Annotated in this window: 448 protein-coding genes, 2 pseudogenes and 1 riboswitch (1 of these 451 running past the window's edge); of the genes and pseudogenes, 231 read left to right on the top strand and 219 right to left on the bottom strand. The window is 51.7% G+C overall.

Going from position 1 to position 461,373, the window contains the following annotated elements; all coding sequences use genetic code 11:
* Window positions 1-451 precede the first annotated feature (451 nt).
* From F3J38_RS00380 to F3J38_RS00390, 3 genes are read left to right on the top strand one after another with little or no spacing between them, the layout of a single operon-like run.
* Window positions 452-1,537, top strand: a complete 1,086-nt coding sequence (locus F3J38_RS00380) for an efflux RND transporter periplasmic adaptor subunit (protein WP_167134011.1) — start codon at window positions 452-454, stop codon at window positions 1,535-1,537.
* Window positions 1,537-4,593 (top strand): efflux RND transporter permease subunit, encoded by a 3,057-nt coding sequence (locus tag F3J38_RS00385; protein ID WP_167134014.1) that lies wholly within the window; start codon window positions 1,537-1,539, stop codon window positions 4,591-4,593. Before F3J38_RS00380 ends, F3J38_RS00385 begins: the two co-directional genes overlap by 1 nt.
* A 2-nt stretch (window positions 4,594-4,595) precedes the next feature.
* Window positions 4,596-5,561 (top strand): acyltransferase, encoded by a 966-nt coding sequence (locus tag F3J38_RS00390; RefSeq protein WP_167134017.1) that lies wholly within the window; start codon window positions 4,596-4,598, stop codon window positions 5,559-5,561.
* Here the strand turns inward: F3J38_RS00390 and F3J38_RS00395 are convergent.
* Window positions 5,551-7,041, bottom strand: coding sequence for an alpha/beta hydrolase (locus F3J38_RS00395; RefSeq protein ID WP_167134020.1), 1,491 nt, complete (start codon window positions 7,039-7,041; stop codon window positions 5,551-5,553). The two genes, F3J38_RS00390 and F3J38_RS00395, sit on opposite strands and share 11 nt — an antisense overlap.
* Window positions 7,031-7,588, bottom strand: a complete 558-nt coding sequence (pagP, locus tag F3J38_RS00400) for a lipid IV(A) palmitoyltransferase PagP (RefSeq protein ID WP_167134023.1) — start codon at window positions 7,586-7,588, stop codon at window positions 7,031-7,033. The genes F3J38_RS00395 and pagP overlap by 11 nt, the downstream gene beginning before the upstream one ends.
* 296 nt (window positions 7,589-7,884) lie before the next feature.
* Here pagP and F3J38_RS00405 point away from each other — a divergent pair, with 296 nt between their 5' ends.
* From F3J38_RS00405 to fhuB (F3J38_RS00425), 5 genes are all read left to right on the top strand, one after another.
* Complete coding sequence (locus F3J38_RS00405; RefSeq protein WP_167134025.1) at window positions 7,885-8,388, top strand: RNA polymerase sigma factor; 504 nt, start codon at window positions 7,885-7,887, stop codon at window positions 8,386-8,388.
* Window positions 8,385-9,422, top strand: a complete 1,038-nt coding sequence (locus tag F3J38_RS00410) for a FecR family protein (protein WP_167134028.1) — start codon at window positions 8,385-8,387, stop codon at window positions 9,420-9,422. Before F3J38_RS00405 ends, F3J38_RS00410 begins: the two co-directional genes overlap by 4 nt.
* Before the next feature lie 79 nt (window positions 9,423-9,501).
* The gene (locus F3J38_RS00415; RefSeq protein ID WP_167134031.1) at window positions 9,502-11,850 is read left to right on the top strand and encodes a TonB-dependent siderophore receptor; all 2,349 of its coding nucleotides are present in this window, start codon (window positions 9,502-9,504) and stop codon (window positions 11,848-11,850) included.
* 41 nt (window positions 11,851-11,891) lie between these two features.
* On the top strand, window positions 11,892-12,734 hold the full coding sequence (locus F3J38_RS00420) for an ABC transporter substrate-binding protein (RefSeq protein WP_240155860.1): 843 nt from the start codon (window positions 11,892-11,894) through the stop codon (window positions 12,732-12,734).
* A complete protein-coding gene (gene fhuB, locus F3J38_RS00425; RefSeq protein WP_167134037.1) occupies window positions 12,731-14,650 on the top strand; it encodes a Fe(3+)-hydroxamate ABC transporter permease FhuB in 1,920 nt (639 codons plus the stop codon). The genes F3J38_RS00420 and fhuB (F3J38_RS00425) overlap by 4 nt, the downstream gene beginning before the upstream one ends.
* Here fhuB (F3J38_RS00425) and F3J38_RS00430 read toward each other — a convergent pair.
* Window positions 14,643-15,650, bottom strand: coding sequence for a helix-turn-helix domain-containing protein (locus F3J38_RS00430; RefSeq protein ID WP_167135517.1), 1,008 nt, complete (start codon window positions 15,648-15,650; stop codon window positions 14,643-14,645). The genes fhuB (F3J38_RS00425) and F3J38_RS00430 overlap by 8 nt on opposite strands.
* 117 nt (window positions 15,651-15,767) lie before the next feature.
* On the opposite strand from F3J38_RS00430, the gene F3J38_RS00435 reads away from it, so the two are divergent.
* Both F3J38_RS00435 and F3J38_RS00440 read left to right on the top strand, forming a co-directional pair.
* Window positions 15,768-17,246 (top strand): MFS transporter, encoded by a 1,479-nt coding sequence (locus F3J38_RS00435; protein WP_167134040.1) that lies wholly within the window; start codon window positions 15,768-15,770, stop codon window positions 17,244-17,246.
* Between the two features lie 141 nt (window positions 17,247-17,387).
* Window positions 17,388-18,935, top strand: a complete 1,548-nt coding sequence (locus F3J38_RS00440) for a sensor domain-containing diguanylate cyclase (protein ID WP_369410972.1) — start codon at window positions 17,388-17,390, stop codon at window positions 18,933-18,935.
* An 89-nt stretch (window positions 18,936-19,024) separates the two neighbouring features.
* Here F3J38_RS00440 and F3J38_RS00445 read toward each other — a convergent pair whose 3' ends face one another.
* A complete protein-coding gene (locus F3J38_RS00445; protein ID WP_167134042.1) occupies window positions 19,025-20,425 on the bottom strand; it encodes a YfcC family protein in 1,401 nt (466 codons plus the stop codon).
* On the bottom strand, window positions 20,412-21,551 hold the full coding sequence (locus tag F3J38_RS00450; protein ID WP_167134044.1) for a M20 family metallopeptidase: 1,140 nt from the start codon (window positions 21,549-21,551) through the stop codon (window positions 20,412-20,414). Before F3J38_RS00450 ends, F3J38_RS00445 begins: the two co-directional genes overlap by 14 nt.
* Before the next feature lie 111 nt (window positions 21,552-21,662).
* Here F3J38_RS00450 and F3J38_RS00455 point away from each other — a divergent pair, with 111 nt between their 5' ends.
* Entirely contained in the window at window positions 21,663-22,601 is a 939-nt protein-coding gene (locus F3J38_RS00455) for a LysR family transcriptional regulator (RefSeq protein WP_167134047.1), read from the top strand.
* Here the strand turns inward: F3J38_RS00455 and F3J38_RS00460 are convergent.
* The 17 genes from F3J38_RS00460 to F3J38_RS00540 all read right to left on the bottom strand — a co-directional run bounded on the left by F3J38_RS00460 (window position 22,578) and on the right by F3J38_RS00540 (window position 40,108).
* Window positions 22,578-23,465 carry a beta-1,6-N-acetylglucosaminyltransferase gene (locus tag F3J38_RS00460; RefSeq protein WP_167134050.1) on the bottom strand — a complete coding sequence of 296 codons (888 nt, stop codon included), beginning with the start codon at window positions 23,463-23,465 and terminating at the stop codon, window positions 22,578-22,580. The two genes, F3J38_RS00455 and F3J38_RS00460, sit on opposite strands and share 24 nt — an antisense overlap.
* A gap of 46 nt (window positions 23,466-23,511) precedes the next feature.
* Window positions 23,512-24,027, bottom strand: a complete 516-nt coding sequence (locus F3J38_RS00465; protein WP_167134053.1) for a hypothetical protein — start codon at window positions 24,025-24,027, stop codon at window positions 23,512-23,514.
* 70 nt (window positions 24,028-24,097) lie between these two features.
* On the bottom strand, window positions 24,098-25,141 hold the full coding sequence (locus F3J38_RS00470) for an acyltransferase family protein (RefSeq protein WP_167134056.1): 1,044 nt from the start codon (window positions 25,139-25,141) through the stop codon (window positions 24,098-24,100).
* A 127-nt stretch (window positions 25,142-25,268) separates the two neighbouring features.
* Complete coding sequence (gene wcaJ / locus F3J38_RS00475) at window positions 25,269-26,666, bottom strand: undecaprenyl-phosphate glucose phosphotransferase (RefSeq protein ID WP_167134058.1); 1,398 nt, start codon at window positions 26,664-26,666, stop codon at window positions 25,269-25,271.
* 108 nt (window positions 26,667-26,774) lie between these two features.
* Window positions 26,775-28,211: a lipopolysaccharide biosynthesis protein gene (locus tag F3J38_RS00480; protein ID WP_167134060.1), complete on the bottom strand. Its 1,437-nt coding sequence runs from the start codon at window positions 28,209-28,211 to the stop codon at window positions 26,775-26,777.
* A 122-nt stretch (window positions 28,212-28,333) separates the two neighbouring features.
* A complete protein-coding gene (locus tag F3J38_RS00485) occupies window positions 28,334-29,188 on the bottom strand; it encodes a hypothetical protein (protein WP_167134063.1) in 855 nt (284 codons plus the stop codon).
* A gap of 69 nt (window positions 29,189-29,257) precedes the next feature.
* Entirely contained in the window at window positions 29,258-30,247 is a 990-nt protein-coding gene (locus tag F3J38_RS00490; protein WP_167134066.1) for a cellulase family glycosylhydrolase, read from the bottom strand.
* A 35-nt stretch (window positions 30,248-30,282) separates the two neighbouring features.
* Window positions 30,283-31,155 carry a glycosyltransferase gene (locus F3J38_RS00495; RefSeq protein WP_167134069.1) on the bottom strand — a complete coding sequence of 291 codons (873 nt, stop codon included), beginning with the start codon at window positions 31,153-31,155 and terminating at the stop codon, window positions 30,283-30,285.
* 1 nt (window position 31,156) lies between these two features.
* A complete protein-coding gene (locus F3J38_RS00500) occupies window positions 31,157-32,263 on the bottom strand; it encodes a glycosyltransferase (protein WP_167134072.1) in 1,107 nt (368 codons plus the stop codon).
* Window positions 32,264-32,287: 24 nt separating this feature from the next.
* On the bottom strand, window positions 32,288-33,334 hold the full coding sequence (locus F3J38_RS00505; RefSeq protein WP_167134075.1) for an EpsG family protein: 1,047 nt from the start codon (window positions 33,332-33,334) through the stop codon (window positions 32,288-32,290).
* 63 nt (window positions 33,335-33,397) lie between these two features.
* Window positions 33,398-35,572, bottom strand: coding sequence for a polysaccharide biosynthesis tyrosine autokinase (locus F3J38_RS00510; protein ID WP_167134077.1), 2,175 nt, complete (start codon window positions 35,570-35,572; stop codon window positions 33,398-33,400).
* A complete protein-coding gene (locus F3J38_RS00515; protein WP_167134080.1) occupies window positions 35,550-36,023 on the bottom strand; it encodes an arsenate reductase/protein-tyrosine-phosphatase family protein in 474 nt (157 codons plus the stop codon). The genes F3J38_RS00510 and F3J38_RS00515 overlap by 23 nt, the downstream gene beginning before the upstream one ends.
* Before the next feature lie 5 nt (window positions 36,024-36,028).
* Entirely contained in the window at window positions 36,029-37,165 is a 1,137-nt protein-coding gene (locus F3J38_RS00520) for a polysaccharide export protein (RefSeq protein ID WP_167134082.1), read from the bottom strand.
* A gap of 84 nt (window positions 37,166-37,249) precedes the next feature.
* A complete protein-coding gene (locus F3J38_RS00525; protein ID WP_167134085.1) occupies window positions 37,250-37,744 on the bottom strand; it encodes a helix-turn-helix domain-containing protein in 495 nt (164 codons plus the stop codon).
* Window positions 37,745-37,779: 35 nt separating this feature from the next.
* Window positions 37,780-38,166, bottom strand: coding sequence for an exopolysaccharide production protein YjbE (gene yjbE, locus F3J38_RS00530; protein ID WP_167134088.1), 387 nt, complete (start codon window positions 38,164-38,166; stop codon window positions 37,780-37,782).
* Between the two features lie 86 nt (window positions 38,167-38,252).
* Window positions 38,253-38,951, bottom strand: a complete 699-nt coding sequence (locus tag F3J38_RS00535; protein ID WP_167134091.1) for an EAL domain-containing protein — start codon at window positions 38,949-38,951, stop codon at window positions 38,253-38,255.
* A gap of 941 nt (window positions 38,952-39,892) precedes the next feature.
* A complete protein-coding gene (locus F3J38_RS00540) occupies window positions 39,893-40,108 on the bottom strand; it encodes a hypothetical protein (RefSeq protein ID WP_167135521.1) in 216 nt (71 codons plus the stop codon).
* 331 nt (window positions 40,109-40,439) lie between these two features.
* On the opposite strand from F3J38_RS00540, the gene F3J38_RS00545 reads away from it, so the two are divergent.
* Entirely contained in the window at window positions 40,440-41,195 is a 756-nt protein-coding gene (locus F3J38_RS00545) for an AraC family transcriptional regulator (protein WP_167134094.1), read from the top strand.
* On the opposite strand, the gene F3J38_RS00550 is transcribed toward F3J38_RS00545, so the two are convergent.
* The 3 genes from F3J38_RS00550 to F3J38_RS00560 are packed head-to-tail and all read right to left on the bottom strand — an operon-like array spanning window position 41,192 to window position 45,324.
* Window positions 41,192-42,757, bottom strand: coding sequence for a DHA2 family efflux MFS transporter permease subunit (locus F3J38_RS00550; protein WP_167134097.1), 1,566 nt, complete (start codon window positions 42,755-42,757; stop codon window positions 41,192-41,194). The two genes, F3J38_RS00545 and F3J38_RS00550, sit on opposite strands and share 4 nt — an antisense overlap.
* Complete coding sequence (locus F3J38_RS00555) at window positions 42,750-43,868, bottom strand: HlyD family secretion protein (RefSeq protein WP_167134099.1); 1,119 nt, start codon at window positions 43,866-43,868, stop codon at window positions 42,750-42,752. Before F3J38_RS00555 ends, F3J38_RS00550 begins: the two co-directional genes overlap by 8 nt.
* 4 nt (window positions 43,869-43,872) lie before the next feature.
* The gene (locus F3J38_RS00560) at window positions 43,873-45,324 is read right to left on the bottom strand and encodes an efflux transporter outer membrane subunit (RefSeq protein WP_167134102.1); all 1,452 of its coding nucleotides are present in this window, start codon (window positions 45,322-45,324) and stop codon (window positions 43,873-43,875) included.
* A 332-nt stretch (window positions 45,325-45,656) separates the two neighbouring features.
* Between F3J38_RS00560 and F3J38_RS00565 the strand changes: the two genes are divergently transcribed.
* A complete protein-coding gene (locus tag F3J38_RS00565; RefSeq protein WP_167134104.1) occupies window positions 45,657-46,460 on the top strand; it encodes a class I SAM-dependent methyltransferase in 804 nt (267 codons plus the stop codon).
* A gap of 40 nt (window positions 46,461-46,500) precedes the next feature.
* On the opposite strand, the gene F3J38_RS00570 is transcribed toward F3J38_RS00565, so the two are convergent.
* Window positions 46,501-47,241, bottom strand: a complete 741-nt coding sequence (locus F3J38_RS00570; RefSeq protein WP_167134107.1) for an SDR family NAD(P)-dependent oxidoreductase — start codon at window positions 47,239-47,241, stop codon at window positions 46,501-46,503.
* Window positions 47,242-47,310: 69 nt separating this feature from the next.
* Here F3J38_RS00570 and F3J38_RS00575 point away from each other — a divergent pair, with 69 nt between their 5' ends.
* The 3 genes from F3J38_RS00575 to F3J38_RS00585 all read left to right on the top strand — a co-directional run bounded on the left by F3J38_RS00575 (window position 47,311) and on the right by F3J38_RS00585 (window position 51,263).
* On the top strand, window positions 47,311-48,231 hold the full coding sequence (locus tag F3J38_RS00575; protein ID WP_167134110.1) for a LysR family transcriptional regulator: 921 nt from the start codon (window positions 47,311-47,313) through the stop codon (window positions 48,229-48,231).
* 355 nt (window positions 48,232-48,586) lie between these two features.
* Complete coding sequence (locus tag F3J38_RS00580; protein WP_167134113.1) at window positions 48,587-50,275, top strand: AAA family ATPase; 1,689 nt, start codon at window positions 48,587-48,589, stop codon at window positions 50,273-50,275.
* Window positions 50,268-51,263 carry a hypothetical protein gene (locus F3J38_RS00585; RefSeq protein WP_167134116.1) on the top strand — a complete coding sequence of 332 codons (996 nt, stop codon included), beginning with the start codon at window positions 50,268-50,270 and terminating at the stop codon, window positions 51,261-51,263. Before F3J38_RS00580 ends, F3J38_RS00585 begins: the two co-directional genes overlap by 8 nt.
* Before the next feature lie 513 nt (window positions 51,264-51,776).
* Here the strand turns inward: F3J38_RS00585 and F3J38_RS00590 are convergent.
* From F3J38_RS00590 to F3J38_RS00655, 14 genes are all read right to left on the bottom strand, one after another.
* The gene (locus F3J38_RS00590) at window positions 51,777-52,718 is read right to left on the bottom strand and encodes an oligopeptide/dipeptide ABC transporter ATP-binding protein (protein ID WP_167134123.1); all 942 of its coding nucleotides are present in this window, start codon (window positions 52,716-52,718) and stop codon (window positions 51,777-51,779) included.
* Window positions 52,711-53,697: an ABC transporter ATP-binding protein gene (locus F3J38_RS00595; protein ID WP_167134126.1), complete on the bottom strand. Its 987-nt coding sequence runs from the start codon at window positions 53,695-53,697 to the stop codon at window positions 52,711-52,713. Before F3J38_RS00595 ends, F3J38_RS00590 begins: the two co-directional genes overlap by 8 nt.
* Window positions 53,697-54,590 (bottom strand): D,D-dipeptide ABC transporter permease, encoded by an 894-nt coding sequence (ddpC, locus tag F3J38_RS00600; RefSeq protein ID WP_167134129.1) that lies wholly within the window; start codon window positions 54,588-54,590, stop codon window positions 53,697-53,699. The genes F3J38_RS00595 and ddpC overlap by 1 nt, the downstream gene beginning before the upstream one ends.
* Entirely contained in the window at window positions 54,587-55,609 is a 1,023-nt protein-coding gene (locus F3J38_RS00605; protein WP_167134132.1) for an ABC transporter permease, read from the bottom strand. Before F3J38_RS00605 ends, ddpC begins: the two co-directional genes overlap by 4 nt.
* A 58-nt stretch (window positions 55,610-55,667) precedes the next feature.
* Window positions 55,668-57,230 carry an ABC transporter substrate-binding protein gene (locus F3J38_RS00610; protein ID WP_370661714.1) on the bottom strand — a complete coding sequence of 521 codons (1,563 nt, stop codon included), beginning with the start codon at window positions 57,228-57,230 and terminating at the stop codon, window positions 55,668-55,670.
* Window positions 57,227-57,811 (bottom strand): D-alanyl-D-alanine dipeptidase, encoded by a 585-nt coding sequence (ddpX, locus tag F3J38_RS00615; protein ID WP_167134135.1) that lies wholly within the window; start codon window positions 57,809-57,811, stop codon window positions 57,227-57,229. Before ddpX ends, F3J38_RS00610 begins: the two co-directional genes overlap by 4 nt.
* Window positions 57,812-57,829: 18 nt before the next feature.
* On the bottom strand, window positions 57,830-58,696 hold the full coding sequence (locus tag F3J38_RS00620) for a MurR/RpiR family transcriptional regulator (protein WP_167134138.1): 867 nt from the start codon (window positions 58,694-58,696) through the stop codon (window positions 57,830-57,832).
* Window positions 58,697-59,127: 431 nt separating this feature from the next.
* Window positions 59,128-60,003, bottom strand: coding sequence for a DMT family transporter (locus tag F3J38_RS00625; protein ID WP_167134140.1), 876 nt, complete (start codon window positions 60,001-60,003; stop codon window positions 59,128-59,130).
* On the bottom strand, window positions 60,000-61,370 hold the full coding sequence (locus tag F3J38_RS00630) for an amidase (RefSeq protein ID WP_167134143.1): 1,371 nt from the start codon (window positions 61,368-61,370) through the stop codon (window positions 60,000-60,002). The genes F3J38_RS00625 and F3J38_RS00630 overlap by 4 nt, the downstream gene beginning before the upstream one ends.
* Window positions 61,363-61,569, bottom strand: a complete 207-nt coding sequence (locus tag F3J38_RS00635; RefSeq protein ID WP_167134146.1) for a hypothetical protein — start codon at window positions 61,567-61,569, stop codon at window positions 61,363-61,365. The genes F3J38_RS00630 and F3J38_RS00635 overlap by 8 nt, the downstream gene beginning before the upstream one ends.
* Complete coding sequence (locus tag F3J38_RS00640; protein ID WP_167134149.1) at window positions 61,569-62,576, bottom strand: ABC transporter substrate-binding protein; 1,008 nt, start codon at window positions 62,574-62,576, stop codon at window positions 61,569-61,571. Before F3J38_RS00640 ends, F3J38_RS00635 begins: the two co-directional genes overlap by 1 nt.
* Window positions 62,577-62,578: 2 nt before the next feature.
* A complete protein-coding gene (locus tag F3J38_RS00645; protein WP_167134152.1) occupies window positions 62,579-63,421 on the bottom strand; it encodes an ABC transporter permease in 843 nt (280 codons plus the stop codon).
* A 12-nt stretch (window positions 63,422-63,433) separates the two neighbouring features.
* Entirely contained in the window at window positions 63,434-64,216 is a 783-nt protein-coding gene (locus F3J38_RS00650) for an ABC transporter ATP-binding protein (protein WP_045834332.1), read from the bottom strand.
* The gene (locus tag F3J38_RS00655; protein WP_167134155.1) at window positions 64,209-65,126 is read right to left on the bottom strand and encodes a carbon-nitrogen hydrolase family protein; all 918 of its coding nucleotides are present in this window, start codon (window positions 65,124-65,126) and stop codon (window positions 64,209-64,211) included. The genes F3J38_RS00650 and F3J38_RS00655 overlap by 8 nt, the downstream gene beginning before the upstream one ends.
* A 133-nt stretch (window positions 65,127-65,259) precedes the next feature.
* On the opposite strand from F3J38_RS00655, the gene F3J38_RS00660 reads away from it, so the two are divergent.
* Window positions 65,260-65,919, top strand: coding sequence for a helix-turn-helix domain-containing protein (locus tag F3J38_RS00660; protein ID WP_167134157.1), 660 nt, complete (start codon window positions 65,260-65,262; stop codon window positions 65,917-65,919).
* 139 nt (window positions 65,920-66,058) lie between these two features.
* On the opposite strand, the gene F3J38_RS00665 is transcribed toward F3J38_RS00660, so the two are convergent.
* The 7 genes from F3J38_RS00665 to F3J38_RS00695 all read right to left on the bottom strand — a co-directional run bounded on the left by F3J38_RS00665 (window position 66,059) and on the right by F3J38_RS00695 (window position 73,642).
* Window positions 66,059-67,705: a GMC family oxidoreductase gene (locus tag F3J38_RS00665; RefSeq protein ID WP_167134160.1), complete on the bottom strand. Its 1,647-nt coding sequence runs from the start codon at window positions 67,703-67,705 to the stop codon at window positions 66,059-66,061.
* Window positions 67,702-68,232, bottom strand: a complete 531-nt coding sequence (locus tag F3J38_RS00670) for a sugar dehydrogenase complex small subunit (protein WP_167134163.1) — start codon at window positions 68,230-68,232, stop codon at window positions 67,702-67,704. The genes F3J38_RS00665 and F3J38_RS00670 overlap by 4 nt, the downstream gene beginning before the upstream one ends.
* Entirely contained in the window at window positions 68,222-69,631 is a 1,410-nt protein-coding gene (locus F3J38_RS00675) for a c-type cytochrome (RefSeq protein ID WP_167134166.1), read from the bottom strand. The genes F3J38_RS00670 and F3J38_RS00675 overlap by 11 nt, the downstream gene beginning before the upstream one ends.
* A gap of 116 nt (window positions 69,632-69,747) precedes the next feature.
* Window positions 69,748-70,455: a hypothetical protein gene (locus F3J38_RS00680; protein WP_167134169.1), complete on the bottom strand. Its 708-nt coding sequence runs from the start codon at window positions 70,453-70,455 to the stop codon at window positions 69,748-69,750.
* A gap of 51 nt (window positions 70,456-70,506) precedes the next feature.
* Window positions 70,507-71,655, bottom strand: a complete 1,149-nt coding sequence (locus F3J38_RS00685; RefSeq protein WP_167134172.1) for a lactonase family protein — start codon at window positions 71,653-71,655, stop codon at window positions 70,507-70,509.
* 33 nt (window positions 71,656-71,688) lie between these two features.
* Window positions 71,689-72,327, bottom strand: coding sequence for a 3-oxo-tetronate 4-phosphate decarboxylase (otnC, locus tag F3J38_RS00690; RefSeq protein ID WP_167134175.1), 639 nt, complete (start codon window positions 72,325-72,327; stop codon window positions 71,689-71,691).
* Window positions 72,328-72,337: 10 nt separating this feature from the next.
* A complete protein-coding gene (locus F3J38_RS00695) occupies window positions 72,338-73,642 on the bottom strand; it encodes an MFS transporter (RefSeq protein WP_167134178.1) in 1,305 nt (434 codons plus the stop codon).
* A gap of 264 nt (window positions 73,643-73,906) precedes the next feature.
* Between F3J38_RS00695 and F3J38_RS00700 the strand changes: the two genes are divergently transcribed.
* A complete protein-coding gene (locus F3J38_RS00700) occupies window positions 73,907-74,941 on the top strand; it encodes a LacI family DNA-binding transcriptional regulator (RefSeq protein WP_167134181.1) in 1,035 nt (344 codons plus the stop codon).
* On the opposite strand, the gene F3J38_RS00705 is transcribed toward F3J38_RS00700, so the two are convergent.
* Window positions 74,938-75,627 carry a substrate-binding domain-containing protein gene (locus tag F3J38_RS00705; protein WP_167134184.1) on the bottom strand — a complete coding sequence of 230 codons (690 nt, stop codon included), beginning with the start codon at window positions 75,625-75,627 and terminating at the stop codon, window positions 74,938-74,940. The two genes, F3J38_RS00700 and F3J38_RS00705, sit on opposite strands and share 4 nt — an antisense overlap.
* 2 nt (window positions 75,628-75,629) lie before the next feature.
* Window positions 75,630-76,877 (bottom strand): alpha-hydroxy acid oxidase, encoded by a 1,248-nt coding sequence (locus tag F3J38_RS00710; protein ID WP_167134187.1) that lies wholly within the window; start codon window positions 76,875-76,877, stop codon window positions 75,630-75,632.
* Window positions 76,878-77,081: 204 nt separating this feature from the next.
* On the opposite strand from F3J38_RS00710, the gene F3J38_RS00715 reads away from it, so the two are divergent.
* The 3 genes from F3J38_RS00715 to F3J38_RS00725 are packed head-to-tail and all read left to right on the top strand — an operon-like array spanning window position 77,082 to window position 79,532.
* Window positions 77,082-77,747: an aspartate/glutamate racemase family protein gene (locus F3J38_RS00715; protein WP_167134190.1), complete on the top strand. Its 666-nt coding sequence runs from the start codon at window positions 77,082-77,084 to the stop codon at window positions 77,745-77,747.
* Window positions 77,741-79,030 carry a 3-oxo-tetronate kinase gene (gene otnK / locus F3J38_RS00720; RefSeq protein WP_167134193.1) on the top strand — a complete coding sequence of 430 codons (1,290 nt, stop codon included), beginning with the start codon at window positions 77,741-77,743 and terminating at the stop codon, window positions 79,028-79,030. The genes F3J38_RS00715 and otnK overlap by 7 nt, the downstream gene beginning before the upstream one ends.
* A gap of 43 nt (window positions 79,031-79,073) precedes the next feature.
* Window positions 79,074-79,532 (top strand): OsmC family protein, encoded by a 459-nt coding sequence (locus F3J38_RS00725; protein WP_167134196.1) that lies wholly within the window; start codon window positions 79,074-79,076, stop codon window positions 79,530-79,532.
* Here the strand turns inward: F3J38_RS00725 and F3J38_RS00730 are convergent, their stop codons facing one another.
* The 4 genes from F3J38_RS00730 to F3J38_RS00745 form a co-directional block, all read right to left on the bottom strand.
* Window positions 79,533-80,609: a diguanylate cyclase gene (locus F3J38_RS00730; RefSeq protein WP_167134198.1), complete on the bottom strand. Its 1,077-nt coding sequence runs from the start codon at window positions 80,607-80,609 to the stop codon at window positions 79,533-79,535. It abuts the gene before it with no gap.
* A gap of 389 nt (window positions 80,610-80,998) precedes the next feature.
* Complete coding sequence (locus tag F3J38_RS00735; protein ID WP_167134201.1) at window positions 80,999-82,834, bottom strand: methyl-accepting chemotaxis protein; 1,836 nt, start codon at window positions 82,832-82,834, stop codon at window positions 80,999-81,001.
* Window positions 82,835-82,970: 136 nt separating this feature from the next.
* Window positions 82,971-83,612 (bottom strand): aspartate/glutamate racemase family protein, encoded by a 642-nt coding sequence (locus tag F3J38_RS00740; RefSeq protein ID WP_167134204.1) that lies wholly within the window; start codon window positions 83,610-83,612, stop codon window positions 82,971-82,973.
* A 149-nt stretch (window positions 83,613-83,761) separates the two neighbouring features.
* Window positions 83,762-84,646, bottom strand: a complete 885-nt coding sequence (locus F3J38_RS00745) for a LysR family transcriptional regulator (protein ID WP_167134207.1) — start codon at window positions 84,644-84,646, stop codon at window positions 83,762-83,764.
* A 330-nt stretch (window positions 84,647-84,976) separates the two neighbouring features.
* On the opposite strand from F3J38_RS00745, the gene F3J38_RS00750 reads away from it, so the two are divergent.
* The 4 genes from F3J38_RS00750 (at window position 84,977) to F3J38_RS00765 (ending at window position 89,913) form a co-directional block, all read left to right on the top strand.
* Complete coding sequence (locus F3J38_RS00750; protein ID WP_167134211.1) at window positions 84,977-86,152, top strand: enolase C-terminal domain-like protein; 1,176 nt, start codon at window positions 84,977-84,979, stop codon at window positions 86,150-86,152.
* A gap of 78 nt (window positions 86,153-86,230) precedes the next feature.
* Window positions 86,231-87,133, top strand: a complete 903-nt coding sequence (locus F3J38_RS00755) for a dihydrodipicolinate synthase family protein (protein ID WP_167134213.1) — start codon at window positions 86,231-86,233, stop codon at window positions 87,131-87,133.
* Window positions 87,134-87,146: 13 nt separating this feature from the next.
* Window positions 87,147-88,481, top strand: a complete 1,335-nt coding sequence (locus tag F3J38_RS00760; protein ID WP_167134216.1) for an MFS transporter — start codon at window positions 87,147-87,149, stop codon at window positions 88,479-88,481.
* Between the two features lie 67 nt (window positions 88,482-88,548).
* A complete protein-coding gene (locus tag F3J38_RS00765) occupies window positions 88,549-89,913 on the top strand; it encodes an MFS transporter (protein ID WP_167134219.1) in 1,365 nt (454 codons plus the stop codon).
* 32 nt (window positions 89,914-89,945) lie between these two features.
* On the opposite strand, the gene F3J38_RS00770 is transcribed toward F3J38_RS00765, so the two are convergent.
* Entirely contained in the window at window positions 89,946-90,860 is a 915-nt protein-coding gene (locus F3J38_RS00770) for a LysR family transcriptional regulator (RefSeq protein WP_167134221.1), read from the bottom strand.
* Between the two features lie 110 nt (window positions 90,861-90,970).
* Between F3J38_RS00770 and F3J38_RS00775 the strand changes: the two genes are divergently transcribed.
* Window positions 90,971-91,411 (top strand): ester cyclase, encoded by a 441-nt coding sequence (locus tag F3J38_RS00775; protein ID WP_167134223.1) that lies wholly within the window; start codon window positions 90,971-90,973, stop codon window positions 91,409-91,411.
* A 166-nt stretch (window positions 91,412-91,577) separates the two neighbouring features.
* Window positions 91,578-92,132 carry a hypothetical protein gene (locus F3J38_RS00780; protein WP_167134225.1) on the top strand — a complete coding sequence of 185 codons (555 nt, stop codon included), beginning with the start codon at window positions 91,578-91,580 and terminating at the stop codon, window positions 92,130-92,132.
* Here the strand turns inward: F3J38_RS00780 and F3J38_RS00785 are convergent.
* Entirely contained in the window at window positions 92,129-92,764 is a 636-nt protein-coding gene (locus F3J38_RS00785; RefSeq protein ID WP_167134227.1) for a DUF2268 domain-containing putative Zn-dependent protease, read from the bottom strand. The genes F3J38_RS00780 and F3J38_RS00785 overlap by 4 nt on opposite strands.
* Before the next feature lie 142 nt (window positions 92,765-92,906).
* Between F3J38_RS00785 and F3J38_RS00790 the strand changes: the two genes are divergently transcribed.
* Window positions 92,907-93,824, top strand: a complete 918-nt coding sequence (locus F3J38_RS00790) for a formyltransferase family protein (protein WP_167134229.1) — start codon at window positions 92,907-92,909, stop codon at window positions 93,822-93,824.
* Window positions 93,825-93,864: 40 nt separating this feature from the next.
* On the opposite strand, the gene F3J38_RS00795 is transcribed toward F3J38_RS00790, so the two are convergent.
* Window positions 93,865-94,914, bottom strand: coding sequence for an NAD(P)-dependent alcohol dehydrogenase (locus tag F3J38_RS00795; RefSeq protein ID WP_167134230.1), 1,050 nt, complete (start codon window positions 94,912-94,914; stop codon window positions 93,865-93,867).
* Window positions 94,915-95,024: 110 nt separating this feature from the next.
* On the opposite strand from F3J38_RS00795, the gene F3J38_RS00800 reads away from it, so the two are divergent.
* Complete coding sequence (locus F3J38_RS00800) at window positions 95,025-95,456, top strand: winged helix-turn-helix transcriptional regulator (protein WP_167134232.1); 432 nt, start codon at window positions 95,025-95,027, stop codon at window positions 95,454-95,456.
* Here F3J38_RS00800 and F3J38_RS00805 read toward each other — a convergent pair.
* A complete protein-coding gene (locus tag F3J38_RS00805) occupies window positions 95,398-96,222 on the bottom strand; it encodes a helix-turn-helix transcriptional regulator (RefSeq protein ID WP_167134234.1) in 825 nt (274 codons plus the stop codon). The genes F3J38_RS00800 and F3J38_RS00805 overlap by 59 nt on opposite strands.
* A 102-nt stretch (window positions 96,223-96,324) precedes the next feature.
* Here F3J38_RS00805 and F3J38_RS00810 point away from each other — a divergent pair, with 102 nt between their 5' ends.
* Window positions 96,325-97,215: an SDR family oxidoreductase gene (locus F3J38_RS00810; RefSeq protein ID WP_167134236.1), complete on the top strand. Its 891-nt coding sequence runs from the start codon at window positions 96,325-96,327 to the stop codon at window positions 97,213-97,215.
* On the opposite strand, the gene F3J38_RS00815 is transcribed toward F3J38_RS00810, so the two are convergent.
* Window positions 97,200-98,114 carry a LysR family transcriptional regulator gene (locus F3J38_RS00815; RefSeq protein ID WP_167134238.1) on the bottom strand — a complete coding sequence of 305 codons (915 nt, stop codon included), beginning with the start codon at window positions 98,112-98,114 and terminating at the stop codon, window positions 97,200-97,202. The genes F3J38_RS00810 and F3J38_RS00815 overlap by 16 nt on opposite strands.
* Window positions 98,115-98,216: 102 nt before the next feature.
* Here F3J38_RS00815 and F3J38_RS00820 point away from each other — a divergent pair, with 102 nt between their 5' ends.
* On the top strand, window positions 98,217-99,392 hold the full coding sequence (locus F3J38_RS00820) for an MFS transporter (RefSeq protein ID WP_167134240.1): 1,176 nt from the start codon (window positions 98,217-98,219) through the stop codon (window positions 99,390-99,392).
* 76 nt (window positions 99,393-99,468) lie between these two features.
* Here F3J38_RS00820 and F3J38_RS00825 read toward each other — a convergent pair whose 3' ends face one another.
* Both F3J38_RS00825 and F3J38_RS00830 read right to left on the bottom strand, forming a co-directional pair.
* Window positions 99,469-100,290, bottom strand: a complete 822-nt coding sequence (locus F3J38_RS00825) for a Cof-type HAD-IIB family hydrolase (RefSeq protein ID WP_167134242.1) — start codon at window positions 100,288-100,290, stop codon at window positions 99,469-99,471.
* Window positions 100,291-100,426: 136 nt separating this feature from the next.
* Window positions 100,427-101,065: a TetR/AcrR family transcriptional regulator gene (locus F3J38_RS00830; RefSeq protein ID WP_167134244.1), complete on the bottom strand. Its 639-nt coding sequence runs from the start codon at window positions 101,063-101,065 to the stop codon at window positions 100,427-100,429.
* 81 nt (window positions 101,066-101,146) lie between these two features.
* On the opposite strand from F3J38_RS00830, the gene F3J38_RS00835 reads away from it, so the two are divergent.
* Window positions 101,147-101,818: an O-methyltransferase gene (locus F3J38_RS00835; protein ID WP_167134246.1), complete on the top strand. Its 672-nt coding sequence runs from the start codon at window positions 101,147-101,149 to the stop codon at window positions 101,816-101,818.
* A 32-nt stretch (window positions 101,819-101,850) separates the two neighbouring features.
* Here F3J38_RS00835 and dksA read toward each other — a convergent pair whose 3' ends face one another.
* Window positions 101,851-102,270 carry an RNA polymerase-binding protein DksA gene (gene dksA / locus F3J38_RS00840; RefSeq protein WP_167134248.1) on the bottom strand — a complete coding sequence of 140 codons (420 nt, stop codon included), beginning with the start codon at window positions 102,268-102,270 and terminating at the stop codon, window positions 101,851-101,853.
* Window positions 102,271-102,342: 72 nt separating this feature from the next.
* Between dksA and F3J38_RS00845 the strand changes: the two genes are divergently transcribed.
* Window positions 102,343-102,570, top strand: a complete 228-nt coding sequence (locus F3J38_RS00845; RefSeq protein ID WP_167134250.1) for a hypothetical protein — start codon at window positions 102,343-102,345, stop codon at window positions 102,568-102,570.
* A 1-nt stretch (window position 102,571) separates the two neighbouring features.
* On the opposite strand, the gene F3J38_RS00850 is transcribed toward F3J38_RS00845, so the two are convergent.
* From F3J38_RS00850 to F3J38_RS00865, 4 genes are all read right to left on the bottom strand, one after another.
* Window positions 102,572-103,762, bottom strand: a complete 1,191-nt coding sequence (locus tag F3J38_RS00850) for a CobW family GTP-binding protein (protein ID WP_167134252.1) — start codon at window positions 103,760-103,762, stop codon at window positions 102,572-102,574.
* A gap of 128 nt (window positions 103,763-103,890) precedes the next feature.
* Window positions 103,891-105,102 (bottom strand): zinc metallochaperone GTPase ZigA, encoded by a 1,212-nt coding sequence (zigA, locus tag F3J38_RS00855; protein WP_084934016.1) that lies wholly within the window; start codon window positions 105,100-105,102, stop codon window positions 103,891-103,893.
* 161 nt (window positions 105,103-105,263) lie between these two features.
* Complete coding sequence (locus F3J38_RS00860; protein ID WP_167134253.1) at window positions 105,264-106,370, bottom strand: ABC transporter substrate-binding protein; 1,107 nt, start codon at window positions 106,368-106,370, stop codon at window positions 105,264-105,266.
* Between the two features lie 164 nt (window positions 106,371-106,534).
* Window positions 106,535-107,290 (bottom strand): IclR family transcriptional regulator, encoded by a 756-nt coding sequence (locus F3J38_RS00865; RefSeq protein WP_167134255.1) that lies wholly within the window; start codon window positions 107,288-107,290, stop codon window positions 106,535-106,537.
* A 383-nt stretch (window positions 107,291-107,673) separates the two neighbouring features.
* On the opposite strand from F3J38_RS00865, the gene F3J38_RS00870 reads away from it, so the two are divergent.
* The 6 genes from F3J38_RS00870 to F3J38_RS00895 all read left to right on the top strand — a co-directional run bounded on the left by F3J38_RS00870 (window position 107,674) and on the right by F3J38_RS00895 (window position 112,476).
* On the top strand, window positions 107,674-108,066 hold the full coding sequence (locus F3J38_RS00870; protein WP_167134257.1) for a RidA family protein: 393 nt from the start codon (window positions 107,674-107,676) through the stop codon (window positions 108,064-108,066).
* Between the two features lie 139 nt (window positions 108,067-108,205).
* Entirely contained in the window at window positions 108,206-109,030 is an 825-nt protein-coding gene (locus F3J38_RS00875) for an ABC transporter substrate-binding protein (protein ID WP_034822375.1), read from the top strand.
* Window positions 109,031-109,080: 50 nt separating this feature from the next.
* Window positions 109,081-109,818, top strand: a complete 738-nt coding sequence (locus F3J38_RS00880; protein WP_034822373.1) for an amino acid ABC transporter permease — start codon at window positions 109,081-109,083, stop codon at window positions 109,816-109,818.
* A complete protein-coding gene (locus tag F3J38_RS00885) occupies window positions 109,815-110,459 on the top strand; it encodes an amino acid ABC transporter permease (protein WP_167134259.1) in 645 nt (214 codons plus the stop codon). The genes F3J38_RS00880 and F3J38_RS00885 overlap by 4 nt, the downstream gene beginning before the upstream one ends.
* Window positions 110,456-111,193, top strand: coding sequence for an amino acid ABC transporter ATP-binding protein (locus F3J38_RS00890; RefSeq protein ID WP_167134261.1), 738 nt, complete (start codon window positions 110,456-110,458; stop codon window positions 111,191-111,193). The genes F3J38_RS00885 and F3J38_RS00890 overlap by 4 nt, the downstream gene beginning before the upstream one ends.
* A gap of 11 nt (window positions 111,194-111,204) precedes the next feature.
* Window positions 111,205-112,476 (top strand): alanine racemase, encoded by a 1,272-nt coding sequence (locus tag F3J38_RS00895; RefSeq protein WP_167134263.1) that lies wholly within the window; start codon window positions 111,205-111,207, stop codon window positions 112,474-112,476.
* 120 nt (window positions 112,477-112,596) lie between these two features.
* Here the strand turns inward: F3J38_RS00895 and F3J38_RS00900 are convergent, their stop codons facing one another.
* Complete coding sequence (locus tag F3J38_RS00900) at window positions 112,597-113,292, bottom strand: aspartate/glutamate racemase family protein (protein WP_167134264.1); 696 nt, start codon at window positions 113,290-113,292, stop codon at window positions 112,597-112,599.
* Between the two features lie 24 nt (window positions 113,293-113,316).
* Window positions 113,317-115,362, bottom strand: coding sequence for an FUSC family protein (locus tag F3J38_RS00905; protein WP_167134266.1), 2,046 nt, complete (start codon window positions 115,360-115,362; stop codon window positions 113,317-113,319).
* A 250-nt stretch (window positions 115,363-115,612) separates the two neighbouring features.
* Here F3J38_RS00905 and F3J38_RS00910 point away from each other — a divergent pair, with 250 nt between their 5' ends.
* On the top strand, window positions 115,613-116,560 hold the full coding sequence (locus tag F3J38_RS00910; RefSeq protein ID WP_167134268.1) for a sulfonate ABC transporter substrate-binding protein: 948 nt from the start codon (window positions 115,613-115,615) through the stop codon (window positions 116,558-116,560).
* A gap of 44 nt (window positions 116,561-116,604) precedes the next feature.
* Here F3J38_RS00910 and F3J38_RS00915 read toward each other — a convergent pair whose 3' ends face one another.
* From F3J38_RS00915 to ssuD, 8 genes are all read right to left on the bottom strand, one after another.
* Window positions 116,605-117,819, bottom strand: coding sequence for an acyl-CoA dehydrogenase family protein (locus F3J38_RS00915; protein WP_167134270.1), 1,215 nt, complete (start codon window positions 117,817-117,819; stop codon window positions 116,605-116,607).
* Window positions 117,816-119,255: an MFS transporter gene (locus F3J38_RS00920; protein ID WP_167134272.1), complete on the bottom strand. Its 1,440-nt coding sequence runs from the start codon at window positions 119,253-119,255 to the stop codon at window positions 117,816-117,818. The genes F3J38_RS00915 and F3J38_RS00920 overlap by 4 nt, the downstream gene beginning before the upstream one ends.
* Window positions 119,256-119,431: 176 nt before the next feature.
* Window positions 119,432-120,307 carry a MetQ/NlpA family ABC transporter substrate-binding protein gene (locus F3J38_RS00925; protein ID WP_167134274.1) on the bottom strand — a complete coding sequence of 292 codons (876 nt, stop codon included), beginning with the start codon at window positions 120,305-120,307 and terminating at the stop codon, window positions 119,432-119,434.
* On the bottom strand, window positions 120,304-121,002 hold the full coding sequence (locus F3J38_RS00930) for a methionine ABC transporter permease (protein ID WP_167134276.1): 699 nt from the start codon (window positions 121,000-121,002) through the stop codon (window positions 120,304-120,306). Before F3J38_RS00930 ends, F3J38_RS00925 begins: the two co-directional genes overlap by 4 nt.
* On the bottom strand, window positions 120,999-122,018 hold the full coding sequence (locus F3J38_RS00935; RefSeq protein WP_167134278.1) for a methionine ABC transporter ATP-binding protein: 1,020 nt from the start codon (window positions 122,016-122,018) through the stop codon (window positions 120,999-121,001). Before F3J38_RS00935 ends, F3J38_RS00930 begins: the two co-directional genes overlap by 4 nt.
* Window positions 122,015-123,409, bottom strand: coding sequence for an LLM class flavin-dependent oxidoreductase (locus F3J38_RS00940; protein ID WP_167134279.1), 1,395 nt, complete (start codon window positions 123,407-123,409; stop codon window positions 122,015-122,017). Before F3J38_RS00940 ends, F3J38_RS00935 begins: the two co-directional genes overlap by 4 nt.
* A gap of 73 nt (window positions 123,410-123,482) precedes the next feature.
* Window positions 123,483-124,889 carry an FAD/NAD(P)-binding protein gene (locus F3J38_RS00945; protein WP_167134281.1) on the bottom strand — a complete coding sequence of 469 codons (1,407 nt, stop codon included), beginning with the start codon at window positions 124,887-124,889 and terminating at the stop codon, window positions 123,483-123,485.
* A gap of 14 nt (window positions 124,890-124,903) precedes the next feature.
* Window positions 124,904-126,076: an FMNH2-dependent alkanesulfonate monooxygenase gene (ssuD, locus tag F3J38_RS00950; RefSeq protein WP_167134283.1), complete on the bottom strand. Its 1,173-nt coding sequence runs from the start codon at window positions 126,074-126,076 to the stop codon at window positions 124,904-124,906.
* Window positions 126,077-126,348: 272 nt separating this feature from the next.
* On the opposite strand from ssuD, the gene F3J38_RS00955 reads away from it, so the two are divergent.
* Window positions 126,349-128,295 carry a sigma-54-dependent Fis family transcriptional regulator gene (locus tag F3J38_RS00955; RefSeq protein WP_167135525.1) on the top strand — a complete coding sequence of 649 codons (1,947 nt, stop codon included), beginning with the start codon at window positions 126,349-126,351 and terminating at the stop codon, window positions 128,293-128,295.
* A 448-nt stretch (window positions 128,296-128,743) separates the two neighbouring features.
* Here F3J38_RS00955 and F3J38_RS00960 read toward each other — a convergent pair whose 3' ends face one another.
* The 3 genes from F3J38_RS00960 to F3J38_RS00970 form a co-directional block, all read right to left on the bottom strand.
* Window positions 128,744-129,712 carry a ParB family protein gene (locus F3J38_RS00960; RefSeq protein WP_167134285.1) on the bottom strand — a complete coding sequence of 323 codons (969 nt, stop codon included), beginning with the start codon at window positions 129,710-129,712 and terminating at the stop codon, window positions 128,744-128,746.
* A 7-nt stretch (window positions 129,713-129,719) separates the two neighbouring features.
* Window positions 129,720-130,919 carry an AAA family ATPase gene (locus F3J38_RS00965; protein ID WP_167134288.1) on the bottom strand — a complete coding sequence of 400 codons (1,200 nt, stop codon included), beginning with the start codon at window positions 130,917-130,919 and terminating at the stop codon, window positions 129,720-129,722.
* Window positions 130,920-132,846: 1,927 nt separating this feature from the next.
* A complete protein-coding gene (locus F3J38_RS00970; RefSeq protein WP_084933993.1) occupies window positions 132,847-133,776 on the bottom strand; it encodes a RepB family plasmid replication initiator protein in 930 nt (309 codons plus the stop codon).
* 478 nt (window positions 133,777-134,254) lie between these two features.
* Between F3J38_RS00970 and F3J38_RS00975 the strand changes: the two genes are divergently transcribed.
* The 4 genes from F3J38_RS00975 to F3J38_RS00990 all read left to right on the top strand — a co-directional run bounded on the left by F3J38_RS00975 (window position 134,255) and on the right by F3J38_RS00990 (window position 139,084).
* The gene (locus F3J38_RS00975; protein ID WP_167134290.1) at window positions 134,255-135,631 is read left to right on the top strand and encodes an aldehyde dehydrogenase family protein; all 1,377 of its coding nucleotides are present in this window, start codon (window positions 134,255-134,257) and stop codon (window positions 135,629-135,631) included.
* 171 nt (window positions 135,632-135,802) lie between these two features.
* Window positions 135,803-137,077 carry a nucleoside permease gene (locus F3J38_RS00980; RefSeq protein WP_167134292.1) on the top strand — a complete coding sequence of 425 codons (1,275 nt, stop codon included), beginning with the start codon at window positions 135,803-135,805 and terminating at the stop codon, window positions 137,075-137,077.
* 17 nt (window positions 137,078-137,094) lie between these two features.
* Window positions 137,095-138,117 carry an ADP-ribosylglycohydrolase family protein gene (locus F3J38_RS00985; protein ID WP_205298110.1) on the top strand — a complete coding sequence of 341 codons (1,023 nt, stop codon included), beginning with the start codon at window positions 137,095-137,097 and terminating at the stop codon, window positions 138,115-138,117.
* Window positions 138,104-139,084 carry a PfkB family carbohydrate kinase gene (locus F3J38_RS00990; protein ID WP_167134296.1) on the top strand — a complete coding sequence of 327 codons (981 nt, stop codon included), beginning with the start codon at window positions 138,104-138,106 and terminating at the stop codon, window positions 139,082-139,084. Before F3J38_RS00985 ends, F3J38_RS00990 begins: the two co-directional genes overlap by 14 nt.
* Here the strand turns inward: F3J38_RS00990 and F3J38_RS00995 are convergent.
* The 4 genes from F3J38_RS00995 to F3J38_RS01010 all read right to left on the bottom strand — a co-directional run bounded on the left by F3J38_RS00995 (window position 139,071) and on the right by F3J38_RS01010 (window position 141,387).
* The gene (locus F3J38_RS00995; RefSeq protein ID WP_167134298.1) at window positions 139,071-139,811 is read right to left on the bottom strand and encodes a GntR family transcriptional regulator; all 741 of its coding nucleotides are present in this window, start codon (window positions 139,809-139,811) and stop codon (window positions 139,071-139,073) included. The genes F3J38_RS00990 and F3J38_RS00995 overlap by 14 nt on opposite strands.
* A 117-nt stretch (window positions 139,812-139,928) precedes the next feature.
* The gene (locus F3J38_RS01000; protein ID WP_084933987.1) at window positions 139,929-140,114 is read right to left on the bottom strand and encodes a tautomerase family protein; all 186 of its coding nucleotides are present in this window, start codon (window positions 140,112-140,114) and stop codon (window positions 139,929-139,931) included.
* Window positions 140,115-140,228: 114 nt separating this feature from the next.
* Complete coding sequence (locus tag F3J38_RS01005) at window positions 140,229-140,750, bottom strand: GNAT family N-acetyltransferase (RefSeq protein WP_160834529.1); 522 nt, start codon at window positions 140,748-140,750, stop codon at window positions 140,229-140,231.
* Between the two features lie 88 nt (window positions 140,751-140,838).
* Window positions 140,839-141,387: a helix-turn-helix domain-containing protein gene (locus F3J38_RS01010; RefSeq protein WP_167134300.1), complete on the bottom strand. Its 549-nt coding sequence runs from the start codon at window positions 141,385-141,387 to the stop codon at window positions 140,839-140,841.
* A 102-nt stretch (window positions 141,388-141,489) separates the two neighbouring features.
* On the opposite strand from F3J38_RS01010, the gene F3J38_RS01015 reads away from it, so the two are divergent.
* The 12 genes from F3J38_RS01015 to F3J38_RS01070 all read left to right on the top strand — a co-directional run bounded on the left by F3J38_RS01015 (window position 141,490) and on the right by F3J38_RS01070 (window position 152,429).
* Window positions 141,490-142,164 carry an AzlC family ABC transporter permease gene (locus tag F3J38_RS01015; RefSeq protein ID WP_167134302.1) on the top strand — a complete coding sequence of 225 codons (675 nt, stop codon included), beginning with the start codon at window positions 141,490-141,492 and terminating at the stop codon, window positions 142,162-142,164.
* Window positions 142,154-142,474, top strand: coding sequence for an AzlD domain-containing protein (locus F3J38_RS01020; protein ID WP_167134304.1), 321 nt, complete (start codon window positions 142,154-142,156; stop codon window positions 142,472-142,474). Before F3J38_RS01015 ends, F3J38_RS01020 begins: the two co-directional genes overlap by 11 nt.
* Window positions 142,475-142,548: 74 nt before the next feature.
* Window positions 142,549-143,019, top strand: a complete 471-nt coding sequence (locus F3J38_RS01025) for a GNAT family N-acetyltransferase (RefSeq protein ID WP_167134305.1) — start codon at window positions 142,549-142,551, stop codon at window positions 143,017-143,019.
* Between the two features lie 34 nt (window positions 143,020-143,053).
* Window positions 143,054-144,022: a magnesium/cobalt transporter CorA gene (gene corA / locus F3J38_RS01030; RefSeq protein ID WP_045816797.1), complete on the top strand. Its 969-nt coding sequence runs from the start codon at window positions 143,054-143,056 to the stop codon at window positions 144,020-144,022.
* A 307-nt stretch (window positions 144,023-144,329) separates the two neighbouring features.
* A complete protein-coding gene (locus tag F3J38_RS01035) occupies window positions 144,330-145,754 on the top strand; it encodes an amidase (RefSeq protein ID WP_240155861.1) in 1,425 nt (474 codons plus the stop codon).
* Between the two features lie 66 nt (window positions 145,755-145,820).
* Window positions 145,821-146,618 (top strand): DeoR/GlpR family DNA-binding transcription regulator, encoded by a 798-nt coding sequence (locus F3J38_RS01040; protein ID WP_097117623.1) that lies wholly within the window; start codon window positions 145,821-145,823, stop codon window positions 146,616-146,618.
* Complete coding sequence (locus F3J38_RS01045) at window positions 146,557-147,840, top strand: Zn-dependent hydrolase (RefSeq protein WP_167134307.1); 1,284 nt, start codon at window positions 146,557-146,559, stop codon at window positions 147,838-147,840. Before F3J38_RS01040 ends, F3J38_RS01045 begins: the two co-directional genes overlap by 62 nt.
* Entirely contained in the window at window positions 147,834-148,769 is a 936-nt protein-coding gene (locus F3J38_RS01050; protein WP_167134309.1) for a phosphotransferase, read from the top strand. The genes F3J38_RS01045 and F3J38_RS01050 overlap by 7 nt, the downstream gene beginning before the upstream one ends.
* On the top strand, window positions 148,766-149,704 hold the full coding sequence (locus F3J38_RS01055; RefSeq protein ID WP_167134310.1) for a choline kinase family protein: 939 nt from the start codon (window positions 148,766-148,768) through the stop codon (window positions 149,702-149,704). Before F3J38_RS01050 ends, F3J38_RS01055 begins: the two co-directional genes overlap by 4 nt.
* Before the next feature lie 173 nt (window positions 149,705-149,877).
* Window positions 149,878-150,147, top strand: coding sequence for a hypothetical protein (locus tag F3J38_RS01060; RefSeq protein WP_034822302.1), 270 nt, complete (start codon window positions 149,878-149,880; stop codon window positions 150,145-150,147).
* Window positions 150,144-151,670, top strand: coding sequence for a sodium:solute symporter family protein (locus F3J38_RS01065; RefSeq protein ID WP_167134312.1), 1,527 nt, complete (start codon window positions 150,144-150,146; stop codon window positions 151,668-151,670). The genes F3J38_RS01060 and F3J38_RS01065 overlap by 4 nt, the downstream gene beginning before the upstream one ends.
* 63 nt (window positions 151,671-151,733) lie before the next feature.
* A complete protein-coding gene (locus tag F3J38_RS01070) occupies window positions 151,734-152,429 on the top strand; it encodes a DJ-1/PfpI family protein (protein WP_167134314.1) in 696 nt (231 codons plus the stop codon).
* Here F3J38_RS01070 and F3J38_RS01075 read toward each other — a convergent pair.
* Genes F3J38_RS01075 through F3J38_RS01090 form a run of 4 tightly spaced genes read right to left on the bottom strand, consistent with a single transcriptional unit; the run spans window position 152,419 to window position 158,979 of the window.
* Window positions 152,419-154,002: a cyclic peptide export ABC transporter gene (locus F3J38_RS01075; protein ID WP_369410973.1), complete on the bottom strand. Its 1,584-nt coding sequence runs from the start codon at window positions 154,000-154,002 to the stop codon at window positions 152,419-152,421. The two genes, F3J38_RS01070 and F3J38_RS01075, sit on opposite strands and share 11 nt — an antisense overlap.
* 8 nt (window positions 154,003-154,010) lie before the next feature.
* Window positions 154,011-155,990, bottom strand: coding sequence for a Fe(3+)-hydroxamate ABC transporter permease FhuB (fhuB, locus tag F3J38_RS01080; RefSeq protein ID WP_167134315.1), 1,980 nt, complete (start codon window positions 155,988-155,990; stop codon window positions 154,011-154,013).
* Window positions 155,987-156,853: an ABC transporter substrate-binding protein gene (locus tag F3J38_RS01085; protein ID WP_205298081.1), complete on the bottom strand. Its 867-nt coding sequence runs from the start codon at window positions 156,851-156,853 to the stop codon at window positions 155,987-155,989. Before F3J38_RS01085 ends, fhuB (F3J38_RS01080) begins: the two co-directional genes overlap by 4 nt.
* Window positions 156,853-158,979, bottom strand: a complete 2,127-nt coding sequence (locus F3J38_RS01090) for a TonB-dependent siderophore receptor (protein WP_167134319.1) — start codon at window positions 158,977-158,979, stop codon at window positions 156,853-156,855. Before F3J38_RS01090 ends, F3J38_RS01085 begins: the two co-directional genes overlap by 1 nt.
* Before the next feature lie 160 nt (window positions 158,980-159,139).
* Between F3J38_RS01090 and F3J38_RS01095 the strand changes: the two genes are divergently transcribed.
* Window positions 159,140-159,922 carry an AraC family transcriptional regulator gene (locus F3J38_RS01095; protein WP_369410974.1) on the top strand — a complete coding sequence of 261 codons (783 nt, stop codon included), beginning with the start codon at window positions 159,140-159,142 and terminating at the stop codon, window positions 159,920-159,922.
* A 21-nt stretch (window positions 159,923-159,943) separates the two neighbouring features.
* Here F3J38_RS01095 and F3J38_RS01100 read toward each other — a convergent pair whose 3' ends face one another.
* Complete coding sequence (locus F3J38_RS01100) at window positions 159,944-160,675, bottom strand: SDR family oxidoreductase (protein WP_167134321.1); 732 nt, start codon at window positions 160,673-160,675, stop codon at window positions 159,944-159,946.
* Window positions 160,676-160,835: 160 nt separating this feature from the next.
* Between F3J38_RS01100 and F3J38_RS01105 the strand changes: the two genes are divergently transcribed.
* On the top strand, window positions 160,836-161,768 hold the full coding sequence (locus F3J38_RS01105) for an AraC family transcriptional regulator (protein WP_167134323.1): 933 nt from the start codon (window positions 160,836-160,838) through the stop codon (window positions 161,766-161,768).
* Here the strand turns inward: F3J38_RS01105 and F3J38_RS01110 are convergent.
* Window positions 161,765-162,469 (bottom strand): SDR family oxidoreductase, encoded by a 705-nt coding sequence (locus tag F3J38_RS01110; RefSeq protein WP_167134324.1) that lies wholly within the window; start codon window positions 162,467-162,469, stop codon window positions 161,765-161,767. The genes F3J38_RS01105 and F3J38_RS01110 overlap by 4 nt on opposite strands.
* Before the next feature lie 107 nt (window positions 162,470-162,576).
* Between F3J38_RS01110 and F3J38_RS01115 the strand changes: the two genes are divergently transcribed.
* The 9 genes from F3J38_RS01115 (at window position 162,577) to F3J38_RS01155 (ending at window position 170,738) form a co-directional block, all read left to right on the top strand.
* The gene (locus tag F3J38_RS01115; protein WP_167134326.1) at window positions 162,577-163,464 is read left to right on the top strand and encodes a LysR substrate-binding domain-containing protein; all 888 of its coding nucleotides are present in this window, start codon (window positions 162,577-162,579) and stop codon (window positions 163,462-163,464) included.
* A gap of 266 nt (window positions 163,465-163,730) precedes the next feature.
* Window positions 163,731-164,921: a M20 metallopeptidase family protein gene (locus F3J38_RS01120; protein ID WP_167134328.1), complete on the top strand. Its 1,191-nt coding sequence runs from the start codon at window positions 163,731-163,733 to the stop codon at window positions 164,919-164,921.
* 16 nt (window positions 164,922-164,937) lie between these two features.
* Window positions 164,938-165,786: a transporter substrate-binding domain-containing protein gene (locus F3J38_RS01125; RefSeq protein ID WP_205298082.1), complete on the top strand. Its 849-nt coding sequence runs from the start codon at window positions 164,938-164,940 to the stop codon at window positions 165,784-165,786.
* A 12-nt stretch (window positions 165,787-165,798) separates the two neighbouring features.
* Window positions 165,799-166,518 carry an ABC transporter permease gene (locus tag F3J38_RS01130; protein WP_084933965.1) on the top strand — a complete coding sequence of 240 codons (720 nt, stop codon included), beginning with the start codon at window positions 165,799-165,801 and terminating at the stop codon, window positions 166,516-166,518.
* Between the two features lie 9 nt (window positions 166,519-166,527).
* The gene (locus tag F3J38_RS01135) at window positions 166,528-167,214 is read left to right on the top strand and encodes an ABC transporter permease (protein WP_167134330.1); all 687 of its coding nucleotides are present in this window, start codon (window positions 166,528-166,530) and stop codon (window positions 167,212-167,214) included.
* Window positions 167,211-167,987, top strand: a complete 777-nt coding sequence (locus F3J38_RS01140; RefSeq protein ID WP_167134331.1) for an ABC transporter ATP-binding protein — start codon at window positions 167,211-167,213, stop codon at window positions 167,985-167,987. The genes F3J38_RS01135 and F3J38_RS01140 overlap by 4 nt, the downstream gene beginning before the upstream one ends.
* Window positions 167,988-168,230: 243 nt before the next feature.
* Window positions 168,231-169,562: a sensor histidine kinase gene (locus F3J38_RS01145; protein WP_167134333.1), complete on the top strand. Its 1,332-nt coding sequence runs from the start codon at window positions 168,231-168,233 to the stop codon at window positions 169,560-169,562.
* A 4-nt stretch (window positions 169,563-169,566) separates the two neighbouring features.
* Entirely contained in the window at window positions 169,567-170,178 is a 612-nt protein-coding gene (locus F3J38_RS01150; protein ID WP_167134335.1) for a response regulator transcription factor, read from the top strand.
* Between the two features lie 86 nt (window positions 170,179-170,264).
* Entirely contained in the window at window positions 170,265-170,738 is a 474-nt protein-coding gene (locus F3J38_RS01155) for a GlcG/HbpS family heme-binding protein (RefSeq protein WP_167134337.1), read from the top strand.
* Between the two features lie 72 nt (window positions 170,739-170,810).
* Here F3J38_RS01155 and F3J38_RS01160 read toward each other — a convergent pair whose 3' ends face one another.
* The 3 genes from F3J38_RS01160 to F3J38_RS01170 form a co-directional block, all read right to left on the bottom strand.
* Entirely contained in the window at window positions 170,811-171,590 is a 780-nt protein-coding gene (locus F3J38_RS01160) for a molybdate ABC transporter permease subunit (RefSeq protein WP_167134339.1), read from the bottom strand.
* Window positions 171,590-172,513 carry an extracellular solute-binding protein gene (locus F3J38_RS01165; protein ID WP_167134341.1) on the bottom strand — a complete coding sequence of 308 codons (924 nt, stop codon included), beginning with the start codon at window positions 172,511-172,513 and terminating at the stop codon, window positions 171,590-171,592. The genes F3J38_RS01160 and F3J38_RS01165 overlap by 1 nt, the downstream gene beginning before the upstream one ends.
* 113 nt (window positions 172,514-172,626) lie before the next feature.
* Complete coding sequence (locus F3J38_RS01170) at window positions 172,627-173,187, bottom strand: thioredoxin (RefSeq protein WP_167134342.1); 561 nt, start codon at window positions 173,185-173,187, stop codon at window positions 172,627-172,629.
* Window positions 173,188-173,475: 288 nt separating this feature from the next.
* On the opposite strand from F3J38_RS01170, the gene F3J38_RS01175 reads away from it, so the two are divergent.
* The 3 genes from F3J38_RS01175 (at window position 173,476) to ahr (F3J38_RS01185) (ending at window position 176,120) form a co-directional block, all read left to right on the top strand.
* Window positions 173,476-173,745: a hypothetical protein gene (locus F3J38_RS01175; protein ID WP_167134344.1), complete on the top strand. Its 270-nt coding sequence runs from the start codon at window positions 173,476-173,478 to the stop codon at window positions 173,743-173,745.
* 121 nt (window positions 173,746-173,866) lie between these two features.
* Window positions 173,867-174,883, top strand: coding sequence for an NADPH-dependent aldehyde reductase Ahr (gene ahr / locus F3J38_RS01180; protein WP_167134346.1), 1,017 nt, complete (start codon window positions 173,867-173,869; stop codon window positions 174,881-174,883).
* Between the two features lie 220 nt (window positions 174,884-175,103).
* Window positions 175,104-176,120 carry an NADPH-dependent aldehyde reductase Ahr gene (gene ahr / locus F3J38_RS01185; RefSeq protein WP_167134348.1) on the top strand — a complete coding sequence of 339 codons (1,017 nt, stop codon included), beginning with the start codon at window positions 175,104-175,106 and terminating at the stop codon, window positions 176,118-176,120.
* Window positions 176,121-176,166: 46 nt separating this feature from the next.
* Here ahr (F3J38_RS01185) and F3J38_RS01190 read toward each other — a convergent pair whose 3' ends face one another.
* Both F3J38_RS01190 and F3J38_RS01195 read right to left on the bottom strand, forming a co-directional pair.
* Window positions 176,167-177,930 carry a DUF2534 family protein gene (locus F3J38_RS01190; RefSeq protein ID WP_167134350.1) on the bottom strand — a complete coding sequence of 588 codons (1,764 nt, stop codon included), beginning with the start codon at window positions 177,928-177,930 and terminating at the stop codon, window positions 176,167-176,169.
* A 66-nt stretch (window positions 177,931-177,996) separates the two neighbouring features.
* Window positions 177,997-178,413 carry a DUF2946 domain-containing protein gene (locus tag F3J38_RS01195; protein WP_167134352.1) on the bottom strand — a complete coding sequence of 139 codons (417 nt, stop codon included), beginning with the start codon at window positions 178,411-178,413 and terminating at the stop codon, window positions 177,997-177,999.
* Window positions 178,414-178,599: 186 nt separating this feature from the next.
* On the opposite strand from F3J38_RS01195, the gene F3J38_RS01200 reads away from it, so the two are divergent.
* The gene (locus F3J38_RS01200; RefSeq protein ID WP_167134354.1) at window positions 178,600-179,541 is read left to right on the top strand and encodes a D-2-hydroxyacid dehydrogenase; all 942 of its coding nucleotides are present in this window, start codon (window positions 178,600-178,602) and stop codon (window positions 179,539-179,541) included.
* Between the two features lie 3 nt (window positions 179,542-179,544).
* On the opposite strand, the gene glsB is transcribed toward F3J38_RS01200, so the two are convergent.
* The gene (gene glsB, locus F3J38_RS01205) at window positions 179,545-180,471 is read right to left on the bottom strand and encodes a glutaminase B (protein WP_167135535.1); all 927 of its coding nucleotides are present in this window, start codon (window positions 180,469-180,471) and stop codon (window positions 179,545-179,547) included.
* 264 nt (window positions 180,472-180,735) lie between these two features.
* Between glsB and F3J38_RS01210 the strand changes: the two genes are divergently transcribed.
* Together F3J38_RS01210 and clcA are read left to right on the top strand one after the other, a co-directional pair.
* The gene (locus F3J38_RS01210; protein ID WP_167134356.1) at window positions 180,736-181,083 is read left to right on the top strand and encodes a cupin domain-containing protein; all 348 of its coding nucleotides are present in this window, start codon (window positions 180,736-180,738) and stop codon (window positions 181,081-181,083) included.
* 100 nt (window positions 181,084-181,183) lie between these two features.
* Window positions 181,184-182,587, top strand: coding sequence for a H(+)/Cl(-) exchange transporter ClcA (clcA, locus tag F3J38_RS01215; RefSeq protein ID WP_167134357.1), 1,404 nt, complete (start codon window positions 181,184-181,186; stop codon window positions 182,585-182,587).
* On the opposite strand, the gene F3J38_RS01220 is transcribed toward clcA, so the two are convergent.
* Entirely contained in the window at window positions 182,584-183,780 is a 1,197-nt protein-coding gene (locus F3J38_RS01220; protein WP_167135537.1) for an L-talarate/galactarate dehydratase, read from the bottom strand. The genes clcA and F3J38_RS01220 overlap by 4 nt on opposite strands.
* A gap of 200 nt (window positions 183,781-183,980) precedes the next feature.
* Between F3J38_RS01220 and F3J38_RS01225 the strand changes: the two genes are divergently transcribed.
* Both F3J38_RS01225 and F3J38_RS01230 read left to right on the top strand, forming a co-directional pair.
* On the top strand, window positions 183,981-184,994 hold the full coding sequence (locus F3J38_RS01225; RefSeq protein WP_167134359.1) for a LacI family DNA-binding transcriptional regulator: 1,014 nt from the start codon (window positions 183,981-183,983) through the stop codon (window positions 184,992-184,994).
* 95 nt (window positions 184,995-185,089) lie between these two features.
* On the top strand, window positions 185,090-185,554 hold the full coding sequence (locus tag F3J38_RS01230) for a heme-degrading domain-containing protein (protein WP_167134361.1): 465 nt from the start codon (window positions 185,090-185,092) through the stop codon (window positions 185,552-185,554).
* 49 nt (window positions 185,555-185,603) lie between these two features.
* Here F3J38_RS01230 and F3J38_RS01235 read toward each other — a convergent pair whose 3' ends face one another.
* From F3J38_RS01235 to F3J38_RS01255, 5 genes are all read right to left on the bottom strand, one after another.
* Entirely contained in the window at window positions 185,604-186,917 is a 1,314-nt protein-coding gene (locus F3J38_RS01235; RefSeq protein ID WP_167134363.1) for a cytochrome c, read from the bottom strand.
* A 2-nt stretch (window positions 186,918-186,919) separates the two neighbouring features.
* Window positions 186,920-188,689, bottom strand: a complete 1,770-nt coding sequence (locus F3J38_RS01240) for a GMC family oxidoreductase (RefSeq protein WP_167134365.1) — start codon at window positions 188,687-188,689, stop codon at window positions 186,920-186,922.
* An 18-nt stretch (window positions 188,690-188,707) separates the two neighbouring features.
* On the bottom strand, window positions 188,708-189,436 hold the full coding sequence (locus F3J38_RS01245; protein ID WP_167134367.1) for a gluconate 2-dehydrogenase subunit 3 family protein: 729 nt from the start codon (window positions 189,434-189,436) through the stop codon (window positions 188,708-188,710).
* Between the two features lie 273 nt (window positions 189,437-189,709).
* On the bottom strand, window positions 189,710-190,534 hold the full coding sequence (locus F3J38_RS01250; protein ID WP_167134369.1) for a sugar phosphate isomerase/epimerase family protein: 825 nt from the start codon (window positions 190,532-190,534) through the stop codon (window positions 189,710-189,712).
* Window positions 190,535-190,551: 17 nt separating this feature from the next.
* Window positions 190,552-191,565: a LacI family DNA-binding transcriptional regulator gene (locus F3J38_RS01255; protein ID WP_167134370.1), complete on the bottom strand. Its 1,014-nt coding sequence runs from the start codon at window positions 191,563-191,565 to the stop codon at window positions 190,552-190,554.
* Window positions 191,566-191,843: 278 nt separating this feature from the next.
* Here F3J38_RS01255 and F3J38_RS01260 point away from each other — a divergent pair, with 278 nt between their 5' ends.
* A complete protein-coding gene (locus F3J38_RS01260; RefSeq protein WP_167134372.1) occupies window positions 191,844-192,194 on the top strand; it encodes an ArsR/SmtB family transcription factor in 351 nt (116 codons plus the stop codon).
* Between the two features lie 5 nt (window positions 192,195-192,199).
* On the opposite strand, the gene F3J38_RS01265 is transcribed toward F3J38_RS01260, so the two are convergent.
* A complete protein-coding gene (locus tag F3J38_RS01265) occupies window positions 192,200-193,039 on the bottom strand; it encodes an MBL fold metallo-hydrolase (protein ID WP_370661715.1) in 840 nt (279 codons plus the stop codon).
* A gap of 132 nt (window positions 193,040-193,171) precedes the next feature.
* Here F3J38_RS01265 and F3J38_RS01270 point away from each other — a divergent pair, with 132 nt between their 5' ends.
* Both F3J38_RS01270 and sfnG read left to right on the top strand, forming a co-directional pair.
* Window positions 193,172-194,068 (top strand): LysR family transcriptional regulator, encoded by an 897-nt coding sequence (locus tag F3J38_RS01270; RefSeq protein WP_167134374.1) that lies wholly within the window; start codon window positions 193,172-193,174, stop codon window positions 194,066-194,068.
* 267 nt (window positions 194,069-194,335) lie between these two features.
* Window positions 194,336-195,424 (top strand): dimethylsulfone monooxygenase SfnG, encoded by a 1,089-nt coding sequence (gene sfnG / locus F3J38_RS01275; protein ID WP_167134376.1) that lies wholly within the window; start codon window positions 194,336-194,338, stop codon window positions 195,422-195,424.
* 2 nt (window positions 195,425-195,426) lie between these two features.
* On the opposite strand, the gene F3J38_RS01280 is transcribed toward sfnG, so the two are convergent.
* From F3J38_RS01280 to F3J38_RS01290, 3 genes are all read right to left on the bottom strand, one after another.
* Complete coding sequence (locus tag F3J38_RS01280; protein ID WP_167134378.1) at window positions 195,427-196,617, bottom strand: CynX/NimT family MFS transporter; 1,191 nt, start codon at window positions 196,615-196,617, stop codon at window positions 195,427-195,429.
* 131 nt (window positions 196,618-196,748) lie between these two features.
* Window positions 196,749-197,057, bottom strand: coding sequence for a CcdB family protein (locus F3J38_RS01285; protein ID WP_167134381.1), 309 nt, complete (start codon window positions 197,055-197,057; stop codon window positions 196,749-196,751).
* A 2-nt stretch (window positions 197,058-197,059) separates the two neighbouring features.
* Window positions 197,060-197,299 carry a type II toxin-antitoxin system CcdA family antitoxin gene (locus F3J38_RS01290; RefSeq protein WP_167134383.1) on the bottom strand — a complete coding sequence of 80 codons (240 nt, stop codon included), beginning with the start codon at window positions 197,297-197,299 and terminating at the stop codon, window positions 197,060-197,062.
* A 154-nt stretch (window positions 197,300-197,453) separates the two neighbouring features.
* On the opposite strand from F3J38_RS01290, the gene F3J38_RS01295 reads away from it, so the two are divergent.
* Window positions 197,454-197,984: a sterol desaturase family protein gene (locus tag F3J38_RS01295; RefSeq protein ID WP_167134385.1), complete on the top strand. Its 531-nt coding sequence runs from the start codon at window positions 197,454-197,456 to the stop codon at window positions 197,982-197,984.
* Here the strand turns inward: F3J38_RS01295 and crtB are convergent.
* From crtB to F3J38_RS01320, 5 genes are read right to left on the bottom strand one after another with little or no spacing between them, the layout of a single operon-like run.
* Window positions 197,923-198,852: a 15-cis-phytoene synthase CrtB gene (gene crtB / locus F3J38_RS01300; RefSeq protein WP_167134387.1), complete on the bottom strand. Its 930-nt coding sequence runs from the start codon at window positions 198,850-198,852 to the stop codon at window positions 197,923-197,925. The genes F3J38_RS01295 and crtB overlap by 62 nt on opposite strands.
* Window positions 198,849-200,330: a phytoene desaturase gene (locus F3J38_RS01305; RefSeq protein ID WP_167134388.1), complete on the bottom strand. Its 1,482-nt coding sequence runs from the start codon at window positions 200,328-200,330 to the stop codon at window positions 198,849-198,851. The genes crtB and F3J38_RS01305 overlap by 4 nt, the downstream gene beginning before the upstream one ends.
* Window positions 200,330-201,499, bottom strand: a complete 1,170-nt coding sequence (gene crtY, locus F3J38_RS01310) for a lycopene beta-cyclase CrtY (protein WP_167134390.1) — start codon at window positions 201,497-201,499, stop codon at window positions 200,330-200,332. Before crtY ends, F3J38_RS01305 begins: the two co-directional genes overlap by 1 nt.
* Window positions 201,499-202,770 (bottom strand): glycosyltransferase, encoded by a 1,272-nt coding sequence (locus F3J38_RS01315; protein ID WP_167134392.1) that lies wholly within the window; start codon window positions 202,768-202,770, stop codon window positions 201,499-201,501. The genes crtY and F3J38_RS01315 overlap by 1 nt, the downstream gene beginning before the upstream one ends.
* 14 nt (window positions 202,771-202,784) lie before the next feature.
* Window positions 202,785-203,690: a polyprenyl synthetase family protein gene (locus tag F3J38_RS01320; protein WP_167134394.1), complete on the bottom strand. Its 906-nt coding sequence runs from the start codon at window positions 203,688-203,690 to the stop codon at window positions 202,785-202,787.
* Between the two features lie 254 nt (window positions 203,691-203,944).
* On the opposite strand from F3J38_RS01320, the gene F3J38_RS01325 reads away from it, so the two are divergent.
* From F3J38_RS01325 to F3J38_RS01340, 4 genes are all read left to right on the top strand, one after another.
* Window positions 203,945-204,886, top strand: coding sequence for a 2-hydroxyacid dehydrogenase (locus tag F3J38_RS01325; protein WP_167134397.1), 942 nt, complete (start codon window positions 203,945-203,947; stop codon window positions 204,884-204,886).
* A 118-nt stretch (window positions 204,887-205,004) separates the two neighbouring features.
* The gene (locus F3J38_RS01330; protein WP_167134399.1) at window positions 205,005-206,207 is read left to right on the top strand and encodes an NAD(P)/FAD-dependent oxidoreductase; all 1,203 of its coding nucleotides are present in this window, start codon (window positions 205,005-205,007) and stop codon (window positions 206,205-206,207) included.
* Between the two features lie 99 nt (window positions 206,208-206,306).
* A complete protein-coding gene (locus tag F3J38_RS01335; protein WP_167134401.1) occupies window positions 206,307-207,332 on the top strand; it encodes a Gfo/Idh/MocA family protein in 1,026 nt (341 codons plus the stop codon).
* A 93-nt stretch (window positions 207,333-207,425) separates the two neighbouring features.
* Window positions 207,426-207,917, top strand: a complete 492-nt coding sequence (locus tag F3J38_RS01340) for a GNAT family N-acetyltransferase (RefSeq protein WP_167134403.1) — start codon at window positions 207,426-207,428, stop codon at window positions 207,915-207,917.
* A gap of 1,142 nt (window positions 207,918-209,059) precedes the next feature.
* Here F3J38_RS01340 and F3J38_RS01345 read toward each other — a convergent pair.
* A complete protein-coding gene (locus tag F3J38_RS01345) occupies window positions 209,060-209,938 on the bottom strand; it encodes an ATP-grasp fold amidoligase family protein (protein WP_167134405.1) in 879 nt (292 codons plus the stop codon).
* A 5-nt stretch (window positions 209,939-209,943) separates the two neighbouring features.
* The gene (locus F3J38_RS01350) at window positions 209,944-211,155 is read right to left on the bottom strand and encodes an oligosaccharide flippase family protein (RefSeq protein ID WP_240155863.1); all 1,212 of its coding nucleotides are present in this window, start codon (window positions 211,153-211,155) and stop codon (window positions 209,944-209,946) included.
* Window positions 211,156-211,890: 735 nt separating this feature from the next.
* Between F3J38_RS01350 and F3J38_RS01355 the strand changes: the two genes are divergently transcribed.
* Entirely contained in the window at window positions 211,891-212,313 is a 423-nt protein-coding gene (locus tag F3J38_RS01355; RefSeq protein ID WP_167134409.1) for an Exc2 family lipoprotein, read from the top strand.
* A gap of 178 nt (window positions 212,314-212,491) precedes the next feature.
* Here the strand turns inward: F3J38_RS01355 and F3J38_RS01360 are convergent, their stop codons facing one another.
* The 3 genes from F3J38_RS01360 to F3J38_RS01370 all read right to left on the bottom strand — a co-directional run bounded on the left by F3J38_RS01360 (window position 212,492) and on the right by F3J38_RS01370 (window position 214,344).
* Window positions 212,492-212,884, bottom strand: coding sequence for a putative quinol monooxygenase (locus F3J38_RS01360; RefSeq protein WP_167134411.1), 393 nt, complete (start codon window positions 212,882-212,884; stop codon window positions 212,492-212,494).
* A gap of 41 nt (window positions 212,885-212,925) precedes the next feature.
* Window positions 212,926-213,330 carry a nuclear transport factor 2 family protein gene (locus F3J38_RS01365; protein ID WP_167134413.1) on the bottom strand — a complete coding sequence of 135 codons (405 nt, stop codon included), beginning with the start codon at window positions 213,328-213,330 and terminating at the stop codon, window positions 212,926-212,928.
* Window positions 213,331-213,459: 129 nt separating this feature from the next.
* Window positions 213,460-214,344 carry a LysR family transcriptional regulator gene (locus F3J38_RS01370; protein WP_240155864.1) on the bottom strand — a complete coding sequence of 295 codons (885 nt, stop codon included), beginning with the start codon at window positions 214,342-214,344 and terminating at the stop codon, window positions 213,460-213,462.
* Between the two features lie 162 nt (window positions 214,345-214,506).
* Here F3J38_RS01370 and F3J38_RS01375 point away from each other — a divergent pair, with 162 nt between their 5' ends.
* The 7 genes from F3J38_RS01375 to F3J38_RS01405 all read left to right on the top strand — a co-directional run bounded on the left by F3J38_RS01375 (window position 214,507) and on the right by F3J38_RS01405 (window position 219,952).
* A complete protein-coding gene (locus F3J38_RS01375; RefSeq protein ID WP_167134417.1) occupies window positions 214,507-215,061 on the top strand; it encodes a VOC family protein in 555 nt (184 codons plus the stop codon).
* A 14-nt stretch (window positions 215,062-215,075) separates the two neighbouring features.
* Complete coding sequence (locus F3J38_RS01380; protein WP_205298085.1) at window positions 215,076-215,531, top strand: nuclear transport factor 2-like protein; 456 nt, start codon at window positions 215,076-215,078, stop codon at window positions 215,529-215,531.
* Window positions 215,532-215,707: 176 nt separating this feature from the next.
* The gene (locus tag F3J38_RS01385; RefSeq protein ID WP_167134419.1) at window positions 215,708-216,457 is read left to right on the top strand and encodes an SDR family NAD(P)-dependent oxidoreductase; all 750 of its coding nucleotides are present in this window, start codon (window positions 215,708-215,710) and stop codon (window positions 216,455-216,457) included.
* 190 nt (window positions 216,458-216,647) lie between these two features.
* Window positions 216,648-217,475 carry an alpha/beta fold hydrolase gene (locus tag F3J38_RS01390; RefSeq protein WP_167134420.1) on the top strand — a complete coding sequence of 276 codons (828 nt, stop codon included), beginning with the start codon at window positions 216,648-216,650 and terminating at the stop codon, window positions 217,473-217,475.
* A gap of 113 nt (window positions 217,476-217,588) precedes the next feature.
* A complete protein-coding gene (locus F3J38_RS01395) occupies window positions 217,589-217,990 on the top strand; it encodes a DUF305 domain-containing protein (protein WP_240155865.1) in 402 nt (133 codons plus the stop codon).
* Between the two features lie 51 nt (window positions 217,991-218,041).
* A complete protein-coding gene (locus F3J38_RS01400) occupies window positions 218,042-219,496 on the top strand; it encodes a YncE family protein (RefSeq protein ID WP_167134424.1) in 1,455 nt (484 codons plus the stop codon).
* 246 nt (window positions 219,497-219,742) lie between these two features.
* Window positions 219,743-219,952 (top strand): YdgH/BhsA/McbA-like domain containing protein, encoded by a 210-nt coding sequence (locus F3J38_RS01405; protein WP_167134426.1) that lies wholly within the window; start codon window positions 219,743-219,745, stop codon window positions 219,950-219,952.
* A gap of 161 nt (window positions 219,953-220,113) precedes the next feature.
* Here the strand turns inward: F3J38_RS01405 and F3J38_RS01410 are convergent, their stop codons facing one another.
* The 6 genes from F3J38_RS01410 to F3J38_RS01435 form a co-directional block, all read right to left on the bottom strand.
* Window positions 220,114-221,400, bottom strand: coding sequence for an MFS transporter (locus F3J38_RS01410; RefSeq protein ID WP_167134428.1), 1,287 nt, complete (start codon window positions 221,398-221,400; stop codon window positions 220,114-220,116).
* A complete protein-coding gene (locus F3J38_RS01415; protein ID WP_167134430.1) occupies window positions 221,393-222,550 on the bottom strand; it encodes a mandelate racemase/muconate lactonizing enzyme family protein in 1,158 nt (385 codons plus the stop codon). The genes F3J38_RS01410 and F3J38_RS01415 overlap by 8 nt, the downstream gene beginning before the upstream one ends.
* Window positions 222,551-222,864: 314 nt before the next feature.
* Window positions 222,865-223,293, bottom strand: a complete 429-nt coding sequence (locus tag F3J38_RS01420; protein ID WP_369410977.1) for an NUDIX hydrolase — start codon at window positions 223,291-223,293, stop codon at window positions 222,865-222,867.
* A gap of 167 nt (window positions 223,294-223,460) precedes the next feature.
* Window positions 223,461-223,700, bottom strand: a complete 240-nt coding sequence (locus F3J38_RS01425) for a pentapeptide MXKDX repeat protein (protein WP_167134434.1) — start codon at window positions 223,698-223,700, stop codon at window positions 223,461-223,463.
* Window positions 223,701-223,736: 36 nt separating this feature from the next.
* On the bottom strand, window positions 223,737-224,525 hold the full coding sequence (locus F3J38_RS01430) for a molybdopterin-dependent oxidoreductase (protein ID WP_167134436.1): 789 nt from the start codon (window positions 224,523-224,525) through the stop codon (window positions 223,737-223,739).
* 2 nt (window positions 224,526-224,527) lie between these two features.
* Window positions 224,528-225,127: a cytochrome b/b6 domain-containing protein gene (locus tag F3J38_RS01435; protein WP_167134437.1), complete on the bottom strand. Its 600-nt coding sequence runs from the start codon at window positions 225,125-225,127 to the stop codon at window positions 224,528-224,530.
* A gap of 152 nt (window positions 225,128-225,279) precedes the next feature.
* Between F3J38_RS01435 and F3J38_RS01440 the strand changes: the two genes are divergently transcribed.
* From F3J38_RS01440 to F3J38_RS01450, 3 genes are all read left to right on the top strand, one after another.
* Window positions 225,280-225,996, top strand: coding sequence for a response regulator transcription factor (locus F3J38_RS01440; protein WP_167134439.1), 717 nt, complete (start codon window positions 225,280-225,282; stop codon window positions 225,994-225,996).
* A complete protein-coding gene (locus F3J38_RS01445; protein ID WP_167134441.1) occupies window positions 225,996-227,450 on the top strand; it encodes a sensor histidine kinase in 1,455 nt (484 codons plus the stop codon). Before F3J38_RS01440 ends, F3J38_RS01445 begins: the two co-directional genes overlap by 1 nt.
* Before the next feature lie 162 nt (window positions 227,451-227,612).
* Window positions 227,613-228,110 (top strand): DoxX family protein, encoded by a 498-nt coding sequence (locus F3J38_RS01450; protein ID WP_167134443.1) that lies wholly within the window; start codon window positions 227,613-227,615, stop codon window positions 228,108-228,110.
* 38 nt (window positions 228,111-228,148) lie between these two features.
* Here F3J38_RS01450 and F3J38_RS28335 read toward each other — a convergent pair whose 3' ends face one another.
* The gene (locus F3J38_RS28335) at window positions 228,149-228,295 is read right to left on the bottom strand and encodes a glutathione S-transferase family protein (RefSeq protein ID WP_167134445.1); all 147 of its coding nucleotides are present in this window, start codon (window positions 228,293-228,295) and stop codon (window positions 228,149-228,151) included.
* Window positions 228,282-228,692 (bottom strand): hypothetical protein, encoded by a 411-nt coding sequence (locus tag F3J38_RS28050; RefSeq protein ID WP_240155866.1) that lies wholly within the window; start codon window positions 228,690-228,692, stop codon window positions 228,282-228,284. Before F3J38_RS28050 ends, F3J38_RS28335 begins: the two co-directional genes overlap by 14 nt.
* A gap of 69 nt (window positions 228,693-228,761) precedes the next feature.
* Here F3J38_RS28050 and ptsJ point away from each other — a divergent pair, with 69 nt between their 5' ends.
* The 4 genes from ptsJ (at window position 228,762) to F3J38_RS01480 (ending at window position 233,339) form a co-directional block, all read left to right on the top strand.
* On the top strand, window positions 228,762-230,090 hold the full coding sequence (gene ptsJ, locus F3J38_RS01465) for a MocR-like B6 salvage transcription factor PtsJ (RefSeq protein WP_167134446.1): 1,329 nt from the start codon (window positions 228,762-228,764) through the stop codon (window positions 230,088-230,090).
* Window positions 230,091-230,114: 24 nt separating this feature from the next.
* Window positions 230,115-230,834 carry a type 1 glutamine amidotransferase gene (locus F3J38_RS01470; protein WP_167134448.1) on the top strand — a complete coding sequence of 240 codons (720 nt, stop codon included), beginning with the start codon at window positions 230,115-230,117 and terminating at the stop codon, window positions 230,832-230,834.
* Window positions 230,835-231,026: 192 nt separating this feature from the next.
* Window positions 231,027-231,668, top strand: coding sequence for a TetR/AcrR family transcriptional regulator (locus tag F3J38_RS01475; RefSeq protein WP_167134450.1), 642 nt, complete (start codon window positions 231,027-231,029; stop codon window positions 231,666-231,668).
* Window positions 231,669-231,944: 276 nt separating this feature from the next.
* A complete protein-coding gene (locus F3J38_RS01480) occupies window positions 231,945-233,339 on the top strand; it encodes a M24 family metallopeptidase (RefSeq protein WP_167134452.1) in 1,395 nt (464 codons plus the stop codon).
* 88 nt (window positions 233,340-233,427) lie between these two features.
* On the opposite strand, the gene F3J38_RS01485 is transcribed toward F3J38_RS01480, so the two are convergent.
* Complete coding sequence (locus F3J38_RS01485; RefSeq protein WP_369410978.1) at window positions 233,428-234,309, bottom strand: DMT family transporter; 882 nt, start codon at window positions 234,307-234,309, stop codon at window positions 233,428-233,430.
* 109 nt (window positions 234,310-234,418) lie between these two features.
* Between F3J38_RS01485 and F3J38_RS01490 the strand changes: the two genes are divergently transcribed.
* The gene (locus F3J38_RS01490) at window positions 234,419-235,753 is read left to right on the top strand and encodes an aminotransferase-like domain-containing protein (protein ID WP_167134453.1); all 1,335 of its coding nucleotides are present in this window, start codon (window positions 234,419-234,421) and stop codon (window positions 235,751-235,753) included.
* A gap of 19 nt (window positions 235,754-235,772) precedes the next feature.
* On the opposite strand, the gene F3J38_RS01495 is transcribed toward F3J38_RS01490, so the two are convergent.
* Window positions 235,773-236,579: an alpha/beta fold hydrolase gene (locus F3J38_RS01495; protein WP_167134455.1), complete on the bottom strand. Its 807-nt coding sequence runs from the start codon at window positions 236,577-236,579 to the stop codon at window positions 235,773-235,775.
* Window positions 236,580-236,687: 108 nt separating this feature from the next.
* On the opposite strand from F3J38_RS01495, the gene F3J38_RS01500 reads away from it, so the two are divergent.
* A complete protein-coding gene (locus F3J38_RS01500; protein ID WP_240155867.1) occupies window positions 236,688-237,590 on the top strand; it encodes a LysR family transcriptional regulator in 903 nt (300 codons plus the stop codon).
* A 156-nt stretch (window positions 237,591-237,746) separates the two neighbouring features.
* Window positions 237,747-238,700 (top strand): bifunctional helix-turn-helix transcriptional regulator/GNAT family N-acetyltransferase, encoded by a 954-nt coding sequence (locus F3J38_RS01505; RefSeq protein WP_167134457.1) that lies wholly within the window; start codon window positions 237,747-237,749, stop codon window positions 238,698-238,700.
* 100 nt (window positions 238,701-238,800) lie between these two features.
* On the opposite strand, the gene pckA is transcribed toward F3J38_RS01505, so the two are convergent.
* The gene (gene pckA, locus F3J38_RS01510) at window positions 238,801-240,426 is read right to left on the bottom strand and encodes a phosphoenolpyruvate carboxykinase (ATP) (protein ID WP_167134459.1); all 1,626 of its coding nucleotides are present in this window, start codon (window positions 240,424-240,426) and stop codon (window positions 238,801-238,803) included.
* Between the two features lie 156 nt (window positions 240,427-240,582).
* Between pckA and F3J38_RS01515 the strand changes: the two genes are divergently transcribed.
* Window positions 240,583-241,470 carry a LysR family transcriptional regulator gene (locus F3J38_RS01515; RefSeq protein WP_167134461.1) on the top strand — a complete coding sequence of 296 codons (888 nt, stop codon included), beginning with the start codon at window positions 240,583-240,585 and terminating at the stop codon, window positions 241,468-241,470.
* 47 nt (window positions 241,471-241,517) lie between these two features.
* Here the strand turns inward: F3J38_RS01515 and F3J38_RS01520 are convergent, their stop codons facing one another.
* On the bottom strand, window positions 241,518-242,000 hold the full coding sequence (locus tag F3J38_RS01520; RefSeq protein WP_167134463.1) for a glutathione peroxidase: 483 nt from the start codon (window positions 241,998-242,000) through the stop codon (window positions 241,518-241,520).
* Window positions 242,001-242,145: 145 nt separating this feature from the next.
* Entirely contained in the window at window positions 242,146-243,120 is a 975-nt protein-coding gene (locus F3J38_RS01525; RefSeq protein WP_167134465.1) for a LysR family transcriptional regulator, read from the bottom strand.
* Window positions 243,121-243,251: 131 nt separating this feature from the next.
* Between F3J38_RS01525 and F3J38_RS01530 the strand changes: the two genes are divergently transcribed.
* Both F3J38_RS01530 and zinT read left to right on the top strand, forming a co-directional pair.
* Window positions 243,252-244,763, top strand: a complete 1,512-nt coding sequence (locus tag F3J38_RS01530; protein ID WP_167134467.1) for a CoA-acylating methylmalonate-semialdehyde dehydrogenase — start codon at window positions 243,252-243,254, stop codon at window positions 244,761-244,763.
* Window positions 244,764-244,943: 180 nt separating this feature from the next.
* Window positions 244,944-245,585, top strand: coding sequence for a metal-binding protein ZinT (gene zinT / locus F3J38_RS01535; protein WP_167134469.1), 642 nt, complete (start codon window positions 244,944-244,946; stop codon window positions 245,583-245,585).
* A gap of 57 nt (window positions 245,586-245,642) precedes the next feature.
* On the opposite strand, the gene F3J38_RS01540 is transcribed toward zinT, so the two are convergent.
* Both F3J38_RS01540 and F3J38_RS01545 read right to left on the bottom strand, forming a co-directional pair.
* A complete protein-coding gene (locus F3J38_RS01540; protein ID WP_167134471.1) occupies window positions 245,643-246,413 on the bottom strand; it encodes a hypothetical protein in 771 nt (256 codons plus the stop codon).
* Window positions 246,413-246,610, bottom strand: coding sequence for a hypothetical protein (locus F3J38_RS01545; protein ID WP_167134473.1), 198 nt, complete (start codon window positions 246,608-246,610; stop codon window positions 246,413-246,415). Before F3J38_RS01545 ends, F3J38_RS01540 begins: the two co-directional genes overlap by 1 nt.
* Before the next feature lie 627 nt (window positions 246,611-247,237).
* Here F3J38_RS01545 and F3J38_RS01550 point away from each other — a divergent pair.
* Complete coding sequence (locus F3J38_RS01550) at window positions 247,238-247,438, top strand: hypothetical protein (RefSeq protein ID WP_167134475.1); 201 nt, start codon at window positions 247,238-247,240, stop codon at window positions 247,436-247,438.
* A gap of 172 nt (window positions 247,439-247,610) precedes the next feature.
* Here F3J38_RS01550 and F3J38_RS01555 read toward each other — a convergent pair whose 3' ends face one another.
* Window positions 247,611-248,003, bottom strand: coding sequence for a YgiW/YdeI family stress tolerance OB fold protein (locus F3J38_RS01555; protein WP_167134477.1), 393 nt, complete (start codon window positions 248,001-248,003; stop codon window positions 247,611-247,613).
* Window positions 248,004-248,319: 316 nt separating this feature from the next.
* Here F3J38_RS01555 and F3J38_RS01560 point away from each other — a divergent pair, with 316 nt between their 5' ends.
* Window positions 248,320-248,841, top strand: a complete 522-nt coding sequence (locus tag F3J38_RS01560) for a type 1 glutamine amidotransferase domain-containing protein (RefSeq protein WP_167134478.1) — start codon at window positions 248,320-248,322, stop codon at window positions 248,839-248,841.
* 160 nt (window positions 248,842-249,001) lie between these two features.
* Here the strand turns inward: F3J38_RS01560 and F3J38_RS01565 are convergent, their stop codons facing one another.
* Window positions 249,002-250,009, bottom strand: coding sequence for a zinc-dependent alcohol dehydrogenase family protein (locus tag F3J38_RS01565; RefSeq protein ID WP_167134480.1), 1,008 nt, complete (start codon window positions 250,007-250,009; stop codon window positions 249,002-249,004).
* 94 nt (window positions 250,010-250,103) lie between these two features.
* On the opposite strand from F3J38_RS01565, the gene F3J38_RS01570 reads away from it, so the two are divergent.
* Complete coding sequence (locus tag F3J38_RS01570) at window positions 250,104-251,006, top strand: LysR family transcriptional regulator (protein ID WP_167134482.1); 903 nt, start codon at window positions 250,104-250,106, stop codon at window positions 251,004-251,006.
* On the opposite strand, the gene F3J38_RS01575 is transcribed toward F3J38_RS01570, so the two are convergent.
* Window positions 250,993-251,862, bottom strand: a complete 870-nt coding sequence (locus F3J38_RS01575; RefSeq protein ID WP_167134484.1) for a helix-turn-helix transcriptional regulator — start codon at window positions 251,860-251,862, stop codon at window positions 250,993-250,995. The genes F3J38_RS01570 and F3J38_RS01575 overlap by 14 nt on opposite strands.
* Before the next feature lie 116 nt (window positions 251,863-251,978).
* Here F3J38_RS01575 and F3J38_RS01580 point away from each other — a divergent pair, with 116 nt between their 5' ends.
* Window positions 251,979-253,388, top strand: coding sequence for an MFS transporter (locus F3J38_RS01580; protein ID WP_167134486.1), 1,410 nt, complete (start codon window positions 251,979-251,981; stop codon window positions 253,386-253,388).
* Between the two features lie 35 nt (window positions 253,389-253,423).
* On the opposite strand, the gene F3J38_RS01585 is transcribed toward F3J38_RS01580, so the two are convergent.
* The gene (locus tag F3J38_RS01585) at window positions 253,424-253,624 is read right to left on the bottom strand and encodes a hypothetical protein (protein ID WP_167133823.1); all 201 of its coding nucleotides are present in this window, start codon (window positions 253,622-253,624) and stop codon (window positions 253,424-253,426) included.
* Between F3J38_RS01585 and bamA the strand changes: the two genes are divergently transcribed.
* Window positions 253,593-256,031: an outer membrane protein assembly factor BamA gene (bamA, locus tag F3J38_RS01590; RefSeq protein WP_167134488.1), complete on the top strand. Its 2,439-nt coding sequence runs from the start codon at window positions 253,593-253,595 to the stop codon at window positions 256,029-256,031. The genes F3J38_RS01585 and bamA overlap by 32 nt on opposite strands.
* 344 nt (window positions 256,032-256,375) lie before the next feature.
* Here the strand turns inward: bamA and F3J38_RS01595 are convergent, their stop codons facing one another.
* From F3J38_RS01595 to F3J38_RS01615, 5 genes are read right to left on the bottom strand one after another with little or no spacing between them, the layout of a single operon-like run.
* Complete coding sequence (locus F3J38_RS01595) at window positions 256,376-257,458, bottom strand: ABC transporter ATP-binding protein (protein WP_167134490.1); 1,083 nt, start codon at window positions 257,456-257,458, stop codon at window positions 256,376-256,378.
* A gap of 3 nt (window positions 257,459-257,461) precedes the next feature.
* The gene (locus F3J38_RS01600; protein ID WP_167135544.1) at window positions 257,462-258,403 is read right to left on the bottom strand and encodes a carbohydrate kinase family protein; all 942 of its coding nucleotides are present in this window, start codon (window positions 258,401-258,403) and stop codon (window positions 257,462-257,464) included.
* 8 nt (window positions 258,404-258,411) lie between these two features.
* The gene (locus tag F3J38_RS01605; protein ID WP_167134492.1) at window positions 258,412-259,251 is read right to left on the bottom strand and encodes a carbohydrate ABC transporter permease; all 840 of its coding nucleotides are present in this window, start codon (window positions 259,249-259,251) and stop codon (window positions 258,412-258,414) included.
* Window positions 259,241-260,149: a carbohydrate ABC transporter permease gene (locus F3J38_RS01610; protein WP_167134493.1), complete on the bottom strand. Its 909-nt coding sequence runs from the start codon at window positions 260,147-260,149 to the stop codon at window positions 259,241-259,243. The genes F3J38_RS01605 and F3J38_RS01610 overlap by 11 nt, the downstream gene beginning before the upstream one ends.
* Before the next feature lie 9 nt (window positions 260,150-260,158).
* Complete coding sequence (locus F3J38_RS01615; protein ID WP_167134496.1) at window positions 260,159-261,406, bottom strand: extracellular solute-binding protein; 1,248 nt, start codon at window positions 261,404-261,406, stop codon at window positions 260,159-260,161.
* Between the two features lie 261 nt (window positions 261,407-261,667).
* Between F3J38_RS01615 and F3J38_RS01620 the strand changes: the two genes are divergently transcribed.
* Entirely contained in the window at window positions 261,668-262,837 is a 1,170-nt protein-coding gene (locus tag F3J38_RS01620) for an ROK family transcriptional regulator (RefSeq protein WP_167134498.1), read from the top strand.
* A gap of 12 nt (window positions 262,838-262,849) precedes the next feature.
* Here the strand turns inward: F3J38_RS01620 and F3J38_RS01625 are convergent, their stop codons facing one another.
* Together F3J38_RS01625 and F3J38_RS01630 are read right to left on the bottom strand one after the other, a co-directional pair.
* Window positions 262,850-263,575, bottom strand: a complete 726-nt coding sequence (locus tag F3J38_RS01625) for a GNAT family N-acetyltransferase (RefSeq protein WP_167134499.1) — start codon at window positions 263,573-263,575, stop codon at window positions 262,850-262,852.
* A 9-nt stretch (window positions 263,576-263,584) separates the two neighbouring features.
* Window positions 263,585-264,469, bottom strand: a complete 885-nt coding sequence (locus F3J38_RS01630) for a LysR substrate-binding domain-containing protein (protein WP_167135546.1) — start codon at window positions 264,467-264,469, stop codon at window positions 263,585-263,587.
* Between the two features lie 98 nt (window positions 264,470-264,567).
* On the opposite strand from F3J38_RS01630, the gene F3J38_RS01635 reads away from it, so the two are divergent.
* The 6 genes from F3J38_RS01635 (at window position 264,568) to F3J38_RS28060 (ending at window position 266,956) form a co-directional block, all read left to right on the top strand.
* A complete protein-coding gene (locus tag F3J38_RS01635) occupies window positions 264,568-264,876 on the top strand; it encodes a carboxymuconolactone decarboxylase family protein (RefSeq protein WP_167134502.1) in 309 nt (102 codons plus the stop codon).
* Window positions 264,876-265,274, top strand: coding sequence for a tautomerase family protein (locus tag F3J38_RS01640; RefSeq protein WP_167134504.1), 399 nt, complete (start codon window positions 264,876-264,878; stop codon window positions 265,272-265,274). The genes F3J38_RS01635 and F3J38_RS01640 overlap by 1 nt, the downstream gene beginning before the upstream one ends.
* Window positions 265,275-265,353: 79 nt before the next feature.
* Window positions 265,354-265,812, top strand: a complete 459-nt coding sequence (locus F3J38_RS01645; RefSeq protein ID WP_097118776.1) for an acyltransferase — start codon at window positions 265,354-265,356, stop codon at window positions 265,810-265,812.
* Window positions 265,813-265,920: 108 nt separating this feature from the next.
* Complete coding sequence (locus F3J38_RS01650; protein WP_167134506.1) at window positions 265,921-266,382, top strand: helix-turn-helix domain-containing protein; 462 nt, start codon at window positions 265,921-265,923, stop codon at window positions 266,380-266,382.
* Complete coding sequence (locus tag F3J38_RS28055) at window positions 266,382-266,630, top strand: hypothetical protein (protein WP_240155868.1); 249 nt, start codon at window positions 266,382-266,384, stop codon at window positions 266,628-266,630. Before F3J38_RS01650 ends, F3J38_RS28055 begins: the two co-directional genes overlap by 1 nt.
* 38 nt (window positions 266,631-266,668) lie before the next feature.
* Entirely contained in the window at window positions 266,669-266,956 is a 288-nt protein-coding gene (locus tag F3J38_RS28060) for a VapC50 family PIN domain-containing toxin (RefSeq protein ID WP_240155869.1), read from the top strand.
* Between the two features lie 46 nt (window positions 266,957-267,002).
* Here F3J38_RS28060 and F3J38_RS01660 read toward each other — a convergent pair whose 3' ends face one another.
* The 3 genes from F3J38_RS01660 to F3J38_RS01670 are packed head-to-tail and all read right to left on the bottom strand — an operon-like array spanning window position 267,003 to window position 271,376.
* Window positions 267,003-268,793: an ABC transporter ATP-binding protein gene (locus tag F3J38_RS01660; RefSeq protein ID WP_167134508.1), complete on the bottom strand. Its 1,791-nt coding sequence runs from the start codon at window positions 268,791-268,793 to the stop codon at window positions 267,003-267,005.
* Complete coding sequence (locus F3J38_RS01665; protein ID WP_167134510.1) at window positions 268,790-270,232, bottom strand: M81 family metallopeptidase; 1,443 nt, start codon at window positions 270,230-270,232, stop codon at window positions 268,790-268,792. Before F3J38_RS01665 ends, F3J38_RS01660 begins: the two co-directional genes overlap by 4 nt.
* A gap of 10 nt (window positions 270,233-270,242) precedes the next feature.
* Window positions 270,243-271,376 carry an ROK family transcriptional regulator gene (locus F3J38_RS01670; protein ID WP_167134512.1) on the bottom strand — a complete coding sequence of 378 codons (1,134 nt, stop codon included), beginning with the start codon at window positions 271,374-271,376 and terminating at the stop codon, window positions 270,243-270,245.
* A gap of 201 nt (window positions 271,377-271,577) precedes the next feature.
* Here F3J38_RS01670 and F3J38_RS01675 point away from each other — a divergent pair, with 201 nt between their 5' ends.
* The 5 genes from F3J38_RS01675 to F3J38_RS01695 all read left to right on the top strand — a co-directional run bounded on the left by F3J38_RS01675 (window position 271,578) and on the right by F3J38_RS01695 (window position 277,262).
* Complete coding sequence (locus tag F3J38_RS01675; protein WP_167134514.1) at window positions 271,578-273,113, top strand: ABC transporter substrate-binding protein; 1,536 nt, start codon at window positions 271,578-271,580, stop codon at window positions 273,111-273,113.
* A 3-nt stretch (window positions 273,114-273,116) separates the two neighbouring features.
* On the top strand, window positions 273,117-274,037 hold the full coding sequence (locus F3J38_RS01680; RefSeq protein WP_167134516.1) for an ABC transporter permease: 921 nt from the start codon (window positions 273,117-273,119) through the stop codon (window positions 274,035-274,037).
* Complete coding sequence (locus tag F3J38_RS01685) at window positions 274,037-274,903, top strand: ABC transporter permease (protein WP_084931837.1); 867 nt, start codon at window positions 274,037-274,039, stop codon at window positions 274,901-274,903. The genes F3J38_RS01680 and F3J38_RS01685 overlap by 1 nt, the downstream gene beginning before the upstream one ends.
* On the top strand, window positions 274,900-275,835 hold the full coding sequence (locus F3J38_RS01690; protein WP_167134518.1) for an ROK family protein: 936 nt from the start codon (window positions 274,900-274,902) through the stop codon (window positions 275,833-275,835). Before F3J38_RS01685 ends, F3J38_RS01690 begins: the two co-directional genes overlap by 4 nt.
* A 191-nt stretch (window positions 275,836-276,026) precedes the next feature.
* A complete protein-coding gene (locus tag F3J38_RS01695) occupies window positions 276,027-277,262 on the top strand; it encodes an MFS transporter (protein WP_167134520.1) in 1,236 nt (411 codons plus the stop codon).
* A 190-nt stretch (window positions 277,263-277,452) separates the two neighbouring features.
* On the opposite strand, the gene F3J38_RS01700 is transcribed toward F3J38_RS01695, so the two are convergent.
* Window positions 277,453-278,334 (bottom strand): LysR family transcriptional regulator, encoded by an 882-nt coding sequence (locus F3J38_RS01700; protein ID WP_167134522.1) that lies wholly within the window; start codon window positions 278,332-278,334, stop codon window positions 277,453-277,455.
* Window positions 278,335-278,456: 122 nt separating this feature from the next.
* Between F3J38_RS01700 and F3J38_RS01705 the strand changes: the two genes are divergently transcribed.
* A complete protein-coding gene (locus tag F3J38_RS01705) occupies window positions 278,457-279,182 on the top strand; it encodes a pirin family protein (RefSeq protein ID WP_167134524.1) in 726 nt (241 codons plus the stop codon).
* A gap of 89 nt (window positions 279,183-279,271) precedes the next feature.
* Here F3J38_RS01705 and iolG read toward each other — a convergent pair whose 3' ends face one another.
* A complete protein-coding gene (gene iolG, locus F3J38_RS01710; protein ID WP_167134525.1) occupies window positions 279,272-280,270 on the bottom strand; it encodes an inositol 2-dehydrogenase in 999 nt (332 codons plus the stop codon).
* Window positions 280,271-280,507: 237 nt separating this feature from the next.
* Between iolG and F3J38_RS01715 the strand changes: the two genes are divergently transcribed.
* From F3J38_RS01715 to F3J38_RS01745, 7 genes are all read left to right on the top strand, one after another.
* Window positions 280,508-281,533, top strand: coding sequence for a LacI family DNA-binding transcriptional regulator (locus tag F3J38_RS01715; protein WP_167134527.1), 1,026 nt, complete (start codon window positions 280,508-280,510; stop codon window positions 281,531-281,533).
* Between the two features lie 116 nt (window positions 281,534-281,649).
* A complete protein-coding gene (locus F3J38_RS01720; protein WP_167134529.1) occupies window positions 281,650-281,904 on the top strand; it encodes a type II toxin-antitoxin system Phd/YefM family antitoxin in 255 nt (84 codons plus the stop codon).
* Window positions 281,901-282,344, top strand: coding sequence for a type II toxin-antitoxin system VapC family toxin (locus tag F3J38_RS01725; protein WP_167134531.1), 444 nt, complete (start codon window positions 281,901-281,903; stop codon window positions 282,342-282,344). The genes F3J38_RS01720 and F3J38_RS01725 overlap by 4 nt, the downstream gene beginning before the upstream one ends.
* 289 nt (window positions 282,345-282,633) lie before the next feature.
* Window positions 282,634-283,200 (top strand): sugar dehydrogenase complex small subunit, encoded by a 567-nt coding sequence (locus tag F3J38_RS01730; protein ID WP_167134533.1) that lies wholly within the window; start codon window positions 282,634-282,636, stop codon window positions 283,198-283,200.
* A 28-nt stretch (window positions 283,201-283,228) separates the two neighbouring features.
* Entirely contained in the window at window positions 283,229-284,884 is a 1,656-nt protein-coding gene (locus F3J38_RS01735) for a GMC family oxidoreductase (protein WP_167134535.1), read from the top strand.
* Window positions 284,881-286,266, top strand: a complete 1,386-nt coding sequence (locus tag F3J38_RS01740; protein ID WP_167134537.1) for a c-type cytochrome — start codon at window positions 284,881-284,883, stop codon at window positions 286,264-286,266. Before F3J38_RS01735 ends, F3J38_RS01740 begins: the two co-directional genes overlap by 4 nt.
* Window positions 286,267-286,599: 333 nt before the next feature.
* Window positions 286,600-287,910 (top strand): MFS transporter, encoded by a 1,311-nt coding sequence (locus F3J38_RS01745; RefSeq protein ID WP_167134538.1) that lies wholly within the window; start codon window positions 286,600-286,602, stop codon window positions 287,908-287,910.
* 34 nt (window positions 287,911-287,944) lie between these two features.
* Here F3J38_RS01745 and F3J38_RS01750 read toward each other — a convergent pair whose 3' ends face one another.
* The 8 genes from F3J38_RS01750 to F3J38_RS01785 are packed head-to-tail and all read right to left on the bottom strand — an operon-like array spanning window position 287,945 to window position 295,679.
* Complete coding sequence (locus F3J38_RS01750) at window positions 287,945-289,141, bottom strand: ABC transporter substrate-binding protein (RefSeq protein ID WP_167134540.1); 1,197 nt, start codon at window positions 289,139-289,141, stop codon at window positions 287,945-287,947.
* Window positions 289,142-289,144: 3 nt separating this feature from the next.
* Window positions 289,145-290,167 carry a CobW family GTP-binding protein gene (locus F3J38_RS01755; protein ID WP_167134542.1) on the bottom strand — a complete coding sequence of 341 codons (1,023 nt, stop codon included), beginning with the start codon at window positions 290,165-290,167 and terminating at the stop codon, window positions 289,145-289,147.
* A 2-nt stretch (window positions 290,168-290,169) separates the two neighbouring features.
* Window positions 290,170-290,463 carry a hypothetical protein gene (locus F3J38_RS01760; RefSeq protein WP_084931825.1) on the bottom strand — a complete coding sequence of 98 codons (294 nt, stop codon included), beginning with the start codon at window positions 290,461-290,463 and terminating at the stop codon, window positions 290,170-290,172.
* An 11-nt stretch (window positions 290,464-290,474) separates the two neighbouring features.
* The gene (locus F3J38_RS01765; RefSeq protein ID WP_167134544.1) at window positions 290,475-291,221 is read right to left on the bottom strand and encodes an SDR family NAD(P)-dependent oxidoreductase; all 747 of its coding nucleotides are present in this window, start codon (window positions 291,219-291,221) and stop codon (window positions 290,475-290,477) included.
* Window positions 291,222-291,230: 9 nt separating this feature from the next.
* Window positions 291,231-292,004, bottom strand: a complete 774-nt coding sequence (locus tag F3J38_RS01770) for an SDR family NAD(P)-dependent oxidoreductase (protein WP_167134546.1) — start codon at window positions 292,002-292,004, stop codon at window positions 291,231-291,233.
* A 9-nt stretch (window positions 292,005-292,013) separates the two neighbouring features.
* Complete coding sequence (locus F3J38_RS01775) at window positions 292,014-293,387, bottom strand: MFS transporter (RefSeq protein WP_167134547.1); 1,374 nt, start codon at window positions 293,385-293,387, stop codon at window positions 292,014-292,016.
* A 32-nt stretch (window positions 293,388-293,419) separates the two neighbouring features.
* Window positions 293,420-294,301, bottom strand: a complete 882-nt coding sequence (locus F3J38_RS01780; protein ID WP_167134549.1) for a polysaccharide deacetylase family protein — start codon at window positions 294,299-294,301, stop codon at window positions 293,420-293,422.
* Window positions 294,294-295,679, bottom strand: coding sequence for an amidase family protein (locus F3J38_RS01785; protein ID WP_167134551.1), 1,386 nt, complete (start codon window positions 295,677-295,679; stop codon window positions 294,294-294,296). Before F3J38_RS01785 ends, F3J38_RS01780 begins: the two co-directional genes overlap by 8 nt.
* Window positions 295,680-295,998: 319 nt before the next feature.
* On the opposite strand from F3J38_RS01785, the gene F3J38_RS01790 reads away from it, so the two are divergent.
* The 10 genes from F3J38_RS01790 to mdcH all read left to right on the top strand — a co-directional run bounded on the left by F3J38_RS01790 (window position 295,999) and on the right by mdcH (window position 305,334).
* Window positions 295,999-297,009, top strand: a complete 1,011-nt coding sequence (locus tag F3J38_RS01790) for a GntR family transcriptional regulator (protein ID WP_167134552.1) — start codon at window positions 295,999-296,001, stop codon at window positions 297,007-297,009.
* A gap of 268 nt (window positions 297,010-297,277) precedes the next feature.
* Window positions 297,278-297,832: a hypothetical protein gene (locus F3J38_RS01795; protein ID WP_167134554.1), complete on the top strand. Its 555-nt coding sequence runs from the start codon at window positions 297,278-297,280 to the stop codon at window positions 297,830-297,832.
* Window positions 297,833-298,273: 441 nt separating this feature from the next.
* Window positions 298,274-299,929, top strand: coding sequence for a malonate decarboxylase subunit alpha (mdcA, locus tag F3J38_RS01800; protein WP_167134556.1), 1,656 nt, complete (start codon window positions 298,274-298,276; stop codon window positions 299,927-299,929).
* A complete protein-coding gene (locus tag F3J38_RS01805; protein WP_167134558.1) occupies window positions 299,929-300,786 on the top strand; it encodes a triphosphoribosyl-dephospho-CoA synthase in 858 nt (285 codons plus the stop codon). The genes mdcA and F3J38_RS01805 overlap by 1 nt, the downstream gene beginning before the upstream one ends.
* Before the next feature lie 9 nt (window positions 300,787-300,795).
* On the top strand, window positions 300,796-301,095 hold the full coding sequence (gene mdcC, locus F3J38_RS01810) for a malonate decarboxylase acyl carrier protein (RefSeq protein ID WP_084931805.1): 300 nt from the start codon (window positions 300,796-300,798) through the stop codon (window positions 301,093-301,095).
* A complete protein-coding gene (locus tag F3J38_RS01815; RefSeq protein WP_167134560.1) occupies window positions 301,088-301,924 on the top strand; it encodes a biotin-independent malonate decarboxylase subunit beta in 837 nt (278 codons plus the stop codon). Before mdcC ends, F3J38_RS01815 begins: the two co-directional genes overlap by 8 nt.
* The gene (gene mdcE / locus F3J38_RS01820) at window positions 301,921-302,721 is read left to right on the top strand and encodes a biotin-independent malonate decarboxylase subunit gamma (protein ID WP_167134562.1); all 801 of its coding nucleotides are present in this window, start codon (window positions 301,921-301,923) and stop codon (window positions 302,719-302,721) included. The genes F3J38_RS01815 and mdcE overlap by 4 nt, the downstream gene beginning before the upstream one ends.
* 140 nt (window positions 302,722-302,861) lie before the next feature.
* On the top strand, window positions 302,862-303,821 hold the full coding sequence (locus F3J38_RS01825) for an AEC family transporter (protein WP_167134564.1): 960 nt from the start codon (window positions 302,862-302,864) through the stop codon (window positions 303,819-303,821).
* On the top strand, window positions 303,818-304,432 hold the full coding sequence (locus tag F3J38_RS01830; RefSeq protein ID WP_167134566.1) for a malonate decarboxylase holo-ACP synthase: 615 nt from the start codon (window positions 303,818-303,820) through the stop codon (window positions 304,430-304,432). Before F3J38_RS01825 ends, F3J38_RS01830 begins: the two co-directional genes overlap by 4 nt.
* Window positions 304,429-305,334: a malonate decarboxylase subunit epsilon gene (gene mdcH, locus F3J38_RS01835; protein ID WP_167134568.1), complete on the top strand. Its 906-nt coding sequence runs from the start codon at window positions 304,429-304,431 to the stop codon at window positions 305,332-305,334. Before F3J38_RS01830 ends, mdcH begins: the two co-directional genes overlap by 4 nt.
* On the opposite strand, the gene F3J38_RS01840 is transcribed toward mdcH, so the two are convergent.
* The 6 genes from F3J38_RS01840 to F3J38_RS01865 form a co-directional block, all read right to left on the bottom strand.
* Entirely contained in the window at window positions 305,310-306,263 is a 954-nt protein-coding gene (locus F3J38_RS01840) for a LysR family transcriptional regulator (RefSeq protein WP_167134570.1), read from the bottom strand. The two genes, mdcH and F3J38_RS01840, sit on opposite strands and share 25 nt — an antisense overlap.
* Window positions 306,264-306,527: 264 nt before the next feature.
* Window positions 306,528-307,367 (bottom strand): metal ABC transporter permease, encoded by an 840-nt coding sequence (locus F3J38_RS01845; RefSeq protein ID WP_370661716.1) that lies wholly within the window; start codon window positions 307,365-307,367, stop codon window positions 306,528-306,530.
* Window positions 307,357-308,220: an iron/manganese ABC transporter permease subunit SitC gene (gene sitC, locus F3J38_RS01850; RefSeq protein WP_167134574.1), complete on the bottom strand. Its 864-nt coding sequence runs from the start codon at window positions 308,218-308,220 to the stop codon at window positions 307,357-307,359. The genes F3J38_RS01845 and sitC overlap by 11 nt, the downstream gene beginning before the upstream one ends.
* Complete coding sequence (locus F3J38_RS01855) at window positions 308,204-308,989, bottom strand: manganese/iron ABC transporter ATP-binding protein (protein ID WP_167134576.1); 786 nt, start codon at window positions 308,987-308,989, stop codon at window positions 308,204-308,206. The genes sitC and F3J38_RS01855 overlap by 17 nt, the downstream gene beginning before the upstream one ends.
* A complete protein-coding gene (locus tag F3J38_RS01860; RefSeq protein ID WP_240155895.1) occupies window positions 308,986-309,849 on the bottom strand; it encodes a metal ABC transporter substrate-binding protein in 864 nt (287 codons plus the stop codon). The genes F3J38_RS01855 and F3J38_RS01860 overlap by 4 nt, the downstream gene beginning before the upstream one ends.
* A gap of 276 nt (window positions 309,850-310,125) precedes the next feature.
* Window positions 310,126-310,659 carry a helix-turn-helix domain-containing protein gene (locus F3J38_RS01865; protein ID WP_240155870.1) on the bottom strand — a complete coding sequence of 178 codons (534 nt, stop codon included), beginning with the start codon at window positions 310,657-310,659 and terminating at the stop codon, window positions 310,126-310,128.
* Between the two features lie 154 nt (window positions 310,660-310,813).
* Between F3J38_RS01865 and F3J38_RS01870 the strand changes: the two genes are divergently transcribed.
* Genes F3J38_RS01870 through F3J38_RS01880 form a run of 3 tightly spaced genes read left to right on the top strand, consistent with a single transcriptional unit; the run spans window position 310,814 to window position 312,795 of the window.
* Complete coding sequence (locus tag F3J38_RS01870) at window positions 310,814-311,596, top strand: aldolase (RefSeq protein WP_084931795.1); 783 nt, start codon at window positions 310,814-310,816, stop codon at window positions 311,594-311,596.
* Between the two features lie 23 nt (window positions 311,597-311,619).
* The gene (locus F3J38_RS01875; protein ID WP_167134582.1) at window positions 311,620-312,513 is read left to right on the top strand and encodes a dihydrodipicolinate synthase family protein; all 894 of its coding nucleotides are present in this window, start codon (window positions 311,620-311,622) and stop codon (window positions 312,511-312,513) included.
* Between the two features lie 51 nt (window positions 312,514-312,564).
* Complete coding sequence (locus tag F3J38_RS01880) at window positions 312,565-312,795, top strand: glutaredoxin family protein (RefSeq protein WP_167134584.1); 231 nt, start codon at window positions 312,565-312,567, stop codon at window positions 312,793-312,795.
* Between the two features lie 65 nt (window positions 312,796-312,860).
* On the opposite strand, the gene F3J38_RS01885 is transcribed toward F3J38_RS01880, so the two are convergent.
* Window positions 312,861-313,298: a 6,7-dimethyl-8-ribityllumazine synthase gene (locus tag F3J38_RS01885; protein WP_034830445.1), complete on the bottom strand. Its 438-nt coding sequence runs from the start codon at window positions 313,296-313,298 to the stop codon at window positions 312,861-312,863.
* 163 nt (window positions 313,299-313,461) lie between these two features.
* Window positions 313,462-313,581, top strand: a riboswitch (TPP riboswitch).
* A 117-nt stretch (window positions 313,582-313,698) separates the two neighbouring features.
* Here F3J38_RS01885 and F3J38_RS01890 point away from each other — a divergent pair.
* From F3J38_RS01890 to fepB, 8 genes are all read left to right on the top strand, one after another.
* On the top strand, window positions 313,699-314,643 hold the full coding sequence (locus F3J38_RS01890) for an FAD-dependent oxidoreductase (RefSeq protein ID WP_167134586.1): 945 nt from the start codon (window positions 313,699-313,701) through the stop codon (window positions 314,641-314,643).
* Window positions 314,627-314,824: a sulfur carrier protein ThiS gene (thiS, locus tag F3J38_RS01895; protein WP_167134588.1), complete on the top strand. Its 198-nt coding sequence runs from the start codon at window positions 314,627-314,629 to the stop codon at window positions 314,822-314,824. The genes F3J38_RS01890 and thiS overlap by 17 nt, the downstream gene beginning before the upstream one ends.
* 3 nt (window positions 314,825-314,827) lie before the next feature.
* A complete protein-coding gene (locus F3J38_RS01900; RefSeq protein WP_167134590.1) occupies window positions 314,828-315,586 on the top strand; it encodes a thiazole synthase in 759 nt (252 codons plus the stop codon).
* A 9-nt stretch (window positions 315,587-315,595) separates the two neighbouring features.
* Window positions 315,596-316,561, top strand: a complete 966-nt coding sequence (locus F3J38_RS01905; RefSeq protein ID WP_167134592.1) for a HesA/MoeB/ThiF family protein — start codon at window positions 315,596-315,598, stop codon at window positions 316,559-316,561.
* Complete coding sequence (locus F3J38_RS01910; RefSeq protein ID WP_167134594.1) at window positions 316,558-317,271, top strand: ABC transporter ATP-binding protein; 714 nt, start codon at window positions 316,558-316,560, stop codon at window positions 317,269-317,271. Before F3J38_RS01905 ends, F3J38_RS01910 begins: the two co-directional genes overlap by 4 nt.
* The gene (locus F3J38_RS01915) at window positions 317,255-317,989 is read left to right on the top strand and encodes an ABC transporter permease (RefSeq protein WP_167134595.1); all 735 of its coding nucleotides are present in this window, start codon (window positions 317,255-317,257) and stop codon (window positions 317,987-317,989) included. Before F3J38_RS01910 ends, F3J38_RS01915 begins: the two co-directional genes overlap by 17 nt.
* Window positions 317,990-317,998: 9 nt before the next feature.
* Window positions 317,999-318,934 (top strand): ABC transporter substrate-binding protein, encoded by a 936-nt coding sequence (locus tag F3J38_RS01920; RefSeq protein WP_167134597.1) that lies wholly within the window; start codon window positions 317,999-318,001, stop codon window positions 318,932-318,934.
* Between the two features lie 167 nt (window positions 318,935-319,101).
* Window positions 319,102-320,061: a Fe2+-enterobactin ABC transporter substrate-binding protein gene (fepB, locus tag F3J38_RS01925; RefSeq protein WP_240155871.1), complete on the top strand. Its 960-nt coding sequence runs from the start codon at window positions 319,102-319,104 to the stop codon at window positions 320,059-320,061.
* Between the two features lie 4 nt (window positions 320,062-320,065).
* On the opposite strand, the gene fes is transcribed toward fepB, so the two are convergent.
* A complete protein-coding gene (gene fes / locus F3J38_RS01930; protein WP_167134601.1) occupies window positions 320,066-321,394 on the bottom strand; it encodes an enterochelin esterase in 1,329 nt (442 codons plus the stop codon).
* A 265-nt stretch (window positions 321,395-321,659) separates the two neighbouring features.
* On the opposite strand from fes, the gene F3J38_RS01935 reads away from it, so the two are divergent.
* Together F3J38_RS01935 and F3J38_RS01940 are read left to right on the top strand one after the other, a co-directional pair.
* Window positions 321,660-323,846 (top strand): TonB-dependent siderophore receptor, encoded by a 2,187-nt coding sequence (locus tag F3J38_RS01935; RefSeq protein ID WP_167134603.1) that lies wholly within the window; start codon window positions 321,660-321,662, stop codon window positions 323,844-323,846.
* A 168-nt stretch (window positions 323,847-324,014) separates the two neighbouring features.
* Window positions 324,015-324,473 (top strand): hypothetical protein, encoded by a 459-nt coding sequence (locus F3J38_RS01940; RefSeq protein ID WP_167134605.1) that lies wholly within the window; start codon window positions 324,015-324,017, stop codon window positions 324,471-324,473.
* 20 nt (window positions 324,474-324,493) lie between these two features.
* Here the strand turns inward: F3J38_RS01940 and F3J38_RS01945 are convergent, their stop codons facing one another.
* From F3J38_RS01945 to F3J38_RS01955, 3 genes are all read right to left on the bottom strand, one after another.
* Entirely contained in the window at window positions 324,494-325,573 is a 1,080-nt protein-coding gene (locus F3J38_RS01945) for an AAA family ATPase (RefSeq protein ID WP_167134607.1), read from the bottom strand.
* Window positions 325,574-325,583: 10 nt separating this feature from the next.
* Window positions 325,584-326,213: a LysE family translocator gene (locus tag F3J38_RS01950; protein WP_167134609.1), complete on the bottom strand. Its 630-nt coding sequence runs from the start codon at window positions 326,211-326,213 to the stop codon at window positions 325,584-325,586.
* 66 nt (window positions 326,214-326,279) lie between these two features.
* Entirely contained in the window at window positions 326,280-327,029 is a 750-nt protein-coding gene (locus F3J38_RS01955) for a YoaK family protein (RefSeq protein WP_167134611.1), read from the bottom strand.
* 586 nt (window positions 327,030-327,615) lie between these two features.
* Between F3J38_RS01955 and F3J38_RS01960 the strand changes: the two genes are divergently transcribed.
* The 3 genes from F3J38_RS01960 (at window position 327,616) to F3J38_RS01970 (ending at window position 330,374) form a co-directional block, all read left to right on the top strand.
* Entirely contained in the window at window positions 327,616-328,623 is a 1,008-nt protein-coding gene (locus F3J38_RS01960; RefSeq protein WP_167134613.1) for a hypothetical protein, read from the top strand.
* Window positions 328,611-329,381 carry a hypothetical protein gene (locus F3J38_RS01965; RefSeq protein ID WP_167134615.1) on the top strand — a complete coding sequence of 257 codons (771 nt, stop codon included), beginning with the start codon at window positions 328,611-328,613 and terminating at the stop codon, window positions 329,379-329,381. Before F3J38_RS01960 ends, F3J38_RS01965 begins: the two co-directional genes overlap by 13 nt.
* Window positions 329,382-329,915: 534 nt before the next feature.
* Entirely contained in the window at window positions 329,916-330,374 is a 459-nt protein-coding gene (locus F3J38_RS01970) for an NUDIX hydrolase (RefSeq protein ID WP_167134617.1), read from the top strand.
* 49 nt (window positions 330,375-330,423) lie between these two features.
* On the opposite strand, the gene F3J38_RS01975 is transcribed toward F3J38_RS01970, so the two are convergent.
* Window positions 330,424-330,891, bottom strand: coding sequence for a GNAT family N-acetyltransferase (locus F3J38_RS01975; protein ID WP_167134619.1), 468 nt, complete (start codon window positions 330,889-330,891; stop codon window positions 330,424-330,426).
* Window positions 330,892-331,348: 457 nt separating this feature from the next.
* Between F3J38_RS01975 and F3J38_RS01980 the strand changes: the two genes are divergently transcribed.
* The gene (locus F3J38_RS01980; RefSeq protein ID WP_167134620.1) at window positions 331,349-333,250 is read left to right on the top strand and encodes an acyltransferase family protein; all 1,902 of its coding nucleotides are present in this window, start codon (window positions 331,349-331,351) and stop codon (window positions 333,248-333,250) included.
* A 93-nt stretch (window positions 333,251-333,343) separates the two neighbouring features.
* Here the strand turns inward: F3J38_RS01980 and F3J38_RS01985 are convergent, their stop codons facing one another.
* Complete coding sequence (locus tag F3J38_RS01985; protein ID WP_167134622.1) at window positions 333,344-333,685, bottom strand: cupin domain-containing protein; 342 nt, start codon at window positions 333,683-333,685, stop codon at window positions 333,344-333,346.
* Window positions 333,682-334,284 carry a hypothetical protein gene (locus F3J38_RS01990; RefSeq protein ID WP_167135548.1) on the bottom strand — a complete coding sequence of 201 codons (603 nt, stop codon included), beginning with the start codon at window positions 334,282-334,284 and terminating at the stop codon, window positions 333,682-333,684. Before F3J38_RS01990 ends, F3J38_RS01985 begins: the two co-directional genes overlap by 4 nt.
* Before the next feature lie 268 nt (window positions 334,285-334,552).
* Here F3J38_RS01990 and F3J38_RS01995 point away from each other — a divergent pair, with 268 nt between their 5' ends.
* Together F3J38_RS01995 and F3J38_RS02005 are read left to right on the top strand one after the other, a co-directional pair.
* Window positions 334,553-334,816 carry a hypothetical protein gene (locus tag F3J38_RS01995; RefSeq protein ID WP_167134624.1) on the top strand — a complete coding sequence of 88 codons (264 nt, stop codon included), beginning with the start codon at window positions 334,553-334,555 and terminating at the stop codon, window positions 334,814-334,816.
* Between the two features lie 163 nt (window positions 334,817-334,979).
* Window positions 334,980-336,422, top strand: coding sequence for an IS1182 family transposase (locus F3J38_RS02005; protein WP_167134626.1), 1,443 nt, complete (start codon window positions 334,980-334,982; stop codon window positions 336,420-336,422).
* Window positions 336,423-336,703: 281 nt separating this feature from the next.
* Here the strand turns inward: F3J38_RS02005 and F3J38_RS02010 are convergent, their stop codons facing one another.
* From F3J38_RS02010 to F3J38_RS02025, 4 genes are all read right to left on the bottom strand, one after another.
* A complete protein-coding gene (locus F3J38_RS02010; RefSeq protein WP_167135550.1) occupies window positions 336,704-337,141 on the bottom strand; it encodes a VOC family protein in 438 nt (145 codons plus the stop codon).
* A 329-nt stretch (window positions 337,142-337,470) separates the two neighbouring features.
* The gene (locus tag F3J38_RS02015) at window positions 337,471-338,358 is read right to left on the bottom strand and encodes an arginase family protein (protein ID WP_167134628.1); all 888 of its coding nucleotides are present in this window, start codon (window positions 338,356-338,358) and stop codon (window positions 337,471-337,473) included.
* Between the two features lie 255 nt (window positions 338,359-338,613).
* Complete coding sequence (locus tag F3J38_RS02020; protein ID WP_167134630.1) at window positions 338,614-339,504, bottom strand: LysR family transcriptional regulator; 891 nt, start codon at window positions 339,502-339,504, stop codon at window positions 338,614-338,616.
* A 68-nt stretch (window positions 339,505-339,572) separates the two neighbouring features.
* Entirely contained in the window at window positions 339,573-339,764 is a 192-nt protein-coding gene (locus F3J38_RS02025; RefSeq protein ID WP_167134632.1) for a hypothetical protein, read from the bottom strand.
* Window positions 339,765-339,856: 92 nt separating this feature from the next.
* Here F3J38_RS02025 and F3J38_RS02030 point away from each other — a divergent pair, with 92 nt between their 5' ends.
* Window positions 339,857-341,041, top strand: coding sequence for an MFS transporter (locus F3J38_RS02030; RefSeq protein WP_240155896.1), 1,185 nt, complete (start codon window positions 339,857-339,859; stop codon window positions 341,039-341,041).
* A gap of 166 nt (window positions 341,042-341,207) precedes the next feature.
* Here the strand turns inward: F3J38_RS02030 and F3J38_RS02035 are convergent, their stop codons facing one another.
* The gene (locus F3J38_RS02035; protein ID WP_167135552.1) at window positions 341,208-341,660 is read right to left on the bottom strand and encodes a GNAT family N-acetyltransferase; all 453 of its coding nucleotides are present in this window, start codon (window positions 341,658-341,660) and stop codon (window positions 341,208-341,210) included.
* Window positions 341,661-341,880: 220 nt separating this feature from the next.
* Between F3J38_RS02035 and F3J38_RS02040 the strand changes: the two genes are divergently transcribed.
* Window positions 341,881-342,621, top strand: coding sequence for an SDR family oxidoreductase (locus tag F3J38_RS02040; RefSeq protein WP_167135554.1), 741 nt, complete (start codon window positions 341,881-341,883; stop codon window positions 342,619-342,621).
* Between the two features lie 179 nt (window positions 342,622-342,800).
* Here F3J38_RS02040 and F3J38_RS02045 read toward each other — a convergent pair.
* Both F3J38_RS02045 and F3J38_RS02050 read right to left on the bottom strand, forming a co-directional pair.
* Window positions 342,801-343,417, bottom strand: a pseudogene (locus tag F3J38_RS02045) (LysE family translocator).
* Window positions 343,418-343,806: 389 nt separating this feature from the next.
* Window positions 343,807-344,271 carry a GNAT family N-acetyltransferase gene (locus F3J38_RS02050; protein ID WP_167134636.1) on the bottom strand — a complete coding sequence of 155 codons (465 nt, stop codon included), beginning with the start codon at window positions 344,269-344,271 and terminating at the stop codon, window positions 343,807-343,809.
* Window positions 344,272-344,664: 393 nt separating this feature from the next.
* Between F3J38_RS02050 and cspE the strand changes: the two genes are divergently transcribed.
* On the top strand, window positions 344,665-344,877 hold the full coding sequence (gene cspE, locus F3J38_RS02055; RefSeq protein ID WP_167134638.1) for a transcription antiterminator/RNA stability regulator CspE: 213 nt from the start codon (window positions 344,665-344,667) through the stop codon (window positions 344,875-344,877).
* A 130-nt stretch (window positions 344,878-345,007) separates the two neighbouring features.
* Here cspE and F3J38_RS02060 read toward each other — a convergent pair whose 3' ends face one another.
* From F3J38_RS02060 to F3J38_RS02070, 3 genes are all read right to left on the bottom strand, one after another.
* The gene (locus tag F3J38_RS02060) at window positions 345,008-345,196 is read right to left on the bottom strand and encodes a YjfB family protein (protein WP_167134640.1); all 189 of its coding nucleotides are present in this window, start codon (window positions 345,194-345,196) and stop codon (window positions 345,008-345,010) included.
* Window positions 345,197-345,284: 88 nt separating this feature from the next.
* On the bottom strand, window positions 345,285-346,235 hold the full coding sequence (locus F3J38_RS02065) for an aliphatic sulfonate ABC transporter substrate-binding protein (protein WP_167134642.1): 951 nt from the start codon (window positions 346,233-346,235) through the stop codon (window positions 345,285-345,287).
* Between the two features lie 99 nt (window positions 346,236-346,334).
* Window positions 346,335-347,240, bottom strand: coding sequence for a LysR family transcriptional regulator (locus tag F3J38_RS02070; protein WP_167134643.1), 906 nt, complete (start codon window positions 347,238-347,240; stop codon window positions 346,335-346,337).
* A gap of 131 nt (window positions 347,241-347,371) precedes the next feature.
* Between F3J38_RS02070 and F3J38_RS02075 the strand changes: the two genes are divergently transcribed.
* Window positions 347,372-348,373: a zinc-binding alcohol dehydrogenase family protein gene (locus F3J38_RS02075; protein WP_167134645.1), complete on the top strand. Its 1,002-nt coding sequence runs from the start codon at window positions 347,372-347,374 to the stop codon at window positions 348,371-348,373.
* 105 nt (window positions 348,374-348,478) lie between these two features.
* Window positions 348,479-349,132, top strand: coding sequence for an oxygen-insensitive NAD(P)H nitroreductase (gene nfsB / locus F3J38_RS02080; protein WP_167134647.1), 654 nt, complete (start codon window positions 348,479-348,481; stop codon window positions 349,130-349,132).
* Window positions 349,133-349,308: 176 nt separating this feature from the next.
* Here nfsB and F3J38_RS02085 read toward each other — a convergent pair whose 3' ends face one another.
* From F3J38_RS02085 to F3J38_RS02095, 3 genes are read right to left on the bottom strand one after another with little or no spacing between them, the layout of a single operon-like run.
* Window positions 349,309-350,688 carry a heavy metal sensor histidine kinase gene (locus F3J38_RS02085; RefSeq protein ID WP_167134649.1) on the bottom strand — a complete coding sequence of 460 codons (1,380 nt, stop codon included), beginning with the start codon at window positions 350,686-350,688 and terminating at the stop codon, window positions 349,309-349,311.
* Window positions 350,685-351,359 (bottom strand): heavy metal response regulator transcription factor, encoded by a 675-nt coding sequence (locus F3J38_RS02090; protein WP_167134651.1) that lies wholly within the window; start codon window positions 351,357-351,359, stop codon window positions 350,685-350,687. Before F3J38_RS02090 ends, F3J38_RS02085 begins: the two co-directional genes overlap by 4 nt.
* A 24-nt stretch (window positions 351,360-351,383) precedes the next feature.
* Window positions 351,384-352,145 (bottom strand): alpha/beta hydrolase, encoded by a 762-nt coding sequence (locus tag F3J38_RS02095; protein WP_167134652.1) that lies wholly within the window; start codon window positions 352,143-352,145, stop codon window positions 351,384-351,386.
* Window positions 352,146-352,398: 253 nt separating this feature from the next.
* Here F3J38_RS02095 and F3J38_RS02100 point away from each other — a divergent pair, with 253 nt between their 5' ends.
* A complete protein-coding gene (locus F3J38_RS02100; protein WP_167134654.1) occupies window positions 352,399-353,169 on the top strand; it encodes an ABC transporter substrate-binding protein in 771 nt (256 codons plus the stop codon).
* Between the two features lie 26 nt (window positions 353,170-353,195).
* On the top strand, window positions 353,196-354,284 hold the full coding sequence (locus F3J38_RS02105) for a DUF2817 domain-containing protein (RefSeq protein WP_167134656.1): 1,089 nt from the start codon (window positions 353,196-353,198) through the stop codon (window positions 354,282-354,284).
* On the opposite strand, the gene F3J38_RS02110 is transcribed toward F3J38_RS02105, so the two are convergent.
* Window positions 354,269-355,039 (bottom strand): HalD/BesD family halogenase, encoded by a 771-nt coding sequence (locus F3J38_RS02110; protein WP_167134659.1) that lies wholly within the window; start codon window positions 355,037-355,039, stop codon window positions 354,269-354,271. The genes F3J38_RS02105 and F3J38_RS02110 overlap by 16 nt on opposite strands.
* A gap of 98 nt (window positions 355,040-355,137) precedes the next feature.
* On the opposite strand from F3J38_RS02110, the gene F3J38_RS02115 reads away from it, so the two are divergent.
* The 4 genes from F3J38_RS02115 (at window position 355,138) to F3J38_RS02130 (ending at window position 358,738) form a co-directional block, all read left to right on the top strand.
* Complete coding sequence (locus F3J38_RS02115) at window positions 355,138-356,040, top strand: LysR substrate-binding domain-containing protein (RefSeq protein WP_167134660.1); 903 nt, start codon at window positions 355,138-355,140, stop codon at window positions 356,038-356,040.
* Between the two features lie 78 nt (window positions 356,041-356,118).
* Window positions 356,119-357,417 (top strand): SLC13 family permease, encoded by a 1,299-nt coding sequence (locus tag F3J38_RS02120; RefSeq protein ID WP_167134662.1) that lies wholly within the window; start codon window positions 356,119-356,121, stop codon window positions 357,415-357,417.
* Window positions 357,418-357,438: 21 nt separating this feature from the next.
* Window positions 357,439-358,296, top strand: a complete 858-nt coding sequence (locus F3J38_RS02125) for an AraC family transcriptional regulator (protein WP_167134664.1) — start codon at window positions 357,439-357,441, stop codon at window positions 358,294-358,296.
* 34 nt (window positions 358,297-358,330) lie between these two features.
* Complete coding sequence (locus F3J38_RS02130) at window positions 358,331-358,738, top strand: DUF2000 family protein (protein WP_167134665.1); 408 nt, start codon at window positions 358,331-358,333, stop codon at window positions 358,736-358,738.
* A gap of 183 nt (window positions 358,739-358,921) precedes the next feature.
* Here the strand turns inward: F3J38_RS02130 and F3J38_RS02135 are convergent, their stop codons facing one another.
* Together F3J38_RS02135 and F3J38_RS02140 are read right to left on the bottom strand one after the other, a co-directional pair.
* The gene (locus F3J38_RS02135) at window positions 358,922-360,274 is read right to left on the bottom strand and encodes an amidase (RefSeq protein WP_167134667.1); all 1,353 of its coding nucleotides are present in this window, start codon (window positions 360,272-360,274) and stop codon (window positions 358,922-358,924) included.
* Between the two features lie 4 nt (window positions 360,275-360,278).
* On the bottom strand, window positions 360,279-361,100 hold the full coding sequence (locus F3J38_RS02140; RefSeq protein ID WP_167134669.1) for an MBL fold metallo-hydrolase: 822 nt from the start codon (window positions 361,098-361,100) through the stop codon (window positions 360,279-360,281).
* 82 nt (window positions 361,101-361,182) lie between these two features.
* Between F3J38_RS02140 and F3J38_RS02145 the strand changes: the two genes are divergently transcribed.
* Entirely contained in the window at window positions 361,183-362,109 is a 927-nt protein-coding gene (locus F3J38_RS02145) for a LysR family transcriptional regulator (protein ID WP_167134671.1), read from the top strand.
* Between the two features lie 27 nt (window positions 362,110-362,136).
* Here F3J38_RS02145 and F3J38_RS02150 read toward each other — a convergent pair whose 3' ends face one another.
* Complete coding sequence (locus F3J38_RS02150; protein WP_167134673.1) at window positions 362,137-362,817, bottom strand: SDR family NAD(P)-dependent oxidoreductase; 681 nt, start codon at window positions 362,815-362,817, stop codon at window positions 362,137-362,139.
* A gap of 132 nt (window positions 362,818-362,949) precedes the next feature.
* Here F3J38_RS02150 and F3J38_RS02155 point away from each other — a divergent pair, with 132 nt between their 5' ends.
* Window positions 362,950-363,855 carry a LysR family transcriptional regulator gene (locus F3J38_RS02155; RefSeq protein WP_167134675.1) on the top strand — a complete coding sequence of 302 codons (906 nt, stop codon included), beginning with the start codon at window positions 362,950-362,952 and terminating at the stop codon, window positions 363,853-363,855.
* Here the strand turns inward: F3J38_RS02155 and F3J38_RS02160 are convergent.
* The 4 genes from F3J38_RS02160 to F3J38_RS02175 form a co-directional block, all read right to left on the bottom strand.
* Window positions 363,844-364,884 carry an ABC transporter ATP-binding protein gene (locus tag F3J38_RS02160; RefSeq protein WP_167134676.1) on the bottom strand — a complete coding sequence of 347 codons (1,041 nt, stop codon included), beginning with the start codon at window positions 364,882-364,884 and terminating at the stop codon, window positions 363,844-363,846. The genes F3J38_RS02155 and F3J38_RS02160 overlap by 12 nt on opposite strands.
* Window positions 364,885-364,894: 10 nt before the next feature.
* Window positions 364,895-366,658 carry an ABC transporter permease subunit gene (locus F3J38_RS02165; RefSeq protein WP_167134678.1) on the bottom strand — a complete coding sequence of 588 codons (1,764 nt, stop codon included), beginning with the start codon at window positions 366,656-366,658 and terminating at the stop codon, window positions 364,895-364,897.
* Between the two features lie 43 nt (window positions 366,659-366,701).
* Entirely contained in the window at window positions 366,702-367,802 is a 1,101-nt protein-coding gene (locus tag F3J38_RS02170) for an ABC transporter substrate-binding protein (protein WP_167134680.1), read from the bottom strand.
* Window positions 367,803-367,874: 72 nt separating this feature from the next.
* Window positions 367,875-370,241: a glycoside hydrolase family 3 C-terminal domain-containing protein gene (locus F3J38_RS02175; protein WP_167134682.1), complete on the bottom strand. Its 2,367-nt coding sequence runs from the start codon at window positions 370,239-370,241 to the stop codon at window positions 367,875-367,877.
* A gap of 483 nt (window positions 370,242-370,724) precedes the next feature.
* Here F3J38_RS02175 and F3J38_RS02180 point away from each other — a divergent pair, with 483 nt between their 5' ends.
* The 5 genes from F3J38_RS02180 (at window position 370,725) to argE (ending at window position 375,388) form a co-directional block, all read left to right on the top strand.
* A complete protein-coding gene (locus tag F3J38_RS02180; protein ID WP_167134684.1) occupies window positions 370,725-371,642 on the top strand; it encodes a LysR substrate-binding domain-containing protein in 918 nt (305 codons plus the stop codon).
* Between the two features lie 219 nt (window positions 371,643-371,861).
* Window positions 371,862-373,127, top strand: coding sequence for a flavin-containing monooxygenase (locus F3J38_RS02185; protein WP_167134686.1), 1,266 nt, complete (start codon window positions 371,862-371,864; stop codon window positions 373,125-373,127).
* Window positions 373,128-373,141: 14 nt separating this feature from the next.
* A complete protein-coding gene (locus F3J38_RS02190) occupies window positions 373,142-373,573 on the top strand; it encodes a RidA family protein (RefSeq protein WP_167134688.1) in 432 nt (143 codons plus the stop codon).
* Complete coding sequence (locus F3J38_RS02195; protein WP_167134690.1) at window positions 373,573-374,247, top strand: DUF1028 domain-containing protein; 675 nt, start codon at window positions 373,573-373,575, stop codon at window positions 374,245-374,247. The genes F3J38_RS02190 and F3J38_RS02195 overlap by 1 nt, the downstream gene beginning before the upstream one ends.
* On the top strand, window positions 374,240-375,388 hold the full coding sequence (gene argE / locus F3J38_RS02200; protein ID WP_167134692.1) for an acetylornithine deacetylase: 1,149 nt from the start codon (window positions 374,240-374,242) through the stop codon (window positions 375,386-375,388). The genes F3J38_RS02195 and argE overlap by 8 nt, the downstream gene beginning before the upstream one ends.
* Here the strand turns inward: argE and F3J38_RS02205 are convergent.
* Window positions 375,385-376,419 carry a LacI family DNA-binding transcriptional regulator gene (locus tag F3J38_RS02205; protein ID WP_167134694.1) on the bottom strand — a complete coding sequence of 345 codons (1,035 nt, stop codon included), beginning with the start codon at window positions 376,417-376,419 and terminating at the stop codon, window positions 375,385-375,387. The two genes, argE and F3J38_RS02205, sit on opposite strands and share 4 nt — an antisense overlap.
* 217 nt (window positions 376,420-376,636) lie before the next feature.
* Here F3J38_RS02205 and F3J38_RS02210 point away from each other — a divergent pair, with 217 nt between their 5' ends.
* The 5 genes from F3J38_RS02210 (at window position 376,637) to F3J38_RS02230 (ending at window position 382,781) form a co-directional block, all read left to right on the top strand.
* Window positions 376,637-377,665: an ABC transporter substrate-binding protein gene (locus tag F3J38_RS02210; protein WP_167134696.1), complete on the top strand. Its 1,029-nt coding sequence runs from the start codon at window positions 376,637-376,639 to the stop codon at window positions 377,663-377,665.
* 111 nt (window positions 377,666-377,776) lie between these two features.
* Window positions 377,777-379,999 (top strand): ABC transporter permease, encoded by a 2,223-nt coding sequence (locus tag F3J38_RS02215; RefSeq protein ID WP_167134697.1) that lies wholly within the window; start codon window positions 377,777-377,779, stop codon window positions 379,997-379,999.
* A complete protein-coding gene (locus tag F3J38_RS02220) occupies window positions 379,996-381,057 on the top strand; it encodes an ABC transporter ATP-binding protein (RefSeq protein ID WP_167134699.1) in 1,062 nt (353 codons plus the stop codon). The genes F3J38_RS02215 and F3J38_RS02220 overlap by 4 nt, the downstream gene beginning before the upstream one ends.
* 14 nt (window positions 381,058-381,071) lie before the next feature.
* Window positions 381,072-381,872: an inositol monophosphatase family protein gene (locus F3J38_RS02225; protein ID WP_167134701.1), complete on the top strand. Its 801-nt coding sequence runs from the start codon at window positions 381,072-381,074 to the stop codon at window positions 381,870-381,872.
* Between the two features lie 108 nt (window positions 381,873-381,980).
* Entirely contained in the window at window positions 381,981-382,781 is an 801-nt protein-coding gene (locus F3J38_RS02230) for an AraC family transcriptional regulator (protein ID WP_167134703.1), read from the top strand.
* Here the strand turns inward: F3J38_RS02230 and F3J38_RS02235 are convergent.
* On the bottom strand, window positions 382,752-383,390 hold the full coding sequence (locus F3J38_RS02235) for a LysE family translocator (protein WP_167134705.1): 639 nt from the start codon (window positions 383,388-383,390) through the stop codon (window positions 382,752-382,754). The genes F3J38_RS02230 and F3J38_RS02235 overlap by 30 nt on opposite strands.
* 156 nt (window positions 383,391-383,546) lie before the next feature.
* Here F3J38_RS02235 and F3J38_RS02240 point away from each other — a divergent pair, with 156 nt between their 5' ends.
* From F3J38_RS02240 to F3J38_RS02260, 5 genes are all read left to right on the top strand, one after another.
* Window positions 383,547-384,404, top strand: a complete 858-nt coding sequence (locus F3J38_RS02240) for a MurR/RpiR family transcriptional regulator (RefSeq protein ID WP_167134707.1) — start codon at window positions 383,547-383,549, stop codon at window positions 384,402-384,404.
* Between the two features lie 128 nt (window positions 384,405-384,532).
* Complete coding sequence (locus tag F3J38_RS02245; protein WP_167134709.1) at window positions 384,533-385,861, top strand: aspartate aminotransferase family protein; 1,329 nt, start codon at window positions 384,533-384,535, stop codon at window positions 385,859-385,861.
* Window positions 385,858-386,421: a carboxymuconolactone decarboxylase family protein gene (locus F3J38_RS02250; protein ID WP_167134710.1), complete on the top strand. Its 564-nt coding sequence runs from the start codon at window positions 385,858-385,860 to the stop codon at window positions 386,419-386,421. The genes F3J38_RS02245 and F3J38_RS02250 overlap by 4 nt, the downstream gene beginning before the upstream one ends.
* Window positions 386,418-387,437 carry a C45 family autoproteolytic acyltransferase/hydrolase gene (locus F3J38_RS02255; protein ID WP_167134712.1) on the top strand — a complete coding sequence of 340 codons (1,020 nt, stop codon included), beginning with the start codon at window positions 386,418-386,420 and terminating at the stop codon, window positions 387,435-387,437. The genes F3J38_RS02250 and F3J38_RS02255 overlap by 4 nt, the downstream gene beginning before the upstream one ends.
* A 195-nt stretch (window positions 387,438-387,632) precedes the next feature.
* Window positions 387,633-388,742 carry a lactonase family protein gene (locus tag F3J38_RS02260; protein ID WP_167134713.1) on the top strand — a complete coding sequence of 370 codons (1,110 nt, stop codon included), beginning with the start codon at window positions 387,633-387,635 and terminating at the stop codon, window positions 388,740-388,742.
* A 169-nt stretch (window positions 388,743-388,911) separates the two neighbouring features.
* Here the strand turns inward: F3J38_RS02260 and F3J38_RS02265 are convergent, their stop codons facing one another.
* The 7 genes from F3J38_RS02265 to nthA all read right to left on the bottom strand — a co-directional run bounded on the left by F3J38_RS02265 (window position 388,912) and on the right by nthA (window position 395,132).
* The gene (locus F3J38_RS02265) at window positions 388,912-389,829 is read right to left on the bottom strand and encodes an alpha/beta hydrolase (RefSeq protein WP_167134715.1); all 918 of its coding nucleotides are present in this window, start codon (window positions 389,827-389,829) and stop codon (window positions 388,912-388,914) included.
* A 91-nt stretch (window positions 389,830-389,920) separates the two neighbouring features.
* On the bottom strand, window positions 389,921-392,215 hold the full coding sequence (locus tag F3J38_RS02270) for a TonB-dependent siderophore receptor (protein WP_167134717.1): 2,295 nt from the start codon (window positions 392,213-392,215) through the stop codon (window positions 389,921-389,923).
* Window positions 392,216-392,399: 184 nt separating this feature from the next.
* Window positions 392,400-393,392: a HoxN/HupN/NixA family nickel/cobalt transporter gene (locus F3J38_RS02275; RefSeq protein WP_167134719.1), complete on the bottom strand. Its 993-nt coding sequence runs from the start codon at window positions 393,390-393,392 to the stop codon at window positions 392,400-392,402.
* Between the two features lie 16 nt (window positions 393,393-393,408).
* The gene (locus tag F3J38_RS02280; protein WP_167134722.1) at window positions 393,409-393,861 is read right to left on the bottom strand and encodes a nitrile hydratase accessory protein; all 453 of its coding nucleotides are present in this window, start codon (window positions 393,859-393,861) and stop codon (window positions 393,409-393,411) included.
* A complete protein-coding gene (locus F3J38_RS28340; protein ID WP_167134723.1) occupies window positions 393,854-394,222 on the bottom strand; it encodes an SH3-like domain-containing protein in 369 nt (122 codons plus the stop codon). Before F3J38_RS28340 ends, F3J38_RS02280 begins: the two co-directional genes overlap by 8 nt.
* 9 nt (window positions 394,223-394,231) lie before the next feature.
* Window positions 394,232-394,534: an SH3-like domain-containing protein gene (locus tag F3J38_RS28345; protein WP_084931720.1), complete on the bottom strand. Its 303-nt coding sequence runs from the start codon at window positions 394,532-394,534 to the stop codon at window positions 394,232-394,234.
* Between the two features lie 13 nt (window positions 394,535-394,547).
* Window positions 394,548-395,132 (bottom strand): nitrile hydratase subunit alpha, encoded by a 585-nt coding sequence (nthA, locus tag F3J38_RS02295; protein WP_167134725.1) that lies wholly within the window; start codon window positions 395,130-395,132, stop codon window positions 394,548-394,550.
* A 421-nt stretch (window positions 395,133-395,553) separates the two neighbouring features.
* Between nthA and F3J38_RS02300 the strand changes: the two genes are divergently transcribed.
* From F3J38_RS02300 to F3J38_RS02325, 6 genes are all read left to right on the top strand, one after another.
* Window positions 395,554-396,795 (top strand): urea ABC transporter substrate-binding protein, encoded by a 1,242-nt coding sequence (locus F3J38_RS02300; protein ID WP_167134728.1) that lies wholly within the window; start codon window positions 395,554-395,556, stop codon window positions 396,793-396,795.
* Between the two features lie 12 nt (window positions 396,796-396,807).
* Window positions 396,808-397,677: a branched-chain amino acid ABC transporter permease gene (locus tag F3J38_RS02305; RefSeq protein ID WP_167134730.1), complete on the top strand. Its 870-nt coding sequence runs from the start codon at window positions 396,808-396,810 to the stop codon at window positions 397,675-397,677.
* Window positions 397,677-398,708, top strand: a complete 1,032-nt coding sequence (locus F3J38_RS02310; RefSeq protein WP_167134731.1) for a branched-chain amino acid ABC transporter permease — start codon at window positions 397,677-397,679, stop codon at window positions 398,706-398,708. The genes F3J38_RS02305 and F3J38_RS02310 overlap by 1 nt, the downstream gene beginning before the upstream one ends.
* Window positions 398,705-399,436: an ATP-binding cassette domain-containing protein gene (locus tag F3J38_RS02315; RefSeq protein ID WP_167134733.1), complete on the top strand. Its 732-nt coding sequence runs from the start codon at window positions 398,705-398,707 to the stop codon at window positions 399,434-399,436. The genes F3J38_RS02310 and F3J38_RS02315 overlap by 4 nt, the downstream gene beginning before the upstream one ends.
* A complete protein-coding gene (locus F3J38_RS02320; RefSeq protein ID WP_167134735.1) occupies window positions 399,429-400,133 on the top strand; it encodes an ABC transporter ATP-binding protein in 705 nt (234 codons plus the stop codon). Before F3J38_RS02315 ends, F3J38_RS02320 begins: the two co-directional genes overlap by 8 nt.
* 151 nt (window positions 400,134-400,284) lie before the next feature.
* Complete coding sequence (locus tag F3J38_RS02325) at window positions 400,285-400,878, top strand: ANTAR domain-containing response regulator (RefSeq protein ID WP_167134737.1); 594 nt, start codon at window positions 400,285-400,287, stop codon at window positions 400,876-400,878.
* Between the two features lie 13 nt (window positions 400,879-400,891).
* On the opposite strand, the gene F3J38_RS02330 is transcribed toward F3J38_RS02325, so the two are convergent.
* Both F3J38_RS02330 and F3J38_RS02335 read right to left on the bottom strand, forming a co-directional pair.
* Window positions 400,892-401,827 (bottom strand): helix-turn-helix domain-containing protein, encoded by a 936-nt coding sequence (locus F3J38_RS02330; RefSeq protein WP_167134739.1) that lies wholly within the window; start codon window positions 401,825-401,827, stop codon window positions 400,892-400,894.
* Between the two features lie 118 nt (window positions 401,828-401,945).
* Window positions 401,946-403,358, bottom strand: a complete 1,413-nt coding sequence (locus F3J38_RS02335) for an amidase (RefSeq protein WP_240155872.1) — start codon at window positions 403,356-403,358, stop codon at window positions 401,946-401,948.
* A gap of 190 nt (window positions 403,359-403,548) precedes the next feature.
* Here F3J38_RS02335 and F3J38_RS02340 point away from each other — a divergent pair, with 190 nt between their 5' ends.
* From F3J38_RS02340 to F3J38_RS02370, 7 genes are all read left to right on the top strand, one after another.
* Entirely contained in the window at window positions 403,549-404,970 is a 1,422-nt protein-coding gene (locus F3J38_RS02340; protein ID WP_167134741.1) for a hypothetical protein, read from the top strand.
* Between the two features lie 331 nt (window positions 404,971-405,301).
* A complete protein-coding gene (locus F3J38_RS02345; RefSeq protein WP_167134742.1) occupies window positions 405,302-406,507 on the top strand; it encodes an SfnB family sulfur acquisition oxidoreductase in 1,206 nt (401 codons plus the stop codon).
* 9 nt (window positions 406,508-406,516) lie between these two features.
* Window positions 406,517-407,719, top strand: coding sequence for an SfnB family sulfur acquisition oxidoreductase (locus F3J38_RS02350; protein ID WP_167134743.1), 1,203 nt, complete (start codon window positions 406,517-406,519; stop codon window positions 407,717-407,719).
* Window positions 407,716-409,077 carry an LLM class flavin-dependent oxidoreductase gene (locus tag F3J38_RS02355; RefSeq protein ID WP_167134744.1) on the top strand — a complete coding sequence of 454 codons (1,362 nt, stop codon included), beginning with the start codon at window positions 407,716-407,718 and terminating at the stop codon, window positions 409,075-409,077. The genes F3J38_RS02350 and F3J38_RS02355 overlap by 4 nt, the downstream gene beginning before the upstream one ends.
* Before the next feature lie 20 nt (window positions 409,078-409,097).
* Complete coding sequence (locus tag F3J38_RS02360; RefSeq protein ID WP_167134745.1) at window positions 409,098-409,898, top strand: MetQ/NlpA family ABC transporter substrate-binding protein; 801 nt, start codon at window positions 409,098-409,100, stop codon at window positions 409,896-409,898.
* A gap of 2 nt (window positions 409,899-409,900) precedes the next feature.
* Complete coding sequence (locus F3J38_RS02365; RefSeq protein WP_167134748.1) at window positions 409,901-411,001, top strand: methionine ABC transporter ATP-binding protein; 1,101 nt, start codon at window positions 409,901-409,903, stop codon at window positions 410,999-411,001.
* Complete coding sequence (locus tag F3J38_RS02370; RefSeq protein ID WP_167134750.1) at window positions 410,985-411,635, top strand: methionine ABC transporter permease; 651 nt, start codon at window positions 410,985-410,987, stop codon at window positions 411,633-411,635. Before F3J38_RS02365 ends, F3J38_RS02370 begins: the two co-directional genes overlap by 17 nt.
* 78 nt (window positions 411,636-411,713) lie before the next feature.
* Here F3J38_RS02370 and F3J38_RS02375 read toward each other — a convergent pair whose 3' ends face one another.
* Window positions 411,714-412,616: a LysR family transcriptional regulator gene (locus F3J38_RS02375; RefSeq protein WP_167134751.1), complete on the bottom strand. Its 903-nt coding sequence runs from the start codon at window positions 412,614-412,616 to the stop codon at window positions 411,714-411,716.
* Between the two features lie 100 nt (window positions 412,617-412,716).
* Here F3J38_RS02375 and F3J38_RS02380 point away from each other — a divergent pair, with 100 nt between their 5' ends.
* Window positions 412,717-413,784 (top strand): SDR family oxidoreductase, encoded by a 1,068-nt coding sequence (locus F3J38_RS02380; protein WP_167134753.1) that lies wholly within the window; start codon window positions 412,717-412,719, stop codon window positions 413,782-413,784.
* A 5-nt stretch (window positions 413,785-413,789) separates the two neighbouring features.
* On the opposite strand, the gene F3J38_RS02385 is transcribed toward F3J38_RS02380, so the two are convergent.
* Both F3J38_RS02385 and F3J38_RS02390 read right to left on the bottom strand, forming a co-directional pair.
* The gene (locus F3J38_RS02385) at window positions 413,790-414,761 is read right to left on the bottom strand and encodes an alpha/beta hydrolase (protein WP_240155898.1); all 972 of its coding nucleotides are present in this window, start codon (window positions 414,759-414,761) and stop codon (window positions 413,790-413,792) included.
* Window positions 414,736-415,104, bottom strand: a complete 369-nt coding sequence (locus tag F3J38_RS02390; protein WP_167134755.1) for a hypothetical protein — start codon at window positions 415,102-415,104, stop codon at window positions 414,736-414,738. The genes F3J38_RS02385 and F3J38_RS02390 overlap by 26 nt, the downstream gene beginning before the upstream one ends.
* 138 nt (window positions 415,105-415,242) lie before the next feature.
* Between F3J38_RS02390 and F3J38_RS02395 the strand changes: the two genes are divergently transcribed.
* The 3 genes from F3J38_RS02395 (at window position 415,243) to yiaK (ending at window position 418,329) form a co-directional block, all read left to right on the top strand.
* Window positions 415,243-415,572 (top strand): TonB family protein, encoded by a 330-nt coding sequence (locus F3J38_RS02395; protein ID WP_167134757.1) that lies wholly within the window; start codon window positions 415,243-415,245, stop codon window positions 415,570-415,572.
* A 194-nt stretch (window positions 415,573-415,766) separates the two neighbouring features.
* Window positions 415,767-417,335, top strand: a complete 1,569-nt coding sequence (locus F3J38_RS02400; RefSeq protein ID WP_231647221.1) for an MFS transporter — start codon at window positions 415,767-415,769, stop codon at window positions 417,333-417,335.
* Complete coding sequence (gene yiaK, locus F3J38_RS02405; RefSeq protein WP_167134759.1) at window positions 417,316-418,329, top strand: 3-dehydro-L-gulonate 2-dehydrogenase; 1,014 nt, start codon at window positions 417,316-417,318, stop codon at window positions 418,327-418,329. The genes F3J38_RS02400 and yiaK overlap by 20 nt, the downstream gene beginning before the upstream one ends.
* A 60-nt stretch (window positions 418,330-418,389) precedes the next feature.
* On the opposite strand, the pseudogene F3J38_RS02410 reads toward yiaK, so the two are convergent.
* The 6 genes and pseudogenes from F3J38_RS02410 to F3J38_RS02435 form a co-directional block, all read right to left on the bottom strand.
* Window positions 418,390-418,620 (bottom strand): annotated as a pseudogene (locus F3J38_RS02410) (SDR family oxidoreductase); the annotation flags it as partial.
* A 212-nt stretch (window positions 418,621-418,832) separates the two neighbouring features.
* The gene (locus tag F3J38_RS02415; protein ID WP_240155873.1) at window positions 418,833-419,477 is read right to left on the bottom strand and encodes a hypothetical protein; all 645 of its coding nucleotides are present in this window, start codon (window positions 419,475-419,477) and stop codon (window positions 418,833-418,835) included.
* Window positions 419,478-419,610: 133 nt separating this feature from the next.
* Window positions 419,611-420,240: an NrsF family protein gene (locus F3J38_RS02420; RefSeq protein ID WP_167134761.1), complete on the bottom strand. Its 630-nt coding sequence runs from the start codon at window positions 420,238-420,240 to the stop codon at window positions 419,611-419,613.
* The gene (locus F3J38_RS02425; RefSeq protein ID WP_167134763.1) at window positions 420,233-420,784 is read right to left on the bottom strand and encodes a sigma-70 family RNA polymerase sigma factor; all 552 of its coding nucleotides are present in this window, start codon (window positions 420,782-420,784) and stop codon (window positions 420,233-420,235) included. The genes F3J38_RS02420 and F3J38_RS02425 overlap by 8 nt, the downstream gene beginning before the upstream one ends.
* 17 nt (window positions 420,785-420,801) lie before the next feature.
* Window positions 420,802-422,031, bottom strand: a complete 1,230-nt coding sequence (locus F3J38_RS02430; RefSeq protein ID WP_167134765.1) for a protein-disulfide reductase DsbD family protein — start codon at window positions 422,029-422,031, stop codon at window positions 420,802-420,804.
* A 15-nt stretch (window positions 422,032-422,046) separates the two neighbouring features.
* Window positions 422,047-422,619, bottom strand: a complete 573-nt coding sequence (locus F3J38_RS02435) for a peroxiredoxin (RefSeq protein ID WP_167134767.1) — start codon at window positions 422,617-422,619, stop codon at window positions 422,047-422,049.
* 144 nt (window positions 422,620-422,763) lie between these two features.
* Here F3J38_RS02435 and F3J38_RS02440 point away from each other — a divergent pair, with 144 nt between their 5' ends.
* Window positions 422,764-423,312: a chorismate mutase gene (locus tag F3J38_RS02440; RefSeq protein WP_167135562.1), complete on the top strand. Its 549-nt coding sequence runs from the start codon at window positions 422,764-422,766 to the stop codon at window positions 423,310-423,312.
* A 23-nt stretch (window positions 423,313-423,335) separates the two neighbouring features.
* On the opposite strand, the gene F3J38_RS02445 is transcribed toward F3J38_RS02440, so the two are convergent.
* Both F3J38_RS02445 and F3J38_RS02450 read right to left on the bottom strand, forming a co-directional pair.
* Window positions 423,336-423,800: an SRPBCC family protein gene (locus F3J38_RS02445; RefSeq protein ID WP_167134769.1), complete on the bottom strand. Its 465-nt coding sequence runs from the start codon at window positions 423,798-423,800 to the stop codon at window positions 423,336-423,338.
* 60 nt (window positions 423,801-423,860) lie between these two features.
* The gene (locus F3J38_RS02450; RefSeq protein WP_167134771.1) at window positions 423,861-424,526 is read right to left on the bottom strand and encodes a TetR/AcrR family transcriptional regulator; all 666 of its coding nucleotides are present in this window, start codon (window positions 424,524-424,526) and stop codon (window positions 423,861-423,863) included.
* Window positions 424,527-424,605: 79 nt separating this feature from the next.
* Between F3J38_RS02450 and F3J38_RS02455 the strand changes: the two genes are divergently transcribed.
* Both F3J38_RS02455 and F3J38_RS02460 read left to right on the top strand, forming a co-directional pair.
* A complete protein-coding gene (locus F3J38_RS02455; RefSeq protein ID WP_167134773.1) occupies window positions 424,606-426,123 on the top strand; it encodes an MDR family MFS transporter in 1,518 nt (505 codons plus the stop codon).
* Window positions 426,124-426,387: 264 nt separating this feature from the next.
* Window positions 426,388-426,939 (top strand): C40 family peptidase, encoded by a 552-nt coding sequence (locus F3J38_RS02460; protein WP_167134775.1) that lies wholly within the window; start codon window positions 426,388-426,390, stop codon window positions 426,937-426,939.
* Window positions 426,940-426,979: 40 nt separating this feature from the next.
* Here the strand turns inward: F3J38_RS02460 and fhuE are convergent, their stop codons facing one another.
* Complete coding sequence (gene fhuE, locus F3J38_RS02465) at window positions 426,980-429,157, bottom strand: ferric-rhodotorulic acid/ferric-coprogen receptor FhuE (protein WP_167134777.1); 2,178 nt, start codon at window positions 429,155-429,157, stop codon at window positions 426,980-426,982.
* A 447-nt stretch (window positions 429,158-429,604) separates the two neighbouring features.
* Between fhuE and F3J38_RS02470 the strand changes: the two genes are divergently transcribed.
* Window positions 429,605-430,696 (top strand): YncE family protein, encoded by a 1,092-nt coding sequence (locus tag F3J38_RS02470; RefSeq protein WP_167134778.1) that lies wholly within the window; start codon window positions 429,605-429,607, stop codon window positions 430,694-430,696.
* Between the two features lie 38 nt (window positions 430,697-430,734).
* Here the strand turns inward: F3J38_RS02470 and F3J38_RS02475 are convergent, their stop codons facing one another.
* The 3 genes from F3J38_RS02475 to F3J38_RS02485 all read right to left on the bottom strand — a co-directional run bounded on the left by F3J38_RS02475 (window position 430,735) and on the right by F3J38_RS02485 (window position 434,009).
* The gene (locus F3J38_RS02475) at window positions 430,735-431,559 is read right to left on the bottom strand and encodes a sugar phosphate isomerase/epimerase family protein (protein ID WP_167134780.1); all 825 of its coding nucleotides are present in this window, start codon (window positions 431,557-431,559) and stop codon (window positions 430,735-430,737) included.
* Window positions 431,556-433,022 (bottom strand): sugar porter family MFS transporter, encoded by a 1,467-nt coding sequence (locus F3J38_RS02480; RefSeq protein ID WP_167134782.1) that lies wholly within the window; start codon window positions 433,020-433,022, stop codon window positions 431,556-431,558. The genes F3J38_RS02475 and F3J38_RS02480 overlap by 4 nt, the downstream gene beginning before the upstream one ends.
* A 117-nt stretch (window positions 433,023-433,139) precedes the next feature.
* Window positions 433,140-434,009, bottom strand: a complete 870-nt coding sequence (locus F3J38_RS02485; protein WP_167134784.1) for an AraC family transcriptional regulator — start codon at window positions 434,007-434,009, stop codon at window positions 433,140-433,142.
* A gap of 755 nt (window positions 434,010-434,764) precedes the next feature.
* On the opposite strand from F3J38_RS02485, the gene F3J38_RS02490 reads away from it, so the two are divergent.
* The 13 genes from F3J38_RS02490 to F3J38_RS02550 all read left to right on the top strand — a co-directional run bounded on the left by F3J38_RS02490 (window position 434,765) and on the right by F3J38_RS02550 (window position 447,620).
* Window positions 434,765-436,174, top strand: a complete 1,410-nt coding sequence (locus F3J38_RS02490; RefSeq protein ID WP_167134785.1) for a sugar porter family MFS transporter — start codon at window positions 434,765-434,767, stop codon at window positions 436,172-436,174.
* Window positions 436,175-436,189: 15 nt separating this feature from the next.
* On the top strand, window positions 436,190-437,200 hold the full coding sequence (locus tag F3J38_RS02495) for a Gfo/Idh/MocA family protein (RefSeq protein WP_167134787.1): 1,011 nt from the start codon (window positions 436,190-436,192) through the stop codon (window positions 437,198-437,200).
* A gap of 33 nt (window positions 437,201-437,233) precedes the next feature.
* Window positions 437,234-437,662, top strand: a complete 429-nt coding sequence (locus F3J38_RS02500) for a PTS mannitol transporter subunit IIA (RefSeq protein ID WP_034829911.1) — start codon at window positions 437,234-437,236, stop codon at window positions 437,660-437,662.
* A gap of 27 nt (window positions 437,663-437,689) precedes the next feature.
* Window positions 437,690-438,631: a sugar phosphate isomerase/epimerase family protein gene (locus tag F3J38_RS02505; RefSeq protein ID WP_097119039.1), complete on the top strand. Its 942-nt coding sequence runs from the start codon at window positions 437,690-437,692 to the stop codon at window positions 438,629-438,631.
* Between the two features lie 363 nt (window positions 438,632-438,994).
* Window positions 438,995-439,534, top strand: coding sequence for a sugar dehydrogenase complex small subunit (locus tag F3J38_RS02510; protein WP_167134789.1), 540 nt, complete (start codon window positions 438,995-438,997; stop codon window positions 439,532-439,534).
* A 20-nt stretch (window positions 439,535-439,554) separates the two neighbouring features.
* Window positions 439,555-441,183, top strand: a complete 1,629-nt coding sequence (locus F3J38_RS02515; RefSeq protein ID WP_167134791.1) for a GMC family oxidoreductase — start codon at window positions 439,555-439,557, stop codon at window positions 441,181-441,183.
* Between the two features lie 2 nt (window positions 441,184-441,185).
* Window positions 441,186-442,565 carry a c-type cytochrome gene (locus F3J38_RS02520; protein ID WP_167134793.1) on the top strand — a complete coding sequence of 460 codons (1,380 nt, stop codon included), beginning with the start codon at window positions 441,186-441,188 and terminating at the stop codon, window positions 442,563-442,565.
* 59 nt (window positions 442,566-442,624) lie between these two features.
* Complete coding sequence (locus F3J38_RS02525) at window positions 442,625-443,125, top strand: sugar dehydrogenase complex small subunit (protein ID WP_167134795.1); 501 nt, start codon at window positions 442,625-442,627, stop codon at window positions 443,123-443,125.
* A 20-nt stretch (window positions 443,126-443,145) separates the two neighbouring features.
* Window positions 443,146-444,750: a GMC family oxidoreductase gene (locus tag F3J38_RS02530; RefSeq protein WP_167134796.1), complete on the top strand. Its 1,605-nt coding sequence runs from the start codon at window positions 443,146-443,148 to the stop codon at window positions 444,748-444,750.
* Complete coding sequence (locus F3J38_RS02535) at window positions 444,743-446,068, top strand: cytochrome c (RefSeq protein WP_167134798.1); 1,326 nt, start codon at window positions 444,743-444,745, stop codon at window positions 446,066-446,068. Before F3J38_RS02530 ends, F3J38_RS02535 begins: the two co-directional genes overlap by 8 nt.
* 74 nt (window positions 446,069-446,142) lie before the next feature.
* Complete coding sequence (locus tag F3J38_RS02540) at window positions 446,143-447,036, top strand: dihydrodipicolinate synthase family protein (protein ID WP_167134800.1); 894 nt, start codon at window positions 446,143-446,145, stop codon at window positions 447,034-447,036.
* Between the two features lie 127 nt (window positions 447,037-447,163).
* Entirely contained in the window at window positions 447,164-447,379 is a 216-nt protein-coding gene (locus F3J38_RS02545; protein WP_084931675.1) for a DUF1471 domain-containing protein, read from the top strand.
* A 91-nt stretch (window positions 447,380-447,470) separates the two neighbouring features.
* The gene (locus F3J38_RS02550; protein ID WP_167134802.1) at window positions 447,471-447,620 is read left to right on the top strand and encodes a hypothetical protein; all 150 of its coding nucleotides are present in this window, start codon (window positions 447,471-447,473) and stop codon (window positions 447,618-447,620) included.
* Window positions 447,621-447,637: 17 nt separating this feature from the next.
* On the opposite strand, the gene F3J38_RS02555 is transcribed toward F3J38_RS02550, so the two are convergent.
* Window positions 447,638-448,477 carry an AraC family transcriptional regulator gene (locus F3J38_RS02555; protein WP_167134804.1) on the bottom strand — a complete coding sequence of 280 codons (840 nt, stop codon included), beginning with the start codon at window positions 448,475-448,477 and terminating at the stop codon, window positions 447,638-447,640.
* A gap of 219 nt (window positions 448,478-448,696) precedes the next feature.
* On the opposite strand from F3J38_RS02555, the gene F3J38_RS02560 reads away from it, so the two are divergent.
* From F3J38_RS02560 to F3J38_RS02570, 3 genes are all read left to right on the top strand, one after another.
* Window positions 448,697-450,001, top strand: a complete 1,305-nt coding sequence (locus F3J38_RS02560; RefSeq protein ID WP_167134806.1) for an alpha-glucosidase/alpha-galactosidase — start codon at window positions 448,697-448,699, stop codon at window positions 449,999-450,001.
* A 90-nt stretch (window positions 450,002-450,091) separates the two neighbouring features.
* Window positions 450,092-451,519 carry a melibiose:sodium transporter MelB gene (melB, locus tag F3J38_RS02565; protein ID WP_167134808.1) on the top strand — a complete coding sequence of 476 codons (1,428 nt, stop codon included), beginning with the start codon at window positions 450,092-450,094 and terminating at the stop codon, window positions 451,517-451,519.
* A gap of 132 nt (window positions 451,520-451,651) precedes the next feature.
* On the top strand, window positions 451,652-451,867 hold the full coding sequence (locus F3J38_RS02570; RefSeq protein WP_034829885.1) for a YdgH/BhsA/McbA-like domain containing protein: 216 nt from the start codon (window positions 451,652-451,654) through the stop codon (window positions 451,865-451,867).
* Window positions 451,868-451,925: 58 nt separating this feature from the next.
* Here the strand turns inward: F3J38_RS02570 and idnD are convergent, their stop codons facing one another.
* From idnD to F3J38_RS02585, 3 genes are all read right to left on the bottom strand, one after another.
* On the bottom strand, window positions 451,926-452,966 hold the full coding sequence (idnD, locus tag F3J38_RS02575; protein WP_167134810.1) for an L-idonate 5-dehydrogenase: 1,041 nt from the start codon (window positions 452,964-452,966) through the stop codon (window positions 451,926-451,928).
* An 8-nt stretch (window positions 452,967-452,974) separates the two neighbouring features.
* Complete coding sequence (locus tag F3J38_RS02580; protein ID WP_205298087.1) at window positions 452,975-454,336, bottom strand: MFS transporter; 1,362 nt, start codon at window positions 454,334-454,336, stop codon at window positions 452,975-452,977.
* Window positions 454,337-454,469: 133 nt separating this feature from the next.
* Window positions 454,470-455,237, bottom strand: coding sequence for an SDR family oxidoreductase (locus F3J38_RS02585; protein ID WP_167134812.1), 768 nt, complete (start codon window positions 455,235-455,237; stop codon window positions 454,470-454,472).
* Between the two features lie 279 nt (window positions 455,238-455,516).
* Between F3J38_RS02585 and F3J38_RS02590 the strand changes: the two genes are divergently transcribed.
* The 4 genes from F3J38_RS02590 to F3J38_RS02605 all read left to right on the top strand — a co-directional run bounded on the left by F3J38_RS02590 (window position 455,517) and on the right by F3J38_RS02605 (window position 458,514).
* On the top strand, window positions 455,517-456,218 hold the full coding sequence (locus F3J38_RS02590) for a FadR/GntR family transcriptional regulator (protein ID WP_167135566.1): 702 nt from the start codon (window positions 455,517-455,519) through the stop codon (window positions 456,216-456,218).
* A 76-nt stretch (window positions 456,219-456,294) separates the two neighbouring features.
* Entirely contained in the window at window positions 456,295-457,548 is a 1,254-nt protein-coding gene (locus tag F3J38_RS02595; protein WP_167134814.1) for an enolase C-terminal domain-like protein, read from the top strand.
* 112 nt (window positions 457,549-457,660) lie between these two features.
* Window positions 457,661-458,161 (top strand): GNAT family N-acetyltransferase, encoded by a 501-nt coding sequence (locus F3J38_RS02600; RefSeq protein ID WP_167134816.1) that lies wholly within the window; start codon window positions 457,661-457,663, stop codon window positions 458,159-458,161.
* A gap of 143 nt (window positions 458,162-458,304) precedes the next feature.
* Window positions 458,305-458,514 (top strand): YdgH/BhsA/McbA-like domain containing protein, encoded by a 210-nt coding sequence (locus F3J38_RS02605; protein WP_167134818.1) that lies wholly within the window; start codon window positions 458,305-458,307, stop codon window positions 458,512-458,514.
* Between the two features lie 42 nt (window positions 458,515-458,556).
* Here F3J38_RS02605 and F3J38_RS02610 read toward each other — a convergent pair whose 3' ends face one another.
* Window positions 458,557-459,315 carry an IclR family transcriptional regulator gene (locus tag F3J38_RS02610; protein WP_167134820.1) on the bottom strand — a complete coding sequence of 253 codons (759 nt, stop codon included), beginning with the start codon at window positions 459,313-459,315 and terminating at the stop codon, window positions 458,557-458,559.
* 130 nt (window positions 459,316-459,445) lie between these two features.
* On the opposite strand from F3J38_RS02610, the gene F3J38_RS02615 reads away from it, so the two are divergent.
* The 3 genes from F3J38_RS02615 to F3J38_RS02625 all read left to right on the top strand — a co-directional run.
* Window positions 459,446-460,576, top strand: a complete 1,131-nt coding sequence (locus F3J38_RS02615; RefSeq protein ID WP_167134822.1) for an MFS transporter — start codon at window positions 459,446-459,448, stop codon at window positions 460,574-460,576.
* Between the two features lie 108 nt (window positions 460,577-460,684).
* Window positions 460,685-460,900, top strand: coding sequence for a YdgH/BhsA/McbA-like domain containing protein (locus tag F3J38_RS02620; protein WP_034829885.1), 216 nt, complete (start codon window positions 460,685-460,687; stop codon window positions 460,898-460,900).
* A gap of 166 nt (window positions 460,901-461,066) precedes the next feature.
* A protein-coding gene (locus F3J38_RS02625; protein ID WP_167134824.1) for a cupin domain-containing protein crosses the window boundary here: on the top strand, window positions 461,067-461,373 show its 5' portion. Its footprint extends 5 nt past the window's final position; 307 of the gene's 312 nt are visible here — the first part of the coding sequence; its start codon is at window positions 461,067-461,069; its stop codon lies beyond the right edge, outside the window.

Below are 461,373 nucleotides of genomic sequence, written 5' to 3' on the forward strand. Positions count from 1 at the left end.
AAGATGTTTCTGATGAGACCATGATATAAATCATAGTGAGTGAACAAAAACACCCGCATTATGCAGCCAGTTTCTAATGCCATAAGTGCAGATTAATAGCCCATAAAAATAAACACTTGCAGTTTAAGATATTGATAAACGATTAAATTCCATTGAATTCAACAAACTTTACAAATTCTGATTTGTGGGACTATGCTCATTCATAGAAAAAACAACCCCATGAATCTCTCCCAATTTTATAACCGTGGCGCCGTATGATTGCGGTCAAGGTTAATGGAGGCCGCGATGCCGGACTATAGTCTGCTACGTCTAAGTCTGTATGTTGTGTTAGCGATTATCACCTGTTCTGCGGTAGGGCTATTTACTTACGCGGTGGTTTCTATGCTGGGCGAATAAATTAGCCGCTAATAATAACGCTAAAAATTAAACCGGTATTGCAAAGGGGAACTCTGTGATGCGTTATTTTTCACTGATTGCCATTGTTATATTAATAACAACGGGTTGCGATCAAAAAAAACAGGAAGTTTCACCGCTACCTAGAATGGTCAAAGTGGTGGAGGTCGTCGCTTCAGGCCAATCTCAACAGCGCATCTTTCCCGCCCGTATTGAATCGGGTGACTCAACCGATTTGTCGTTTAAACGTGGTGGGCAGATCGATGCATTGGAAATCCGCCAAGGTAACGCGGTGACACAAGGGCAAGTACTGGCTCGCTTGGTGGCACGGGAAGCCCAGCAACGCGTCAATGAGCGACAAACCGCTGCTACTCTAGCGCAACGTCAATTTGCGCGTTTTCAAACTCTTTCAGGCCGTCAGGCGATATCGCAATCTGAGATGGATGTGCAGCGCGCTAATCGTGATGCCGCCAATGCTGCGCTACAAATTGCCCGAGAAGAATTAAGTCAGATGACGCTCAGTGCGCCCTTTAGCGGAACCGCCGCGACGGTGAACGTGCGTAATCATCAGGTTGTTGCTGCTGGCCAAACCATCGCGACTTTGACCCGCACCGATTTGCTCGATGTAGTGTTCAACGTACCGGAAAACCTCTTCACCGCGCTGGATATCCGTAACCTGACTTACCGTCCGGTCGTGCGCATCAATACGTTGCCAGACCGTCAATTTGAAGCAACCTACAAAGAGCATACCGGCAGCAGTAGCAGCAATACTTTGACCTGGCAGGTGATTTTAACTATGCCGCGTCCTGCGGATTTCCCTGCCGTTGGCGGAGTGAGCGGGACCGTCACCATTAATCTTGCGAACCTGCCTGCCAACGTCAGTCGTGAGTCATTGGTGGTGCCGGTCGAGGCGGTGTTCAACCCGGACAATAGCCAACGTAATGAACCGCATGTCTGGGTTGTACAAGGCAATGGCGATCAATTGCACTTAGAAGATCGCAAAGTCACGGTCGGCGAAGTCACCGATCAAGGTGTGGTGATCACCGAAGGATTACATGCCGGTGAGCGCGTGGTCGCGGCTGGCGTTAATGAATTGCATGCCCAACAAGCGGTGCGCATCTGGACGCGTGAGCGGGGTCTGTAATGGATATCTCCCGACAGTTTATTGATAACCCAATCCGCGTTTGGCTGGCCATTTTGCTGTTAGGCGTCGGGGGTATTTTTGCACTGCTGAATATTGGTCGCCTGGAAGATCCCGCCTTCACCATTAAAACAGCGGTGGTCGTCACCCAATATCCCGGTGCCTCCGCGCAGCAGGTGGAAGAAGAAGTCACGCTGCCATTGGAAAATGCCCTACAGCAGCTGCCTTACCTGGATAACGTCAGTTCAATTTCCTCAAACGGTTTATCGCAAATCACCGTCAACATTGCTTCGCGCTACCACTCCAATGAGTTACCCCAGATCTGGGATGAACTGCGGCGGCGTGTGGGTGATGCGGCACGCTTTTTCCCTCCGGGCGTGGCAGCCCCCTTCGTTAATGACGATTTTGGCGATGTGTTTGGCTTTTTCTTCGCGATTTCCGGTGACAACTTCAGTAATCCCGAGTTGGTGCAATATGCCGAACAGCTGCGGCGCGAACTGGTGTTGGTCCCCGGCGTGGGTAAGGTGACGTTGGGCGGCGTCATTCCACAGCAAATTAACGTTGATGTTTCCCTGACGAAAATGGCAGCGCGCGGTATTACCTTGACGCAACTCTCCAGCGCGTTGAGCCGTCTGAATGTGGTGTCCAGTGCGGGAGATATCAAATCTGGCACCGAATCAATCCGCCTACATCCTACGGGAGAGTTTGAGAACATTGATGAGCTGAGCGACCTGTTGATAAGCCCCATCGGCGCGACAGCCACCACGCGTCTGCGCGATATAGCCACGCTGTCACGCGGACTGAGTGAATCGCCCACCAGCATCTACCACGCGAGCGGAAAACCCGCCGTCACCATGGGCGTCTCCTTCATTCCTGGTGTCAACGTGATTGATGTGGGTCGCGCGCTGGAAGCCAAACTACAGCAGATGTCGGCGGAAAAACCGGCTGGCATCCAGATCAATATGTTTTATGACCAGGCTGCGGAAGTAGCGCATTCGGTGAATGGCTTTATCACCAACTTCCTGATGGCGTTGGCGATTGTTGTTGGCGTGCTACTGATCTTTATGGGCGTGCGCAGCGGCATCATCATCGCACTATCGCTGGCGCTCAATGTCCTGGGCACCCTGCTGATCATGTATCTGTGGGGCATAGAGTTGCAGCGTATCTCGTTAGGTGCGCTAATCATCGCGCTGAGTATGCTGGTCGATAATGCCATCGTGATTGTTGAAGGCGTGCTGATTGCCCGCCAGCAGGGTTCTTCGCTGGTCGCATCGATGAACTTCGTGATTCGCCGCTCCGCCTTTCCGCTGCTCGGCGCGACGATCATCGCGATTCTGGCCTTCGCGCCGATTGGCTTGTCGCAGGATTCCACCGGCGAATACTGTAAATCCCTGTTCCAGGTGTTGCTGATCTCGCTGATGCTCAGTTGGTTCTCGGCGCTCACCATCACGCCGGTGTTGATCAAGTGGTGGTTGTTCAAAGCGGGAACGGATAGCGCCGTGCAATCCGACAAATCACCCTATGACGGCGGTTTTTACCAGCTTTACCAGCGCACCCTGAAAGCGCTGCTCAACCAAAAAGTCATTACGCTTTCCGTGATGGCCGTGCTGTTGGCGCTGTCGGTATGGGGCTTTGGTTCGGTACGGCAAAACTTCTTCCCCTCCTCCAATACGCCGATCTTTTTTGTCGATCTCTGGCTGCCCTACGGCACGGACATCAAATCCACGGAACAGATGGCCAGCGACATTGAAAAATCGATCACTGGGCAGCAAGGGGTGGTCTCCACGGTGACCACCATTGGTCAGGGAAGCATGCGCTTTATCCTCACGTATAACGGGCAGCGTCAATACAGCAACTATGCGCAAATCATGGTGCGTGTGGACGATCAGCGAAAAATTGCCGCCCTCTCGCGCAACATTGATGCCTACATCGCGCGGCAATATCCGCAAGTCAATGCCAGCACCAAGCGCGTGATGTTTGGCCCTTCTGGCGGCAGTGCAATTGAAGTGCGTATTAAAGGGCCCGATCCCGATCGTATGCGCATGATAGCCAGCCAGGTCGGCGATATCCTGTCCCAAGATCCTGCCACCGATAGCGTGCGCAATGACTGGCAAAACCGCAGTAAAGTCATTCGCCCACAGTTTAACCCTGCATTGGGGCGTGAACTCGGGGTAGACAAGCAGGAGGTTGATAATGCCTTGCAGATGAACTTTACCGGCAGCCGCGTGGGACTGTATCGCGAAGGGGCAGATCTGTTGCCCGTGGTGGTGCGTCCACCGGCCAGTGAACGACAGGATGCTAACCATCTCAACAATGTGCTGGTGTGGAGCCAAAGTCAGCAGCATTACATCCCGCTGAGTAATGTGGTGAGTGGTTTTAAACTGGAGTGGGAAGATCCGTTGATTCTGCGCCGCGATCGCAGCCGTGTTCTGACCGTGCAAACCGACCCTAATCCGCTCAGCAGCGATACTTCGGGCGACATTTTGGCGCGTGTGAAACCGCAAATCGATCAGATTCCGCTGCCTCACGGTTACAGCATCGAATGGGGGGGCGACGCGGAAAGCTCCAGTGATGCCCAGGCCGGGGTATTTAGCACCTTGCCACTCGGTTATCTGGTGATGTTTGTGATTACGGTACTGATGTTTAGCTCACTGAAGAATGCTGTCGCTATCTGGCTGACCGTGCCGTTGGCACTGATTGGCGTCACGCCTGGCTTCCTGATCACCGGTATTCCTTTTGGTTTTATGGCGCTGATTGGCTTGCTCAGCCTGAGTGGGATGTTGATTCGTAATGGCATCGTGCTGGTTGAGGAAATTGAACAGCAGAAGCAGGCAAAACCGCAGCATGAAGCGATCCTCTACGCCGCCACTTCGCGCTTACGCCCGATTCTGCTCACCGCCTTCACCACGGTGTTAGGACTGGCGCCGCTATTGCGTGATGTGTTCTTCCAGAGCATGGCTGTGGTCATTATGTTTGGGCTGGGGTTTGCTACGGTGCTCACGCTGTTAGTGTTGCCGGTGATCTACGCCTGCTTCCATCGTCCTAAGAGCGCCGCTTAGCTATGAACGTCACCGGGCTGAATGTCATCAAAACCATGGGATGCATGGCGGCGGTGACGTTCTTTACCCTGTATAACACCTGGGACCGCTACGATTATGATTACCATTGGATTCTGGCTTTTCTGACCTTTATCTCGACCATCGCCACCCCGTTGTTCTTTGTGGTGGCGGGCATCATGGATGCGCGAGCCGAGCAGGACCTGCGCTGGCAGTTGACGAAAATCCGAAATGTGGTGATCGTTTTTCTATTCTGGATGACGGTCTATTACCTATGGGAACCCTACCAGCGCGGCTATTTGATTCAGCCATGGTTTGTGTTTTCCTTTATCGTTATTTACGCCTTCCATCCCTTGGTTGCATGGCTGAGTCAGCACCGACTCACTTTTGGCTTCCTGGTGTTCACGCTACTTCTGTTCTCATACGGATACGATTTGTTGGCGGTGCTCTATCCCGACGTCAGCTTATTTCGGCTTGAACCCCAGTACCGCATCTGGACATGGCTACTGTTTTATTTAACCGGCCAGCTGTTATGCGAGCCGCTGATCGAAAATTGGCTCAACCGCAAGAGCGTGACGCGCGCGGCCGCGATCTCCCTGCCCTTTATCTACCTGTTTACCTGGCTGTATGAGCAACACTTTTTCTTTGCGTTGTTTAAAGCCGATCGGAACGCCTTTCTCCTGACCGGCTCGCAAATTTACCTGCTGGTGGTGGTGCTGGTGGTGGCCGCCAGTCGCGTGCGCTTTCGTCGCAATGTGGCACTCAAGGAGACCGTCTTGGCCACCATTAGCAAGACGATGACAGGTGTCTATATCCTTCACTATTCGGTCTTTGATTTGATTACAGCCCTGATCCCCATCAACTCACTGGCGGCAAAACTCACGCTCTTAGTGGTCACATTTGTCGCATCAGTGCTTATCTCGCGGCTGATCCTCGCCAGCTCACTGCTTAAAAAGGTCATTACTCTTTAAGGCACTGCTGCACATCCGCTTGCTGACTGCAGGCTATGCGCGCGTTGATTTGCGCCATCATGTAGTCAAAGAATGGATTCGAGGTATTGCGCATCAAGGTATCCAATCCCACCGTCAGGCTTGAGGTCTCACCGCGTAATGAAATGGTGCCGAGGCTGATGCCATAGCGGTTCTTCTCCATGGGTTCCCGGCCATACAGGGAGTCGGTCAGCGGGAAAGGCACGGCAATATGCGAAAGCGAATACATATCCTGCGGCCATGCCTGATGCAGCGGCTGGATCACTTCTTGGGTTTGATCCGCGGCGACAGTACGCGCAACGGTGTCATAGGTGGTGGCGGAGGCGTTGGTAATCACCGTGGTGGCGTAGTGGCGCGGGGCTGCGGGCAGCAAGGTATTCACCGCTGAATAGAGCGCGGGGCGGAACAACGCTCGCAGATTTGCGGCTTGATTAATATCGAAAATCACTAACTGGCTGCGGTTTTCCGGCAGATATTGATAAAGCGCGTTCACCACCGCACGCGTGCTAACGGTGGAATCCAGCACCGACTGGAATGTCAGCACGGGAGGTAAATGGATCAATTCACCCCGGCGCGAGAGTTGCACAATTTGATCCTGTAAAGCCTGGGTTAATAGCCATGACTGGCGCGCGGCACGTACTGGGAAGGAGTTGTATTTAAACGGGTTGTACTCCGGCACAATATTTAGCCATGCGGCTTTAGCAAAGACCGGGAAAATCGCCGGCCAACCGGCTAATCCGGCAAAACGTGCATACGCCGTGACGCCAATCATCGGTGACAGCAGCACAAGCTGTTGTGGTTTACGCAGCGCATTATCTTGCTGGCTATCCAGCGCATATTTCATCGCTAACGCGCCGCCATTCGAGTACCCCACCAGATGTAAAGGAACTTGTGTGCCCGCCAGTCGCGTAGCTTCGCGCACGGCTAATCGTGTCACCGCCAGCCAGGTTTTCCAGTCCACTTTGGTCAGCGAGCCTGGCGCAGTGCCGTGGCCCGGCAGCCTTGGCACCACCGCAACAAAGCCTTGTTGTTGATAAGCCTGCGCCAGATAGCGCACGCTATAAGGTGAGTCGGTTAACCCGTGCAGCAGCACCACAGCGCCTTTCACCGTGCCGGTGGGTTTAAGCACAAAAGAGCGGTTCCAGTTAGTCTGGAAATGGGCAGGATACACCTGACTTTGCGCATTAAACCGATTGAGCGAGGTTTTCTCCTCATCGCTGAGCTTATCGCTCACTTCGGTTTTCATCTCGCGGAAGATAACATCTTCCCGTGCAAGATAATCAGCAAAGCTGGCATGGTCGATCTGATCTGCCGTCATTTCATCAGCGGACCAGGTATGCCAGCGGTGCAGCGCGGGGCCTTGTTCGGACTGATAACCACGTATCAATAAAAACATCACGATGAGCGTTAGCAATACCAAAGCGACGCGCTTAACCACCTTAATCAGGGTGTTAGAAACCATAGCGGAACCAGGCAAAGAGCACGTTGCCGTTATTGTAAGAACCCGGAATGTAGGTGAACTGCACGTTTAAACGTTTATATCCGGCGGAGAATAACGGCAGGACAATCGGCAGCGGCACATAATTCGCGAAGTCGTCGCGTGCGGTAATGCCCGCGGTCAGTCCCAGCCCTAAGCGGAAATCACGCGCCTGATCCAGATACCACCCCTTCTCCCAGCCATAACCAATAATCGGCTGCCATTTGTTGTGCGAATCTTTAAATGCCATCGCATAGAGTGCACTCCAGTCGCCCTCTTCGTTATAACGCGATACGCCGAGTCCACCGCCCCATGGCGACTCGTTGTAGTTATCCGTTTTCTCTTTGTCGTAGGCAAAGCGGGCATGCCAACTGATGAAGGGAAGATAGAGGTCGGTATACTGCGGTTGTTCCCAAGTTTGAGAAACGTCCTGCTTAAGCCACTCCCAACCATCACTCAATGTGCCCGTTGCACCAACGGGAAAGGCCAACAGACATAAGGTGACAGACAGAACCTTCAGAATACTTCGCATGGGGCATCCTTCTGCAAAAGCACCGATGATAATGAGCAAGAGAAACAGCCAGCATGATCTGCATGCCCATTCCGGGCAGCCATTCAGTCAATATTATAGTTGTTTAGCGGAGGTTGATGGGATTGCGCACTGTTTCGCAATGAGGCTTGGTTAAATAACGTTTCGAATTCACCCCAGCGACGTTTTTTTTTACGAATACACTCCCCCCATCTTGATAACGATAACGATTTTCATTCAAATACAGGCTGTCACTCTTTCACGCACGTCACAACGTGCGGTTGTGTTGGGAAGCCACCTTGTCAGCGTTCGAGCGTTACTATACGGAATTGTTCCGCTTTCTGAGCGGTAAACTGCGGGACAAACACCTCGCTGAGGAGCTCACCCAGGAGACTTTCAGCCGCGCCTTGGCTTCCCCGGAACAGATTTCCTCGCATCGCGGTTTGCTCTACCATATCGCCAGAAATCTTCTGGTCGACCGCTATCGCCTACAGAAACAGTATGAACCCTCGCAAGAGATTACCACCGATGAGTTGCTGGCTCCGGGCTACGAACAGCCAGATAATCAGCTTGAGAACCAGCAATATATCAATCACATCGTTGCCGCCATTGAATCCCTGCCGCCACGTTGCCGGGAAGCGTTTATCCGTCATCGCATTGACGGTCAATCGCAAAGTGAGGTCGCCGCGAGCATGGGAATATCCACCAATATGGTGGAAAAACACATCATTCGCGCCATGCTGGCCTGCCGTGCCAGCCGGGATAGTTGGCGTGAAGAACAGTTAACAAGGAAGTCACAATGACGCGAAATGACAACCAGAAGATTGCCGAGCAGGCGATCCATTGGCTACTCCGCCAGGAGGAAGGCATGACGCGATCGGAACAAGCGGAGTTTAAACGCTGGTTGCAAGTGCCCGCTCATCAGGTCGAATTTGAAGATCTGGGTGGGCTGTGGCAAGAGACAGCTGTCATCCCTGCCAGTGCAGTCGCACATCTGCGACCTGCTACACCACGCAGCCGATTGTGGTGGCCGGTTGTTGCAGCGTGCACGTTCCTGTTGCTGGCCGCGATACTTTTCTTCCCATTACGTGATGAATTTGCGTCACCGATTTACAGTGCCAGTTGGCATACCGGACGCGGCGAAATCCGCACCGTTCAGCTTCCTGACGGCAGCACGCTCACGCTGGATGCGGGCACACAGTTGAACGTCCGTTATTTTGCCCACCGTAGAGAAGTGGAGATGCCACAAGGACAAGCTTTCTTTCAGGTGGCGCATAATCCGAGCCAGCCATTCTTGGTGTTGAGCGGGCCAACGCGTGTGACGGTGGTGGGTACCGAATTCAGCGTACGCTATCTACCTCATACCCTGAGTGGGGAAGGCAGCGAGGTCGCCGTCAGTTCCGGTGCTGTGCGTGTTGGCCCACGTGGAGGCTGGGAAAATGGCTGGTGGCGAGCCATGCAGCATCTACATTTGCCGCAGGCTCAACGTCATATCAGCGTACTGCACGCTTCCGAACGCTCACTAAGTGATGCACAGGGACGGATTATTTTACACTCTACCTTGCCCTCTGAAAGCATCGCCGCGTGGCGTGAGGATAGAATCGTGCTGGATAACACGCGGTTGGATATGGCACTGGCAGAGTTTGCCCGCTATCGCGATGTCTCCTTAAAACTCCACTCACCGAGCGTCGCGGCCCTGCGGGTAAGTGGGAGTTTTGATACTGAACGTGTTGATAGCTTTGCCAGCGCGTTACCACGCGTGTTGCCAGTGAAAATAAAGATGATTAAAAATCAAAAGGTTATAACTTTAAACACTGCTGAAAATAAAAATAATTAAAATCGACGTCAGGGTTTTAGCCCCCGCGTCGTCTTCAGAAGAGAATGATTATTATTCATCTTAACTCTGGGGATTATGAATGGCTGTTTATTCTGTTTTTCGCGCGCTTAGTACGCCGCGTCTCGCCGTGGTGCTGGTGGCCGCTCTACCGGTATCAGGCGTTTACGCAGCGACGTCAATGGTGCTGGCATTGCCCTCACAGCCACTGGCGGCATCACTTAATCAATTAGCCAGACAGGCCAAGGTTCAGCTGATTGCTGCACCTACATCTTTAGCTAACAAAACAGCCCCTGCCGTGCAAGGGTCAATGACATTGCAAAATGCGCTGGATCAGCTGTTGGCCGGTAGCGGGTTAGCGTGGACACAGAATGGGGATACTGTCTCAGTAATGCCTTCTGATGTGGGTGAAGACACGCTTACTGTCACTCAAAAACTCAATACGTCATCCGCAGTACCTGAACAAACCAATAGCGCCACGAAAACTGACACCCCCCTTCTTGAAGTACCGCAGTCCGTATCCGTCATCACACGTCAACAACTGGACCGCCAGAATGTTCAGAGTGTGACTGAAGCTTTACGCTATGTCCCTGGCGTAAAAACCGAAACCTATGGTGTTGATCCAAAAGGTTATGACTGGATTTACATTCGCGGTTTCAACGCACTGACCACGAATGATTACCGCGATGGGCTGCGCCAGTTAAACAACAGCTATAGCTACTTCCGTACCGAGCCTTACGCGCTCGAGCGTATCGATATCGTGCGCGGTCCATCCTCCACACTCTTTGGTCTTGGCGATGCGGGTGGCATTGTTAACCGTGTCAGCAAAATGCCCGACGCGCGCGGGGTGCATGAGGTGGAATTGCAGCTGGGCAATTTCAACCGCCGTCAGGCGCAGTTTGATATCAGCGATAAGCTGGATGAAGACGGCCAGTGGCTATACCGGGTTGTGGGGCTGGCCCGTGACAGCGATACACAATTCCAGTATCGCAATGGGCCGCATGTTGAAGATAATCGCCTTTATCTCGCGCCAACACTGACCTGGCTGCCATCGGCAGATACTAGCCTGACTCTTCGTGCCGATTACCTGCGTGATACTTCTGGCGGAACCGTCGCCGTGCTAACCAATCCAGGCAACAAAACCACTGACACGCTGCTGGGCGATTACAGTTACAACCATTTTCGTCAGGAGCAGTACAGCGTGGGCTACGAATTTAGCCAACAACTTTCGGAGAGTATTAAGTTCCGTCAGAACCTACGTTATGGCCAAACGGATACCATCCTGAACAACCTGCTGCCAGGCGATCCGGACTTCACGACGGATAGCGTTTCACGCAACGCGATTCGATTTGACGAGCACATGAAAGCTTTCAATATCGATAATCAGATGCAGATGGATTTCAACACTGCACAGGTGGCACATACACTGCTGGCCGGTGTCGATTACAGCTGGTTGGATGCAAACGCGAAACGCTTTAGTGCTGTTGCGCCCGCTCTCAGCATCACCAATCCGATATATGGTTTGGATATTTCCGACCCCACGACCGCAGTCAACAATAATGACCAGACCACCGCGCAGTTGGGTGTGTATCTGCAAGATCAGATCCACCTCAGCGATCAGTGGATCTTAACCTTGGGCGGTCGCCATGACGATATCAGCATGCGCACACAAAACAACCTAAGCGGCAGTACCTCATGGGTCGATAAAGATGCCTGGACCGGCCGTGCTGGTTTAACCTGGCTGGTCGGTAACGGGCTGGCACCCTACATCAGCTATGCCGAATCCTTTGTGCCAAACAGTGGAACGGATAGTCAGAATCGCACCTTTGATCCCAGCAAGGCACATCAGTATGAAGTGGGGGTGAAATATCAGCCTGACAGTAACTTGCTGATGACCTTGGCCGCCTTTGACATCACCAAATCCAATGTCCTGACCAATGAGATCGTTAACGGTTTAGTCACTGGTTACCAGGTCGCTTCGGGCGAAGTGCGTTCACGCGGGATTGAGTGGGAAACACAGGCACAACTGACCACTAACCTCGACGTTCTGGCCTCCTACACCTACACCAATGCCGAAATCACCAAAAGCAACAATGGTGATCAAGGCAAACAACAGGCCAATGTGCCGAAAAACATGGCATCTGCTTGGGTGAATTATGGTTTCCATCAAGGTGTACTGGATGGGTTGTTGCTCAGCACTGGCGTTCGCTATATCGGTAGCATGTTCGGAGATAACGCCAATACCATCCCGGTTAAAAATTTCGCGCTGGTGGATGCCGGGGTGAAATATCAGGTGAATAAGACGGTGCAGGTGGGGTTCAACGTGCAAAACCTGCTGGACCATCATTATGTGGGTACTTGTGATGGTGACACCAGCTGCTACCCAGGGCAGGAGCGCACCTTTATTGGTTCGTTAAAGCTCAACTTCTGATGCCTGACTTCAGCCGTCGTGCCGGCCTGAAAATGCTAGTTATGCTGCCTTTTGCAGCTCGCGCAACGGTGTCATATCCCGATCGCCACCGTATCGTGGCGATCAACTGGGCAGCAGCGGAAACGCTGCTTTGCCTGGGGGTTATCCCATTGGCGATTTCCGATAGCCGCTATTTCCGCCGCCGAATTCCACATCCCGTTTTACCCGAGAACGTGCAAGATGTTGGGCCCTTTTGGGAGCCCAACATGGAAGTCCTTAATGCACTGCGCCCATCGTTGATCATCAGCGACAACTTATCGCCTCCAGTCATGGCCAAGATGAACAAGATAGCACCCGTTGAAATCTTTTCTGTTTACGCAACATCTGGTGACCTTTGGCAAGCGCTCTCCGATTGGACAACACAGACAGGAACGCGCCTTGATGTTGCGTCTAATGCAACGCGCTGGTTGCAGCAAGCTCAAAGGGAGATGAGGCTTTTTCGCCAGCGCTTGGCGCATCATTCAACGTTACGCGTGCTGGTCATGTTGCTGGATCAGGACGGAAAGTACGCCACGATCTATGGCAAAGGGAGTCTGGCTGACAGCGTTATCCATCAGCTTGGGTTACACAATGCCTGGCAAAAATCGGTCAATGCTGCGCACGTTGCTCGCGTGCGTATTGAGGAACTGGCCGATCTCTCCTGCGACTGGCTGTTTTACACCGAATTGCCTACTGCCATGACGCGACTCATGCGAACGCGGCAGCCCAATGGCTTATGGCGACACTTGCCGATCATTGCAGCAGGGAAAGTGACGCGACTCGAACACTTTTTCCCTTTTGGCGGCCAGGCAACCGCTCTCGGATTAGCAGCTGAACTCACCGCTGCGCTGGAAGCGACACCATGAAACCGATTTCCGCGTTCGCCTTAGCGGGCATCTGCATCATCACTGCGGTGGTCGTGACTGCAGGGAACTACTCTACGCTGCTGACACGCTATCCATTACCTTTCGCCACACTGCTGCTGGAGCAAAGCTTTTGGCCACGCGTCGTCATCAGCCTGGTGTGCGGTGCCGGTCTGGCTTTAGCGGGTTTGCTGTTTCAACGCGTGTTACAGAACCCGCTGGCTGAGCCAGGCACACTTGGGATAGCAGCAGGCGCGAATCTATCCATGTCGGCCGCGCTGGTATTCGCGCCAAACCTGCTGGTCATGGGGCTGCCGCTGCTGGCATTAATGGGTTCAGCCACCGCCATTTTTATTCTGGTCGCACTCACCGCGCGACAAGGTTTTGTACCATTAAGCGTCATTCTGGTCGGAATGGTGATAAGCCTGTACGGCAATTCGCTAAACACGTTATTGGTGCTGTTCAACCACGACTATTTAAGTGACCTGTTTAGCTGGCAGGCAGGAACGCTAACGCAAAGCGGTTGGAGAAGTAGTGAACTCCTTTTCATTACGCTGATTCTCGCGCTGCTCGCCGCTCTACTGCTACGCCGACCCTTGACGGTAATGGGATTATCCGATCAGCATGCCAATGCGTTGGGGATGTCAGTGCTGCAGGTGCGCATCATGGCATTGGGGGTAGCAGTGGTGCTGAGCGCGATGATCACCAGCCAGGTCGGAATCATCAGTTTTATTGGCCTGGCAGCGCCAGCCATCACTAAAGCCTGCGGATTACGGCGCTTCTCACAACAACTGATAGCCACCGTTCTGGCAGGCGCGCTCTTGCTGCTGTTGGTTGATCAACTCGCTTTACGTTATTCGCCCACCGCAGGCGATATTCCAGCAGGCGCCGTCACCTCTCTGCTGGGCGCCCCCTTACTACTCATCTTGTTGATACGCCAACGTGCGGTTAGTCCACCGCAAATACCAAGGGGTAGCAGCGCAAAACCCACCTTTACCACCCTCCAATTGAGCATGTTATTGATGCTGCTGTTGCTGGTACTCCCTGCATCACTCTGGTTCAATCGTGAGCCGTCAAACGCCATGGCATTACATTTGTTAGCCTGGCGTTTGCCAAGGGTGATCGGTGCACTCTGTGCGGGCATGATGCTGGCCTGCGCCGGAGTGCTGATCCAACGCTTGACCAATAATGTCATGGCAAGCCCAGAGTTAACGGGCATCAGTAGCGGAGCCGCGCTCGCGATAATACTGACGACAGTGCTCACCCATGAACCGCTAGCCTCTCTGTTGCCAGCCGCGATTGCGGGTAGCGTCATTGCCATGATGCTGCTCTTTCTGTTTGGCGCCCGCAGCCAGTTCAATCCAGAAAAAATGGTCCTGATCGGTTTAAGCTTTACCAGTCTCGCCAGCTCACTCACGATGATCCTGATGTTGAGTGGCGATCCCCGCGCCTTGATGCTACTAAACTGGAGTACCGGCTCTACAGCCAATATTGATGAAGAAATGGCGATTGTCGCGCTCTGCATCGCCGCCATTCTGTGCCCTTTAGCGCTATTGATGCAGCGCTGGTTAGTGTTGTTAGGCTTGGGCCAACTGACAGCTCAGTCAATGGGTATCAACTTACGACGCAGTAACTTGTTGATCCTACTGCTTGCTTCCTTATTGACCGCCGCAGGAACGCTGCTGGTTGGGCCGCTAAGCTTCATAGGTTTGTTGGCACCACAGTGCGCGAGGAGTTTGGGTGCCCATGCCTTTCGCCAGCAACTTTGCGCTGCCGCACTCCTTGGTGGGTTATTAATGGTGCTGGCCGACTGGCTGGGACGTAACATTTCTTGGCCTTGGCCAATTTCTGCAGGATTGTTAACCGCGTTTATTGGCGCTCCGTGGTTCTTATGGCAGCAACGAAAAAGATCTAACTGACCATCAATCTTTGGGCATTGAATGCCTTACGCCATTTTGTCGGTGAGGTGTGCAACCGCTGTCTGAAATGATGACGTAACGTCTCAGGAGAACCAAAGCCCGACTGTTCTGCCACCTGCTCGATGCTCAGCCTTTCGTTCTCCAGCAGAGAACAAGCTTTTTCGAGGCGGATACCGAGCATCCACTCTCCCGGTGAAGTCCCAGTGGCGGCATGAAATCGACGGATGAAGGTGCGGCGGCTCATACCCACTTGCTGTGCTAACGCTTCAATCACCATCGGGGTAGTGAGGCGAGTCCGCAAATCATCCAATAACGGGGCGAGGCTTTTCGTTTGGCGCTGTGGCACAGGTTGTTGGATCCACTGTGCCTGACTGCCTTCGCGCAGCGGCGGCGTCACCATTCGACGAGCGGTACGATTGGCCACCTCAATGCCATAGTCACGACGGATAAGATGCAGGCAGAGATCGACACCCGCCGCGCCACCTGCGGAGGTGATGACACTGCCCTCATCGACATAAATCATGCCATGTTCAACCTGCACTTCAGGAAATCTCTGCGCCAGAATTTGCGTGCTGTTCCAGTGCGCCGTCGCACGTTTCCCATTGAGTAGTCCCGCCTCGCCCAGTACAAAACTCCCCGCGCAAATGGAGACAATGCGAGAACCGTTTTGGTGAGCGCGTTGCAACGCCATAATCAGTTGTTCTGACGCAGGCTCATTCACACTGCGCCAGCCGGGAATCACGATGGTGCCAGCGTCTTCCAGCATTTCCAGACCACCATCGACCACCAGGCGAACGCCCCCCTGAGCGCCAAACACGCCCTCCTCCACAGAGGCCACACTTAAATCATACAGAGGCTCACCGAGCACCTCATCGGCACGTCCAAAGGCTTCCACCGCAATACCGAATTCAAAGGTACAGAGGCACTCATAGGCCAATAGCACCAGCCGCCTGTTTTTTGGCGCGACAGCGTGGGAACGAAGGGAATCAGTGATATGCATGGGAACCTTATCGAGGATGTTGGCACGATCTTGACGATATATGGCATGCACATCGATTTCCACCTTTGCCCCAATCTTTCATGCTGGCTTCCTCTTAACGATGTACAGGGATTGAGTATGAAGAATATGTTAGCACTGCTGGCGGTATGTCTGGCCGCGTTAATGTCGGGGCTAGAAATCTCCAGCGTGCCGGTGATTTTACCCGTGCTGGAAAAGGAGATGCAGGCCAATTTCCGTGAGTTGCAATGGATCATGAATGCTTACACCCTCGCCTGCACTGCGGTATTGATGGCCACCGGGACACTGGCGGATAACTATGGCCGTAAACGGATTTTCATCATCAGCATTATTGGCTTTGGCATGACCTCCGTGATGTGTGGACTGGCCGGCAGTACCTTGTGGCTGATAGTCGGACGTTTCATGCAAGGATTAAGCGGTGGCGCGATGTTGACCTGCTTGATCGTGATACTTTCGTCCCAGTTTCCGCAGGGAAAAGCGCGCAGCCGGGCCTTTGCCGCATGGGGCATCACCTTTGGGTTTGGCCTGGGCTTCGGCCCCATCATCGGCGGGATGCTGGTGGCGTGGTTTAGCTGGCAATGGGTATTTTTGGTGCATGGCGTTATTGCGTTACTCACCCTCTTTCTGGCGCTGAGAAATGTGGTTGAGTCTCACGATCATGAAGCCAGACAGATCGATGTGGGCGGTTTGACCACCCTAACGGTCAGCGTCGTCGGCGTGACCTATCTCATCACGCAAGGTGGCTATATCGGCTGGAGCAGTCTACAAGCCCGCCTTATCATGCTACTGATTTTACTCAGCACAACGCTGTTTATCGGTATAGAGCGACGTCATCCGCATCCGATGTTCGATTTCTCCGTGTTCCGCATTCGTCCTTTTTCTGGTGCACTAATGGGCTCGATTGGCATGAACTTTAGCTTTTGGCCATTGATGATCTATCTACCCGTTTATTATCAAAGCGGTCTCGGCTACAGCAGCATGGCAACCGGTATGGCCCTGCTTGCTTACACCTTACCTACCCTATTAATGCCGCCCGTCGGTGAAAAGCTGGTGCTGCGTTTTGGCGCGGCGCGCGTCATTCCGCTGGGGTTGATGACAATAGGCTTGGGTTTTGTGCTGATGAAATACGCGGTGGATTATCATTTCAGCCTCCTGCCGGGTGCGCTGTTGGCAGGGACGGCGCTCGGACTGACCAATACACCCGTCACCAACACCACCACCAGCGCTGTCACGCCTAACCGCGTGGGAATGGCCTCTGGAATTGATATCAGCGCTCGCCTGATCTCGCTGGCCATCAACATTGCGCTAATGGGAAGTTTGCTGGTGACCGGTGTCGCATCCAGCTTACAACAGCTGATGCCGACGCTTGTTGATAGCTACAGAATGGCAGAACAGATTGCGGGGGGGAGTCAGGTTTCGCTGAACCCTGAAGTAGCCGCGCAGGTATTAACCGAGGGGTTTTCAGGTGTACTGACCTACGGCGCAACCGGTGTTGGCTGTCTGGCGCTGGCAAGCTATCTGTTATTTCATCTGCACCCCAAAAAGAATAACCGCAAGGTAGTGCCATGTTCTGATTAATGCAGCGATGGCTGACTGAGCACCACGGCGGGTTAAGAAACGCAGAATAATTTATCCCTTATTCGCTTATTACTGTGTCTGGTTTCTAGTAATATTGGTCTTAATTCGGCCCACCTTGTCAGCCATCTAATAAGAGTGTCAATGCGTAAACGTGTTATCTCAGAGAGTAAGCCACGTCTGTTAACCACATCGCTGGGCAGAAGCATGAGCGTATTTTTATTGCTGATCAGCTTGCTGGTTATCGGCATTAATACGTGGTCACTTTGGCACTCCTGGCAGTTGGATATCACTGAAAAAGAAGAGGACGCGCGCAACCTCTCCTTGTCGTTGGCGAAACAAGCTGAAGATGCCTTTTTACAGGTGGATATTACCCTGGCAGATGCGGTAAGACAGTTGCGGCAAAACGGAAACGAATTTGCTGCAAGCCCCATGTTCCTTCATCAGATAAAAGATCAACAGAGCAAATTGCCTCAGCTGCATGGGTTGTTTGTTTACGATACGGCAGGCCACTGGGTCGCTTCATCGGGCAATTTTGTACCAACCAACGCCAGTAATGCCGACCGCGATTATTTTATCTGGCATCGCACCCATACCAGCATGGATATTCATATTAGCCATGTGATTCGCAGCCGTTCTACCGGTGACCTGGTAATTCCGGTATCGGTGCGTCTCAACGATAGCGCCGGTAACTTCGCAGGCGTTGCGCTGGCGACGGTGAAAGTGGACTATTTCCGCCAGTATTACAGCTATTACACGTTGGGCGAAAAGGATGTATTAGGCCTGATTCTGGCGGATGCGACCGCACTCTATATCCGCCCTTTCCCGGATAGCTTTATTGGCCGAACCCTCTCTGCCAGCCCGTTATTCAAAAGCGAACTTAAGGCCAGCTCCAGCGGCAGCGCCACGTGGAAGTCGACGCTTGATGGCGTTGAACGCGTCTTCGGCTATGCACGCCTTGAACGCTATCCACTGATCGTCACCGCAGGCTATGACCGTAGCCGCCTGCTGATGGAATGGATGAGCGCAAATCTGACTAACGTCCTGCTCAATATCATGCTGCTTTTTACCATTTCGGGGATGGGCATCTTTGTTTTACGTCAGGTCGGAACCAATGTGCGTAATCAGGTCGAGCTTACGCATGTGCGTGACGAACTCACCACGATAAACCATACCTTGCAGTCACTCGCGCTGGTTGACGGCTTAACTGGGCTCGCAAACCGTCGTCAGTTCGATGGGCTGCTGGAGCAGGCGTTGATACGTTCGGAAAAGACCGGGGACCCTCTCTCGCTGGTGATGATCGATATCGATTTCTTCAAGCGTTATAACGATACCTATGGCCACGTGGCAGGTGACGAGTGCTTGCAGGATGTGAGCCTGGCGTTGAAAGATAGCGTGCATTATCACGGTGATGTTGTGGCGCGTTATGGCGGCGAAGAGTTCGCGATTATCCTGCCCTGTACCTCGCTTTTGGAGGCGCAGAAAGTGGCTGAACGCGCGGTCAAAATCGTCGCAGAAACGGGTATCGCTCATGAAAGTTCGGATATTGCGGCGGGCGTGGTGACCATCAGTGCGGGTTACAGCACGCTGACGTCAACCGGTAAACCTGGTGAGGCAGAACAATTAAAACAAAATGCCGATAGCGCTTTGTACCAGGCAAAACGCAGTGGCCGAAATAAATCAATGCCATAAATCGATTACAGCCGTGTAGTGCTCTCGAGGCTGATATTTCAATGAAATAAGGGATGCTGAATACAGCATCCCTTTCTTCTTCTGAGGTATTAGAACGGACCCCAGTTAATCGCCACGCCGATGAGTAAGGTGACAACGCAAATCGCAAACCAAATTGCGATCACGGGTGCCACAAACCTCACCCATTTACCAAAGGAGATGTTGGCTGTGGCTAACGCCGCCATCAGCACGCCTGAGGTTGGGCTGATCGAGTTCACAATCCCCTCGCCTAACAGCACTGTTTGTACGGTGACCTGACGGGTCAGTCCAAGGTTATCACCCAGTGGGGAGAAGATGGGAATCAGCAGCGCTGACTCACCCGAACCTGATGAAATGCCGAAGTGCATCAGTGCAGCACTGATAAACATGCCCACAGCGGCAAAAGCAGGTGAAAACGGGGCCAGCAGTTCGGAGAGGAATCCGACAATCGGATCAAGAATATTCCCCTGCTGCAGCACCACAGAAATCGCACCTGCCATCCCGACAATAAAGCCGCCTTTCACCAACTGGGAGCAGCCGGTCAGGAAGGTATTGGCAATGGCTGAACCTGACAAACGACCAATCAGACCGACGAGGATCGACAAGATAATGAACATTGCCGACATTTCATTGGTTGCCCAATGCAGTTGTACCGTTCCCACCATGAAAATCAGCAGCGTGACGGCACAGGTTGCCAGAATCAATTTATGGCGGCCGGTAATCGCTGATGCTGATGTGGTTTCAACCGGAACCTCAGCGCGCAGCTGTCCATTTTTGCGCATCTTTTTAACGGAAATAATCAGGTAGATTGCCACCGTCAGCACAAACAACAGGTTGGTAATACCGCGCAGTAACATGCCGGAAAACAGCGGCAACTGGGCGAGGTGCTGCGTCAATCCAGTGGTGGCCGGACCTAAAAATGCGACGTTAAAGCCAGCTGCACAGGTTAGATAGATCAGCGCCATACCGATAACCGGCGGTAAACCTAACGAACGCGCCACCAGCAGACCAATCGGCACAAAGGCCACCACTGAGTTTTGTACCACGCCGGTACTGCCAAGGATGGCGAAGATCACTGCAAAGATCAGGATCAGACGGGTATCGCTGATTTTGGTGCTGCGTGACAGCGAATTCAGCGCAGTGGCAATCGCCCCGGTAGCCTCAATCACCGCCAGCAATCCGCCGGTAAACAGAATCAGGAAAATGATCGGCGCCGCTTTGATCACGCCCTGCACGATAGCCATGAAAATCTCGCCGGGATAAACACCCGAGCGCGCCACTTCATGCAGGCTGCCTTTGATGGCAAAGGTCACGCCATTACGGGTTTCGTGATCAAATTTACCCGCCGGGATAATCCAGGTGGCTACCGCTGCCAGCACCAGGATGATAAACAGCAGCAGATAGGGACTCTGCTCACTCTTTTTGCCTGTGGGCTGCATCGCACTATTTTTCTCAACATTAACCTGCGACATGGTTTTCTCCCAGCATCAAACCCGCCACCAGCGCGGTGCGTGAGGCAATATCGGCAATGATGATGTGTTCATGACGCGCATGAATGCCGGCACCGGTCGCGCCCAATCCATCTAAGGTTGGGATACCCAGCGCCGCGGTGAAGTTACCATCGCTGCCACCGCCTACCGATTGCCCTTCCACGCTGAAACCGATGAGTTGGGCCACCGCTTGCGCACGCTGCATAATAACCCGCGATTCTGCACTCTGGCGCATCGGCGGACGTGATTGTGCGCCGGTAATCTCCAGCTTAATACCCGGCAAGTGAGGCTGAATCTGGGTGATTTCAGCGTGAATGCGCTGGGCTTCCTCTTCGCTGGTGACGCGGGTATCGATGCCCAGAACGGCTTTATCCGCGACCACGTTGATGCGATTACCGCCTTGCGCTATCCCGACGTTAACGGTGGTGCCGCGATCTGGTGCATTCAATCCATGCAGGAACAGCACCTGATGCGCCATCTCCTGCACTGCGCTGATCCCCTCTTCAGGATTGTTACCCGCATGCGCGGTCTGACCGGTGATCGCGATCTGATATTGGCCCGTACCTTTGCGCGCAACCTTCAGTGCACCGGTTCCGGCCACAGCGGGTTCCACCACCAGCACTTGCGATGATCCCAGCGCATGGCGGGAGAGCCACTCGCTGGAGCTTGGGCTGCCCACTTCTTCGTCACTGCCACACAGGAAAACGATGCGTTTCCCTGCCAGCAAATCCTGTTCTTTCAATGCGCGTGCCGCCCAGATCGACTGCACCAGGCCCGCTTTCATGTCCAGAATGCCGGGGCCGTAAAACTTGCCGTTTTCCTCGCGCATCGGCAATTCGCCTTCATCCCAGACGGTGTCAAAATGACCAAGCACCACGGTTTGATCGTCGCCTGAGCCCAGCGTGAATTTGAGGTGGTTCCCATAGTGTTCCTGTACATCGATTTCAGCATCAATACCCAGACGCTCCGCAAACAAGACACGCAGCACGTCGCCACAGCGATCCACTGCCGCCTTGTTCATTGACGGTGACTCTGCTGCCACCAGGGTTTTGATATCTGACAGAATATCGTCTGAATGCTGTTGCAAAAAACTTATTATATTTTTCATTACGTCTGTCCTCACTAAGTGAACCTCCGAGTATGAGGATAAAAAAGCGCATAAAAAATGGATACAAAGCGCTAATATTGTTGACCTAAGATCAACAGATAACGAAAACCTATGTCAATGATGCTCTATCCCGATAAATCCATAAGATACTTATATGAAGTCGGTATCCACGGCGGAATACGTCGCGCTGCTGAGGCGTTAGATGTTGATCCTGCGGCCATCAGCCGCCAGCTTTCCCAACTGGCGCGTGACATGCAGTTGCCTCTATTGGAGCGACGCGGGCGAAATGTGGTTCTGACCGAAGCGGGTAAATTGCTGGCAGAGGATTATGCGCAGACCCATCAACGGAGAAGCCATCTGGAAAGACGCTTGAAGGATCTGCGCCATAAACGCGGCGGTTCGATTTCCCTGCGCGTTGGGCAAGGTATGGTGGATGAGGTGGTGAAGTCTGTGTTGCAGCCGTTCTCGCAGAATTACCCGGAAGTGTTCATCGAAATTCTGTCGGGTGATATGCAAACCACGGTGAGTCTAATCACCCGTGGCGAAGTGGATATGGCGGTGGGTTTTGGCCCTGTTGGGCCACCCGGTGTGAAGTGTTTCAGCTTTGCGCGTGGGCCGATCTGCGCCATCGTGCGCCATGACCATCCAATTGCTTTGTATGAGCAAATTGAGATCGCTGAGTTAGCAAAGTATCCCCTGATTGGCATGGATAAAGAGTTCGGCATTCAGAGTTATATGAACGTGATGTTCAATCAGGAGGGGTTGGTGTTTAGCCCGGCATACAGTTGTAATTTGTTTACCAGCGCGATTGCGCTGAGTCAGGCCGGAATGGGCATAGCCTTTATGACCGCTAAAGTAGTGGAAGACACACTGACTTCACGAGGTTTGGTCGCCGTGCCCATCCACCATCGCATTGCCCGTGAAAGCCAGGGTTACATTCTTCGCAGCACCGACCACCGCCTCACCCCTGCGGCACAGCACCTGTGGCAGCTGCTGTGCCAGTTTTTTGAGCGAACGGTGCCAGCGTCATCTAGCCCCCTCACCGATTAGCCGCGCAAAAAAGTCGTAAGGTATATCTGACGCGATTTTCCTGGTAAACAGGCAGCCAGAACGCTTGATGTTCGGAACATCACTCTCATCAAGTGTTCTGGGGAAGTCCGGGCCGGTTTTCCAGTCGATATAGCGTAAGGCATCATTTAATTTTTCATTATCCTGGTAAAAATCTTCAACGCCTAATTGCTTTAAAAGCGTATGAAAGAACACCTCATCACCACAAAATGATTGCTGGTATAAGTGGCAATACCAGGGATTAGCGTCAACAAATCGCATTAAGGCGTTGACCGTAGCATGGTTTAATGAGAACCAGTTTGTGCCTTTATAAAATCGCGTAATGCTACTGGCGTGGCGCTTAAACTCATCAGTGATATACAGTCCCTTGAAGAGTTTAAAGGCTAACACCTTAAACTTTTCAGGCAGCGATTTGTTTCTAACGTAACACACTGCAGGGTAGCGATACTTAACTCTGACCTCTGGGTCAACATAGTGGTTTCTTGCATCCTGAAAATGCATCAGGTTTTTCTTATTGATACTGTGCAAAAAATCATTTATCGACTGGTTGCTCTGACAGGGAAGATCGTCGCCCGACAATAAGAATAGATAGTCGAAGTTCCATTGTAATGCTTCCGACAACGTATTCAAAGTTGAGGCTATCTGACTGTAGTCTCCCCAGGTTACACGTACGCGATTCTGTACAAAGTGAACATTACGGCCAGCCAATGACTGAAAATCCTCAAGGGAGGACTTGGCATCGACATGAATAAGAATAGTATTTTCTGCAAAAGAGGACAGATAATTAACGGTATAGATAAGCGGGTTTGTTTTTTTATGACAAAGAATACAAAATATTTTTTTCATTTATCGAAGACCTTGCCTTTTCAGGCTAATGAAAGCAGTGCATATATCATGCGGCTAATGCGTCGCACTGTAAAAAACCGTTTAATGTCAGATAAAAGAGATTTCGCCTTTTTTCGAAGAATAAGTAAGTCAGTTGCGATTTATACTCCTTCAATTTTTTCATCGTGAGAATCAGAGCATGACAAATCCTGTCATCATCCCAGCCGCGTAAAATCAGCAAGAACACTCGCATTCTTACGCTGTCTTCTCTTTCCGTGAAGGGTTTTATTTTCTTAAACACCTTCCCACCTTTAAAAAAATCAAAAATATCATTGGTACGCAGGTCGAGGGCGTAAAATGAAATGTCGCACACGGATTGAAGAATAAAAACCTCTAGTTTATTACTGTAAATTACGATGATATTGCGGTATTTCGGCAAGGTCTTCTCTCTACTGAGTGCCAGCAGGAAATGGTGCACATCAAAAACCAACAAATTAGTCCGAACAAATGACATTTCTGACGAAAGATTTACAATCGCACTTTCAATAAATTTATTTTGAATATGAGTGATTACTTTTCTCATACCATCACCTTTCAATTAAAGCAACAATCATGATTTTTTGTTTCATTTTCAGTAATTCAAACGCTGGGGATCAGTTGACCACTTGCGCGCCATTTTTTTTTGCTGCCCGGTTTTTCCCCCACCTCTGCGTTAACCGGCCGAGGGGCTTTTCAATAAAACGGTAGGTAAGTAAACCGGAAATGACCGCTCCCGACAGCAAGACCACAGTAAATAGTGCCGGACTCAACAGCCCTAGCTTCTTTAAAATCAACGCGACAGGGCTCAATATAAAAGGATGGACTAAATAGAGTGAGTATGAGGAATTGCCTATCTGTTCAAAAGCACGTACCAGCCAGCCATGACTTGTCGCAAACCATGGCTCCAAACTGAGCGCGCCAAGAAATATCAGAAACATCGGGAGGCCTGAGGTGACGACTTTGCCAAAAGGAAGATCAGGCGTACCGTAAACATTGTTGTAAGTCACCCAAGTCAGGCCCAGCATTATCATCAAGCATGCCGAAATCTTGCTCAGTTTAATGTTGCTGATAATCACGAACCCAAGCACCCCAAGCATAAACTCAAGCAGCATATTGCTGAATAAAAAAGCCGGGAACGGCGTCGTTGGCTGAAGGATCAACCCCATACCAGACAACAGCAGGATGGTTAATGAGACACCAAGATATCTGATTGACCTGATATCAGTCAGAAAAATGAACACAGAAAATATCAGGTAATAATAAAACTCGTAGCTTAACGTCCACCCATTCTGAATTAAAAACTTAACACCATCAGGAATCAGGAAGAAAGATTGAATAATACCCGTTTTACCGCCGGACGAGTTGACCATTTGAGGGGCAACCAAGAAAATAATCAAGGCGGCAAGACTTAACAACCAATACAAAGGGATAATTCTTATAACACGGTGAAGCAGAAAATTGAGCAGGGTTATCTTTTTATTGTGGGTAGTCACACACATAATAAAACCGGAAATGATGAAAAACAGGTCCACTCCATTCCCTCCCACATGAAACCAGTTCAACGAACCGGTGCCGTACTGTTGCCCTTTATGTGCAATGTGGGTTAGCACCACCATTAACGCTGCAATTCCTCTCAGAAACTGAATCGAATAAAACATGAAAATCCTTATAGATAGCGAATCTGGAGAACTCTCCTGGCGAACAGAATTCTCGCCAGGAAACACGGTTATTATTGTTATTAAAATTCGATTAATTGAGGAAGAAAGAGTGTTGATTAGCGTTTTATCAATAGGCAGACTTATTAATAAAACCCTTGAATACCGTTAAGAAAATTATTTTCAAGTCGCCAGGGATGCTCCAGCTTCGAATATATTCCAGATCCAAATCAATACGCTTTTGCATCTTATCTAAGGTATCGGTTTCACCACGCCAGCCATTAATCTGTGCTAAGCCCGTAATTCCAGGCTTAACCTTGTGACGCAGCATATAGCCATGAATTAACATGCGATATTGTTCATTATGGGCGACGGCATGAGGACGAGGTCCAACAATTGACATCTCGCCACGAAATACATTGAAGAATTGTGGTAACTCATCCAATGAGGTATTACGTAAAAAACGCCCGACTCGCGTTACACGCGCATCACCTCGCGTTGCCTGCATCACTTTGGCATCATTTTCCATCACGCTCATAGAACGAAACTTCCAAACAATAATGGGTTTTCCATCGATGCCATAACGTGTCTGACGAAAAAGCGCCGGCCCTGGTGAAGATAACTTCACGGCCACCGCCACGGCGAGTAAAACCGGGGAGATTAACAATAAAATCAGTGACGAAAGCACGATGTCTTCTAGCCGCTTCAATACCCGGTTAATACCATTAAATGGTGTATCCACTAAGGGCACGACGGGAACACCGTTGATGTCCTCAGGATGAGATTGCAGAATGTTGAGAGCAGAAACATCGGGTACCAACAACACAGAACAAGTGGTATCAGCCAGTTGCTTCACTAACTCACTAATCTTCCCTTCATCTTTCATATGCATCGCGATGTAAATACGGTCAATCTCGCCGTTACGAGCTTCCCTGATTAATTCCGTAAGATTTCCGGCATAGGGCAAACCGTTAAGATCGTTAGAGACCACATCGTCATAAACGCCCTTTACCACAAACCCCAGCCACGGAGAACGGCCAAAACTTTTCAATAAAGCAATGCCTGCAGGCATGCTGCCCGCGACACAAACACGGCGATTGTTATAACCATACTTACGCAGTGTGCCAGAAAGGTAACGGATCACTGAACGGCTGGCGGTAAATCCGACCACCACCAACAGAAACCATTGCACCAAGGCGTCAAATGACAGGGTGAAATGAGCAGTGTAACTCAGCACCAGCCAGGTTGCTGCTGCTGTCACTATCCAGTTTCTAGTGATCGAAAACAGCTCAACATAGATGTGCATCCCACGCCACGAACGATAGAAATTAGTAAATCCGGCAACTGTGACGAAAGCAATGATTGCCGTCATCAGTAGCAGTAGATATTGCTCATCAAAAACAGCGTGATGCAGAGCAGAAACCAGATACAGGCCTATAAAAATAACACCTATATCAGAGAGCCGCTGCACAATGGAGATGACTGAGATATTCGAATGAATGTGAACTCGATGCTGTAATGTATTCATAATCGTCAACCTGCCTGGTTAAACCGTTAAATGAAATGCTGGAATTATTTATTCCCACCAGAATTAATCCGGTGGGTGTGATGTTAATAATTAATGAATTTCTTCTTATTAAGACTGTAGTTTTAAACGATGATAAATAAACAACCTTGCACTTTTCGACATTAAAAACAGCGAAACCAAATATGTGATAACGCAGCAGAAGCAAATCAGTGCCAACACGAGAAAGTTATTAATATCAGAGGAGGGGTATTCCTTATCAATCACAAACATAGCAATTATCATCACACCGACTGCAATAGATATCGGGTAAATCTTGAGGAATACATTGATGAGATTCCCCGAGAGAATCCTCATCAAGAAATACATCAATGGAAAGAACATAAAAATGTTGGCGAACATATACAATTTAGCAAAAGTGGTGATGTCAAATTTCACACCGATAAGAAAGGTTGAAACCATGACAAGGGCATTTAGCATCCCAAGTCTTAACATAATATCAGTACGGTTTTTCACCATAAAAACGGCACCGGTAGTGCTGAGCACTGACTGGATAATAGCAGTTGGTGCCAGCCATTTAAGTATCTCTGCGGTTTTGAGCCACTGCTCACCAAAAAATATTTTCATTATAGGAAAACTGTAGTAACCAATTAACGTCATTAGGGGTGCAGTCAATACCAGAACAAAAAATATGGTATTGAGATAGGTCGCTTCAATACGTTTGTTATCGTCCTGAAAACGGCTCAATACTGGGTACAGCGACCGCGTTGCCACATATGTCATGCTTTGCAAAGGAAACAGCATAATCCGGTACGCCAGATTATATTGCCCTAATATCGTCGCCGACATATATCGTCCAATAATGAAGCTATCGGTGTTTCTGGAGAAATAGTTAATGAAATTATACAAAGAGAGTTGTGTGCTAAATGACAAGATCTCTTTAATGTCACAGACACGGATAAAGTGAGTGAGTGACGGTCTCCATTTAGATAGTTTCCAAAATTGCAATGCTGACATCAAATTTTGAACTAGTGCCAGTGCTACCAGACTGTACACACCAAAACCGCAATTAGCTAATATGATAGCAATAATGACAGAAAAAACAGATGATGTGACTTCAACACGTGAAATTGATTTGAATTGGTTTTCTCGTTCTAATAACGCAAGATGGGTGGCCGCGCAACTGGAAAGCGGAAAGGTTAATCCCAGCAGAATGAGAACCTTCACCAGTTCCGGTTGTTGATAAAGTAATGACAGTGGATGTGCAAGGCAGGCAATGACGCCACATAAGAACAGGCCCAGCAGAACATTCAGCCAAAACACGGAATTGATCAGGTTGTTACTCAGCTCTTTTCTCTGAATCAGTGCTGCTGAGGTCCCGAGATCCCTTAATAGAATACCAAGATTGATGACAACTACCGCCATCGCCATGATACCGTATTGCGCTGGTGGAATGATTTTAGCCAAATAGATCAGATTGACAGCTTGCACCAGCATTTTTAGAAATTGGGATATTGCATTCCATTTGGCGTTTGATAGCACACTCATCGAAGCACCACCCTTTCTATTGGCATTACAATATGTATTTTATTACTGTCAGAAAACAAACAGTTAAATAATGATTCCATACTTATCCTTTGATATTAACTCCATTATAAACCCCTGACAGATCAACAACGCGGGTGCTTTCCTTGCGCGAAAATCTTAAATATCAATTCTAAATTAGAGAATTTGAACCTAATGAGTTGTTGAAATGAGATTCTTAGCAGCCTGAGATAAATAAAAAATTTATTTTTTGAATAGTATTTCCCAGAAAGCACACGGTCATAAAGACGTTCAACTTCCTGTGAACGGCCATCCTGTTCTTCTATCTCTGGCACTGAGGATTCAATGGTATTGATGACTTGAACACAAATTTTATAATCTTCTTTCTTCAACATTTCGAGGCGGTTAAAAAAATTGTAATCGACGCCATACAGGGCAAAGCGATTATCAAAAACTTCCATATTGCACTCAGCAAATTTATCAATCAAACTGCGGTAGATAACCAGCCCCGAGTTTATTGACAGTAAAGTATACTGCGAGTCAATTTTCATCCCATCTGGAATTTTCTGTACGAACTTATTCAAACGTGGGTAGATAACCTGCTTTGAAACACCATCACGTATGTTGGGTATTTGCAAATCGATCACGTCACTGTAACAAGTATTTAAATTATGAATGTAGTTACTCTCTAAAACAAATTCGTCACTAAAAAAAATAAATCTGTCACTCTGAGTATACTCGTTGAGCACTCCATTATAAATCCAACTGAGTGGCCTGACATCTAAGAAATGTCTAACGCTAATTTTCTTAATTTTAATTCCGAGGTTATGGATAAAGTCTTTATCGATATCCTTTGTTCCCACGCCATTATTTATTATCAACAGTTCATCTAAAAGACATTCTGACTTCATTAATGAGTTAAGTGTCGGAGATTCATGAGCAAAGCAATGACTTAAAACAACCGTCATGATGGTGCGCATACTAAAACCCTGTGTAGTAGAAGTTGAAATTTTTTATGTGGCTGGCAGCATACAAAAGCCGAGCAAGATTCAATTCTTCTCATGAAGCCAGGAAAGATATCCCTGCATAATCTCTTTCTCGTCACCTGATTCATCAAGCATGCCAAAGTTTGATTCATAGGCATTATGCGGGATATTCACGTCCTGTAACGAATACCACCAAATGCCTTTAATGAAGTCATGAGATGCAGCGAGTTGATAATATCTTTTCGTATAGGCTTTTTGCTGGAAAGGTAATAATTTACCACGCAGTGAATCTGAATATCCCATTTCTGAGATATACAAATCTACCTTATGCCCTGCATTCATATCCTTGAGATGATCTTCGAAATGCTCAATAGCTTTAAAGTCTGAGTCAGGTGTATGCGTGGAGTATGGATGTATCGAAATTCCATCCACATCCTGTAACACTCCGTCCTTGATCATCACATCTAACCAGTTGATGTGGCGTTGTGACAGCGGGTTCATACTGCCTGCAATAATCACAGCGTTGGGATTGTGCTGTCTGATCACTTTAGCCACCATTTTAATCATGGCAGCATATTGATGAGCTGAAGTGGCATCATAACTTTCGGGATGATTTTTCATATCATCGTGCCACCACTCATTGTAGATCTCGTACACCACCTTCTTGCTGGGAAATTGGTCAACGTTCCATGCGACAAATCCACTGAATGCCTTAAGCTGCTCAGCAGTGACCGGTTTGGTATTTTGGTACAAAGCATTAGTGTTGCCCAACACCAACAGAGGGATAATTCCGGCCTGCAATGAATCATTGACGAAACGCGTGAGTTTCTCGTCAGGTATGCGGTAGACACCCTTAACCTGCTCTACCTGACGCCACCTAAAACCACTGCGGTATGAGTTGAAATGATACTTTTTGAGTAACTCAATGGTGCTATCGCCTTGTCCTATCATTCGTTCAGGTTGAAAGAACACACCGGTATACATGGAGTCTGAGGCTCTGACGCAGCCGCTGGTCAACACACATAGCATGGCCAAAAGAAATAACTTGTTCATTATGGGACTCGGATGATGAGTTGAAAGAGTTGAAGCTATTTATTGGATTGATTTTTTAAAAATAGGAAAGCATCAACCAGATAGAAATAGGGTTTGGTATTCGTCCGCAAACGGGTTAAAAACAATGAATTCCTGACCTTCAGTCCATAACTCACCAATTGCGCTTCAAGAATATCCTGATATTTACCGGAAACCTGATTTCGTTCGCAAAAAAGGGTAAAAGCACGGTGTATTTTCTCCTTATTGCTGAGTGTAATTCTATTAAGGTCGTGTGAGGTGTCCTGCACATAAAGTGACTGCCGCAATAATCGTGCTTGCTTTTGCTCCGAGTTATTAAGCATACGATAGAAAAGATCCATATCCTGCCATGCTGGCATATCTGGGGTAAATTTCCCGGCGTCTTTCATTCGTTGAGTGTATGTGAAGCATTGATTACCGATAATGTTCTTGAATAACAGATCCCGTGAGGTAATTTCATTCGGCATCGCCATATCCAGATATCGCGTTTTTTTATACTGCCCACTTTTGGTTAAGGTCAAGAAGTGTGTATACAAAAAACTGTATTTGTTCAATAAATGGCGATTTTCAACAAAGTAGGCGATTCTCCCTGGCAGAAAGTAATCATCATCATCCAGTCCGGTAATGAACTCGCCCTCGGCGCTCTCGATCGCCAGATTTCTGCTAATACAAGCACCAGAGTTCTGCTCTTTGAGGATAGGCTTAACGCGATTATCTTGCTTCGCCATCTCCGTCAGAAACTCTTGCGTACCATCTGATGATTTATCATCAACAATAATCACTTCGATGTTTTGGTAGCTTTGACTTAGTACCGATGTCAACGCACGTTTCAGCAGTTCAATTCGGTTGTAGGTCGGCACATAGACGGAAACCAATGGCATATTATTCATTTTATTTTCCTAGTAGATTGTGGGAATACACATCCAGTGTCTTATTATTCATTTTATCCCTGGTGTAATTATCAACCAGTTTTTGCATCAGTCTTTTCTTCGCGTTATCTAAATCATATGTGTTAATTCCAGAAAGCAGACTCGCTAACGAAGCACTGTTGCCACAGTTGAAGAAAAGCTTGCTGACTCTGTTCAACTCTTTAAATGCGACAATATCACTGGTGATAATAGGAAGGTTATAACTAATGGCCTCAAGAGGAACCATGGCAAATCCTTCCCAACGGGAAGGAATAATCAGACAATTAGCTTTTCTGTAATATTCGCTAATCTGTTCCTTCTTAATCCAGCCTGTGTAGGTGATAGCTATGTTTTTGAACTCATAATTATCTTTGTCACTTACCTGGTTTACCGTAGAACCCACCATGATAACGTTAAGTTTGAAGTTTAACGTTTTTTCGTCCAGAGTGCGCAGGGCCTCCATTAACGTATCAGTGCCCTTTTGATAATCAAAACGTCCGACATACAGCAAGGTATATTCATCCAACTTATTATGCGTCAACGCATTAGATAAACTGGGGAGATCTACCCCATTACTGATCAAACAAAGTTTGTGGCTGGAAAACCCTTTTTCTAAAGCTTTGATGTATTCAAACTCCCCAACACATATGATGCTTTGCGTGGAAAGTGATAACAGCCGCTCGCACAAGGTGAATATCATGCGTTTGATAAAAAATGTATCGACCAGAAATGAAAAACCATGAGGGCAGTAGATAACCTTAATGTTCCTTTTTCTGAAAAAAACCAATATTACTAATCGTCCAATAAACCCAGCAAAAGTGCTGTGCAAATGAATAATATTAGGATCCAGAGATTTAACTTGCCGATAAAAACTCGTTGCGAATGATAATAATCCCGACACACCCCTTTTCTGGCGATTAAAAGTGGTGATGTTAGGTCGTAAACTGGCTGAAAGCTCTGACATATGTTGCTCGGGCACCAGAATATTCAACTGCGCTATCTGGTGATTCTCTTTTTGAAAAATTGCCAAACTATCTAGTACAGTGGCAACTCCACCTTTGATGGTCTCTGCGGCATGAAGCACTCTCATCGCTTGCCCCTTAAAATATTACTATTAGAAAATATTGAATGCGTCATTTAATAAATAGGGATAAATCCCACCGATATTGCTTGATATTAGCATCACGAAATAAGCCAACCCGCTAAGGCAAAACGCAATGGTAATGGGCTTACTATTTAATTTTTTAAGAATGAGTGGCAGGATAAGCATTAAATAGTAAACAAAGTACTGTGCAATGCGTTGTGGTCCTGCCGGGTCAGTACCCAACATCGTCACCGGTAATAACGCCGCTATCCCACACAAATAGCTACATTCCATTACGCGATACTCAACATTCTCTTTTCGCAGTTTTCTGCCAAAAATATAGATTGCAATCGCTATCAGTACATAGAGCGCAACGGTCATCAGCCCATTTCTGCCGTTGGTCGCTCCCTCGGTGTAGTGCTGATATCGCTCATTCCCTGCTGCCATCATCGTGATAATCAGTGAAGTACTGACCATACCGCAAAAAAAAGTTCCTAAAACTTTAAATTCTAACCTTACCTTTGCATGACAAAGGAAATAAAAAACCAACATCAATGCAGCACTGATATGAAACTGGCAAGCAATCGCAATGCAAATGGAATATTTTAATAACTTCTTTTCAACTAAAAACTTCAAAGCCAGAAAGCAAATCCCCATCGCGATAGTTTGCCGCACTTGATTATACAGCGCAAAATAGAGCCCAAATGTTATGTAGATATAAATTGACAACGTATAGCTGGATGATCGTTTTTTTAACACCCAAAGAACCGGAAATATACACACCAGAGACATGATGAAAAAATAGAACGCATAATCGTTATACACTCCCCTAATCAACATCGCTAAAAGTTGGTATCCCTTTTCGACATCTGGATTTAGCGTGAGCGGATAGTGATTAAACGGAAAACGAAAATCACGCGTGTAGCTTTTAGCATCCGTGCCGATGGTATAATCCCGCATTGAAGCAATCAGTGTTAATACCAATAATGGAAATATAACCGAACGGCTATTTAATGTTTTATCCTGAACGTAAACAAAAAACACGCAAAAAGTGGCGGCAAATAAATAGGGCAGCATAATTTTTCTCTGAGGTGCAGTTCTGTTCACCACTGAAGCTACATTTAATGAATTTCTGCGAAGTTACTTGGTTTCACCGTATGCGTAAGTGCTATTACCATAACCGTATCTGTAATAGTTTCTGAAACTGTTGGTTACCATATTGAGTACACAAGCCTGTACATTAATATTGCACTGAGTAAAGCGTTTAATACTCAGCTCAATCTCCCGCACAGTGTTAGTTTGATAACGAGCGACCAGCAGTAATGTCCCAACATGTTTTCCAATAATGACGGCATCGGACACGGCCAGTACCGGCGGTGTATCGACAATCACCAGATCATAATTTTCCGACGCCCATTTTATGAGTTCAGGCATTACCGGTCCCATTAGTCTTTCTGCTGGATTCGCCGGGGTTTTTCCGCGTGATATGAAATCAAAATTATAATCATCTTTTTGCACTCGGGTAATGGGTGTTGCGAAGGGTACCTCTCCCGAAAGGACTTCTGCCAGCCCCGTGGCGTTGCTGACGTCGAACACTTTGTGTCCAGTACCGCGGCGCATATCGGCATCAATTAGCAGCACTCTTTGCCCTGTCAACGAGATAATGGCAGCGAGGTTAGCGCTGATAAACGTTTTCCCGGCCTCTGGAGTTGCACCTGAGATCATCACCACATTATTACTCGCATCCAACATATTGAAATGCAGGCTGGTGCGTAAACTACGAATTGCTTCAATGGCGAGATCCGCTGGATTTTCTGCCGCTAAGAAACTAACGCTTTTTTCCCGCTGTTGACGAAGCGATTTTATACGTCTCGGGGTGGTTTTCTTGATCCATTCAGATTTAGGGATGCTGGCATAAACATGCAATCCCGCCTGTTCGAGTTGATCGGCTGAATCAATCCCGCGATGGAAAAAAATACGCAACAGAATCACGCTAACTGAAAGAATAAATCCGAGAAGCGCACCAGCCAGGATTAACAGAATCTTTTGTGGCCTAACGGGCTTTGGTGCTGCAACAGCGTCATCTACAATACGCACATTGCCAATGGCACTTGATTTAGCGATGCTCAACTCCTGCTGGCGATTTAGCAATTGCATATAGACTGCACGTCCGGATTCCACATCACGACTGAGGCGTAACACTTCCTGCTGAGTCGATGGCATCGAAGAGACTTGTTTATTCAACTTTTGTTTCTGCTGCTCTAAGGTGCTTCTTTTTTCAAGTAAAGCCTTATAAGTCGGGTGCTCTTTGGTATAGAGTTGCGAAACTTCAGCCTCACGGAAAGTCAGTTCATTCAATTGATTATCAACATTGACCACCTGATCGAGAACTGACTTCGCTTCCAGCGATAAATCCACTGAGTCTTTCTGCTGGCGGTAGGCGTTCAACTTATCTTCAGCACGATCGAGTTCATTGCGAACCTGAGGTAACTGCTGATTTAAAAACTGGAGGCTCTTTGCATCCTGAGCGGCTTCACGATCGATATTTTGCGTCAGATAATGGTAGCTCAGGCTATCAAGAATCTGGCTTATCTTCTGTTTATTATCACCTGTCAGCTTAAGCTCAAGCATCCCGGTATCTTTACCCTGATCAGCTACCGTCAGGATTGACTGCAATCTGTCGACCGCAGACAGTCGGGTGAACTCTCTCACAACAAAGCGTTCGCCCGGTTGAGCATTAATTTGTTCGACCAATAGTGACAGCCCATTTTTATTTAATATCTGGCCTACACGACCGGTTGCCGTTTCATCATCGTAGGAAACGCTGAAATGCTGATTATCAATAACAGTTAACAGCGCGACACCCGGTTTCAGGTCTGTGGTAGTGGGAAGGCTCAATTTTGCTACTGATAGTGTGCCGGCCTCATCTCCTAATAGCCTTGCCAGCCCCTTACCCACTAGCGGAAAGTATTTCTTCTGCACATCAATACGCAGATTTAAATCGTCAACCGTTTGACCAACCACCATCCTCGACTGAATCAGTGAGATTTCCGGCGCCGATATAGGTTGTGAATCGGGTAACATCTGGCTGAGGCTGTCTAGAATCGCATTACCTTGTTTTTGCTCAACCTGAATCAACGCATCAGCCTGGTATATCGGCGTAGCCAACAATGCATAGAGTGCAGTAAGCAGGATGCAGCAACCGGTTATGGTGAGGATAAGTTTCCGGTGGTCCAGTAACTCAGCAATATATCTCCCCAGTTCACCTTCATCCGGGCTTCCGGCACTGTGCTTATTGGTCATCATTGTGGTCATCTTTATTCCCTGAATTTTTAGTGCCGAGTTTATTGACCCATTGATCGCAGGCCAGAGCGATAAGATTGAGTACCGATTCGAATGCGGCATCACTTTTTTTATAAGGGTCAGGAATGTCGCGATTGCCGTTCCAGCGCCCGAGCAGCATGACTTTCCCTCTTAATTGAGGAGCCATTAGGCTGATCTTTTCCAGTTGCCTCTGTTCCATTACCAGCAACAAGGCATATTTATTGGCCTCATTCAGGTCGAAACTGCGTGCAGTGTGCCCGGCGAGGGAAATGCCCATAGTAGCAGCCACGCGTGCCGCGGTGGCATCTGCCGGGTGACCGACCAATGCCTCCAGGCCGACTGAAGCAATCTTTTTTTGCGGAAACGCCTGCAATAAAATACGTTCCGCGATCGGAGACCGGCAGATATTCCCAGTGCAAATCAGCAAAATGGATTCAAACATAGTGATTACCACTGACGTATATAATGTGCAGAATCAACCAAGTCATATACGCCCCCGATGGTTGGAACCAATTGCGATATCACACGGTTCCAGCGGACAATCGGCGCTGTCGTGACATAAACGATGTCATAAGGCTGTAGTTGAAATGCGGTACTCAGTACCATGGCAGCCGCATCTTTGGCATTTAACTGGTAAATATTCGCCAGTTTATGACTGCCCGAATTTTTACTTAGTGGGCGAATAACAAAGATGCCCGATGCATCTGCCATTTGTTGCGAGACCCCTTCTGCACTACCCAGCGCTTCAGCGAGAGTCATGCCACTACGGTCCATTTTGAGCGTTGATTGTTTGTTCACTTCCCCCATGACAAATACTTTGAGGTCATCATTGCGCGGTACAAATAAAATATCGCCAGGCGACAGCATGCGGTTTTGCCGCAAATCACCCTGTTGCATCAACGCCTGCAGCGAGATCAAACTGTCTTTACCATTGTGGGTTAGAACCACATTGCGCCAGTCTGCATCAGGTGCTAAGCCACCCGCAGCATTGATAGCATCCATCACGGTTAATGGGATATTACTAATCGGCTGCTGCCCGGATCGTACGACCTCACCTGTGACATAGGCTTTTTGCGAACGGAACGCGGCCACACTGACATCGACCTGCGGACTTTCAATAAAGGTTTTCAGCCGCGAAGTTATTTCGTCGCGTACCTGTTCAATGGTGCGGCCGGCAACCAGAACTTTACCGATGTAAGGATAGAAAATGGTGCCATCGGTGTTTACCCAGTTGCCGGTATCGCTGGCGCTGCGGTACTGCCCTGCCGGGGTGGTCAATTCAGGATGATCCCAAACTGTCACCATGAGCACATCGCCAACACCAATACGGTATTGATAGCTCTTGATAGCTTCATCCAACTGGGTGTTTTGACTTGAAATGATGCTCTTAGGCTGGAGAGACTCAATCAATTTTGGTGTTAATGGAATAACGCTGACGTACTTATCAATATCAGTATTTGAGTCCATTTGCTCTACTACATCTTTATTACTGGTCGATAAGGTTTGTCCTGGAATGAGCGTACAAGCGGAAAGTAAAAAAACAGCTAATGTCATTACACAGACACGGCAAGGAAATTTCATCATAAGTTAAATTATTAGCCTGGTAAATAAAATGGATAATACAGAGCAGCCAAGAGTCTAAAAAAACGCTAAGTCTGGTGTTGATTATCAAAAGCCAACGTTCGAATGGCCATAGCTTCTGCCATAAAAGAGGTTTTTGAAAGATGACATATCCCGGTGTAGCATGTGCAAATTACTGACTTTTAGTTTTTTTAATGCAGAATTCTTTTGCGCACTGATAGTTTTGGGGCTCAATCCTCTGGTGCGAGAAATCTCTAAAATGTTATCACCTTTTAGCAAGGCCCTCATCACATCGATCTCTCGCGGCGTCAGATACATTTTTTCTCTTTCTGCAATTAACTTATACAAATTGTGATGAAGTGGTGTCAGACCATGGCTGAGTTTATGGCTCAGTATGAATCCCGTAAGGCAGTTGCGGATGAAAAATATCTCATTTGAATAAACGCTGATGTCTTTATAAAGCCTTATGGTTTTCAGGTCTGCGCTCAATGAAATAGTGATTCCTTTTAACCCCCCCTCATGGATTTTAAGTACTTCACTTAAACCTAACTTAAAAAAATTATCCTCGGATATAATCCTCATATTATTTAGCCTCACCCGCTCCTGTTAAATCGTCTTCATTTCCCAGCAATGGTGCTTGTTGTGGTGGTTGTGCTGGTGTTACTTCCCCCTGGATTGAGTGTTGCCAGTGCAATACCTGCCAGGACTGAGATGGCGGAAACACCAATCGCTGCCGAGCCACCTACCGCATAGCCTGTCGCCATATCACCAGCCGGTGCGCCGTTATTCTCAATATATGCCGCTTTATCTTTAGCGCTACTCTCTTCAGCGATTGCATTGCTACTGGCTATTCCCGCGATCAGTAATGTAATAGTTAATAGGGTTTTCATCATTTCTCCTTGCTGCTGAAATAGAAAATAAATTGAGGTAGGGATAGCTTTAGGTACGCTACCGCCCTTGGCTTGCTGGCACCAATGACCTAAGTAATAAGCAATGTCATGCATTCACTTTCATGAAAAAGAAAATGATATGAAGTACAGACCGTTTTAATCGGCAATATGGAATATGACAAATCAATAGTGATATGGAATCATACTTCAAAATTCTTATTTAGCTGCTCTATCTCTTCTAATGGCACGCTTTTAATAAATCTCCTCGACATGACACTGATATCTTTTTCTAAAGTAACATATTGATCTGGATAGCTGACATCGGTAATGAAAATGAAATTGCAATATCTCATAACATTTTTAATGATCACTGGCCAGATAACAGATTGCGAATAAAGGTTGAAAAAATCTCTGTTTATTCTTACTGCATCGTATAACTTTTCTTGTAAAGCTCTTAGGCTTGCCCCTCCCGAGCCCAGATCACCCAACCATAAAAGGTAATCATTCGACAGCGTCTGTAGCAGACGATTGCTTCTCCCATCCGAAAGATTTGGGAAGTCTTCTGAAATTTCTAAACGCAGAAACGACTTCGATTTAGCTAAAGCTGAAATCTCAGTGTCTTGTATTAAAAGATCGGCCATATCGAAATCAATATGGATGCAACATAAAATATTATTCGTTAGGAAGTAATGACTTTTTTTATTGATGAGTTGTAGTTGTTCCTTCAACAATTTTCTTTTTTCCCATTTACTGCTGCTTCCCCATTGCCCAAAGAGTTTCCCTGGTGAGGCACTCTCCGTTCGAATCTTAACCGCTAGCACCGCTCCGACTCTCCCTACTATCGGATCTGCAAACAACCCACTTGCTGCGTTACTGATTAATGATTCGGAACGTTGCATAGACAATATTTTCCACAATGCGCATCAGATTGTTCCTATTTTATGATCACTTTAACCAATCAATAAACACTTTATGATCGGAATAAACTATGTTTTTACCTATCAAAAATGAGAATTTGATCGAGGGATCCTTTTTAAAACGCAATTAATAGGGGATTATCCCGGACTTTTTGGCAAAAGTAGGTGTTTTATAGCGACATATGTGGATTGTTAGCCACATGATCTAGATTGAGGGGATTTTTCCAATTAATTCAATTGGATAGTGTTAACTACTTGTCGATAATAACTTCCTTGGGAACCTTCAGATTTGCATGTTAATAAAATGTAGCAGAAAAACAGATTTGGTGGGGTTTGGTGAAGAATAAACGAATGATTAGCCGTATGAAATAAAAAACTTAGTGCTCAGTTGAAACTATAAACATCCTGATAGTTTTAAATATTTACGACCTTTTACCTTTTTTTCAGTACCAGCAATGACTATAGGCTTAAAAACCTCATAAGGTGTTCGTTTCTTAAGCCGTGATTTCAGTTAATGCATTAGCAATGCTTTAGCTGACTCAAATTATCCTTTCTGAAGCTCTAAAAGTGCATATTTTCACTGACTAATTATCTGATGGACTCACAGCGTCTAATCCGTTTATCAAACGCTAAAATCACGTTTAATTCTTGAATTGAGGCTGAGTTCTGTTGATAAATGACCATGTGTTTTCGGTATGATCTTGCTTGAAGGAGGATAGCTATCTCTATCCAATTTGCGGCAGATCCGGTGTTATGAAGAAATTTCAAATGGGGGAATGGAGAGCAATGCTCCAACAGGCTGAGTACTTTTGGTCCAAAGGGGTTTGCAGCTTCAGCAGAAGTACATATTACGGGGCAATAAAAATCACCTCCGTTTTGAACATGCCAGTCAGCACACCAAACCGGAAGTGACATTTAAGGTATTACTTTTGCTGCTGTTTAGCCTCAGCTTCTTTTTGCTTCTTGGCCATGTGATGACCTACCGCACAGCCAGCGACCGCTCCCATCACGGCATGATGTGCAACATGTCCAGCCGCAGCACCCACCACAGCCCCCTTCAGGCATCCCTCTGCCTGAGCCTGGCTGCTAAATGCCAAAAACAGCCCTAGCGTTACAGCAACAATCGACAGTTTTTTCATTAAACTCACTTTCCGAACACAATAGAAGACGAATAACTTACCGTTTAAATGGAATGAATTCGTGCCTATTTTATGACGGCAGAACAGAGATTGCGGGCTGTTTAACCTCCGTTGCTGATCAACAGATGTAATACTCATTCAATGCTAACGCCAACATCGCTGCTTGCTGCCACGACGAATCAATATCATCGCTGTCTCATCCAGTGAAAGATCCGATCTCAGCAATGCCTGATACTGCCAATGCCCATACGGGTGGATATTGTTCTACTGGTCATCCGGCGATCCTTGCTAGTCTCTGAGTCTTTATAAAATCTATAGGTTTTTGGTATTCATGACGACCTCCTTTTCCGAGCAACCCAGCATGCCCGTTACGGCAGTGGCGGCGGACTACCCCAATGGCCACGTTATCCCCGCGCACCGTCATGATTTGGCGCAACTTCTCTATGCTATCGAAGGCGTATTGGTGATTGAAACCGCTGAAGGACGCTGGGTGGTGCCGCCCAGCCGAGGTGTCTGGCTGATGGCCGGTATTGATCACACCGTTCGCATGCGCGGTGCAGCGCGTATCCGCAGCATATTAGTGCAACCGGATGTCTTGCCCGGTTTGCCTGATAAGGATTGCGTAATCGAGGTTTCACCCCTGTTACGTGAGTTGCTGCTCGCAGCGACCCAGGTAAAAGGCCATTACCAGCCTGATAGCCGGGATGCGCGTTTGATGCGCTTTATTTTGGATGAACTCGCCGCCCTGCCCGTACTGCCTTTTAATTTGCCGTGGCCTGCTGATGCCCGCATTGCGCGGGTATGCCAGATGTTGGTTAATGAACCCGCCGAGACGAAAAAAGCTGAGGATTGGGCTGCACTGCTGGCGATGAGCGTCAAAACTTTTCATCGCCAGTTCCTCAAGGAAACCGGGGTGACCTTTGGCCGCTGGCGGCAACAGTCTCGACTATTGTTGTCGCTTGAATGCCTGGCGCTGGGCCAATCCGTGCTGGAAGTGGCCCTGCAACATGGTTACGACAGCCAGAGTGCGTTTGCCGCCGCCTTCAAAAAGCAGTTCGGCATCTCACCTTCAGGTTTTTATCGTTAATCCCCACTCCGCCTCAAGATGAACCCCGCCGCCACGCAGGCAAACATCGCCAGCCCAGCGATGTAGAACGCATCGCTGTAGGACATCAACAAGGCATCACGCTGAATCACATGATTGATGAGTCCTAACGCCTGCGCACGCAAATCCGTGCTCCCCGCACCATATAACGTAATCGCGGGATGCTGATGATGGTGTGTCAGCGTGTTGATCAAGCTGCCAACGCGCTGTTGCGTCTGAGCATCAAAAGGTGTCACCGATTCACCAATGCGCATCGCATGCAGCTTTTCGCGCTGCACCACAATCTGGCTGGAAACGGCAATCCCAATCGCACCACCGACATTCCTCACCATGGAGAACAAGCCTGATGCCGAGCCGAGCTGGTCTTTCTCCAATCCCTGAATAGCCATCACACCCAATGCCACCACCACTAATGATTGCCCCACGCCGCGCACTACCAGCGAGGGAACAATCACGTTATAGGCGGCATTCGGGTTGAGATGAATATTCATCAGACAGCCCAGCCCGGTGATCAGAAACCCGGCGATAATGGCGGTACGTGCACTGGTCCAGCGCATCAGACGCGGCGTGGCAAACGACATAATGAATTGAATAATGCCGTAAGGAATCATCATCAAGCCTATCTGGCTGGCATTGTAACCATGCACCTCTGCGAAATAGTTCGGCACCAGAAACACCACGCCAAATACCACTGCACCAAAGAAAAATTGCATCAGACTGGCGATGCCAAAGTTGTAGCGGGTGAGCAGACGCAAGTTAATAAAGGGAGACTTCGCGCGCCACTCAACCCACACAAACCCCAACAAACCGAACGTTGCGAGCAACGCGCAGTTAATAATGAACGATGAGGAAAACCAGTCGTTGCGTCCGCCCTCTTCCAGCATAATCTGTAAGGCGGACAAGCCGATCGCCATAGTGATCATCCCCCACCAATCCCCTTCACGGAGTTTGCTCAGCACAGCTGGTTGGGGTTTAATCGACCAGCCGATGGCAGCCAACAGCACTAATCCCGGTGGAACTTGCAGATAGAAAATCCACCGCCATGAGTAGGCATCGGTCAGCCAACCCCCTAAAGAGGGCCCGGCGGCCTGCGCCACATTATTCGCCACCGCAAAAAGCGCCATCCCTAGTGCGTGTTTTTTTGCGGGCAACTCGCTAACAATCAGCTGAAAAGAGAGTGGGATCAGCACACCGCCAAATGCGCCTTGCAGTGCCCTGGAAAAGATCATCATCTGAATGTTGGGCGCTAATGAACAGGCGATGGAAAACAGGACAAAACCAGCGGTGCCCGTCATCAGAACGCGGCGCATGGAAAAGATAGACACCAACCAACCGGTGATCGGAATAATAATGATCTCCGCCACCAGATAGGCGGTGGTGATCCATGAGCCCTCCTCAAACGTTGCGCCCAGCGAACCGCGCACGTCAGGAAGAGAGGCATTGGTGACATGAACATTCATCCCCGCCATAAAGCAGCCGACGACACTCCCTAGCACGGCCACCCAAGTGCGTAATGAAATCGGCTCAGCATGTTGGTTAGTCATGATGGGTATCCACTTTCACCACCACCGACATGCCGGGTTTCAAGCGATCAATGTCCTGCTGCCCTGGATCCAACTGGATTTTCACGGGCATGCGCTGAACGATTTTGGTGAAATTTCCCGTCGCATTGTCCGGCGGCAACAAGGCAAACTGGGCACCGGATGAAGGCGCAAAACTGGCGACTTTCGCCGTAAACTGACGCCCTGCTAATGCATCAATCACCACCTCAACTGGCTGACCCGTTCGCATGTGATCGACTTGGGTTTCTTTGAAATTCGCCACGATGTACACATCATCTGGCACCACCGCCAACAGTGGCTCACCCACATCAACATACTCTCCTGGCCTGATCGTGCGTTGACCAACGGTCCCGTTAATCGGACTGCGAATTTGAGTGCTCTCCAGATTGATGCGCGCGCTGCTCAATCCTGCCTGAGCCTGAGACAAGGCTGCCTCCGCTTTATCTTTCTCGGCCTCAGCGCCCTGAAGATCGCTATTGATAATCTGCACCGAAAGCTCACTGGCCGTGAGACGCGCCTTTGACCGCACCCACTCAGCTGCGGTGGCTTTCATCCGCGATGTGGCGACTTCTACTTGCTGCGCACTGCTGACGTGCTGAATGGCGAGGCGTCGCTGTCGTTGCCACTCCGCTGATGCTTGTACTGCTTCAGCCGCTGCCAGGTTCACGCTGGCTTTCGCATCATCAATACGACTCTTTTGCTGAATCGCACGGGCCTGCAAACCGGTGATGCGTGCCTGTTGTACCCGCTGCTGTGCCGTTGCCGCGTCGATCGCTGCCTGTGCCTGATCAACTTTGGCCTGGTAATCACGAGCATCAACCTTAGCCAGCAATTCGCCTTGGGTGACTCGTTGATTATCCTGAACCGCCACTTTGGTCAGGTAGCCATTGATGCGCGGTGCCAGCGTCACAATATCGGCACGAACGTAGGCATCATCGGTATCTTCTATCCAGCGAGCCGTGCTCCACCAATAGAGGCCCCAGCAGAGTGCGACGATCAGGATAACGAGAGCAGCGATAATGACGGTCGGTCGGGTTTTAGCTCGCTGTGGTTTTATAGGCTGTTTTTCTACTGCAGGGACTTTCTCGGTCATTCTGTTAATTTCCAGTCTTGGATAATAAGGAAAGGTCAGGTAAGGCAATGTCGGGAGCCTGCTGCCAGCCGCCGCCAAGTGATTTGAACAGCGTGACTTGCGCATTAATCAGCTCACCATTTTCATTGGCGAGTTGGCGTTGGGCGGCGAGAGTGGCTTGCTGCGCAGTGAGATAATCCAACGCGCTTGATGCCCCTTCTTTTTGGGCGATTTGCGCCAAATGCAGCGCCTGTTGGCTCTGCGCTGCGGCATCTTGTAGGGATGACTGCGCCTGCTGGGCGGCCTGATAATCGGCGAGATTCTCCTGCACCTCCTTCAGCGCTTGCAGCAGCGTGGCGTCAAAATGCGCCAATGCCGCCTGTTGATTGGCACCCGCCTCGGCGATGTGTGCACGGGTAATACTGATATTCGGGAAAGACCAGGAAATAAGCGGCCCAAGGCTCCAGACGGTGGCGCCACTGTCGCCCCATCCTTTAGGCTGATGAGCTGAGCTGTAAATCGCCCCGCCTAAGGAAATGCGCGGATAAAGTTCCGCGGTGGATACGCCGATCTTCGCCGTAGCGGCGTTGAGTTGTTGCTGAGCGCGCAATACATCAGGACGGCGCTGCAACAATGCTGCGCCCGTTTCATGTGGGATGTGAATCGACGCGATTGCTGGAGCCGTAGCACACTGTTGCGCAGCGGCGGGAGGATCGTCAGGCAAACGCCCCATCAAAACCGCCAGCTCTGCCAGCGCACGCTGTCTGGCGGCGTGCAGTGGCGGCAGCGCTGTGGAAGTTTGGTCCACGCGTGCCTGCGCCTGCACCTGATCGAGGGTACTGCCAACTCCGGCTTGGCTAAGCATTTGGACTACGTGTTGCTTCTCCTCAGCCAGTGTTAACGCACGTTGAGCCAGCACACTTTGCTGCGCAGCGTCACAGGCATTTAACCAGGCTCGCGTGGTCTCGGCGGCCACTTCAACTCGCATGCCTTGCTCTTCAGCCATCACGGCTAACACATTGGCATGCGAGGCTTTACTCAGTGATTTAAGCCGCCCAAACAGATCGACTTCCCACTGCACATCCATGCCGATGCCATAGCGGGTTCCGGTACGAATGGTATCGGACTGATCCAGCGCGGCTTCCAGTTGATCCTGCGCTGTGCTGCCATAGCCGCCCTCCGTATGCAGTGACGTAGAGGGTAGTTTTTCACCCTCGACAGCGTTGGCGACCTGCCGCGCAGCCAGAAGATGAGCGGCCGCTTCGCTCAGATTGCGGTTATGTGCCAGCGCCTGCTCAACGGCGGTGTTTAAGTTCGGATCCTGATAAAGACGCCACCATTGATCCGGCACAGAGGACGTCGCCCGGCTATCTAGCTGAATAGGCAGCGTGGTGTTGGGCGCTTGTGAAGGTGCAGTACTGCAACTGACTGACACGATGGGAATTAATGAACACAGCAATTTTCGAAATCTGGGCATGACACGCACTCGTTAATGAGAATGCGTCCAGATTACGGGGATGATTAACGTCTTTATGTCGAGAACCAGACTTTCATTATCGCGAAATGGTCAAAAGGCACTTTGATCGTCCCAGCTTTTGCGCCTATTCTTTTCTGCCAACCTTTTTATCCCTTCTGAGGTGCGTAACGAAATGAACAACTGATGCCCTTACTGCTTATTTTTTCTGCTAAGCGTAAACGCGCATTGTCGTTCGTTAAGTTGTGCCTGTTGCCCTGTTGATGGGTACGGCGGTTATGCCAACCTCATGTGCGTCGCTATCTGGCAGTGTTGTTATTAACTGAGGATAGAAAATGACGAAATCTCTTTTTTCCGCTGCGGATATTTTTCTGCATAACCAGACAGCCTGGGACCGCATGGCGCGTGAACGCGGTGACTGGTCACAACCTGTATCTGCCGAAATCATCCAGGCTGCCCGAGCAGGAGACTGGCAGGTGCAGCTCACACCTGCTGAGATGCCATCGGGCTGGCTGCCGGACGTCAGAGGCAAGCGCATACTTTGCCTTGCTGCGTCCGGTGGACAACAGGCACCGGTATTGGCTGCAGCGGGCGCGGATGTGGTGGTGCTGGACGCGTCACGTGAACAGCTCAATCTGGATGAGTGGGTGGCCCAGCAAGACAACCTGACACTGCAAACACTGTTGGGGGATATGCGGGATCTCTCGGCATTCGCCGATGACAGTTTCGATGTGATTTTTCATCCGATATCAAACCTCTATGTCCCCGATCTTCACCGCGTTTGGTCTGAATGCTTTCGGGTACTGCACCGCGGTGGCAGGCTGCTGAGCAGTTTTTATAATCCGGTTGTGTTTGTGTTCGAACGTAATGAAACGCTAGCCGCCGAAGGATTATTGAAGCCGCGTTTTGTTTTACCCTATGCGGACATCACCGACCTCAATGCCGATGAGTTAGCCAAAAAGCAGGAGGCAAATCAGGCGCTGGTGTTTGGGCATAGTCTGGCCGATCAAATCAACGGTCAGTTGCAGGCAGGCTTTTTAATGGCGGGTTTTAACGAGGTGTTTCATCCCCGGCCTCGTTTTCTGATTGAACGCTATATGCCAACGTTTATGGCGACCTACGCAATGAAGCCGATGTAAAGCATTGCGTGCCCTGCTGCGATGCAGGGCACGCAATGCTTCAAAACACCATGCCGCCGGCAACATCAATAGTACTGCCGGTAATCCAACCTGCATCTTCACCGATCGCAAAAGCCACCGCAGCCGCGATATCGCGTGGATAACCTGCACGCCCTAGCGGCGTTTTCTCGACAAAGTGATCGAGGAATGGCTGCACCATCTCGGTGTTGCCTTCGGTGAGCGTCAGTCCCGGCGCAATTCCCACCACACGGATTTGTCGTTCACCCAGTGCCAAAGCCAGAGATCGGGTCAGCACATCCACTGCACCTTTCGTGGCGCAATAAACCTGAGCCACCGGACTGGGGCTTTTACTGACGCCGGAACTGATGTTCACAATCACGCCACCTGCCGACATCACTTTTGCCGCCGCCTGCGTGGTGAGCAGTAAACCCCGAACATTTAAATTGAAATGCGCATCAATGGATTCAGCGCTGATGGTTTCCAGGGTATCCATGCGGTAGATACCGGCGTTATTGATTAACACATCCAGGCGACCATATTCCGCGACCGCCGCCTCTATCAGCGGTGCAATCTGCTGCGGCTGAGCGAGATCGGCCTGAAACGCGATGGCCTGCCCCCCTGCCGCAACAATGGTATCGACAACACGCTGGGCAGCAGCGCTATTACTGGCGTAATTCACCACCACTTTGGCGCCCTCTTCGCCAAGACGCAGCGCGATGCCTGCACCGATACCGCTGGATGCGCCGGTGACGATAACCACCTTGCCGTTAATATCTTTCATGGCTTTCTCCTGTTGGCTGAGAAAGCCATGTTAATCTCTGCATTAAATGGATAAAGCGGGGTAATCGACATGACTTATGAAGCAGAGCTTAATAATTTTGCTATCGCACCAGAGCTATTACCGGCCTTAGTCAACTTTACCCGCGTGGCACATCACGGCAATTTCAGCCGCGCGGCAGCGGAGCTGGGGATGTCCCCGTCGGCGTTATCTCAGTCAGTACGTAAACTGGAGGAGCGGCTGGGTATGCGTTTACTGCGCCGCTCAACGCGCCATGTCAGCCTGACCGAGTTAGGCGAGCGACTGCTTGCAGAGATCGTACCCGCACTGAATGTCATCAACACCGCGTTTGTCAGCGCCAGCGAGTCACGCGACACGCCATCCGGCATCTTGCGCTTGAATGTCTCGCGCTCTGCGGCGGAGATTGTGGTGTTGCCGCACCTCGCCGCGTTCAATAAACAGTATCCCGACGTCATCATTGATATGCACTGCAGCAATGATTTAACCGACAGCATTGCCGGAGGGTTTGATGCCGGCATCCGCTTGGGTGAGAGCCTCGATTTGGATCGCATTGCGATGCGCATAGGCGGTCCACAACGCATCGCAACTTTTGCCGCCCCGGCTTACTTACAAGAGCATGCAGCGCCCATCACTCCAGCAGATCTGTTGCAGCATCAGTGCGTCACAGTTCGGTTGGCGAAAGGACTTTATCAGTGGGAGTTCGAGCAGAACGGCACGCGCTTTGATGTAGAGACGCGCAATACGGTCATTACTAATGACGGTGATCTGCTGGTGGATGTGGTGCGGCAGGGGCTGGGAGTGGGTTGTGCGTTTGAGGCATCGGTGCAGGAGGATTTCGCAAAAGGCACGCTGGTGCCGCTGCTGGAAGCCTGGTGGCCAACGTATTCGGCGTTTTATATTTATTATGATAGTCGGTTGCATATTCCTTCGAAGTTGAGGGCGTTTTTGGGATTTATGAAGGGGCGGTTTTAGGGGTGTTTTGAGTAGTTTTGCTGAGAATCTTTAGTGCGGGTTATTTTATAAAAACAATAAAATTCATATAGTTAACATTATTAATAAACACTATCAATCTAAGCACTCAACATCATAATTATGTTAAATTTGTTCATGCACTTTAACATGGAATATAAAATAAACTTCTTACCACTTATAGATTTTCATACCCTTCAATCTAACATGGTCTTTTTGTTCAAAAAAAAACCTAACATTGTAAAATGTTATCGTTTCACATTAAAAAAAAACATGGCAATATAAGATGTTTCCTAATTTAACGAATTCTTTATAGTTTCTCATAGAAATCATCACGATTTAACTCAAGGAGATGAGGATGCTTGTCAGATTATCTGGTTCTGGTTACAAAGCATTTGAAAGTTTTTCAATAGATATCAAACCATTAACGATACTTCTTGGAGCAAATAGCTGCGGTAAGAGTGCAATATTAAATGCATTTTTGATGCTTTCTCAATCTGTTGATGCGGCCTCCCTCTCTGAATCGCCATTGAGGCTCAATGGCAATAGAATTGGGATGGGAGAGCCACTTAACATTATGAAAGATAAAAATGAAAATACATTATTAAATTTTAATTTCGAATGTAATGATGTCAAAGGTGCTAAGTCGTTACTTGACACAGCAAGACGCGAGTGTATGGAGGCGCATTTTGATATCAGTAGATATATATTTCAAGTTTTGAGGCGCAATAAAGATATTGAATCATCTGTTTTTAATTCGTTAATGGAGATGGAATCTCTTTATTATAGAAATGATGTCTATAACTTTAATCAAATGAAAGACATTAATGGAAAAACACAAAGACTTATTAGACGATTTAGAAAATTCAAAGAAACTGTTAAGATTTCAAATCGTTCGCCTATGGCTCAATCTAATCAAAGATATATCGAGACTGTATCACTCCAAAAGATTGAAGATTGTCTTACTCACTTAGTCCCCTTATCTATAAACAGACTGGTCGCACAGAAAATTGATTACTCATTTATGTACAACCAGAGAAAAAATACAATTTGGATTAAGGAGTGTAAGATATCAAACAAAGCAGGCGAGATGGTGCTTTCTATAAAATCCGATGGTAAGAATGAACTTAATTTATACTCTGATGTAATAAACAATGAGATAATTAAACGATCTAAAAGCGATATAAAGAAAGTTATTAATTTAGATTCATTGCTCATAACCAATTCCGATCCGTATAAGTTCTATTATAACAATTTCCCTGGGGCTATTCCGAATCCAGTTGCAACCTACATAAATAGGATTTTATCAGCTGCCTTAAGAGATTTAAATAACTCTCTCTCAGGCAGCCAAGTTAATCATGTTAGTCCACTTCGGGCTTTTCCTCAGCGCTATTATTTGTTAGATAAAGCTATTTATCATAAGCAGCTAAACGTGTTAGATGGAACAGAACTTGCTGAAGTTCTTAGGAATAGACCTGATATTAAAACAGCAATTAATAATCTCTTTATGCAGTTTAACATTGCAATTGAAGTAGAAAAGGTAAACGATATCATCCATAAAATAACTGTAAATCAAGATGCTGTTAATCTTGAGTTAACTGACGTTGGATTTGGTATTTCACAAGTTTTACCAATTTTAGTACAAGCTCTTCTATCACCGTCTAATTCAATAACTATTATAGAACAACCTGAGATTCATCTTCATCCAAAAATGCAAGCGTGGCTAACAGATGCACTGATTTACATAGCACTAGAAAAGAATATAAAATTTATAATTGAAACACATAGTGATGCCTTGGTTAGAAGACTTCGATTGCGAATAGTAGATGAGAGTAACCCTCTCACAGAAAATGATGTCTCAATCTACTACCTCGAAAGAAATAGATTGAAAAATCGCACTGACATGAAGTTAATACCTGTTACACCTGACGGTGATATTTCATGGCCTTCTGAATTCATGGATGTTGAGATAAACGACACTATCGAAATCCAACAAAAAAGAATCGAAAAAAGATTAAAAAGAACAGAGGGTGATTGGAATGCCTAATGCACATTGCCTATGCCCTGATTTTGTATCTAATCATATTGCTGACCCTGTTATTTTTAGTGATGTATTTATGGGGAGACTGTTGAACTCAGATGATCAAATAATTTTAGATGAAGGTGGATTGTTAGACCTTGCATATACTAAAGCTGTTAGTAAAAGTACGGATGCATTTACTTTTTTTAAAGTGTGGCAGGCAGGGTTAAATTCTAAAAATAATGGTAAGGTATTACTTGCCCCTAACTGTCTAAATGATGATGACTATGGGTTGGTTTTTGATGTAACTAGAGTTGCAGCATCAACATTTGACAAAAAAATCCTTGCTGTTAATAATGAAAATTATCGTCCATATCTTGAGCAAATGTCTTCTTTAAGAATTTCTTTATATAATCTTCAGAATATTATGCCGCAGTGTATTAGCAACCCCTTTCCCAAAAAACTCTCATTTGACGTACTTAGTCATGATATTGGATGGATTCTTCACCGTTTAGCTCGTACTAAAAGTAAAGGTAATTCTGAAGATGATTACAATGACCACCTGAGAAATATGTTGTTATGTAAGCATTATGAAGTAAAAGACCAAACTCGAGAAGGAGACTCTGCTAGTAGAATTAGCGCAGGAGAGTTAGATGTTGTTATAGAAAGCAATAATTACCTATTTTCTATCATTGAAGCAATGAAGTTAAATTCTCTAAATGTAGCCTACATTAACGAACATTACAGTAAACTCCTAACAAATTATAATCCGTTGGGCATTACTAATTCGCACCTTATAACTTATTTTTACGGCAGGGATTTTGAAGCATGGTGGGGTCGGTATGTTATACATATCTCTGATATCGACCTATCATCTCTTGGATTGCCGTCTAGCACCACAAAAGTTGGTACTCAAGTAGAGGATATGCCCTATACTTCTTTAAAGAAACTCACTCAGTATTTTGAAGTTGACGGAAACTCATTTTCTACAGTTCATTATGCAGTGAAATTTTGATTAGTAATAAGACAAACCCGGGTAGCCCCGGGTTTTCCAACCCACTTATATTTCAAAAAATCGGTTCTTAAAATTATCGACTTGCAGATCTTAATGCATCCCGATTCTCATGTGATCGCGATTGCTAATTTTATAGTTAAAATAATTAAAAAACTTCACACGCTTAAATTTTATGATCCCCCCCCTTGCACTCATCAATTCAATACCTAACTCCACGACGTCTCATATTTTATAATTTTGTTTTTTAATCCTGCTGTCTACGCATCGGTAACCATCTTTTCATAATTGTCACAATACCAACTGCGTATAATAGGCACTTTATGAAATGGGAGGCTCTCGCACTCATCTACTGACAGCACGCCTCCCAAAAATATAACCTTATATAATAATATTTTTATCAGTCTACTCCCTCGTGACTACCCGACTAATGCTGGATCATTTTTATAATTCTAACTTCATACATTAGGAATTATATAAATTCAGCTAGCCGCTGATAAAGATAAAAGAACAAAATCATTGCCATAATTTTCGCCAACACCTAACCGCCCCACCACTCCCCAACTCCCTCAGCCCTTGCGGCTGTTCACAACCCGCTCCGGCATACGGGCAACGTTCACGAAAATAACACCCTTGCGGCAATTTCCGATTCCCCGGCAACTCAGTATTCCCTGGCGCACCATCCAGCTCAGCCCCAATACGCGGCACAGACTCCATCAGCAACTGCGTATAAGGATGCTTTGGCGAATCCAGAACCTGTTTTGCTTCACCCAACTCTACGATCTGCCCTAGATACATCACCGCAACGCGGTCGCTCATATGGCGCACCACCGACACATTGTGCGATATCAGCACATAGGTGAGATTCCGCTGCCGCTGTAATTCCACCAGCAAATTCAAAATCTGCGCCTGCACCGAAATGTCCAGCGCGGAAGTCGGTTCATCCAGCACCATGATGTCAGGTTGGCCGGACAGAGCACGGGCAATGGCGATGCGTTGACGCTGCCCACCCGAGAAAGCATGTGGCGGGCGGTCGAGATATTCCGGGCGGATACCGACCTGTGCGGCCAGTGAGGCCGCCAATGCACGCCGCTCTTTTTCAGACGTGCGTGACTGAATCCACACCGGCTCGGTGATCGAGCGCCAAACCGGTAAACGAGGATCTAGCGAAGAGAGCGGGTCCTGGAACACCATCTGCATCCCACGTCCGAGCCATGAATTGGTCGAACGCGCTAATTCAAGTTGGCCGGTACTGGGTTTGAGCATGCCCATCAACAGCTTGGCTAAGGTGCTTTTCCCACAACCGGATTCACCCACAATCCCCAGCGTTTCACCGCGCTCCACGCGCAAATCCAGGCCATTTAACGCGTGGACTTGCTCTGTCACCTTACCGCGCCAGTTGGTTTTAGCCGGGAAATTGACGTGTACATCATTCAGTTCAAGCAGTGCTTCAGACATGAGCGCGCTCCTGTTGTGGATACCAACAAGCCACCTGGCGATTAGCTCGACCTTCGGTGTGCAGTTCCGGTTTGATACCGCAAGCTTCCCCGGCCGCAAAACAGCGTTCACGGAAGGCACAACCTGTCGGCAGTTTGGCAAGATTAGGCACCGTGCCGGGAATGGACGTGAGTTCAGAGCGCGGTTCACTGCCGTCCGGCGAGCAGGCCAACAGCCCTGCAGAATAAGGATGATAAGGAGTCATCAGCACGGTATCGGTGGTTCCACTCTCAATCACCGCACCGGCATACATGACATAAAGACGGTCGCACAGTTGCGAAACTACCGCCATATCGTGGCTGATAAACAATACCGCCGTGCCCGTTGCGCGCGCCTTCTGCTTCAGCAAGCGCAGCACCTGACGCTGCACGGTGACATCCAGTGCCGTGGTTGGCTCATCGGCAATGAGCAAGTCCGGCTCGCACGAGAAAGCCAATGCGATCATCACTCGCTGGCGCATCCCGCCCGATAACTCAAAGGGATAGCGTTCCAGCACACTTTGCGGGTCGGCGATCTGCATATCACTCAGCAATTCAATCGCCCGTGCTTTGGCCTGTTTGGTCGATAAAGGTTGATGCTGACGAATCACGTCCACCATTTGCTTACCGATCCGACGAGTGGGATTCAGGGCGGTCATCGGCTCCTGAAAAATCATCGCCACCTTATTGCCGCGCAACTGGCGCATCTCCGCTTCGCTGGCACTCAGCACGTCTTTGCCCAGCACCTCAAGAGATCCGCCATTAATTTTGTAGCTGTCATGTGCAATCAGACGCATCGCCAACATGGCCGTGACGGATTTTCCGGAACCTGACTCCCCCACCACACCCACGATTTCGCCGCGATTGATGTGCATAGATACACCATTCAATACGTTCACTTCTCCCTGAAAAACGGGAAAGCTCAACCGCAGATTCTCAATAGTCAGGATTCTGTCGCTCATCAGTTACGCCCTCCGGCTTTCGGATCGAGTAGATCCTGCACACCATCACCAAACAGATTGAACCCAACAGCCGTAATCAAAATTGCGGCACCGGGGAAGGTGCAATACCACCACTGATCCAGCACATAGTTGCGTCCCACGGCGACCATCGCGCCCCATTCAGCGGTCGGTTGCTGAGCGCCCAAGCCAATAAATCCTAAGGTCGCGGCCATCAGGATGGCACTGCCAATATCCAGCGAGGCTTGCACCACCAAAGGCGGCAACGCGTTGCGCAGAATATGCCAGCTAATCAGATGCCAGCGCGAAGCACCAAAGGTGCGCGAGGCCTCGACAAAGGTATGCTGCTTCACCACCAGCGTTTGTCCGCGTGCCAGACGCACATAAAAAGGAATACGCACGATGGCAATCGCTAACATGGCGTTGAACAGGCTCGGTCCCAGTGCAGCGGCCAGCGCCATGGTCAGCACCAGCGACGGGATCGACAGCATGATGTCCATCAAACGCATGATCACGGCATCGCTGCGCCCGCCTAAAACACCTGACAAGCACCCGAGTAATGAACCGCTCACGCCCGCCAGCAGCACCACGGCCAGCCCTGCCGCGACAGATTGTTGCGAGCCAATGATCACGCGGCTAAACAAATCGCGTCCCACTTCATCGGTGCCAAACCAGTGTGCCGCACTCGGTGCCTGTAAACGTTCGGCCAAATTGATGGCGTTGGGATCTTGCGGTACTAGCCAGGGGGCAAAAATCATCAACAGCAACATCACCACAATAATGGCACCGCCGATCACGGTTAACGGGCTTTTGCTGATCATCCAGCATCGGCGCTTCCAGGCCAGCAGCCAAGGACGGGTGCGGGTCGTTACCGCGTGTTCCTGTGTCAGCATCATTTTTCAGCTCCCCTGCCCATACGCGGATCTATCCAAAGGTAAAGCAAATCGACAAACAGGTTCACCAGCACGTAAGCGAAGGACACTACAATGGCGAACCCCATCACCGCCGGGAAATCCAGTGCCTGAATGGAAGAGACCACATAAGCACCCATGCCCGGCCAGGCAAAGACGGTTTCCGTCAGCACCGCTCCATACAGCAGATCGCCTAACGCCAGCCCTAATACGGTAACGGAGGGGATCAACGCGTTCGGTAAGGCGTAGCGCACCACGATGGTGAACTTACTCAAGCCACTGGCGAGCGCGGTACGAACATAGTCTTCGCTCAATTGTTCCAGCATCGCCGAACGGATCTGACGTGCCACGATGCCCAAATGCACAAAGGCGAGCGTGGCCGCGGGCAGAATCAAATGCGTCAGCGCGTTGAAAAACACATCCAAATCGCCGCTGAGTAAGGAGTCAATCAGGTAGAAGCCGGTCACCCGCGCTGGAGGATCCAGCCAGTCGTCGAGACGACCGCCACCGGGCAGCAAATTAAGTTTGCCGTAGAACAACACAATCACGCCCAAACCTAACCAGAACGCCGGAGTGGAAATGCCGGTCAGCGCCAGCAGCCTTACCAGATGGTCAAGCCAGCGATTTTTATACACAGCAGACAACACGCCGAGCGGCACACCGACCACCAGTGCAATTAATAGCGCGCAAAATGCCAGTTCCAGCGTGGCGGGGAAAAAGTTTTTTAAATCTTCCAGCACCGGTCGCCCCGTGCGAATAGAGACGCCCAGATCGCCATGCAAAAGTTGTTCGACATAGCGAATAAACTGCTGCCACAGCGGCAAATCCAATCCCAGCTGCTGGCGGATATGCTGAACAATCTCATCACTGGCGCGATCGCCCGCCAGTAATCGTGCCGGATCACCAGGAATAAGGTGCGAAATGATAAAGGTGATCACACAAACCCCCGCGACCACCAATATCAGTCCCCAGCTACGCTGTCTGATTAAACTCCAGAAGCTCATATTGCCTGCCTTAGCAGGGCCAGAATTGGCCCTGCTGATTAAGGATGAATATCGATGGCTATTTGCTCATCTCGGAAATATTAAAGATCTGTTCGAGCATCGGGTTAAAGACGTAACCCTTCACCGCTTTATTCATGCCAACCTGGTAGTTCTTCTGGAATAAATAGACGTACGCGGCGTCATCGATGACCACTTTCTGCGCCTGCTGATAGTATTTCGTGCGCTCCGCTTGATCCGGCGTAGAAACAGCCTGCTTCAGCAAGCTATCCACTTGCGGATTGGCATAGAACGAGCGGTTACCCGGCAGTCCTTTTTTGTCGGACTCAAACCAATAGTTCATGAACATGTAGGGGTCGGCAAAGTCCGGGCTCCAGTTGCCGATAGCGATGTCGTAATCCCCTTTACCAATGCGTTCACGCATGGTGGCGTTCGCCAGCTTCTCCAGTTTTACATTGATGCCCAGCGTCTGAAGATTGGCCTGCATGGATAAGGCAATTGGCTCCCAGTTAGGGTCATTGTCCGAGTAGAGGAATGACAGGGTTTTCGGCTTATCCGCGACTTTATCGAAAGCTTCTTTCGCTTTGGACAGATCTAAGCTGTATTGCATCGCACCTGCGTCATAACCCCACATGCCTTCAGGGATTGGCCCACGCATTTGCTTGCCGTTTCCACCCAGAATGCCGGAAACCATGCCTTTGTAATCCGTGGCCCAAGACACCGCACGGCGCAGGTCAGGCTGATTGAGCGGGGGCTTACTGTTGTTCAGATAGAGGTAGGTCACGCGTAACGCGGGATAGTCGTAAACCGCGACGTCTCCCTGCTTCTTCAACGCGGCAAACTGGTCCACTGGCAGCGAGTCCGCAATATCCACATCGCCCTTCTCTAGCTGTAGGCGGCGCGCAGAACTTTCGCTGATGATTTTGACGGAAACGCGCTTAAACGCGGGTTTGCTCCCGGCAAAATGGGGGTTCGGCACCAGCACCAGTTGCTGGCCCTTCTGCCAACGTTGCAGCATGTAAGCCCCTGAGCCCGCAGTGTGCTCGGCCAGATAGGCGCGTGCATCATCGGAAGCATGGGCTTTCAACACGGCGGGATTGATGATTGAGGCACCATCATTCGCCAGCGTATAAAGGAAAGGAGCAAACGGCGCATCGAGCGTGAAGCGCACGGTTTGCGGGTCCACGGCGTCAATTTTCAAACCGGCTGGGAACGCTTCTGACGGCCCCTGCTTAATGCGCATCAAGCGTTCAAACGAGAGTTTTACTGCGTCTGCGGTGACCGGTGAACCGTCATCAAACGAGGCTCCTTTGCGCAGTTTGAAGGTCCACACTTTGCCTCCGTCCTCGCTCTGCCAACTGTCGGCCAGATCACCTTCAACATCGGTGGCGCCTTTGCCGTTTTCGGTTTTGTACTTCACCAGGCGTTGGTAAGCCGGATAGGTCACTGTCCAGTCGTTGTTATCAATGGTCACCGCCGGATCCAGCGTTTGCGGGTCGGCGGCTTTGCCAATCACCAGCATGTCTTTCGGTACGGCTGACCATGCGGGTGCACTCAGGGTTGTCACTGCTGCTGCAATCAAAAGAGAGAAAAAGCCCTTTGAGGCGGTGAACTTCATTTTCATGGTAATACTCCGTCAGTCTTTGCTGGGGAAATACAAGTGAAAACATCGTCAATAAGCGGATAAGCCGCCGCTCCCGGCAATTCAAAATGCCACCACTCCGTCGCGATCCCGCAGAAACCGCCACCGAACATCACGGCATTGAGTAGCAGTCGATTACGCTGAAAAGTGGCTTCAAGTGAGGGATGGTAGGGATGAGACAGTTCGTTCATCTCATCAAAGCCGGTTCCCATATCCAGCACGTTGCCGTCGCTGTCGATCAGTGTGACGTCAATCGCGGTCCCACGGCTGTGATTGGAGCCTTGGGAAAGCGGAACGACGTAATCCTGATTGGGACAGGCAAGCCACAGCAGCGCCTGGGCCTGCTGTGGTCGATAGGCATCCAGCACCAGCAGCGTGAAACCTGCCACCCGCGCAATTTCAATGCTCTTCTCCAGCGCTTTAGCGGCATCTTCGTGAAGCAGACAGCGCGCCACGCTGTAAATGGGCTGACCGGTAATGTTGTCAGCGGTGGCATATTTCATATCGATGCGGAGCTGAGGAAATTTCTCAGCGACGTCGATAAGAGGCGTTTCCTGAATCATGTCTTAATCCCTATTCGATTAGCGTTCAAACTGGCCGAATTCCTGCTGTAATGCGCGGTTCTGCGCAAGACGAGCCGACAGCTGCGGTCCAAGCCGTTCAACCACGGCAGAGAGCAACAAGTTAAACAGGCAACTCACCGGTGCGAGTGAGTCCCAAAAATTCCCGGTATCGGTTTTGACCTGGAGCAAATCCAACGCGTAGTCTCGCGCCCACGGACACCAGATATCGGTCACTAACGCCATGGGAAGCTGACGTTCGCTCGCCACTCGACAAAATTGGCGTGCCGCCGTGGAGTAGGCGCGCGTGTCCGTTAGCACCACATAAGGCTTTTCATATTCAGAGTTGAGCGATTCCAACCAACTGCCCGAACTCCCATCGGCATAGGTCACACGCGGGCGCAAATATTCGAGATGGCTGAAGAAGGTATGTGCAATACCGCGTGTCGATTGAATGCCCAGGATGATCACTGCATCTGCTTCGGCAATCTGCTGGCTGACCTGAGCAAAGGCGTCAGTTTGCGCCAGTTGATAGACATAGCGGATCGCGTCCAGCTCCATCTGCAATGACTGATTTGCCCGGTCTGGTAGCGACTGTTGTTGCGACCACGAATCCAGGCGGTCAATCACGCCCCAGTGCTTGTAAGGCGTATTGGGTAACTCACGCAGAATATTTTTGACGTCCTCAAGATTGCGAAAACCCAGCTTGCGCAAATAGCGCCCAACCGTGATCCCGCTGGTTCCGGTGGCCTGCGCGATGCTGTCTGCGGTTTCAAAAGGGATCTGTTCCCGATTGCTCAACAACCAGGAACTCACCCGCTTTTCGCTGGGCGTCTGATGGCTGTAAGCCGCTTCGATCGTTTTAAAAAAATCGGTTTTCGCGTTCATAGTGGATTCGATGTTATTTGGTTGTCATTGCACTGAGTTTTGACACACAACTAACAAAGCAGGATGTGTGCCATGTTTGAACATTTCTAAAATTCAAAAAATATTCAGTTAGATAGCTAAAATGCAGGGCGAAAAGATGAGATGCCTGAAGACGCTGAAGTGCAATATGTGTGCAACACTAATGACATCCGCATTACATCAGTGCAACGACAAGTTGTACGATTTTTGACACAGATCGGGATTTCTCAGCAGGAGGGAGGCGTGTAAGGAGACCGAGGTGAATGGCATCGACACGTTTTGATGATATGTCGATAAAATCGGATTTTTTAAACATATGGCCGTGACATGTTTATGGCATCGACACGTTTTGGCGATGTGTCGATAAAATCGAATTTTTTAAACATATCAACCAATGCGCTTTAGCGCTTTCGTCACACCATGACTCGCTTCCTGATAGCCGCACCTCTTACCACCGCTAACAGGATACCGCCGACGATGAGCAAGGTACCCAGCACTTTGCTGTGATCTAATGTCTCATGCAGGATTGCCACGCCCATTAGCAATGCCAGTGCAGGGCTGAGCAGTGACCACGGCAAAATTTGGCTGGCGGGATAACGTTTGAGCAGACCGTACCACAATGAATAGGCGAAAATTGACGAGCCCAATGCGCTATAAATTACCCCCAGCCAACCGCGCCAACCCGCTGACATTAGCAATGCCAACTGATGCTGTTCCGTCAGTAGAGAACTCACGCCCACCAGAGGAATGGCAAACAGGGATAACCAACCGGTCATCGCCAACGGTGCGATCGGCGGCAAACGCTTGATCAATACGGTACTACACGCCCACCCGCAGGCGCTGATCAGTAACCACACCATCCCTTGCCAGTGTTTCAGCGCCGGGCTACCCGCCAGGATGATCACACCGGCAAACGCCACTGCGACACCGGCAATTTGCCGATAGCTCAGCCGTTCTTTTAACCACACCGATGCCAGCAGCATCGCTATTGGCGTCCCCATTTGGATGAACACCGCAGTCGTTCCGGCATCAGCGGTCTGCATACCAATCACCATCAAACCAAAATGCACAAAACCAAAGGTGAAGGCTAACAGCACCATACCGGGCAGCTGACGCCACGTAAGGCGATGAAACGGCAGCAAAAGCGCCGCCACCAACACGAATCGCAGTGTCAGCATAAACAGCGGCGGCAATTCCATCAGGCCAAACTTCATGGCGATAACATTAAAAGCCCAGCCGTTGACCACCAGCAGCAGGATTAGGACATCGCGGAACGTGACCGCTTTCACGCGCGCAGCCGGGTTGGGGTTTGTAAGTGATAATCGTGTTCACGCTGGAAACAACGAGCAAACGCCAGCAACTGACGCTCTGCGCCATCACGTCCCAACAGCTGCATCCCTATCGGCATACCATCGCGATCAAAACCTGCTGGATAGCTGATGGCCGGCAGCGCCGACAAACTGGCCAGCGCGTTATAGCGCATGTTGCCAGTCAACACACTCTCCTCGCGATCTCCCATTTGAATCGCTTCCAGCCCTTTGTGTGGCGCAGTGAACGGCAGCGTAGGCACCAGAATTACATCCACTTGGCTGAGATGTTGCAGCAGTTGCATACGAAGACCGGTGCGAAAACGCTGTACCTGCAAATATTCCACCGCCGTGACCGCCAGCCCGGCTTGCAGCAGTTTTCGCACATCAGCCCCATATTCCTGCGGGCGTTCCGCCAGCCAAGCTGCGTGCAGTGAAGCAGGCTCGGCCAGATTAATCAGCACCAACGCATTCACCGCCTGATCAAGCCCGGTGAGGTTCAGCGTGTGACATCGCGCGCCCGCTGCGCTAAACCACTGCACCATGTGATCATAGGCGGCAGCAACATCCGGCTGAACCTGCTGCTGCACATCAGGAAGCAAGCCAATGCGCAATCCGGCCAATTCTGGCAGCGCAGTGAGGGGTTGTGTCTTGCCCTCTAACACGTTGAACAACACTTCACACTCTTCAGCGTAACGCGCCAAGGGGCCAACGGTATCCAGACTGGTCGCCAGCGGGAAAATGCCTTCGGTGGAGAGTCGCCCCACGCCAGGACGTAAACCGGTGATGCCATTCATCGAAGCTGGCAGACGAATCGAGCCACCGGTATCGGTGCCGAGTGTCGCCAGCGCACTGCGAACCGAAGCGGCAACACCCGATCCTCCACTGGACCCGGCAGGAATACGCGAGTCATCCCAAGGATTGCTGCTGGCACCGTAATGCGGGTTGTTCGTCGTTCCACCCCATGCAAATTCATGCATATTGGTACTACCGATAATCAACGCCCCTGCCTGCTTAAGCCGCTGCACTACTAAAGCATCGCGCTGCGCGATATTACCGCTCAGGATTTGGCTGCCCGCGTGCATCTCCTCACCCGCCAGATCGATATTGGCTTTAATGGCAATAGGCATGCCGTGCAGAGGGCCGAGATCGTACCCCTGTTCCAGCAATCGCTGGCTGGCTTTCGCTGTTTGACGTACTTGGGAGACATAGACTTCATTAAACGCGTTGAGGTCGCGCGTGGTTTCTTCTCGGGCCAGGCAGGCTTCCACCAGCTCGGGCACACTGGTCTGGCGTGTGCGCAACTGCTGCGCCAACGTCAGCATTGAGGCATCTATTAATTCACTCATGCGGTAACTCCAGTGGTGGCTGCAAAGCTGAAACCCACGCATTCGCCGGCAGCAGTGACGGTGCGAAATGCTCTACGGCAAAAGCGCTGACGCCCGCCGCACGCGCGTCACAATCTGTGAGAAGGTGTTCAAGTTCAGTGGCGTCGGCCGCACAGTGGCGCTGAATTAGCGCCAGACGAAGGGCAATAGGATCGCTCATTATTTATCACCCATCGCATCTACCACTTCTTTGGCTTTGGTCGCCAGCGTGGTGTTCACGTTGTTCTGATACGAGGTTGCTTCCGACGGATAGGCTTTGATGTTTTTGGCGTAGAGCGCAATGTTCATGTTGTTATCCCACGCTTTTTGCGACACCAACACATTCTCCGGATACCCTTTCGCATCGATCTCACGCTGAACGGCCTTCTTTACCACCGCCTCTGGCAATGCTGGGAAGTATTTTCTTGCGATGGTGACCGACTCCTCAGGATGCTTGTAAATAAAGCGTGAAGCTTGCTCAAATGCAGTGACCACGGCCTGCGCCGCCTGAGGATTTTTATCGATGTATTGCTGTGTGGTGGTCAAGCTGGAGAAGGCAAACGGATACCAGGATTGTGCCGCCGAGAACGAATAGACCACGTGCAGGCCATTTTGCTGTTCCGCCATGGTCACCTGTGGTTCTGCGGCCAATGCATAATCGGCACGACCTGCTGCCACAGCCGGGATCTCATTGCCAATTGCCACGTGGACCAATTTCACATCTTTGAGGTTGTTCTGTTTAATCAGATAACTCATAAATGCCCAAGTAGTGTCCGGTTGTGGACTGGTGACCACACGCTTGCCCGCTAGCAGGGACAGATTGTCCTGCAATGAAGCCGCTTCTTTACCAAAAACAAAGATGGTTGGCGCGTTTTGCACACCCGCCACCACCACACCTTTACCGCCGTTTTCACGAGTTTTTGGGACAAATACTGGGTCCTGGATGGAGAAATCCGCTGAACCGCCAATCACGGCAGCCCATGACTGTGCTCCACCACCGCCGGTACTGATTTTGACGTCAACGCCCTGCTGTTTGAAAAAGCCCTGCTCCTGCGCCACGTACAGCGGGAGATAGAGCAGCGACTGAAATGCTTGGTTGATACGCACTGGCGTGTCAGCCGCCTGTGCACTCACCAGAGAAGCCAAAGAAATTGCGGCAGAGATCGTAGCTACACGGAATTTTTTCATGATTATTTCCTGTCCCAGGAGAGAATGAGGCGTTCAAGAAAAGCCACCAGCGCGTTAAAACACAGCATCATCAGCATGACCAGCACGATGCCAGCCAGCACAATGTTCATACCAAAGTTGGAACTGCCAAGCAGGATCATGTGGCCCACGCCGTTATCTGAAGAGATGTATTCACCGACGATGGCGCCCACCAGCGCGAAGCCAACGTTAAGCCGTAAGCCTGACAGCACCCACAACATCGCGGATGGCACCACCAGCTTGAAGAAAATGGTGCCGCGTCCGGCGTTGAAGGATCGCAATAGGTTGATGAGATCAGGATCGGTGCGCATCGCGCCTTTATAAGAGGTGGTCAGTGACACCACCACGCAGGAAAACGCCACAATCACCACTTTGGAAAGCATCTCCGTGCCGAACCAGATGATGGTCATCGGCGCAATCGCCAGCACCGGGATTGAGCCAATCGCGGCGATAAACGGCGCGGCAAGGTCAGAGATAAAGCGCGAGTACCACAACAGCAACCCCAGAATAGAGCCGCCAATCGCGCCCACGGCAAACCCCACCAGGGTTTCAACCGCGGTGACGCGCACATCGGTCACCATTTCACCAGACTGGAAGCGCTGGACCAGCACCTCCCACACCTGCGAGGGGCTGGAGAACAGGAAGGCGTTGATGTTGCCACTGCGCACACCGAGTTCCCATCCTCCCAACAGCAGCACCACAATCGCCACCTGTAAGAACAGCAGCGTGTAGCGGCGTGCGTTAGTTGAGCGGAAAAAGGTTTCTCGCGAACTGCGATTTGCCGTCGCCGCAACCGTGGGGCGTGTAGACACTGAGTTAATTGTCATGTCGTCCTCTCGTTAGTTAACCGGCTCAGGCTGAATGCCGATGCTGCGCCAGATATGTTCGTAATACTCATTAAAACGCGGTGACAGACGGCGTTCGGGAATCGACAGGCTCTCCGTGCCAAGATCGACCTCAATCTCCTGCACAATTTCACCGGGACGCGCCTTCATCACATAGACGCGATCCGACAGCGTGACCGCCTCTTCGATATCATGCGTAATGAAGATCACCGTCTTGTGCTGCTCTTTCACCACACTCAGCAGCTCACTTTCCAGCGAGATTTTGAGCGGGTAGTCCAGCGCCTTATAAGCCTCATCCATTAGGATGATTTCCGGGTTGGTGACCATGGTGCGCATCAATGCCACACGCTGTTTCATGCCGCCGGAAAGCTGCGACGGATACTTCTGCTCGTAACCGGTCATTTTGTAGAGTTCGAACAGTTCACGCGCTTTGGCTCGCGCCTGTGCTTTGGGCATGCCGCGCACTTCCAGACCGAGGATCACGTTGTCGATCACCGTTCGCCACGGGAACAGCAGATCTTTTTGCAGCACGTAGCCGAGCTCCGGTGACGGCGTGCCGGTGGTTTCGCGATTCTTTAGCAGAATGCTGCCGCTGTCGGGCATCAGCAGCCCGGTGATGATGTTGAACAGCGTCGATTTACCGCAGCCGCTGGGCCCGACAAAAGAGACGAATTCATTGCGATTGGCATGGAAGTTGAGGTTGCGCAGCACCGTCACCTCACCCTCCGGCGTGGGATAGCTTTTGTGGATGCCAGCGGCTTCCAAAACTTTACTCATGGTTTTCCCCCAAAGGTCGCGCGTGGCGATTGTGAACCGTCAACGGCGAAGGCGGGGCCTGCACCGGAACGTAATCTTTCAGGAAGTGATAGCCGAGATAGTCACTGCTGCGGGCGCGCAGAATAGCGGATTGCACCTCGACGCTGGCAATCGCCATGCCTTCCGTAGTGCCACTGTCGGCCACGATATTTCCCAACGGATCGATAATGCGGCTGTGGCCGTGATAGTGCAGATTGCCGTGCTGACCGCAGAGATTGGATTCGATCATCCAGCACTGATTTTCCAGTGCGCGCACTCGGCCAAACAACGTGTAACTATCGACCATCGGATCGGCATCGCCTGCACTGCCGTCACCGGCGTAACCCCAAGCGGTCGGCATGATCATGATGTCGGCCCCTTTCAGCGCCAGTTCACGCGTGCTTTCCGGGAACACCTTGTCGTAGCAGATCAGCATGCCGATGCGGCCAATTGGCGTGCTGAACACCGGAAAATCGCTGCCGGGATAGTAGACGTGTTTCTCATCGCCAGGTTGATGCACTTTGCGATACACGCCGACCAAACCGTCTGGACCCAATAGCACCGCGCTGTTAAACAGCACTTCGGCACGTTCGGGATGGCGCTCGGTCATGCCAAAAACCACATGCAAGCCCAGTTGCGTGGCGAGCGTCTGCATGGCCTGCACGCTTTCGCCTTCAGTCACCACTTCGGCTTGCGCCATTTGCCAGGCCACTGCTTCACCGTTCCAGTTGAGCGTATCCGGCAGATAACCTTGCAAAACCTGCTCAGGGAACACCACCAGATCGGCGCCCTCCTGTGCCGCCTGTTCCATCCAACTCAGCAGGTTGTTGAGATTGCGGGCTTTGTCGTAAAACGCAGGCAGAGTGACGCTGGCGATGGTGGTTTTGTTCATAGCAGCTCCCAGAAGTTTTCTTATAAACTGCTACTCTGCTCACATTTAGACCAATACAATTTTCTTATGTGATAATTTTTATCATATGTGAGAAATTAACTTTCCAGTTCACTAAGCAGAAGAATCATTGCCAATGAAAACCACCCGACAGCATGAAGCCTCCGGGCTGGGCGCCGCCTTGACCGGTGAACAAGATTTTGGACTGCGAATCAAAACGATACGTCAAGCACGTGAGTTAACGCTGGAGCAGGTTGCCGAGTTAAGTGGCGTGTCGATTTCGACACTTTCGAAGATTGAGAAAGGCCAGGTATCCGCTTCATTCGATACTATTGCCAAGATTGCCAGCGCGTTTGATTACTCTCTGGCCGAACTGTTTGCCGATGAGTTGCCGGCGCCCTCGGTGGCGAGCACTGCCATTCAGGGGCGCCGCACCTACACTCTGGCTGGCAAAGGGCTGGCGTTTACCAATCCCTATTTTCGCTATGAAGTGCATGCCGCTGAACTGCTGGTGAAAGGGATGATTCCGGTGGTAATGGGGATTGAGACCCGCGAATTGCCGCCGCCGGAAGCCTGGTCTCAACATGCAGGTGAAGAGTTCATTTATGTTTTGTCAGGCGAAGTGATGTTGCATACGCAGCTCTACGCGCCGCTGCGGCTGGCGCAAGGCGATAGCGCCTACATCGACAGTACGATGCGTCATACCTTTGTGCGGCTAAGTGAAGCTGCCGCCAGCTTGATTTCCATTTGCCAGACCGAAACGCTGGATATTGAAGATTTGACGCGCAGTGGCTAATGGCGACCAGGGGCCGCCATGCTGCAAGTAAATTAACGATGCGAACAACTACCGTTCAGATAGATGATCACGAGAAGCTTAATCGGCAAACAGCAGGCATGTAAGCCCCGCTGTCTGTTTTACAGTTCACATGCAATGATTATTCATGCTGACCCATAGTTTGCAGCATATGCTCCGCCAGTCTCAGGCTCAGCGCTGCACCCGTTAAGGTGGGGTTCATGCAAGAGGCAGAAGGCATTACGCTCGTACCGGCGATCCACATATTCGGATGGTCATGAGTACGACAGTTGCTGTCTACCACCGAGGTTTTTGCATCTTCCCCCATTATCGTGGTGCCCATAATGTGCTGGCGATCCTGGAACTTGGTGTCAATTGACAGGATTTCTGCGTTGAGCAATTCCGCGAACTTATGGAAATCCTTTATGCCCTCTTCTTTACCCGCATGCCAGTAATCGGTCACGCTGTAGTAAATTTCCGGCAGTGGAATGCCAATCGCATCTTTCTTGGTTTTACTCGGCGTAACGCGGTTTTCCGGCAGCGGCAAGGTTTCAAAATCAATCGCAAAATTGAGTGAACGCGCAGACTGACGGCGAATCTCTGCGTCCAGTTTCGATCCCAATACCCCTTTTTCAATCAACGAAGCAGCATAGTCCGCTGTAGGGACAGTGTTGCGGACTTTAATTTTATAACTCGGGAAATCTTTGCGGAACGCGCCATCACGATTGTTGAGATAGACCAAGAGTTCCGTGGGTCCTTGTCCTGGCCAGACATCTTCAGACATCATCACATTCATGCTGATACCGGTATGCCCCATTAAATTGCGCCCCACCTGATCGGAAGAGTTGGCAATGCCATTGGGATATTTTTCCGAGGTGGACATCAGCAACAGTTTTGGTGACTCAATGCCGTAAGCGGCCAGCACAAAATAGTTGGCGGTAAGATGATGCTCAGATCCGTCCGGCTTTTTGTACCACACCCCGGTGATGCTGCCATCATCGCCCGCTTCAATGCGATACACCACCGCATTATCCAGCAGTGTTGCGCCCAGTTTTTCCGCTTCATCAATGTGCATTGAGCCGTCATATTTCGCGGCAATCGGGCAAACCGGGTTGCAGTTGTTATTACCGCCACACTTAGGGCGCTTACCCCAAGGTTTTGTCGCGCGGCCGTTGGGTTCCAGCACCGGATTGTATCCCCCTTTACCCAACATCTCCGTCAGGCGATCGAACATATAGCTGGTGGGCAAGCCGGGCATCGGGAAAGGGGTCGAACGTGGCGGCCAGGCTTTACCACCCTGACCACTCTCATCCTGGCCATCCATGCCTGAAACTCCCAACTCATGTTCCGCTTTGCCGTACCAGGATTCCAGCTCATCGTAACCAAAGGGCCAATCACGCCCGCGTCCGTATAGAGTGTTTAATTTGAAATCATTAGGGATCATACGCCACAGCGCAGAGCCGAAGTGCCAGGTGGTTCCGCCCACCACACGCAGGTATTTAGTGGGGTATTTAACCGGGCCGACCTGTTGTAAATAATCACCGTAGGTAGACGGAATATGCGGCGGGTTAGGATAAGGCGATCCCACCCCCTGCAACTTGATGTTGGTCAGTGACATTTTGAACGGAGAATTACGGAAGCGTTCGACGATCTCCTGGCGTGAAACGCGAGGACCGGCCTCAAGAATGATCACCGACTTACCGGCTTTTGCCATTTGGGTGGCAACCAGACCACCCATAACGCCGGACCCAATAATGATCACATCGGCATCGACCTTTTTAGCACTCATGCGCTCTCTCCTGTTGTTGCCACTTTACCTGGTTGTGTTACGGCCCAATAGAACGGACCTCCGCCGTACGTTGGCACCACGAGAATGTCTCTGGTGGGGAGGTACATCAGCGCATCGGCGTAGGCGATCAGTTCCAGGTCACTGCCTGTCCCGACGACGCCCGTGTACCAGGCAGAAATCACCGTTTTTGCTGTCTGCCAGTCCGCGTTGTCCGCGCTGAATGCGGCAAGGAAATCGTCGACATGGGGAAAGGTGTGCTGCTGCAACAGCGTATGCAGGCTGTTCAGTTTCTGCGGAAACTGCGCATCATGCCGGGCCAAGGCGCTGAAATAGCGCTGCCCCAAAATGGGACCCACAGGACGACTGACCAGGAAAGCTGAGACTTCAAGAAAAGCATTGTTCGCCATTTGCTCGGCAGCCAGTGCACGTGCAGGGAACAGTGAATTGCACATCGCGCCAAGGGATAAGATACCCATGCCCTGTAATAAGCGACGGCGGGAAATTCGGGATGTTGAATTATGCGCCATGCTTTTTACCTCTGCGCGAACGGGAAATCAGAACTACCAACAGAATGATGATAACCACCGCTGCACTCCCCCATACTGCAGGCTGAGCCAAACGGGCAATGAGCGGGCGTTCGCCGCCCTCACGTACGGTTTTCACCTGTTCAGGTGTCACCGTCAGCTGGGCATTACCGAAGTTTTTCAGCACATAATTGCTGACATCCGCGATTTGCTGGTCAGTTAGACGATCGGTAAAGAGCGCATCCGGGCCGAATCCAGGCATATCAATATCCTGCCCGTTGACCCGGCGATGCACGCCATAGAGGATGGTGGCGATGAGGTTGTCTGCCTGGGGTGCGCCCGTTGCCGTGTTGTGGAACAGCGATGGATAAAGTTTATTACCCGAGCCATCAGGCTGATGACAGTTGGCACAGGTGCTGCCGTAGATTTTCCAGCCTTCATCAGGATGGCCCACCGCGCGAAGTGCGGCTTCATCTGTCGCCGGTTTACCCAAGGATTCGCGTGATGCGCCAGAAGACTGGCCCACAGCAGGGATCTGACGCAAATACGCCACCATGGCTGCGATGTCATCGTCATTGAGATACTGCAAACTGTGTTCAACCGCTTCAGCCATAGGACCCGCGGCCTGTGCTTTACCCGCAACATGCCCCGTCTTCAGATATTGCGCGATCTCTTCATCGCTCCAGTTGCCGATGCCCGAATGTTTGTCCGGTGTGATGTTGGGTGCAAACCAGCTACCCAAACTTCCCCCGCTCAACGCCTGATCGTTCACTTGCCCCATCAGTGAATTACGCGGTGTATGGCAGGTATCACAGTGAGCCAATGCATTGACTAAATAATCGCCGCGATTAACCTGCTCAGATTTGTCTTGTGCGGGAATAAACACCTTATTATCTGCAAATAAAGTATTCCATAACGCCATACTTAAACGAATATTAAACGGGAAAGGCAGATCGGTGGCCGGTGGACGATGATCGCTGGCTTTCACTCCGTGCATAAAATAGGCATAAAGCGCATGAATATCAGCATCGGTTATTTTTGCGTAAGAGGTATAAGGCATCGCAGGATAAAGATGCTGTCCTTGTTTGTTTATACCTTCACGCACTGCCTTAGCAAAATCTTCTTCGGTGTAATCACCTATCCCTGCTGTTTTTGAGGGAGTGATATTACTGGCAACGATATTTCCTAACGGCGAAGAAATAACATATCCGCCTGACATTTCATCGCCCTGATTGGGTGGCGTGTGGCATGCACCACAATCCGCCGCAATAGCCAGATATTTCCCTTTCGCGATAAGTGATGCAGCATCAGGCGCATTTTCAGCATGGGCTAAAAATGTCGTCGACAACAGTAAACTCAACGCGAAAGGTAGACAACGTGGTCTCACCTTTCTTGCCTTCATAATAATTGCTTCCGGTTAATAATAATTATGTGGTGTTAAATAAGAAAACATTCCCGCAACAAAGTTGCGGGAATGTAGAATATCAAATGATTTTGATTTACAAAATACAAACAGTGCTACAACAGTTCATAATCATTAAAGATGATATATTCGCCACTGGCCGCCGTAATATCGACTTTCCCCGGCTCGGTTAAAAAAGCATCGCCCGGATGAACCCATAGCTCTTTAACTCGATTCGGGTGTTTATCATCAGCAAGCAATACGCGTCCCTCAGTAAAGAAGACGCGAACACCCGGCCCATGCTGGGTATATTCGCCGCTGCTCTCGCCGGGTTTAAGGGTCACCTTCCACCCTTTGACGGTTTTTTTATCTAATACCTGCTGGAAAGCTTCACTCGCTGGGCGGCTGGCACCGCCAAAATGTTGCGGGCCGGGAATATTGATTTCAAATGCAACTTGATGATTAACATTTGTACCGGTATTGGTGACTTTATCTGTATCAGATTTACCCTGATGTTCACCAAATTTAACATTACCGGTTTTCATCTCGGTATTATTAACCGGTTTATCGGGATATTCGATTTTTACCGGACTGCCTTCGATATGTGTATTGACATAGTCCAGATGTTGTTCATGAAACAACGTTGACTCGCCGGGCTGGATTAACACCCGCATCACCGTCACATATTTATTTTCCAAAATAACATGGTGGAGAGGTTCCAAATCCGTCGCCACAACCTTTTCGGCTGCCTGAACTTGCAGGCTGGCAGCAAAGAGAGAGGAACACATCAACGTACTGGTGATCGTTTTGCGAATAATAGACATTACGACTCCTGTTAAAATAACGAATGGCAGATGACATTAAGCGAGTGAAGTTTACTCAACAATCGTCACCCAATTTGCACCCTTCCCGGTTGGCGCTCGCTCAAGTAAATTAAGCTTCCCGCTTGCTTGGTTAATCGCGTAAAGCGCCACCTGTGTTGATTTCTGTCCTGATTCGATTAAGAAATGGCCTGAATTATCAATCGCAAATCCACGGGGCTGCGCTTCCGTTTTGGTACTATTAATGAAGCTTAAATGCCCATCATCCGGTGAAATATGGAAAGCAGTAATATTGCTGCTGGTGCGCTCGGTGGAATAAAGGAAGCGTCCGTCTGGGGTAATGTGAATATCAGCCTGCCATAAACGCGGTTTTTCTGACTTTGGCAGATCATCATCGCCAGTCAGTGGACGCGCCTCGCCGCGCTGCATGGTGCGGGCAATCGCCGGGTCAAGTGAGGGTGTGGCTTCATGTTCGTTTAGCGTGCCATCTTTATTCAGCGTCAAACGCGAGATGTTGCCTGCCATCTCGGTTAATAAATAGAGATTCTGCTCGCCCTGCCCGTCTGGTTTCGGTGCGAAAGCAAAATGGCGCGGCCCAGTTGCAGCTTCTCGCTGAATGTTCACAAACGCCGGCTTGTTGGCTGTCACTTTGCCGCTTTGACTGTCAAAACGATACTGCAACATCTGATCTGCACCCAGCAACGGCACGTAGAGATAGTGGTTGCCAGGGTCAGTCTGGATCGAGTGAGCACGCTTGCCGGTGTGAACCACCTGCACAGGTGCGCTTTCCACTTTTCCATCATTGGCGATGCGGTTAATACTGAACAAATCACCGCCGTACGAAGATGACAAGAGGAAACGCCCCGTCTTATCCAGTGCAATATAAGCCATCGCTTCCGGCAAAGGAGTATCGGCAAAATGACTCAGCGTGCCATCAGAGGCGATATGCCAACTCGATACGTGATAAGGCTGACTGCGTACCGAGACATACAGCGTTTTTTTGTCCTTCGACACCACCATTGGCATACTCTTCAACCCGGTTTGATATTCGCCAATCGGGCTGAGCGTTTGCTTGGATTTATTCAGCGTATAGGCCGTTACCGTGCCGCTATCACCATTCGATACGTAGACGAAGGCCGTCTCCTGCGCCATGACCGTTGAAGCGCAGAGCATCATGCCTGCTGCAATCAGAGTTTTTTTCATTTATTTATCTCTTTTGTAGGGTACAACTTGTGACTACCAGCGTGTTTTAAAGTGCTCGCACAACTCCAACACTGCGCTATCCGCTAATGCCGCGGGTTTCGTTGAGCAGTTGAGCCAAAGACGTGCCGTTTCTTCTAACTCTTCCAGAGAGAAACTGGCCGACGAAACCGAGGTTCCCCAGATCACCGGTCCTAAGCGCTCAAGCATCACGCCGCGCACATCGTTTGCTAATGCAGCGACCTGCTCCGCCACTTCGGCATGGCCCGGGCGACGGTAAGCGATCAACGGGATACGCCCCACTTTCATCACCTGGTAAGGTGTTAACGGCGGCAGAATGCTGTCGCGCTGCCAGACGCCAGCCAGCGTCAGCTGCACCAGATGGGTGGAATGGGTATGAACCACGCCTTGCGCCTCAGGATTGCGGTCATAAATTTGACGATGCAGAAGCAGCGTTTTTGAGGGCTTATCACCTGAAACCCACTCACCTTCACGATTAACCTTGGCAATACGCGAAGGCTGCAAGTGTCCCAAGCAGGCATCTGTTGGCGTAATCAACCAACCATCTTCCAGACGGGCGCTGATATTACCGGCAGTACCCGTGGTGTAGCCGCGATTGAAAAGGTCCGCACCGACCTGGCAAATCTCTTCACGTAAAGATTGTTCGTTTTGCATCACGCTCTCCTTATTTGGCTGTCGCAACGACGGGGTTTTTACGAGTGGGGGTAATGGGAAGTGGCTCAAGCTTGCCGAGGACAAACAGGAAGGTCAGCGCACCCAGCACGCAGATTCCCCCCGCCACCAGCAACGGGACCACGAAGGAACCGTGACTCAGACTCAGCATCAGACCGGTAAAGGAGGCCGTCACAATACCTGCGAGATTGCCGGCAAAGTTCTGAATCCCGCCCAGTGTCGCCACGTAGTTACTGGCAGGAGCCACATCCGCAGGCAGTGTCCAGATGTTGGCGGCAGTGAAAGCGAGGCCCGCATAGGTAATGGAGAACAGCGTCAATATCACCGCGATGCTGTCGGTAAACGCCGCGAACGCAATCACCGAAGACAGCAGCATGCCCAACACCAAACAGGTTTTGCGTGCGGTGGTCAGGCTGAAGCCTTTGCGGTAAAGGGCGTCGGAGGTCACGCCGCCCAGTAAACTTCCCGGAATCCCCATCAAAGCCGGGATAGCACCCAGTGTTCCCAGCTCTTTCAATGAGAAACCGTGGGCCACGGTGAGATACGTCGGGAACCAGGTGACAAAGAAGTACGTGGCAAAATTCATGCAGAAGAAACCAATCATCATGCCCCACACGTTGCGGTGGCGGAACAATGACCACAAATCGACTTTTGCATTGCCCTCAACCACGGGAGCGGCACGATCTTCGAGCAGGTTTTGTCGCTCGGTCTCATCCAATCCTTTCATGTCTTCCGGCTCGCGGTAAAACACCAGCCAGATAGCGACCCACACCAGACCTAATGCGCCGGTGACAACGAAGGATGTTTCCCAGTCCCAGGTGCTGATAAGCCAGGCCACCAAAGGCAAAGCCAGCGCACTGCCCGCACGTGGGCCTGCATCGAAGATGCCACTCGCCGTCGCACGCTGTTTTTTCGCAAACCAGCTGTAAACCACTTTGACACAGCCGGGGTTGCCCCCCGCTTCGCCGATACCCAGCGCCAGACGTGCAGCGAACAACGAAGTGAATCCTTTACCGAACGAGGTGAATACCGTAAACAGCGACCACCAGCCCACCGCCAGAGCCAAGCCGGCACGGGCTCCTAAACGGTCGATCAAACGCCCTGCCGGGATCTGCATCAAGGCATATGTCCAGAAGAATGCCCCCAACACCAGCCCCATACTGGTGTCATCTAGCCCCAAATCCGCTTTGATGTGCGGTGCCGCAATGGCAAGGTTGATGCGGTCGATGTAGTTGATGGCGATGGCAAAAAAACAGAACACGATCATCAACCAGCGAATTCGTGGATATCTGCGCATGGTGAATTCCTTTATGATTTATTTGTAAGTAACAGAGGTTCTGCGGCGTAACGGGCTGCAGGGCCAGGGTAGTGGTTAAAATGCGGAGCAACTCGTCACAAATCGGTTAATAAATCGTGAGCGGGTGACCCCAACCTGATAACATGTTGTCAAAAGTAAGCGATTACAAAATACAGTCAAGCCAAAAGTAAGCGCTTTCAAAATTGATTGTGAGTTGCCTGTGATTTTTGTGGGCAAGCTCACTCTTTCTGCAGGAGTGACTTGATGAGTGAGAAACAAAATGGATCTGGCCGCGTATCACTGGAAGATGTTGCGCGTCTCTCTGGCGTCTCAACGGCCACGGTGTCACGCGTTTTAAACGGCAGCAGCACCGTCAAAGCCGCCCGTCGTGAGGCGGTAGAAAAGGCGTGTGAAGAGTTAGGCTATGTGATTAACCGCGCAGCCCGGACCCTGGCCTCTCGCCGCAGCATGACGATTGGTGCCGTGGTCCCTACCCTCGCAACAGAAACTTTTTCTCGCCCGCTGGCGGCGTTTCAGCAGTTAATCCATGAGGCGGGCTATACGTTGCTGTTGGCCAATTCCAACTTCGACCCGGATACCGAGCTTAAAGAAGTGAACAAGCTGATTGAGTACGGCATTGATGGCTTGATGCTGGTGGGCCATACCCACCACCCCAAGCTTTGGGAAAGGATTCAGCAGCAAGAGATAGCCTGTGTGCAAACCTTCTCACTGGATCAGGAGAAACCTTGTGTCGGCTATGATAGCGAAGGCGCAGCGGAGGCGATTGCCAATCATCTGTTAGCTCTGGGGCACCAACGTTTTGCGGTGATCGTCGGCACCCCGCCGTCAAACGACCGCGTTTCTGAGCGTCTTAAGGGTACGCGACGAGCGCTGGAGCAGCAGGGCCTGGCGTTGCCGGATAGCCACCTGATCGATAACGCTTTCAGCATGAATGACGCGCGCAAAGCGGTGTTTCGTCTGCTGGATGGTCCGCAACCGCCCACCGCTATCATCTGCGGTAACGACCTGCTGGCGTTTGGCGCTATGCGCGCCGCGAGCGAACGCTATCTGCGCATTCCAAATGATATTTCCATCGTGGGTTTTAATGATTACGAATATGCGGAGCACCTTGAGCATCCGTTGACCACCATGCGCGTAGACCTGGCTTCAATAGGCGAACACGCCGCGCAGTTCCTGTTAAACACGCTCAATAACCTGCCCGCACAGGCACATACGGTAATCCAAACAGAGTTGATTGTTCGGGGCAGCACGGGTTCTGTGCCCCGACAAGAGCGTTAATCTCGGCGCAACATACCGAACTGGTTGAAGACCTGCGTGACTGACGGGGTTTTCAGCCACGCCAGAAATGCAGCCGCCTCTTCAGGGTAGGCTGCCTCTTGCAGCAGCGCAGCGGAAAGCGAAATGGGCTGCTGAGTGCCAGGCGGCAACGGGCCCACAATATCGATGCCTGGTACCATCAGCAATTCACTGATCTGCTGCACGGCGATATCCGCCTTGCCATTGATCAGTTGCTCGGCGGTAAATCCAGCAGGAATCACCGTTCCGCGCGCACGCAAATGCTCATCAATATTCAACTGCTTAATCAGTTGCGAAAACCAGTGACCACTGGCTCCAGCTTCTGACCACGCCACCGAGCGTGCTGCCAGCAGGCTGGCGACGAGATGCTCCCGGCTACTGATATCCGGTTTCGGCGCGCCAGACTTCACCGCAATGCCAATGGGAGAATCCACCACTTCAACCCGGCTATGGGCATTCAGAAAGCGATCCTCTATGAGCCGGTCGACCGTTTCGACCGTGGCAATGATCGCTTCGGCTTTGGCTCCTTGCCGTATTTCTTGTTCAATGAGGGTGCTGGGATGCCAGCGTATTGCCAACCGATGGTCGGGCTGCAGGCTTTGCCACTGTTTTAACAACATTTCAAAAGGCGCGCTTAACGCAAGCGCGCTATAAATGGTTAATTCCATGCTTAATCCTCACGGGCAAACAGGGGGGCGCGGCGCAAGAACGCAGCATTCAGTTGATCAGGCCGGGTGACGCCGAGCAGCGCCATATCGCGATCAATTTCGTCACGCAGGATATGCATAGCATGCTCGATACCCGCTTGCGCACCGATAACCGATCCGTACAGGAAAGGACGACCTAAGAAGACAAAGTCAGCGCCAAGCGCCATTGCTTTCATGACATCGGTGCCACGGCGAATGCCGCTGTCGATGATCACCTTCATATTGCCTTTGGCAGCAGCAATCTCCGGTAAGGTATGCAATGGCGGGATGGTGTAATCCAGTTGGCGGCCACCGTGATTCGAGAGAATCACGGCATCTGCGCCTAAATCACGCGCGATAAAGGCATCTTCAGGCGACATCAATCCTTTGACCACCAAATTACCTTTCCATTTTTTACGAATAGCTTCCACATGCGTCCAACTCAACTTGTCACGTGCGTTAGTGTTTCGCACCTTGTTCGACATCATCGGCGGGCCGCGCTCAGCATCGGTATTTTCAAAGTGCGGTGCGCCATGGCGGAGATAGGTTTGCGCCACGGTTCCCAATAGCCAGCGTGGACTGATAGCGCTCTGCCACATGACTTTCGGGGTAATTTTGATGGGCATACTAAAGCCGCTGCGGGTGTTGTGCTCACGGTTGCCCAGCATCGGGGTATCTCCCGTCACCACCAGTGTTTTGTAACCCGCACGTTCAACGCGATCGAGCAGGCGGTCAATACGGGGCTGGTCTCCCGCTAGATAAGCCTGGAACCAGGCATCAGGGTTTGCGGCAATAATATCTTCCAGGGGAATCAAGGATGACGCGCTGAGTATCATCGGCACATTCTTAGCGCGTGCAGCTTGGGCCAGCATCAGGTCAGCCCGGTAGCTCACAAAGGAGGCTCCCCCGAGTGGGGCGACGCCAAATGGCAGCGACCAGTTATGCCCCAACAGTTCAACATGTTGATCGCGCCCGGAGACATCGCGGAACATACGCGGAACGAAGTGATATTGCTGATAAGCCTCATGGGCAGCCGCAAGTCCCCTACCGGTTTCAACTCCCCCCTTAACATATTGAAAAATCATATTCGGCAAGCGCTTACGCGCGTGGCGTTCAAAATCCTCTAAGGCCAGAAGGTCGCGAAAATGACGCGGCAAAGTGTTAACTGGACGCGTCTGCGCTTCCGGTTTCTGTACGATGTTGATAGCAGTGGTCTCTCCACGAGTCGTCATAGCGCGTTCTCACATTTAAAAAGTAAGCGTTATCAAAATTGTTTATAGCCAATTATTTTCTGTTTTATATCCTGACAGACGCTCAGATTTTTTATGTGATCATCATCACCATATCAAGCAAAATGTAAGCCCTTACATTTTAATTTTTATCTGAGTATGGTGTTCTGTAGTACATCGAGCCTATGGCAGCTAACGGAGATCAACATGAGCCAACGAATCGTTTTACTGCATGCCACGCCAGTCGCCATGCCGCCTATTCAGCAAGCTTTCAAAGACGTATGGCCAGAGTCGGAAATCGTGAATTTGCTGGATGATGGTTTGACGATTGACCGCGCGAAAACGGAGCAATTAACCCCCGAACTCATCGAACGCTTTGTCGCACTCGGGCACTATGCCTACGCCATGCAGGCTCAAGGCATATTAGTCACCTGTTCGGCATTTGGCCCGGCGATAGAACAACTGGCCGCAGCCCTGCCAATCCCCGTACTGAAGCCGAATGAAGCGATGTTTGAAGCCGCGCTTCAGTCAGGTAAACGTATTGGCATGCTGGCAACATTTGCCCCCTCTCTGGTCACCATGTGCGATGAGTTCGATCACTATGCAGCACAGTGTGGTTCTGACGCCAAACTGGAAACCCTGTTGGTACACGATGCGATCGATTTATTGCGTAAGGGCGATATCGCCAGCCATAACCGGCTGGTGGCCGAATATGCCCCTCGGCTAAGCCACTGCGATGCGATTATGCTCGCGCACTTCTCAACCTCACAGGCTGCTGAAGCCGTCCGGGAACGCGTTTCAGTGCCCGTCCTGACCGCACCGCATGCCGCAGTAAAAAAACTGCGCGCCGCGCTGGGAGAAACATCATGCTGATTGGCGTCATTGCTGATGATTTTACCGGTGCCAGTGATATTGCGGTGACACTCTCCAAGGGGTTAACCGGTGAAGGCGGATTGCGCACGACGCAATATCTTGGCGTACCTCAGCACCCTGCCACTCCAGACGTGGAAGCGGGGGTGATTGCGCTCAAATCGAGGTCTATACCCGCAGCCGATGCCGTTGAGCAGTCGCTGGCGGCTTGTGAGTGGTTACTCGATCAGGGCTGCACTCAGATTATATTCAAGTATTGTTCAACCTTTGATTCCACTGCCGAGGGCAATATCGGCCCGGTACTGGATGCACTAACAACGCGCTTGCAGGCAAAACAGGTCATTGTTTGCCCGGCCTTCCCCACCATGGGACGCACGGTTTATCAGGGCAATTTGTTCGTTCACGATCGCCCACTGAATGAATCAGGCATGGAGCATCATCCCATCACACCGATGAAGGATGCGGATATTCGTCGCGTATTAGCACAACAAGCCGTTACACCTGTTGGTCATATTGCCTGGCAGCACGTAACTCAGGGCAGCGAACCACTTCGTCAACAATTCGCGAGTGATGCTGAGGTGAAATTAGTGGTTGTGGATGCGTTAAGCGACCACGACCTCACCATTATTGGTATAGCGGCGGCGGGATTGCCACTGATATCCGGGGGTTCTGGCATTGCGCAAGCGTTACCGCACAACTTCATCAAAGCGGGTCTCGCTCAAGGTGGGAGTCAGGAACAACCTGCGGTGGACGGGTTAAGTGCGATTTTGGTTGGCAGCTGTTCTGGCGCAACACGTAGCCAAATAGAAGCCCATCAGCAGCATTCCGCGGTGTTAGCACTGGACATCCAGCAGGTGATGCAAAACAACATCACAGCCGATGATATTGTGCAGTTTATTCTTGATCATCAGGCAGACTGCCCGCTGGTTTACTCATCCGGCGATCCGCTTAGCGTGAAAAAAGCGCAGGAACAATATGGTCAACAGCGTATATCACAGCGTCTTGATCAACTCTTCGGCGATGCTGCGCGCAAACTGGTTTATGAAGCAGGCATTCGGCGATTAGTGGTTGGCGGTGGAGAAACGTCAGGTGCGGTGGTCAGTGCACTGAACCTTGGCTCACTGCAGGTGGGCAATGAGATCGATCCCGGTGTTCCCGCCTTGTTTAGCCACTCAGATCAGCCACTGGCGCTTGCACTTAAGTCAGGCAATTTTGGCAGAAGAGATTTCTTTCGACATGCTTTGAGCACATTTGGTGGCGATAATCATCTTGATAAAATAGAGTGAGTTATCCCACTTATATTCATGTGAAATGTTGAGGAACAGAGGTATGGCCAAGGAACACCATTATCAGGTTACAGTGCGCTGGACAGGCAATCGCGGTACGGGCACGTCTTCTTATACGGCTTACGATCGTAACGGTGAAATGCTGGCAGATGGCAAACCCACGATGCCATTAAGCGCCGATCCGGCATTTCGTGGCGATGCCACGCGCTGGAATCCCGAGGAACTCCTGTTGGCCTCCGCCTCTGCGTGTCACAAATTGTGGTATCTGCATTTATGCGCCGATGCGGGCATCATCGTAGAAGCTTATGAGGATGCCGCCGAGGGGACGATGCAGGAAGGCGCGCGAGGTCGTTTCACACAAATCACACTGAAACCGCACATTAAATTGCGCGATCCGGCAGATGCGGACCGCGCAGGTGCGTTACACCATCAGGCACATGAAGCCTGTTACGTTGCGAATTCACTCAACTTCCCGGTGGATTGCGAACCCACCTTCGAATAATTACGCCGCGCCGGCCAGCGGGGGCTGCCACAGACGCACACCGTTGCGCCCGGCGCGTTTAACTTCATATAACGCCTCATCCGCATGACGTAACCAGTGGCGTAGTGACTCCGCACTGGCAGCAGACGCAATACCGATACTCACGGAACAATGAAAATCTGCGGATGCAGGTAAACGTACCTGTGCGATTTTTTCCTTGAGTTGCTCGGCCAGCGCTACCACGGTTTCATCGGTGGCGTGATGAACAATCACGCACAGTTCATCACCACCAAAACGAGCCGGAATGTCCTGTAATCCCACCACCTTGCGCAGCAGTGCGGAGATCTCCGCCAGCAAAAAATCGCCCGCTTCATGGCCCCAGGTATCATTGACGGATTTGAAATAATCGAGATCCATCAACAACAGATACCCGGTGCTATCACCTCGACGGGTGCTGAGGAACTCACTCTCCAGACGTCGTTCAAACAAGCGTCTGTTAGGAATTTCCAAGCCGGGATCCATCAGCGCGATGCGTTCCAGCTCGCGGTTTCGTTTACGCAAATGCCAGGTCAGATTGTACGAGGTGACACTCAATACCAGCATATAACAGGTCGCCAGCGGCAGTGTCAGCCACACCGTCTGGGTGCTAAACGACAGATTTACCCCGGCGCCATCCACGAGCCAAACCAAAATGAACGCGCAAAGAAAGGCCTGCATAGCCGCGATAAGCTGAGCCGCACCGCCCGCCGCGTAGCGGTCCGAGGCCAATACCGCCATGATCACAAACGAAGGAAGCGGGCTGAGCGCCATTAAGGCGACCCAAATGCCGCCAAACGCGGCATCCAGCGTCAGGTTATGCCGTTCAGTACCGGTAGAATCTTCAGCACGCAGTGCGCGGCGATAGGCGAGCCACGGCCAGATGAATGCGTTCACGAATAACAGGGCGCTAAACGCCGCGCCACGATGCATCTCCATCAATACGGAGAGGATCGGGAAAAAACATAAAATTGTGCCGAGCTGTCGCATGATAAACATACGACGCACGAAGCGTTCTGAACGACGCTTCAAGTGGCTATCATCAGGCGAGTAATAATTCATTCATAGGAAAAATCTGACAGACAAGAAATGCAGTGTAACGGGAAACAGGGAGGGTGGATCGGATTATTTTAAGAATATTTACCTTGCGCTTATAAATTAGCGAAAAAAAATTCGATGCTATCAATAAACAAACGAAGGCATAGCTAGATGGCACTGATTTTATTGATAATTTACGTTAAGTTTATAACCCCCTCGATAATTCACCAAGGTGATAGTTAATCGTAAGTCATTACATTAATTAGTTTTTATTGAAGACTAATTCAAATTTCATCTCGTCAAAACTTAACTCATCTCACGATGAATCAGGACCACCGAACGTCGACGCCATTACCACAATGCAAAACCTAAAAAAGGACCTCAGATGAGATCCTTTTTAAAGTCGAGTAGATTTAACGCCCTGCTCCATGCAAACGGAACTGCGCCACCAGTCGCTCCAGCATCATCGCTTGCTCTTCCAGCGAATTCGCCGAGTGCGAAGAGGCACTCACCAACGTGGCGTTTTGCTGGGTCGTGGTGTCCAACTCACCAACTGCTCGCGCAATCTGTTCAATACCACGGCTTTGCTCATCCGAGGCCGCTGAGATCTCCTCCATGATCTCATTCACGCGCGCTATGCTGCCCAGAATTTGATCCATGGTTTCACCTGCACGCGCCACTTGTTGATGGCCGTTGCTGATGCGGCTAACGGATTCGCTGATCAGTTGTTCGATATCCTTCGCTGCACCGGCACTGCGTTGCGCCAGATTGCGCACTTCACTCGCCACCACGGCAAAGCCGCGCCCCTGCTCACCGGCACGCGCGGCTTCGACTGCAGCGTTGAGGGCAAGGATATTGGTCTGGAAAGCGATGCTGTTAATCACCGCCGTGATGTCAGCAATTTTCTTCGAACTGTCAGAGATTTCGCCCATGGTGCTGACCACATCACGTACCGCTTTACCGCCCTGATTGGCGTTATGCGAGGCTTCAGCAGCGATCTGGCTGGCTTGACGGGCGTTCTCAGCGTTGTTTTTCACGGTGGCGGTTAGCTGCTCCATGCTTGCCGCGGTTTCCACCACGGCTGCCGCTTGCTGCTCAGTACGGGATGATAAATCGAGGTTACCCTGATTAATCTCGCTGGCTGCTTGTGACACGCTGCTGACACTGCTCAATACATCGCCGATCATACTGCGCAAGCGGTCGTTCATACGGCCCATGGCCGATGTCAGCTTGCCCAATTCGTCGTGGCGATCGGTGGTGAATTGCGAACTGAGATCGCCGCTGGCAATACGTTCTGCCAGTTCAAGGTTATGGAATACCGGGCGCGTGATTTGGCGAATGATGTACCACGCTACCAGCACACCGAACAGAATCGCCAAACCACCAATCAACAGAGATAAGGTCGCTGAACCGTTGGCTAACTCGTCGTTGCGTTCCTTCACAATGCTGATGATCTTTTTAATCACCGCACTGCTCTTGTCTCCAGCCACTTTTACCGTGTCTTCTGAGCTACGCAGTTGACCATAGCTGTCAGCCGCTTGCAGGCTGAGATCTTTAAAGCGCTCAGTGTCCTGCCACAGTGCAGTAAAGCCACCTTGCTGTTCCGGCGGCAACTGAGCCAATAACGCTTTCATGCCCTGATCCGCCTGCTGGAAGTGGGTTTGCAGCGTGTTGCGCAAGGTGTCGGAGACATTAAAGCGCAGCGCCCACGCCTCTTCACGCACATTGCTGATGGCAAACAGCTGCTCGTAAATCTGGTTGGTGAGTTCGGGATTGGTGACCGGGGTGCGGATGAGCTGTGTATAACGCGAGGTCATATCCTGCTGGCTTAGCGAATCAAGCTGGGCACGCAGGCTGTTCAGTTGCTGAGTCGCTTGTGTCATCGCGCCGATACTGTTTTGGAAACTGGCAAGATGGGTATCCAGTTCGTCCACCAATGGGCGCGCGTTGTCAGTCCACGAGAGCTGTTTAGCTTCGCGGTTTAATTGCTGGGCGTGGGTCACGTAATCGGCCATCACTTTGCCCGACTTATCATCGCCGTACAGGTACTTCAGGCGGTTAATTTTGGCCTGGAATACCTCGATGTTGATGTCATAAATCAGGTTGGTCTTCTGGTAAATGTCGTGAATAGCCGTGAAGCGCTGCACGCTGATCCCGGTTGCCAAAGCAACCAACAGCAACACAATGCCAAATCCTGCTGACAATTTTCGGGTGATGCGCACATTACGTAAACGGGATACCAGCCCCATATTCCCTCTCCTGCGAATGGTGTTTTGTAAATTCTGGTAAGGGAGTTATCGGAGCGAGGCGGGATTTGTTTATCGCTGAGATCACAAAAAAGCGATTACAGGATGTTATGCGCCGCCAAGTGACGGCGCGAGCAGGTTATCGTGCGGATTGCGGGGCTAACTGGCTGATAAACAGGCCTGCAGCACTCACCGCATCCACCGCCACTTTCCCCAGCTGCTGGCGAATACTGTCACCCAGCGCGATGGTAGAAAAACCCGTGCAGGAGAAAGCGATCACCTCAATGCCCTCGCGATAGAGAGCATCAGCGCAGGCCAGGGCGCTGGCGCGACCTTCTGCACTTAATAGATCCGTGGTGTTCAGCACCCCTTCCGGACGCGCATAACGCACAGATTCACCCAGCAGCTGACGGAAAGGCGTAGGAGCCGCCGCACCAATCCCCATTACCGCCACAAGGCGTTTAAGCATGCGAGCAATACTTGCCGAAGCCGAACCGGCGCTGATGACGGGAATGGATACGGCATCGCGCAGTGCCGTAAGGCCTGGGTCGGCGGCACAACTGAGGAACAGTGCATTACAACCGTCGGCCTCTAGCTGTTGACCGAGTGCGACAATCTTTGGCACCGCCAGTGCTTCACTGGCGTCATCGAAAATGCCTTTGTGCTGATCGGGGATCGCTCGGCTGATCGAGTTAATAGCATATTCCTGATGAATCAGCCGACCATGTTCTTCGACAAAGTGCTGATCTGGATGGGTTAATACGCGGATTATCCCCAGCATGGTTGTTACTCCTGGTCTGATGTTAAAGGGTTTGCAAAGCGGCCGAAGGCCAACTGCGGTCTGTTTTAATTATGTGCAGTAAAGTGGCAGGTTTACGCCAAAGCGGCAACTATTGTATCGCGTCACTATTTTTCGTTTAACTGACGACTTCAGTCAATCTTGTCGATTAATGTATTTAATATCAGTTTGAAGGCTTCATTATTATTATCTCTACGCCAAATATAATAGAGATCATTACGCAATTCTGGCGCAGCTTCAATAGGTAAATAAGTGATATTTTCTAATTTAAAAATAGACGCACTCTGTGGAATGAGCGCAATACCTAAGCCTGCATTAACCAGTGACTGAATATTCACAGTATTCCCTTCATACATCACATAGTTGGGTTTGACATCCGCTTTCTCGAAAGTCTGCGTCAGCAGGTCATAAAAAGGTTTCCAGGCTATGGAATACATGATCATCGGTTGATTATCAAGATGTTGTAAACAAATTGACGCCTGGGCTGCGAGCGGATGTTGTGAGGGGATAGCGGCGATAAAGGGCTCACTTAAACAGCACAAGCTTTCAATATTAGAGTGATTGGGAATGATACGTGAGATACCCAAATCAAGCTGTTGCATATACACCGACTCAATTAATTCGTACGTGGGTAATTGTTGTTGCGATACCTTAATAAAAGGAAAGTCTTCTTTGAGCCGAGATAATATCTCGGGCACCAGTTGATAGTAAGCATTCGCCACAAATCCCAACGACACGGAACCTTGCTCTCCATTTGCCATTTTTTTGGTGAACTGCTCTACCTGATGGATATGCTCTAGCAGCTTACTGGCTTCACGATAAAAACTTTTTCCTGCGGTTGTTAGCGCAACTGAGCGTGTACTGCGGTCAATGAGTTTGACGTTTAATTGATATTCCAGCAACTGAATCTGACGCGTCAGTGGCGGCTGGCTCATATTCAGCGAATGAGCAGCGCGACGAAAATTGAGTTCGGTCGCCACTGCGACAAAACATTTAAGCTGGTTAATCGACATCATTTCATTTGCCTCGGGGTTCATTGCTTGCCACTGCTCTTTTTATCGAAATCCAAATCGATATTATGTGATTAGCGTCAAACATCAGATTTCAATGCGTGTTTGATATCAGTTATTTTTCATCAAAATGCAATCAACAACACCTTGTTATATTTGAATAAATTACTAAAAAACAGAAACAACAGTGATCTAAATCACACTTAAATCATACAAACAATACTCTTTAGGTATCAATATTAACGCTAAGTAAAATAGACAGTTTCAGGTCGACATTTAACACTGAGCTCACCGCACAACGGATTATTATTTGCCACGCTATTTCAGGAGTTGGATATGCCAACTGTTAATCGAGTTGAAGTCATTGAGTTCAGTTATGACGTGAAGGATATGGGTGCGGCATTTAAAAATGCGCACAATCACGTAGGTTACGTAAAAGGCTCCACGCTTAGCCTGGCAAAATATGCCATTGTCATTGAGTGTGACGACGGATCACGCGGCGAATATGTCGCGCTATGGGGCGGTACCAAACCCGCGCTGGCGCAAACACTGATGCTAGCAGGTGATTTACCGGGCCGCGACTCGGATCAGCGCGAAGCGTTCTACACCGAATGGAATCGCCGGTTATGTCATATGGATCATATGGGCCAGGGCCCGGTGGATATTGCTTTGTGGGACTTAGCAGGTAAGCAAGCCAACAAATCGATTTCACGTATGGTAGGACAGTACCGCAACAAACTGCCCGCTTACGCCAGTACTTATCACGGCGACGATGGCATGCTGGATTGCAATGCCGCCTTCACGGATTTCGCCACCTTGTGCCACGAGATGGGTTACCGCGCGTTTAAACATCACGGCTGGTTTGATGGCGATCCGCAACGAGAAGCCTCTTTAGTATTGGCACTGGGTGACGCGGTGGGCGACCGTATGAAACTGATGTATGACGCCGCCTCCGATTTGAAAACTTTTGCCGACGCGCTGTATGTGGGCCGTGCCTGTGATGACGCTAACTTCTTCTGGTACGAGGATCCCTATCGCGACAACTCAATTTCAGCCTTCTCACATAAAAAATTGCGGGGCCTGCTGAAAACCCCGTTGCTGATTACTGAGCATGTACGTGGGCTGGAAGCCAAGGCTGACTTTATCCTCGCCGGAGGCACCGATTTTGTTCGTGTCGATCCAGAATACGATATGGGTATCACCGGTGCTTTGAAGACGGCGCATATGGCTGAAGCTCTTGGATTAGACGTGGAAATTCATGCGCCTGGCCCTGCGCATCGGCAGTTGATGGCTTCTATTCGCAATACGAATTTCTATGAATTAGCTGAAGTTGGCCCGAAACTCGGCAACATCCTGCCGCCATGCTATGCCTGCGGTTATAAAGATGAGCTTGATTCAATCGATCGCGATGGCAATGTCATCGTGCCTGAAGGGCCTGGTTTAGGGGTGACATACGATTGGGATTGGCTCAACGCACATGCCACGCAACGTCATGTATTTAATAAGAAATAATCACGTTCCCAGCAAGGTGCGGCCAGCCAGCCGCCCTTAGCCAGGCAACAATATGGATCTCATCGACAGGTAAACACCATGAACCAGGCTCTCTTTGCTGGCGTCAATGCCGCCGCGCTGACCGCGTTTAATCCGGATTTATCGATCAATTATGAGAAGAGTGTGGCGCATTGCCGCTGGCTACTGGATAACGGATGCCACGGATTAGCCATTTTGGGCACAACGGCTGAAACCAATTCACTCAGTTTGGACGAACGTGAACAATTGCTGGAGCGCATCGTTGCCAGCGGCATCCCAGCGGAGAAACTCCTTCCCGGCACTGCTGCCTGTGATATTCCCAGCGCCGTGCGCCTGACTCAACATGCAGAAAAAATGGGATGCAAAGGTGTCTTACTACTGCCCCCGTTCTACTACAAATCCCCAACGCTTGATGGATTAGTGCATTACTACAGTGAAATCATTACGCGTATCGGGGGAACAGTGGGTGTTTATCTTTATCACTTCCCGCAACAATCTGCAGTCGCGATTACCCCCGAACTGATCGCTATCCTGCTAGAAAAATATCCGCACCGAATTAAAGGCATCAAAGACAGCAGTGGCGATGCGCAGAATACAAAAACCTATATCGACCGCTTCGCAGCGCAGGGATTTGAGGTTTACACCGGTGCCGATGCCGATTTTCTGGCGATGTTGCAGATAGGAGCAGCAGGCTGCATCACTGCCATGACCAATTTGACGGCCGGGCTGGCGCGTCAGGTATTTGAGCACGCTCAGGAAGATATTGGGAAAAAAGCACAGCTGGAATTAGCCATGCTGCGTAAGGCGTTGGCCGTGACCGATACCATTCCTGCCGTCAAAGCCGTCAAGAGCGCGCTCGCAGACGACGCGCAATGGGAAATCGTTCGCCCCCCACTTTGCAGTCCACCCACAGCGGTAAGACAGCAACTGATCGCCAATTTTCGCCCGTTGATCGCAGGGTAACGAGGAATTCATCATGGACACATCCAAAATTAGATACTCCATGTTGGGCTTTATCGGCATGGCAATGCTGGTGAATTTCATTGACCGCGCGACCCTGTCAGTGGCTGCGCCATTAATGAGTAAAGAGTTAGGCTTCGACGCCGCCGCCATGGGGTGGGCCTTCTCCGCCTTTGGTTGGGCTTATATGCTGTTTCAAATTCCAGGGGGGATTCTCCTGGATAAATTCGGCTCCCGCCTGGTGTATGGCTCGGCCATTCTCATTTGGTCAATCTTCACCTTTATTCAGGGGCTGGTTTACCTGTTCCCTGCGCCGTTTATTATGCTGTTCATGTTCCGTTTTCTGATGGGGGCGGCCGAAGCCCCGGCAACCCCAGCCAGTAGCCGTTTAACCGTGCAGTGGTTCCCTGACAAAGAGCGTGGTTTCGCTACCTCAATCTATCAAACCATGCCATACGTTGCGTTGGCCGTGTTTACCCCGGTGATGACATGGTTTATGCATACCTTCAGTTGGCATTACGCATTTTATACTTCGGGCATTCTCGGCATGGTGTTTGGCATTATCTGGCTGACATCGGTGCGCGATCCGCTGAAGCATAAGAAGGTCAATCAGGCAGAAATTAACTATATCCAGCAAGGCGGGGGCATTCCGGATTTAGGCGCTGACCAATTACAAAAAACCAGACTGAGCTGGCTGCAGGTGCGAAAAATGTGCTGCAACCGCATGATGATTGGCATCTATATTGGACAATTCAGCCTGACGTCTATTACCTGGTTTTTCTTCACCTGGTTTCCGACCTATTTGTATGAAGCCAAAGGCATGTCGATTATTAAAGTTGGTTTGGTAGCAGCCATTCCAGCACTGGCGGGGTTTCTCGGCGGTATTGTTGGTGGCCTCATCTCTGATTATTTCCTGCGCAAAGGATACAGCCTCACCTTTGCACGTAAATTTCCGATCATATTGGGCATGTTGCTCTCCTGCTCCATCATCGCGGCCAATTACACCCGTTCGGATGTGATTGTGGTATTGGTCATGAGCATCGCGTTTTTTGCCAAAGGATTCGGCAACCTCGGCTGGTGTATTCTCAGCGACACCTCTCCCAAAGAAGCATTGGGGTTATCGGGCGGGATTTTTAATACCTTCGGTAATGTCGCGGGCATTCTAACCCCGTTGGTGATTGGTTTTATTTTGGAGGCAACGAAATCCTTTGATATGGCGATTCTTTATGTCGGATCGATGGGCATTATTGGAGCGCTGTCTTACCTTTTCATTGTTGGCCCCCTGCAACGCCAGGCTTTACCTGATAACGACGACGCACCACGCCGCGCGGTTCAGCACCGCTCTGCTTAATCAGCATTTCACTCATGAAGTTAGGTGGTATTCATGAGTTTTTTCACTCTCAATGCAGGAAACCACTATGGCCACAACCGTTGCACATCAGAGTACAAAACCCAGCAGGGTGCGTTTCACCATTTTAATATTCCTGTTTCTGGCGACCGTATTTAACTATGTTGATCGCGCCACCTTATCCGTCGCCGCTCCTTTTATGTCGAAAGAGCTGGGCTTCGATGCCGTCACCATGGGCTGGGCGTTTTCCGCTTTCGGCTGGGCTTACGTTGCCATGCAAATCCCCGGCGGCTGGCTACTGGATAAGTTCGGTGCCAGATTGGTTTACGGAGTAGGCCTCGTGGCCTGGTCAGCACTCACTTTCATGCAGGGATATGTACAACTCTTCGCACAATCCTTTGCCCTACTGTTCATCCTGCGCTTTCTGATGGGGATGGTAGAAGCGCCTGCCTTCCCGGCCAATAGTCGTTTGAGTGTGCAGTGGTTTCCCAATAATGAACGCGGATTCGTTACTTCCGTTTATTCTGCCGCGCAATACATTGCGCTGGGTATTTTCACACCCGTGATGACCTTAATTTTGCAAACCTGGAGTTGGCACGCCATTTTTCATTGGGCAGGCGCGGTAGGTGTGGTGTTGGGTTTATTGTGGCTGTGGTATGTACGCGATCCGCTGCGCCACAAACAGGTTAATCAGGCAGAAATTGATTATATTCGCGCAGGAGGGGGGATTCCCGATCTCAGTCATAAAAAGAACTTAGCATTCCGCTTCAGGCATCTTAAACCCCTGATTGCCAACCGCATGATGGTGGGCGTGTATATTGGGCAGTTCTGTCTGACCTCCATCACGTGGTTTTTCCTGACTTGGTTTCCAACCTATTTGTATCAGGATCGCGGCATGTCGATTCTTAAAGTGGGCTTAGTGGCGTCAATACCGGCCATCGCGGGGTTTATAGGCGGCATGCTGGGTGGGCTTTGTTCCGACTACCTGCTACGTAAAGGATACGACTTGACCCTGGCGCGGAAGTTACCCGTAATGGCCGGCATGATCTTCTCAGCGGTGATTATTTTAGCTAACTATGTCACCTCCGATATCGCCGTTATCATCGTAATGAGCGTGGCTTTTTTCGCTAAGGGATTTGGCAATATTGGCTGGTGTATTCTCAGTGATACTTCACCCAAAGAGGTGCTGGGTGTGGCCGGTGGGTTGTTTAATTTCTTTGGCAACATCGCCAGTATTGCAACGCCGCTGGTGGTCGGTTTAATCCTGGCGAAAACCGGTTCGTTTAATCTGGCGATTCTCTACGTTGGCATGATGGGAATTATCGGTGCCATTTCCTATCTGTTCATTGTGGGGCCGCTGAAACGGTTAGAAATGCCGCAAGAAGCCAGGCAACTCACTCACACTCTTCAGGCTGAACAACAGCAACAGGAATAATGCCGATAGGCTTAGCGGTCAGCACTTTCTGATTATTTAAGGTCTGAAGCCACCTGGCTAATAACCTGCCGTAACCAACTGTGCGCCGCACTGTCCTGCGTTCTGCGATGCCAAAGCAAATCAAAAGGAATAGAAGGCAGCGCCAACGGCGGTTCAAACATGATGATGTCGCCCTGGCTGGCTGAGGTGGTGCCCACGCGGCGCAGGACCGTCGCCACATAATCCGTTCCGGACAAGAGCGCGGGCACGGTAAACATGGTGGGCAACGTCAGACTGATAGTACGAGTCAGACCTTGCTCACGCAGTTGCTGGTCCACCAAGCCGTAATGGTTGCCTTCCGGTGACACCAGGATGTGGCGCATTGATAGAAACGCTCGCAGGTTCATGCCTTTACGCGCAGCTTCGTGGTCACGCCCGACTAAGGTGACAAAGTCATCACGTAGCAATGGCTGGGAAAGAATTCGGTTTTCTGCTCTGGTTGGCGGTACGCCTACGGCAATATCAATCTTTCCCGTATCGAGTAGTGCAACAACCTCATCACGATCAATAAAATAACGCACATGAATCGTGCAATGAGGTGCCACTGCCGCCAGCTTTTTGGTTAGCGCGGGCAGCAGCACATGCATCGGATACTCCGTCAATCCCAGGGTAAAACTGCGCTGTTTGGCGGTGGGATCAAAGACCTCTGCGGGCTGCATTAAATGACGCACCTGCCCTAACGCATCGGCCACCGGTATCGCCATCTCCTGCGCTTTCGCCGTGGGTAACAAGCCTTCTGCGCTGCGGATAAAAAGCGGATCGTCAAAAACACGACGCAAGCGAGAAAGCGCGGCACTCATCGCCGGTTGGCTTACGCCAGCCAGTGCCGCCGCTTTAGTGACGTTACGTTCCAGCATCAAGGCATTGAATGCCACCAGCAAGTTGAGATCGAACCCTTCAAAATTCATAATTTGTATAGTGATCTATACCGATCATTTGTTGGATTGATAGTGTCAGATTCAGGAATACTGCACAAGCCGGTGAGATGCACCGCTAGCTAATCCAATAAGGCTCAAACATGTCTGAGACACAAGCACTGAACCAACGCCTGCAAACTGAACGTACTGCGGTAGAAAACCTCTATCGTGCTTTTAGTGATAAGAACCCTGATCTACTGGATCTGGCGGTAACACAAGACTGGGATGACATCCCACTGGCGCCAGGCCAAGGGCCGGGACCAGAAGGATTTAAACCTGTGCTGGCAAGTTTTATCGCCGCGTTCCCGGATATCAACATCATCGTGCACGACATGTTGCAAGAACCTGGAAAGATTGCCGTGCGCGCCGAAATTACTGGTACGCACCAAGGCGAGTTTATGGGGATGGCGCCAACCGGTCGTCGTATTAGCGTGCGCCTGCATGAGTTTCACTTACTCAACGGTGAGCGTGTGACCACCACCTGGCATATGGAAGATTGGTTTGCCATGTTCCAACAAATTGGTCAGTTCCCGACGCTGTAGTTATCGGGAATCCAAGTTGAAAGGCCTGTATCAATACCTTCGGCGAGCTGTCGATAAATACATCAAATAGACGGCGAAGATGTTGATTAATAGGTGGTGTTTCTCATTGGGGTGATTAGTATTGAGAGTAAGACAAGCTAAACGTTAACGCTCAAGGATGGCACAATTGAAAAGCAACTCTTACTCTAAAGTATTCTTAGTAGTGGCAACAGTGCTTGGTTCTATTCTTCTCTTTATTCTGTGGCAAGTAGAGGTAAACGATACATCATTTATTCGCAATTCCGTCTGGAAGACGATGATTGCAGTTATTTTTTTTATCTCTTTCCCTGCCCTCTTCAGTATAAAAAGATGGGGGAAAGGTACTAAACCACAATCTATTCTCGATAATTTAAAGCTATACGCCGGATTATTGTTATTTTTATCTTTTTTTGGCTATATGCTTTTGATAACTCTGGTTAAGTTTTTTCCGGGGCCTGTAACGATAATTACAGCTCAATATCACCACGTGACAGGAGGGGGTAAAGGCTGCTCCGGTGTGCAAATTTTTGAACCGGAGCTGCTTAGAAGTATTAATGTGTGCCGCCCATCCGGCAATCGTTTCCGAAATAACACGATAAAAATTACCAAGCGCTCAAACATTTTAGGCATCGTAGTGTTGAGTGCCAGTACCTCACTCACTGTCTATCCTGTCAGCGTTTTTCCGCTTGAAACGCAAAATTAAAGATGCATTAAAAAACCGCGAAAATCTTCGGCTTCAGTAAATACCAAAGAAGCGGCATTCAGCTGCGGATGCTCGCGTAAAAAAGCTTTGACCAACGCAAAGCCGAGTGAGTATCCGCACCAGCGCGGCATATCGCCCGAACCAAAGAACCAGGCATTATGGTCGTACCAGGGTTGCGACCACTGTTCTAAAGCCCGGTTGATAAACGGGCTGAGCATCGCGCTCTCCAAGGTTTCCCAGGGCTCGGGCTCACCGCCACACACATCCAATGAGAAGTGCCCAGCTAACCCCTCAGACACCAGCGCTTCGCCTAATGTACGTCCGTATCCGGGGCCGTCCCAACGCGCGGCATGATGCAGTTCATGAGCAAACATGCGGCTAAGGCTCTCTTGCGTAAGATCCCGGCTTTGCGGATCCACAGTGAGATAGACCAGGCCTTGCTCCGGGGTGTACCCCAGACATCCCTTACCTTCCAGAACAAACTGTCCCGCTTTAACCACGACATCTAACGCATTAAAGTCGAGCTGCGTATTGGCCAACTGCCACGTATGTTGCAACGCCGTGCTTATCTCATGCTGTTTTGCGGAAAGTGGCTGACGGGCGTTGATAAAATGAAGTTCGAGGGAATGCATGTGGCCTCCTGCCAGAACAATAGAACGGGGCCATATAGTGCGCAGAAAACAGACCGCATTTCAAATGCGATGGTTTAAGCCCAGCATAATCTTCCCCTGCTATGCTTGGCAGCGACGTTAATCAGTATTCACAGGCGGGACTATGAAAGTCGTGTTATATGCGTACCACGAAATGGGGTGCGCAGCGCTGGAGAGTTTGCAGGAAGTGGGATTTGAAGTGGCTTGCGTCTTCACCCATGCGGGGGCCAGTCAGGAGAATAACTTCTTTGACTCGGTCGAAAAGCTGGCGCAGCAGCAACAGATCCCGGTGTTTTATACAGAGGATATCAATACCCCAGAATGGATTGCTAAGGTCGCCACCCTGCAACCGGATGCGATTTTCACTTTGTCATATCGGCAAGCACTCTGCCCCGCGTTGATCGCCACCGCGAAAAAGGGGGCGTTCAATGTCCACGCTTCGCTGCTGCCTGCCTATCGCGGTCGTGCCCATCTTAATTGGGTCATTATTCGCAATGAACGCGAAACCGGCGTGACGCTGCATCGTATCAATGCCATCCCTGATGGAGGTCCGATACTGGCACAACACCCTGTCACCATTACCGATGAAGATGACGCGCTGTCACTGCACCGCAAACTGGTGCGCACGACACGCGAACAGATGCCGCAGTGGTTGCGTGGCTTGCAGGCCGGAAGTTTGATCGAGCGCGCCCAAGATGAGCGTTTGGCCAGCGAACCCGGACAGCGTAAACCTGAAGATGGGCAGATCCACTGGCAGCAGTCTGCGGATGAGATTCACCGTCTGATTCGTGGCGTGGCCTACCCGTGGCCTGGTGCTTACAGTTTCATGGGCGGGCAGCGCTTTATAGTGTGGAAAAGTCGCGTGGTTGCCCAGACGCATCAGCATGAACCGGGCAAGATTATTTCTACCGATCCGCTTTACGTCGCCTGCGGTCAGAATGTACTGGAAATTGTTGCTGCGGGTTTGTCTCACCATGACAATCTCAGCGCAGCGCAACTGGTACAGCACTTTTCTCTTAGCTCAAAAACGCAGCTTGAGTAAGTTTTAATCTGGCGATTTCAGGCTGAAATCGCCAAGATTTTTACCAGCGGGTCGTCGCCATATCAATGACGAAGCGATACTTCACATCGCCCTTCAGCATACGCGCAAAGGCATTTTCCACCGTCTCTCCAGCAATTAATTCAATGTCCGCTGTGATGTTGTGTTCGCCACAGAAATCCAACATCTCCTGCGTCTCTTGAATACTGCCAATCGACGAACCGCTGATGCTTAAACGGCGGAACACCATCGGCGTCACGTCGGGAGACTGATGGGGTTGTTCAGGAATCCCCACCAGCACCAGGCGGCCATTGGTTTTTAAGGTCGCAAGGTAAGGATTGAGGTCGTGTGGCGCGGAAACGCAGTCGATAATGAAATCGAGAGAGGTTTGCGCCGCTGCCATCTGCGCATCATCACGCGACACCACAACACGGCTTGCGCCAAGACGGCGTGCATCAGCGCCCTTCTCCGGAGAGGTGGTGAACAACGTGACTTCCGCACCCATCGCGCTCGCCAGTTTCACCGCCATATGGCCCAAGCCGCCTAAGCCGACCACGCCCACTTTATCGCCCGCTCGTACGTTGAAGTGACGTAACGGCGACCACACAGTGACACCTGCGCAGAGCAAAGGTGCAACACCTGCCAGTGGCAAGTTCTGCGGTACTGACACCACAAAATGCTGATCGACCAACACATTCTGCGCGTAACCGCCCCAGGTGCTGTCGCCAGTGTGCTTATCAATGCCGTTGTAAGTCGGCGTAAAACCGGCTTCGCAATACTGCTCTTCCTGCTGCTGACAGAAGTGGCACTCGCGGCAGGAATCGACCATCACGCCGACACCCACAACATCACCGACTTTGAAATTTGTGACGGCAGTGCCGGTTTCTACCACGCGCCCCACGATTTCATGACCGGGCACCAGCGGATAGCGACTGACCGCCCACTCGTTACGCGCCATGTGCAGATCGGAATGGCATACGCCACAATACAGAATGTCGATTTTCACGTCCTGCGCTTGCAGTGGACGCAGCGCAATCTGGCTGGATACTAAGGGTTGTGCCGCGTCGTGAGCGACTAATGCGTTGATTTTCATGATGCCTCCGCAAGGTGCTGGCGTTATCAAATTGAAGGCGGCAGACTATAGTCAACGTGGTGCGAAAATGATAGTAGTCACCATTTGGTAACCATAGAGGAGTGACACTGATGCCAGCCTGGGTTGACGGTAAGCTGTTTTTTTATGCCGATTCACCGCCGCGTCGCTTAATGGATCTGTTCTCGCTGAAGTGGAGCAGCATGGTCCTGCATGCGCTTTACCACTGGCCGGGGCAGCGTGCGCGCACGGGTGAACTGCAGCGTAGCTTGCAGGGGATCTCTAAAAAGATGCTGTTTCAAACGTTGAAGGAGCTGGAGCAGCGTGGACTGATCGCTCGCCACGTCTACGATGTGGTTCCACCGAAAGTGGATTATCGCTTAACGCCGCTGGGATTGACCTTCGCTGCTCCGATTGAACAGATGTATCAATGGGGGCTGGAAAACCAGGCAGCGTTAGATGCGATGGAAGGCAACTTGCGTAAGGCTACGGACGTGCCATCAGACGCGCCACCGTCTCGCGATCCCTTGGCAAGCGCGGATTGAATACTACCAGGCTTAAACCCGGTTTCCCCTCGACCGCGAAGGTACTGTATTCAAGTTCCAGCACGCCGTCGTCCGGCAGCCACAATTGTTTGATCCCTTCGCCATGCTGGCTAACCTCTTGCGATTGCCATAGCTGGCGGAAGGTTTCACTCATCTCACTGAGTTCGTCCACCAGCGCACGCACATGTTCGCTGGCACCGGTGCGTGCCACGTCAGCGCGGAAATTCGCCACCATGCCACGCGTGACTTGATACCAATCCGGCAGGCGCTTTTTCATCTCTTCATTACTGAACATCATCAACAGGATATTGCGCTGCTCCGGCGGTAACTGGGCGTAATCCACAAACACTTTGGTCGCCGCATGATTCCAGGCGACCACCTGCCACTCTGCGGTTTTCACCAGTGCCGGGGTTTGCGTCATGCTATCGAGCACTCGCTGCAAAGAGGGCGACACATCCACGCCCGCCTGCCAGGTCACGCCCGGCAAACGGTTTTGCGCCAGTAAAAACAGGTGGTCGCGCTCGGCAGCGGTCAATTCTAACGCTTTGGATAATCGCTCCAACACATCTTCAGAAGGCGCACCGCCTCTCCCCTGCTCCAGCCAGGTGTACCAGGTGGTGCTGACACAGGCACGCACCGCCACCTCTTCACGGCGTAAACCGGGTGTGCGACGGCGCAGCAACGGATAGCCGAGTTTACCTGCATCCAGCCGTTGGCGGCGTTCACGCAGATAGTTCCCGAGCAGATTGTCGTCTTGTAGGGTCATAGCGTTATCCTGTTAGTGCATATACCTGTATAAGCTCACGACTTTTCGCCGCGCCGGAGACTTTTATCATAGTGCTTCAACAGCCTGAGAAGGAGTACGAATATGCGACTTTTTGTGACCGGAGCAAGCGGGTTTATCGGTTCCGCCATTGTGAAAAAACTGCAGGCACGCGGTGTAGATGTTCTCGGACTGGCGCGCAGTGACGCGTCAGCAGAGAAACTGCAACGGCAAGGTGTGCAGGTGATTCGTGGGGATTTGGAAGATATTGCCAGCCTGCGCAGTGCCGTTGAGCAGAGTGATGGTGTGATCCACGCAGGCTACATTCATGATTTCAGCCGGATGGATCATGCGGCGGCTATTGATCAGCAGGCGATTCTGGCGATGGGCGAAGTCCTTGCCGGATCAAACCGACCGTTGGTGGTCACCACCGGCACGGCACTGGTATCTCCTGGACGTCTTGCTGTAGAGCAAACCAAACCAGTTTCCGGCGGCCATCCTCGTTCCGACTCCAACATTGCCGCACTCGCCCTGGCTGATAAAGGCGTACGCGTGTCGCTGGTGCGCTTACCACCGACCGTTCACGGTGCAGGCGATCATGGTTTTGTGCCAATGATCATCAATATGGCGCGAGAGAAAGGGGCTGCGGTGTATATCGGTGACGGCAGCAATCGCTGGCCAGCTGTACATCGTGATGATGCCGCCGAGTTGTTCTGCCTCGCCGCTGAACACGCCGAAGCCGGCACGATTCTGCATGCGATTCAGGAGGAAGGCATTGCGTTTCGTCAGATCGCCGAAACCATCGGCACCGGTTTATCCCTGCCGGTGAAAAGCCTGACGCTGGAAGAAGCCAAAGAGTGGCTTGGCTGGATGGCGTTCTTTGCCTCCGTGGATAACCCTGCATCCAGTGAATGGACGCGCCAGACGTTTAACTGGCAGCCCATCGGACCGGGATTACTGCAGGATATGCGCGAGGCGGGTTATTTTTCCCGATGATTTCGCACTGCCTCTTGTAGGAAATCAATAAACGCACGGCTTCGCGCGGGAAGAAAACTGCGCTCCTGATAGAGCAGAGCGATCTCAAGAGGAGCAGGAACGAGCTCAAGTTCAATCACTTCTAGCCGCCCGTCACGAATATAAGGTTCACAAGCCTGCGCTGAAAGGATGGCAAACCCGACGCCTTTCAGTGCTGCTTGCAGTGCCATCTCACCGCTGTCGACACGAAACGGGCTCGTCACGTTGATATGTCGATACCCCTTTCCCGTCGTGAGAAATTGCCATGCCTGTCCCTGAAGAGCGCTAACGGTAGTGATACAGGGCAGAGCCAGCAATTGCTCTGTGTGCGTAGGTCTTGGGAACCTTTGAAGCAGAGTCGGCGCCGCAACAATCTGGCAGGGCAATAAGACCAGCGGTTGAGCAATCACATCACTGCTGGCACGAGCACCGCGACTGATATCAATCACAACATCGCAGTCTTCCCACAGTGCATCAGCCCCCTGAAGGTTGGTCATACAGTGGAGTTCAATCTTGGGATACCGCAGTGCAAAGTCAGCCAGAAGATTGCCAAACACCACCGGCCCTACGCCACTCGGTAAACACACGCGTAGCAATCCTTCCGGTTCAGTTTTCGCGTGGCTTAGCCTGGCTTCCGTCTCATTCACCGAATCCAACAAGGGGCGCATGCTGTCAAAAAACATCTGCCCTGCGTCGGTCAGCTTCATGTGACGCGTACTTCGCTGTAATAGTCGCATCCCCAACCGTTCTTCCAGTTGGGAAATTTGGCGACTCACATTCGATGCAGGCATATTAAGGGCCCGCGCCCCACCGATAAAACTGCCTTTTTCTGCAACGGTGACGAAGACACGTAAGACATTTAAATCGATTTTACTGCGCATCTATTATCCCATTTTTGATAATTAATCATCTCATTTTATCTCTCTAATCATAATGATGCACGGGCAATAGACTAGGCCTCCTGTCACTTAATGGAGCAAATTATGCCTGTCCTCACCCCGCAATCAGGTTCATTCACTGTGATCCGCATCGCTGTGATTATTGCTTTTGTTCAATTCACGAATGCCCTCGAATACATGATGTTTAATCCGCTGTTTGCCTACATGGCGTCTCAATTTTCAGTGCCTGTCACTTATGCAGGTTATGTCACGGGGACTTACACCCTGGGTTCAGTGCTATCAGGGTTATGTATTTGGAAATGGATTGACCGCGTTAACGCCAAACGATTTTTACTGTGGAATATGGCGCTTTTAGGCGTTCTGACGGTGCTAATCACCTTCACGAGCGATTATACCCAGCTGCTGGTTCTACGATTTATGGCGGGCTTAGTGGGGGGAACAACCATGGGCATAGGGATGAGTTTATTAATCAACCTCGCGCCAGCGGCCTTACGAGCACGGATGATTGCCACCGTCATTGCCGCTTTCTCTGTGGTCAGCATTGCAGGGATGCCGACCATGCTGTTTTTGAGCACCCATTTCGGCTGGTATAGCGCACCGAGACTCATTGGCTTGCTGTGTCTGATAGGTTTGCTTCTTATTGCCGGGTTAATTCCTGATGTTCCGCGCAAAATCTCCCCTAAATCATCGATAGCGCTAACGCCAGAATGGTTGTTTTTCGCCAGCGGGAACGCCATCGCACAATTCACACCTATGCTCATCATTCCTGCTTTGGTGCCTTTATTGACCCAACACATGCAGGCGGTGAGCGCCTCTCTGCCAGTGCTGTTCTTCATCGGTGGCATCGCAGGGTTGATGGCGACAAAACTCACCGGAAAACTATTGGCTCACTGGTCCAGCTACACCTTAGCCCTTGTCTCAACGCTGATATTATTGGTCAGCATGCTGCTTCCCGTCACAGGTTTGCATGCCAGCGCATTATTCATGGGACTGTTTCTGGGCGGGGCTTACGGACGATTGGTGGTGGTATCTTGTGTGACCGCGAGATTTCCAAATGAGGCCAGTCGGGCTGGTTTCCTGTCCCTGCAAACGGCGCTGATGTCATTGAGTACCACCCTCGCCTTTTTTGTTTCGGCCATGACTTTTGAGATAACAGCGCCACTACCGATCATATTCTGGGTGCTGGTTGCCGGCAGCGCATTACTCTTGCCACCGCTGATTAAGCGGATGGAAAAAAGGTTAGCGAGACGTGAGGCCTGAGGTGATAAAGGTCGCGGCAGAATCGATCGCCCAGATGAAAGTTTAGCCCTGGCTCGATAAACTCTGCCGCGAGGAATCAGCCAAACGGCTCTTCGCGTGCCAGCAAGCGTGCAATCACGTTAAGCGCACCCTCGTCGTTGTTGCTATCGGTTTTATAACGCGCAACGGCGGCCACAGGTGCGGCGGCATTGGCCATCGAAAAGCTGTAACACGCTTGGCGCAGCATTTCGAGATCATTGGCGCTATCGCCAATCGCCAACACTTCGCAATCGTCGATACCCCACTTTTCCTGTAGTAGCGCAATGCCGTGTGCTTTGTGGCAACCGGGGATAATCAAATCCACAAAACCAAAACCGCTTGAAACGGGATGCATAATGTTTTCGATCGCGCCCAATTCCGCATGCAGACGCTCCATTAATGCGTCCACCCCTTCGTGCGCCAGATTGAGTGAAAACTTGAAGATGGTGTCATCGATATCATAGAGATTGTCGCGCTTCTCCAGACGATGGTAGTGATTGGCTAACATCGCAATCACTTCTTCAGGCATTGAGGTGTGCACATAGGCACCATTACGACCACAGACGACCGTGCTAATGTCAGGCTCTTTCGCCAGAATATCCAGAATTTGGTGCACACGTTCCTGCGCTAATTCGCCGCAGAAGATCTCTTCATTGCTGTCTGAAACCCAGGCACCATTTTCCGCAACAAACGCGATTTCATGTTTGATTTCAGGAAAATAGCGCTGTAGCTGATAATACTGATTGCCACTGGCGACCACAAAACGAATGCCTTTCTCTTTCAACAACGCGTACTGGCGCGAAAAGCGCTGCGCGTTGTATTGCTTATTATCGTCGAGAAAAGTGCCATCCATATCCACCGCAATCATTTTCACTGCCATTTTGCTCTCCCGTATCTGCTCGCCGTGTTTCCATCCGGCTTGAAAAGGTTTTCCTAAAGCTTACTCGCGGTGTGGATTAATGAGAATGCGAATAATGAGATTGTTTACTGCTTTCAGAGATTTCCAGGCCCATGTTTTACTGCATATCCGCGCCTTTTTCCCTGATCCAGACACAGAACATATCAGCCATATCCCGTGCATAGTCCTCTATTTCAGTATCGGAGCGCGCAGTTTCCGAAAAATGCTTACCCACATTCCCCAGTGTACTGTTGATCAAATCTGCGGCGCGCAAACGCTCTTTTTCATCCCATTGCGGGAGTAATTCAAATAAGAAGTCACTCATCACATTTTCCCCCGCTGCACGCGCGGCCGCCACTTCTGGCGCATCGCGATACAGTGGCGCCGCGTCATTGAGCGCAGTGCGCATCGCCGCTTCTTCACATTCGGAAAGTAAGAATGCCCGCGTGAGTTGATGCAGACGCTGGCGAGCGGAGACGGTGCGATCGCGCAGAATCGAACCTAAGAGGTCGCCGGTTCGCTGCCATTCCTCGCTTTGCAACCGGAAAAGAATAGCCGCTTTATTGGGAAAGTATTGGTACAGCGATCCAATACTGACGCCGGCACGTTCCGCCACGCGTGCCGTGGTAAATCGCGTGGCGCCTTCCTGTTCCAAAACCTGAGTAGCGGCTTGCAATATCGCCGAAACCAGCTCACTTGAACGCGCTTGCTGCGGACTTTTTCTCTGTGAAATCTTAGTGTTACGGCGTTCATCCACTGGCTACTCCTGAACACGAATAGTTAAATGCGAATGATTCATCGTATTCTGATCGCACAGATTAATCCACGGGGAAACATCATGAATACTTTAACGTCTGCGCCTTTAGCGCCACTGCTTAACTATCTCTTTGAACTGGCCGACAACATGGCTCATCCGACAAATGAGGCTTTTCACGCCATGTCTGATGAAGAACAAAATCGCCTGATGCAGAGTAAAACCGATTACCTGGAACTTTATGGCCACTTGAAAAATGTGCCGCTGGCGGTATCACGTGAGACCGGCAAGCTGCTGTATATGCTGGCGCGCAGTAGCAGAGCACAATCTATCGTTGAGTTCGGCACATCATTCGGCATTTCGACGCTACATCTGGCAGCGGCGGTGCGCGATAACGGTGGCGGTCAAATCATTACCAGTGAATTCGAACCGGGCAAGGTTGCCTTAGCACGTAATCATTTTGCTGATGCGGGCGTGAGTGATTTGATTGAAGTACGCGTTGGCGATGCACTGCATACCTTGAGCGCAGAGATGCCAACATCGATCGATATGTTGGTGCTGGATGGTGCGAAAGCGATTTACCCAGAGATTTTGACGTTGGTTGAGCCTTATTTGCGCCCAGGGGCGCTGATCGTCGCCGATGATGCGGATTTCAGCCCGGAATATCTGACGCGCGTGCACAGCGGAAACGGCTATTTATCCCTGCCTTTTAATGATGGCGTGGAAGTGTCCATGTGGTTGGGGCGTTCACAGTAATCAGCACCCAGAGCCTGCGCTCTGGGTGATTTTTATTTCCGATACTGCGCTTCAACCCGTTCCTGCTTAATTTTGGCATCAATAGAGAGTTCGGCGGTGGGGCGGAGCAACAGGCGAGCCAGCCCAATGGGATCGCCCGTTTCACGACAGTAGCCGTATTCACCTTGATGGATGCGCTGCACTGCCGCATCAATTTTTGGTAATAGTCGGCTTTCGCGATCAATCTGGCGAAACAGGAGGCGCAGTTCTTCTTCGCGTATCGCTTTGTCCGCTTCATCCCCCTGCTGTTCACTGCGTTGCAGTTGTGCTTTCAGGTAGTCGATGTGTTCGAGCAGTTCCTGACGCTCATGTCGCAATAAGCGCAAAAAGAAATCACTTTGGTGAGCATTCATATACTCTTCTGGCGGCATACTGAGAAGGTTTTGCTGCTCTCCTGCTGTGGGTTTGGTCATGTTGAAATTCCTTAACAGCGCTGTAATATGTTATATCGTCACAATTCACAATCATTCATTGAGGTTGCTGCGATGAAGACCACTGTTCCTCTCCTGCTTATCGCCATTGCATCGGCAAAAGCGGGTGCTTTTCAGGCAAAGATTGATACGTTAAAACTGGCGCAGAAGCCGGACACCGCAGTGGCCAACGTCGACCTGACGCAGCCTATGGCGACAGCAGAGTTTCACTCTCAGCTGATAAAACCGGTCTCTGGCTGTCAGTGTCCGTTCTGTACCCAACTGCGTGCATTAGGCAGCTAATTCAGGCAGTCACACGCGCCACGCGCTGCGGCCAGGGATCGGCAAATTCACCGCCGCTTTGCCACCATGCAATCTCGTCTTCATTGAGAAAGCAGCGATTCAGGGCGGCGGTGAACGCTTTCACCTCACTCGACTCCCCAATGACCGTTAAACTGCAACGTCGATCGCCAAATCGTCCCGGCATTTTGGCCACTGCCTGCTGGACTGCAGCTCGCTCTTCTGCGGTGAGTGGACTGTCACGGTGCTCAAGAATCCCCGCTTTCCAGTAACTGATAAATTCCAGACTGATGCTGCCCGTGGCCTGATTCCATAACAGCGCCAGATCATCGCGCGTCGGCAACCAGAAAAACCCTTTACTGCGATAGATGCCCGCGCCCATAAAGTGGTGACAGGTGTCCCACAGTCGCTGTGGATGGAAAGGACGATCGTCGTGAATCACTTCGGAAGTCATTTTCCACCCGCCAGGATCAATTGCGTCCACCTCATCGGCTAATTCTTCCATTAACTGAGCGACCCGCCCGAAATCGTAGGACGGCATCGCCATGAGTTCATTCAGTGACAGGTTTCCCCGTGATACCGCCATCACGGCGACATAGGGATTGAGCGGATGAATCGCCTGAGCAATGCGAGAAATGCTGGAAGCGGGCAGCCGATCATTTTTGGTCAGCAGCAAATGACTGCAAAACATCACTTGTTCTGCCAGCAGGTTCTCGATGCGCCGTTCACCACGGCTGAGATTGCCCTGCAGGCGTGGGATCAGCGCCTCGCCCTGCTGGTAATCATCATTCAACATCACGCTGTCGACCAGCGATAAGAACCCGTGAAGTTGTATCTCTGGATGGTCACGGAAGTAACGCACCAGCGGCAGCGGATGGCTACTGCCAGAGGTTTCCAGCAGAATCATGTCTGGTCGATGGGCGCCCAATAGTGGGGTCAGCGCAGCATGAAGCTTTTCGATACCGCTGCGACTACTGATACTGTCAGCGGAGAGCGTGATGAAATTATGTTTGCTGGCGTTAACGATCTCGGTGTTGGCGATGAGCACACCATCGACATCCAGCTCGCTCATATCATTGACGATCACGCAGACCGCCAGTTGCTGTTTATGCGCCTGAATCAACAGGCTCTTAAGCAGTGTGGTTTTGCCTGCGCCGAGGAAACCATTGAGGATGGTGAGAGGAATTTTTTGCATTATTTTCTCTTAGCATCGTAGCCGTATATTGATTGCCATAAATGGCAGCCCTACGATTGTCCTGTGCAGATTTCGTAGGGGTGCCCCTTAAAGCGATCCACTATGCAGATACGATTTATAGCCTGTGATCAGTGGAACCAGGGTTCAAACGGATCCGGGTATTCAGCCCAGTTTTCTGGCCCCTGAGCCATCTCTTCATCGGTAAGCAGTGCGTTTTCCAGCTTGTTGCGCAGACCGGCTTCATCCATTTCAATACCGATAAAGACAATCTCCTGACGCGCATCGCCCGTTCCCTCAACCCAGTTCTGCATGATGTATTCCAGCGTTTCGGGATCTTCCGGCCAGCGTTCTTTTGGCGCACTTGCCCACCACATCCCCGCTAAGCCCTGACGTGTTACCCCGCCCGCTTGTGACCATGAACCGGCGTAATGCGGGCGACTGGCAAGCCAGAAGAACCCTTTCGATCTCACCACGCCTTGCAGATCGCCCTCGATAACGTCGGCAAAGCGCGTGGGATGAAACGGTCGGCGGGCTCGGAACACAAAGTTGCGAATACCGTACTCTTCGGTTTCTGGCGTGTGCGAACCGCGCAGTTCTTGCAGCCAGCCCGGTGCCTGCGATGCCGCGTCAAAATCAAACAAGCCGGTATTCAGGACCTGATCGAGTGCGACTTTGCCAAATTCAGACGTCACAATACGCGCGCGCGGATTCAGTGAATGCAAAATCGCCATCAAACGGGCTTTTTCCGCCTCATCAATCAGATCGGTTTTGTTCAGAATCAGCACGTCGCAGAATTCAATCTGATCCACCAGCAGGTCAACCACGGTGCGCTGATCTTCTTCACCCAGCGACTCACCGCGTGACTGAATGCTTTCATTGGATTCATAGTCGCGAAGGAAATTGAAGCCATCCACCACCGTGACCATGGTATCCAGCGCGGCAACTTCGGACAGGCTTTGCCCGTCTTCGTCAGCAAAGGTGAAGGTTTCCGCTACCGGCAAGGGTTCGGAAATGCCGGTGGATTCAATCACCAGATTGTCGAATCGGCCGTCCTTAGCCAGACGATCGACCTCCAGCAGCAAATCTTCACGCAGCGTGCAGCAGATGCAGCCGTTGCTCATTTCGACCAGCTTCTCATCAGTACGCGATAACTCCGCCCCACCCTCTCGCACGAGCGCAGCGTCAATGTTCACTTCAGACATATCGTTGACGATCACCGCCACGCGACGGCCTTCGCGATTATTCAAAATATGGTTAAGCAGCGTAGTTTTTCCCGCACCGAGAAAGCCAGAAAGCACGGTGACCGGCAGTTTTTTGAAATTGGGGGATAAAGATGACATTGCGACTCCTTCAAAATGACGTAAGCGAGTGCGATAGCGTACTAACCTCACTCTTATTTTAGTTATGTTATAACATAACAATTGCAGTTGTCATGATGTCAGAGAAAAGTTTGTTGTGGCGGCAAAGAAGAAGCGGGCCAGAAAAGGCCCGCCTGAGAGGATCACTTATTGTCGGGATAGCTCAGATCGATCGCTTCATCTGGCAGTTTGGTGAAGGTCTTCACGATAGTGCGGAAGTCCGCAGTAGGCGTGAGATCGGCAAACTGCTGCGGATAGAGGTCTTTCGCCAAAATCTCCATACCAACGATGTTGTATGGATGGTTATAGAAATGATGGTACACGCCATACACCCGGCCGTTTTTCACGGGTTCAATTTGCGCCAGTCCGGTGCGCTTCAACAGCGTCTGGAAGGTTGCTTTAACCTCTGTTGGCTGCACGCCATAGCCAAATGGCAGCACATTGGTGTTCGGACGTTTAGAACCGGTCATGATGTAAACGTCAGGTTTCATCGCGATAATTTTTTCTAACGCAATAAATCCAACGTTGCCCGGCAACAATTCTGAACCGATATTTTTACCACCGACGGCTTCGACCAATCCGCCCCAACCGTTGTGGCTATGGGTAAAGCAGCAGTTATCACTGTTACCGGCAATCGGCTCGATGAAAACAGTCGGTTTGTTTTTCACCTCAGCAACGCCTTTGGTAAGGCGATCAAACTTCTGCTGATAGAAATCGGTATAGGCTTTGGCCTGGGTTTCGCGGTTCAGCACTTTGCCCAGCAGGGTGACGCTGGGTGCGGTGTTCTGCGCCGGATGCAATTCATAATCCACGAAAACCACCGGAATGTGGAGATTGCCCAGCGTCTTCAGTACACCCGATTGTTCCAGCGCCGGTTTTGCACGCAACTGAGCAATCATCAAATCGGGTTTCTGCGCCAATACGCTTTCCAGATTGACCTGTCCTTGATCGCTGAAGCCCATATCAACAATTTTGGTCGCTTCCGGCCATTTGCCCTTCAGCATATCCCAGGTTTGTGTGTCCTGTTTTTTCGGCAAGTTATTCCACGCCACAACACGTTTGAACGGGTCATCACGATCCAGCAACGCCAGCGTTAAAATGTCGCGGCCGTCCTGCAGGATAATGTGTTGCGGTTCTTTGTTGATGGTTTGCGTGTGACCATCCATATCGGTGACGGTCAGCGGATAGGTGGTAGCCGAAGCCGCAGTGGAAGCCAGTAATCCCATTGCCAAAAGCAGGCGCGTTTTCATCCTAAAACTCCGTGGTAAAAAGAATAGTTATTATTATCAATTACCTTAACACAACCTTAAGTGCCGAAAAATAAACGTCAGGACAATGGGTGGTAACGGATTGAGTCAAAGAGGATGGCGATGGGTTTTCGTAGGGTGCGCATTGATGCGCACCTGGAGATGTATTAAGTAAAATCAGACAGCTTCTGCCCGGAGGTAATCAACTCCTGCAACAGCATCTGACGGCGCTCTTGTGGCGTATCACGGCTGACCATAAAGCAGATCGCTGCCACCGCCTGGCCACTGCGGGAACGAATCGGTGCCGCCATACAGCAGGTAAAGCTTTCGGAGAGACCTTCCGTCATGCAATAGCCCAGCTTACCGGCGTGATGAATTTCATCGAGAAATGCCTGCTTATCGAGAATTTGGCCACTGGCGAGACGGTAATCTTCCTCTGGAATCAAATCGAGAATCGCACTGTCAGACCAGTTACTCAGCAGCAAGCGCCCGGTAGCGGTCCAGGTGATGGGCACGCGTACGCCGATATCTGAGGTGATTTTGAAGGGGTGCGCGTTGCTGCTCTCGGACAACACCACGGTGTATTTGTTGCCTTCCAACATGCAAAGTTGAACGGTTTCGCCGTGGCGCGCCACAATCTCCACCATCAACTGATGGGCACGGCGGATGAGGTCATTGTGCGCCATGTAGTCTGCACCGTAATAGTGCATCTCACGCCCGAAGAACACTGCACCTTCGGCATCTAATTCCACCAGCCCCGCTTCACTCAGTAGACTCACTAACTCATAGACACTAGAACGAGGTGCGCCTGTGGCATCGATCAGATCGCGCATCGCCATCGGCTGACGAGCAGTATGCAACTGTCGGAAAATATCAATAACCCGGTCAACACCGCGTGCCCGTGAAGGTTTCTCATCCGGCATTTGCTCACTCCCCTGTTGCATTGGTGCGATTGGAATACGCTAAAAAAGAAAAGCATCATACACCCCAATGCAATAATTACCCATCCCTGTAAAAATAAAAATTAATCACGGAGGTTATATTATGGCGTTCTATTTTGGGGCCTCATTTTGGCGCAGACCTCTTTGACTCACACTTAAAAAATCACGACAAAGGTCACATTATTTTTAAACAAATCCATGCAGTGGGAATTATTTTGCGATCCCGACTACATCACAAAAAATTAAATAGCGGGTCACATATTGCAAAAGCAAATCTACTGTGCAAATCTTGCCCTATCCGGTATTGCAGATTGCAGTCTGATATACCAGACAAACCAACAGACCCAGAAACGAGGCAGAATTGCATGGCGATTAAGCGTTATGGCATTGAAGGCGGAACAGGCACCGGCGGGCAAAAACTGCCTTTTGCCCGTGCGGTAGAAGCTGATGGCTGGTTGTATATCTCGGGCCAGACGCCGATGCGCGACGGTGAGGTAGTGGAAGGCGGTATCATTGAACAGACGCAGTTAGCGTTCGATAACTGTCTGACCATCATGCGCGAGGCAGGTTATCGCGTGGAGGATGTGGTGCACGTCACAGCCGTGCTGACCGACGCGCGTTATTTCAGTTCCTTCAATAAAGTATTCAGTGAGATATTCAGCGGTAACCCACCAGCGCGTATTTGTAGCGTGCAAGATTTAGTGGTCGACTGCAAAGTGGAAGTGGATATGAAATGCTTCCGCGCCGATCGTAAATAATTATTACGGTTAAAACAGGCTGACGATTTTTTATTTTCTTCGTCCACACCAGGACAGCCTGTTATTAATTGATGCTTTTCATTTTGCTGTGAAATATCGGCATTACGCCGACTCATAACCATTTTATAGAGAGCATAAAATGAACACAACATCGCTTAAATTCGGCGCCGCTGCGCTGGCATTGCTGGTTTTAGCTGGCTGCACACCCACCGAAGAAAAAAAAGAGGCTGGCGCCGCACCGCAATCGGCTCTGCAGAACGTACTGCAACGCGGCACGCTGCGTGTCGGTGACTGCCTGAGCTTTGCGCCCTTTGGTTTTTATGACAAAGACGGCAACCCGGACGGGTATGACGTTGATTTAGCGAAAGCACTCGCCAAAGAGATGGGCGTGAAACTGGAGATGGTCAACACCACTAGCGCCAACCGTATTCCAAACCTGCAAACCAATAAAGTGGATGTGGTGTTCTGTAACTTTACTCGCAATCTGGAACGTGCCAAAGAGATTGGCTTCACCAACCCGTATGTGGTGGCGAGTGAAGCGATGTTGGTGCGCAAAAACAGCGGCATTCAATCAGCTCATGATATGGCCGGTAAAACTATCGCCACGGTGAAGGGTTCAACCAACGGGGATGAAGTCCGTAACCTCGGCATTGATGTGAAAATCCAGGAATACGATTCATCGCAAGCCGCGATTCTCGCCGTGAAGCAGGGCCAAGCCGATGCGATGATCGAAGATAACAACTTCCTTGCTTACCAGGCCAAGCTGGACCCTACGCTGACCGTCACCAACGAAGCGCTGGTTCCGCTGGAATATAATGCCTTCGGCGTGAAACAGGGTGATCAGGTGTGGACCAACTATCTGAATGAATTCCTGTTTGAGATTAATGCATCAGGTGAGAACGCCCAGCTGTATCAGAAATGGTTCGGTAGCAAGCCACGTTACCCGCTGAATCCGCAATATTGATTGATGTGCGGCGCGGCAGCTGATGTCGCGCCGTTCAAAGGAGTCAAACCATGAGTTATCAATGGCTAACCCTCTGGCGCTACGCCGACACCTTTCTTGAAGCCGCATGGCTGACACTACAGGTGACACTCCTGGCATTCGTGCTGGCGGTGGCATTGGGCTTGTTGTCGGCATTAGCGAAATCTTCGCCAGTGGCGCCACTGCGCTGGATCAGTCACTGCTATGTTGAATTCATTCGCAACACGCCGGTTCTGCTACAGATTTTCATCATCTTCTTTGGCCTCCCCTCGTTGGGCATCACCATGAGCGCCTTTACCGCCGGTGTGCTGGCGCTGGGCATCAACGTTGGCGCTTACTTGTCTGAAACCTTTCGTGCCGGGATTCAATCGGTGCCAAAAGGCCAGCTCGAGGCAGCATACATTCTCGGTATTCCGCGTCGGCAGATTTTTCTCAGTGTGGTGCTGCCACAGGCAGCGCGTGCAGTGTGGCCAGCGATCATCAACAACCTGATTCAGCTGCTGCTTGGCACCTCGTTACTTTCTGCGATTGCCCTGCCAGAACTGACTGGTACCGCCACGGTCATCAACGCCCGTACTTTGCTTTATATCCAGACCTTTAGCGTGGTCGCGCTCGTCTATCTGGTACTGAGCAATCTGTTCTCCTGGCTGGGCACGGTGGCAGGACGGCGCATGTTCCATCCGCCGCTGGTGACTCCGGTAAAAAAGTCCGCCTGGTGGTGGGCAAAAAAATGGCTGACTAATCCAGTGAAACGGGAGAATGCGTTATGAGCGAGTTAATCATCAGCTCTTTCCCCATCCTGCTAAAAGGATTGGGTATCACGCTGTTGCTGTCCATCGCCGCTATCCTCGGCAGTACCCTGCTGGGTTTACTGGCTGCGGTGCTGAGAACCAGCCGCCTGCCGGTCGCTAAGCAGGTCGCCGTAATCTACACCGAGCTGTTTCGCGGTACACCGGTGCTGATCACGCTGATGTTTATCTACTTCGGCGTGGCCTATTTCGGTTATGAGATCAATCTGTTTGCCGCTGGGATCCTCGGTTTAAGCATCTATCAAGGTGCCTACATCGCCGAAGTATTCCGCGCCGGAATTGAAGCGGTGCCGAAAGGTCAGTGGGAGGTGTCGTGGATTCTCGGACTTTCCAAGCGTCAAACCTTCATGAGCGTAGTGCTGCCCCAAACCCGTGGCATCGTGTTGCCGCCGCTGGCCGGTCAGTATCTTTCGCTGATTAAAGACACCTCGATCGTCAGCATGATCGGCATGTCCGAACTGATGCATCAGGGCCAGGCGATTGTCGATCGCATTGGACAACCGGTGGTGATTTACGGCCTGGTTGCCCTGCTCTACTTCGCCATTTGCTTCCCGCTTTCTCGTTGGGTTCAACATCATCAAACCAGGAGCCAAATATCATGAGCCAATCCGCGATTACGCTGAGCCGCATTACCAAATCCTTTGGCTCCACACAGGTGCTGAAAGAGATCAGCCTGGATGTTTCACCCGGCGAAGTACTGGTATTGATTGGTGCATCCGGTTCGGGAAAAAGTACTGTGCTGCGCATCATGAGCGGATTAGAAACCGCTGACGGTGGCGAGATCTGGGTAAACCAGGTGCCGTTGCATGACCGTAAACGCAGTAGTGAAATTTGCGGTCACGTAGGGATGGTTTTCCAGCAGTTCAACTTGTTCCCCCATAAAACCGCGTTGGGTAACGTCACGCTGGCGCTGATCAAAGCGCAAAAGCTTTCTGAAGCCGAAGCCAATAAACGCGGCATGGCAGCCCTAACGCGGGTTGGGCTGGCTGAACGCGCCCATCATTACCCGGCGCAACTTTCTGGTGGTCAGCAGCAGCGCGTCGCCATCGCGCGTGCATTGGCGGTGGAACCGAAAATCATGTTCTTCGATGAAGCCACCTCCGCGCTCGACCCAGAATTGGTCGGCGAGGTGATGGAAGTGATGCGCAGTCTGGCGCGTGAAGGCATGACCATGGTGGTGGTGACGCATGAAATGGGCTTTGCCCGTAAAACCGCCGATCGCGTGGTGTTTATGGATCAAGGCGTTATCGCTGAACAGGGTTCACCTGAGCAACTCTTTGTGAATCCGCAGAATCCACGCACGCAACAATTCTTGTCGCGCGTGCTTGAGCACTAACAGGAGCCACTATGTCGATTCGCTTTCCGCTGCGCGCGGATGGTTTACTGGATGCACAACAAGCCGCACCACGTTTTAAATCGGTGGCGGGTGCGGGGAATTCGCCCTTAGCACAGGATACTGCGGTGTTTAACAGTGACGAGGTCTTCTCGCCGTTAATGATTATGAAGCAGTCGGCGCTGGAGAATAACCTGCGCCAACTGGCTGCCTTCTGTCGGGAACAGGGCATCATGCTGGCGGCACACGGTAAGACCTCAATGTCGCCCGCCGTTTTACGACGCGCGATCACCGAAGGCGGTGCTTGGGGACTGGGTGCCGCCACGCCAGCGCAAGTGCGTGCACTGCGCCAGTTTGGTATTCGCAACGTGTTCCTTGCCAATGAACTGGTCGATCCCGCAGGCATTCGCTGGATTGCACAGTGGCAACAACAGCATCCCGATCATGGCTTCCTCTGCTACGTCGATTCACTGCAGGGAGTAAAACTGCTGGAGCAACATCTTGGCGATGCACAGATTTCAGTGCTGCTAGAGATGTCGGTCAGTGGCGGACGTACCGGTTGCCGTTCACAGCAGGAAGCCCTGAAGATTGCCGAAGCGATCAAAGCCAGTACTGCACTTCAGTTGGTGGGTGTGGCGGGTTATGAAGGCGCCTTGGGGGCCGGTCGCGATGCTGAGGGTATACGGCGGGTAAAAGAGTATTGCCAGATGATGGTCAACACCGCTGTGCTACTGGCTGAAAAACAGTTGTTCAGCAGTGAACATATCATCCTCAGTGCTGGCGGCGGCGCATGGTTTGACGTGGTCACCGAGAGCTTTACCGCTGCTACGCTGCCACTGCCGATGACGCCGTTAATCCGTTCAGGTGCTTATATGGCCCATGACAGCGGTTTGTATGCGCGTATTGCGCCGTTTGCACAACCTGGCGCCAGCCATCACTTTGATGCGGCACTGGAGATTTGGGGGCGGGTGTTATCGCGTCCGGAACCGGGCTTGGCATTTGTCGATTTTGGTCGGCGTGACGTGCCTTTCGATCAGGACCTGCCAAATCCGCTGTGGATCCGCAACGCAGACGGCAGTGAACCCCGTTCAGCCACGCATTTGCGTATCAGCGACGTGAACGATCAGCACGCCTATCTGCTATTGCCCGATGATGAAAGGCTGCAGCCGGGTGACTGGGTAGGGTGCGGTATTTCTCATCCTTGTACTGCATTTGATAAATGGCGCTATCTGCCGCTGGTGGATGATGATTATTGCGTCACAGATTCACTGGAAACAGCATTCTGACCACAAAAAAGGCTGCCAATCTTGGCAGCCAGTTCTGGCACATCCCTGTACGACCATGTGGGGTCAAACGTTGTGCCTTCAATGAACAAATAATAACACATAAAATAATTAGCAGGCTAGTTATTTTGTAGCCAATGCCAATTTCACCGCGTCTTCAGCGTGGATCAACGTGGTATCAAACAGCGGCACACTGGCATCTTCGGCCTTCACCAGCAGGGTAATTTCGGTGCAACCCAGAATGATCGCTTCTGCGCCCTGCTCCACCAGCTCAGCAATAATCTCACGGTACTGCGCGCGCGATTCCCCACGAATAATCCCCAGGCATAACTCCTGATAAATGATGTCGTGAACTGTCTTACGACCGGGGGCATCGGGCACCAACACCTCAATACCAGACTGTGCCAAACGGCCTTTATAGAATTCCTGCTCCATAGTGAACGCCGTCGCCAGTAACCCGACACGTTTTACTCCCGCGTCACGAATGCGTTGTGCGGTCGCATCAGCGATATGCAGTAGCGGAATCTCAACGGCATCGGTGATTTGATCGGCGACTTTATGCATGGTGTTAGTACAGAGCACAATAAATTCTGCCCCGCCCTTCTCCAGGCTGCGTGCCGCATTTGCCAAGATCTCACCCGCTTGCTGCCATTCCCCGGCAACCTGAAGCTTTTCGATCTCGTGAAAGTCAACGCTGTACATGAGACTACGCGCCGAGTGCAATCCACCGAGTTGCTGCTTCACCTGTTCATTGATGATGCGGTAATAGAGTGCCGTTGATTCCCAGCTCATACCGCCAATCAAACCCATCATTTTCATCTGCAGTTATCCCTTTTAAGCCTGTTATGCACTGTACGTTATTTCCGGCCAGCGCGCTGAAGGAAACAGTGATAAGCGGATATTGAACAAGTGGAACATCGGGGCAAACAAAGCCTGTTCCTGCTGAGCGCCCGCCTCCAGGCCCAACAACAAGCGATTTAACTCTGCTAATAATGCCGGTTGCGGCTGCGTTTGCAGTGACTTCAAACGCTGTTTCAGAAACACGCTTAGCTCGTGAAACATCGCGCTGCTTTCGATGCCATTGGCGGCCAGTAGTGCCTGATGTCGCGTGTAGTAGTCATAGCAGTTAGCACCCAACCAAGCCTCAGCAATTAAATTGCCCCCCGACACCAGATCCGGTGCCGGATCGATACGCTTACGCGGCAAAATGATGTTCACTTTATCCAGCGTTCGCGCGACAAACTGCTGTCGTGCGGTCATAGTGGCCGAGCCCAGGCGCAGTGCACTGATGAATTGCAGCAGATCGCGAATCCCTTTACGCACGGCACGCTTCGCCGTCCACGACGGACGTTTGTTGCGAATCAGCAAGGTCAGCACCAGCGCAATCGCAATGCCCACCAGCGTCGAAATCATCGCGTTCACTATAAGCAGAAGATCTGGCTTAAAGTGATGGCTCATTCCAATCAAGCCTGGGATTTGCGTAGCGACAATTAAACCAATCAGGTTGGTGGAAGGATTGGCAATCACCAGCCCCAAGGCGAACAGACCTGGCGCGAGGCAGATAATCATCGCTTCAAAAGTGACGGCTTGCGGTATCAGCACCGTGACATACACCAGGCTAATCGCCATGGAGACCAGCACACCTTTTAAGAACAGCTTCATGGGTGCAATCGGGCTGTCCAGCCCCGCAAAGAAGGAGCACAGGACTGCGGCCATCATCGGTGCGGTTGAACCATCTTTCCAGCCGCTACCAATCCAGAACAAACACGTTACAAAGGTGGCAGAAAACGCCGTAAAACAGGAGAGCAGCAGCAAGCCCTTATCCACGTGCTTATGCGCCCGCGCGGGTTTGCCTGCTTTGACAGTGGGCGTCCACTCACTGACTCGCTCGCTGACACTTTGATAGGCATCGGCAATACGCACGAAATTGAGTAAGCGCTCCAATAGGCCAATCAGCAAAATACTCTCTTCACTATTGAGTCGCCCTTCCTGCCAGGCCTGTTTTAGCTCGGCTTGCGCGTTCAGGAGAACATCGCGTACCGGCAGCTGTTCATCGCCATTCAGCCATAACAAAAACTGCTGGAAAGCGGTGGCAATATAGTCAGGAAAACGGATCTGCTGCTGCGCCAACAAATTGAGGCGTGACTCAATCGCCGTAAGCGTAGGGATTAAGTAGGAGAGGTGCTGATACTGTACGCTGACCAATCGCACCAACCGTCGTGCGTCATCCCCTTCGTAAACACAGTGCGTAATCAACGTCTCAACGTTAAGGGGATAGTTAGCCATCTGAATCAGAATATCTTCGCGTTCCAGCGATTTCTCCGCAGGCATCGCCGTGACCAGCTCGCTGCACAGCTTGCGCGCGTTTTGGTACCACAGGCTGACACTCTGCTCGAGTAGATTGCGCATCGTCACCGGCATGATCAGACGATGTACCAAGCTGCTACAGATGATCGCCACTGTGATCTCCTCAATACGCGAAATCACGGTGTAGGTGATTTCTGACGGTGAGGTGACATCGGGAAAGCCCATAATGGCGGCGCTGTATCCGGCAAGCATAAACACATAACTTTTCGGCGTGCGGTCATGCAATGACAGGTATAGGCATACCGCCACCCACAGTGAAATGCACAGGCTGAACATCATCGGAGACTGAACCGTGATGGGATAAATCAGTAATGTGAACAAGCCACCGAGTACGGTGCCGAACAAACGAAACACAGACTTGGATACCGTTGAACCCGAATAGAGCTGCGATGCAACGTACACTGTAGTCAGTGACCAAGCCGGTTTATCAAGATTGAGTTCCAGAGCGATATAAAAGGCCAGAAAGGCGGCAAGACAAGTTTTGGCAGAGAACAACACTGCACTTTGTGAAAACCACTTCATAGAGCGAAAGAAACCCTTAGCAGGCAACGTAAGTGCCTATCCTGACAGAAGCATATCAATATGACATTTTGATTTGTTATACAAATTATTACCGTGCTAATCATCTGGGCATCTATGCAAATTTTGATGACACACTGATTACAGTGAATGATCGCGATCACAAAAATTAGGTTATAAGCGATCGAAATTAGTTATTTATTGGTTATATAAGCGCTTTGTTATGGTGAGAAAAACCCCAGAGAGACTCATCATGAAAACTAAATTGCCTGTTTTAAGCGCGCTGGCGTTGAGCTTCAGCCTGCTCTCCTCACACGCTTGGGCTGCCAACCCAGAAACTGTCACCATCGGCTATCAGAAAGCCAATATCTTCGCGCTGCTAAAGTATCGCGGCACGCTGGATGAAACCCTGAAGAAAGAAGGTATCAATGTGCGTTGGGTGGAATTCCCGGCCGGACCGCAGATGCTGGAAGGGTTGAACGTGGGCAGTATCGACTTAGCCGCCACCGGCGATGCACCACCCGCCTTCGCCCAAGCGGCCAAAGCCGATTTGATCTACCTCGGTCACTCACCCGCTAACCCAAAAACCGAAGCGATTGTGGTGCCAAAAGATTCACCGATTAAAAGCGTGTCAGATTTGAAAGGAAAACGCGTTGGACTCAACAAAGGTTCTGACGTGAACTACCTGCTGGTGAAAGCACTTGAAGATGCCGGATTAAATTATAAGGATGTGAAGCCCGTCTATCTGCCACCCGCCGACGCCCGCGCTGCATTCCAGAAAGGAGCGATTGATGCTTGGGTCATTTGGGACCCCTACCTTGCAGAAGTGGAAGCCAACGCCGATGCGCGTGAAATCCGTAATGCTGAAGGTTTAGTGCCGCATTACACCTTCTATCTTGCCAGCCGTCCATTCGCGGAAGGCCACCCTGACACGGCAAAACAGGTGGTCGATGAATTGAGTAAATTGAGTGACTGGGCAAATGCGCATCAGGATGAAGCGGCAGGTATCCTGGCTAAATCAACCGGATTGGATAAAACCATCTGGCAAACCACCTTGAAACGACTGCCTTACGGTGCCACGCGCATGACGCCGCAGGTGTTTGATGAGCAGCAAGCGTTAGCAGACACTTTCACCCGCGTGGGACTGTTGCCGGTGAAAGTGGATGTGCGTAGCGCGACCTGGTCGTTGGATAAGAAATGAAATCCGCTTTATCAAGCGGGCAGCCATCAGGCTGCCCGTTTTTATTATTCCGTCCCTCTTCCAATTTGCCAAATCCCCGTCGGCGGCGTGCCGTTAACCTTCCAACCGCCGATATCACGTGCTTTATAGATCACAGGATTGTGCGAGGATACGGTACGCGCATTACGCCAGTGACGGTCTAGCGTTTTGCTGATACGCGTATCCGACGCGCCAAGTGCGTTAAACAGCTCGGTGGCAGCGCGCGTAACCAGTTCACTGGCGATGACTTGTGCCTGCCCTGCTTCGGCTTCCGCTAATGCGTTGACCTCAACAAGTCTTGCTTCATCGCTGCTCACATGGGCTTCATATGCTGATTGCAGTGAATGTGCGGCGCGAATCACTGTGGCTTCGACCGCAAACGCCAGGCTGGTGATCTCACCGATCACCTGGAGTACCTGTACATCCTCGCGTGAAGTCGAACCATTGCTGTGACTGTAAATACGATTTCGTGTGGCCACGGCTTTCGCACCGTCACGTGCCACCGCCCGTCCAATGCCGGCCAACGTCGCCAACAGCACGTGTTGATAGAACGCCGTTTGGTAGCGGAAGCGCGTCGCGAAATCAAACACGTGCTCTTGCTCGACGTGCGCATTATCGAAACGTGTCGTACCGCTCCCCGTTAAGCGCTGCCCAAAACCATCCCAGTCGTCTTCACGCGTCACACCCGGTTGGTGAGTATTCACCAGAGCGATGACATCCCCTTGGTTATCGTTGCGTCGTGCATACACATCAATCCAGTCCGCGAACAGCGTGCCGGTGCTGTAAAACTTTTCCCCGCTCAGCGTCCAGCCATTTGAGGTTGGCGTGACGCGGGTGATCACATCACCGATTTTCACCGCACCGATTTCTGTCCAGCCACTGCCCACCAGCTCACCATCGCTGAAACGACGAAACCAGAGATCGCGTTCGGCACTGTCCGGTTGGTTCAGGCGGTCTTCAACAAACGCGAAATGGGCACGCAGTGCCTGTGGGAGGTTGGAGTCCGCTTCTGCCAGTTCCGTCAGCAGTTGGAACAGTTGCGGCAGCGATGCGCCCCAGCCCCCCTTCTCTTTTGGAATACGTACGGTGCCAAAACCGGCTTCTTTCAGCCATGTCAGCGCGTCATGCGGTAACGTGCGGTTGCGTTCTCGTTCCACTGCCCCCTCAGCGATACGCGCAAAGAGCGGTCGAAAATGCGCGGCCAGTGCAGCGTAATCGGTTCCTGTCGAAAGTAAGCTCATGGTTGCTCCAGATGAGAAAGGTCGTCGATGTCGTGACGTGTGGGCTCGTGGCGCACCGCCAGCAGGAAGAAAATCGGGATGATCGCGGCAAGCGATACCACCCAAAACATATTGGTACCCAATGCGGCCTGCAGAATGGGCAGAATAAACAGGGCCAGAGCACTGCCAATGCCAGAGAGCGCGCGACTAAAGCCAACGCCCGTGGCGCGGATAGAAGTGGGATAAGAAAGGGCTGGATAGACCATCAGTTGCGCACCCGGTCCAAAACCTTCAGCGAACAGCCACAAACCCAGCATCAGCACGGCAAACACAATGCCGGCGATGGCTTCAGGATGACCAATTAAGGCCAGAGCAATCAGCGCGAAGAACTGCAAAGCAAACCCGGCAATCGCTACATGGCGCGACGGGTATTTCCATGCCAGACGCATACCGAGCAGGCCACCGGTGAAGGCAAACAGCGCATTCAGGCCAAGCGAGGCAGAGATCGTCTCGAAGACGCCCGCGCCAAGAAACTGTGCGAGGATCGAAGGCAAGAAGAACGCGATCGCGGTGTATTCAAACGAGATACAGATGTTCATCACACCTGCCACGATGGTGCGCTCGCGCCAGGGTTTCTGGAAAAGCACGCGGAAACTGACCTTAGGTGCCGCCGCTGCAGGTGGTGCTTCAGGTTCGGCTTCATGCGCATGAATACCGTATGAGTCGCGCAATATCCGCACCGCCGCTTTCAGATCGCCCTGATTGGCGGCCCACAGCGGCGATTCATTCATAAACTTGCTGCGCACCGCGATGATCAGTAAGGCGGGCACGGCACCGAACAGCAGTGACGCGCGCCATAACCAGTCGAGATGCTCTTTTGGCAGCAGAAAATAGAGACCGAAGATCAACAAGAAGCACACCGTTGAAGCCGCATACCACATCGGACACCAGGCCGCGAGACGCGCGGCTTTGTTACCTTTGCCAGCAAACTTCGAGAATTCTGCCAGATAGGACATCGCGACAGGCAAATCAATGCCCACGCCAATGCCCATCAAGAAGCGTGCGCCAATCAGTACCCACACATTGGGTGCCAATCCGGCTGCGATGGCGGACACCACAAAGAACAGCATATCAGCCATAAACACCGAATAACGGCCATACTTGTCCGTCAGCCAGCCGCCAATGAGATTGCCGACGATGGTGCCTACCATGATTGATGAGGTCACTAAACCTGTGATGAACGGGGATATCTGGAATTCACGCACCACATCATCGATACCATAAGACAGCGTGGTGAGATCGTAGGCATCAAGGAAGACGCCGCCGAGCGCGAGGAACACAATCATGCGCGCATAATTGTTTTTGTCACTGCGGGTGTTGATCAGCCTTGCCACATCACTGACCGAACGAACCGGCTCTGAAGCCGGTAAGGTGTTTTCTAAAGGAAGAGAACTCATAACGCCTCACGTTATTTTTAGTTGTGCAGGTGAGGTTGTTATAAGCGCTAAAGCTTCCGGACCAAAACAACAAATAGTGATATTTAATTGTTGTAAATCAATAAGATAAATTAAAAAACAAACACGAAAGCCCGGACGCGCAGCGCGTGTCCGGGTAAGTCTGTTAAACGTCAGGATTAATCAGCGGAGACCGGCACCAGCACCCCTTTCACCAGTGGGTCATCCGTGGTTTTCAGCCACTGCTGGACACGCTGATCGGAAAACGCCTGCTTGAGTTTCACAATGTTTTCCTGCTCCAGATATGGCGTACCAATCACCAACTGCGAAGCAAAAGTACGCGGCGCAGGGGGGAACAGAATGCCTTTGTCACGCGGCACTTTTCCGGCATCAAACTGGGAAACATAACCAATCGCGGCATCGACCGAGTTCAGTGCGCGTGGCATCGTTAGCAAATCCAGCTCTTTAAAAACGAAGCCGTGCGGGTTGCCCACAATGTTCTTCAGCTTCGCGGTACGGGGTTCAACATTGGGATCCAGCGTGATTAAGCCCTGACGCGCCAGCAACCAAAGCGCCTGACCTTGGTTCGCCCCATCGTCGGGGACCACGATAGTGGCCCCTTGCGGCAGGTCGGCGACCGATTTATAGCGATCTGAGTAAATGCCAAACGCCCACTGGAACAGCGGTAATGCGGAAGTGAGTTTGAAGCCGTTGGCATCCACCACCTGTTTTAACCACCACTGGTGTTGATACACGGTCGCCGCATACTGTCCTTGTGCCACCGCGCGGTCAGCTTGCACCGGATCTTGTACCCCGACGGCTTCTAGCTTCAGACCGTAATCCGGCGCGATGTGCTCGCCAACATACTCAATCAACTTCTGTTCACCTGCCATTGCCGGTTCAAAGTGAACCTGCAACGTGGTACCAAACACCACCGCCTGCGGCTGCTGGCTGCGCCAGAACCAGGCGGCAAGCGCGACGACAATGACCACTATAATCAGTAAAAGCCATGGCCAGTGGCGAGATTTACGTAGCTCAAATTCTTGTGTTGTCATAGTGATATCCCCTGAGGATGGCGCAAAGCGGCAACTAAGCGGTCGCCGATAAATTGGATGGTTTGGATTAAAGCAATCAGCACCACAATGGTGGCGATCATGATGTGGTTATCGAAGCGCTGGTAGCCGTACACCACGGCTAAATAGCCGATGCCGCCGGCGCCAATCGTGCCGGCAATGGCCGAATACTCAATCATCGAAATCAGGTTGAGGGTGATCGCCGCAACAATGGCGGGCAAGGCTTCGCTGAGCTGTGCCGAACGGATAATCTGCCAACGCGAGCCGCCACACACCAAACCCACAGCAGTGACTTCGCTCGGCAATTCGCGCAGCGCGTTATCCACCAGTCGTCCGAAGAACGGAATGCCAGCGGCAATCATCGGAACGACCGCCGCAGGAATACCAATCGTGGTGCCAGTGAGCCAGAAGGTGAACGGAATAATCGCGGCCATTAAGACGAGAAAAGGCAGCGAGCGTCCCATGTTAACGATCCAACTCAATACACGATGGATACCGCGATGAGGAAACAGCCCGCGTGCGGAGGTGTTGAACAGCACCACACCCACAACGCCGCCACATGCCACCACGAAGAGCATCACAATTCCCACCATCAATGCCGTTTCACCCAGCGCGGGGAGCATCAAGGTGGGAATCTCTGCCCACGGCGTGTCTTGACTCATCACAGAAACGCTCATACTGCCTCCCGCAAAGGAGACACGCTGCCTGAGACGCTGGCCACCAATCCGAACTGTTCGAGTTGCGCTAGCAAATGTGCCAGTGGAACACGTTCCTGCTGGAAGTGAATGCCCACCTCCAGGCGCCCCGCTTGCAGGCCATTGACCTGTTCAACGTGCGCGCCGAGCAGATCGATGCGCAAAGAGAACTGCTGACTGAGGCGTGAGATCCAATCGCTGACAACCGTGACATCGGTGCGGTAACTGAGTTGCAGTGTAAATTCTGCTGCGCCCGGCTGTGACACCAGCGGAAACAGACGCTGACCCAGCACCGAATCCGGTTGCGCCAGCAACGTCTTCACCACGCCGTATTGCACAATTCGCCCATCGCGAATTTCTGCTACCGCATCTGCGGCCTGACGCACGGCATCCATCTCATGAGTGATCAGCACAATCGCTAGCTTATAGTCGTCACGCAGTTTCTTCAGCAGATCGAGCACCGTGATGGTGGCTTCAGGATCAAGCCCTGAGGTCGCCTCATCCGCTAACAGCACGGAAGGCCGCAGCGCCAAGGCTCGCGCGATGCCAATCCTTTGACGCTGTCCACCCGAGAGTTGTCCAGGGAATGCCTTGGCCTTGTGGCTCAGGCCGACACTCTCCAGCAGTTCACCGACCCTTGCAGCGATATCCCGCTCCACCACACCGAGATAGCGCAGAGGTAAGGCAATATTTTCCCAAGCACTTTTACGTTGCAGCAATGCAGAGGACTGGAATACGGTGCCAATCGATCGGCGGGCACGGCGCAGTGCTTCTCCGTTCAGGCTGGAGAGATCGCTACCATTGACGTGAATACTGCCCGCGCTCGGTTGCTCCAGCAGGCTGATGCACTTTGCCAGTGTCGATTTCCCTGCCCCGCTCGGCCCCACCACGGCAGTGATATTGGCTTGCGGAACCTGCAGGTTGATCGCTTTCAATACCTCGGTCACGCGCCCATCGCTGCTGCGATACTGTTTACTGAGCTGCTCAATCTCAATCATGAGACCTCCTGCTGCACCGTACTTCTCACCCGATAGCCCGCGCCAGGATGAGGGGCAACAAGCTGAGGCCCAGCATCAAACAACTTCTCGCGCAGCGTACCCTTGGCGTAGTCCTTCTTGAAAACACCACGCTTTTGCAGTTCTGGAATCAGCAGCTCAACCACATCTTCAAAGGTTTCATGCGTTAAGGCGTAGGCCAGGTTAAAACCATCAACATCGGTATCTTCCACCCAGCTTTGCAGTTCATCTGCCACGGTTGCCGCGCTGCCGACAATCAACGGACCAAAGCCGCCAATACCCACCCAATCCGCCAACGCTTTCACAGTCCATTGACGATCGGGGTCGGCGGTAGAGAAGGTTTCTACAGCGGATTGAATGGCGTTGGTATGCAGATACTTCAGCACCTGGTCCGGCTGATATTGGCCGAAGTCGATACCCGTCCATCCAGAGACCAGCGCTAATGCGCCTTCGTAGCTGACCCAGTTTTGATACTCCTTCCACTTCGCCTGCGCGGCCGCATCGGTCTCACCGACGATGACGGTTTGCAGGTTGAAGATCAGGATGCTGCGCGGATCACGTCCCGCTTCTTCTGCACGACGGCGAATATCCGCAACGGTTTTTTTCAGCAACACTTTGGACGGTGCAGCCACGAACACGCACTCCGCGTGCTCCGCCGCAAACTGCTTGCCTCGGCTTGAAGCTCCCGCTTGATACAGTACCGGCGTGCGCTGTGGAGAAGGCTCACACAGATGAATCCCAGGGACGTTGAAGAAGGTGCCTTGATGATTGATCGGATGGATTTTGCGAGGATCGCTGAAGATACGACGTTCAGGATCGCGCAGTACCGCATCCTGTTCCCAACTGCCTTCCAGCAGTTTGTAAACCACTTGCAGATACTCATCGGCATAGTCATAACGGCTGTCATGATCGGTTTGCGTCTGATGCCCGATGTTACGCGCGCCACTCTCCAGATATGAGGTGACAATATTCCAGCCAATGCGTCCCTTGGTGAGATGATCGAGCGTTGATAACCGACGCGCAAAGGGATACGGATGTTCAAACGACAACGAAGCGGTCAGACCAAAGCCAAGGTGCTCGGTCACCAACGCCATCGGCGTAATCAGCGCCAAGGGATCGTTAACCGGTACCTGCGTCGCCTGACGAATTGCCGCATCACCGTTACCGTTCAGCACATCATAGATACCCAACACATCGGCGATAAACAGGCCGTCAAACTTACCGCGCTCCAGCAACCTCGCCAGATCAACCCAATATTCCAGATCTTTGTACTGCCAGGAACGGTCACGTGGATGTGCCCACAGCCCTGGTGACTGGTGTCCGACACAGTTCATATCAAAAGCATTCAAGCGAATTTCACGTTGCGATGGCATAGCAATCTCCATAGCGAAGCCGTGATCGTGCTACGACCCAGCGTTCGTCAGTGTGTTTTTAGGATGTTAGAGATTAAGAAATGGAAGGGGGACATCGCTCGGCATGCGCGATATCCAGTTCATTCAATATTTGTTGAGCGACGGCGGCGGCATGATCCGCAACTTGAGGTAAGCCCATCAGTTCACCAAAACGCGCGCGTGCTGCCGGGCCAACCACTAACAGTCTGCTATTGGGTAGGCCCTGCTGCGTGAGCGCGTGCGAGTGTTCATCGACATCAAGACCAAAGCCGAGTTGATCGGCACGAATCAAGCCTTGCTCACTGAGCGATTGCAACAGCGGTTGGCTTTGCGTCAGCGCATCGTGGCCGGGTCCCGTGGTGACGATGAGCTGATCTAAGCGCTGCGTTTGTGTCTTGCCCTGCCGCGTGTGCAGGGTAACTTCCAGTTGATTTCCGCGTGCCGTGATAGATTGCAGCCTTGCCGCCAATACATGCAAACTGCCCTGCAGCTGACGTTCACTGATGACAGCAGCGACTTGGGGGGCAATGCGGTAGCGATGTACATCCCACCACGAGCGCAGATGGCGCACGAACTTCTGCTGTTCGCGCAGCGGCAATGATTGCCAGATAGCCTGTCCCTGCACACGCACTTCATCTAGTACCCGCTGCCACGGCAGTTGTTGTTCCGCTGCGCGTGCGACTTCGACGCGAATATGATGCAGCCATAAACGTGCCTCAGGGACGTTCTGCGGCGCTAACGTCCATTCAGGCCACTCTCCTGTCAGATTGGCGCGAGAGAGCTGTCCACGACGCGAGAAAGCCGTTAACGGGCCACGATGATGGCGCGTGGCTAAAGACGCAACCACGTCGGCCATACTTAAACCCGTTCCCATAATGGCAATCGAAGCGTCCGGGGTGATGGCATCCAACACACCTCGCTGCCATGGATTGGCAATCAATGCCGGATGCTGGGCAAAAGGTTGCAACGCGCGTGGCAAAGACGGGGGTGGGTGGCTGATGGCCAACGCCAGGATATCGCCCTGTAACGTCTCACCATTGCTAAGTAGCAACTGCTGACCTTCCCAAGCCACGGCCGTGGTCTGAAGATGGCGTAGTGTGACATGCGGGTAGCGTATTGCCGCCAGGGCAAACTGTTCTGCCAAATAGCGACCAAACATCCCGCGCTGCGGATAGACTGAACCATCGGCGCAATGGGCTGCGGAATCCAGTGAACACTCCGGCTGCTGACGATACCAGTGGTCAAACGCCCCCTGCTCCTCACCGCTCAATTGCATGCGGGATGCAGGCACGTTAATTCGGTGAGCAGGTTCCTGCGTCGAGTAGGCAACACCGCCGCCCAGCAACTCCCGCGGCTCGACCACTGTAATCAGTAAGGCTTCTGCTGAGGTCCGAGCAAGATGAATCGCCAGCGCTGTGCCACTGAAGCCGCCACCTACAATAATCACCCGTGCTTTCGCCATTGCCTTCTCCTGCATTAGCTGGCGCTCGTCTGCTTCGATGGTCGCTTATCGCCACCAATGGTTTCGCCAAAAGGTCCGGTATTGAAGGTGCGCGCACGCTGCTGTTGGCCGTTTGCCAAGGGCAGCAGGGGTAAAAGCAATTCTGCCACACGATGCGCTTCTTCCAGATGCGGATAGCCCGACAGAATGAAGTTGGTCACACCTAACGCCTGATATTCACGGATGCGTTCTGCCACTTGCTCAGGGCTACCAACTAATGCTGTCCCGGCACCACCGCGCACTAATCCGACGCCCGCCCATAAGTTTGGTGCAATGTAGAGATTATCGCGCGAACCCTTATGCAACGCGCTCATGCGAGCCTGCCCTGCCGAATCCATACGAGCAAAGATCTTCTGCGCTTGAGCAATAGTGTCTTCATCTAAATGCCCAATCAACTTCTCGGCAGCGGCTTTGGCTTCCTCTTCTGTCTCGCGCACAATCACATGCAGTCGAATACCGTACTCCAGTTTGCGTCCACGTGCTGCGGCGCGTTTACGCACCACTGCCAGCTTCTCCGCCACCTGTTCAGGAGGTTCGCCCCACGTGAGATAGGTATCAATTTGCTCTGCTGCGACGTCGATGGCGTCCTCTGAGGAGCCGCCGAAGTAAAGCGGAGGTCCATTCTCTTGCACCGGTGGGAACAATACCTCTGCACCCTCAACGTGAATATGCTGCCCTTTGTAGTCAACTTTCTCGCCGCGCATCAAGCGGCTGTAGACGTCCAGAAACTCTTTGGTCACTTCATAACGTTCACTGTGGTTGAGGAAGATGCCGTCGCCTTTGTTCTCCACAGGGTCGCCGCCGGTGACCACGTTAATCAACAGTCGCCCCTCTGACAGACGGTCCAGTGTGGTAGCCATGCGCGCAGCCAAGGTAGGAGGCTGCAAACCAGGACGAACAGCAACCAGATAGCGAAGCCTCTTTGTAATGGGCGCGAGTGCCGACGCCACAAGCCATGAATCTTCACAACTTTTACCTGTCGGGATGAGAACGCCGTAGAAACCGAGATTGTCTGCAGCTAAAGCAACCTGCTGTAAGTAGGCTAAATCAACCGGACGTCCGCCTTCTGTGGTACCAAGGTAGCGTCCATCGCCGTGCGTAGGGAGAAACCAGAAAACGTTAATCGAATTATTTGCGGAATCGGCCATTATGCTTTTCCTATATAACTTTATTAGAAATTGGTCATTTAAGACTGTCCATTTGGTTATATGGCTATTAGCGAAATGCGTGCCAGGTTTGTTTTTTTAATTTATCACTGAATTCAGCAATTTAACGCCTACCGCAACAATCACACTGTTGCATTTCCAACTTTTCGCCAACAGCTATTGCTGCATATGCAACTGCTTATGCTTTTTTCCTGCTGTTCACAGCGAATCTGTGTCGTTAGCTTGAGAGGATGCTCCTGCCAGGAAATATAATGATGTTGACTCCTTACACCAATTACACCGATTCACCGCGTTTAGTCGATCCAGCATCACTCGCCTTTCAATCATTACTCGATAAATTCGCGCCCACGGATGCCACAGTCCTCATCGTGGGAGAGACGGGTACGGGTAAAGAAGTGGTCGCCCGCTACCTGCACCACCATAGCCAGCGCCGCAATGGCCCCTTTCTAGCTGTAAACTGTGGCGCTTTGACAGAGAGTCTTGCTGAGGCCGAACTGTTTGGGCACGAAAAAGGGGCGTTTACCGGTGCCACTCAGGCCCATCCTGGCTGGTTCGAGTCTGCTCAGGGCGGCACATTGTTGCTTGATGAGATAGGCGAACTCAGTCTTTCATTACAGGTGAAGTTATTGCGTGTGCTGCAGGAGCGCGAGATCACCCGCGTTGGCTCACGTAAAGCGATCAAAGTTGATGTTCGTGTTATTGCAGCGACTCACGTTGATTTGGCGCAGGCAATTCGCGAACGCCGATTCAGAGAAGACCTCTTCTACCGACTCAACATTGCCGTTGTCCCTTTACCTCCTTTGCGGCAACGACGTGATGATATTCCACTCTTGGCCAACCATTTCTTATCGCTGTATGCACGCCGTTTAGGTCGTCCGGCACGCCGTCTCTCATCGGATGCTCTGGAAGCGTTACTAGAGTACAGCTGGCCCGGTAATATTCGTGAGTTAGAGAATACGTTACATAATGCTGTGTTGCTGAGCCGGGATGAGACGCTGACGCCTGCGCATTTGCGACTTACTGGATACAGTGAACAAGGCTTTACCACTGCCACTGCCGCTGCCACCGACTCCACATTAGATAGCTTCTTACGCCAGCAGCTTTCTGATCACCCTCATCAACTGTTTGACCGCGTAGTCACCAGCTTAATCAATAATGCATTGGCGTTTACCGAACAGAATCAAACTCAAGCTGCTGCGCTGCTGGGCATCAGTCGTCATACCTTGCGTACCCATATGGCCAACCAAGGTGTGATAAAAGGTCGTCGTAAAGCCATGGGTCATGCGCCTGTGAGCTTGGCATCTTTTGCAGAGCAGGAGCGTGAACTGCGTATTGGCTATCAAAAATTCGGCAATCTGGGCGTATTAAAAGCACGCCAGAGTCTCGAACAGCGCTTTTCGCAACAGGGTATCAGCGTACTATGGAGTGAGTTCCCAGCTGGGCCTCAATTGCTTTATGCACTGCAAAATAACGAGATCGATTTTGGTACCACAGGAGAAGTCCCACCGATATTCGCCCAGGCTAGCGGGAGTTCAGTAGCCTATATTTCTTGGGAGCCGCCTGCACCAAGCAGTGTGGGCATCGTTGTACCACGCGATAGTGAAATACACACACTCCATGACTTGCGTGGGAAACGCATTTCAGTCAATAAAGGTTCTAATGTTCACTGGCTACTTTTACAGTTACTTGAGGAGGCCGGTATTGCTTTGGATGAGGTTAAAGTCATTTACGCCCCTCCTAAGTATCCTTTAACCGCCAGTGATTATCTGTCAGTTGATGCGTGGATGATGTGGGATCCTTTGCTCAGTGCGGCAGAGGGCCATGAAGAATTGAGGGTATTGGTTAATGGTGAAGGCCGTGTTCGCAATCATCAATTTTACCTGGCGCGTCGTGATTTCGTCTCGCAGAACGATGACATCGCGCAGCAATTGATTGAAAGCTTGCAGCAAACCGGATTGTTTATAGATAACCATCGGCATGAAGCGGCCAGCTTACTGGCTCAGGAGTTGGGTTTAGAGGTGTCATCCGTTGAAAGGGCGCTTGGTCGCCGTAGCCATAAAACCCGCGCTATGGCTTTTGAGGTCATCAAAGAGCAGCAAATCATAGCCGATCGCTTTTATGCTCTTGGGCTCATTAATAAGCCTGTACGCGTTCGTGATGCCGTTTGGCAATTTCCTTCTGCGGTCACATTATCAGCCTGACCTACGATGAAAGTTATCCACCTTTTCTGTGGATAAATCGTTGAATATCATCTGGCTAAACCGAGTTAGCGAGGATCAGTCAGCGCTAAAATACTTGCAAAACCTGGCGATTTCACCCTGAAATTTCTTTTAATTTCTCTTTATTTTCAATGTACTACTTGTGAAATTGCCTTGGCGAGCCGCCTGAATTTCAGTCGATAAGGCGCATTATTCAATCCTTAACTTTCGCTTTGCCGATTTCGTATGCACTTGGTTACTTTCGCTCCAACTTCTAACTCAGCAAGCGATGTATAGCTTCGTTTTCATTATCGAGGTGGTGAAATCCTTGGCGATTTCAGCCTGAAATTTCATCGCTTGGTTGTGATTTTTCATACAGTTAGCGCTGAAATCGCTATGGCGAAAAGCTGAAAAGAGCAAAAAAAACCGCCCGAAGGCGGCATTTCGCTTATTAATTGAGATATTTATTGAGCGTCTCGTTTATTACTCTATCCAGCTCTTCCTGCAGTTCGCGAGACTGGCGGTTAAACTCGTAGCTAAACATACGGCCACGCGTTTTCTTGCGAGCGTAGCGATCTTTATCGGCAAAAGTCCACAAAGGGGTGGCGACGGCTTTATCCTTTTCAGGGGATTGAATCAGCGTCTGGCTGCCATTACGCACTAAGCGCAGAATACCGTTCTTCACTTCATCTTCTGCTAAGCCATCGCGGGCACAAACTGTATCAACATCCATTCCGATAGTATCAATAAGAGCTTCAACCGTTTGGCCTGTCTCCTGCAACTTCTCAAATGCCTGCAACAGCGTTTTGTAATCTGGATAAGTCAATTCAGAATGGTTGGGAAACAGCGTCACCAGTTCCAGCGGTACGCTGGCAGCCTGCAGTGCACGCGTCACCTTGGCCTGAGATAATCCCTCACTTTGCGCGATCTCCTTCTGCGACAGACCACTCTCCTTTAACGACATCAAGCGCATGCCGACTTCACGCAGGTTATGCTCACGTGCGGTCTGGATGTCTTGCGCCAAACGACGGGCTTCTTCAGCCGAGATGGCCACCTCAGTCACCAGCACATCCAAACCGGTTTTACAGTGCAAAGCAGCGGCACGGCGGCGGGAGCCGTCAAGAATCTCAATGCGGTCACCGCGCTGCACACCTATAGCCGGGAAGAACTGCTGCAACTTGATGGTACGAATGATGTCGCGCAGTGATTCCGGCGTCAGACCGGATTGATCGCGGCCGTTGGTTTCCATGACCACATAGGTTTTCTCTTCAATTTCCTTTGCAGTGATGTGTTCTAAGGTGAACAGGGCACGCTTGCCGGTTGAGAGAATAAATGTCTGAGAATGGCCTTCTGAAGCATCCTCAGTTTGCAAAGGTGTCTGGCTGAAGGTTCGGCCAATCGTGATTCTTTTTGCGCTCATAGTAACCTCAGTTCAGGCGAATAAATTCAATACGGTCAAACACGGCTTTAGCGAAATCTTCCGCTGCTGAGCGCGCGTTCTTAAGGGCTTCAGTGCTACCGACATAGGTTGAAGGATTCGCAGAGATTACGGTGTCGAAAGATTCTCCGCAGCGTTCAAACCCATCAAGTCGTGGTAACGCCGCGTCCAGCATATCCCCACCAAAAATCTCTTTAGCCAAGCTATGACAGAGCTTGTGGTCAGCTTTATTGGAGAGTTTGGACATAAAGCCAATGTTGCCCTGTAAGCGGCAGGCGGCGCCTGATTCCTCAATGATGCCAATCAATTCCGGTAGACGCGTCAGATATTTGAGCGTGGAGTGGAAATCGACTTGAGCTGGAGGAACCGGCGTCATCAGTAAATCGGAAGCGGCAATTGCATTTTTTAAGAAAGCATCCAAGTGCGGGCCACTGTCGATAAAGATAAAGTCATAATCTTTCTTCAACTTAGCCACGACATTTTCATAGAGCACTGCATGCACGTTTTGCGTCGGCAGATGCTCAGCACAGAGTTCTTCCCAACGTGAAGCAATAAAGGCGTCATCGATAGAAGCTGGCAGCACATCCACGCCAGGTATGATTGAGGGCACGATAAACTCGTTCAGTAACTCTTCACGCCCGACATTTTGCAGCATCGCCTGCGCAGCAGTCGCTTCAACCAACCCAACCGAACGCTCATGATTAAGGAACATCGTCGCAGAGGATTGTGGATCAAGGTCGATGACCAGAATCCGCAGGTCTTCATAAAGCAAATGTGGATGGGCGCGCAATGCGTGGGCAAGCGATACCGTAGAAACCGTTTTAGACACACCGCCTTTGAGGTTGCCTACAAACAGGGTAAAAGCTTCCGGATGGCGATCACGATACTTAGGCACGCCACGATGATGGTAGATGTCGATAATGTTCTGAATCGACATGGCATACTTCGTCGAGCTGCCTGCAGCACGTTTATCAAATGGATACCCGTTCTCTTCCATCTCATTTACGGCGTAATCAACGCTCGCACGCGTCAATTTTGGCAGTTTGGCTAACGCAGCTTTGGCGTAAACCTGATAAAAAGTGTTTTCCTTCAACTCTTCTTTCTGCGCCTGAATTTGTTCTGTCAGGCTCATCAGCATTCTTTCTGAACGTTGTGCGACCTTCAAAACTTGCTTCTCATCGTTAGCCATACTTGCTCCACACATGTAGGATTTATGACTTTATACCGAAATCCTGCACATGAGGCAAATCTATCTCTTCTGATGAGGAACGTAAGTGTATTGAGAAAACACCTTGAGTAAGAGTGGTTTAATGCAAAGATTCACTGTAATCAGTGAGCGCATTTTAATCGACCACACAGAATTGCGCTAAATGTGATCAGCATCCACAGATGACACGCAGCAAAACATTCACTGTAATCAGCATTGCACCTGAAATGCTGAGCAATAAGCTTCAGAATTGAATGCACATGCAGGAGATAGGCAGCGTTTTCCATGCTATTCACTGTAATCAGTAAAAGATTCACTATAAACAGCAAACATTCACTGCAATCAGTGAAAGATTCACTGTAATCAGCGGTACATCGGTTAACGTTCACTGTAATCAGTAGATGTTGGATTACACATTGCTAAAGCGGAGAGGGATGTGCTTATGCGGATGTGGAAACAGAATGTTCACTGTAATCAGTAAAACACCTTGTTGGTTAAGCTCTAATCATAAACATTCACTGTAATCAGCAATCGAACCTCCTTCTGATTTTCTGACGTTCACTGTAATCAGTAAATGTGATGACGATGCCATCAAGCATTCACTGTAATCAGTAACCCAAATCAGACCGCCATCTTACATTCACTGTAGTCAGTAAATCTTGCAAAGCGAGTGACTGATGATCGGGCAAATGACGCTACGATTATCCCGAAGGCCATTCACTGTAATCAGTAAACGTCATGGGACGACAGAGGTAACGTTCACTGTAATCAGTGGACTCATGCTCAGCTTTACCATGAGTAAGGGCAGGGGAGGAAAGATTCCCGTCAAAAACACGGCTGACTTGCTTAGACTGTAATCAGCAATCAGTCACGAAAGTACCTGTGGATTTAAGGCGCCTATGCGACAAGATGCATCTTGACTTCATCGCAGATCGTTCACTGTAATCAGCAATCAGTCATGAATGTGGCTGTGAATTTAAGACGCCCCAGCGGCGAGATGCCTCCCGATTTCATCGCAGATCATTCACTGTAATCAGCAATCAGTCACGAAAGTGGCTGTGAATTTAAGACGCCCCTGCGACAAGATGCATAACGATTTCATTATGATCGTTCACTGTAATCAGTAACGCTCTACATCGTGAATGCATAGCCTAGCGCAAAACATCATTCTTACCGTTCACTGTAATCAGCAAGATTTCCCGCTCTAAACCCAAAATTAACGTTCACTGTAATCAGTAACGGGATCCACGACAAACGGATTGATCGTCAAAAGCGCAACAACGGAAGAGGGCAGGGCGTATGAAGATTCACTGTAATCAGTGACAGCGTGACGCGAGAAAGAATGAGGCTTATCGGGCAGCAGTGGCGGCTGGTGGTACGTTCACTGTAATCAGAACAAGCGGTATGGATTCACTGTAATCAGCAAAGGTGACCAACCCTGTCACTTTTACTGTTTACCTTTACAGGCATCATGCTGATTACAGTGAATATTTGCAGAGGAGTAATGAAAAACTCATTATAATCATATCGTTAAAACAGTGCATTCACTGTAATCAGAAGCCTGTATCAAGAAATGATTCACTGTAATCAGCCGTAGGGAAGAGAGTGAAGTCATGTTCACTGTATTCAGCAAAAGAGCCTTAAAGCACAGCTGACCAGCGTATTAAACCCACCTAGTAAGTACTCACTATCATGATTTGATGCTAAAATTCGTTGCTAAAGCGCTTTGTGAATAAGGCGTGGGGCTACAGGAAGAACGAGTTACTGATTACAGTGAACAACGCTGATTACAGTGAATGCTGGGGTGAATGGCTGATTACAGTGAACAGAGTGAGAGGGGCAGATGTCACTTTTTACGCTAAAGTGACACTGCCACAGAGAGGATTGCTGATTACAGTGAACGTGAACTTCAGTCTTCGAACTCGATTTCATCCAGCGAATCGATACTCTCCAAATTGCTAATTCCGTCGAGTTTGGGTGTCCTGCTATGGATGATGAAAAACACTGAGCGGCCACGTTTCACTTCTGAATAATCGAGGTAACCAATCTCTTTTAACTGCTCCATTGCGCGTCTAACCACATGGTTCTGAGTGGTCGTCTTCGACCCCAGGTTTAAACGCATACGCAAGCGAGCAAGCGAAATAGGTGCAGGATTCGTGGGTAAGCTTTCAAGGTAGGTATACAGCGCTTGCGCTGACTCCTTACGCTTGAGGCGCGAGATAGCGCGTAATTGCAAAAGCACCTTATGGTCGAAGTTATACAACTCAAATAACTTAGGATCGGCCTGTATGCGCACAAGATCCTTTTCACGATCGTAATACGCCGACTGCACAAGATGGGTATGATAGGCTTTGCCATTACCTTCAAAGGACAACGTGTTGGTCGCAATGCGTCGTAACGAGGCATCTAAACGCTTACGTAAGGCCGCTGACGAGTTTGCCGATGGGATCCCGCACATCTTTACGAAATCGATGAACGGCAGCGTCACGGTGTCGCCCTTTGAGGGATAACGCGAGAAAGACTGGATAATGCCAGCCCAGGTTTTGAAATCATTATCCATATCCAGCCTCGCGCCGGTAATGGTAATTTTTTCATAGCCTTCCGCTTTCACCAGCGAAAGGTTCTTGAGCTCTTTTGTAGCGTCCGTTGAAGCCATCGCACCGGATTTACCTCGCGCTGTAGACTTCAATGTAGGAACGAACAGACCCAGGCGCATCAAGGCGACCGGTTGTACGGTGTTATTTTTATTAGGGTGGAGTTGAATAACTTCACCGCTATTTTTTGTCACCGACAGAAAAGGTTCTAGTAACGCTTTGTTTTCACTCTCTTTATCTGCCATAGCCTGAGATCTTCATTCTGTGGATGAAAAGGATCGATTTCTGATTACAGTGAACATTAACACTGTTTATAGTGAACATTCTACAGTCTATAGTGAATATTATACTGTCTACAGTGAACGTTTTTCTGATTATAGTGAACACGATCACCTTCTCAGGCCTTGTGTGGTGCGGCTTGCAACGATCGGGGATCTCTTAGGATCTCTTTAAGATCTCTCTATGATCTTTAATAGAGATCTATTCACTGTATAACTGAATAACCCTATGAAGAATCAGCAACTGACGCAGGAAACTGTCAGAATATGCTGCTCATGCAAGCCGACCTCATCAACGTCGCAAAAACATTAATTCTTTGCGAAGAAGATCCTTCTTTTTCATCATAAGAGAACAACTTCCTCACTATTATTCATTTTTCATCAATCATTGCCGGGCGTAAGGTGAGACACATATTCACCCCATAACTTATGACGAAGGCATCTTATGACTGACAACGTTATCTCACGTAACCCCACAACTGGCGAAGTCATCGCAACCTATCCATTACAGAGTGCTGCGCAACTTGAAGCAGCATTGCAATCCAGTGCTGAAGCATTTGCAACCTGGAAAGCCACCAGCATGGAGCAGCGTGTTCAGGTACTGCGCCAGTTAGCAGAGCAAATTCGTCAACGTCAGGACCAACTCGCGCAAATGGCAACGCTGGAGATGGGAAAACCTATCGCTCAAGCACGCGCTGAAGTGTTGAAGTGCGCCAATCTCTGTGACTGGTATGCAGAACAGGGTCCTGCCATGTTGGCAGATAAACCAACGCTGGTGGAAAATCAGCAAGCATGGCAGTCATTTCGTCCATTGGGCGCGATCCTTGCGGTCATGCCATGGAATTTCCCCTACTGGCAAGTACTGCGCGGTGCAGTAAGTATGCTGTTAGCAGGTAACACTTATATGTTGAAACACGCGCCAAGTGTTATGGGGTCAGCAAACCTGATGTCAGAACTGTTTGATGCTACCGATTTGCCGAAAGGTGGCTTCACCGTGATCAACGTGGATAACGATGGCGTTTCAACTGCTATCAAAGATTCACGCATTGCAGCAGTCGCTGTTACCGGAAGTGTTCGCGCGGGTGGTGCCATCGCCGCCCAAGCAGGTGCTGTACTTAAGAAAACCGTGCTTGAACTCGGCGGAGCAGATCCCTTTATCGTACTGGCAGATGCTGATCTGGATGCAGCAGTGGCCTCAGCGGTCACAGGACGCTACCAGAACACCGGACAGGTGTGTATGGCAGCCAAACGGTTCATTATCGAAGAAAGTGTCGCAGAGGAGTTTGAGGCGCGTTTTAGCGCAGCTGTTCAAGCACTGAAGATTGGCGATCCGCTGAATGAAGAAACCTATATTGGTCCAATGGCACGTTACGACCTGCGTGATGAGCTAGACAACCAAGTGCAGCAGACCATCAAACAAGGTGCACGTTTGGTTATTGGTGGGCATAAGATCGAGGGTGTGGGTAACTACTACGCGCCGACGATCCTCGCAGATGTCACTCCAGAAATGACCGCATTCCAGCAGGAGATCTTTGGGCCAGTGGCAGCGATCACTGTGGCTCGTGATGCACAGCATGCTTTAGAGCTGGCTAATGACAGCGAGTTTGGCTTAAGTGCTACGGTGTGGAGCGGTAACGAAGCGGTTGCCAATGAACTGGCTGAAAAACTGGAAACTGGCGCTGTGTTTATCAACGGCAATGGTGCGTCAGATCCTCGCGTGGCTATTGGCGGGGTGAAGAAAAGTGGCTATGGCCGCGAGCTTTCAAGCTTTGGTGTGCATGAATTTTGTAATATCCAAACCGTTTGGAAAAACCGCCGCTAATTTACATTGGGCGCGTGCTGCGCGCCCACAAACCTCGCATTATCTCCCTTCCTTCTGTTAATTCCTCGTTAAGATTGTTGTGGAGCAGCTCAAATAATCCACTAATGGTATTACAAAGGTATTGCTAGTGGTGTTAGATTGGCCTCACCTACACCGGGGAGTCCTCTTTCAATGAAAACAACAATCCCAAAATTATCCTTCATGATGTTTCTCGAGTGGTTTATCTGGGGAGCATGGTTTGTACCGCTCTGGGCTTTTCTCAGCAAAAACGGCTTTTCGCCGGTTGAGATAGCCTGGTGCTACGCCTGTACCTCGATTGCCGCTATCTTGTCTCCGATCCTGGTAGGATCGCTGGCAGACCGTTTCTTCCAGGCACAAAAAGTTCTGTCGCTTCTCATGATCGTCGGATCGATTTTAATGTACTTCGCCGCGCAGCAAACGCACTTCAGTAGCTTCTTCCCATTGCTGCTGTTGTATGCGCTGACTTACATGCCAACGATTGCGCTGACTAACAGCATTGCCTTCTCACATGTTCGGGACGTCGAGCGCGACTACCCACGTGTGCGTGTGATGGGCACCTTAGGCTGGATAGCCTCCGGTATTGTCTGCGGATTCCTGCCGCCACTAATGGGGTTTGGTGATATTTCAGCAAGCAATATTCCACTGTTGATCACCGCAGCCAGTTCGCTGGTACTCGGCATCTTTGCCTTGATGTTGCCTGCAACTGAACCCAAAAGTACCGGTAAATTCAGCCTGCGTGTGGCTCTTGGGCTGGATGCATTGCACCTGCTCAAGGATCGCAGCTTCCTGGTATTCTTCGTCTGTTCATTCCTCTTCAGTATGCCGCTGGCGTTTTATTACATCTTCGCCGAAGGCTATTTGACAGAAGTGGGTCTGCCCCATGCCACCGGTTGGATGACGCTGGGCCAGGTTTCAGAGATCTTCTTCCTGTTAGCGTTGCCGTTCTTCATCAAACGCTTTGGTATCGGCAAAGTGCTGCTACTTGGCCTCACTACCGCGGCACTGCGCTACATCTTCTTCGTGTTCGGTGGTGATCAGAACATGTTGACCCTTGGCATGCTGTTTATGGGCATCCTGTTACACGGTGTCAGCTACGACTTCTACTTCATCACGGCCTACATTTACGTGGATAAGAAGGCGCCTGTGGCGATGCGCAATGCCGCGCAGGGTTTGATTACGCTGGCATGCCAAGGCATTGGTAGCCTGCTGGGTTACCGTTTGGGCGGTTATCTGATGCAAGAGATGTTCGCTTATGACCAACCCCGTAACGGGCAGACGTTTAACTGGGCGGGCATGTGGATGTTTGGCAGCGTGATGATCATCATTATCACCATCGCCTTCATTGTGCTGTTCCGCGACGGTAAAAAACGCAGTGATGAATTAACCGCATTCGAGCAATCAGCAACCGCTGACAGCCATAAATAAGAGAAGTAATCATGACGATGACACACCAGGAAAAACGGATTTTGGGGGCGTTTTACGGCCAGGCGCTGGGCGATGCGATGGGGATGCCATCGGAATTGTGGCCGCGCAGCCGCGTGAAGCAACATTTTGGCTGGATCGACCGCTTTTTACCGGGACCAGCAGAAAACAATGCCGCCTGCTATTTCGGGCAGGCAGCATTCACTGATGACACCTCCATGGCGCTGGCCTTGGCCGATGCCATTCTGATGCATGAGGGTGACATTAATGCGGAAACCATTGGTGCCAACATTCTGAGCTGGGCGGAAGACTTTGATGCCTTCAATAAAAACGTGCTCGGCCCAACCTCAAAAATCGCGCTGAATGCCCTTAAGAACGGCACGCCGGTTTCGCAGTTGGAAAATAATGGCATGACCAATGGTGCGGCCATGCGCGTCTCTCCGTTGGGCTGCTTGCTGCCAGCGCGGGACCTCAGCAGCTTTATTGATGCGGTGGCGCTGGCATCCAGCCCCACGCACAAGTCGGATGTTGCCATTGCTGGCGCGACAGTGATCGCTTGGGCGGTATCGCGTGCCATTGATGGCGTAAGTTGGGCAACCATCCGCGATGAGTTACCCACCATTGCACGGGCAGCACAGGAAAAACGCATCACCACCTTTAGTGCTTCTATGGCGGCTCGTCTTGAACTGGCCATCAGTGTGGTGGCGCAGGGCAGAGGGATGGAATCCACCATGCAGCAAATATATGACCTGGTGGGTACAGGCACCAGCACCATTGAATCTGTACCCGCCGCGATTGCTATGGTTGAGCTGGCGAATACCGATCCGAATCGCTGCGCGATCCTTTGTGCAAATCTGGGTGGAGACACCGATACCATCGGCGCAATGGCGGTGGCTATTTGCGGCGCGCTGCACGGCATCGACGGCATTGATAGCCAGCTGAAAGCGGAGCTGGATGCTGCAAATGCGCTAGACTTCACGCGCTATAGCTGTGCTTTCACGCGTTTCCGTCAGCAGCGCGAGGCCGCTTATGCTGACGCCTGATGACCTGAACCGGTTGGTAGGATGTTTTCCGGTGTGTGTGATTGGCGCTGCAGTGGTGGACGTGATTGCTGACGCATACTCACTACCTCATCGTGGCAGTGACATTGAACTCCACCAGCAGGGCGTCAACGTCGGTGGCTGCGCGTTGAATGTGGCCATTGCGCTGCATCGACTGGGCATTCCCTCCCATAACGCGTTGCCGCTCGGGAATGGTACCTGGGCCAGTATTGTGCGTCAGAAACTCACTGAATATGGCATTCATAGTGTGCTGGAGACCAGCAAAGGCGATAACGGCTGGTGTCTGGCGCTGGTGGAACCGGACGGCGAACGTACTTTTCTGTCTGTCAGTGGGGTAGAGAATCTGTGGGATGCTGAGCTGCTGCGCGCTATACCACAACCCCCGCAGCGCTGGATCTACCTGTCTGGCTACCAGCTCACCAGCAAAAGCGGCGATATCCTGATCGACTGGCTTGAACAGCAGACGAAAAGCTATCAGTTGCTGGTGGACTTCGGCCCGCGCTTGGCTGATATCGATGATGCGCAGTTTGCTCGGATTATGGCGTTAAAACCACTGATTACAGTGAACAGACAGGAGGCAGAACTGCTGTGGTACGAGCGTCTTGCCCAGCGTGAAACCTTTGATGCAAAGCGCCTTATGGATAAATGGCGTCAACGCTTTGGTGGCGCAATGGTCGTGCGCTTGGACAGTGAAGGGGCGGGATTTGTTGATGCGCACTCTCAGGGCTGGGTCCCGGCATTGCCGACACAGGTGGTAGACACGATTGGCGCAGGAGACAGCCACGCGGGGGGACTGCTGGCCGGTTTGGCTTCAGGGTGGTCGCTGGCGGACTGCGTTGCTTTAGGAAACGCCGTGGCCTCATACGTTGTCTCGCAGCGCGGTGGCGACTGTGCACCAGACCGCGCCACGCTGCACCGCTATTGGCAGCAAAGGATCACTCAGCAATAAATACGTACATATCGCTGCGACAGTAGCTAATGCTGTATTCAAGCGGATTGCCTTGCGCGTCGAGTGCCAGCTGTTTAATGACCAGAACAGGCACGTTATCGGGTAAGGCAATCTGCTGCTGGAGGGCTTCATCAGGCATGCGAGCACTTACTCTGCTCTGAGATTTTACCGGCAGGATCTGCTGCTTTTGAAAGTAGTCATACAGCGAAATACCAATTTCATCGGCATCGGCAATAAAACATGCAGGCACCCAAGATTCTTCGACGGAAACGGCTTGCTGATCGACATAGCGAATACGCTTCAGCAGGTAGACATCGCTGCCTTTATCCAGTCCCAGTTTCTCGCCAATCTCAGCGCTGCACTGAATCTTGCTCTTATTTATCCATACGGTATCCGGCTTTTTACCACGTAATACCGCTTGCTGAGACAGGCCTTTGGGTTCTTTCAGCGAATATTCAAACTGGCTGCAAATCTGCGTACCGTAGCCGCGTGAACGTACTACCACGCCATCCTTTTCCAACTCGTCCATGGCTTTTCGCACGGTGATGCGCGAAATGCTCAGCGATTGGCTGAATTCGCGCTCGCCAGGCAAAATCTCTTCATGCACCAAAATCCCGTCACGGACTGCCTCTTTAATCGCAGTAGCAAAACGCTTATACAGCGGCGTGCGGCTTGCATCAGCCAGTGTTGTGCTCAGCCGTGAAAACAGAGGATTATGTTCGGTCATAGCGGTTAGCGATGCTCAATAAAGTCGGCGAAGGGGGAATGATAATACTGAATTTTGTTACTATCCAAGTAGTCTATTCTGTGGGGGAAGGCGACCATTAGGCCGCCCAGAAGTCACTTAGCGCTCATCGAACGGCACGCCGCCTTTTGCTTTGTGATGCTTCGGCGTTTCAATGATCGAGACTGTCACTGAGTTTGCATCGATCTCAAAGGATTCCGCCACTGCGACGGTCACTGCTTTCAGCAACTTCTTCTTCTGCTCAACCGTGCGGCCTTCCGCAGCATAAACAATGATTTCTGGCATATCCGTGTCTCCTTGAGGGTTAAGATTCGGGTCTCAGCATAACCCAGCAACGCCCGCGCAGGCAGTGCGAATTTTTCATAAGCCCCGCCGAGTAAGTGATATCTCGCAGACCGCTTAACGTTCTGGCGGCTGGCTATCACCGACACCCAGTGAGCGCTGCATCACGACGGTGTCGAGCCAGCGGCCATGTTTGAATCCCACCGATTTCATCACACCGGTGTGCTCGAAGCCGAGCGCCCGGTGTAATCCCAGCGATCCCTGATTGGCGCTATCTCCCACGATGGCGATGATCTGGCGAAAGCCTGCTGCTTCTGCCAGCGCAATCGCCTTTTGCAATAACGCCCGCCCGACGCCACGTCCGGTTTGTTCATGATCGAGATAAATCGAATCTTCCAGCGTGAAGCGATAGGCATAGCGCGGTCGATAAGGTGCCAGATAACAATAACCCAATACCTGTTCATCCTCTTGCGCCACCAGCCAGAAGCCACCGCGCTGCTGCACATCTTTGACGCGGTTGAGCATTTCGCTTTCGCTGGGCGGTTCGGTCTCGAAGGTGGCGGTGCCGTGGAGGACGTGCCACGCATAGATTTTCTGAATGGCAGCGGCGTGATGGGGTCGGGCGGGAATAATATCCATATGTTCCTAATAATCGGCTAGCGAAAAACACAGGATGCCACCGTGTCACGCGCCAATCATCGGGTTTGAACATAGGAAATTATTATGACTAATTTTGCTCCGACAGCTGCACCGCCATGGTATTCGCTTCCAGCGCTTCAAAGATGTGCGGTTCGTCGGCGGGGTAGCAGATGTAGTCACCTGGATGAAGTTCGACCGGGGCATCGGTAGGCCCAACCAGGGCGCGACCCTGCGCAATAATGATGTGTTCAACCGAACCCGGCGGATGCGGATGAGAGGCGCGCGGTGCGCCCGGCTGGCTGGTGATTAGATATAAATCACGACGACCGCCCGGCGGACAGCTGGCCAGTAACGATGCCTGGTAATCGGCTAATTCAGCCGACACCATCATGCCTTCGCCACGACGGATCACCTGCAGACGCTTCACTTCCGGTTCCATCAGCCGGGCAAACGGAATATTGAGTGCCACGCACAGTGACCATAACGTCTCAATGCTGGGATTGCCGTTGCCTGCTTCCAGTTGTGAAAGCGTGGATTTCGCAATGCCGGCACGGCGGGCGACTTCGGTTAACGAGAGCCCTGCACGCTGGCGTTCGCGCACTAATCCAGCAGAGATAAGATCGATCGGTGGTGTCACAATTACTCCTGTTCTTTATATCGAACGTTTTGTTCATCTTGTAAAACAATTCGGGCGCGTTCATTATAACGGCTTTCCTGTTCGATATGAGATCAAATTGTGATGCGTCTGGGTGCAGTTCCGCTTGATCGCGGCGTATTAAAAGCGATTTTCTTGGTTTGTCTGGCCGACGGTATTGTCGGGCTCTCTTACGGTTCGCTGGCGGCGGCGGATGGTTTTCCGCTGTGGGTGCCCATCGCGCTCTCTACGATAGTGCTGGCAGGCGCATCCGAGTTTCTGTTCATCGGTATTGTGGCCGGTGGTGGCAGCCCATTAACAGCAGCGGCGGCGGGTTTGCTGGTCAACGCGCGCCACTTGCCCTTTGGTATTGCAGTGAAAGATCTGGTCGGGCAGGGCGGACGCAGTTTGCTGGGTTGCCATATCATGAATGACGAAAGCGTGGTGTTTGGCATTTCGCAAAAGACGCTTTCCCAGCGACGCGCCGCATACTGGGTGTGTGGTTTAGGGATTTTTGCTATCTGGCCACTCAGTGTGGTGTGCGGCGCATTTATCGGGCGCTTCATTCCTGATGTTTCGGCGATTGGTCTCGATGCGGTTTTCCCTGCCATCCTAATCGCGCTGATATTTCCCGCTTTGCGTCAACGTCGCACGCGGATTCCGGCCACGCTCGGTACGGCATTGTCAGTACTCGCCACGCCGTTTGTTCCTGCGGGAATGCCGGTATTGTTTTCATTGTTGGGCTTATTAAGCTGGCGGGAGCGCAAAAATGCACAATAACCTTGTGATTGCCGGGATCGTGCTGCTCGCCGTCGGCACTTATGTGATGCGCTTCGCGGGTTACCGACTGGGAAGCCGTATGCCGATGTCGGAATCGGTGCGCAATATGCTCTCGGATGCTGCTACGGTGCTGCTGCTGGCAGTTGCCGTCACCACCGCACTATTTGAAGGCAGCCACTTCGCAGGTGTCGCGCGGATAGCGGGCGTATTGTTTGCCGTTTTTCTCGCTTGGCGCCGTACGCCGTTGATTTTAGTGATTGTTGGCGCGGCAGTGATGACGGCATTGCTGCGTTATTTTGGTGTGCCTTAAGCCAAAAAGAATAAACGTGCGGCAAGGGTTTTGTTAATGTGGGATTTCCGTATTCATCGCACAGAGAAGAATCCATGACACCGCGCTTAGCGCTTCCACATGAAGCCGCCGACTTGTGGCGTATTCGCAATCTCGCTATTCGCGATGGCTGCCAGTCAGTTTATCCGCCTGAAGTGATTGCCGCATGGACGCCTGACGCGTTGCCGTCAGGTTACTTTGAGGCGATTAAGGGCAATCCTTTCTACGTGATCGACGATCCTGAGTTGGGCGCTGCCGCTACGGGCTTTCTCGATATCAAAAGCGGCAGTGTGGAAGCGATATTTACCCTGCCAGCCTGCAACGGCAAAGGCTATGCCAGCGCCATTATGATCGCGATTATAGCGGAAGCCCGCCATCGCGGTTTTCGGCAACTCACCTTAGCCGCAACGCCCAATGCCAGCGGCTTCTATCTGCGCCATGGCTTTAGCACCGTGCGTGAAGCCTTGTATCCTTCCGCTCTAGCCAAAGCCGATCTCCCCTGCGTCGAAATGATACTGACACTATGATTAAGTAAGTGAAAAAAACATGGACAGCACCAAAATGGTGATTAACTGTGTGGCTTATCGCCACGGCAAACGTGAAGAGCATGTCGATGTCGCCGACATCAGCGAAGTACTCAAAGACGAGAGTGCGTTTATCTGGCTGGGTTTGAATCAGCCTGAACCGGCTTTTATGCAGACGTTGCAGGAAGAGTTTGGCCTGCATGAGTTAGCGATTGAGGATGCGCTGGTGGCGCATCAGCGCCCGAAGATTGAGCAGTATGGTGAGTCGGTGTTTATCGTGGTGAAAACGGCGCATCTCGACGATCAGCAGCGCATCAGCTTTGGTGAAACCCACTTCTTCCTCGGTAAAAACTTCCTGATCACCGTCCGCCACGGTTCATCGGAGGGCTATGCGGCGATTCGTGCCAGGGCAGAAAAAAACCACACTATGTTGTGTCAGGGACCGGGTTACGCGTTTTACTGCATTCTCGACTTTATCGTTGACCACTACAGCAAAATCACCGAATCACTCAGTGAACGTATAGGTACGCTGGAAGAGGGCATGTTTACCACCCGCTTTGACAGCAAAACGCTGGAGGATGTCTATCACCTCCGGCGTGAACTTCTGGCGCTGCGCAATGCCGCGATGCCGGTGACTGAAATTTGCGCCCAGTTGGCGCGTTTCCACGAAGACATTATTCCGAAGAACCTGCGTGCCTACCTGCGTGACGTTCAGGATCATGCTCATCACGTGATGATCGATGCCGAGGACATGCGCGAAATGCTCACCAGCGCGATGCAGGTCAATCTGGCGCTGGTGTCGGTTCAGCAGAGCGAAGTGAATAAAAAGCTCGCTGGTTGGGGTGCCGTGCTGATCGTCCCGACCATTGTCTTCAGTATGTACGGCATGAACTTCTCTGATATGCCTGAACTCAAAACCCACTTTGGCTATCCCGCGGTACTGGTAGTGACGCTGGCGATCTGTGGCGTGATGTGGTCACGTCTGAAAAAAGCAGGCTGGCTGTAATCTTTTTATCAGATGACTTTATTATCACTGCGCTGGTGATAGCGGCGCAGTGAACTGAGATCTCCATCCACACATTTCCCTGAACGATTCACTTGCAACTGAGTGATTGAGCGGCTTGTCGCGCAAAACCTTCATCCAATTGCCACGAATTTGTCATTTCGCTGTTTTTTTCATCATCATCTTTTCCTATAACAATGTCAGATTAAATACAACATATCCCACATTAACCACATGACCCGGTCTTGATTCATTCGCCAACTGTTGCCACTATCGCTGCATAGTGATGCCAGAAATGCAGGGTGTAACCATGTCGGTGGACCAGAATTTATTTAACTCGATGCCTGATGTTATTGGCGCGGCGCAGCAGATTCGTCGCGGTGAGATCAGCAGTGAAAAGCTGGTGGGGAATTGCCTTCAGCAAATAAAATCCCACAATCCCACATTGAATGCCTTTGGTGATGTTTACGATGAGCAGGCGTTGGAAGACGCTAAAAACTGCGATCGTGAACGCCAGTCGGGCAAGAGTCGGGGTCCATTGCACGGTGTGCCGTTTGGCGTCAAAGATCTGTTCTCAACGGCTGGGTTGCGCACCACCAAAGGTTCACTCACCTCACTGGATAACGTGCCAGAAAGTGACGCGCCGATTATTGAACGATTGAGGGCGGCGGGAGCGATCATTATTGGAAAAACCGCGACCACCGAGTTTGGCTGGACCGGATCAAGCTATTCACGGGTGTTTGGGCATGGGCGCAATCCGTGGAACCCGGCGTTAACCAGCGGCGGTTCCAGTTCGGGGTCGGCAATCAGTGTTGCGGCTCGCATGGTGCCTGCGGCGTTGGGCTCTGACGGTGGCGGCTCCGTGCGTATTCCTGGTGCCTTTTGCGGCATTTTTGCCCTTAAAGCCTCGCTGGGTCGCATTCCTACCTGGCCGTGGTCAGCGACTGAAATGCTCAGCCATGCCGGGCCGATGACGCGCACGGTTCGTGATAGCGCACTGCTGTTTGATCTGCTTTCGGGACCGGATGCGCGCGACCATCAGGCGCTGCCAGCCAAAAATGAATCCTGGCTGGCACGCTGCGACCAGCCATTGCCTGCGCTGCGTGTGCATTACAGCCCAACACTGTTTAACACCCCGGTCGACGATCAGATTGCGCGTTGCGTCGAACAGGCGGTAGAGCAGATTGCTCATTCGTTGCCAGTGACGCTCACGGCACGCCCGCTGGACTGGTCATCACCGTTTGAGACATTTGACACTTTATGGAGCGGCGGGCGCGGTGTGGCCTATGGCGCCGCACTGCAGCAGCAGCTCGACCAGCTCGATCCGGGCTTTGCCGCGCTGATTGAACGCGCGCAGCGCCTGAATCTGGCCGACTACCTGGCGGCGCAAAAGCAACGAGCGGCGTTTGCCGGACAGGTGCACGCCTTGTTTGACAGCGTGGATTTACTCATCACGCCAACGCTGCCGGTACTGCCTTTCGCGGCCGATCGCCACGTGCCGGAAAACCAGGTGCCGGGCGACAGCGGAGTTGAGTGGGCGCGCTGGACGCCTTTCACCTGGCCGTTCAATTTGAGTGGCAATCCGGCGGCGACGATTCCCTGTGGTTTTACCCAGCAAGGTTTACCGGTGGGCTTGCAGGTGATCGGCCGACGTTATGCGGAAGGCGACGTATTGCAGTTCTGCGCGGCGCTCGAAGCCCTGATGCCGTGGGATCAACATCAACCTTCTCTGTAAGGCGCGGCCTTGAGACCGCCCGAAAGGTATACTGCGGTTTTTGGCCTCTAAAAACAGAAGGTAAGCATGATTAATCAGCCACGACTGGATGAGATAAAACGGATTTTACACCACGACAAACGGGTGCGCGTGACGGAACTGGCGCAGAAATTCGTGGTGTCAGAAGAGACGATTCGCCGCGATCTTAAATATCTGGAAGAGCAAAGCGTATTACGGCGTGTGCACGGCGGTGCCATTTTACCGGTGCCCAGCGAAGAGCAGCCGTTACAGATACGCAGCCGTATCAAGCCGCGTGCTAAAGCGCGTATTGGTCAGCTGGCAAGCGAATTAGTGGAAGAGGGGATGGCGCTGTTTCTGGATACCGGCACCTCAACGCTGGCACTGGCACAGCAGCTGACTCGCTTCTCGCGTTTGAAAGTTATTACGAACTCAATGGATATCGCCGCGCTGCTAACGCAGCAAAGCGACAACGCTGTCACGCTAACACCAGGGCGCGTTCGGCGAAATGATAACGCACTCATTGGCCCCCATACGCTGGAGTTCGCGCGTCAATTCCACTACGACATTGCCTTTATGGGCATTGGTGCAGTGGATCGGGACAACGGTTTTATGGATTACGAAGAGCCTGAGGCGTTATTAAGGCGCGTGCTGAGCACGCACTGTCGCCAGAGTGTGATTCTGGCAGATGAAGGCAAATTTGGACTGCGAACCTTTGTGAACACGCTGCCGTTTAGCGCGGTTGACACCTTAGTGACCAATGCGCGACCCGCGGCAGCTTTTGTAGCGAGTCTGGAGAGTGCCCATGTCAACATCCTCCATCCCGGCAATGCCGAGGATGACACCGCAAGATTATCAGGCGTTTGATGCGCTGTTCGCCCTCAGCAGCAGCATTGGTGCAACGCCAGCAGGCGGTTTACATCGCCTGACGGCATCCGCTGCGGATAAGCAAATGCGCGATGCCTTTTGTACCTGGCTGACGCAACAGGGTTTTCACGTTCACGTGGATGAAATTGGCAACATCTTTGGCTTGATGACGCTTTGCGAAGGCGCGCCATGGGTGCTGTGCGGTTCGCACCTGGACAGCCAACCGCTGGGTGGACGTTTCGACGGTGCCTACGGCGTCACCGGCGCTGCAGTGACCATGGCAACATTGGCTCGCCAGCTGCGCGACCATTCGCAAACCGCGCAACGTAATCTGGCGGTGGTGAACTGGACCAATGAAGAGGGTGCGCGCTTTCAACCCAGCCTGACCGGCAGTTCAGTGTTCACAGGCGCACTCTCGCTGGAGCAGGCTCTGGCGTGTTGTGATGGCGAAGGCATCTCGTTGCAAACAGCTTTGCAAAATATTGGTTATCGCGGAACGGCGTTACCCGATCTGACGGTGGCGGCCTACTGCGAACTGCATGTTGAGCAAGGTCCACATCTTGAATTGCAGCAGAAACAGATAGGCGTAGTGACGGAAACCTGGGCGGCACTGAAATGGCAGGTGACGTTTCGCGGAGAGCAAAACCATACCGGCCCGGCATTGATGGATCGCCGGCGGGATGCGCTGCTGGCAGCCGCGCACACCATTGTGGCGGTGCGTGCAGAGGCTGAACGCTATGGCGAAGCGCTGCATACCTCGGTGGGTCGTCTGGAAACCGTGCCTAATTCGCCGAACGTAGTGACTTCTGAAGCCACGTTATTTATAGAGTTTCGTTCAGCTGATGAAGCGCTTTTGCGCCATTTGCGCGACAGCTTTGGCCAGCAGATGCAATCGATTGCGCAGAACACGGCCACCGATGTCAGTCTCGACCGTGCACAGTATCGTCCACGGCAGCAGTTACATGCGGCACTGAGTAATCTGGCCTTAGCGCAGGCGGAAAAATTGGGGCTGAAAGCGATGCCGATGCGTTCAGTAGCAGGTCACGATGCGATAAGCATGAGCTATCATTGCCCGAGTGCATTGCTGTTTGTGCCCAGCATAGACGGCCTTTCGCACAATGAACGTGAATTCACCGCCACCGCCGACTTGCATCGCGGTCTCGACATGTTGATGGCGATGCTCACTGAGCTCTGCCTGAAAGGGGAGGACGCCCTATGTTGATGCGTTTACAGCAAGCGCTGGCGAGTTGGCAACCCGCGCAATCCTTTGATATTCAGCCAGGCACGGCAGGTGTGGCGTCACCGCATCGTTTAGCGACGGAATGGTCCGGATTTCGCCTGCAGTCAGCGGGGCAAGGCTATTATGCCAAGGTGCTGTTCGATGATCAGAAAGCGTTGATTGATTTCCAGCGCAGCGCCGAAATCAGCCGCCAGGCGGGCGAGTTGGGCATCGCCCCGTCGCTATGCCACGCCGATCCGCACAACGGCGTTCTGATCTTCGCGGCGCTGGATGACAGCTTCCGCTGGGCGCGACTGGATGCGTTACGCGATCCGCATCACTTTGCCAGCCTGACGCGCACGCTGGATAAATTACATCACTCAGGATTGCCGCTGCCGTCACACAGCCGCCAGCAGGATATGTTGCGGCTACGTCTTCAGCTGGAAACACAGGGTGTGCAACAGCCAGAAGAGCTGCGGTGGATGGGGGAATGTGTCGATTTGGCGTGGGAAGCGCTCAACGCCGCGTCTTATACACCCGTTTTGATCCACGGCGATAACATCGCCAGCAACTGGATGGTCAACGCTCAGGGTGAATGGCGCTTGCTGGACTTTGACTACGCCGCGTGCGGCGATGCCTGGCACGATATTGCCACGCTCATCCACGAACAACTGCCCACTGACGATCGCTGGCGTGATGCGATTCGTGCGTGGCGCGGTGACTGCAGCGAGGCTGATGTGGCGCGTTGTCGCTTATATGCGCTGGTGGATGATTATCACTGGACGCTATGGGGCATGCTGAACGGTGTCACCAGCACGCGCGGTCTGGAGTTTGCCAAGCTCGGCCAGTGGATGCTGTTGCGCTGCCGTCAGAGCCTGAGCGATCCCCGTTTTGAACGTTGGTTAAACCTGACTGCGGAGCAGGCAAAATGAGCAAATCTCTGGGTGAAGCGCAAAGCTGGCAGGAACAGCGGGTGGAACAAGCCATTACGGCGATGCCGGAATGGCAGGGCAGGGCGGTGCAGTATCGTCCGGTAAGCGGCGGTATTTCTAACGCCAACTGGCATGTGGCGGTAGAAGGTGCGCCTTGTGCTTATTTCGTCAAAATTCCCGGCGAAGGCACCGAACGCTTTATCAATCGTGACACCGCACATGAAGCGAGCCTGAAAGCCGCGCAAACCGGCTACGGCGTGCCAGTGGTGGCCTATCTGCGCGATCTTGGCGTGGAAGTGTTTGAGTTCATTGATGGCTGGCGCGCTTCGTCAAACCTCGATTTCCAGCAATCCGCGATTCGTCATCGTGCGTTGCAGGGCTTGAAAAGTTTCAACGACCAGCCATTGCTCAAGCAAAACAAAACTGTATTCGACATGCTTAATGAGCATATTGCGCAGGTTAGTGCTCTCAATGTCGCACTCTCTGCTGATGCTGCGTGGTTGCACAAGCAGGCACAGCGCGCGCAGCAGGCGTTAGAAGCGGCGGGATTAGATTTGGTGCCGTGCATGAATGACACGCTGGCGGGTAACTTCATGCTCAATGCGCACAACGATATTCGCCTAGTCGATTTTGAATATGCATCAAATAACGATCGCTGTTATGAATTAGCGTTGTGGTTTGGCGAAATGTTTTTCACACCGAAAATAGAACAGGAATTGTTGGAGGACTATTTCGGTAAAGTGGATGCAGCATTATTCGCTCGCGTGCAAATTCATAAATTTCTGGCGGATATGAAGTGGTCAACCTGGGCCATTATTCAACATCATGTGGCCGATATTGATTTTGATTTTTCAAAATATGGTGCCTGGAAGCATTTACGGGCACGCAGCGTGTTAAATCATCCCGACTGGGAAAACTGGCTACGAGCGGTGTAAGCGTAACGCACCGGGATTCAGTCCTTGTAAGATCGTCTGTAACACTATCCGTCCGTCGTATTTTCGGGCAGCGCTCTTTGCTGTCTGATGTTGAGGTTATACCAAAGGGGAAATGCTGATATTCAGCAGGTAAAGGAGTGCGCACACCGTCAAGTAATATTGAGGAGGTTATTATGAGTTCGATGGTCATGGCGCAGCAATTACGCGCCCGCATAAGTATTAAAAATAAAATCTTTGCCCTATACCTGTTGGCATTATTACTGCTGGCACTTTGTCCACCGCTTTATTTAAGCGTCAGCGGAAGTAGTGCGTTATTACTGGGGATACCTCTGCCGATCGTTTATTGGCTCGCGATTGCGGTATTCCTCGGTGTGGGACTATGGGTTATGTATCTGGCGGAATGCGCGTTTGGCGAAATTCCGGATGATGAGGAAGTCGCATGAAAATCACTGCAGCAGAACCCCATTATTTAATTACCTTTGGCATGATTGGCCTGTTTCTGGCGATCATGATTGCCGTGCTGTATGCCACCAACCGTAAAAGTACTTCATTTTCTGATTACGCCGTCGGTGGTCGGTCTTATGGGCCGTGGTATATCGCCATGAGCTATACCAACTCGTGGTGGCCGGGAGCGACCTTCACCGCTTTCTTCTCACTGTCGGTGAGCGGAGTGATCGGCTTCTATGGCGCGGTCTACTCAACGCTCGGCGTGACGGCTATGTATCTGATGGCGCGCCGCGCGTGGAAATGGGGCCAGCACTTCAATCTGACGACACAACCCGATCTGCTCGGCATGCGTTTCAACAGCCCAGCGGTGAAGCGAGTGGCGTCGATTATCGGCATCATCTGTGTGTTCCCGTGGGTGGTGATGGGTATACAGGCACTGGCGTTGTTGGTGGAATTTGCCAGTTTTGGTCGCTGGGGCGTCACCACCTGCCTGATCGCTGGCGTGTTGTTGATTCTGGTGCGTCAGTACTGGACTGTCAGCATGGGCATGCGCGGTTTGATCATGACGGATATGTATCAGGGTATCATCGCCTACGGTTTGGGCGCGCTGGTGTGCGTGGTGCTGCTGTTTGGTGGCGATCATGGCTTCGGCCAACTGGCGACGTTGCCACCAGCGATGCTGCAGATTCCGGGCGCAGAGGGTTCGCACTATGGTCCCTGGTATATGTTCAGCCTGATTTTCACCGGCGTGATTGGGTCAATGTGCTGGCCGATGAGCTTCCAGCGTATTTATACTGCCAGCGGCATCCGTGCTGTTAAGAAGGGCACGCTGTTAACCATTTTGCTGGTGGGCGGTTTTTACGCCATCTTGATGCTGTTCGCCACGGCGGTCAGTCAGGATCCTAACGTGCAGGCCAATCCACAAAATGGCTTCTTCACGGCGTTGTTTGATCAAGGCGGCCCTTGGTTGCTGGCACTGGCGTTGGTGATCGTTCTTGCCGCCAGTATCGGACACGTTGATGGATGCGTGCAGGTGTGCGGTACGCAGTTCGCCAACGATCTGGCGACCTGGAATAAACCGCGTAGCGATCGTCAACTAACGGTGCTGGCGAAGTCGGGGATGGTGGTATTTATCGTGGCTGCGGCGTTGCTGGCATATTTCACCTTCAACTATTCCCGTTTACAGCTGCTGGCGCAGATCTCCTATCAGGGGATTATTCAGCTGGCTGTGCCGTTGTTCTTTGGCATCTTTAGCCGCTTTGGTAACAAACAAGGTGCGCTAATGGGCATGATGACCGGGATTATCATCGCTATCGTGCTCACCGTGTTCTTCCCGGATGACATCCCGGCGCTTGGCTCGCTGACCAGCGGCATTGTTGGACTGGCGGGTAACGTGGCGGTGTTTGTGGTGTGTGGTTTGCTGATCCCGGTTGACGACAAAGAGAAAGCCCGTGTCGAAGCTTTGTTCGCGCTGGCTGATGGTGTGAAAGCACCAGTGGCAAAACCGCTGATGAATTAACCCGTTGCATTCCTTTTCCTATCAAGGCCATGATAACGCTCTGACCCCTAATCGGAGCCTATCATGGCCGTCTCTTTGCCGTTCAATATTGGTCTGCTGCTGTTCCCTCATCTCACTCAACTCGATCTCACCGGCCCGTGGGAAGTCTTTGCTCGCATGCCCGGCGTGACTAATTATCTGGTGTGGAAAGATCGTCAGCCGGTGATGTCAGATCGCGGGCTGGCGATATTACCCACGACCACCTTTGATGATTGCCCACCGCTGGATTTGATCTGCATCCCCGGTGGTCCGGGGCAAATCGCCTTGATGGATGATGAGGAAACGCTGGATTTTGTGCGCCGTACAGCAAACAACGCGCAGTGGGTAACATCCGTGTGCACCGGTTCGCTGGTGTTGGGTGCTGCGGGCTTATTACAGGGATATCGCGCGACGACACATTGGGGATCGCTGGATCAACTGAGCCTGCTCGGTGCGACGCCGGTAGCGGAACGTGTCGTACGCGATGGCAACCGTATCACCGGTGCAGGGGTGACATCGGGAATCGATTTTGCGCTCACCGTCGCAGAAGAGTTGTTTGGACGTGCGGTGGCGGAAAACATTCAGTTGCAGATGGAGTACGATCCCGAACCGCCATTCCAATCCGGATCGCCACGCAGCGCTTCTCCAGAACGCCTGGCGCAGGCGCAAACCCAGATGCAGGATTTTATCGCCCGGCGCCGTGTGGCAACGGAAACCGCGGCAGCCAAACTCAAGCGCTGACTAACTGACCCAGCTCCAGTTTCAAACAGCGGTCTGCGAGATGGAAATAGCGGTCGTCGTGGGTGATAACTAAGATGGCTTTGCCACGTGCTTTCAGCGCGGGAAGCAGTTGATGGTAAAACACCTCGCGGAAAGCGGGGTCCTGATCGGCGGCCCACTCATCAAACAGGTAAAATGGGCGATCTTCCAGCCACGCCACCAGCAGCGCGAGGCGTTTGCGCTGTCCGGTGGAGAGCGCAAGTGTGGAAAACTTTCCCTCCTCCAAGGTGACTTTGCGCGTTAACTGCAGCGCATCCAGCAACTTTTGTGCCTCATCGTTCCAACACGCACTATCGATACCCTGCAAGTCCTCGAACAAATGGAAATCATTAAATACCGCTGAAAACAACTGGCGATAACGGGCGCGCGAGGCTTCGTTGATCGTCTCGCCGTCCAGTATTAATTGTCCGCTATCGGCTCGGTAAAGACCGGTGAGCAGTCGTGCCAGCGTGGTTTTTCCACTGCCGTTGCCACCGGTGAGATAGACCAACTCGCCGGGTTGAAACTGGAGGGATAGAGGGCCGAGCTGGAACGCATCGTGATGATAGGTGATATCGCGCAGTTCAAGTTGGCGAAAGCTGAGCGGCGGCGCGTCGAAAGCAGTCTGTTCTGCGGGGAGTTGCTGTTGCATGGTTTGGATACGCTTGAGCGCCACCTGTGTCATGGTCAGTCCGGGTAGGGCAGAGAGTACGCTCTCTATCGGCACAATCATGTAGAGAAACACCATGGCGAAACCCGACATCACGGCACCGCGTAAATCCAGTACGCTAGAGAGTAAAAACATCACCACACCGATAAACGCAAAGAAGAATACGCTGGCCCAGATATTGGCTAACGCATACAGCACATAGCCGCGGGTGCGTTCAACTCGCACCTGTTCAATAGTGTGAAACAGCTTGTTATGAAGGAATGCATGCTTGCGTGGCGCATGAAGACGGAGCTCTTTCGCCCCACTAAACAGCGCACTGACTTCACCGGTTAGCGTCTCTTCACGCTGGCGTGAACGACGCATCAATTGCAAGGCGCGGCGATGTACCCAGCTGTAACCGAGCGACCCCACCAGCACGGTAATCAAAGCAATCACCATTACGGTCAGCGAGAGGTAGCCGAGATAGCCCATACAACCGACAATCACTGCCAGCGACATCACAAAGCTGGGTAACGCAATAAAGAACACCACAACCTGGTCGAGATCCTGCGTCAGGATGCTGAGTGCGCGCGGCATGCCGTGCAGTTCCAGATTGGCGTAACCGGCATCCGCGACCTGCTGAACCAGCATACGGCGCAGTTCGGCTTTGCTGCGCTGCCCCATCGACATAAACAGTGACTGACTCAGCGTACGCGTACCCAACATCAGCAAAGCCAGCAGGGCGAATTGCCAGGCCAGCTGCCAGCGCTGGGCGTCGCTAGCACTCAAGCCCTGATTGATTAAAGCCAGCAGCGCCGCATTGCTCAATCCGCCTATAACACTGCAGGCCAGCGCCACAAAAAACAGCGCACCGGTGGTGCGCATTAACATCAAGTAAATCGACACCTCATCTCCTATGAGTTTGTGCTATTAAGGGGGCGCCACAGCAACAGCGCCAACCACGGACCGCCAATCAGTGTGGCCATCAGGCCCGCGGGGATTTGTCGTGGATAGAGCAAATTGCTGCCAGCCCAGTCCGCAAGCATCATCAGAATCGCTGCGATCAGCGTGGCGAGTGCCAGTTGTCCCATGGGTTTGCGAGCGCCAAGTTGGCGAGCCAGCTGCGGTCCTAGTAAGCCGATAAACGACAGCGGACCGACAATTAAGGTGGCTGCGCCCGTCATTGCTGCTGCGAGCAGCATCAGCAATAAACGGGATTGTGTGACGTTGAGGCCTAGCGAAGGTGGAATCTGATTGAGCGGCAGCAGTAACAGCGCGCGGCGCAGCAATGGCGTCAGCGCCAGCAGAATCACGGCAAGCGAAAAAGCAATCAAAGCAATGGGTGTGCTGACGTAGTAAGTCGAGCCCGTCATCAACTGGCGCAACATCGCGGCTGCCATGCCGTTATTGCTGATCACAATTGCGGCGACAGACTGGAACAAGGCGGTAATCGCCAGCCCACTGAGCAACATGCGTTGAGGATTGAGCGCATAGTGACGCGCCTGCCACAGCGTGAGCCCTAAGGTCAGCAGCGCACCCGCTGCGCTACTGGCAATCATCACCGGCATGCCTGCCATCGGCCAGAGCAACAGCTGTACGGTAATACCGAGCGATGCACCCGCACCGATGCCTAGCAGTTCAGGGCTTGCCATTGGATTACGACTGACGCGCTGCAAAATAACGCCAGCCGCCGCCAGCAACACACCTGCAGCGATAGCGGCCAGTAAACGCGGCAAACGAAACGGCAACATGACCTTAATTTCCACCAGCGAATTCCAGTGCCAGCCGGTTACGCCATGAGCAAAAGCCAGGGCAACAGCCAGCATCAATAGAAACAGCGCGATCACTGGCCATCGAACAAAATCACGGGCAGGAAAGGGGGGAGGTTGGGGTTCATTCACATCGGGCTGGAAGATATGGCGCAGGCGTGGCAGAAACCACAGCAGTAGCGGGCCGCCCGCCAGAGCCGTCATCATGCCGGTGGGGAGTAACAAGCCATCAATGCCGTTGAGACGGCTAACCAGTTGATCGGTAAGCCACAGCAGTCCAGCCGCCAGTAGAGGAGACCAGATAAGCTTCTGACGCAAATCTTTTGCACCTGCCAGCGTGGCCAGGTGGGGTGCCGCGAGCGCGATAAAGCCAATGACTCCCACCACACTGATCACCAGGCTGCTGATCAGTAGTGCCGAAAGTATGGCGATACCCCGTATCCATCCGGCGGGTAACCCAATTGAGCGCGTCACCCTTTCATCCAGCGCCAGCAGGCGTAAGGGCCTGATAATCAGCAACACGGGAAGGGCAGCAATCAGTAAACGTGGTAACAGCCACCACAGCGCGTGCGCATTCTCTTGGGTCAGCGATCCGCCACCCCAGATAAACACGGCCGACAGTGAACGGTCATAGATGATCGACAGCAGCAAATTAGCTGCACCGCAATAGAGGTTCACCAACATTCCGGCTAGGGTTAATGCCAGTGGGGTAAATCCCTGGCGTAGACTGAGCAGAAACACCAATGCAAAGGCCAAAATTGCACCACTTAGCGCTATCCACTCCCGACCAACAATAAGCCAGGCTGGCGCCATCAATGTGGTGAGGGAGAGTGCCAACGTGGCGCCGCTAGCAATACCCAATGTCATGGGTTCCGCCAGTGGATTACGTAACGCCTGCTGCATCACCACACCGGTAAAACCGAGGGCTAAACCGCAAAGTATTGCCATCCCCTGACGCGGCAGCCACATCAGCGTAAAGACTTGTTGGGCCAGCGAGGGGAGAGCAGAACCGGTCAAAGCCTGCCAGATGTCGTGCCACGGGAGTTGGTGGGTTAATTGTTCCAGGCACAGCATCAACGCAATACAAAACAATACCAGGGTTAATACGGCAGGATGGCGACTCACGGATTTGCCTCCTGGAGTGCTTTGACCAAGGCTTCAGCAAAACGTACCGCCGTTAAAACACCGCCCTCTGTGGAGAGGCCATCCGGCAATGGCAACAGACGATGTCCATCTGGGCGTGTCAGCGTGTGCCATAACGGAGACTGTAAGACCGGGGTAAGATCAATCTCGGGCCAAGAGGGAAGGAGTGCCAGCCAGCCAGACGGAAGTTGTGTTAACTGCTCCAGTTCCAGCGTTGCGTAGCCTTGCGCGCCGACAGCAAAGGGCGTGGTATGAGGTAATTCAAGGAGCGCCAGTACGTCAAAAAATAAACTGCCTGGGCCAAGCGCTAAGACATGCAATGTATCCAGCGGATGCAGTAAATAAATCGGTTTATCTTTAAAACGTACCGCCTGCTGTCTTGCCACCGCCAAACGTTGTTGCAAACTTGCCATCACCACTTCGGCGCGTGGGCCGTTATCTGCGAGTTTCGCCAACTGACGCAGGTTCTGTTGCGCCTGCTGCCACGGCTGAGAACTGTTGGTGACAAAGTAGGATAGCGGCGCAATGCGAGAGAGCTGTGCTTCAGCCATGCGATGCGCGGGCGTAACCAGCAACTGTGTGGGGCGCAGTTCAAACAACGTCTCGTAATTGGGTTGGAACAGCAATCCCACGTCAGCAACCTCAGACGGCAGAGAGGGCTGACTGAACAGGCGGCGATACCAGTCAGGTGCGGCAACGCCGACGGGTGTAATGCCGAGTAACAGTGTCATTTCCGTTAATCCCCAATCGAGGATCACCCAGCGCGGCGCAGACTTCGCCCATGCTGGAAACGAAAAAAGGGCAGCGCTTGCCAGCGCGCCCTTCATCAATGTTCGACGATTCATTACCACTGATAACTTACCGTGGCGATCAACTGGCGACGTAAGCCAAAGTGACAGCCGAGGTCATTACAGTTGCTGATGTACTGCTTGTCGGTGAGATTCTGCAGGTTAAGGCCGAGCTGCCAATCCTGCCAGCGGTAGCGCAGGGTCGCATCATAAATCATCGCTGCCGGGACCTTCAGGCTGTTATCGCTGGTGGCATAGCTGGTGCCGACATAACGTCCACCGCCGCCGATGGTTAAGCCATCCAGTACGCCAGGTAATGCATATTCGGTCCAGAGTGCGGCAGTCTGACGGGCGATTGAGACCGGTTGTTTACCTTCCGTATCATCATTTGCCGACAGCACCTTCGGATTGGTCAGTGCATAGGACGCGTTGACCAACCAGCGGGAAGTGATATTCGCTTTTGCTTCCAACTCAAAGCCCTGTGAGCGAATCTCGCCGGTTTGCACTGAGTAGTTGGCGTGATTCGGATCGGCAGTCAGGACGTTGGTTTGACGCAGATCGTACAGCGCGGCGCTAAACAGGGCGTTAAAGCCGTTAGGTTGATACTTCACACCCACTTCAGCCTGCTTACCTTTGGTCGGTTTAAACGGGTCGCCGCCAAAAGACGTCCCCGCCTGTGGCTGGAATGACGTGCCATAGCTGATGTAAGGGGCAATGCCGTTATCAAAGTGATACAGCAAGCCAGCGCGGCCGGTGGAGGCGTAGTCATTCAACTCGGTGCGAGAACCGCTCACCCAGTTCTGACTGCGGGTTTGCGCTTTGTCATAGCGACCGCCGAGATTCAGTACCCAGTTGTTCCACTTCATGCTGTCCTGCAGGTAAACACCTAACTGAGTCATGAAGGAACGGCTGTGGTAATCAATCGACGGTGACTCAACTGGCGTGCTGTAGTCCGGATTAAGGTAGCTGATGTCTGAGGCCGTGCCGTAACCGCTGTTCTGGCGCAGGTCGTCATGCACAAAATCCACACCCAGTGTTAATGCGTGATTAACGTCACCGGTATCGAGATTGCCTTGCAGGTTAGTATCGACATCAAAGGCGTTAAACGACTCAATCACGCGCATGCTGTCGCGGCTCACCGTGGCGGAACCATCGGTAATCGTCGCCGTTGGATACACCATCTGATAATCGCTGCTGGTGTGCAGATAGCGCAGATTTTGATGTACGCTCCAGACGTCATCAAATTTGTGCATAAAATCGTAGCCGATGCTGGCTTGCTCACGGCGATAGTAATCGAAGCCCGGCTGTCCGCCGTAGAATTTATCGGAGTAGTTGCCCTGCGCCAGCTTAATCAGGCTACCTTCCAGCGGCAATTGGTTATAGAAGCCGGTGTAAGGATCTTTGCGGAACTGACCGAGCAGGGTCAGACGAGTGTCGTCATTCGGCTGCCAGGTCAGGGCAGGGGCGATATCGTAGTGCTTATATTTTGTGTAATCGACCTGGGTATCGTTGCGTGACCAGGTGCCGGTAATACGTCCAAGCCAGTGTTCGTCTTCATCCAGTGCGCCTGAAAGATCGAGCCCGGTTTCGAACAGATTATGACTGCCGGTGCTGACAAAGATCTGGTGGATCGGTTCTGCCGTCGGGCGTTTACTGACCATGTTAATCACGCCGCCGGGGCTAGCCTGGCCAAAAGTGACTGAACTTGGGCCTTTCACCACTTCAACGCGATCCAGCATGAAAGTATCGAAATTCGGACGCGACCAGTAGGTCACCGTCGGCAGACGCAGACCATCAAGGTATTCATCGGCGGCAAAACCACGGATATAGATATCGTCAAAACGATAGTCGGCTCCGCCGCCCTCCGCCCCAATGCCTGCGTTGTAGCGCAGTGCCTGCGGCACATTTAACGCCGCCTGTGAGGCCATTTGCGCTTGGGTGATGACCGAAATACTTTGTGGCGTTTCGATAATCGGGCGCGTACTTTTCGTGACAGAATCGGCTTTCTTAGCCACCTGATTCCAGCTGTCAGCATCCTCATCGTCGCTACTGGAACTACTGGCTGTCACGGTCAGTGTGGTATTCGAATTATTATTATCAGCGGACCAGGCTGGTGCGCTGCTGAACAGAATCAGTAGCAGCGCGCTCAGTGGCTTGCGCTTAAAGGTGCGATGACCCGGCATTTATTTATCCCCGATATGTTCTAATGGCCTCAATTAGTGATACAAATGATAATCATTACTATTTTAATTGATAGCGTCCTGCTGGCGGGTTTGCGTGGTCTTAATAGCGAATCGCGCAGAGCAGACATGAATCGGCAAATTAACGGGATAGGGTGGAAGGGTGTTGCAGAAACCACGTGAGGCGGAAATGACGCCAGCATTGCCTTTGCTCGCCACGCGCGAGATGCATTATCTTGCTGGCCGCGAAGAGCGCTGGCACGCGCATGAAGTCGCACAGCTGGTGTTTTGCTTGCAGGGCGTGATGCGCGTTCAAACGCAAACGGCTTCCTGGACCTTAACGCCGGGTCGTGCGCTCTGGTTGCCGGGCACTTTACCCCACGCGTTAACAGCGTTGAGCGATATACGGAGTTCGAGTTTATACCTCGACCCTAAACTGGCTCGTACGTTTTGGCCGCAGACGCACAGTATGCTGATCTCCCCCCTGCTGCAGGCGCTGATGCAAACGCTGGTGGAAATTGAAGGACAATCGCAACCTGAAATCGCGCGGGTTGAGTTGATTACCCCCCTGTTGCTGGATGAAATTCGTCGTGCACCGGATGGCCCAGTGTGCAATTTGCCATTGCCGAGCGATCGGCGTCTGTTGAACATTTGCCAGCAGTTACTGGCGACACCGGCGAGCAGCGATACGCTGGAAGAGTGGGGCCATCGCGTGGGGGCCAGCTCGCGGACGCTTGCGCGTTTGTTCCGCGAACAAACCGGCATCACTTTTACCCAGTGGCGACAGCAGTTGCGTCTCTCAGAAGCGCTGGTTCAACTGGCGCAAGGACAAACCGTGTTGCGTACCGCTAATCAACTCGGCTACCAAAGTCCCAGCGCCTTTATCTCTATGTTCCGGCGTTTGATGGGCGAAACTCCGCAGCGTTTTTTACGAATTTCAGCCTGAAATCGCCAAGAATATTTGCCCTTAATGCCCGCTGGCAGTAGGGCGCACGGTGATTTCGTTGACGTCGACTTCGCCAGGCTGCTCAATGGCCCAACTCACGGCTTTCGCAATGGCTTCGGGCTTAAGCGCAATCTGTCGATAGCTTTTCATGGCTTCACGCGCCACGTGGTCACTGATGCTGTCAGCCAGTTCAGACTCCACGACACCAGGGTTGATGACCGTGACACGCAGTTCGCGGGATTCCTGGCGTAAACCATCAGAAATAGCGCGTACCGCAAATTTGGTCGCGCAATAGACGGCAGCGGTGGGTGATACAGTTAATGCACCGACAGAAGCGATGTTAATGATGTGCCCGGCATTTTGGGCCTGCATGGTTGGCAACACAGCAGCAATACCGTAAAGCACGCCACGAACGTTTACGTCCAGCATCAAATCCCACTCATCAACTTTCATCGAACTCATCGGCGAGAGTGGCATCACGCCCGCATTGTTGATCATCACATCAATGCGGCCGTATTTCTCCAACGTAAAGTCAGCCAGTTTTTGTGTGTCATCACGCTGAGTCACGTCAGTGGCAAGGTAGTCTACCGTGGCACCTTCAGCGCGTAACGTATTACATAACGCTGCCAGACGGTCAGTACGTCGAGCGCCGAGCACCAGTTTATGGCCTTGTTGTGCTAAATGACGGGCAATGCCTTCGCCAATACCGCTGCTGGCTCCGGTCAAAATAATCACTTTTTCAATATGATTCATGGTCTGCTCCTCGTGTTGTTGACGAGGTCATTGTTGAAAAAAAACATCCAGGGAGACAGGCCGAATAGTGGCGCATCATTGCCTGATTCTCTCGCTGCCATTGTATTAACACGATCTCCACCGCTATGCTTTGCCTGAAACTCTCTCAGGAATTCATGTCATGTCAAACCCTGTGCAACGGCAAACCTGCCATCTGTTACGCCAGTTGGCGCGCCAGGAAGGCTATACCGAATCGTTACTGGATAACGTGCGCTTTATGCGCGCTGATCAACAATGGGCACGTACGCCAGTGTTGTATGAACCGAGTATCATCATTATTTGTCAGGGATCGAAACGTGCCTTTCTTGCAGACAAGATGTATCGCTACGATGCGCACCATTATCTGGTGTTATCCGTGCCTTTGCCTTTTTCTGCCGAGACTGAAGCGACCTCGGAAGAACCGTTATTGGGTATCGCTATCCGCCTGGATGCGACAATGGTGGCGCGCCTGGTGGCACAACTTGCCGATGTTGAAAGCGCCATCATCGAACCCCCAGCAGGCATTATCTCCACGCCCATCAATGACGCGCTGGCGGAGAGCACGTTACGGCTGCTTGAAGCCCTCAGCGATCCGCTGGAGGCAAAAGTTTTGGGACCGGCACGTGTCGAAGAGATCTGTTTTCGTGTATTGATGGGAGAGCAGGGTGGGGCGGTGCGCGCTGCACTGACCTATCAAGGGCATTTTGGGCGTATTGCACGCGCTCTCCAACGGATTCACGCCGACTGGCGACAACCTTTGGATGTTCCTCACTTGGCGAATGAAGCGGGAATGAGTGTGCCGCGTTTCCATCTGCACTTTAAAAGCGTGACCCAGACTTCGCCGATGCAATATCTCAAATCATTGCGATTGCATCAGGCGCGATTGATGATGATCCGCGATAACCTCACCGCTGCGGGGGCGGCAGCGCGCGTGGGTTACGAAAGCGATTCCCAATTCAATCGTGAGTTTAAGCGTATGTTTGGGCGTAGCCCGGCAGAAGAGGCACGAGTGATGAAGCGAGCCTTTGAATTGCTGCCGCCCGAACAATTGACCGCGCGGCTGCAGGCGCATTAAACGCTGTGTGTCACACCGCCATCCACGCGAATATTTTGAGCGGTGATGTAGGCCGCGCCGGGGGAAGCCAGGAAAGCAATGGTGGCTGCCACTTCCTCAGAGGTACCGTAGCGTTTAAGCGGCACGCTGTCTCGACGCTCATCACTTTTTGGCAGGCTATCGATCCATCCCGGCAACACGTTGTTAATACGGATGTTGTCTGCGGCATAAGTGTCAGCAAAAATTTTGGTGAAAGACGCTAAACCTGCGCGAAAGACGGCTGATGTTGGGAACAGATCGGTTGGCTCAAATGTCCATGCTGAAGAGATATTGATGATGCTGCCGCCGCCCTGTTTTTGCATGACAGGTGTCACCAGACGCGCGGCGCGCACCACGTTCAGGAAGTACGTTTCCATACCGCGTTGCCAGTCCTCATCACTCAGTTCCAGAATCGGTGCGCGAGGGCCGTGTCCAGCGCTATTCACCAGCACATCTATGCGGCCCCAACGTGCCATCGTCGCCTCAACCAGCCGCTGTAAGTCATCCACTGATTGGTTCGATCCCGTCACACCTAAACCACCTAAGCGATTTGCTAGTGCCTCACCTTTACCAGAGGAGGAGAGGATCGCCACTTTGAAGCCGTCGTTAGCCAGTTTCTCGGCTGCCGCTGCACCCATTCCACTGCCACCTGCAACAATCACTGCGACTTTTTCTACTGCCATAATCTTGATCTCTTATGATTAAAAAAATCGATATCTCGCAGTATAGTGGCTAAATTCAGCACCAGAGAGTCAGTCTGATTCGCAATTGACAATAGGAAAACTACAGGATGAGTCAGGGATTCCCCTCACTGCCGCCGCTCAATGGATTAAAGGTCTTTGAAGCAGTCACGCGCCATCTCAATTTTCGCCTGGCTGCCGAAGAGCTGGGAGTGACACAAGGTGCAGTGGCACAACAAATTCGTGGGCTTGAAAGTAGCCTGGGTTTGAAATTATTTGAGCGCTTGCCTCGTACGTTGGCATTGACCGGGGCGGGTGCGGGTTATGCAACGAGTGTCCGTCAGGCTTTTGAGCTCATTGATGAAGCGACGCGCGCGCTACGACCAGAACCGAACCACTTAACCTTGAGTGTGACTCCGACGTTTGCCAGTCGTTGGATGCTACCGCGCTTACCTGCATTCACCCAGACATGGCCGGATATTGACCTTCGCGTGCTGGCGTCTGAAAGGCTGGTGCAATTTCATCATGAGGGCGTCGATTTGGCGGTGCGTTATGGCCGACCGCCGTTTGGCGCAGGGCTTGATGCCACGCTTTTGTTTTCACAGAGCGTGTTGGCAGTGGTTAGCCCGCTGCTTTTGGCGAAGCTAGGAAATCCACAAAAAGCCGAGAATTTTCTGCGGTATGCGCTATTGCATGATGGACACCATCTTTGGCCGGCTTTTCTCTCATTTATGTTCCCCAGTGCCACTTTGCATCATCAACATCATTTGCGCTTTAACCAGACGGCGTTGGCATTGGAAGCAGCGATCAATGGGCAAGGCATAGCCCTTACCAGCCCGCATTTTGTACAGAACGATCTCGCCAGCGGACGTTTAGTGCCTGCATTTGCGCAACAAATGGCTGTGGATGCCGGGTGGTATCTGGTTTCACCTCAGCGGCTCAAAGAACATGCCACGGTTTTGGCCGTGCGTGAGTGGTTAATCGCGCAGATAAAATGAGCATGCTTAGCTGGATTTTTGTTCAATCACAAAATCAGTAAAACTGATGATCCGCGCGGGATCATGAATGTTATGACTGACTGATGATGCAACAGCCAAGTTTTATCCTGTTTACGCAGTGAATTAGGAAATCTCACGCAAATTCAGCAAGTAACCCTAAGCATTGCGCGTTGCAATCTGCTGGGTGCTGTGAATAAATACGAGGTCAATCTTAATAAAAATGCCATAAAGGCCAGGTTTCACCGCCTGAAAAGATCATTGCAAACATGACCGACCTTAAAGATGTTTTAGCCAGGGATATCAGCGCCAGAAGCGAAAGCATGGAAGCGCACCTTATTGCCATCCGCCGAGATATTCATGCGCACCCCGAACTCGGTTTTGATACGGTTCGAACCGCTAAGTTAGTCGAGCAGGAACTGCTGCGTCTTGGCCTCAAACCGAGCACGGGCGTTGGGCGAACCGGGGTGATGGTTGATATCGTCGGCGATCGTCCCGGAAAAACGCTCTTGCTGCGTGCCGATATGGACGCATTGCCGATTCACGAACAAACCGGCTTGCCGTTCAGCAGTACCTTTCCGGGAAAAATGCACGCCTGTGGGCATGACATTCATACTGCCACGCTACTCGGCGTGGCGGCCATTTTGCCGCACTATCGTGCGCAGCTAAAAGGCACCGTGCGGCTGATTTTCCAACCTGCGGAAGAGACGCCAGAGAGTGGCGCAGAAGCGATGATTGCCGATGGTGCCGCTGAAGAGGTTGATCTTGCTATCACACTGCATAACAAACCAGAACTGGCAGCGGGAGAGATTGCCCTTACGCGGGGTGCGAGCACGGCTTCAAGCGATGAGTTTGATGTTGTGGTGTACGGTAAATCGACACACGCGGCGCGCCCTCATATGGGCACCGATCCCATTATCGCGGCGGTCAACCTCATCAGCCAGCTGCAAACCATCATTTCGCGTGAACTCGATCCGGCCAATTCTGCGGTACTGACCATCGGACACATTCACGGCGGTTCTACGCACAATATCATTTCAGATAGCTGTCTGATTCAGGGCACCGTGCGCGCCAAATCCCCTGAAGCACGTGCGCACATCGAAACCGCGTTTAAACGTATTTGTGCGGGCGTAGCGCTATCACTCAACACGCGTATTGAGGTGAATTATCAGCGTGGTGTACCCCCGTTGATGAATGATGACGCGTTGATTGATGCGCTGGAACCGATTTTATCGCACCAGTTTGGAAAACCGATCATTGCTAAACCCAGCGCTAGCTTTGGTGCAGAAGACTTTTCACTGTTTACCGAACGCGCGCCGGGTTGCCAGATTCATATCGGCTCAGGTGCACCAGGACGCGATGACCATCTGCATAACTCGGACTATCAACCCGATGAACGCAGTATTCACGCAGGCACTCAGGCATTAGCCCGATTGGCCATAGATTTACTCTCCCAATAATAAATTCTGAGGTTTCATGATGATGCGTAAAGGGCTTTTTACTGCTTCGGCTGGGATGTTGCTGCTGGCTGCTTCTACACTGGTTCAGGCAAAAGATTTTGGCACCCTGAAGTTTGCGACGGAGGCAGCCTATCCTCCGTTTAACCAATCTACGCCAAGCGGCAAAATTGTCGGTTATGAGCCGGACATGGTGGCAGAGTTGGCGAAACGTGCAGGTTTCAAATATGAAATCGTGGCGCAAAAATGGTCCGGCATGATCCCGGGTTTGGTTGACGGTAAATATGATGCGGTGATTGATGCCGTCACCGTGACGCCGAAGCGTGAAGAAGTGGTGGATTTCACCCATCAATACACGGTGAGCGTTTCCGGCTTTGTCACGCTGAAGGGAAGTGCGGTTGACACCCTGCCGGGCAACGGCGAAGTGGTACAAGCGGGTGATGATGCGGGCATGACGAAAGCTATCGACGCGCTGAAAGCCAAGTTCAAAGGTAAAACGATCGCCGTCCAGGTCGCCACCATTCAGGCTGATTTCCTGAATAAATATCTGGCCGATGTTGCCACCATTCGCACTTATCAGGCGGGACCTGAAACCTTCGCCGATTTGTTGAATGGCCGCGTGGATGCGGTGATGGCATCACGCACTAACCTGAATGCCTATGTGAAAAAACACGCCGACACAGTCAACAGCACAGGTTACGGCTTCTCGGGTGGTGTGTTAGGGCAGGGTTCTGCTATTGCCATTCAGAAGAATAATCCAGAGCTGAAAGCTGCGCTGGATACCGCATTAGTATCGATGATCAAAGATGGCACTCTGAAGCAGCTGTCAGAAAAATGGTTCGGCGAGAACGTCGCGCCTGCGGAATAATGCTAAGCGCTTATGACTATTGATTGGCAACTGTTAGGTTTTGGTGACGAAGGCTGGGGCGGCGTTTTACTTAACGCCGCCACGGTGACCGTCACCGTTTCATTATGTGCATGGCTGCTGGGCGCGATGCTTGGCAGCATTCTCTGTTGGATGCAGATTGGTGGCGCTCGCTGGCAGCAGCGCCTCGCCAATGGCTATATCACACTGTTCCGTGGCGTCCCTGAACTGCTGGTGATCTACCTGTTCTATTTCGGTGGCCGTCAGGTGGTTTCCTTCATCGGTGAAGGGTTGGGGATGCAGGGGCCATTCGATGTGAATGGCTTTGTCGCGGGGGCTATCGCCATCGGTTTGATCTCCGGCGCCTATCAAAGCGGCGTGTTCCGTGGTGCGTTCTACGCTATCCCGAAAGGCACGCTGGAAGCCGCTACGGTGACCGGCATGGGAAGGCTAATGCTGTTCCGTCGCATGATTGTGCCGCAAGCGTTGCGCACCGCCTTGCCGGGAATGGGCAATCAGTGGCAATCGGTGATCAAGGAGTCGGCGTTGGTTTCGGTGACCGGCTTAGTGGAAACCATGAACCAGATTTCCACCGCATCCAACTCCACACAAATGCCGTTCTTCTTCTACAGCGTCGGTGCGGTGATCTACCTGATCATCACCACCTGTTCCGATTTTGTTTTCCGCTATGTGGAAAAAGTGGCCATGCGCGGGCAACAACGCGCGCGGTTGTAAGGAGCCACGATGGATTTCACGTTTTTACAGCATACCCTCAGCGCTTTGCTGCGCGGTCTGCCGCTGACGCTTAACCTGGCCGTGTTATCGCTGCTGGGCGGCGGTGTGTTGGCTTTATTACTCAATCTGTTACGCCAAAATCGTTTTGGCAGCGTTTTTGCGCGTTTCTATGTTTGGCTGTTTCGCGGCACGCCGCTGCTGATCCAGATCTTCATGATTTATTACGGATTGGGCAGTTTGCCCGCGGTGCGCGAAAGTCTATTTTGGCCACTGCTGCGCGACCCTTACTGGTGCGGCTTGATTGCACTGGTGCTCAATGATGCGGCTTACACCTCGGAGATATTGCGCGGTGGGCTTAATGCCGTCAGCGTTCAGTCACTTGAAGCTGCCAAGGTCTGTGGTATGTCGCGCTTCACCACACTGCGCCGCATTACGTTGCCACTCGCGGTGCGCCAGGCGCTGCCTGCTTACAGCAACGAAATTATCTCGATGATCAAGTCAACATCGCTGGTCAGTACCATCAGCCTGATGGAAATGACCGGTATCGCTGATTCTATCGTCTCGGAAACCTTCCGTGCGCTAGAGGTGTTTATCAGCGCGGCCATTATTTACCTGCTGCTGACCGTATTGGTGAGTAAAGCAGTGGCGCTGCTGGAGCGCCGTTTGTCCCCTTATCATGTTGGAGCACGTCAATGAGTAAACCCACTATCGCCCTGAGCCATCTCAGAAAAAGTTATAGCGGGCATGAGGTGCTGCACGATATCAGCCTGACGGCGCAAGATGGCGATGTGATTTCGCTGATCGGCGCTAGTGGTTCGGGGAAAAGTACCTTACTGCGCTGTATCCCGTTTCTTGAGGTGCCGCAGGGTGGCGAAATTGCGGTAGGGGAGGAGGTGGTGACCATCGACAACCCGGATGAGAAACTCAGCCGTGAACAGCAGCGCCGAATTAAATTAATGCGCATGCAACTTGGGTTTGTGTTCCAGAGTTTCAATCTATGGCCGCATAAAACCGTGTTGCAGAACATCATAGAAGCGCCGGTGCACGTACAGAAGCGGAGCAACAAGGAGGCGATTGAAGAAGCCGAGGCGTTGCTACACAAAGTTGGACTGTATGAAAAACGCAATGCCTGGCCCTCGCAACTTTCAGGTGGGCAACAGCAGCGCGTGGCCATCGCACGTGCACTGGCGCAACAACCCAAAGCGATTTTGTTTGATGAGCCGACATCGGCGCTTGATCCCGAACTGGTAGGCGAAGTGCTGCGGGTCATTCGTAGCCTGGCTGAAGAGGGGCGTACGATGATTATCGTGACCCACGAGATGGGCTTTGCGCGCGATGTTTCAAATAAAGCCGTGTTTCTGCATCAAGGGAAGATTGAAGAGTCTGGCACACCTCAGCAGGTGTTCACTGACCCGATCTCTGACCGCTGTAGAGCCTTCGTCAGTAGCCATTTACAGCGCAACAGCTAATCCTTTCAAACCCGCTCAGGCGGGTTTTTTATCACCCGTTCAACAGTAGCACTCGTACCCGCCGACAGCGCAAAAGCCAATCTAAATCAAAGCCGTATCAGGAAGACTTCTGAAATCAGCGCTAAGCTAGCAAAACAGATTGAATACGATGAGTGAGCAGGTTAAAACGTTGCAAAACCATGACTGGACGCATGTGCGTTATCGACACCCCACCTGAATTTACTGCCTGATTAACGGAAAACTATGCCCCAAACTCACCGCCCATGGTTTAAAAGGTATTGGCTAATCTGGTTTCTTCTCACGATGGTGACCTTGGGTGGGGTGTTTACCCACCAAATTTTACAACAGCAGCGTGAACGCGAAACGCAGTTCCATCAACAGTTTAATCGTATTGCGGCCTATCTAACGCAGAACGAAACGCTGTTGCCCTTGTTGACCGGTGACGAAAATCTTGTCGAGTTACGCAAGAAATTTCCCCAAATCGTGCAGCTTGAACATACGCAAAATCGTTCACTGACGGGGCCACGATTTGAAGAGAGTGATCAGGGGCGTTACTGGTTATATAACCCCTATCGCCAATTCCGCATGCTGGTGGATCTTCATTTTGCGGTTAAACCATCTGAGGTTGCGTTAGCCTTGTCCTTTCATCTTCAGGCCCAACCTGCGATTTTGACCCCAACCTACTCCGAAAAGGCGCGCTGGTTGTGGCAGCGTCCATTTATCAACCTTTATCAGCCGTTTTTAATTAAAGGCAGTGCCAACCCAGATTGGCGCGCGCTACATGCAGCGCCGTTCCTGCTGGCTTTCCTGTTATGGCTGGTTATCGGTTTGCTCGGCTGGGGATTCGTGCGGCACTGGCAGCAAAACCGTGAGATGCGTTTACGTGCTGACTATTTTCAGCGCACGCGGCGCGAGGCCTTAGGTGAGTTCACGGCGGGAATCATCCATGAGATTAATCAGCCGCTGACGGCGATTAACACCTGGCTTCACAGTAGCCAACTGCTGATCAGCCAAGGTAAACACCAGAATTTGCCACAGGCACTCAACGCCATCAGCCTGCAAACCGAAAGACTGGCCGGTTTACTGCAGCGTTTTCGCGACATTGTCAGCGAACGTCCGGTGGCATTGACTGCGGTGAGCCCTGAAGCCGTCTGGCGCAGGGTCACTGTCTTGTTGCAACAAGAACTGGATACCGGTGACGTGCAGGTGCGGCAGCAATTTAGGCACGAACATGCACGCGTGATCGGTGATGAACAGTGGCTTGAGCAGGTGTTTCACAATCTGCTGCAAAACGCGATTCACATGCAGCAGGGGCAATCAGACGCATGGGTCAACGTGACCTCTGAGCTGTTTGCACACGAAATCAAAATCATCATCAGTGATAACGGCCCCGGCTTTTCTGCCGAAGGATTAGCGCAGGCCTGCATGCCGTTTTACAGCTCACGACCCGAAAGCATGGGGCTGGGCATGACGCTGGTAGAGAGCTTGATGCTTCGCATGAATGGTCAGCTGCGGCTGGCTAACCGCGCCGAGGGTGGCGCGGAAATTACCCTTATATTGCCCTTGGCGGAGTAACGGAATGAGCGCAAAAGTTTGGTTAGTGGATGATGATTTATCGGTGCGTGAATCACTGGGCTTTCTCTTGAAAACGCTGGAGTATGACGTCGCAGACTTTGCCGATTTGGCGTCGTTTGCAGCGGCAACGCAAGCGGAGGAACCGCTACAGGGTTGCCTGTTACTGGATGTTCGCATGCCGGGTATTAGTGGCCTGAGTTGGTTGGTAGAGCAGGGGGGGCTGCATCCCCTGCTGCCTGTCATTATCATGACCGGGCACGGCACCATTGAAGCTTGCCGCCGCGCGTTCCGTCAGGGAGCGTTTGAGTTCTATACCAAACCGCTGGAGATTGAACCGCTACTCGAAACCGTGCATCAGGCAATGCAAGAGAGCGAGCAGCGGGCACTTCGCTGGCAGTCGCAACAGGCTCTGCAAACGCGTTTCGCGTTGTTATCGGCGCGCGAGAGCGAAGTGATGCAACTGATGATTGCGGGGCAGACCAGTAAAGAGATCGCCCGTGACTTATCATTATCGCCACGAACGGTAGAGGCTCATCGCGCTGCTGTGCTGGCTAAACTGGAAATGGACAACTTGGCACAATTGATTCACGCATGGCAGCAGCTCAACCAGGTATAACTACCTGGTAATACGCGTAATCGTGCGAATGTTTTTCAATCTGATGGCACCGTAAAGTGTTACCCAACATAACTCAGGAGTGACACATGAATATTCGCCTTTCTTTACTCGCTACTGCGGTGGCATGGGTTTCTTTTGGCAGCCAAGCCGCGGTGACCGAATCCAACTTGTCACTGGCTGAGGCACAAAAGCTGGCCAGCGCCGCGATTCAGTCCTGTGCAGCGAAAAACTACAATGTCACGGTCACCGTGGTAGATCGCGCGGGCTTAGTGACCGCAGTGCAGCGTATGGACAATGCGGGTCCACATACCGTTGAAGCGAGTCGTATGAAAGCTTACACCGCACTCAGTACCAAAAATCTGAGCGGTAAAGTGATGGAAACGGCGCAGAACAATACTGGCGCTCAGAACATGCGTGACGTCCCAGGTTTTCTGCTGTTAGCCGGTGGAGTCCCGGTTAAGCGTGGCAATCAGGTGATCGGTGCGATTGGAGTGGGTGGTGCACCTGGCGGTAATCTTGATGAGGCTTGCGCACTGGATGCTTTGAAAGCGATTCAGTAAGTCGTCATTGCGCAATAAATGGCGCCGCCACAGCGTGATGTCTTCACCTGTCGCGGCGCGATATTGGCGCAATCACTCGATTGACGTATTGCCCGAATGTACGCGTCTGGATGCCACAAAACATAACAGCGGCACGGGCAACGTAAAGAGTAGCAACAGCCATAACAGCACGTACACGGCATCCACGCCGTCATTCTGTAGATTGTTATACAGCTGAACCGGCATGCCTTGAGGGAAATAGGCAAATATCATCACAATGCCGAATTCGCCCATCGCACGTACCCACGCCAACGCAGTAGCAGAGGCTAAACCCGGTGCCGCCAGCGGAACAGACAGACGCCAGAATCCTTGCCATGACGATGCACCCAGCGTGCGGCCCGCATCCAAAATATCCTGCGGCACACCGGCAAAGGCTGATCGTGCGGTAGTGATGAAATAGGGCAGGGCGCCGTACCATTGCGCGAGGATGAAAGCAGCAGGGTTATTGACCAGCGTCCAGCCAAATTTTCCTAACAACTCGCCCGGCACACTGTAGGGACCATAAGCACTCACCAGCAATATACCCATCGCCAGTGGGGGGGTAAGGAGCGGAATCATCACCAGCAGCTCAACGATGGCGCGCGCACGACCTTGCGCCTGAGAGAGCCACCACGCAACCGGCAATCCGCTAATAAAAATTAACAGCAGCGCAATCGCGCCGAGACCCAATGAGGTGGCGATGGCATTGCCATCACCCCAGGCCAGATGCATATGCTGCCACTGCGTGATGCCGATCAGAGTGACGAAAGGCACTGCCAGCAACAGAAGTGCTGGCAGTGATAACCACAGCGCTGTGGCGTGACCGGTTTTCATTACTGGTAAACGGCACCGCCTTTCGGCGCAGCATAACCATTCTGTTTAAACAGGGCCTGGCCTGGCTGGCTCAGCATGAAGTCCACAAATGCTTTGCCTGCTGCGGTACCATGAGGCGCATTCTTCAGCACGGCAGCGTAGTACACCAGCGGCTGGGTGTGCAGCTCTTTATCTTTACCAGTACTGTCTTTCACACTGAAGCTCACGGTGTCATACCACTGTTTAGCCATATCTGGGTTGCTCAGGTTGATCTCATCCGGCAGGGACATATAAGGCAGATGTGCGGAGATGACTTCACTTTCGTAACCTGCAGCGGCATCAACCTGACCACTCTCCAGACGTGCCAGCAGGCCACCTTCCAGATGCGTTTGCGCAGGGTTCTGATAACCACCCAGAATTTTGTCGGCGATTCCCGGCTCCTTGTAGTACTTCTCAGCCAGCAGCAGGGTAAAGATAATGTTCTGACCTTTCGGATCGTTGATCGGATCGGTGCGACCAAATTTAATGCCCGGTGTTGCCAGCACTTTCAGCCAGCTGGCATCAGTGCCTTTGGCTTGTGCGAATTGCTGGGCAAATTTCCCTTTTGGACTGTAAGCCACCACCATGCTAGTGCTGGCGACAGGCACTGCATCATCAATCAATCCCGCATCTTTCAGGATTTGCATTGGGCCTGGCGTGATGGAAACGAACACGTCAGCCGTGATTTTTTTGCTGGCGAGCAGACGCGCCATACCGTATGCGCCCTGGCCTTGGCCTTCATACTTGCCGTCATTCTGTTTAGCAAAGGCCGGACCTAATGATTGGTCCATGACTTTGCCCATTGAACCCGCGTAAGTGACGCGAATATCGGTATTGGCTTGCGCCTGAAGGCTGAGGCCTGCAGCGGCAGTTAACAGCAGTGCTGTGAGGTACTTAATTTGCATTCCCTTTCTCGCTATATAATTAGGTAGATAACGATTATCAGAAATTTTGCAATCAGTGCAAGTCGAAATCTATTGCGAAATATAGGGATAGCCCGCCGCAGCGGGCGGAGTCCTTAAGCGAGAATGCGTTGCGCCCAGGATTCAATATCATCCCCGCTGCCGATATCTAACTGCACCAGTCCATTGGTGATAAAGGTGGGTGAGACATGGATACCGTTCTGGCGTGAATACTTACAATGCCATTTAATCTCGTTCTGCAGCTCTGCACGCAGGAAGGGGGCCTGCGCGTCAACGCCACTATAGCGCTGTAAACGCTCAAGGATCTGCTGAGGAGTGGCGTCCATATTTGGCCCATGGCTGTGATCGGTAAACTCAAACTCTTCCCGGTGATCGGCAACAGCCTGCAGTACCTTTTTGGCTGCTGCTTTACCTTCTGGCAGGGTTGAAGCCGCGAGAATGTAGCGCACGATCAGCCCAGAATACATATGCCACGGTTGTGATTGCAGTCGAATCTTCAGCGTCATTTTTTCTTCGCCTACCAATGCCAGCAGCGCATCCAGTTTGTTAAATGCACGCACCGAGAATGGACAGGTGGGTTCCAAAAACACTTCGAAAACCTTAGGGCCGTGTCCCCAAACCAGCGGGTCGGCATGTAAAGCAGTGGATTGACTCATTTTCATTCCCTGTTTTGCGGATAAAGGTGGCTTTAATTTGGCAAAACAGAACAGCAACAGCCAGCACCGACTTATGCTTTTTTGTTACAAGGGCATTCCTGTTGCAAATTTGCCTGAAAGAAAAAATCATTTTATAGATCCGCTAGCTACAAGAAAGTCAGGCCTTGTGCCGCCTGGACAGAAAATAAGCGGCTATAGTTATGCCAGTTCGAATTTTCTTTTTGTGCTGTTTACGCCGCACTTTTTATTCATTTGCCTGGAGCCAATAACATAGCAACGAGGTTGAATGTGTTTGCCGATATTCCCTGGAAAAGCATCCATCAGGTTATCAATCAAACCATTGCGGAGATGGTGGATGAGCAGCAAACATTGGATGTGTTAACCCTACGTAAACGCTTGCAAGAGATGGCAGAAAGCGAAACAGATGAATTGATGGTGTTGTGCTACTGGCAGGCAAGTAAAGTGCTGACGCGATTGCCCCCTACCGTGACAGCGAACCAGTTGATTGAAGCTGCACGGCATGCATTTCGTACGCCACTCAATCACGATCCGCTTTAACGCTTAATGCTTTTCGCCAACAAATAGGCCGCTTGTAGTCTAATTGACTGATTAATCGTCATAACCCTGAATTACGCTCTGCTAAACTGCTTGGTCGAAACCGCTGAAACAGAGGACAGTAATGAAAATCAAAAGTTATGCCGCGATGAACGCTGGCGAAGCGCTGGTGCCTTTTGAATACGAGGCCGGTCCGCTGGCAGCTGAAGAGGTACAGGTTGAAGTCGATTATTGCGGCGTGTGCCATTCTGACCTGTCGATGATCGATAACGAATGGGGAATCTCCTCGTTCCCCGTCATTGCCGGTCACGAAGTCATTGGTCGCATCAGTGCAATGGGCGACGCTGCGCAGAATAAAGGACTGAAAGTTGGCCAGCGTGTGGGTATCGGCTGGACGGCGAAAAGCTGCCAGCACTGCAACGCTTGCATCAACGGTGAGCAAGTCAACTGTGAAAATGGTTCAGTGCCTACCATCATGAACAAAGGCGGATTCGCCAGCCATCTGCGTGCGGACTGGCAGTGGGTGATTCCATTACCCGAATCCATGGATATCACCACCGCCGGTCCATTATTGTGTGGCGGTATCACGGTATTTAAGCCGTTGCTGATGCACAACATCAACGCGACCAGCCGTGTCGGGGTGATCGGTATTGGTGGTCTGGGACATATGGCGATCAAACTGCTGCGTGCTATGGGAGCGGAAGTCACTGCCTTCAGTTCCAACGCCAGCAAAACCGAGTCTATCCTGGCGATGGGTGCGGATCGCGTGGTGAACAGTCGCGATCCGCAGGCGCTGAATGCACTGGCGGGTCAGTTTGATCTGATCATCAGCACCGTTGCGGTGGACCTTGACTGGCAACCCTATTTCCAGGCACTGGCCCCGCACGGTAAGTTCCACACCGTGGGTGCAGTGATGAAGCCGTTTGAGGTCCCGGCGTTTAGCCTGATCATGGGCGACCGTGCGGTAACCGGTTCATCAACCGGTTCGCCAGGCCAGTTGCGCTCGTTGATGAAGTTGGCTTCGCGCGCTGACGTTGCACCGACGGTCGAAGCTTTCCCGATGTCGAAAATCAATGATGCACTGGACCATGTTCGCGCGGGTAAAGCCAATTACCGCGTTGTACTGAAAGCAGATTTCTAAAGCGACCAAGGCATCAGTTGCAGAGGCGCGATTCATCGCGCCTCTATTTAGCCTCCGTGTCGCCGACCGACGCGCGATGAATGACACCCTGACAACACACCCTTTTGTTATTCTCCCTTCTTAACAGCATCTGCCTATCTAATAACCTGATTATTCAGCATTATATTGCCCTTCATTTTGCTAAGCTGTTGTCATCTCGTGCAAAACTCTGAGGACAGCGATGAAGATTTCCAGCTATGCCGCTCTACAAGCGGGTGAGGCCTTGGTGCCTTATGAATATGATGCCGGTCCATTGGCAGCGGAAGATGTGCAGGTTGCAGTTGATTACTGCGGCGTATGCCATTCCGATCTCTCGATGATTGATAACGAATGGGGCGGTTCACGCTATCCGCTGATTGCGGGACATGAAGTGATTGGCCGGGTGGTGGCACTGGGTGATGCAGCACAAAACAAAGGGCTCAGTATCGGGCAACGGGTTGGCATCGGTTGGACGGCGAAGAGTTGCCAGCATTGTGATGCCTGTATCGCAGGTGACCAGGTTAATTGCCAAACCGGCAAAGTCTCGACGATTAACAATCATGGCGGTTTCGCCAGCCATTTACGTGCTAACTGGCAATGGGTGATACCGCTTCCGGAAGCGCTGGATATCGTTTCAGCAGGGCCTTTGCTGTGTGGTGGCATCACCGTGTTTAAGCCACTTTTGATGCATAACATCAATGCCACCAGCCGTGTGGGCGTGATTGGCATCGGTGGATTAGGCCACATGGCTATCAAGTTACTGCGCGCAATGGGCGCAGAGGTCACGGCGTTCAGTTCTAACGCCAGCAAAACCGACTCAATTCTGGCGATGGGTGCGAATCGGGTGGTCAATAGCCGCGATGCGCAGGCATTGGGTGAGCTAACGGGCCAGTTTGATTTGATCATTAGCACCGTGGCAGTGGACCTTGACTGGAAGCCCTACTATCAGGCGCTTGCACGTCAGGGTAAGTTCCACACCGTAGGGGCAGTAATGAAACCCTTTGAAGTTCCGGCGTTCAGTTTGATTGTAGGTGACCGCGCATTGACCGGCTCGTCTACGGGTTCTCCAGCGCAATTGCGTGCGTTATTGAAGCTGGCAGCGCGGGTGGATATCGCCCCGCAGATAGAAGAGTTTCCAATGTCGCAGGTGAATGCCGCGTTAGAACACGTGAGAGCGGGAAAAGCCCATTATCGCGTGGTGCTCAAAGCGGACTTTTAAGTCATGCAGAAGAGATTCGGTGCGCATCCCTGCGCACCAGCTCTATTTATTTACCTTGCGGGTCACTTTCGCCCAGGAAGAAATACCATAACGGAATCGACATCAGTGCGGTAAACACTGAGCTGTACAAAGCAATCATCAGCCCTTGCGTGATGTACATGGTGAGTGACCAGTGGCTGAACGGAATGCCGTATTGATCGATCACACCGCCAATGATGGCGTTACTCATCACGGTGCCAACAATCAGCGCCAAAATGCATACTCCACGCAGGAAGTAGCGCATCTCTTTACGTTTGACCGTAAAACGTGCGCGAATAATACCGAGCGGAGATTGCTGCGATGCCAGAATTTCCGCTTCCGTCATCGGAACACGCTGCTGTTTACGCCAGCGCAGAATGTCCACCAACACAAAGGCCAGTAAACTTACGCCCATCACCGGCAATGCATAGCCGAGCGCCAGTGCGAGAATCAAGCATGTTCCTTTACTGTAATGCGGTATGGCCAGCCAGGCTTCAGTCAAGGTCTGCGCAGGGCTTGCTTCAATTTGTTTGGGACGGCGGCTCCACCACATGCGATAACCCAGCACGATCATACTGCATAGCCCCAACCCAAAGAATGCCAGCAGCAGCTGATTAGGCAGACCAAAGAGTACGCCCATGTGTGCATCTACGCCCCAGCGCGTCAGTTTTGCCACCAGTGGGAACTTGGCGAAATAGACATGATCGACAATCGTGAAGTCTGACGGATTGACTGAGACCGCATCGACGCGGGTCGGCCAGCTGCGATCGATTTCTGTCACGGCCCACGCTTTATCAGCGCTCTTCGGCTGACGCAGTTCCAGCTTGCTGGCACTGAGTCCATCCTGACGGGCGGCGTTGAGAACACGATCCCAATCGCCATCCGGCTGATTGTTGGGCATCGGTTTCACGGGTTGCGCAACCGGTTTTGCCATCGATGACATCGACATTTTGGACATGTCCATATCCGACATTTCCATATCTGGCATACCCGGCATGCTGTGATGATCAGCATGAGGATCGGTAGGTGTGGCCGCAGCATCGCCACTCAGTGAGGTGTTGACCTGCGGTGTCAGCCAGTTCAATTCCGTGCGCCAGCGGTCAATGTTATTACCTGCCCACTGTGACCAGGTTAAACCCGTGACCGAGAAGAACACCAATCCCAACACCAGCGTCAGACCCAGCGTGATATGCCAATGGCGACTGAAAGCCAATCCAGAACGGGCGCGTTTCAGCTTACGCTTAGGACGTGTGCCTAACCAAAGCACCACGCCACCGAGCGCAGCCACCCACAACCAGGATGCTGCCAGCTCGCTGTAGTTGCGGCCAAAATCACCTAACAACAAACTACTGTGCAACAAATCGAGCGTGGTACGCAGCGGCAGCACACCACTGGTGCCGTACACCGTCATATCACCGGTGACTTTCAGGCTATAGGGATCGATAAACACCGCGCGGGATTGCGAAGCACCGAGTGAGACATCACTAAATTGCACGCGAGTGGTATCCGTGGGGCCCGGTGCTGGTCTGACAGCATAAATGTGCTGTTTTTCACCAGCGTAAGCGCGTGCTGCACTGATCTGGGCGGAAAGCGGCTGAGCGTTGCCTTGGGGATGCACCGTTAACGCATCGGAATAAATCAGATTTTCCAGTTGAGGCGTCAGCACATAAAGTGTGCCGCTGAGTGCCGCGACAAAGATAAAAGGCGCAACAAACAGACCAATATAAAAATGTAAGCGACGAAGTAGATTAAGCACCGCACCGCGCGGTGCTGCAGAGTGAGCAGCAGACAAAGCCGTCTTCCTTCCGGTTAGAGAATGCCGTGGCGCAACCCAAGGTTGGGCCGTTTTAGGTTTTAATCAGCGGGGAAGAAAAGCCGGTGGCGCGCGCGGTTGATGAATCGTGCTGTAGCGGCGGAGCAGCGGTGCCACCCGACGCGGCAGCGGCGGGGCGCGTGATATCACCATCGTCAGCCAGAGAAGCGGGATAAACACCCACATCATCAGCGGTACGTGCACCAGCAGATCACAATAGCCGCAGGCGAATTCGCCGTCGTCCATCGAGTGATGGTCCATGCCTGGCATCGCCATATCCATCATCATTTCATGATGATGCATCGACATCCCAGACATCATGCCGTGTGACGGCATATTCATCATGCGGTTTTGCCGTTCCATCAACGTTTTCGACACTATCGGCGCGACAAACAGCAGCAGCACCGCCACAATGGCGACACAGGCAGTCAGGCGCTGACGAAGTTGATTTGAATACGTCATGGTTGGTACGAAATGATTCAGCAAAAGAGGCCGAAGTGTAACGCTATTGCCGCAGAAGGGTTAAAGAAACTCAGGTTAATAAGCAAAAAATTCGCACCTTTTGAAAAAAGTCACTGAATGCCCTGAGTTTGTTAACCTTAATGCAACCTGATAAGAACAAGACGGAAACAATAAAACGGAGACGCGATGAAAATAGTGATGCTGGATGGTGACACGTTGCCACAATCCCCTACACGTCCTGAATGGTGTACCGAATGGGACATTAGGGGATCCACCTCGCACAGTGAGATTGTCTCCGCCCTGCGCGGTGCGCATATTGCGATGACCAATAAAATCCCGCTGCGTGCGGAAACGCTACGCCAGCTGCCGGATCTACGTTACATCTGTGTGGCCGCCACAGGTTATGACTGTATCGATCTTGATGCCTGTCGTGAAAAGGGTATTGTGGTCAGCAATGTGCCGGGCTACTCCACGCGGAGTGTGGCTGAAAGTGTTATCGCCGCGCTGTTTGCATTACGCCGCCATCTGGTGGATTACGCCAACAGCACGTGCAGCGTCTGGCCGACATCATCGCACTTCTGCGTTCATCGCCAGCCCATTCAGGATATTTTCGGTGCCACTTTAGGCATTATTGGTCGGGGTGATATCGGCAGCGCGGTGGGGACAATGGCACAAGCGCTCGGCATGGCGGTGCTGTACGCCGACCGTAAAGGCAGTTCTCAGCCGCGCGCAGGTTATGTACCCTTTGACGAGGTGCTGGCGCGCAGTGATGTTTTAACGTTGCACTGTCCATTAACGCCGCAAACTCAGCAGTTGATCAACCTGCAAGCCTTGGCACAGATGAAGCCGTCAGCGTGGCTGATTAACACTGCACGTGGTGGGCTGATCAATGAAGTGGAATTGGCACAGGCGCTGAAACAGGGCGTTATTGCTGGGGCGGCACTGGATGTTTTAACCCATGAACCGCCTGCCGCAGACCATCCGTTGTTACAGTCTAATGTGCCCAATCTGCTACTGACCCCGCACATTGCCTGGGCAAGCCAGCAGGGCGTCACCAACTTACTCAAGGGCATCGAAGGCAATCTTGCCGCTTTTGCGGCAGGCAAAGCACAAAACGTGCTGAGTTAAAGGTTAAAAAATCGATCTTCCCAACCGCTCTGTGAGTTTTTCCAGCAGAGCGGTGCCTGCCAGTGAGTTACCCGAGTGGTCCAGCGCCGGTGACCACACCGCGATGCTCATTTCCCCAGGGATGACCGCGACAATGCCGCCGCCAACGCCCGATTTTGCCGGCATCCCCACGCGCCAGGCAAATTCTCCCGCGCCGTCATACATGCCACTGGTCATCATTAAGGCATTCACCTGACGCGACTGGCGAGGTGAGATCACCGCCCATTCGTTTTGCTGACCGCGCCCTTGATTAGCGAGATACAGGAAGGTTTGCGCCAGCTCTTCGCAACTCATCGACAGCGAGCAGTAGTGGAAATAGGTTTCCATCACCTTACTGACATCGTTATGAAAGTTGCCAAAAGATTTCATCAGCCAGGCGATCGCCGCGTTCCTTGCGGAATGCTCGTACTCAGAGCGGGCCACGACACGGTCGTAGTTGATGTCTTTTTGCTCAGCCAGACGGCGCACAATCTCCAGCATACGTTGGCGGGGGGCGGTCAAGCGGCTTTCCAGCAAATCACACATCACCAGCGCACCAGCGTTAATAAAGGGATTACGCGGTTTGCCTTGCTCCAGTTCTAACTGCACCAGCGAGTTAAAGGCTTGGCCAGACGGTTCTTTACCGACACGTTGCCAGATTTCGGCATCGTCATACAGCGTCAGCGCGACGGTTAGCGACAGCACTTTGGAGATGGACTGGATGGAAAAGCGGGTTGACGCATCGCCAGCCTGAAAGTGCTGCCCATCGGGCGTGACAATGGCGATGCCGAGCTGATCGGCGTCTACACCGGCCAGCGCGGGAATGTAGTCGGCCACCTTGCCCTGACGCGTTAACGGACGGACTTCAGCGACGATTTCTTCCAGCAATCCATTTGTGAGTTCTGACACCAGATGGCTCCAATTTTCTTGTTTTTCCGTTTCAAATACATTTGCGGCGTGATGCATTGTGCGTTTCTCAAGCCATGAAGCCGCTATCAGCTGCGCTATAAAGAGTATGGCAATCGAAGTGCGGTAGTTGAGACAGCATGATCTTTAAGGCCAGGATCATGGTGATTTGCCCTTAACTCGTCAACGGGCGACGTAAAATTCTGTGAGGCTTCCGGGTGAAGCCTGCGTTACAGTGCATAAATCCAGCAAAAACATCGGACTCATATCATGTTCACCAATCTGTTGCGTGATTTTCCGTCAGCGGCGCAAAGCGGCAGCGCTGAAACCTTCGAAGCACTGCTATCACAACCCAACGTACTGATTGAACGTATCGTTTCAACCGGACAGGCCAGTCCGCCGGATTTCTGGTACTGCCAAACGCAAGGTGAATGGGTGATGATTTTACAGGGTTCGGCTGGATTGCAGTTGGAAGGAGAAAGCGAAGAACGCACACTGTTACCTGGTGATTTTATCGATATTCCGGCGGGCTGCCACCATCGCGTTAACTGGACCGACAGCCAAGGCCCCACTGTGTGGCTGGCGGTGCATTACGGTGATCTGCCCAAGCAACCGTAAAATTCTGTTGCCAATGATTGCGTTACGCGATTGCCAGCTTTGGCTATGCTGACGGTTTTTCGTCGCTGGAAGTGCGGCGCTGATGTTATTGAGGATCTGCATGTCTGTTTCGCAAAGTACCACTCAGCCTGAGAACGCGATGCGCGCCGGGCGTTTTATGCTGCTGCAAAAGCTGTTGCGCCGCGATAAAACCCCCGTGGCGTTGTTGCTACTCGCCGCACTGGTCGGCGTGCTTACCGGTCTGGTCGGCGTTGCGTTTGACCGCGCGGTGAATTTCATCCTGCACTCACGTCTTGAGTGGCTGGAAAACGCCGTCACGCATCCGATTTTAAAAGTCCTGTGTGCTTTTCTGGTTGCTGCCATTCTCGGCGCTATTGGTTACTTTCTGGTGCGGCGATTCGCACCGGAAGCGGGCGGTTCAGGCATCCCTGAAATCGAAGGCGCGCTGGAAGAGCTACGTCCGGTGCGCTGGTGGCGCGTGCTGCCAGTGAAGTTTCTCGGCGGCATGGGGGCGCTGGGCTCAGGCATGGTGCTGGGGCGTGAAGGCCCAACCGTGCAGATCGGCGGCAATATTGGCGGCATGTGTCTGGATCTGTTCCGCGTTAAATCGTCGGAATCCCGTCATACGTTAATCGCTACCGGGGCAGCGGCGGGGTTGTCGGCGGCTTTTAACGCCCCGCTGGCAGGCATTCTGTTTATCATTGAGGAGATGCGTCCGCAGTTTCGCTACAGCCTGATTTCAATCAAAGCAGTGTTTGTCGGCGTGATTGTTTCCAGCATCGTATTTCGTTTATGCAACGGTAATGAAGCCATCATCAACATCGGTCAGTTGCGCGATGCGCCAACCAACACGCTTTGGTTGTATCTGTTGCTCGGTATCCTGTTTGGCGGCTGCGGCGTAGCGTTTAACCGCCTGATCTTCCTGGCGCAGGACCAATTTCAACGACTACATCAAGGCCGTATCGCGGCCTGGGTGATGTGGGGCAGCCTGCTGGCGGGATTGTGTGGTGTGCTTGGGCTGTTTCTGCCTGCTGCCGTGAGTGGAGGTATCACGCTAATCCCTGATTTCTCTGCGGGAAGTTACAGCGCATTGGCGTTATTCGGTCTGTTCGCTCTGCGGGCGTTGGTGACAATTTGCTGCTTCTCTTCAGGCGCGCCGGGCGGGATCTTTGCGCCGATGCTGACGTTGGGAACCTTGTTAGGCACCTGTTTTGGTCAGCTTTGTATTCACTGGTTCCCCGGTTATCAACTGGAGGCCGCGACTTTTGCCGTGGCGGGCATGGGCGCACTGTTTGCCGCTTCGGTGCGCGCGCCCTTAACCGGTATCGTACTGGTGCTGGAGATGACCAACAACTATCAGCTGATTTTGCCGATGATCATCACCTGCTTGGGTGCAACGCTTGCCGCGCAGTTCTTTGGCGGCAAGCCGCTGTACTCTTCGATTCTGGCGCGCACGCTGGCGAAGGCTCAGCTCAGCGGTCACGCCAGCGCAAAGACACACTAAGGGCGTTTACCCACGCTGTGTGTCAGCGTGGTCCAGCGGCGCGCCTGTTCGCTAAGACTGAAGCCGAGGCCGTGACGATCGGAGATCAACATGCGGCCGTCGCGCAGTTCTAACTGCTCATTGAACAATGGGTTGAGCCACTCAAAATGCTCCAGCCAGGGTTCAATGGGATAGGCGGCTGCGAGATGAATGTGAATCTCCATCGCGAAGTGTGGCGCCAGTTTGCGTCCGTGGCGCGCCGCCAAATCCATTATCTGCAGGAATGGCGTAATACCGCCCACGCGTGGCGCATCTGGCTGAACAAAGTCGCTGGCGTTGCCAAGAATAAGCTGCTCATGTTCACGGAAGCTGGTGAGCATCTCGCCCGTGGCAATGGGCGTATCCAGTGCGGCAGTCAGTGCGGCGTGACCCTCTACGTCGTAGGCATCCAGCGGTTCTTCAATCCACACCAGATTGAACTGCTCCATCTTGCGTCCCATGCGAATCGCCGTTTCGCGATCCCACTGCTGGTTGGCATCGACCATCAATGGGAAGTCATCGCCTAGCGTCTGGCGCACAGCGGTAAGACGACGCAGGTCTTCGGCAGTGTTTGGCTGACCGACTTTGAGTTTGATACCGCCAATGCCGTTTTCACGTGAGATAGCCACGTTCTTGATTACCTGATCAAGCGGTGTATGCAGGAATCCGCCCGATGTGTTGTAGCACTGCACAGAATCACGATGCGCGCCTAGCAATTTCGCTAAGGGTAATTTGGCGCGACGCGCTTTCATATCCCACAGCGCAATATCAAAAGGCGAGATGGCCTGCACCGCCATACCGCTGCGGCCTACTGATGCGCCCGCCCACAGCAGTTTGGTGTAAATCTTGTCGATGTCGTTAGGATCTTCGCCGATTAGGGCATCCGCAATTTCACAGGCATGGGCGTAAATGCCCTGGCCGCCAGCGCGTTTTGAGTAGCTGAAACCGATGCCCTGAAAGCCGTCACGCGTTTCGATCTCCGCCACGATAATCGCCACTTCGGTTAAGGGTTTCTGTCGTCCGGTCAGCACCTTGGCATCACTGACCGGCGTGGCCAGCGGCAAGAATGCCAGCGACAAATTCACCCAAACGATGCGGTCACCGCTCTCGGTGGCGTTACCCACTCCCTGTGTTTTGGCATAGCTTACGGCACTGGAATTCACACTCGACATGATGTTCTCCTGTAAATGATTGCGCTAACATTTTTGTTTCGAAGCAGACTATGCGCCATAATTTGCAATCATTAATGCATCGTCGATCACAAAACCGGCAATGTAAAAATTAAAATGATAGCCCTAACATTAATAATGATACGCGCTGAATTTGCCGTCCTGGCCTGATATGCTATCGCTACCTGTGTGTACGCCGAGCTGCTATGAAACAACGCAATCCTGAACGTAAAGCCGCGCCAACGCTGGAAGATGTCGCTCGCGTGGCGGGTATTTCACCGATGACGGTAAGCCGCGCCCTCAATTCACCGCAGCAGGTCCGTCCAGCGACGGTGGCCAAAGTGAAAGCGGCGATCAGCGCAACGGGCTACATTCCCAACGCGCAAGCGGGTAGTCTGGCGAGCAATCGCAGCCGGTTGATCGCCGTAGTTGTGCCGCAAATCAACAACAACATGTTCGTTGATACCATTCAGAGTCTGAATGACAGTCTGAGTGCGCAGGGTTATCACATGTTGCTGTGTGTCACCGGCTATGACGCAGAAACCGAAGCTGAAACGGTGGCCACACTGTTATCCCGGCGTCCTGACGGCATTGTTCTGACCGGTATTCATCACAGCGCACAGCTGAAAAAAGTCTTGTTGCAAGCCAACGTGCCGGTGGTGGAAATCTGGGATATGACCCCCACGCCGATCGACATGCTGGTGGGTTTTTCCCATGAGAAGATTGGTGAACGCGTGGCAGCCTATCTGGCTGAGCGAGGTTATCAAAAACCGGGCTTAATCTGGACAGATGACCGCCGCGCAATTCAGCGCAAGCAGGGCTTAGTGGATGCGTTGGCCGCACAAGGCATCATTCCACGGGCGGATGCGCCCGTGCAGTTGCCAGCATTGATGGCTCGGGGTCGAGAGGCGAGTGTGCGACTTCTGGATCAGCATCCAGAAATTGATGTGTTGGTGTGCAGTTCCGACACCTTGGCGCAAGGCGCATTAATGGCGGCTCAGGCACGCGGTATGAAAATTCCACAAGAGCTTGCGGTGATTGGTTTCGGCGATCTCGATTTCGCCGCGGCAAATTTTCCTGCCATCTCAACCGTGCGCATCGATCGACATCGCATGGGCGAGCTTGCCGCTGAGCAATTACTGAAGCGGTTGAAAAATCTACGCATAGAGAATCCGATCATCGACATGGGTTTTACGATGGTGCCTCGGGATTCAGGCTAAACCCTCCTCTGAACTGCGATCCTCATCACGTGCGAAAAATATCTTCCATGTTATAAAAAGTGGAAAATAAATTTCATTTTGAGAGGATTCTATCAATGTCAGCACTGCCTTCTCTAGAAACCTTGCTGCAGCAAGAAGCAGAGCACCGTTTACCGCAATTTGATTTCGAATTGGCGTGGCAAATCGGCCAGAGTATCCGTGAGCGTGGTCGTGAAATGAATGCACCCATTGCCATCGAAGTCTATGCCTTTGGACAGGTGCTGTTTATGGCGGCATTGCCCGGCTCTGCCCCCGAAAATCTGGAGTGGATGCGTCGCAAACGCAATACCGTGCTGCTGACGGGCCATTCTTCCATGTATGTGGGGTTTTTTAATGAACATAAGGGTGAACGTATGGCACAGCAGCGCAATATTCGTCAGGAGGATTACACCGATCACGGTGGTTCCTTCCCGCTGCTCAGTCCTCAGGGCGCAATCATAGGTGCAGTCAGCATTAGCGGTTTGCCATCCGAAGATGATCATGCGTTAGCGCTGTGGGGGATTAACCAACTACTGCGCTGATTCTTGACGAGTCTGTAGGGGCGACCCATGGGCCGCCCGTTAACAGAGCTTACTTCACCGCAGGAACTTTGATTTTGTCACCCGCATCCGTGGCTTTGCGCAGCGTGGCAACATCGCTGGCTTTCACCTCGGCAGCCTCGTTGCCCCAAGAATTGCGCACGTAGTTGAGCACATCTGCCATCTCTTGATCGTTCAACTTCCATGAGAAGGCAGGCATACCGGCAGACGTTGGGCGTCCTTCGGTGTGTGGCGCTCGCGCCCCATCCAACAGCGCATGGATCATGTTGGTAGGATCATTCTGCATCGCGGTGTTACCAGCAAAAGCCGGCACCATACCCGTGATACCTTCGCCCGACAAGCCATGGCATGCTGAGCAGTCCACCTCATAGCGCAGTGCCGCCTGATCGTGTTTCGCCTTATCCATCACAAATGCAGTTGGCTTAGCCGTTGCAGAAGCTGGCAGGCTGCGCAAATAGGTGGCAATGGCTTTCAGGTCCTGATCATTGAAATATTGTGTTGAGTGCTCAACCGCTTCTGCCATCGGACCGGCCGCAACGCTTTCCCCGTTGGAGCCGGTTTTCAGGTAATCCGCGATCTGCTCATCGCTCCATTTTCCGATGCCAGCATGAGGATTCGGCGAGATATCAGGTGCATACCAAGTCCCTAAGTTGCCGCCTTGCAGATACTGGCTGCTGATCTCTCCCCCTAACGCATTACGTGCGGTGTGGCACACGCTACAGTGCGCGGGGCCGTCAACGATGTACTTACCGCGGTTCCAATCATCATTCTGCGCACTCTGGGGCTTGAACGCTTTGTTATCAAAGAACAACAGGTTCCAACCTGCCATCGCGAGACGAATGTTATACGGGAAGTTCATGCCAGCGTTTTCATCGATGGCATTTTTCACCGGCTTCTGCGCGGAGAAATAGGCCCAGAGATCGTGCATGTCGGCATCGCTCATCTGCGTATAGGCAGTGTAAGGCATCGCAGGATAAAGGAAGCCGTGTTCTCCGCGTCCCTGACGGACCGCATTAAAGAAATCGTGCTCCGTCATGTTGCCGATGCCGGTTTCACGATCGGGTGAAATGTTGGAAGTTTGCAGTGCACCAAAGGGGGTGTCGATCTTGTAGCCGCCTGAGAAATCCGCGTTGTGGCACGCCGCGCAGTCCGCCAGGCGCATCACATATTCGCCACGTTTAATGGCATCCGCATCACTGCTGTGGAAATCGGCTAATTTGACCTTATCATCTGCCACATTTGAACGTGAGCTGTCCATCACCACCCACATTCTGCCGGTCACGCCAATGGCGGCGACCACGGCTAACGCGGCGAGGGTATAGGTAATTTTCTTTGCCTTCGCCATGCTTATGCTCCCACCAGCGGTGCCGGATTATTGATGTACTTCTGGTGGATAGCTTGCGCCGCACGCACCGCCAACGCACCCACGGTGACGGTTGGGTTGTAGCCGCCATTGTTGGGGAAGGCCGAAGCACCGACCACAAACAAATTATGCGCATCCCAACTTTGCAAGTACGGATTGAGCGCGGAAGTACTCGGATCGGCACCCATGACTGCGCCGCCAATAGTATGCGAGCTGTGCTGCATGTAAGGATTCCAGCTTTTTTCTGATTGGTTATCGATCACCAGATGCTGCCCGCCCACTTCCTTCATGATATTGATGGCGCGATCGGTCACGTAATTTGCCATTCGTTTGTCATTTTGGTTCCAATCAAAAGTGACGCGAAGCAATGGCTGACCGTGGCGATCTTTGTAGTTAGGATCCAGATCGAGGAAAGCATCACGCATTGGCATCGACGTGCCCTGGCAGAAGATGGTGCCCGCTGTTTGGTAATCACGTGCATAACCGGCCTTCCATTCGCTTCCCCAGCGTTTGGTGCCGGGACGCAGGCCGTTCATGTTTTGAATCGGACGGCCATTGGTGGAGAAGCCCATAATCCCCGCGCCACCAATAAAATCGAGATTGCTATGATCGAAGTTGTCACCGTTAAAATCATCGATCTGCACGGCTAAAGCACCGCCGCCGATAAACGGGTTCATGTATTCGTTATCGAAGAAACCGGTCACGCTTGAACAAGTCTGATAGTTGTAGTTGCGACCAATGGTGCCACGGCCGGTGAGCGGATCGTATTTCTCACCCACACCTGAAAGCAGCATCAGGCGCACGTTATCCATCTGGTAGGCGGTGAAGCAGACGACATCGGCAGGCTGGAAACCTTCCACACCATCCTGAGTCACAAATTTCACGCCTTTAACGGTTTTGCCATCTTCATGCTTCACGGCGTGCAGGACTTCTGTCTCCGTCAGCAATGTGAAGTTTGGACGGCGCATCAACACCGGTAAAATACAGGCCTGTGGCGACGATTTGGAGAAGTTACCGCAGCCGTGGAAATCGCAGAAACCGCAATAAGTGCATGGCCCCATGCTAACGCCTAGTGGGTTAACATAAGCTTGAGACAGGTTGCCAGCGGGCACCGTGAAGGGGTGGTACCCCATGCTTTCGACGGTCTTGCGATATTTGCTCATCCAGTGCGTATCTTTCAGAGGCGGGGTAGGGTAGTCACGTTGACGTGCGCCTTCAAAGACATTGCCGCCCGCACGTTTTTCACCCTGAAGGTTGCCTGCGTAACCCGAAGTCCCCGCAATACGTTCGAAGCGATCGTAGAAGGGTTCCATTTCGTCGTAGGTCACGCCCCAGTCTTGCAGTTGCAAACCGGCCATGCGCTTGGCGCCATAACGCTCACGTGTCTTCGTAGCGACTTCAAAATCCCACGGCGTGAAACGCCATGACATTCCTGCCCAGTGTGTGCCTGCTCCGCCCACGTTCCAGCCAAACTGATACGCGGACCAGTTGCGCACCGGTGCGGCAAGTTGGTCGCTGCGGTTGCGGAACGTGGTGGTTTCGACACTCATCGGCTGCAAAATTTTGCGGCGCGTGTGGAAACGCAGTTCATCGGCATCAATCGCCACTGGGAAATCGGTGGAGGTGTCTCGCCACGCACCACGCTCAATACCCACCACATTCAGCCCGGCGCGGGTCAACTCTTCCGCCATTACCGAACCCGCCCAACCCATACCAACGATAACCACGTCAGCCTTATTTCTTACTAATGACATTGACTCAGCTCCGGCTAATTAATCGTTGGGAATCAGACTGACAGGAATAAGCGCCAGATTTTCATTGCGACGTTCGATATAAGGTCGGTAATCATAACGGGCACCAGGGAAACCAATCATCTTCCACCCCGCCATGTTTTTATTACCGCCGTAAATTGGATCGGCCAAATAACCTTCTCGGGCGTTCTGCAGCATTAATTCAAAAAAGGCCTGGCTGTTTACATCTGCGCCTAAATCAATTTTTCCGTCTTCCATTTTTGTCAGGAAGTCATCAACCTGTTCGGCATTCAACGCATGGAAGGAAGATTGATGATTTTTCAGTGCCCAGCTTTCCAGTGCCTTCAGACCGGTTAAATAGCGTTCCTTGGGTGCCGAGAGAAATTGTGGGCTGCCCATAATTTTCTCCTCGTTTTCAGGATGCAACGGTGCCTGCAAATAAAGGGCGGCACCTGAACCGTAGTCACCGGCTAATTGGTTATCGAGGAACTCAATACAGCCCGCTTCACTGGCTGATGGCCCTAGCTTATCGGCAGGGATTAAGCGATCAAAAATCGCCTGCAGATTTTGACGGTCGAGCGGGTTGGTGAGTACCTGGTAACCGTCTTGCCACGCGGGCTGCGGCAAATGGTCAGTACTGAGTTGGGTTTCAAGCGGCACATTGTGCAGCTCTTTGGCGCGCAGCTGTGGTGCCACCGCGAGTGACGCGACGATACCACTGAGCGAAAAGAGCGCTTCTCTTCGGTTCATATCTATTTCCCTTAATCATTCCATCATCGGATGGACACGGCAGATTAATATTGACAGAGCACGACGTTCCGGACGTTCAAACCCTGGACGCTCCGTGCCAAATAGCACGCAGGTATCCACGACGAATCCGTGTTCGTTATTATTTATTTTCAGAAGGTATTTAAATACGGTGCACGTGTGCTGTTAATCAATACGCGATTCCGCAGGCTGGAGTTTTCCCGCCATTGCCAAATGTCATCACGGCACACCCGTTTTTCAGGTGTCCTTTATTATTTAATTAATATATTTTTTCATATCTTCAATGCTGTGACTTGCGATATCCCAGAGATCATCTTCCCAGTTACGCGGGCTTAACAATTCCGGTGACCAGACACCGTTGTATCCGGTAGCTTTCACCGCCGCTACCCAGGCTGGAATATCGACGTCGCCTTCACCGGGCGCGTAATTACGCTGTACCCATTCATCCCAGGCTTCGCCTGGATGGGCGGCACGTCCATCACAGAAATGCACGCCGTAGATCAGATCTTTATCCATGCGCGCGACCTCTTCGGGCGTGGTGCCACCGCCGGCATGCAGATGCCAGAAGTCGATCACCACACCGAGATTGTCTTTGCCGCTTTGTTTGATCAGGTCTATTGCGTGTTGCAGTGAATTGAAGGCGGTGAAGGCCACCACTTCAATCTGGAATTTGATGCCGTGTGGCTTGCCGATATCGGCAATGGCGCAGAGGTTTTCCAGCAGGATGGCGTCCCGTGCGGCTTCCGGCAAATGATCCAACTCGGTCAGCGCCATAATTTGCACCACCGGGCAGCGCAGTTCGACTGCAGCCTGTACGATCTTCTCCGCTTCGCGCAGCATGGATGCGCGCTCTTCTGGCTGGAAGCGACCAATGCGTTTCAGGGCATTAATGCAGGTGATGTCAATCTGGTATTTCGCCAGTAGATCGCGATATTTTTCGTAACTGCCGCCGTTATCCAGATAGCGATAAAGATGTTCAGGTAAGATCTCGAGCCCGCTGTAGCCCGTCTGGTGGGCGATGCGCAACTGAGTGACGGCATTGCTGTACCAGACAGAAACGCCATGCAACGACAACTTCATCTCTCCTCCTTGTTACCTCACGACTTCAGGTGAGAGCGTCGTATACGCAATTCTCCCTGAGACCAAACACCACCCGGAGTGGCACGTTCGTCAATCAGCCGGTTGAGGGCTTCAGTGACAATTAAATCTATACGCTGGCTAAAGGTGGTTAGCTGCCAGCTCGGTAAACTGGCTTCATCGATATCATCGAACCCCACCACGGCCATAAATGTGTTGCCTGCGTGGTCGCGAAGCGCGGCAAGTGCGCCAAGTGCCAATATGTCGTTCTCGCAAAACAGCGCCTCAATGCGCTGTTGGGGCAGTTGCGCGTTAAGGTATTCACTCAACACCTCATAACTGCGCTCGCGAGAATAAACACCGGTAGTGAGCAACAGTTCCAGTGTCAGTCCCGCTGTCTTGAGGGCCAGCTGCAAGCCCTCCAGACGCTGCGTGTGGTGGCTGCTGGTTTCCGGACCCATCATGTAACCCACGCGGGTGTAACCTTGCGCCAGCAGTAGTTCACCCAGCTGCTTACCGGCGCGCAGTCCGTCGATGTTCACCACATCAATGTCCGGCTCGTCATTGTTACGACACACTTGCACCAGCGGAATTTGGTGCATTTCTCGCGCCACGCCGATCAGATCATCGGTCAAGACAGTGCCGAGAAACAGCAAGCCATCCACCTGCAACTGGTCTGCCAGCGTCATCACGGCGCTGTAATTTTCGCCGCTGCCGATGTTCAGTAACAACGCCATGTAGCCGCGCTGTTGTAGCTGGCGGGTGACCGTATCAAGCATCAGCATTGAATGCGGATTTTTTAGCTCATCGATTACCACGCCAATGATCTGCGTCTTCTTCTGCGACAGGCTGCGTGCCAGCAGGTTAGGGCGGTAACCTAATTCACTCGCAATTTTTAGCACTTGTTCGCGTGCTTTTTCAGAGATCGATGCGCCGGGCGTAAAGGCACGAGAGACGGTCCATTTTGAGACGCCAGCAAGACGCGCCACATCGCTCGCGGTGGCTTTGTGAGATTTTGCGGTTGGTTTATTCATAGCACCTGCGTAGGGGAGAACACGAAGATCCCTGCATTGAACGTGAAAGCCAACTGAAAATAAACACCTAAGCACAAACGAATGATGCAAATGACATCGAATAACCCTGTTTTTATGATGTTACGATTATGTTTGATCTTTGCACCCGATTGCAACGCTTTTTGCAACCGGGTGCAAAATTGAGGTGTCTCATTTCGTTTAGCACGCCGTGTGGCTGCACTGTACATCTTGGGTTGGCTGTCTGATACTTCGTGTTTATACGAACAGAAGGGGCAGTTATGCTGGAAAATCACCCGCAGCGCGCGGAAATTCGTTTGGAAAATGTGTTAGCGGCGCTCGGAAATCCTATGCGTATGAGTGTGGTCAGCATTCTGGCAGATGGCAGTGAACACACCTGCGGATCGCTGCTGAAAGGGGTGTCCAAATCCACCCTTACGCACCATTGGCGTGTACTGCGCGACAGTGGCGTCATTTGGCAGAAACCTTCAGGACGCGAGAATCTCTTATCACTGCGTCGCGACGATCTTAACGCGCGTTTTCCGGGGCTGTTGGAGGCATTTCTTACGGCTACCACGCAAGATGGGCTGACGCGCGGCACCGTGAACGATTTCCACAGTGCCGCCTCCTGATGCCCTTACGCGCGCAATAAATATCCCGTCGTTGCATCACATTCAATGTGCCCAAAAGCAGCAGATTTACCGAAATGCATTCCTGCCACCTTGGTATGATCCCTGACAACTTGCTCAACAATGGTTTTACGTGTTGTTTCAGCTAAAACCGGATCGTGATCGAAAGAAATAGACACTTCTGGCCGCGCTAACTGAATGTGCGGGTAATGCACAATATCGCCCCAGATCAGCAGACGCTCGTCACCGGAGTGAATCAGGTATCCGGTGTGGCCTGGCGTGTGTCCCGGTAAACTGATGGCCCGGATATTCGCGTTAATATCGGCCTGCTCAATCAAGTGTAACGAAGGACGGTACGCATCCAGGGTGCGGCGTACCAATAAGGCGTTGCGTTGCGTGCGCTCGTTGGTGGCTTTCAGTTGCTGATCATCTAACCAGAAGGCGGCTTCAGCGGGGTGCAAATAGAGTTGGGCATTAACATAGGCAGGCTGCCCCGCCGAATCCAGTAGACCACCGATATGGTCGGGATGGCCATGCGTCAGTAAAACGGTATCAATCGACTCGCGAGCCACTCCCAATGCCAACAGGTTGCCCGGCAATTCCCCACCAATATGATTGATTGCGCCCATGCCGCTATCAATGAGTATCGTGCGCCCCTCACCACGAATCAGATAGCTGTATATATGAATATCACCTGCTGCCGTGATGCCAGACTGGGCTTGAATCGTCTCTGCGGTAGTCTGTTCAATGCCTGATAACAGCCCCAGACTGGCATTCATCGTGCCGTCGCTGATCGCCGTAATCAGATAATTGCCCACGCGTTGATTTGAAAAGAGTTGAGCCACAATTGCCGCCTTTATTCATTTTGGAAAAAGGATAAATTGCCGATCATTCATTGACCTGCAAGAACACGGAAATATTGCAGTGAGCGGAGAGGTGTGACTATCATCATTTTCGACTGAGTTGAGACCGAAAGAGCTGTGGACATTAAATTACTGCGATCTTTTGCCACTGTGGCGCTGTTAGAACATGTCGGTCAGGCGGCTGAAAGACTGCATATTTCACAATCTCCGCTGAGCAGGCAGATTCAACAATTAGAGAGTGAGTTAGGGGTAACCCTGTTTCATCGCGAGAAAAAACGCCTGCGATTAACGGAAGCGGGACGAAAATTTCTTGATGAGGTCACCCCCTTTTTACACCATCACCAACGGCTGAAAGATTATGGACGCAGCCTGACGCAGGCAGACGTTGGGCGCCTGGATATTGGTTATGTCGAAGCAGCCATTCATTCGCGTCTGCTACCAGAAGCCCTGGCTCGTCTCAACACTCCCGGCGGCATTGATATTCATCTGCACGCGATGCGCTCGAAACAGCAACAAGAACTGCTGCAAGAAAGGGCGCTAGATGTTGCACTGCTGCATACGCCGCCAGAAATGAGTGAGCGGTTTTTGCAGAAAAAAGTGCTGACAGAACCGATCCTGTTAGCCATGACCACTGAACAGGCCATTGCCGCACCTACGCCGGAAGATTTGCAGGGCCGGCGCTGGATAGCCGACCATCAGCATCTCAATCCTGCTGCACGCTCGCGGCTGCTTCACGCTTGTGAACTCGCCGGTTTCCAGCCCAATATCGTTTTGGAGGTCAATGGCCCACAGGCCGCGCTAGCTTGTGTTGAAGCCGGGCTGGGCTTTACCTTTATTCAACAGAGTCTGGCGGCACAGGTACCCGAAACGGTTTCGCTGGTGATGCTGCCATGGTTGCCACTTGATATCACGTTGTACGCCGTATGGCGTAAAGAGGATACCAGGCCGCTAATTAGTGAGTTTCTGAATGCATTAGACATGAGCCATTCAGTTAATTGCACGCAGGGCGAATAAGTCGATCAAACTTGATACATCTGGGGTGATCCTGACGATGCATAAATTCACCCTGTTCTCCGGTTTGCTGTTGCGAATGAAGCAACTGAGCGACAGCAGCTGCTGTATATGCAACTGAAATGTCAAAAGGGTTGTTTAATTATCTATATAAATCAAAATATTAGCTTTACGTAAAGCTGGCATGGCGGCTGCATGACGATATATCTAAAAAGTTTGAATTTTAGAATATTAATGTCATTGAATTATATATCCCGAAAGGAGAAGCCGATGCCTGAACAGAAACCGCTGCAGTTCGCCTACTGGGTGCCTAATGTATCTGGAGGGTTAGTGATCAGCCAGATTGAACAGCGCACACATTGGGGTGCAGACTATAACCGAGAACTCGCGAAAATCGCTGAAAAAGCGGGTTTTGACTATGCACTGACTCAGATTCGCTTTACTGCTGGATATGGTGCAGAAAATCAGCATGAATCGGTGACTTTCTCACAGGACCTGCTGAGTCATACCTCCAAACTTAAGGTAATCGCCGCGTTGTTACCAGGGCCATGGAATCCTGTATTGGCAGCCAAACAAATTGCCACTATTAGCCATCTCTACGGTCCGCGCATTGCCGTTAATATTGTCAGCGGCTGGTTTAGGGGGGAGTTTAAAGCCATTGGCGAGCCGTGGCTCGATCATGAAGAGCGCTATTTACGTTCAGAGGAGTTTATACGCTGCCTGCGTGGCATCTGGCATGAGGACAACTTTACCTTTGCCGGTGATTTCTATCGCTTTCGCGATTACGCTTTAAAACCAAAGCCGCTCTCACCCTTGCCGGAAATCTTTCAGGGCGGCAGTTCTCGTGCGGCACGCGATATGGCGGCACGCGTGTCCGACTGGTACTTCACGAATGGTAATACCCCCGAAGGGGTGCGGCAGCAAGTGGAGGATATCCGAGCGAAAGCGTCTGCCAACGGTCATCATGTCAAGATCGGTTTAAACGGATTTGTGATTGCTCGGGACTCAGAAAAAGAAGCGCAGAACGTGCTGCAGGAGATCATTGCAAAGGCTAACCCGGATGCTGTGAAAGGCTTCCAGCATGAGGTGAAGAACGCAGGAAGTGCCTCACCTGAAGGGGAGGGTAACTGGGCAAAATCGTCTTTTGAAGATTTGGTGCAGTATAACGACGGCTTTAAAACCAATTTGATTGGCACTCCGCAACAGATTGCAGAGCGCATCATCGCGTTAAAACACGCGGGTGTTGACCTACTGTTGCTGGCGTTCCTGCACTTCCACGAAGACGTCGAATTCTTCGGGCGTGAGGTCATCCCACGTGTGCGTGAGTTGGAACGCCAGGAAAGCCGGGTGCTAGCCTGATGTCAGATATGGCGCGCACGGCCTGCCAGCAGCGCCATCACTATCTGCACCACAGTAACCGTCAATAGCATGACCAGCGGCAGCAACCAGTTGCCGCTGGCATCGTGTAACATACCAAAGCACAGCGGACCCAGTGCGGCCAGTCCGTAGCCTACGCACTGGGCCATGCCAGACAGTTTCGAAGCCTGACGATGATCCTGGGTGCGCAAATTAAACAGCGACAAGCTGATGACCAGCGATGCGCCCGCCCCCAGCCCTGCCAGAATCAGCCACAGCAGTGACCATGCCGGCAACAACAGCAAGCCGAGCACCGCGACAAATATCAGCAGTGAAGCGACAAAGCCAATGGCGCGCTGGTCGCGAAGTTTCTTTAAGGCACTCATACAAACGAGATTCGAAACAATAGCGACAATCTGATACACAAACAGCATGCCGCCCGCTTCAATTTGGCTGATACCGTTGTCTTGTGCGAAAGGGGTGAACCAGCCAATAAGCGTATAAAACAGCAATGATTGGCTGGCCATAAACAGTGAAACTTGCCAGCCCAATGCGGCACGCCAAGGAGAGCGAGTGACCCCATTGGCGACAGTCGCGTGAGCCTGTGTCGCCGGTTTTTTGAGGTAAGGCAGCCAGGCAAATAACGCGATAAATGCGGGTACTAACCATACGGCGAGCGATAAGCGCCAACCCGCTGAGCTGATCTCAGCCAGCGGTACTGCAATGCCCGACGCGATGCTCGCTGAAATGCCCATCACCATGGCATACAGGCCTATATATCGAGCCGTATGCTCGGTGAAATCGCGTTTAATCAGGGGGGGAAGTAAAACGTTAGCCGCGGCGATCCCAGAACTCAGGACTAAGGTTCCCGTCCACATGGCGCCTTCACTACCGGTGATGCGCAACACCGAACCGAGCGTAATCAGCAACAGTGAGCCCCATAAACTGCGTTCCAGGCCGAAGCGGTTGCCAAACCAAGCTGCGGGAGGAGCCAGGGTGGCGAACATCAACAGCGGTAAGAAGTTAATGACGCCCGCCGCACTGGCGCTCAGACCAAAACTGGCGCGGATATTCTCCAGTATGGGTCCGGTGGCAGTAATTGGCGTGCGCAGGTTGGCAGCAGTCAGCAGCAGCAGAAACAGGAAAAAACCCGCGTGTCGTAGGGCTGATTTTTGGGTTATCGCGGTATGGGACATATTTTGCGCACCATAAAATTGAGGCAGAACGAATCTGCATATGGTGCGTTGATTGACGTTAACGCTTACGCAGCAGTTCATTTCCGCTGAGAGGGGGGAATACTAACGAGGGACGTTTGGCATGTAAAGTTTCAAAATCCATCAAAGATAAAATCAATAGAATCTTTGATTCTCTGGCGATAAGGCCGGGCATCCATCACCTGTTTTCCTAACAGAGATGCGGGCACGCTTGCCATTTCATGGGTCATGACGAGATATCCTTCTCCCTCAATTTCGATCACAGGATTCAGCCGTTTTACCTGACCAGCCTTAAGTCGATTCATAGGGTATAAGGGAATGACAATACGTGTCGTGAGTTCATCTATGATATCGCTTTGTACATCGACCAGGTAAGGGTACGCATTGTTTCTACTGGTGTTGTGATAAATCATATACTGCATGTTTAGAACGTCCTGTATTCATCCGACAGTAAACCATGCTCTTCGGTTATGCGATTCAGTTCCTGTAAACCAGCACTATTTTCTCGTTTCCATTTTTCTGCTGCAGCTACCCGAATTTCTTGTCGTAACGCTTCAGTCAGAATCGCGGATAAGTTTAAACCGGCATCTCTGGCTTGTTGCAAAAGCATCGGTTCGACGGTCACGCTAACGGTTTTTTTCTGATTAACACTGGTATTAGACATAAATCCCCCGTGTGGATTACACGTGTAGCAATGTGGGTGAGTATGGATGAAAACGCAATTGCCATCAATCCAACAAAAATAAACGTTGTTGACTTGCCTCTCTAACCATCCGCGTCCACCTTTAAAGCCTCTGTTCAACACAAATGGACGCACGATGCTCTGGTTATGGAATACGCTGATCCTGCTTGCGGCAGTGGTGGTGATGGAAGTGGTGGCAGCGCTGTCGCACAAATACATCATGCACGGTTGGGGCTGGGGTTGGCATTTGTCGCACCATGAACCGCATGAAGGCAAGTTTGAACTCAACGATCTTTATGCCGTGGTGTTTATGTTCATGGCGATTGCGCTGATTTACATCGGCGTAAACGGTTATTGGCCGCTGCAGTGGATCGGCGCGGGCGTAACCTTATATGGTGCACTCTATTTTATGGTGCATGATGGCTTAGTGCATCAACGCTGGCCATTCCGTTATATCCCGCGCAAGGGCTATCTTAAACGCCTGTATATGGCGCACCGCATGCATCATGCGGTGCGGGGTCGTGAAGGTTGTGTCTCATTCGGTTTTCTGTATGCCCCGCCGTTACATAAATTGCAGGCGGCTCTGCGTCAGCGTCACAAGCCTGTTAGCGCGGACGCTGCCACAAACCCTCAGGGCGAGACTCAGGACGAGACAAACGCGAAGTAATTGCCAGCCCTGCGCCTTTTACCAACAATGCCAACTTTTCGCTGCTGCTGGTGCGTTGTCGCGCATCCCAAGCTTGCGCCCCAGCGTGTTGCACCTTGACGCCAATTTCACGATACACGCCACGCGCGGTGGCAATCGCCCATGCGGAACGGAGCGGCAAACCCGGTAAGCCCGATCGTGCTGAGAGATAATAGGGTTCCGCCTCGCGCACCAGACGTGCAGCCAGCGGTGCCAGCGCTGCACGGTGTTGTGGATCAGCCAGATCCTTGCCGTCTAAACCGGCCTCATCCAGCCAACTTTGTGGCAGGTAGCAACGCCCATTCTGCGCATCTTCAACGATATCTCGCGCGATATTGGTGAGCTGGAAGGCAAGCCCTAAGTCACAGGCGCGGTCCAACACCGCTTCATCGCGCACACCCATGACGCGTGCCATCATCAACCCCACGACACCGGCCACGTGATAACAATAACGTAGCGTATCGTCGAAGGTAGCGTAATGCTCTGCGCGGGCGTCCATCGCAAATCCTTCCAGATGATCGAACGCTAATTGTGGTGGCAGACGATGAATTAACGCCACTTCCTGAAACGCTTTGAACGCGGGTTCGTCCATGTGCGCACCGCTATAGGCGCGACGCGTTTCAATTTGCAGATGCAGCATACGTGCCTGTGCATCTTCAACAATATGCTGCGTGCCGCCTTCGCCGAGCGTTTGTCCATCAATCACATCATCGCAGTGACGGCACCAGGCGTATAACATCAAGGTGCTGCGGCGCGTCGGCGCATCAAAAAGTTTGGCTGCGGTGGCGAAACTCTTCGAACCCACAGCCATGGTTTGCGTGACTTGTTCAAGCAGGGGCTGACGGTTCATCCGGCGAGGTCCTCCAGCATTAACTGGGCCGTGGCTTTGGCGGAACCAATTACGCCGGGCACGCCTGCACCTGGGTGCGTACCGGCTCCGACCAAATAGAGATTGGTGATATCAGCGTCACGGTTATGCGGACGGAACCAGGCACTTTGCGTCAAAATCGGTTCAAGCGAAAACGCCGATCCATGATGGGCATGAAGCGTGTCGCGGAAATCCAAGGGTGTAAACATTCGGTGCGTCACCAATTGCTGACGTAATCCCGGCATATAGTGCTCCTCCAGATAAGCAAAAATGCGATCGCGTAGACGCGGTCCTTCCTGTTGCCAGTTGATTGCAGCAGTGCCGAGATGCGGCACGGGTGCCAATACGTAAAAACTGCCACAGCCTGCTGGGGCGAGTGAAGGGTCGCTGGAGCAGGGAGCATGCAGGTACAGCGAAAAATCGTCCGAGAGTTGGCTGCTATTGAAAATTTCATCAATCAGTTCGCGATAGCGCGGACCAAAGCACACCGTATGGTGCGCCAGCTGCGAATGTGGATGGTTAAGACCAAAATAGAGCACAAACAGTGAATTACTCATGCGTTTGCGTTTTAACGCTACAGCCCGCTTGTTCGCGGCGGGATGACCACGCAGTAACCGATCATAGGTGTGCACCACATCAGCATTGGACGCGACGGCAACGGCAGGAAAACGGCGCCCATCTTTGAGCTGTATACCACTAATGCGGTTGCCAGTCGTGTCCAGTTGGCTCACTTCGGCGTTCAGTAACAGTTCACCACCGAGGTCAGTAAACAGTTGTGCCATGCCTTGCACTAACGCTCCTGTCCCACCGCGTGGAAACCACACGCCCCATTCGCGCTCCAGTGCATGAATTAAGGTATAAATCGAAGACGTTGCAAAAGGATTACCGCCCACCAGCAAAGAATGAAAGGAGAATGCCTGGCGCAGGTGATCGTCCTGAATGAATTTCGCCACCATGCTGTAGACGCTGCGCCACGCCTGCAAACGCCCCAATTGGGGACCGGCGCGCAGCATGTCACGAAAATGCAAAAAAGGGACTGTACCCAGCTTTAAATACCCTTCCTTGAACACAGACTGAGAATAAGCCAGAAACTGGCGATACCCAGCCACATCCTGCGGATTGAACGCCGCAATTTGCTGTTCCAGTTGCGGCTGGTTGTTGTCGTAATCAAGTTGCTTACCATCTTCCCAGCACAGGCGATAGAACGGTGTCACGGGCATTAAATTGACGTAATCGCTTAACGATTTTCCTGCCAGAGTGAACAGCGCCTCAATCGCCGTGGGATCGGTGATCACGGTTGGCCCGGCATCAAAGGTAAAGCCCTGCTCTTGCCAGGCATAGGCGCGTCCACCGGGTTTGTCGCGTTGTTCCAGCAGCGTGGTGGGTATCCCGGCTGCCTGAAGCCGGATAGCCAGTGCGAGGCCGCCAAAGCCAGCGCCAATCACGTAGGTGCGTGTCATTATTCTTTCGTCCCTGGTTTAAAAGAGGTCATCAACAGTGCGCGCACCGCTTCACCGATGGGGACCGGCGGTTTGCCACACAAGATTCGAGCTTTGTCGCGTAAGCGGAGCTGTCCGGCATAAAAACGACTGATGAGTCCGGCATCAAGCCGGTAGAAACGCTGCATAACACGCCAGCGCTGGTCGGGATGCCCGGCTAAAAACAACATGCGGTTTAACAACCGGAAAAAACGCTGCGTCTGCCAGTGAGCACGTGCAACGCTTTCAATGTGTTGGCTGAGGCGTGCGGCATCGCAGGGGAATATTGCCGCGATGCTGTCCGCCAAGGTGACTGCGGTAGGCAGGGAGTAACCCGTGGTGGCGTGGAACAGTCCGGCCCGCAGACCGCTGCAGGGCTGGTCGTGCTGTTGCTGCCAAAAGCCGTCAATATCGCCGTTGAGTGTAATCGGCAGTGCACCTCGTTCTTCGCGCAACAGTCTGCCTAACGACCAATGACGCTTTTGAGCATAATCAGCGATGTTCTGCCGCGCGATACGGTCATCCAGTGTCGGTTGATTGATGTAATGCGTATCTTCAATTAACAGGCGATCAACACTGAGCGGAAGCGTGTAAACAAAGCGATAGCCCTGCTGCTGATCAACAGTGGCATCCATCAAAATCGGCTGCGAGAGGCCATGGGGTTTCGTCAGATGCCACTCCTGACCTACAAATGACTGATAACCGAGTTGCAAGTGCGGTGTAGGTTGCAGTCCACGGCCGTCAATCACTGCCGTTGCGTGAAGCACGCGTCCATCAGCCAGCGTGACGTGAGTCGGCCTGACTTCACTGACCAGGGCTTCTGTCCAGAGTGTGTCACCCAAGGTGCTATAAAGCTGGCGGGCAAAATCGGCGGAGGCAACCGAGCAGTAGTCGCCACTAACATTACGACGAAAAGAGGGGAAACGAACCTGATAGCCGGGCCAGCGATGGGAGATCAAGGGGTGTAGCCACTGCATCTGCTGGGTGGTAAGGTCATCCTGATGGAACGACCAAGTGTGATTACCAGCCGGTTGCGATTGGCTTTCTAGCATCAGCAGACGTAAGTGTGGTTGTAACTGGCGCAGACGAAGCGCGATCAGGCCGTTTGCCAGGCCCGCACCCACTAAAATCAGGTCGTAATCTTCGCGCATCAGTTTGCCTCCGCGACAACAACTCGTTGTTGCACCAACGCCTGTTCCACGATGTTGGCCGCTCGTTCACTGCCTCCTGCCCTTTGTAACTGTGACTGAATTGCCGATATACGCTGCGTATAACCATCGTCATCCAGTAAGTGTTGAAGATGATTTTCCAGCTGATGTACACGGCTGAAACGAGACGCCCGTCGGCCCACGCCATGCCACTCAATGCGCGCCGCCACACCGGGCTGATCAAAGGCGAGCGGTAGAGCCAGCATGGGTGTACCGCAGTCCAACGCCTCCAGGGCACTGTTAAGCCCAGCGTGCGTAATAAATATTTTTGCGTGTTGTAATGCGGCGCGCTGATCGAGAAAGTCGGTCACCCATGAGGCACCCGCTTCTTGCAATTGCTGGTTTTGTTCTGAGGTCAAGCCGCCACAGTGAGCAATCACCAGAGACAGCCCCCGATTGCGGCACGCCTGTGCCAGATGATGAAACAGGCGAAAGCGTTGGCCTTGCAGTGTCCCTAGCGAAGCGTAAACCACCGGCTGAGGTAATGGCGGCCATGGGGCACAGGACGGTACAGGGAAAAGTGGTGTATGCAACAACCCAACAGCATGAAAATTGGCGGGCAGATAGCGACGTGGAAAATCAAAGGCAGGTACGAGCTGGCTAATTTGTGCCAGCGGTGACAGGCATTGATGCAATCCCCGACGCGGCGGTAAACCAAAGTGGTACGCATGATGGGCAATCACCTCGCCATGACGCTGCATGATGCGGTCGTAAATGTCTTGGCTTGCTTGAAATCGGTGCAGTGCTTTCTCATCCTGACCAAAACGAAAGGGCATGACGGCCAGTGGAATACCCGGTTCACGATTAACTGGCAACGCGCAGGCCACCGAAACAAAGGGTAAATGCATCGCTTCCGCCACCAGCCCACCAGCAGCCTCCATTTGGTCAGCAATCACGCCATCAATCTGCAAGGCTTTAAGTTTCGCTGGCAATTCACGGCACAACATATCGGTGCTGGCGGCAATATCCGCGATCACGCGAAACAAGGATAACGGTGAGGCGAGATGATGTAACACTGCAGCCAGTGAACCGGCAGGGTGTGAGCGTTCACCCACAGCAACAAACCCGATGTGCGGATCGTTTAGCAATCTGTGTGCATCCGCCTGTTGAAGGAAGGTAATGCGGTGGCCGCGAGCCAGTAATGCCTGTGATAAAGCCTGCAGTGCATGAAAATGGCTATACAGTGGCGGCGCAATAACGGCAAAGTGCCCCATAGGCTTCGCCGCGATCAGTGAAACATCGCCAGCTGCTGATTAAACAGGGCGTGCATGTATTGACGAGTCGCAATGCCGCGGTGACAGGCACACGCCAGATGCGCGTCGGCGCTGCGCAGATGATCACGCAAGCGGCGTTCAGCCCCGTCAGCGCCCAGCATCTGGACCAGCGTTGATTTGCCTAAGTCCTGGTCGGTGTCCTTGCCGGTGTGTTTATAGCCATCGGCGAGGTCATCCAGTAACTGAAAGGCTTGTCCCAGGTCTTGTGCAAAATAGCTGAGTTTTTGACGCATATGTGGCGTCGCATCGGCAGCAATCGCAGCCAATTGCAGCGTTGCTCGAAATAGCACGCTGGTTTTGAGTTCATTGGTGATGGCAATCGCTTCTGGGCTGCGACTATGCGCGCCCTGATGTAAATCCTGAAATTGTCCCTGCACCAGTCCTTGCAATCCTACCGCGGAGGAGAGTTCGGCAATCGCCTCTGATTTTTGCAATGCCGGTAAATCCGGTGCGATGGCAATCACCTCAAATGCACGACTCAGCAGAGCAATTGCCGCCAGAATCGCGACATTCTCACCAAATTGACGGTGTATGGTGGGGCGCCCACGCCGCATTTGGGCATTATCCATTGAGGGAATATCATCAAGGATCAGTGAAGCAGCATGCACCATCTCCACCGCACAGGCGAGATCCAGCACGCCATGCTGTAAGTCATCACAACCCATATCCCGCGCCGCGAGTAACAGGAGCAGTGGACGAATCCGTTTACCCGGAGCCAGTACACCAGCCCGCATAGCTGCCCGCACATAATCCGTTTGCTGACCAGTTGGGAGCAGTCGCTCCAGATGCGACTGCAAGTGCTGGTGAAGTTGATGAAGTTCGTTTTCCGGGTTTGCTGTAATGTCTACATGGGCGGTCATAGCGGCTTTCCATGGTGAGTGAAAATGTTATGGTTTTTTTAATTAACCGTAGACTGCGTAAGGTGAGTTCGCCAGCGAGCAAAGCGAGTTGCGTATTTCCTTCATCAAACCAGGACCAAAAAGTAAGTGGTATTTCCCTCACGTTATTAAAAGATTTACTGCGTGATCTTATTAGCGAAAAAAGTAACAGTGATGCCGTAACATAAAATCCTCCGGTAGGCTGGTCAGAAATGAATGTCTATCAGGAAAGTTAAATGAGTCATGCACAATCCTCTATTTTGATTATTCAACCGCTGATGCCACAGTTAGATGAGAAGCTCTCACAGCATTTTGATTGCCATCGTTTATATGATTATCAGGATCCCGCACAGTTTCTTCAGCAACATGGCGAAGAGATCAGAGGTATTGTGACGCGCGGTGACGTTGGTGTGGAAACCGCACTTCTGGAGCAACTGCCTGCCTGTAAAGCGATTGCCGTTTTTGGCGTGGGAACCGACCGCATTGATCTGGGTTACACCAAAGCGCAGGGCATTCAGGTGAGTATCACGAGTGACATCCTGACCGACGACGTCGCCGATCTGGCGATGACCTTAACGCTTGGGTTCACGCGTAATCTGGTGGCCTACCATCAGTTTGCGCGTTCGGGTGCCTGGGAAAACACCGGTGTCACGCTCTCTAGTAAAGCCAGCGGTAAACGCATGGGAATCGCGGGGTTAGGCGCTATCGGAAAGGCAATTGCCCGCCGTGCCGAGGCCTTCGGCATGGAGGTTGCCTATACCGCGCGTAGTGCCAAGGATGTCCCGTATAAACGCTGCGAGAACATCGAACAACTGGCAGCTTTTAGTGATTTTTTGGTGCTGGCCTTGCCGGGTAGTCCGGAGAATCTGCAACTGGTGGATGCGAAAGTTTTGGCCGCATTGGGTCAAGAAGGCGTGTTGATCAATATTGCGCGCGGCACCGTCGTCAATGAAAGCGACCTGATTCACGCACTGCAACAGAGGACCATTAAAGGTGCGGCGCTGGATGTCTTTTCGCATGAGCCAATGATCCATCCTGCGCTACGCGAATTGGATAATGTGCTTTTAACGCCCCATATTGCCAGCGCAACTCATGAAACACGTGAAGCGATGTCAAATAATGTGTTTGAGAATATGTTGGGCTTTTTCTCGAGCGGGAAAATGCTGACAGCAATATAGAATAATAATCTGGCAACAGAGGATTTCCTTATACCCAACGCATTATTCGTTCTCTAGTCATTGCAATTTCTGTAGGTGGACGCTGTTATGATATTGGCCATTCATTCAGGAGCCATTCATGTCCACTCAAAAAATTGCAATTATTGGCGGCGGCGTCATCGGATTAGCGGTGGCGCGCGCTTTGGCGTTACAAGGCGCGCAAGTCACGATTTTCGAGCAGCAGCTCATCGGGGCGGGTACCAGCAGCACCACATTTGCATGGGTTAACTCCAACGGTAAGCAACCGGTTAGCTATCACCAGCTCAATGCGCTTTCGATGGAGGAACACGCTAGATTACAGCAGTCACAACCTAACGGTTTACGCTGGCTGGAAACCTGCGGTACCTGGGAGTGGGCTGCCGAAGGAGAAGCTCAGCATCGCCTGCAGCAACGCGCCAGCTCGCTTCAATCCTTGGGGTATCCGGCACGAGAAGTGACACTGGACGAACTCCAGCGTGAAATTCCTGAGCTGCGCTCGCAAGCAGTTAGCGGTGCTTTATGGCATTTCCCGACGGAGTCAGTGTTGCATCCGGCGCTGTATCTGGCTCGGTTGTGGTCAGAAGCCCGCGCTCAAGGTGCAATTCTGCATCAACATCACACAATCACTCGACTCTCTGAGCAGGCGAATGGCGTCACATTGCATCTTGAAAACGGAGAGCAGTGGCAGGGCGATCGTGTGGTTATCGCCACTGGGCGTTGGGCTAACCAGTTGCTTGACTCGCTCAATCTCAATCTGGCCCTGCTTGATACCAGTAAACCGAATGCTATTGCCTGCAGTTTCCTGGTACGCACAGCACCTCAGCCGCTTTCACTGAGCGCAAATTTAATCTCGCCGCAGCTAAATGTACGTCCGGACGGTGGGGGGCGCCTGCTGTTACAGGCGCTGGCGCTTGATGATTTAGCCGATCCAGGCGCGCCGCCTCCCATAACAGGTGAAATCGCTCAGCAGTTCCGAGAACGCTATCAATCTTTGTTTGCTGATGCGGGAGAGTTACAAATTGAACAGATCGTTGTTGGCCAGCGTGCCCGGCCAGCTGACGGCTTACCGGCAATTGGCTTTGTTACGCCACAGCAACGCGTCTACCTGGCGGTGACGCATAGCGGTATTACGCTGTCCCCTTTGATTGGCAAATTGGTCGCTCAAGAGTTGTTGGAGGATACACCCAGTGCATTGCTCGGCGATTTTCGTCCTCAGCGTTTGCTGGGGAGAAATGTCAGTGAATTCGCACCCATCAAGCGAAATTTTCCAGCGGCACAGTATAGCCATTTTATCTTAAAATGATATTTTTATGCCATTTTGCGGGGGCGTGCAGAGTTTGAATGTTGCCAGTATGTTATTAAGAATGGACATTATGATTCTTCTCAATCACAAGGAGGCAGCATGAAAATCGGTATTGTGGGCTACGGTACGGGTGGTAAGCACTTTCACGCGCCCTTTATCAACGCAGCACAAGGCGTTGAGTTGGCAGGCATTGTCGCACGGGCACCGGAAACCATTGCGCGAGTGAAAGCGGATTTTCCTGATATCCCGATTTATGCCAGCCTAACAGAGATGCTGGCGGCGGGCGTTGATGCGGTGACCATCACCACTCCGCCTCAGACTCGTCGTGAGTTGGTGCTGGAAGCAATCGAAGCCGGCGTCGCCGTGATTGCCGACAAACCCTTTGCACCGGATGCTAAAACTGGGCGCGAACTGGCTGCGGCTGCGAAAGCCAAGGGAGTGGTGCTCAGCGTTTATCACAATCGACGGTTTGACCATGATGTTCGCACGCTCAAGAAACTGATTGAACGAAACCGCGTGGGGAAAGTGTGGCGCTTGCATAATCGTATGGATTTCGATGATGCCAATACCCTTGAAGGTGGTGAAACGGGAGGCCTGTTGCGTGATTTAGGCAGCCATATTGTTGATCAGGCGCTGTTTTTGTTGGGGCCGGTAAAATCGGTTTACGCGCAGTTAGACATTATCGATCTGCCGGTTGGGCCAACGGATGCCAGTTTTGTGCTGACCTTGACGCATCACAATGGCACCAAGTCTTATCTCTCGGCCACCAAACTGAATCGCTTTATTTGTCGAGAATTTCGGCTTTATGGGGATGCCGGGAGCTTTGTTTCACAAGGCACGGATGTCCAGGCGCAAGCCATTTTTGCCGGTCAGCGCCCTGTGGATGATTTAGACGGCTGGGGATTTGAGCAACCAGAACGTTGGGGAACACTGAATACACCACAAGGTTCTGAGCGTGTGCCTTCTGAACAAGGCGCCTATCATGCTTATTACGAAGCTTTTGCCAAGGCCGTGAAGGAAGGAAGCGAACCGCCGGTTACCCCAGAGCAGGCGATTGAAGTTCTGGCTGTGCTGGATGCGGCCTTTATCAGCGCGAAAGAGAATCGGGTGGTGGACATAGCGTGATGGCGTAGCGCTGCTTTTTAGCAGCGCTATTTTTCGTGACGCCTCTTTACCCTGTTAGAATACCTCTCTCAAAATGAATCTCAGGTTTTAGTTGTGTCGAATTTAATCTTTAGAAATGCCACCTTAGCGGACGTCGACCGCTGTTATTCCATTGAAATTGAAGCTTATGAAGGCGACGAGGCAGCCACGCGTGAAAAAATTGCGACGCGTATAGCTCAATACCCGCAAGGCTTTGTATGCCTGGAAGTCAACGGCAAGGTTATTGGCTTTATCAACGCGGGTTGCGCTTGGGATGTTGTGATGTCGGACGAAGCGTTCAAAGAGCTCGTCGGGCATGATCCTGCGGCACCGAATGTGGTGATTATGTCAGTGGTGCTGGATCCTGCTTATCAAGGGAAAGGGTACGCTACCCAGATGATGCGCCATTTCATTGAAACCATGAAACAGATGGATAAGCAGACAATCCATCTGTTGTGCAAAACACATCATGTTGATTTATATGAGAAGTTTGGTTATCAGTATATCAAACCCTCGAGCTCCGATCATGGCGGCATGGCGTGGCACGAGATGTTGATGCAGCTGTGATTATTTTTTAACCTAAAATAATTGGCTGGCTGATCGCGATCAAAACGTTCCGCTAAAGCCTGCTCAAACATGGATGCCAAATCACATGTAATGAGGAGGCTATGATGCGCACTTCCCCGATGACTCTACCGGAAATGGCTCGCTACCTTGGCATATCCCCCGCCACGCTGGCGTGTGCTATTTGCAATCGCGGTACGTTAGAGAAGGTCCCGTTACCTGCGGCAGTCGATGATGAAGTACCTTTGTCGCGTCGCTGCTGGGCGTCACAAGAGGTAAGGCAGTTTAGGCAAGCGATGATGAGGGCTCGACGGGGGGAGGTAAAGTGATAAATGGCGGTCGCAAACTGTAATGGTTGTCAGTTAAGCACCTGTTCACGTGAGTCTGTCATTTTCTGGCGTGCCGACTTTTGTTTTGTGCGTTTTGTGCGGGCCGCAGCACCTCTGCTGCTGCCGGGCCGTCCTCGCGCCGCTTCGCGGTGCCCTCGGCTGCAACGTCGTGCCGGTCGGATCGTTCGGGTACGGCCATCCATGGCCTACCCGAACTGCCTGTCGCATCCATGCGCCTGGCTCCTGGCACAACGTCTCCGCCTCAGCGCTGCGAATAGCCCGTTGCAGCAGCAGAGGCGCTGTGGCCTCAAACAATGTGCCCTCTGTAGCCATAAAAGCGCTATCGCCTGAGCCATCGCGCCCTTTATAGCAGTAAAAATGCTACCTCCTGAACCATCTCGCCCTTTCCAACAGCGTAAACAGATGTCAGCAAGCAGGCTGGTGCCGCTCTGGGGCTGGCATTTCGCAGCGCTGAACGGAATGAGGAAGCCAGGAGAGCCAGCATGGATGCTGGCGAAAGGTGCAGCCGGGACAGGGAAAGTCCCGTCTGCGCCGGTCCGTCAGGCTGACGAGTGAAGTGAAGGTACCGCGTCAGCGGCGCGAGGACCGCCAGCCCCAGAGCGGCACCAGACTGCGTTATCACCTGTGCCATCAGTCCAGAGCGGCACCAGACTGCGTTATCACCTGTGCCATCAGTCCAGAGCGGCACCAGACTGCGTTATCACCTGTGCCATCAGTCCAGAGCAGCACCAGACTGCGTTATCATCACATGCTTAACTCACTAGCATTCGGCCCTGCTGGCTTATTTGATTCGCATCAGCCAATATCCAATCTTAGCTGGCTTCCTAAAACCACATCGGCTTCTTGTAATGTGACGTCCAGACCTGCGGCAGGAGTAAAGGTTAACTCACCAAAAATAACTTTACCGTTGAGCAGATAGAAATCAGCGCGGACAAATTTAAAGTCTGAAGCTAATTTCATCGCATAACCTTTCATTTCCTTAAAGCCATCCGGCATCTCTGGATACTGGTTGTTATTGATTAACTCCAGGGTGTCTTCGAAAGGAAGAGGTTGCCAGTCCATATCAAAATAGTAAAACTTCGGCGTTCCCTTTTCTCTGCCAATGCAGACCATAACCGCGTATGGCTTTCCGTTGAAGCAGTAGAATTTGTAATCGTCAGGAAAACCACCGCGTTCATTCTCAATGTATTTCTCACACAATATTTTTCTTTCTATTTTCTTATACTGCGGTTCAATGAATAGTGAAGAAAAATCTTGCCTGAGCCATTTTTCTAACTGTAGGTTAGTGTTCTTGATGTCTAAAGACGATTTATCATTGCAGATAATGTTGTAGCCTGCACCATGATTACATTTAAGCGCAAACTTTTCTGGCAGTGCAGCATAGTTAATCTCTTGCGGGCTGTCATATACACCGTAAAGCTCGTTCAGTGTTTCACCGCAACCTTTAGCTATAACATATTCTCTGACTTTATATTTGTCAGCGCACAAGGTGTAAATGTCATTGCTGAACTCATTGAATTTCAGCCACTGAATCTTTTCGTTGAATCGGGTAGGGTTGGTTAAATTTAATTTTTTCTTGAATTTAAAGTAATAGTGAGCCTTAGCACTCAGTTTTGGAGAGATGTTAGCACTGATTTTTAAAGCTGATTTCACTGTGTGTTTTATCATTTTCATGTAAATTATCTCGGTTTGAAAATGTTAAGATGCATTTTGACAATTGTCTTGTTTCTGAAAAAATAATTTAATAATGTGCAAGACAAAATCTCGACGATCAAAAAGCAGTAAGCAGCACCTTTAATCCCGAAGGTACTAATCATTAACCAGGATAAAGGGACTGTTAAGATGCAGCATAAAACCATTTTTTTAGCCAGGTAGTTATACCCTGATTCTTTTATTATGTACCTGTAACAGATCGTTCCTAATGCAGAGAACATTGTTCCCATGATGATGATTGGGATAATGTTCACTGAGTCCATATACTTATCGCCGTACAGGAAGTGAATAAAGTAATGACCAAACAGGTAGAAGCCACCTAATGCAGTCAAGGATAAGATGATAACTAAACGATTGATTTTATTTAGTAATTTATCTATGTTTGCTTGGTTTTTCTCACTGTATATTTTCGAGAAAAAACTGGTTATTAATGCGATGACAACAAATGACCATGCACCTCCTATGGTTAAAGAAACACTGTAAATACCTAATGTTGAGTATGAAATTACATTAGCCAAGAAAATGCTGGATATTTGAGTGTATATGTCAGTAGACAATCCAGATAGAATTAATGCACCTCCAGCATATAACATATATCGGTTGTATATTCCGCCGCTTTTACTCACATCTTCAGTGCTTGTTGTACGCTTAAAATAAACTAAGCGCATGATGTAAGGTACTAAAGGAATAATAATGATAGGGATCGTAAAGCAGTAAACGGGCAATTTAAAGTATGAGATATAGAACCTGATCACCAGAGCGATAAGCAGTCCAGTGATGTTGGTTATTGTGTTGATCTTTGACTTTAATTGTGTGTTGTTGTAAATGGCAAAGAAGTCCATCACGATGTAGTACGTGGCAATGCAATTCGCTACGCCAAATAAGAAAACAGTCACATCGGTGTACAGGTAAAGATAGGTTAAGATTGCACTAGACGAGAGAAAAAAGAATAAACGCCGTTGGTTGCGCGTGTGCATTGCCATAGCAATGCCCGATTTTGTTTTCTCACTCATGCGCTTGAAGATGATGTTGTCACCGCCAAACCAAGATAGCGTTTGTACAAAAATAAAGAGTGATGTGGATATGTTTATTTTGCCAAAGTTGTCCGGGCCAATATACTTCGCCATTAGTGAGTTAATGTAAATTAACCCAATGATGTTTACTGATTTTTCTAACATGATCCATATTGCGTTAGAGTACATTTCATATCTCGCATAGGCATGGTTTTGTTGGTGTTGTAATAGTTAACTTACGAGTTTTTATAATTTTCTTTTATTAAGTTATATGGATGTAAAACGTTTCCTTCAAAATGATTATTTTTCTTAATAACCATCAATCTATATTTACTGCTGCTTATAATCATTTAATTTGGTTGGTATTGTGGCTGTTCATATAAAAATAGTGAAGAATTTTTTAAATTAATCAGATTAATTGCATTTCTTTTTTGATCTTAGATCCAATCATTATTGATGGTTGAATTATGAGGGTGAGATAAAGGCCAAGGCGGATACCGGTTTAATCCACGTAGCTTGTGCAGATACCTATCGTCAGTAAAGTGGTGAACATGCAAAGCCCTTGCCTATGCTGGTACTAGGTAAATGTTGGATTAACATCATGTAGAAAAATGCAAATGTAATGAACATAATGTAAAAATGCGTGCTAGATCTCTTTAAACACAACCCTCGATAACTTAAGTCAACTCTCAAGAGAATACCCACAGCCGGAAGCTCGCCATTCAGATCTAAGTCTCTTAATTTTTCCAGACAGTTCAATACGTTCAACGCAAATTGGTGTAGGCTTAGTCGCGCACTTTTGTTGGCAGAGCCTCGGTGCGTGAGGCAGGTGCGGTACGCCAGGAAGTACCAGTGATTTCATAAGGGTGTGAAATCTTGATTATTCTACAAGGAGTCATTTTGAATAAGTTGGATCGTTTTTCTCTTATTGCTGTTTTACCTTTCTTGTTACTCAGTGGTTGTGCGCAAAATCAAACTAGCGCTCAACGGCACGCTAATCATTTCATCATGGCAACGGCTAATGATTCATCCGGACCCAACTTCCGCCTGAATACCGCAGACTCAGCGCGAATGGCTACGCCATTTTTTGAGCAGTTTTGGCAGCAGGGAAAGAAGGATCGTGACGCTGGCTTAGCTAAAAAAGATATCGAACAGAGGATTAAGTACTTCCAGAGTGAAGAGTTTACCAATGAAGTCCGGGGTAAATCTCGCTTTGCGGGGTCTGATTACAATCAGGACGGTTCGGTATCGTCACTTTGGCGTAGGGAGATGTCTGCCGCGGTATCGGAAAGCTATATGGATGGATATAACGGCGTTAAATAGTGTGACCTGAGCGGAGAGTGCCCGGTGGCACTTTCCGCTACTTTAGAGCGAAGATCGCTGAACGTTTAATGAGATAGTCTGGCCAACTCACTGACTTAGCCTGTTTGAAACCAGGCTTCAACCTTGCGTTTGCCTGCTCGTGCCGCTGTGCATCAGTTTTCCAAACTTGCCCTAACAATCAGGCCGATACTTTGCCTCGCGGGTCATCAATATGCTGTTTCGCCACATCGTAACGAATACCCTCACGATTAAGGATGCGGACATGTTTGACCACGGTCGCCAGTGCTTTCAAGAATGTCTCTGAATGTTCGTGTCGCTCATAGGCCTCAATGTTCGCCCAGCCCTCTGACAGATGAAAAGCATCCTGATTCACCAAGTCTTGTGAGAAAGCATAAAACACACAGCCAGGCAGTTGCTGTGCTGCCTGCATTTCCGGTTTTACAGCATCAATGAAGATTTGGCGGTCATCAGGGTGAACGCGATAGTAAGCGCTGACGATAATTTCAGTCGGTTGGGTTTTGTCATGATCGCCAGCAGAAGAAATGCGTGTGTCAACTGTGTTGATACTCATTTTTTATCTCCAGTTATTTTTTATCGAATGCAAAAACCGCTTCAGACGGACTGCTCGCCACTGAATGCACGCCATGCGGCTAGGGTATCCAGCGATTCCCGCAGCAGTTTGATTTTTCCCTCTTCAGCCACCAACCTTCCGGCATAAGTCTGCTTGTACACCCGATCGGTACCCGCCAGTTCGGCTTCCACGCTGTATTCGCCAAAGGCCTGGGTTGGGGTATCGATAAAGAACTGGATATTGCGGAAGCGGAAATCTGGAATTTTAACCAGTAATCCGGCGATAAAGCTTTCGATTTCAGCCGGGCCTTGCACTCTGTGCGGCAGACCCAACGTTTGCAGATAGGGCAGTTCCAGCACGCCATCTGCGGCAAAAAGAGCCGCGGCGGCTTTAGGATCCTGGATACTGTCCAGGTAGTTCTGGAGTAATTGAACGGCAGTTTTCATGAAAAAAGTGCTCCTGTTTTCAGTGCCGGACGACTGTCGGCGGCGTGTAGCAACAATAATGAAACTCAGGAGTAATCAAAATAGCAAAGAATGAAAGTCATCATTTCATAAATGCAATGATGAAGAGGATCACTTAGTCCAGCGCCATTCAGGTTCACTGAGATGTCTGGCAAAGAAGTCTGACAGCACCTTGACCTTTAACGGCCGGCTGCGCGAAGTGGGAGTGACAAAATAGAGCCCGCCTTGTGTCATTGACCACTCATCCAGCAGATGTATCAGGCGGCCATCTTTCAGATACTCCGCGGCCATAAATTCTGGCAGTTCCGCAATCCCCAAGCCCGCCAGCAGGGGCGGCAGCAGGGCGTCAGAGTTAGTCACGCGCAGCGGTCCGCTTGGGACAATATCTTCCTGCGCGCCGGAATCATGCGTAAAGCGCCATACCTGGCTTCTGGCACGATAGGCATAACTGAAGCACTGCCGGGAAGTGAGTTCACGCGGATGCTGCGGTACACCTTGCTCAGCGAGATACGCTGGTGAGGCCACCAAATATTGCGTCACGGCACACAGCCTGCGCGCCACCAGCGAAGAGTCCGGTAATGCGGCAATACGTAACGCGGCATCAAAGCCTTCGGCAATCAGATCGACTGAGGCATCGGACAGATGCAGATCGACACTCAGCTCCGGGAACTGGCGGATAAGTTCTGGCATCAGCGGGGCTACCCAGCGTAAGCCAAACGACATGGGCACCGCTAAGCGAACCTGACCACGAGGCTGCACCGACAGTTCATGGGCTTCGCTTTCCACTTCTTCTGCTTGGCGATACATCTCTGACGCCTTCGCCGCCATGCTTTGACCGAACTCTGTTAACGCCAGCTGGCGAGACGTCCGGTTAAACAGCCGGCCGCCCAGCCGCTCTTCCAGACGAGCAACGGCACGTGAAACGGTGGGTACAGAAACCCCCATCACCCTGGCTGCTGCCGCAAAAGAACCTTCCTCTGCTACTTTCGCAAACATCGCGAGTCCTTCGAAATCGGGGAATCTGTTCATTTCAAATCTGCAATGATGAGTTTCAAATCATTCTATTTTGAAAGTTGTCGCACGTCGATATGCTTATTCCATCGCGACAACAACCGCTGTCGTCAATGAGCTGATTCACTTATCACAGGAATATAAGACATGAAAACTCAACGTATCGCTTCAACGCTGTTTGCTTCTTCTCTGCTGCTAGGCGCTGCCAGCATCTCTGCTCCAGCTTTCAGCGCTAACGCTACACCGCTGGTCACCATCTCAGGTGTTGACCACGCCGGTATCAACGTTCCTGACCTGGCTAAGGCCATCGCGTTTTTCCAGACCACCTTCGGCGCCAAGATTGAATCGGACATCACCCCCGGCGCTATCCCGGATGCATGGAAAGCCGCGTTTAACTGGCACCAGTCCAGTGACCTCAAGCGTTTTGTCATGATGCGTCTGGCTGATGGCACCGGAGTCGAACTGTTCCAGTATATCGGTGCGCAAATCGGCCATACACGTCCTCATCAGGATGATGATGCGGCAACGCATATCGCCCTGAGAACGCATGATGTGCCCGCCAGTTTTAAGGCGATTCAAAAAGCCGGTCTGAAAACCCTGAATGAGCCGGTAACCAACGCCGACGGCACTCAGTGGTTTTATTTCCTGACGCCATGGGGCTCGCAGATTGAGCTGGTAGGCAAAGCGAAAGCAGCAAACTGACAGAGGACACAAACATGAAAAAGGTATTCACCCAATTCCTGCTGCTGGCGGCACTGCTGGCCGGGTCACATAACGTATTAGCGGAGAACTCAACCATGAACATCACGACGGCTCAGATAGCACCCGCAGGTTTGCAGCAGCTCATCGATCGCCACTTTGCTATCTGGAATAACACCGATGCTGTTGAACGAGAGAAAGCATTTGCAGCAATTTACTCCTCAGATTTTTTCGTTGCCGATTATGACGGACTGAACGCAGGGGCGGACCGCGTGAATGCCGCCATCGGCAGAGTTCAGTCACAGCATCCGGGCTTTATCTTTACCCCGGCAGCTGTTGAGTGGAATCACGGCATTGCCCGTGTGACCTGGGGCTATGGCCCGAAAGACAATCCGTATCTGGTGCGGGGAGAAGATGTCTTTACGGTCAGCGAGGGCAAGTTGTCGAGTGCTCGGGTATTTCTCAATAAGTAACGCTGCTATTTAGTGATGTTTTGATTATCCACCCACGTGGAAAGTGTTTTCTGGATTCGTGCATTTTTTCGCACTTATCAATGACGTTACAGTGCTAACCGGACTCAGCAGTCTGACCTTCACTGTAACCCGATGACTTCAAAAGCTAATTCATAATTTGATTAAGGAGTTTCACCATGAGTAAAAAACTTTCAGGCAAAATCGCGTTAGTGACGGGCGGCAGCTCAGGTATTGGTCTGGCCTCAGCGCAGGAACTGGCGGAGCAGGGTGCGAAAGTCTACATCACCGGCCGCCGTCAGGAAGAGCTTGATGCTGCAGTAGCCCTCATCGGGCCGTCAGCGACAGGTATCCGCGCGGATGCTTCAGTTCTGGGCGATCTCGATACAGTGTTTTCAACCATTGCGGGCGAATCAGGAAAGCTTGACGTACTGTTCGCGAATGCTGGTGGCGGTGACATGATGCCACTCGGCGCCATCACCGAAGAGCATTTTGACCGTATTTTTGGCACCAACGTACGTGGCGTGCTGTTCACCGTCCAGAAGGCGCTTCCGCTGTTGACCAACGGTGCCTCCGTGATTCTGACCGGTTCGACTGCTGCGGCGAAAGGTACCGCCAGCTTCAGCGTCTACAGCGCCAGCAAAGCCGCCGTGCGTAATCTGGCACGCTCGTGGGCGCTTGACCTGAAGGAACGTGGCATCCGCGTTAATGTGGTCAGCCCGGGTCCTATCCGTACCCCCGGTCTGGGAGGTCTTGTGCCTGAAGAGCATCGCCAGGGTTTGTTTGATGCGCTGGCATCGGGTGTACCGCTGGGTCGTCTGGGTGAACCGGAAGAGATCGGCAAAACCGTGGCATTTTTGGCGTCTGATGATGCGAGCTTTATCAACGCTGCGGAAATATATGTAGACGGTGGCTTAGCGCAGATTTAATTCATTACCAGACAGACCCTCTTAATTATTCATAAAAACGACGACATGATTATTTATTTTGTCGGTGGATAGCCTTGCGCCATGCATATCAGAACGATGAATAAATGTCGTTGTAAAAGACGATATTTATTCATTCGGGTATGACGTCAGGCCAGGAATAACCTGCACATCATCAACGGAGAAACATTAAATGAGCTTTATTACCACACCTGATACAACTCGTCTTTTTTATAAAGATTGGGGCGACAAAAATGCACAGCCGGTTATTTTCTCACACGGCTGGCCATTGAGTTCAGATGCTTGGGATGGACAGATGCTTTACCTGTTGCAGCAAGGGTATCGTGTGATAGCGCTTGACCGTCGCGGTCATGGTCGCTCCGACCAGCCATCTTACGGCAATGACATGGACACCTACGCCGACGACCTCGCCGTGCTGCTGAATGAGCTGGATGTAAAAAATGCGGTGCTGGTTGGACACTCGACCGGTGGCGGTGAAGTGGCGCATTACATCGGGCGCCATGGCGAATCTCGCGTAGCAAAAGTGGTGCTGGTTGGCGCGGTTCCGCCCATCATGATGTCATCGGCTGAGTGGCCTGAAGGCACCGATATGGCGGTGTTCGATGGCATTCGCAAAGGTGTCTTTGATAACCGTTCGGACTTTTATCTCAACCTCGCTATCCCTTTCTACGGGATGAATCGCGAAGGGGTAGAGATCAACGAAGGCCTGCGCCTGAGCTTCTGGAATCAGGGCATGGCCGGTTCAATTGTCGGTCAGTACGCCTGTATCAGAGAGTTCTCGGAAGTGGATTACACCGAAGACCTGAGAAAAATCACCGTGCCAGCGTTGGTCATTCATGGCGATGATGATCAGATCGTCCCGATCGGTCACTCTGGGCTATTATCTGCTGAGATTATCCCGCATGCCGAACTGAAAATTTATCCCGGTGCTTCTCACGGTCTGGCGGCAACCCATCAGGATCAACTTAACCAAGATTTGCTGAAATTTATTCAGTCGTAGGTCATCCGAGCGTGCCACCTCATTTAATTATGAGGTGGTCGCGCTATTTAATTTGTTTTTACCCTCTCGCCGCATTTTCCTTTTCATTTTTTGGAATAAAGGCACGCATGCGTATGAAGTTATATCAATTAATTCCTTTCCTGTTGGTGCTGTTATTTATGACGGATGTTGAAGCACAGGATCACGCACATCAGTCTGGCTCTGCTGAATCCGCATTCATCCAGGACAATCAAACAGCGATGGACAGGATGATGACAGCCATGGAGGTCAAGCCATCTGGCAACATTGATGATGATTTCGTGGCGATGATGGCCCCGCACCATCAGGGCGCGATAGACATGGCCATCGCCGAACTTCGCTACGGCTCCAGTCCGCAGCTTCGCCGTATCGCGCAGGAAATTATTGTCACTCAGCAGCAGGAGATCACTGCCATGTATCAGGCACTGAATAAACCGCTGCCTCCCGCGCAGGCGGCTCCCGACCAGATTGCGCCAGTAAAGGGTATGACGCCCTGATAAATCACACCGATTTTCCTTTTGACAGACCCCACTGAACAGGATGATGCAATGAAAACGTTATTAAGGACCGGACTTGCTGTCGCTGTCGCGCTCTCTGCTTTGCCCGCGATGGCAGGCCAGGCTCCCTTTGGTGCTGCAGCCGCCGAGATTCCCCTCAGCCACCATGACCGTGTGTATGCCGCGGAACAGTTCTCGAATACCGTCTCCGTCACCGATCCAGCCAGTAATAAGCTGCTCGGCGTTATCCGATTGGGCGATCCCCAGCCGGCAAACCTCAGCCCTCTGTACAGAGGCCAGGTGTTGGTACACGGCATGGGATTTTCACCGGATCGTAAAACGCTGGTTGTAGTCTCAATTGGCTCAAACTCAGTGAGCTTTATCGATACTGCGACGAACACCGTCAGGCATATCACCTACGTGGGACGTTCTCCGCACGAGGCGTTCTTTACGCCAGATGGAAAAGAAGTGTGGGTGACGGTCCGTGGCGAGGACTACGTTTCGGTACTTGATGCCAGCAGCGGTGAAGAGAAGACGCGCATTAAAGTGCCTGGCGGTCCAGGCATGCAGATATTTTCCCCTGACGGGCAGTACGGTTACGTCTGCTCTTCGTTTAACCCGGAGACCGTGGTGGTTGACGTCAGGACGCACAAAATTGTTGGCTCGGTGAAACAGGCCAGCCCGTTCTGCCCGAACATCGCAGCAACGCCCGATGGCAAACAGGTGTGGTTTACCCTTAAGGACACGGGGAAAGTCCAGGTCTTTAACGCAAGGCCGCCTTTCAACATTATTAAAACGCTGGATACTGGCCCCATCACTAATCACGTCAACATCGTCGAAAACGCGAAAGGCAGTTTTGCATGGGTCACGGTCGGTGGTCTGAACCGAGTCAACGTCTACCGCACTGATGGCTTTTCACAGGTGGCCTCTATCCCGGTTGGAAATCTCCCGCATGGGCTGTGGCCATCTGGTGACGGGGAGCGTATTTACGTTGGTCTGGAGAATGCCGATGCGCTCGCAGCGATTGATACGGCGACTTATAAGGTGGTAGCTACCATCCCTATTGGGCAGGCGCCGCAAGCGGTTGCTTATGTGCCTGGTGCTGTTCCGCAAGGGGATGGCATACAGGGCTTGCAGCCTCTGGGGATTGCCGGCCAGGCAGTGCATCTCCAGTTGAAAAGCGTGGGGGCTGCCGAAAATGCGCAGGCGACGACAACGGTTTCACTGTTTGAACAAGGGATAACCCAGGTTCTGCAGGCATCGGCGACGGGTTTAGAACCCAAACAACCTTACCTGCTGGCATTGTCATCGCGAGCTGACGGCAGCGGTGAACTGGAACCCTTGACGCGCTTTATGACTAACCCTGCTGGTGCGGCCATTGTTAACGCGGTTGGCCCGATACGGCAGATCGTAGATGCCCGACACGCGGATGAACGTCGCTACCTTGTGATTGCCAAAAGCGACGGCAGCCAGCGGGGGGGCGTTGTCCAAGTTCAGGCGCGCTGATACTTAACGGGTGTGGTCAATCCCGTCACGACGCGTCTGCATGACTAAAATTGTGGTTCACTCTCACCCGCCTAAATGGTGGGTTTTTTTATGGATTAATAAGGCAAAAACGCCTCTAAATCTCATTCATATTTTTTGAATGTTTTCGATAAATCTCTTTACTTTTAAACCCGGATTCTTAAGCGCATGATTAATCCATCGAGGCAGATAGCCTTACAAGCTAAATAAATCATTGAGGAATAGACCATGAAAAACATCAAAACTTTCGTTGCAGTTATCGCACTTTCAGCTGTTTCATTTGGTAGCTTTGCTCAAAGCATCACCGCGTCAGCCTCTACTCTGGATGCTGCAGAAGCGCAGATTGCTGCTCAGGCACATCAGGCAGGTGCTTCATACAAAATTACCAGCGCCCGTTTCAATAATGGTGCCTATATCTCTGCTGAATTAACCAAATAAGTCAGTCTCTAATAAGTGATTAAGGGCCGCCCAAAGCGGCCTTTGCTCATTGAATGATGTGCCAGATGACAGGTTTGCCCCGTAAGGAGCAAACCTGTTTTAGCTTAGCGATAGCGTAATGAAAGGTGGAAGAATGACCGCTGGATCCCCCAAGATTTGTACTAGTGGCTGGTTTGTGACCGGAGTGAATTTACGACTTTCTGGCGAACCAGCACTGCCAGCAGCAACATGCCTGAAAGTGCTAATATGCTAGCCAGCACAAAAGCGGTGTGATAACCGCCGCCATACTGGATAAGAAAACCGGTGATGCTAGGGGATAAAATCCCGGCCAAGTTTGCCAGCAGGTGTACAAAGCCACCTGCCGTTCCTATCCGCCCTGCGGGTACAATATCCTGCAGCAGAGACCAGCATGCCTGCGGCGTCATATAAGCAAAGACGCTTGCCAAGGTGATAAACGTCACGGCGGAGGTGACACTTTGGCTCCATGCAGTGAGCAGCACGCACAGTGCCGCAACGGCAAGGCCGACGAAAATCACCAGTTTGCGTGACAACAGGAAATCCTGCGTGCGGCGGAACAGCATGTCAGAGATGATGCCACCCCCCAGAAAACCGACGGTCGCGCCTAACCACGGCAGCACACCGATAATACTCATGCTTTTGATATCCAGATGCTGGAAGTCGGTCAGATAGCTCGGCAGCCATGACAGGAAGAAGAACTGGATATAGTTGAAGCAGAAAAATGCACTGGCAACGCCCAGTACAGGTAGAGAAAACACGTAATGCCACAGGCTGTGGCTGTCATGCTGTGGCTGGTTCAGGGTATTGCCTGCCGGTCGCCGTTGCACGATGTACTGGCTCTCTTCAGCGCTTACGCGCGGATGTTGCTCTGGCTTGTCTCGGAACAGCAACAGCCAGCAGGCAACCCAGATGAATCCAAGTGCGGCAATCACAATGAAAGCAATACGCCAGCCAAATTGCAGACCGACTAAACCGACAATCGGCGCCGCAATGGCGGCTCCTAGCGGTTGACCTGCATTGGTGAAGCCTACCGCCCGTCCAACTTCATTACGCGGGAACCAGTTGGCAATGGATTTGTTGGTGGTGGTGCCCATTGGGCCTTCTCCCACGCCAAACAGCATGCGCACGATGAGAAGGTGAGTGAAACCTGTCACCAGTGCTGTGGCGCCGCAAAACAACGACCAGATACTGGCCGCCCAGGAATAAACGCGACGAGGCCCGAAGCGGTCAGCCGCCCAGCCGCCAATAAAGCAAAACAGGCAATAACCAATAAAGAAACAGCTGAATAAAATACCCATTTGCGCATCGTTGATGCTCAAATCCTTCTTCACCAGCGGTGCCATGACGGAAAGCGCCGCTCGGTCAAGATAATTAAGGATGCCGGCAAAAAACAGCAACAGCGCAATGACATTACGGTAGTTTTTAAACATGTTTTTTCACTCCCTGAGAATCGATACGCGTCCATGAAAGGCGATAATCCCTGAGAACGGCAGGATCAGGTTCATATCCCAATCCAGGCGCATCATTCAGGTTAAAGCGCACGCTCTGTGGCAGTAATGGATAAAGCTGCGCTTCGAAGGTAATCCAGGGGATTTCCATTTTGATGTCATCTGGCAATGTGGCAACCAAATGCGCAGTGGCCAACATCCCCGCACCGTAGTAGAAGCAGTGAGGTACGACTTTCACACGGTATTGCCGTGCCAGTTCGAATACGCGCAGTGCGGCGGTGATGCCGCCAACTTTGGCAACACTTGGCTGTGCAATATCCACGGCACCACTTTCAAACAGATTCACAAATCCAAAATCGCCGTCCACATTTTCACCCGCAGCAAGGGGTACGCCGTTTTCGCGCAGCTGAGACAGCCCCAGAAAGTCATCTGGTGGCCAAATGGGCTCTTCAAGCCAGCCCAGCTGTAGTGGGCGAAGTTCACTGGCGATGGAATGCGCCTGCTCGCGTGACCACGGGCAGTTGACATCGACCATCAGGCTCACGTCTGGCGGCAAAGCATCACGTGCCGCTGCAATCGCATCAGGATGCGTTTCATGAAGTTTGAGCGCACGATAACCCTCGGCATGCGCACGCTGAACCTGAGTGGCCACCTCTTGCGCGTTATTACCGTAGCTCACCAGACTGGCATAACGTTCAACCTGGGTGCGCGTAGCCCCCAGTAGTTGCCATAGCGGCCTCAGTTGCTGCTTGCCTAACAGATCCCACAGCGCAGTATCAAGTGCGGACAGGGCATAACGAACAGGCCCACTTCGGCCAAAGGCATGCAGTGCCTGCTCGGCAGATTGCATCACCTCTGCAATCTCCTGCTGACTCGTGGGTACCGTGCGCTGAAGGAAGAAAGGGGATACCAGATTGATCAGCGCCTGCTCGGTGACGGGATTGGACAGATGTCCAAATGCTTCCCCCCAGCCTTCAATACCGTCGTCGGTAATGACCTTAACCAGCAGTGTTTCCATGCGTTTGAGTGATGGAGATGCCGCGTTATAGGTGGTTTCTTGCGCATCGGGCTGACGCCGGTGCGCATCAAACGGGATGGCGATACGTGTAATTTCGATAGCGGTAATTTTCATGCCATAAACCTCATAGGGGTAGCGCCCGGCGTTTTTTATAGGGAATGCCGTGGCTAAGAGGGGTAAACCATTAATAAGTATAAAAAGGCATTCAGGCATGAAGCATCAGGCAGACGCACAGGAGTGGTTGGCATTTTGCGCCAGATTTTGGGCTTACCAACGATAATGAAGGGGGGCGATCACATTAACTCAATAAACTGAGTGAGACGGGACATGCTGCTTTAAAACGTGCGGAGAGAGTGAGTTGTTAAGCCCTCATGGTTGCTCCGTATATGGGATTAGCAGGGCAGGGCTTAACGGTAGATAAGACGCTGTCAGTTCATATTGAAGTCATGCTCAGCATTAAAAACCAAAGGAATGATCTGTTTGCCCGTTAGCGGCGCCAGTGGCAGGTCATGATCACTCGATGGGTGATACCAGACGATTTCCTCAATTTCAGCGGCGGGACTGATCTCGCTGGCAGACGTCTGCACAGAGAAAATTTCAGCGACAAGTTTGAAACCAGGCTCGTTTGCGGCAGTGTCTGTGAACTGACCGATGTAGCGCGTATCTGTCTCAGAAACCTTAATCTGCAACTCTTCATCAAGCTCGCGGATTAACGCGTTGATGGGCTGTTCAGCGGCTTCGATTTTTCCACCGGGCTGCATAAAATAACGCGTATCGCGTTTACGGACCAGAAGTACACGGTGCTGGGCATCCATAATGATTGCTGCTGCGATGTGTATCGTCTTATCTGCGGTCACTGCCATCCTCCTGTTCGATTATTGAGCCATCCTTTGCCTTGGCGGCGGTTGGAGGCCCTCACTATAACCTAATTGAGAATGATTATTAATAAATGAGATTGTTGCGTAGGCGGGATAGGGTGTTGGCTGGAGGGGCTTAACCGGGCCTCAGCCCGGTTCGACACCTATTATTTAGACATCCCATCTTTCGCCATGTCATCTTTTTTCATGCCATCCTTGGACATGCCGTGATGTTTCTTCATGGGCTTTTTCATCCCGTCCTTGGTCATGCCATCTTTACTCATGCTGTCATGGGACATAGCACTTGGATTTTGCATGCCATCTTTGGCCATGGAGTCTGCCGCGTAGGCGCCAGAGAAGGCCATCATCAGGGCACCAGCAAATACAGTCGCAACGATCTTTTTCATGATTCATTCCTTACATGGTTGAGGGGATAACACTGTTCAGCTGCCGCCAAACCAGTTGTAGCCCTGGTCTTCCCAGTAGCCACCGGTAAAGCGGTCAGTAATTTCAATCGAAACAATATGCTTCGGGTTTTTGTAGCCGAGCTTGGTTGGGATACGCAGTTTCATGGGATAGCCGTATTCGGGGGGTAAGATACGTCCATCCCAGCTCAGTGCCAGCAGCGTTTGGGGATGCAGCGCTGAAGCCATATCGATACTGGTGTAGTACTCATCCGCGCAGCGAAAACTGACGTATTTCGCCCGCGTGTCTGCGCCTATCAAATGCAGGAAGTCGCTGAAGCGAACACCGCCCCAACGCCCAACCGCACTCCAGCCTTCAACGCAAATATGCCGGGTGATTTGCTCATGTTGCGCTAACTTATAAAGCTCAGGCAGGCGCCAGCTGCGGTTATCTCGCACCTTTCCTGTTATCTGTAGTTGGTAATTCTCTTCGTGAATCGAGGGAATATCCTCCTCACCATAGAATGCATTAAAGGGAAACGGCCTTGTGATATCCGCAAGGGTATATTCTGGTGCCATACGGTAACCGCTGAATAACCATCCCTGAATGCGGTCATTAAAACGTGACATACGATTTAAGACGCTTTCGACATCGGGGTTATCATCAATATCACATCCACTCAGCATCGCGACGCCGCCTAGCGTCAGTCCCATACGCAGAAACTGGCGGCGTGAATTGCCGGTGAGTTTTTTGGCTAGCAATGTTTGCGCGTCTTTAACCAAATTACTCGCATCACTGGCGGACAAATTTATTTTATTCTTTTCCATATTCAGCGCCCACGGATCATCAATTGCAGTGTTTTAGGAACCAGCAATACCATTGCCAGATGAACAAGAATAAAAATGCACAGAAACGCCATCGCACAAAAATGGATGAGTCTGGCATTGTCGTAACCACCGAATAATTCTCTCAGTACCGCGAATTGCACAGATTTCCACAGCACCAGTCCCGATAGCACTAATAAAATGCCATCTGCCATGACCAGTAAATAAGCGCATTTTTGCACCATGTTGTATCGCCTGAGATCGTGATGATCCAATCGTCCTTTCAATGCAGAGATAAACTCTGTGACGAGTCGTTTCATACTCAGCGGCCAGAAGCGTTGGCGAAAACGCCCGCTGATGATATTGATAATAAGGTAGAGTAGTCCGTTTAATCCAAATAACCACATCACGGCAAAATGCCACTGCAGTGCGCCACCGAGCCATCCGCCAAGGGTATATTCCTTTGGGAATGAAAAAGCGAATAAGGGTGAGGCATTATAGATACGCCAGCCGCTAAGGATCATCAGTATAACGGCCAAAGCATTAGTCCAGTGGTTTATCCGTAACCAGAGCGGATGAATATTTTTATTGCTTATTTGTTTCATTCTACGCCTCTTCACAAGGAAGTGTTTTCTGGAGTGCAGACAGTTTCACTTTTTATTTATTACGGAATCCTCACGGAGAGTTAAACAAAATGTGATAACTCTTTAAGGCGTGTATGTATATGATTAGGAGGTTGTTCACTAAGGCGGCAGACATGGCAAAGAAGATTTTGATTGTTGAAGATGATGGCAATATCGCAGAGCTGTTACACATCCACTTGCGGGATGAAGGCTTTGATATTACTCACGCTGCAGATGGCAATAAAGGCAGTACACTGCTGGAAAGCCAGCGCTGGGATGCTTTGATTTTTGACATCATGCTACCTGGTGTTGACGGGCTTGAGTTGTGTCGCCGAGCCCGCAATATGCCGCACTACACGCCTATCATTATGATCAGCGCTCGTGCCAGTGAAGTGCATCGTGTGCTGGGGCTGGAGTTGGGCGCCGATGACTACCTCACTAAACCTTTTTCCATGCTGGAACTGGTTGCGCGTGTTAAGGCGTTATTCCGTCGTCAGGAAGCGATGAGTCAAAACCTGCGCCAGGACGCCGGTACGCTGCGCCTTGGCAACCTGAATATCGATCCGGTGGCACGTGAGGTTTCACTCGATAATGTTGCCATCGAGCTCACGCCGCGTGAGTTCGAGCTGCTGTTCCACTTTGCCCGTCATCCCGGCAAGGTGTTTTCTCGCCTGAGCTTACTGAATCTGGTTTGGGGTTATCAGCATGAGGGCTATGAACACACGGTCAATACGCACATCAATCGTCTGCGCCTGAAAATTGAAACCACGCCCGCAGAGCCGCGTTGGATATTAACCGTCTGGGGGCAGGGCTATAAATTTGTCGTGCCAGAAGAGGGGGGCGATGCCTGATGAGAAAGCTATCCCTGACGCAGCGTCTGACACTGGTTTTCGCTCTGATGCTGGTGATCAGCAGCTCACTGATCTTGTTCATACAGGACAGGAATCGCACGCAGTACAGCGATGCGATGATCCAGAACCTTTCCCGTGACCTGGCCTCATCGATCGCGAAAAGCGGGACCCTGATGAACGCCCAAGGCACTGCCGTTCCGGCCATAAAAACGGTGTTTGGCCAGATGATGTCCTATAACCCCAGCGTTGAAGTGTACTTACTGGATACGCAAGGACACATCCTGGCTAACGACGCACCCGCCGGGCATATGCAGCACCAGAAGGTAGACATACAACCGGTACAGGCATTGCTAGCTGGCGCGCCTTTGCCGATATACGGGAAGGATCCGCGTTCTGCTTCTGCTCTGAAGGTGTTCAGTGCCGCACCCATCCTCGATGGAAATCGGACGGTTGGCTACCTCTATGTGATTCTTCAAGGGGAAAACTATCAGCAGTTGCAGCAAGGAGTATTGACCTCGGTTCTGCGCAGTTCCATGTTCTGGTCGGTCATCGTGATTCTTGTGTGTGGGCTGCTGGCAGGGGCATGTGCGTTTTACTGGGTGACGCGGCCGGTTAGAAAACTGACGCAACAGGTCACGGCCCACGATGCTGATCAACAGCCAATTATCGAACAACTGGCGGCGCTACCTGTCTCGATGCAGCAGGATGAGGTGGCGCAGCTGAAAAATGCCTTTATTGAGATGGCCAGACGTATCGCGGCACAGGTGCAAGCGCTTGAGCTGAAAGATCAGCAGCGACGTGAATTTGTTGCCAACATTTCTCATGACCTGCGTACGCCATTGATGTCGATACAAGGGTATCTCGAAACGCTGTCCGTCAAGGCGACCAGTCTCAGCGAGGCAGAACGTAGCCGCTATTTGCAGATTGCCCTGACACAAAGTGAGAAGGTGGGGATGTTGGCTCAACAACTTTTTGAGCTAGCGCGTCTGGAGCATGGCGTGGTGACGCCGCAGCGTGAGCGCTTTTCACTCTCTGATTTAGTACAGGATGTGATGCAAAAATTTGAGCTGGCGATTGAACAGTCTCAACTGGGTTTTCATTTCGACATAGAACCAGGGATTCCACTAGTGGATGCCGATATGTCGATGATCGAGCGCGTGCTCACTAACCTGGTGGACAATGCTATACGTCATACTCCCTCTGGTGGCGTGATCAAGCTGCGCATCTGGAGCCAGGATCAAAAAGTGATGCTGGAGTTGGAAGACAGCGGTCCCGGAATCTCTCCTGCAGTCAGTGAAACCCTTTTTGAGCGTCCTTCCATTACTGACCCTACCCGCCGCGACAACGGAGGATTAGGCCTGGTGATTGTCAGACGTATGCTGCAACTTCATCAGGGAGATATTTCATTGATAGAAGCGCCAGGTGCCTGTTTCAGAATATTTGTTCCCTTGTAGATCGAGCAGATAAAAGTGTGTTCTACACTCTCTCTATGAGCGGTAAGAAATCACCTTCTTATGTAACTTGTTTATTATTTTATAATTGTCGTCATTTTTATCTCTGAGGAAGTGTTGTTCACATTTGTGAATATGTCATTTCATCTAAATAGAGTTTGTCTAATGAAATTATCCTCGCTTTTAACGGGCGTTATTGTTTCGCCTGCCGCTATTCCTGCAAACTTTTTTGCGATTCCGCTACGGTTGATTGTCGGTTTTGGTTTTTTACAACATGGCTTCGCAAAATTATTCCGTGGAGGGGATGCTTTTGTGGGAATATTAGTTGCCATGCATCTTCCTTTCCCTGAATTACTGGGATGGGCAACTGTGATCATGGAAATTCTCTGCGGTGCACTGATATTGATTGGCGCGTTTGTCCCTTTGGCTGCCATCCCGGCCATTATTATATTGCTGGTGGCTATTTTTACAGCGCATCTGCCCTATGGGTTCTCTTCAATTAAACTGCTTTCCTATGACGCGATGGGAGCGCATTTTGGTCAGCCAGGCTATGAAACCGATCTGCTTTATATCGCCAGTATTCTTGCGCTTGTGATTGGCGGAGCAGGCCCTTTCTCAGTTGAGGCGATACTGCGTAGGCGGTTATCGCATCGCAGTAAATAATTCTAATCAGGCTGTGGGGGCCGGTGGCCCCCAACGGTTCAGCGATGCATCGCTTTGATCACCGATGGATGGTCAGCAATGGATTGTGAAAATGCTGAGTAATGCGGGTAGTTGCCTTCCATATTAAAATTCAGACCTTTTCCCCAATTAAAAAAGACCAGCAGATAAGGGTCAACGACCGTCAATGATTTTCCTACCGCAAAGTTTTTTCCCTAATTTCGCTTCAATGGTTTTGAAAGCATCACTAATACGTTCCCGTGATTTTAATTGTATGGCTTCATAATGTTCGGGATGATGTGTGAAGCGCTCTGGTCTGAGTAATCCGCCAAATGCCTGGCCATGTACCTCGCCCGATAGCCGGATGTGCTTTTCGTCCATTGTTTTACTGACTGGGAGAAGGCGAACGTCAGAAGTGCTGCGACCTGCTCGCAAGCAGGCGGCATCAATACGAGACTGAACAGCAGCCAGGTTGTCGATGAAATCCTGCACGCTTTCCGCACGGGGCCAGCGATTGTGCATCTCGTGGCGGGGTTGCGTATCAGTTATTGAAGAGGGTTCGGTGCTGTTTTCGATGTTTTTCATCGCGTATAGACAAGGGCTCGGCGCCCCATTAACATTGACCTAGGCTAAACTTTTAATTGAACCAGATCAATGAAGATAAATGGAAAAACAGCGGGTGATATTTTCGAACAGATCCGCGCAATGATACAGGCAGGAGAACTGGCTCCGGGTACTGTCCTGCCCACTCTACGTGAGCTGGCAAGTGAACTGGGTATCAACCGTAATACCGTTGCTTTGGCATATAAGCGCCTGACGGACGCGGGTTTTGTCATATCGAGAGGTAGAAACGGCACGATTGTACGTGAACCCATCGCGGCCATTGATATCGAAGGAAGTGCGCCCGACCTGGTACTGCGCGATCTTGCCAGCGGCAACCCATCGGCTTCGGTTCTCCCCCCCGTCAGCCAGCTGGCTACGTATATTGCAAATACCCCGGGCCTGTATGGTGAAACCTTGATTCGCCCTAAGCTTGAAACAATAGGCCTTGAATGGCTTCAGCCCGATCTAATAACCCCTTTTGATTTAAACCTGACTAACGGCGCTGTTGATGCCGTCGAAAGAGTACTTGCCAGCTACCTGATTGCAGGCGATCGCGTGGCTGTTGAAGATCCCTGTTTTCTCAGCAGCATCAGTACGCTACGGCACAGCCGCCTTGAGGCTGCCCCCGTGGCAATCGATGTGGAAGGAATGCAGATTGAGGCGCTGTCGCGTCAACTTTCTGCGGGCGTACAGGCAGTGATCATCACGCCTCGCGCCCACAATCCAACCGGTTTTGGTCTCAGTGTAGGCAGGGCTGAAGGTATACGTACCTTGCTGGCAAGTTATCCCCAAGTGCTGGTGATCGTGGATGACCACTTTTCTCTGCTCTCATCACAGGAATATCACCACGTTGTGCCGGCAAATACTCGTAACTGGGTGCTCATCCGCTCGATGTCCAAGTTTCTAGGACCTGATTTACGTATGGCCTTTGTGGCAAGCGATGCGGAAACTTCACAGCGTCTGCGCCAGCGCCTGAATGCCGGAACCAACTGGGTAAGCCATATTCTGCAAGATATGGCAGCCGGTTACATGAGTTCGCCTGGCTTTCAGCCATCAATGCTGGCCGCACGTAACCGTTATCTCGGCCAACGGCAGCGGCTTGTCAGTGCATTGCAACAACATGGTGTCATGGTTTCAGGCCATCACGATGGCTTGAACGTATGGGTTCCGCTGGCCCAAAGTAGCTCGACAACGGTTATGCAAATGGCGCACAGGGGCTGGTTGATTCGGCCTGGAGAAGGTTTCATCCTGGATAATGCCTGCTCTGGGGTAAGGATTACCGTTTCTGACCTTGATGAACCGGAAACTGAATTAATTGCAAAATCTCTGGCCGGTATTCTGGCACAGCAACGTCAGATTCAAGCCATCGATAGGGCTTGAATATCACTTATGGAGTTCTCTGTAATGCACGTACATTTCATCGTACATGAAGATTTTGAAGCACCGGGTGCTTATGAAACATGGGCCAAAAATCAGGGTCATGATGTCACCTATTCACGCGTTTACGCAGGCGATACGTTACCCGCTGACGCGGAAGGTATCGATTTTCTGATCGTTATGGGCGGCCCGCAGGATCCTGCCACCACACGTGAAGAATGTCCGCACTTCGATGCGAAAGCTGAGCAGGCGCTGATTGCTTCTGCGGTGAAAACCGACAAAGCTGTCATCGGTATTTGCCTCGGCTCACAACTCATCGGTGAAGCCCTCGGCGCGCCGTTCGCTCACAGCCCTGAAAAAGAGATTGGTAAATTCCCTATCACACTGACGGAAGAAGGCAGCAAGGATAAGATGTTCTCTCATTTTGCCAAGACGCTGGAAGTGGGGCATTGGCACAATGACATGCCGGGTCTGACTCCGGATGCAAAAATCATCGCTTACAGTGAGGGATGTCCACGCCAGATCATATCGTACTCGGATCGCGTGTTCGGTTTTCAGTGCCATATGGAACTGACGCTGGATGTTGTTGACCTGCTGATCGCACATTCCGAAAAGGACCTGAGCCGCGCCGCAGAATACCGCTTCGTTAACACACCAGAAGAACTTCGCGCACACGATTACAGCGAAATGAATCAGGTCCTGTTTGGGTTCCTGGATAAGTTACAAGCTCACTACCAAACCGCTTAAACACAGATGAGTGCCCGGAAATCTTTGTCTCTGGGCACTTCCCTCTAGGGCCGCCAGCCCGACGGTGTTGTCCACTCCGACCGAACAGCGTTTGATCTCTGCCGCAAGGATGAAATTCACAGGAACATTAGATAGGTGCTTTTAATTGTAGATTGGTCGATCTACAATTAATTCTCACTAGCGGAGGAACAAATGAAATCACCTGTTGGCAGACCCAGAGAGTTCGATCCAGAAACATTTCTCAATACCGCGCTGGAATGCTTCTGGCAGAAAGGATATCGGGCAACGTCAATGTCAGATCTCATGAAAGCATCAGGCCTTGCCAGTGCCAGTATCTATAAGCTCTACCCGGATAAACGAGCCATCTATCTTGCGGCATTACAGCAATACATGGATGAAGGCATTGCCAGGGGAGCGAAACGCGATGAGGATTTATCGCCAGAAGCTGCCTTGCGCGAAACGCTCGAATTTGTCGCGCTTTTATCCTCTTCTCCAGGTGGAGATAAAGGCTGTTTTACCATTGCCGCGGCCAGTGAACTGCTTCCGGGTGATGAAGAGATAAAAAGAAAGGTGGATCATAAGTTCAAATCAATAATTAATCAGTTGGAAAGCATATTATGCAAGGGCCAGGCACAGCAGTGCTTTCGGCGCGATGAAAGCCCGCGAGTTATGGCCATTAGCATTTTTATGATGCTGGAAGGGATGCGAGTTTACGGAAAAATACAGCCTGACATTGACGATCTCAAAAAATGTAACGAATTCATTGTCAGATCGGTGCTTTTAAACAGAAATGTTGATGAGGAAGCTTCTTCAAAAAGGCATCAACATGGCTGAAATCGGCAGCATTGTTCGGCGTCGAAAGAGATGGAAAACCATGGTTGTGCTCGAATGTGAAGATGGCATGGCCTTATGCGGTTGGGTCGATAAAGGAAAGTTTTTTAAAAGACGCTTTCCACTCTCTCAGCTAAAGATATGCATGCCTTACTCAAACTTTTGGCCGCTGACCTGAAGTGCCGTGATGTCCCATGTCGGTTGACGCTTTCATTTAGTCGCTCCATGGGAATAACCTAGAATGGATACTGACTAACACCTAAGCTGAGGAAGTGCATCATGGTTTCCAGGGCAATTAAGTTCGGACCGACCGAATCACCTGCAAAATTTACGGACGTTGAACCTGTTTTTCTTTCTGATGAAACAATATTGGAACGTAAAGCTAAAGTTCTGAAAGGGATGAAAAATGAGGACTTTGACGCCCTCGTCATTTATGCAGATAAGGAGCACGGCGGTAACTTCGAATACCTGACAGGGTTCATCCCGCGTTTCGAAGAAGGAGTGTTGATCCTTGATGCCAGTGGGAAAAGTACTGTCGTACTGGGAAATGAAAATCTCAAAATGGCCCGCTTCTCCCGTATTCCCGTCACACTCGCGCACAGCCCGTACTTCTCTCTGCCAAACCAGCCAATGGACAATGAAGCGCCGCTGGAAAATATCTTTAGCGAAGCAGGGCTCAGTACCAAAAGCAAAGTCGGATTGGTCGGCTGGAAGATGTTTACCCCTGCAAACGGCGACGGGAAAGCCTATTTTGAACTGCCGTATTTCATTGTAGAGGCGGTGAAACGCGCGCTGAAGCCAGATGCCGCACTTGTAAACGCAGCCCACCTGTTTATTGGTGGCAAAAGTGGAGCCAGGGCGATCTGTAATGCGAATGAAATTGCGCACTATGAGTATGGCGCCAATCTTTCATCTAACTGCATTCTGGATGCGCTGAACACAGTCGAAGTGGGTGTGCGTGAAGTGGATCTTGGCGCCTGTTTGAGTGCTGAGGGCCAGTACAATAACGTGGTTTCCATTGCTGCGACCGGTAGCCGTTTTGATAAAGCCAACCTCTATCCGACTTATAAAAAGGTGCAGAAGGGCGATCCGCTGTCTCTGACCACGGGTTTTAAAGGCGGCCTTTCCAGCAGAACCGGCTTCGTGATTGCCGAAGAAAGTGAACTCCCGGACCCACAGAAAGACTGGCTCGATCGTGTTGCTAAACCTTATTTCTCCGCCGTGGTGGCCTGGCTAGAAAATATTCAGACAGGAATGAGTGGAGGAGCGCTTTATAATCTGGTCGAAGAGGTTTTACCTAAAGAACGTTATGGCTGGCACCTGAATCCGGGCCATCTGGTATCTGATGAAGAATGGATGTCTTCTCCGATTTACCACGATTCTGTAGAGATTCTGAAAAGTGGCATGATCATGCAGATTGATATCATTCCCTCTGTGCCGGGCTATACAGGTGTGAGCGCAGAAGAGTGTGTGGTGTTGGCGAATAGCACTTTGCAGGCAGAAATCCGCGCCGCTTACCCAGCACTCTGGAATCGTATCGATAAGCGCCGTCATTATCTAAAAACAGTCATTGGTATTGAACTCAGTGATGAAGTTTTACCCTTGTCGAACACCGTTGCTTATTTACGCCCATTCCTTCTTGCGAAAAATCATTCGTTGAGCGTGGAGAAGTAATTTCGGCAATCGGCAGACGAACCGTTATTTTCTGCAGCATTGAAATAAATTAGAGGCGTTTTTGCTTAAGCCGAAATTAGAACAGAGATTAGCGGGCAAATTTTCGAGATGCCAGTACGCAGGCAATGACGCATAGGGTGGTGGCAATCATTGCTGGGCTGATTTCTTCATGAAGCAGCACGGCCGAAAGTGCCAAGGCAAAAAATGGCTGAATGAGTTGCAACTGTCCTACTGCCGCTGTGCCACCCAGCGCAAGGCCTTTGTACCAGAAAATAAAACCAATCAACATGCTGAAAAGACTGACATAACCCAGGGCTAGCCACGCCGTTATGCTGACGCCAGCAAGCGAGGAGGGCATCATCAGTAGGGTTGCCGGGAGCATAAAGGGTAGAGAGATGACCAAGGCCCAACTGATGACCTGCCAGCCGCCTAGCTGTTTGGTCAGCTTCGCACCTTCAGCATACCCGAGGCCACACACTATTATGGCGGCCAGCATGAGTAAATCTCCCGTCAGAGAAGACGTGCCGTTTTGCGCCAGGGCAAAGCCGCAAACCAGCAGGCTACCCAGTAGAGAGAAGAACCAAAATGCCGGGCGCGGTTGTTCTCCGCCTCGCAGCACGCCAAAAATGGCGGTCGACAGCGGCAACAGGCCTACAAACACAATCGAGTGTGACGCAGTAACGTGCTGAAGCGCCATAGCGGTAAAAAGCGGAAAACCGACAACGACGCCAAAAGATACGATAATCAATGAACCCAACTGACGGCCCGTCGGGCGTTTTTCCCGCATCATTCGAAGGATGGAAAGCGCTACCAACCCAGCAATCGCAGCGCGCGTGTAGGTAAGGAGAAAAGGATTGAAATACTGCACAGCCATTCGGGTTGCTGGGAGCGAACCGCTGAATATCAGAACACCCAGGAAACCATTAAACCAGCCGCTTAAAGCGCTGGGTGATTCGTATCTACTCACCACGAACCTCTAATCAGGGTTGATAATCCGCTCCTTAAGAGGAACGATTGACCTCATCGAGGGTAAAGCAGACAATCCATTACAATCAAATAATTGTAATGGATACAATTCCATGAGGGCACGCTACAAAGCCTTGGTCGATAATTTCTCAACCCAGATCCGTGAAGGGACACTGGCGGCGGGCCATCGTCTGCCTACACACAGGCAACTTGCCAGTCAAGAGCGGATCTCATTGGCGACGGCGACGCGAGTCTATGCTGAACTGGAAGAGATGGGTCTGGTCAGCGGCGAGGCCGGACGAGGCACCTTTGTCCGGGAGATTACGCTTCACCCTCATCTGGGTGTCGATCAGCTTGTGGTGGCGAATGACATGATCGATCTGAATTTCAACTATCCCTCTCTGCCTGAGCAAGCTTCGCTGCTGCGCGATGCGTTAAGGAAGCTGACCACAACAGGCGACATCGAGTCATTCCTACGCTATACGCCGCATGGCGGCCGCCTGCAGGAGCGCGCCACGATCGCCCGCTATTTGTCTGGGTTGGGACTTAAGCCTGCCGCAGAGGATGTTCTTATCGTCAATGGCGCTCAACAAGGACTTTCCGTTGCACTCAGCGCGCTCCTTAAACCTGGCGACGTTGTGGCGGTTGATGCGCTGACGTATCCGGGATTCAGAAGTCTGGCAGAATTCAGCCATCTGGAACTCGCCGCCGTGTCCTCAACGCCGCACGGCCCTGACTTTGAACAGCTAGTGAAACTGTGTGAAAAGCGTCGGGTAAAAGCGATTTACACGATGCCTACGCTCCACAACCCACTTGGCTGGGTCCTGAGTCACGAGCAGCGCACTGAACTCGTCAGGATTGCCCGACTATACGATCTGTTGATCATTGAAGATGCGGCTTATGCCTATTTAATTCCGGATGCGCCTGCACCGCTGTGGGCCTATGCGCCCGAGAGAACCGTTTACGTCAACGGGTTCTCTAAAAACGTGGCGGCGGGGCTTCGTGTAGGCATGATTGTTTGCTCTGAAAACACCCGTGCGGCGCTGGAGCGAGCGATTAGGCTGAGCACCTGGAATACGCCCTCACTCATGACGGCAATCGTCTGCGGCTGGATTGACGACGGTACTGTTAGCAGGCTTGAAACACTTAAGCGGCTGGAAGCAAGAGACCGGCAAACGCTGGCGCGGAGCATTTTTCATGGCATGCCTTACATTAGCCACCCGGCCTCCTATTTCCTCTGGCTGCCACTGCCAGAGGATGTTCGCTCCGATACGTTGATTCGCAGCCTCATGGACGAACAAATTTCCGTTTCTTCTGCGTCACCCTACAGTTCAGGTATTTATGTACCACATGCCATTAGGCTTGCTCTGGCCTCGCTCACCGAAGAACGGCTGACACATGCACTGACGCGGGTCCGGGAAACGATTCATTACTGGCGTGACTTCTGAGCGGGCAGCGATAGCTTTATCAGTCGAACTGCTGAACCGGCGATCCATTTTCAATGGATGCTGCGAAGACCGACAGGCGGCTGGCAATCTCATCGGGTGACTCCAGCGGCGACAGATGTCCAGTGTCTGGAAGAATGACCATAGCGGCGTGAGGAATGCGGGGCAGCAATTCTCTTTGCAGTGTTGCCGGATGGTCGACCTGATCCCGTTCACCAGAGATGATGGCCACAGGGACATTGATTGCGGCGACTTCCTGAGTAATGTCTTCGCTGATTGCTACACCGGGCCAGCCTGCTTTGGCTCCGGTGGAGCCTTTTAAACTGTCCTCTATGACCTGTTCGCGCAGGGTTGGACTGATCGGCTTTGCCGTCAAGACATTATCGATGACAAATTCGACGGCTTCGCGGCTGTTGTACGCGCAGCTTAGTCTTTCACGCTCCTCTGCGGTAAGGACCATTGGAGAGGGTGGTGAGGGAGCAATCAGCATCAGGCCTTCAAGACCAGCAGGCCGACGTGAAGCCATGAGTTGGGCGACTTTTCCTCCCATCGAATGGCCAATCAGAATATAACGTTTAAGGCCCAGTGCAGAAATAACACCTTCAGCATCCCGGGCCAGGTCGGCAATCCGGTAGCCGGATTGTGGTGCATCTGACAATCCCCAGCCGCGTTGGTCAATCGCCACCGTACGGTAGTGTTTCGGAAGCAGGTTTATCAGGCTCTGCCAGGTACGGGATGAACCGCCATAATAATGCAGAAATACCAGTGATATGTCCCCGCAGCCCTGTTGCTGAATGTTAATTCCGATTCCGTTTATATTGATTTTCATCGCTTCATCTCCTTCAAGTAGGAAAAGCAATGGTAATTGTGTTTTCCTGGAATGATAATCCGTAGCCTGATATCAGCACTCGATACTGTGATTATTGAATGGCGGGAGATGATGGACAGACTTACCAGCATGCAAATCTTTATCACGGCCGTAGAAGAGGGAAGCTTTGCAGCCGCTGCGAGGCGCTTTAAGCTCTCTCCTGCAATGGCAGGGAAGCATGTTAGTGCTATAGAGGCAGATTTAAATGTTCGGCTTCTTCAACGCTCAACACGACGTCTCAGCCTCACTCATGCCGGGCAGCGCTATTATGAGCGCTGTAAAATGATACTTGACCTACTTGAAGACGCGAATCGCGAGGCGATTGATGTTCAATCCACTCCGCGCGGATTGCTTCGGGTTGCCGCACCGGTCAGTTTTGGTGCCATGCATCTTGGCGGGATCATCTCACAGTACCTGAACAAGTTTCCTGAGGTCAGTCTGGATGTTTTGTTGGAAGACAAATACACCGATCTGCTTGAAAACCGAATTGATGTTGCTATCCGGGTAGGTCGTCTTGAAGATCCCGGGCTGGTCACACGGCGGCTGGCTCCATGTAACATGGTTTTGTGCGCCTCTCCTGATTATTTGAAAAAGCATGGTACGCCAGAAAAGCCAGCGGATATTTCTCATGCGCCGCGTCTCGCCTTCAGCCAGTCGATTTCAGCGGGAGACTGGACGCTATTTGATGCAGCGGGCCGAGCGTATCCTATTGAGGGGGCTCCTCTTGTTACCGCCAATAATATGCAGCTGTTGCTCATGTCAGCCCTCAACGGGAGTGGAATCGCTTACGGGCCGGATTTTGTGTTTAGTGAATACCTGCAGAAAGGCGGTTTAATCCGGCTTCTGCCGGAATACCGGACGACTGAACTCTATATTCAAGCCGTTTACCCCAGCGCGTTACGCATCCCGTTTAAAGTACGGAGCTTCGTGGATTTTATTGCTGAAACTTTAGACGATACCCAAATCCTATGAGAAGGCCATTGATTCTGCTGAACATGATGCCCGCTTACAGCAGATAGCAACAGAGACTAGGTACGCTATGAGTGAAGATCGGACCTTGAGTATAAAGTTGACAAGTACTCTTTGATAATGGTTGTATTATACAACCATTATCAAAGGGCAATCCTAATGATTTCAGATCGTCAGAACATAAAAAACATACGTGCTGCGTCACGATTAATGGTGCGGGAACTGGGTTTCATGAACCAAAATCTGGCGGCAACTGATTATCCTCCCTCAGCTGTTCACTCTTTGCTTGAAGTTGAAGCGCAGGGTTCAGTAACAGCCGCTCAACTGGTGCAGATTTTGGGGCTTGAGAAGTCCAGCGTTAGTCGCATGCTCGCTAAGCTCGTCGAAGCCGGAGAACTTGAAGAAAACACGTCTGCTGATGATGCGAGGACGAAGCTTTTAAGCCTCACAGGGAAGGGAAAAGAGACAGTACAAAATATAAATGCTTACGCTGACCAGCGGGTCGCAGCAGCACTGGATAAGCTCGATCTGTTTACCCAGTGTACTGTTTCACAGGGTCTATCATCATATTCACGCGCGCTGAGAGCCTGTCGCGAAAACACCGAAGAAAAATTGCAAAGCAGCTTCAAAATAGTCACCGGTTATCATGCGGGTATGATTGGTCGTATTACTGAAATGCATGGGAGCTATTACGCCAGAGAGCATAATTTTGGCCATTTTTTTGAAGCTAAGGTTGCTGCTGGCCTTGCAAATTTTTCAGCCCGTCTGGATAAGCCCTGTAATCAGATTTGGCTGGCAATGGTGAACGATCGCATAGTCGGCTCAGTGGCCATTGACGGTGAGGACCTGGGAAATAATGAGGCGCATCTGCGGTGGTTTATCCTTGACGATGGTTGTCGTGGCAGCGGACTGGGCAGAAAACTTATTGAAGAGGCGATGAGATTTTGTGATGAGCGGAGCTTCTCTTCAGTACAGTTATGGACATTCAATAAGCTTACCGCGGCAAGACGATTGTACGAGTCATTTGGATTTGAGTTATCGAAAGAATGGGAAGGCGATCAATGGGGCAGTACTATTACTGAGCAGCAATTCACTCGGCAAAATGCCGTTTAATGACAAAGTAAAACGCTGCCCGGCGTTTTTGCGCAGGGCAGCGTCAGGTCTGTCAGATTTCAGCGCGGTATTTTCGGCGACAGCATGTCACCGTTCAGGGTTACTGCCCTAACTGCGGACCTGCCTGAGCAATGCGCGCACCCGCTTCGTTACCGCTGTACTGCTTGAAATTATTGATAAATAGCTGAGCCAGTTTCTCGGCAGCTTCGTGCCACTGGGCCGGGGTTTCCCAGCCGTTACGCGGATCAAGGGTGCTCACGTCCACGCCAGCAATTTCCTGCGGGATGGCGAGGCCAAAGATCGGCAAGGTTTCCTCGCGCAAGGCACCGGTTTCCCCTTCGAGGATGGCATTGACGATCTGACGCGTATCCTTCAGTGACAGGCGCTCACCTTTGCCATTCCAGCCAGTATTCACCAACCACACTTCAGCGCCGCTCTGTGTGACTTTCTCCTGCAGCACATCGGCATACTGCGTTGGGTGCAGCATCAAGAAAGCTGCGCCATAGCAGGCGGAGAAGGTCGGGGTAGGGGCCGTAATGCCGCGCTCAGTGCCAGCCAGCTTCGAAGTGAAGCCGGACAGGAAGTGATACTGCATCTGTTCCGGCGTCAAGCGAGAAACAGGTGGGAGCACCCCGAAGCCATCCGCCGCCAGGAAGATGATGCGGGAAGGGGCGCCAGCGCGTGAAACCGGCAGTACGATATTCTCGATATGTGACAGCGGATAAGAGACACGGGTGTTCTCCGTTTTGCTGCCATCGGCATAATCCACGCTACCATCTTCTCTGACCACGACGTTTTCCAGCAGCGCGTTACGGCGGATAGCGCCATAGATTTCCGGTTCGGACTCAGCCTTCAGATTAATGGTTTTGGCATAGCAGCCGCCTTCAAAGTTGAATACGCCGTCAGCATCCCAACCGTGTTCATCATCGCCAATCAGCTGACGTCGTGGATCGGTCGACAGTGTGGTTTTACCGGTGCCGGAGAGGCCGAAGAACAGTGCCACATCGCCTTTTTCACCGCGGTTTGCTGAGCAGTGCATTGAAGCAATGCCTTTCAGTGGCAGCAGGTAGTTCATGACCGAGAACATCCCTTTTTTCATCTCGCCGCCGTACCAGGTTCCGCCGATCAGCTGAATATTCTCTGTCAGGTTGAAGGCAACAAAATTCTCAGAGTTTAACCCTTGCTCCTGCCACTGCGGATTCACGCAACCCGCGCCGTTAATGACCGTGAAGTCTGGGGTAAAGTTTTCCAGCTCATCGGCAGTGGGTGCGATAAACATGTTTTTGACGAAGTGCGCCTGCCAAGCCACTTCAGTGACAAAACGCACCGCCAGGCGGGTATCAGCGCTTGCACCGCACCAGGCATCAACAATGTAGAGCGCTTTTTCCGACAGGTGATCGGCAACCAGTGTTTTCAGGTGCGCCCACACCTCAACGGACATCGGTTTGTTATCGTTACGACCTTGACCTGCATCCGACCACCACAGGGTATCTCGAGTGACATCGTCGCGAACGATGTACTTATCACGCGGAGAACGGCCAGTGAACTCGCCCGTATCAACGGTCACCGCGCCAGAAGTGGTCAGGAAACCGCGTGCCGGGCCTTTAAGGTCGGCTGAGGTTTCATGTTCGAAGAGTAATTCATAGTTCGGGTTGTAAATGATCTCGCTGACATCGTTGATGCCAAGGCTGGAGAGATGTTGCATGACAGATGTAATTGCGCTCATAGGATACCTTGAATCATTGCATGTATGGCGAGGCGGCATTAACCGACCCGATTGAGGAGCGGATAGTAGCATTGGCTTTTTGATGCAGAAATTGCATATAAATCATTTGTCATGTAAAAATTGCATAGAAATGGGGGCTGTAATCGGAGCAAAGAAATGCTAAGCAATCTCGAAGTGAAATGGTTTTATGATGTGATTGCACTGGAAGAGTGTCGCAGCTTTACGCTGGCGGCAGAGAAACGGAATATTTCGCAATCCTCGTTCAGCAGAAGGATCCAGGCACTGGAATCTAACCTGGGTTTCAGCGTCTTCAATCGTGAAGTGAATCCGCCGCAATTGACGCCACAGGGCAGGATATTTGTCGGCTATGCCAGAAATATGCTCGACGATATGGACTTCCAGATCAGCCGAATCAAGGGAGAGGATAAGCTGAAGCAAAGCATCCGCATTGATGCAGCGCCTTCGCTTTCTGTTCTGCTGCTGCCCGATATCTTAGCGGATTACCGCGACAGCCCGGATAAGGTGTTCTTTGTTGAATCGATTAACGTCAATGATGCGGTGTTCAATCTAAAGGAAGGGAAAAGTGATTTTATTCTGTCCTTTTATAACGAAGAGCTGATGAATTACCCGTTTATCAACCATAAAATCTTCGACTCTGCTCTGCACTTGGTCTCACCTTGTGATCAGCACGGCAAGCCGATCTTCTCGATAAATGGCGATACGCTGCCATTAGTCAAATACGCCAATGACAGCTATATGGGACGTCAGGTCAACCAAGTCATTGATCGCATACCTAACACCACCTTTATTCTGACCTTTGTCTCCTCCATGAGCGAATTGCTGAAAAGAATGATACTTAAAGGCGATGCGGTTGGCTGGCTTCCTGATTACTCGATTCAGCGTGAGCTGGAAGAGAGAAGGCTGGCTATCATGGACCACAGCCTTTCGCTGAAGATTTCGGCTTATGTTTATCGCTCCGGCGCACGTTTAAATCTCACGGCGGAACGCTTCTGGCGTTATGTGAAGGGGCGAAATGTTGAGTAAAAGATGCCCGTAAAGCCTGATGACAAACCCTTTTATAGCGCCCGTCGCTAATTTCCTAGTGCTGCGAGGATTGCGGCTTCCATTTTCTCAGGAGTACAGATCGGTGCAAAACGCTTGAGCGGTTTGCCGTCACGGCCGATGAGAAACTTAGTGAAATTCCATTTGATTCTCCCGCCCAGCACGCCGGGTAATTCATCCTTTAGATAACGAAACACGGGATGCGTGGCGGCACCGTTCACCTCGACTTTCTCAAACATCGGGAAGGTCACACCGTAGTTGATGTGACAGGTCTGTGAGATGTCGTCCGCATCGCCGGGTTCCTGCTTGCCGAACTGGTTGCAAGGGAAACCCAGCACCACTAAACCCTGAGCAGCGTACTTTTTGTAGAGCGTTTCAAGGCCGGCATATTGTGGCGTAAATCCACAGTGGCTGGCGGTATTGACCACCAAAACCAGTTTGCCAGCGTAATCGGCCATCGAGATAGGCTGACCACGCAGCCCGACGGCATTCAATTGATGAAAGGGGGTCATGTTGGGATCCCTAAAGCAGAGCCTATTGATAAAGGTACTGTCACGAGCGTCTTAGCATAGCCTTGAAATAGCTTCGCTGCTGCTACTACAGGGCGCTTACCATTCTTGTGCGTGAAAACATAACAAACTTCGATTCACGGCGGTTTCAAGCAACGGGAAACAGAAATCCGGCTTGAAATTCCTCTTTAAGATGATTCACCAGACACTGAACCGCCCGGGGCACCTGAGGAGCCCAAGGCCGCAGGGCATAAATCTGCTCGCCAAAAAATCCTCTCACCCGCCAGTCTGGCAGCACTTGCACCAGTGGCTGGCGTTCGGGCTCGCTGTTGATAACACTGAAATCTGGCAGCAGTGCGATGCCCAGACCCGCTAATGCCGCTGCACGTATCGCCTCGCTATTGTTGGTTTTTAGCGGACCGCGCACCGGGACCAACACATTCGCTTCATCACCCTCAAAGGCGACCTTTTCCAGCACCCATTCATGTTGCAGCGCTTTACCGCGCAAATAGGGCAGACAATCATGTTCCGCCAAATCAGTTGGATGCTGCGGTGTACCGCGACGTGCCAAATAGTCGCGGCTGGCGACCAGCACAGAGCGTGAGGTGCATAAGGGCCAGGCAACATAGTTATCAGGCGGAGAGGTGGTGTGGCGGATCGCCAAATCGAAGCCGTCATTTGCCAGATTACTGAGCTGGTCATTGAGGTCTAGTTCGATTTGAATCTCTGGATAAGCCGCCAAGAAGCGCGTCAGGGCGGGCATCACAAATTGCCTGCCCAGCGCCACGGGCGCGGTGAGTCGCACCAGTCCACGCGGTACTGAGGCAAAATCCTTAATGGACGAGAAGCTCTGCGTAATATTGCGAAACGGTGCGCTGATCTCGTCTACTAGCATCTGCCCGGCTGAAGTTAACGTGACTGAGCGCGTGGATCGGTGCACCAGCGCCACACCTGCGGCGCGTTCCAGCGCAGCAATGCGCAGACTGACCGTCGTTTTGGAAATATTAAGCCGCTGAGCGGCCTGAGTGTAATTTCGGGTTTGTGACAACACCGTCAAAATATGCAGGTCGGAAAAAATAGGAATGGTGGTTAATGCGTCCGGAGACGTTGAAATCTCGCTCATAATTCTTTTGTTCTATTTTTAAAACAATGTTGTTTATTTGTTGTTCTTTTCAATCATGGTGTCAATCCCTAATATTTTTTTACTGCCCGGTCTCATCAGACTTGGGGTTTACATCACATGAGGACAGCAAAATGACCGAATCAATCGTTCACTGGATCAACGGTGCACGCGTCGAAGCGACCAGTGGAAAACATCAGGATGTGTTCAATCCTGCCACCGGGAAAGTCACCGGTCAGGCGCAATTCGCCAGCGTGGCTGACGTGAACGCCGCGGTTGCATCTGCTAAAGCCGCATTCCCCGCCTGGAGCAACCTGCCACCACTGCGTCGCGCACGTGTGCTGTTCCGCTTTCTCGACCTGCTGAATCAACGCCGCGATGAGTTAGCCCGTCTGATCACTGCTGAGCATGGCAAAGTCTTTACCGATGCGCAGGGTGAGGTCATGCGCGGGATCGAAGTGGTGGAGTTTGCTACAGGCATTCCGCAATTGTTGAAGAGTGATTTCACTGAACAGGTCAGCACAAATATCGATAACTGGACGGTGCGCCAGCCCCTCGGCGTAGTGGCCGGTATCACGCCATTCAACTTCCCAGTGATGGTACCGATGTGGATGTTCCCGGTGGCGATCGCCTGTGGCAACACCTTCATCCTTAAGCCAAGCCCAACCGATCCCAGCGCCAGTCTGTTTATTGCCGAACTGCTGAAAGAAGCGGGCTTGCCGGATGGCGTCTTCAACGTGGTGCAGGGTGATAAGGTCGCCGTGGATGCGTTGCTGGAGCATCCTGACGTTGAAGCGCTGTCGTTTGTTGGATCTACGCCGATTGCCAACTATGTCTATGAAACCGGTGCGCGCCATGGCAAGCGTGTGCAGGCGCTGGGCGGTGCGAAAAACCATCTGGTGGTGATGCCTGATGCGGATATGGATCAAGTCGTGGATGCGCTGACAGGTGCAGCTTACGGTTCAGCGGGTGAGCGCTGTATGGCCATCAGTGTGGCGTTGTTTGTCGGTGAAGGCACGGCGGAGAAAGTCCTGCCCGCACTGATTGAACGCACAAAGCAGTTAAAAGTGCTGAACGGTACAAACCTTGATGCCGAAATGGGACCGATTGTGACGCCAGCGGCGAAAGAGCGTATCAGTGGATATATTGCAGCGGGCGAGGCGGAAGGTGCCAAACTGCTGGTGGACGGGCGCAATTTTGATGCGACCACCACGGGTGAAGGTTGTGAGCAGGGCTTCTGGCTGGGTGGTACGCTGTTTGACGAGGTCACCACTGACATGCGCATCTACCGCGAAGAGATCTTCGGACCCGTATTGGCCTGCCTGCGCGTGAAAGATTTCGCCGAAGCGGTGCAGTTGATCAACGACCATGAGTTTGGCAATGGCGTGAGCTGCTACACGCGAGACGGCCACATTGCGCGTGAGTTTGGACGCCGCATCAAAGTCGGCATGGTTGGCATCAACGTGCCTATTCCTGTGCCGATGGCATGGCATGGCTTTGGCGGTTGGAAAAAGAGTCTGTTTGGTGACATGCACGCTTACGGAGAAGAAGGCGTACGCTTCTATACCCGTCAGAAAAGCATTATGGAGCGCTGGCCGGAGTCTACCTCTAAAGGTGCTGAATTCGCCATGCCAACCACCAAGTAAAGTACAATTGAGCAAGCCGCAGCCAATACCGCGGCTTGCTCGTCAACGCCGTCAAGTCTGGGCGCTTGATAAAAGGATGGGCTACAGGGCGCTAAACATATTATGAAATACGGTGTAACACTTCGTCATTCAATTATGTTATGTTATAACATCATTAAACAATGATAAGTGCTTAACCTTATGAAACTCAATCGTTATGTTGTACTTCTGGGATTAGTTTTTAGCTCACAATCTTTCTCTCATGATCACCATTCGCATGGCGCACCTCTTACCGAGAAAGAAGTGAAGGCCGCTAATGGCGTGTTTAACGATGGTGATATCAAAGATCGTCAACTGTCTGACTGGGATGGAGTCTGGCAGTCTATTTATCCCTATGCCAAAGATGGGAGCCTGGATCCCGTCTTCCGTAAGAAAGCCGAATCGGGTAAAGGCAAATCTTTTGCCGAGATTAAAGATTACTATCTGAAAGGTTATGCTAGTGATATCACCGATATTGGCATTGAAAACGGTGTCATGGAATTTACCGTGAAGGGTGAAGTTAACGCCTGTAAATATGACTACAAAGGCTATAAAGTGCTCAATTATGTGTCGGGGAAAAGAGGTGTCCGTTATCTCTTCGAATGTACTGACAAAAACAGCAAAGCGCCCAAGTTTGTCCAGTTCAGCGACCATATTATTAGCCCGAAAAAATCAGGCCATTTCCATATCTTTACCGGCAACACATCACAGGATGCCCTGTTTGCAGAGCTGGAGAACTGGCCTACCTTCTTCCCCTACCAGATGCAGAAAGATGAAATTGTCGATGACCTGCTTCATCACTAATCACGCGTGAATGCCTGTTACCCTTCAGACGCCTTCTCACTGAAGGGGAGGAGGCAATCAAACAGATTCCTTCTCATTCGCACCCATGGCTAGCGCGCTGGCGCTAGCCGGATCAAACAAGGACAGACTCTCTATCTGATCCACCATGATGACCTTGCGAAACTCCAATGCGGATTTCGGCTTTGAAGTAAAATCAATCTCATGCGTGTGATACCAATGGCTGTAATTGTGCTCAACAGCAAGGTTGAGCGTGCGGGCGTCACGATAACCGCTAAGCATCGGTATGAGCACAATATTGGCCGTACTGGCGTGTTCAAAAGTGGCGGCATGAATCATGCCGATATAAATGCGTCGAGATTTAAGCGTGACCCAAGCCAGTTCGCCCTCTTCCATGCACTGCAGCAGCATCTGTTCGATACCATTTGAGCGGGAAAGCCGCTGATAGAGATCCCTGCGGCTGCTGGCGGTCAGGCGGGCACTGTTTGCCCAGTTGGAGCGGTAAACACAAAACGTCACGGCAAACGCCAACATGATCACCACGGGGGCCTGAATACCCAAAAAGCTCCATGTCATAAATTCGACATGCCAACGCGCATGGATAATCTCTGATAAGCCAAACGTGTTATTAATGGCTGAAGCAGCCAGAAGGACCAGCCAAATGAAACCTGTCGCCAAGACTCCTTGTAGGACAAAAATACAGCCATACAGTGCAATCAGAAAATAAACATCCCAACCGAACGAGCGCTTTATTTTTAACCGGCTCGACATGTCGCGACTGGTGTACCAATATCCGCAGACCATCAATACCATAAAGATTGCGGTTCCCATTAAATATCCTTTAACGTTTTCACATGTTGAGTAAAATCTCTTTGCACTTTTGGACTTAAAGGATTCACTGATGCATTGCCATCTTCATCAATAATTATTCGGTCGCCTTCTTCAATAGACTCTTTCATATCCTGTTGACTCATAACCTGTAAAAGGGATTCGGGGCTGCTAAAGAGAGATGTGAGGAAATGAAGCATAATAATATCCACAATGGTGAGTTATGCGAATTATGGCATAAAGTAGAAAGGTCACATCACGCAGAACAGCGATAAAAAGGGCAGGGTGTTAATTTACAGAGTAATCTGTCTAATATAAACGAAGCCGTTGATTTTTTTCTCTACTTCACTCGCCTACATTAAGCCAAGCGCTTAAACAAAAATATCTTTTATCCGAAACCTCTCTCACAATTCGTGTGTGGGGTTCAGCGGGCTTAAAATTCAGTAGCTAAGCTTTAACCACCCATAACGGGTAACTGGAGGTCAATATGTCAGAACGTCCTGATACAGATCCAGATAAAATACAGCCCCTTCCAGGAGAAGATGAACCGTTACCGGATGACGATGATGATGAGAACTTACCCGATGAGAATAAGCCCCTCATCTGATAGGTGAGCCGCCAATGGCGGCTCACTTTTTTACTTGGTTTATCGATGAGAATTTTGACGGCAAGAAGGGAGAATTTAATCGTAAATATAAATTCGTATTTTAAGGTGCTGTTTTACTTTCCTTGGTTTATGTCTTTTTTGAAAGGGAGATTTACCTAACTTTTAATACAAAGCCTGCGATATGACCTACTGTTAACAGAATTAATCTGCGAGGGTATTTATGAAAGACCACAACATGAATGAGCAGCGTAGAAGAGAAGGTGATGTGCGAAAAGGTTTACCCGAGGCTGCACCCAACGCGGGAAATGCTTACGAAGAGGATGACCATCCCGCAAAAGATAATCCGAATGAGCATGGTGAGATCCCGCGTACGCGTGATGACAGTAAGGACCACAAGCGAGATCCATTTAAAGATAAGTAGAAGGCCAATTTATCCCCTTCACTAACGATGCTGTAAGGTGGACGTTTGGCGGTTCTGACTACTTATTTGATTACCTAAACAATCGGTTTGCAAGGAAATGAGTCAACAGACCTTTACGTGCGGCGTTTCTTTACCCCTGCTGGCTTTGCAGCAGAGGCAATAATTAACATGATCAGGGTTCATCAATCCTCGAAACTTTTAGGTGAGTTTTATCACCCTTGCCAAAGACTTTACCGCTAACGCGGACTTTATCCTCAGCACTGTAAGTTTTTCCTTTAAAGGTCGTTGCTGGCGCCTCTATATTCACCGTTCCGGTTGAGTCCCGGAACTGATACATATCTCCTTTGACCTTTTTGACGATATAGCCCTCTAAAGTGGCATACCCTCCTTGTCGAAAATCTTTAATCAGTTTCACTGGCGTTTCAGCTGTGTCATCTGACCCTTTATAACCGGCATCTTCTTTGTGCTGTGGTGGAGGGGTTTTACCCGCCTCGAATCCACCGGTATCAGCGTAAGCAGCAAAACTTAATGGCAGCAGCATCGCTACCCAAGCAACTTTATTCATCTCACTCTCCATAGTGGTAGGGGTTTATTAAGCCTGGCACAGCAAATGAAATATGTACGCAGCGGTAAGAAAATTCCTCTTAATACCGCAACCCGGATGACCTGCCAGCCGTTAATCCTGCTCTCATAGGCAATGCAAACTCATTGTCATGCAAACGATTTAACGACCCTTATTCAGTTTATGCATGTTGCATTAATAAGAGACGCAGTGATTTTTCGCCCTCACCGTCTGGCTTGCGTTTTAAACCATGGCTACCAGACTTGATAAATATCCGAGCTATAAATCCTTAGCGTTTGCTCCCAGTCAGGAGATAGAAATGAGTAAAAAAATTGCTGTTCTGATTACCGATGAATTTGAAGATTCTGAGTTCACCTCACCGGCAGAGGCCTATGCAAAAGCAGGCCATGAGGTGGTTACCATTGAAATGCAGGCAGGTAAAACGGTTAAAGGTAAGCAGGGCAAAGCGGAAGTAAAAATCGACAGGGATATTGATCACGTGAATGCCGCCGAATTCGACGCTCTCCTGTTGCCTGGCGGACATTCTCCTGATTCTCTGCGTGGTGACGATCGATTTGTGAATTTCACCAAAGAATTTGTAGCCAGCGGTAAGCCGGTTTTCGCCATTTGTCATGGGCCACAGTTGCTGATCAGCGCTAACGGTGTGCGGGGGCGCAAGATGACCTGCGTGAAAGCCATTGCCATCGACTTACGCAATGCAGGCGCAGATTTTTATGATAAAGAGGTGGTTGTTGATGACGACAAGTTGGTCACCAGCCGTACACCCGATGATCTGCCCGCATTTAACCGGGAAGCACTGCGGATCCTCAATGCAGCTTGATTTTTAAGCTGATTTGGAATGCTATCCACTTTTCGCAACAGCAGTGCTGAAAATGGAATCGGGCTTAAGGTATCTCTCCGTATTGATTTTGGCGGTTCCCTATGGAGAGTGCCACGCGTCAAGTCTGGACACACTTGGTGAACACACCAAGTGTGTCCATTCACTCAGACAAATCAATCACTACTTTCCCCACGTGCCCCGCTGATTGCAGGTAGCGATAGGCTTCCTGAGTCTCATCAAATGCGAAGACACGGTCAATATCTGGTTGAATCCGGCAAGTTTCGATGGCTCTCACCGCAGCGCGCAGATTGGCTGTTGAACCGGTATTGTTGCCAATAATATTTAACATTTTCTGCATAATCGGCAGAACGGGAAGTTTCAACTCGCTTCCCCCCACAAAACCAATGACAAAAATGGTGCCGTTGTAGGCCGCAGCATTGATTGATTTGGCAAAGGTTGAAGCCCCTACGGATTCCAACACCAGATCTGCTCCTCGGCCGTCCGTGAGTTGCCATACTCGCTCGTCCCATTCGGGATCTTCGCGATAGTTGATACCTTCATCAGCCCCCAACGCTTTGACCTTCGCCAGTTTCTCATTGGATGACGAGAGAATAATGACGCGAGCACCCGCTGCTTTAGCGTATTGCAACGCAAACAAGCTCACGCCGCCGGTTCCGAGTAAGAGTACGATGCTGCCGGGCTGAATATTGGCGCGCACGATGGCGTTCCATGCGGTTGTCGCGGCGATAGGCAAGGTAGCAGCCTGTTGCCAGCTCAGAAATTCAGGGATACGCACCAGAGAAGCAGCAGAAACCACAGCGTATTCCGCCATTCCGCCATTGTGGGTGACGCCGCGCAATGCATGATGGTGTTCCGCGCGAATTTCACCGGCATGCCAGCTGGACATCATGCCCGGCACCACGCGCTCTCCTGGCTTCCAGCCACTGACACCGGCCCCCAGTTCAACGATTTCCCCTGCGCTGTCTGCGCCGGGAATGAGGGGCTGGCTGATGGCGCCAAACTGGCCTGTCGCCAGTGCCAAATCAAGGTAATTTAGGCTCACCGCATGCTGCCGAATTAACACCTCACCTGCGCCAGGCTGTGGACAAGGCAAATCAATTAAGGTCAGAGCATCAATCGTGGGTGCGGTTAGTTGAATCGCTTTCATCTGCTTCTCCTGTGTGCAAAGTAGAATCAGTGTGCCGGAAAAATGGCGCTATAATCCTTGCCAAATCCAAATGACTTTTGTGTCAGGAGCAATAATGCAGGATGACGATTTTCGCCAGCGTGAAGCCTTTTTGGCGGTAGTGCGTGCAGGCAGTTTCAGCGCCGGGGCGCGTGAGCTCGGGCGTGATGTATCGGTGATTTCCCGCCGTATTGCGGCACTGGAAAAACGCCTGGGTATCCGCCTCATCGAACGCACCACCCGGCGCATTCGCCCTACGGAAGAAGGGCAGCGCTATCGCCATAAAATCGAACTGGCCGATGAACTGCTGCGTGAGGCGGAAGAGGAGGCGCGCGCGTTGGCGGCACGTCCGGCGGGTACTATCCGTTTGACGGTACCGGCTTCTTTTGGCCGTAGCTGGGTGGCGCAGGCGCTACCTGGATTTTTGCAGGCCTATCCGGATATTCGTATCGTGTTGAACTGCAGCGATCGCTACGTCGATTTGCTCGGCGATAATTTTGATATGGCCATTCGTATCGGTGTTCTGGCGGATAGCAGGCTCATTGCACGGAAACTGGCGGATACCTGTCGCATGCTGTGTGTTGCGCCGGACTATCTGGAACGGCACCCTGCGCTGATTCACCCGCATGATCTTCGCCAGCATGACTGCCTGGGCTTCACACCTATGCACAGCTGGCCAGAGTGGCGCCTGGAAAAAGAGGGACATCAGATAGCGGTACCTGTTCAGACGCGCTTTGAAAGTGACGAAATGGATGCACTGACATTGGCCGCCAAAGCGGGGCAGGGAGTGTTACTGGCTGCCAATTGGTTGGTACAGCAAGAACTGGCAGAGGGATCGCTGGTGCAGGTACTGCCAGACTGGCAGGCCATTGGGGAAGATGGCGTCTGGCTAATGAAGCCATCCAGCCAATTGCAGTCAGCAAAGATCACGGCACTGACCGAGTGGCTGGTGGACTGGTTTGCTATTAAGCGTTGGTGAGCGCCGGATTGATCAAGGTTTGCAGTGCCGCCGCGCTTTGCTCATCATCAGGCACATACACCAACAGCCGGTCACCATTGCGAGATGCAGACCACCAGTTATTTTGCCGCAGCGTGAGTTCACCGACTTCCTCGCGATAAAAGCGCTTCACGCGGTTTTCCACCTGGCCCAGTTCATAGCGCTGCCAGGTTTGGGCGAACTCATCTGAGCTATTGAGCAAACGGGCAAGGAAACTTTCCCAGTGCGCATCGCCGAGATGTTCGCCCATCTGTCCACGAAACATCGCCACCATCTGCGGCATCACTTCTTCCCAGTCATTCAGTGCTTTGCGCCAGCCAGGATGATTGAAGGCCAGCCAGATGCAATTGCGGTCTTCTACCGCGATTTCCGCGAGGTCGACCCCCATCAGCGCACACCAGGCCGCATTATAACCGAGGATATCAAAGCGCGGCGTTTCAATAATTGCCGGTAATTGGATGGCATCCAACATCTGCTGATTATGTGCAGCAATTTTGCAGCACGCGGCGGCTACCCGTACTGAGGGTAACGAATGACCGGCGAGTGAAAACAGATGCTGAGTCTCGACATCATTGCACTGCAATGCGGTGGCAATCGCGGTGAGGGTTTTGGGAGAAGCCTTGATGTCGCGCCCTTGCTCCAGCCATGTGTACCAGGTCACGCCGACGTCTGCTAACTGTGCCACTTCTTCCCGACGCAAACCGGGCGTACGACGATGACGCATGCGTGGCAAACCGAGCCGATTGGGATCGAGACTTTCACGGCGCGTGCGCAAAAAGGTGCCCAATAGTTTGCGGTTATTTTGTTCGACGTTGATGAGGGTGGCAGCCAGGCTCATAAGCGAATCTCCAGACGAGACGGGTAGTATTTATACCATGATAAACAAGAACTGGTACCCGTTTAACGGTTAGGTGATGCTATGCCGTACTGCAACTAAAAACAAGGTTAAAACCGATGCAAACATCGCAACTTCAACGTGCGGGACTGGTGGTCCTGCTAGCTGGGCAACTGCTGCCTATGATCGATTTTTCCATTGTTAACGTGGCGCTTGATGCCATGGCGCATACGTTACGCGCCACAGCGATTGAGCTGGCGCTGATTGTTGCTGTGTATGGCATTGCTTTCGCTATTTGCCTGGCGATGGGCGGCCGCCTGGGTGATAACTATGGTCGTCGCAGAGTTTTCCTGGCAGGAGTATGGGTCTTTGGTATTGCATCTTTATTATGCGGCATCGCTAACAGCGTCGGTTTGTTGATGTTTGCCCGTGCACTTCAGGGTGTCGGTGCCGCCTTTATCGTGCCGCAGATCCTCGCCACCATGCATGTCACCTTAAAGGGCAGGGATCACGCGCGTGCCATTGGCCTTTACGGTGGGATTGGGGGGCTCGCGTTTATTATCGGCCAGGTGCTGGGGGGATTTCTTATCAAGGCGGATATCGGTGGTTATGGCTGGCGCAGTGTGTTTTTGATTAATCTGCCGATTTGCCTGTTTGTGTTGATTACCGCGCGTCGATTCGTACCGGAAACCCACAACCATCAACGTGTGCAGGTGGACGTTAGCGGTACGTTACTGCTGGCAGGTGCCATTGGTTGCCTAATGTTGGCATTGGCGCTTGGCCCGTTACTGCACTGGTCTTGGCCGTGCATTCTGCTGCTGGTGCTGTTCCCGGTGTTATTGCACCGTTTGCGCCAGAGTTCGCTGCGACTGGAGGCAGCGGGCGGCGCACCTTTGCTGCCTCCATCCTTGCTGCGCTTGCCGAGTGTTCGTTTCGGCCTGACACTGGCAGTGCTGTTTTTCTCATGCTGGAGCGGTTTCATGTTTGCGGTGGCACTCACGCTGCAATCAGGCTTGGGGCTGAGTGCGTTCCAGTCGGGTAATGCTTTCATCGCTCTGGGCGCGGCCTACTTCATTGGGTCAATGCGTTCAACGCGAATGGTTGAGCGCTTCGGCAAACGGGTTACGCTGCTAACTGGCTGTGCTATCCAAATGGTGGGCCTGCTGGCATTAATTGGCACTTTCCAACTGGCGTGGCCGAACGTGGGCGTCTTCACGTTGATTCCCGCCACGATCCTGATCGGCTTTGGGCAGTCGTTTATCGTCAGTACCTTTTATCGTATTGGTATGAGCGGCGTGCCGCATCATCAGGCGGGTGCGGGTAGTGCGGTATTATCCACGGTGCAGCAGTCGGCACTGGGTTTAGGTCCGATGCTGTTAGGAGGCGTCTTTACACAGATTAACCTGCACGGTAATCATCTGGCGGCTATTTCAGGCACCTTGGGTGTGGAGCTGTTGATGATGGCACTGCTGGTGATCGTCACCAGCCTCAACCGTCGTACTTTCCTGCCTGTGACAGTGGAAGGGTAATCCTTCTGCTGTGATTTCCGCAGCGGCCTTTCAGCTTACTGTAAGGTAAGTGAAAATCCGCCGGATGCACTGAATTTACCTTTGGCGCAGTGGTCTTTTTTCCGGAACATTACGCCGCAACTAACGGGCTGAACCGCGTGTTCAGCCCGTTTTTTGTGGTGCGGCAGAAATGCGTTGAATGGAAAAACGGCAGGCTCATAGCAGATGAAAAAGATGTTAACCGGGTTACTTTTCATGGTAACCACCACGGCCTTTGGTGCAGAGGATTTCACCCTTAAGGATATCCATTTCGACGGCCTACAGCGCGTCGCACCGGGTGCAGCGATGTTGAGTATGCCGGTTCGTGTGGGCGATCGCGTCAGTGACGATGATATTCGCACCACCATCCGCGCACTGTTTGCCACGGGCAACTTTGAAGATGTGCAAGTGCTGCGTGATGGCGACGTACTCTTGATCAAAGTTAGAGAGCGTCCAGCGATTGCCAGCATCTCCTTCTCCGGCAACAAGGCAATTAAAGACGACCAGCTTAAGCAGAATCTGGACGCTTCAGGCGTTCGTGTGGGCGAGGCGTTGGATCGTACCACTTTAACGGACATCGAAAAGGGCCTGGAAGATTTCTACTACAGCGTGGGTAAATATACCGCCAGCGTCAAATCCGTGGTCACGCCGCTGCCACGCAATCGTGTCGACCTGAAGTTTATCTTCACTGAAGGTGTGTCCGCTAAAATTCAGCAGATCAATATTGTTGGTAATCATGCTTTCTCATCGGATGAGCTAATTTCACATTTCCAGCTGCGGGATGATGTGCCGTGGTGGAATTTTATTGCCGACCAGAAATATCAGAAACAGAAACTCTCTGGCGATTTAGAGACACTGCGCAGTTATTATCTTGATCGCGGTTATGCGCGATTTAATATCGACTCTACTCAGGTGAGTTTGACGCCTGATAAGAAAAGCATTTATCTGACGGTTAATTTACATGAGGGTGATGTTTATCATGTGTCGGATGTCATCTTAAACGGCGATATGGCTGGGCACTCTGCGGAAATTGAAAAGCTCGCCCACCTCCCTGCGGGTGCTTTATACAGTGGGGCAAAAATTACCGCGACGGAAGGGGCGATTAAAGCACTGCTGGGTCGTTACGGTTATGCCTTCCCGCAGGTGAATACCCAACCCGAAATCAACGATGCGGATAAAACCGTAAAGTTGCATATCAACGTGGATGCTGGCCATCGCATGTATGTGCGTCAGGTGAAGTTTTCAGGCAACGACACGTCGAAAGATTCGGTTCTGCGCCGTGAGATGCGCCAAATGGAAGGTGCGTGGCTGGCAAGCGATCAGGTCGAGCAGGGCAAAGTGCGCCTCAATCGTACCGGTTATTTTGAAACCGTCGATGTGGATACTCAGCGTGTGCCGGGCAGTCCCGACCAAGTGGACGTGGTGTATAAGGTTAAAGAACGTAACACCGGCACCTTTAATGTTGGCTTGGGTTATGGCACCGACAGCGGTATCAGTTATCAGCTCGGCGTCAGCCAGGATAACTGGATGGGCACCGGGAATACCGTGAGCTTCAGCGGGACCAAAAATGATTATCAAACCTACGTGGAAGTGGCGGCAACTAACCCGTACTTTACCGTTGATGGTGTCAGTTTAGGCGGCAAGCTGTTCTACAACGATTACAGTGCGGAAGATAACGATCTGTCTGAATATACGTTGAAGAGTTTAGGGGCGGGCAGCACATTAAGCTTCCCGATCAGCGAAAACAGCAACCTGAGTTCCGGATTAGATTACGTGTACAACCGCGTCAGCAACATGGCACCCCAGGTGTCGATGTGGCGTTATCTGGGATCGCAGGGAATCCATCCTAAGGTGATCACCACCGATACGGATGACGATGATGATTATGCAACCAGTGATGAGCGTTTTGTTGCCAACGATTTCTTCTGGATTATTGGCTGGAACTATAACTCATTAGACCGTGGCTTCTTCCCGACTTCAGGTGTCTCTGCTGGCTTCAACACTAAAGTGACAATCCCTGGTTCAACCAACAGCTATTACAAGAGTACGCTCACTGCCAATGCTTACTTGCCGCTAAGTAGCGATCATCGCTGGGTATTGATGGGTCGAACCAAAGCGGGCTATGCGGATGGATTAGGGGGTAAAGAAGTTCCGTTCTATGACAACTTCTATGCTGGCGGTTCAAGTTCTGTACGCGGTTTCTCATCGAATACCATCGGTCCTAAAGCCGCCTATTACAGCTGTACGGGCAGTGAAAGCAGCTATGGAAACTGTGCGGTGAATAAATCGGATGATGCGGTCGGCGGCAACGCCATGGCGGTAGCGAGTGCAGAATTGATCGTTCCCACGCCGTTTGTCAGCGATCGCTATGCTGATTCACTGCGCACCTCCTTCTTCGTAGATGCGGGCACCGTGTGGGATACCAAATGGGAAAATACGGCGGCAACCCGTGCGGCAGGTATTCCTGATTATGGCGATCCGAGTGAAATTCGCGTATCGAGTGGTGTTGCGTTGCAGTGGCAGTCACCGTTAGGACCTTTGGTATTCTCCTATGCCTTGCCAATCAAAAAATATGAAGGCGACAAATCAGAGCAGTTCCAGTTTAATATTGGTAAAACCTGGTGACGGTTATTTGTTCGTTAAATAAAGAAGTAAGTTTTACATTATCTTTAAACAGATAAGACAGAACAAAATACGTGTTTGAGTAAAATAGTCAGGGTACGGTGCTTAAGGAATGAGCGCCTGCCACCATCGTTGTTATGCCTTTCTAATGAATATATTTCGCCACCCCTAGGGGTGGCTTTTTTATCAATTTTATTTTGAATAATTCTTAACCGCATTAGGCATTTTATAAAACGTACTCAGTGGTGAAGATATTGCGGTAAACATGTCTGAATCAACCCGCCTGACAAACGCATGATCGATATTCATGCGCGCCCAACGTTGTCGCTGGGCGCGTATTCATGCGTTTAACTCTCGCGTAAGCGCAATCCCGTTTCCGCATCAAACAGGTGGATCCTCTCCGCATTAAACCCAATTCGCATCTCATCGCCACTAACAGCATGATGGCGTCCGGCAACCTGCATGTGCAGCGCATGTCCGTGCCAGTCGAGATGCAATAAGGTCGATTCACCCGTAATCTCAACGACTTTCACTGAGGCCAGTGCACGGGATTCCGTTTCGATGAGGTCATGGGGCCGTGCGCCGAGGGTCACGCTATCACCTTCGCGTTCTCGTCCCACGGCCTGCCAGCGTGGCGGAAGCGGCTGCCAGAGATCATGGCACTGCACGCCAGGGATACCCTCGCGTGCGATCAATTGGGCGGGCAGTAGGTTCATCGGCGGAGAACCGATAAAGCGTGCGACGAAGGTATCCGCTGGGCGGTCGTAGATCGCCAGCGGCGCGCCCTGTTGCACAATCCGGCCTTCGCGCATCACCACGATTTGATCGGCCAGCGTCATGGCTTCCACCTGGTCGTGCGTCACATAGACCATGGTGGTTTTGAAACGTTGATGGAGGGATTTGATCTCCGCCCGTAGCTCCATGCGTAATTGCGCATCAAGGTTAGAGAGCGGTTCATCAAACAGAAACACCTGCGGATTGCGCACCATCGCACGTCCCATGGCCACACGCTGGCGCTGTCCGCCAGATAATGCGCGAGGATAGCGTTGCAGCAACTTATCAATGCCCAAAATCCCGGCGATGCGCTCAATTTTGCTCTGCTGCTCTTCTCGCTTCACTTTTTTGACTTGCATATGGAAGGCGAGGTTTTCGGCGACCGTCAGGTGTGGATAAAGCGCGTAGCTCTGGAACACCATAGCGATATCTCGGTCAGCCGGATCGCGATCGTTAATTTTCACTTTATCCATCATGATCGCGCCGTCAGACAGGCTTTCCAGTCCGGCCAGCAGACGCAGTAAGGTAGATTTCCCACAGCCGGACGGGCCGACCAGCACGGTGAAACTGCCGTCGGGAATGGTGAGATCCAGTGGATGCAGCACCGATTGTTTTCCGTAGCGCTTAGCCACGTTTACGAGTTCAACACTGGCCATGATTTAGCGCTCCTGTGCGGAAAGTTGCAGTTGATGCCAGTCGGGATAGCGACGCGGCAAGGTACTGATTGCCAGTGAAGCCACCGCGATGCCCCATTGCAGCGCGGTGGTGATATCTTGCTGATGCAGCAGCGCGGCTAAAAATCCCGCGTTGAAGCTGTCGCCCGCACCGATGGTGTCCACCACGATGACGGGACGCGCTGGCTGGCTGATGTGCTGCTGCAATTGCCAGCATCCCGCGCCTTGCGAGCCGCTTTTCACGACGCAGCCGCCGCGCCCGCTGAGTTGCTTGACCAGGTGCTGTGCGCACGCCGCAAGATCGGGCAAATTCGCCAGCCCGAGTGCCTCAACCTCGTTTAACAACAGCCAGTCACACAGGGGTAGCCAGTGGGAAAACTGCTCCCGAACCTCATCTGTCCAGCCTTGAGTGGGCCAGCCGGTATCGACGGCGGTTGTGTATCCTCGCTGCTGTAACTCGCTCAGTAACATTGGATATTCGTCATACAAGTGCAGGCACAAGAAAGTGCCACACAACAGCACAATGTCGCCTTCGCTGGCACGCAGTGGTAGCTGATTAAGCACATCTTCTGCGGTGAGCCTCACGATATGGCCGAGATTACTGAGGAAAGACCGTTCATGATCGGAATGCGTCACACCCACAGTCAGTGATGTTTCACAGTGGTAGCGTGTCCAGTGTGCGGCGCTATGCGGGAAGTGACTCGCCAGCCAGCTACTCAGACCGTCATCGCCTTGATTCGCCACCGCACGATGGCGGATCTGCATCGCTTCCAGCGCCAATGCGCAGTTGCCCGCCGATCCACCTGGGCGCAGTTCACTGTGATTCAACATCACTTCGGTACCGCGCTGTGGCCAGCTATCCAGCGTGCCCATGATCAAATCAACGTTAATATTGCCCACCACATACAGCGTGGCGGTCGAATCCATTTTTGCGATCATCCTTTGCTCCCGCCACTGGCTAAGCCGCTTACCAGCGTTTTCTGCAGCCAGATAGCAATAAATAACGGGGGGAGTGACGCCAAAATCCCAACGGCAGCAATCAAGCCATCATCGGTGGCGCGCCCGGCGGTGAAGCCTGCAATAGTCACCGGCAGGGTTTGCGCGGCGATATTGCTGGTAAACAGGAGGGCATAGAAGAACTCATCCCACGCCAGCAGCCAGCCAAACAGCGCTGCTGCTCCCAATACCGGTTTCGCCAGCGGTAAGGTAATACGCAACAGCACCTGCCACACGCGCAGGCCATCGAGGCGTGCCGCCTGTTCGATATCCTGCGGTAGCGCATCAAATTGATTCTTCAGCATCCAGGTCAAAAAGGGCAGGATCAGCGAACAGTAGACGATGATCAAACCAGGGCGAGTGTTGAGGAGGTCAAACTGCTGCAACAGGAAGTAGAGCGGCAGCACAAAGGCCACCGGCGGCACCATGTAGATCGCCAGTGAGGCGAACAGCCAGCCGTCACGTCCGCGATAACGGGAAAAACTGAACGCCGCCGGAATCGCCAGCAGCAAGCAGATGATGGTCGCACCCGTGGCAACCAGCAGGCTGTTACCCAAAGCGTGCAGGAACAACGTACCAGGCTGGCCAGGTTCAAGCGAAATCAACTTGCTGTAACGACTGAAATCCCACTGGCGCGGCAGCCATTCCAACGGCACGCGGGTAAGATCGCTGGTCGCGCTGACGCTCATCAGGAACAGCCAGCCCATCGGCGCAAGTACCGTGACGGCGACCAACAGTGCGGCGATATATTTCGCGACGATGCGTACTTTAGCCTTCATGCGCGCTCCCTTTACGGCGCTGACGCCACAATAACAACATGTACAAGGTGATCAGCACGGCGCACAGCAAGGTCATCAACATCGCATAGGCTGCGCCGCTGCCCGCACGCAGATAGCTGAACGACTCCTGATAGACATAAAAGCTCAGGGTTTTGGTGCTATCGACTGGACCACCACGCGTCATCACGTAGATGATGTCGAAAATCTTGAAGGCATCGATGGTGCGCAGCACCAGTGCCACACTCAGCGGGCCGACAATCGCCGGGAAAGTGATGGCACGAAAACGCCGCCATGCTGATGCACCATCCAGTCTGGCGGCTTCAAACAGATCGTCCGGGATCGATTGTAACGCCGCCAAAACCAACAAGGTCACCAGTGGATAGTTTTTCCAGATATCGGCGAACATCACGGCATTCAATGCGGAATCAGGCGAGCCCAACCAGCTGCGATAGCCATCGATAATACCCAACTGGGTGAGCAGGGCGTTGATACTGCCGTAATCTGGGTTGAAGTTGAGACGCCACATCATGGCATTAACGATGGTCGGCAGCGCCCACGGCAGAATCACCAGCACGCGCAGGATATTGCGACCCGCAAACTTTTGATTCAGCAGCAGCGCCACTAACACGCCGATGAGGCCTTCAAACGCCACCGACACCACGGTGAAATAGAGCGTGCGCCACAGCGAAGCTTGGAAATCGGGATCGGTAAGGGCGAACAGATAATTTTCCACGCCCACCCAGCCTGGCGCTTCACCGCTGCCGATTAAGGCGGCATCAGTGAAGCTGAGCCAGATGGTGCGCAGCAGCGGCCAGGCGGTGAGTAACAGCATCACCAGTAACATGGGTGCTAATAGCACCCATGCCTGCCGTTGTTCGCGTTGACGCAAACTCAGCATGCCCACTCCTTAACGCAAACGCGCCGCGCTTTTATCCACCGTCTGCATGGCGGCGTCTGGCGTGGCGCTGCCAACCAGCACCTGCTGCAACTGCTGCTGCAAGGTATTGGAGAGACGAGAATAATCGGCGGTTTCAGGACGAGACAGCATCACGTTGAGTGACTTGTCTGCGGCGGCGATCAGACTTTCCTGGTTTTTCAGCACGGCTGGATCCTGATAGGAGCTTTTCCAGATCGGCAGGCTCAGCGTGGCATACTTGTTCTGCACCGGCTGCGAGGTCATGTAGCTAATGTACTGCCACGCCTGTTCTGGATGGCTGCTGCCCTTAGCAATGCCCAGCCCCATCGAACCGTTCACCGCGCCAAATTTGCCCGGCGCATCGCCCGGAGCCGGAACAATGCCGACCTGGCCGGCCACTTTGCTCTGCTTTGGATCGTTAGCCATGTTGTACATGTAGGTCCAGTTCAGTGCGAAGGCGGCATCGCCATTTGAGAAGGCCTTACGCACATCCTCTTCCAGATATTCACGTGATGCCGGATTGGTCAGCCCCTCATCCAGTGAGCTTTTCATCAGTTTTACTGCCTGCAAGGATGCCGGGCTGGAGAAGTCCAGCTTGCCATTCTCATAGAACTTGCCGCCAAAGCCGGACACCAGCGTGGTGTAGTCGCACACCAGCGCTTCCGCCTGCGACCAACTCCACACCAGTGGGTACTTGACGATGTTTTTCTGCTTGATGATGCGTGAATCATCAATCACCTGCTGCCAGGTTTGTGGAGGCGTGGTGATACCGGCTTTCTCCAGCATCGCTTTGTTGTAATAGAGATATTTGGTATCGAGGATCCACGGCATGCCGAGGGTTTTGCCGTTAAACACCACGGTGTTCATGGCACCCGGGAAGATCTGTGCTTTTTCATCGGCCGGGATACGGCTGCTGACATCTTGCAGCAGATCGAACTTGGTGAATTCGGCAGGCCAGATGGCGTCAAACAGCACCACATCATAGCCGTTACCGCCTGCACCTCGCGCCGCGACGATTTTGTCATGCAGCGCTTCGTACGGCACAAACTCCAGATTGACCTGTACATCCGGGTGGGACTTCTGGAATTCCTGCGTCATGGCGCGAATGTCATTTTCGCTATAAGCCGCCTGGGTCATAAACAGCGCATTGAGGGTGGTTGCGGCTGCCGCACTGCCCGCGCTGGCTAACATCACCGCGATGGCACAGCCTTTCAATGTGATCGAAAACCGGATTTTCATAACATTTTCCGCCTTGATGCAAGAAGAGGGTATTTAATTAAATCAATTTGATTGATTTAATAACGCGCACAGGTTGTCAGATTGCTGCGGCTGACATCAGTTAGCTAAAGCAAGTGACGTGCCAGGGCATAAATCTCGTTTGCCGCTGGACACTACTTTGCACAGAATTTTGCCGCTGTCAGGTAAACAGGTTGTAAAATGTGCCGCCGATCATAGATATTGTGACGCGGTCAGTCGCGAGCGTGAAGAGAGGGAAGCAGGATGAAAACATCGGGAACCAATCTGGAGCACGCGCGCGCGCACAACCGTCGCGTGATCATTGAAGCGATTCGTCTGCATGGCGAGTTGACGCGGGCCGAGCTGGCGCGTCTCACCGCCCTGACACCACAAACCGTGTCCAATATTGTTGCTGAACTGGAAGACGCTGAACTGCTCACCAGCCGCCAACCCCGCAAGCAGGGACGAGGACAACCGGCGATCCCGGTGGCGCTCAATCCGGCCAGTGCATACTCCATTGGCATTCATCTTGATCATCAAACATTGCTGATTGTGCTGGTGGATCTCACCGGAGAAATTCACTTCCGTCGCCTTATTCTGGTGCAAAAGCCCCAGCCGGATGCCACCTTAGCGCGCATTGCTGAGGTGCTAACCGAGATCAAAACGCAACTCGGGACGAACTGGAAGAAGGTGTTGGGGATGGGTGTGGTGATGCCGGGCCCCTTTGGTGTGGAGGGCATCTCCTCGGTTGGGCCGACGACTTTGCACGGTTGGGAACAGGTGGATATCGCGGCGCGGCTGGCAGAACTGAGTCATGTACCGGTCACTCTCGAGAACGATGCCACTGTGGCGGCAATTGGTGAACGCTTTCATGGGGTGGCACGCCACCTGAACTCCTTTATCTACCTGTACATCGGCACTGGTTTAGGGGCAGGCATCATTATGGATGGCCATGTCTACAGCGGCCATGCGCATAACGCCGGTGAAATCGGTCACGCGGTGATCGAGCCAGGCGGACGCGAGTGTTATTGCGGTAATCAGGGGTGTCTTGAACGTTACGTCTCATTGCAAGCCGCATATGAATTCTGCGGGTTGGATCCGATGACGGCGTTGCCAGAAGATCTGCTGGAGGTCGACCCTGCACTGTTTGATCGTTGGGTCGACACCATGCTAACGCCGCTGCGGCAGGCCATCAGCATGTTAGAGAGCATTTTCGATGCTGAGAGCGTCATCATCGGTGGCATGATGCCGGCCGCGTTGCTGGATAAAATCATCCAGCGTTTGCCTCCGCTCTATCAGTCGGTGCGCGGACGTTATCTCACCGGAACACGTCTGAAAATCGGGCTAACGGGCAGTGACACCGCGGCGCTTGGCGCAGCAGCACTGCCGATCTTTGATGAGTTTAACCCGCAGTTTCAGGTGCTGATGAAGTAGCGCCATCCAGCATCATTCCAGAGGAGTGGTCTTAGATTCATTCGCGAAATAAGCGCGTAATTTCAGCTGTTCGCAACCGCTATTATCCATATTCTGTGGCGACATCCACGCTGTTAATGCCTGCCGAACGTGCGACCATTCGCTGTCGATTATCGATAACCAATCGGTATCGCGATTGCGTTGTTTGCGCGTCATCGCCTGACGGAAGCATCCTTCAAACGTGAAGCCGAGGCGTTCTGCAGCACGACGTGAAGCGAGGTTGGTGGAATCGCAGCGCCAGGCAACGCGGCGATAACCGAGCTGGAAGGCCTGCTGCAATAGCAGGAAGATCGCTTCGCTACCCAGCACGTTGCGCTGCATCAGCGGCGACCACGTCACATGCCCAATTTCAATTGCACCATTTTGGCCGTCGATATTGGCGAAACATACCGCACCGACCGCCTGTTGAGTGCGATGGTCGATCACCGCATAACTCACTAACCTGCTGTCGTGGCATTTACCACTGACCCAATTTTCCATCTCTGCTAGCGAAGTGGGCTTGGACGCGCCAAGCCAGGTCCAGTCACGATCGTCCGGTGCACGTGAGAAGGCATCAAACAAGGCGGCACTGTGGGCCGCACTCAGGGGGACGAGGGTGCAAAATCGACCATCTAAGGCGATAGCGGGCGGTGCAGCCAGCGGTTGCCAATCCGGCAGAGGTATCCCTACTGGTTGACCATATTGATTTAGTTGCGTCATTGTCTGTCCTTAACTTGATTGAAGAAAACCGGCCACGGCATGTCGCGTCAGTTGCGATAACATCTGTTGCGCCGGGTCTTCAGGCTGATGCTGTAACAATGCAATGCCCATATGACCAGGCGATGGCAATCGGGCATTGAGGGAAGACAAATAGCCGGGCAATCCGATGTGGCTGCGCAAGGTTACGCCCAGTCCGGCTTGCACGGCAGCCCATACGCCGCTAAGGCTGTGGCTGGTAAACACCACGCGCCATGCAATGCCTGCCTGTTCCAGTACCGTGATGGCACGTGTGCGCATCAGACAAGGTGCCTCAAACATGACCAATTGCAGAGATTCGCCTCGTCTCAAGACATCCGTAATATCCAGGGTCTCTGCGCCAATCCATGTCAACGCTGTTTGCCCCAATAGCTGGCTTTGTGCTGGTAAATCATCACCTTGCCACAGTAAGGCCATATCGAGGCTTTTTTCCGCCATCGCTTGAAGTAGCGGTTGATTTCGGTCCACGCGGGCACTGATGCGCACACCGGGGTGCTGGCGGCTGAAAGGACCCAGGATGCCGGGCATCAGCGATTCGCCAAAGTCCTCTTGCATGCCGATGTGCACATCGCCCTGCAACAGTTCCCCGCGCACCGCGCGCCAGGCTTCATCATTCAATGCGATTAGACGCCGGGCATAACTCAGCAGCATTTCCCCACCCGCCGTCGGCACTACATGGCGACCACGCCTGGTGACCAGCGACATTCCGCACTGCTGCTCTAGTTTTTTCAGTTGTGCACTGACCGCGGAGGTTGAACGGCAAAGCTGCTGCGCCGCCAGCGCGAAGCTGCCACATTCAATACCCAGTACAAAACTGCGCAGGGCATCGCTATCGAGTGATACCGGAAGCTTTTCCATCATCATCCTCTAAATCAGGATTGTTATTCCCGAATAATATGATTTTCAGGATTGTAGCGGTGCAACACAATCATTGCCTACCCCCGCAGGAGAAAACTATGAGTCATTCATTGGATCGAGAGTCGTTAGAACGTGTTGCACCGAAATTAGCTGAGCTGACGCAGCAGGTGTTATTTGCTGATATCTGGCAGCGTAGCACGCTGACACCACGCGAGCGCAGTTTGATCACGCTGGCGACGTTAGCCGCGCTGGGTCGTGATCGGCAATTGCCCTGGCATTTGCACTTTGCGGTGCAAAACGGATTAAGCCTAGAGGAACTGGTCGAACTCTTTACACACTTAGCGTTTTACGCCGGTTGGCCGGCTGCGGTGAGTGCGCTGACTGTGCTTGAACAGGAGTCTATCTAATGCCCTTTACCCGAATAACCGTGCGTCACGGCTGGAGCGAAGTCGATTTAAAAGTCTTATCAGATACGCTGCATGAAGTGCTGGTGGCGGAATTTAATGTGCCGCTGCGCGATCGTTTTCAGGTGATTGACGTATTGCCAGAACAACGCCTGATTTATGATGCACACTACCTGAGTGACGGGCGCAGTGAGCGCTATGTGCTGCTGCATATTGTGGCTGGCAAGACGCGCAGTGAAGCGCAGAAACGCAAGACGTACCAGAGATTAAGTGAACAATTCCATGAACGGTTGCAGCTAAGCCCGGCGGATTTAATGATCATCATCCAGCATACCAACGCCGAAGATTGGAGCTTTAGCAGCGGTAAAATGTTTGAATTGGGGATGATTCCACAGGATTAGTGGTGAATATGGCAACACCGCTAAGCGCGTCAACAGGAAGGTGCGCATCTGTGCGCACCTACAAAATTAAGGAACCTCAATGCAGCCAAATCTACGCGAAGTCGCAGTCAAAAACGTTGAAATCGGTAGTAACGTTACGATTTACCAGCCTGCGAACGTTTATGGCTGCACCCTGCAAGACGATGTTTTCATCGGCCCGTTCGTCGAAATTCAGGCACATACGGTGATTGGCAGAGGCACAAAGGTACAGTCGCACACTTTCATCTGTGAATACGTTAGCGTGGGCGAAAACTGCTTTATTGGTCACGGCGTGATGTTCGCCAACGATATGTTCCGGGATGGCAAACCCAATGCCGATCGAGAAAGCTGGGCGCGCATCACGCTGGGCAACAATGTCTCAATCGGTAGTGGCGCGAGCATTTTGGCGGTCAGCATCTGCGATGGCGCGGTCATCGGCGCGGGCAGTGTGGTGACGAAAGACATCACGCAGAAGGGCGTTTACGCCGGAAACCCGGCGCGTTTGTTGCGGTTGCTATAGTACAAAGAACAGGCTGGTTGTTTCGTTTATTTCGTATGTTGTTTGTTTCGTTTGTTTCGATTATTATTGGAGCGCTGTAATTCACGAACTAAGAAACTGGAAAAATGCATGACAAACTCAATTCTGGACAATGTAAGCCTTCCGGCTCAGAAGGAAATTGAGGTCGCTTTGCGTGGACAAAGAGAACTGGCGACTGTTCTCTCTACAAAGCTGGAAACGCAAATCATATCAATTCAGGATGCAAACGACGAAACTCACCAAATCGAGTTGCCAACTTCAGCTTTGACGTTGTTAATGAAGGTGTTGGGTGAACTGGCTGAAGGAAATGCAGTGCAGGTCGTTCCAGTTCATGCTGAATTAACGACGCAGGAAGCAGCCAACATTCTCAATGTTTCACGGCCTCACATGGTGAAGTTACTGGAAGAAGGGAAGCTGCCATACCATAAAACAGGCCGCCATCGCCGTGTGCTTTTTGCAGATCTGATGCGCTATAAAGCTCAGCGCGAAAGTGAAAGTAATCATGCTATGCAGGAGTTGGCTGATTTAAGCCAGGAACTCGGTTTTTACTAATGAACCACTCGCCTTATCCGGTTGTACTTGATGCCTGTGTAATTTATCCAAACATGCTCCGTGACCTGCTTATGCGACTTGGATTAAGTGGTTTATACATGCCGAAGTGGACCACGACTATCCATGATGAATGGCAAAGAAACTTACTTAGAAATAAGCTTGAAGTTACCTCGGAAAAGGTTAAGCGTATAGAAGCGCTAATGGATAAAGCGCTTCCTGATGCTCTTGTGACTGGCTTGAGCCGCTGATCCCCGGATTATCACTGCCTGATGAAGATGACAGGCATGTGGTTGCTGCGGCAATAAAATGCAATGCAGAAGTCATCGTCACGTTCAATTTAAAAGATTTCCCGGCCGAGAGTTTGGACGTGCTGGAAATTGAGGCGATGCATCCGGATGAATTTATTTTAGATTTGATTGATTTGAATCGAGCGCTGGTTTTAAAGGCTATTCAAGAGCAACGCATAAGTCTTAAAAATCCAGCAATCAGCTCGGAGCAATATCTTGCTTCATTGTTAAAGCTTGGATTGCCAATGACGTTTAGGGCTTTGGAAAGTTACACATTCATGATTTAGCCCGCGTTGTGCGGGCAGTTTTACTGACTACTTCATTACTGCGGTTTTAACTCTCCATCACCCAATGCCCGGCACTGACTTCGCGATAATGTCGGGTTTCTGGAACGAATCCCAGTCCGCGCACCGGGCTTTTCAATTCACTGGCATCCACATGTCGTTTGAGATGACGCCGCGCGGGATCAGGCACCGGCACCGATGACAACAGCTTGCGCGTATAGTCATGCTGCGGATTTTCAAAGATGGCAGCGCGCGGACCTATTTCAACAATTTCACCTAACAGCATTACCGCTACGCGATGGCTGATGCGTTCAACCACCGCCATATCATGCGAAATAAACAGATAAGACAGGCCAAGGCTGCTCTGCAAATCCAATAGAAGATTGATGATCTGCGCCTTAACCGTCACATCCAATGCGGACACCGATTCATCGGCGATGATCATTTTGGGATCGAGCATCAGCGCCCGCGCAATACAGATTCGCTGACGCTGACCACCAGAAAACTCATGCGGATAGCGTTTCATCATCATCGCGGACAAACCCACTCGCTCCATCAATCCCGCCGCCTTTTGCTGAGCGGCCTGCTTGCTGCCCAGTTGATGCTGTAAAAATGGTTCAGACAGTGCTTCCAGCACCGACATCCTTGGATTAAGGCTGGCGAACGGATCCTGAAATATCATCTGCATCGCGCAGCGCAACTGGCGCAGCTCGCTGCTGGACAGATTCAGCACGTCATAACCATCGAAGGTGACCTCGCCCGCATCGGCTTTCACTAAGCGGGTGAGGGAACGCCCGGTAGTGGATTTACCACAGCCGGACTCGCCGACCAGCGACAGCGTTTCGCCGGGCATCAGATCAAAGGAAATGTTCTCGACTGCATGCACCGCCCCCGTCTTACGGCTGAACAAACCCTCGTGAATGCTAAAACGGGTGCTGAGGTTTTTCACTGACAGCAGCGGTTGTTGCGAGGCTGGAGGGTCAGGTAGTTTATGCACCACATCGCCTTTGAGGGCAAACTTTTGCTGGCCAGCCACGCCACGCATGGCCCCGAGTTGCGGCACGGTGGCAATCAGCGTGCGGGTATACTCCACCGAGGGCGCAGAAAAAATATCCGCCGTGCTGCCGGTCTCCATGACATCGCCTTGATACATTACCAGCGTACGATCCGAGACTTCTGCCACCACACCCATATCATGAGTGATAAACAGCACCGCAGTGCCTTCTTCCTCTTGCAGCGTTTTGATTAAATCAAGAATCTGCCCCTGAATGGTGACGTCCAGCGCGGTGGTAGGCTCATCAGCAATCAGCAGTTTTGGTCGCAACGCCAGCGCCATGGCGATCATCACACGCTGTCGCATGCCGCCCGAAAAGTGATGCGGATAATCATCGTAGCGCTTAGCCGCGTTGGGAATGCGGACTTTTTCCAGCAGCTTAATGGTCTCTTCACGCGCCGCGCGCTTACTGATGCTGCGGTGATTGATCAAGGCTTCAGCAATCTGATGGCCAACGGTAAACGATGGGTTGAGGCTGGTCATCGGCTCCTGAAAAATCATCGCCACTGCATTGCCGCGAATATCCCGCATCGCTTTCTCACTCAGTTTGAGGAGATCAACGCCGTTCAACAGCACTTTGCCCGTGACGCGCGCGTGGCGCATATTCAGCAAGCGCATAATGGCCATTGAGGTGACGCTTTTGCCCGATCCCGATTCTCCGACAATCGCCAGCGTTTCACCGGCATTGATCGTCAGTGAAACGTTCCTGACCACCTCGCGCCACTGATCGTCGTGACGAAAAGCAACGGTGAGGTTTTCTACCTGTATAACCGGCTCGCGATTCATTTGGCGGCCACAAAGCGAACCGAACGAGTGCTGACCGGCAGAAATTCAAAGTCAGTGTCGAAAGGGTAGGCGGGCTGCAGCTTGCGTTTGCGTTCCAGACGTTCAACGTACTGATCCACGACACCTTCTGAAAGGGCCATCAAGTTAGGATTGGCCAGAGGCGCTAACTCCGGTGATAAATAACCCGATTTCACTACCACAATTTTGGCCTGAGCGGGATGGAGGCCCAGCAATTCAAAATCAGCGATATTGTGATAAGGACGACGACGATCGGCGACCACCACGGTGATTGCGCCGGTTTTCAGCAGTGCCTGTTTCGCTAACGAACGCGCATCATCACTCACCAGCAGCACTTCAAATTCTGCGGTGACCTTGCCACCAGCGGGATCGAGTGTGGCACCGATCGTGAGCGTAAGCTTCGCCCCGACGCCTGCGGCAAAAGCAGCATCGGTGGCAGGTTTGTCGGTAATTCCGGCGACGATCACATCCTGCGCATCCTGACGGATCAGTTCGGCCAGCAGGTTGGCGCGATCGCCCACGCCGCCACCGGTCGGGTTATCGCCCGAATCGGCCAAAATCACCGGTGCGGTTTCACTGGCTATCGCCATATTCACGCACTCTTCGGTGCTGCCTGTGACGCAGCCGAAGACAAACTCGTCGCGCGCCTGCCAGTATGCCAGCGCCAGTTTTGCTGCCTGTTCGGAGAGCACATCGGCGTCGGTACCGGTCATGATCGCTGCCGCCGTGGCGCGCGGTTCATCGGCCCAGACATAGCCGACCATCAGCGACGCATCCCAAATGTGGTCGATTTCATTGATACCCGGCAAACGTGCGTACAAACTTTTTGCCGGTTCATCTTCGGTACTGGTGCGCTCACCGGGCAGCACCACCGGAATCGGTGCCCAAATCACACCGGGTTTCACGCCGGTTTGCAGGCTTTTCACCAGCATCGACACGGATCGACGCATGGTCTCTTCCACATCGATGTGCGGCGCCGTGCGATAGGTGGAGAACATGTCGATGGCATCGATGATGCGCTGCGTCACGTTGCCATGCAGATCGTAACTGACGGTGATCGGACAATCCGGGCCGACCAGTTCGCGAGTCGCGGTAATCCAGTCACCTTCGGCATCTTCCATCCCTTCCACGTACACCGCGCCGTGCATTGCGAGGTAGACGCCGTCCACCGGCAGCTGTGCTTGCAGACGGGTGAGAAAATCCTGCTTGAAGTCATCATAAGTGACCCGCGCCACCGGACCACCGGCGATGGCGCGCGCGTGGAAGGTCGGTAGAAACTCCGCATCGTAATTCTGCAAAAAGGCAAAGTAAGGGTTGGTCAGTAGATCGTTACCGCGCACGATGCGGAAGTCGTCGGCATAGTTCAGCACCGGGTTATAAGTACTGCACTCCGTATGAATGCCACCAAAAGCAATGCGCATACAGCCTCCGCTAGTCAGGTAATTGAATGATAAATCGATATGCTGCCACGCTTGCCGCGGCGCGCGCCCAGCTCTGTTCGCTGATCACGATGCTGGAAATCGGGGTTTTACCCATGATGGAGGGCAATACGTGGCTGTCGATGGATTGCATCACCACGGTCTTGAGTAAGCCGTCGAAAGCGTCAGGTTGATGAGCGATGACGATCAGTTCGGGATCGTTCATCTGAATGATATTGGCGATGGAGAGGCCCAGCGCATGGCCCGCCTGATGCAAAATCGCGATCGCCGCACTGTTGCCTTTGACGGCCAGCGCTTCCAGTTCTGCGATGGATTGGGTCTCCAGCACCTTATCGCGCACGCTCTCACGAATGGCTGTAAGCGAGGCGAGGGTGTCGAGGCAGCCGCGTTTACCGCAGCGGCAAGGGCGTCCGCCGGGTTCAATGGTGCAGTGCGCAATTTCACCGGCCCCGCCGTGTGCGCCGCGATGCAGTTGGCCCTGGAAGAAGTGTGCGGAACCGATGCCGTCACCATGGGAAATCAGTGTGAAGTTGCGGGCCTTCTTTGCCACGCCGAAGATCTTCTCGCTGACTGCCAGCGCTTTGGCATCGTTCTCCAGCGAGACGTCCAGCCCGGTTTGCTGTTTCAGCATCTCGGCCAGCGGCACGTTTTTCCAGCCCAGCAGCGCTGACTGCACGCAAACCGACTGATTTTCATCCACAAAGCCGGAAAGCGTGACGCCTAAGCCAATTAGCTGGTCGGCTGAAATGCCTTTCGCAGCGATCAAGTCGGGGATCGCCGCCGCTAATGACGCACTCAGCTGCTGTGGATCGAGGTTGAGGGCCATCTTCGTACTCGCCAACACCAGGCCGTGCATATCGATCAGCACCAAAACAACCTGCTCACCGAGCAGAGAGGCACCCAGGAAATAAGCACTGTCGGCGCGCATTTTTAATAACACCGATGGGCGACCCTGGCCGCTGGATTCTGGAATGCTCTCTTCCAGCAATCCCGCGTTGAGCATCTCTTTTACCAGCGTGCTAATAGCGGCTTTGCTCAATTTCATATTTTCCGCAATAGCGGTACGGCTCATGCCGTGCGAGGCAATAAGCAGACGCAAAATTTGCTGCTGGTGGGCATTGAGCATTTGGGTTCTCACTGCATTAGCGTTATGGCCTGACAATAATCAGGCCAGAAAACAAATACAACGTTATTTAGTTAATTTTTTGAACACAGATCTAACTATAAGTAAAATATATGAACCATCATCTTGGCTTTTGTTTAGAGAATGTGCCTTATATAGCGAGGTTATTTCACCGAACGTTTCAATGATTCATTGAGGGCCTTCATGGAAAGCAAACTTAAGCATTTCAAGCTACTGACGCTGGCCGGTTGTATTTTGGCGTCGCTGATGAGTTCGGCAGCACTGGCGAGCCAGCTGGTTATCATGCAGAACGAACCACCGCGCAGTATGGATCCGGGTAACCAGACGGCGACCTTCACCGGCACGGTACTCGACCCGATGTACGAAGGCCTGACGCGTTTGGGTGATGACGGCAAAATTATTCCTGCGCTGGCGCTGTCCTGGAGTACAGACAGCAGTGGGCTGCACTGGACCTTTAAGCTGCGTCCCAACGTGAAATTCCATGATGGCACCCCGTTTAACGCGGATGCCGTGGTGGAAAACTTCCAGCGTCATTTGGATACCAAGCGTGGCCTGGCGGGCAGCGGTAAAGTGCGCACCTTTATTCAGGATGTGAAGAAAACCGATGATTTAACCGTTGAATTCCAGCTGAAAAAAATCAATCCGGCCTTTTTAACCGTATTGGCTTCAGGGCCGGGATTAATGGTCAGCCCCACCGCCGATAAAGCGGGCAGCATCAATAATAAAGCCGACGGCACCGGGCCTTATAAGCTGGAGCAATATAAATCCGGCGAATATGTGCTGGAGAAAAAGAATAGCGATTATTGGGGTAAGTCAGCCGGCCCTGATGAAATTAAATGGACGTGGAGCAGTGAGCCATCGGTCATGAATATGGCGCTGCAATCCGGGCAGGTCGATATTATTAACCCAGTGCCACCGCAATTCGCCGGCATGTTGAAAAACAATGCCAACGTTAATTTAAAACAGTCGCCGGGTGCGGCCGTGTTCTGGGTGGATCTCAATACGCAAAGCAAAGCGTTGAGCGACGTGCGCGTGCGTCAGGCGCTGAACTTTGCCACCGATCAGCAGGCGCTGGTTAAAGCTATTATGTTTGGTTATGCGCAGCCGGCTAACTCCCCGCTGGCTCCGGTTGATGCCAACTACGACAAGAGCCTGAAGGATTACCCTTACGACGTGCAGAAAGCCAAAGAACTGCTGAAAGCGGCAGGTTACCCGGATGGCTTCAGCATGTCGATTGCGGTTCAGGCACCGGATGCACGCACCGCGCAGGTGTTGCAGGGGCTGTGGGCGAAAATTGGCGTGAAACTCAACGTGCGTCAGATGGAGAGCGGTGTTTGGACCAAAGCCGCCTTTGCTGATGCCAAAGAGAAAGCCCAGCAGGGCACCGATGCGGTACTGGCGTCGTGGTCTTCCGGGTTATACGGTTCCGATTTGCAACTGCGTCCTTTGTATCATAGCGCCAGCTTTGCCCCTGGTGGTGCGAACCTCGGCTTCTTTAGCGATAAGCAAACCGATGACCTGATCGATACCGCCGCCTCGACGCTCGACGACGCGAAACGCAAAGATCTCTATTTCCAGGCACAGAAACAGATCAGCGGACTGGCTCCACAAGTGCTGCTGTTCTATCAGGATGATCTCTACGCGTCTCGCAAAAATATCAGTGGCGTCACCATGCAGCCTGGCGGACAAATTGTGGTTCGCGATGCAGTGAAGAACTGATCCATGAAAGCGTACGTTGCGAAAAAGGTGCTCTCGCTGCCGCTGATTATCTTCGGCGTCTCGATCATCGTGTTTATTGCCATCCGTGCGTTGCCGGGCGACCCGGCACGCCTGATGGCGGGGCCGGAAGCGCCGCAGGAAGCGGTGGATAACATGCGCATCCGGCTGGGGTTGGATCAGCCGCTGCCAGTGCAATACGTCAAGTTTGCCGCAGAAGCTTTGCACGGCAATCTCGGTGAGTCCTTACAGTCACAGCGTCCGGTGATCACCGAGATCGGCGAGCGTTTGCCTTATACCCTATCGCTCGCGGCGTTGGCTTATTTGCTGGCTATCGCCGTTGGCGTGCCAGCAGGCATGACTGGGGCGATCTATCGCCAGCGGATTCCCGATCAAATTGTGATGGTGTTGACCATCGCTGGTGCATCCATCGCCAACTTCTGGCTCGCGCTGCTGGCAATGAACTACTTTGCGGTAGAGCTGGGTTGGCTTCCGCTACTCGGCGCGGATTCGTGGAAAAACTACGTGATGCCCACCGTCACGTTAGCGATTTTACCCATGGCGATGATTGCCCGCATGACGCGTTCCAGCATGTTGGATGTCTTGAGCCAGGACTACATCCGAACGGCCAAGGCTAAAGGACTACCGGCGGCAAGCATTCACTGGAAACACGCCCTGCGTAACGCGTTGATCCCCATCGTTACTATTGTCGCACTCAATTTCGGCAGTCTGATTGGTGGCGCGGTGGTGACGGAGTCGGTGTTTAACTGGCCGGGTATCGGTCGCCTGCTGGTGGATTCGGTGAAGTATCGCGACTATCCGGTGATTCAGGGGGTAACCCTGGTGGCGGTTACGGGAGTGGTGCTGATGAATTTAGTGGGTGAAATCCTGATTGGCCTGCTTAATCCAAAAATAAGGTTCGACTGATGAACGGCCTCGATACCTCACTGATGCCAACGCGTTCGCGTGGCCGCCAACTGCTGCGCTTTCTGCTTAACAACCCATCGATCACCTTGGGTGGTGGACTGGTGTTGTTGGTGGTCTTGGCATCAGCGCTAGCACCTCTGCTGACGCATTGGGATCCGATTGAGCAGGATTTGCTGAACACGCTGCAAGCGCCTTCGGCAGCACACTGGTTTGGCACTGACGATTACGGTCGTGACATCTTCTCGCGCGTAATTTATGGCGCACGAATCACGCTGCTGGAAGTGTGCTTGAGCGTCGCCATCTCAATGGTGATCGGTATTCCGCTTGGCATCATTTCCGGCCTGGCGGGACGCAAAATTGATGCGCTAATCATGTGGGTGATGGACATCATTTTCGCTTTTCCCGGTATCGTGCTGGCGATTTTAATTGTTAGCGTGCTGGGTGAAGGACTTGCCAACATGCTGATCGCGATCTCATTGTTCTCGATTCCGGTGTATGCACGTCTGAGCCGTAACCTGACGCTCGGCCTGAAGAACATGGAGTATATCGAAGCGGCACATATGTTAGGGGTGCGCTATCCACGCATCATCACCCATTACATTCTGCGCAACTCGATTGGACCGCTGATTGTGCAATCAACATTGACGGCAGGCGCAGTGGTATTATCGGCGGCCAGCTTGTCGTTTCTCGGTTTAGGGGTGCAACCCCCGATGCCAGAGTGGGGCACCATGATGAGTGATGGACGCAACTTCCTTGGGCTGAATATTTATGTGTCGCTGTTTCCCGGATTGGCAATTTTACTGACCGTGCTTGGCTTTAATGTGCTGGGTGATGGCCTGCGCGATGTAATGGATAAACGTTTATGAGTAAACAACCGGCAGTGATCTGCCTTGATTTGGGTGGTTCGTTCGTCAAACTGGGCGTAATGGATGCGCAGCAGCAGTTAACGATACTCGATCAGCAAAAAATCCCGGCACAGAGCTGGCCAGATTTCACCGCGCTCATTGGCCGCATGATTGAACAGTATCAACAATATTTCAGCGCGGACTCACCGCTGGCGATCTCCACGGCGGGGATTGTCTCTCCGGAGAGCGGCGAGATGTTTGCCAGTAATATACCAGCCTTCCATCAACGCAATCTCAATCAGTCCTTGGGCGAGTTACTGCAGCGTAAAGTGATTGTTCATAATGATGCGGACTGTTTCACTCTCGCAGAAGCGTTGGCGGGCGTTGGCAAAGGCCACAAAGTGGTATTTGGTGCCATTCTCGGTTCCGGCGTTGGCGGTGGTTTAGTGGCTGATGGGCGTATCATTACCGGCCAAAATGGCCTGACCGGTGAATGGGGGCATGGACCGATCACCTTGACTGAGGTAGATATCGCGGGTGAAACGGTGCGTTTGCCACGCCAGCCTTGTCCCTGTGGTCAAAAGGGCTGCCTGGATAGCTACGGTGGTGCGCGCGGACTGGAGAATCTTCATCGCACACTGCATCACATCAGCATGAGCAGCATCAACATCATTGCGGGCTGGCAGCAGCAAGATCGTCAAGCACAACGCACCCTACAGGTATGGTTACAACTGGTGAGCCAACCGTTGGCGTATACCATTAATATCACCGGGGCTTCGTTGGTGGCAGTCGGCGGTGGCTTGGCCTCGGTCACGCCACTGATGAACGCGCTCAATGATGAGGTGCAGCGCTATGTGCTGCGCAGCACGCATCATCCGTTGGTCGTGCCAGGAATGTTTGCCCATAATGGCGGGATGATCGGAGCGGCGCTGCTGGCGCACCAAACCGCGTAATGGCAGATATGTTCCTGTTGCGGTGCGATTTATCGTGCGACTTGCAGCGATAAATCGCTGACAGATGCGCCATAAATTGCGCCGCGACAAGTCATCCAAATCACATCTAAATCGGTTATCATGCCCCGCTAAATCCTTTCAGTTCTGACGATGTATCCGAACTGAATTTTCACCTGCGTTTCCGGAAAAACATGTCATCTGTTCAACCCCAACTTAATCAGCTGCCGGACGAGGCAACGCTGCCGCGTGGCAATGTGCTGAAAGCGCTGTTTGCGCTAGGTACCGGTGGCTTTGCCATTGGTACTGGCGAGTTCGTTATTATGGGCCTGCTGCCCGATGCGGCTAAAGGTCTCAACGTTTCTATTCCCTCTGCGGGCCATCTGATCAGTATTTACGCGCTTGGCGTAGTGATTGGCGCGCCGCTGCTGGCCATTCTCGGCGCTCGCGCCTCACGCCGCAATTTCCTGATGACCTTGATGGGTCTGTTTGCAGCTGGCAACTTGTTGAGTTCAATCGCGCCGGGCTATTACTCGATGCTGTTGGCGCGTTTCCTCGCCGGCTTTCCGCACGGCACTTTCTTCGGGGTAGCAGCCCTGGTCGCGGCTGGTCTGGTTGAGCGTAAAAAGCGTGCTCAAGCGGTTTCGATGGTGCTGTTCGGGCTAACGATTGCCAACCTGCTAGGCGTGCCAGCGGTGACGGCGATTGGTCAGATCTTTGGCTGGCGTGAAGCCTTTGCCATTGTGGGTGTGCTGGCACTGTTGACGATGGTTCTGGTGGGGCTGTGGGTACCCAATGTCGCGGGTGACAAAAATGCCAGCCCAATGCGTGAACTCTCGGCCCTGACGCGCAAGCAGGTGTTATTGACACTTGCTATTGGCGCGATCGGTAGTGGTGGCCTGTTCTCGGTGTTCAGCTATGTAAAACCGACCCTAACCGAGCTGGCGCAAATGCCGGTGAGCTGGATCCCCGCGGTGTTAGCGCTATTTGGTCTTGGTATGATCATCGGCAATGTGGTCGGTGGTCGTCTGGCCGATCGTGGGTTGGAAAAAACCATCCGGCTGGTGCTGATTTGGTCGGTGCTGGTACTGAGCGCCTTTGTCTTCACCGCGCACTATACGTTTGCTGGATCGCTTAACGTGATGTTGGTCGGCACCATGGTGGCGTTGGCGAGCGTGCTGCAAATCCGCTTGATGGATGTTGCCGGTGATGCACAAACCATGGCCGCCGCGTTGAATCACTCGGCGTTTAACCTGGCGAACGCGCTGGGTGCGTGGCTTGGTGGTGTGACCATTTCTGCGGGCCTTGGTTGGCAATCCACCGGCTGGGTTGGCGCAATCCTGGCGGTATTTGGCCTGCTGATTCACGGCATCGCGGTGCGCGATGCACGCAGAAAATCGATTACCTTTGCCCACGAGAGCGGCCTCTAATCTTCTGATGATTCCAGGTGCGCATAAATGCGCATCCTACGGTGTAATGCTGATGCTGATGCTGATTCAGATGTAATGCCGATGTCGATGCCGATGTTGGTGTTGGTGACGATTTAGGTGCCAGTGCCAGTGCCAGTGCAGGTGCTGAGTACCTTACCTCTGTAGGGTCGCCATTAATGGCGACCTGGTTTCAGTCCTTCGCCAGCTTCTCCTGCAAAAACGCTATAAACACCCGATTCACTTCGCTGCGCTGCCGATGTTGCGGATAGAGCGCATTGAGGTTAAGCGACGCAGGTCGCCATTCGTCGAGCACGGTCATTAACTCGCCGCTGGCTAATGCGGGTGCGACGATAAATTCCGGCAGCAGAATCAATCCCAAACCGGCGACCGCCGCATCACGCAACATCTCGCCATTATTGCTCACCATTGGGCCTTGAACCGCCATCACTTTGCGCTGATCGCCATTAAATAACTCCCAGCCGGTCTGGCTTTCGCGTCCGTAACGCAGGCAAGCGTGTTGCAGCAGGTCTTCCGGCTCGCGTGGTGCGCCCGCGCCCTGAATGTAAGACGGACTACCACAAATCACGCGGCGAAATACCCCGAGACGTTTGGCTATCAGGCTGGAGTCGGGCAAGGTGCCAATGCGGATCGCCATATCGAAACCCTCGCCAACCATATCGACATAGCGATCGGCCAGTTCAACCTGGAATTGCAAACCGGGATGCTGGCTGAGAAATTCGGCGATGAACGGTGACAAATGGCTGATACCAAATGACATTGGCACGCTAAGTCGAAAGCTGCCCTGCAGTACCTGACGCCGCCCGGATACAGCCTGTTCGGCTTCCTGCACATCATCCAGAATACGCTGCGCATGTTGGGCAAAAATCTGGCCGTTATCTGTCACCGATAACTTACGCGTATTACGGTTCAGCAAGCGCGCCCCGAGTGACTCTTCCAGCGCCGCAATTCGACGACTCACGTACTGCTTTGAAAGCATTAACTGCTCGGCAGCAGCGGTAAAATTGCCGGCTTTGATCACGGCGATATAAATACGAAGATCTTCTATCTGCATATTGTCCACTTATTGGTGACAGTCATTGTCAGGCTAGCGCATTGTTGGGCAAATCAGTTTACGTATACTTATCCTCATTCGGAAGGGCAAATGCCTGACCTCGCACATTAGAGGAACAAACCATGATTGAACAACGCCTGGCAGAACAACGCGGAGTGGGTGACCACGGTTGGCTTAACTCGCACCACACGTTTTCATTTGCTAACTACTGGGATCCAAAACAGACGGGTTTCTCCGATCTGCTGGTGATCAACGATGACCGTGTCGCGGCGGGTCGTGGTTTTGGTGCACATCCGCACAACAACATGGAGATCATCTCCTACGTGCTGGAAGGGGCGCTAGAGCATAAAGATTCGATGGGCACAGGTTCTGTGATTGTCCCAGGTGATGTGCAGTTAATGAGTGCGGGTAGCGGTGTGACGCACAGCGAGTTCAACCACTCGAAAAGCGATAACGTGCATTTCCTGCAGATTTGGATTGTGCCCGGTGAGCGCAATACCCAGCCGGGTTATCAGCAGATTTCAGTCGCTGAAAGTGAAAAACGCGGTCAGCTGCGTTTGATCATCTCACCAGAAGGCGAGAATGGCAGCTTGAGCGTGCGTCAGGATATCCGTATTTATGCTGGGTTCTTTGACGGTGCTGAGCAGCAGACTTTTGAACTAGGTGCTGACCGTTACGCTTACATTCATGTGGCGCGTGGCAGCATTGAAGTCAACGGTGTGAAGTTCAAAGAAGGTGACGGTGCACGCGTGCGTAATGAAACCGCGCTGCAATTCACTAACGGTGATAACGCCGAAGTACTGCTGTTCGATCTGCGTCCGCTGGAAGTGAACCATCCACAGCGTTAAGCAGTGACAAGGCGTCCCACGGGACGCCTCGACATGTTTGTGGCTGTTATGGCAAGCACGCCTTTGGGGCGCCTGCTAGTCGCACAGAATTACAACAACGACTGCGGTGCCACCGGTTTACCGCTCTGCAACGACGCTAGCGCGGCATCTGCCAGCAACAACGCCTGCAATCCATCGTTACCGCTTGGGTAATGGTCTTCACCTTTTGTCAGGGCCTCAATGAAGGTCGCCAACTCGTTGCGATAAGCATCGGCATAACGCTGCAGGAAGAAATGCTGCGGCTTCTGTGCGACTACGCCATTCGCCACTGATTTCACCAACTGTGATTCCAGCTGGTTTGTCACCTGCAACATCCCCTCGCTGCCGTGAACTTCAATACGTTGGTCGTAGCCGTAACTGGCGCGACGGCTGTTGGTGATGACCGCCATCTTGCCGCTAGCACAAGTCAGCGTAACCACGGCGGTATCAACATCGCCCAGTGCTTTAATCTGCGGATCGACCAGCGCTGCGGCACTGGCGAACACTGAAATTGGCTCCTCATTCAGCAGCCAGCGCGCCATATCAAAGTCATGGATGGTCATATCCCGGAACAGGCCACCGGAGACCTTCACGTACTCAGGTGGTGGAGCGCCCGGGTCGCGAGAGCTGATGGTCACTAACTCGGTTTCGCCAATTTCGCCATCACGCAGACACGCCTGCAAATGAGCCATGCTTGGGTCGAAACGACGATTAAAACCAATCATCAGCGGAACACCAGCATCGCGAACTGTGGCCAGACACTTCTGTACGCGTTCCAGGCTTAAATCCACTGGTTTCTCACAGAAAATGGCTTTTTTGGCGCGGGCTGCGGCTTCGATCAAATCTGCGTGAGTATTGGTGGCACTGCAAATGGCGACCAGGTCAATCGCGCTGTCCGCCAGAATGGTGTCGAGATCTGCCACTTTAGCACCGTATTTCTCAGCCAGCGCGTTGGCGGCAGGTGCGTAGACATCCATCACGTAGGCCAGACGACATTGTGGATGTGCAGCGATATTCCCGGCGTGAATCTGTCCAATACGTCCAGCACCTAAGAGAGCAACATTGAGCATTTTAATATCCTTTGAGGGCGACAGGTGATGGCGCTATTAATCGATTTTGCACGGTTTTAAGTCAAAACAAAGCCTAAAAAGGATGTTTAAAAGATGAGGTCGATCACATGAATATTTGAAGTACTTTACCTCAAAAATAAGCTTTTCATTGCAATACAATGCTTTATATCAATTTGATTTTTATGGACTTATCGAGATACTGTGACCGTAACGAGGTGGAAGACATCAGGAAAGGTTATGACGCTACACAACTGGAAATCACCCTCCATAAAAGATATTGCCCAGGAAGCCGGGGTCAGTCCGGCGACGGTGGATCGCGTACTTAATGGGCGTGAAGGCGTCCGCGAGGTGACACGTAAAAAAGTGGAAACGGCCATGACGCGACTAGGGTTGCATGGCGAGGGTGAAAACCGCAGCACAGGTTTACAGCGTATAGCGATTTTGTGCGAATCCGGCACCAGCTTTCTCGGGCATTTAGAACGTCAGGCGCGAGCGGTGATGGCTGCACACCCACCGCTGCACATCAGCATTGATACCCTGCCCAGTGCTCAGTTTAACGCCGACCGTTTCAGCCAATTGATTGCACGCCGAGCCAGTGAAGCGAGTGGCCTGATTTTGGTGTGCCGTGATGATGTGAAGATCAATCGCGCGGTGAAGGCGGCGATTGACGATGGTGTGCAGGTGATTTGTCTCACCAGCGATCTCCCCAATTCACGCCGCACGGCCTATGTTGGCGTTGACCAAATCGCATCGGGTGCCACTGCGGGTTGGTTTATGGGGCGTATGTTACCGCAGCAGCAACCGGGCAACATTTTACTAATTTGTAGTTCTACCTACCGCACGCAAGAAGAGCGCGAAGTCGGATTCCGCCGGGTGTTGCGTGAGTCCTTTCCGTGGCTGACGATCCGAGATCGCGTCAATATTAACGACGAGGCAGAGACAGCTTGGCATAGCGTGAAAAAATGGCTTGATGAAGGCAAACCCCTGGCAGGAATTTATAACACCGCCGGCGGCAACGAGGGCGTAGCCAAAGCGCTGGAAGAGTGTGGTGTTGAGGATCAGGTGATCTTTACCGGTCATGAATTGAGTGAGTCAAGCCGTGTGCTGCTGGAACGCGGCGTGATGGATATGGTGCTGGGGCACGATATGCGAAGGGAAATCGAACAGTGTTTGACGATTTTTAACCAACCGCTCAGCGCGCGTTCGGTGAGTGACGTCAAAACGCCGCTGCTGATATATCACCGCTATTCGTATTTTTCCTGAATATCATCCCGCAAAGTCTTGAGCAAATCCGGTCACGCCTACTTCTTCTCGGTTGTTGAAATTGTGCGCAGCTAGCGTACAATGTAGATACGTTCCTACAATTTATGGAGGCTGCTATGGGTATCTCAACAATTTCAAGCCGTTCATTTAATCAGCAAGTTTCAGCTGCAAAAAAACTGGCTGAGAACGGGCCGGTGTACATTACCGACCGTGGAGAACCTGCACATGTCTTGATGACCTTTCAAGAGTACAAAAAGCTCACGGGTACGCGGCGCAATATCCAGGATGCATTGTCTATGGCTGGTGTCGCCGATATAGACTTTGATCCCCAGCGAGTGAACATCGATTTCAGGGACGTGGATTTTTCATGAGATATTTACTTGATACCAATGTTATTTCCGAAATGCGTAAGGCAAGGACGCCTAAAATCGATGCCAACGTTTCTGACTGGACTGACACCGTGGATGCGGGGGATATGTTCATTTCCGCCATAACGATTTTGGAAATTGAAACGGGTATCCTGCAAATTTTACGCAAGGATAAGCGCCAGGGCGACCTGCTACGTGAATGGTTTACATCAATGGTACTGCGAGAATTTTCAGGTCGTGTACTGCCTTTTGATGCTGAAACCGCGATTCATTGCGCAAATCTTCATGTGCCTGATCAACGCTCTGCAAATGATGCCATGATTGCGGCCACCGCCTTTCGCCATGATATGACAGTGGTTACACGGAATATCAAAGATTTCGAGGGATTGGGCGTGAAGCTTGTTAATCCTTGGGAATGGCAGCAATCCTCAATTATCTCCTAGGGGTGGGTATGCAGGGTACTCACCCTGCCAAATACACCGTTCTCAAATGGTTGTGAGGACTCGATTTTAAATTAAACCTGCATCATCACACCGCTCAGCACCAGACATAATCCCAATCCTCTTCGAAACTATCTCAGACTCAACAATTTTTGACCTAAATTATCATTTAGAGCTATTTCCACACTGTTTAATGGGATTTCGTTCAAATCCTGATAACAGTTTTGCAACTTAGTCGTTAGGATAGCGCCGTTCGGCTTTCTCTTCTTTTCTCAGCATCAGGTAACCCCCCATGAAACGACATTTTGCACCCGAAACCGTTTCTGTAATCAAAAATGGAACCGGTTCCACTCGCAGGGAGTTCTTACTTGCGACTTTGGGATTGACCGTCACTGGCGTGGTCGCAGCCCTGCCGGGGCGTGCGCTGGCTGCCAGCGTGATCCATGCCAGTGACGCGGTGAAACAGTTCGTCGCCGTTTCTCAGGCGATCACTGAACATAAACATCTGGATGTGGCTTTAGCGGCGCGTTTTTACGAGGTTTTGGCGCAGCGCGACGTGCAATTTGTGCCACGTCTGGCACAACTCGCTGCGCTAGTGACGGCACAAATCAGTGCGCAAAATTTTTTGGCAAAAGCCAGCCGCGCGGGCCTGCACGACTTCCTCTACCAAATTGTCACTGCCTGGTACACCGGCACGGTAGGGGATGACTATCACGGCACGCTGGTGGCCTACAAACAGGCGTTGATGTATCAGACGGTCAGCGACGGTTTGGTGGTGCCTACTTACTGCGGTAACGGGCCGATCTGGTGGACAGCACCCGTGCCGGATGAGCATGACGGTCATATCGAACAGCTTTAATTTCCTGAAAACTAAAACGACGAAAATCATGAAAAAACCAACTTTTACTGCGCAGGGTGATGCCTCCGCAGATATTGTGATTGTGGGCTCAGGTGTGGTCGGTGGATTGATGGCGAATGAGCTTGTCAGCCAAGGCTACTCGGTGCTGGTACTGGAAGCAGGTTTACGTATTGACCGTGCGCAAGCGGTCGAAAACTGGCGCAATATGCCGTTCGCCAATCGCGCCGGATCGGATTTTCAGGGGCTGTACCCGCAGTCCAAATTTGCGCCCGCTCCGCTCTACTTCCCGCCTAATAACTACGTCAATGTGACGGGACCCAACGCGTCCAGTTTCCAGCAAGGCTATTTGCGCACGGTCGGCGGCACGACTTGGCACTGGGCGGCATCGTGCTGGCGTCATCACCCCAGTGATTTCGTGATGCAATCTAAATATGGCGTGGGACGCGACTGGCCCATCAGCTATGACGAACTTGAGCCGTGGTACTGTCGTGCGGAACACGAGATTGGCGTGGCAGGCCCTAATGACGCCAGCATGCAGTCGCCTACCGAGCGCAGTCAGCCCTATCCGATGGATATGGTGCCTTTTGCCCATGGTGATAACTACTTCGCGAGTGTGGTGAATCCACACGGTTACAATCTGGTGCCGATTCCGCAGGGCCGCAGCACCCGCCCGTGGGAAGGGCGTCCAACCTGCTGTGGCAACAACAATTGCCAACCCATCTGCCCGATTGGTGCAATGTACAACGGCATTCACCACATTGAACGTGCAGAACGCAACGGCGCAGTGGTGCTGGCTGAGGCCGTGGTCTACAAAATCGATACCGATAGCAATAACCGCATCACCGCTGTGCACTGGAAAGATGCTGCCGGTGCCTCGCATAAAGCCAGCGGCAAAGCCTTTGCACTGGCCTGCAACGGTATTGAAACCCCACGTCTGTTGCTGTTAGCGGCTAACGATGCCAACCCGAATGGCATCGCCAATGGCTCCGATATGGTCGGACGCAACATGATGGACCACTCCGGTTTCCACTGCTCATTCCTCACCGAAGAGCCGGTGTGGTTGGGGCGTGGACCGGCACAGAGCAGTTGCATGGTCGGCTATCGCGATGGAGAGTTCCGCCGTGATTATTCAGCCAACAAAATGATTTTGAATAATATTTCTCGTGTCGTGGCCGCAACGCAGCAGGCGTTGAAGAAGGGGCTGGTGGGTAAAGCGCTGGATGAAGAGATCCGCTACCGTTCGGTCCACAGTGTGGATATCTCTATCAGTCTTGAGCCACTGCCGGATCCGGAAAACCGTTTAACCCTGAGCAAAACCCGTAAAGATCCCCACGGTTTGGCGTGCCCAGACATCTATTACGATGTCGGCGATTACGTGCGCAAGGGTGCGGAAGTGTCGCACGAGCAGTTGGAAAAGATAGGCAAGTTGTTCAATGGCAAAGAGTTTGCCATCAGTAAAGGCCTCAACGCCAACAACCACATCATGGGTGGCGTGATCATGGGGAAAAGCGGCAAAGATGCGGTGGTGGACGGTAACTGCCGTGCTTTTGATCACGAAAATCTGTGGTTGCCGGGCGGTGGCGCGATCCCTTCTGCCAGCGTAGTGAACAGCACCTTGACCATGGCGGCGCTGGGCCTGAAAGCAGCACATGATATCAGCTTGCGCATGAAGGAGTTCGCATGAGAACGATCCTGCTAGCAACGCTGATTGCCTTTGGCGCCCAGGCTGAAACGTTAGATACAAACCTGCTGCATCAGGGAGAGCAGGTGGCGATCGCTGCTGACTGTCAGGCGTGCCATACCGCACCGGGCAGTAAAAACGCCTTCAGTGGCGGCTATGGTATTGCGTCACCGATGGGCACCATTTACGCCACCAACATCACCCCGGACAGCAGCGGCATCGGCAATTACAGCGAAGCGCAGTTCTCAGAGGCGGTACGTCACGGCGTGCGCGCCGACGGGGCGCAACTCTATCCCGCGATGCCATACACCTCGTACAGTATGATGACCGATGCCGACCTGCACGCACTCTATTACTACATGATGCATGGGGTAAAAGCACAGCCGCAGCCTAACCCGCAGACGGATCTGCCATTCCCGTTCAATCTGCGCTTTAGCATGCGCTTCTGGAACATGATGTTTGCCAACGACAAAATGTGGCAGAACGACGGCAGTAAAAGCGCCGAATGGAATCGCGGTAACTATCTGGTCAATGGCCTGGCACACTGCAATACCTGCCATACACCACGTGGTTTTATGATGCAGGAGCAGCAGGAACGGCCATTGGCGGGCGGACCGCTCGGTAGCTGGTATGCGCCAAATATCACCTCGGATGCGATCAGTGGTATTGGCGGCTGGAGCGACGAAGAATTGGTGCAGTATTTGAAAACCGGTCGAGCTCCGGGCAAAAACCAAGCCGCAGGCGGGATGGCCGAAGCCGTTGAGCACAGCCTGCAATACCTGCCAGACAGCGATTTGCAAGCGATTGCCACTTATCTGAAAGGCACCGCACCGATTCGCGATCAAGGGGATACCCTCCCGGCGTTTAGTTATGGCGCGCCCTATGATGTGGAAAATAGCATCCGTGGGCGTAATCCCAACAACGCCAACCATTCACTGAATAACGGTGCCGCGTTATTTAGCGGCAATTGCGCCAGCTGTCATCAGCCGGATGGCGCGGGCAGTAGTAATCAGGCCTATCCTTCGTTGTTCCACAACACGGCAACGGGACTGCGTAATCCGAATAACCTGATTGCCGCTATCTTGTTTGGCGTTCAGCGTGATACCGCTGACCACCAGGTCTTGATGCCGGGCTTCAGTTCACCGTCCTATGTCGACAAACTGAATGATCAGCAGGTCGCGGATATCAGCAACTTTGTTCTGGCGCATTACGGTAATAGTGAGGTGACGGTTACCGCGGGGGATGTGGCGTGGGTAAGAAAAGGCGGTCATCCCCCGCTATTGGCTCGTCTGCAACCGCTGATGCTGCCGGGCATCATTGGCGCAATCATTGTGTTACTGGCGGGTATTGCCCTGTGGCGTGTGATACGTCGTAAACGCGTGTAGGTTGATACCAGGTGTGCATTAATGTGCACCTTATAAACCGCATTAAATCTTCAAAGGGTCGTCATGGATGGCGACCCTGACTGCCTGGCATGTTACAGGTTCAAGTTACATCCGCTGTTTTATCCACCATTATTAATCAATTCTTTCCTCACGAAATTTAACCGCTCCGTTTAAACGCCACTCTTCCCGCTAATTGTGCCCTTAAGATCACGCCGTAAGTAACACAGTTTCTTAACATTCATCCCAGTGATTAGGATCGCAATAATTATTGCCAAACTCTCTTTAATAGAAGCCATTGAACTTACGCATGGTTGCGCAAAGAGAGAGGGTGTTATGCACGAGAAAATCCCCGGAACACGTTGGTATCGCGTTATTGCCCCGATTTTAATCACCTGCATTATCTCGTTTATGGATCGCGTGAACATCAGCTTTGCGCTGCCTGGCGGCATGGATCAGGACCTGGCAATCACTAGCCAGATGGCCGGTATGGTCAGTGGCATCTTCTTTATCGGTTATCTGTTTTTACAGGTGCCAGGCGGCCGCATCGCGGTGAATGGCAGTGGCAAACGCTTTATCGCGTGGTCGCTGGTGGCGTGGATGGTGGTCTCCATTGCCACTGGTTTTGTCACCAATCACTATCAACTGCTGGCGCTGCGTTTTGTCCTGGGTATCTCTGAAGGCGGTATGCTGCCGGTGGTGTTAACCATGGTCAGCAACTGGTTCCCGGAGAAAGAGCTGGGACGCGCCAATGCATTTGTCATGATGTTTGCCCCACTGGGTGGCATGTTTACTGCGCCGATTTCCGGCTACATCATCAATGCTCTTGACTGGCGTTGGCTGTTTATTATTGAAGGCTTGCTCTCGGCGGTGGTTCTGTTGGTGTGGTGGCTGGTCATTGCCGACCGCCCTGAAGAGGCGCGTTGGCTTCCAGCGCGTGAAAAGGCGTATTTGTTGCAAGAGTTGGCGCGTGAACGTGCGGCCCATCGCAGCGCGGCGCCGATCACGAAAGCACCGCTGAAAGCAGTGTTTGCTAACTCGGGACTGATGAAGTTAGTGGCACTTAACTTCTTCTATCAAACCGGTGATTACGGCTATACCCTGTGGTTGCCCAGCATTTTGAAAAACCTCACTGGCAGTAATATGGCGGGCGTGGGGTTACTGGCGGCGATTCCGTTTGTGGCGACCATTTTAGGGATCTATGCCATCTCCTGGCTCAGCGATCGCACGGGTAAACGCCGTTTGTGGGTGATGGTTTCCCTGTTCTGCTTTGCCGCCGCGCTGCTGGCTTCGGTCGTGCTGCATAGCAATATCGTGGCAAGTTACATTGCGCTGGTGGTCTGTGGTTTCTTCCTGAAAGCGGCCACCAGCCCTTTCTGGTCGATTCCGGGACGTATTGCCGCACCTGAGGTGGCAGGGAGTGCGCGCGGGGTGATCAATGGACTGGGTAACTTGGGGGGCTTCTGCGGTCCCTACTTAGTTGGCATCATGACAATGTTGTATGGGCAGAGTGTGGCGATTTGTTGGCTCGCAGGTTCACTGGTTATTGCCGGCATCATTACCTTGTTACTGCCACGCAATTGCGATATCAATCCTTCGGCACCGCGTGAAGTGGATACGGATAAAGGGTTAGTGAGTGTGAAGTAAATGTTTGCGCTGCCACTGGCAGCGCTAAAGGGGTTTACTTGCGCAGTAGCGCATCCTGCCAGCGACGCGTGAGGTAGTTATGTTCATCCATCACCGAGTTCCAGACAGCAATATGACTCATACGCTGTTCATAACTGCCGCCGTCCCGCACTTCACCAGCAGGAATCAGCGGCGCGCCATGAGCATCAAACAATACTTCGGCGGCGGGTTTGCCGCCATACCAAAAATCCCACTCTGCGGCTGAAAGGTGACTTCGGCTGCGTTCCTGATTAGAGATGTAATAGCCTTGTCGCGCCATCACGGCTCCCGGCCAGCCCGATTGCCACCAATTGAGATAGTCATAGGCTGCATCTTTAATTTTACCGGTCGCGCAGCGAGAAAGGGACATGCCGCCATACCACGCTCGATAGCCTTCTCGCGGGTGCGCCATTTTATATCCGCGCTGGTGGAAATGATGGCGGAAGTAAATCGGTGCCCACAGGCTCTGCACTTCGACCTGGCGATTGTCGATCAACCCTCCTGCCTGTTCCTGCGTAGCCCAGAAAGCAGCAAAATGGCCTTGGCGGTTTAGACGCGACAGCGCATGCGTCAGCACATCGATCTCTTCAAGGGTTAAATTGCCCGCATTGGTAAAGCGAGCCAGCCCCGCGCCTTGCATCGCAAGTGCGGCGTCCAATCCCCCCATTGCCGCATCTTCCTGCAAGGCAACCTGCCCGGTCAGTGCTTCATGGAATAACCAACCCCAACTCTCTTCCTGACCACGCAGTGCGGTGGGAAGTCGGTCTACGTGGTAAGCGAAGCTGTCAACGTTATGGGTGAGCGGCAACATACTGATGCGGTCACTAGGTTGGCGGCTAAGTGACAGATCACGCTGTACGTACAATCGTTGAGAAGGGACACTGCCATCGGCAAGCACACCATCTGGGCTCAAGGTGCCCTGTTTTGCCAGGGTATTCACTTCATCCCAATACTTGAGCTTTTTGATTTCCAGTGGCTGAATGGCGCGTGCTGGCCAAACGAAATCAATATTATGAAACCACTGGTCATACAGGTCATAGCTCTCGGGATGCATCACGGCAATACGCTGTGCATCCTCCACGCTATGCAGTAGATACTCAATTTTAATCCCCAAATCCTGCTCCGCGCGCACGCGCAGCAGTTCCAGCAACGTGACGGAAGTGCCGAGCACGCGCAGCGTCAGTTGATCATTTACGATCGCCGCAGAATTCATCCTTTAAGGCTCCTGTAACGCCTGCATATAGCGGCTAAACGCCTGTTGCAAACGGTCAGCTTCCAGACCGCGTAAAATAAACACCAGCTTAGAGCTTTCCAGCTCGCCAGGCCAATCCTGCAAATGAATGGGTGGATGTAATGTGTGTTGAACACCCTGTATCACGATGGGCGAACGGCTATCACTGATGCGCAAAATGCCCTTCATACGTAATACCGTGCTGCCATGGCAATGTAATAGCATGGATAACCAGATGGCAAATGCGGGCCAGTTTAACGACTGTTCCAGCGTTATCACGCAGGTTTGCGTTGGTGGATGTGAGAGGGAATGGGCGGTCGGTTTCAAGGCGAAATGGTCATCCGCGCAGGCACCCAACCAGCGAAAACGCTGATCGCGGGAGCCATGCTCGACCTCTGACTGAAACAGAGGGTGTGGTGTGTCGAGTATATGCTGAGTATCCGTGAGCTCCGCCATAGGATTGATGTTATGCAACCACTGCTGCAGGGCGCACTTCTCAAGTTCGCTCACGCGATCGCATTTGCTGAGCAGCAGTTTATCCGCAGCACTCACTTGTGCAATCCATTCAGGTTGTTCGTCTGCTTGCTGGCGCGCATGTTCTGCATCCACCAGAGTGACCAGAGTGCCTTGTGTGAAATGGTGTTGCAGTTGGCGATCGTGGAGCAGGGTCGAGAGAATAGGGGACGGGTCAGCTAAGCCAGTGGTTTCCAGAATCACCTGTGTGAACGGAGGCAGTAAGCCTCGCGCCCGACGTTCATAGAGGTCGAGCAGGGCGGTTTTGAGTTCGCCGCGTATCTGGCAGCAGATACAACCGCTGGGTAACAGAACGGTGTCAGGTGCTACTTCATTGAGCAGGTGGTGGTCGATACCAACCTCACCGAATTCATTCACCAGCAATGCGATGTCATTCAGATTCTGCTGTGCAAGCCAGCTTTTCAGCAGCGTCGTTTTACCACTGCCGAGAAAGCCGCTGAGCACATGCAATGGCAGTTTTTCTTCGTAATGCATGGCTATTCCTGGGCTAGCGCGGCTAGCCAGTTATCGTCGAGCGGATCGATTGGGCGGCGAATCATCTTCTCCGCCTCTTTCCATAACACATCCAGTGAGCTCACCAACGTTTGCTGTCCGGTTGGGCTCGCGAGCAGCCAACTGTTATGAAATTCACTCAATGTCAGTCGCCAGGGTTTAAGGGCCCTATTTAACAGTGCCAACTGCTGCAGGCGCAGCTGGCGCGGAGGGATATCCTTTCGCAGTGGATCGCTCCACTGCGGCCCGTTATCCAGCAGGCCGCAGACTCCACACATGGTTCACTCCGTTACGGCATCACATCGCCGGAATTGGGGCCAAGCGTTTGGCCAACAAACAAATTGCCGCCAGGCTCACTGGCTAACAGCAGCGCCACGGGCGCCACTTCTTCGGCCAAGCCAAAACGCCCTAAGGGGAGTTCAGCGGCTTTCGCCTTCTTCCATGCAGTGTTTATTCCGTCAATCAACGGCGTTTCAATCGGACCAGGAGCGATGGCATTGACCAATACATTTTGCGACGACACCTCCAGTGCCAATGATTTTGTAAAGCCAATCACTCCCGCTTTCGCCGCTGCGTAGTGGCACAGCTCTGCACCCCCTTTAATCCCCAACTGAGAGGCGACATTAATGACGCGCCCCCAACGTTGGGCCAGCATGGCTGGCAACGCCCGTTGCGTGGCAAGAAACACGCTACGCAGATCGACTGCCATCATCTCTTCCCACATTTCCAGCGTGATGTCGGTGCAGCGTGCCTGCGTTAACATCCCCGCGTTATTGACCAGCACATCGATGCCGTCAAAGCGCGCCAGACAGGCATCCACGGCGGCGGTGGCACCACTGACTTCGCCAACATCGGCAACAACACCATGGCACTCCGCACCGAGTTGTTGGCATTGAGTCACCATGGCGGCCAGTTTTTCACTGTCGCGATCGGCCAGCACCAGCTTTGCCCCTTCCTGAGCGAAGCACTGTGCAATGGCGACACCAATCCCGCTGGCTGCACCGGTGACAACACAACGTTTATCCTGCAATTGCATATTCACTCCTCAATCTGGCCAGCGCACGGTAAGACCGCCATCAACAATCAGGCTTTGCCCAGTGAGATAGCTACTCTCTTCGCTGGTCAGAAACGCAATGACTTTGGCTATTTCATCTGGACGTCCCACGCGGGCCAGCGGAATGGCTTTGGCCGCTTTTGCTAACCCCTCAGGGCCAAGCGAGTTCTGTTTGTCCAGCGATTGTGGTGTTTCAATCAGGCCCGGGATGATGGCATTGCAACGCACACCCTTTGGCGCAAGTTCAACTGCCAGCGATCGACAGATGCCTGGCACTGCTGCTTTGGCCGCTGCATAGTGGGTGTGATCCTGCCAGCCGTACACGCCGCCTGCGATGGAAGAAACGGCAACCAAACTGGCTCCCGCTGCAAGATGAGGTGCCGCTGCACGGAAGCACCGCATCACACCGGTTAAATCCACATTTAACATGTCATCCCAGCGCGCATCGCTCATCTCTTCGATGGGGGCGCGTCGCAAAATGCCCGCGTTGGCCACGACATAATCAAGGCGACCAAAGTGTTCTACCCCCTTGCTAATGAAGTCATCGACGGAAGGCGTTGAGGCAACATCCAGTGGTAGCCACAGGGCATCACCACCCGCTGCTTCTACCTGTGCGGCGGCGATGGCGGGGTCGTGTGGATCGGCCGGATAGTAGCCAGCAATGACGCGTACGCCGCGCTGCGCATACAACGTTGCCAGCGCCAGGCCGATACCGCTCGCTGCACCGCTTATTGCGGCAACCGGTTGAGAAGTTGAACTTTGCATGACGATTCCTTAGGCCTGTGGCTGTGTGGTGGCAGCACTGTTTACGGTCGTGCTGTGATGTGCTCCCGCACGCGCAAACAGCATAATGATGCCGGAAATGAAGCACGGCACGGCCCCAAACCACAGTGCAGCATCCTGCCAATGCCCACCACTGCTCAGTACGCTAGTGGTGCCTACGCCAGCGATAATGGCGCCGACTGGACCCATCGCACCAATCAGCGCCCCCGCGGTAGCACGGATGGCCGTTGGGAAACTTTCACTGATAAAGAACAGCGCAGCCGCGTAGGGACCAATCAGGAAGAACAACCCGATGCTGTAGAGTGCGACGATAGTGGCGAAGTTATCCGGGCAGTACAGCATTCCGGCGAAGGCGACACCGCCCAGCATCCAACCCACGGCTATGGTATTGCGACGTCCGAAGCGGTCACCCAGCCAGCCATGTGCCAGATAACCACAGTAACCGACGAGGTTAGAGAGAATCAGAATCAGTAAGGAGTTGTTGAATGAGACGTCGTGCGTTTTCGTGATAACGGTGGTGCCCAGCACACTAAAGATTTGAATTGCAAACCAGTTAATCAGGACTGCGCCACCCAGAACCAGCGTGGCACGCAGTGATGGACCACGGAAGGCCGCAGCCAGTCCACTACGGTGCTGTTCTTCATAAGATACCTGATAGTCCGAAGCGACTTGTCGCGCATCCTTATCATTACCTTCAGCACGAAGTTGCTGAATTTTTTTCTGCACCTGGAATTGCGGCGTCTCCTTCAGCTTCAGTGCCATTACTGCGATCACCAGTGAAGGCAGTGCTGCAAAGATAAAACTGCCTTGCCAGCCGATAATCGGCATCAAAATGGCCGTTAAGGCTGAAGCCACTAACGCACCCACCGGCCAGCCACCCTGAACAAGGCTGTAGACGAACCCTTTGCGTTTGTTGAGTTTTGGGTCATCAATGGCGGTATACAACTCTGATAAATAGGTCGCGTTAACGGTTTGTTCGGCATAGCCCAAGCCCGCGACAGAGCGAATGGCGGTTAAAGCACCTTTACCCCAGGCCCCACCGATGGCGGTCAGCAGTGAGCAAAGCGCCGCACCGCCGACGGTGACAACGATCCCCATACGACGGCCGAGGCGATCAACCAAGGGACCAATGGCCAGCGCGATGACTGCGCCACCGACGGCGACCCACGTGGCGATTTCCGCCTGTTCAACTTCGCTCCAGCCAAAATGCCCACCGATTTCCGGCAACAGCGTGCCGAAGAGAATGAAATCATAAACTGCAAAAACCCAGGCAAAAAAAGCAATCCAGGTGGCAAATTTCACATCCCTGATGGTCAACTGCTGAGGCTGCCAGCCATTTACGGAGATTTTCTTAAAGATGCTCATAGCGCTATCACTCTGTCAGGGGTTAAAAGGCGTTATGCCGAGCGCGGTTGGCGCGTTTTGAAGTCATCTGCAATTTCGTCGAAGGTGACAAAACGGACCCCTTCATGGCTGCGGATGTATTGAATCAGACGTTCCAGCATTAACAGGACCTGCGGGCGGCCGGAGACATCGGGATGAATGGTCATGGTGAACACCGCATAGTCATTCTCGCGGTAGACCCAATCGAATTGATCACGCCACATTTCTTCCAGATGGCGGGGGTTCACAAAGCCATGGCTGTTAGGTGATTTTTTGATGAACATCATCGGTGGCAGATCGTCGAGATACCAGTTAGCTGGAATCTCGACCAGATCGGTTTCTGCTCCGCGTTGCAGCGGCTTCATCCAGGCATCCGGGTGCTGGCTGTAATCAATTTTTGTCCAGCTATCGCCGACGCGAACGTAGTAGGGATGGAAATCGTTATGCATCAGGCTGTGGTCATACTTAATGCCTTTCTTCAGCAGCAATTCATTAGTCACGTTGCTAAATTCCCACCACGGGGCGACGTAACCGGTCGGGCGTTTGCCTGCCAGCTTGGTCACTAACTCTATGCTGCGATCCAGGACCGCTTCTTCTTGTGCGGGTGTCATAGCAATCGGATTTTCATGGCTGTAGCCGTGAATGCCAATTTCATGCCCAGCATCGACCACCGCTTTCATCTGTTCCGGGAAGGTCTCAATCGAATGACCGGGAATAAACCAGGTGGTCCGCAGATTCTGTTCAGCAAACATTTTCAGCAGGCGTGGCGCACCCACTTCCCCGGCAAACAAGCCGCGAGAGATGTCATCAGGTGAATCCTCACCACCGTAAGAACCTAACCAGCCGGCAACGGCATCCACGTCTACGCCAAATGCGCAAAGAATTTCTTTAGCCATTAATCATTTCCTTTAGGGTATGTTGAAAAAAGTCAGTGTCGGCGGCATGAAGGGCAGCCATGAGTAAGCGGTCATCCTCACCCGCCGGTAACGAAAACAGCAGGCTGGTGAACAACCCATCATCCGTCTGGCCACTGGGTAGGGCGACGCCGGGCATATCCAACAAACTGCCCGGCATGGTTAAGCGCAACGTAGCGCTATTGGTGTTGGCGAATGCTGCTGCATCATGCAGCGGCGGGAAAAGCGGAGCCGTGTGCGCCACCGTTGGCGTGATCAGCACGGCTCCTGCTAACTCATCAGTCATGGCTTTTTGCCACTCAGCGCGCTGCTGGAGAAAATCGTCAAGCACGGTGGTGCTGAGTTGACCTGAAGCCGCTAAACGGATTCGGATAAAAGGATCCATTTTTTCAGCATCGGGCGATGACAGCAGCGCGGCATGAAGCTGGAAGGCTTCCACGGCGCCCGGCCATCCGTGTTCTGCAATCCATGACAAGGCGGCATGGAAGGTAAGAAGCGGTCGGCGTTCAACGCGATAACCCTTGGCCTCCAGCCGTTCGAGCGCGCGATAACTCTGATCGCGCACGGCGTAGGAAGCCTGATCAAACAGTGATGTGTCGGCGATAAAATAAGGTGTGACATCCTCAACCTCGACACCACCGCACAGAATTTCATCTAACGCACGGACATCCCGTACGCTGCGACACAATGGGCCAAGCGTGTCGAGCGAGGTAGCCAACGGAAACACGCCGCCATCTTCATAGCGTTTTCGACTGGCGCGATAACCAATGATGCCGCTGAACGCGGCAGGTATGCGTACTGAGCCTGCCGTATCGGTGCCCAGCGCAAAGCAGGCCAACCCCTCCGAAACTGCACGCGCAGAGCCGCTTGATGAACCGCCGGGCACATGTTCGCTACCGTCACGAGCGATAATTAACGGGGTGCCAAACGCAGGATTGATGCCTAATCCGGAAAAGGCGAATTCACTCAGATTGGTTTTGCCAATGTTAACCAATCCTGCCTGGCTCAGACGTGTGACCAGTGCAGCATCAGATGCGGCGGGTATTGCTTGTTTGCGCGTGGCAGAACCGGCAGTGGTGCGAGTGTTAGCGATATCGAACAGATCTTTCCATGCGACGGGAATACCATCCAAAGCACTTAGCGGTGCCCCTTGCTGCCAGCGAACAGTTGCAGCCGCAGCCTCTTGGAAAGCACGTTCAGGTGTTAGCGAGATGAAAATGCCCTGCGATCGCTGAGCAGCGGCAATGCAACATTCGGCAAAGGCCAGCGGTGTGAGCTGCTGCTGGGCAAAAAGAGCTGCGATGTCACAGGCATCAATTTGACCTTGCTGAAATTGCTGGCGAATAGTTTCGGCGTTCATGCTCACCCTTAAATGTACATTTAAAATAAAAATCCATTTAAACATAGCAAGAGCGATGCCAGATCTTGGAGTGGAAAGTGGTGGAAATGTGATCTTTATGTTTAATAAATGATTAAATCATGCAAATTCAGTGGGTTATTGCGTAGGCGGGTTTTTGATTCTGCGTTGTTGTTGAAAATCTGCGGATTTATTTTAAATGTATATTTATCTTAATGATCCGTTATTGTGCAGCGTGCACTATTACTGTGCTTCATCGGGAGTCGGCTTCGCCTATTAGTGAGTTGTGATAATGTAGCTGGATGAACACAGGACCCCAATTATGACAATACGCATGAACAGCGCTCAGGCGGTGAAGGAAGAAACCGGTTCTGCGCGTTATGAAATCATTCGCCAGGTTTTACATAACATCTTGTTGCAGCAGCGTATCCCGCAAGGTCTGGTTTTGCTTGAAGGGCCGTTAGCCCAGTTATTTGGTACCAGCCGAGTGCCGGTTCGGCGCGCACTGAGCCTGTTGCATGAAGAGGGATTGATTGCTCGTTTTGAAGGGCGCGGCTTCATTGTGGCGCAGGATGCAGAAACGGTGGAGCCGATTCGCATCGCCCTGACACGAGAACTGTTTGGTCTTGATGAACAACAGGAGTTGGTTGATACCCGCAGCAGCGGTGAGAAGGTGCTGGAAAATCTGCAAATTGTACTCTCCACCGCCATGGTTTTTGGTTGTTATCAGGTCGATGAGCAAAAGGCAGCGCAGCATTACAACATTAGCCGTTCAGTCATTCGAGAGAGTTTAATGCGCCTGCGCGATAAAGGTTTAGTAGAGAAGGAGCCTTACTCACAGTGGTTGACCGGTCCGCTAACGGCGCGTGAAATAGCTGACCACTTTGAAATTCGCGCCAGTCTGGAACCCACGGCTTTACGTAAAGCGGGCCAACATCTTGCGGTGGATTGGCTCACGGCGTCGCTGGAAAAAACGCAAAAATATAAAGGCAAACAGCTGACTGCCGCCGAGCTGGAATGGTTAGAAGAAGACTTGCATGTTCGCTGTCTTGAACCCGCCGGTAATAAGTTGATGATGCAAATTCTACGACAGAATCAGTCTCCCTTTATCGTGACGCGGATTTTTTACGATCTGTTGGCGATCCCCGTTGAAACCGCCATGTTAGAAGAGCATTGCCTGGTGTATGAGATGTTGTTGAAAGGAAACTGGGATCTGGCTGCTGCTTGTTTACGAGATCACCTTGAACGCGCGCAAATAAGAACGCTTCAGCGTTTAAAAGTATTATCGGTATTGCCCGTGCCGGAGTTGCCTGCTTTTATGGAGCCTCATTAATGTCTACATTCACTTAAATTTGCACTGATAACATTGAAGGAAATGGTTTCAAGTTTTAACTTAATCACGGTGCAGAAGTAAAGAGCGGATGATACAGACAAGGGAGGAGTGGTATAAATGGGTGGCGTAAGATTTTCGTCAGGAGATTGAAATTAAATTGAAATACCCATGCATTTTTTATTGTTATGGGTGTAAGGTTAAAAAACTACATAGCAGCAATATACTAAATAATAATTTCTAAGCGAAAAAGCTTGGTCTGGGTATTATTGTGCCACTCAAAAACGCCAGGGTATTCCATATTGGTTTAACCTCGCTCATTGTTTACTCTGATTGCCGATTCACGACACTCGGTTTGTCAGAAACAATGATGGCGAGGTTTCCGCAGCAGCATCAATCCAGCATCATCATCGTTAACGCCTGTTCGACTTCGCTTGAAACCAAAGTATCAGATGTCTTCAGATTGCGAAAAATGTATGGCGACAGTGCCCATATTTTTGTGCTGACCAGTGACAAGGAGAGCTTTGAAATATATCAAGGTATCCATTTCGTCTCGCTATGCGTGCCGCTCAATGAATTAATGTGCTATATCATGAGTGCGGTAATCATGCATGACAATCGTCCGGTTAAGTTGTCATTGCAAAGTTTGCAGATCATTTATATGAAATCCCTTGGGCTGGAGATTGAAGATATCGCATTGCTGATGCAGCGCAGTCGCTCAACCATTAAAAATAATTTTTCCTACTGCAAACGGCGATTACATATTAAGAGTGCTTTTTCAGAGCGCGCATTAATCTATATTGCTAAAGGTATTGTCACAAAATAATAAGGCTGCTTATGTCTGCTGTGAATTTATTAGGCTTGTCGCTTATTTTATGTTTGATTGTTATTTATTCTGTTTATGCCATCGTCCACAGTAAAAAGAAAAAACGCTTCCACAACCGTCGAAAGGTCAGCCTGCCGCGACCGAAGTTGACACCGTCTAGCAGACGCTAAACATGTCATGCGTAATAGGTTGATTAAGCGCCTGCTATACATGCATTCCAACTGACCAGCTGCCAGACAATCATGGGCACCTCATCAGGTGCCCTTTTTATTGCTCACAAATTTCCCTGCCAATCGTTGATCGACCGCAAAATTCTCTCACCTCAATCATTACTCTCAGGCTAACGATCAGCCCTTGAGGTTGATTGATGAGATCACCACCAAAGACCACACTTTCCTGCGTTGACGTAATCAAGCGATTCGCTCATTCAGGAGGTTAGTCATGTCATCAGGACAAAAAGGGGCGCGAGTGTGGAATACGCGCCGCACGGAAAAACAGCGGCGGCAGGCGTCTTTGTCGGTGCAGGGAAAAGTGTTACCCACCGATCAAATGGTTGAGATGCTGGAACGGCTTATTTCACCGGGTGACCGCGTAGTGCTGGAAGGTAACAACCAGAAACAGGCCGATTTTCTCTCTCGCATGCTGGCACAGGTTAACCCGCAAAAAGTAAACCACCTGCATATGATCATGCCGAGCGTTGGACGCAGTGAACATCTCGACATCTTCGAAAAAGGCATCGCCCGTAAACTCGATTTCTCCTTTTCCGGTACGCAAAGTTTGCGCATTTCGCAGCTGCTGGAAGATGATCAGCTGGAAATCGGCGCCATTCATACCTATATCGAACTCTACTCCCGTCTTTATGTCGATCTGGCACCCAACGTTGCACTGATTGCCGGTTACAAAGCCGACCGTAAAGGCAATCTCTATACCGGTCCGAGCACCGAAGACACCCCTGCATTAGTCGAGGCCGCGGCTTTCCATGACGGAATTGTTATCGCCCAGGTTAACGAACTGGTCGATGATGAGTGTGATTTACCGCGCGTCGATATTCCCGGCTCGTGGATTGATTACGTGGTGGTTGCCGATAAGCCCTTCTTTATCGAGCCGCTGTTTACTCGCGACCCTCGCTTGATTAAGCAAGAGCATATTCTGATGGCGATGATGGCCATCAAAGGCATCTACGCCGAGCATCAAGTGCAATCACTTAACCACGGTATCGGTTTTAACACCGCCGCCATCGAACTGTTGCTGCCGACCTACGGTGAACAGCTCGGTCTGAAAGGCAAAATCTGCAAACACTGGACGCTGAACCCGCATCCCACGCTGATCCCGGCGATTGAAAGCGGCTGGGTAGAGAGCGTGCACTGCTTCGGCGGTGAGTTGGGGATGGAAGAGTATATCCGCGCACGTCCGGACATCTTCTTCACCGGCTCGGACGGTTCGATGCGATCCAACCGTGCTATGTGCCAGCTGGCAGGGCAGTACGCGGTTGACATGTTTATCGGCTCGACGCTGCAGATTGATGGGCTAGCAAACTCCTCTACCGTCACCCGGGGTCGCCTCTCTGGCTTCGGTGGTGCACCGAATATGGGCCACGATCCGCATGGCCGCCGACATGCCTCTGCGGCCTGGCTGGCAATGAAGAATGGCGATGATGCCATGACGCGTGGACGCAAGCTGGTGGTGCAGATGGTGGAAACCTTCCAGGCGGGCGTGAAGCCGACTTTTGTCGAAAAACTCGATGCCATTGAGGTCGCAAAAAATGCCGGGATGCCACTGGCACCGGTGATGATCTACGGCGACGACGTCACCCATGTGCTGACGGAAGAGGGCATTGCCTACCTCTATCGTGCCCAGGATCTCGAAGAACGCCGGGCGATGGTGGCCGCCGTGGCCGGTATCACCGATATCGGGTTAGGTGTCGATGCCAAACGTGTCGCCGAACTGCGTTGCAGCGGCAAAGTGGTGTTCCCGGAAGATCTCGGCATTCGCCGCTCTGATGCCACCCGTTCGTTGCTAGCGGCCGGTAGCGTGGCCGATCTGGTCGAATGGTCTGATGGCCTTTATAACCCACCGGCAAAATTCCGGAGCTGGTAATGAAACGACTCGCCCCGCAATCGGTTGAAAGACATCTGCACCAACTGGCCCAGCACGCCACAGATTGCTTGATTGAAGAAGTGAACCTGACGCCCAAACCCGGACTGGTGGATCGTCGCGGCAACGGCGCACATCAGGACCTGACGTTGGCACTGATGGAAGCTTCAGCTCGCAGCCTGACGCCCACTTTCTTAGCCTTGGCACAGCAGAGCTGGTTACGCCCTGCTGATGTGGCACTGCGTGAAACGATTGGCCAACTCGGACGCGAAGGTGAATGTCAGATGATGGCGGCAACGGGCGGTGTTAACACGCATCGCGGCGCCATTTGGGCCTTGGGCCTGCTGGTGAGTGCGGCGGCGATGCTGGGCGGTGATGCGAACAGTGCCTCGCTCTGTGCCACCGCCGCCGAACTGGCACGTTTGCCCGATCGCGCGGCGCCGAAAACCTTCAGCAAGGGGCTCCGTGCGGTGCATCGTTTTCAGGTTCCGGGCGCGCGTGAAGAGGCGCAACAAGGCTTTCCGCACATCACTCAACTGGGGCTGCCGCAACTGCAGCGCAGCCGTCACGCAGGATCTGAAGAAGAAGCGGCGCGACTGGATGCGCTGATGGCCATCATGACGTCACTCTCGGATACCTGCGTACTGAACCGCGCGGGGCTGGAAGGAATGCACAGCATGCAGCGCGGTGCTCATGCAGTACTGCAAGCGGGGGGCGTCGCGCAGGTAGCGGGTCGCGAGGCATTAGAACAATTGGATAGCGCGATGCTGGCGCTAAATGCGTCGCCAGGCGGCGCGGCTGATTTACTCGCCGCCACGCTGTTTATCGACCGCCTGTCAGCATCGCCACTCATTGATTAAGAGGTTGCTATGGAAAAGATAACGTTGTCTTACCCGGCACGTCGCACGCTTAGCGGTCAAGCGCTGGCTGGCGTGGTGGGCTCGGGAGATATGGAAGTGCTTTATCGCGCAGATAACAGCGGCGCGTTGAACGTAACCATCACGACATCGGTTGATAACAGCAAAGCGCGCTGGGATGCACTGTTTAGCCGCCTGAGCGAGTTAACGGAACTGCCAGCCGGTCAGCTACAGATTCATGATTTTGGTGCCACGCCGGGTGTGGCACGTATCCGTATCGAGCAGGTGTTTGAGGAGGTGAATCATGCGTGATGACAGCAGCTTTATTGAATTACGCGCCCGCCAGCGCGCACTGGCTTTGCTCGACAGCGGCAGCGCCCGTGAACTGCTCGATCCCTTTGAGGGTGTGATGTCACCTTGGTTGGAGACACAGGGCATTGTGCCGCAGGCCGATGACGGCATGGTGGTGATGAAAGGCACGCTCAAGGGTCAGCCGACCGTCGTGATCGCCATTGAAGGCACCTTCCAGGGCGGCAGTATGGGCGAAGTGTCTGGCGCGAAGATGGCCGGTGCATTGGAACTGGCGGCTGAAGACAACCGCAATGGCGTGCCAACACAAGCCATTTTGTGTCTGGAAACCGGAGGCGTGCGCTTGCAGGAAGCTAATCTCGGTCTGGCGGCGATTGCAGATATTCACGCAGCCATTGTCGACCTGCGCCAGTACACCCCGGTGATCGGCATTATTGCCGGCACCGTAGGTTGCTTTGGCGGCATGTCGATTGCTGCCGCACTTTGCAGCCATTTGATTGTGACGCGTGAAGCACGCCTGGGACTCAATGGCCCGCAGGTGATCGAACAGGAAGCCGGCATTGATGAGTATGACTCACGCAATCGTCCGTTTATCTGGAGCATGACCGGCGGCGAGATTCGCTATCAAAGCGGGCTGGTCGATGCGCTGGTCAATGATGGTGTGCAAGCCGTGAAGCGTGCCGTTGATGATGCGCTAGCACGGGGCGTGCCCGCTCAGCATCGCAGCGAAAATTACGCCTTCTATCTTGATCGCTTAAGCCACTTCGATACCGCACAACAGGCCAGCACGGCCACTATTCATCAGCTTTTTGCTCCGGAGGTGAAATCATGAGCGCACCTGTCAGTCGTGGTGAGCTATGGCTCAATCATTTGACCGCTAATGCGGCTCGTCGAGAAGGGCTCTGCCCTTCAGTACAGGTTGCGGATGCCGATCTCAATGGAGAAATCGCGCGTTTTATTGCTGTGGTACCCGATGCCAACAACCGTTATCCGCGCGCTGCCAAAGGTGAAGTGGGATTGTTGGAAGGCTGGACCTTGGCAAAAGTGGTGCAGGAAACATTGGCTGAGGACGCCGCAAGTGCCGTTAAACGCCCCATTATCGCGGTGATTGACGTACCCAGTCAGGCCTATGGCCGCCGGGAAGAGGGTTTCGGTATTCACCAGGCTTTGGCGGGTGCAGCAGGTGCTTATGCGCAAGCGCGCCTGGCTGGGCATCCGGTGATTGGACTGATCGTTGGTAAAGCCATGTCTGGCGCTTTCCTCGCGCACGGCTATCAGGCCAACCGACTGATCGCTTTTAACGATCCCGCCGTGCAGGTGCACGCCATGGGCAAAGACTCTGCCGCGCGTATCACTTTACGTACCGTGGAGGCGTTGGAGCAACTGGCCGCCAGCGTGCCGCCCATGGCGTATGACATCGGCAATTACGCCTCCTTGGGGCTGCTGTCGTCGCTACTGGATATTGCGAATCCGGATGCCCCCGCAGCGGAGGAGGTTGTGCGCGTCAGAACCACTTTAGCGGAAGCGATTGACGATACGCGTCGTGTGCCAGGCAGAGGTTCACGGTTGGCGGCGCCGAATCGCCGCAGCTCAGCACTGGTGCGCGAGCGTCTGCGCGCAAGTTGGTAACACCATAATAATAAACAGTATTAAATCAACCTGCCGGCTGTCAGTATACCGGGCGCACGCGGCGTCCGGCCTCTGCGGCAACTGATAAATTCAACACCATCGCGTCAGTACTCACTCTTTTAATAACAAACAGGTGATTTATGACTTACGTGATTCTGCATGCGCTTGCCCCGATCTTTATTGTTATGTTGCTGGGGGTTTGGGCGGGCAAAGCCAAAATGGTTGATAACAAAAATGTCTCTTTACTCAATATCTTCGTTATGGATTTTGCCTTACCCGCCGCGTTGTTTAGCGCGACGGTACAAACCCCCTGGAGCGGGATAGTGGCGCAAATGCCGCTGATTGCGGTATTAACCTTAGCGATGTGGATTGCTTACGCGGTGCTCTATTTTGTCGCCACCAAGCTATTCAACAAGTCTCCGCAGGACGCGGCAGTACTGACGTTGACCGTAGCGCTGCCCAACTATGCGGCATTGGGTCTGCCGATCCTTGGCAGCGTGGTGGGAGAAGGTTCTGCGACATCACTCTCTGTGGCGGTCTCGATCGCCTGCGGTTCGGTGCTGATGACACCCTTCTGCCTGCTGATTTTGGAACGAGAAAAAGCGCGCAGCGCGGGGGAAACACAACGCTCAACCCTGGCCATGTTACCGGTGTTAATGTGGCGTTCGGTGAAAAAACCGATTGTTTGGGGACCTCTGCTCGGCGTGGTGCTGTCGGCGATTGGCATTAAAATGCCGGATTTGGTGCTGGCCGCGATTAAACCGCTGGGCCTGGCGGCGACCGCTGCCGCACTGTTCCTGACTGGGGTTATCCTCTCGGCACGACAGCTGAAAATCAACAGCATGGTGATCAGCTCAACCGTCACCAAACTGCTGATTCAGCCCGCGCTGGCATGGGGCATTGTGCTGCTGTTTGGCTTGCACGGCACGGTGGCCATCACCGCAATTCTGATGATTGCGTTGTCGGCGGGTTTCTTTGGTGTAGTGTTTGGCAATCGCTTTGGAGTTCAGTCACCGGATGCTGAAGCGGTGCTGTTACTGAGTTCGCTGCTGTCGATTCTGTCACTGCCCCTGTTTATTAGCTTAACTGCAGGAATTTGAACATGAATATCCGCCCACACGATCTGCTCTGGCTCCACGCTGACGCAACACTGCTTGCTATAAAGGAGAGCTGGGTCGTGCAGCAGTGGTCGCCGCAACAGCCGGTGGTGGTGCGGCGTGATGTCGTTCAGCAGGGCACGGTTCCGATTGGCGTACGCGGGGAGGCGCGCCATCAACGCGCGGCGGGCTGGGTGCGCATGCAGGATGTGGCGCGCATTGATGCGCCAGAGGACCTGGTTGCGCGCGCGGCAACACATCGTTTTTACGCTTTGCCCACGGTGCAGGCGCTGCATCAACTGCAACAGCAGCGCTGGTCGTGGCAGTGGGGGGTGACGGGGAGCACCGGTTTTGCCTTGGCAACGTCATTGCCGGTGCTGCACGCGGAGAGCGATCTCGATTTGCTTATTCGCGCACCACAGCCGCTCCATCCCGATGAATTGACAGTGTGGCAGCAGCAACTGCTCCAGTTACCTTGCCGTGCAGATACGCAGATAGAAACGCCTTACGGCGCTTTTGCTCTTAACGAATGGTTACGCAGCGGGCGGGTGTTACTAAAAACGGCCCATGGCCCGCGACTGACCGATCTTCCCTGGACGGAGGAAAATCGATGAAAACCTTGTTCACCTTTCCCGGCCAAGGCACGCAGCGTGTGGGCATGTTGCAACACATACCGCGAGATGCAACCTGGCAGGTGGCGCAGGCGGTGCTGGGGGAGGAATTAACCCAACTGGATTCCGCCGCCGCGCTGCAACACACTCGCGCGGTACAGTTGGCTCTGTTAATCGCTGCGGTATCGGCTGGACGACAGCTGATCCATCACGGCGTGCAGCCCGACATAGTGTGTGGGTTGTCCATCGGTGCTTACCCTGCGGCGGTGATCGCCGGTGCGCTGGATTTTGCCGACGCACTGCAACTGGTGGCGCTACGCGGGGAGTTGATGGAGCAAGCCTATCCACAAGGCTATGGTTTAACCGCCATCAGCGGCCTAAACCTCGCACAGATGGAAACCCTGGTGGATAATCGCACCAGCTTCATTGCCAACATTAACGCCGAAACACAGATTGTGATTGCCGGTAGCGATGCGGCAATGGCAGCCGTCGCGCAGCAGGCGCTGGAGCAGGGGGCACAACGCGCGCATCGGCTGGCGATCAGCGTACCCTCCCACTGTGCTTTACTCGATCAACCAGCACAGCAATTGAAAGCGGCAATCGACCGCATCACCTTGCAACGTCCGCAACTGGCTTATTTGAGCGGCAGCAGTGCACGGGTTATCTGGCAGCCGGAACGTATCGCGGAGGATTTAGCGATGAACATGGCGCGCAGTGTGCGCTGGCATGAAGCGATGGTGGCGGCGCGAGAACGCGAGGTGCGTCTTGTCATTGAGATGCCGCCCGGTGAAGTCCTCACGGGATTGACCCGTAGTGTGCAGTGTCAGGGGGAGTGCCTTGCCTTAGAACGCAGCGGCGATGAATTGGCGCTGCGTCTGTTTCAGCGGCTCGCCAGCGCGCGCTGAGCTTTTTCCTGCAAACTCAGCGCAAACATGCGGCCTTCTGCCACTAATGCCAACAGGTTTGGATCATGTTCGCGGTTGCGCGGAAATACGATGGCGATGTGCTGGCGCATTTGATACGGCTCCGCCAGCCGCAGGAAACAGAGGTCGTTCTCATATTGTTTACGCATCCTGCCCGGCACCAATGAGTAGCCCATACCTGCCTGCACCAGACTTAACATCGAGAAGATATCGTTGACGCGCGTGATGATGTTGGGTTCGAAACCTGCCACGTGGCAGGCTTCCTGAAACCCGGCGAATGTGGCAAATCCCTCCGCCAGTGAGACAAAGGGCTTGTCGCTGTAGACTCGCAGGTCTATGTCATCCTGCTGGCGAGTGCTGTCACCAGGCGGCACGGCAAGGAAGATATCGTCCTGAAAAAGCGCCACTTGCTCAAATACCTTGTCATCAATCTCTGCTTCGCTGACCGAAATGATGATGGCATCAAGTTGGTTATCTTTAAGTGCGCGCAGCAACAACTCGTTGGAACCCATGGTGAGGTTCAACTCTAACTCTGGGCGGCGCAGTTTCATTTTCATGATCAGTCGTGGCACGGTTTCCAGTGACAGCGAATAGAGCGTGCCGACACGCAGATTACCCAACCCAATACCCGCGGTACGCCGGGTTTCATCGATACCCTGACTGAGTGTGGCCAGTGCTTCGCGGCTGTATTCCAGCAATGTCCAGGCCGCTGGCAGTGCCACTAAGTTGCGGCCTTTATGCTCAAACAGTGGGCAGCGCAGACTCTCTTCCAGCGTGTGCAGTGCACGGTGTACGCTGACGGTGCTGATGCCTAAGGTTTCTGCGGCTCTGGCGAGGTTTTCACTTTCCATGTAGCAGGCAAAAATGAGCAGCTTGCGCACGGTGAGATCATTATCGAGGGTGAGTTTCATGCAGGATTCACATCGTTATCGGAGCTGCCAATATAGCGCCTTATATGACCCGGTCGCCATAGATGACGACCCTACGATTGTTGCCGATCGCTTAAGCAAAAAAGTGCGTCTATAACTCAGTGCGCATGAATGCGCACCCTACGAAAATCGCACCGAACAATGTTGGGTCGCCATTAATAGCGACCGAAACGCGCTTAATTACCCCGCATTAGCCGTGAGATCGTCTGTGATGACTAGAAATTTCAACGCTGCCGAACTGTCCCTTTATGCGTGCCTGACAGGCCGTTGCCGATCGCGCCATGTCACGCCAATAAAGGTACCGACAAACAACAGGCTGTATAGCACCACAATCGTTGGACCTGGCGCGCTATCGAGGAAGAACGAGGCGTAAACGCCACACAACCCTGTCAGAGTGGCGATTAACACCGCTAACAGCATCACCTGCAAAAAACGTCGTGCCAGTAACAGCGCAATTGCGCCGGGAGCGATTAACATTGCTATCGACAAAATCACGCCCACTGACTTCAGCGCAGCGACAATGGTCAGCGCGATCAAGCACAACAGCCCATAGTGCATCAGATGTCCATTGATGCCGCAGGCTCGTGCCTGTTGCGGATCAAAGGCATGCAGCAGCAGATCGCGCCATTTCATACTCAGCAGAATCACTACCAGCAGCGCAATCAGCGCCGTTTGTACGATGTCAGACCAGGCAATCCCCAGCATATCGCCGAACAGGATATGGTCGAGGTGCACTTCCGGTTTCAGTTTCAAATAGAGCACCAATCCCGCACCGAACATGCCTGAGAATACAATGCCCATCACCGTGTCGGGTTTAATGCGGCTATTCTGGCTGATAAATCCCGTTGCGAGCGCACACAACATGCCAGCGATAAAGGCGCCAATCGCATAGGGCAAGCCTACCCACCACGCCAACACCACACCGGGGAAAACTGCATGACTCATCGCATCCCCCAGCAGTGACCAGCCTTTGAGTACCAGGAAAGCAGAAAGCATGGCGCACGGCAGCGATAACAGCAGCGTAATAATCAGTGCCATATTCATAAATTCGAACTGGAATGGGCTTAATAACAACTCACTCATGATGCTCATTCTCCTGAGCCTGGCGCGCACGACGCCGAGAGGCTAGCACGCCATGCTTAGGTGCAAAGGTAAAGGCCAGCAGGAATACCAAGGTTTGCGCGACCACAATGACGCCTCCGGTGGCGCCGTCGAGGAAATAGCTGCTCCAGGCACCCAGAAAACTGGTGATGCTGCCAATGGCGACGGCGATCATTAACAATCGCGGAAAGCGGTCGGTCAGCAGATAAGCGGTCGCGCCGGGGGTGACCACCAGACAAATCACCATAAAAGCGCCGACGGTTTGCAGCGCTGCGACCGTAGAAGCCGCGAGCAGGGTAAAGAACAAAATCTTGAGCGCGGTGGTATTTAAGCCCAGTGAACGCGCGTGGCTCTCATCGAAGAAGGTCACCATGAGATCTTTCCACTTCAGCAGCAATAGCGTCAGGGTAATGACACCAATCGTGCCGAGCTGCCAAATATCAGCGGGGGCAACGGCCAGAATGTTGCCCAGCACAATAGTTTGAATATTAACGGATGTCGGATTGAGCGACACCAGAAAAAGCCCGATGCCAAAGAAAGAGGAGAAGATCAGCCCGATGATGGCGTCTTCTTTGAGACGGGTGCGCTGGTTGAGAAACAGCATGCTGCCTGCTGCGAGGCCGCCTGAGAGAAAGGCTCCCAGCGAGAAGGGAAGCCCCAGCATATAAGCGCCAGCTACGCCCGGCACGATTGAGTGCGACAGCGCATCACCAATCAACGACCAACCCTTTAGCATTAAAAAGCAGGAAAGGAAGGCACAAATCGCCCCGACCAGCGCGGCGATCCACATGGCATTCAGCATGTACTGATAGCCAAAAGGCTCAATAATCCACGACATGCTTGGCTCCGGACTGTGCACCTATCTTCAAGAGTAATGCGGCGTTTTTTTGCTGTAATTCGCCATCAAAGGTGCGCGCCAGATTGGTCGCCGTGAAAGTGTCGGCCAACAGGCCGCTGGCCAGCACGGTGTTTTTGACCAATACGCAGCGATCGCAAAAATCTGGGATGGTGTTGAGATCGTGCGTTGAAACCAGCATCGTGCGGCCTTCATCACGCAATTCCTGCAACAGTCTGATAATCGCCGCTTCTGTTTTGACATCCACGCCGGTGAAGGGCTCGTCCAGCAGGATAATTTGCCCGCTTTGTGCCAGCGCGCGCGCCAGAAAGACGCGTTTTTTCTGTCCGCCTGACAATTCACCAATCTGACGATGGCGGTAATCGAGCATGCCAACCCGCGTTAGCGCCTCATTCACGCTGCGTTTATCGGCGGCCCGTGGAATACGCAGCATGTTCATGTAGCCGTAGCGGCCCATCATCACCACATCTTCCACCAGCACCGGAAAACTCCAGTCCACCTCTTCGGATTGCGGAACATAGGAGACGATATTGCGTTTCAGCGCGGCTTTGGCGGGCATCTCCGCCAGCGTCACGCTGCCCGTTGAGAGTGGCACAAAGCCCATGATGGCTTTAAACAGCGTGGATTTTCCGGAACCGTTGACGCCCACCAGCGCGGCAATGCTGCCCGATGGCACGGAAAACGATGCCTGACGCAACGCGGTGTGGCCGTTGCGATAGGTCACGCTGACATCCAGCACGTTAAGGGTCATGATTTGCTCCCAGCAGTGATGCCTTTCGCCACGGTATCGGTAGTGACGCGCAGTAAATCAAGGTAAGTCGGTACCGGTCCATCGCTGTTGCTGAGTGAATCGACGTAAAGCACGCCGCCATAGTGGATACCTGCTTCACGTGCCACCTGTTCGGCTGGTTTAGCTGAGATGGTGCTCTCGCTGAAGATGGTCGGGATCTGGTTGGCTCTCACCGCGTCGATCACTTTGCGCACCTGCTGAGGTGTGCCTTGTTGGTCGGCATTAATTGGCCAAAGGTAGAGTTCTTTGAGTCCCAGGTCACGGGCGAGGTAAGAGAATGCACCTTCACTGGTGACTAGCCAGCGTTGATTTTCCGGAAGTTTATCAATGACAGCGCGCATCGGTGCCAGCGTTTGCTGAATTTGCGCTTTATAGCGCTCGGCGTTGGCCTGATAAATATCTGCGTTTGCTGGATCGTATTTTTGCAGCGCATTACGAATGTTATCGACGTAGATGAGTGCATTATCCGGCGACATCCACGCATGCGGGTTAGGTTTTCCATTGTAGGGCCCTTCGGTGATGCCCAAGGGTTGGATGCCCTCGGTTACCGTCACCTCAGGCACATTTTTCAGACGCTGATAGAAGCGACTAAACCACAGTTCAAGATTAAAGCCGTTCACCAAAATCAGATCTGCTCCCTGCGCACGACGAATATCCCCCGGCGTGGGCTGATACTCATGGATTTCCGCGCCGGGTTTGGTAATCGACGTGACCTCCGCCGCATCCCCCGCCACATTTCTGGCCATGTCAGCAATGATAGTGAACGTGGTGACGACCTTGAGTTTTTCCGCGGCAAACACAGGGGCGCTGAAACAGAGCATTAGCAGCACAGCAGGTAACAGGCGTTGGCGCAACATGGTGAACTCCCTTTAATATAGCTTGTGCTATACAATATAGCAGATGCTAATTATGTGAAGTGTTTTTGTTCGATTCCTGCGATCAACAGCAAAAATTTACCTAACCTGAAAATTTAGTGAGAAAAACCTACAGAATGGCGAGATGAACGCATCTACAGCAGCGGCGCGATCTCTCGCGCAAGCGGTGTGCCGCTGCCAGGGCGTGCGTGATACGAAGGGGAGAGTGATGTCGAGATTGGGTTACTCTTCGGTATTGATCACCACCAATACCTCTGCCTGCACTTCGCCCAGCGAGCGGATACGGTGCGGTTTCTGACCATGAAATGCCAGCGAATCGCCGCAGTGCAGCGTGATCAGTTCATTGTCAAAATCGACTTCAATGGTGCCTTTATGTACAAACATAAACTCTTCACCGAAGTGTTCTTTAAACGCTTTGCCGGAATATTCGGCATCGGGGTAGAGCATGAAAGGGAGTTGCTTGCGCTTACCGACTTGCTTGGTCAGCACCACATAAGCCGATTCATCACCTTCGCTATTACTGGCTAAACGCTGACGATCGTCACCGCGCACCAGGCTGTAAGCCTGTTGATCGGCCTCATCAACGCAGAACAACTCTTCAACGCTGACGTTGAGCGCCTGTGAAAGTTTAAGCGCGGTGGCGATTGAGGGTTTACTCAAGCCGCGTTCCACTTTCGACAGATAGCTTTTGGTCATGCCGGTTTTTAGCGCCAGCGCATCCAGGCTCACGCCCAACTTTTTTCTTAATACTTTCATGTGAATGTTCATTTTCACCAACAAATTTCAAACAATGCGATTGCCAATGACACACTGTGTCATGTAAGTTGTTTTGTGTCATCTGGCGCGATGCTTTTCCTGTCCGAAAACCCTAGCGCGTTGATGTGTGTTGCCATTTTCACAGGATACCAATATGCCTAAGACATTAGAAATTTCTAAAGACGAACTGGTGCGTCAGGCGATCCAGCAGATGCAGGATAATCTGGCTGACAACAGCTGGAGCATTCGCGAAAAGCTGGCCCTTACCTGCCGCATTTTGTTTGAACATGGACATGATTCGGGTCTGGCTGGCCAAATCACCGCGCGTGGTCCACAGCCAGGAACGTACTACACCCAGCAGCTTGGGCTAGGCTTTGATGAGATCACCGCCAGCAACTTATTGCTGGTGAATGAGGATTTGGAGATCCTCGAAGGGCAGGGCATGCCTAATCCGGCTAATCGTTTTCACAGTTGGGTTTACCGTGCACGCCCTGATGTGAATTGCATTATCCATACCCATCCGTCCCACGTTTCGGCGCTGTCGATGTTGGAAGTCCCGTTGCAGATTTCGCACATGGATCTCTGCCCGCTGTATGACGACTGCGCGTTTCTTGAAGGCTGGCCGGGCGTGCCTGTCGGCAACGAAGAAGGCGACCTGATTGCGGGTGCACTGGGCGATAAGCGCGCCGTGCTGCTGTCACATCACGGACAGCTTTCCACCGGCGCGACGGTGGAAGAAGCCTGCTTTATAGCCGAACTGATTGAACGTGCTGCGCGTCTGCAACTGCTGGCGATGAGTAGTGGCACGATTAAACCGATCAAACCCGAATTAGGTCGCGAGGCGCACGACTGGATTTCTCGTCCGAAGCGCTACACCGCTGCTTTCAACTACTTTGCGCGCCAGATCCTACGTCGCAGCAACGATTGCCTTAACTAAAAATTAAAAACGGGAGCACAGCCATGTCTTCATCTGCACTGCATGGAATTATCGGATACACCATCACGCCTTTTACCGCAGGCGGCCTGGCACCAGACCTGAAAGCGCTTGGGACTTCAATCGATCGTATGATTGAAAGCGGCGTACACGCTATCGCCCCACTGGGTAGCACCGGCGAAGGGGCCTACCTCAGCGATGCTGAGTGGGAGCAGGTCAGCGAGTTTAGCATCAAGCGGGTTGCGGGGCGCGTACCGACCGTAGTCAGCGTCTCAGATCTCACCACCGCCAAAGCTGTACAGCGCGCGCGTTTTGCTGAAGCGCAAGGCGCGGATGTGGTGATGGTGTTGCCCGCGTCTTACTGGAAGCTGAGCGATGACGAGATCCTCGCGCATTACAAAGCGATTGGCGAAAGTATCAGCGTACCGATCATGCTGTACAACAACCCGGCCACCAGCGGTATCGACATGTCGGTCAGTTTGATCATGAAGATCGTGAAGGCGGTAGATAACGTCACCATGGTGAAAGAGAGCACCGGCGATATTCAGCGTATGCACAAGCTGTATCAGCTCAGTGACGGGCAGATTCCGTTCTACAACGGCAGCAATCCGCTGGCGCTGGAAGCCTTAACCGCGGGCGCGAAAGGCTGGTGCACCGCTGCGCCAAACCTGATTCCGCAGCTCAATCTCGATCTCTATGCCGCCGTGCAAAACAACGATCTGGAGCAGGCGCGTCAGTTGTTCTATCGCCAGTTGCCGCTGCTGGAATTCATTTTGAAAGGCGGCTTGCCTGCCACCATCAAAGCGGGGCTGCGCCTGACCGGTTTAGAAGTGGGCGATCCCCGTTTGCCGGTTTCACCACTGAATCAAGCGGGTTGCGAGCAACTGTTGCAAACGCTGAAAACCTTGAACGTATTCTGAGCCCGCCCTCGCGGGGATTTCATCGCCAACACCAAAAATGAGGAAGTGATTATGTCTAACGTTCGTTATTACCACGCAGGTTGCCCGGTGTGTGTTTCTGCTGAACAAACGCTGTTAGGTCTGCTAGATCCAAAAGTCCAGGTGGAAGTTGTGCATCTGGGTGAGCAGTCTTCAAGAATCGCGGAAGCGGAGAAAGCGGGAGTTGAATCTGTACCGGCACTGGTTGTTGACGGTCAGGTACTGCATTTGAATTTCGGTGCAGCTATTGCCGATTTAAAATAACAAAATCGCATAAGCTTATTTAATTTCGCGGTGAGGGCCCGCACCGCGAAATAGGGGACGAGCAATTAATCAATCGACAAATTATGAATCGCCAGCGCAGCACGCGCGGCTTCTTTGCCTTTCTTGATAAAGTGTTCGGTATAGAAGTTTTCCAGCACATCGACCGGCTGGAAATTATGCGGCGTCAGTGACACTGAGAATACAGGCACATTGGTGGTCAGTTGCACATTCATCAGGCCATCCACCACAGCGGCAGCCACGAAGTCGTGACGATAAATACCGCCATCAACCACCAGCGCAGCAGCAACGATCGCATCGTATTTGCCCGTCTCCGCTAAACGTTTTGCCAATAACGGCATTTCAAATGCACCTGGAACTTCCAGCACTTTTAATTCTGCTTCAACGTTTTGCGCTTTTAATTCCTGTTCAAAACCGACCAAAGCATTGTGCACAATTTCTTTGTGCCAGCCGGCTTTAATAAATGCAATCCTGATATTTTTCATAATGAATCCGACATCACCTGTAATTACTTGCGCGTGAATAGTAGCAATAATGCCTTTGTATACCATATGTTACGGTTGTGATCCAGAACGCTTGCGTAGCGATAAATGCCTTTATCACATAACGAAATCCACGCTTGACGCCGAACGGTGCCTGCAATACAAATAGACGCGTCGGGGGAGTCTCGCCAAAGAGACTGAGAGGCTAAAAGCGCAATGCGCGGCTTAGCGACCCTTTGAACCTGACCCAGTTGATACTGGCGTAGGAAGACTGACAGCGTATTGTCTACGTTGTCTGGCGCAGAGGATCGCTCGCGCTCTCTTTCCCTCCTCCTGTATCTGCGGGTCTCAGCGAAATCTGAGAGGCCGATGTGAACTCCCTTGATATTCCGGAACCACAGCAGTGAGCCGCTGGACGGTATTAGGCTGCGGCGTGGCGGGCCTGTGCGTGGCAACCTTGCTGGCTGAGCGCGGTGAAGAGGTCAATGTCATTGGCGATGAACGCCATCAACCTGCGTCCTGGTTTGCGGGTGGCATGCTTGCGCCCTGGTGCGAATCTGAAAGTGCACCGCAAGAGGTTATCTCCCTCGGGCAACACTCCGCTGCCTGGTGGCAGCAGCGGGTCAGCAGCGTGACACACCAAGGCACGCTGGTGGTCGCACCGCCACGCGACAGCCAGGAACTCACCCGCTTTGCGCGTATGACGGATCAGCATCAATGGATCGATCCTGGTGAGATTGAGCCCATGCTGGAAGGGCGTTTTGCGCGCGGGCTTTTCTTTGCGCGCGAAGCGCACCTTGACCCACGCCTCGCCCTGACAGAAATGCGTGAAAAACTGCTGCAGCGCGGTGTGCGTTTTGCTGCGCAGCAAACGGGTGGGCGTGTGATTGACTGTCGTGGGATTCACGCCAAAGGTGAATTAGCCAGCCTGCGCGCGGTGCGCGGCGAAATGGTGATTCTGCACAGCGATGAAGTGCAATTCTCGCGCCCGATTCGTCTACTGCATCCCCGCTTTCCCTGCTATCTGGTGCCGCGCCGTGATGGCCACTTTATGCTCGGTGCCACCATGGTGGAAAGCGATGATGCCAGCCCCATCAGCGCGCGCGCCATGATGGAACTCTTGAGTGCAGCCTATGCCATTCACCCCGCACTAGCCGAAGCACGTGTGGTGGAAAGCGGCAGCGGCCTGCGTCCGGCTTATCCGGCCAATCTGCCGGAAATCCGCTATCAAAATGACACTTACTATCTTAATGGCATGTATCGCCATGGTTTTCTGCTGGCTCCGATGATGGCAGAACAGTTGATGCAACGCCTTTTCGGGGAACAACAACATGAACATTCAGCTTAATGGCCGGGCGATCCGCACCGAGGCTAAAACACTCAGCGAATTGCTGATCGAACAGCAAATTGACGCTGCCTGCGTCGCCAGTGCCTTCAATGGTCAATTTGTGCCGAAAAGCCAGTACAGCAACCAGACGTTAGAAGAGGGTTGCCAGCTGGAAGTGTTATCACCGATGCAGGGAGGTTGAGCCATGTTCTACGATTTTGCACCGCAATCTCGCTTCCTGCTGGGAACCGCTGGGTATCCCTCACCGGCCGTTTTGCAACAGGCGATAGCCGCCTCGGGCACCGACATCATCACCGTCAGTTTACGGCGTGAAGGAGCAGCAGGTGCGGCATTCCGTGAGCTGCTCACGGGATTGAATGTGCACGTGCTGCCCAACACGGCTGGCTGTCACACGGTTAAAGAAGCGGTGACCACTGCACAGATGGCGCGCGAGCTGTTCAATACCTCATGGATTAAGCTGGAGGTGATCGGTCATGCCGATACGTTACAACCCGATCCGTTCGCGCTGGTCGAAGCCGCGCGCATCTTGTGCGCAGACGGTTTTCAGGTATTTCCGTACACCACTGAAGATTTGATTGTCGGTGAAAAATTACTGGAAGCGGGCTGTGAGCTCCTGATGCCGTGGGGCGCGCCGATTGGTTCCGGCCAGGGATTACGCAATATCGAGGGCTTGCGCGCGATGCGCGCATGGTTCAGCGATATTCCGCTGATTATTGATGCAGGAATCGGCGCACCTTCCCAAGCCGCGCAGGCGATGGAGATGGGCTTCGATGGCATATTGCTGAATACCGCAGTGGCGAAAGCGGGCGATCCGGTCGGCATGGCGGAGAGTTTCCGCTTAGCGATTGAAGCAGGCCAGGCCGCGCGTCGTGCCGGTTTGATGGAAAAGCGTGATATGGCAGCGGCTTCTACACCGATCTTTGGCCTCGCCAACCTGAGTTAAGGAGCCATCATGGATCGCTATCAACGGCAGATGATGCTGCCGGAAATCGGGGTGGCCGGGCAGCAAAAATTAGCGGCAGCGCGCGTGCTGGTTGTCGGTGCCGGAGGCTTAGGCGCCACGCTGTTACCGCAGTTGGTCGGTGCGGGCGTCGGTTTTATCCGCCTGTGTGATGATGACGAGGTGGCACTGCATAATTTGCATCGCCAGACCTTGTTTACCATGCAGGATATTGGATACGCCAAAGTGGAGCGTGCACAGCTGGCGTTGCAGCAGCGTAATCCTGAGGTGGAACTGGAAGCGTTCCGGCATGCACTCAGTGGCAGCGATTTGCCACACATCCTCAGCGATATCGATGTGGTGATTGATGCCGCAGATAACTTCGCCGTCACTTACCCACTCTCTGACGCCTGTTTACAGGCCAGTATTCCCTTTATCAGTGCATCTGTGTTGGGCCGTCAAGGTTATGTAGGGGGCTTCTGCGGTAATGCCCCGAGCTATCGTGCGGTCTTTCCCTCTTTGCCTTCATCTGCCGCCAACTGCAACACCGCTGGGGTTATGGGACCGGCTGTGGCCACCTTGGGTGCGATGCAGGCGCAGATGGCATTGAGCGTACTGCTGGGCTTACAGCCCTCGCCGCTGGGATGTGTGGTGAACTGCGATTTCGTTAACTGGCATTTTCGTCAGTTCCGCTTCGACGGGGCCGAAGAGCCAGAACAGGCCGTGCCCTTTATCGATCAAAAACAGTTGGCGGCGGATGATTGTGTGGTCGAATTACGCGGTCTGGAGGAAGCGCCGGAGAGTGTGGCAGCAAAGGTAGAGCGCATTTTGCCGCAGGCGCTCGCACAATGGCAGCCACCGCAGGATCAGCGCATTGTGCTGGTGTGTGCCAGCGGCATTCGCGCGGCTAAAGCAGCAGCGGATTTGGCACAACGCGGCTTTACGCGTTTGGCTATTTTAGCGGCGCGTCGTCCATGAATACGATTGGTTTTCATGATGTCACCTTTGGCTGGGGCGAAAATGCCCTGTGCGAACGACTGAATCTGCAACTGCGCGGTGGGAAAACCACGGTGTTTCTGGGGCGCAGTGGCATTGGCAAAAGCACGCTGCTGAGACTGGTCGCAGGATTACTGCAACCGCAGCACGGCAGTATCACTGGCTTACAGGATAAGGTGGCGTGGATGGGGCAGCAGGATCTGCTCTATCCGTGGTTAACGGTACTGGAAAACGTCATGCTTGCGGCGCGCCTGAACGGGGAGAAACCGGATCGTCACCGCGCGCTAGCACTGCTGGAGCAGGTGAAACTCAGTGAGGTGGCGGAGTCACCACCCAGCCAGCTTTCAGGTGGCATGCGGCAACGTGTCGCACTGGCACGTACCCTGTATGCACAGCGTGACGTGGTGCTAATGGATGAACCTTTCGCCACACTTGATGTAATGACCAAACTTAGCCTACAAACCCTGACCGCCACGTTGTTGAAAGGCAAAACGGTGTTGCTGGTCACCCACGATCCACTCGAAGCTTGCCGTATGGCTGATGACATTGTGCTGCTGCATGACCAACCGTTAACGGTGGAAGCTTGGCCGGTGCCAAACGGTGATGTGCCACGTCAGCTAGTCGATCCAGGCCTGTTAAAAGCGCAGGCCGAACTATTCTCACGACTGAATCAAGATGAAAAAACTCTATAGCGCGATTTACCTGATCGCGGTGCTGCTTTGCGCGTGGTTACTAGCCAGACGAAGCGGTGTACCGGAATTTTTACTGCCTTCTCCGGTGGCGGTGCTCGAAGCCTTGTGGATGCATCGCCAACTGCTGCTGCATCACGCCCTTTACACGCTGGCGGAGATCGTCTTGGCGCTGCTGCTGGGGGTAGGGACAGGCGTGATTCTGGCGGTACTGATGGCGGGTAGTCAGACGTTACGTCGCCTGCTCTTTCCGCTGGTTACCGCCAGCCAGGCGATTCCAGTGTTTGCCTTGGCGCCGCTGCTGGTGCTGTGGCTGGGCTTCGGCATTGCGTCAAAAGTGGTGGTGGCCGCTCTGATCGTTTTTTTCCCGCTCTGCTTATCACTGTTCGATGGATTGTGCCGCACGCCATCCGGCTGGCTGGAGCTGGCAAAAACCATGAATAGCTCACGCGTGAAGCTGTTCTGGCATGTGCGCTGGCCTGCGGCATTACCGCAATTTTTTTCTGGTTTGCAGATGGCAGTGGTGCTGGCACCCATCGGTGTTGTGATTGGAGAGTGGGTTGGGGCTAGCGAAGGGCTGGGCTATCTGATGATGCAATCCAACGCCCGCCTGGAAACGGCCACCAGTTTTGCTGCTCTGCTGTTGCTATTAATTCTGGCACTGCTGCTCTCTGGCAGCGTGGCATTTATTCGTAAAAAACGCCTCTGGCACTCAACATAAGGACGCACCTTGAACACCCTACGTACAATGATGACTGCACTGCTGTTACTGGCGACGACCAGTGCGCATGCTGCAGAGAAAGTTCGCCTGCTGCTTGACTGGTTTGTTAACCCTAACCACGCAGCAATCTTTGCGGCACAATACAGCGGCGCCTTTAAGAAGGAAGGGCTGGACGTTGAAATGATCGCGCCAGCAGACTCTGCATCCGTTCCGCTGCTGTTGGCAGCAGGTAAAGCGGACCTGGCCATTAGCTATCAACCACAGCTTTATACGCTGGTGGAGAAAGATGTTCCGGTGATTCGCGTCGGTACGCTTATTGGACAGCCGTTAAATACCTTAACCACTGTTTCCAGCGATATTCACTCCCTTAAAGACCTCGCCGGCAAAACCCTCGGCTACGCGGTACCGGGTTCGGAAGATGTCGCCATCCGCAACATGCTGAAATCTCAGGGCGTGGATGTGAATTCGGTTAAGTTGATTAGCTTGAATATGGATTCCACCTCGGCGTTGCTGACGCACAAAATTGACGGCGCGATGACAATCTTCCGTAACTACGAGCTCATCGACCTGAAAGATAAAGGCGCGAAGCCAGTGGTGTTCAAGCCGGAAGATTACGGTGTGCCCGCTTATGATGAGCTGATCATCCTGGCGAATAACCAACATGCTACACAGGACAAGCGTATTCCAGCATTTTTACGTGGCTTAGATGCTGGCGTGGTGTGGTTGCGTGCGCATCCTGAAGAGGCGTGGAAAGCCTTCATTAAGCAGTATCCAGAGCTGGATACCAAGCTTAACCACCAGGCTTGGCAAGCGACGTTGCCGCTGTTCGCTGCCCACAGTGCGAGCTTTGATAAAGCGCGTTATGAGGCCTTTGGTGAATATATGAAAGCCAACAGTTTGATTAAAGCCGTGGCGCCGATGACGCGCTATTCTTTAGAGCAGTAACCGGTGTGCGGGCTGGCTAAATAGCTGGCCCGTAACACACTGTGCATCTCTCAGCTCTCCTGTCCACGCGGCACCCGTCATCAATCACCCGCTACGAAATCCGCTTGCACCACGTCATTGTTTTGATAATGATATCCATTCTCAATTATCAAGTGATGGATAACCTGATGCGTTTGCCCGTTCTGGCCATACTGCTTTGCGTCACCTCTCTGTTCAAACCCGCGTTTGCCGCTGAAGATTCAGCCAGCTGGCCACGCACGCTGCCCACACCGCAAGGTCAGTTCACCCTCGCGCAGCCACCGCAGCGTATTGTTTCTACCAGCGTGACGTTAAGCGGCACCTTACTGGCGATTAACGCGCCGCTGATTGGGTCTGGCGCCACCAGCCGCAACAGCAGCGTTTCCGATGCCCAAGGCTTCTTTACCCAATGGGGGGAGGTCGCCAAAGCCCGTCACGTTAAGCCGCTGTATGTTTCCCAGCCCAACGCAGAAGCGATTGCGGCCGAGGCACCGGACCTGATCGTCATCGCTGCCACTGGTGGAGACTCCGCGCTGAAACTTTACGATCAGCTGAAAACCATCGCGCCCGTGCTGGTGGTTGATTACGGCGATAAGAGCTGGCAGGCGCTGACGTTGCAGCTTGGTCATATCACTGGCCATGAAGCGGAGGCGAAGCAGGTGATTGCAAAATTTGATCAACGCGTCGAGTCGCTGCGCAGCAAAATTACCCTGCCGCCGCAGCCCACCTCGGCGATTGTTTATTACGAAGATGGGCGCGGAATGAATATATGGACGCCGGCTTCGGCGCAGGGCGAATTGCTCAAGGCGCTAGGCTTTACGCTGGCGATGCCGCCCGCCAGCCTACAGGGCAGTACCAGCATGGGCAAACGCAATGACATCATTCAACTTAATGGCGAGACAATGGCGGATGGCGTCACCGGGAATACGCTGCTGCTGTTCGCTGCTGATGAAAAAACGGTGCCGCAAGTGGCGAAGAATCCGTTCCTCGCGCATTTATCCGCCGTGCAGCATCACGACATTTTTGCCATGGGCAACGACACTTTCCGCCTCGATTACTACAGCGCCAGTAATATGCTCAGCAGCATAGAGCGGCAGTTCACTCGCTAAACGCCTAACCATTCAGGCAGTCGGCCAGCAGCCAGCGGCAGCCATCAATCAGCCCACCGCGCCAGCAAAGGGCATCATGCCCACCGGAATAACAACGGAAGTGGAGTGAGTGTCCCGCTGCTTCCAGAGCGGGTCGCATTTGCTGGTTAACGTAGAGCATATCTGCTTCGCGATCGCCGACCTCCTGAAAGATCTTTAACTTTCCAGCTGGTAATTCATTGTTTTGCAGCTGTCGCAGGAGTAGCCCAGGCGCATGTTGCTCGCGGTTGGCATAGTCGCGGATGTATTGAAGGTGGGGCCACCAAAAAGAACCGGATTGCGTGAGAATGCCGCCAAAACGCTGCGGCCAGTGCAAACCCGCATAGAGTGCAGCGAGACCACCATAGCTTTGCCCGACGACAAGTGTCCGACTCGCTTCGTGGCTGAAAGCGACATGTTGCTGGGCAAAGGGTAGCAACTCTTGTTGAATGGCTTGCCAGAAGGTTTCATTACACGGCAATTCGACCTCTCGGTGCTGGCTGTCAATGACATCAATAAACAGCCAACTGGCGGGGGGTAATTCGCCTGCATCGGTGGCGTGCTCCAGTGCGCTAAAAATCGGTTGACCATGAACCCAGTTTTGACCGTCTAAAAGGATCACCAGTGGACGCCTCTCCGGCTCAGCGGTTTCTCCCGAGGTAAAGAGCCAGACGGTGCGTGTGGTGTTAAGCAGAGTACTTTGCCATTGCAGCGTTTGCAGTGTTGTCAACGTTGTTTTGCTTAACCCGGCATCGTGCAACGCCCAAGCGGATTGATAAGGTGCGTCTGGCATATGCGCTTTGCTCAAGGCGGTACCGCGGCTGTTCATAAAAGGGCGTGAGTGATTGAGGATGTCTGGGATTGCCAGCGGCATCAAGGATATCCACCACCTGCGCTGTAACACTTCGCATGCCTCGTCGCTGCCGCTAAACAACGGAGGCAAATGCTCTGCGCTCACAGGAATTAAGCTGTAGCTGCCTCGCCAGTTCGGGTCAATAAGGGTTGACCAATGCCAAACATCGCTTGCACCCATCCGCTTCAACGATTCAGGGGTGGTGCTGTGGTGATCGGTGACGCCATTGATATCAATATAAACGCGTTCAGTCGTTGATTGCGTGGAATAACCCTGTGGGTCACGCCAGAAAAAATGCATGGTGGTTTTCCCACACCCATCGCGCTCAATCACTGGCGTTCCCACCTCAGAGACCCGTTGCCACCAGCTATCAGTGCCCAAACTATTCAGTTGCAACCAATGAGCCACTGTCCCAGTGGGGCACGTTTTAACGGTTTGAATTTCTGAATTGGCTCGAAACATCCTGTAATCCGTCTCCATATTTTCTTCAAAGAGTTTACATTAAAAAACAAAATGCAAATGCTATTGATAACGATTTACATTTGCAATAGTATTCTTTCGCCCTGTAAACCTACTTGTTTTCAGCTAATTACACTTAATAAGTCGGAATCAGGGCCGTTTAATCTTCATAGTTTTAATATTTCAATCTGTTACAGCTTTTTCCGCTGAGCGATTAGGCTGAACGGATTTTTCATTGACAAGGTAGTTTGAAATAGAGATGGCAACTATGTCCGTAAGAACAAAAAAATCAGTCATACCTGCTGTGGCACTTCCGTTCAGACATTCCCCTCTTCATTTGTCGCTGGCCTCAATACTGTTGATGGCACCGGCTTGCAGTGTTTACGCTGCGGAAGAAAGCATTACCGTTAATGCAGACATGCGCGAAAGCGTCACTTCACCTTTACAGGGTTATGTAGCAAAAGAGAGTGCTGCTGGAACAAAAAGCTCCACGCCGCTGCTTAAAACGCCGCAGTCGATTTCGGTGATAACCCGTGAGCAGATGGATGACCAAGCCGCTGCCTCGGTAGCCGATGCGTTGAGTTATACCAGTGGTGTGCTGACCAACTATCGCGGTAACTCAAACCGTAACGATGAAATCATCGCGCGTGGTTTCCGCTATGCACCGAAATTCCTCGATGGCTTGAGCTACGGTTTGTCGGGGCAGGGGGGAGCAGCAGGTCAGGTCGATCCATGGTTACTGGAACGCGTTGAGATGATTCATGGTCCTGCTTCTGTTTTGTATGGGCAGGTGAATCCTGGCGGCATCGTTGCCATGACCAGCAAACGCCCTACCGCCCAAAGCATCCATAAAGTGCAATTCAGCACCGGTAATCAGCACTTTGGGGAAGCGGCATTTGATTTTGGTGGCAAATTAAACGATGACAACACACTGTTTTATCGTTTAAACGGCGTCGCCAGCACTAAACATGAGTTTGTGAAGGATAATAAGCAGCAGCGGGTGGCGATTGCCCCAGCATTGACCTGGTTACCTAATGCTGACACCAGTTTCACGCTGTTGACGCTATATCAAAATGAGCCGAAAGCTGGATACCGTAACTTCCTGCCTGCCAATGGTACGTTGTTTAACACCAGTGCGGGTTATATCCCTTACGACTTTAACGTCAGCGACCCTGGCTTCAACGAAGCTAAGCGTGAGCAGACGTCTATTGGCTACATATTTGAGCATAACCTCAGTGATAACATCAGCTTCACGCAGAATCTGCGTTACAGCAATATGGATGAATCCTACAAATATCTGGTCTACACCTATGATGCGGATAACGATCATTCCATTAACCGTCGTCCTCAGCACGATAAAATTAAGTCTAAAGAACTGGGGATAGACAACCAGCTTAAAGCGACCTTTGAAACCGGTAATCTGGCGCATACCGTGCTGGGAGGGCTGGATTACAAATGGAGCGATGTTGATAGCAAACTGTGGCTTGACCGTGGCGACCAATACATTCTCGACTGGGCAAATCCGACTCGCATCACTATCAACGAAAGTGATTTGACGCTTGCCACCAGTACGCGAAAAAAACTCGACCAACTGGGCGTCTATCTGCAAGACCAGATGGAATGGAATCATTGGAATCTGTTGCTGTCAGGTCGCCATGACTGGAGTGAAGTGCGGACTCAGGACCGCGTTGATAACACCGACTCACAGCAGAATGACAGCAAGTTCACTGGCCGAGCGGGCTTGCTGTATGCCTTCGAAAATGGCATTTCACCGTATATCAGTTACAGCACCTCATTCGAACCCAATCTCAATAGTGGTGCGCCGGGCACCGATCCGTTCAAACCGACGACGGGTGAACAGAGTGAAGTCGGCATCAAATATCAACCCGTGGGTTGGGATGCGGTCTTTACCGTATCAGCCTTTGATATCACTCAGAAAAACATTACCGCCTATAACAGTGTGACGGGCTATAACGAGCAAATCGGTGAGGTGCGCTCGAAGGGAATCGAAACTGAAGCGCACGCGCAGGTTACGCCAGAGATTAAACTGACGGCGGCGTACACTTATACCGATGCGGTGACTAAAGAGAGCAGCATCACTGAACGAATCGGTTATTCACCTTCGAGTATTCCGCGTCATGCGGCTTCTGCATGGGGCAGTTATTCCTTCCTTAATGGCGTGCTGAACGGTTTTACCCTTGGCAGCGGCGTGCGCTACACCGGCACCGCACCGGCTGATGAAACAGGGACAAATAAGGTTCCGCATTACACGCTCTATGATGTGATGGCGAAGTACGAGCTGGGCGAAGCAGCAAATTCATTACGTGGCACGACCTTGCAACTGAATGTCAATAACGTAGCCGATAAGCATTATGTGGCTTCGTGCAGCAACACCAGCGCCTGTTTTTATGGCAGCGGTCGAACCATTGTCGCTTCTGTAAGCTACAGCTGGTAATCCGGTGGGCGCTCGTGAGGGCGCCCCTTTCGCATTCCGTGCTGCCAGTAACGCATCGCAACCCTTGGCAACAGGTTTTCAGAAAATACTGGATTTGTGTGACTGTCATCACTGCGAGAGGCGCGCTAAAATAAACACTTCTCATTTAGCAGAGGTTTTTTGTTCACGATGTTTTCTCGTTTCACTTTCGCCGCATTGACGGCCACATTACTGCTCACCGGCTGTGCGCGCCACGCCGCAGATAGCAGCACGACTGCGCAGGCTGACGCCCCTGCTGCCGCACCCATCGAGAACGACAACATTCCTTCCCAGTTTGATAGCGGGCCGACCGTGATCAACGTATCGCATTTGGTGACGCGAACTGACGACGGCTCTTCCGTGTATGTCACGGTGGATGGCCAAGACGCAGGTCTGTTACAGAAGGGTGAGAACAAAGAGCTCCATGTTGCGCCAGGCAAGCATCAGGTCGGCGGTTACGTGCAAACCCTGTTTGGTTTTGGCAAAGTGACCATTGCCTCTGTCGATGTGACGACAGACGACAAGGCGCCTAAAAACGTGGTCTATTCCGTCACGCGCCAGAAGCCTGCTTTCAGTGAAGTCCCGGCTGCAACGCCAAATAACTCCTGATTCTGCAAAGGGTGCTGACCTCAGGCCAGCACCGTTTCTCCCTGTTGATTCGCCAGTTGATACAAGCGGAAATTCTGCGCAGATCCAATTAACTCCGCTAAACGTGGGGAGTGGCTGGTTAACCAGATTTGGCTGTAACGTGCAGCCTCCACAATCAATGAAGCCAGGGCGGGCAGCATCTCTGGGTGCAGGCTGTTTTCAGGTTCATTGAGGGCAATAAAGTGAGGTGGGCGTGGGCTGAGTAAGGCAACGCTCAGGCAAAGAAAACGCAGCGTCCCTTCTGACATCTCATAGGCATGCAGCGCGCGCTTTAATCCTTCCCGTTCCATCATCAGCTCAAAATGAGAACGCTGGTTCTCTACATAAAAGCGGCAATCCGGAAACGCTTTGCCGAGGATCTCATCCAGTACCTCAACCGCACCGATTTCAACGATGGTCTGAAACGCCGCCGCCAGGTTGTGCCCATCGCTGGCCAGCACCGGGGAACGGTATCCGATTGCGGGCTTGCGCAGTACGGAATGGCGTGAGAGGTCAAAGTCATGGTAAAAGCGCCAACTTCGCATGCGTTCGCGCACCTGAGAGACTTCGGGAAAGCGGTGGGGTTCACCTAATTGTCCAAAAATCGACTCATTTTCATAAATCGATTCGGTGAAGGTCTGTTTTTCGCCATTCACATCAATCAGAAATGCTGCCTGATTTTTTCGTTGCAGAATGCGCGCGCTGGCGCGGCGCTCAAAGCCACTGAGCCAGATATTTTCTTCTTTAAAAACGGTATCAAGTTGAAACTGGGTTGGGTAGGGCAAGCGATCGGGAAAGCCGAGTTGCATCTCGTATTCAAACTCGTCTGTGTCGCAGGCAATGGCGATACGATGGGGTGTCCAGTGGGTGCGTGAACCGGACCACATCGCATTCTCCAGCCCGCCTTCTTCACTGATGGCGGGCGAAACCTGTCCATTGGCCGATGCGGAGAGCAGGTGCAGTGCCTTGTAGATATTCGACTTGCCGCAGCCGTTAGGGCCAAAAATGATGTTGATGCCGTCCAGTTCCAGTTCCAGATCGCGAATGGAGCGGTAGTTCTGGATGCTGATGCGGTTAATCATGATGTAGTTCCTAACTGCGGCTTAAAACCAATTTCAAACCTGCTAGCGCGAAGCAGCAGGCTAACAGCGCATCGAGTCCACGGCGGATACGACGATAAAACGCCGCCATTACCGCAGTCGAAAACAGCAGCGCATAGCCGCAGAACACAAAGACACAGATGGCAGCACAACCGATAATAATCATCGGTAAAGTTGATGCCGCCGCATCGGGTTTCAGCGCCACAGACATGATCGCCACCCATGTCAGAATGGCTTTGGGATTGCCAACGTGCATTAAAATGCCTTGGCGAAACAGCTTCCCGAACGCGACTTTCTCGCCCGTCGCTGCAAATTCTGTGGCATCAGGGCGGCGTAGTGCAGATTTGCCTGCCTTGAACGCCAACCATAATAGATACAGGCCACCACCGATTTTCAGCACAATCAGTAACTGGGCGAAAGTCGCCAGCACGGTTAATACACCACAGGCCGCCAAAAGCGCCCACATCATCGAACCGCCAATCACGCCGCTTGCCAGGGCTAATCCCGCGCTGCGCCCCTTTTTCATTGCCGTACCCATAATCGCCATATTGCTGGGGCCAGGGCTGGCAGTGGCAACAAAATAGGTGGTGTAGATCAGAATGAGTTCGTGTGAAAGCGCCATATATTCCTCTGCGATGGTGGGTGTCCTTTCCCTTGTTATATCGCCTGACGTTAAGATTTACCATGCTCAGGTAGTGACGATTTTTGCATGACGTCGGTTTTTCACTTTAAACAAGGTAAAAACAATGGAGAGCGACGCGATGACCACCAGAATCAGTCCTGGCCCCATCAGTGAACCAAAACCTAACGCATTGAAAATTAACAGTCCCACGATGCCGCCGGTAAGGAAGGAAAATATTGTCACCAGATGGGTGTTAAGTTGCTGTTTGAAAACGCGAATATTCTTGGAAGGATCACGACGTAACAGTGCGACGAATACAGAACCTATTGAGATGCCCGCATCGGTCAGCGTGCCGGTAATATGCGTCGAACGAACGCGTCCGTTAGAGAGTTGCGTCGAAGTAGAATTATGGACACCCATCAAGAAGGCCAGCAGCAACAATATTTCTACATTGTTATTGGCCGAGAAGTAATAGATTTCAAACAATGACGTCAGAATAAGCATCAAACCTTCAGCCAGTAGAATGCAGCTGAAAACGGTGCGCAGGCCATTTATCACGCCCAGTACCACCGAGATCCTCGCCACTACTGCGCAAGTCACAAAGGCACCAATCATGGCGATAAAAATCTTCAGGTTTCTGACATCCATCTCATTCAAATCACTGGAGATTTGCGAGATATTTCCAGACATGTGCGAGGGAAAAAAGCCAAACGCGGCTAATGCCATGGCATTCAACAAGCCGGCCGACGTGGCCAGGCAGAGTGCGAGATTCCGATCTTCAACATGGGTTCTGGTTCGCTTCAGTTTTATCAGCATAATTCACTCTTCCTCATCGAAAGTATTGTGATAACGCAATGCGTCAAAAGTGGTGTTCGCCAATGAATAAGTGAAGCACAAATATCTTAAGAGGATCTTAATAACTTAGTGATATAGATGAATCCTAATTTAGATGTAAAGATATCTAAAGAAGATTGGTAGCTTGCTATCACTGTTTACTTTTGCCAGAGTCGAAGCGAAATAAATGGGAAGCAGAAATTATGAACCTGCATGAAACTTTGACTAAGCAGCGCGATGCGTTACAGCAGATTAGCCTTCGTGCGTGTCGAGGAAAACGTTTGGCCCAACGGATACGGCATTAGGCGAGTTTCATGTCGATTACGTTACACAGAAAAGTTTAACGTAGTTACAATAAGTGGACACGGGCTAATCAATGCGGCTGATGTGGTCATTGTAGGCGGTAGTGATGGCAGACTAAGTGCCGTCGTGATGCTATCCTCTTGGTCGTGATCCCCACTGTTTGTATGTCCTAATGACATAACTGTCGGTGATAAAGTAAACCTTATTTTGACATGTTAACTCATGTGGTTTACATTGAAAAAAATGGTTTACATGGTATGTTTTTATGGAAAAGATAGTGCAGGAAATTCAGAACTATGTAGAAGAAGTCCTTGGCCTAAAGGCTTCAGCACCCAAATTCATTGATCTGCAGGTCCCATTTTTTATTAAGGATACTTACGAGTTGCTACATATGCAGCTAAGGCTAAGCGAGAAGCATACTTATGATCTCGTGCTCATCATTCAGAAGGAAGATGAATATCCAGGGATTGTATCGCTAAGCAAGCATCTGAAACAAATTCATAAAATAACGAGAGAACCTTTGGTCTATGTAAATAACGCTCTGTCTGCCGCAGATCGTAAAAGCCTGATAAATAATAACGTTAATTTTATTAAGCCATATTCTCAACTTTTTATTCCGGAACTCGCCCTTGATCTCAGGGAAAATTATCGTCAAAAGCGCTCAAGCATTGAAGTAGAGAATCTTTTCCCAGCTACGCAAGCGGTGATGATAGCTTGCTTTAATCGTGGTTGGTCAACTAAAGAGGTATATACATCTTCGCAACTAGTACAGGGTTTAGTTTACAGCCGTGTAACGATTTCTAAAGTCATTGACCAGTTGATTAATATAGGTGTTCTTTTTAGGGGTGATAAGGCTCGTACTTATTTTTTCAACGAACCAGAAAAATTAGTTTTTGAAAAGATTACTCCCCTATTAAAGTCACCGATAAAGCGAGAGGTTTTTATAAATGCGAGACTAGATATCGGAAAGGGAATATTTTTCTCCGGGGAAACTGCTCTGGCACAATACAGCATGCTAGCTGAACCAGCGAAACCTATATATGGATTAACGCAAGAGGATTTCGCTACACTCGTTAGAGAAGGAGAGGTTTGGGAAACAGAATCTATTGATGAAATAAAAGCAACGGTCGAACTATGGACATATCCAAATCCAATAGTGGGTGCCGAGGTTGCAGACCCTATTTCACTGTTTGTAAGCTTAAGAGATCACAATGATGAGCGTATTCAGATCGCTTTGGATGAAATGATGGGAGAGATACCGTGGTTGAAGTAAAAGGACTTGAACGATTTGCTGAGCACTTTAAAAATTGGCAGGAGCATTATGTACTGATTGGTGGTGTTGCTTCTAGCCTTTCAATGGATGAGGTGGGTTTAGGTTTTCGTGCAACTAAAGACCTTGATATTGTCCTGGTGGTAGAAGTTTTATCCGCAGAATTCGTCTCACATTTTTGGGATTTTATTAAAGAAGGCAACTATGAAATTCGCGAAAAGGGTGACCGAAAACCTAACTGCTACCGTTTCTCTAAGCCGGCTAATACGGACTATCCTTTCCAGCTTGAACTATTTTCAAGGATGCCTGAAGGATTGACGTTAGATGATGATGCAACGCTGACTCCAATTCCAGTAGAAGAGAACGTTTCTAGCCTTTCCGCGATTCTACTCGATGAGGATTATTATAAATTCTTAATGGAAGGTAGAAATTATGCTGAAGAAAGTGGCCTTACCTTCATTAATGCTGATAGGCTTATCCCCTTTAAAGCTAAGGCATGGCTCGATTTATCACATCGAAAGTCTTTGAATGAAAAAGTTGATAGTAAAGATGTTAATAAGCACCGGAACGATGTCTTGAGGTTAGTAGGTCTTTTATCTGATACACCAGTGGTGCTACCATTATCTATATTTAAGGATATGACTCAGTTCATTGAAAGTTTGACAGGCGAAAATGTCGATCTCAAGGCATTGAATATTAGAGGTTCGTTAGAGGAAATTATTCATCGCTTAAAAAATGGGTTTGTTCTTCCGGCTACTTAATGTCAATATTCTTCCCATTTATATTCATCAAGGCTAAGCAGGAATGGCACGTAAATGGATTCAAAACAAGCCATGGAATGTGTTAATGCAATTTTAAGTCGGCCTTACTGGATATTTATATACATCTAAGCACGATTTGTATGCATGCCCACGTCTGAGAGGGTATTTACAGTGATCTGCTGAAACACCGTAAGGTCGTTGCTCGCTAATAGCTGCGGATCGAGGCTGGCATGATAAAGATGACGGTAAAGGGAATGCCCATCGCTTAACCTTCACCGTGGCGGTTGGTAAAGATAAGCAGGGTATCGCAACTGATATCAAGAATCTCATCCTAAGCCGGAATCAGCGCCATAAAACGTACTAACCACTGTTGATGAGTAAAAGCATTATAGGCAGCTTATTCCACATTTATGCGGCTTTTTAGTAGAGTTCGATGATATGTTCGGCATCTTTCTCTTGGTTCATGATTTTACTTACCAAAATGCGGATGGCAACATCCTGGAAAGAAATAGCTAAGGAACAAGGCACATCAAAATGAGAACACGGTCATCGGCACGGTTACTTATCATTGATCCTCAGCAGCACATACTGTTATTTCGTTTCAGTCATCAAGGCGATGCTTTGGACGGACAGCGCTATTGGGCTACGCCCGGTGGTGCAGTGGAAGAGAATGAGAATTGGAAACAGGCAGCCCTTCGCGAATTGTTTGAAGAGACTGGCATTACACGTACAGAATTGGATGATGCGGTGGGTTACCGCGAGTTTGAGATGCAATTGCCCAGTGGCGACTGGGTATTAGCGCAGGAGCAATACTTTAAGGTGCATGTGGGCGAGCAGGAGATCGCTACCTCCGGATGGACTGCACATGAGCGGCGAGTGATGACTGACTTTCGCTGGTGGAACCTGCAACAACTGGAGGATAGTGGGGAACGGTATTTTCCGGAAAATTTAGCGATATTGTTGGGAAAAGAGACTCATTCTCTCAGAAGTTAACCCTAACAGACGGCAATCATGATCACCGCCTATTAATCATTTCGATGGATTAACCCTGATCTTTCTCGCGGCTATAAATATCAGGTCGGGTAATGGTCCACGCATAATTCGGGCGATTTACTGGCTCATAGCCAAATTTTTCATAAAGCCAGGGTGCAGTGGTGGTAAACAACATGATTCTGCGCAGCTTATTGAATATTGGATGGTCATGAATACACGCCATTAGCGCTCTTCCTAGTCCCTCCCCTTGATGTTCTTCAAGCACATAAACGTCGCAAAGATAGGCAAAAGTTGCATAGTCTGTTACCAGTCGGGCAAAACCTACTTGTGACTGCTGATGATAAATACCGAAGTTCAGACTGTTTTGCATAGAGGTGGAGACAGTCTGCAAATCGATGCCTTGAGCCCATGTCGACCGCGTCAGATACTGATGTATTGCCACCACATCCAGCTTTGCGTTGTCTGTACTGATGAGATAGTTATTTTGATGCCATTCATGAACCGCAGGAGAAGTCACTTTTTACCTCAGGAGATGTGCCAGGGATGCATGAATCCTAACATAGAGTTTTAGTTTGAGTGTATGCGTGCCATTAACGGCCACAGGTATACTTTTTATGTCGCGCTCACTACGATTGCTGTTTAATTGAATATGCATCGGCGGTGTTAGCGCCAGATAAATATCAATTGTTCATATTTGCTGGTTTATTAATGTTTGTTGATGAGATTTAACATTATTCTGAATGTCCTGACAATCTTTCATTTAAATAAGTAAACAGTCTCTAAAATATTTTCCTGTGTCTACTTTGATAACTCAATGAATAATCGAGCTATAATTTCATTTCCCTAAGAAAAAACACCGAGTGCATAGTTCCATCATGAGAATTGTGACTATGGAATCACCACGTTTTCATCGATTGCCGAGTGTTATCACAATCTTTACATTACCCTGAAACCTCTTTCAGGGAATCATCGTCATGACTTTCCGCTCTGACATTAACGGGCTACGAGCCTATGCGGTTATGCTGGTCATCCTCTATCACTTTGGCTTTAACCAAGTGAGTGGAGGATTTCTCGGTGTTGATGTGTTTTTTGTTATTTCTGGCTATTTAATGACGAGCATTATCCTGTCACGACTTAATCATAATAACTTTTCACTGATGGCGTTTTATGCGGCGCGTTGCAGACGAATTATTCCGCCATTAATGATGCTATGTGCGATATTAATGCTGATGGGCTATTTCCTGATGCCGCCAGAGGAGTATAAGCGTATGGCGGAGCACGCGGTCTCCAGCCTCAGCTTTATCTCTAATGTGGTCTACTTCAAGCAGGGCGGCTATTTTGATACCGGTGCTGTGTATAAATGGCTGCTGCATACTTGGTCTTTAAGCGTGGAGTGGCAGTTTTATCTATTATTACCCTTGGCGTTAATGTTCACCGCGCGTTTCCTGCGCCAGCAGTTTGCCTGGGTGATGGGCATCGCTGCACTCTTGTCGTTTGGGCTGGTGCTGGCGATGGTTGCTACTGATTTTCATCTCACCGCCACTTATTATTTGTTGCCCACCCGCGCATGGGAAATGCTGGTTGGCGGATTAGTGTATCTGGCGCCCAAAACCCGATTGAGCGGTCAAGGGTGGGTTCCGCCAGTGAGTATTTTGGCACTGATACTCTGTGCGCTAATGTTGAATGAAAACATCGCGTGGCCCGGCATTATGACGCTGATACCGGTGTTGTTCACCGCGCTGATTCTTCACGCGGGGGTGCAGAACAGTCGATGGTTAAACCATCGCGTCATGCAGCACATTGGGAAAACGTCTTACTCAATCTATTTATGGCATTGGCCCTTATGGGTGTTCTGGCATCTGGCGGACTGGCCAGTCACGTTCGTCTGCCAGCTAATCCTAATCCTGCTGTCATTGGCTGCCGGTTGGGCTTCTTACGCTTGGGTTGAGAACAGGCAAAGCGGGTTCAGCCGGAAAACAACTATCGCGCTGGGGCAGGCTGCCTTGGCGATACTGTTTGGCGTGACGATCGTAGCCAGAGCCGGAATGCCCGCACGCGCGCCTGCCGTGGTTGCCTCCATTAATCACTATTCACAGCAACGCTTTGAGCTTGCTAAAAACTGCTTCGTGCTCAGCGGTATCACATCACCACAGTGCGTGTTTGGCGATGCCAGCCAGGTGAATCTGGTGGTACTGGGCGATAGCCACGCCTCAGCCATGTTGTCCTCGATTGTAGCGAACGCCAGACCGCAGGATGGCGTGGTATTCATCGCGCAGTCTGGTTGTCCTTCGGTACCGGATATTCAACGCAGCGCCAGCCCTGATTGCGGCGGTTTTGTTAAGACGGCAATGGCCGATATTGAACGTAAATATCCCAACGCAGCGGTATTGATCATCAATCGCATGTCGTTTTATCTGCACGGCGAATACGGCAGTGGAAGTAGCGCGCCAACCTACAGCTTCAGGCAGGACGGCAATTCCATCGCCGCCTATCAACAGCATTTTGGCGCTGCGGTGAAACAGCTGGCCAGCCATCATCGTGTCTTTATCATGACGCCAGTGCCGGAGTTCGGTTATGACGTGATTTATCGTATGTCACGCGATGCGATGCGTGGAAAAGCGTTGTCGATTCAGCAGTCTCGTGACGAGTATCAATCACGTCACCGGGATGCGTTGGCGATGCTTAAGAATATCGCGGCGCTCTCGCCTGACGTCACCTTGCTGGATGCCACTCAAGGGTTATGTGACAGCAGTTTCTGCTACGGAGCCAGAGAGGATGTGCCACTGTATCGCGACGACAACCATCTTTCTGAAGTGGGGAACAAGAGTCTGAGCGGGGTATTTGCGGGTATGTGGGGGATGATTGAGAGGAGGTAACCCTTTGAAATTCTGAGACAGGATGTCAAAAACGCAGCTTTAACATCCATTGAATTGTGCCAGCCAAACTCGTTTTGCAGTCAATCGCGAATATCAGGCTGTCAGATCGGTACGATCACCTCGTGGGGTTGGATGGGAGATGACAAGAAATTCAACTGGAAATCCACTGTCGTTCCTGGCCTGATGTTTTAATCCAGGGGCGATTTCCAGTCCCTGCTGGGCCTTAATCACATGTTTTTCACCTTCCAGTTCCATCGTCAATTCACCCTGCAGTACGAAGAAGAATTGTCTGGAAACAGAGTGAAAGTGACGTGTCTCACTCGTGCCGGAAGGCATTTTCTCATGAATAATGAGCATGTCCTGGCGATTGACTAAATACCAACCGTCGCAGTTATCACCCCATTTATAGTGCTCAGCATTCTCTTTAGAAATCATTCTGTTTGCCTTTTATGGTTTATTTCCAGCTCATGTTTTATAGCGCCTAACATTCTGCGCCGGATCAGACCGCTACCCGCTCTGATCGCCAGCCAGTAAGCAGCCATCTTACAATGAGTGATTTTATCCGGGCAGTGAATGAACGTTTCTGTAATGAGTTCTGATTGGTTGTCATTGATAATATTGACTTGATAGCGCAGCAACAGCTTCGCAGCACCCTGCCGCGCAGGCTGCTGATACTCTTCGGCGTCAGATATCTTTTCCAGGCCAAAGTCTGCGCGCCAAAACTGTCCTCTTAACCCATAGTAAAGTTCTAAATCAGACGCGTGAAGAAGCGTGAAGGTTTGCAGACCGAATTTATCATCTTGATTTTTTGGCGCCCGTTTTTGTAGTTTCTGCGGCAACTGTCGCACAGACATCAATGCTCGGATAATAGCATCTTGCCCAAGATCGTATGCCGTGATGAGCGGCATGATCTTTTCAGGCTCGGTGGTTTTGATTACAGCACTGTGTTTTTCGTGGAACTGAAAATCAGGAAGGTAAAGCGGGGCGCCATTCCAACGGGCAAGCCTATTTTTTGACACAAAGCCCAGTAACATCATCCTTAACCTCAACTTAGGGTATTTATGCAGAGTCCGATGCGTGCTGCACGTGCTCATTAAGATAGTCAGGACGTCGCTATTATTGCTTGGCTTCGAATGCTATCAGGTTCGATGTTTGGTGCGTAGTAGGGGGCGGGTATGGGCATTGTTTGATAACTGCGAAATAGCACTTCGTTGATGTCCGCTGTGTGCCAGAAGCGGAAGTAGCTAATTTCATGTTAAGTTGATGCTCAGGGATCCAATCAAAAGCTAAGAAGGGGTTCATATGTCATCACAATCTAAACAATTAGTTAAAGTCATAGCTGATATAGCCATCGCACTCGAATTTACCGACGAGACTCTAATTAATCCTGATGTGGCCATTGAGATGCAGGAGAGTATTGCAGGAACTCTTCAGTCCCTTGATGGAGTTGACCGAAAAAATATAGCGAATGTCTTTGAATGTATATCGACTCTTTACAATGGAAAAATTGCTGATTACGTCAGGTCTCTTCCTGCCAATTATGGTATCAAGGAAGGAAATGATTAATTATTGCGAGGTCCGGTGTTCGCTCAGGCTGTGTGAAAACTCCTGATCACTTTTTGGTCTAAGCGATGGTTTCATATGATCAACCATTCTTGATAAACCCATGCAACGGACTGAATTTTTCATTAAAATTAAAAACATACAAATGAATACTGCGGATACCGACATGGCCAATCACATTCAAGGACAAGGCAGGCTTCAGGTGACATTGCTCCCTGACGCACTGGATGATTTTGTCACTGAAGATAACCCCGTCAGAGTGGTTGATATCTTTGTTGATGGACTAAAGCTCGATTCTCTTGGTTTCAGAAGAGTTGATGCAAAGCGAACCGGACGGCCCGGATATCACCCTGCCACTCTACTGAAATTGTACATTTACGGATATCTCAACCGAATTCAGTCCTCCCGTAGACTGGAAAAAGAGGCCCATCGGAACGTTGAACTGATGTGGTTACTTGAACGATTAACGCCTGATTTCAAAACCATTGCAGACTTCAGAAAAGATAACGGTGAAGGTATCAGGAATGCCTGTCGGGCTTTTATTGGCCTGTGTCGGCAAATGCAAATGTTCACTGATGTCGTTGTAGCCATCGACGGTAGCAAATTTAAAGCAGTTAATAGCAAACCCAATAACTTCACATCCCAGAAAGCCAAAGACCATATTGAGCGCGTTGAGCAAAGTATTACTTATTATTTAAATAAGCTGGATGAAGCCGACAAGAATGCTGAGCCCGATGCAAACGATAAGTTAACAGCCACTAAACTGGTCTGGCTAAAAAAGCGTTTACGTGAGCTTCAGGAGATCCAACAAGCCGTCGCACAACAGCCAGATAAACAACTCTCTTTAACCGACCCTGACTCCCGGTTGATGAAAACAAATAATATGAATCGGCAAGTTTGCTACAACGTTCAGACAGCTGTGGATACGAAGAACCATTTGATTGTTGCGCATGAAGTCACCAACACAACAGATAACGGGCAACTTGGTTCAGTAGCAACACTGGCTCAGAAAGCTGTTGGCCGGAAGGACATAACAGTACTTGCCGACAAAGGGTATTACAGTCGCAGTGATATTAAAACGGTTCTGGATAGCGGAGCCGTGGCGTTAGTGCCAAAAGGAGATACCTCTGGCGCTGAACGTAAGGGGCTCTATAATCGCTCAATGTTCAGATATAACAGGGAAAAAGATGTTTATGTATGCCCAATGGGCAATGAGCTTCAGAATCGATTTACATCAATAGAGGACGGACTGGAGCAACAGTTGTACTTTAACAATATTGCCTGTCGCGATTGCAGTCAGCGTTCCAGGTGCACTACATCGAAACGCGAACCAAGGCGTATACGGCGTTGGGTTCATGAAGCTGAAATGGAAGAAATGCATGCGAGGCTTGAGTCATTTCCTCAGGCGGTAGTCATGCGAAAGCAAACGGTAGAACATCCGTTTGGGACAATTAAAATGTGGATGGGTGCAACGCACTTTCTGATGCGGAAATTTAAAAATGTCAGTACGGAAATGAGTCTACATATATTGGCTTATAACCTGAAAAGGATGATGTCGATATGGGGTACTACAGGATTGATATTTAAGCTTCAGGAACAATACGGCTAACGGTTCCGGCCGTTTTATCCTCCAGTAACAAATATCAGGCTCTTTCCCGCAATAAAAATTTCTGACACACCCGAATAAAATCACAGATTACCTCGTCAACTTGAACAGCTTTCTCAAAACACAGATGAGAAATATTGTTAGGCTACTTAAAGATATGAGTTTTCACACAGCCTGCGCTCACAGCGGACATAGGCTGATGTGGATGTCTGCTCTGTGCCAGAAGCGGACTTTGCAGACATCACTGTTTTAATTAGAGAATAACAGGTCATAATAGGTGGGCCTCATTGACTGCGTTCCATCAGTTCAAGCGTCTGACCATCAGGGCTTTGTAAATATATTACTCTGGTTCCCTGCATGGGTCCTGACAAAACTGTCTGAGGTTTACCGGGCGTCTTCCAGCCGTAATCCGATACTTTGCCCAAGAGCATATCAAGATCCTCAACTATAAAAGCAAGGTGAGCGTAACCTGGGATATAGGGCGCTGAAGGTTCTTCTGGCTGCTCAATGTTATTGTATTGTAGTAATTCAATTTTAATATCAGCCAGTTCAAGCAAAGCCATTCGCACATCAGCTCCCCTTGCACCTGTTACCTCATCGATAATAGGTCCAGACATTTTTCCTTCACGTAATAATTTACCTCCAAGAATCTGAGTCCAGAATAATAATGAGTCTTCAATGTTTTTAACTGAAAAACCAACGTGATTAACACTTAATATCATGCGATTACCTACTGAGTTTTCAAAGTTCATCGTCCAACCCTATAACAACCTGTTTTATTTCTACATGATAAATGCGTGACCATTTTACAAGCCAGCATCTTTTATCGATAAATTGTGAATAACTATATTTCGCTCGGAGCGGACATTAGCTGTTGTGGATGTCTGCTGTGGGTCAGGAGCGGATGTTGCTAACATCGAGATGAACTAATCTGCGGGGAGCAGGTCACGCTGACCTACTCCTCGCTCACAGTAAACCTTGATCAGCCTGCAGGTCAGGTCGCTGCGCTAGTCTTAATTAAGGATTGGTTGTCATTTCTCGCGTATGCGCATTATTCCTTACGCAGCAGGGGCAGGTCAGATAACAGTTTCTGAAGTTTAATGGCCACGCGCGGCATCGGCTCAGCAACGGTCAGGCCAACTACGTCAAAGCCTTGGGCAATGTCGTTTATCAGACGCGATACCTCGCTGATTTTCATTCCGTCCGGATCGGTGCCGACAGCGGCAATCATTTCTGCCGGATCGATAACATCTAAATCAAAATGTATAAGCACTTTTGACGCTCCGGTACTCTCCAGCCAGTCCATCACTGGAACACTGTCTTCAGATACAGCAGTTGGGGGATAGCTTTTCACCCCCAGTTCGTGCTGACGCTCAGGGGTGCCCCCTTCTTTTTCCCAGGCGCGCAGACCAACGATCAGGACACGCGACGGTTCAATGCTTGCCGGAAGCAGGCTCTGAAGCTGTTCATCGCCATGGCCTAATACGCTGGCAAGCGCCATGGCATGATAGCCGCGTGAGCCTTCCCCTGGATAGTTCAAGTCCGGGTGCGCATCAACCCAGACTACAGCCACGTCATCCCGGTATTTGTCGGCCAGGTAAGTAAAAGGCACAACGCTTACCGAGCACTCCCCTCCGAGCGTGACGATACGTTCGGGCGCATGCTCGCGTATGACACTCAGTGCAGTGCGTATGTTTTTAACCACAGCATCATAGGCAATAATGCCCTTTTTTTCCGTCCGATCTGCTAATTTCAATGAGACGGGAATTTCGGCCTTTTTCCCGCCAGATTCAGGTGCAAGGAAATTAAGCAGTCGGGATCCCAGAAAATAGCCTTTCAAAGCATCCTCAGCTGGAAGTTCAGGAACAAAAGTGTCAATCGGACCGCCACCCTGCCATTGTGGGAAAATGAGTCGGAGCGTGCTGCTGTCAGTTTTCATTTTCTTCCTCATGGTTTTAAATTATTTATCAGGAATTACCCTCCAGAGGTCCTCCCGCACATGGATTCCGCAGCGATGAGGATAGGCAACCATGCCCCGGGAGCGCGTGTGGCATGAATTAAGCATTTACAGATGTTCCTGATAAAAACGTTGTAATCAAGGTTAAGTATACTCAGACGAAAAGAATGAAAAAGCAGGCAAAACTGCCATCTGTATCCACATGGATGAATAATCCTGGACAACAGAGTTACTCCATTACGCGCTGAACCGTTCAATCATCCAATCAACAAACACGCGTAATCTGGCGCTCTGATGACGGTTGGACGGGTAAACCAGATGGAAAGGTAAAAGGGGCTGGCTCCAGCCCGTAAGAACGGGGACCAGTTCACCGGCATTAATGTGCGGCTGAGCAAACCTCCGGAGATGCTGACCAACGCCCAGTCCTGCCAGGATCATGTCTATCACGCCGTCACCCTCGTTTGCCGCAAACTGGCTGGCGTAAATTTCCTGCGTATCACCATTTGCGGTGAAGACAAGCGGCTCCGGTTTACCGGTTGCCGCAAAGAAATAGCTGACGATGCGGTGATTGTCCCGCAGATCCTCAGGCGACGCCGGTTCGCCGTGGCGCGCCAGGTAATCAGGAGAGGCACAGGTGACGTAATCAAGCTCAAAGAGCTTACGTCCTATCATGGTCATGTCGCTCAGCTTGCCAGCGCGGATGGCACAGTCAACGGCCTCACCCACAATGTTAACGGTGCGGTCATTGATGCCCAGGGAAAGGGTGATGTCCGGGTACTCGTGATGAAAGTCCGGCAGTGCCGGGATAAGCAGGCGATGGGCAAATGAAACGGGCGCATCAATGCGAAGATGCCCGCCCGGCTTGTGCTTCTTCCCCCGGACCGCCGTATCAGCGGCATCCACCGCGGCGATGACCCGCTGGGCCTGATGAAAGTACTCAAAACCTTCAGCCGACACAGAAATGGTCCGGGTGGTCCGGTGAATAAGCTTTGCCCCAAGATGTTTTTCTAGATCGCTGACAAGTTTACTCAGGCTGGAGCGTGGCATTCCCATCTGATCGGCGGCGCGGTTAAACGAGCCCGCCTCAACCACCCTTGCAAAGGCACGCATAGCCAGAAGCTGATTCATCTTTCTCTTTCACCAGAGTGATTATCCATACACATGGACACAGATGACAGGTTAGTACACTTTTTCTTTCAGTCACAGTGCTTATCCTGATCGCTATACGTTATTGCTGCACCGCTACTCACTACCTGCAGCACTGCGGTTGACTGGACTAAAGAGGACATGACGGAGAAGGTGATGCGCTTACCGGGGGCAAGGGGGCCGACCATGCGTTCGACCCGGTTGGTGACGCCATGTTCAGCAAGCCTTTCGACGCCTCGCATTCGCGCGGCCGTATTGTATCGACTGGCTTCACCGCAGGACGTCGCGTGAAGCAGTCGGCTCCATTACTGTAAACCTGAAATAAGTGCGGAATATGGAAAATATCAGACTAGAAAAACGGGGATGGGCAGGCGTAGCGTCGCTGGCGCTGGGCTCATTTGCATCGGTGACCACAGAGTTTCTGCCGGTCGGGCTCTTGCCCGATGTGGCGGGTGACTATGGTATCACAACCGGCGAGGCGGGAATGATGATGACCCTGCCGGGGCTGCTCGCTGCGGTCGCTGCGCCGGGCGTCATGATGGCGGCGGGCAAAGCGGACAGGCGTTGGCTGCTTATCGGGCTTTCCTTTCTCCTGCTCATTTCAGCGTCAATGTCAGCATGGGCGCCTGACTGGCATATAATGCTGCTGAGCCGTGGGCTGACCGGTATCAGCCTCGGTGCATTCTGGGCCATAGGACTGGCGGTTGCAGGCAGGCTCGTCAGCCAGGAAAGCGCTGGTAAGGCTATTGCGGCTGTTTTTGGCGGTGTCACGGCGGCCATGATCCTCGGGGTGCCTTTCGGCACATTTGTCGCCGGGCTTTTCGACTGGCGTACAGCATTCGTGGCCGCTGCGCTGATTGCCGTCGTGCCGCTTGTCCTGCAGCTTCTTTTTCTGTCATCAGTGCTGGCTGAAGACAAACTGCGTCCCGCCTCGTTGATGAATTTTATTCGCCGAATTGAGGCGAGAAAAAGCATTCTGCTGATTTTACTGATTTTTGGTACGCACTTCGGCACCTATACATTTCTGACCCCGCTGCTCTCTGATGCCGGTATCGGGCAGGCGGCGATAACCTTGAGCCTGCTGGGCTTTGGCGTAACCGGGTTTATATCCAATTTTGTGGCTTCTGCCTTTGTCAGTGAGTATCTGAAAAGTACGCTGGCATCAGCATTACTGGTAATGATGATGTCGCTGCTATTGATGGCTGCAGCGCACAATGCGATGTGGCTGATTGCAGGGGTGCTGCTCTGGGGGGGCGCATGGGGAGCGTTGCCGCTTTGCCTGAATATCAATAACCGCATGGCTTCTGGTGAGCTGATAGAAGCAGGTTCAGCGATGTTTACCTTTACGGTTCAGGTCGCTATAGCTTCAGGTTCAGCAGCCGGTGGCGTGATTGTTGATAACCTCAGTATCCAGAAGGATTTTTTTAGCGGGACAGCATTTATTGTATTCAGCCTGATCATTTTGTACGGATGGAAGGCTGGAACGAAAGCAGAATATGCCCTAAACCGCCGGAATTAGGCCGTTTGCTTAATCAACAGCCTCAGCTTAAACGCCGGGGCTTTTTATGTTAACGTCCGTTTTTCGCTCATAGCTGCCATTCTGATACTTTAAACTCCGTGAGATGTTTCGGCATCCATTGAGCCTGCACGAACAAGAATTGGATGTCCGTTCAATACTTGAGAAATTACCGTGCTGGGTTACTCAGGCATAGTTGGTGTGTGACTTTATCTATACCAGATAAAGCAACAAAACCAGCTCGTTCATAGAAAGTGAAGGCTGATGATGGTGCATTCGTGTTGATAAAATCAAACCAGTGGCCAGCATCCTTGAGTATTTCACTGAGCAGACTGCTGCCAACACGATATTTTCTCCATTCCGTATCGACATAAAGATGTCGCAGACGTCCAACGCCAGTGGCTTGCGTGAAAGGATCGATGTTAAGCCCACACACGCCAACAATTAAACCATCAGCATAGGCCCCAATCAGTTTTTCACCGGGCCTGTCAAAACGGTTATGTCCGCTGTGCCAATTATCTTCCAGCCGGCGCAACATGTTAAATCCTTCAGCCATGCTCTGCGATCTTAACTCATCAAATCCTGGGCTGTCCGGGGTGAGGTTTGCGAAATGGATATCCATGAGCCGCTCCAATGTTTTCTTCTGCATATTCAGGACAGAATGACCAGCGCGTACATTATGACAGTGATCCTGCCTTTGTCTGTTTGGACATAAATGTTTTTGAGCGCCAACTGATGAGATTTTAGCCAATGTTGCTTTCGTTGCTTAAAGAAAAAGATGACGGCCAATGATTAACTTTCGTAAGGTAAGCGCTGAATTTAAATACAATCATGGAGCAGTCATGGGCAGATTTCAGGGGAAACGCATTCTCATCACAGGCGGGACCAGCGGTATGGGCCTTGCGGGCGCTCAACGCATCGTCTATGAAGGTGGGCAGGTCGCTATCACGGGACTCAATGAAGAGCGTCTTAAGCGTGCCCGCAGTTTACTGCCTCAAACATCTCTGATTCTCAGAAGTGATGCTTCCAGCGAAGCAGATATCAGCGAGCTACAAACTGCGATCGGCCATTGGGGCTCTCTCGATGGACTTTGGCTGAATGCGGGATTTGCAGAAGTTGGCTCTCCGGAATTTGTTACAGCTGATGCGTTTAATCAAATGATGAATGCCAACGTCCGTGGTCCAATGCTACAACTGGCGGCACTCTCCGGCGCCCTCAATCCCGGGTCCAGTGTTCTGGTAACATCTTCTTCGTCAGTTTATGAAGGTGCTGCAATGACGAGTTTGTACGCAGCAACTAAAGGTGCCGTTATTGCGATGGTTAAGAGCTGGGCTTCCGCACTGGCTGGGAGACACATACGCGCAAATACCCTCGTGCCCGGCCCAATTGAAACGAACTTCAGGCATTTCATGCCAGAAGAATCACGCCAGCAGTTTGAGGATTTTGTGGTCAGTCAGGTACCTCTTGGGCGTGCCGGAACAGCGGATGAAGCCGCCGCGGTAGCGCTCTTTCTGCTTTCAGATGATGCCTCGTACGTTACTGGAAGCCAATATGCTGTAGATGGCGGGCTGGTTCATTACTGACTTTGTCAAATTCAATAAGCAGGCAATGGCCATTTTCATTGCCTGCAATCTGGACGGAGTGTAAAACCGTCCTCTCACCCTTGAAATTAATTATTGCTTAAATTCATTGCCGATATGATTAAGTATCGAGACCTCCCGGCTCATAAGCAGCCAATTAAAAATAAGCAATTGATATAATATCACTTACTGCTGAGAGCAAGTTTAGCCGCAAAGCCTAAAAACAGGCCTCCAGTTGCTCTGTCCATACCCCGGACGACACTGTTTTTTTTCAGTATGGCTGATGCAAAATGTGTGGATAAGATAGGGTTACGGACCAGAGAGTCCCAATGGCAACGTGAACAGTGACCAGTATAAATGTCCATATGAATGGAGAATGCCCGACAGGAATAAACTGAGGCAAGAAAGAGACATAGAATATGCCCATTTTGGGGTTGAGCACATTTCCCAGCATCCCTCTGATAAACCAGTTACCTTTTGAAGGCTCGCTTTTGCCGTGACTGAATGACGAACGGGGACGCACCAATAGTTGCAGGCCCAGCCAACTCAGGTAAACGGCACCACATACTTTCAGGATGGTATAAGCCAGCTCTGAAACGGCCAGTAGCGCGCCTAAACCCAGAGCAACCAGCGCACCCCATATGAAGCACCCCACATCAATACCCAGAGCAGCCTGAAAAGCCTTTTTCCCACCCTCAGCGCAGGCAGTTCGAAGAATAAGTGCAGTATCTAATCCGGGAGTAAGTGTCAGCAGCAGCGCAGCTAAGGAGTAAGCAAGAAGAGAATCGGTAGGAGTCATTTTCTTTGTCCGAAAGAGTGTATGCTATTCATTAACTTTCATGCGGTCAATTTATTGCGATGGTTTTTTAACAAGGTCTTCGTGGTCTTTCAGAAGAATCAGGACCATTTAAATTTAAAAAAAGCTGCTTGATTTATTACTTTTAGCTGTCTGCAGTTCGCTCAAAGCGGACAGCTGACACTGACTTGAGGCAACTTAGTGGCACCAGAGGACGTCACTAACAACAATCTAAGTTAATAGATAGAGAGCAGGTCAGAGTGTAAAGCACCAGAAAGCCCCCACAGCACATCGAAGTATCTTGAGCTGTTTTCCAATAATTTATTCGACGTTAAGAAATATTTATGCAGTGATATAAAACATAAATGGTGATGTAATTATTTAAGCGGATTTCATAGCAGGGATTTACGCATCAACGCATTTTCCAAAATGACTCCGCGAATAACAGGAAAACCCCGCTCGACCACATGAAAGCCGTGCCGAATAAAGAAAGGTTCAGCTGTCTTACTGACATTGGATGTCAGTTCGGTTAAATCTAGCCTTGTGGCTTCTTCATGAATGCAACGCATGAGTAATGTCCCGACACCTTTACGCGAATAATGGCCGGAAACGTAGAAGTGGTCGATGTATCCACTGGTTTGAACATCGGCGTAACCGACTATTACGCCATTCACCTCAGCGATAAAGGGTTTCAGCGTCCTCATACGCAAGGACCATTTCTCTTTATCCATATCCTCCGGTGCCCAAGCCTCAATTTGTTCTCGCGTATAATCGCATGCTGAAATATTACGTATAGACGCTAAAAACACCAGGAGTAGGGCCGCTTCATCACCTGATTGGAATCGTCTCACTTTCACAAAAAACTCCATCTGAACTTTAAATAATTGGCGTGAATGTAAAGTTCACGGCGTTGCTTATCCTGTTACCAGGTGCTCAGCCCATTGCTACTGGGTTCTTTGACACTGTTTGCCTCACTGCTGTATTAAAGAGTTTAATGGGCAAACAGCCATCCAGCAGTATAAGTGGTAAAAATAATAAGGGGTTGTCAAACCAATCTGTCTATGTCTTAATGGCGACCTTGGTTTGGAAAACAGACCTTATGAAAGCAGTTTTAGTAAAGCAGTCCTCAGTTCAAGTGTTATCCCCAGATATCCTTCTTTGTGAGCCTCCTCCTAAGTGCCAAATAAGTTACTCTCTCATTACAGGCCATAATCGCCGCGCTTTGTGGCTCATCAATTAAGGAAATATCTATGTCTAACAAAATGACTGGTTTAGTAAAATGGTTCAACTCTGATAAAGGTTTTGGTTTTATCACTCCAAACGATGGCAGCAAAGATGTATTCGTACATTTCTCTGCAATCCAGAGCGACAGCTACAAAACTCTTGATGAAGGTCAGCAAGTTTCCTTCACCATCGAAAATGGCGCCAAAGGTCCTGCAGCGGGTAACGTTACCCCACTGTAAGCCGCGCTGATTATCATTGACGCTTACAGTAGCGATGACGGCAATAGCCTGAGCAGTTAAGGTCAATAGATGATAAAAAACCCCGCCTAGTGCGGGGTTTTTGTTATCTAACGTTCACTCAAAAACATCTTTAAGCCGTGGTGTTGATATTACGGCCCACCGCCGGGTTAGCCGGTAGCTGAGGGATGGAGTCAAGAATCCCAGCAGCCATAGATTGCTGATTGTCCAGCGTCTTTTTCAGTACGAGGGTGCTCACTTTACTACTGAGATCCAGGTTAGCCAGGCCAGTAGCCAAAGAAGTAATCTGTGATACATCCATTTCGCTCTCCTTTAAATACAAGATTAAAGCTGCAAACGGCTTTAGAAGCCTGAAATGACTATCGGCAGATTGGCATATAGCTTCAGGATTACTTCGTCTCTGGCTGCCAGGTCCCCACGTCTTGCGCATTAATCGCCTTGGGCAGCAGCTTGGCCTGGTAGAACGCATCGGCAATCTTCTGTTGCTCCGCCAGATCGCTCTTGTTAACTGGCTCGATTTGATAGCTGCGTTGCTGGTTGGCCTGTTCCACCGTCGCTAAGGGCAAATTACCCCACAGTGGCGAGAGAATCTTTGCCGCATCGGTGGGGTGGGCTTTCAACCATTGTGCTTCTTGGTCGAGCGTCTTATACACAATGCCCAGCACTTCAGGATGCTTTTTGGCGTAAGGCGTTGAAACCAGATAGTAGCGTTGATAGCTGGCAAGTCCTTTGCCGCTCACTAACACGCGGGTGTGCTGTTCCACTTTGGAACTGGTCACAAAGGGTTCCCAGGTCACCCAGGCATCAACGCTGCCGTGTTCCAACGCGGCACGACCATCGGCAGGTGTTAACCATGCGGGCGTGATATCACTGAATTTCAGCCCAGCTTTCTGTAAGGCAGCAATCAACAGATAATGGCTGCCTGCCGCCTTAGTCACGGCAATCTTTTTCCCTTTCAAAACCTGCAGCGATTGGATGCTGGAATTGGCGGGCACCAGAATGGCTTGTGCCTCAGGTGAGGGTGTCTCGCGCGCATAATATGTCAGATCTGCACCTGCCGCTTGCGCGAACACGGGCACGGTATCCGCGACATCGGCAGAGAGATCCACGTTGTTCAAATTCAACGCTTCCAGCAGCGGTAAGCCGCTGGTGAATTCATGCCAGCTCACTTTGATGCCGCGATCGGCCAAGGCTTTATCCAGATCACCACGCTGTTTAATCAGCGTTAACAGCGTGGAGGATTTTTGATAGCCGATGCGCAACGTCTCTTCAGCGTTTGCAGTAGCAAGCAGCGTGGAGAAAAGCAGTGAAGCGATAATCGTTTTGGTGGTATTGCGCATGTGAAGTCCCTGAAGGTTTTATCATTTTTAAAAATGATAAGGCCCGTTCAGAGGCAAACAAAACTGCAAGATTGCATAAGCTTTGCGCAAATTCATCTATTACAGCTGTGCGGTAATGGCACGCAAATGCGTTCTCAATACGCCATGCAAAGCGCGAATGGCAGCGGAAAACTGTTTGCGATGCGGGCAGATGAGGTGCAATGGGGTGCTCTCGCCAGGCAACTGCGGCAACACGATTTCAAGTCGGCCTTGCTGGATATCCTCACACACATCTATCCACGATTTGTAGGCGATACCCATTCCGGCAGTTGCCCAGCGGCGGGCAACCTCAGCATCGTCACATAGCAACCGGCTTTTCACGGTAATCTGTCGCCGCATGCCTTCCTGCGGAAAGGACCATTTATCATAAACGTGCCCCCCCATCACGAAGGGCAGGCAATGGTGCTGTGCCAAATCCTCGAGTCTTTCCGGTCGGCCATGTTGATCGAGGTAGTGGGGGGAGGCGACCATCACACGGCGGTTATCCTCGGCCAGCGGCAGCGCGACATAGCTGCTGTCGTCCAACTTACCGTAACGGATCGCGATATCGACCGGATCGCGAAAGACATCACTAATTTGATCGGATAACGATAAACGTACGGATAAGGCCGGGTGATCACGGCAAAAATCGGTGATTAACGGTAGCAGAATATTGCGACCGATATCAGAAGGCAGCGCGATTTTGAGTTCGCCGCTTAACGCATCTTCGTGACTCTGCAAGCTATCGGCGCCAGCCTGCATCAGTGCCAGCATCTCTTGCGCGTAAGGCAGGTATTTCTCACCCTCTGCGGTCAAGCGCAGGCTACGCGTGGAACGTGCAAAGAGACGACGATCCAATTCGCGCTCAAGTCGCTGAATGGCGGCGCTCACCTGGCCCGGCAGTAAGTTCACTTCGCGAGCCGCACGGGAAAAGCTGCCCAACGCAGCGGAGCGGACGAAGAGGGTGACATCTTCCAGTCGAATCATGGCATCACTTATCGTTGATTTTCACTCTGAGAGTGAAAGTGTTGCTCTGCTACGGGCATTTTTCAATGGAAAACGTCAGGTTATGCTGCCTGCAACTTAACTAACATACTGATGAATTGAGGAACTGCGGGATGAAAGCCATTGTTTATAGCCAAAACGGTTTACCGATTTCAGATGAAAATGCGCTTTACGAATTGGATGTCGCCAAACCGCAGCCTGGAGCACGCGATCTGCTGGTGAAAATTAACGCCATTGCAGTGAACCCGGTGGACACCAAAGTACGCAACGGCGCGCCGACGGACAAACCACGAATTTTGGGTTGGGATGCGGTCGGTGTCGTCGAAGCAGTAGGGGATGAGGTGACACTGTTCCAACCTGGCGATAACGTCTTTTACGCAGGTGATATCACCCGCGCCGGTAGCTATGCGGAGTATGGGCTGGTGGATGAGCGTATCGCGGGTCACAAACCTCGCACTTTGAATGATGCGGATGCTGCCGCTTTACCTTTGACGTCACTCACTGCGTGGGAACTGCTGTTTGACCGTCTGGAAGTGCAGCCAGAAGACAACGCCGCGTTGCTGATTATTGGCGCGGGTGGCGGTGTGGGTTCAATCCTGACGCAACTGGCGTGCAAGCTCACCGGTCTTACCGTGATTGGCACCGCATCGCGTCCGGAAACGGCGGATTGGGTTCGTACTTTGGGGGCGCATCATGTGGTGAATCATCACCAGCCGTTGGGCGAACAATTGGCTGCGATTGGTCATCCGCAGGTGCGTTATGTTGCCTCGTTGACCCACACCGACAGCTATTATGCGCAACTGGTGGATGTGCTGGCACCGCAAGGCAAGTTGGCGCTGATCGACGACCCGGAATATCTGGATGTCGTGCCGCTGAAGCGCAAAGCCATTTCTCTGCACTGGGAGCTGATGTTCACTCGTTCACTGTTCCAGACGGCAGACATGCAGCGCCAGCATCAAATTTTGCAGCAGGTGAGCCAGTTGATTGATGACCAAACACTACAAACCACTGCTGGCGAACATCACGGGACTATCAACGCGGCCAATTTGCGTAAAGCGCATGCCTTGATTGAAAGCGGACGTGCACGCGGCAAGATCGTGCTCAGCGGATTTTAACCTGTTGATACACAATAATTATCCGATTTTTACCGGCTTGTTGTAGGGTGCGTATTGCTGCGCACCAGGATTACACCTTTATCTTTATTAACTCAGGAGAATGCCATGACACTCAATGATGCAGTGGCTCGTCGCCACACTGTGAAAGCGTTTGCAGGCGGTAAGAGCTTGCCGCAGGAAGAGATCGAAACGTTACTGAACGTGCTGCGCAACAGCCCATCCTCCGTTAACTCGCAGCCATGGCACTTTGTGGTGGCCTCAACGCCGGAAGGGCGTGAGCTGATGGCGCAATCCACGACCGGTGCTTTTGTTTACAACGGTCCCAAAGTGCTCAATGCCTCCCACGTCATCGCGCTGTGTATGCGCACCGATCTGGATGACGCGCATCTGCAAAATGTGCTGGCGCAGGAAGAACAGGATGGCCGTTTTGCTAAACCAGAAGGTAAAGCAGGACAAGATAAGAGCCGCCGCGGCTATGTGGATATGCATCGCTATGAACAGCGTGATGTGCCGCAGTGGATGGAGAAACAGGTCTATCTGGCACTGGGCGGCTTGCTGTTAGGTGCAGCGATGTTGGGTATTGATGCGACACCAATGGAAGGGTTTGATCAGCGAGCGCTGGATCAGGCATTAGGTCTGCGCGAGAAAGGTTTCACTAGCGTGGTGCTGGTGTCCCTGGGTTATCGCAGTGACGAAGATTTCAATGCGGCGCTGCCTAAATCACGTTTGCCACGTGAAGAGATTTTCACGTTTATTTGATAAATGCATTAAACCTTCGCGGTGCAATTTATTGCGCATCTGCCAAACGTCTGACACTGCAGATAAGCGTGAAAAATCACGCTGCGAAGGTTGAATGTGACCCGTAGTTACAGAGATGGCTGGCTGGGTATGCCGAAGCGGCGTAATGTGTTGCGCCCCCCTAGAAGCAACGTTGTTTAGCAAGGAAACAGCAAGCTAAACCGATTCACGCCATTTTCACTACTCACCGCGCAACTGCCGCGATGCAAACGCATAATACTGCGCACAATCGATAAACCCAGTCCGCTGCTGCCTTGATGTCGTGACGCATCGGCGCGCCAGAAGCGATCAAAAATACGTGATTGCTGTTCAGCACTGAGCGCCGCGCCTTGATTCTCCACCACCAGTTCGATGCCATTCTTGTGCACCGCACTCAGCACGCGGATGGTGGAATCACGATCGCCGTAGCGCAAGGCATTCGCCATCAGATTGGCTAAGGCGCGCTGCAGCAGTTGGGGATCGGCGCGAAGTTTTCCCTGCATGCGCATCTCCAACCGCATGGCATGCTCTTCGGCCATGCCATCAAAGTAATCCTGCAACTTCTCACCTAGCTGCGCCAGATCGATAGATTGCCAATCCATCGCCTGGCTCGCGTCCTCCGCTTTGGCGAGGAACAGCATGTTATCGATCATCTTCGCCAGCCGCTCGAGCTCCTCGTAGTTGGAACCGAGCAGCGCCTGATAGTCACTTACGCTGCGGGGCTGGCTGAGCGCGACTTCAGTTTGTCCGATCAGCGTACCAATCGGCGTGCGCAGGTCGTGCGCCATATCTGCCGAAACCTGGCTGAGCTGTTGATAGCCCCCTTCGAGGCGACTCAACATTTGGTTGAAAGCCGCAACCAGCGGTTCAAGTTCAGTGGGTGCGTCGCTGAATTGAATGCGATGTGACAGACGCCGCACATCGATGGCGTCCGTTTCTGCAGCCAACCGACGCAAAGGTGACAGACCACGGCTGACCAGCCAGATACTCAATGCCGCCACCAGCAAGGCTGCCAGCGCGGTTGAAAGGATGATTTGATCGCGATAGCTGTTGAGTGTCTGTGTGCGGTCACTCATTAGGCGGCCAGTAATGATCTCAATTTGCCCATTACCATCGCGCGTCGGGGTTAATGCCGCTGCGGAGATAAAAGGTGTGCCGTCCTGTGCCTGTTGGTGATGCACAGAGGCTAGCGTCAGGGATTGATTGGCAGGCACCGGATTAATGTCGGGCACCGGACGCGATCCGGGATTCACCACAATCAGCGGCGGCTGGCCGGGAAAACGCAGCACTAATAATGACTCGGTATTTCCCAGCATATTGGCAAACAAGCGCGGTTTTTGTTGGATTAGCGTAATGGCGTCTTCATCGCGCAGCAGCGTACGTATCTGGTCGATGCGTGTCAGCAGCGCAGCGTCATCGCGTACGCCGATCTGCTTCGCCAGAGACTGATACAGCGCAAAGCCGCTCAGGGCAAAGATCACAATCACCGTGGTGCTAAGCAGTAAGGACAAACGGCTAGCCAGTGAACGTTTTTTCATGTTTCGGCTTCGCAGCGATAGCCCACACCGTGCACCGTGTGGATCAGCGGTTGATCAAAGGGGCCATCTATCTTCTGACGCAGGCGTTTAACCGCCACATCCACCACGTTGGTATCGCTATCAAAATTCATATCCCACACGCGTGAGGCGATCACCGTGCGCGTTAGCACCTCACCGGGATGCAGCATAAACAGATGCAACAGATTGAACTCTTTGTTAGTGAGATCGATACGCTGGCCCGCGCGTTCCACCCGGCGTTTCAGGATATCAAGTTGTAAGTCGGCAAGGGTCAAGAGGTCTGGCAATTTCTGCTGGCCGCCGCGTCGTAGCTGGGTACGGACGCGCGCCAACAGTTCAGCAAACGAGAAGGGCTTCACCAGGTAATCGTCCGCCCCCAGTTCCAGACCCTTAATGCGATCTTCTAATGTTCCCTTGGCGGTAAGGAAAATCACAGGCGTGTGGATCTGTTTATCCAGCGCCGCCATGACCTCCCAGCCGCTCATGCCGGGCATCATCACATCGAGTAAAATCAGATCGTAATGATGCTCCTGCGCATAGAACAAACCGTCTTGCCCGTTTATGGCCACATCAACGATAAATCCCGCCTCCGTCAATCCTTTGCGCATGTAATCGCGCGCTTTGGCTTCGTCTTCAATCACCAAAATTTTCATGCGCATCTCCGGGCGGGATAGGTGTTAAGGCTGAGCGTGCAGTGCGGCCTGTTCAATCAGTTTTGCCACATCATCAGGATGCGACTCATAAACCGAGTGGCTGGCACCGGCGATTTCCACGGTGTGGCTATGCGCACGTTTCGCGTACATCCGCTCCAGATCAGGGTTAATGATTTTGTCAGCTTTCGCCACCATGTACCAGCTAGGCTTGGTTTTCCATGCCGGGTCAGGCATGTTGGCGGTAAACACCGCGGCGTTGGTTGGCATCTGCGCATGGGCTTCGAAATCAGCCTGAGCGTCCGGTAAATCTGCCGCGAAATCACTGTGGTAATTTTCTGGCGCGATGGTCAGATAGCCATCAGTCGATTTGGCAAACGGATGCGCGCTGTTCGGGAATTTCTTGCCGTTAATCGCTTCGGTTTCGCCGTTATCCAGCGCATGAGCGGCGATATACACCAGACCCACCACTTTGCTGTCATTCCCGGCTTCGGTGATGATCGCGCCGCCGTAGCTGTGACCCACCAGAATCACTGGACCATTTTGCTGATCGATGATGCGGCGTGTGGCCGTCACATCTTCTGGGAAACCGGTGAGGGGTTCCTGGACCAGTGTCACCTTATAGCCGTCATGCGTCAGGCGGTCATATACCGGACGCCAGCCCGCACCGCCAACGAAGGCACCGTGCACCAGCACAATATTTTTTACGGGCTGCGCTTCAGCTTGCGCCACGCCGCCTGCCATTGCCATCAAGATACCTGCTGCTAAGGTCAATTTTTTCAGTTTCATGGTCGTGCTCCGAATGAGTAAGGTTCGGGCACAGGATATGAAAACGGCTCTGACATCAGGGTGAGCGAGTTATGACAAAAGAATGACATCGGGGGGGTTAAGTAAATTTTAATGGGGTATGAATATCCGCTAACCTATTAACGAATATAAGAATTCACTCTACATAAATCCGCTTTATAAGTGGTGGTAATCTATCCGCCATGTTATTAACTCTGCATGCCGTTCTGACTTTACCTGCCTGCTGGAGATAACAATGAAAAAGAGTTTGTCCTTCGCCCTTATGCTTTCACTCGGTGCTTTCAGTTCTCTCTCTTATGCTGAGCAGACGCTGCGTTTTGGCGTTGATCCGACATTCCCACCGTTTGAATCCAAGGCCAGTGATGGGTCGCTACAGGGATTTGATATCGATCTCGGTAACGCCATCTGCGCGCAGGCGAAAGTGAAATGTCAGTGGGTGCAGATTGGCTTTGATGGCAGTATTCCGGCACTGCAGGCCAAGAAGTTTGATGCGATCCTTTCGGCGATGTCGATGACCGAAAAACGCCGTGAGCAGGTGGATTTCAGCAATATGCTGTATATCACGCCCAGCGCACTGTTAACGCCGAAGAGCAGCACGTTGACTGAAGAGATCAGTTCGCTGCGCGGCAAGAACATTGGCGTAGCGCAGGGCACCATTCAGGAAACTTACGCCAAAGCGAAGTGGGCGGCGCAAGGCGTGAATGTCGTGTCGTATCCGAATCAGATGGAAATCTATCCAGACCTGGTGGCTGGGCGTCTTGATGGCACGTTAGCGAATGCGGTGTCCGCCGATCAGGGCTTCCTAAATACGCCGGAAGGCAAAGATTACGTGATTAAAGCGACGCTAGTGGATAAAGAACTGCTGGGCAATGGCGTAGGGATTGGCTTACGTAAGGGTGACACCGTGCATCTGAAGTTGATCAATGATGCGCTGGCAGAGTTGCACAACAACGGCACCTACGACCAGCTGGCGAAGAAGTATTTCAAATTTAAGGTATATCCATAATCGCCTTATTAACGACAGGAAATTCCATGCCTGCTCTGCCGCATTACACTTCACAACGCGCCCGTTTTGTCGCAGCTGTCGAACGTCAAAACGGGACGTTAACCTCGTACAAACATCCACTCACGGGCCCACAAGGTGAACCGCTGTTCACCGATGTCGCCGTAGTGGGCAATCCCCACGCCAGCAAACTGATGTTAGTGATCTCAGGCACGCACGGCGTGGAGGGTTATTACGGTTCCGATAGCCAAATTGAGTGGCTCAATCGCTTCAACCTTACCGCGTTGCCGGATGACACCGCGATCCTGTTGCTACATCTGCTGAACCCTTGGGGTGCGGCTCATCTGCGGCGAGTGAATGAAGACAATATAGACCTCAACCGTAACTTTATCGATTTTAATCAATCCGCACCGGCTAACCCGGACTATGCCGCCTGGCACGGGATCTACCAGGGTGAGCGAGCTCAAGCTGACCAACTGTTGAATGAGACGCTCAAGGGTGCGGGATGGTTAGCGATGAAGCGGGTGGTTGAGGCGGGGCAATACCAGTTTGCCGATGGCTTTTTCTATGGTGGACAGCAGCCGAGCTGGTCTTATCGCACCATGCAGAACATCATTGAGACCCATCTATCCCACGCCAAAACCATTCTGAGCTTTGACTTGCATACAGGCGCTGGCGCATGGGGCCATCCGATGTTGCTCTCCATTGCCGAACAACCGGTAGTAGCGCATCAGTGGGGTAAGGCGTTATATGGCGAGTGGCTGACGTTACTGTTCACAGGCGCAGGGCGTGACAGTGTAACAGGTGTTACCGCCACCGCGACCGGATATCTCTCGCAATTTCTGCTGGAATCACTGCCCGACACGCACATCCTGCCGTTAGTGGTGGAGTGCGGCACCTATCCGGGCGAAGAGATGCACCGTCGGGTGCGGGATGATCATTGGCTGCACCTGCAGGGCGAACCGGCCAGTGAGGCTGGGCAAGCCCTCAAACAGAAACTGGTGGAAGGGTTTTGGCCAGCAGACCGCGACTGGCGCGATCTGGTGGCGTTCCGCACTCAACAGATTTTCTCTCGAGGTTGGAAAGGATTACTCAGCGCGGATCACAAGCGCCCGTAAAACGTCATGCGCGCGGTTTCTGACAGCGCAATGCCCGGTTGGGTATTGTAAGCCAGCACCGCTAGCATTCGCGTGATGTCGCCTTCGGTCGGCGTTACGCGGTGCATTGAGTTGCGACCACGAAAAAGCACTAAATCTCCGGCTTCAATCGCCAACGCATCCACAGGTTGGCGTTGATCCAGCACCGCGGCAACGCCTTCGAAGTTCATCTCGCCTGCATCGGCGTTGCGCAGATCCTTCACATATTGGAAAACGCCACCCGCACGCGGTTTTTGCACCAACAGGGTAATAGCGAAAGAGGAGTTATCAAAGTGCCAGCCCAGTTCCTGACCATCGGGCGCGTAATGCAGGTTGATGGAAGAGAGGGGATCGGCATAAGGATAGAGCGCGGTTTCACCCAGCACATCGCACAGGAAGTTTTTAAACAGTTCGTCATTATAGAGCTGGCGCAGCGGAGAATCAGCGCCAATCACATCGTCTGTGATGCAGCCTTTGGTACTGATCACATCGCGGTTTCGAGGATGATCGGCGCTGTAAGCCCCATCCGTTTTCATCAAATACACGTTGTGTTTGCTGAGTGTGTGATAGGCCAGATGGCGCTGCGCATCGCCTTCGGCAATGATGGCTTGCAGCGCAGCAGGCTGTAGAAACTGTCGCAGTACCAATGCACCGTGCTGGTTGAGTTGTTCGCGGCAATCGCGGCGCCAGTCGGCATCGGCCAGCGGGTGTAAATCGAAACGGATCAAATCAGACATAGCAGCAGTTCCTATCATAACAGGGTTATTCAGAGGGTAACTCGCTGATAAATTAGTGCGTAACGATAAAAATTTAACGACCTGCTAAGGAAACTTTAATGCCCGCTCAGTCACCGCGGTTACCCAAAATTAGCGTCATCCAGTCATTCAAAGTTGCAGCGGAGCTGGGCAGTCTGGCAAAGGCGGCGGCGCAACTGGCGCTCACGCCTGCGGCGGTCAGTCAGCAAATCCGCCAGTTAGAAGAGCAACTCGGCAGCGCGCTGTTTGTGCGTACGCAAAGTGGTGTGATGCTGACGGAGACCGGCAAAGAGTATCTGCGCTACGTCACCGAGGCGTTTGATATCCTTCATCTTGGTCAGCAAAACCTGCGCCACGTTGCTGCCATGCCAAAACTCACCCTTTACTCATTGCCCGCGTTGGCCTCGAAGTGGTTATTGCCCCACATCGCGCAGTGGCGTGCGCACTGCCCAGATATCGATTTGTCACTGCACGGTACCCACGCGCAGGTGGATTTTAACGCCACACCAGCGGATTTTGTCATCTGCTTCGGCGAAGATCGCTATCCGCAGCTCGATAAACAGCGTCTGTTCCTGGATGAAGTCCTGCCGGTCGCCAGTCCTGCGCTGTTGCAGTGCTACTCTGCCGGTAGCGTGCTGGAACAGGCCCCACTGATTCATCTCGACTGGGGCAATGAGGGGCGCTTCCTGCCTAACTGGCGCAGCTGGTTCCAGGCCAAAGGGCTGTCTGAACCCGCCGCGCAGCCGGCATTTAGCTTCAATCTCACTTCACTCGCGATTGATGCAGCCGTCTCCGGTGCGGGTTTGCTGTTGGGGCAAAAAAGGTTGATCAGCGCAGAACTGGCGCGCGGTGATCTGGTGGTGGTGGATGCGCTCAGCCTCCCACTCAGTAAGCCTTACTTCCTGGCGTGGCCGCAGCGATCGCGCAGCCAACCGGGCAGCGAAGCCTTGATAAACTGGCTCGGGCAACTGGCAAACTGTTAACTGATGCAGCGTAGTGCCGTCAGGATTGCACTATGCTTATCGGCTTTGTGAACGGTTCAATGAAAGGGAGTTCAACCCGTGACATCCGATGCACATTTCTGGCTCACCACGGCGGTGGTCGGCATGACAATTATGCTGTGGGCAAGCGCCCGCCTGCCGGAATATCTCACTGCGCTGCTGTTTTTTGCTTCGGCGACCTTACTCAATATTGTTCCCACCAGCACGATTTTTAGCGGCTTTGCCTCTTCGGCGTTCTGGCTGGTATTGAGCGGTTTTGTCCTTGGCGCCGCGATTCGCAAAGTCGGTCTGGCGCAGCGCTGGGCTAACTGGTTGGTGGTGCCGCTCAGTCAAAGTTGGCCGCGTATGGTGGCGGGAACGATTGTACTGACTTATTTATTGGCGCTGGTCATGCCTTCCAACATGGGGCGTATTGCCCTGCTGATGCCGGTGGTGCTGGCGCTGGGTGAGCGCGCAGGTATTAAAGCAGGTAGCCAAGGCAGTATTGGTCTGGCATTAGCGGTGGGATTTGGCACTTTCCAGCTGTCGGCCAGCATCTTACCCGCCAATGTGCCCAATCTGGTGTTGAGCGGTGCCGCTGAAAGTGCCTATCAGCTGCATTTACAGTGGCTACCTTGGTGGCTGCTAAATATGCCGGTGGTGGGCATCGGCAAAGCAGTGGTGCTCACGGGGTGCCTGTTGTTTCTGTTTCGTGCCAAGCCGCAGCCGGTTAAGCACCGAGACGCGCTAGCGCCGTTGAGTGGCAGTGAATGGCGTCTCATGGGTTTGCTTGCCGTCACTTTACTGCTGTGGATGACCGACAGCGTGCACGGGTTATCTGCGGCGTGGATCGGTCTGGCCGCGGCCTGCATTTGCCTGCTGCCCCGCGTGGGTTTTCTCACGGGTGATGACTTTGCCACAGGCGTTAATTTCCGCACCTGTATCTATATCGCCGGTATCCTGGGGCTGGCGACAGTGGTGGTGGATTCAGGACTGGGGCGGCTGATTGCCAATGCGCTCCTCAGCGTGTTACCGCTGCAGGATCATCCCTCGTTTGGTAATTTTGCGGTGCTCAGCGCGTTAGTCTCGTTACTCAACTTTGTCCTCACGGCCAATGGCGTCCCGGCGATGGTCACGCCCATGGCACAGGAACTGGCCGGTGCTTCGGGTTTCTCATTATTGAGCGTCATTATGTTGCAGGTCTTTGCCTATGCAACGCCGTTGCTGCCTTATCAGGCATCGCCCGTGGTGGTGGCGATGGGCTTGGGTAACGTACCGGCAAAAGCAGGACTCAAGCTTTGCGTATGGGTATTTATCTTCAGCGTTCTACTGCTGTTACCACTGGATTATGGCTGGTTCCGACTGTTAGGCTATGCCTGAGTTCCCCATGAGACCAAAGCTATGCCCGCCAATAAAGATTGGGTCGATTTTCGTCGTGATGACGAAACCGGTATCGAAAGCGTCAACGCGCATTTTCGCGGACACGCTTACGATCCGCACGATCATGACGAGCTGTTGGTGGGCGTGACTCAGCAAGGTTTGCAACGCTTCAACTGCCATCGCTCACTGCATACCAGCACACCCGGTCGTGCGATTCTGATTGAACCTGGCGCGGTGCACGATGGTCACGCGCCTGACGCCGAAGGGTTCACCTACGTGATGCTGTATCTGCCCCAGCATTGGGTGGCAGAAATGATGCAGCGACGCGGACTTGGCGATGTGGCCAATATTGAAGGCGGGTTTCGCCACACGCTGACTGATGATGCGCTGCTTGCCAGTGCGATTCAGCAAGCTTGGTTCACCGTGCATCACAACGAAGGGCGGCTGGCGCGCGATCAGAGCCTCGATCATCTGCTCACCATGCTGTCACGTCATCTGGATACTAAACCCAGCCACCAGAACGCTTCAGCGCTACAACAAATGCAGCTGATGCGTGACTATCTGCACGATTTTATGGCGCAGGATATCGGCTTGGATGAGCTGTCCCGTCTGGCAGGCATCGATCGCTTCAAACTGACGCGTCAGTTTAAGCAGGCTTTCGGACAGTCACCGCATGCCTATTTGGTTCGGTTGCGACTGCGCAGCGCGCGGGTGTTACTGGCGCAGGGCATTGAACCGGTGCAGGTCGCTGCACAAGTGGGATTTGCCGATCAGAGCCACTTGGGCCGTTGGTTCCAGCGAGCCTATCGCATGACACCCGCTTCCTACCAACGGCAGTGCACAAACGTTCTATATTCCCCACCTGCGGCTCTTGCATGATGAGGTTTTCGATCTCACTGGAGAGTAGTTGCAGATGTTTGATACCAAAATCGCCCTGATTGTTCGTGATGATTTAGCGACCTGGCAGCGCCTGAATGTGGTGGCGTTTCTTGCCACCGGGATTGCCTCCGCCGCCCCTGAAATGATGGGCGAGCCCTATGTGGATGCGCACGGCCGCCAATACGGCAATATGGCCGGTCAGCCGATGCTGGTATTCGCCGGGGATTTAACGGGTTTGCAGCGGGCACACCGTCAGGGGTTGGAGCGTGAGTTGACGTTGATCCCGTACGTGGAAGCGATGTTCTCCACCGGGCATGATGCAGCCAACCGCGAAGTGTTTATGGCGGAAGACGCCGATAACCTTAATTTGGTGGGTATTGCGATTCGCGGCCCGAAGAAGGCAGTGGATAAAGCGATTAAGGGCTTATCGTTGCATGCGTAACGTCGGTTGCTAGCAATGGCGTGTTACTTGTCACTTCAGTACGTTTCGGTCGCCATGAATGGCGACCCTACGTTGTCCGGTACGGTTTTCGTAGGGTACGCATTCATGCGTACCGGGTTAAATAAGCACTGATTGGCTGAATTGAGCGGCATTACGCCTACAATCACGACCAGTTTAAAGTCGTTATTTACCAACAGGGCGCACATTGAGGGGCATCTGGATAGCCTCAGCAGCCCGCAATAACAAATCCTCGCGTCCACGCAGGGCCAGCAACTCGACACCAATTGGCATCCCGTCATCACTTAATCCGGCAGGAATGCTGATCGCCGGCGCACCCGTTACCGCAGACACCAGCGCATTACTGCCGTCCTGTAGCTCGCCATGTTGTACCGGCGGGCGGCGGACCACGGGGTAGGCCAGCAAATTAATATTGTGTTGCGTAAACATCGCTTCCAGCTGCTGATAGAGATCGTGCTGGCGTTGCTGCACCACAGCATAGCCTTCGCTGTTGGTTCCGGGATGCGCCGCACGTGTCTTGAACACCGTGGTCAACTGAGGATGATAGAGTTCAGACGCGGCAATCTCCTGCAGGGTGTGGAACTGCGCACGTGGCTTATCGGCTAAATACCCAGCCAGTGCTTCTGCGAATTCATAACCGATAATATTGGCGTCACTGGCTAAGGTCTCCAGCTGCGGCCAACTGACGAGCATCGGTTCAAAGCCAGCAATTGCAGCCTGCACCGCTTGATTTATCTCAGTTTCATCGGCAGCAAACCCTTCCTGCCAGATGCCAATCCGCAGCGCTTCACCTTCTATCGCATAACGTTGACCGCTCAAGATTTCACTGACCAGACGGAGATCGTCGGCGCCGCGCACCAGCGGGCCGGGAATATCTTGGGTTGGTGACAGCGGCACAATGCCGTCGGTGCTCAGTGCGCCACGCGTCATGCGTAAGCCAAGCAAACCGTTAAAGGCAGCAGGAATACGGACTGAGCCTGCTGTGTCACTGCCAATAGCGAGCGGTACATATCCGGCAGCCACTGCCACCGCTGAGCCACTGCTTGAGCCGCCCGGAGAGCGACCCTCACGCCAGGCGTTATGCGTAAAGCCGGTTAACGAAGAGGCGCCGGTAATCCCTGCCGCTAATTCATGCATCGCGGTTTTGCCGATGAGGATTGCGCCATGAGTGCGCAAAGTGGTGACCAGCGGGGCATCAACATCGGCGATGACATCGCGCAGCAGCACAGAACCGGCGCTGGTGGGCCAACCTTTCACCTCAACGTTGTCTTTGATCAGCACCGGAATGCCCGCCAGTTGGCCTAAAGCCTCACCGCGCTGGCGTGACGCGTCACTGCCATCCGCTGCCGCTAAAGCTTCATCGGCAAACAACCACGTGATCGCGTTGTAGCGCGGCTGATCCACCTCCGCAATACGTTGCAGCGCGTACTCTGTCAGTTGGCGAGCAGTGGTTTCTCCGCCTTGCAGTGCCTGTTGTAAGTCGCTGAGTGACGCGGTGAGATAGTCAGCGTATTGCATTCAGTTAATCCTCCAGTGGAATCCATTGCCCGTCGCGCCCAACGCGGCCATACGAGCTGCTGTGAAAATGAGAACTGAACCAGATTGCCTGATGTTGCCTGCACCAGTCTATAACCTGTTTGCGGGAAGCGATGGCGAGGGGTAAATCCTCACAAAACAGCGAGTTCCAGTGTGGATGCTCAAACTGAACCGGATGGTGCATCACATCCCCGGCAAAAATCGCCGACTTGCCGTCGCTTTCCAACACTATCGAAGCATGGTCAATGCTATGTCCAGGTGTGGCGATGTAGCGCAATGCCCCCGCAAAGAGCGGTGAGTTCTCGACGTCAATCGTCTCCAGTTGGCCATTTTCAATCAATGGCAAAATGCTGTCACGATAGAGCTCTTGCAGGGCGGGGTCTTGCTGGCATTGTTTTAACTCTTTTGCCGAGCAAATATATCGCGCGTTGGGAAACATCGGTTGCCACTGCCCCTTATGCCAATGGGTGTTCCAACCCACGTGATCGGTGTGAATGTGCGTCATCAGCACCAGAGTGACTGCCGCAGGATCAACATCCGCATGCGTCAGGTTATCAGCGTAAGGGGTGTTTAACTGGTGAAACAGCGGCTTATTATCGCGGTTACGCCCATTGCCGGTGGCAGTATCGATCACCACCAAGTGCTCGCCCGAACGCACCACCCAACTGTGAATAGAGACTGCCGCAGGCTCGGCGGCAAAAGCATCGCTCATCTCTGAACGATGGGCCGGATAGAGCGCGCCAAAAGGAAAGGCGCCGGTTTGTTCAGTGATTTTTTCAATCAGGTAATCGCCTACGCGGATTTTCATCGTGGTTCCCCTTTACTTTCATGACTTCAATTGGGAAATCACTATACTGATGTGAATTTAATTAATTAAATTGATTAAAATTATGCACTCCATCAATGAAAACGATTTTTCTAAGATCGATCTTAATCTAGTGATCGTACTGCTGGTGATGTTCGAGGTGCGTAGCGTGACCTTGGCGGCGAACCGACTGTACCTTGGGCAACCTGCCGTGAGCGCAGCATTGAAACGTTTGCGTGAGATGTTCGGTGATGCACTGTTTGTACGGACTTCTCAAGGCATGACGCCAACGCCCCGCGCGGAACAGTTAGTGCAGCAATTTACGCCGCTGATACAGGATCTGCACCGGGTGATTTTCACGCCAAAGGCCTTCGATGCGCAACACGATAGCCGTACCTTCCGCATAGGCATGAGTGATTGGTTGGAACAATGGTTAATGCCCGATTTACTGAGCGAACTGGCACTGACAGCACCTAAAATTGACATCAAAGTGGTCGCCGCCGATCCCTGGCAGGCGATTCCTTTGATGGAGCAGCAGCAGGCGGATGTAGTGGTGACGGTAGGGGATGAAGCGAGTCGCGATTTGACGCGCGAGAAAATCGCCCGAGCCGGGTTCCGAACGCTGTGGAGCGCGCAACAGATTGCCGTTAAAAAGCTGACGCTGGATGCGTTTGTACGCCATGACCATGCGCTGGTGTCCTATCGCGGTGCCAGTGAGAGTGCGTTGGACCGTGAATTGCAACAGCAGGGAAAAGCCCGACACGTGCGTTATGTGACGCTACATTTCTCTGGCTTGCCGCTGCTATTAAAGCAGTTGCCGCTGTTTGCCACGGTGCCGCAGGGATTGGTGGATCCATGGCGCGAACATTATGATCTCCAGGCCGCGCCGGTGCCGGTGAAGATGCCGGATTATGAGCTTTCACTGCTTTGGCACAATGCGCAGCATGACGATCCCGCTAACCGCTGGTTACGGGATCGGTTGCGTGGTTTATTGCTAACCAAGGCGCGATAAATCGTGTCCATGTAGCCGTTTTAAATCTCACCATGGCACCACTCGACCCAAATAATCCAGGTAATGCAGCCCTGTGCGTCCGACGTAAGTTTCAATGGTGTTCAGCAGGTTGGGGATACTTTCGTCAATGGTCAGGCGCGCTTCTGGACCGCCCATATCCGTCTGTACCCAACCGGGTGCCATCAATAACAGCGTACGTCCATCAGGGTTGCGTGCGGCAAAACTGCGCATAAACATATTCAAGGCTGCCTTACTACCGCGATACACCTCGTAATTACCGTTGGTGTTATTGGTAATACTGCCTTGGCCTGAAGACATCACGGCGATAGTGCCCTGAGAGGTGACGCGATCTTTAAAGGTTTCAATCACTCGCAGCGGACTGAGTGCATTGGTCACCATCACCCGGATAAATTCGTCGGTTGAGACGTCGGCGATGGTTTCTCTGTCATCATTTTTGACCCCGGCATTCACGAACAGCATGTCAAATTGTCCATTGCCGAGTCTTTGATGCAGCGCGTTGACCTGCTGAGGCTCGGTGATGTCCACGCTCTCCACTGTGAGCTGTTGCGGATAGCGTATCGCCAGTTGTTCCAGCTTGCCCGTGGAGTGGGCGCGACCGGTTGCTACCACCTGATAACCACGCTGCAGCATATTTTCTGCCAGTGCATACCCCAGTCCGCGTGATGCGCCAATCAGTAATATTTTCATAAAATGCGTCTCCAGTTACGTTGTGAGAAAAGTCTAGCGCGGGAACAGAGTGGGCGGAACGCGCAGCATTTGCAGTGGTAACCTGCACCAAACGCCTTGTTATATGACGCACTATCTAGCAGGATGGTAACCATGAATGATACCGACCTAAATTTGCTTATCGCCCTGGATGCACTGCTGACTGAAGGCAGTGTCGTGGGGGCTGCGCGTCGGCTTAAGCTGAGTGAATCGGCGATGAGCCGTACCCTCGGGCGCTTACGTACCGCCACCGGCGATGCGCTGCTGGTGCGTGCTGGTCGCGCTATGGTGCTAACACCCTATGCGGAAGCGATGCGTGAGCGCACCCATAACACGCTACGTGAAGCGCGTGCGGTGCTAAGCCCCGATGCCGAAGTACTCGATCTGGCGCAACTGGATCGTCGTTTCATCCTACGTATTAATGAAGGCTTTGTTGAAGCATTTGGCAGCAAACTTATCGCCACTGTCGCCTTGCAAGCACCTAACGTGCAGTTAATTTTCGTGGGGAAACCGGAGAAGAGCGATCGCGATCTGCGCGCAGGAAGCATCGATCTTGAGATCGGTGTACTCGGCAATATGGGACCGGAAATTCGCCTACAGGCCTTGTTCCGTGACAAATTTGTCGGCGTGGTCCGTGCGGGACATCCCTTGGCCCAGCATGCGAATATCCGTCAACTGGCGGCATTTGGGCATATTGTCGCCTCGCGCCGGGCGGAACAGGGTGGGCCGATTCATGATGCGATAGAGCAGGCAGGATTGAGCAGAAAAGTCGTGGTGGTAGTGCCCGCCTTTTCCACGGCGGTTACACTGGCGATTGACTCCGATTATGTCGCCCTGGTGCCGCGCTCGCTGGTTCATCACCATCCACTTCTCAAAAACAATCCATCATTAACCCATTTCGAACTGCCGTTTGCCACGCCTGAGGTGACGGTGTCACAATTTTGGCATCCTCGTTTGGAGAATGAAGCCGCGCACTGTTGGCTACGCGGCGTGATAAAAGGAATTTGTTCAGGCAGATAACAGGCGTGCGTTTGCTGCCTGCCAGTTCAGCGAGACGATATCGCCAATTGCACCTACCGAAGCAAGATTGCTACGCACAATGAAGCGCTCACCATCCTGCAGAGTCACCACCAGACGCGTTTCTGAGCCCGCATAGATACGCTCGCTAATTTTGCCGTGCAGGAGTGCATCGCTGGGTGAACATAACTGGATATGTTCAGGGCGGATGACCAATGCCCCAGCCGCCATTGCGCGGCTGTTCGAGGGTAGGTCAAAAACACCCTGTGAAGTGACCAGACTGCCCTCGCGAATTTCGCCACGCAAAATGTTGGACAGACCAATAAACTCGGCCACAAAGGTTGATTCCGGCTGCTGATAGATATTCTCAGGTGTGTCAATCTGTGCAATTTTTCCCTCATTCATCAGGCAAATGCGATCCGATAGTGCCAGAGCTTCTTCCTGATCATGGGTAACGAAGATGATAGTCGCGCCGGATTCGCGGTGAATGCGTTTAATCTCCATTTGCATGGTCTCTCGCAGCTTGCGGTCTAACGCCCCCAGCGGTTCATCCATCAAAATGACGCTCGGTTGATAGACGAGACAACGTGCCAAGGCCACGCGCTGTTGTTGCCCACCAGACAAAGCTCGCGGGAAACGCTTCGCCGCGTGGCCTAATTCCACCATCTCTAACGCTTCTTTTACCTTACGGGCAATCTCAGCAGCAGGCATGCGGCGCATCCGCAGCGGAAAACCAACGTTCTCTTCCAGCGTCAAATGCGGGAACAGCGCGTAGTTCTGAAACACCACGCCAATGTCGCGCTGATGTACCGGTGTGCGCGTTTCGTCGCGGCCGTCAATCATCAGTTTGCCTGAGCTTGGAGCTGTTAAGCCGCTGATAATCTGCAACAGTGTGGTCTTGCCTGAGCCAGAAGGGCCGAGCAATGTTAGCAATTCACCGGTTTGCACTGCTAAATCCAGGTCTTGCAATACGCTGGTTTGACCATATGTTTTGCCGATTTTCTCAGCCTGCAATTTGATATCTGAACGCATGATGGATTCCTTACAAGGCTTCAGCTTTAAGGCGCGAGCGCTCAGCCACAATAAATAACAGTGTCACAATGGTGAGGATAATTACCGAAGCAGCAGCAAGCGTTGGCGTGACCGAAAGTAGTACGTCGTCCCACATCTGTTTTGGCAGTGTCTGCTTAACGCCACCGCCAACAAACAGCGCCACGGTTAACTCTTCAAACGAGTTGAGGAAACCGAAAATAAAAGCCGCGACCATACTGCTTTTGATCAGTGGTAGCGTAATCTCCCAAATCACTCGTAGCCGGCTAGCGCCTAATGTTCCCGCTGCCTGGTCAAGTCGCCAGTCGTAATTTTTAAACGTGGTCAAAATGATGATAAACACCACTGGAATAGCCATAACGGTATGGCCAAGTATGATGCCAAGGTTGCTGCCGACTAGACCGAAATTGGCAAACAAATAGAAAAGTGCAACTGCAGTGACGATGTTTGGCACAATCATGGGTAGCAAGAATGTCATGACAACCAGACTACCGCTTTTCCCCTGATGGCGAGCAAGCCCAAAGGCGGCGGTTGTGGCAATCAGCACCGCTAACACGCCAGTGATGAGGGCAATACCAAAGGAGCGGGCGGTCGCACCGGTCCAAATTGGAGATTCCAGGTAAGTTTGCATCCAACGCAGTGAAAAGCCTGGGGGTGGGAATTGCAGGAAGCTTGAACTGCTAAACGCCATTGGTAAGAAAGAGACGACGGGCAAGATAAGCACAGCAATGATCAGTATGCTGAACAGCGCCAACAACCAGCCAAAACGTGGTTTGCCGGGGATCAGACCCAATACTGAGGCAAGCACATCACTAATACGTGCCAGCATGGCAATCAAAGCGTAGCCAATCGCACGAATGTGTGGGTTGCTGGCATGGCCTTCGCCACCAGCAATCGAGGACATACCGAACAACTTGTCGTAGCAAAAACAGACCAGCAGCGTTACCACCAGCAGTAGCATGGCGATTGCGCCAGCCAAACGCCAGTTTAGCAACTGTTGTACTTGAGTAATTAATAGTTGACCTATCACTGAGTCTTGCGGGCTTCCAAGTAGTGCAGGGGTAATGAAGAAGCCCAGAGAACCAATGAAAATGAGCAAGCAGGCTGCGACTAATCCCGGCATGGATAGCGGGAAGAAAATACGCCAGAACGCTTGAGCGCGTGAGGCACCTAACGTGTGACTGGCGGGCATTAAACGGTGATCAATGCTGGTCATGGTAGGTAGCATGGTGATGATCGCCAGCGGCAGCATGCTATGGACCATGGCGAAAACGACTACTCCGCGTGTATAGAGCACGTTCAATGGTTGATCCGCACCCAACCCCATTAAAATCTCCGATAAAATTCCACGTCGGGAAAGAAGCACCATCCACGCGAAATTCTTCAGCAGAGCACTCGTCCAGAATGGTAATAAGATCAGCCACATCAGGCGACGACGTGCGTTTTCCCCGCACTGTGCCAGCCAGTAAGCGACCGGATAGGCGATGAGTAAACAGACCAAGGTTGTTTGCAGTGCAATGATGAAAGTGTTGATTGTTACCTTGACGTAAATGCCGGCGCCAAACATCTGACTCCACACGTCCAATGATAAATGCCCCTCGCTGTCCTGGAAGCTCAGCAGCATTAATTTCAGTGTGGGCCAGGCAAGAAAGATGGCCAGAAACAGCAAACCTGGTGCGGTCAGCCATAGTGGGTGCAGCGCAAGGCGCTTGTGCTCAGTTTTGTTACTGGACTTTGATGTAGCAAATTCACTCAAAAAGAAATCCTCCAGCGAGAGAGGGCCGAAGCCCCCTTGCGGATCAACTCATTACCCATTTTTCGAAGCGTTCTGTCAGTGCTAACTGATTTTCACCCCAGTAATCTGCGCCCAGTAGTGCTAGCTGACCAATATGATCAGGCGCGGTTGGTAGCAATGTGGCTTTCTTCTTATCAATGAAATCGTAGGCTTTCACGTTGGTTGGACCACAAGCCAAATCCTCGGTAAACACTGACTGGCGTTTGGCATCCATACAGAATTGAATGAACTTACGTGCGGCCTCGACTTTCGGGCTACCATGCGGAATGGTGAACCCATCAATGTTATAAAGCCCCTGATCCCAGGCGATAGCGGCTGGCGTGCCAGCATCAATTGCTGTTTGCGCGCGAGAGCTCCAGATACTCAGCATATCCAGTTCGCCGCTCTGCAATAATTGTGTAGCCTGAGCACCGCCCGTCCACCACACATCAATGCTTTTGCGGATTTTATCGAGGCTGCGGAATGCACGATCTACATCGAGTGGGTAGAGATGTTTGGGATCAACGCCATCTGCCATCAACGCGACTTCCAGCGTGCAGATTGGACTACGCCACAGCCCGCGACGCCCTTTGAATTTCTCGGTATTCCAGAAGTCAACCCAATTCTTCGGCGTTTTATCCCCAGAGAAAGCATCGAGGCGATAGCCCAGCGCCAGCGCGAAGATACTCACGCCGCCAAACTGTTTGGTTATCGAGCCTTTTACGTAATTCTCAGGGTCTGGCACGGTAACGTTGATATCTTCTAAATACGGTTTGCCGAGTTTGTTGAGACGCACCAGATGTTCTGGGTTAAGCAGCGCGACATCGAACAGATAGTTTTTGGTATCAACCATCATCTGGAACTGTGGCACGGGATCGGGACCGAGCACGGTATTGATGATTTTAATGCCCGTCGCCTCTTCAAACGGTTTATAAAATGCTTTGCTGAAGCCAGTGCCATAAGGACCGCCGACATCCGCCACCGTCAAGGTGGTGACCTCAGCTGCCTGCGCCGTGCGTGATGACATCAGCAAGGGTGCAACCGAAGCCACCGCCGCCGCACTCAGGCCGAGTTTCAGCGCATCACGGCGCGTGTACTTGCCTTTATTCTCAGTCAGTTTACTCATTAGAACCCTCTGCATAGCCTTGTTTTTATAAGATGCCCGTCTTAAAGCGGGCGATTACCTGGTGTTGGTGCATTATTCGGTTTCTGCCTTAAGCGTGGCTGCATTCACTTCTGTGATCAGCTGATCAATCGCCTGTTGACCAAAGCGTTGACGGAAGCGACGGTCAAAGGTGGTAACAAAGCCAACAAAGGAGTTGGTGCAGTGTTCCAGCATACGGTCAGCATCCTCTGGAGAAATCGACAGCTGCTGTTGCAGGAACAGATTGAAGTGATGACGTGCAATCGGGTTTTCCAGAATAAAGATCGGTTGGGTGTCGCGAGCAATCAGACGATGCCGTGCCACTTTGTTCAGCGCAGTGACGCTAATTTTCAACGGCAAGTCGCGCGAATGTCCGCCTATGCAAAGATCAATTTCACCCTCTTCTAACACCCACTGCTGACGTGCGGTGTCGTAATAGCGGAGGTCATCAACCGGCAACGTCAAACTGATGCGGCGAGATTCACCAGGTTGCAGCTCGGTTTTGCTAAAAGCACGTAGTTCTTGTAACGGACGTTTCTGGCGTGAATGGCGATAATGGCTGTAAAGCTGACTGATCTCTTTACCCGCGGTGTTGCCCGTGTTGGTTAGAGTGAAACTCACGGTCAGTGAATCGCCGGATTTGACGTTTTCGCGATCCACCTTGATATCGCTATAGGCGAAAGTCGTGTAGCTCAGGCCAAAACCAAATGGGAATAGCGGTGTGAGGTGGCGCACGTCATACCAACGATAACCGACAAAAATCCCTTCACTGTACAAATGGCGACCGTTCTCACCCGGATAGCTGTGCCAACCTGGAATATCTTCGATCTGTTGCGGGAAGGTGACGGTCAATTTGCCACTCGGATTAACTTCGCCAAACAATACATCTGCTAATCCACCGCCCATCGCCTGACCGGCATAAAAGGTTTCAACGACCGCCGCAACCTGATCCAGCCAAGGCATCACCACTGCATCCGGGTTAGCGAGTACCACGATAACGTTGTTGTTCACCGCAGCCAGTGCGCTAATGAGTTCATCCTGGCCTGCTTGCAGATTAAGCGTGCGACGATCTGAACCTTCACCGTCATAACCATCTTCGCTGTTAGCAAAAACAATGACACGGTCAGCTTCACGCGCTGCAGCGCAGGCTTCATCGCGCAACACCTTGTGCAAGTTGGCGTCTGTCGAATCACCGCGATTCCAACTAAGTTGGATTCCTTCTGCCAGTTTTTCCATTTCATTCCATGGAATATCGACCTGCGTTGGCAGTGTGGTTGCACAACCGGAACCCTGTATTACTGGTGTTTTTGCACCTTCCCCGACGACGAGTACATGTTCACCACTGTGGCATTTAAGTGGCAGAGCGTGACGATCGTTTTTCAACAGCACGATAGATTCTGCGACCATACGACGTGCCAGCGCGTGATGCACAGCGTGATCAACAGTGGTCTCTCGCTTCTCGCCTTGAATCGCGCGCTTCACCATCTCCAGCACGCGTACTGCTGAGGTCTCAGCCTGACCACGCGGCACGTCACCGCGTTCAATTGCGGCTGCCAGCGCCACTTTACGGGTTTCGCTCTCCGGCATATCGAGATCGTTTCCTGCCAGTAACGACTGCGGACGATTTTTGATGCCATGCCAGTCAGCGACTACCACACCATCAAAGCCCCAATCATGACGAAGCACCTCGGTAAGTAACCAGCTGTGTTCAGCCGTTTGCGTGCCATTCAAGCGATTATAGGAACTCATCACTGTCCATGGACGGGACTGCTTAATCGCCCGCTCAAAGCCGCGTAAATAGATTTCACGCAGCGCGCGCTCGTCTACCAGCGAATCCATGCTCGTGCGCTCAATCTCCGAATTGTTGCAGGCGAAGTGTTTCAGTGACGAACCCACACCTTGCTGCTGCAAGCCATTAATCACACCCGTGGCGATTTCACCAGAGATCAGCGGGTCTTCAGAATAGTATTCGTAGCTGCGGCCCCCCAGTGGCGTGCGGCGGATATTGATGCCAGGGCCCAGCAGCAGATGCACGCCCATCATTTGGCACTCTTGACCCAAGGCATCACCAAGCGTCAGCGCCAGCTCAGCATCCCAGCTACAGGCAAAGCTTGAACCATTTGGAAAGCAGGTCGCGGGTTTCATGGTACCCCAGGCCACTTCGACATCTTTCGCACGCTGGTTTACGACATTGAGGAAGCCAGCAAAATCTTGCCCGCCTTTTTCATCGCCGTCGATCTGCTGGATGGAGTAACGCACCCCGTATGTGCCGTCCGTCATCACCATGCGTGGGATGCCTAAACGTTCATTTGACTCTGTTTTCCACATGCCATGCCCGCTGAGAATATCGCTCAATTCAGCGGGTGACATGGCTTTAGCCAGAGAGAGAAACTCTCCGTTTTCGAACAGGTTTGCAGGCATTATTGTTATTCCACAGTAAGAAGGATGTGACCGACTGTTATTAGGATGTCGGACACTATGGCGGCAGTAGAGAGCACGAGGCAATTATTAAATTGTTGGCCTTTAAATTAAAAAAAACTATTCAATAAAGAATGGCGAATAATTTCCTCAAGAAAAGGTCCTATTATCTTGCCAGGAATGCGCTTGAAATAAATGGCACGCACCTTAGGTGTGCAGTCACTGCATTGAAATTGAACATCGCGTGCTAAGTTAGTGCAATGATGTGATGTGGATCGCGTAAGTGAGAGGAAAGAGATTATCGCTGGATAATCAACTTCAACAGCAAGTTTAATCTCACTCTTTATAAATACCGCCTTGAGAATGGCTTGATGGCTTTGTTGTTATCAGGATCACACTGTGTGGCATAGCGCTTGCTTAATGAATGTTGATTAGCATAAAGCTAATCAACACTTTCATCAGGCAATAAATTAACAATGGTTGAACATGACGCACTTCACTTTAAAACAGCTTAAGTATTTCGTCACCGTGGTGGAAACTGAAAGCATCGCTGAGGCTTCACGCGAGTTGCATATCGCTCAACCGTCGATTTCAGTGGCGATTAAAAATTTGGAAGACGCCTTCGAACAACAACTTTTTATTCGTCACCACGCGCAGGGTGTGTCGCTTACGTCCAGTGGGCGACGTTTCTATGAAAAAGCGCGTGAACTACTGCGGTTATCTTATGAGTTTGAGCAAAGTTCGCGTGCTGACAATGAACTGGTATGCGGCACTGTCGCGGTTGGCTGCTATGAATCTGCAGCACCGCTCTATATGCCGCGCTTGATAGCTGGTTTCAAAAAGCTCTATCCAGAGATCACTATCCAACTGTATGACGGTGAGCAGCATGAATTGATGCATGGACTACATCGTGGGCGATTTGATGTGGCATTTCTCTATGACCTTGAGTTGGATAACGTCATCAAAAAAGAGCCGCTTAATGCGCCACACAAGCCCTACGCGTTATTACCCGCCGCACATCCGCTAGCGCAAAAAAGTAAAGTCACGCTTCAGGAACTGGCGCGTGAGCCCATGATTTTGCTTGATGCAGTACCGAGCAAAAACTATTTCATCAGCATTTTTAAAGAGAATGGTTACCATCCTGAAGTCGCATACAGCTCACCGTCGATTGAAATGGTGCGCTGCATGGTGGGGCAAGGGTTAGGTTTTTCGGTGCTGGTCACCCGCCCTTGTTCTGATGTCACATATGACGGTCAGCGGCTGGTTCAGCTGGATATTGTGGATGACATGGCTGCTTCAACCTTAATTATGGCCTATCTGCAAAATAACGAGCCGACGCGTCCAACGCGGCTTTTTATGGATTATTGTCGCAGCTTAGAATTAACGCCAATGTCCATGATTTGATGATTTAAAATTGTTGAAAAAGTGATTTTTCGGATGCATTCCACTGTTAACAGGAAGCTCCTCACCTTAGTCGTAATATTTATCTTTATTCTCAAACCCTATTTATTTTCTATTCAGACGCCAGATTTATAATATTTTACCGTTTTCATCCGCTCCAATATTCTTAAACACTTCTTAATGAGTGAAGTCCTGGCGCAATGCAGGACGAAGGACGTTGAAATGACAACATCAGTGACTGAAACAGATACGCTAATAGTTGGCGCGGGCCAGGCTGGAGTCGCCATGAGCGAACACCTGACGCGCCTTGGTATTCCACATGTGGTCGTGGAAAAAAATCGCATTGCTGAGTCTTGGCGCAGCCGCCGTTGGGATTCACTGGTTGCTAACGGTCCAGCCTGGCATGACCGTTTCCCTGGCATGGAATTTCCTGGTTGCTCGCCTGACAGCTTTGTCGGCAAGGAGCAGGTGGCTGATTACTTCGCCACCTATGCTGAAAAATATCAGGTGCCTGTGCGCACTGGTGTAGAAGTGTTGAGCGCAGAGCGCAATGTCGGCCATGCTGGATTCCGTGTGCAAACCTCTGCAGGCGTGTTCAACGTGCAGCGTATTGTGGCTGCGACTGGGCCGTTCCAGCGTCCGGTGATCCCGCCGATTGCGCCCCAGAACAGCGCACTGTTGCAGATGCACTCTGCCGACTATAAAAATCCTCAGCAACTTCCACAAGGTGGGGTACTGGTAGTGGGCGCAGGTTCTTCTGGCGTACAGATTGCTGACGAATTGCAGCGTGCAGGTAAGGATGTTTGGCTCTCCGTAGGCGCACACGATCGGCCACCGCGCGCTTATCGCAACCGAGATTTTTGCTGGTGGCTTGGTGTTCTGGGTTTATGGGATGCTGCTGCGAATCAGCCGGGTAAAGAACACGTCACCATTGCTGTGAGCGGTGCGCGCGGCGGTCACACTGTAGATTTTCGCCATTTGGCGAAGCAGGGTGTGAATCTGGTTGGGTTGACACAAAGTTTTAGCGAAAACTGCGTGTCATTCCGTGACGACCTTGCTTTTAACATAGCCAACGGCGATGCCAATTATCTGTCGCTGCTGGATGCCGCTGATGCTTACATTGAACGCAATGGCCTCGATTTGCCACCCGAACCTCAGGCCCGTGAGTTCTTGCCTGACCCGGCTTGCATCACTGATCCCATATTGTCACTCAATTTCGCTGAGGCGGGGATTACCAGCATTATCTGGGCGACCGGATACGTGGCAGATTACAGCTGGCTGAAAGTCAATGCATTCAACGAACAGCAGCGTCCGCAGCACCATCGTGGAGTTTCTAGCGAACCGGGCGTCTATTTTCTCGGCTTACCTTGGTTATCACGTCGCGGATCGACTTTTATCTGGGGGGTGTGGCATGACGCTAAATTTATCGCCGATCAGATCGCCATTCAGCGCCAATATCAGCAGTACCAAACTTCGGACGACCTTTAATTTACGGAGCCACTATGCCCACTCATCAACGTATTCGCATGTTTAACACCAAAGAGACCTACCCTAACCAGTCTCTGGATAACGATCTTTGTCAGGCAGTGCGCGCCGGTAACACTGTCTATGTGCGCGGCCAAGTTGGAACTGATTTTGACGGTAACCTGGTCGGTTTGGGCGATCCTCGTGCGCAGGCTGAACAGGCGATGAAAAACCTTAAGCAGTTACTGGAGGAAGCGGGTAGCGACCTGAGCCATGTGGTGAAAACGACGACTTACATCATTGACCCACGTTATCGCGAACCCGTGTATCAGGAGGTCGGAAAATGGTTGAAAGGTGTCTTTCCGATCTCCACCGGTTTAGTGGTCTCTGCGTTGGCACAGCCACAGTGGTTAATGGAGATTGATGTGATCGCCGTTATTCCAGATGAGTGGGATGCTAAGGGGGAATAATGACGATTTCTATTGCAGCACGCTGCCCAGAGAGTGGTCAGCTAGGTATTGCCATCAGCTCTTCGAGCATTGCGGTAGGAGCTCGTTGTCCGTGGCTGGTGTCAGGCATCGGTGCGGTTTCCAGCCAGAACATTACGTTACCTGCGTTAGGGCAGCAGATTCTTGCACTGCTGGAATCGGGTTTAACACCACAACAAGCGATGAAAAGTGCTCTGGCAGAAGATCGTTATAGCGAGTACCGCCAGGTGACGGTCATCGATGTGAATGGCAATAGCACCGCATTCAGTGGTGATAAAACGCTTGGCATTCATCATGTGGCGCAGGGGAAGAATTGTGTGGCGGCGGGTAACATGCTGAAGGATCCGTCGGTGATTACGGCAATGGCAACGGCCTTTGAAGCGTCAAGTGGAGAGCTGACCAGCCGTCTAATTGGTGCTTTGCAGGCGGGAATTGACGCGGGTGGCGAAGCCGGCCCGGTGCATTCAGCCGCGGTTAAAGTGGTGGATGATTACACCTGGCCGTTAGTGGACCTGCGAGTTGACTGGGCTGAGGAGGAACCCGTCGCTGTTTTAAACACACTTTGGCTGGCTTATGAGCCACAAATGCAGGCCTATATAACTCGGGCTCTGGACCCGCGTGAAGCGCCCAGCTACGGCGTACCGGGCGATGAGTAATCCTGTACGTGACATCTTGGCGACGCTGTTGGCATTTGATACCACCAGCCGAGAATCTAATCTGGCGTTGATTAATTGGATTGAGGATTTTCTTGCCCAGCGTGGTGTGGAGGCAGTGCGTATCATCAATGCCGAGGGTACCAAGGCTAACCTCTACGCCCGTATCGGGCCGATGGGGGACGGTGGGGTGATGCTTTCTGGCCATACGGATGTGGTTCCAGTTGATGGGCAAGACTGGCAGGTGCCGCCGTTCGCTCTTACCGAAAGCGAGGGCCGCTTCTATGGGCGTGGCAGTGCAGATATGAAAGGGTTTCTGGCTTGCGTACTGGCCTCGCTTGAGCACTTCCTGGCAGAACCGTTACGCATGCCATTGCATCTGGCATTCTCTTATGATGAGGAAGTGGGATGTCTCGGTGTGCGCAGTATGATCGAATGGCTCCGGGCCGCTCCGGATAAACCTGCGATGTGTATTATTGGTGAGCCAACCGAGATGCAACCGGTTTATGGGCATAAAGGTAAAGTGGCGATGCGTTGTCAGTTACATGGGCGCGCCTGCCATTCGGCGTATGCACCAGATGGTGTCAATGCTATTGAGTTTGCCGCCAAAATGATCAATCACTTGAGTGAAAGCCGTGCGCATCTGTCATTACAGGAGGATGCCCGGTTTGACCCGCCGTACAGCACCTTGCAAATTGGTGTGATTAATGGGGGCACTGTACTGAACATTGTGCCGCAGGATTGTCAGTTCGATTTTGAGATTCGCCATTTACCGGATGTGAATGTTGATGGCGTACTGATTGAAGCACAACGCTATGCACAGCAGGAATTGTTACCGGCAATGCGCAGCGTGGCAGGAGAGAGCGATATTCGCTTTACGACGCTAAGCCGCTACCCTGGGTTACTCACCGATCCACAGTCTCAGTTCGCACATTGGCTATCACAATGGAGTGACTGCGATCAATTCTCCACTGTTGCTTTTGGTACAGAGGGAGGTTTGTTTGATGAGGCAGGAATCGCCACGTTGATCTGTGGTCCTGGCAGTATGGAGCAGGGACATAAACCTAATGAATTTGTCGCTGCTGACCAAATTAAACGCTGCATGCAAATGCTGGATAATCTCTGCCACTGGATGCGCGGTTAACCACCGCGCACCGACTCACGCCAAACCACATCAGCTTGATAAATCAGGCTGTCATGCTGCTGATCATTTTGCGGGGTTAAACCCGTTTCATTTTTTTCGGTTTGCATTAACCAACTCACTGCATCACGGGCAAACTGCTCAACCGGCTGCGCAAAAGTGGTGAGATTGTAGGATGACCAGCCTGCCTGCGCGATGTTGTCGTAACCGATAAGGCAGATGTCCTCTGGCACGCGTAAACTAAAGCGATGTCGTGCTTCATCCATAAATCCACATGCCACCAAGTCGGTGACGCAAAACACCGCGTCCGGGCGCTGATGCTGTGTAAGCAGGCGATGCGCTAATATCTGCCCACTCTCGTAAGAGGTGGTACCAAATCGCTCCACCGTGACCTGCAATCCTGCGCGTTCGGCCTCACTGATAAAGGCGGCTTCGCGCTTCATCAGACTGGGTGTACCGGCGAGGGAATTGGCAAACGCCAGATGCCGACATCCTGCACGTTGAAATGCCATCACTGCTGTCGCCGCCGCACGTTGCGCATCCAGATGAATGCTGAGTGAGCCAGGTAAATCCTCATCACGATTGATCAAAATAATACGCTGACCGTGTTGGTAACACTGGCGGGTGATGGTGCGATCCGGCATCCCTGAAAGAATGATGGAGGCATCGGCACGAAAGTTAATCGCCTGCTGCAGAGCGGCTGACACGCTGTTATCAGAACGGTCGGTGTTGATCAGCATCGCAATTTTGCCAGCCTCTTGCAGATACTGAGTCAGCCAGCGTACCAGGCTAGCGCGATAGGGGGTCGCAATTTCAGACACCACCAAACAGACGATACCGCTGCGGTTGCGCACTAACCCTCGTGCCAGATGATTGACGTGATAACCCAACTCCTCGGCAGCTTTCATTACGCGGGTGCGCATCGCGGGAGACACGCTGGCGCCTGGCGTAAAGGCCCGTGAGACCGCAGAACGCGACACGCCCGCGCGATCGGCAACATCTTGCGCACTGACCATCGCTTTCTCATTTTGCATGCTGCCTTTCTCCCCATTTAGCGGCTAAAAATGAGTCTGCCTCAGATTGCAAAGCTGTGCAAACAGTTCGAGATCTCATTTGTTGCAATTTTGTGACATAGACTATCAATTGCGCAGTAAGCCATTTGACAGGTGATTTCTTGTTCATTACTACTTTGCACACACGTGCAATATCAGGTGCCAGTGAAGCACCACCCTACTATCCAAGGAGAACACCATGCGAGCTACCTCTATCGCCGTTGCGCTATCCGTTTGTTGCACTGCTCTACCTTTCGCTGCTTCAGCAGCGGGTAATCTCAATATGGTCTGCTCGGCCGATGTGGTGGTGTGCGAGCACATGACGCGCATCTTTAGCCAGGAGCATCCGGATATTAAAGTCAGCATGGTGCGCTTGTCGGCAGGGGAAGCTTATGCACGCCTGCGTAGTGAAGCGCGCAACCCACGCACCGATATCTGGTGGGCTGGTACAGGCGACCCGCATATGCAGGCAGCGGACGAGGGTTTAACCCAAGTCTACAAATCACCGCTACTCGATCAGCAGCAAGATTGGGCTCAGAAACAGGCAGAAAACTCCGGTTATCGCACGGTGGGAATCTATGCGGGTGCGCTGGGCTGGGGTTACAACACCAAATTGCTGGCGGATAAAAAACTTAAAGCGCCTGCTTGTTGGGCCGACCTCCTTGACCCAGGCTTCAAGGGGGAAATACAAATCGCCAACCCTAACTCCTCAGGTACTGCCTACAACACTTTAGCCACGCTGGTGCAAATCATGGGCGAGGACAAAGCCTTTGATTACCTGAAAAAACTCAACGCTAACATTTCGCAATACACCAAGTCTGGCTCAGCCCCGGTCAAAGCCGCCGCGCGCGGTGAAACCACGGTCGGCATTGTGTTTATGCATGATGCCGTGGCGATGGAAGTGGACGGCTTCCCGATTAAAACCGTCGCCCCCTGTGAAGGCACCGGCTATGAAATTGGCTCGATGTCGATTGTCAAAGGTGCGCGCAATCTGGCGAATGCCAAAGTCTGGTACGACTGGGCATTAAGCGCAGCCGCGCAGTCGCACATGAAAGAGGCCAAATCCTTCCAGTTACCGTCAAACCGTAATGCTGAAATCTCGGAATATGCCCCGCGCTTCGAGAACATCAAGTTGATCGATTATGACTTCAAAACCTACGGCGATTCCGCCAAGCGTAAGGCGTTACTGAGCCGCTGGGACAAAGAGATTGGCGCCAGCGCGCAGTAAAGGCTGACGGGAAGCGCGATGGACCGCGCCGCTGCAATGGGGTAGTGGCGCAATTCATGGCGCAATCAAAAATCCGGCACGATAAGAACCATCACCCACTCGAGGTGTTTAATGAACGCAAATAATCGTCGCCTGTCGGCTGCGCTACTGCTGGGCGCTGTCGCGGTGCTGCTGTTGCCGTGGTACAGCCTTGAAGCGGGTTTCTTTGATGGCGGCTGGTTGTCTAATTTATGGGGCGATAGCGTCAACGCGCCCGCCTTGTGGCAACTTGCTGCACATCCCTGGCTGGCTATCGCGCTGACGTTGTGGGGCTTGTGTGCAACGTGCGGACTACTGCCGTCTGGTGCACGCAGTCGCTTGCTGCTGCTGTTCAGCGCCCTTGGCGTGATTTTCTTGGTGATAGAAGGGCATGCGATTGGTTACAGCGGCTGGAGTTGGCTGTGGCTGGAAAACCGCTTCGGCGCACTAGACCAAGGACAGCCCGCGATGGGCGCAGGTGCGCTGCTGCTGCTCACCACTTTTCTGCTGATGTTTTCATTTGCGCTGGCGGAACGAGGCGTGTTGAAAGGTGATGCCTTTGTGGTGGCCTCACTGGTGCTGTTAACCGCTTTGGTGAGCGTGTTTGTACTCTATCCGGTGTTGAGCATGTTTGTGGTCTCGGTCCAGGATGTCGACGGCAGTTTTAAACCCGATGGTTTGATCAGCAATATTCAAGACCCCTCTATCTGGAGCCTGGCCTGTCTCAAGGGCGGCACATGCGGCACCGCCTGGCGTACACTGTGGTTGGCGTTAATGACTGCTAGCGGTTCCACGCTGCTCGGTCTGGCCTTTGCACTTGCCGCCACCCGCACACCGCTACCGTGCAAAAAAGCCCTGCGTATGCTCACCATCCTGCCGATTATCACACCGCCGTTTGTGATTGGCCTTGCGCTGATCCTGCTGTTTGGGCGATCCGGTGTCGTCACACAACATCTGGCTGAGTTGTTTGGTATTGAACCTGGACGCTGGTTGTACGGTTTGACTGGCATCTGGATTGCGCAGGTTCTCTCTTTTACCCCTATCGCCTTCCTGGTGCTCATTGGCGTGGTGGAAGGTGTTAGTCCGTCTTTGGAGGAAGCCTCGCAAACCTTGCGTGCGGATCGCTGGCGCACCTTTAGTCGTATCTCATTGCCACTGATGGCTCCCGGCTTAGCTAACGCGTTTCTCATCAGCTTTATTGAAAGCATGGCGGACTTTGGCAATCCGATGGTTCTGGGGGGCAGTCATGGTGTGCTCTCAACAGAAATCTTCTTTTCCGTAGTGGGTGCGCAAAACGACCCGAGTAGTGCCGCCGTACTGGCGATGATTTTGCTGTGTTTCACCTTGGCGGCCTTCGTGCTGCAACGCTGGTGGTTGGGTGGGAAAAACTTTGCCACGGTGACGGGCAAGGGAGATGGCGGAAAGCACGGGCAGCTGCCACGAATACTGCGCTATGGGGTCTACGGCATGGTGATTCCATGGGGGCTCTTCACCCTGGTCATCTACGGCATGATTGCGGTGGGAGGATTCGTGCAGTCGTGGGGACTCAATGATGCGCTGACGATAGAACACTATGTCCGTGCGTTCCGTGTCAGCTTCAATGATGGGCATTTGCACTGGAGCGGCGTGGCGTGGAACTCCTTCTGGACTACGCTGGAGATTGCGCTGATTGCGGCGCCGCTGACCGCGATTGTCGGGCTGCTGACCGCCTGGCTGATTGTGCGGCAGAAGTTTGCCGGTCGTCAGACCTTTGAATTCTTGCTGATGTTGAGTTTTGCCATACCGGGTACGGTAATTGGCGTGAGTTATGTCATGGCCTATAACCTCCCTCCATTGGAGATCACGGGCACGGCATTGATCCTGATTGCCTGCTTCGTGTTCCGCAATATGCCGGTCGGCGTGCGTGGCGGTATCGCGGCCATGAGTCAGCTGGATAAAAGTCTGGATGAGGCCTCACTCACGTTGGGGGCAAACAGCTTTCGCACGCTGCGTAAGGTGGTGCTGCCGTTACTCAAACCGGCTATTAGCGCGGCGCTGGTTTATGCCTTCGTACGCGCCATCACTTCGATCAGCGCAGTCATCTTCCTGGTGAGTGCGCAATACAACATGGCGACATCCTACATTGTTGGACTGGTAGAAAACGGTGAGTACGGTGTGGCGATCGCGTATTCCACCGTGTTGATCGTGGTGATGTTGCTGATTATCGGTGTATTCCAGTGGCTGGTAGGTGAACGGCGTCTGCGTCGTGTGGCACGTCCAGTGGACGTCGCGGCGATCCCATCCTCCACTTCATTAACCCAGGAGAGAGCGATATGACACGTGTAACGGCGGGCTCTGTGGTGTTCGAACAAGTGACAAAACGCTTTGCAGGCTTTGATGCGATTCCTAATCTGTCGTTAACGGTTGAGCCGGGCACGCTGGTGACGCTGCTCGGTCCATCAGGATGTGGCAAAACCACCACGCTACGCTTACTGGCAGGGCTGGAACATCCCACGTCCGGGCGTATTTTGATTGGCGGCAAAGATGTCACCCAGCTACCTGCTAATGAACGTGATGTGGCGATGGTGTTCCAATCCTATGCGCTATTTCCCCACATGAGCGCACTCGACAACATCATGTACGGTTTACAGTCTTCCGGCATGAATAACCGTGAGGCGCAGGACCGTGCACGTGAAGGACTCAATTTGGTCGGGCTGGAGACGCAAGGCAATCGCCTGCCTTCTGAGCTTTCTGGCGGACAACAGCAGCGCATTGCCGTGGCACGCGCACTGGTGCTGGAGCCCCAAGTGTTACTGTTAGATGAGCCGTTATCTAACCTCGATGAGCGTCTGCGGCGTCGAGTCCGTACCGATATTCGTGACCTGCAACAACGGCTTGGCTTCACGGCGGTCTACGTGACCCACGATCAGGAAGAAGCTTTGGCGGTCTCTGATAAAATTATTGTCATGAAAGAGGGTGATATTGCACAGCAGGGTGCGCCTGAAAGCCTCTATCACGCTCCGAACTCGGTGTTCATCGCTGATTTCATGGGGGAAGCCAACATCCTACCTTGTGAAGTCGAGCAACTGGAAGGCAGCGATGCGTGGGTGCGGCTGGGGAGTCAACGTTACCGCGTGCGCGGTAATGGCGTGCGACCCGGTACGGCACAACTATCGGTGCGACCGCAGTTTATTACTTTGCGAGGCGAGGGCGCAGGAGCCTTGCGCGGTGAGGTGACGCACTGCACTTGGCTTGGTGACCATATTGAATACGAAGTGGCAACGGAATTGGGTTCGTTGTTCATCGTTGATGCACAAATGGAACAGCAACTTCCGCTGAACTCAGCGGTGGCGATTGATTTTAAACCTCAGGGCTTAGCCCTGATTGCCGGTTAAATTAAGGATAGATAATGAGTGACACGGTAAATGAAGCCCTGCTTTCACGCCTGATTCTGGCGGAGAAAGTCGCGCGTGCTGGCGGCGAGAAAGCGCTGGAATACTTCCATCATCGCGACACCTTGGTGGTGGAGACCAAGCATGATTTGCAGGATGTGGTGTCCCGCGCTGACCGCGAAGTCGAACAGATGATCGACCAGCAAATTCGTGCACAGTTTGCCGACGACGGTTTCCTCGGTGAAGAGTACGGATTACAAGAAGGAACCTCTGGCTATACCTGGGTAGTGGACCCGATTGATGGCACCAGCCCCTTCCTCAACGGTATGCCAAACTGGTGCGTCTCCGTCGCGGTACTGCATGATGGCGTCCCTGTGATTGGGGTGATCTACGCACCGACCTATCAGGAGTGCTATGTGGCCGCGCTCGGCCAAGGTGCGACCTTGAACGGCCGTCGTTTACAGGTTGATCCTGCACGCACCCTGCAAAACCATGTGACGGGATTCGGCGCCAACAGCTACGTCAGCCCCGAAGAGGTGGGTAAAATTCTGGCGTCACTGCTTGAAGCAGGCGGGAATTTTATCCGGATCGGATCAGGGGCGCTGATGCTGGCATGGGTTGCCGCCGGACGTGTAGTGGGTTACTACGAGCCTTATATGCACGCGTGGGATTGTCTGGCAGGTTATTGCCTGGTGAAAGAAGCGGGCGGCTGGTATCACCCGTTCAATACCGAAGGCGAGCGTCTGCTGAAAGGGGCGCAGGTGCTGGCCGTTGCACCTGGTGCGGAAGCCGATTTAAAACGTATTGCAGGGCTTTAAAAGATTATAAAAATTGCGGCGTGCCTTGGCGCGCCCATCATGTATACCATTGTAATTCCCACGGGGCGATGCTTTTATATCCCCCTCTGTTTTTGATCGGGTTAGAACGTGTCGCTCTCCTCTTCTGACTGGTTTAGCCATAACGGCATTGAATGTTCTCGCGTAAACGCCAGCGGTAGCCGCTTTCCACGTCATTTGCATGATGAGTACGTGATTTGTGCCAATCTCAGTGGTCGCGAAGAGATTTGGCTGGATGGCAAAGTCAAAGAGGCGTTTGCTGGACAGGTCACTATCTATAATCCCAGCGCGATCCAATCTTCTCAGTTCAGCCAGGATACGGTGAGCTTTGTCAGCATTCATCTTCCGCAATCCACCCTGAGCCAACTGTTGGGTAATACAGCGGCTCCAGCACTGCGAGAAGGGGTGTTCAATGATGCGCGACTGTTCCAGGCCATTTGTCGCTTTGACGCAGTGGCACGACAGGGCGATGAGACCCTATTGGAACAGCAGTTGTTATGGCTATGCGGTGAGTTGCTGGATGACTCCGCCAGTCTGCAACAGGGCGATGTGCAGATCATTCATCAGGTAAAACAGTTTCTCCGCGACCATCTTAATGAGAAACCGCAACTTGAGGTACTGGCGCAGCTGGCCGGAATCAGTAAATACCATCTGGTGCGCAGATTCACCCAACTGACTGGGTTGCCGCCGTTGCAGTATCACATGCAGTTGCGGCTGCATCGCGCTCGGGAACTGTTGCGCCAGCGGGTGCATCCACTGGACGCGGCATTGCAGCTGGGATTTTACGATCAGAGTCACTTCATCAACGCGTTTCGCAAAGTGATGGGCACTACACCACATCACTATGCACAGCAGATCGCCTTACCCCAAAACAAATTCCCGGTAGCCTGACACCATCACATATGCCGCGAAATAGCAGAAAATCAGCGCTGAAGCGAGGTAGGAGTATTTCAGCAGACGTTGGCCGAGCAATTTACCGCCCATGCTGCCGACCAGGCACAGCACACAGGTCCAGACCACACCCGCAATAAAGAAACCGCTGAGGAAAGAAGCAGTCGCATTGACGCTGCCGTGTCCCATGCGGGCGATCAAAGCACCGCCCACGCTGGCAAACCACAGTATGGCGGTCGGTGACGACATCGCCAACACCACGCCACGGCCAAATTCACGCAGTAGCGAACGATAGGGCTGTTGTTCAGCCTGCGGTAAAGCAGCATCCCTACGCAGTGCTGCGAACAGCATTTTACCCGCAAACCACAGCAGTAACATCCCGCCGCCGATCCACAATACCCAGCGTACCGTGGTGAACTGCAATACTACTGCCATGCCCGCCAGCGCTAACAGGGCGTAAATCAGATCGCCAATGCAGGTTCCTATCCCTAACCAGAAGCCGTGGAAGTAACCGCGTTGCATCGCCAAGGTAATCATCGCGATATTGGCGAGTCCAATATCCAGGCACAGCGATAAACTCAACAAAAAGCCATTAGAAAACTGCAGCATAGCGAACAACCTGTCTGATGGTTTTAATCCTGGCGGCATTTAAGCACGCCTTTTGTGGCGGAGTATTGGAAAGAATTGCGCGATCTCTCACACCTGGTTTTCACATCGCTGCAATTGTGTTTATATGCACCCATCTGCCATTAACGACCAAACACCATGAATCTTCGGGAAAATATTGTCAGCCAGTTCAGTGTGTTGTCACCTGAACTGCAACGCGCCGCTGAATTCTCGCTGCAAAATACCAATCAGTTGGTGGTGCTATCCATGCGTGCCTTCGCGCTGGAGGCCGGAGTGAAACCCGCTACGCTGCTGCGCTTAGCGCAACGTTTAGGTTACAACGGCTGGGGCGAGTTGAAAGACGCTTTCATTGATGATCTTGGACTGCGCAATGATACATACGTATCCAAAGCCGAGAAATTGATCGCCAAAGGCACCCAGCCACAACTGTATGAAGAGGTGTTTCAGGCGCATCAGACGAATCTGGCCTTTACACAGAATGAAAACCATCTGGCGATGGAGCAGGCTGTTTCGCTGTTGGACGCAGCAGATAATGTCTACATTTGCGGCTTCCGCGCCAGTTTTCCTATTGCCTGGTCGCTGTTTTATGTCTATCGACTGTTCAATCGGCAGGTGTCGATGATCGATGGACTAGCAAGCAACATTGAGGTGTTCACCCGTGAGTTAACCGCACAAGATTGCGTCTTACTCACCAGCTTTGCGCCCTATTCGCGCGAGTCGTTGGATGTCTTGCACGCAGCCCAGCAAGCGGGTGCGACAATCATTGCCATCACAGATTCGCCCGTTTCACCGTTAGCACAGGCCGCTGATTGCACGTTGTTGTTCTCCATCGACAGCCCGTCATTTTTCCCTTCAGTGGTTTCCGGTATGGGGCTGGCGGAGTGCCTGCTGGCGATGCTGGTGGCTCGCCACGGTCGTGATGCTGTCACAAAAATCGAAAACGCCGAACGCTATTTGATTGATTCAGGAGCTTACGTGGTGCCAGGCAAATCCTGATAAATGATTCATTTGTATCTGTCATAAGAAAACAGAATGCATTTGAATCACAATTGCGTTGACGTGATCCAAATGAATCCTGCAAGATGCACTTCATTAATACAGTGTATTCAGGAGCAGGACCTAGCATGAGCCATATCATTCACCGCAGTTTGCGCAGTACGCCCACCGTGGCAGCCCGCGCGCAAGGGGCATACATCTATGATGCACAAGGAAAACAGTATCTTGATGCCTGCGGTGGTGCCGCCGTTTCCTGTTTAGGTCACGCGCATCCTGATGTGCTGGCGGCGATGCACCGTCAGATCGATCAACTGGCTTATGCCCACACCAGCTTCTTCACCAGTGACACCGTCGAGCAACTGGCAGAACAGCTGACGCGCACCGCGCCTGGCGATCTCAATTATGCTTATTTCGTCTCTGGCGGTTCTGAAGCGGTTGAAACCGCACTCAAACTGGCGCGTCAGTACTTCGTTGAGATCGGTCAGCCATCACGTACCAAATTTATCGCCCGCAAACAGAGCTATCATGGCAATACCCTTGGTGCGTTAGCCGTGGGTGGCAACGAATGGCGTCGCCGCCAGTTTGCCCCCTTGCTGATCGATGTTATCCGCGTTTCAGCCTGCAATGAGTACCGCGATCGTCGCGCTGACGAAACCCAGCAGCAATATACCGAGCGTCTGCTCAGAGAGTTGGAACAGGCCATCATTGAGGCGGGTCCTGACACCATTATTGGTTTCTGTGCAGAAACCGTGGTGGGTGCGACGACCGGTGCTACGCCACCCACGCCAGGCTATCTGAAGGGGGTTCGCAGCCTGTGCGACAAATACGGCATCCTGTATATCGCCGATGAAGTGATGTGTGGCATGGGACGCACCGGCACGCTGCATGCGTTTGAGCAAGATGATGTGGTGCCCGATTTGGTGACCATCGCTAAGGGGCTGGGGGGCGGCTATCAGCCGATCGGCGCCGTATTGGCGAGCGAGAAAATTGTCTCAGCACTGCAAGCTGGCAGCGGGCTGTTCCAGCACGGCCACACTTACATTTGCCATGCCACCGCCGCTTCCGCCGCGCTGGCGGTTCAGCAGGTGATTGAACGCGATAACCTGTTGCAGGCCGTCAAGCAGCAGGGCGCTTACTTGCAAAAGGCACTGCATGAAGTGCTGGGCGAATTACCTCATGTGGGGGATACGCGCGGACGTGGCTTATTTGCAGGTGTTGAACTGGTGCGTGATAAAGCCAGTAAAACACCGTTCGAACCGGCTTTGAAACTGCATGCGGCGATTAAAGCCAACTGTATGTCGCGTGGGTTGATGGTCTACCCGATGGGGGGAACGATAGACGGCCAATATGGCGACCATATTTTAATCGCACCGCCGTTTATCATCACGGCCAACCAACTCGACTTCGTGGTGGATACACTGAACACCGTGATTCGCGAAGAGACGAGTAAATTATGAACAATCGTTTGCCGCCACTGGCGGAACATGAGTGGGACGATCAGCAGCGCGCATTAGCTGAAGAGATTATCAATGGGCCGCGCGGTGCGCTGCTGCCACCCTTCGAGCCGCTATTGCGCAGCCCCGAGTTAATGGCACACGCACAGCGCATGGGGGAATACCTACGTTATCGCAGTGCGCTAGGGCAGCGCCTCTCAGAGCTGGCGATTTTGATGACCGCCCGGCACTGGTCGCAGCCGGTTGAATGGGCGATTCATGCGCCGATTGCCCGCGAAAAAGGCATTTCTGCCGCAGCGGTGCAGGCGATCAATGAGAAGCATCTACCTGAGGATCTCCAACCGGATGAGTGGGTGATTTATCACTTTTGCCAACAGTTGCATCAGCAGCAAAAGGTCAGTGATACCACCTGGCATCAAGCCATCGCGCTATGGGGCGAAAAGGGCGTGGTAGATCTGATAGGCATCAATGGTTATTACAGTTTTCTCTCGATGGTAATGAACGGCGCACAGACGCCGGTACCAGATTCATCGGATACAATCTTAATGAAACCAACAATATGAAAAAACTCGCAATCCGTGGTTCCGCTTTTGCAGTCGGTCATCAGCTTGGTGCGTTTGGTCGTAAGGCATGGCATGCAAAAATCACGCAAACGGCGTTGTGGCAAACCGTGACCGCCATGAAGGACGCCGCACAGACTCTGAGTATGCGCTCGCTCGTGCAGTCGCAGTATCCACTGATCTGGCAGGAGCTGGAGGGATTAGCCGAGGGCTTGGGGGCACCGATTGATGAGGTGTTTGCCTGGAACTGTCGTGGCGATTTGGTGCTCTCAACCTCTGATGGCTGTACCACGGTGGCGGGAAAAAGCGCTGAGGGTGAGTTGATTATTGCGCACAATGAAGACGGTTTCCCACAGCTGCGTGATGACTGCGCCATCGTGACGATTACCCCGGATGAGGGGCTGGCGTTCACCAGTTTTGCTTATCCAGGTTCGATTTGCGGGCATACCTTTGCCGTTAACGAAAAAGGCGTGGTGAACACGGTGAATAATATTCGCGCCGTGCAGCGTCCGAGTGGAATGCCACGCCAGATTCAGGCGCGAGCCGCGCTCAATGCGGCAACCTTAGACGAAGCCATCAGCACTCTGACGGCAATACCGAGAGCGGGGGCCTTTCACCATACGCTAGGTCAAATGGGCGACAGCCGTCTGTTTAGTGTCGAAGCCACAGGCTCAGGCTGTTCGGTCACACCCTTGAACGCAGTTTTTGCCCATGCTAATCACCTGATCCACCCGCAACTTGATGCGGTTGATCAGGTCATCACAGACAGTTCCCGCTCACGCCAACAACGGTTAATTGCTTGGCTGGAGACGCAATCTCATCTTAATGGCGCGGCGGCAACAGAGATTCTTTCCGATCAGCATGATGCCGTATTGCCGATTTATCGCCTCTCGCCCTGTGATCCAGATGAAGAGAATACGCTGGCGACGGCGGTATTTACCCTGCATGCCAATCAGGTGAGCTGGCAGATATTTACCTTGAATCGTGATGAGGCAGAATTAAACGGCACGATTTCCTAAATTTTAATCTGCTATATTGTGAAGCTGGTCACCTTAGCCTGACGCTATTCAAATCAATCCCACTATAGTCGTTAAACATTCCGATTATGGTGGGGTACTAAAATGAATAGAAATAAAAAAGCCGTGCGCAGCGGTTTAGCCACAAACATAACCATGGCATTATCCCTAGCTGTTTTTTCACTGGTGGGGAGCACTATGGCAAATGCCGCGGAACATCATCAAACAGCATTAGTGGGGACCTGGACGTCGATTCCAGATGCGCCTTTAGAGCAGAAACCCGATCATCCCAGCGAAGGTTTATATCGCCTGAAGGTGAACAGCGACGGTACGTTGACGCCACTCGATGTGATCAAAATGAAAAGCCCGTCGTGGATTGTGAAATCCCGCGATGGACGTTTCGCCTATACCACTAATGAAGAGAACGCCGGTGCGGTGACCGCGCTAAGCATTGATAGAAGTGGCAAGGTGCAGGTGCTGAATGTGGTGGACAGTCATGGACAGCAGCCGACGCATGCGACCATCAGCCCGGACGGCAAGTTCCTGTTTGTAGCGAACTACTCCGTGGCAAAAGGCGGAGCGGGTGTGTCAGTCTTCCCGATTCATCACGATGGCAAACTGGGCGAGCAGGTTCAGCATTTTGCCTTTGAGCACGGTACCGGGGCAGTTAAAGGGCGTCAGGACGGTGGACATGCACACTCCACCACCTTTACTCATGATGGTAAGTATCTGTATGCCGCTGACCTCGGCGGGGACAAGCTGCACGCCTATCGTTATCACGTAGACAAAGCACAACCGCTTGAAGCTGACAGTGCGCGTGATGTGAATTTCACTGCAGGTTCAGGACCGCGCCACATGGTGTTTGCACCTAATGGTCAGCACGCCTATGTCACTACTGAAATGGCGGGTGAAATTGTGGTGTTTGCCGTTAAACAGGATCGTCTGGAACCTGCTGCCCATATCAAGCTGAATAGCGAGAATAACAGTGAAGCATATCGTAGCGGTGGGGGGATTATCTTAAGCCCGAACGGTAAATTTGTTATTGCGGCGAACCGTGGTTCAGATAATAAATTGCTGGTGTTTAAAATTGAAGCAGATGGCATGTTAGGCAAGCCGATGAGCTATAAAGCCAAGGGTATTGAGCCGCGTGCGTTTGCATTCGATAGCAGTGGCAAATATCTCTACGTGACGAACGTATTTACCAACAATATTTCCCTGTTCCATTTCGATGCGAATAGCGGCGAACTGAAAGCCGCAGGTGATGCGGCGAAGATTTCCACGCCAACGGATATTAAGTTCTTTAATTAAGGCCAGGTGCGCAAATGCGCACCTGCAAGGTTCAGCTCACTGTTTTGGGCGCCATAAATGGCGCCCCTACGAGGTAAAGGGCGGTTTTCGTAGGGTACGCATTGATGCGTACCGGGTTAAATACACACGCATGGCTTAAGTGAGCGCCATTACGTCCCGATGTCGCCGTTTATGGCGACTCTTGCTGTGCAACGGTGTTTAACGTGTGCTCCAGTGATGCGCCAAACATCTGACCATGTGAAAGTCCCGGATAGAGCTGATAGCGCGCCACTAAGCCGTTTGCGGCCATCCGATTGACCGTAGATTGCACCGCGCGCAGTACGTCGGGTTTAGCGGTGTTAGGATCGCGACGCACATCACCATTGCCTTCCATCAGCGTGAGCTGCTTTACGCCAACCTGTTGCGTTTGTAGCCCTTGTAACTGGCTGAGTAGAGAGAAAAATCCCTGACCAATAGACGGGCTGGCAGCGTAGTAATGGGAGAAAAAAGATGAAGAGAGGTAGCTATCCAGCACAAATAAACCGCCATAGGAGTGCCCCCACAGCGCGCGCTGCTGTTGATTAATTTTCACGCCTTTCTCTGCAGCAGGCGCAATTTGTTGCTCGAGCAAGGTACGAAAAGCCACACTGCCACCGCCCGCACGCCCCCGACTGAAGGTATAGCCAACGCTGCCGTGCTCTTTATCAGGCGGTGTGTAATCAAAGGTGCGTGACTTCACATCAAAAGGCAGCGTGGTTTGATAACCGATGACCACCAGCAAAGGTGGATTACCCTCAGACAGTTTCTGCAACAGAGGTTCTGACAGCTTATTCATGACCGCATTGCCATCCAGCATGTAGATGACGGGATAGCCCGAAGCGGGGGGCGCTTTATCGGGGTGAGCAACCCACACTTTGTAGTGTCGATTGCCATCCGCAGAATCAAACGTCTGGGTTGAAAAATGATAATACGCTGAGCCTTTATCAGCGATATTCGGCCCCAGCGGCGTCATATCTGGACGGGCAAATACGTGGACGCTGAAAATGGCGCTGAAAAACAGCAGCAGCACCGTAGTGTGTCGGCTCACAAAAGAAAATCGATGTCGCATTGCAATCCTAATGCTTTGGTTTGACAGTGCGCATTGATGCGCACCACAAAAGAGTATCGGCCAACCCTAAGGGTGGCCGCTGAGTGACGAATCAGAAGTGCATGCCCAACTGCATAAAGTATGTCCGGCCTGATTCGTTATAGGTGTTTGCGCCCGCGCCCCACAGATAAGCCCCGGTAGTGGCATTGCCGGTACTTTGCGCATTGCCTTCACGGAAATGGCGTTTGTCGAAGATATTATCGATGCCGGCGGTGACATCGAGATATTTCGTCACGTTATAGGTCGCGCTCATCCCCACCAAGGCATAAGGCGACACCTGACGTAGTTCACTGCCAGAGGTGGGTTCCCCTTGGTAGTTCAGTTTTTTCGGTTTCTGACGGCCGTACCAGGTCAATGTCCCTTGCACGGAGAGATCCTCCGTTGCCTGCCAATCCAGCGTCGAATTGATGGTGTATTTCGGGATGATCGACAGATAATCGCCGGTGGATTTATTTTCGTTATCAATGATGTAAGTGAAATTATTGTTCATTTTTAACGAATCAGTAATCGGGAAGTTCAGCGTGCCTTCCAGACCTTGCACCACGGCTTTCGGCACGTTTTCCCATTTGTAGACATCGGCAGTGCCGTTGTTGTATTCCGGGTTATAGCCGCCTTCAATTTTGTCGTGATAATCATTGCGATACCAGGTCAGACCGGCTTGCACATCATTGTGATGATATTCAATGCCGATCTCTTTGTTGACGCTGGTTTCTGCTTTCAAATCACTGTTGCCTTGCAGGTAGCAGTAACCCGAGCCTGCGGAGTAGCACCCTTGGCCTTTACTGAACAGCAGGTAATTTGGATTGGTTTGGTAGAGGTTAGGTGCTTTCCAGGCGCGGGCAACACCTAGCTTAAGCGTAAAATCATCACCCAATTCTTGAGAGAGGTTAAGTGCGGGGCTCCAGTTGCTACCGCTGATGCTTTGATGATTAAAACGCAGGCCTGGAGTCAATCGAGTCGTATCAGTCAGTTCGATATTATCTTCAGCGTACACACCATAAATATCCGCAGAGCTGTAAAGGCTACGATTGGTATCTGAGATCCCGATGATTGAGCCGCCCGAACTGGTGGACTCCGTGTTAGAAGAGGGATCTCTCATTGCCTGATGGTTGTACTCCGCGCCGAGTGTCAGGGTTTGATTGACCCACGCATCAAACGGGATATTGACCTCGGAATGCAGGTTGGTGTCATACAGCGTAATGGTCGAGAAGCCTTCATTCGACGGGCTGAAAATCCCCGCGATGCCCCCGGACAAACCTTCATTGAGTCGCGTGTTGCGCGTTTTTTCAAACTGCACGTAGTTATTCGTCGTGACACCGTTATCCCACGCGCCGGTATATTTCAGGCTCAGGGTTTGGCGATAAAGCACATTGGTCTCTTTGCCATAATACTTTTTCACCAAGGCATTGCTGTTGGTATTTTGTGTATCACCTGCATACAGATTACCCTGGCGGCTAAAACCCGTATCCAGTTCCAGTGCTTGCCGTGGCATGAATTCCCAGCGTAGCGCAGAGTGAATATCTTTATTGATAAACCCTTCGCGACCAGAGGGATAACTGCCAGCATAAGAACCAATGCGTGGAGTAGTATGGCTTTCGTTAATATTTTGCGCATCGGCTTGGGTTTTATTCCAGTTCCCGTATAACCGCAAGGTGAGATTATCTGCCAGCGCGCCGCTTAAACTGGCGTTGTAGCGTTTGGTTGCGCCTTCATCTTTATGCTGGGGGGCGTTGAAGTAGGTATTAAAATTGCCATGCCACTCATCTGTCGCAGGTTTGGTAATAATATTGACCACACCCCCCATCGCACCATTGCCGTATAAGGCTGCTGCAGGACCGCGAATCACTTCAATGCGATCGATCATTTCAGGTGGCACCCAGTTGGTATCGCCGCGTGTATCACGCTCGTCGCTCCAGCCATAGCGTACCGAATTACGACTGCTCACTGGCATGCCGTCGATCATAATTAAGGTGTTTTCCGGTCCCATACCGCGGATATCAATCTGGCGGTTGTTGCCACGCTGGCCGCTATTCGAGTCACCCGTGAGGTTCACACCGGGCTGGGTGCGGATGATTTCCGCAACATCACGCTGGATTGGATGTTTTTTTATGGCTGAACTATCGATGGTAGAAACTCCCGGAGCCTGTAATGTTTGCTCCCTGGCGGTAACCACTAAGGTGTTTTCGCTATCACTTTTCTTATCTGAAATTTTGAGAGGTTTCTGCTGCTCTACTTCACTCGTGGGATGTTCTTTCGTCTGGGTTTCATCGGCCTGTACGGCGGGAATCAGTAACGCTGTTGCAATTAATGTGCTCAACAGCGAGCGGGCACAGTTATGCTTTACCATGATATTCAACCACTTCCTTGTAGGGATAAAAAGTGGAAAATACCTTAGTGAGAATGATTCTTAATTTCAATGGTGTATTTGCTATTCGGCATCATGTTTCGGTAAAAGCGGATTTAGCAGAATGTTTGCAAAATCATGGCGGCTTTTACCTGAACACATCCTGTTAACAAGGTGTCGCTGGGCTTCAATCTGTTTCCAGAGGTTGTCGTTTGGCTCGCTGTAAGAAAAGCAGCCATACGCAAATTGAGCTGGCTATCAGTACCCACCCCATCTGACTTATCACTAATTCCATCATGCTATCCAGCGCTGGTGAGAATAACCTGTTGAATTGAAATACCGTCGAGACCTCATAGCAGCCAATCGCGAAGGCGACCAATATCGACAGGGATGAGATGGCAATCGTATAGTTGACGCTTCGCAGCGGATCAAACGCCGACCAGCGGTATAGCTTCAACATCATCACGCCGTCGGTGCTGTCAATCAACATCATGCCTGCGGTGAATAACAGGGGCATCAACATGATGTGCAACATGGCTTCCCCTCCAGCAGCATGGTTAGCGGATATACCAAAAATCGCGACTTCGGTGGCCGTGTCAAAACCGATGCCGAATAGGAAACCGATCAAAAACAGATGATGGCTCCTACTCACCAGACGGAACAGCGGAGCACATAGGCGGGTCAGAACACCATAATGGTGACTTTCATCTGGCAGTGGCAGCAGGTTGCTTATCAGCCGTTGGCGCTTTTTAAAGCACAGCCATAATGTCCGGCTATTAGCCCAGGCCAGCAACAGTAAAAAAGCACCGGATATCAGCGTGCTGAATAAGCCGCCAATCTCCTTTATGCCAGGAAACATCTGTTGCAAGGGTTGGGTAGTTAACGCGAAGACCAGACAAGCAATCAGCACCACTGAGGCATGGCCGAGTGAAAACCACATACCTGCAGTGAAAGCGCCTTTACCCTCATTGCTCAATTTTCGGGTGGCATTGTCGATAGCAGCAATGTGGTCGGCATCAACAGCGTGGCGCAAACCAAACAGGTATGCCAGCAGTGCAACACTCAATGCGGTGGGTGATTGTTGAAAGGTCATCAGGGCTGTGCCGATGACCATTATATTAAACAATACCGCACTGCCAATGACTGCCAGCCCCTTTTGCCGGTTACTCATCACCTTCATAAATGCTCCTGATTAATCAACAAAGTGCGCTAAACACGCGCAGGGGCTGAATCACCGGCTGCGAGTCGTGGTGATGATCATGATGGTGATGATGGTGAGTGTGCGGATGTTCGGGCGAGCAAGTGGCGGCGGCCAAATCAACGGGACTGCCGTGTGGTGTGTTGAGAAAGGCCTGACGCCACTGCTCTTCGCGAATCAAAAGTTCCGACATTTGAATCAGGTGATGCTGTGCGAGGATTTTTTCCAGGCAGCACAGCCACTGACGATAGTAAGCAGTATGCGCATTTTCATCACTGCGCTGAGGGAAATCACGTATTTCACTGGCAAATTGCTCTACCCACTGCGACCAGGTGAAATATCCACGCTGTGAAAGTGCCACCGCGATGACAAAAGCATCAGCTTCCCATGGCTGTGCAAAGCTCGGATCGGCCTCACTGACTTGGGTGATAATTGCGTTCAATTCATCCATGTGCAGCCCCCTCGCTTTTGCCAAGAATGTAGTCGGCCCAAATACTAAGATGGACGCTAAAATTCTCACTGCTTTCGCCCCACAGTTCTTTGCTGCTGAATTTCACTAAATACACAAACTGCGGTTTCTCCTGCTGTTCGGCTACCAGTGCATCGGGAAATACGCAGGCACCATAATTAGCCACAATGACTCCTTTCTTGCCGCGCGCGTAACGGGGCAAACGTGTATGCAGCAGCGGATTAAGATTGTGAGTCACTATGGAATCGCCGGGTTGGAATTCCGGTGTAACATCGACGGGACGATGATAATTCGGTGGCGTGGTAATTAAATCGAGATATCCCTGTGGTGTATAAGTATTCATGTTGTGTCCTCAGGCAGATAGTTCGGCGAGACGTTGCTGTAATTCCTGTGCGGTAAATACACCGGTCTTACACATTAATTGTTCAATGGCGAATAACCAGTGTTCGTAATAAGTGGATTGTAAGTATTCAGTGACCGGCATTTTTTCAATCTCGTAGCGAAAATCGTCAAGCACGATCTTTCCACTCATGAAAAAAACCAGCGTGGTGGCGAAAATATCTTTTTCCCAAGAGTGATGAAAATTAGGTTCATCGATTTCAATCTCTATTGGGCCTAAATTCTGCATGCCACCACAATCATGGATATTATTCATTACTGTAATCCCCTTAGAGAAGACGTGTGCCAATCATAGAATCGCGCGTCACCAGTGCTGCCAACTCAACTTCATTTAAGGTCTCGCTGTTTGCAGGTGGTTGCGGGAGCACGAAATAGCGAATTTCTGCGTTGCTATCCCAGACGCGAATCTCTTTGCTGGCAGGAATCTCCGTACCGAATTCAGCCAACACGCCGCGCGGGTCGATTACCACGCGTGAACGATAGGGGGGCGATTTGAACCATATAGGAGGTAAACCCAGTACTGGCCAGGGGTAACAGGAGCAGAGTGTACATACCACCACGTTATGTACTTCGTCTGTGTTTTCGAGAACATGCAGGGTTGCACCCTCGAAGCCAGAAAAGCCCAGTTCATTAACAGCCTCGCGCCCATTTTCCAGTAAGCGAGCTTTGAAATCGGCATCTCGCCAGGCTTTGGCAACGACTTGTGCACCGTTTCGAGGACCAACTTTGGTTTCAAAGTAGTCAACGATAGTGTCAGTGACGTCTTGGCTCAGAAAGCCTTTTTCAGATAATAGCGATTGGATAGCGCGAATTTTCAACGCGGCTTCAGATGGCAATACCGAATGGTCCGACATAGCGGTTCCTCAATATTTAGACAAGTAAAAGAGCTGGCTGCACTATTGACGTTAATCAAACTGCTTTTTATATCTTTGTTCAAACTGCCATCTGCTGTGTTTTATCAGACAGGATGTTCTAACGTTACTTATTTGCACTGAATGAGTGCTCGATGCTATTTAAGAGTGCAGAATGTTTTGGCGGGGTTAATAAATTCAAATGCCGACAGGTTATGAGTGCTGCGCCTTGAGCCTCATTTTATGATTATTTTAAATGAGACGTTAAATGTGGCCCGCATATTGCTAATCTCTAAATGTGCCCCAACGTTGCGGCTCTTTTCTTAAGTAAATGCAGCCAGTGCTGTCTGCTGTTCTCAGTTTTTTCCTTCCGACCTCCGGAATATTCCAATTTTAAATCCATTAACTTCATTGTGAGGGTGCTATGGCTATTAGTCGTCGTTCATTTCTTCAGGGATCTGCTGTTTCAGCTTTAGGTTTAGCCGCGGGCATCGCGCCGAAATTAACGTTCGCCGCAGACAGCAAAGACGCCATTAAAGTGGCAAGTATTCTTGACCTGTCTGGTGGATTGGATATCTACGGCAAACCAATGTCGAATGCGATTAACCTCGCTGCGGAAGAGATCAACGCTGCAGGAGGCTTGTTGGGCCGGCAGTTGCAAATCATCAATTATGATGCGCAATCTAACATGCAACTCTATGCGCAATATGCCCAACAGGCAGCCCTGAAAGATAAAGTCGCGGTGGTTCACGGCGGCATTACTTCCGCTTCACGTGAAGTGATTCGACCGGTGCTGGATCGTTTTCGTTCTCTCTACTTCTATCCTGCGCAGTATGAAGGCGGCGTGTGTGATCGTAACTACTTCTCCTCTGGCTCGACCCCAGCGCAAACCGTGGAAAAGCTGGTGCCCTACGCAATGAAAAAGTGGGGTAAGAAGGTTTACGTGCTGGCAGCCGATTACAACTACGGCCAGATCGTCTCGTCATGGGTGAAGAAGTCGGTTCATGACAATGGTGGAGAGGTGATGACGGTCGAATTTTTCCCGCTTGACGTGACCGATTTTGGTGCAGCGATTTCCAAAATCCAAAGTGCACAACCCGACATGGTGTGGTCGGCTCTGGTTGGCGGCGCGCACATCTCCTTTTATCGCCAATGGCATGCTGCGGGTATGAGCAGCAAGATCCCAATTGCTTCAACGGTGTTCGGCGGAGGTAACGAACATATCATCCTGTCACCGGAAGAGAGCAACGGTATCCTGGTGTGTGCCAACTATATGCAGGAGATCCCGTCGCCCGAGAATAAGGCGTTTGTCGAAAAATTCCATGCGCGTTATGGCGCCAATACTCCCTACATCAGCGATCTGGCGATGGGCGCCTATCAGGGCATGCTGATCTGGGCCGAAGGGGTGCGAAAGGCAGGGGATATCGATCGTATGAAGGTGATTGAAGCCTTGGAATCCGGCATTTCTCTTACCTCACCGAGCGGGAAACTGAGCGTCGATCCGGCCACACACCACTGTTCGTTGGATGTGCACATCGCCGAGGTGGAAAACCATCAGATGAAGATACTGGAGACGTTCACCGATCAGGCACCGGTCGATACCGCCATGGTGTGCGATCTCAAGAAAAACCCGCGTGATACCAAACAATATCAGATCGAGCTCTGACAGGAGATAGGCATGGAACTGTCAATTATCTACAGCATTGAAGTGCTCAATGCCATCGCGGTATTGGTGATCATGAGCCTGGGGTTAGCGGTGGTGTTTGGCATGATGAAAATCGTCAACATGGCGCATGGCGAGTTTATGATGCTGGGCGGTTACAGCGCCATACTCGCTACCAATCATTTTGGCGTGCCGATCTGGATTTCGATGCTGGTGATTGCACCGGCAAGCGTTGGCATATTTGGCATGGTGATTGAGCGCGTTATCATTCGCCATCTTTATGGCCGCATGATTGACACCATGCTGGCGACTTGGGGATTGAGCCTGGCGTTGATTGGTGCGGCAACCATGTTGTTTGGTAACACCACGCTGGGCATCAGCTCGCCGCTGCCCAGCGTCAATATCGGCCGCTACAGCACCAGCGGCTACTCACTTTTCATGATTGTGTTTGCACTGTGTCTGGTGGGGGCGCTGTGGCTATTGCTGCGCTTCACCACGCTGGGATTGTGCGCACGTGCCACGATGCAAAATGCGCGTATGGCGGCAGCATTAGGCAATAACCCGGGTAAAATCTACAGCCTCACTTTTGGTCTCGGAACGGCGCTTTCGGGACTGGGTGGGGCGCTGCTGGCCCCTATAACGGGGGTAATTCCGACCATTGGCGTCAGCTTTATTGCCAAAGCCTTTATCACGGTCATTGGGGGGGGCAGCGCGATCATCGCCGGAACGCTCTCATCCTCTACGCTCTTTGGCACCATTTCCCAACTGGTGACCTACCTCTCCACACCGGTATTTGGCGCCGTTGCTCTGCTGCTGAGTGCGGTTGTGCTGCTGCGCCTGCTGCCGCAAGGCATTACCGGCCGTTTCTTCAGGAGATCGTTGTAATGAAACTGTTTTCAAAACACGTTCGCATCTTGCTCAGTACGGCCGTGATGGTGCTGCTGGCGTTCTGGCTGTCAGGTGCCATTGAACTCTATACCTTGCTCTCCATCACCGTATTTTTAGTGATGGGATTGCTGTCGCTCAGTCTGGCGTTTATCTGGGGCTACGGCGGCATTCTCTGCTTTGGTCAGGCCGCTTTTTTTGGCTTGGGTGCTTATACCTACGCGGTGTGCGCCATCAACTGGGGCGATTCAACCTGGGCAGTAGTGATGGCGATTTTGATACCCACCCTGTTCTCGCTGTTATTGGGCTATGTCATTTTCTATGGCGGCGTCAGCGATGTCTATCTAGGGGCCATTACGTTAGCGGTGAGTTTGGTGTTGTTCAACTGGGTCAACTCCACCTCGGGCAGCGAATATCATATTGGTGACGCGCTGTTAGGCGGTTTCAATGGGATACCCTCAGTACCGACCTTAAATATGCCGTTCCAGCCTGATGCGATCCTCCCACCGGAAGCCATTTTCATGGTGACGGCAGGAGCGTTGGCACTTTGCTATGCGCTATTGAAGTTCGTACTGCTCAGCCGTTTCGGCAAAACAGTGGTGGCGATTCGTGAAAACGAACAGCGTGCAGGTCTGCTGGGCTATAACGTGCCTGCTCATAAACTGGCAACCTTCGCGATAGGTGCGGCGATTGCAGGTATGGCAGGGTGTCTTTATGTCAACTGGGGCGCGTTTGTCAGTCCCGGTGTGTTCAGTATTAGTCAGTCAGCGCAGATCATCATCTGGGTAATTGTCGGGGGGCGCGGCACGTTGATCGGTCCTGTCATCAGCTGCGTGCTATTGCAGTGGATGGTCACACGGTTGGGCGCGCAGCAGACCGTCGACGTCAATCTGGTGTTGGGTGTGATTTTGGCGGTGTTCGTACTGCTGATCCCGGGCGGTATACTGCCAACATTGCAAAAGTTGTTGCGACGTAAGCGATCGGCGACTGCGGCATCCCCGCGTGCATCAGTGAGTGAGGTGAAATCATGACAGCAACGATCTTGCTGGAAACCCGCAAGATGGGCGTCAGCTTTGGTGGCGTTCATGCGGTGAAAGAAGTGGACTTTACCCTGCATGAAGGTGAATTACGTTGCCTGATCGGCCCGAACGGCGCGGGAAAAAGTACCTTTTTTAAGATGCTCAGTGGTCAGGTGACGCCGACGCGCGGTGAGTGTCGCTATCGCAATCAGGTGATATCCGGCAAGCGTCCTTGGGACATTGCCCGCTTGGGTATTGGAATTAAAACTCAAGTTCCAAGTGTGTTTGAGGGGCTTAGCGTGCGGGAGAATCTCTGGCAGGCCGCCGCCAATAAATTGTCGAAAGCGGCCGTGCCTGCGGCGATTGACCAGGTACTACAGGACATTGGGTTGAGTGACCATCAAGATGCGGTGCTGTCTGAACTGGCCCACGGCCAACGGCAGTGGGTGGAGTTGGGGATGATCCTGATTTCACGTCCGCAGTTGGTGTTGCTCGACGAGCCTGCCGCAGGGATGACGCTTCAGGAAGTGCGGAAAACAGCGCAGCTGATTAAAGCCATCAACCAGCAGAGTACGGTAGTGGTGGTGGAACATGATATGGAGTTCATCAGCATGATCGCGCAACGGGTCACGGTGTTTAATCAGGGGGCGGTGCTGGCGGAGGGGAGTTTTCGCGAGGTGACGCAAAATCCATTGGTGAAAGAGGCGTATCTCGGCAATCTGGAGATTAAACATGCTTGAAATTAAAGAGATGGTCTCGGGATATAACAAAATTCCGGTATTGCACTTATCCGAGCTGTTTGTTGGCGCAAAATCCTTCACTGGCGTATTAGGGCGAAACGGCATGGGTAAAACCACGCTATTGAGAACCATCATGGGGGAGCTGCCGGCATGGCAAGGTTCAATTGCGCTGAATGGCATTGATATTACACGCTATCAAGCGCACCAGCGGGCAGCTGCAGGTATCGGTTTTGTGCCACAGGGGCGGCAAATATTCCCGCTGCTAACGGTCGAAGAGAACTTACGTATGGGATGTGTGAAGCACTTTTCCCGTGCAGGAACGATCATTGAGCAGATGCTGGAAATTTTCCCACGACTTAAGCGGTTACTGACGCAACCCGGTGGTGCGCTGTCTGGCGGTGAACAGCAACTGTTGGCTCTGGCACGCTGCCTGTGCGGGCAGCCACAACTGGTGTTATTAGACGAGCCAACGGAAGGGATTCAACCCAATATCTGTGAGGAGATCATTGAAACCTTGCAGCGGTTGCGTCATGAAATGGATATCTCGATCATTCTGGTGGAGCAGGATATTGAGTTTTTATATGCACTCTCGGACCGCATCCATGTCATCGAAAAGGGGCAAATCGTGCAGCAGATTGACCCGCGAATCCAACCCAGCGCCAGTGTTGCGGAGCAGTATTTAGGATTTCATGCATAGAAATACCCGCCCCCTTAACTCTTTCCTGCGGGCGAGGGTTAAGGCGCTTTCATGTCCCGGCTGACACAGCACCCGGCAGCGCCAACACAGCGTGAATCGTTGAACTCTTCTACTGTGAGGCTTCCTCAATCAGGCAGCACACAGGTGAAATATGAATGAGCAATCACTGCTGGCCACACTTTCGGGCGTCCGGCTGCACATCTTCCATCCTGATTCTCAAAGCGTGCGGGCTTTTTGCGCTTCACTGACTCAGTTGGGTTGCAAGGTGCAGCACAGTTGGCCGCCCGAGGCGTCGTTCCCTGCGGAAACTCAAGTGCTGCTAGTGGCGATTGAAACCCATTATCAAACACGGTTGCTGCGCCTGTTTGAGACGATTAAACACCAACATACCCCTGTTATTGCCTTAGCGGATTGCCATGATGCGCGGTTGTTCCCGCTTTTACTGCAGTTACAACCGGCCGCCATCGCAGAACGAGAGCTGAACCCCTTCGCCTTGATCGTGCAAATCATTGGGAGCTGGCAAACAGCGCAACAGAATTCGCAACTGCGCACTGAACATGCGGCTCGTCACCAACGCCAGGTGAGAAATGAACGTCTTGCACAAGCTAAGGGGGTGCTGATGCAAACCTTCGGACTGGATGAGTCGGATGCCTATCACTTTATGCGTACTGAGGCCATGAACACGCGCAGCAGCCTGGAGTTCACTGCTGAACGTGTTCTTAATCAGTTGCAAAAATTGTCATGAGTACGGATAGAAATCACGATTCTGTTTGACGCAGTAGGCTACTCGGCGTGCAGCCAAACGCCTTGCGGAACGCCAAGCTAAAGTGAGACATATCGCTGAAGCCATGGTCTAACGCGACCTGCGTAATGTTACGCGCTTTACCTTCAGCCAGTGCTTTGCGGCATGCCAGTAATCGCTCCTGCCAGACAAAATTCATCGGCGTGGTGCCATGTGCAGCGAACACTCGGCTGATGGTGCGCGGAGAGACATGGTGTGCGTTGGCAATCTGCGCCATGGTTAAGTCTGCTTCCTGTAAGTTCTGCCGCAAGTAACTCACCACGCGCGAATAAAGATCGGGTTTTAATACGTCATCACTCTTCTGCAAATTGACGCTGACGGAAATCATGTTAATCAAGGTGTTAGCGAACTGTTCGGCCAGAAAACCGTTTTCACATTCGGCATGGAAAATAAACGCCTCTTGCAAGAGTTGCTTAAGCGAGGTCATGCCCGGACGGCTGAGATCCAGCGTTTTACCCGCCAGTCTGGCAATCGCCGGCGCCTCCTTTTCGATCATTTGACGCGGTAAATGCACGATATTGATCGCCACATTGTCCATTGCGAAATCAAAAGGGGTCGCAGCATCATAGATCACTACATCCCCGGCACTTACACGAGATTGATTTTCATTCTGTCGCAGCGTGCCCTGACCCGAGCGAACATAACCGAGATATAAATCATGATTGGGATGACGACGAATGCACTCCGGGGTGCGTTGCCAAACCAAGGCGGTTTGTGAAACATGGTGCGCAATATCAACGTGTCCGAGCATGGAATAGCCAAAACTGCCGGAAAACGCGCCTGACTGAACCTGTCGGGCTTCAGCTTTGATTAAGCGCGAACAGACAGCGTCGCGCCAGGCGTCAAAGCGATGGCGATTATCTAAATGATCCGTGGTGAAAGTTTCTTTCATAGCAACGTCCCCTAAACATGGCGAAAAAGGGCGAAATCACAATAAACAAAGCAATTTTCAGGCCATAAAGAGGTAAAAAAGCCGCACCGGGGTGGCTGTGCGGCTTCATGGGTAGTATTTACAAGGCAGGATGTTTTTTATGCCATTCAGTGACTTGCTGGAAAGCCCAGGCGGCTTGAATCATCGCGGTTTCATCGAAATGCGCAGCCACTAATTGGAAACCAATGGGCGCACCGGTCGCAGTCATACCACACGGCAGAGTGATGGTGGGATGTCCGCTGGCATCAAATGCACTGGTATAGCGCAGGACGCCGTTAAACAGTGCCTGATCGGTACCAAAACGGGTCATGGTATCCCAGGTTAAACCGGCATAAGCAGTGGCCGGCGCGAGAATCAAATCAACATGTGTGAACAACGCGGAGATATCGCCGCGCAAGGCCGCTCGATTCAGCAGTAAGCGTTGATATTCCAATGCAGTCACCTGATGTCCCAGATCGAGCAACCCTGAGAGTCCCGGGCCGTACTGATCCTTCTGCGCAGGATAGGTGGCTTCGTGTGCCAGTGCCGTTTCCACCGCACACAACGCACTCCATTCAGCAGCTGCTTGCTCGGTATCGGGCAGGGTGATGTCTACCGGTGTTGCACCTAGCGCGATTAAGGTGGCCAGGGCGGCTTCCAGCGCGGCACGGGTCTCTGCATCCACTTTTTCAAGTGCCCATGCTTTATCCACACCGATACGCATTTTACTGATGCCACGCGTCATCAAGGCCAGATAATCCGGCACGGGTTCGCTACTGGAGGTATGATCCTTATCATCACGTCCGGCAATCGCTTGTAACATCGCCGCGGCATCCGCAGCGGAACGTGCCATCGGTCCAATATGATCCAGTGAGGCGGCCAGTTCGCACGCACCGTGTCGGGTGACGCGTCCCCACGTGGGTTTAATGCCGGTTAAACCGTTTGCATTGGAGGGGAAACGGATTGAGCCACCGGTATCGGTACCGATTGATCCATAACAAAGTCCTGCGGCTGTGGCGACGCCGGAACCACTTGATGAAACCCCGGTCCAGAGCGCGCTGCCCCAAGGGTTATTGGGGCGAGTGATTTCAGGATGGTGATCGGCAAAGGCACTTTCCGTTTGTGTGAGTTTACCGAGAATCACAGCGCCCGCCGCACGGAAACGATCCACGACAGTAGAGTCTTCAGCCGGATAGTGATCCTTATGGATGATCATGCCGTGGCTGGTGGGCGCATCTTTGGTCCAAATCAGATCTTTTAACGCAATAGGCACGCCATGCAACGGGCCTCGCTGTTTGCCAGAGGCAATTTCAGCATCCGCTTCCGCTGCCTGTTTTAATGCACTGTCTCGCATCACATAAAAATAGCTGTGCAGGTCGCTGTCGAGCGTGTCGATGCGAGCAAGCAGCGCTTCAGTGACAGCAACGGAGGTGATGTCGCCAGACTGAATCAGGCGTCCAATTTCCAGCAAGCTTTTGTAATGCAGATTGTTCATCGCGACTTTACCTCTCATGAAATGCGGACTGCTCGTTGGGCAGACAATGTGTTGATGAACAACGTAAATCAGACGCTCTTATCTGGCTGTGTTTAAGCAGACAGATGCTGTGCCAAAAATGTCAGGTCCCTCAGAGTTAAACAAAACTAAAGTGTTATGCCAGTGTGCCGATAACCTTGTGCAATAGTTCATGCAGAGGATTATTTTGATGCTAAATGGGATTGGCAGCAGCGTGTTACGCAACCTGATTTCTGCAGGTTCAAGTGTGAACACGACGGTGAACAGTAAAGCTACACAGAGCAACTTGCAGGCTGAAGCGTCAACGAAAGTCACCTTCAGTGAGGACAGCGAGGCCATCGCGGCTATTTATAAAATCGAGCCCGCGCAGGTGCAGAACAGCGGAGCGATTGGCAGCAATATTCAGGCACAACTTAACGCCGCCGCGCAGACAGGCGGTGTGGGCATGAGCGGAATCGGCAGCAACTTGCTGAGCAATTTGCTGCAAAATCGTGACAACGTCACATTAAGTGTGCCCGCCACTGAATCTTCTGGCGCGACGAACGGAAGCCAAAGCGCCGTGGCGCTTACGGTGACCACACAATCAGGGATTCAGGTTAGCTTGCAAATGACACGCCAGCAGGGCGGATTGGTGGTGGAGTTAAACACCAGCGGTGGCAAGCTAAGCAATGACGAAGCCACTGCCATCAGCCAACTTTCTGACGGTTTGCAAAAAGCCTTAGACGGTTTAGATGCAAGTAGTACGCAGTTGGATATTGCCGATTTGATGAAGTTCGACACTTCGCAACTCAAAAGCGTCGATTTGAAGACCGATCTGCGCAATGGCGATAATGTCACCCAGTCGCTCAATCTCCATGCTGACGATAAAGAGCGCTGGTTGGGCTTCCACAATGGCGATGTCAGTATCAAACTGGATACCGACGTGTCGAAACTCACTCAGGCGGGGAGTGCCGACCAGCAGGCAGCAGCCCTGGACCAGTGGGCAACGAAGTTTGATCAGGCGGCTGCACGCGGCCACGGCGATCGCACCATGCTGAATCTGTTCAAAGACAGTTTCCGTGCCCTGAACACCACTGAGGGACAGGCCAGTCACAGCGTTAACACCCAGCGCGTGATTTCCATTGATGCTAACGCGGCTAAAAACGGTGCGATCAGCGGCTTGGCTGATTTCTCTGCCAGCTATCAGCAAACACCACGATCCGGTAATCCCTACAAGCCAGAAGAGCAGGACACATTCTCCCTGGATGTGGCGCAGCAAACCCGTTCGCAGCAGCATAGCGACACCCAGGATCTCACGCAGGATACGCTGTTCAAACTCAAGGCCAGTTTCCACACCGCACTGGACTCTGATGGGGATGCGAAACTGACAGCACTCAAGTCATCGCAAAATTATCGTTATCACCTGATCAACGATGAAGAACGCAGTCAGACCTCGGTGTCGCAGAACAAGAAGGGTGAGTTGGCCGCGCAGACCACACAGCAGATCACTCAGCATGAAACCGTGAAAAGCTACCAACAGGCAAAACTTATCGACAGCGTAGAGATTCCACACAGTGAGAAGTCTGTCACTGCGCATCAATACGCACGAGCGTTATTCGAATCGGAAATCTAAATTGTCGGCTCAGTGAGAATTTATTTTCGCTGAGCCTTTCTCCTTCCTTTTGCTTTTTTTACTCTTCGTTAGCGTTTATTGATATTAAGCGTTTTTGAGTGATTTTAATTCTTTATCTTCCCTCAAAAAGCCCCATGAGGCTTGAACCATGGTGAGTGATATCCCATAGATAATTAATGGAAAATTATTGCCGGATATAGCATAACCGTACTATTTACTTAATTAACGCCTCCTGATTATCATCCCTTTCAAATAGTTATTCACGCTGCGCCGCACGCTTTATTTCCGTGCTGGTGGGTTATTCACTACGCCGTTAAAAGTGAAATCAACGATGAAACAAAATAATCATTCTCCTGAGCAACAGGCTAGGGTATTGACCAGTGATGCACAGGCGATTGCCGTTGCGCATCATATTGCTGAGCAAGCTAAGTCCGGTGCGGTGGATCGCGATCAACAGCGCATTTACCCGCTGACGCTGCTCAACCAGTTCACTCAGTTGGGGTTAGGCAGCATCAGTGTGCCTAAGCAATTTGGCGGTGCAGGACTCTCTTTTCAGACCGTGGCGGAAGTGTTTCGTGTGATCTCTGCGAGCGATCCTTCACTGGGACAAATTCCACAAAACCACTTTGGCTTAATTCAGTTCATCCTCGGCGAAGGAGAACCTTCACAGCAGCAGCAGTTACTCCGTGCAGTGGTGCAGGGGCAACGTCTGGGGAACGGCGGGCCGGAAAAAAACAGCAAACATACGCGCGATGTTCAAACACGGTTAGTGACAACGTCACAGGGGCTTGCTCTTTCAGGTGAAAAATTCTATTCAACTGGCGCGATGTTTGCGGACATCCTGGTGACCACCGCAATTCAGGAAGAACAACCTGTGATGGTGTTCATCCCACTGCCGACGCAAGGGGTAGAGATTGTTGATGACTGGTCAGGTATGGGGCAGCGCACGACCGCTAGCGGCACGGTGAAATTGCAGCAGGTGGCGGTGAATCCCACGCTCATCATGCCATTACCCAGCAGTGACAAACCCACATTGCGCGGAGCGGTTTCTCAACTGATTCAGGCCGCGATTGATGCGGGGATTGCACAAGGTGCGCTGGACGACGCACTCGAATTTGTGCGCAGCAGCTCGCGACCCTGGGTGGATGCCGGAGTCAGCCGCAATGCGGATGATCCCTACATTCTGGCTGATGTCGGCCGTATCAGCACCGAACTCAGCGCCGCGAATGCCTTGCTGAGACGGGCCGCACGCATTCTCGACAGCATTGATCAGCAGTCGCTTTCCGCTGACGACTGTGCTCGTGCTTCGATTGCCGTCGCCGAAGCTAAAGTGCTGACCACGGAGATTGCATTGCGCGCTAGCGAGAAATTACTGGAATGGGGAGGCAGTCGCGCCACGTTGCTGCGGCATGGCCTCGATCGCCACTGGCGCAATGCGAGGACGCATACGTTGCACGATCCGCTGCGCTGGAAAAATCATGCCATCGGTAATTACTACCTGAACGGCGTGCAACCTGCGCGTCATGCCTGGATTTAAGGAGAGTTTATGACGCAGGTTTCCCCCAAACACCCCGCGCAGCGAATCAGCAACGCGGTGCAAGCCTTACAGGTGGCGCATGAACTGGCCGATGCTTTCCGCAGTGGTGCTGCACGACGCGATCGGACGCGTGAGCTGCCGCATGCGGAACTACAACGCTATTTTCAATCAGGCCTGGGCGCAGTGACCGTGCCACAAGAATATGGCGGCATTGGCCTTTCTTGTGCAGATCTTGCCACCATTTTCGTCCTGCTCAGCGCAGCGGATGGTTCGATTGGTCAGGTGCCACAAAACCACTTTTACGCCCTTGAAGTGCTGCGTATCAACGGCAGTGAAGCACAGAAAAAACGGCTATATGCGGAAGTGCTGGCAGGTATTCATCTGGGCAATGCGTTAGCTGAGTTCAGCTCTTCTGCCGCGCACCAGCGCTCAACCGCCATCACCCGGCAGCCAGAAGGTTTGCGCCTAAACGGTGACAAGTTCTATGCCACAGGCGCGTTGTTTGCCGATCGCATTCCTACTCTGGCATTGGCTGATGAAGGTAAAGAACAACTGGTTTTTGTGCCGCGCTATCAGGATGGCGTCACGGTCATTGATGACTGGAGCGGCTTTGGGCAACGCACCACGGGCAGCGGTAGCGTGCAATTCCGCGAGGTTGAGATTGCTGCTGAGGACGTCGTGCCATTTCAGACGGCCTTCGAGCAGCCAACTACCGTGGGTCCGTTTGCGCAAATCATGCATGCCGCGGTTGATCAAGGGATTGCGCGTGAAGCTTTTGATGATCTATTGGCCTTTGTACGTGAACGTGCCCGCCCGTGGCCAGACAGTGGAGTGGCGCAGGCTAGCGGGGATCCTTTAACGCTTGATCGCATTGGCCGACTGGCCGCGCGGCTCAGCGCGGGTGATGCGCTTCTGACTATCGCCGGAGATGCCGTCGATGCCGCACAGCGTGACAGCAGTGCTGAAAATGTGGCGCTTGCCTCGGTGGAGGTGGCGAAGGCACGGGCCTGGACCACAGACGTGTCGCTGGAAGCGGGGAATTTACTGTTCGAGTTGGGCGGATCGCGATCCAGCTTGCGTGAGCACAATCTGGATCGCCATTGGCGTAATGCGCGTACCCATACGCTGCACGATCCGGTGCGTTGGAAATATCCGGCGATCGGCAACTATCTCCTGAATGGCGTGATGCCGCCGCGTCGGGGGACAATATGAGTCAGAAACAGATTTTACTGAATGCTTTTAACATGAATTGTGTTGGGCACATCCATCATGGTATGTGGACGCATCCACAAGACCGCTCCGTGGATTTCAATTCTCTGTCCTATTGGCTGGATTTGGCGCGATTGCTGGAGCGCGGTCTTTTTGACGGCCTGTTTATTGCTGACATTCTCGGTGTTTATGACGTGTATCAACAGGGGATTGGACTGACCGCAAGTGAGTCAATTCAGTTACCGGTTAACGATCCATTAATGCTGATATCAGGCATGGCTAGCGTGACGCAACATCTGGGTTTTGGTGTGACAGCAAATCTGAGTTATGAAGCGCCATATCCTTTCGCTCGCCGTTTCTCTACCTTGGACCATCTCACTCAAGGCCGTATTGGCTGGAATATCGTCACCGGTTACCTCGATAGTGCCGCACGAGCGATGGGGCAGCATCAATTGCAGGCTCACGACCGTCGTTATGACCAGGCAGATGAGTTTCTCGACGTGGCTTATCAATTGTGGGAAGGCAGTTGGCAGGAAGATGCTTTGCAAGCGGACAAGGCTCAACGGCTCTACGCTGATGCCAGTAAGATCCATGCCATCAACCATCAGGGCGAATTTTATCAGGTGCAGGGCTATCATTTGAGCAGCCCGTCACCCCAGCGCACGCCGCTGCTGTTTCAGGCCGGTTCATCAGCGCGTGGCGTACAGTTTGCTGCACGTCACGCCGAGTGCTCATTTGTTAATGCGGCTTCGCCTGCTGCCATGCGGGAACAGTCTCAGCGCTTAAGGCAAGCTGCGGTGGCCGCGGGGCGTCATGCTGATGATCTCCGCATATTTATGGGCGTTAGCGTGATCGTGGCACCCACCGAACGAGAAGCGCAGGAAAAGCAGCGTAGCTATCTCGAATACGCCAGTCCTGAAGCGGGTCTTGCCCATTTCTCCAGCTCAATTGGTCTCGATCTTGCGGCCTTTGGCCTGGATGAACCAATACAAACGGGTGATACCCGCGCGATTGAATCCGTCAGTAAAGCTTTTAGCGGCTGGACACGGCGCCGTTTGCTGGAACAGCACGCCATGGGCAGTCGTTATCCGCTGATTGTCGGCAACCCGTCGCAGGTTGCAGATGCGCTGATCGCGTGGATCGACGAAGGTGATATTGATGGCTTCAATCTAACTCGCATCCTTAACCCGCAAAGCTACCGCGATTTCATCGACTTGGTGGTGCCTGAATTACAGCAGCGCGGCCGCTATAAGACGGCTTATCAGCCCGGTAGCCTGCGACAAAAAATTTTCCAACAGCAAGATCGTTTGCCCGATCGCCATCCGGCAGCACGCTGGCGACCGGCACCTTACCTTCGTTAATTTAACCTCAGGGATTCGACATGAAGATTGCACACCTATTGGCACTCAGTGCCGCGATGTTTACCGCCAGCGCTTTTGCTGCCAACGATTACAGTGGCCCGTTAAAAGTGGGCACCACGGCGGCTTTCGCGCCGCCTTTAGAAACCGCCGTGGCAGAGGCTAAAAAGCAGGGACTGGAAGTACAACTGGTTGAGTTCACGGACTGGACGGCTCCCAACGTCAGTGTAGAAAACGGTGACATTGACGTTAACCTGTTTCAGCACAAACCGTTTTTAGAGAATGCCAATCAGCAGGGTGGGTTTCATTTAGTCCCTTATGCACCTGCCATCATTAATAACATTGGTCTTTATTCGAAAAAGCATACGGCATTGGATCAAATCCCTGACGGCGGCACGGTGGCGATTGCAAACGATCCCATCAACGGTGCGCGTGGCTTATTGCTGTTGCAGAAAGCGAAATTAATCACCCTCAAGCCTGGTGCTGGATTGAAATCGACGGTTGATGATATCGCCAGCAACCCTAAACATCTGAAGATCATTGAAGTGGAGGCGGTTCAGCTATCACGTTCGCTAGATGAAGTGGATTTAGCACAAGGCTATCCACACTATTTGCGCTTGTCCAAAACCATCGATCCGAACAATGCATTGCTGTTTGATGGCCTGGAGCATCCAGAATATGTGATCCAATTTGTGATTCGTGACGGCCATCAGAACGATCCTCGTCTGAAGCAGTTTGTGGATATTTATCAGCACTCGCCTGTCGTGCGCGCCAAACTGGATGAGTTCTACGGCAAGCTGTATCTGCCGGGTTGGAGCCAGTAAACATGGTGAGTCTGACGATTCCCGGAGAGCGTGATGCGTTGATAACGCCCGCCCAGCAGGGCCATAGCAGCGTTCATGTGCAGATTCGCCATCTCAACAAACGCTACCCAAGCCAGGCTCAAGATGCCCTGAAAGCCATTGATTTACAGGTCAAGCGCGGTGAAATCTTTGGCATTATTGGTCGCAGCGGTGCGGGAAAATCGACGCTGATCCGCTGTCTCAATCGGTTGGAAAATCCCACACAAGGGTCGGTGGTGATTGATGGGATTGATCTCGGCCAATTGAGTGCGAGTGAGCTGGTTGAGTGGCGTCGCCGCACCGGAATGATCTTTCAGCACTTCAACTTGCTTTCGGCCAAAACGGTTAGAGAAAACATCGAGTTGCCGTTAAAAGTCGCGGGGGTGCCCGCAGCGCAACGACGTAATAAGGTTGATGAGTTGCTGGCGCTGGTAGGGTTAGAAGAGCGTCAACATGCTTGGCCAGCGCAACTTTCCGGTGGCCAGAAGCAGCGTGTCGGTATCGCGCGCGCGCTGGTGCATGATCCAGAACTGTTGTTGTGCGATGAGGCGACATCAGCGCTCGATCCTGAGACCACGCGTTCCATTCTGGCGTTGCTTAAGAAAATCAATCAGCAGCGACACATTACTATCGTGCTGATCACCCATGAAATGGATGTGGTGCACGATCTGTGTCACCAGGTGGCGGTTATCGATCAAGGAGAAATCATTGAGCGTGGCCCGGTATGGCAGGTGTATAGCGATCCGAAACAGGAAACCACGCGCCAACTGCTCAACCCTCAATTTGGTACGTTGCCCGAAGCGCTACAAACCTTGTTATCACCCACACGTCAGCGGCAGGATTCGCGCGTACTGGTGCGGTTGCGTTACAACGGACAAGGGGCGCAGCCTGACCTGGCGATGATCAGTCTACGTGTTCCGGGATCATTAACACTGATTTATAGCGCGGTAGAGTGGGTAGAGCGCAAGCCAACCGGTCAATTACTGTTGTTACTGGATGCGCAGCATGAGGCGGCACAGGTTTATGACCTGCTGGCAACACAAGCTGACCAACTGGAGGTTGCAGGTTATGTCACTGGCTATTGACCGTTTATGGATCGGGTTGTTGGATACCTTACTGATGGTCGGGGTGTCCTCATTCTTCGCCTTGGCGCTAGGTTTGCCCATGGCAGTGATTCTGGTGGTGACGGGACGTGGCGATCTTTTTCCCAATCCCTTGCTCAATCGCGTATTGGGTTGGGTAGTGAATCTGTTCCGTTCGATTCCCTTTTTGATACTCATGGTGGCACTAATCCCCTTCACCCGCTGGATTGTCGGTACCACCTATGGAGTTTGGGCGGCAGTGGTGCCGTTGACGCTTGCCGCCACGCCTTTTTTTGCTCGCATCGCTGAGGTGAGTTTGCGAGAAGTGGACAAAGGCTTGACCGAAGCGGCGCAGGCGATGGGGTTTCACCGCTGGCATATTGTCTGGCATGTGCTGCTGCCGGAGGCGCGTCCGGGCATTGTCAGTGGTTTTACCATTACGTTGGTGACAATGATCAATGCGTCGGCGATGGCGGGTGCCATTGGCGCAGGCGGCTTGGGCGATCTAGCCTATCGCTATGGCTACCAGCGCTTTGATATGCAAGTGATGCTGACGGTGATTGTGGTACTGGTCGCGCTTGTGACCGTGCTGCAGTTTTGTGGTGACCGATTGTCGCGGCGGTTGAATCATCGTTAATGCTCTTGGCATCGCGGGATAAATTGCGCCGCTAAGGCAATGCGCATGGCACTTTAGCAGCGAGATGGATCTCGTTTACTAACGAATCTGCAATCCTTCCAATGCAGCCAGCAGCGCATCGACTTTCGGTAACAACTGTTTGCGGCGCGGCCATATCAACGTTAATGCCAAACCATCGGGCTGTTGTTCCGGCAAGATAATCTCCAATTCACCGCGTGCCAGCGGTTCGCGCACCAGCCAGGATGGCATCTGCGCGACCCCCAGTCCACCACACAGCGCCTGTACTTGAGCATCGACATCACCCAGTGCCATGCGATGTGGCACGTTGCGCCAGTGCGGGTGACCATCAGCAGTGGTAAACAGCCAGGGCTTGGTGCTGCCATCCACACGTTCATACATGATGGCCTGATGCTGTAATAACGCCTCTTCACTGCCCGGACGGCCAGCGCGCTCTAAATAGTCCGGGGCAGCGCAAAACACCATGCGCTCGCGCCCCATTTGACGACAGCCGAGAGAGGCTGGAACGTCTGGCGATCCGCCAATACGTACAGCCACATCAATTCCCTCATCAAACAGGTCGATAAAACGATCGGAGAAGGTCAGGTTGATTTCCAGCTCAGGATGTTGCTGGCAAAAAGGAATCAACACCGGCATCACGCCGAGGCGGCCATACGTGTTGGGCACCGCAACGCGCAAGCGCCCAGAAGGAATACTGCGTTGCGCTGCCAATACCGCTTCGGCTTCTGCCAACTCCTCCATGATGCGCAAGCAGGTTTGGTAATAGGCGTTGCCGGCATCCGTGAGCTTCAGGCTGCGAGTCGTGCGTTCCAGCAGGCGTGAACCGAGGCGACTCTCAAGCCGGGTCACGCTTTTACTTACTGCCGAACCCGTAAGATGCAGACGTTCTGCCGCAGCGGCGAAGCTGCCGCTCTCAACACTGGCGACAAAGGGGACGATGTCTTTCAGACGCTGATCGTGCATTGATTCGTGAATCCAGGTTGTGAATGATGTGAATTAATGCCAGAGATAGGAACTCAATTCTCTATTAAGCTCATCATTACTGAAACAGAGGAGAATTGAAATGCAAAAACACGCGTTAATTGTGGGCATCAGTGGTGTTATTGGGCGTGCGCTGGCAGAGAAACTGCAGCAAGAGGGTTGGCAAGTGACAGGACTATCACGTGGACGCGGAGCGATTCCAGAGGGCTGCCGCAGCCTGACCGCCGATCTCACTGATGCACATGCCGTGAGTGCTGTGCTGGCAAAAGAGAAACCGGATGCGCTGTACTTCAGCGTGTGGTCCCGCCAGGAGAATGAAAAAGAGAATATCCGTGTGAACGGTGGCATGGTGCGCAATGTGATTGAAGCCTTGGGCGATCGTTTAAACGGTGCACATGTGGCGCTGGTGACTGGTCTGAAACACTATCTTGGGCCATTCGAAGCTTACGGCAAAGGCGCGGTCCCGGTGACACCTTTCCGTGAAGAGCAGGGGCGTCAGCCGGTCGATAACTTCTATTACGCGCAGGAAGATGAGGTTTTCGCGGGAGCAGAGCAATACGGCTATCGCTGGAGCGTGCATCGTCCACACACCATTATTGGTTATGCGCTGGGCAACGCCATGAACATGGGCCAGACCTTGGCGGTTTATGCCAACCTGTGCCGTGAGAAAGGCTGGCCATTTATCTTCCCAGGTTCACCAGAGCAGTGGAATGGTCTGGCCGACGTCACCGATGCAAGCCTACTGGCAGAACAGTTATTTTGGGCGACCACTGCCAAGGAAGCCGCCAATCAGGATTTCAATGCGGTGAATGGTGATGTGTTCCGTTGGAACTGGCTTTGGCCGCGTCTGGCAGCGTATTTCGGCATTGAGGCCGCTGCCTATCCCGCGCAGATGATGCCGCTGGAAGGACGCATGCAGGATGCGGAAGAGGCATGGCGTGAGATTGCCGCACGCGAGAATTTACTTGAGGCGGACATCAACAAGCTGGCTTCTTGGTGGCACACTGATGCCGATCTGGGACGTCCGATGGAAGCGTTCACGGATGTGAGCAAAAGCCGCAAAGCCGGATTTACCGGCTATCGCGCAACGTTGGATTCGTTTATCAACTTGTTCGAAAAGCTGAAAGCAGAGAAAGTGATTCCGCAGTAACAGGCTCATTCCGAGATTTTAGGTAAGGGCTTTGGTCCGCCAGCGAGCGGGCCAATGCTCTTCACTACGTGTTTGATAAATTCGCCAATCTGAAAAGAGGAGTGGAACAGGCAATCAAGATGGTGACTGTCTTTGAGTAATTTAAAACTGAGGTAATGATTGCCATATTTTTTAGCAAACTCCTCCATTGCCTTTGGTTCAAATAATTCATCTTTGTCCGCCACTAGCATTAGCGTGGGAAGGGGGAGTGTGCTTAGTTGTTTAGCGGGAGAACGAGGCGTTAACGCATTCGCCATATTGACACTGTATTTGCGCACCAGGTTTTTGACATCATTATCGATGCTGCCAGGAATATTCAGGTTTACGGCAACATAGTTTCCAAAAAGCTTACCGCGTGTAAGTGCGTTCAATATAAAAGGCCATTGTGTGACCCTGGCAAACGGCACAGTGGTTATTTTACGGTGAACACCTTTTGCGAAGGGGCCTAACTCTGGCGCTAACAAAGTTAAGCTGGTTATCCTGTAAGCTGGTTTATGGCAGGTAAAATAATTGATGAGCATACCAGCACCGCTGGAGTGACCTAGTAGATGATATTGAGCCTGAGGATAAGACCGCTTTAATGCTGTGATGAGCATATCGACATTCTGCCAAAGCAGGCGGGGATCAGGTAGGTGCCCTTTAATGCCCTTTGATTCGCCATGACCATGCATATCCACTAAACAAACTGACAGACCGCTTTCAGCAACCAATTGGCGAGCGAGGATGCCGTATCCAGCATCAAGATTGACACCGCCTCCGTGATAAACAATGACAATATTTTTGACGGGGTGGGTGCCTTCATAAAACCGATACCTTAATCCTTCTTCGTGATGCGTTGTCACTGATGATGTGGAACGCAGTGATTGCTCATAATCGGCTGCCGCCGCACTAAATCGCTCAAAATCTAGCACTTTAAGATCCCTTTTGATGCCCATCATCCAGTTCACGCAGTTTACGCATGACCGGCCTGACATCATTATTTAAATATTCCATCGTAGTCAGAAACACCATGCGACGCTTGTCGAAGTCCTTACGGTAAAACATAAAGCGTAACCCTGGTGCACAGACCAATAATTGCACGTCATTGGCAATAAGTGTGTCGATATTGGATTCGCTGGTATCAAGCGTGAAACTCCAATGAAGCTGTCGCTTGCTGATGGCACTTTGTACCGCAGCAATATATTTCTCTGCACGAAAATATCCCAATGCGCCATTCGCGCCAAATATTGGCGATCTGAATAAGGTGGGGCTGGGTATGTCAATAAAAACGATGCTTTTCATAGGCAGTGATTCCTTCATCTGCTTTGCTGAATTAACCATGGAGACGCCTGGAGCGGCCTCTTAATGAAAAACTGGCGCTATCCTGTTGATATGTTTACATGATAACATGAGAATGATTCTCAACAACAGGAGGTTGTTATGTTTAAATCATTACCTATTATTCTCTCTCTGGCATTAATGGGATGTAGTTCGACCCATGATGGAAAAGTAAGAATGCCAAAGCCCCTGCAAATGGAAAAACCTGTCTATCCCTACTACGCCTATAAAAATCATATAGAAGGTAAGGTTAAATTCCTTTTTGACGTGGATGCTGAAGGGAAAGTCAGTGAAATGCGCATCATTGAATCAACGCCCGAGCATCTGTTCGATGATGCGGTCATCCGTGCAGTCAGTAAATGGCGTTTCGAGAAAGGCCATCCAACCAAGAATATTCCTTTGAGTATGGTGATGCGGATGAGTCATCCCTAAACGAATAACCACTCACCGCCATAGTTCATTTCGTCAGAAATTAAATGACGTGAATGATAAAAACGTTCGAGTCATCACATCTCAACCAATGATGCTGTTCAGAATGTGATCTTTTCTATAAAAAGCAACAAGCATTCTTGTATGGTAGTTGGTCTAAAGTAAATCATCGGTATCTACTCCCAGAGAAGGTGCCGATGATGATTAACCGTTCGGAAGAAAAACCTATCAAGCTAAAGAACATGCTGGCGTACGGCGGCGGTGATGTTTTTGGCGGTGGCAGTTTTACCGTGCTTGGCCTGTGGCTGATGTTTTTTTATACCACCTATGGTGGGCTGAGCCCGGCAGAGGCAGGTGCGGTCATTGCGTTTGCACGCTTACTGGATGCTTTCTTTGACCCGCTAATGGGGTATGTCACTGACAACTTCTGGCGTAATCGGTTGGGACAGCGTTTTGGGCGTCGTGGCTTCTTCTTCTTAATTGGCGCACCACTGGTGTTTCTCAGTTACATCATGATGTGGATGAGCGACATGGGCTTTGCCTATTATCTCGCGACTTACATCCTGTTCTACGCCTGCTATACGCTGGTTATCGTGCCTTATGAAACGCTGGCGGCGGAGATGACCCATGATTTTCACGTGCGCTCCCGACTGACTGGCGTTCGCATGTTCTTCTCAATGGGAGCCGGAATCTTGGCTGCCTGGCTACCGGGTGTCATTATTTCGCTACTCGGAGAAAACGCATCCTCTTCCTTCTTTTATATGGCGATTATCTTTGCCACGCTGTTTGCTATCGTGATTTTCGGGCTCTATTTCTTTACCTGGGAGCGTGCGATCGAGATTACTGAAAAACCCGCACCGGTAGATTTCAAGCGAGATATGAAAGCGCTGTTTCGCTCTTTGCTCTCCACCTTCCACGTTCGAACCTTCCGCCAGCATGTTGGCATGTACCTCGGCGCTTTTGTGGCGCTGGATGTGTTAGGTGCCGTGTTGGCCTACTACATCATCTTTGTGCTTGGACATAACGCTGTCGATGCAGCAAACAGCATGACGTTTATGTCGGTGGTGCAGTTCATCTGCATTGCGGCGTGGATTCCCTTCTGTATCCATATTGGTAACGGCGCGGCCTATAAACTGGCGCAATATTTGATGTTAACCAGCGTCGCGTTGTTTATCAGTTTCTATGCGTTTGGTATCAGCGCAGAGATGTGGATGGTATGGGGCGCGGCGATTGTGATGGGGATGGGGCGCTCGGGAACACAGTATGTCTGCTGGAACATTTACAGTTTCATTCCAGATGTGGATGAGATGTTGACGGGGCAGCGCCGTGAAGGGATTTTTGCCGGTGTGATGACCTTTGTGCGCAAGGCCGTACAGGCGGTAGCCCTGTTTATCGTCGGATTGGTGCTTCAAGCTTATGGCTTTGCCGGTAAAGGCGCGGTCAGCCAACCGCCAGAAGCGATCCACGGAATCGCCTTGGTGTTTGGCGTAGGCGCGGTGATTTTCCTCGCCGTTGGATTATTCAGCGCGCGCGGCTTTAGCCTTAACCGTCATAACCATGCACTGTTGATTGCAGAGATTCAGCGCCGTCATGCGGGGGGTAATCCCGCGGAGGCCAGCACCGAAACGCGTGCCGTAGCGGAAAAACTCACCGGCTGGCCGTGGGCCAGTTTATGGGGCAAAAACGACATTATGAAGCGCATTGATCCACGCGCAGAATCTCTCACTGCTAAAGGAAATCAGCAACATGACACGCATAACCTTTGACGTAATGCAGGCCACCATTGAAAAGGCGTTGTTGAACGCCGGTCTGGATGCACAACAGGCAGCGCTCTGTGCGCGCATCCATACAGAAACCAGTTGTGATGGCATTCCCTCACATGGATTAAACCGCGTTGCCCGTTTCGTGGATTATCTGCAAAAGGGTTGGGTGGATGCACATGCAATACCGGAGTGCGTGAAAAGCTTGTCTGTGATGGAAGTGTGGGATGGACAGCGTGGCCCAGGCATCACCAACGCCATCCGTGCGGTGGATCGCGCCACAGAGTTGGCGCGTGAACATGGCATGGGGTTGGTGGCGATGCGTAACACCACACACTGGATGCGCGGGGGGACCTATGGTTGGCGCGCTGCTGAACAAGGCATGGCCGCCATTTGCTGGACGAATACCGAATCCTGCATGCCCGCGTGGGGTGGCAAGAATACGCGCCTTGGCAACAATCCGTTTGTGATGGCGGTACCCGGAAAACAGGGTCCGTTAGTGCTGGATATGGCGATGTCGCAATATTCCTATGGCAAGTTACAGGTCACCCGATTGAAAGGGGAACAGTTACCCTACGCGGGCGGTTTTGATGCGCAGGGCAATTTAACCTGCGATCCTGCACCCATTGAAGCGTCAATGCGGATCTTGCCGACGGGGTACTGGAAAGGATCGGGTTTGGCAATATTGTTGGATGCGATGGCGGCATTGCTGTCTGGTGGCAGTTGCACTGCAGAGATTGATGGTATTCAGCAGGGTAGTTGCACCGGTGCCAGCCAAATCTTTATGGTGTTCGATCCTGCGCAAATCAGCGGCCAGAACTTTAGTGAGCAACTGGCAGAGACCATTCAGCAATACGTCAATGGCTCAATGGTTGCCGAAGGATTCAGTGGCGTCACATGGCCCGGTGAACGACAAAAAGCCACGCGTGAACGCAACCGAGAAGTGGGCATTCCCGTGGATGACGGTGTGTGGGCTGAGGTGCAGCACCTGGCAAGCTAGCCACAGGCTTCTCACTTTGCGGCAAACAGCCATCGCAGCATGGCTGTTTGCCTTAAGAGATTAAACTTGTGTTAATCCGCCATCGACGCGGATTTCCGCACCGGCAATGTAGCTGCTCTCGTCACTGGCGAGGAATAAGGCCGCATTAGCCACTTCTTCCGGTTTAACCATTCTGCCAAGAGGGATGGCGTTGGTTAATCCATTGCGCACATCTTCAGAAGCCGCAGCCATCATCTCAGTATCAACAGGGCCCGGCGCGACCACATTCACTCGAATTCCTCGTGTTGCCAGTAACCATTTTTGGCCTTGGCGAGTTGGGCGATGGAGTACGGGCCGAAGATGGAACAAGCGCAGACGACTTACGACATTGCTCGTAATGAAGAAAAAAAGATGGCTGACGAAGCCTAATGGTTGGGTTTTAATTACAGGAACACCGAAAGACGGGCAGCGCGATATTTTACATTTCATGCGCTGCCGTTTTAATCACCTTTAATTGTACCTGCTTATATAACAGGGACGGATAATGCTGAGGCTTTTTCTTTAGCCTCAGCAATCAAAATAATCCCCTGCAAGGATTCATCAGGATGAACACTCCATATTTTACTTTCGGGGATGCAAATGCCGTCATAACGTATTTTGGTGCCGTCGTAGGGATAAAATTTACCTTCGTTTGTATCTAAAACAAAAACCTGCAACAGACGAGACTTTTGCGCAATGTGTTTCCAAAGTGCTTTTCCTCCTTCATAGTGGTGATGATCACTCATCAGCGTGATATTTTGATGCACCACCAACGTTTCATACATGCGGGTTGCCAGACCAAAACCTTGCATGATCTCTTGTACAACAACCCCTTCAACCTGTAGCGCGGCAGCATCTTGCCAAAATGACCTTACGCTGAGCCCATCAAAATTTTCAACACGAATCAGTTCCAACGTAGCAATAACGCGATGGCGTAAATCGTTCTCAATTAATGCTGGACCAGCATCGACGACTGCAGAAAATGGTGTTTTGCGATCATAGATAATCCAGTAAGTAGAACTACCCATTTCAAACTCATCAATAATTTCAAAACGTCGTTGTAATGTATTGGGGCTGTATGACATTGGCATTATGGCCATATTTGAATCCCCCTTGTTAAGCACTGACATGCGTATTCCTTCACTTAATTTCCTCTTTCCATTTATTAACTTAACACATGACAGGATAGCGGCGAGGTAGATTTAATGGGAGCCAGACTCCTGTTTTTAATTTTCATAGGGAGAGTGGCATAACTTAATGACCTTAACCCAATCTCACCCAGCGGCGACCAAGTAGCACTGTCAGGACGATAATCACCGCAATTGCGGCCAGATGCATCACGAAATCCATGGGATGCAGATGTACCGGATGGCAAAACGCCAGCATGGTGACTGCCATGCAGGAAATGCCCAGTCCGGCCATCGCCAGGCTGCGAACCGGATGGAGTGCGCGCGTCTTCCGTAAACTGGCAATCATCAGCACCATCATCGGTGTGCTCACCACTAACAGGAAGGTAAAACATCGCGTGCTGTCATTGTCATGTGTCTCCACTATGGCGTGCGGGATACTGCTCAGGCTCAAGCCTAACCACAACAAACCCAGCGGCAATAGTACTTTCCAACTGACACTGCGTCGGCCAGGGATGCTCATGTTGAACGCATTTCGAATCGCGAACAGGCCGAGAACAAATGCCAGCGCCAACTGAATGAGCGCGCGCATCGCGCCAGGTTGCGACCAATCGGTAAGCGTACGCTGCACCAGAAAACTGGCGGCGATGCCGCAGGGCAGTGCCAGTAGCAGCCACATTAAGACACGCCAATAAGTCGGCCGCGGCGGTTTAACTGGCTGCATGTCGCGCCCGAGTTTTTCGATTAACAGGTCATGATTATTCATGGTGTGCTCCAAAACGACGCAGATTACTCAGCGCGCGATGCAACAGCGATTTCACCGCTGCCACACTTAAATTGTTATGTTCTGCCGCTTCAGTCAGGCTCATTTCGCGTAGATGGACGTGTTCAACAATCTCACGTTGGCGAGAGGGAAGTTGGCGCAAATAACCGGCCAGCTCCTCTTGCGTATCCAGCGATGGTGTTTCTGGCGCAATGGCGGCTTCAGTTAACGTTTCTTCATGAACTTCCCATTGCTGATGTCTTCCTCGCCTCCGCAGGGCATCGACTGCGCGAGCGGAGATGATGGCCATCAGCCAGGGTAAGAACGGATAGGCAGGATCATAGGTGTGACGCACCCGATGCACCGTTAACAGCACATCCTGAATCACATCTTCCACTAATGCCTGGTCGGTGAGTTGTTTGCGTATTTGTCCGCGTATCACTGGCACTAGCGCTTTGAGTAGTCGGGTGTAGGCGAGCTGATCGCCCGCCTGCGCCTGTTCCATTAGCGCGGGCCAACTTTCGCGCGCGCTATCACTTGCTTGCATAATCCGCCTTGAAACATTTACGCCTTAGTGCTGGCCGCTTGCAGCGCATTCACCACAATGCTCGGTGTCAGCACTTGCGGCAGCACTTTTGGCGGTCCGCCATCGGCGGGGTAAACCAGATACATCGGTAATCCGCCTTGGCCAAACTCGCTCATGGCGTCATCGACATCGGGGTTAAATTTGGTGGAGTCAGCCACCATATACAACGTACCGGTTTTTGCCAGCGCGTCTTTAACCGCTTGCGTCGAGAGTGAGGTTTTTTCATTTACCTGACAGGTAATACACCATGAGGCGGTGAAATCGACAAAGATGGCTTTACCGTGTCCGCGCTGAGAGGCAACGGCCTGCGGTGTCCACTTCTCTTTGGTGAGCTGTGCGTTGACCTGATCGCCAGCCAGTCCTTCGCCCGGTTTAATCAACTGCGGCAAGGGCGCCAGTACGGCGACAATCAATACGGCGGTGGCGGCGAACAGGACTTTATGGCCTTTACCGGCAAAACGGCGATGTTGCGCCATCCCATACAACCAGCCCGCAAATGCGACAACGACAGAGGCTGCTAACAGTGTAGCTAAAGCTGCGCTGCCCGCCTGTTGCGCTAATACCCACACCAGCCAGGCGTAAGCCCCAAACATCGGGAAAGCCAGGCCACGTTTCAACACATCCATCCAAGCACCTGGTCGTGGCAGGAACTTTGCCAGACGCGGGAACAAGGAAACCAACGTGAAGGGCGCGGCAAAACCCAATGCTAATGCAAAGAAGATCACCAAGGCCACTGCCGGTGGTTGCACTAATGCATAGCCAATGGCACTGGCCATAAAGGGGGCGGCGCAGGGGGTGGCAACGATAATCGCTAGCGCACCGGTGAGCGCAGAACGTAAGAATGCACCGCGATTGATTTCCACCGCGCCCACGCGCTGAACGGACAAGCCTACTTCAAATACACCAAGCAAGTTGAGTGCGGCGGCGAGGATCACCAGCGACAGCAGGGCGATCACCAGGGGGGATTGCAACTGGAAACCCCAACCGACAGCGGCCCCGCCTGCGCGCGCGGCCAGCAAAATCCCTGCCAGCGCCATCATGGTGACAATCACCCCGAGCAGGAAGCCCAAACCTTCGCGTCGCGCGCTAGCAGCGTTGTCCGTGTGGCGTAATAAACCCAGCGCTTTCAGTGAAATGACCGGAAAAACGCAGGGCATAAGATTAAGAATAATGCCGCCAATGAAGGCGGCCAGCATGGCGGTTAACATCGCTGGCCTCTTTGCTTAGTTGGTTTGCGGATGCGCGTCGTTGTACTGCTTCACGGCGGCCATAGCTTTCTCGATATGTGTATCCGGGTTTCTATCAGTGTAACTCAGCAGGATGTTGCCATCCGGCGCAATCACATAGGACGTACGATCAGAGAGCGTTTTGCCTTTCATTTGCATGGTGGTCTGGTACTCAGCAGCAATTTTGGCCCCTGGATCGGCAGCGACCGCGAATTTGTCACGACACTCCAGTTTAGAGAAGTCGCTGACCTGATCGGTGTTCCCGGCAGTCACACCAATAACCGTGGCGTGCATTTTGGTGAAGTTATCGGTGGCTTCGGCGAAATCATGCGCTTCAAGCGTGCAGCCTTTACTGAATGCAGCCGGGAAGAAATAAAGCACCACAGGCCCTTTCTGCAGCGCTTTTTGCAGTGAGAAAGTCATCGGCTTTCCTGCCAGAGCGGCTTGCAGTTCAAAGTCTGGCGCTTTCGCACCCACGGGCAGCGCGGCGCTGGCGTTAAAAGCGGTGGCAGAGAGGCCCAGTGCGGTGGTGATGCTCAGAGTACAAACGAGGGTTTTAAAGGATTTCATTATCTGCTCCTGCGATGTAAGGGAGGTCCGGTTTTGGTGACTCAATACTTCAGTTCGTTGGAGGAAGCGGAAAGGTTTCGGTGCCAGAAGAAAAAAGTTAAATTAGCGGCGCAATGTGACTCATGGAAAAAGAGGCTAAGAGAGATGAACCGGAATTATTTCAGTAAAATCATTTTGTTAATTGGACTGTCTTGCTCAGCAACCGTTTTGGCGGCTTCGGAGATAAACAGTGATGTTGCTTCACTGATTAACCAACGGCTGTCCTATATGAAAGATGTCGCCGGTTACAAAGCGGCCAACCATCTTGCGATTGAAGATCTGCCGCAAGAAGAAAAGGTGCTGGCCAGTGCGACGCAACAAGCTGAAAAGTTAGGCCTTGAAGGGGAGTCGGTTAAACCTTTCGTACAGGCACAGATGGACGCCGCAAAAGCGATCCAATACCGCTATCGCGCGGATTGGCTCTCAACCCCTGAACAGAATTGGCAGCCTTTGCCGCTGGATCAGGTCAGAACCAAAATTAATGCGCTAAGCGCCAGTATTCTGAGTGGTATTCGCACAGATTTAACCCGAGGCGAGCACTTTTCCAGTGAAGCCACCTTTCTGCAAGCGCTTAATCAAACGCATTTGGCAGAGAGTGATAAAGCGCGGTTGTGGGAAACTTTACAGAAAGTTCGTCTGAAGCAATCGCAGTGATGAAGAAGCGGGGCAACATTAAATTAAAGTTGCCGCGCATAAGCCTCAAGTTGATCGGCAACGATTCCCCAACCGGTGTGGAAGCCCATTTTTTCATGTTCCGCTCTTGCTTCAGCATTACGGTGACGTGCAATAGCCACGTAACGTGTGCAGTCTGGGTTAAGCGGCTCAAGCAGCAATATAGCGGTCATAAAGGGGTTTTCAGCGGGCTTCCAACCCTCGGTGTAGGTATCCGTAAAGACTAGTTTGCGACCAGGGATTAGCTCCAGGAAAACGCCCTCATTGCGCATCTCGTTTCCTTCCACCTCAAACACCGTGTTGAAACGGCCGCCAGGTCGCAAATCGATTTCACAACTGACTAGCTGATGGGGTTTTGGCATAAAGAAGTGCTTGAGATGTTTTGGCGTTGTCCAGCAACGCCAAATGACATCAGTGGGTAACTGCAGCGTGCGTTCTAATTGCAAATCGGTTTCGGCATCAAGAATCATAAGGCTTCCGGGTTTATAGTGCATCGACGTTAGCAGTGTAGTTGCGACTCAGGTAACCGGTTAACTGACTGGGCGAATACCGTGACAGAACAGACTTAATGTGTGGTGCACAATGCGTTGGGTATCAAATTCTGGTTCATTCGCAAAGCGGGTAAAGGGCACCAGAATCATGCTAAGAATCGAGGTCATCAGTAAGTCGGGATTGAGTTCAGCATTTAATAATCCCTGTTCCTGCCAGCGCACCATCAAAGCGCGAACTTTATCTCGCCCCGCGTGACCATAGCGTGATTTGATGTGCTGACCCAATCCGTGCGAACCGCTGGTCACTTCTTGCATCCACAGGGGCGCGAACCAGTCGTTACTCATCACGATATCAGCGATTTCACGAATAAATCCGCTAAAGGTAGTGACAGGGTCACAATTATCACCATCGAAATGGGCTTCAAGACGCTGGCGCAGTGGCAAAAACCGCTCCTCAACCACCACATCCAGTAGTGATTCACGGGACTGAAAATAGTAGTTGAGCATGGCCGGGCTGACGCCAGCCTTTCGAGCGATAGCATTTAGCGACGTCTCAGCGATGCCGTTTTCAGCGTAAAGAGCCAGCGTGATGTCCAGTAAATGCTCACGCTGCTGCGCATTGATTGCACCGCCACGCGGACGGCCCGGTCGGCGTGGTTTCGCAGGGATGCTCTTGTCATCAGAAGGGACTTTTTGTGCGGTCATCTTTACGCGCTCACTTGTTTCATGTCAGACTTCGATCAATATTAATTGTGTATTTAATTAATTTCAATTGGTGTCTGATATGAAACCTGAAACTTTGACGCCGCTATCAGGCAGCGGGGAAGAGAGTCCACCTTCCGTCCGCTTGCTGATGGGCGCTTTGATGCTGGTCATGTTGCTTTCTGCACTTGATCAGACCATCGTCTCAACCGCATTACCGACCATTGTTGGCGAATTGGGCGGTCTGGATCGCCTGTCATGGATCGTCACAGCCTATATGTTGGCATCGACGATTGTGGTGCCGCTGTATGGCAAATTTGGCGACTTGTTTGGTCGTAAAACCGTGTTGCAGATTTCGGTGGTGTTATTCCTGATTGGCTCCGCGCTGTGCGGCCTGGCACAAAATATGGAGCAACTGATCTTCACCCGTGCACTACAAGGTCTAGGGGGCGGGGGCTTGATGGTTGTCAGTATGGCGGCTGTGGCCGATGTCATTCCGCCGGCCGACCGTGGCAAATACCAAGGGTTATTTGGTGGTGTGTTTGGCCTGGCAACGGTAGTGGGACCATTATTGGGTGGCTTTATTGTGCAGCATGCGTCATGGCGTTGGATTTTCTATATCAATCTGCCGCTAGGGCTGTTTGCACTGCTGATTATCAACGCGGTTTTCAAGGCGAATACCAAGCGTAAACCGCACGAGATTGATTATCCTGGTGCTGTATGCCTGAGCCTGGCGCTGGTGGGTATCACATTATTTACCAGTGAAGGCGGCACCCTACGTGCATGGAGCGACCCGCAACTATGGTGCATCCTGGCGTTTGGTCTGGTGGGTGTGATTGGCTTTATCTATGAAGAGCGTCGAGCGTGGGAACCCATTATTCCTTTAACGCTATTCCGTAATCGCAGCTTTTCACTCTCCAGCTTGATGGCCTTTATTGTTGGCATGTCGCTGTTTGGCAGCGTGACGTTCCTGCCGCTTTATTTACAGGTGGTTAAGGGCTCAACGCCAACCGAAGCAGGCTTGCAACTGTTGCCACTGATGGGCGGATTGTTGGTCACCTCAATTGTGAGTGGCCGCATCATTAGCCGTACCGGTCGCTATCGTCTCTTTCCTATTGCGGGAACCCTACTGGCGACCGTGGGGATGGCGTTAATGACCACGCTGACACTGCAATCCTCGCTGTGGCAAATATACCTCTATGCCTGTGTGCTCGGAATGGGGATGGGTATGGTGATGCAGGTGCTGGTATTAGCGGTACAAAGCAGTGTGACGCCAGACAGCATTGGGGTGGCCACTTCCTCTGTGACGCTCTTTCGTTCTGTCGGCGGTTCCATTGGTGTCGCACTGTTTGGCGCGATGTTCAGCCATGTACTGAAATCAGGTTTGACCAAGCTGGTGGAAAAAGGTGATGTGTTGCCTGCGACCTTAGATCCTCATGCCGTGCATCATTTACCCCATGATGTGCAACAGGCCTATTTGCAGGTATTTAGCGAAGCGGTCCATTCGGCATTTCAAATGGCGGCGGTGGTCATGGCAGTGGCATTTTTGCTCTCGTTGTTTCTGCCAGAATCGCCGTTGCGGAGTAAAGCCAAACAATAAACAGTACGATGCAGCTTAGCCACCGGTCACTGTGCACCGGTGGCTGGATGAAATAGCACCAAATCAGGTCGAATTAATAACCGCCACTGCGAAAATTGGTGAAAGAATATATAATTTTTATCTCAAATACATGATGTTACCTTTCCGTAAACTTAGGTAAAAAATCAGGAGATTAAAAGAATTCAGCGTTCAGCTATTTATTTCTGCAACTTTTTTGCGGTATAAGTCTCTAACCACTGTCTCCCACAGCGAAAACGTCATCTCATGATCAACTCTGCGGCCAGCAAGATTATCGCCTGCTTGTTTTTATTCACTCTGGCAGGCTGTTCATCCAAATCTTCCCACTCTCCAGCGGACGAGAGTGTCGATACTTCAGCCGATGGTGGTAAGCAACCCGATTTGATTCCTGTGATAGCAGCATTGCACGATCAAATGCATTCATGGGAAGGCACTAAATATCAGTGGGGCGGCACACAATTAACCGGTGTTGATTGTTCCGGCTTTGTCTGGCGAACCTTAAAGGATCGTTTCAATATTCCGATGGATCGTGTCACCACCCGCGAATTAATTGCGATGGGGCAGCCTGTTGATAAGGCGCACTTGCAACCCGGTGATTTGGTGTTCTTTCGTATCAAGCATGAGCTACACGTCGGCTTTTATGACACCGATCATCAGTTCCTTCACGCATCGGTCAGCCAAGGCGTAATGCGATCTTCGCTGAATAATCCCTATTGGAGATCGGTGTATTTGGAGGCGCGGCGTTTACCACGTGAACAGAATTCGCAGATCAGTTTCAATTACAAAAATAAAGTCTGATGCAAAGTGAATCCCCGGCTTAGTACCGGGGATTTTTTTATCAGAACTGATAGGACACGCTAACCGAGAAGTTACGTGGTTCACCGTAAACATAGTTATTCATATAGGTGTAGTACTCACGGTCAAATAGGTTATCGACGTTAGCCTGTACGGAAACTTGTTTGGTGACTTGGTAACGGGCAAACAGGTTAGCCAACGGGTAACTACCTTGATAAACGAGTTGCGTGTTGCCATCAGGCCCAGTGACATCCTCGAAGACGCGGTTCTGCCAGTTGATGCCGCCACCAATAGTCAGGTCAGGCAGCATCGGTACCTGATAACGGGTGAACAGCTTAAACTGCGTTTGCGGCTGGTCTGAGTTATAACGACCATCGGAGTCACGTGCGACGTAGCGTGTTGCGCCGAAGGTTAATTGCAGATTGTCCGTCAGTGCGCCATTTAATTCGAACTCAGCACCTTTACTGCGTGCGCCCTTGGTGGCGATATAAGCCTGTTCGCTGCTGTTATTGACGTATACGCCGTTTTCTTCCGTACCCACATTCTCTTGCTGAATGCGGAACACAGCGAAGGTTGCAGTCAAACGTCCATCATACCAGGCTGACTTAAGGCCGGTTTCATAGCTTTTACCCGTCACAGGAGAAAGGTAGCTACCTGCGCTGTTGCGGTAAGTCTGCGGTTGGAAAATGGAGGTATAACTGGCGTAAGCGGACCAGGTATCATTGATGTCATACACCAGACCTGCATAGGGTGTGGTGTTGTTTTTGGTCATGTTGCCGCTGCTGCCGTTAGTGCTCCATTGGGTATAGCGTGCACCAATGATCAATGACAGTGGATCCATCAGCGAGAAGCGTGCCGCAGTATAGGCTGATTTTTGGCGAATAACATCGTTTGCGTTCAGGTACCAGCCTTGCCACTGCGGCTCGGCAATATTACCTGTCCAGTTATTGTTGAAGGCGCCCATATCGGCTGAGGTGATGTCGTATTCATCCAGGTCCGTCACACCATCTTGGCTATAGGTTTGGTTATGTTGGCGACTGTAACTGACACCCGCCATTAACTGATGCTGACGGCCGAACAGTTCAAACGGCCCACTGGCGTAACCGTCTACTGAGGTCAGCTCACGTTTGCCCCGATCCATGCTGCCGTAACCTGTGGTGCCTTCGCCAGTGTCCTCATCTGGATAGGCACTATAAATATCCAGCAGCTTATCGCTGAAGGTATTCTTAGCGTGAGTGCCGTTAACGTGGAAGCTCCAGCCGTTATCAAAGTTATGCACCAGATCGGCATACACCTTCTGGATTTCAGTGTGGTAGTAGGTCCAATCGGCTGAGGAGTTCAGACTGCGGTTGTAATGGGTGAGGGAGCCGTTACTGTAGAAGATCGGCAGACCACCCCAAGTGGGATCGCGTGTGTCCGCCTTTTCATAGTCGTAACCGAGTGACACGGTGGTATTATCGGTTACATCAGCATCGACCACACCATAAAGGAACTTCTTGTTTTTATGGTAACGGTCTAACCAACTATCCTGGTCCTGATAGCCCGTCACCACACGTCCACGCACCGAACCGTCGCTGTTAAGCGGGCCGGCAACATCAGCGACATAACGCTGTTTATTCCAGCTACCGTAGCTGGCGCTGACGGAACCCGTAAAGTCTTTGCTGTCTGCGTGCTTACGCACCATGTTGACGGAAGCCGAAGGGCTACCCGCACCTGTCATCAGACCGGTTGCACCGCGTACAACCTCAATACGATCATAAATAGCCGTATCGGAGGCGGCATCGCCATAGTTCCAGCTATCACCTGTCGAAGTGGGGATGCCATCATAGGTGAAATTGGTGATTTTGAAACCGCGTGAATAATATTCGGAGCGTTCTGAATCGACCAGATTACTGCTGATACCCGTGGTGTTATTCAGCACGTCGGTCACAGTCTGTAACTGCTGATCCTGCATGCGTTGCTGGGTCACAATACTGACAGATTGTGGTACATCGCGTGGAGTCAGCAGCAGCTTAGTGCCTGCGCGGGTGGTTTTTACTGCGTAATCCTGTTTCTCGTTATCACCACTGTCATCGGTGCTGGTGGCGTTGACGACCATATCCTGCTGTGTATTGGTCGCCGCATGCACGACTATTGGGTTAAGTAGTGCATGAACAGCCATTGCCAATAATGAGAGGCTAAACGTTTTCCGGATGCCTGAATCCCTGCCTGATGAAGACATAATCGTTACCGTTATAAATGATTGTTATGTGAAGCTATTTCGCTTCGGTCGTAGTGTTTGCACTTTGCTACCTATTGACTCAGGCAGAGAGGGTGCAATGTAAATCTAATTAAGAACGCCAATGATAATCATTTGCTTTATAGAATCTTCAAAGGATTCAAAACAAACTGTAATAATATGTAAAGAAGCGAATAATCAATTAGTTATGTGACAATAAAACCCGATGATAACTGCTGTTTTCATTAATTTTTTTGGAAAAAATCAGGATATTTTAGAAAACGTGGTGCAGGAGCAGGTTGAAAAAACACCATCCAGCAAAACGGCAGCACGGAAATCTAAGTGAATATTTGCTTACTTCATCTTAATGAGTATGATTCTCATTCTTTTTGTATTCTTTCGGCCGATTTAAAATCGGTCGGAGCCGTTCATCCATTGATGGAGTTCAGCATGAAATCGTTGTTTAGCCCGCGTAAAGCCGCTGTTGCCATGGCGGTCATCGCTGCATTTAGCTTGACCGCTTGTCAGGCACCTGCCAAAAAAGCCGAAGCACCTGTTGCTCAAACTGTAAAACCGGTTGATACCGCAGTGACGCAACGCGTACTGGGCGATGGTCTGTATGAAATGGTCTACTCTCAGGATTCTAAAGGGTTATTTGTTGCCAGCGCGCAGGCCTTTAAGGGTGTGAATGGCGGCATGATTTATCGTCTCGATCCCGCCACCCTGGCGACCAAAGGCGAAACACATACTGACCTGAAAAACTTCGGTGCTGCGATCGATGAAAAAGGGAGCGTGTTCTACACCACCAACTCACTGGATGGCGCGATCTCTAAAGTTGACGCTCAGAGTGGAAAAGTCCTGCAGCGCTTAGTGTTCCCAGGCAAGATCAGCAAAGAAGGTTACCCAGCGGGTGCGCGTGAAGTGCTGTGGCACGGCAATGAACTCTATGTCGGCCGCGTGGCCGATCCGGGCTACATTTCAGTGGTGGATACCAAAACCTTCAAGCTGAAAACTGAGATTAAAAATGCCGGCAAGTGGGTAACAGGCATCATTTATTCGCCGGTGACCGAGCGCATTTATGCTGCTAACGGTTCTGGTGAAATCTTGGTGATTAATCCACGCACGCATAAAATTGAGAAACGCTGGACTGCAGGCGACGGTAAAGAGTACCTGTTCCTGAATATGGCGGAAGACCCATCCACCGGTCGCCTGTTCGTGACGGACGATTCCAAGGGTAAAGTCACCCTGGTGTTTGATGAGCATACCGGTAAGGTTATCAAACGTATTGAAGGAGATTCTTTAGGGATCAAATTCAATGCTAAGCGTAATGAAATCTATATCAGCCAGCGTGAATCTAAGAAAGTGCTGCAGTTAGATGCCACCACTTACGCGGTGAAAAATAGCTGGTCGTTCGACCAAAATCCAAACAGCCTGCTGATTGGCCCGGATGATAATACGCTGTATGTGACCTTGAAGGCCGAGTTCAATAAAGACTCGAGCACCAAAGGCGCGGACAGTATTGCACGTATTGCTCTGAAATAAATATAAAGAGGGGCGGTTGTTTGACCGCCCTAAAACCTTTAACCCGTATAGCTACGCATATTTTCAATCACCTGCTTCGCGAGCTTGGCATGGTCCATTTCCCAACGAGCCGGGCTGAACAATTCCGCTGACCATACGCCATCAAATCCAGTAGCCTTGACCGCGTCCGTCCACGCCTGAATATCAATATCACCTTCGCCTGGCATATAGGCACGGAGTACCGTCTCTTCCCATGCTTCTCCGGGGAATGGCTTGCGGCCATCACAGAAGTGCACGCCAAAAATCAGTGAGGGATCAAGTTGGCGAATGTCGTCTGGCGTAGTTGCACCGGTGGCAAATAGATGCCAGAAATCGATCACTAACCCGATGTTTGACTTATTGATGCGGCGAATTACCTCAAGCGCCTGATTTAACGTATTGAATTTGGTATGAGCTATCACCTCTATCTGATAGCGCACTCCGTACTGTTGTCCAATGGTGGCGATCTCTGAGATGTTTTCGGTCATGATGTCCAGGATTTGCGCTTCAGGCAGATGATCAATCCCGTGCTGCGCAAGAATCTGAATAGTTGGGCAGTCCAAATCGGCAGCAATCTGCGTTAAACGCGTTGCTTCTGCCAGCAGTTGCTGCTTCTCGCCATCACGATGTCTTTCAATATCAATCAAGGCATTCAGACAGGCGGTTTGCAAACCATACCCTTTCACCAGTTTATTGAGTTCTGCGGTGCTGCCACCGTTATCTAAATAGCGCAGCAGTTTGTAATGCAGGAACTCAAGCCCATCGTAACCTGTTTCTGCAGCTATGCGGGTTTCGGTAACCACATTGCAATAATGCGTCGAGATGCCGTGCAGTGCCTTTATCATGATTTACCTTCCATACTATTGGTCGATACGGATGCAACCGTTGCGGATGAGGAGGCTTTGCCAGATTTCAGACGGCTGGCAAGCAGTTGTTCAATATCATCAAGGGCCACGCCACGGGTTTCGGGTACGAAGCGCAGCAGGAATAACAGACAAAACAGATTGATTGCGGCGAAAATCCAGAAAGAGAATGCGCCATGGAATGCCTGCTGCAACGCGGGGATCCCATTCAGCACCGGGAAGAATTGCGTCACCAGGAAGTTGAATATCCACATTAAACTCACTGCCAATCCCATGGCATAACCTTTAATACGCGGAGGGAAGATTTCGGAGATGAGGACCCAACAACCGGCGCCCCAGCTGATGGCGAACATCATCATAAACAATAGGGCAGAGAAGATGGCGAGATAGCCATTTTGCTGGTTAAGCATGCTCCATGAAAGTAATAGCAAGGCAATGATGGCACCGATAGTACCGACTTTCATCACTGGTAAGCGGCCAAAACGATCGTACAGGTTCATCGCAATAAACGCCCCCAACGCATTGAGCAGGCCGATAAAGATGGTCTGAAACAACAACACATCTTTGCTCATCTCGCCGGTATTAAGGATTAGCGGCGCGTAATACATCACGATGCTAGCGCCAGTGAGTTGCTGTAAAACGGCGATACTGCATCCGACGATTAAGGCATAGCGCAATACCGGCGTTTGCCAGATATAGTGTAATGAGTTGCTTCCCTTTGCAGCATTCTGCGGTTCGCTCCGTACTGCGATAATCTGGCGTGCCTCTTCTTTATTGAGACCAGGATAGATTTTCTCTAGGACACGTAATGCGCGCTCACCTTGCTGATGGTTAATACACCATTGCGGAGACTCTGGAAGAATCAAGGTACAGAACAGCATTAATACCACGGGTATAAACTGAGCTCCCATCATCCAGCGCCAACCCTCGTCAACTAACCAAGCTTCTGACATGCCACGTCCAATGAGGTAGTTAACTAAAAACACCAGCGTTTGTGATCCCACCAAGGACAAATTGAAAATTCCCGAGGCTTTGCCACGAATGCTGGCAGGGGCAATTTCACCCATATACATGGGCGCAACCGTTCCTGCTAGGCCGATCCCCAAACCAGCAACAATACGTGCGACAGAAAACAGCGCAAAAGAGTTAGCAAAGGTTGAACCGATTGCGGAAAGTGCGAAAGCGAGGGTGGCCAGCAGCAGCACAGGCTTACGACCCCACTTTTCCGCCAGTCTCCCTGCAGCCAGAGAGCCGATAATACAGCCTACAAAAATGCTGGAGACCACCCAACCGGTTTGTGACGGGTCAAGTTGAAAATAGGCTTGAATTGAATCGACAGTGCCGGAGATCACGCCAGTAGAGTAGCCAAACATCACGCCACCCAAGGTGGCGATGCAGCACAGAGAGTAAACGTAGCGGGCATTACAGCGGCGATTATTGTTCATTATCGCCTCCAGAAAAAGTTACCAACAACATAATGGCATCCTATTTTTAGCGAAAAGGGATTCTGCAGGCTTATTACAATAAGCCTGTGCAGAGGTCAGCGGTCGGATGGCTGAAAACTATGTTTTAATTTGCCCGGTCAGCCAGAATTTTTTATAACGTGCAGGTGGAATGCCGACAAGATTATGAAAGATGCGATGGAAGTTATTGACGTTATCGTAACCCACCGCGTTAGCCACCTCAGTGACACCCAGACTGGTGCTCAATAACAAATTTTGCGCCTCGCCAATACGGCGACGCGTCTGATATTGTTTGGGTGAATAACCCGAGTAGTCTTTGAATACGTGCGCCAGGTAAAATTGATTCATATTTAAGGCAGCGGTGATCGAACTCAGTGCAATATCTTCTTTGTAGTGATTATCAATGTAATCTTTGATGCGTTGTCCCAGTAGGATGTTATTGCTCTCCTGCTCTTGTTTGTTTTCAATCCAGATATTGCGGCACAGCAATAACAGTACGCTCAGTAAGTTATCGCCGATTTCGGCACTGTAAAGACGTTTGCTGTTAACGTGCGCCCACATCTGATCAAACAACTTGCAAATTTCATCATAAAACTCACCGCTGGGCATCACGGCAGGTTGGGCGCGCGTGGTTAGAACATTGAGAGGCAAGCCATCAATCTTAAGTTGTTCGACACCGCAGCTGAAGATCAATAAATCCTCTGACGCTTCAGGGCTTTCGTCATGGAGGACATTCGCGTTGAACAACATGATATCGCCTTGCTTGACGTTATAGCCACGGCCATCAATGTTATAGATGCCACTGCCTGAGCGTATGAACATCACTTCAAAGCGGTCATCATGCTTGTGCATGACGCGAGGAATGGCCTCTTCTTTACCTTCTGCTTTGCACATAAACGCCAAGCGCGGACGCAAACTGTTGTCGAAACCGCGGGCGGAGGGATGTTCATTTATGCAAAAGGTAATCATGGCAGCTCCTGTTGTTGTAGCGCTATTCTTGCATTAGTTCTCAGCCTCGTAATCATCATTTTTGCTTTTTACTGATATTTAATCCATTGAAAGGTAGGGGGTTGATGATTTTACGATCGTGCCAGGTGTTGATTTTTGTTTTTATAAACCTTGGCGAAATTACAAATTTGATCGCCGTCACACTTTATTTTGATCAAAATTTACCCACGAATTAATTACCAGAAACGCATGGTGATGTGCTGAGACTCATGAACTTTCAATCGGTGGGGACATGGTGGCGACCAAAATGAAAATATCATCAAAATTGCTGTGTGCGAACAGGTGGAAATAAAACATTGTCGAAACCATAGGCGAAAAGTACGCATTAAATGCGTACTATAGTTGGTGAGAAATATCTTAACAAATATGTGAAAAAAAGACTGTTTCAATCTGTCTTCATTCTTGCTATGTCAACGCACAATACTTGCATTGTGACCTCAATCACTTGTTTTTGTGCTTTTAGATTGGAATATATGATCTTCCGCACGCTGTTAAATCGCGTGGGTAAGAGCAACTGGTTTTTGAAATTCACTTTGATATAACGTTGTCGTAACGAAAAGGGTACTGGCAACGCGTTCAGCGTGGCCTGGAAAATAACAATAACCATGTTGTGCATTAAATAAATGTTCTGATTCAGGCTGCGTAAAATTCCTCAGCGACGACTGACCAAAAATACGGCTTGCAACGGTGTTATCTTACAACCAGATGGAACAGCTATGTATAATAAAACTAACCTGCAAAATCCTCAGCGTATGCGGTTAATCACCATCGTTTCAACGATTGGTGGTTTATGCTTCGGTTACGATACCGGCGTTATTTCCGGTGCGCTGATATTTATGAAATACGACTTAAATCTGACGCCAGCACAGGAAGGTTTTATCACCTCTTTCCTGTTATTTGGCGCAGCGTTAGGTTCACTGTTTGGCGGTTACTTATCGGATAAACAGGGGCGACGCAAAAATCTGTTATGGGTCGCCGCTATCTTTATGTTTGGCGCATTAGGAACGGCATTTGCCTGGGATGTACCTTCTATGATCGCGGCCCGATTTATTCTGGGCTTGGCGGTGGGATGTGCCTCAGTAACGGTTCCCATTTATATTTCTGAGTTAGCGCGAGCTGACCAGCGTGAACGCTTGGTGACGGTTAATGAACTCATGATCGTAACCGGCCAATTCCTGGCATACTCCGTTAATGCAGCGATCGTGAACCTCTATCCAGAAATGCAGCACAACTGGCGCATCATGCTGGCGATTCCCGCACTGCCGGGCGCTTTGTTGTGGTTCGGTATGTTAATGATGCCGGAGTCACCACGCTTCTTTATTCGCCGTGGCGAAACTGAAAAAGCGGTCAAAGTATTGAAGACATTACGTCTGCCTGAAGAGGTCGACCGTGAAGTGAAGGAAATTCAGCAGATCGTTAAGGCTGACGAGGTGAAATTTAATCTATTCGCCGAATTAAAAAACCGTTGGGTGATACAGCTGGTATTGATTGGTTTGATGATCGTCCTCGCCACGCGTGTGACCGGGATAAACACCATCATGTATTACGCCCCCACCGTACTGAAAGCCACGGGGCTAGGTGATGCTGCCGCGGTAACCGGCGCAGTGGCAAACGGTATCATTTCGGTATTGGCGACGCTGCTGGGCATGGCGTTGATCGGCAAGCATTCACGCCGAAAAATGTTCTTCACCGGTCAGGCAGGGGTCACTGTAAGCTTGGTGTTGATTGGTTTGGCGTTCAAATTTTTCTTCCACACTGAAACCATCAACGGTGTTGATACGCTGCATGCCAATTTCGCTAACGCACCTTACGTCATTCTTGGCTTGATGTTGGTATTCCTGGTGTTTATGCAGGGGTGGATTGCGCCGGTATTCTGGCTGATGTTAGCGGAAATCTATCCATTAAGAATGCGTGGAGTCGGCATGGGCTTTGCGGTATTTGGCCTGTGGATCTTCGACTTTATGATCCAATCCATCTTCCCTTATTTGCTTAGCCATTACGGTGGCGGCATGACCTTCGGCTTCTTCGGTGCTACCAACGTCATCATGCTTATTCTGCTGGTGAAATATTTGCCAGAAACGCGTGGCCTGACGTTAGAACAGATTGAAAAGAAATTTCGTTTTTAACTTGAGGATAGATAAATGACAGTCAAAATCGGCTTAATTGGTCTGGGCATGATTGGCCGGGACCATCTGAAACGCTTTCACGATGTTATTTCCGGCGCACAAGTCACCGCTGTTTGCGATATTAACCACACAACAGCCGATGCCGTGGCCAACGAATATGGTGCCACCGCGTTTTATGATGCGGAAGAGATGATCAATTCCGAATTGGTCGATGCAGTATTTATTTGCTCAATTGGTCCAGTACACAAAGCGCAAATTTTGGCGGCCTTTAACGCGGGCAAGCCCGTATTCTGCGAGAAACCGTTGACACCAACGGCTGATGAATCGAAAGAAATTATTGATGCAGAAGTAAAAGCGGGTAAGCGCCTTTTACAATTGGGCTTTATGCGTCGTTTTGACCCAGGTTATCAGGCGCTGAAGCAGTCAATTGAGGGGGGCGCGTTGGGCGACATCATGTTGATTCACTGTGCTCACCGCAATCCGTCTGTACCAGAGAGTTACACGCTTGAGATGGCGGTTAACGACTCGGCCACACACGAAATCGACATCATTCGTTATCTATTGAACGAAAACATCACGTCTGTGCGTGTAGACAAGCCGCGTAAGAAAACCAGCCGCGCATTGCCGCACTTGCAGGATCCGCTGATTGTGATCTTCGAAACCGAATCCGGTGTTCGTATTGACGATGAACTGTTTGTGAACTGCCACTACGGTTACGACATCCGCTGCGAGGTGATCGGCGAAAATGCTATTGCCGCTTTGACGGAGCAACAGTTCATCAGCACCCGTTCACTTAACGGCAATGCCCAGCACATTGCGCAATCTTGCATGGAACGTTTTGCAACGGCTTACGATCGCGAAGTTCAGCATTTTGTTGACAGCGTGCGTGATGGACGCGAAATGAGCGGCCCTTCCTCCTGGGATGGCTACGTCGTCGCGCTGGTCTGTGATGCCGGTCTGGCCTCGCTCAAAGATGGCGAAAAACATGGCGTGGTAATTCCAGAGCAGCCCGCGCTTTATCGCTAATACCTAACTTCTCGCGGAAAGTGGGGAATGACGATGTTGAAACTGACGGAAGATGCGCTGCATTTGCAATGTCGGGCAGCGAATAAAAACCAAGCTATTGAGATCGCGGCAAAGGCGTTAGAACAGTCCGGTTATGTAAAGCCTGGCTTTATCAATGGCATGTTAGCGCGTGAAAAAAGCGTTTCTACCTATATTGGGGCGGGTATTGCTTTCCCTCATTGTGCGAAAGAGAACCTCGACCAGGTGATTAAAACCGGGTATCAGGTTTTCCAATTTCCAAATGGTGTGAGTTGGGGCGCTGGAAAGGTGGTGTTTGTCGTCGTTGCCGTTGCGGCAACTGAAAATGAACATATTCCACTATTGGCTGATATTGCCAATTTGCTCGGCGATGAAGTGAAAACGACGTTATTAGCCAATGCAAAAACCAAACAAGAATTTATCGAACAATTTGAGAAAGCGTGATTTACGCACCAGATGAAGGATTAAACCATGAAGCTTGCATTATGTACTGACGTTCTGGCGGATTTACCTTTCGCGGCGATGCTGGATAAAGTCAAAAGCTACGGTATTGAGGGTGTAGAAATGACGGCGGGTGGATGGTCACCCTGCCCGCACGTTAAAACAGAGGAACTGCTGGCATCGCCAGAGAAACTGGAGAAGTTCAAGCAAGAGCTGGCTGAACGTGAAATGCGCATTGTGGCGCTTAACTGCTCGGGGAATCCGTTGGCACCGGGTGAATTGGGTGAGACACACACGAAAAGCAGCTATCGCGCGGTTGAGTTGGCAGGCAAGTTGGGCGTGAAAAAGATCGTGATGATGAGTGGCCTGCCAGGTGGGGGGCCAGAAGACCGCGTGCCAAACTGGATTACCTCTACGATTTCATGGCCAGATTATATGCCGGGCGTGATCGACTATCAGTGGAATGAGGTGGCCATTCCCTGGTGGAAGAAATTTGTCCAGCACGCTAAACAGCATGGCGTCGAACAAATCGCGATTGAAGAGTTCCCGTGTCAATTGGTGTACAACCCCTCGACATTGCTGCGCCTGCGTCACGAGGTGGATGACATGATCGGCATGAACCTCGATCCTTCACACCTGATTGCGATGGGCGCGGACCCGATTGCTGCTGCACGTAAGCTGGAAGGGGCGGTGTTCCACGTCCACGGCAAGGATGCGCGCATTGAGCGTGGTTTGGCCGACGTTGACGGCTTGATGGAGTATCAACCGGTGACGAACACGAAAACCCGTACCTGGAACTACGTTGCAGTGGGCTGCGGTCAGGATCTCAAGTGGTGGAAAGAGTTCTTCTCTGTATTGCGCATGACGGGTTACAACGGCGACGTGTCGCTGGAGATGGAAGATCTCACCATGAGTGTGGAAGCGGGCTTGCAGACTTCAATTGATGCGCTGAATGCAACGTTGAGCAAGTAAATTTATGCTGTTTTGCAAGCCGCTATCTCTTTGGGATGGCGGCTTTTTTTATGTTCATGATAAATCCTCACAGCTCCCATCCTCGCATCTCCCAAATGTATTGCGACTCACATCACCCAAAGTGATTATGCATTAGCTTTTAATGCCCAATCTCACTCATTTTTGATTTTAAAACATCATTACGTATGGCTTTTGTTTAAGATCCATTTATTATATTAAAAGTCCGTGTCGTTATAAGGCATCTGATTAACATTGCGTTATGTGATTGTTAACTCGCGGTGCTGTTACGTTATTCAAATAATTAGATTTTTTACCTTCGCTTTGCGATGGGTTTTGAGCCGTGTCACTAACCAGGGATACACCATGAGTAAGTTGCAAGACCTGCCGCTTGGCGAGGTCCAGTTGTCACGTCGGAGAGTGTTACTGTCCGGCGCTGTGATCGTGGCAGGCGGCCTGATCACTTCGGCGCTTCCGCGTTTAGCGTTTGCAGACTCGTCGAAAAATTTCATTCCTTTCATGCAGATATCTCGTCTTCTGGTCAATCACAAACTGGATGATGCGGTTGGGCAGCGTATGTTGGCGCTGTTGGAACTCGATCAGCCGGATCTAATGACAAATCTCAATCATCTGCTGGCGATTGCCAAAGCCAATAAGGCGCAGATCGTTGAAGACTTCTTCCCGGCGATTCCGGAAGGTGCTTTGCAGCAACTGGCGCACAAGATCATCTTTGGCTGGTACACCGGCTGCCTCGAACCGAAACGTTCGGCAAAAGCGTTCGCTTATGAACAGGCGCTGACCTGGCACACCACGATGGACACCATCACGATTCCGTCCTACGGCATCAGTGGGCCAAATAACTGGCACCGCACCAACACACCGGTTCTTCCCGTACCGCAATTCTGACCAATAAAAGAAGATTAAATATGGCAGCTCCTTCTCAGTCACCTGTGGTGATCGTTGGCACCGGCGTGGTCGGTGTGGTGATCGCTGAGCAACTGCTAGATGCCGGCATTCCGGTATTGATGCTGGAAGCCGGTCCGCGCGTTTCGCGTGCCGAAATTGTTGAAAATTATCGCAATCTACCCTTAGCGGCCAAAGGTAATCCGATTGAGTGCTACCCGTCACGCGATTGGGCTCCGCATCCGGAGCCGGCAGGGGCGGGCAAAGGGTATCTGCAATTAAGCGGCGAAGACTCTTATGCGCAAAGCTATGTGCGCTATGCGGGGGGATCGACCTGGCACTGGGCGGGGACATGCTGGCGCTTAACGCCTGCGGATATGCAATTGCATTCTCGCTACGGCGTTGGCCGTGACTGGGCGTTTGATTATGAGACGCTGGAACCTTATTACGCCCGTGCTGAATATAAACTGGGCATTTGCGGACCGGACGATCCGGCACTGCAATGGCCTCCACTGCGTTCGAAACCTTATCCGATGCCCGCGCTGCCGTTTGGACCAGGTGAAGCACGCTTTACCGAAGTGGTGCGCGAGAAGCTGGGGTTGCACAACATTCCTACCGCGCAGGCTCGTAACAGCGGCATGTCCTATGACGATCGCCCAGCATGCTGCGCCAATAACAACTGTGTGCCGGTTTGTCCGGTGGGTGCGAAGTATGATGGTGCGACGGCACTTTCCCGCCTCGAAGCCAAAGGTGCCACCATCCTTGATAACGCCGTGGTGTGGCGTATTGAAACCAATGCTGGCAATCAAATCGAAGCGGTGCATTACTACGATCAGCACAAGCAAACCCATCGTGTCAGCGGTAAGTTGTTCATCATTGCGTGCAACGGGCTGGAAACACCAAAGCTGCTGTTGATGTCTGCTGATTCGCGTAACCCGAACGGCATTGCGAATAGCTCCGATCAAGTCGGCCGCAATATGATGGACCATCCACAAATCACTATGACCGTGACGCTGGATGAACCTTATTGGGCGGGCGTAGGACCGGTGGTGAACAGCGGCATTATGGAAACCTCGCAAGGCGATTTCCGTTCTGAGCATGCTGGAGCTTACTTCCGCTTCAACAACTTTGCGCGCAACCGCTTCGTCACCTTTGGCGCGCTGGAGAAAGGGCTGGTCGGGAAAGCCCTGGATGAAGAGATCCGTCGCATGACCGCCTGCACCGCCGATATCGTGCTGGCGCATGAGATCCTGCCTGATGCCAATAACCGCCTGACGCTGAGTGATAAAAAGGATTGGCTCGGTCTGCCGAAACCGGCCATTCACTACGATGTGGGCGACTATGTTCGCCGTTCGTACCAGAACTACTCCAAACCGATCGCTGACAAGATTGCCGAAGCGATGGGCGCGATCGATAAGAAGTTCTCGAAACAATACAACCAGAGCAAGCACATCATGGGTGGCACCATCATGGGTAACGACCCGGCTAATTCGGTAGTGGATAACGAGTGTCGCGCTCACGATCACCGCAATCTGTTCCTGCCGGGCGGCGGGGCGATGGCCAGTACCGCGTGCGGTAACAGCACCTTGACGATGGTGGCGCTCGCCTTTAAAGCCGCTGATGCCATCGTTAAACAGGCACAGGAGGCGTAATCATGTTAAAGCTAAAACAGATCGCGCTGGTCCTTACCCTGGCAAGTGGTGCCGCTCATGCCGCTGATAATGCCTTGGTCAAAAAAGGCGAATATTTAGCGGTAGCCTCAGATTGTACCGCCTGTCATACCGCAGAGCATGGACAGCCTTTTGCGGGTGGGAAAGTGATCGAATCACCGGTCGGTGAAATCATTGCCACCAACATCACGCCGTCTAAAATCGCGGGCATTGGCCAGTATAGCGAGCAGCAATTTGCTGATGCCGTGCGCAAAGGTGTGCGTGCCGATGGTGCTAATCTCTACCCGGCGATGCCTTACACCGCTTACGCCACGTTGACCGATGATGATATCCACGCGCTCTACGCTTACTTCATGTCTGGTGTTCAGCCGGTGGATAAGGCTACCGAAGAGACGCATTTACCATTCCCGCTCAATCTGCGCTTCTCAATGATGTTTTGGAACGCGCTGTTCTTAAAAGCGCCGGGCTACACACCGGATGCTTCTCAATCGGCGAGCTGGAATCGCGGTCGTTATCTGGTTGATGGTGCAGCACACTGCAGTACTTGCCACACGCCGCGTGGTTTCCTGATGCAAGAGAAAGAGGGAGATGCCTTTACCGGTGCGCAGGTAGGACCTTGGTTTGCACCAAACATTACCGCTAACGCAGTGAGCGGCATTGGCCAGTGGTCGCAACAGGATCTGATCACCTACTTAAAAACGGGGCGTCTTGCGGATAAGGCCCAGGCCGCAGGTAGCATGGCAGAAGCGATTACCCACAGTTTCCAGCATTTATCCGACGCAGATTTAGCGGCGATAGCCGAATATATGAGTAGCGTGACAGATAAAAATGCACCTGCTAGCGGTGCATCACGTTTCGAACAGGGCAAGGCAGCACAGAATTTAGTGGCGTTCCGTGGAGATGCGTTTACCGCACCCACCAGCGATGAAGGTGCACGTTTGTTCTCTGGAAACTGCGCGTCTTGTCATGGCAGCAGCGGTGAAGGAACAAAAGACGCATTTTATCCAAGCCTATTCCATAATAGTGCTACAGCGGAGCGCAATCCTTCGAACCTGATCGCCACCATTCTCTACGGTGTGCAGCGTCCTACCGCAAAAGGTGATGTCTTTATGCCACCCTTCGGTTCCCAGCCGAATGCGATTAATCACCTTGATGACCAACAAGTTGCCACACTATCGAACTGGATATTGCACCATTACGGTAACGTGGAAGTGACAGTTTCACCTGAGCAAGTGGCTGAGATCCGCCGTGGCGGCCCCTCTTCGCCGCTGGTGATGTTGGCGCAGGTTGGTGTTGGCCTCGGTGCGGTTGTGTTTGTTGTGCTGCTGGCGTGGTGGTTGATGCGCCGCAGAAATAAAAAATAGATTTAATTTCGACTCTGTCGCCCACGCGCTCGCGGGCGACGCTTTTACTGGAAGACATTATGACGCACTACTCACGCCGCCGCGTGTTAAAGATGGTCGGCCTGGTGACTATAGCCAGCGCCGCTGGCCAGCTTTTACCGTTGCCGCGCCTCAATGCCGCGCAATCACTGATTAATGTGACTGGGCTGGACGATTTTATGCAGGTCTCACAGTTGTTGACGCAACAAGAAAACCTCAATGCCACGGTGGGGCGTGCGCTATTGCTCGCCCTTACCCAAACGCAAAAAGGTTTTCTTCAGGCGTTAACGCAGTTGAAAACGCTGCTCCAGAATCAGCCAGCGCTGTTACAGCAGGATCATCTGACCTTTGCCGCTGACGCAGACAGCGAAAAGCTGGCAAAAGTGATTCTTGGTGGTTGGTACAACGGTGTGGTCGGCAAAGGCAATCACGCACTTTACGTCACTTACGTGAATACACTCGCCAATCTGCTGGTGGATGACAAATTAGTGCCGCCGGGCTTTTCTTACGGCGAGTGTGGTAGCTGGGCACAACAGCCCTGATTCAGAGAGTCATGTCGGTTATGAAAAATAATAATTCCGCTGATGTGGTCGTGATTGGCGCGGGCGTCAATGGCTCGCTGCTGGCGACACGTCTGGCAAAAGCCGGTAAATCGGTGCTGTTACTGGAATCGGGTCCGAAAGTCGGACGCGATCAACTCGTTGAGCGTTTCCGCGCGTCGGCGTTTAAATCTGACTTTATGTCACCGTATCCCTTCTCGCCAAAGGCACCTCATCCGCGCTATACGCCGGAGCCCAATGATTATTTGCATCAGGCGGGGCCACATCCCTTTGCTGCGCAATATATCCGTATGTTTGGTGGCACCAGCTGGCACTGGGCGGCGCAGTTGTGGCGTTTTGTTCCCAACGATTTCCGTCAGCACAGCAAGTATGGCGTGGGTAAAGATTGGCCGATAGGTTATGAGGACCTGGAAGATTACTACTATCAGGCCGAAGTGATTGCGGGGGTAGGCGGCTCACCCGACAATGGCTCACCGCGCAGTAAACCCTATCCGATGGAACGCGTGCCAGCCTCCTGGCTGCAACAGCGTGTGACGGCCCGCCTTGCGCCTGACTTTACCGTTCTGGATGACAGTACCGGTCGTAATAGCCACAGCTATGACGGTCGTCCTGCATGCTGCGGCAATAACAACTGTATGCCGCTTTGTCCGATTGATGCGCAATACCATGGTGGTATTGCGGCACAGCAGGCAGAGAACAGTGGCGTGAAAGTGATTACTGAAGCGGTGGTGTATCAACTCGAGCACGATGCTAAAGGCAATATCGTGGCGGCTAATTATTATGACTGGAACAAAGTCAGCCACCGTGTGACGGCAGAAACCTTTGTGCTGGCAGCTAACGCAATTGAAACACCGAAACTGCTGTTAATGTCGGTCAGTGACAAGTTCCCTAACGGCATTGCGAATGCACATGACAATGTGGGGCGTAACCTGTGCGATCACCCGGCGATTGGCGTCACCTTTGATGTCGATGAAGAGATCTGGCCAGGCCGTGGTCCTGTTAGCCCGTGCTCAATCGGTCAATTCCGTGACGGCGAATTCCGTAGTGAACATGCCCCATTCCGCATCGATATTTCTAACGCGTCTCAAGTCGCTGCTGTGACTAAAGAAGTGCTGGCTGAAGGTTTATTCGGCAAGAAGTTGGAAGAAGAGATTCGCTTCCGTGCTGCCCGACGACTCAGCATCAAGAATGCGCTGGAACAGTTACCCGATCCGAACAACCGTGTGACGTTAAGCAGCAACAAAGATGAGCTGGGCTTGCCAACACCTTCGTTGTATTGGGACGTCAGCGATTACGTCACCAAAGGCACCGAAAAAACGCGTGAATGCTATGACGCGATTGCGGCCAAACTCGGCGCAACCAACATCAAGCACAGCAAAACCGGCAAGTTCTCTAATCGTCAGCACATCACCGGCACGCTCTCTATGGGCCTCGACCCGGCGACCAGTGTGACTGATGCATGGGGGCGCGCACATGATCATCAGAACCTGTTTATGGTTGGCACCGGTGTGATGCCAACAGTGGGCACCTGTAACGTCACGCTCACGGCAATGGCGCTGGCTCTTCGTACCGCCGACAAAATCCTGCAGGAGACGCAACATGGCTAAGCACTGGAAAGCCCTGCTTGCAGCAGGCACGTTGGCGTTGGCTGTTTCACAAGCGCATGCAGCGGATGAGCAATTGATTAAGCGCGGGGAGTATCTGGCGATTGCCGGTGACTGCGGCGCGTGTCACACCGAAGAGGGTAAAGCGCCTTTCAGTGGCGGCCACGCGATTGCCAGCCCGTTGGGCACGATCTTCAGTACCAATATCACCCCCTCGAAAACGGCGGGGATCGGCCAATACAGCGAGCAGCAGTTTGCCGATGCGTTGCGCAAAGGGGTTCGCGGTGATGGCAGCCAGCTTTATCCGGCGATGCCGTATACCGCTTACGCGAAGCTAACCGATGAGGATGTCGCTGCATTGTATGCCTACTTTATGCAGGGTGTGCAGCCGGTAGATATTCAGCCAGAGAAAACGGCATTGCCGTTCCCCTTCAATCTGCGTTTCAGCATGGCAGCCTGGAATCTGTTGTTTATGGATAGTAAGCCCTTCCAGCCGGACGAGAAGCAGTCAGAAGAGTGGAATCGTGGTGCCTATTTGGTACAGGGGTTAACCCACTGCAGCACGTGCCACACACCACGTAATTTCTTGATGGCGGAACAGCAGGACAAAAACTTGCAGGGCGCGTCACTCGGTACTTGGTTTGCACCTGATATCACAGCTGCAACCTTGCAGGGCAAACCGCATTGGACACGTGAAATGTTGGCGCAGTATCTTGCGACTGGCCACGCCAGCAACGGGGCAACGGCGGGCGGCCCGATGCTGGAAGCGATCGATAAGAGCTTCTCGCGTATGACGCCAGAGGACCGCCAGGCTATTGCGACTTATTTGTTACCTCAGGATAGCGCCACTGCTGAACCTGCGCAGGCCAATCGTTGGACGCCGGTAAGAGGTGACGATACGCCGCAGGCCGTGTTAAGCGAAGGCGCACAGATTTATCGCAATAACTGTGCATCTTGCCATAACCTGACAGGCGAGGGGCTGAATGGACTACCGGCACTGCAAAATCATCCGGTGTTGAATAAGCCCAATGCAGACAATGTGGCGATGGCAGTCCTGCAAGGTGTTTGGCCTGAAAAGGGGCAAGGGATGATTGGCTTTGCCGGTCAACTCAACGACCACCAAATCGCTACGCTGACTAACTATGTGATGCAAGATATCGGGCACAGCAAGGTACAGATCAGCGAGGAGAGGGTGAAATCGCTACGTGCTGGTGGTGATGCTTCGCCGCTGATGCTGGTGTCGCGCATCGGCATGGCCGCTGCCGGGATCATCGTGGTGCTGGTGCTGTTCTGGCTAGGTTTCAGAAGGAAGGCCAAATAGTCAGCGGTTTGTCCTATGCCAAATAGTCAGCTGTTGTTAAGATGCGCTTTTACGTTATCTAACAGGAGCTGGCTATGTTTTCAGGTCTTAGTGCCTTTCCGCTGACCCCGGTCAATGCGACAGGCATTGATGAAAAATCCTTTCTCTCGCTTCTCGCGCGTCTAACAACGGCGAAAGTCGATTCGCTGGGCGTGCTGGGTTCAACCGGTAGCTACGCCTACTTTACCCGCGAACAACGTCAGCGCGTGGCGAGCCTGGCGGTTCAACACGCGGATGGCATTCCGGTTATGGTCAGTATTGGCGCAACCAGCACGGATGAGGTGTTGCGACTGGCGGAAGATGCGCAGCATGCAGGCGTAAGCGCTTTGTTATTACCTGCGGTTTCCTACCAAAAGCTCACTGAAGAAGAAGTGTTTGGCTTCTATACCGAGGTAGCGCGGAATGTTTCGCTGCCCATCTGTGTTTATGATAATCCAGGCACCACGCATACCGACTTTTCGAACCCGCTCTACGCACGGATAGCCGCGCTTTCCAACATTGCTTCAATCAAAATCCCCGGAGTGCCTGATGAGATAGCTAGCGCAAAGCAGCGCGTGAACACCTTGCGTGCGCATCTACCGGACCATATCCGTATTGGCGTGAGCGGTGATGCCGCGGCGGGCAATGGTTTGATGGCTGGCTGTGACGTTTGGTTTTCCGTCTGCGGCGGCTTGTTTCCCAACACGGCATTATTGTTCACGCAAGCTGCGCAGGCAGGCGATTTTGCCACCGTGGCAGCGCAGTCCCGTCGCCTTGAGCCGCTCTGGGCGCTGTTCCGGCAACATGGTGGCAGCATCCGTGTGATGTCGGCTGCGGCAGCGATCCTCGGCTTGGCTGATGAGAACAATTTGCCCAGACCACTGCGTGCTTTATCCAGTGAAGAGCAACGTGAAGTGCGGCAGGTAATTGAAACGCTTGAGTTATCCTGATTTTATTAACTATTAGTGCGATCATAATAATCGCACTAATAGTTAAGATGTAAATAGTTAGCTTGGTTATTATCACCTCCATCGAAGGCATACAGCCTTCTCATCAAACAAACCAAGGAATATGACCATGAAAACTATTAAAGCTATGTCGATCGCCGCTGTTGCCGCTCTTTCACTGATGTCTGCTGCCACCTTTGCGCAAACTGTGACCGCGACTTCACTGACTCTGGATGGTGCAGAAGCGAAAATCGCAGCACAGGCTCATCAGCAAAACGAACAATACAAAATTGTTGAAGCCAGCAACGGTAACGTCGTGCATATGACCGCAGAACTGTACAAATAATATCGGATGGTTGCACAGGGAAGTGCCGGAAAAGGCCGCCTTACGGGGCGGCTTTTTCCGTCTTAACACTCTCCGCAAAAGGGGCAGTCCCATGAAACAGAATCATCAAGATATTGATCAGCAAGCCAGCGCATTTGTCGATGCGTTAAGGGCGCAACGCCATGCCCATATGCCGATTATGCGTTTCCATCAGTGGCCGCACTTTATCTCAACGGTTAAATCGCTGATGGCAAAATCCTGACTGCGGCGTCGATGATGTTAAAGCTCTATACAGTCGCTGTTTGGAGGATAACGTTTTCGCCATTCTGTCGGTGGTAAATCAAAATGTTGTTTGAAAGCGCGAGAGAAATGGAGTTGATCGTTGTAGCCAACCGAATAGGCAATCACTTTGATGGGCAATGATGCATCTTGCAGTAACGTTTTCGCCATGTTCATACGCGTACGCAATAAATACTGTTTAGGCCCTACACCCAACGCTTTTTGAAACATTCGACTCAAATAACTTCGGTCAATTCGGCAATGGTTCGCAATATCACTGACCCCGATTGAGTTTTGATAGTTGCGTTCGATAAAGGCAATGGCATGATCCAGCTGCTTATTATCATTGCTGGTGGGGACAGCACTATTTTTCCCGCCACTGATTAATGCATCGAATAATAAACAGGTTAATCCAGCCAGTTTGATCGGACGATCGGCGTCTTCAGCAATCAATAATTTCCATAGCTCCTCCAGCGCCTGATGACCTCGTGGTAATGCTGCCGTCCAAACGGGGGTCTCTCGGTTAAGCCCACAAAGCTCAAAGGTGCGCTGCGCTATCAATCCATCTACCTCTAGCCACATATACTCCCAGGGGATTTTCTTATCGGCAGAGTAGGTGGTTATCTGATGCGGGAAGATTAAAAAAGCTTCCCCGGCTGAAACATCCCAATGTCCCTGTTCAGAAAGTAAACTCCCTTTACCAGCCAGAACATAGTGCAATAAATAATGTTGGCGTACTGCGGGGCCGAAAGTATGAGCGGGTACACAAGCCTCGTGGCCAAACTGATAAATATTCAAACCAAAATGCAACATATGTTCAGGCAGTAAATATTTTTCCATATCTAATCATTAATGAAAGGGGGTTTTTAAACTTTCTATCACACATTCTTAGCGGCTAGCACGCCGATTTACCTGATAAAAAGCAATGTGAGATATTCATCACACTTCCTTATTGGCAATCCCATTCTGCTATAAGGATGTCACATTTATACATATCACTTCTCCTGATCGTTGTTTATGTTTTATCGACACAGTCGTGCTGGAATATAAGGTGAAAAAATGAAAATAACGTTCATTGGAGCGGGGAGTACTGTTTTTGCCAAAAATGTGCTCGGTGATGTGCTGGCTGCTGCTCATATCGCTGATGCTGAGATTGCGCTGTATGATATTGATGCTCAGCGACTCGATGAGTCTTACAAAATGCTGACAAACATTAATGCCAATATTAACCAAAACCGCGCACGCATTCATCAATATGCGGGTGTTGAATTAAGACGTGAGGCATTAAAACAAGCAGACTTTGTGATCAATGCCATTCAGGTGGGGGGATATCAGCCCAGCACGATGATTGATTTTGATATTCCAAAAAAATACGGTTTGCGCCAGACCATTGCGGATACTTTGGGCGTCGGTGGGCTTTTTCGCGCCTTACGCACCTTACCCGTTATGTTTGATCTAGCGCGAGACATGGAAGAGGTTTGCCCAGATGCGTGGTTGCTCAATTATACCAATCCCATGGCATCATTGACGGGCGCAATGCTCAGATATACCGGCATTAAAACGGTAGGATTATGCCACAGCGTGCAAGTTTGCGCAGAAACGTTGTTAAAGAGCGTTGATATGCCAACTGACAATGTGGTGTTCAATATTGCCGGCATCAATCATATGGCATGGTTATTAGATATTCGACGCAATGGTGTGGATCTCTATCCTGAGATTCGACGCCGTTCACTGGCGTTGACAGAGCAACATGATGATAGGGTGCGACATGAGATCATGCATAAATTCGGCTATTACGTCACTGAGTCCTCCGAGCACAATGCGGAATACATGCCTTACTGGATCAAGCGAAATTATCCGGAATTAATTGAGCAGTTTAATATTCCGCTCGATGAGTATCCGCGTCGCTGCATTGAGCAGATTGAACGCTGGCATATGCAACGTGAGCAATTAACCCAAAATGAAAATCTCACCCATACCCGCAGCCTGGAATATGCGTCTTATATCATTGAAAGCATGATGCTTGATAAACCCTATAAGATTGGTGGTAACGTTCTTAACAACGGCTTAATCACTAATTTACCCCGTGAGGCCTGCGTAGAAGTGCCTTGTCTGGTAGATGCTCAAGGCATTACTCCCTGCTACGTTGGTAATCTTCCGCCACAGTGCGCGGCGCTGAATCGCACTAATATCAATACGCAACTCCTGACCATCGAAGCGGCGGTCACCGGCAAGAAAGAGCACATTTATCATGCGGCTCTGCTCGATCCTCATACCTCTGCGGAGCTCTCCATCGACGATACGATACGTCTGTGTGACGAACTGATTGCGGCACATGGCGACTGGTTGCCTTCATATCACTGATATTCAGAGAATTTCTGCTAAATTACCTGTGCGTGGAGGCAACTGCTTCATGGCTGTCGGTTGCCACCCGTTCAAGGAGGAGAGTCAATCATGAGTGTGTCGCTAAAGACCAAAATCAGCTATGGCCTGGGGGCGTTCGGCAAGGATTTCGCCATAGGCATCATCTACATGTATCTGATGTTTTACTACACCGATGTGGCCGGTATTTCGATGGGCATGGTCGCCACGTTATTTCTGGTGGCACGATTTCTCGATGCGTTAGCCGATCCTGTTATGGGATGGATCGTCGAACGCACCCGGTCCCGTTGGGGCAAATTTAAACCCTGGATTTTGCTGGGTACGTTAGTGAACTCAGTGATGTTGATTGCCGTGTTTCATGCTCATCATTTTCAGGGTACCGGCCAAATTGTGTGGATCTGGATAACCTATCTGCTGTGGGGATTTACCTACACCATCATGGATGTGCCATTCTGGTCACTGGTACCTTGCATTACGCTGGATAAACGTGAGCGAGAAGCATTGATTCCCTGGCCGCGATTTTTTGCCAGTTGTGCAGGCTATCTCACGGGGGTGATTGGATTACCCGCCATCCGCTGGTTAGGTGGCGGCAACCAAGGTGAGGGCTTTCTCTACTTCACTTACATCATCGTGTTTTTCTTCATCCTTTCTACCTTGGTGACGCTGCTGAATGTGCATGAGAGGTACTCCTCATCGCAAACAACAGCAAAAAGCGAACAACACAGTCTCGGCACCGTGCTCAGTATGATCACCCGCAATCGACCATTATTTGTATTGTTAATCATGGCATTGGCGTGGAACCTGGCTTATAGCATCATCACAGCATTCGCCGTGTATTACTTTAAATATGTTTTTGGACGCGAAGACCTTTTCCCGTGGTATATGGCATTTGCCGGTGTGGCTAACCTCATCACCATTGTGTTGTTCCCACGCTTAGTGCGCATTTTCTCCCGTCGGGTATTGTGGCTCAGCGCGTCGGTGCTGCCGGTGCTGAGCTGCTTTATGCTGTTCGCGATTGCTGTTTGGGCGCCGCAAGGCGCAGTGCTTATCTCACTGTCTGGTGTATTGGTGAATATTGGGAATGCACTCTTCTGGGTAATGCTAGTGATTATGGTGGCGGACACCGTGGACTACGGTGATTACGCGCTGGGTGTCCGCATTGAGAGCATTGCCTATTCTGTCCAAACCATGGTGGTGAAAGCAGGAGCTGCTTTTGCCGGGCTGTTTATCGGAATGGTGCTTAGCCTGATTGGCTATGTGCCAAATATGCAGCAAAGTGCATCAACCCTCTTAGGTATGCAGGCGATTATGGTAGGCGCGCCGTTACTCTTTTTCGCTATCACCGTGGGCGTTTATCTGCGCTATTACGCGTTGGATGGGCATTTATTGGATCAGGTGCAGCAGTGGTTACAAAATAAGTATGGTGCGCGACATGCAGCTGAGGCCACGCCTGAAGCAGAAGGCACCTTGCCTGCTCAGCAGGTCCGTAGTCCGATCTGATCCATAACCAAAAATACTATTAGTGCGATCATGATGATCGCACTAATAGTTAATAATGAAATGGTAAACTAGGGTATTATTATCCTCATTGAAGGCACACAGCCTTCACACACAACCCAAAGGAATAAGACCATGAAAACCATTAAAACACTGACCATCGCCGCTGCTGCCGCTCTTTCACTGATGTCTGCTGCCAGCTTTGCCCAGAGCATCTCCGTTGAGTCTTCAACGCTGGACGGTGCAGAAGCGAAAGTAGCCGCAGTAGCTCAGCAGCAGGGCGCACAGTACAAAATCACTGAAGCGAACACCAATAACCGTGTGCACATGACGGCAGAACTGTACAAATAATTTCAGTTTCTGCTTCAGCGTTAAGGCCGCCTCCGGGCGGCTTTGCTGTTTCTGAAACCTAGAACACTAACTGTACTTTTGCGGCCCTTTCCTTATCAGCGGCCAATTCGAGTGCGTCAACCGCCTGATCCATAGGCAGTTCTGCCGACAGTAACGGCAGAGGATCAATTTTACCCGTCTCCAACCAACGCACAGCGGTGGTAAATTCATCGACAAATCGAAACGAGCCGCGTAACTGTACTTCTTTAACCAAAAGAGGGCCGATTGGATAGGTAATCTCAGCCTGACCCATACCAAGCTGCACGATAATTCCGCCAGGTCGGGTATAGGCAACGACTGAGGCGACGGCAGCGGCGGCGCCGGAGGCTTCAAAGCAGACGTCGAAGCTGCCACCCTTCTCACGCCAAGCGCCAACGACCTCTTCATCACGTGGATCCCAGACCGAAGCCGCGCCCATTTTTAATGCCAGCGCACGGCAACGTTCGCTAAGATCGGTCGCCACCACTTCCGTTGCGCCTGAGGCTAGCGCAGCAGCAATCACCAAACATCCAATTGGCCCTGCGCCAGTGACCAAAACACGCTTGCCGGTTAAATCTCCAGCCTGCTTTATGCCGTGAATACAAACTGCAAGCGGCTCGGCAAAGGCGATCACTTTAGCCTCAACATTATCGGCGTAAGGGATGCACTGCTCTGGGGCGACCACCACATGCTGCGCGAAACCACCGTTCACATGGGGATAAAATTGTGCGCTTCCCATAAATCGCATCGAGCGGCAGAGATTTTGTTTACCTGAGCGGCAAATGTCGCACTGCTGACAGGGTTGCGATGGATTGATGGCCACGCGTTGTCCAGCCAACAAGTTGCTCTCCTGAGGCGCTTGCTCTACGATGCCAACAAACTCATGACCTAGTACCATCGGCGACTTCAACACCGACATGCCTGCTCGGCCGTGCAAGAAGTAATGGATATCTGAACCACAGATTCCTCCGCGCTCCACTTTCACCAGCACTTGATCGCTGTCCCAGGCAATGTCTTGATTCTCATACCGTACATCATGGGCTCCCGCCACCATGACGGCTTTAACCGTTTTATGCTGCATTATTGCTCCTAAGCGTTTGAAGGCGTTTTATATTTTTCATTGTCGCGCGGGGTAGGTTGTTCATCTGGAGAAACCATGACCTCGATTTTCCCCACCAGGAACAGATAAGCGATGAAACCCGCCAGTGCGACAGCTGCGATGTACCACATCGCATATTGGAAGTTTTGCGTACGTTGCAGAATGATGCCGATGATAATCGGGCTGGCGATGCCGGATAGGTTGCCAAAAATATTGAGAAATCCGCCAATGGTGCCAATGAGATGGCGTGGTATGACATCACTGCACACCACCCAACCGAGATTGGAGAAAGCATTGGCGAAAAAGGCGATAGAGAGAATGCCAATCGCTATGACGGGTTGGTCCTGGAAGAAATTCACCAGCGCAATCGAGCAAGTCAGTAGCATGCCTGACATCACAGGAAGTTTTCGCGCAAAGGTACGACTGCGACCGCGTTTCAGCAGCAGGTCACTTAATGTGCCACCGCATAACACGCCAGCCATGGCCATGATGTAAGGGAACATGGCGCCAATCCCGGCTTTGTCGATCGACAGGTGCAACCCTTTTTCCAGATAGACAATGAACCAGGTCAGGAAAAAATAGAGGGTCGACGATGCCGCGAACTGGGCAATAAACAGGCCCCATGTCGTGCGTTGACGCAAGATGAAGCGTACTTCAGGCCAGTTCACCCGCGTATTTGCTCCTTTGACTTCAGAACCGTAGCCACCGCCCTGGCGAATAATCTCCAGTTCCCCTTGATTGACCTGCGTGCTGTGTTGTGGATCGCGATAGCGAATCAGCCAGTAAATGCCAAATACGATGCCGACAGCGCCAGAAATATAAAATGACATCTCCCAGCCCCACTTGCTCACGATCAGGGAAAGCAGCGGGGTGAGTAGCGCAAGGCCAATGTATTGCGCACTGGAGTAGATTGCTGTTGCACGGGCACGTTCATGATCGGGGAACCATGTCGCAATGATCTTGGTGTTCGAAGGAAAAGAGGGCGCTTCAGCGATCCCCACCAAAGCGCGGCAAGCCAGCAGCATCATAAAGGAAGCGGTGGCGGTGGCGAAAAGATGGTGTGAAGCAAACCCCATCAACAGGGTGAATACACTCCACAATACAATTGCGCTACCATACAGCCAGCGGGAGCCGATACGATCCAGCAGATATCCCACCGGGATTTGGCTCATGGCGTAGAACCAGGTAAACATTGAGAACAGCAATCCGAGTTGCGTTGGTGAGAGCGCCAGGTCTCCCTGAATGTGAGAACCCGCAACGGAAAGGTTGGCACGATCCATATAGTTAATGGCCGTCACAACAAACAACATCGCCAGTATAGAGAAACGGGTACGAGTGGGTTTAATGTTCATTTTTAAACCTATGATTGTGAGCTGATGTTGTCGGTGAATGTGTTACCAAGCAGCGTTGTTATCTGTTTAATTTGATTTTTTACCCTGATTTGAGACATGTTCTGGCCTTTTTTTGAGGTAGGCAATCCGCGGCTTAAAGCGTGGCGAGCCAACCGCCGTCGACATAAATCATTTGCCCATTGACGTAGTTAGAGGCAGAGGAGGCCAGATACACCGCTGTGCCAATTAACTCATCAGGTTTACCCCAGCGTCCTGAGGGGGTGCTATTGCAAACCCATTGGTTAAATTCCTGATTTTCTACCAACGCACTGTTCATGTCGGTGAGGATATAACCCGGTCCAATGCCATTCGATTGGATGTTATGGACTGCCCATTCAGCTGCCATCGATTTCGTCAGTAATTTGATACCGCCTTTTGCTGCGGTGTAAGGGGCAACGGTTGCGCGGGCGGCTTCACTAGTGAGTGAGCCGATGTTGATAATTTTGCCACCGCTGTTACGCGCCACCATGCGTCGCGCTGCGGCACGAGCCACCAGGAAGGCACTGGTGAGATTGACATCTATTACGCGCTGCCAGTCACTTAAGGCCAGTTCCAGCATAGGCTTACGGAACTGAATGCCGGCATTATTGATGACGATATCCACGTGGATATTTTCTTCATCAAGCTGCGCGAAAACGCGCTCTATCTCATCCTCATTTGCGACGTTAAAGAGAAAGCCCCGCGCATTAAATCCCTGGGCTTTTAACTGTGCCAACGCGTGATGCATATGTTGTTCGCTGGTGCCATTGAGAATGACGGAAGCGCCAGCCTGCGCTAATCCTGTGGCGTAGGCAAAACCGAGTCCACGCGTTGAACCGGTAATCAAGGCCGTTTTTCCCGTTAAATCGAAAAGGGGTGGCATAATAACTCCTCATGTAACATGACTAACAAGTTGATGTGAGAGTTGTACGTGAGGTTGTAGGTAGCAGCAATAACCTGATCAATAAATTGCAGACTGTTTCACAAAAATGGGATAAGTCAGCAAGCTACGAAAATAGCGGGTTTATACTCAAGTGAATGAAATTCATATATTTTTATTGTGTTGGTCAAGAGATTTAAGAGTGATTAAAGAAAAAACGTCTTGTGCCATGACGGTGAAAAAGTTAAAAAGGCCAACATGTAGGACAAGTGAGTGAACAACGTGGCGCTGGCGAGTATTCAAAAACACAATATCGTGGATGTGATCTACGAACAGATGAAGCAGAACATTCAAGATGGCATCTGGGAGCCAGGCTGTAAGTTGCCTTCTGAAGCAGAACTCACGGCCACCTTCCAGGTCAGCCGAGTCAGCGTGCGCAGTGCTGTGCAAAAGCTACGTGATTTAGGTATCGTCATCACGCACCAGGGCAAGGGGACTTATGTTACCCGGGATGTCGCGCGCTATGGGGCATTCAGCGATAATCAGCCGATTTTGCATCTTTCTCAGGAAGAGTTTGACGATATGCGTGTGTTTCGCCAAACCGTTGAGTTTCGTTGCATGGAGTTGGCTGTAGAGAATGCGACTGATGAAGATATTCAGGTGTTGGAGAGTGCGCTCAATCGTATGCTCGTCAATCGGGATGATTACAAGAAGTACTCCCTGGCAGACTACGACTTTCATCTGGCCATAGTGAAAGCTTCGCATAACAAAATTTTCATTCATGTTATGGAGTCGCTCAAAGGCATCTATGTGCATTATCTCGAAGAGTTAAACCGTGTTCTGGGCATTACGCTTGAGAGCGTTGAAGCCCACATTAAGGTATTTATGGCGCTGAAAAATCGTGATGCAGATTTGGCAGCAGAGACGCTGAACAGTGCAATGACCCATAACGTGCACGCCATCGAAGATGTACGCCATAACTAAACATAGGAAAAGCCCATCGCGGCTTTTTTTATATCTCTAACATGTAGGACATCATACAAGATTAATGGGGATTAGCATGAGCCAACTTAAGATTACCAACGTAAAAACCATTCTCACCGCACCGGGAGGTATTGACCTGGTGGTGGTTAAAATTGAAACCAGCGAACCTGGGTTATACGGGTTGGGCTGTGCAACGTTTACACAACGTATTCATGCCGTCGCCTCTGCTATCGACAACTATATGAAACCGTTCTTAATAGGTAAGGATCCCGCGCGCATTGAGGATATTTGGCAATCGGCAGCGGTGAGTGGCTACTGGCGAAATGGTCCGGTCATGAACAACGCACTTTCTGGCGTCGATATGGCCTTGTGGGATTTGAAAGGTAAAGTGGCTGGGCTACCAGTGTATGAACTGTTGGGTGGGAAGTGCCGTGATGGTATTGCTCTTTATCGCCACTGTGACGGTGCAGATGAAGTTGAAGTTGAAGATAATATTCGGGCCCGTATGGAAGAGGGTTATCAATATGTACGCTGCCAGGTTGGCATGTACGGCGGTGCCGGCACCGATGATTTACGTCTGATCGCCGGTAAGTTGGCTAAGGCACGTAATATTCAGCCGAAGGTGTCACCTCGTAGTCAGACGCCGGGCGTCTATTTCGATCCCGAAGCTTACGCGCGTGCGGTGCCCCGTTTGTTTGATCATCTGCGCAATAAAATTGGTTTCGGTGTGGAGTTTATCCATGACGTTCATGAGCGCATCACACCCATAGCCTCAATCCAAATGGCGAAATCGCTGGAAGAATTCCAGCTGTTTTTCCTCGAAGATCCTGTCGCCCCTGAGAACATTGATTGGCTTAAAACATTACGTACACAGAGCAGTACACCGATCGCGATGGGCGAGTTATTTACCCAGATTAACGAATGGAAGCCTCTGATTCAAAACCAGCTTATCGATTATATTCGTTGCCATGTCAGTACCATCGGCGGTATTACGCCTGCCAAAAAGCTGGCGACTTTTGCTGAACTCTATGGCGTAAGAACCGCCTGGCATGGACCTGGTGATATTTCACCGGTTGGCGTGGCGGCAAATCTGCATATCGACATGAGTATTACCAACCTCGGTATCCAGGAATATACCCCGGTCAATGATGCATTGCAGGAAGTCTTCCCTGGCTGCCCAGAAATTGATCGTGGTTACGCTTATCTCAGTAGTCGCCCTGGCTTGGGGGTGGATATCGATGAAACTCAAGCGGCTAAGTATCCCGTAAAAGGTGACTTGCCAGAGTGGACGAACGCGCGCCTGCCGGATGGCTCGGCCGCAAGGCCTTAATGATGGCCGCCTTTGGGCGGCATAGTCGTTTCACCTTACCAACCCGTGTTCTTCTTTGTGAGCGTCTTTCGCTATGCTTTAACACAACAGCAAAATACAAAGGAGAACCTTAATGGGGAGTGATTATCGTATAACCAGCGCACAGCCTACAGACTTTGACGCAATCGTTGCATTGCTTCAAAAGAATGCAGCTGGTAATGGCGGCGCTTTAAACGGGAATTATCCGCCAGAGCGTGTGGCCAATATGCTCGATCGCGCCACTGCCTATACGCTGGTAGCTAAGCGCGAGGGTACGGTGGTGGGTATCTTATTCAGTGCGTTATCCGCGGAAAATTCTCCCCCTGTGGTGTCAGCCATGTTGGAGGCCTGGCCACCCGGCAGAGAGTGTTGGCTGTATGGTCCGGTATGTATTGCAGCAAGTGAACGCGGTCAGGGATTATTGCGGCCATTATATGCGGCAATGCGGGAACATTATGGTTCAAAAACTCCGGTGTTATTCATCCAATCCAACAATATTCCCTCGTTACGTGCGCACCAGCATCTTGGCATGCAGGAGGTGGCGCGATTTGATTGTGACGATGAGAGTTTCTGGGTTTTAACCGATGCAGCTTAGGTAAGGCCATATTGAACAGCGTTCAAATTTTTTGAACTCTATCAGCAAATCCTTCAGCTTTTACTCAACGAGAAGCAGGTCTATTATTTCTCACATCGAGGCGGTACGCCTCAAAAACTGAAAATTACTCTGAGGAAATGACCATGAAATCTATCAAAACTTTCGTTGCAGTTACTGCTCTTACCCTGGTTTCATTCGCGAGTTTCGCACAAAGTATCTCTGTTGATGCTTCGACTCTGGACAGTGCAGAAGCGAAAATCGCCGCCGTAGCTCAGCAACAAGGTGTTCAGTACAAAATTACTGAAGCCAACACCAACAACCGTGTGCACATGACGGCTCAGTTGTATAAATAAGCTCGCCACACACGATATTAAGGCCGCCTACGGGCGGCTTTGTCATTTGTGCAAACCGACAAGCAGCGACTCGATTTCAGTTTTTGCCTGCAACAAAGCCGCGAGAAGCTGTGGAAACTGCTCATCAAAGCGTAATGATGGCACTGCAATGGCCAGCGCATAACGCTCCCCTGGCCCGGTGTTCAGGGCGACACTGATACCACATACACCACGCGAATGCTCTTCGCGATCTACCGCATAGCCCTGCTCACGAACCTGCTGAATGGCCTTTAAGATAAGCTGAGGATCTCGCAGAGTATTTACGGTACGCACATCGTTCAACTGTGGAAGTAATGCCGAGACGACATCATCCGTTTGTTCAGACAATAACGCTTTACCATGCGCAGCGCAGTGCGTGGGAAAGGCAGTGCTGATGGATGAGACCACGCGCAATTCCTGATCGGAAGCATATTGGCTGACCAGAACCGTATGGCTGCCGCGCCAGACGCATAAATCGACCGTTTCTCGCGTGCGACGTCCAAGCGTTTCCATCGCTGGCTGAGAGAGCGCGATAATATCGGTATGTGCCGAAGCGGCAAGTCTAGCTAGCGCCGGACCCAGCTTAATGCCTTCACTGCCCTGTAGCAGCAACTGCTGAGAAATCAACGAAGTGACCAGTCGATGTACCGTGGTGCGCGGTAGTGCTGTCAGTTTTGACAGCTCGGACATGCTTAATCCCGTTGGTCGATTTTCTAACGCCCGCAAAATAGTCGCGGCACGTGCAATAACCTGCGAACCGTTAGCTTCTTTGTCTGCAGCCATCATTCTTCCGCTATATCGATTTTAATGCCCGCCACTATAGCACGGTAGCCATTGACAATATTTAGCGATGCCGCAACACTCATGTCCACTAGGTGGATATAAACACCATTATTCGGATGAAACAAAAATTATGATTCCAATTAAACCTGCAGGCTCTATCACGCTCCTGGCTGTCAGTTGCCTGACCATTATGGTGGGATGCGTGATTGTGCCGGGATTGAGTGACATTGCCGCGCAATTAAGGGTTGCTTATCTGGCAAGCTGGTTGGTGACGCTGCCTGCGCTGGGCGTGATACTGGCAGGGCCATTAGCAGGTAGAGCGATAGACCGTTTTGGTGCCTATCCTATGCTGTTGATTGGGCTTTTCTGCTATGGCGGATTGGGCGTGGCAGGTATGTGGTTGCCTGGCGCAGTGCCACAAATCATCGACCGCATCATACTGGGGTGTGCAACAGCGGTGGTGATGTCTGCCGGGACCAGCTTAATTGCCATTTTTTATCAGGCCGAAGCCCGATTAAAGATGATCGCGCGACAAGGCATGGCAATAGAGTTGGGTGGCGTAGTGTTTCTCTTTGTGGGTGGGATTCTGGCCTCCGCAAGCTGGCGTTATCCGTATGGGCTTTATCTATTCTCTTGGGTGTTGCTGGTGTTGGTGCTCATTTGCGTCCCGCGCCCTCAGCAGCAAATGAGAGCGGAAACAATAGAAGACGCCGTAACGAGTAGCGATCGCCAGTTGCGGCCGGTATGGCTGGCGGCGTTCTGTTCCATGATCTGTTTTTTCACCGCCGTCATTATGCTTCCGCAACGATTCGCTTTGATGGGTGCTAATGCCGCACATATTGGCTATTTTCTCTCATTTGTCTCGCTGGTTGCGGTGTTGGCCGCAGCATTGATGCCGCATGTGGCGCTGCAATTCGGCAACTATCCCACGCTGATCATGGCGTTCATTTGCTACTTGTTGGCACATCTCGAATTTGCAGCAGCCCCCAATGTCGTGTTGTGCCTGCCTGGCGGCATATTATTAGGCATGGGGTTTGGCCTGTCAGTGCCTCTGGTGAATCACATGACAGTTGAAACCAGTCAGCCACATGAACGTGGGCGCCAATTGGCGCGCTTATCAATGGCGATTTTTGGCGGACAATTTATGGCGGCGTTCATGACTTACCTTCCTGGCCACTTATCGATGGCCTTTATTGCCGCCGCCGTGTTAGCTGCAATCAACATCATAGCGATGCGTCAGATCTTAGTGAGATATAGTTAGCATGATCATGATGATCGCACTAATAGTTAATATTGAAATGGTAACCTAGGGTATTATTTTTCCATCGAAGATACACAGCCTTCACACACAACCCAAAGGAATAAGACCATGAAAACCATTAAAACACTGACCATCGCCGCTGCTGCCGCTCTTTCACTGATGTCTGCTGCCAGCTTTGCCCAGAGCATCTCCGTTGAGTCTTCAACGCTGGACGGTGCAGAAGCTAAAGTAGCCGCAGTAGCTCAGCAGCAGGGCGCACAGTACAAAATCACTGAAGCGAACACCAATAACCGTGTGCACATGACGGCAGAACTGTACAAATAAGTTCAGTTTCCGCTTCAGCGTTAAGGCCGCCTCCGGGCGGCTTTGCTGTTTCTAGAGCCTGTTATCGGCTACAGTGATCTGGCCGGAAATGTCCCTGGCTTGTCTCTCACCTCCGCTCAATGGCCTGTAGCATGTTGCGTATTCACTTAGCAAACACAGGCATCTCATGAAAATCATCGTCAGCAAAAACTTTTCTCCATCGCGTGCGTGGGAGGCTCTCGATATTGCCAATTTTGATGGCACCAGCGTGCGATTGCACTGGACTGATCAGCCTTATCGCTGGCACATCAATGATGGTGAAGAAGTCTTTGTGGTGCTAGATGGTGTGGTCGAGATGCATTACCGCGAGAGAGGGGAAGTGCACAAAGTGATGCTCAGTGTGGGCGACATCTTCTTTGCCAGCGTGGGTACCGAGCATGTTGCTCATCCCCAAGGCGCGGCACGCGTGCTGGTGATTGAAAAAGAAGATTCAG

It is taken from the genome of Candidatus Pantoea formicae (assembly GCF_011752625.1).
Taxonomy (GTDB): Bacteria; Pseudomonadota; Gammaproteobacteria; order Enterobacterales; family Enterobacteriaceae; genus Pantoea; species Pantoea formicae.

Coding starts and splice junctions, on each gene's coding strand:
- F3J38_RS00385 (WP_167134014.1), top strand. CDS start 1,537: ATGGATATCTCCCGACAGTTTATTGATAACCCAATCCGCGTTTGGCTG.
- F3J38_RS00390 (WP_167134017.1), top strand. CDS start 4,596: ATGAACGTCACCGGGCTGAATGTCATCAAAACCATGGGATGCATGGCG.
- F3J38_RS00395 (WP_167134020.1), bottom strand. CDS start 7,041: ATGGTTTCTAACACCCTGATTAAGGTGGTTAAGCGCGTCGCTTTGGTA.
- pagP (WP_167134023.1), bottom strand. CDS start 7,588: ATGCGAAGTATTCTGAAGGTTCTGTCTGTCACCTTATGTCTGTTGGCC.
- F3J38_RS00410 (WP_167134028.1), top strand. CDS start 8,385: ATGACGCGAAATGACAACCAGAAGATTGCCGAGCAGGCGATCCATTGG.
- F3J38_RS00415 (WP_167134031.1), top strand. CDS start 9,502: ATGGCTGTTTATTCTGTTTTTCGCGCGCTTAGTACGCCGCGTCTCGCC.
- F3J38_RS00420 (WP_240155860.1), top strand. CDS start 11,892: ATGCTGCCTTTTGCAGCTCGCGCAACGGTGTCATATCCCGATCGCCAC.
- fhuB (WP_167134037.1), top strand. CDS start 12,731: ATGAAACCGATTTCCGCGTTCGCCTTAGCGGGCATCTGCATCATCACT.
- F3J38_RS00430 (WP_167135517.1), bottom strand. CDS start 15,650: ATGCATATCACTGATTCCCTTCGTTCCCACGCTGTCGCGCCAAAAAAC.
- F3J38_RS00435 (WP_167134040.1), top strand. CDS start 15,768: ATGAAGAATATGTTAGCACTGCTGGCGGTATGTCTGGCCGCGTTAATG.
- F3J38_RS00440 (WP_369410972.1), top strand. CDS start 17,388: ATGCGTAAACGTGTTATCTCAGAGAGTAAGCCACGTCTGTTAACCACA.
- F3J38_RS00445 (WP_167134042.1), bottom strand. CDS start 20,425: ATGTCGCAGGTTAATGTTGAGAAAAATAGTGCGATGCAGCCCACAGGC.
- F3J38_RS00450 (WP_167134044.1), bottom strand. CDS start 21,551: ATGAAAAATATAATAAGTTTTTTGCAACAGCATTCAGACGATATTCTG.
- F3J38_RS00455 (WP_167134047.1), top strand. CDS start 21,663: ATGTCAATGATGCTCTATCCCGATAAATCCATAAGATACTTATATGAA.
- F3J38_RS00460 (WP_167134050.1), bottom strand. CDS start 23,465: ATGAAAAAAATATTTTGTATTCTTTGTCATAAAAAAACAAACCCGCTT.
- F3J38_RS00465 (WP_167134053.1), bottom strand. CDS start 24,027: ATGAGAAAAGTAATCACTCATATTCAAAATAAATTTATTGAAAGTGCG.
- F3J38_RS00470 (WP_167134056.1), bottom strand. CDS start 25,141: ATGTTTTATTCGATTCAGTTTCTGAGAGGAATTGCAGCGTTAATGGTG.
- wcaJ (WP_167134058.1), bottom strand. CDS start 26,666: ATGAATACATTACAGCATCGAGTTCACATTCATTCGAATATCTCAGTC.
- F3J38_RS00480 (WP_167134060.1), bottom strand. CDS start 28,211: ATGAGTGTGCTATCAAACGCCAAATGGAATGCAATATCCCAATTTCTA.
- F3J38_RS00485 (WP_167134063.1), bottom strand. CDS start 29,188: ATGCGCACCATCATGACGGTTGTTTTAAGTCATTGCTTTGCTCATGAA.
- F3J38_RS00490 (WP_167134066.1), bottom strand. CDS start 30,247: ATGAACAAGTTATTTCTTTTGGCCATGCTATGTGTGTTGACCAGCGGC.
- F3J38_RS00495 (WP_167134069.1), bottom strand. CDS start 31,155: ATGAATAATATGCCATTGGTTTCCGTCTATGTGCCGACCTACAACCGA.
- F3J38_RS00500 (WP_167134072.1), bottom strand. CDS start 32,263: ATGAGAGTGCTTCATGCCGCAGAGACCATCAAAGGTGGAGTTGCCACT.
- F3J38_RS00505 (WP_167134075.1), bottom strand. CDS start 33,334: ATGCTGCCCTATTTATTTGCCGCCACTTTTTGCGTGTTTTTTGTTTAC.
- F3J38_RS00510 (WP_167134077.1), bottom strand. CDS start 35,572: ATGACCACAATGATGACCAATAAGCACAGTGCCGGAAGCCCGGATGAA.
- F3J38_RS00515 (WP_167134080.1), bottom strand. CDS start 36,023: ATGTTTGAATCCATTTTGCTGATTTGCACTGGGAATATCTGCCGGTCT.
- F3J38_RS00520 (WP_167134082.1), bottom strand. CDS start 37,165: ATGATGAAATTTCCTTGCCGTGTCTGTGTAATGACATTAGCTGTTTTT.
- F3J38_RS00525 (WP_167134085.1), bottom strand. CDS start 37,744: ATGAGGATTATATCCGAGGATAATTTTTTTAAGTTAGGTTTAAGTGAA.
- yjbE (WP_167134088.1), bottom strand. CDS start 38,166: ATGCATGACATTGCTTATTACTTAGGTCATTGGTGCCAGCAAGCCAAG.
- F3J38_RS00535 (WP_167134091.1), bottom strand. CDS start 38,951: ATGCAACGTTCCGAATCATTAATCAGTAACGCAGCAAGTGGGTTGTTT.
- F3J38_RS00540 (WP_167135521.1), bottom strand. CDS start 40,108: ATGAAAAAACTGTCGATTGTTGCTGTAACGCTAGGGCTGTTTTTGGCA.
- F3J38_RS00545 (WP_167134094.1), top strand. CDS start 40,440: ATGACGACCTCCTTTTCCGAGCAACCCAGCATGCCCGTTACGGCAGTG.
- F3J38_RS00550 (WP_167134097.1), bottom strand. CDS start 42,757: ATGACTAACCAACATGCTGAGCCGATTTCATTACGCACTTGGGTGGCC.
- F3J38_RS00555 (WP_167134099.1), bottom strand. CDS start 43,868: ATGACCGAGAAAGTCCCTGCAGTAGAAAAACAGCCTATAAAACCACAG.
- F3J38_RS00560 (WP_167134102.1), bottom strand. CDS start 45,324: ATGCCCAGATTTCGAAAATTGCTGTGTTCATTAATTCCCATCGTGTCA.
- F3J38_RS00565 (WP_167134104.1), top strand. CDS start 45,657: ATGACGAAATCTCTTTTTTCCGCTGCGGATATTTTTCTGCATAACCAG.
- F3J38_RS00570 (WP_167134107.1), bottom strand. CDS start 47,241: ATGAAAGATATTAACGGCAAGGTGGTTATCGTCACCGGCGCATCCAGC.
- F3J38_RS00575 (WP_167134110.1), top strand. CDS start 47,311: ATGACTTATGAAGCAGAGCTTAATAATTTTGCTATCGCACCAGAGCTA.
- F3J38_RS00580 (WP_167134113.1), top strand. CDS start 48,587: ATGCTTGTCAGATTATCTGGTTCTGGTTACAAAGCATTTGAAAGTTTT.
- F3J38_RS00585 (WP_167134116.1), top strand. CDS start 50,268: ATGCCTAATGCACATTGCCTATGCCCTGATTTTGTATCTAATCATATT.
- F3J38_RS00590 (WP_167134123.1), bottom strand. CDS start 52,718: ATGTCTGAAGCACTGCTTGAACTGAATGATGTACACGTCAATTTCCCG.
- F3J38_RS00595 (WP_167134126.1), bottom strand. CDS start 53,697: ATGAGCGACAGAATCCTGACTATTGAGAATCTGCGGTTGAGCTTTCCC.
- ddpC (WP_167134129.1), bottom strand. CDS start 54,590: ATGATGCTGACACAGGAACACGCGGTAACGACCCGCACCCGTCCTTGG.
- F3J38_RS00605 (WP_167134132.1), bottom strand. CDS start 55,609: ATGAGCTTCTGGAGTTTAATCAGACAGCGTAGCTGGGGACTGATATTG.
- F3J38_RS00610 (WP_370661714.1), bottom strand. CDS start 57,230: ATGAAAATGAAGTTCACCGCCTCAAAGGGCTTTTTCTCTCTTTTGATT.
- ddpX (WP_167134135.1), bottom strand. CDS start 57,811: ATGATTCAGGAAACGCCTCTTATCGACGTCGCTGAGAAATTTCCTCAG.
- F3J38_RS00620 (WP_167134138.1), bottom strand. CDS start 58,696: ATGAACGCGAAAACCGATTTTTTTAAAACGATCGAAGCGGCTTACAGC.
- F3J38_RS00630 (WP_167134143.1), bottom strand. CDS start 61,370: ATGAGTGAATTAATAGATGCCTCAATGCTGACGTTGGCGCAGCAGTTG.
- F3J38_RS00635 (WP_167134146.1), bottom strand. CDS start 61,569: ATGAGCGATCCTATTGCCCTTCGTCTGGCGCTAATTCAGCGCCACTGT.
- F3J38_RS00640 (WP_167134149.1), bottom strand. CDS start 62,576: ATGAAAAAATTCCGTGTAGCTACGATCTCTGCCGCAATTTCTTTGGCT.
- F3J38_RS00645 (WP_167134152.1), bottom strand. CDS start 63,421: ATGACAATTAACTCAGTGTCTACACGCCCCACGGTTGCGGCGACGGCA.
- F3J38_RS00650 (WP_045834332.1), bottom strand. CDS start 64,216: ATGAGTAAAGTTTTGGAAGCCGCTGGCATCCACAAAAGCTATCCCACG.
- F3J38_RS00655 (WP_167134155.1), bottom strand. CDS start 65,126: ATGAACAAAACCACCATCGCCAGCGTCACTCTGCCTGCGTTTTACGAC.
- F3J38_RS00660 (WP_167134157.1), top strand. CDS start 65,260: ATGAAAACCACCCGACAGCATGAAGCCTCCGGGCTGGGCGCCGCCTTG.
- F3J38_RS00665 (WP_167134160.1), bottom strand. CDS start 67,705: ATGAGTGCTAAAAAGGTCGATGCCGATGTGATCATTATTGGGTCCGGC.
- F3J38_RS00670 (WP_167134163.1), bottom strand. CDS start 68,232: ATGGCGCATAATTCAACATCCCGAATTTCCCGCCGTCGCTTATTACAG.
- F3J38_RS00675 (WP_167134166.1), bottom strand. CDS start 69,631: ATGAAGGCAAGAAAGGTGAGACCACGTTGTCTACCTTTCGCGTTGAGT.
- F3J38_RS00680 (WP_167134169.1), bottom strand. CDS start 70,455: ATGTCTATTATTCGCAAAACGATCACCAGTACGTTGATGTGTTCCTCT.
- F3J38_RS00685 (WP_167134172.1), bottom strand. CDS start 71,655: ATGAAAAAAACTCTGATTGCAGCAGGCATGATGCTCTGCGCTTCAACG.
- otnC (WP_167134175.1), bottom strand. CDS start 72,327: ATGCAAAACGAACAATCTTTACGTGAAGAGATTTGCCAGGTCGGTGCG.
- F3J38_RS00695 (WP_167134178.1), bottom strand. CDS start 73,642: ATGCGCAGATATCCACGAATTCGCTGGTTGATGATCGTGTTCTGTTTT.
- F3J38_RS00700 (WP_167134181.1), top strand. CDS start 73,907: ATGAGTGAGAAACAAAATGGATCTGGCCGCGTATCACTGGAAGATGTT.
- F3J38_RS00705 (WP_167134184.1), bottom strand. CDS start 75,627: ATGGAATTAACCATTTATAGCGCGCTTGCGTTAAGCGCGCCTTTTGAA.
- F3J38_RS00710 (WP_167134187.1), bottom strand. CDS start 76,877: ATGACGACTCGTGGAGAGACCACTGCTATCAACATCGTACAGAAACCG.
- F3J38_RS00715 (WP_167134190.1), top strand. CDS start 77,082: ATGAGCCAACGAATCGTTTTACTGCATGCCACGCCAGTCGCCATGCCG.
- otnK (WP_167134193.1), top strand. CDS start 77,741: ATGCTGATTGGCGTCATTGCTGATGATTTTACCGGTGCCAGTGATATT.
- F3J38_RS00725 (WP_167134196.1), top strand. CDS start 79,074: ATGGCCAAGGAACACCATTATCAGGTTACAGTGCGCTGGACAGGCAAT.
- F3J38_RS00730 (WP_167134198.1), bottom strand. CDS start 80,609: ATGAATTATTACTCGCCTGATGATAGCCACTTGAAGCGTCGTTCAGAA.
- F3J38_RS00735 (WP_167134201.1), bottom strand. CDS start 82,834: ATGGGGCTGGTATCCCGTTTACGTAATGTGCGCATCACCCGAAAATTG.
- F3J38_RS00740 (WP_167134204.1), bottom strand. CDS start 83,612: ATGCTGGGGATAATCCGCGTATTAACCCATCCAGATCAGCACTTTGTC.
- F3J38_RS00745 (WP_167134207.1), bottom strand. CDS start 84,646: ATGATGTCGATTAACCAGCTTAAATGTTTTGTCGCAGTGGCGACCGAA.
- F3J38_RS00750 (WP_167134211.1), top strand. CDS start 84,977: ATGCCAACTGTTAATCGAGTTGAAGTCATTGAGTTCAGTTATGACGTG.
- F3J38_RS00755 (WP_167134213.1), top strand. CDS start 86,231: ATGAACCAGGCTCTCTTTGCTGGCGTCAATGCCGCCGCGCTGACCGCG.
- F3J38_RS00760 (WP_167134216.1), top strand. CDS start 87,147: ATGGACACATCCAAAATTAGATACTCCATGTTGGGCTTTATCGGCATG.
- F3J38_RS00765 (WP_167134219.1), top strand. CDS start 88,549: ATGGCCACAACCGTTGCACATCAGAGTACAAAACCCAGCAGGGTGCGT.
- F3J38_RS00770 (WP_167134221.1), bottom strand. CDS start 90,860: ATGAATTTTGAAGGGTTCGATCTCAACTTGCTGGTGGCATTCAATGCC.
- F3J38_RS00775 (WP_167134223.1), top strand. CDS start 90,971: ATGTCTGAGACACAAGCACTGAACCAACGCCTGCAAACTGAACGTACT.
- F3J38_RS00785 (WP_167134227.1), bottom strand. CDS start 92,764: ATGCATTCCCTCGAACTTCATTTTATCAACGCCCGTCAGCCACTTTCC.
- F3J38_RS00790 (WP_167134229.1), top strand. CDS start 92,907: ATGAAAGTCGTGTTATATGCGTACCACGAAATGGGGTGCGCAGCGCTG.
- F3J38_RS00795 (WP_167134230.1), bottom strand. CDS start 94,914: ATGAAAATCAACGCATTAGTCGCTCACGACGCGGCACAACCCTTAGTA.
- F3J38_RS00800 (WP_167134232.1), top strand. CDS start 95,025: ATGCCAGCCTGGGTTGACGGTAAGCTGTTTTTTTATGCCGATTCACCG.
- F3J38_RS00805 (WP_167134234.1), bottom strand. CDS start 96,222: ATGACCCTACAAGACGACAATCTGCTCGGGAACTATCTGCGTGAACGC.
- F3J38_RS00810 (WP_167134236.1), top strand. CDS start 96,325: ATGCGACTTTTTGTGACCGGAGCAAGCGGGTTTATCGGTTCCGCCATT.
- F3J38_RS00815 (WP_167134238.1), bottom strand. CDS start 98,114: ATGCGCAGTAAAATCGATTTAAATGTCTTACGTGTCTTCGTCACCGTT.
- F3J38_RS00820 (WP_167134240.1), top strand. CDS start 98,217: ATGCCTGTCCTCACCCCGCAATCAGGTTCATTCACTGTGATCCGCATC.
- F3J38_RS00825 (WP_167134242.1), bottom strand. CDS start 100,290: ATGGCAGTGAAAATGATTGCGGTGGATATGGATGGCACTTTTCTCGAC.
- F3J38_RS00835 (WP_167134246.1), top strand. CDS start 101,147: ATGAATACTTTAACGTCTGCGCCTTTAGCGCCACTGCTTAACTATCTC.
- dksA (WP_167134248.1), bottom strand. CDS start 102,270: ATGACCAAACCCACAGCAGGAGAGCAGCAAAACCTTCTCAGTATGCCG.
- F3J38_RS00845 (WP_167134250.1), top strand. CDS start 102,343: ATGAAGACCACTGTTCCTCTCCTGCTTATCGCCATTGCATCGGCAAAA.
- F3J38_RS00850 (WP_167134252.1), bottom strand. CDS start 103,762: ATGCAAAAAATTCCTCTCACCATCCTCAATGGTTTCCTCGGCGCAGGC.
- zigA (WP_084934016.1), bottom strand. CDS start 105,102: ATGTCATCTTTATCCCCCAATTTCAAAAAACTGCCGGTCACCGTGCTT.
- F3J38_RS00860 (WP_167134253.1), bottom strand. CDS start 106,370: ATGAAAACGCGCCTGCTTTTGGCAATGGGATTACTGGCTTCCACTGCG.
- F3J38_RS00865 (WP_167134255.1), bottom strand. CDS start 107,290: ATGCCGGATGAGAAACCTTCACGGGCACGCGGTGTTGACCGGGTTATT.
- F3J38_RS00870 (WP_167134257.1), top strand. CDS start 107,674: ATGGCGATTAAGCGTTATGGCATTGAAGGCGGAACAGGCACCGGCGGG.
- F3J38_RS00875 (WP_034822375.1), top strand. CDS start 108,206: ATGAACACAACATCGCTTAAATTCGGCGCCGCTGCGCTGGCATTGCTG.
- F3J38_RS00880 (WP_034822373.1), top strand. CDS start 109,081: ATGAGTTATCAATGGCTAACCCTCTGGCGCTACGCCGACACCTTTCTT.
- F3J38_RS00885 (WP_167134259.1), top strand. CDS start 109,815: ATGAGCGAGTTAATCATCAGCTCTTTCCCCATCCTGCTAAAAGGATTG.
- F3J38_RS00890 (WP_167134261.1), top strand. CDS start 110,456: ATGAGCCAATCCGCGATTACGCTGAGCCGCATTACCAAATCCTTTGGC.
- F3J38_RS00895 (WP_167134263.1), top strand. CDS start 111,205: ATGTCGATTCGCTTTCCGCTGCGCGCGGATGGTTTACTGGATGCACAA.
- F3J38_RS00900 (WP_167134264.1), bottom strand. CDS start 113,292: ATGAAAATGATGGGTTTGATTGGCGGTATGAGCTGGGAATCAACGGCA.
- F3J38_RS00905 (WP_167134266.1), bottom strand. CDS start 115,362: ATGAAGTGGTTTTCACAAAGTGCAGTGTTGTTCTCTGCCAAAACTTGT.
- F3J38_RS00910 (WP_167134268.1), top strand. CDS start 115,613: ATGAAAACTAAATTGCCTGTTTTAAGCGCGCTGGCGTTGAGCTTCAGC.
- F3J38_RS00915 (WP_167134270.1), bottom strand. CDS start 117,819: ATGAGCTTACTTTCGACAGGAACCGATTACGCTGCACTGGCCGCGCAT.
- F3J38_RS00920 (WP_167134272.1), bottom strand. CDS start 119,255: ATGAGTTCTCTTCCTTTAGAAAACACCTTACCGGCTTCAGAGCCGGTT.
- F3J38_RS00925 (WP_167134274.1), bottom strand. CDS start 120,307: ATGACAACACAAGAATTTGAGCTACGTAAATCTCGCCACTGGCCATGG.
- F3J38_RS00930 (WP_167134276.1), bottom strand. CDS start 121,002: ATGAGCGTTTCTGTGATGAGTCAAGACACGCCGTGGGCAGAGATTCCC.
- F3J38_RS00935 (WP_167134278.1), bottom strand. CDS start 122,018: ATGATTGAGATTGAGCAGCTCAGTAAACAGTATCGCAGCAGCGATGGG.
- F3J38_RS00940 (WP_167134279.1), bottom strand. CDS start 123,409: ATGCCATCGCAACGTGAAATTCGCTTGAATGCTTTTGATATGAACTGT.
- F3J38_RS00945 (WP_167134281.1), bottom strand. CDS start 124,889: ATGGCGAAAGCACGGGTGATTATTGTAGGTGGCGGCTTCAGTGGCACA.
- ssuD (WP_167134283.1), bottom strand. CDS start 126,076: ATGGCCGATTCCGCAAATAATTCGATTAACGTTTTCTGGTTTCTCCCT.
- F3J38_RS00955 (WP_167135525.1), top strand. CDS start 126,349: ATGTTGACTCCTTACACCAATTACACCGATTCACCGCGTTTAGTCGAT.
- F3J38_RS00960 (WP_167134285.1), bottom strand. CDS start 129,712: ATGAGCGCAAAAAGAATCACGATTGGCCGAACCTTCAGCCAGACACCT.
- F3J38_RS00965 (WP_167134288.1), bottom strand. CDS start 130,919: ATGGCTAACGATGAGAAGCAAGTTTTGAAGGTCGCACAACGTTCAGAA.
- F3J38_RS00970 (WP_084933993.1), bottom strand. CDS start 133,776: ATGGCAGATAAAGAGAGTGAAAACAAAGCGTTACTAGAACCTTTTCTG.
- F3J38_RS00975 (WP_167134290.1), top strand. CDS start 134,255: ATGACTGACAACGTTATCTCACGTAACCCCACAACTGGCGAAGTCATC.
- F3J38_RS00980 (WP_167134292.1), top strand. CDS start 135,803: ATGAAAACAACAATCCCAAAATTATCCTTCATGATGTTTCTCGAGTGG.
- F3J38_RS00985 (WP_205298110.1), top strand. CDS start 137,095: ATGACACACCAGGAAAAACGGATTTTGGGGGCGTTTTACGGCCAGGCG.
- F3J38_RS00990 (WP_167134296.1), top strand. CDS start 138,104: ATGCTGACGCCTGATGACCTGAACCGGTTGGTAGGATGTTTTCCGGTG.
- F3J38_RS00995 (WP_167134298.1), bottom strand. CDS start 139,811: ATGACCGAACATAATCCTCTGTTTTCACGGCTGAGCACAACACTGGCT.
- F3J38_RS01000 (WP_084933987.1), bottom strand. CDS start 140,114: ATGCCAGAAATCATTGTTTATGCTGCGGAAGGCCGCACGGTTGAGCAG.
- F3J38_RS01005 (WP_160834529.1), bottom strand. CDS start 140,750: ATGGATATTATTCCCGCCCGACCCCATCACGCCGCTGCCATTCAGAAA.
- F3J38_RS01015 (WP_167134302.1), top strand. CDS start 141,490: ATGCGTCTGGGTGCAGTTCCGCTTGATCGCGGCGTATTAAAAGCGATT.
- F3J38_RS01020 (WP_167134304.1), top strand. CDS start 142,154: ATGCACAATAACCTTGTGATTGCCGGGATCGTGCTGCTCGCCGTCGGC.
- F3J38_RS01025 (WP_167134305.1), top strand. CDS start 142,549: ATGACACCGCGCTTAGCGCTTCCACATGAAGCCGCCGACTTGTGGCGT.
- corA (WP_045816797.1), top strand. CDS start 143,054: ATGGTGATTAACTGTGTGGCTTATCGCCACGGCAAACGTGAAGAGCAT.
- F3J38_RS01035 (WP_240155861.1), top strand. CDS start 144,330: ATGTCGGTGGACCAGAATTTATTTAACTCGATGCCTGATGTTATTGGC.
- F3J38_RS01040 (WP_097117623.1), top strand. CDS start 145,821: ATGATTAATCAGCCACGACTGGATGAGATAAAACGGATTTTACACCAC.
- F3J38_RS01045 (WP_167134307.1), top strand. CDS start 146,557: ATGTCAACATCCTCCATCCCGGCAATGCCGAGGATGACACCGCAAGAT.
- F3J38_RS01050 (WP_167134309.1), top strand. CDS start 147,834: ATGTTGATGCGTTTACAGCAAGCGCTGGCGAGTTGGCAACCCGCGCAA.
- F3J38_RS01055 (WP_167134310.1), top strand. CDS start 148,766: ATGAGCAAATCTCTGGGTGAAGCGCAAAGCTGGCAGGAACAGCGGGTG.
- F3J38_RS01060 (WP_034822302.1), top strand. CDS start 149,878: ATGAGTTCGATGGTCATGGCGCAGCAATTACGCGCCCGCATAAGTATT.
- F3J38_RS01065 (WP_167134312.1), top strand. CDS start 150,144: ATGAAAATCACTGCAGCAGAACCCCATTATTTAATTACCTTTGGCATG.
- F3J38_RS01070 (WP_167134314.1), top strand. CDS start 151,734: ATGGCCGTCTCTTTGCCGTTCAATATTGGTCTGCTGCTGTTCCCTCAT.
- F3J38_RS01085 (WP_205298081.1), bottom strand. CDS start 156,853: ATGAATCGTCGAACATTGATGAAGGGCGCGCTGGCAAGCGCTGCCCTT.
- F3J38_RS01090 (WP_167134319.1), bottom strand. CDS start 158,979: ATGCCGGGTCATCGCACCTTTAAGCGCAAGCCACTGAGCGCGCTGCTA.
- F3J38_RS01100 (WP_167134321.1), bottom strand. CDS start 160,675: ATGAATCATATTGAAAAAGTGATTATTTTGACCGGAGCCAGCAGCGGT.
- F3J38_RS01105 (WP_167134323.1), top strand. CDS start 160,836: ATGTCAAACCCTGTGCAACGGCAAACCTGCCATCTGTTACGCCAGTTG.
- F3J38_RS01110 (WP_167134324.1), bottom strand. CDS start 162,469: ATGGCAGTAGAAAAAGTCGCAGTGATTGTTGCAGGTGGCAGTGGAATG.
- F3J38_RS01115 (WP_167134326.1), top strand. CDS start 162,577: ATGAGTCAGGGATTCCCCTCACTGCCGCCGCTCAATGGATTAAAGGTC.
- F3J38_RS01120 (WP_167134328.1), top strand. CDS start 163,731: ATGACCGACCTTAAAGATGTTTTAGCCAGGGATATCAGCGCCAGAAGC.
- F3J38_RS01125 (WP_205298082.1), top strand. CDS start 164,938: ATGATGATGCGTAAAGGGCTTTTTACTGCTTCGGCTGGGATGTTGCTG.
- F3J38_RS01130 (WP_084933965.1), top strand. CDS start 165,799: ATGACTATTGATTGGCAACTGTTAGGTTTTGGTGACGAAGGCTGGGGC.
- F3J38_RS01135 (WP_167134330.1), top strand. CDS start 166,528: ATGGATTTCACGTTTTTACAGCATACCCTCAGCGCTTTGCTGCGCGGT.
- F3J38_RS01140 (WP_167134331.1), top strand. CDS start 167,211: ATGAGTAAACCCACTATCGCCCTGAGCCATCTCAGAAAAAGTTATAGC.
- F3J38_RS01145 (WP_167134333.1), top strand. CDS start 168,231: ATGCCCCAAACTCACCGCCCATGGTTTAAAAGGTATTGGCTAATCTGG.
- F3J38_RS01150 (WP_167134335.1), top strand. CDS start 169,567: ATGAGCGCAAAAGTTTGGTTAGTGGATGATGATTTATCGGTGCGTGAA.
- F3J38_RS01155 (WP_167134337.1), top strand. CDS start 170,265: ATGAATATTCGCCTTTCTTTACTCGCTACTGCGGTGGCATGGGTTTCT.
- F3J38_RS01160 (WP_167134339.1), bottom strand. CDS start 171,590: ATGAAAACCGGTCACGCCACAGCGCTGTGGTTATCACTGCCAGCACTT.
- F3J38_RS01165 (WP_167134341.1), bottom strand. CDS start 172,513: ATGCAAATTAAGTACCTCACAGCACTGCTGTTAACTGCCGCTGCAGGC.
- F3J38_RS01170 (WP_167134342.1), bottom strand. CDS start 173,187: ATGAGTCAATCCACTGCTTTACATGCCGACCCGCTGGTTTGGGGACAC.
- ahr (WP_167134346.1), top strand. CDS start 173,867: ATGAAAATCAAAAGTTATGCCGCGATGAACGCTGGCGAAGCGCTGGTG.
- ahr (WP_167134348.1), top strand. CDS start 175,104: ATGAAGATTTCCAGCTATGCCGCTCTACAAGCGGGTGAGGCCTTGGTG.
- F3J38_RS01195 (WP_167134352.1), bottom strand. CDS start 178,413: ATGACGTATTCAAATCAACTTCGTCAGCGCCTGACTGCCTGTGTCGCC.
- F3J38_RS01200 (WP_167134354.1), top strand. CDS start 178,600: ATGAAAATAGTGATGCTGGATGGTGACACGTTGCCACAATCCCCTACA.
- F3J38_RS01210 (WP_167134356.1), top strand. CDS start 180,736: ATGTTCACCAATCTGTTGCGTGATTTTCCGTCAGCGGCGCAAAGCGGC.
- clcA (WP_167134357.1), top strand. CDS start 181,184: ATGTCTGTTTCGCAAAGTACCACTCAGCCTGAGAACGCGATGCGCGCC.
- F3J38_RS01225 (WP_167134359.1), top strand. CDS start 183,981: ATGAAACAACGCAATCCTGAACGTAAAGCCGCGCCAACGCTGGAAGAT.
- F3J38_RS01230 (WP_167134361.1), top strand. CDS start 185,090: ATGTCAGCACTGCCTTCTCTAGAAACCTTGCTGCAGCAAGAAGCAGAG.
- F3J38_RS01235 (WP_167134363.1), bottom strand. CDS start 186,917: ATGGCGAAGGCAAAGAAAATTACCTATACCCTCGCCGCGTTAGCCGTG.
- F3J38_RS01240 (WP_167134365.1), bottom strand. CDS start 188,689: ATGTCATTAGTAAGAAATAAGGCTGACGTGGTTATCGTTGGTATGGGT.
- F3J38_RS01245 (WP_167134367.1), bottom strand. CDS start 189,436: ATGAACCGAAGAGAAGCGCTCTTTTCGCTCAGTGGTATCGTCGCGTCA.
- F3J38_RS01250 (WP_167134369.1), bottom strand. CDS start 190,534: ATGAAGTTGTCGTTGCATGGCGTTTCTGTCTGGTACAGCAATGCCGTC.
- F3J38_RS01255 (WP_167134370.1), bottom strand. CDS start 191,565: ATGAATAAACCAACCGCAAAATCTCACAAAGCCACCGCGAGCGATGTG.
- F3J38_RS01260 (WP_167134372.1), top strand. CDS start 191,844: ATGCTGGAAAATCACCCGCAGCGCGCGGAAATTCGTTTGGAAAATGTG.
- sfnG (WP_167134376.1), top strand. CDS start 194,336: ATGCCTGAACAGAAACCGCTGCAGTTCGCCTACTGGGTGCCTAATGTA.
- F3J38_RS01280 (WP_167134378.1), bottom strand. CDS start 196,617: ATGTCCCATACCGCGATAACCCAAAAATCAGCCCTACGACACGCGGGT.
- F3J38_RS01285 (WP_167134381.1), bottom strand. CDS start 197,057: ATGCAGTATATGATTTATCACAACACCAGTAGAAACAATGCGTACCCT.
- F3J38_RS01290 (WP_167134383.1), bottom strand. CDS start 197,299: ATGTCTAATACCAGTGTTAATCAGAAAAAAACCGTTAGCGTGACCGTC.
- F3J38_RS01295 (WP_167134385.1), top strand. CDS start 197,454: ATGCTCTGGTTATGGAATACGCTGATCCTGCTTGCGGCAGTGGTGGTG.
- crtB (WP_167134387.1), bottom strand. CDS start 198,852: ATGAACCGTCAGCCCCTGCTTGAACAAGTCACGCAAACCATGGCTGTG.
- F3J38_RS01305 (WP_167134388.1), bottom strand. CDS start 200,330: ATGACACGCACCTACGTGATTGGCGCTGGCTTTGGCGGCCTCGCACTG.
- crtY (WP_167134390.1), bottom strand. CDS start 201,499: ATGCGCGAAGATTACGACCTGATTTTAGTGGGTGCGGGCCTGGCAAAC.
- F3J38_RS01315 (WP_167134392.1), bottom strand. CDS start 202,770: ATGGGGCACTTTGCCGTTATTGCGCCGCCACTGTATAGCCATTTTCAT.
- F3J38_RS01320 (WP_167134394.1), bottom strand. CDS start 203,690: ATGACCGCCCATGTAGACATTACAGCAAACCCGGAAAACGAACTTCAT.
- F3J38_RS01325 (WP_167134397.1), top strand. CDS start 203,945: ATGAGTCATGCACAATCCTCTATTTTGATTATTCAACCGCTGATGCCA.
- F3J38_RS01330 (WP_167134399.1), top strand. CDS start 205,005: ATGTCCACTCAAAAAATTGCAATTATTGGCGGCGGCGTCATCGGATTA.
- F3J38_RS01335 (WP_167134401.1), top strand. CDS start 206,307: ATGAAAATCGGTATTGTGGGCTACGGTACGGGTGGTAAGCACTTTCAC.
- F3J38_RS01345 (WP_167134405.1), bottom strand. CDS start 209,938: ATGAAAATGATAAAACACACAGTGAAATCAGCTTTAAAAATCAGTGCT.
- F3J38_RS01350 (WP_240155863.1), bottom strand. CDS start 211,155: ATGTTAGAAAAATCAGTAAACATCATTGGGTTAATTTACATTAACTCA.
- F3J38_RS01360 (WP_167134411.1), bottom strand. CDS start 212,884: ATGAGTATCAACACAGTTGACACACGCATTTCTTCTGCTGGCGATCAT.
- F3J38_RS01365 (WP_167134413.1), bottom strand. CDS start 213,330: ATGAAAACTGCCGTTCAATTACTCCAGAACTACCTGGACAGTATCCAG.
- F3J38_RS01370 (WP_240155864.1), bottom strand. CDS start 214,344: ATGTTTGCGAAAGTAGCAGAGGAAGGTTCTTTTGCGGCAGCAGCCAGG.
- F3J38_RS01375 (WP_167134417.1), top strand. CDS start 214,507: ATGAAAACTCAACGTATCGCTTCAACGCTGTTTGCTTCTTCTCTGCTG.
- F3J38_RS01380 (WP_205298085.1), top strand. CDS start 215,076: ATGAAAAAGGTATTCACCCAATTCCTGCTGCTGGCGGCACTGCTGGCC.
- F3J38_RS01385 (WP_167134419.1), top strand. CDS start 215,708: ATGAGTAAAAAACTTTCAGGCAAAATCGCGTTAGTGACGGGCGGCAGC.
- F3J38_RS01390 (WP_167134420.1), top strand. CDS start 216,648: ATGAGCTTTATTACCACACCTGATACAACTCGTCTTTTTTATAAAGAT.
- F3J38_RS01395 (WP_240155865.1), top strand. CDS start 217,589: ATGAAGTTATATCAATTAATTCCTTTCCTGTTGGTGCTGTTATTTATG.
- F3J38_RS01400 (WP_167134424.1), top strand. CDS start 218,042: ATGAAAACGTTATTAAGGACCGGACTTGCTGTCGCTGTCGCGCTCTCT.
- F3J38_RS01405 (WP_167134426.1), top strand. CDS start 219,743: ATGAAAAACATCAAAACTTTCGTTGCAGTTATCGCACTTTCAGCTGTT.
- F3J38_RS01410 (WP_167134428.1), bottom strand. CDS start 221,400: ATGTTTAAAAACTACCGTAATGTCATTGCGCTGTTGCTGTTTTTTGCC.
- F3J38_RS01415 (WP_167134430.1), bottom strand. CDS start 222,550: ATGAAAATTACCGCTATCGAAATTACACGTATCGCCATCCCGTTTGAT.
- F3J38_RS01425 (WP_167134434.1), bottom strand. CDS start 223,700: ATGAAAAAGATCGTTGCGACTGTATTTGCTGGTGCCCTGATGATGGCC.
- F3J38_RS01430 (WP_167134436.1), bottom strand. CDS start 224,525: ATGGAAAAGAATAAAATAAATTTGTCCGCCAGTGATGCGAGTAATTTG.
- F3J38_RS01435 (WP_167134437.1), bottom strand. CDS start 225,127: ATGAAACAAATAAGCAATAAAAATATTCATCCGCTCTGGTTACGGATA.
- F3J38_RS01440 (WP_167134439.1), top strand. CDS start 225,280: ATGGCAAAGAAGATTTTGATTGTTGAAGATGATGGCAATATCGCAGAG.
- F3J38_RS01445 (WP_167134441.1), top strand. CDS start 225,996: ATGAGAAAGCTATCCCTGACGCAGCGTCTGACACTGGTTTTCGCTCTG.
- F3J38_RS01450 (WP_167134443.1), top strand. CDS start 227,613: ATGAAATTATCCTCGCTTTTAACGGGCGTTATTGTTTCGCCTGCCGCT.
- F3J38_RS28050 (WP_240155866.1), bottom strand. CDS start 228,692: ATGAAAAACATCGAAAACAGCACCGAACCCTCTTCAATAACTGATACG.
- ptsJ (WP_167134446.1), top strand. CDS start 228,762: ATGAAGATAAATGGAAAAACAGCGGGTGATATTTTCGAACAGATCCGC.
- F3J38_RS01470 (WP_167134448.1), top strand. CDS start 230,115: ATGCACGTACATTTCATCGTACATGAAGATTTTGAAGCACCGGGTGCT.
- F3J38_RS01475 (WP_167134450.1), top strand. CDS start 231,027: ATGAAATCACCTGTTGGCAGACCCAGAGAGTTCGATCCAGAAACATTT.
- F3J38_RS01480 (WP_167134452.1), top strand. CDS start 231,945: ATGGTTTCCAGGGCAATTAAGTTCGGACCGACCGAATCACCTGCAAAA.
- F3J38_RS01490 (WP_167134453.1), top strand. CDS start 234,419: ATGAGGGCACGCTACAAAGCCTTGGTCGATAATTTCTCAACCCAGATC.
- F3J38_RS01495 (WP_167134455.1), bottom strand. CDS start 236,579: ATGAAAATCAATATAAACGGAATCGGAATTAACATTCAGCAACAGGGC.
- F3J38_RS01500 (WP_240155867.1), top strand. CDS start 236,688: ATGATGGACAGACTTACCAGCATGCAAATCTTTATCACGGCCGTAGAA.
- F3J38_RS01505 (WP_167134457.1), top strand. CDS start 237,747: ATGATTTCAGATCGTCAGAACATAAAAAACATACGTGCTGCGTCACGA.
- pckA (WP_167134459.1), bottom strand. CDS start 240,426: ATGAGCGCAATTACATCTGTCATGCAACATCTCTCCAGCCTTGGCATC.
- F3J38_RS01515 (WP_167134461.1), top strand. CDS start 240,583: ATGCTAAGCAATCTCGAAGTGAAATGGTTTTATGATGTGATTGCACTG.
- F3J38_RS01520 (WP_167134463.1), bottom strand. CDS start 242,000: ATGACCCCCTTTCATCAATTGAATGCCGTCGGGCTGCGTGGTCAGCCT.
- F3J38_RS01525 (WP_167134465.1), bottom strand. CDS start 243,120: ATGAGCGAGATTTCAACGTCTCCGGACGCATTAACCACCATTCCTATT.
- F3J38_RS01530 (WP_167134467.1), top strand. CDS start 243,252: ATGACCGAATCAATCGTTCACTGGATCAACGGTGCACGCGTCGAAGCG.
- zinT (WP_167134469.1), top strand. CDS start 244,944: ATGAAACTCAATCGTTATGTTGTACTTCTGGGATTAGTTTTTAGCTCA.
- F3J38_RS01540 (WP_167134471.1), bottom strand. CDS start 246,413: ATGGGAACCGCAATCTTTATGGTATTGATGGTCTGCGGATATTGGTAC.
- F3J38_RS01545 (WP_167134473.1), bottom strand. CDS start 246,610: ATGCTTCATTTCCTCACATCTCTCTTTAGCAGCCCCGAATCCCTTTTA.
- F3J38_RS01550 (WP_167134475.1), top strand. CDS start 247,238: ATGAAAGACCACAACATGAATGAGCAGCGTAGAAGAGAAGGTGATGTG.
- F3J38_RS01555 (WP_167134477.1), bottom strand. CDS start 248,003: ATGAATAAAGTTGCTTGGGTAGCGATGCTGCTGCCATTAAGTTTTGCT.
- F3J38_RS01560 (WP_167134478.1), top strand. CDS start 248,320: ATGAGTAAAAAAATTGCTGTTCTGATTACCGATGAATTTGAAGATTCT.
- F3J38_RS01565 (WP_167134480.1), bottom strand. CDS start 250,009: ATGAAAGCGATTCAACTAACCGCACCCACGATTGATGCTCTGACCTTA.
- F3J38_RS01570 (WP_167134482.1), top strand. CDS start 250,104: ATGCAGGATGACGATTTTCGCCAGCGTGAAGCCTTTTTGGCGGTAGTG.
- F3J38_RS01575 (WP_167134484.1), bottom strand. CDS start 251,862: ATGAGCCTGGCTGCCACCCTCATCAACGTCGAACAAAATAACCGCAAA.
- F3J38_RS01580 (WP_167134486.1), top strand. CDS start 251,979: ATGCAAACATCGCAACTTCAACGTGCGGGACTGGTGGTCCTGCTAGCT.
- bamA (WP_167134488.1), top strand. CDS start 253,593: ATGAAAAAGATGTTAACCGGGTTACTTTTCATGGTAACCACCACGGCC.
- F3J38_RS01585 (WP_167133823.1), bottom strand. CDS start 253,624: ATGAAAAGTAACCCGGTTAACATCTTTTTCATCTGCTATGAGCCTGCC.
- F3J38_RS01595 (WP_167134490.1), bottom strand. CDS start 257,458: ATGGCCAGTGTTGAACTCGTAAACGTGGCTAAGCGCTACGGAAAACAA.
- F3J38_RS01600 (WP_167135544.1), bottom strand. CDS start 258,403: ATGGATTCGACCGCCACGCTGTATGTGGTGGGCAATATTAACGTTGAT.
- F3J38_RS01605 (WP_167134492.1), bottom strand. CDS start 259,251: ATGAAGGCTAAAGTACGCATCGTCGCGAAATATATCGCCGCACTGTTG.
- F3J38_RS01610 (WP_167134493.1), bottom strand. CDS start 260,149: ATGCTGAGTTTGCGTCAACGCGAACAACGGCAGGCATGGGTGCTATTA.
- F3J38_RS01615 (WP_167134496.1), bottom strand. CDS start 261,406: ATGAAAATCCGGTTTTCGATCACATTGAAAGGCTGTGCCATCGCGGTG.
- F3J38_RS01620 (WP_167134498.1), top strand. CDS start 261,668: ATGAAAACATCGGGAACCAATCTGGAGCACGCGCGCGCGCACAACCGT.
- F3J38_RS01625 (WP_167134499.1), bottom strand. CDS start 263,575: ATGACGCAACTAAATCAATATGGTCAACCAGTAGGGATACCTCTGCCG.
- F3J38_RS01630 (WP_167135546.1), bottom strand. CDS start 264,469: ATGGAAAAGCTTCCGGTATCACTCGATAGCGATGCCCTGCGCAGTTTT.
- F3J38_RS01635 (WP_167134502.1), top strand. CDS start 264,568: ATGAGTCATTCATTGGATCGAGAGTCGTTAGAACGTGTTGCACCGAAA.
- F3J38_RS01640 (WP_167134504.1), top strand. CDS start 264,876: ATGCCCTTTACCCGAATAACCGTGCGTCACGGCTGGAGCGAAGTCGAT.
- F3J38_RS01645 (WP_097118776.1), top strand. CDS start 265,354: ATGCAGCCAAATCTACGCGAAGTCGCAGTCAAAAACGTTGAAATCGGT.
- F3J38_RS01650 (WP_167134506.1), top strand. CDS start 265,921: ATGACAAACTCAATTCTGGACAATGTAAGCCTTCCGGCTCAGAAGGAA.
- F3J38_RS28055 (WP_240155868.1), top strand. CDS start 266,382: ATGAACCACTCGCCTTATCCGGTTGTACTTGATGCCTGTGTAATTTAT.
- F3J38_RS01660 (WP_167134508.1), bottom strand. CDS start 268,793: ATGAATCGCGAGCCGGTTATACAGGTAGAAAACCTCACCGTTGCTTTT.
- F3J38_RS01665 (WP_167134510.1), bottom strand. CDS start 270,232: ATGCGCATTGCTTTTGGTGGCATTCATACGGAGTGCAGTACTTATAAC.
- F3J38_RS01670 (WP_167134512.1), bottom strand. CDS start 271,376: ATGCTCAATGCCCACCAGCAGCAAATTTTGCGTCTGCTTATTGCCTCG.
- F3J38_RS01675 (WP_167134514.1), top strand. CDS start 271,578: ATGGAAAGCAAACTTAAGCATTTCAAGCTACTGACGCTGGCCGGTTGT.
- F3J38_RS01680 (WP_167134516.1), top strand. CDS start 273,117: ATGAAAGCGTACGTTGCGAAAAAGGTGCTCTCGCTGCCGCTGATTATC.
- F3J38_RS01685 (WP_084931837.1), top strand. CDS start 274,037: ATGAACGGCCTCGATACCTCACTGATGCCAACGCGTTCGCGTGGCCGC.
- F3J38_RS01690 (WP_167134518.1), top strand. CDS start 274,900: ATGAGTAAACAACCGGCAGTGATCTGCCTTGATTTGGGTGGTTCGTTC.
- F3J38_RS01695 (WP_167134520.1), top strand. CDS start 276,027: ATGTCATCTGTTCAACCCCAACTTAATCAGCTGCCGGACGAGGCAACG.
- F3J38_RS01700 (WP_167134522.1), bottom strand. CDS start 278,334: ATGCAGATAGAAGATCTTCGTATTTATATCGCCGTGATCAAAGCCGGC.
- F3J38_RS01705 (WP_167134524.1), top strand. CDS start 278,457: ATGATTGAACAACGCCTGGCAGAACAACGCGGAGTGGGTGACCACGGT.
- iolG (WP_167134525.1), bottom strand. CDS start 280,270: ATGCTCAATGTTGCTCTCTTAGGTGCTGGACGTATTGGACAGATTCAC.
- F3J38_RS01715 (WP_167134527.1), top strand. CDS start 280,508: ATGACGCTACACAACTGGAAATCACCCTCCATAAAAGATATTGCCCAG.
- F3J38_RS01720 (WP_167134529.1), top strand. CDS start 281,650: ATGGGTATCTCAACAATTTCAAGCCGTTCATTTAATCAGCAAGTTTCA.
- F3J38_RS01725 (WP_167134531.1), top strand. CDS start 281,901: ATGAGATATTTACTTGATACCAATGTTATTTCCGAAATGCGTAAGGCA.
- F3J38_RS01730 (WP_167134533.1), top strand. CDS start 282,634: ATGAAACGACATTTTGCACCCGAAACCGTTTCTGTAATCAAAAATGGA.
- F3J38_RS01735 (WP_167134535.1), top strand. CDS start 283,229: ATGAAAAAACCAACTTTTACTGCGCAGGGTGATGCCTCCGCAGATATT.
- F3J38_RS01740 (WP_167134537.1), top strand. CDS start 284,881: ATGAGAACGATCCTGCTAGCAACGCTGATTGCCTTTGGCGCCCAGGCT.
- F3J38_RS01745 (WP_167134538.1), top strand. CDS start 286,600: ATGCACGAGAAAATCCCCGGAACACGTTGGTATCGCGTTATTGCCCCG.
- F3J38_RS01750 (WP_167134540.1), bottom strand. CDS start 289,141: ATGAATTCTGCGGCGATCGTAAATGATCAACTGACGCTGCGCGTGCTC.
- F3J38_RS01755 (WP_167134542.1), bottom strand. CDS start 290,167: ATGCATTACGAAGAAAAACTGCCATTGCATGTGCTCAGCGGCTTTCTC.
- F3J38_RS01760 (WP_084931825.1), bottom strand. CDS start 290,463: ATGTGTGGAGTCTGCGGCCTGCTGGATAACGGGCCGCAGTGGAGCGAT.
- F3J38_RS01765 (WP_167134544.1), bottom strand. CDS start 291,221: ATGCAATTGCAGGATAAACGTTGTGTTGTCACCGGTGCAGCCAGCGGG.
- F3J38_RS01770 (WP_167134546.1), bottom strand. CDS start 292,004: ATGCAAAGTTCAACTTCTCAACCGGTTGCCGCAATAAGCGGTGCAGCG.
- F3J38_RS01775 (WP_167134547.1), bottom strand. CDS start 293,387: ATGAGCATCTTTAAGAAAATCTCCGTAAATGGCTGGCAGCCTCAGCAG.
- F3J38_RS01780 (WP_167134549.1), bottom strand. CDS start 294,301: ATGGCTAAAGAAATTCTTTGCGCATTTGGCGTAGACGTGGATGCCGTT.
- F3J38_RS01785 (WP_167134551.1), bottom strand. CDS start 295,679: ATGAACGCCGAAACTATTCGCCAGCAATTTCAGCAAGGTCAAATTGAT.
- F3J38_RS01790 (WP_167134552.1), top strand. CDS start 295,999: ATGACAATACGCATGAACAGCGCTCAGGCGGTGAAGGAAGAAACCGGT.
- mdcA (WP_167134556.1), top strand. CDS start 298,274: ATGTCATCAGGACAAAAAGGGGCGCGAGTGTGGAATACGCGCCGCACG.
- F3J38_RS01805 (WP_167134558.1), top strand. CDS start 299,929: ATGAAACGACTCGCCCCGCAATCGGTTGAAAGACATCTGCACCAACTG.
- mdcC (WP_084931805.1), top strand. CDS start 300,796: ATGGAAAAGATAACGTTGTCTTACCCGGCACGTCGCACGCTTAGCGGT.
- F3J38_RS01815 (WP_167134560.1), top strand. CDS start 301,088: ATGCGTGATGACAGCAGCTTTATTGAATTACGCGCCCGCCAGCGCGCA.
- mdcE (WP_167134562.1), top strand. CDS start 301,921: ATGAGCGCACCTGTCAGTCGTGGTGAGCTATGGCTCAATCATTTGACC.
- F3J38_RS01825 (WP_167134564.1), top strand. CDS start 302,862: ATGACTTACGTGATTCTGCATGCGCTTGCCCCGATCTTTATTGTTATG.
- mdcH (WP_167134568.1), top strand. CDS start 304,429: ATGAAAACCTTGTTCACCTTTCCCGGCCAAGGCACGCAGCGTGTGGGC.
- F3J38_RS01840 (WP_167134570.1), bottom strand. CDS start 306,263: ATGAAACTCACCCTCGATAATGATCTCACCGTGCGCAAGCTGCTCATT.
- sitC (WP_167134574.1), bottom strand. CDS start 308,220: ATGTCGTGGATTATTGAGCCTTTTGGCTATCAGTACATGCTGAATGCC.
- F3J38_RS01855 (WP_167134576.1), bottom strand. CDS start 308,989: ATGACCCTTAACGTGCTGGATGTCAGCGTGACCTATCGCAACGGCCAC.
- F3J38_RS01860 (WP_240155895.1), bottom strand. CDS start 309,849: ATGCTCTGTTTCAGCGCCCCTGTGTTTGCCGCGGAAAAACTCAAGGTC.
- F3J38_RS01865 (WP_240155870.1), bottom strand. CDS start 310,659: ATGAAAGTATTAAGAAAAAAGTTGGGCGTGAGCCTGGATGCGCTGGCG.
- F3J38_RS01870 (WP_084931795.1), top strand. CDS start 310,814: ATGCCTAAGACATTAGAAATTTCTAAAGACGAACTGGTGCGTCAGGCG.
- F3J38_RS01875 (WP_167134582.1), top strand. CDS start 311,620: ATGTCTTCATCTGCACTGCATGGAATTATCGGATACACCATCACGCCT.
- F3J38_RS01880 (WP_167134584.1), top strand. CDS start 312,565: ATGTCTAACGTTCGTTATTACCACGCAGGTTGCCCGGTGTGTGTTTCT.
- F3J38_RS01885 (WP_034830445.1), bottom strand. CDS start 313,298: ATGAAAAATATCAGGATTGCATTTATTAAAGCCGGCTGGCACAAAGAA.
- thiS (WP_167134588.1), top strand. CDS start 314,627: ATGAACATTCAGCTTAATGGCCGGGCGATCCGCACCGAGGCTAAAACA.
- F3J38_RS01900 (WP_167134590.1), top strand. CDS start 314,828: ATGTTCTACGATTTTGCACCGCAATCTCGCTTCCTGCTGGGAACCGCT.
- F3J38_RS01905 (WP_167134592.1), top strand. CDS start 315,596: ATGGATCGCTATCAACGGCAGATGATGCTGCCGGAAATCGGGGTGGCC.
- F3J38_RS01910 (WP_167134594.1), top strand. CDS start 316,558: ATGAATACGATTGGTTTTCATGATGTCACCTTTGGCTGGGGCGAAAAT.
- F3J38_RS01915 (WP_167134595.1), top strand. CDS start 317,255: ATGAAAAAACTCTATAGCGCGATTTACCTGATCGCGGTGCTGCTTTGC.
- fepB (WP_240155871.1), top strand. CDS start 319,102: ATGCGTTTGCCCGTTCTGGCCATACTGCTTTGCGTCACCTCTCTGTTC.
- fes (WP_167134601.1), bottom strand. CDS start 321,394: ATGTTTCGAGCCAATTCAGAAATTCAAACCGTTAAAACGTGCCCCACT.
- F3J38_RS01935 (WP_167134603.1), top strand. CDS start 321,660: ATGTCCGTAAGAACAAAAAAATCAGTCATACCTGCTGTGGCACTTCCG.
- F3J38_RS01940 (WP_167134605.1), top strand. CDS start 324,015: ATGTTTTCTCGTTTCACTTTCGCCGCATTGACGGCCACATTACTGCTC.
- F3J38_RS01945 (WP_167134607.1), bottom strand. CDS start 325,573: ATGATTAACCGCATCAGCATCCAGAACTACCGCTCCATTCGCGATCTG.
- F3J38_RS01950 (WP_167134609.1), bottom strand. CDS start 326,213: ATGGCGCTTTCACACGAACTCATTCTGATCTACACCACCTATTTTGTT.
- F3J38_RS01955 (WP_167134611.1), bottom strand. CDS start 327,029: ATGCTGATAAAACTGAAGCGAACCAGAACCCATGTTGAAGATCGGAAT.
- F3J38_RS01960 (WP_167134613.1), top strand. CDS start 327,616: ATGGAAAAGATAGTGCAGGAAATTCAGAACTATGTAGAAGAAGTCCTT.
- F3J38_RS01970 (WP_167134617.1), top strand. CDS start 329,916: ATGAGAACACGGTCATCGGCACGGTTACTTATCATTGATCCTCAGCAG.
- F3J38_RS01980 (WP_167134620.1), top strand. CDS start 331,349: ATGACTTTCCGCTCTGACATTAACGGGCTACGAGCCTATGCGGTTATG.
- F3J38_RS01985 (WP_167134622.1), bottom strand. CDS start 333,685: ATGATTTCTAAAGAGAATGCTGAGCACTATAAATGGGGTGATAACTGC.
- F3J38_RS01990 (WP_167135548.1), bottom strand. CDS start 334,284: ATGTTACTGGGCTTTGTGTCAAAAAATAGGCTTGCCCGTTGGAATGGC.
- F3J38_RS01995 (WP_167134624.1), top strand. CDS start 334,553: ATGTCATCACAATCTAAACAATTAGTTAAAGTCATAGCTGATATAGCC.
- F3J38_RS02005 (WP_167134626.1), top strand. CDS start 334,980: ATGGCCAATCACATTCAAGGACAAGGCAGGCTTCAGGTGACATTGCTC.
- F3J38_RS02010 (WP_167135550.1), bottom strand. CDS start 337,141: ATGATATTAAGTGTTAATCACGTTGGTTTTTCAGTTAAAAACATTGAA.
- F3J38_RS02015 (WP_167134628.1), bottom strand. CDS start 338,358: ATGAAAACTGACAGCAGCACGCTCCGACTCATTTTCCCACAATGGCAG.
- F3J38_RS02020 (WP_167134630.1), bottom strand. CDS start 339,504: ATGAATCAGCTTCTGGCTATGCGTGCCTTTGCAAGGGTGGTTGAGGCG.
- F3J38_RS02025 (WP_167134632.1), bottom strand. CDS start 339,764: ATGCGAGGCGTCGAAAGGCTTGCTGAACATGGCGTCACCAACCGGGTC.
- F3J38_RS02030 (WP_240155896.1), top strand. CDS start 339,857: ATGGAAAATATCAGACTAGAAAAACGGGGATGGGCAGGCGTAGCGTCG.
- F3J38_RS02035 (WP_167135552.1), bottom strand. CDS start 341,660: ATGGATATCCATTTCGCAAACCTCACCCCGGACAGCCCAGGATTTGAT.
- F3J38_RS02040 (WP_167135554.1), top strand. CDS start 341,881: ATGGGCAGATTTCAGGGGAAACGCATTCTCATCACAGGCGGGACCAGC.
- cspE (WP_167134638.1), top strand. CDS start 344,665: ATGTCTAACAAAATGACTGGTTTAGTAAAATGGTTCAACTCTGATAAA.
- F3J38_RS02060 (WP_167134640.1), bottom strand. CDS start 345,196: ATGGATGTATCACAGATTACTTCTTTGGCTACTGGCCTGGCTAACCTG.
- F3J38_RS02065 (WP_167134642.1), bottom strand. CDS start 346,235: ATGCGCAATACCACCAAAACGATTATCGCTTCACTGCTTTTCTCCACG.
- F3J38_RS02070 (WP_167134643.1), bottom strand. CDS start 347,240: ATGATTCGACTGGAAGATGTCACCCTCTTCGTCCGCTCCGCTGCGTTG.
- F3J38_RS02075 (WP_167134645.1), top strand. CDS start 347,372: ATGAAAGCCATTGTTTATAGCCAAAACGGTTTACCGATTTCAGATGAA.
- nfsB (WP_167134647.1), top strand. CDS start 348,479: ATGACACTCAATGATGCAGTGGCTCGTCGCCACACTGTGAAAGCGTTT.
- F3J38_RS02085 (WP_167134649.1), bottom strand. CDS start 350,688: ATGAAAAAACGTTCACTGGCTAGCCGTTTGTCCTTACTGCTTAGCACC.
- F3J38_RS02090 (WP_167134651.1), bottom strand. CDS start 351,359: ATGAAAATTTTGGTGATTGAAGACGAAGCCAAAGCGCGCGATTACATG.
- F3J38_RS02095 (WP_167134652.1), bottom strand. CDS start 352,145: ATGAAACTGAAAAAATTGACCTTAGCAGCAGGTATCTTGATGGCAATG.
- F3J38_RS02100 (WP_167134654.1), top strand. CDS start 352,399: ATGAAAAAGAGTTTGTCCTTCGCCCTTATGCTTTCACTCGGTGCTTTC.
- F3J38_RS02105 (WP_167134656.1), top strand. CDS start 353,196: ATGCCTGCTCTGCCGCATTACACTTCACAACGCGCCCGTTTTGTCGCA.
- F3J38_RS02110 (WP_167134659.1), bottom strand. CDS start 355,039: ATGTCTGATTTGATCCGTTTCGATTTACACCCGCTGGCCGATGCCGAC.
- F3J38_RS02115 (WP_167134660.1), top strand. CDS start 355,138: ATGCCCGCTCAGTCACCGCGGTTACCCAAAATTAGCGTCATCCAGTCA.
- F3J38_RS02125 (WP_167134664.1), top strand. CDS start 357,439: ATGCCCGCCAATAAAGATTGGGTCGATTTTCGTCGTGATGACGAAACC.
- F3J38_RS02130 (WP_167134665.1), top strand. CDS start 358,331: ATGTTTGATACCAAAATCGCCCTGATTGTTCGTGATGATTTAGCGACC.
- F3J38_RS02135 (WP_167134667.1), bottom strand. CDS start 360,274: ATGCAATACGCTGACTATCTCACCGCGTCACTCAGCGACTTACAACAG.
- F3J38_RS02140 (WP_167134669.1), bottom strand. CDS start 361,100: ATGAAAATCCGCGTAGGCGATTACCTGATTGAAAAAATCACTGAACAA.
- F3J38_RS02145 (WP_167134671.1), top strand. CDS start 361,183: ATGCACTCCATCAATGAAAACGATTTTTCTAAGATCGATCTTAATCTA.
- F3J38_RS02150 (WP_167134673.1), bottom strand. CDS start 362,817: ATGAAAATATTACTGATTGGCGCATCACGCGGACTGGGGTATGCACTG.
- F3J38_RS02155 (WP_167134675.1), top strand. CDS start 362,950: ATGAATGATACCGACCTAAATTTGCTTATCGCCCTGGATGCACTGCTG.
- F3J38_RS02160 (WP_167134676.1), bottom strand. CDS start 364,884: ATGCGTTCAGATATCAAATTGCAGGCTGAGAAAATCGGCAAAACATAT.
- F3J38_RS02170 (WP_167134680.1), bottom strand. CDS start 367,802: ATGAGTAAACTGACTGAGAATAAAGGCAAGTACACGCGCCGTGATGCG.
- F3J38_RS02175 (WP_167134682.1), bottom strand. CDS start 370,241: ATGCCTGCAAACCTGTTCGAAAACGGAGAGTTTCTCTCTCTGGCTAAA.
- F3J38_RS02180 (WP_167134684.1), top strand. CDS start 370,725: ATGACGCACTTCACTTTAAAACAGCTTAAGTATTTCGTCACCGTGGTG.
- F3J38_RS02185 (WP_167134686.1), top strand. CDS start 371,862: ATGACAACATCAGTGACTGAAACAGATACGCTAATAGTTGGCGCGGGC.
- F3J38_RS02190 (WP_167134688.1), top strand. CDS start 373,142: ATGCCCACTCATCAACGTATTCGCATGTTTAACACCAAAGAGACCTAC.
- F3J38_RS02195 (WP_167134690.1), top strand. CDS start 373,573: ATGACGATTTCTATTGCAGCACGCTGCCCAGAGAGTGGTCAGCTAGGT.
- argE (WP_167134692.1), top strand. CDS start 374,240: ATGAGTAATCCTGTACGTGACATCTTGGCGACGCTGTTGGCATTTGAT.
- F3J38_RS02205 (WP_167134694.1), bottom strand. CDS start 376,419: ATGCAAAATGAGAAAGCGATGGTCAGTGCGCAAGATGTTGCCGATCGC.
- F3J38_RS02210 (WP_167134696.1), top strand. CDS start 376,637: ATGCGAGCTACCTCTATCGCCGTTGCGCTATCCGTTTGTTGCACTGCT.
- F3J38_RS02215 (WP_167134697.1), top strand. CDS start 377,777: ATGAACGCAAATAATCGTCGCCTGTCGGCTGCGCTACTGCTGGGCGCT.
- F3J38_RS02220 (WP_167134699.1), top strand. CDS start 379,996: ATGACACGTGTAACGGCGGGCTCTGTGGTGTTCGAACAAGTGACAAAA.
- F3J38_RS02225 (WP_167134701.1), top strand. CDS start 381,072: ATGAGTGACACGGTAAATGAAGCCCTGCTTTCACGCCTGATTCTGGCG.
- F3J38_RS02235 (WP_167134705.1), bottom strand. CDS start 383,390: ATGCTGCAGTTTTCTAATGGCTTTTTGTTGAGTTTATCGCTGTGCCTG.
- F3J38_RS02240 (WP_167134707.1), top strand. CDS start 383,547: ATGAATCTTCGGGAAAATATTGTCAGCCAGTTCAGTGTGTTGTCACCT.
- F3J38_RS02245 (WP_167134709.1), top strand. CDS start 384,533: ATGAGCCATATCATTCACCGCAGTTTGCGCAGTACGCCCACCGTGGCA.
- F3J38_RS02250 (WP_167134710.1), top strand. CDS start 385,858: ATGAACAATCGTTTGCCGCCACTGGCGGAACATGAGTGGGACGATCAG.
- F3J38_RS02255 (WP_167134712.1), top strand. CDS start 386,418: ATGAAAAAACTCGCAATCCGTGGTTCCGCTTTTGCAGTCGGTCATCAG.
- F3J38_RS02260 (WP_167134713.1), top strand. CDS start 387,633: ATGGCAAATGCCGCGGAACATCATCAAACAGCATTAGTGGGGACCTGG.
- F3J38_RS02265 (WP_167134715.1), bottom strand. CDS start 389,829: ATGCGACATCGATTTTCTTTTGTGAGCCGACACACTACGGTGCTGCTG.
- F3J38_RS02270 (WP_167134717.1), bottom strand. CDS start 392,215: ATGGTAAAGCATAACTGTGCCCGCTCGCTGTTGAGCACATTAATTGCA.
- F3J38_RS02275 (WP_167134719.1), bottom strand. CDS start 393,392: ATGAAGGTGATGAGTAACCGGCAAAAGGGGCTGGCAGTCATTGGCAGT.
- F3J38_RS02280 (WP_167134722.1), bottom strand. CDS start 393,861: ATGGATGAATTGAACGCAATTATCACCCAAGTCAGTGAGGCCGATCCG.
- F3J38_RS28340 (WP_167134723.1), bottom strand. CDS start 394,222: ATGAATACTTATACACCACAGGGATATCTCGATTTAATTACCACGCCA.
- F3J38_RS28345 (WP_084931720.1), bottom strand. CDS start 394,534: ATGAATAATATCCATGATTGTGGTGGCATGCAGAATTTAGGCCCAATA.
- nthA (WP_167134725.1), bottom strand. CDS start 395,132: ATGTCGGACCATTCGGTATTGCCATCTGAAGCCGCGTTGAAAATTCGC.
- F3J38_RS02300 (WP_167134728.1), top strand. CDS start 395,554: ATGGCTATTAGTCGTCGTTCATTTCTTCAGGGATCTGCTGTTTCAGCT.
- F3J38_RS02305 (WP_167134730.1), top strand. CDS start 396,808: ATGGAACTGTCAATTATCTACAGCATTGAAGTGCTCAATGCCATCGCG.
- F3J38_RS02310 (WP_167134731.1), top strand. CDS start 397,677: ATGAAACTGTTTTCAAAACACGTTCGCATCTTGCTCAGTACGGCCGTG.
- F3J38_RS02315 (WP_167134733.1), top strand. CDS start 398,705: ATGACAGCAACGATCTTGCTGGAAACCCGCAAGATGGGCGTCAGCTTT.
- F3J38_RS02320 (WP_167134735.1), top strand. CDS start 399,429: ATGCTTGAAATTAAAGAGATGGTCTCGGGATATAACAAAATTCCGGTA.
- F3J38_RS02325 (WP_167134737.1), top strand. CDS start 400,285: ATGAATGAGCAATCACTGCTGGCCACACTTTCGGGCGTCCGGCTGCAC.
- F3J38_RS02330 (WP_167134739.1), bottom strand. CDS start 401,827: ATGAAAGAAACTTTCACCACGGATCATTTAGATAATCGCCATCGCTTT.
- F3J38_RS02335 (WP_240155872.1), bottom strand. CDS start 403,358: ATGAGAGGTAAAGTCGCGATGAACAATCTGCATTACAAAAGCTTGCTG.
- F3J38_RS02340 (WP_167134741.1), top strand. CDS start 403,549: ATGCTAAATGGGATTGGCAGCAGCGTGTTACGCAACCTGATTTCTGCA.
- F3J38_RS02345 (WP_167134742.1), top strand. CDS start 405,302: ATGAAACAAAATAATCATTCTCCTGAGCAACAGGCTAGGGTATTGACC.
- F3J38_RS02350 (WP_167134743.1), top strand. CDS start 406,517: ATGACGCAGGTTTCCCCCAAACACCCCGCGCAGCGAATCAGCAACGCG.
- F3J38_RS02355 (WP_167134744.1), top strand. CDS start 407,716: ATGAGTCAGAAACAGATTTTACTGAATGCTTTTAACATGAATTGTGTT.
- F3J38_RS02360 (WP_167134745.1), top strand. CDS start 409,098: ATGAAGATTGCACACCTATTGGCACTCAGTGCCGCGATGTTTACCGCC.
- F3J38_RS02365 (WP_167134748.1), top strand. CDS start 409,901: ATGGTGAGTCTGACGATTCCCGGAGAGCGTGATGCGTTGATAACGCCC.
- F3J38_RS02370 (WP_167134750.1), top strand. CDS start 410,985: ATGTCACTGGCTATTGACCGTTTATGGATCGGGTTGTTGGATACCTTA.
- F3J38_RS02375 (WP_167134751.1), bottom strand. CDS start 412,616: ATGCACGATCAGCGTCTGAAAGACATCGTCCCCTTTGTCGCCAGTGTT.
- F3J38_RS02380 (WP_167134753.1), top strand. CDS start 412,717: ATGCAAAAACACGCGTTAATTGTGGGCATCAGTGGTGTTATTGGGCGT.
- F3J38_RS02385 (WP_240155898.1), bottom strand. CDS start 414,761: ATGATGGGCATCAAAAGGGATCTTAAAGTGCTAGATTTTGAGCGATTT.
- F3J38_RS02390 (WP_167134755.1), bottom strand. CDS start 415,104: ATGAAAAGCATCGTTTTTATTGACATACCCAGCCCCACCTTATTCAGA.
- F3J38_RS02395 (WP_167134757.1), top strand. CDS start 415,243: ATGTTTAAATCATTACCTATTATTCTCTCTCTGGCATTAATGGGATGT.
- F3J38_RS02400 (WP_231647221.1), top strand. CDS start 415,767: ATGATGATTAACCGTTCGGAAGAAAAACCTATCAAGCTAAAGAACATG.
- yiaK (WP_167134759.1), top strand. CDS start 417,316: ATGACACGCATAACCTTTGACGTAATGCAGGCCACCATTGAAAAGGCG.
- F3J38_RS02415 (WP_240155873.1), bottom strand. CDS start 419,477: ATGTCAGTGCTTAACAAGGGGGATTCAAATATGGCCATAATGCCAATG.
- F3J38_RS02420 (WP_167134761.1), bottom strand. CDS start 420,240: ATGAATAATCATGACCTGTTAATCGAAAAACTCGGGCGCGACATGCAG.
- F3J38_RS02425 (WP_167134763.1), bottom strand. CDS start 420,784: ATGCAAGCAAGTGATAGCGCGCGCGAAAGTTGGCCCGCGCTAATGGAA.
- F3J38_RS02430 (WP_167134765.1), bottom strand. CDS start 422,031: ATGTTAACCGCCATGCTGGCCGCCTTCATTGGCGGCATTATTCTTAAT.
- F3J38_RS02435 (WP_167134767.1), bottom strand. CDS start 422,619: ATGAAATCCTTTAAAACCCTCGTTTGTACTCTGAGCATCACCACCGCA.
- F3J38_RS02440 (WP_167135562.1), top strand. CDS start 422,764: ATGAACCGGAATTATTTCAGTAAAATCATTTTGTTAATTGGACTGTCT.
- F3J38_RS02445 (WP_167134769.1), bottom strand. CDS start 423,800: ATGATTCTTGATGCCGAAACCGATTTGCAATTAGAACGCACGCTGCAG.
- F3J38_RS02450 (WP_167134771.1), bottom strand. CDS start 424,526: ATGACCGCACAAAAAGTCCCTTCTGATGACAAGAGCATCCCTGCGAAA.
- F3J38_RS02455 (WP_167134773.1), top strand. CDS start 424,606: ATGAAACCTGAAACTTTGACGCCGCTATCAGGCAGCGGGGAAGAGAGT.
- F3J38_RS02460 (WP_167134775.1), top strand. CDS start 426,388: ATGATCAACTCTGCGGCCAGCAAGATTATCGCCTGCTTGTTTTTATTC.
- fhuE (WP_167134777.1), bottom strand. CDS start 429,157: ATGTCTTCATCAGGCAGGGATTCAGGCATCCGGAAAACGTTTAGCCTC.
- F3J38_RS02470 (WP_167134778.1), top strand. CDS start 429,605: ATGAAATCGTTGTTTAGCCCGCGTAAAGCCGCTGTTGCCATGGCGGTC.
- F3J38_RS02475 (WP_167134780.1), bottom strand. CDS start 431,559: ATGATAAAGGCACTGCACGGCATCTCGACGCATTATTGCAATGTGGTT.
- F3J38_RS02480 (WP_167134782.1), bottom strand. CDS start 433,022: ATGAACAATAATCGCCGCTGTAATGCCCGCTACGTTTACTCTCTGTGC.
- F3J38_RS02485 (WP_167134784.1), bottom strand. CDS start 434,009: ATGATTACCTTTTGCATAAATGAACATCCCTCCGCCCGCGGTTTCGAC.
- F3J38_RS02490 (WP_167134785.1), top strand. CDS start 434,765: ATGTATAATAAAACTAACCTGCAAAATCCTCAGCGTATGCGGTTAATC.
- F3J38_RS02495 (WP_167134787.1), top strand. CDS start 436,190: ATGACAGTCAAAATCGGCTTAATTGGTCTGGGCATGATTGGCCGGGAC.
- F3J38_RS02500 (WP_034829911.1), top strand. CDS start 437,234: ATGTTGAAACTGACGGAAGATGCGCTGCATTTGCAATGTCGGGCAGCG.
- F3J38_RS02505 (WP_097119039.1), top strand. CDS start 437,690: ATGAAGCTTGCATTATGTACTGACGTTCTGGCGGATTTACCTTTCGCG.
- F3J38_RS02510 (WP_167134789.1), top strand. CDS start 438,995: ATGAGTAAGTTGCAAGACCTGCCGCTTGGCGAGGTCCAGTTGTCACGT.
- F3J38_RS02515 (WP_167134791.1), top strand. CDS start 439,555: ATGGCAGCTCCTTCTCAGTCACCTGTGGTGATCGTTGGCACCGGCGTG.
- F3J38_RS02520 (WP_167134793.1), top strand. CDS start 441,186: ATGTTAAAGCTAAAACAGATCGCGCTGGTCCTTACCCTGGCAAGTGGT.
- F3J38_RS02525 (WP_167134795.1), top strand. CDS start 442,625: ATGACGCACTACTCACGCCGCCGCGTGTTAAAGATGGTCGGCCTGGTG.
- F3J38_RS02530 (WP_167134796.1), top strand. CDS start 443,146: ATGAAAAATAATAATTCCGCTGATGTGGTCGTGATTGGCGCGGGCGTC.
- F3J38_RS02535 (WP_167134798.1), top strand. CDS start 444,743: ATGGCTAAGCACTGGAAAGCCCTGCTTGCAGCAGGCACGTTGGCGTTG.
- F3J38_RS02540 (WP_167134800.1), top strand. CDS start 446,143: ATGTTTTCAGGTCTTAGTGCCTTTCCGCTGACCCCGGTCAATGCGACA.
- F3J38_RS02545 (WP_084931675.1), top strand. CDS start 447,164: ATGAAAACTATTAAAGCTATGTCGATCGCCGCTGTTGCCGCTCTTTCA.
- F3J38_RS02550 (WP_167134802.1), top strand. CDS start 447,471: ATGAAACAGAATCATCAAGATATTGATCAGCAAGCCAGCGCATTTGTC.
- F3J38_RS02555 (WP_167134804.1), bottom strand. CDS start 448,477: ATGGAAAAATATTTACTGCCTGAACATATGTTGCATTTTGGTTTGAAT.
- F3J38_RS02560 (WP_167134806.1), top strand. CDS start 448,697: ATGAAAATAACGTTCATTGGAGCGGGGAGTACTGTTTTTGCCAAAAAT.
- melB (WP_167134808.1), top strand. CDS start 450,092: ATGAGTGTGTCGCTAAAGACCAAAATCAGCTATGGCCTGGGGGCGTTC.
- F3J38_RS02570 (WP_034829885.1), top strand. CDS start 451,652: ATGAAAACCATTAAAACACTGACCATCGCCGCTGCTGCCGCTCTTTCA.
- idnD (WP_167134810.1), bottom strand. CDS start 452,966: ATGCAGCATAAAACGGTTAAAGCCGTCATGGTGGCGGGAGCCCATGAT.
- F3J38_RS02580 (WP_205298087.1), bottom strand. CDS start 454,336: ATGAACATTAAACCCACTCGTACCCGTTTCTCTATACTGGCGATGTTG.
- F3J38_RS02585 (WP_167134812.1), bottom strand. CDS start 455,237: ATGCCACCCCTTTTCGATTTAACGGGAAAAACGGCCTTGATTACCGGT.
- F3J38_RS02595 (WP_167134814.1), top strand. CDS start 456,295: ATGAGCCAACTTAAGATTACCAACGTAAAAACCATTCTCACCGCACCG.
- F3J38_RS02600 (WP_167134816.1), top strand. CDS start 457,661: ATGGGGAGTGATTATCGTATAACCAGCGCACAGCCTACAGACTTTGAC.
- F3J38_RS02605 (WP_167134818.1), top strand. CDS start 458,305: ATGAAATCTATCAAAACTTTCGTTGCAGTTACTGCTCTTACCCTGGTT.
- F3J38_RS02610 (WP_167134820.1), bottom strand. CDS start 459,315: ATGGCTGCAGACAAAGAAGCTAACGGTTCGCAGGTTATTGCACGTGCC.
- F3J38_RS02615 (WP_167134822.1), top strand. CDS start 459,446: ATGATTCCAATTAAACCTGCAGGCTCTATCACGCTCCTGGCTGTCAGT.
- F3J38_RS02620 (WP_034829885.1), top strand. CDS start 460,685: ATGAAAACCATTAAAACACTGACCATCGCCGCTGCTGCCGCTCTTTCA.